Source organism: Arthrobacter caoxuetaonis (assembly GCF_023921125.1).
Taxonomy (GTDB): Bacteria; Actinomycetota; Actinomycetes; order Actinomycetales; family Micrococcaceae; genus Arthrobacter_B; species Arthrobacter_B caoxuetaonis.
Map to the genome: position 1 here is coordinate 795,027 of NZ_CP099466.1, position 461,373 is coordinate 1,256,399.

General features: G+C 65.8%; 399 protein-coding genes, 2 tRNA genes, 3 pseudogenes and 2 riboswitches (2 of these 406 running past the window's edge). Of the genes and pseudogenes, 236 read left to right on the top strand and 168 right to left on the bottom strand.

Annotated elements, in window-relative coordinates; all coding sequences use genetic code 11:
* The 3 genes from NF551_RS03625 to NF551_RS03635 form a co-directional block, all read left to right on the top strand.
* Window positions 1-1,173, top strand: the 3' portion of a protein-coding gene (locus NF551_RS03625) for an ion channel protein (RefSeq protein WP_227895402.1). Its footprint begins 120 nt before the window's first position; only the last 1,173 of its 1,293 coding nucleotides appear in the window; its start codon lies beyond the left edge, outside the window; its stop codon occupies window positions 1,171-1,173.
* 148 nt (window positions 1,174-1,321) lie between these two features.
* The gene (locus tag NF551_RS03630; protein ID WP_227895401.1) at window positions 1,322-2,395 is read left to right on the top strand and encodes an NAD(P)-dependent alcohol dehydrogenase; all 1,074 of its coding nucleotides are present in this window, start codon (window positions 1,322-1,324) and stop codon (window positions 2,393-2,395) included.
* Window positions 2,388-3,536, top strand: a complete 1,149-nt coding sequence (locus tag NF551_RS03635; RefSeq protein ID WP_227895400.1) for an NAD(P)/FAD-dependent oxidoreductase — start codon at window positions 2,388-2,390, stop codon at window positions 3,534-3,536. The genes NF551_RS03630 and NF551_RS03635 overlap by 8 nt, the downstream gene beginning before the upstream one ends.
* A gap of 17 nt (window positions 3,537-3,553) precedes the next feature.
* On the opposite strand, the gene NF551_RS03640 is transcribed toward NF551_RS03635, so the two are convergent.
* Window positions 3,554-4,762, bottom strand: a complete 1,209-nt coding sequence (locus tag NF551_RS03640; protein WP_227895399.1) for an ROK family transcriptional regulator — start codon at window positions 4,760-4,762, stop codon at window positions 3,554-3,556.
* A gap of 173 nt (window positions 4,763-4,935) precedes the next feature.
* Here NF551_RS03640 and xylA point away from each other — a divergent pair, with 173 nt between their 5' ends.
* From xylA to NF551_RS03695, 11 genes are all read left to right on the top strand, one after another.
* On the top strand, window positions 4,936-6,123 hold the full coding sequence (gene xylA / locus NF551_RS03645) for a xylose isomerase (RefSeq protein WP_227895398.1): 1,188 nt from the start codon (window positions 4,936-4,938) through the stop codon (window positions 6,121-6,123).
* Window positions 6,124-6,156: 33 nt separating this feature from the next.
* Window positions 6,157-7,596 (top strand): xylulokinase, encoded by a 1,440-nt coding sequence (locus NF551_RS03650; RefSeq protein WP_227895397.1) that lies wholly within the window; start codon window positions 6,157-6,159, stop codon window positions 7,594-7,596.
* A gap of 25 nt (window positions 7,597-7,621) precedes the next feature.
* A complete protein-coding gene (locus NF551_RS03655) occupies window positions 7,622-8,551 on the top strand; it encodes an aldose-1-epimerase (protein ID WP_227895396.1) in 930 nt (309 codons plus the stop codon).
* 227 nt (window positions 8,552-8,778) lie between these two features.
* Window positions 8,779-9,720 carry a carbohydrate ABC transporter permease gene (locus NF551_RS03660; protein WP_227895395.1) on the top strand — a complete coding sequence of 314 codons (942 nt, stop codon included), beginning with the start codon at window positions 8,779-8,781 and terminating at the stop codon, window positions 9,718-9,720.
* On the top strand, window positions 9,717-10,631 hold the full coding sequence (locus NF551_RS03665) for a carbohydrate ABC transporter permease (protein ID WP_227895394.1): 915 nt from the start codon (window positions 9,717-9,719) through the stop codon (window positions 10,629-10,631). The genes NF551_RS03660 and NF551_RS03665 overlap by 4 nt, the downstream gene beginning before the upstream one ends.
* A gap of 58 nt (window positions 10,632-10,689) precedes the next feature.
* Entirely contained in the window at window positions 10,690-12,087 is a 1,398-nt protein-coding gene (locus NF551_RS03670) for an ABC transporter substrate-binding protein (protein ID WP_227895393.1), read from the top strand.
* A 178-nt stretch (window positions 12,088-12,265) separates the two neighbouring features.
* A complete protein-coding gene (locus tag NF551_RS03675; RefSeq protein ID WP_227895392.1) occupies window positions 12,266-13,417 on the top strand; it encodes a zinc-dependent alcohol dehydrogenase in 1,152 nt (383 codons plus the stop codon).
* A gap of 27 nt (window positions 13,418-13,444) precedes the next feature.
* On the top strand, window positions 13,445-14,032 hold the full coding sequence (locus tag NF551_RS03680) for a hypothetical protein (protein WP_227895391.1): 588 nt from the start codon (window positions 13,445-13,447) through the stop codon (window positions 14,030-14,032).
* A gap of 108 nt (window positions 14,033-14,140) precedes the next feature.
* Window positions 14,141-14,671: an ArsR/SmtB family transcription factor gene (locus NF551_RS03685; RefSeq protein WP_227895390.1), complete on the top strand. Its 531-nt coding sequence runs from the start codon at window positions 14,141-14,143 to the stop codon at window positions 14,669-14,671.
* Between the two features lies 1 nt (window position 14,672).
* Window positions 14,673-15,776, top strand: coding sequence for a serine hydrolase domain-containing protein (locus NF551_RS03690; protein WP_227895389.1), 1,104 nt, complete (start codon window positions 14,673-14,675; stop codon window positions 15,774-15,776).
* A complete protein-coding gene (locus NF551_RS03695) occupies window positions 15,773-16,231 on the top strand; it encodes a hypothetical protein (protein ID WP_227895388.1) in 459 nt (152 codons plus the stop codon). The genes NF551_RS03690 and NF551_RS03695 overlap by 4 nt, the downstream gene beginning before the upstream one ends.
* Here the strand turns inward: NF551_RS03695 and NF551_RS03700 are convergent.
* Genes NF551_RS03700 through NF551_RS03720 form a run of 5 tightly spaced genes read right to left on the bottom strand, consistent with a single transcriptional unit; the run spans window position 16,214 to window position 22,689 of the window.
* Complete coding sequence (locus tag NF551_RS03700) at window positions 16,214-17,206, bottom strand: acetylxylan esterase (RefSeq protein WP_227895387.1); 993 nt, start codon at window positions 17,204-17,206, stop codon at window positions 16,214-16,216. The genes NF551_RS03695 and NF551_RS03700 overlap by 18 nt on opposite strands.
* Before the next feature lie 11 nt (window positions 17,207-17,217).
* Entirely contained in the window at window positions 17,218-19,590 is a 2,373-nt protein-coding gene (locus tag NF551_RS03705) for a beta-xylosidase/alpha-l-arabinosidase (protein ID WP_227895386.1), read from the bottom strand.
* A gap of 3 nt (window positions 19,591-19,593) precedes the next feature.
* Window positions 19,594-20,412, bottom strand: a complete 819-nt coding sequence (locus tag NF551_RS03710) for a carbohydrate ABC transporter permease (protein WP_227895385.1) — start codon at window positions 20,410-20,412, stop codon at window positions 19,594-19,596.
* Complete coding sequence (locus tag NF551_RS03715; protein ID WP_227895384.1) at window positions 20,413-21,366, bottom strand: carbohydrate ABC transporter permease; 954 nt, start codon at window positions 21,364-21,366, stop codon at window positions 20,413-20,415.
* A 12-nt stretch (window positions 21,367-21,378) separates the two neighbouring features.
* Window positions 21,379-22,689, bottom strand: coding sequence for an ABC transporter substrate-binding protein (locus NF551_RS03720; RefSeq protein ID WP_227895383.1), 1,311 nt, complete (start codon window positions 22,687-22,689; stop codon window positions 21,379-21,381).
* 166 nt (window positions 22,690-22,855) lie between these two features.
* Between NF551_RS03720 and NF551_RS03725 the strand changes: the two genes are divergently transcribed.
* Window positions 22,856-23,878, top strand: coding sequence for a LacI family DNA-binding transcriptional regulator (locus NF551_RS03725; RefSeq protein WP_227895382.1), 1,023 nt, complete (start codon window positions 22,856-22,858; stop codon window positions 23,876-23,878).
* On the opposite strand, the gene NF551_RS03730 is transcribed toward NF551_RS03725, so the two are convergent.
* Window positions 23,875-25,176 carry a multidrug effflux MFS transporter gene (locus tag NF551_RS03730; protein ID WP_227895381.1) on the bottom strand — a complete coding sequence of 434 codons (1,302 nt, stop codon included), beginning with the start codon at window positions 25,174-25,176 and terminating at the stop codon, window positions 23,875-23,877. The two genes, NF551_RS03725 and NF551_RS03730, sit on opposite strands and share 4 nt — an antisense overlap.
* Before the next feature lie 172 nt (window positions 25,177-25,348).
* Here NF551_RS03730 and NF551_RS03735 point away from each other — a divergent pair, with 172 nt between their 5' ends.
* Window positions 25,349-26,269, top strand: a complete 921-nt coding sequence (locus tag NF551_RS03735; RefSeq protein WP_227895380.1) for a DUF5996 family protein — start codon at window positions 25,349-25,351, stop codon at window positions 26,267-26,269.
* Here NF551_RS03735 and NF551_RS03740 read toward each other — a convergent pair.
* The 4 genes from NF551_RS03740 to NF551_RS03755 are packed head-to-tail and all read right to left on the bottom strand — an operon-like array spanning window position 26,229 to window position 29,678.
* Entirely contained in the window at window positions 26,229-26,897 is a 669-nt protein-coding gene (locus tag NF551_RS03740) for a TetR/AcrR family transcriptional regulator (protein WP_227895379.1), read from the bottom strand. The two genes, NF551_RS03735 and NF551_RS03740, sit on opposite strands and share 41 nt — an antisense overlap.
* Before the next feature lie 23 nt (window positions 26,898-26,920).
* Entirely contained in the window at window positions 26,921-28,030 is a 1,110-nt protein-coding gene (locus NF551_RS03745; RefSeq protein WP_227895378.1) for an alcohol dehydrogenase catalytic domain-containing protein, read from the bottom strand.
* Complete coding sequence (locus tag NF551_RS03750; protein WP_227895377.1) at window positions 28,027-29,511, bottom strand: purine-cytosine permease family protein; 1,485 nt, start codon at window positions 29,509-29,511, stop codon at window positions 28,027-28,029. The genes NF551_RS03745 and NF551_RS03750 overlap by 4 nt, the downstream gene beginning before the upstream one ends.
* Entirely contained in the window at window positions 29,508-29,678 is a 171-nt protein-coding gene (locus tag NF551_RS03755; protein WP_227895376.1) for a hypothetical protein, read from the bottom strand. Before NF551_RS03755 ends, NF551_RS03750 begins: the two co-directional genes overlap by 4 nt.
* Window positions 29,679-29,821: 143 nt before the next feature.
* On the opposite strand from NF551_RS03755, the gene NF551_RS03760 reads away from it, so the two are divergent.
* The 6 genes from NF551_RS03760 to NF551_RS03785 all read left to right on the top strand — a co-directional run bounded on the left by NF551_RS03760 (window position 29,822) and on the right by NF551_RS03785 (window position 36,600).
* Entirely contained in the window at window positions 29,822-30,619 is a 798-nt protein-coding gene (locus tag NF551_RS03760) for a nitrilase-related carbon-nitrogen hydrolase (protein ID WP_227895375.1), read from the top strand.
* 96 nt (window positions 30,620-30,715) lie between these two features.
* A complete protein-coding gene (locus tag NF551_RS03765) occupies window positions 30,716-31,171 on the top strand; it encodes a DUF3817 domain-containing protein (protein WP_227895374.1) in 456 nt (151 codons plus the stop codon).
* A 62-nt stretch (window positions 31,172-31,233) separates the two neighbouring features.
* Window positions 31,234-32,148, top strand: a complete 915-nt coding sequence (locus NF551_RS03770; protein WP_227895373.1) for a LysR family transcriptional regulator — start codon at window positions 31,234-31,236, stop codon at window positions 32,146-32,148.
* 331 nt (window positions 32,149-32,479) lie between these two features.
* Window positions 32,480-33,814: an MFS transporter gene (locus tag NF551_RS03775; RefSeq protein WP_227895372.1), complete on the top strand. Its 1,335-nt coding sequence runs from the start codon at window positions 32,480-32,482 to the stop codon at window positions 33,812-33,814.
* Window positions 33,815-33,868: 54 nt separating this feature from the next.
* The gene (locus tag NF551_RS03780; RefSeq protein WP_227895371.1) at window positions 33,869-35,128 is read left to right on the top strand and encodes a M20 family metallo-hydrolase; all 1,260 of its coding nucleotides are present in this window, start codon (window positions 33,869-33,871) and stop codon (window positions 35,126-35,128) included.
* Window positions 35,125-36,600, top strand: coding sequence for an amidase (locus NF551_RS03785; protein WP_227895370.1), 1,476 nt, complete (start codon window positions 35,125-35,127; stop codon window positions 36,598-36,600). The genes NF551_RS03780 and NF551_RS03785 overlap by 4 nt, the downstream gene beginning before the upstream one ends.
* Window positions 36,601-36,738: 138 nt before the next feature.
* Here NF551_RS03785 and NF551_RS03790 read toward each other — a convergent pair whose 3' ends face one another.
* The 3 genes from NF551_RS03790 to NF551_RS03800 are packed head-to-tail and all read right to left on the bottom strand — an operon-like array spanning window position 36,739 to window position 39,228.
* A complete protein-coding gene (locus NF551_RS03790; protein WP_227895369.1) occupies window positions 36,739-37,584 on the bottom strand; it encodes an SDR family oxidoreductase in 846 nt (281 codons plus the stop codon).
* A 28-nt stretch (window positions 37,585-37,612) separates the two neighbouring features.
* The gene (locus NF551_RS03795) at window positions 37,613-38,311 is read right to left on the bottom strand and encodes a type 1 glutamine amidotransferase domain-containing protein (RefSeq protein ID WP_227895368.1); all 699 of its coding nucleotides are present in this window, start codon (window positions 38,309-38,311) and stop codon (window positions 37,613-37,615) included.
* A gap of 47 nt (window positions 38,312-38,358) precedes the next feature.
* The gene (locus NF551_RS03800; RefSeq protein ID WP_227895367.1) at window positions 38,359-39,228 is read right to left on the bottom strand and encodes an aldo/keto reductase; all 870 of its coding nucleotides are present in this window, start codon (window positions 39,226-39,228) and stop codon (window positions 38,359-38,361) included.
* A 161-nt stretch (window positions 39,229-39,389) separates the two neighbouring features.
* Here NF551_RS03800 and NF551_RS03805 point away from each other — a divergent pair, with 161 nt between their 5' ends.
* Together NF551_RS03805 and NF551_RS03810 are read left to right on the top strand one after the other, a co-directional pair.
* Window positions 39,390-40,868 (top strand): aldehyde dehydrogenase family protein, encoded by a 1,479-nt coding sequence (locus tag NF551_RS03805; protein ID WP_227895366.1) that lies wholly within the window; start codon window positions 39,390-39,392, stop codon window positions 40,866-40,868.
* A 140-nt stretch (window positions 40,869-41,008) separates the two neighbouring features.
* Window positions 41,009-41,383, top strand: a complete 375-nt coding sequence (locus NF551_RS03810; RefSeq protein WP_227895365.1) for a VOC family protein — start codon at window positions 41,009-41,011, stop codon at window positions 41,381-41,383.
* Window positions 41,384-41,407: 24 nt separating this feature from the next.
* Here the strand turns inward: NF551_RS03810 and NF551_RS03815 are convergent, their stop codons facing one another.
* The 8 genes from NF551_RS03815 to NF551_RS03850 all read right to left on the bottom strand — a co-directional run bounded on the left by NF551_RS03815 (window position 41,408) and on the right by NF551_RS03850 (window position 50,874).
* Window positions 41,408-42,175: a glucosamine-6-phosphate deaminase gene (locus tag NF551_RS03815; RefSeq protein ID WP_227895364.1), complete on the bottom strand. Its 768-nt coding sequence runs from the start codon at window positions 42,173-42,175 to the stop codon at window positions 41,408-41,410.
* Window positions 42,172-43,215, bottom strand: coding sequence for an amidohydrolase family protein (locus tag NF551_RS03820; protein ID WP_227895363.1), 1,044 nt, complete (start codon window positions 43,213-43,215; stop codon window positions 42,172-42,174). Before NF551_RS03820 ends, NF551_RS03815 begins: the two co-directional genes overlap by 4 nt.
* Window positions 43,216-43,226: 11 nt before the next feature.
* The gene (locus NF551_RS03825; protein ID WP_227895362.1) at window positions 43,227-44,162 is read right to left on the bottom strand and encodes a carbohydrate kinase family protein; all 936 of its coding nucleotides are present in this window, start codon (window positions 44,160-44,162) and stop codon (window positions 43,227-43,229) included.
* Window positions 44,159-45,649, bottom strand: a complete 1,491-nt coding sequence (locus NF551_RS03830) for a lyase family protein (protein WP_227895361.1) — start codon at window positions 45,647-45,649, stop codon at window positions 44,159-44,161. Before NF551_RS03830 ends, NF551_RS03825 begins: the two co-directional genes overlap by 4 nt.
* A gap of 2 nt (window positions 45,650-45,651) precedes the next feature.
* The gene (locus NF551_RS03835) at window positions 45,652-47,463 is read right to left on the bottom strand and encodes an ABC transporter permease (protein WP_227895360.1); all 1,812 of its coding nucleotides are present in this window, start codon (window positions 47,461-47,463) and stop codon (window positions 45,652-45,654) included.
* Window positions 47,460-48,548, bottom strand: coding sequence for an ABC transporter ATP-binding protein (locus tag NF551_RS03840; RefSeq protein WP_227895359.1), 1,089 nt, complete (start codon window positions 48,546-48,548; stop codon window positions 47,460-47,462). The genes NF551_RS03835 and NF551_RS03840 overlap by 4 nt, the downstream gene beginning before the upstream one ends.
* Window positions 48,549-48,630: 82 nt before the next feature.
* A complete protein-coding gene (locus tag NF551_RS03845) occupies window positions 48,631-49,695 on the bottom strand; it encodes an extracellular solute-binding protein (RefSeq protein WP_227895316.1) in 1,065 nt (354 codons plus the stop codon).
* A gap of 42 nt (window positions 49,696-49,737) precedes the next feature.
* Complete coding sequence (locus NF551_RS03850) at window positions 49,738-50,874, bottom strand: ROK family transcriptional regulator (RefSeq protein WP_227895315.1); 1,137 nt, start codon at window positions 50,872-50,874, stop codon at window positions 49,738-49,740.
* 228 nt (window positions 50,875-51,102) lie between these two features.
* On the opposite strand from NF551_RS03850, the gene NF551_RS03855 reads away from it, so the two are divergent.
* The 11 genes from NF551_RS03855 to ligM (NF551_RS03905) all read left to right on the top strand — a co-directional run bounded on the left by NF551_RS03855 (window position 51,103) and on the right by ligM (NF551_RS03905) (window position 61,201).
* Window positions 51,103-51,459 carry a protocatechuate 3,4-dioxygenase gene (locus tag NF551_RS03855; RefSeq protein WP_227895314.1) on the top strand — a complete coding sequence of 119 codons (357 nt, stop codon included), beginning with the start codon at window positions 51,103-51,105 and terminating at the stop codon, window positions 51,457-51,459.
* Complete coding sequence (locus tag NF551_RS03860; protein ID WP_227895313.1) at window positions 51,452-52,333, top strand: class III extradiol dioxygenase subunit beta; 882 nt, start codon at window positions 51,452-51,454, stop codon at window positions 52,331-52,333. Before NF551_RS03855 ends, NF551_RS03860 begins: the two co-directional genes overlap by 8 nt.
* Window positions 52,326-53,702 (top strand): MFS transporter, encoded by a 1,377-nt coding sequence (locus tag NF551_RS03865; protein WP_227895312.1) that lies wholly within the window; start codon window positions 52,326-52,328, stop codon window positions 53,700-53,702. The genes NF551_RS03860 and NF551_RS03865 overlap by 8 nt, the downstream gene beginning before the upstream one ends.
* A complete protein-coding gene (locus tag NF551_RS03870; protein WP_227895311.1) occupies window positions 53,699-54,400 on the top strand; it encodes an alpha/beta fold hydrolase in 702 nt (233 codons plus the stop codon). Before NF551_RS03865 ends, NF551_RS03870 begins: the two co-directional genes overlap by 4 nt.
* Window positions 54,401-54,450: 50 nt before the next feature.
* Window positions 54,451-54,714 carry a muconolactone Delta-isomerase gene (locus NF551_RS03875; RefSeq protein WP_252604983.1) on the top strand — a complete coding sequence of 88 codons (264 nt, stop codon included), beginning with the start codon at window positions 54,451-54,453 and terminating at the stop codon, window positions 54,712-54,714.
* 129 nt (window positions 54,715-54,843) lie between these two features.
* Window positions 54,844-55,524 carry a 4-carboxy-4-hydroxy-2-oxoadipate aldolase/oxaloacetate decarboxylase gene (locus NF551_RS03880; protein WP_227895309.1) on the top strand — a complete coding sequence of 227 codons (681 nt, stop codon included), beginning with the start codon at window positions 54,844-54,846 and terminating at the stop codon, window positions 55,522-55,524.
* Between the two features lie 144 nt (window positions 55,525-55,668).
* On the top strand, window positions 55,669-57,174 hold the full coding sequence (locus NF551_RS03885; RefSeq protein WP_227895308.1) for a GAF domain-containing sensor histidine kinase: 1,506 nt from the start codon (window positions 55,669-55,671) through the stop codon (window positions 57,172-57,174).
* Window positions 57,174-57,845, top strand: a complete 672-nt coding sequence (locus NF551_RS03890) for a response regulator (RefSeq protein WP_227895307.1) — start codon at window positions 57,174-57,176, stop codon at window positions 57,843-57,845. Before NF551_RS03885 ends, NF551_RS03890 begins: the two co-directional genes overlap by 1 nt.
* Window positions 57,846-57,976: 131 nt before the next feature.
* On the top strand, window positions 57,977-58,843 hold the full coding sequence (locus tag NF551_RS03895; RefSeq protein WP_227895306.1) for a methylenetetrahydrofolate reductase: 867 nt from the start codon (window positions 57,977-57,979) through the stop codon (window positions 58,841-58,843).
* 87 nt (window positions 58,844-58,930) lie between these two features.
* On the top strand, window positions 58,931-59,764 hold the full coding sequence (purU, locus tag NF551_RS03900) for a formyltetrahydrofolate deformylase (protein ID WP_231704350.1): 834 nt from the start codon (window positions 58,931-58,933) through the stop codon (window positions 59,762-59,764).
* 27 nt (window positions 59,765-59,791) lie between these two features.
* Window positions 59,792-61,201, top strand: a complete 1,410-nt coding sequence (gene ligM / locus NF551_RS03905; protein WP_227895304.1) for a vanillate/3-O-methylgallate O-demethylase — start codon at window positions 59,792-59,794, stop codon at window positions 61,199-61,201.
* A 96-nt stretch (window positions 61,202-61,297) separates the two neighbouring features.
* Here the strand turns inward: ligM (NF551_RS03905) and NF551_RS03910 are convergent, their stop codons facing one another.
* The 5 genes from NF551_RS03910 to NF551_RS03930 all read right to left on the bottom strand — a co-directional run bounded on the left by NF551_RS03910 (window position 61,298) and on the right by NF551_RS03930 (window position 68,971).
* Window positions 61,298-64,108 carry an FAD-binding and (Fe-S)-binding domain-containing protein gene (locus NF551_RS03910; RefSeq protein ID WP_227895303.1) on the bottom strand — a complete coding sequence of 937 codons (2,811 nt, stop codon included), beginning with the start codon at window positions 64,106-64,108 and terminating at the stop codon, window positions 61,298-61,300.
* A gap of 83 nt (window positions 64,109-64,191) precedes the next feature.
* Window positions 64,192-64,851: a response regulator transcription factor gene (locus NF551_RS03915; RefSeq protein WP_227895302.1), complete on the bottom strand. Its 660-nt coding sequence runs from the start codon at window positions 64,849-64,851 to the stop codon at window positions 64,192-64,194.
* Between the two features lie 65 nt (window positions 64,852-64,916).
* The gene (locus NF551_RS03920; RefSeq protein WP_227895301.1) at window positions 64,917-66,257 is read right to left on the bottom strand and encodes a sensor histidine kinase; all 1,341 of its coding nucleotides are present in this window, start codon (window positions 66,255-66,257) and stop codon (window positions 64,917-64,919) included.
* Window positions 66,258-66,352: 95 nt separating this feature from the next.
* Window positions 66,353-67,111: a FadR/GntR family transcriptional regulator gene (locus tag NF551_RS03925; protein ID WP_227895300.1), complete on the bottom strand. Its 759-nt coding sequence runs from the start codon at window positions 67,109-67,111 to the stop codon at window positions 66,353-66,355.
* Window positions 67,112-67,252: 141 nt separating this feature from the next.
* Window positions 67,253-68,971 carry an L-lactate permease gene (locus tag NF551_RS03930; RefSeq protein WP_227895299.1) on the bottom strand — a complete coding sequence of 573 codons (1,719 nt, stop codon included), beginning with the start codon at window positions 68,969-68,971 and terminating at the stop codon, window positions 67,253-67,255.
* A gap of 198 nt (window positions 68,972-69,169) precedes the next feature.
* On the opposite strand from NF551_RS03930, the gene NF551_RS03935 reads away from it, so the two are divergent.
* The 3 genes from NF551_RS03935 to NF551_RS03945 are packed head-to-tail and all read left to right on the top strand — an operon-like array spanning window position 69,170 to window position 72,113.
* Complete coding sequence (locus NF551_RS03935; RefSeq protein ID WP_227895298.1) at window positions 69,170-69,970, top strand: (Fe-S)-binding protein; 801 nt, start codon at window positions 69,170-69,172, stop codon at window positions 69,968-69,970.
* A complete protein-coding gene (locus NF551_RS03940) occupies window positions 69,967-71,478 on the top strand; it encodes a LutB/LldF family L-lactate oxidation iron-sulfur protein (RefSeq protein ID WP_227895297.1) in 1,512 nt (503 codons plus the stop codon). The genes NF551_RS03935 and NF551_RS03940 overlap by 4 nt, the downstream gene beginning before the upstream one ends.
* On the top strand, window positions 71,475-72,113 hold the full coding sequence (locus NF551_RS03945; protein ID WP_227895296.1) for a LutC/YkgG family protein: 639 nt from the start codon (window positions 71,475-71,477) through the stop codon (window positions 72,111-72,113). Before NF551_RS03940 ends, NF551_RS03945 begins: the two co-directional genes overlap by 4 nt.
* Window positions 72,114-72,135: 22 nt before the next feature.
* On the opposite strand, the gene ligM (NF551_RS03950) is transcribed toward NF551_RS03945, so the two are convergent.
* Window positions 72,136-73,545, bottom strand: coding sequence for a vanillate/3-O-methylgallate O-demethylase (ligM, locus tag NF551_RS03950; protein WP_227895295.1), 1,410 nt, complete (start codon window positions 73,543-73,545; stop codon window positions 72,136-72,138).
* Between the two features lie 181 nt (window positions 73,546-73,726).
* Here ligM (NF551_RS03950) and NF551_RS03955 point away from each other — a divergent pair, with 181 nt between their 5' ends.
* On the top strand, window positions 73,727-74,710 hold the full coding sequence (locus NF551_RS03955; RefSeq protein WP_227895294.1) for an ABC transporter substrate-binding protein: 984 nt from the start codon (window positions 73,727-73,729) through the stop codon (window positions 74,708-74,710).
* Between the two features lie 29 nt (window positions 74,711-74,739).
* Here NF551_RS03955 and NF551_RS03960 read toward each other — a convergent pair whose 3' ends face one another.
* From NF551_RS03960 to NF551_RS03970, 3 genes are read right to left on the bottom strand one after another with little or no spacing between them, the layout of a single operon-like run.
* Entirely contained in the window at window positions 74,740-75,591 is an 852-nt protein-coding gene (locus NF551_RS03960) for a methylenetetrahydrofolate reductase (RefSeq protein ID WP_227895293.1), read from the bottom strand.
* Window positions 75,592-75,636: 45 nt separating this feature from the next.
* Window positions 75,637-77,103, bottom strand: coding sequence for a DUF5129 domain-containing protein (locus NF551_RS03965; protein WP_227895292.1), 1,467 nt, complete (start codon window positions 77,101-77,103; stop codon window positions 75,637-75,639).
* Window positions 77,104-77,123: 20 nt separating this feature from the next.
* Window positions 77,124-78,182, bottom strand: coding sequence for an alpha/beta hydrolase (locus tag NF551_RS03970; RefSeq protein WP_227895291.1), 1,059 nt, complete (start codon window positions 78,180-78,182; stop codon window positions 77,124-77,126).
* Window positions 78,183-78,308: 126 nt separating this feature from the next.
* Between NF551_RS03970 and hpaH the strand changes: the two genes are divergently transcribed.
* Together hpaH and NF551_RS03980 are read left to right on the top strand one after the other, a co-directional pair.
* Window positions 78,309-79,094: a 2-oxo-hept-4-ene-1,7-dioate hydratase gene (gene hpaH / locus NF551_RS03975; RefSeq protein ID WP_227895290.1), complete on the top strand. Its 786-nt coding sequence runs from the start codon at window positions 78,309-78,311 to the stop codon at window positions 79,092-79,094.
* On the top strand, window positions 79,079-79,888 hold the full coding sequence (locus NF551_RS03980) for an HpcH/HpaI aldolase family protein (protein ID WP_227895289.1): 810 nt from the start codon (window positions 79,079-79,081) through the stop codon (window positions 79,886-79,888). Before hpaH ends, NF551_RS03980 begins: the two co-directional genes overlap by 16 nt.
* 6 nt (window positions 79,889-79,894) lie before the next feature.
* Here NF551_RS03980 and urtE read toward each other — a convergent pair whose 3' ends face one another.
* The 8 genes from urtE to NF551_RS04020 form a co-directional block, all read right to left on the bottom strand.
* Window positions 79,895-80,587 carry an urea ABC transporter ATP-binding subunit UrtE gene (gene urtE / locus NF551_RS03985; RefSeq protein ID WP_227895288.1) on the bottom strand — a complete coding sequence of 231 codons (693 nt, stop codon included), beginning with the start codon at window positions 80,585-80,587 and terminating at the stop codon, window positions 79,895-79,897.
* Complete coding sequence (gene urtD / locus NF551_RS03990; RefSeq protein WP_227895287.1) at window positions 80,587-81,414, bottom strand: urea ABC transporter ATP-binding protein UrtD; 828 nt, start codon at window positions 81,412-81,414, stop codon at window positions 80,587-80,589. Before urtD ends, urtE begins: the two co-directional genes overlap by 1 nt.
* Window positions 81,411-82,574 carry an urea ABC transporter permease subunit UrtC gene (urtC, locus tag NF551_RS03995; RefSeq protein WP_227895286.1) on the bottom strand — a complete coding sequence of 388 codons (1,164 nt, stop codon included), beginning with the start codon at window positions 82,572-82,574 and terminating at the stop codon, window positions 81,411-81,413. The genes urtD and urtC overlap by 4 nt, the downstream gene beginning before the upstream one ends.
* Window positions 82,571-83,455 (bottom strand): urea ABC transporter permease subunit UrtB, encoded by an 885-nt coding sequence (gene urtB, locus NF551_RS04000; RefSeq protein ID WP_227895285.1) that lies wholly within the window; start codon window positions 83,453-83,455, stop codon window positions 82,571-82,573. The genes urtC and urtB overlap by 4 nt, the downstream gene beginning before the upstream one ends.
* 113 nt (window positions 83,456-83,568) lie before the next feature.
* A complete protein-coding gene (gene urtA, locus NF551_RS04005; RefSeq protein ID WP_227895284.1) occupies window positions 83,569-84,828 on the bottom strand; it encodes an urea ABC transporter substrate-binding protein in 1,260 nt (419 codons plus the stop codon).
* Window positions 84,829-85,018: 190 nt separating this feature from the next.
* On the bottom strand, window positions 85,019-86,755 hold the full coding sequence (locus tag NF551_RS04010) for an L-lactate permease (RefSeq protein ID WP_227895283.1): 1,737 nt from the start codon (window positions 86,753-86,755) through the stop codon (window positions 85,019-85,021).
* A 227-nt stretch (window positions 86,756-86,982) separates the two neighbouring features.
* Window positions 86,983-87,522, bottom strand: a complete 540-nt coding sequence (locus NF551_RS04015) for a GNAT family N-acetyltransferase (RefSeq protein ID WP_227895282.1) — start codon at window positions 87,520-87,522, stop codon at window positions 86,983-86,985.
* A gap of 108 nt (window positions 87,523-87,630) precedes the next feature.
* On the bottom strand, window positions 87,631-88,329 hold the full coding sequence (locus NF551_RS04020; protein WP_227895281.1) for a YoaK family protein: 699 nt from the start codon (window positions 88,327-88,329) through the stop codon (window positions 87,631-87,633).
* 115 nt (window positions 88,330-88,444) lie between these two features.
* On the opposite strand from NF551_RS04020, the gene NF551_RS04025 reads away from it, so the two are divergent.
* The 3 genes from NF551_RS04025 to NF551_RS04035 all read left to right on the top strand — a co-directional run bounded on the left by NF551_RS04025 (window position 88,445) and on the right by NF551_RS04035 (window position 91,980).
* On the top strand, window positions 88,445-90,256 hold the full coding sequence (locus NF551_RS04025) for a gamma-glutamyltransferase family protein (protein ID WP_227895280.1): 1,812 nt from the start codon (window positions 88,445-88,447) through the stop codon (window positions 90,254-90,256).
* Window positions 90,240-90,929, top strand: coding sequence for a GntR family transcriptional regulator (locus tag NF551_RS04030; RefSeq protein WP_227895279.1), 690 nt, complete (start codon window positions 90,240-90,242; stop codon window positions 90,927-90,929). Before NF551_RS04025 ends, NF551_RS04030 begins: the two co-directional genes overlap by 17 nt.
* 88 nt (window positions 90,930-91,017) lie before the next feature.
* A complete protein-coding gene (locus tag NF551_RS04035; RefSeq protein ID WP_227895278.1) occupies window positions 91,018-91,980 on the top strand; it encodes an L-lactate dehydrogenase in 963 nt (320 codons plus the stop codon).
* On the opposite strand, the gene NF551_RS04040 is transcribed toward NF551_RS04035, so the two are convergent.
* The 7 genes from NF551_RS04040 to NF551_RS04070 all read right to left on the bottom strand — a co-directional run bounded on the left by NF551_RS04040 (window position 91,977) and on the right by NF551_RS04070 (window position 101,241).
* Entirely contained in the window at window positions 91,977-92,984 is a 1,008-nt protein-coding gene (locus NF551_RS04040) for a nitrilase-related carbon-nitrogen hydrolase (RefSeq protein ID WP_227895277.1), read from the bottom strand. The genes NF551_RS04035 and NF551_RS04040 overlap by 4 nt on opposite strands.
* A gap of 38 nt (window positions 92,985-93,022) precedes the next feature.
* Entirely contained in the window at window positions 93,023-94,516 is a 1,494-nt protein-coding gene (locus tag NF551_RS04045) for a gamma-aminobutyraldehyde dehydrogenase (protein ID WP_227895276.1), read from the bottom strand.
* A gap of 53 nt (window positions 94,517-94,569) precedes the next feature.
* On the bottom strand, window positions 94,570-94,947 hold the full coding sequence (locus tag NF551_RS04050) for a cupin domain-containing protein (RefSeq protein ID WP_227895275.1): 378 nt from the start codon (window positions 94,945-94,947) through the stop codon (window positions 94,570-94,572).
* Window positions 94,944-96,386, bottom strand: coding sequence for an NAD(P)/FAD-dependent oxidoreductase (locus tag NF551_RS04055; protein ID WP_227895358.1), 1,443 nt, complete (start codon window positions 96,384-96,386; stop codon window positions 94,944-94,946). The genes NF551_RS04050 and NF551_RS04055 overlap by 4 nt, the downstream gene beginning before the upstream one ends.
* Window positions 96,386-98,119: an amidohydrolase gene (locus NF551_RS04060; RefSeq protein ID WP_227895274.1), complete on the bottom strand. Its 1,734-nt coding sequence runs from the start codon at window positions 98,117-98,119 to the stop codon at window positions 96,386-96,388. Before NF551_RS04060 ends, NF551_RS04055 begins: the two co-directional genes overlap by 1 nt.
* Before the next feature lie 239 nt (window positions 98,120-98,358).
* Window positions 98,359-99,732 (bottom strand): aspartate aminotransferase family protein, encoded by a 1,374-nt coding sequence (locus NF551_RS04065; RefSeq protein WP_227895273.1) that lies wholly within the window; start codon window positions 99,730-99,732, stop codon window positions 98,359-98,361.
* A gap of 18 nt (window positions 99,733-99,750) precedes the next feature.
* Window positions 99,751-101,241, bottom strand: a complete 1,491-nt coding sequence (locus tag NF551_RS04070; RefSeq protein ID WP_227895272.1) for a CoA-acylating methylmalonate-semialdehyde dehydrogenase — start codon at window positions 101,239-101,241, stop codon at window positions 99,751-99,753.
* A 156-nt stretch (window positions 101,242-101,397) separates the two neighbouring features.
* On the opposite strand from NF551_RS04070, the gene NF551_RS04075 reads away from it, so the two are divergent.
* Window positions 101,398-103,014: a PucR family transcriptional regulator ligand-binding domain-containing protein gene (locus NF551_RS04075; protein WP_227895271.1), complete on the top strand. Its 1,617-nt coding sequence runs from the start codon at window positions 101,398-101,400 to the stop codon at window positions 103,012-103,014.
* A 25-nt stretch (window positions 103,015-103,039) separates the two neighbouring features.
* Here the strand turns inward: NF551_RS04075 and NF551_RS04080 are convergent, their stop codons facing one another.
* On the bottom strand, window positions 103,040-104,056 hold the full coding sequence (locus tag NF551_RS04080) for a zinc-dependent alcohol dehydrogenase (RefSeq protein WP_227895270.1): 1,017 nt from the start codon (window positions 104,054-104,056) through the stop codon (window positions 103,040-103,042).
* A gap of 307 nt (window positions 104,057-104,363) precedes the next feature.
* Between NF551_RS04080 and NF551_RS04085 the strand changes: the two genes are divergently transcribed.
* Together NF551_RS04085 and NF551_RS04090 are read left to right on the top strand one after the other, a co-directional pair.
* Window positions 104,364-105,272 carry an ABC transporter ATP-binding protein gene (locus NF551_RS04085; RefSeq protein WP_227895269.1) on the top strand — a complete coding sequence of 303 codons (909 nt, stop codon included), beginning with the start codon at window positions 104,364-104,366 and terminating at the stop codon, window positions 105,270-105,272.
* Window positions 105,269-106,861: an ABC transporter permease gene (locus tag NF551_RS04090; protein WP_227895268.1), complete on the top strand. Its 1,593-nt coding sequence runs from the start codon at window positions 105,269-105,271 to the stop codon at window positions 106,859-106,861. The genes NF551_RS04085 and NF551_RS04090 overlap by 4 nt, the downstream gene beginning before the upstream one ends.
* 3 nt (window positions 106,862-106,864) lie before the next feature.
* Here the strand turns inward: NF551_RS04090 and NF551_RS04095 are convergent, their stop codons facing one another.
* The 3 genes from NF551_RS04095 to NF551_RS04105 are packed head-to-tail and all read right to left on the bottom strand — an operon-like array spanning window position 106,865 to window position 110,116.
* Window positions 106,865-108,250: an NAD(P)/FAD-dependent oxidoreductase gene (locus tag NF551_RS04095; protein WP_227895267.1), complete on the bottom strand. Its 1,386-nt coding sequence runs from the start codon at window positions 108,248-108,250 to the stop codon at window positions 106,865-106,867.
* Window position 108,251: 1 nt separating this feature from the next.
* Window positions 108,252-109,655: an aspartate aminotransferase family protein gene (locus NF551_RS04100; protein WP_227895266.1), complete on the bottom strand. Its 1,404-nt coding sequence runs from the start codon at window positions 109,653-109,655 to the stop codon at window positions 108,252-108,254.
* Window positions 109,652-110,116, bottom strand: coding sequence for an Lrp/AsnC family transcriptional regulator (locus tag NF551_RS04105; RefSeq protein WP_227895265.1), 465 nt, complete (start codon window positions 110,114-110,116; stop codon window positions 109,652-109,654). The genes NF551_RS04100 and NF551_RS04105 overlap by 4 nt, the downstream gene beginning before the upstream one ends.
* A gap of 250 nt (window positions 110,117-110,366) precedes the next feature.
* Between NF551_RS04105 and NF551_RS04110 the strand changes: the two genes are divergently transcribed.
* Genes NF551_RS04110 through NF551_RS04125 form a run of 4 tightly spaced genes read left to right on the top strand, consistent with a single transcriptional unit; the run spans window position 110,367 to window position 114,473 of the window.
* On the top strand, window positions 110,367-111,581 hold the full coding sequence (locus NF551_RS04110) for an ABC transporter substrate-binding protein (protein ID WP_227895264.1): 1,215 nt from the start codon (window positions 110,367-110,369) through the stop codon (window positions 111,579-111,581).
* Between the two features lie 3 nt (window positions 111,582-111,584).
* The gene (locus NF551_RS04115; protein WP_227895263.1) at window positions 111,585-112,739 is read left to right on the top strand and encodes an ABC transporter ATP-binding protein; all 1,155 of its coding nucleotides are present in this window, start codon (window positions 111,585-111,587) and stop codon (window positions 112,737-112,739) included.
* On the top strand, window positions 112,739-113,665 hold the full coding sequence (locus NF551_RS04120) for an ABC transporter permease (protein WP_227895262.1): 927 nt from the start codon (window positions 112,739-112,741) through the stop codon (window positions 113,663-113,665). Before NF551_RS04115 ends, NF551_RS04120 begins: the two co-directional genes overlap by 1 nt.
* Window positions 113,666-113,675: 10 nt before the next feature.
* Complete coding sequence (locus tag NF551_RS04125; RefSeq protein WP_227895261.1) at window positions 113,676-114,473, top strand: ABC transporter permease; 798 nt, start codon at window positions 113,676-113,678, stop codon at window positions 114,471-114,473.
* A 100-nt stretch (window positions 114,474-114,573) separates the two neighbouring features.
* On the opposite strand, the gene NF551_RS04130 is transcribed toward NF551_RS04125, so the two are convergent.
* Window positions 114,574-115,302, bottom strand: coding sequence for a DUF72 domain-containing protein (locus NF551_RS04130; protein WP_227895260.1), 729 nt, complete (start codon window positions 115,300-115,302; stop codon window positions 114,574-114,576).
* A gap of 111 nt (window positions 115,303-115,413) precedes the next feature.
* Between NF551_RS04130 and NF551_RS04135 the strand changes: the two genes are divergently transcribed.
* The 5 genes from NF551_RS04135 to NF551_RS04155 all read left to right on the top strand — a co-directional run bounded on the left by NF551_RS04135 (window position 115,414) and on the right by NF551_RS04155 (window position 118,692).
* Window positions 115,414-115,896 (top strand): SRPBCC family protein, encoded by a 483-nt coding sequence (locus NF551_RS04135; protein ID WP_227895259.1) that lies wholly within the window; start codon window positions 115,414-115,416, stop codon window positions 115,894-115,896.
* Between the two features lie 103 nt (window positions 115,897-115,999).
* The gene (locus tag NF551_RS04140; RefSeq protein ID WP_227895258.1) at window positions 116,000-116,989 is read left to right on the top strand and encodes an LLM class flavin-dependent oxidoreductase; all 990 of its coding nucleotides are present in this window, start codon (window positions 116,000-116,002) and stop codon (window positions 116,987-116,989) included.
* A 47-nt stretch (window positions 116,990-117,036) separates the two neighbouring features.
* On the top strand, window positions 117,037-117,507 hold the full coding sequence (locus tag NF551_RS04145) for an acyl-CoA thioesterase (protein WP_227895257.1): 471 nt from the start codon (window positions 117,037-117,039) through the stop codon (window positions 117,505-117,507).
* A 113-nt stretch (window positions 117,508-117,620) separates the two neighbouring features.
* On the top strand, window positions 117,621-118,178 hold the full coding sequence (locus NF551_RS04150) for a DUF421 domain-containing protein (protein WP_227895256.1): 558 nt from the start codon (window positions 117,621-117,623) through the stop codon (window positions 118,176-118,178).
* 310 nt (window positions 118,179-118,488) lie between these two features.
* Window positions 118,489-118,692, top strand: coding sequence for a cold-shock protein (locus NF551_RS04155; RefSeq protein ID WP_055240158.1), 204 nt, complete (start codon window positions 118,489-118,491; stop codon window positions 118,690-118,692).
* A gap of 178 nt (window positions 118,693-118,870) precedes the next feature.
* On the opposite strand, the gene glsA is transcribed toward NF551_RS04155, so the two are convergent.
* The gene (glsA, locus tag NF551_RS04160; protein WP_227895255.1) at window positions 118,871-120,685 is read right to left on the bottom strand and encodes a glutaminase A; all 1,815 of its coding nucleotides are present in this window, start codon (window positions 120,683-120,685) and stop codon (window positions 118,871-118,873) included.
* 208 nt (window positions 120,686-120,893) lie between these two features.
* On the opposite strand from glsA, the gene NF551_RS04165 reads away from it, so the two are divergent.
* From NF551_RS04165 to NF551_RS04190, 6 genes are all read left to right on the top strand, one after another.
* Window positions 120,894-121,097: a cold-shock protein gene (locus tag NF551_RS04165; RefSeq protein WP_055240160.1), complete on the top strand. Its 204-nt coding sequence runs from the start codon at window positions 120,894-120,896 to the stop codon at window positions 121,095-121,097.
* A 278-nt stretch (window positions 121,098-121,375) separates the two neighbouring features.
* Window positions 121,376-122,680: an Nramp family divalent metal transporter gene (locus tag NF551_RS04170; RefSeq protein ID WP_227895254.1), complete on the top strand. Its 1,305-nt coding sequence runs from the start codon at window positions 121,376-121,378 to the stop codon at window positions 122,678-122,680.
* A 175-nt stretch (window positions 122,681-122,855) separates the two neighbouring features.
* Complete coding sequence (locus tag NF551_RS04175; protein ID WP_227895253.1) at window positions 122,856-124,289, top strand: serine/threonine-protein kinase; 1,434 nt, start codon at window positions 122,856-122,858, stop codon at window positions 124,287-124,289.
* 43 nt (window positions 124,290-124,332) lie between these two features.
* Window positions 124,333-124,728: a YchJ family protein gene (locus NF551_RS04180; RefSeq protein ID WP_227895252.1), complete on the top strand. Its 396-nt coding sequence runs from the start codon at window positions 124,333-124,335 to the stop codon at window positions 124,726-124,728.
* Between the two features lie 152 nt (window positions 124,729-124,880).
* Complete coding sequence (locus NF551_RS04185; protein ID WP_227895251.1) at window positions 124,881-125,936, top strand: zinc-dependent alcohol dehydrogenase family protein; 1,056 nt, start codon at window positions 124,881-124,883, stop codon at window positions 125,934-125,936.
* A gap of 232 nt (window positions 125,937-126,168) precedes the next feature.
* Window positions 126,169-127,770 carry a purine-cytosine permease family protein gene (locus NF551_RS04190; RefSeq protein WP_227895250.1) on the top strand — a complete coding sequence of 534 codons (1,602 nt, stop codon included), beginning with the start codon at window positions 126,169-126,171 and terminating at the stop codon, window positions 127,768-127,770.
* Between the two features lie 27 nt (window positions 127,771-127,797).
* Here NF551_RS04190 and NF551_RS04195 read toward each other — a convergent pair whose 3' ends face one another.
* From NF551_RS04195 to NF551_RS04225, 7 genes are all read right to left on the bottom strand, one after another.
* A complete protein-coding gene (locus NF551_RS04195) occupies window positions 127,798-128,634 on the bottom strand; it encodes an urease accessory protein UreD (protein ID WP_252604984.1) in 837 nt (278 codons plus the stop codon).
* A complete protein-coding gene (ureG, locus tag NF551_RS04200) occupies window positions 128,600-129,346 on the bottom strand; it encodes an urease accessory protein UreG (RefSeq protein ID WP_227895248.1) in 747 nt (248 codons plus the stop codon). Before ureG ends, NF551_RS04195 begins: the two co-directional genes overlap by 35 nt.
* Complete coding sequence (locus NF551_RS04205; RefSeq protein WP_227895247.1) at window positions 129,339-130,034, bottom strand: urease accessory protein UreF; 696 nt, start codon at window positions 130,032-130,034, stop codon at window positions 129,339-129,341. The genes ureG and NF551_RS04205 overlap by 8 nt, the downstream gene beginning before the upstream one ends.
* 8 nt (window positions 130,035-130,042) lie before the next feature.
* The gene (locus NF551_RS04210; RefSeq protein ID WP_227895246.1) at window positions 130,043-131,749 is read right to left on the bottom strand and encodes an urease subunit alpha; all 1,707 of its coding nucleotides are present in this window, start codon (window positions 131,747-131,749) and stop codon (window positions 130,043-130,045) included.
* The gene (locus NF551_RS04215) at window positions 131,740-132,060 is read right to left on the bottom strand and encodes an urease subunit beta (protein ID WP_227895357.1); all 321 of its coding nucleotides are present in this window, start codon (window positions 132,058-132,060) and stop codon (window positions 131,740-131,742) included. Before NF551_RS04215 ends, NF551_RS04210 begins: the two co-directional genes overlap by 10 nt.
* A gap of 8 nt (window positions 132,061-132,068) precedes the next feature.
* The gene (locus NF551_RS04220; RefSeq protein WP_227895245.1) at window positions 132,069-132,371 is read right to left on the bottom strand and encodes an urease subunit gamma; all 303 of its coding nucleotides are present in this window, start codon (window positions 132,369-132,371) and stop codon (window positions 132,069-132,071) included.
* Window positions 132,372-132,472: 101 nt separating this feature from the next.
* Window positions 132,473-133,060: a hypothetical protein gene (locus NF551_RS04225; RefSeq protein WP_341482260.1), complete on the bottom strand. Its 588-nt coding sequence runs from the start codon at window positions 133,058-133,060 to the stop codon at window positions 132,473-132,475.
* A 242-nt stretch (window positions 133,061-133,302) separates the two neighbouring features.
* Here NF551_RS04225 and NF551_RS04230 point away from each other — a divergent pair, with 242 nt between their 5' ends.
* Window positions 133,303-134,199 (top strand): phosphodiesterase, encoded by an 897-nt coding sequence (locus tag NF551_RS04230; RefSeq protein ID WP_227895244.1) that lies wholly within the window; start codon window positions 133,303-133,305, stop codon window positions 134,197-134,199.
* A 12-nt stretch (window positions 134,200-134,211) separates the two neighbouring features.
* Here the strand turns inward: NF551_RS04230 and NF551_RS04235 are convergent, their stop codons facing one another.
* Complete coding sequence (locus NF551_RS04235) at window positions 134,212-134,640, bottom strand: pyridoxamine 5'-phosphate oxidase family protein (RefSeq protein ID WP_227895243.1); 429 nt, start codon at window positions 134,638-134,640, stop codon at window positions 134,212-134,214.
* Window positions 134,641-134,777: 137 nt separating this feature from the next.
* Between NF551_RS04235 and NF551_RS04240 the strand changes: the two genes are divergently transcribed.
* The gene (locus NF551_RS04240) at window positions 134,778-136,430 is read left to right on the top strand and encodes a catalase (RefSeq protein WP_227895242.1); all 1,653 of its coding nucleotides are present in this window, start codon (window positions 134,778-134,780) and stop codon (window positions 136,428-136,430) included.
* A gap of 75 nt (window positions 136,431-136,505) precedes the next feature.
* Here NF551_RS04240 and NF551_RS04245 read toward each other — a convergent pair whose 3' ends face one another.
* The 5 genes from NF551_RS04245 to eat are packed head-to-tail and all read right to left on the bottom strand — an operon-like array spanning window position 136,506 to window position 142,305.
* Window positions 136,506-137,297, bottom strand: a complete 792-nt coding sequence (locus tag NF551_RS04245; protein ID WP_227895241.1) for a 3-oxoacyl-ACP reductase — start codon at window positions 137,295-137,297, stop codon at window positions 136,506-136,508.
* Window positions 137,298-137,317: 20 nt separating this feature from the next.
* Window positions 137,318-138,673, bottom strand: a complete 1,356-nt coding sequence (locus tag NF551_RS04250; RefSeq protein ID WP_227895240.1) for an aldehyde dehydrogenase family protein — start codon at window positions 138,671-138,673, stop codon at window positions 137,318-137,320.
* Window positions 138,670-139,491: a gamma-glutamyl-gamma-aminobutyrate hydrolase family protein gene (locus NF551_RS04255; protein WP_341482259.1), complete on the bottom strand. Its 822-nt coding sequence runs from the start codon at window positions 139,489-139,491 to the stop codon at window positions 138,670-138,672. Before NF551_RS04255 ends, NF551_RS04250 begins: the two co-directional genes overlap by 4 nt.
* Window positions 139,472-140,839, bottom strand: coding sequence for a glutamine synthetase family protein (locus tag NF551_RS04260; RefSeq protein ID WP_227895239.1), 1,368 nt, complete (start codon window positions 140,837-140,839; stop codon window positions 139,472-139,474). Before NF551_RS04260 ends, NF551_RS04255 begins: the two co-directional genes overlap by 20 nt.
* Window positions 140,840-140,871: 32 nt before the next feature.
* Complete coding sequence (eat, locus tag NF551_RS04265; protein ID WP_227895238.1) at window positions 140,872-142,305, bottom strand: ethanolamine permease; 1,434 nt, start codon at window positions 142,303-142,305, stop codon at window positions 140,872-140,874.
* 213 nt (window positions 142,306-142,518) lie between these two features.
* On the opposite strand from eat, the gene NF551_RS04270 reads away from it, so the two are divergent.
* The gene (locus NF551_RS04270) at window positions 142,519-143,235 is read left to right on the top strand and encodes a FadR/GntR family transcriptional regulator (protein WP_227895237.1); all 717 of its coding nucleotides are present in this window, start codon (window positions 142,519-142,521) and stop codon (window positions 143,233-143,235) included.
* A gap of 44 nt (window positions 143,236-143,279) precedes the next feature.
* Here NF551_RS04270 and NF551_RS04275 read toward each other — a convergent pair whose 3' ends face one another.
* Window positions 143,280-144,725: a stealth family protein gene (locus NF551_RS04275; protein WP_423721518.1), complete on the bottom strand. Its 1,446-nt coding sequence runs from the start codon at window positions 144,723-144,725 to the stop codon at window positions 143,280-143,282.
* A gap of 437 nt (window positions 144,726-145,162) precedes the next feature.
* Here NF551_RS04275 and NF551_RS04280 point away from each other — a divergent pair, with 437 nt between their 5' ends.
* The 3 genes from NF551_RS04280 to NF551_RS04290 all read left to right on the top strand — a co-directional run bounded on the left by NF551_RS04280 (window position 145,163) and on the right by NF551_RS04290 (window position 147,383).
* Window positions 145,163-145,711, top strand: coding sequence for a hypothetical protein (locus tag NF551_RS04280; protein WP_227895235.1), 549 nt, complete (start codon window positions 145,163-145,165; stop codon window positions 145,709-145,711).
* A 134-nt stretch (window positions 145,712-145,845) separates the two neighbouring features.
* The gene (locus NF551_RS04285) at window positions 145,846-146,499 is read left to right on the top strand and encodes a DUF6318 family protein (RefSeq protein ID WP_227895234.1); all 654 of its coding nucleotides are present in this window, start codon (window positions 145,846-145,848) and stop codon (window positions 146,497-146,499) included.
* Window positions 146,496-147,383, top strand: a complete 888-nt coding sequence (locus NF551_RS04290; protein WP_227895233.1) for a hypothetical protein — start codon at window positions 146,496-146,498, stop codon at window positions 147,381-147,383. The genes NF551_RS04285 and NF551_RS04290 overlap by 4 nt, the downstream gene beginning before the upstream one ends.
* A gap of 2 nt (window positions 147,384-147,385) precedes the next feature.
* Here the strand turns inward: NF551_RS04290 and NF551_RS04295 are convergent, their stop codons facing one another.
* Both NF551_RS04295 and NF551_RS04300 read right to left on the bottom strand, forming a co-directional pair.
* Window positions 147,386-148,237 carry an MSMEG_6728 family protein gene (locus tag NF551_RS04295; RefSeq protein ID WP_227895232.1) on the bottom strand — a complete coding sequence of 284 codons (852 nt, stop codon included), beginning with the start codon at window positions 148,235-148,237 and terminating at the stop codon, window positions 147,386-147,388.
* A 27-nt stretch (window positions 148,238-148,264) separates the two neighbouring features.
* On the bottom strand, window positions 148,265-148,894 hold the full coding sequence (locus NF551_RS04300) for a DUF1684 domain-containing protein (protein WP_227895231.1): 630 nt from the start codon (window positions 148,892-148,894) through the stop codon (window positions 148,265-148,267).
* Window positions 148,895-148,922: 28 nt separating this feature from the next.
* On the opposite strand from NF551_RS04300, the gene NF551_RS04305 reads away from it, so the two are divergent.
* Both NF551_RS04305 and NF551_RS04310 read left to right on the top strand, forming a co-directional pair.
* A complete protein-coding gene (locus NF551_RS04305) occupies window positions 148,923-149,669 on the top strand; it encodes a sulfite exporter TauE/SafE family protein (RefSeq protein WP_227895355.1) in 747 nt (248 codons plus the stop codon).
* 72 nt (window positions 149,670-149,741) lie between these two features.
* Complete coding sequence (locus tag NF551_RS04310) at window positions 149,742-151,064, top strand: cell division protein PerM (RefSeq protein WP_227895230.1); 1,323 nt, start codon at window positions 149,742-149,744, stop codon at window positions 151,062-151,064.
* Between the two features lie 26 nt (window positions 151,065-151,090).
* Here the strand turns inward: NF551_RS04310 and NF551_RS04315 are convergent, their stop codons facing one another.
* Both NF551_RS04315 and NF551_RS04320 read right to left on the bottom strand, forming a co-directional pair.
* Window positions 151,091-151,936 (bottom strand): hypothetical protein, encoded by an 846-nt coding sequence (locus NF551_RS04315; RefSeq protein WP_227895229.1) that lies wholly within the window; start codon window positions 151,934-151,936, stop codon window positions 151,091-151,093.
* A 28-nt stretch (window positions 151,937-151,964) separates the two neighbouring features.
* A complete protein-coding gene (locus NF551_RS04320) occupies window positions 151,965-152,408 on the bottom strand; it encodes a hypothetical protein (protein WP_227895228.1) in 444 nt (147 codons plus the stop codon).
* A 39-nt stretch (window positions 152,409-152,447) separates the two neighbouring features.
* Between NF551_RS04320 and purN the strand changes: the two genes are divergently transcribed.
* Complete coding sequence (gene purN / locus NF551_RS04325; protein WP_227895227.1) at window positions 152,448-153,026, top strand: phosphoribosylglycinamide formyltransferase; 579 nt, start codon at window positions 152,448-152,450, stop codon at window positions 153,024-153,026.
* Between the two features lie 33 nt (window positions 153,027-153,059).
* Here the strand turns inward: purN and NF551_RS04330 are convergent, their stop codons facing one another.
* Window positions 153,060-154,412: an MFS transporter gene (locus NF551_RS04330; protein ID WP_227895226.1), complete on the bottom strand. Its 1,353-nt coding sequence runs from the start codon at window positions 154,410-154,412 to the stop codon at window positions 153,060-153,062.
* A gap of 278 nt (window positions 154,413-154,690) precedes the next feature.
* Between NF551_RS04330 and purH the strand changes: the two genes are divergently transcribed.
* Window positions 154,691-156,304: a bifunctional phosphoribosylaminoimidazolecarboxamide formyltransferase/IMP cyclohydrolase gene (gene purH / locus NF551_RS04335; protein ID WP_227895225.1), complete on the top strand. Its 1,614-nt coding sequence runs from the start codon at window positions 154,691-154,693 to the stop codon at window positions 156,302-156,304.
* 182 nt (window positions 156,305-156,486) lie between these two features.
* Window positions 156,487-157,707: an NADP-dependent isocitrate dehydrogenase gene (locus NF551_RS04340; RefSeq protein WP_227895224.1), complete on the top strand. Its 1,221-nt coding sequence runs from the start codon at window positions 156,487-156,489 to the stop codon at window positions 157,705-157,707.
* A 357-nt stretch (window positions 157,708-158,064) separates the two neighbouring features.
* Here the strand turns inward: NF551_RS04340 and NF551_RS04345 are convergent.
* A pseudogene (locus NF551_RS04345) lies at window positions 158,065-158,458 on the bottom strand (Hsp20/alpha crystallin family protein); the annotation flags it as partial.
* Window positions 158,459-158,607: 149 nt separating this feature from the next.
* Complete coding sequence (locus tag NF551_RS04350) at window positions 158,608-160,077, bottom strand: glutamate-cysteine ligase family protein (protein ID WP_227895223.1); 1,470 nt, start codon at window positions 160,075-160,077, stop codon at window positions 158,608-158,610.
* A 158-nt stretch (window positions 160,078-160,235) separates the two neighbouring features.
* Between NF551_RS04350 and NF551_RS04355 the strand changes: the two genes are divergently transcribed.
* Complete coding sequence (locus tag NF551_RS04355; RefSeq protein WP_227895222.1) at window positions 160,236-160,433, top strand: hypothetical protein; 198 nt, start codon at window positions 160,236-160,238, stop codon at window positions 160,431-160,433.
* Between the two features lie 51 nt (window positions 160,434-160,484).
* On the opposite strand, the gene NF551_RS04360 is transcribed toward NF551_RS04355, so the two are convergent.
* From NF551_RS04360 to purU (NF551_RS04390), 7 genes are all read right to left on the bottom strand, one after another.
* On the bottom strand, window positions 160,485-161,609 hold the full coding sequence (locus tag NF551_RS04360; protein WP_227895221.1) for a Gfo/Idh/MocA family protein: 1,125 nt from the start codon (window positions 161,607-161,609) through the stop codon (window positions 160,485-160,487).
* A gap of 193 nt (window positions 161,610-161,802) precedes the next feature.
* Complete coding sequence (locus NF551_RS04365; protein ID WP_227895220.1) at window positions 161,803-162,885, bottom strand: substrate-binding domain-containing protein; 1,083 nt, start codon at window positions 162,883-162,885, stop codon at window positions 161,803-161,805.
* A 68-nt stretch (window positions 162,886-162,953) separates the two neighbouring features.
* Window positions 162,954-164,246 carry a multiple monosaccharide ABC transporter permease gene (gene mmsB / locus NF551_RS04370; protein ID WP_227895219.1) on the bottom strand — a complete coding sequence of 431 codons (1,293 nt, stop codon included), beginning with the start codon at window positions 164,244-164,246 and terminating at the stop codon, window positions 162,954-162,956.
* On the bottom strand, window positions 164,243-165,814 hold the full coding sequence (gene mmsA, locus NF551_RS04375) for a multiple monosaccharide ABC transporter ATP-binding protein (protein WP_227895218.1): 1,572 nt from the start codon (window positions 165,812-165,814) through the stop codon (window positions 164,243-164,245). Before mmsA ends, mmsB begins: the two co-directional genes overlap by 4 nt.
* Before the next feature lie 220 nt (window positions 165,815-166,034).
* A complete protein-coding gene (locus NF551_RS04380) occupies window positions 166,035-167,243 on the bottom strand; it encodes an ROK family transcriptional regulator (RefSeq protein ID WP_227895217.1) in 1,209 nt (402 codons plus the stop codon).
* Between the two features lie 85 nt (window positions 167,244-167,328).
* A complete protein-coding gene (locus NF551_RS04385) occupies window positions 167,329-167,853 on the bottom strand; it encodes a gamma carbonic anhydrase family protein (protein WP_227895216.1) in 525 nt (174 codons plus the stop codon).
* 41 nt (window positions 167,854-167,894) lie between these two features.
* Window positions 167,895-168,722, bottom strand: a complete 828-nt coding sequence (gene purU / locus NF551_RS04390; protein WP_227895354.1) for a formyltetrahydrofolate deformylase — start codon at window positions 168,720-168,722, stop codon at window positions 167,895-167,897.
* A gap of 119 nt (window positions 168,723-168,841) precedes the next feature.
* Here purU (NF551_RS04390) and NF551_RS04395 point away from each other — a divergent pair, with 119 nt between their 5' ends.
* The 6 genes from NF551_RS04395 (at window position 168,842) to NF551_RS04420 (ending at window position 174,610) form a co-directional block, all read left to right on the top strand.
* On the top strand, window positions 168,842-169,390 hold the full coding sequence (locus tag NF551_RS04395) for a GNAT family N-acetyltransferase (protein WP_227895215.1): 549 nt from the start codon (window positions 168,842-168,844) through the stop codon (window positions 169,388-169,390).
* Window positions 169,391-169,438: 48 nt separating this feature from the next.
* Window positions 169,439-169,527, top strand: a riboswitch (ZMP/ZTP riboswitch).
* 87 nt (window positions 169,528-169,614) lie between these two features.
* Entirely contained in the window at window positions 169,615-170,898 is a 1,284-nt protein-coding gene (glyA, locus tag NF551_RS04400) for a serine hydroxymethyltransferase (protein ID WP_423721464.1), read from the top strand.
* A 20-nt stretch (window positions 170,899-170,918) separates the two neighbouring features.
* Window positions 170,919-171,857 carry a bifunctional methylenetetrahydrofolate dehydrogenase/methenyltetrahydrofolate cyclohydrolase gene (locus NF551_RS04405; protein ID WP_227895352.1) on the top strand — a complete coding sequence of 313 codons (939 nt, stop codon included), beginning with the start codon at window positions 170,919-170,921 and terminating at the stop codon, window positions 171,855-171,857.
* Between the two features lie 89 nt (window positions 171,858-171,946).
* Entirely contained in the window at window positions 171,947-172,915 is a 969-nt protein-coding gene (locus NF551_RS04410) for an ABC transporter ATP-binding protein (RefSeq protein ID WP_227895214.1), read from the top strand.
* Window positions 172,908-173,780: an ABC transporter permease gene (locus tag NF551_RS04415; protein WP_227895213.1), complete on the top strand. Its 873-nt coding sequence runs from the start codon at window positions 172,908-172,910 to the stop codon at window positions 173,778-173,780. The genes NF551_RS04410 and NF551_RS04415 overlap by 8 nt, the downstream gene beginning before the upstream one ends.
* On the top strand, window positions 173,777-174,610 hold the full coding sequence (locus NF551_RS04420) for an ABC transporter permease (RefSeq protein ID WP_227895212.1): 834 nt from the start codon (window positions 173,777-173,779) through the stop codon (window positions 174,608-174,610). Before NF551_RS04415 ends, NF551_RS04420 begins: the two co-directional genes overlap by 4 nt.
* Before the next feature lie 46 nt (window positions 174,611-174,656).
* On the opposite strand, the gene NF551_RS04425 is transcribed toward NF551_RS04420, so the two are convergent.
* Window positions 174,657-175,322, bottom strand: a complete 666-nt coding sequence (locus NF551_RS04425; protein WP_227895211.1) for a response regulator — start codon at window positions 175,320-175,322, stop codon at window positions 174,657-174,659.
* On the bottom strand, window positions 175,319-176,593 hold the full coding sequence (locus tag NF551_RS04430) for a sensor histidine kinase (protein WP_227895210.1): 1,275 nt from the start codon (window positions 176,591-176,593) through the stop codon (window positions 175,319-175,321). Before NF551_RS04430 ends, NF551_RS04425 begins: the two co-directional genes overlap by 4 nt.
* 126 nt (window positions 176,594-176,719) lie before the next feature.
* On the opposite strand from NF551_RS04430, the gene NF551_RS04435 reads away from it, so the two are divergent.
* The gene (locus NF551_RS04435) at window positions 176,720-177,580 is read left to right on the top strand and encodes a GAP family protein (protein WP_227895209.1); all 861 of its coding nucleotides are present in this window, start codon (window positions 176,720-176,722) and stop codon (window positions 177,578-177,580) included.
* 9 nt (window positions 177,581-177,589) lie between these two features.
* Here the strand turns inward: NF551_RS04435 and NF551_RS04440 are convergent, their stop codons facing one another.
* A complete protein-coding gene (locus tag NF551_RS04440; RefSeq protein ID WP_227895208.1) occupies window positions 177,590-178,117 on the bottom strand; it encodes an O-acetyl-ADP-ribose deacetylase in 528 nt (175 codons plus the stop codon).
* A 136-nt stretch (window positions 178,118-178,253) separates the two neighbouring features.
* Here NF551_RS04440 and NF551_RS04445 point away from each other — a divergent pair, with 136 nt between their 5' ends.
* The 4 genes from NF551_RS04445 to NF551_RS04460 all read left to right on the top strand — a co-directional run bounded on the left by NF551_RS04445 (window position 178,254) and on the right by NF551_RS04460 (window position 181,319).
* Window positions 178,254-178,766: a hypothetical protein gene (locus tag NF551_RS04445; protein ID WP_227895207.1), complete on the top strand. Its 513-nt coding sequence runs from the start codon at window positions 178,254-178,256 to the stop codon at window positions 178,764-178,766.
* 96 nt (window positions 178,767-178,862) lie between these two features.
* Complete coding sequence (locus NF551_RS04450; RefSeq protein WP_227895351.1) at window positions 178,863-179,693, top strand: exodeoxyribonuclease III; 831 nt, start codon at window positions 178,863-178,865, stop codon at window positions 179,691-179,693.
* Window positions 179,694-179,703: 10 nt separating this feature from the next.
* Window positions 179,704-180,732, top strand: coding sequence for a tryptophan--tRNA ligase (gene trpS, locus NF551_RS04455; RefSeq protein WP_227895206.1), 1,029 nt, complete (start codon window positions 179,704-179,706; stop codon window positions 180,730-180,732).
* An 89-nt stretch (window positions 180,733-180,821) separates the two neighbouring features.
* Window positions 180,822-181,319, top strand: a complete 498-nt coding sequence (locus NF551_RS04460; RefSeq protein ID WP_227895205.1) for a 2'-5' RNA ligase family protein — start codon at window positions 180,822-180,824, stop codon at window positions 181,317-181,319.
* On the opposite strand, the gene NF551_RS04465 is transcribed toward NF551_RS04460, so the two are convergent.
* The 5 genes from NF551_RS04465 to sdhC all read right to left on the bottom strand — a co-directional run bounded on the left by NF551_RS04465 (window position 181,316) and on the right by sdhC (window position 185,692).
* Entirely contained in the window at window positions 181,316-182,107 is a 792-nt protein-coding gene (locus tag NF551_RS04465; RefSeq protein WP_227895204.1) for an alpha/beta hydrolase, read from the bottom strand. The two genes, NF551_RS04460 and NF551_RS04465, sit on opposite strands and share 4 nt — an antisense overlap.
* A gap of 126 nt (window positions 182,108-182,233) precedes the next feature.
* Complete coding sequence (locus NF551_RS04470) at window positions 182,234-183,010, bottom strand: succinate dehydrogenase iron-sulfur subunit (protein ID WP_227895203.1); 777 nt, start codon at window positions 183,008-183,010, stop codon at window positions 182,234-182,236.
* Window positions 183,010-184,776, bottom strand: coding sequence for a succinate dehydrogenase flavoprotein subunit (sdhA, locus tag NF551_RS04475; protein WP_227895202.1), 1,767 nt, complete (start codon window positions 184,774-184,776; stop codon window positions 183,010-183,012). Before sdhA ends, NF551_RS04470 begins: the two co-directional genes overlap by 1 nt.
* A gap of 64 nt (window positions 184,777-184,840) precedes the next feature.
* Entirely contained in the window at window positions 184,841-185,308 is a 468-nt protein-coding gene (locus tag NF551_RS04480) for a succinate dehydrogenase hydrophobic membrane anchor subunit (RefSeq protein ID WP_227895201.1), read from the bottom strand.
* Window positions 185,309-185,311: 3 nt separating this feature from the next.
* A complete protein-coding gene (gene sdhC, locus NF551_RS04485) occupies window positions 185,312-185,692 on the bottom strand; it encodes a succinate dehydrogenase, cytochrome b556 subunit (RefSeq protein WP_227895200.1) in 381 nt (126 codons plus the stop codon).
* A gap of 227 nt (window positions 185,693-185,919) precedes the next feature.
* Between sdhC and NF551_RS04490 the strand changes: the two genes are divergently transcribed.
* The 19 genes and pseudogenes from NF551_RS04490 (at window position 185,920) to NF551_RS04580 (ending at window position 207,253) form a co-directional block, all read left to right on the top strand.
* Window positions 185,920-187,071, top strand: a complete 1,152-nt coding sequence (locus NF551_RS04490; protein WP_227895199.1) for a mannose-1-phosphate guanylyltransferase — start codon at window positions 185,920-185,922, stop codon at window positions 187,069-187,071.
* A 124-nt stretch (window positions 187,072-187,195) separates the two neighbouring features.
* Window positions 187,196-188,362, top strand: a complete 1,167-nt coding sequence (locus tag NF551_RS04495; protein ID WP_423721515.1) for an amidohydrolase — start codon at window positions 187,196-187,198, stop codon at window positions 188,360-188,362.
* A 233-nt stretch (window positions 188,363-188,595) separates the two neighbouring features.
* Window positions 188,596-189,714 (top strand): BMP family lipoprotein, encoded by a 1,119-nt coding sequence (locus tag NF551_RS04500; protein WP_423721457.1) that lies wholly within the window; start codon window positions 188,596-188,598, stop codon window positions 189,712-189,714.
* A gap of 135 nt (window positions 189,715-189,849) precedes the next feature.
* Window positions 189,850-191,394 (top strand): ABC transporter ATP-binding protein, encoded by a 1,545-nt coding sequence (locus tag NF551_RS04505; protein ID WP_227895197.1) that lies wholly within the window; start codon window positions 189,850-189,852, stop codon window positions 191,392-191,394.
* Window positions 191,395-191,501: 107 nt separating this feature from the next.
* Window positions 191,502-192,758, top strand: a complete 1,257-nt coding sequence (locus NF551_RS04510) for an ABC transporter permease (protein ID WP_227895349.1) — start codon at window positions 191,502-191,504, stop codon at window positions 192,756-192,758.
* Window positions 192,755-194,044: an ABC transporter permease gene (locus tag NF551_RS04515; protein ID WP_227895196.1), complete on the top strand. Its 1,290-nt coding sequence runs from the start codon at window positions 192,755-192,757 to the stop codon at window positions 194,042-194,044. The genes NF551_RS04510 and NF551_RS04515 overlap by 4 nt, the downstream gene beginning before the upstream one ends.
* A 19-nt stretch (window positions 194,045-194,063) precedes the next feature.
* Window positions 194,064-194,498, top strand: a complete 435-nt coding sequence (locus tag NF551_RS04520; RefSeq protein ID WP_227895195.1) for a cytidine deaminase — start codon at window positions 194,064-194,066, stop codon at window positions 194,496-194,498.
* Complete coding sequence (locus NF551_RS04525) at window positions 194,495-195,781, top strand: thymidine phosphorylase (protein WP_227895194.1); 1,287 nt, start codon at window positions 194,495-194,497, stop codon at window positions 195,779-195,781. The genes NF551_RS04520 and NF551_RS04525 overlap by 4 nt, the downstream gene beginning before the upstream one ends.
* A 256-nt stretch (window positions 195,782-196,037) precedes the next feature.
* The gene (locus NF551_RS04530; RefSeq protein ID WP_227895348.1) at window positions 196,038-196,682 is read left to right on the top strand and encodes a DedA family protein; all 645 of its coding nucleotides are present in this window, start codon (window positions 196,038-196,040) and stop codon (window positions 196,680-196,682) included.
* Between the two features lie 45 nt (window positions 196,683-196,727).
* On the top strand, window positions 196,728-197,867 hold the full coding sequence (locus NF551_RS04535) for an adenosine deaminase (protein ID WP_227895347.1): 1,140 nt from the start codon (window positions 196,728-196,730) through the stop codon (window positions 197,865-197,867).
* The gene (locus NF551_RS04540) at window positions 197,860-198,552 is read left to right on the top strand and encodes a MazG nucleotide pyrophosphohydrolase domain-containing protein (protein ID WP_227895193.1); all 693 of its coding nucleotides are present in this window, start codon (window positions 197,860-197,862) and stop codon (window positions 198,550-198,552) included. The genes NF551_RS04535 and NF551_RS04540 overlap by 8 nt, the downstream gene beginning before the upstream one ends.
* A 118-nt stretch (window positions 198,553-198,670) precedes the next feature.
* Window positions 198,671-199,951 carry a phosphopyruvate hydratase gene (gene eno, locus NF551_RS04545; RefSeq protein WP_227895192.1) on the top strand — a complete coding sequence of 427 codons (1,281 nt, stop codon included), beginning with the start codon at window positions 198,671-198,673 and terminating at the stop codon, window positions 199,949-199,951.
* A gap of 103 nt (window positions 199,952-200,054) precedes the next feature.
* Complete coding sequence (locus NF551_RS04550; RefSeq protein ID WP_227895191.1) at window positions 200,055-200,810, top strand: FtsB family cell division protein; 756 nt, start codon at window positions 200,055-200,057, stop codon at window positions 200,808-200,810.
* A 120-nt stretch (window positions 200,811-200,930) separates the two neighbouring features.
* Window positions 200,931-201,500: pseudogene (locus tag NF551_RS04555) on the top strand (DUF501 domain-containing protein); the annotation flags it as partial.
* The gene (locus NF551_RS04560) at window positions 201,489-202,574 is read left to right on the top strand and encodes a Ppx/GppA phosphatase family protein (protein WP_349293303.1); all 1,086 of its coding nucleotides are present in this window, start codon (window positions 201,489-201,491) and stop codon (window positions 202,572-202,574) included. The pseudogene NF551_RS04555 and the gene NF551_RS04560, both read left to right, overlap by 12 nt.
* 38 nt (window positions 202,575-202,612) lie before the next feature.
* The gene (locus tag NF551_RS04565) at window positions 202,613-203,980 is read left to right on the top strand and encodes a S8 family serine peptidase (RefSeq protein WP_227895190.1); all 1,368 of its coding nucleotides are present in this window, start codon (window positions 202,613-202,615) and stop codon (window positions 203,978-203,980) included.
* 79 nt (window positions 203,981-204,059) lie between these two features.
* Window positions 204,060-205,442: an NAD(P)/FAD-dependent oxidoreductase gene (locus NF551_RS04570; protein WP_227895189.1), complete on the top strand. Its 1,383-nt coding sequence runs from the start codon at window positions 204,060-204,062 to the stop codon at window positions 205,440-205,442.
* 153 nt (window positions 205,443-205,595) lie between these two features.
* A tRNA-Leu gene (locus NF551_RS04575) sits at window positions 205,596-205,668 on the top strand.
* 190 nt (window positions 205,669-205,858) lie between these two features.
* Window positions 205,859-207,253, top strand: coding sequence for an ABC transporter substrate-binding protein (locus NF551_RS04580; RefSeq protein WP_227895188.1), 1,395 nt, complete (start codon window positions 205,859-205,861; stop codon window positions 207,251-207,253).
* A 245-nt stretch (window positions 207,254-207,498) separates the two neighbouring features.
* On the opposite strand, the gene NF551_RS04585 is transcribed toward NF551_RS04580, so the two are convergent.
* From NF551_RS04585 to NF551_RS04600, 4 genes are all read right to left on the bottom strand, one after another.
* A complete protein-coding gene (locus NF551_RS04585; RefSeq protein WP_227895187.1) occupies window positions 207,499-208,245 on the bottom strand; it encodes an ABC transporter ATP-binding protein in 747 nt (248 codons plus the stop codon).
* Window positions 208,242-209,186, bottom strand: coding sequence for an ABC transporter ATP-binding protein (locus tag NF551_RS04590; protein ID WP_227895345.1), 945 nt, complete (start codon window positions 209,184-209,186; stop codon window positions 208,242-208,244). The genes NF551_RS04585 and NF551_RS04590 overlap by 4 nt, the downstream gene beginning before the upstream one ends.
* A gap of 125 nt (window positions 209,187-209,311) precedes the next feature.
* Window positions 209,312-210,292 (bottom strand): branched-chain amino acid ABC transporter permease, encoded by a 981-nt coding sequence (locus tag NF551_RS04595; protein ID WP_227895186.1) that lies wholly within the window; start codon window positions 210,290-210,292, stop codon window positions 209,312-209,314.
* A 10-nt stretch (window positions 210,293-210,302) separates the two neighbouring features.
* Window positions 210,303-211,658, bottom strand: a complete 1,356-nt coding sequence (locus NF551_RS04600; protein WP_423721511.1) for a branched-chain amino acid ABC transporter permease — start codon at window positions 211,656-211,658, stop codon at window positions 210,303-210,305.
* A 350-nt stretch (window positions 211,659-212,008) separates the two neighbouring features.
* Here NF551_RS04600 and NF551_RS04605 point away from each other — a divergent pair, with 350 nt between their 5' ends.
* The 6 genes from NF551_RS04605 to NF551_RS04630 all read left to right on the top strand — a co-directional run bounded on the left by NF551_RS04605 (window position 212,009) and on the right by NF551_RS04630 (window position 217,866).
* A complete protein-coding gene (locus tag NF551_RS04605; RefSeq protein WP_227895184.1) occupies window positions 212,009-212,863 on the top strand; it encodes a Bax inhibitor-1/YccA family protein in 855 nt (284 codons plus the stop codon).
* A 127-nt stretch (window positions 212,864-212,990) separates the two neighbouring features.
* On the top strand, window positions 212,991-213,713 hold the full coding sequence (locus tag NF551_RS04610; RefSeq protein WP_227895182.1) for a GAF and ANTAR domain-containing protein: 723 nt from the start codon (window positions 212,991-212,993) through the stop codon (window positions 213,711-213,713).
* A gap of 43 nt (window positions 213,714-213,756) precedes the next feature.
* A complete protein-coding gene (locus NF551_RS04615; RefSeq protein ID WP_227895180.1) occupies window positions 213,757-214,683 on the top strand; it encodes an aldose 1-epimerase family protein in 927 nt (308 codons plus the stop codon).
* A gap of 58 nt (window positions 214,684-214,741) precedes the next feature.
* Complete coding sequence (locus NF551_RS04620) at window positions 214,742-216,046, top strand: AI-2E family transporter (protein ID WP_227895178.1); 1,305 nt, start codon at window positions 214,742-214,744, stop codon at window positions 216,044-216,046.
* Window positions 216,043-217,284 carry a threonine ammonia-lyase gene (ilvA, locus tag NF551_RS04625; RefSeq protein ID WP_227895177.1) on the top strand — a complete coding sequence of 414 codons (1,242 nt, stop codon included), beginning with the start codon at window positions 216,043-216,045 and terminating at the stop codon, window positions 217,282-217,284. The genes NF551_RS04620 and ilvA overlap by 4 nt, the downstream gene beginning before the upstream one ends.
* A 3-nt stretch (window positions 217,285-217,287) precedes the next feature.
* On the top strand, window positions 217,288-217,866 hold the full coding sequence (locus NF551_RS04630) for a rhomboid family intramembrane serine protease (protein WP_227895176.1): 579 nt from the start codon (window positions 217,288-217,290) through the stop codon (window positions 217,864-217,866).
* A gap of 34 nt (window positions 217,867-217,900) precedes the next feature.
* On the opposite strand, the gene greA is transcribed toward NF551_RS04630, so the two are convergent.
* Together greA and NF551_RS04640 are read right to left on the bottom strand one after the other, a co-directional pair.
* Window positions 217,901-218,392, bottom strand: a complete 492-nt coding sequence (greA, locus tag NF551_RS04635; protein WP_227895173.1) for a transcription elongation factor GreA — start codon at window positions 218,390-218,392, stop codon at window positions 217,901-217,903.
* A gap of 233 nt (window positions 218,393-218,625) precedes the next feature.
* Window positions 218,626-219,102, bottom strand: coding sequence for a DUF4307 domain-containing protein (locus NF551_RS04640; RefSeq protein ID WP_227895172.1), 477 nt, complete (start codon window positions 219,100-219,102; stop codon window positions 218,626-218,628).
* Window positions 219,103-219,159: 57 nt separating this feature from the next.
* On the opposite strand from NF551_RS04640, the gene mca reads away from it, so the two are divergent.
* The 3 genes from mca to NF551_RS04655 are packed head-to-tail and all read left to right on the top strand — an operon-like array spanning window position 219,160 to window position 222,583.
* Complete coding sequence (gene mca, locus NF551_RS04645) at window positions 219,160-220,071, top strand: mycothiol conjugate amidase Mca (protein WP_227895170.1); 912 nt, start codon at window positions 219,160-219,162, stop codon at window positions 220,069-220,071.
* Between the two features lie 53 nt (window positions 220,072-220,124).
* The gene (locus NF551_RS04650; protein ID WP_227895168.1) at window positions 220,125-220,463 is read left to right on the top strand and encodes a hypothetical protein; all 339 of its coding nucleotides are present in this window, start codon (window positions 220,125-220,127) and stop codon (window positions 220,461-220,463) included.
* A 5-nt stretch (window positions 220,464-220,468) separates the two neighbouring features.
* Complete coding sequence (locus NF551_RS04655; RefSeq protein ID WP_227895165.1) at window positions 220,469-222,583, top strand: thioredoxin domain-containing protein; 2,115 nt, start codon at window positions 220,469-220,471, stop codon at window positions 222,581-222,583.
* Window positions 222,584-222,601: 18 nt separating this feature from the next.
* Here NF551_RS04655 and trhA read toward each other — a convergent pair whose 3' ends face one another.
* The gene (trhA, locus tag NF551_RS04660) at window positions 222,602-223,252 is read right to left on the bottom strand and encodes a PAQR family membrane homeostasis protein TrhA (protein WP_227895343.1); all 651 of its coding nucleotides are present in this window, start codon (window positions 223,250-223,252) and stop codon (window positions 222,602-222,604) included.
* A gap of 253 nt (window positions 223,253-223,505) precedes the next feature.
* Here trhA and NF551_RS04665 point away from each other — a divergent pair, with 253 nt between their 5' ends.
* From NF551_RS04665 to NF551_RS04685, 6 genes are all read left to right on the top strand, one after another.
* Window positions 223,506-224,267: an isoprenyl transferase gene (locus tag NF551_RS04665; protein WP_227895164.1), complete on the top strand. Its 762-nt coding sequence runs from the start codon at window positions 223,506-223,508 to the stop codon at window positions 224,265-224,267.
* A 15-nt stretch (window positions 224,268-224,282) separates the two neighbouring features.
* Window positions 224,283-224,804, top strand: a complete 522-nt coding sequence (locus NF551_RS04670; protein WP_227895162.1) for a YoaK family protein — start codon at window positions 224,283-224,285, stop codon at window positions 224,802-224,804.
* Between the two features lie 2 nt (window positions 224,805-224,806).
* Entirely contained in the window at window positions 224,807-224,932 is a 126-nt protein-coding gene (locus tag NF551_RS18955; protein WP_269438983.1) for a hypothetical protein, read from the top strand.
* Window positions 224,933-225,595: 663 nt separating this feature from the next.
* On the top strand, window positions 225,596-226,873 hold the full coding sequence (gene phoH2, locus NF551_RS04675) for an RNA 5'-3' helicase PhoH2 (RefSeq protein WP_227895342.1): 1,278 nt from the start codon (window positions 225,596-225,598) through the stop codon (window positions 226,871-226,873).
* A gap of 75 nt (window positions 226,874-226,948) precedes the next feature.
* The gene (locus NF551_RS04680; protein WP_227895159.1) at window positions 226,949-227,461 is read left to right on the top strand and encodes a prepilin peptidase; all 513 of its coding nucleotides are present in this window, start codon (window positions 226,949-226,951) and stop codon (window positions 227,459-227,461) included.
* Window positions 227,462-227,465: 4 nt separating this feature from the next.
* Window positions 227,466-227,936 carry an NUDIX hydrolase gene (locus tag NF551_RS04685; RefSeq protein WP_227895157.1) on the top strand — a complete coding sequence of 157 codons (471 nt, stop codon included), beginning with the start codon at window positions 227,466-227,468 and terminating at the stop codon, window positions 227,934-227,936.
* Between the two features lie 89 nt (window positions 227,937-228,025).
* Here the strand turns inward: NF551_RS04685 and NF551_RS04690 are convergent, their stop codons facing one another.
* The 5 genes from NF551_RS04690 to NF551_RS04710 form a co-directional block, all read right to left on the bottom strand.
* On the bottom strand, window positions 228,026-229,723 hold the full coding sequence (locus NF551_RS04690) for an MDR family MFS transporter (RefSeq protein ID WP_227895154.1): 1,698 nt from the start codon (window positions 229,721-229,723) through the stop codon (window positions 228,026-228,028).
* On the bottom strand, window positions 229,720-230,373 hold the full coding sequence (locus tag NF551_RS04695; protein WP_227895152.1) for a TetR/AcrR family transcriptional regulator: 654 nt from the start codon (window positions 230,371-230,373) through the stop codon (window positions 229,720-229,722). Before NF551_RS04695 ends, NF551_RS04690 begins: the two co-directional genes overlap by 4 nt.
* 99 nt (window positions 230,374-230,472) lie before the next feature.
* Window positions 230,473-231,894, bottom strand: a complete 1,422-nt coding sequence (locus tag NF551_RS04700) for a class II fumarate hydratase (protein ID WP_227895149.1) — start codon at window positions 231,892-231,894, stop codon at window positions 230,473-230,475.
* Between the two features lie 62 nt (window positions 231,895-231,956).
* A complete protein-coding gene (locus tag NF551_RS04705) occupies window positions 231,957-232,622 on the bottom strand; it encodes a carbonic anhydrase (protein WP_279324717.1) in 666 nt (221 codons plus the stop codon).
* Window positions 232,623-232,688: 66 nt separating this feature from the next.
* Window positions 232,689-233,276 carry a DUF4245 domain-containing protein gene (locus NF551_RS04710; protein WP_227895147.1) on the bottom strand — a complete coding sequence of 196 codons (588 nt, stop codon included), beginning with the start codon at window positions 233,274-233,276 and terminating at the stop codon, window positions 232,689-232,691.
* Window positions 233,277-233,439: 163 nt separating this feature from the next.
* Here NF551_RS04710 and glpX point away from each other — a divergent pair, with 163 nt between their 5' ends.
* A complete protein-coding gene (gene glpX / locus NF551_RS04715) occupies window positions 233,440-234,507 on the top strand; it encodes a class II fructose-bisphosphatase (protein ID WP_227895340.1) in 1,068 nt (355 codons plus the stop codon).
* Between the two features lie 71 nt (window positions 234,508-234,578).
* On the opposite strand, the gene NF551_RS04720 is transcribed toward glpX, so the two are convergent.
* Window positions 234,579-235,424 carry a TspO/MBR family protein gene (locus NF551_RS04720; RefSeq protein WP_227895144.1) on the bottom strand — a complete coding sequence of 282 codons (846 nt, stop codon included), beginning with the start codon at window positions 235,422-235,424 and terminating at the stop codon, window positions 234,579-234,581.
* 107 nt (window positions 235,425-235,531) lie between these two features.
* Between NF551_RS04720 and NF551_RS04725 the strand changes: the two genes are divergently transcribed.
* Window positions 235,532-236,557 carry a lipid II:glycine glycyltransferase FemX gene (locus NF551_RS04725; protein ID WP_227895143.1) on the top strand — a complete coding sequence of 342 codons (1,026 nt, stop codon included), beginning with the start codon at window positions 235,532-235,534 and terminating at the stop codon, window positions 236,555-236,557.
* Between the two features lie 22 nt (window positions 236,558-236,579).
* Here the strand turns inward: NF551_RS04725 and manA are convergent, their stop codons facing one another.
* From manA to NF551_RS04745, 4 genes are read right to left on the bottom strand one after another with little or no spacing between them, the layout of a single operon-like run.
* Complete coding sequence (manA, locus tag NF551_RS04730) at window positions 236,580-237,908, bottom strand: mannose-6-phosphate isomerase, class I (RefSeq protein WP_227895141.1); 1,329 nt, start codon at window positions 237,906-237,908, stop codon at window positions 236,580-236,582.
* 59 nt (window positions 237,909-237,967) lie between these two features.
* The gene (locus NF551_RS04735; protein ID WP_227895139.1) at window positions 237,968-239,587 is read right to left on the bottom strand and encodes an LCP family protein; all 1,620 of its coding nucleotides are present in this window, start codon (window positions 239,585-239,587) and stop codon (window positions 237,968-237,970) included.
* 9 nt (window positions 239,588-239,596) lie between these two features.
* Complete coding sequence (purE, locus tag NF551_RS04740) at window positions 239,597-240,124, bottom strand: 5-(carboxyamino)imidazole ribonucleotide mutase (protein ID WP_227895137.1); 528 nt, start codon at window positions 240,122-240,124, stop codon at window positions 239,597-239,599.
* On the bottom strand, window positions 240,121-241,293 hold the full coding sequence (locus NF551_RS04745; RefSeq protein ID WP_227895135.1) for a 5-(carboxyamino)imidazole ribonucleotide synthase: 1,173 nt from the start codon (window positions 241,291-241,293) through the stop codon (window positions 240,121-240,123). Before NF551_RS04745 ends, purE begins: the two co-directional genes overlap by 4 nt.
* A 178-nt stretch (window positions 241,294-241,471) precedes the next feature.
* Here NF551_RS04745 and NF551_RS04750 point away from each other — a divergent pair, with 178 nt between their 5' ends.
* Window positions 241,472-242,056 carry a GtrA family protein gene (locus NF551_RS04750; RefSeq protein ID WP_227895134.1) on the top strand — a complete coding sequence of 195 codons (585 nt, stop codon included), beginning with the start codon at window positions 241,472-241,474 and terminating at the stop codon, window positions 242,054-242,056.
* Here the strand turns inward: NF551_RS04750 and NF551_RS04755 are convergent.
* Entirely contained in the window at window positions 242,034-242,753 is a 720-nt protein-coding gene (locus NF551_RS04755; protein ID WP_227895130.1) for a TIGR03089 family protein, read from the bottom strand. The two genes, NF551_RS04750 and NF551_RS04755, sit on opposite strands and share 23 nt — an antisense overlap.
* Before the next feature lie 268 nt (window positions 242,754-243,021).
* Between NF551_RS04755 and NF551_RS04760 the strand changes: the two genes are divergently transcribed.
* Genes NF551_RS04760 through NF551_RS04770 form a run of 3 tightly spaced genes read left to right on the top strand, consistent with a single transcriptional unit; the run spans window position 243,022 to window position 248,716 of the window.
* On the top strand, window positions 243,022-243,570 hold the full coding sequence (locus NF551_RS04760; protein WP_229971964.1) for a WhiB family transcriptional regulator: 549 nt from the start codon (window positions 243,022-243,024) through the stop codon (window positions 243,568-243,570).
* A gap of 29 nt (window positions 243,571-243,599) precedes the next feature.
* The gene (locus NF551_RS04765) at window positions 243,600-247,115 is read left to right on the top strand and encodes a glycosyltransferase family 2 protein (RefSeq protein WP_227895129.1); all 3,516 of its coding nucleotides are present in this window, start codon (window positions 243,600-243,602) and stop codon (window positions 247,113-247,115) included.
* The gene (locus NF551_RS04770) at window positions 247,115-248,716 is read left to right on the top strand and encodes a DUF5719 family protein (protein ID WP_227895128.1); all 1,602 of its coding nucleotides are present in this window, start codon (window positions 247,115-247,117) and stop codon (window positions 248,714-248,716) included. Before NF551_RS04765 ends, NF551_RS04770 begins: the two co-directional genes overlap by 1 nt.
* A 36-nt stretch (window positions 248,717-248,752) precedes the next feature.
* Here the strand turns inward: NF551_RS04770 and NF551_RS04775 are convergent, their stop codons facing one another.
* Complete coding sequence (locus tag NF551_RS04775) at window positions 248,753-249,259, bottom strand: metallopeptidase family protein (protein ID WP_227895126.1); 507 nt, start codon at window positions 249,257-249,259, stop codon at window positions 248,753-248,755.
* A gap of 121 nt (window positions 249,260-249,380) precedes the next feature.
* On the opposite strand from NF551_RS04775, the gene NF551_RS04780 reads away from it, so the two are divergent.
* From NF551_RS04780 to ahcY, 3 genes are all read left to right on the top strand, one after another.
* Window positions 249,381-249,779: a DUF3499 domain-containing protein gene (locus NF551_RS04780; RefSeq protein WP_227895124.1), complete on the top strand. Its 399-nt coding sequence runs from the start codon at window positions 249,381-249,383 to the stop codon at window positions 249,777-249,779.
* A 100-nt stretch (window positions 249,780-249,879) separates the two neighbouring features.
* Complete coding sequence (locus NF551_RS04785) at window positions 249,880-250,095, top strand: Trm112 family protein (protein WP_227895123.1); 216 nt, start codon at window positions 249,880-249,882, stop codon at window positions 250,093-250,095.
* Window positions 250,092-251,576, top strand: coding sequence for an adenosylhomocysteinase (gene ahcY, locus NF551_RS04790; RefSeq protein WP_227895121.1), 1,485 nt, complete (start codon window positions 250,092-250,094; stop codon window positions 251,574-251,576). Before NF551_RS04785 ends, ahcY begins: the two co-directional genes overlap by 4 nt.
* An 89-nt stretch (window positions 251,577-251,665) precedes the next feature.
* Here ahcY and NF551_RS04795 read toward each other — a convergent pair whose 3' ends face one another.
* Window positions 251,666-252,472: an RDD family protein gene (locus NF551_RS04795; protein ID WP_227895120.1), complete on the bottom strand. Its 807-nt coding sequence runs from the start codon at window positions 252,470-252,472 to the stop codon at window positions 251,666-251,668.
* A gap of 206 nt (window positions 252,473-252,678) precedes the next feature.
* On the opposite strand from NF551_RS04795, the gene NF551_RS04800 reads away from it, so the two are divergent.
* Entirely contained in the window at window positions 252,679-253,674 is a 996-nt protein-coding gene (locus NF551_RS04800) for a stage II sporulation protein M (protein ID WP_227895119.1), read from the top strand.
* Window positions 253,675-253,802: 128 nt separating this feature from the next.
* Window positions 253,803-255,365 carry a DUF1461 domain-containing protein gene (locus NF551_RS04805; RefSeq protein WP_227895117.1) on the top strand — a complete coding sequence of 521 codons (1,563 nt, stop codon included), beginning with the start codon at window positions 253,803-253,805 and terminating at the stop codon, window positions 255,363-255,365.
* Between the two features lie 88 nt (window positions 255,366-255,453).
* Here the strand turns inward: NF551_RS04805 and NF551_RS04810 are convergent, their stop codons facing one another.
* Together NF551_RS04810 and NF551_RS04815 are read right to left on the bottom strand one after the other, a co-directional pair.
* Complete coding sequence (locus tag NF551_RS04810; RefSeq protein WP_227895115.1) at window positions 255,454-257,274, bottom strand: AMP-dependent synthetase/ligase; 1,821 nt, start codon at window positions 257,272-257,274, stop codon at window positions 255,454-255,456.
* Between the two features lie 40 nt (window positions 257,275-257,314).
* Window positions 257,315-258,985, bottom strand: a complete 1,671-nt coding sequence (locus NF551_RS04815; RefSeq protein WP_423721438.1) for a dolichyl-phosphate-mannose--protein mannosyltransferase — start codon at window positions 258,983-258,985, stop codon at window positions 257,315-257,317.
* A gap of 106 nt (window positions 258,986-259,091) precedes the next feature.
* Here NF551_RS04815 and rsmI point away from each other — a divergent pair, with 106 nt between their 5' ends.
* Entirely contained in the window at window positions 259,092-259,895 is an 804-nt protein-coding gene (gene rsmI, locus NF551_RS04820) for a 16S rRNA (cytidine(1402)-2'-O)-methyltransferase (protein WP_229972164.1), read from the top strand.
* 156 nt (window positions 259,896-260,051) lie between these two features.
* A complete protein-coding gene (locus tag NF551_RS04825; RefSeq protein WP_227895113.1) occupies window positions 260,052-261,530 on the top strand; it encodes an NAD-dependent succinate-semialdehyde dehydrogenase in 1,479 nt (492 codons plus the stop codon).
* 87 nt (window positions 261,531-261,617) lie between these two features.
* Here NF551_RS04825 and NF551_RS04830 read toward each other — a convergent pair whose 3' ends face one another.
* The 3 genes from NF551_RS04830 to NF551_RS04840 are packed head-to-tail and all read right to left on the bottom strand — an operon-like array spanning window position 261,618 to window position 266,548.
* The gene (locus NF551_RS04830) at window positions 261,618-264,023 is read right to left on the bottom strand and encodes a transglutaminase TgpA family protein (RefSeq protein WP_227895112.1); all 2,406 of its coding nucleotides are present in this window, start codon (window positions 264,021-264,023) and stop codon (window positions 261,618-261,620) included.
* Window positions 264,020-265,462: a DUF58 domain-containing protein gene (locus NF551_RS04835; protein ID WP_227895110.1), complete on the bottom strand. Its 1,443-nt coding sequence runs from the start codon at window positions 265,460-265,462 to the stop codon at window positions 264,020-264,022. The genes NF551_RS04830 and NF551_RS04835 overlap by 4 nt, the downstream gene beginning before the upstream one ends.
* Before the next feature lie 24 nt (window positions 265,463-265,486).
* Window positions 265,487-266,548, bottom strand: coding sequence for an AAA family ATPase (locus NF551_RS04840; protein WP_227895108.1), 1,062 nt, complete (start codon window positions 266,546-266,548; stop codon window positions 265,487-265,489).
* Between the two features lie 112 nt (window positions 266,549-266,660).
* Here NF551_RS04840 and NF551_RS04845 point away from each other — a divergent pair, with 112 nt between their 5' ends.
* Together NF551_RS04845 and NF551_RS18960 are read left to right on the top strand one after the other, a co-directional pair.
* Window positions 266,661-267,599: a TatD family hydrolase gene (locus NF551_RS04845; protein WP_227895106.1), complete on the top strand. Its 939-nt coding sequence runs from the start codon at window positions 266,661-266,663 to the stop codon at window positions 267,597-267,599.
* Between the two features lie 274 nt (window positions 267,600-267,873).
* Window positions 267,874-269,001, top strand: a complete 1,128-nt coding sequence (locus NF551_RS18960; RefSeq protein ID WP_279324718.1) for a resuscitation-promoting factor — start codon at window positions 267,874-267,876, stop codon at window positions 268,999-269,001.
* 29 nt (window positions 269,002-269,030) lie between these two features.
* On the opposite strand, the gene NF551_RS04860 is transcribed toward NF551_RS18960, so the two are convergent.
* The gene (locus NF551_RS04860) at window positions 269,031-270,269 is read right to left on the bottom strand and encodes a helix-turn-helix domain-containing protein (RefSeq protein ID WP_227895104.1); all 1,239 of its coding nucleotides are present in this window, start codon (window positions 270,267-270,269) and stop codon (window positions 269,031-269,033) included.
* A gap of 226 nt (window positions 270,270-270,495) precedes the next feature.
* On the opposite strand from NF551_RS04860, the gene rsmA reads away from it, so the two are divergent.
* The 3 genes from rsmA to NF551_RS04875 are packed head-to-tail and all read left to right on the top strand — an operon-like array spanning window position 270,496 to window position 274,204.
* Window positions 270,496-271,374, top strand: a complete 879-nt coding sequence (gene rsmA / locus NF551_RS04865) for a 16S rRNA (adenine(1518)-N(6)/adenine(1519)-N(6))-dimethyltransferase RsmA (protein ID WP_227895102.1) — start codon at window positions 270,496-270,498, stop codon at window positions 271,372-271,374.
* Window positions 271,371-272,318 (top strand): 4-(cytidine 5'-diphospho)-2-C-methyl-D-erythritol kinase, encoded by a 948-nt coding sequence (locus tag NF551_RS04870; protein WP_227895100.1) that lies wholly within the window; start codon window positions 271,371-271,373, stop codon window positions 272,316-272,318. Before rsmA ends, NF551_RS04870 begins: the two co-directional genes overlap by 4 nt.
* Window positions 272,319-272,341: 23 nt before the next feature.
* Window positions 272,342-274,204, top strand: coding sequence for an ABC-F family ATP-binding cassette domain-containing protein (locus NF551_RS04875; RefSeq protein WP_227895098.1), 1,863 nt, complete (start codon window positions 272,342-272,344; stop codon window positions 274,202-274,204).
* Window positions 274,205-274,289: 85 nt separating this feature from the next.
* Here the strand turns inward: NF551_RS04875 and NF551_RS19025 are convergent, their stop codons facing one another.
* The gene (locus NF551_RS19025; RefSeq protein ID WP_252604994.1) at window positions 274,290-274,736 is read right to left on the bottom strand and encodes an NUDIX hydrolase; all 447 of its coding nucleotides are present in this window, start codon (window positions 274,734-274,736) and stop codon (window positions 274,290-274,292) included.
* A 27-nt stretch (window positions 274,737-274,763) separates the two neighbouring features.
* Window positions 274,764-275,348, bottom strand: a pseudogene (locus NF551_RS19030) (TetR/AcrR family transcriptional regulator); the annotation flags it as partial.
* Window positions 275,349-275,502: 154 nt separating this feature from the next.
* Between NF551_RS19030 and NF551_RS04890 the strand changes: the two are divergent.
* The 20 genes from NF551_RS04890 to NF551_RS04985 all read left to right on the top strand — a co-directional run bounded on the left by NF551_RS04890 (window position 275,503) and on the right by NF551_RS04985 (window position 305,005).
* Window positions 275,503-275,574 (top strand) — tRNA-Gln (locus NF551_RS04890).
* 85 nt (window positions 275,575-275,659) lie between these two features.
* Window positions 275,660-277,171 (top strand): bifunctional UDP-N-acetylglucosamine diphosphorylase/glucosamine-1-phosphate N-acetyltransferase GlmU, encoded by a 1,512-nt coding sequence (gene glmU / locus NF551_RS04895; protein ID WP_227895335.1) that lies wholly within the window; start codon window positions 275,660-275,662, stop codon window positions 277,169-277,171.
* Complete coding sequence (locus tag NF551_RS04900; protein ID WP_227895096.1) at window positions 277,168-278,151, top strand: ribose-phosphate diphosphokinase; 984 nt, start codon at window positions 277,168-277,170, stop codon at window positions 278,149-278,151. Before glmU ends, NF551_RS04900 begins: the two co-directional genes overlap by 4 nt.
* Before the next feature lie 337 nt (window positions 278,152-278,488).
* A complete protein-coding gene (locus NF551_RS04905) occupies window positions 278,489-279,097 on the top strand; it encodes a 50S ribosomal protein L25/general stress protein Ctc (protein WP_227895094.1) in 609 nt (202 codons plus the stop codon).
* Window positions 279,098-279,103: 6 nt separating this feature from the next.
* Window positions 279,104-279,688 (top strand): aminoacyl-tRNA hydrolase, encoded by a 585-nt coding sequence (gene pth, locus NF551_RS04910; RefSeq protein WP_227895092.1) that lies wholly within the window; start codon window positions 279,104-279,106, stop codon window positions 279,686-279,688.
* A gap of 427 nt (window positions 279,689-280,115) precedes the next feature.
* Entirely contained in the window at window positions 280,116-282,707 is a 2,592-nt protein-coding gene (locus NF551_RS04915; protein ID WP_227895091.1) for an AAA family ATPase, read from the top strand.
* A 29-nt stretch (window positions 282,708-282,736) separates the two neighbouring features.
* Complete coding sequence (locus tag NF551_RS04920) at window positions 282,737-285,418, top strand: LuxR C-terminal-related transcriptional regulator (protein ID WP_227895089.1); 2,682 nt, start codon at window positions 282,737-282,739, stop codon at window positions 285,416-285,418.
* Window positions 285,419-285,610: 192 nt separating this feature from the next.
* Window positions 285,611-286,669 carry a Gfo/Idh/MocA family protein gene (locus NF551_RS04925; protein WP_227895087.1) on the top strand — a complete coding sequence of 353 codons (1,059 nt, stop codon included), beginning with the start codon at window positions 285,611-285,613 and terminating at the stop codon, window positions 286,667-286,669.
* Window positions 286,666-287,670, top strand: coding sequence for an NAD-dependent epimerase/dehydratase family protein (locus NF551_RS04930; protein WP_227895085.1), 1,005 nt, complete (start codon window positions 286,666-286,668; stop codon window positions 287,668-287,670). The genes NF551_RS04925 and NF551_RS04930 overlap by 4 nt, the downstream gene beginning before the upstream one ends.
* A gap of 14 nt (window positions 287,671-287,684) precedes the next feature.
* Window positions 287,685-288,806, top strand: coding sequence for a DegT/DnrJ/EryC1/StrS family aminotransferase (locus tag NF551_RS04935; RefSeq protein WP_227895084.1), 1,122 nt, complete (start codon window positions 287,685-287,687; stop codon window positions 288,804-288,806).
* A complete protein-coding gene (locus tag NF551_RS04940; RefSeq protein WP_331460443.1) occupies window positions 288,803-289,504 on the top strand; it encodes an acetyltransferase in 702 nt (233 codons plus the stop codon). The genes NF551_RS04935 and NF551_RS04940 overlap by 4 nt, the downstream gene beginning before the upstream one ends.
* Window positions 289,501-290,628: a DegT/DnrJ/EryC1/StrS family aminotransferase gene (locus tag NF551_RS04945; RefSeq protein ID WP_227895082.1), complete on the top strand. Its 1,128-nt coding sequence runs from the start codon at window positions 289,501-289,503 to the stop codon at window positions 290,626-290,628. Before NF551_RS04940 ends, NF551_RS04945 begins: the two co-directional genes overlap by 4 nt.
* Entirely contained in the window at window positions 290,625-292,157 is a 1,533-nt protein-coding gene (locus NF551_RS04950) for an oligosaccharide flippase family protein (protein ID WP_227895079.1), read from the top strand. Before NF551_RS04945 ends, NF551_RS04950 begins: the two co-directional genes overlap by 4 nt.
* Window positions 292,154-294,295 (top strand): glycosyltransferase family protein, encoded by a 2,142-nt coding sequence (locus NF551_RS04955; RefSeq protein ID WP_227895078.1) that lies wholly within the window; start codon window positions 292,154-292,156, stop codon window positions 294,293-294,295. Before NF551_RS04950 ends, NF551_RS04955 begins: the two co-directional genes overlap by 4 nt.
* Window positions 294,292-296,289, top strand: coding sequence for a glycosyltransferase (locus tag NF551_RS04960; RefSeq protein ID WP_227895077.1), 1,998 nt, complete (start codon window positions 294,292-294,294; stop codon window positions 296,287-296,289). Before NF551_RS04955 ends, NF551_RS04960 begins: the two co-directional genes overlap by 4 nt.
* On the top strand, window positions 296,286-297,008 hold the full coding sequence (locus NF551_RS04965) for a hypothetical protein (protein ID WP_227895075.1): 723 nt from the start codon (window positions 296,286-296,288) through the stop codon (window positions 297,006-297,008). Before NF551_RS04960 ends, NF551_RS04965 begins: the two co-directional genes overlap by 4 nt.
* On the top strand, window positions 297,005-297,673 hold the full coding sequence (locus tag NF551_RS04970; RefSeq protein ID WP_227895074.1) for a hypothetical protein: 669 nt from the start codon (window positions 297,005-297,007) through the stop codon (window positions 297,671-297,673). Before NF551_RS04965 ends, NF551_RS04970 begins: the two co-directional genes overlap by 4 nt.
* Entirely contained in the window at window positions 297,661-299,007 is a 1,347-nt protein-coding gene (locus tag NF551_RS04975) for an O-antigen ligase family protein (protein WP_227895072.1), read from the top strand. The genes NF551_RS04970 and NF551_RS04975 overlap by 13 nt, the downstream gene beginning before the upstream one ends.
* A complete protein-coding gene (locus tag NF551_RS04980) occupies window positions 299,004-300,389 on the top strand; it encodes a hypothetical protein (RefSeq protein ID WP_227895070.1) in 1,386 nt (461 codons plus the stop codon). Before NF551_RS04975 ends, NF551_RS04980 begins: the two co-directional genes overlap by 4 nt.
* Window positions 300,390-300,520: 131 nt before the next feature.
* Complete coding sequence (locus NF551_RS04985) at window positions 300,521-305,005, top strand: DUF4082 domain-containing protein (RefSeq protein WP_227895068.1); 4,485 nt, start codon at window positions 300,521-300,523, stop codon at window positions 305,003-305,005.
* 129 nt (window positions 305,006-305,134) lie between these two features.
* Here the strand turns inward: NF551_RS04985 and NF551_RS04990 are convergent, their stop codons facing one another.
* The 5 genes from NF551_RS04990 to NF551_RS05010 form a co-directional block, all read right to left on the bottom strand.
* Window positions 305,135-306,172, bottom strand: a complete 1,038-nt coding sequence (locus NF551_RS04990) for a TolB-like translocation protein (protein WP_227895067.1) — start codon at window positions 306,170-306,172, stop codon at window positions 305,135-305,137.
* The gene (locus NF551_RS04995; RefSeq protein WP_227895065.1) at window positions 306,169-307,494 is read right to left on the bottom strand and encodes an MFS transporter; all 1,326 of its coding nucleotides are present in this window, start codon (window positions 307,492-307,494) and stop codon (window positions 306,169-306,171) included. The genes NF551_RS04990 and NF551_RS04995 overlap by 4 nt, the downstream gene beginning before the upstream one ends.
* Window positions 307,495-307,502: 8 nt before the next feature.
* Window positions 307,503-308,231 carry a hypothetical protein gene (locus NF551_RS05000; RefSeq protein ID WP_227895064.1) on the bottom strand — a complete coding sequence of 243 codons (729 nt, stop codon included), beginning with the start codon at window positions 308,229-308,231 and terminating at the stop codon, window positions 307,503-307,505.
* Between the two features lies 1 nt (window position 308,232).
* Complete coding sequence (locus tag NF551_RS05005) at window positions 308,233-310,893, bottom strand: WecB/TagA/CpsF family glycosyltransferase (RefSeq protein ID WP_227895062.1); 2,661 nt, start codon at window positions 310,891-310,893, stop codon at window positions 308,233-308,235.
* Window positions 310,894-311,122: 229 nt separating this feature from the next.
* The gene (locus tag NF551_RS05010) at window positions 311,123-311,746 is read right to left on the bottom strand and encodes an acyltransferase (protein WP_227895059.1); all 624 of its coding nucleotides are present in this window, start codon (window positions 311,744-311,746) and stop codon (window positions 311,123-311,125) included.
* 236 nt (window positions 311,747-311,982) lie between these two features.
* Here NF551_RS05010 and NF551_RS05015 point away from each other — a divergent pair, with 236 nt between their 5' ends.
* From NF551_RS05015 to sufU, 6 genes are all read left to right on the top strand, one after another.
* A complete protein-coding gene (locus NF551_RS05015; protein WP_227895058.1) occupies window positions 311,983-314,676 on the top strand; it encodes an AAA family ATPase in 2,694 nt (897 codons plus the stop codon).
* 176 nt (window positions 314,677-314,852) lie between these two features.
* A complete protein-coding gene (locus NF551_RS05020; protein WP_227895056.1) occupies window positions 314,853-317,645 on the top strand; it encodes a LuxR family transcriptional regulator in 2,793 nt (930 codons plus the stop codon).
* On the top strand, window positions 317,645-320,371 hold the full coding sequence (locus NF551_RS05025; protein ID WP_269438982.1) for a LuxR family transcriptional regulator: 2,727 nt from the start codon (window positions 317,645-317,647) through the stop codon (window positions 320,369-320,371). The genes NF551_RS05020 and NF551_RS05025 overlap by 1 nt, the downstream gene beginning before the upstream one ends.
* A gap of 657 nt (window positions 320,372-321,028) precedes the next feature.
* Entirely contained in the window at window positions 321,029-322,393 is a 1,365-nt protein-coding gene (locus NF551_RS05030) for a sugar transferase (protein WP_229971913.1), read from the top strand.
* Window positions 322,394-322,585: 192 nt separating this feature from the next.
* Complete coding sequence (locus NF551_RS05035) at window positions 322,586-323,935, top strand: aminotransferase class V-fold PLP-dependent enzyme (protein ID WP_423721424.1); 1,350 nt, start codon at window positions 322,586-322,588, stop codon at window positions 323,933-323,935.
* Window positions 323,932-324,399 (top strand): Fe-S cluster assembly sulfur transfer protein SufU, encoded by a 468-nt coding sequence (sufU, locus tag NF551_RS05040; RefSeq protein WP_227895048.1) that lies wholly within the window; start codon window positions 323,932-323,934, stop codon window positions 324,397-324,399. The genes NF551_RS05035 and sufU overlap by 4 nt, the downstream gene beginning before the upstream one ends.
* 17 nt (window positions 324,400-324,416) lie before the next feature.
* Here sufU and NF551_RS05045 read toward each other — a convergent pair whose 3' ends face one another.
* Window positions 324,417-326,096 (bottom strand): sensor histidine kinase, encoded by a 1,680-nt coding sequence (locus NF551_RS05045; protein ID WP_227895046.1) that lies wholly within the window; start codon window positions 326,094-326,096, stop codon window positions 324,417-324,419.
* A 121-nt stretch (window positions 326,097-326,217) separates the two neighbouring features.
* Here NF551_RS05045 and NF551_RS05050 point away from each other — a divergent pair, with 121 nt between their 5' ends.
* A complete protein-coding gene (locus NF551_RS05050; RefSeq protein ID WP_227895043.1) occupies window positions 326,218-327,021 on the top strand; it encodes a response regulator transcription factor in 804 nt (267 codons plus the stop codon).
* A 30-nt stretch (window positions 327,022-327,051) separates the two neighbouring features.
* Here the strand turns inward: NF551_RS05050 and NF551_RS05055 are convergent, their stop codons facing one another.
* The 3 genes from NF551_RS05055 to NF551_RS05065 all read right to left on the bottom strand — a co-directional run bounded on the left by NF551_RS05055 (window position 327,052) and on the right by NF551_RS05065 (window position 329,679).
* Complete coding sequence (locus NF551_RS05055; RefSeq protein WP_227895041.1) at window positions 327,052-327,426, bottom strand: Hpt domain-containing protein; 375 nt, start codon at window positions 327,424-327,426, stop codon at window positions 327,052-327,054.
* A gap of 284 nt (window positions 327,427-327,710) precedes the next feature.
* Window positions 327,711-329,108, bottom strand: a complete 1,398-nt coding sequence (locus tag NF551_RS05060) for an NAD-dependent succinate-semialdehyde dehydrogenase (protein WP_227895040.1) — start codon at window positions 329,106-329,108, stop codon at window positions 327,711-327,713.
* A gap of 106 nt (window positions 329,109-329,214) precedes the next feature.
* Complete coding sequence (locus NF551_RS05065; protein ID WP_227895038.1) at window positions 329,215-329,679, bottom strand: VanZ family protein; 465 nt, start codon at window positions 329,677-329,679, stop codon at window positions 329,215-329,217.
* Window positions 329,680-329,926: 247 nt separating this feature from the next.
* Between NF551_RS05065 and NF551_RS05070 the strand changes: the two genes are divergently transcribed.
* From NF551_RS05070 to NF551_RS05090, 5 genes are all read left to right on the top strand, one after another.
* Window positions 329,927-330,430: an alternate-type signal peptide domain-containing protein gene (locus NF551_RS05070; protein ID WP_227916469.1), complete on the top strand. Its 504-nt coding sequence runs from the start codon at window positions 329,927-329,929 to the stop codon at window positions 330,428-330,430.
* A 90-nt stretch (window positions 330,431-330,520) separates the two neighbouring features.
* Window positions 330,521-331,099: a hypothetical protein gene (locus NF551_RS05075; RefSeq protein ID WP_227916470.1), complete on the top strand. Its 579-nt coding sequence runs from the start codon at window positions 330,521-330,523 to the stop codon at window positions 331,097-331,099.
* A gap of 8 nt (window positions 331,100-331,107) precedes the next feature.
* The gene (locus NF551_RS05080; protein ID WP_227895032.1) at window positions 331,108-331,863 is read left to right on the top strand and encodes a signal peptidase I; all 756 of its coding nucleotides are present in this window, start codon (window positions 331,108-331,110) and stop codon (window positions 331,861-331,863) included.
* Entirely contained in the window at window positions 331,863-332,780 is a 918-nt protein-coding gene (locus NF551_RS05085) for a hypothetical protein (protein ID WP_227895028.1), read from the top strand. The genes NF551_RS05080 and NF551_RS05085 overlap by 1 nt, the downstream gene beginning before the upstream one ends.
* Before the next feature lie 11 nt (window positions 332,781-332,791).
* A complete protein-coding gene (locus tag NF551_RS05090; RefSeq protein WP_227895026.1) occupies window positions 332,792-333,538 on the top strand; it encodes a hypothetical protein in 747 nt (248 codons plus the stop codon).
* A 16-nt stretch (window positions 333,539-333,554) separates the two neighbouring features.
* Here the strand turns inward: NF551_RS05090 and nhaA are convergent, their stop codons facing one another.
* The 4 genes from nhaA to NF551_RS05110 form a co-directional block, all read right to left on the bottom strand.
* The gene (gene nhaA / locus NF551_RS05095; protein ID WP_227895023.1) at window positions 333,555-334,931 is read right to left on the bottom strand and encodes a Na+/H+ antiporter NhaA; all 1,377 of its coding nucleotides are present in this window, start codon (window positions 334,929-334,931) and stop codon (window positions 333,555-333,557) included.
* Between the two features lie 105 nt (window positions 334,932-335,036).
* Window positions 335,037-335,258, bottom strand: a complete 222-nt coding sequence (locus tag NF551_RS05100) for an SCO4848 family membrane protein (protein ID WP_227895022.1) — start codon at window positions 335,256-335,258, stop codon at window positions 335,037-335,039.
* Between the two features lie 34 nt (window positions 335,259-335,292).
* Entirely contained in the window at window positions 335,293-335,790 is a 498-nt protein-coding gene (locus tag NF551_RS05105; protein WP_227895021.1) for a DUF2505 domain-containing protein, read from the bottom strand.
* A 113-nt stretch (window positions 335,791-335,903) separates the two neighbouring features.
* Window positions 335,904-336,602, bottom strand: coding sequence for a hypothetical protein (locus NF551_RS05110; protein WP_227895018.1), 699 nt, complete (start codon window positions 336,600-336,602; stop codon window positions 335,904-335,906).
* Window positions 336,603-336,875: 273 nt separating this feature from the next.
* On the opposite strand from NF551_RS05110, the gene NF551_RS05115 reads away from it, so the two are divergent.
* From NF551_RS05115 to NF551_RS05125, 3 genes are all read left to right on the top strand, one after another.
* A complete protein-coding gene (locus NF551_RS05115) occupies window positions 336,876-338,639 on the top strand; it encodes a M28 family peptidase (protein WP_227895014.1) in 1,764 nt (587 codons plus the stop codon).
* A gap of 187 nt (window positions 338,640-338,826) precedes the next feature.
* Window positions 338,827-342,429 (top strand): transcription-repair coupling factor, encoded by a 3,603-nt coding sequence (gene mfd, locus NF551_RS05120; RefSeq protein WP_227895011.1) that lies wholly within the window; start codon window positions 338,827-338,829, stop codon window positions 342,427-342,429.
* 18 nt (window positions 342,430-342,447) lie between these two features.
* Entirely contained in the window at window positions 342,448-342,906 is a 459-nt protein-coding gene (locus tag NF551_RS05125; RefSeq protein WP_227895008.1) for a methyltransferase domain-containing protein, read from the top strand.
* 890 nt (window positions 342,907-343,796) lie between these two features.
* Here NF551_RS05125 and NF551_RS05130 read toward each other — a convergent pair.
* From NF551_RS05130 to NF551_RS05140, 3 genes are read right to left on the bottom strand one after another with little or no spacing between them, the layout of a single operon-like run.
* Window positions 343,797-345,230, bottom strand: coding sequence for an NAD(P)/FAD-dependent oxidoreductase (locus tag NF551_RS05130; RefSeq protein ID WP_227895005.1), 1,434 nt, complete (start codon window positions 345,228-345,230; stop codon window positions 343,797-343,799).
* Between the two features lie 50 nt (window positions 345,231-345,280).
* A complete protein-coding gene (locus NF551_RS05135) occupies window positions 345,281-346,738 on the bottom strand; it encodes an aminobutyraldehyde dehydrogenase (protein WP_227895002.1) in 1,458 nt (485 codons plus the stop codon).
* A gap of 42 nt (window positions 346,739-346,780) precedes the next feature.
* On the bottom strand, window positions 346,781-348,046 hold the full coding sequence (locus NF551_RS05140; protein WP_227895000.1) for a glycosyltransferase: 1,266 nt from the start codon (window positions 348,044-348,046) through the stop codon (window positions 346,781-346,783).
* 133 nt (window positions 348,047-348,179) lie between these two features.
* Here NF551_RS05140 and NF551_RS05145 point away from each other — a divergent pair, with 133 nt between their 5' ends.
* Window positions 348,180-348,791 carry a TetR/AcrR family transcriptional regulator gene (locus tag NF551_RS05145; protein WP_227894997.1) on the top strand — a complete coding sequence of 204 codons (612 nt, stop codon included), beginning with the start codon at window positions 348,180-348,182 and terminating at the stop codon, window positions 348,789-348,791.
* Here NF551_RS05145 and NF551_RS05150 read toward each other — a convergent pair.
* The 4 genes from NF551_RS05150 to NF551_RS05165 are packed head-to-tail and all read right to left on the bottom strand — an operon-like array spanning window position 348,770 to window position 352,730.
* On the bottom strand, window positions 348,770-349,891 hold the full coding sequence (locus NF551_RS05150) for an ABC transporter ATP-binding protein (RefSeq protein ID WP_227894996.1): 1,122 nt from the start codon (window positions 349,889-349,891) through the stop codon (window positions 348,770-348,772). The genes NF551_RS05145 and NF551_RS05150 overlap by 22 nt on opposite strands.
* Complete coding sequence (locus NF551_RS05155) at window positions 349,888-350,736, bottom strand: ABC transporter permease (protein WP_227894993.1); 849 nt, start codon at window positions 350,734-350,736, stop codon at window positions 349,888-349,890. Before NF551_RS05155 ends, NF551_RS05150 begins: the two co-directional genes overlap by 4 nt.
* A complete protein-coding gene (locus NF551_RS05160) occupies window positions 350,733-351,635 on the bottom strand; it encodes an ABC transporter permease (RefSeq protein WP_227894992.1) in 903 nt (300 codons plus the stop codon). Before NF551_RS05160 ends, NF551_RS05155 begins: the two co-directional genes overlap by 4 nt.
* 6 nt (window positions 351,636-351,641) lie before the next feature.
* Window positions 351,642-352,730 carry a polyamine ABC transporter substrate-binding protein gene (locus NF551_RS05165; RefSeq protein WP_227894990.1) on the bottom strand — a complete coding sequence of 363 codons (1,089 nt, stop codon included), beginning with the start codon at window positions 352,728-352,730 and terminating at the stop codon, window positions 351,642-351,644.
* A gap of 162 nt (window positions 352,731-352,892) precedes the next feature.
* Here NF551_RS05165 and NF551_RS05170 point away from each other — a divergent pair, with 162 nt between their 5' ends.
* Together NF551_RS05170 and NF551_RS05175 are read left to right on the top strand one after the other, a co-directional pair.
* Window positions 352,893-354,119: a hypothetical protein gene (locus NF551_RS05170; RefSeq protein ID WP_227894988.1), complete on the top strand. Its 1,227-nt coding sequence runs from the start codon at window positions 352,893-352,895 to the stop codon at window positions 354,117-354,119.
* Entirely contained in the window at window positions 354,089-355,072 is a 984-nt protein-coding gene (locus tag NF551_RS05175) for an SIS domain-containing protein (protein WP_227894987.1), read from the top strand. Before NF551_RS05170 ends, NF551_RS05175 begins: the two co-directional genes overlap by 31 nt.
* Before the next feature lie 23 nt (window positions 355,073-355,095).
* Here NF551_RS05175 and NF551_RS05180 read toward each other — a convergent pair whose 3' ends face one another.
* The 4 genes from NF551_RS05180 to NF551_RS05195 form a co-directional block, all read right to left on the bottom strand.
* A complete protein-coding gene (locus NF551_RS05180) occupies window positions 355,096-355,233 on the bottom strand; it encodes a hypothetical protein (protein WP_227894985.1) in 138 nt (45 codons plus the stop codon).
* A 168-nt stretch (window positions 355,234-355,401) separates the two neighbouring features.
* A complete protein-coding gene (locus NF551_RS05185; RefSeq protein ID WP_227894983.1) occupies window positions 355,402-355,653 on the bottom strand; it encodes a hypothetical protein in 252 nt (83 codons plus the stop codon).
* 41 nt (window positions 355,654-355,694) lie between these two features.
* Window positions 355,695-356,402: a deoxyribose-phosphate aldolase gene (gene deoC, locus NF551_RS05190; RefSeq protein ID WP_227894982.1), complete on the bottom strand. Its 708-nt coding sequence runs from the start codon at window positions 356,400-356,402 to the stop codon at window positions 355,695-355,697.
* Between the two features lie 170 nt (window positions 356,403-356,572).
* A complete protein-coding gene (locus NF551_RS05195) occupies window positions 356,573-356,710 on the bottom strand; it encodes a hypothetical protein (protein WP_227894980.1) in 138 nt (45 codons plus the stop codon).
* 242 nt (window positions 356,711-356,952) lie between these two features.
* On the opposite strand from NF551_RS05195, the gene NF551_RS05200 reads away from it, so the two are divergent.
* The 3 genes from NF551_RS05200 (at window position 356,953) to NF551_RS05210 (ending at window position 360,175) form a co-directional block, all read left to right on the top strand.
* A complete protein-coding gene (locus tag NF551_RS05200; protein ID WP_252604985.1) occupies window positions 356,953-357,975 on the top strand; it encodes a hypothetical protein in 1,023 nt (340 codons plus the stop codon).
* 203 nt (window positions 357,976-358,178) lie between these two features.
* Window positions 358,179-358,607 carry a DUF7793 family protein gene (locus tag NF551_RS05205; protein ID WP_227894977.1) on the top strand — a complete coding sequence of 143 codons (429 nt, stop codon included), beginning with the start codon at window positions 358,179-358,181 and terminating at the stop codon, window positions 358,605-358,607.
* A complete protein-coding gene (locus NF551_RS05210) occupies window positions 358,604-360,175 on the top strand; it encodes a putative bifunctional diguanylate cyclase/phosphodiesterase (RefSeq protein ID WP_227894975.1) in 1,572 nt (523 codons plus the stop codon). Before NF551_RS05205 ends, NF551_RS05210 begins: the two co-directional genes overlap by 4 nt.
* A 9-nt stretch (window positions 360,176-360,184) precedes the next feature.
* Here NF551_RS05210 and NF551_RS05215 read toward each other — a convergent pair whose 3' ends face one another.
* Window positions 360,185-361,951, bottom strand: a complete 1,767-nt coding sequence (locus NF551_RS05215; RefSeq protein WP_227894974.1) for a phospho-sugar mutase — start codon at window positions 361,949-361,951, stop codon at window positions 360,185-360,187.
* A 29-nt stretch (window positions 361,952-361,980) separates the two neighbouring features.
* A complete protein-coding gene (locus NF551_RS05220) occupies window positions 361,981-362,784 on the bottom strand; it encodes a purine-nucleoside phosphorylase (RefSeq protein ID WP_227894973.1) in 804 nt (267 codons plus the stop codon).
* A 93-nt stretch (window positions 362,785-362,877) separates the two neighbouring features.
* Here NF551_RS05220 and NF551_RS05225 point away from each other — a divergent pair, with 93 nt between their 5' ends.
* Window positions 362,878-364,281, top strand: a complete 1,404-nt coding sequence (locus tag NF551_RS05225; protein WP_227894972.1) for an NAD(P)H-quinone dehydrogenase — start codon at window positions 362,878-362,880, stop codon at window positions 364,279-364,281.
* A gap of 241 nt (window positions 364,282-364,522) precedes the next feature.
* Window positions 364,523-365,923 (top strand): MFS transporter, encoded by a 1,401-nt coding sequence (locus NF551_RS05230; protein ID WP_227894971.1) that lies wholly within the window; start codon window positions 364,523-364,525, stop codon window positions 365,921-365,923.
* Window positions 365,924-366,009: 86 nt separating this feature from the next.
* On the opposite strand, the gene NF551_RS05235 is transcribed toward NF551_RS05230, so the two are convergent.
* The 7 genes from NF551_RS05235 to NF551_RS05265 form a co-directional block, all read right to left on the bottom strand.
* On the bottom strand, window positions 366,010-367,794 hold the full coding sequence (locus NF551_RS05235; RefSeq protein WP_227894968.1) for an acetyl/propionyl/methylcrotonyl-CoA carboxylase subunit alpha: 1,785 nt from the start codon (window positions 367,792-367,794) through the stop codon (window positions 366,010-366,012).
* 187 nt (window positions 367,795-367,981) lie between these two features.
* A complete protein-coding gene (locus NF551_RS05240; RefSeq protein ID WP_227894967.1) occupies window positions 367,982-368,944 on the bottom strand; it encodes an endonuclease domain-containing protein in 963 nt (320 codons plus the stop codon).
* A 529-nt stretch (window positions 368,945-369,473) separates the two neighbouring features.
* The gene (locus NF551_RS05245) at window positions 369,474-370,103 is read right to left on the bottom strand and encodes a Maf family protein (protein ID WP_423721409.1); all 630 of its coding nucleotides are present in this window, start codon (window positions 370,101-370,103) and stop codon (window positions 369,474-369,476) included.
* A gap of 101 nt (window positions 370,104-370,204) precedes the next feature.
* Window positions 370,205-371,650, bottom strand: coding sequence for a dicarboxylate/amino acid:cation symporter (locus NF551_RS05250; RefSeq protein ID WP_227894966.1), 1,446 nt, complete (start codon window positions 371,648-371,650; stop codon window positions 370,205-370,207).
* A gap of 274 nt (window positions 371,651-371,924) precedes the next feature.
* A complete protein-coding gene (locus NF551_RS05255) occupies window positions 371,925-373,643 on the bottom strand; it encodes a DUF885 domain-containing protein (protein WP_227894962.1) in 1,719 nt (572 codons plus the stop codon).
* A gap of 18 nt (window positions 373,644-373,661) precedes the next feature.
* Entirely contained in the window at window positions 373,662-373,913 is a 252-nt protein-coding gene (locus NF551_RS05260; RefSeq protein WP_227894960.1) for an acyl-CoA carboxylase subunit epsilon, read from the bottom strand.
* A complete protein-coding gene (locus NF551_RS05265; RefSeq protein ID WP_227894955.1) occupies window positions 373,910-375,505 on the bottom strand; it encodes an acyl-CoA carboxylase subunit beta in 1,596 nt (531 codons plus the stop codon). Before NF551_RS05265 ends, NF551_RS05260 begins: the two co-directional genes overlap by 4 nt.
* Window positions 375,506-375,784: 279 nt before the next feature.
* On the opposite strand from NF551_RS05265, the gene NF551_RS05270 reads away from it, so the two are divergent.
* From NF551_RS05270 to NF551_RS05330, 13 genes are all read left to right on the top strand, one after another.
* Window positions 375,785-376,636, top strand: coding sequence for an SDR family oxidoreductase (locus NF551_RS05270; protein ID WP_227894953.1), 852 nt, complete (start codon window positions 375,785-375,787; stop codon window positions 376,634-376,636).
* Window positions 376,637-376,715: 79 nt separating this feature from the next.
* Entirely contained in the window at window positions 376,716-377,600 is an 885-nt protein-coding gene (locus NF551_RS05275) for a biotin--[acetyl-CoA-carboxylase] ligase (RefSeq protein WP_227894950.1), read from the top strand.
* Window positions 377,601-377,631: 31 nt separating this feature from the next.
* On the top strand, window positions 377,632-378,192 hold the full coding sequence (locus NF551_RS05280) for a PH domain-containing protein (protein ID WP_227894948.1): 561 nt from the start codon (window positions 377,632-377,634) through the stop codon (window positions 378,190-378,192).
* Window positions 378,193-378,262: 70 nt separating this feature from the next.
* Window positions 378,263-379,327, top strand: a complete 1,065-nt coding sequence (locus tag NF551_RS05285; RefSeq protein WP_423721507.1) for an adenylate/guanylate cyclase domain-containing protein — start codon at window positions 378,263-378,265, stop codon at window positions 379,325-379,327.
* Window positions 379,328-379,506: 179 nt separating this feature from the next.
* Window positions 379,507-385,644, top strand: a complete 6,138-nt coding sequence (locus tag NF551_RS05290; protein ID WP_227894943.1) for an Ig-like domain-containing protein — start codon at window positions 379,507-379,509, stop codon at window positions 385,642-385,644.
* A 46-nt stretch (window positions 385,645-385,690) separates the two neighbouring features.
* Entirely contained in the window at window positions 385,691-386,662 is a 972-nt protein-coding gene (locus tag NF551_RS05295) for an AAA family ATPase (protein WP_227894940.1), read from the top strand.
* Window positions 386,663-386,672: 10 nt separating this feature from the next.
* Entirely contained in the window at window positions 386,673-387,872 is a 1,200-nt protein-coding gene (locus NF551_RS05300; RefSeq protein ID WP_423721402.1) for a DUF58 domain-containing protein, read from the top strand.
* The gene (locus NF551_RS05305) at window positions 387,869-390,307 is read left to right on the top strand and encodes a transglutaminase-like domain-containing protein (RefSeq protein ID WP_227894938.1); all 2,439 of its coding nucleotides are present in this window, start codon (window positions 387,869-387,871) and stop codon (window positions 390,305-390,307) included. The genes NF551_RS05300 and NF551_RS05305 overlap by 4 nt, the downstream gene beginning before the upstream one ends.
* Before the next feature lie 67 nt (window positions 390,308-390,374).
* Window positions 390,375-391,265 carry a PP2C family protein-serine/threonine phosphatase gene (locus NF551_RS05310; protein WP_227894937.1) on the top strand — a complete coding sequence of 297 codons (891 nt, stop codon included), beginning with the start codon at window positions 390,375-390,377 and terminating at the stop codon, window positions 391,263-391,265.
* On the top strand, window positions 391,265-392,713 hold the full coding sequence (locus NF551_RS05315) for an FHA domain-containing protein (protein WP_227895329.1): 1,449 nt from the start codon (window positions 391,265-391,267) through the stop codon (window positions 392,711-392,713). Before NF551_RS05310 ends, NF551_RS05315 begins: the two co-directional genes overlap by 1 nt.
* Window positions 392,710-394,323 (top strand): serine/threonine-protein kinase, encoded by a 1,614-nt coding sequence (locus NF551_RS05320; RefSeq protein WP_227894935.1) that lies wholly within the window; start codon window positions 392,710-392,712, stop codon window positions 394,321-394,323. The genes NF551_RS05315 and NF551_RS05320 overlap by 4 nt, the downstream gene beginning before the upstream one ends.
* A 159-nt stretch (window positions 394,324-394,482) precedes the next feature.
* Window positions 394,483-395,187 (top strand): FHA domain-containing protein, encoded by a 705-nt coding sequence (locus tag NF551_RS05325; RefSeq protein WP_227894934.1) that lies wholly within the window; start codon window positions 394,483-394,485, stop codon window positions 395,185-395,187.
* Window positions 395,188-395,259: 72 nt separating this feature from the next.
* Entirely contained in the window at window positions 395,260-396,453 is a 1,194-nt protein-coding gene (locus NF551_RS05330; protein WP_227894933.1) for an RDD family protein, read from the top strand.
* Here the strand turns inward: NF551_RS05330 and NF551_RS05335 are convergent.
* Genes NF551_RS05335 through NF551_RS05360 form a run of 6 tightly spaced genes read right to left on the bottom strand, consistent with a single transcriptional unit; the run spans window position 396,450 to window position 404,548 of the window.
* Window positions 396,450-397,466: a DUF6177 family protein gene (locus tag NF551_RS05335; protein ID WP_227894932.1), complete on the bottom strand. Its 1,017-nt coding sequence runs from the start codon at window positions 397,464-397,466 to the stop codon at window positions 396,450-396,452. The genes NF551_RS05330 and NF551_RS05335 overlap by 4 nt on opposite strands.
* Window positions 397,466-397,879 carry a hypothetical protein gene (locus tag NF551_RS05340; RefSeq protein ID WP_227894931.1) on the bottom strand — a complete coding sequence of 138 codons (414 nt, stop codon included), beginning with the start codon at window positions 397,877-397,879 and terminating at the stop codon, window positions 397,466-397,468. Before NF551_RS05340 ends, NF551_RS05335 begins: the two co-directional genes overlap by 1 nt.
* Window positions 397,876-401,877 carry a type VII secretion protein EccCa gene (gene eccCa / locus NF551_RS05345; RefSeq protein WP_227894930.1) on the bottom strand — a complete coding sequence of 1,334 codons (4,002 nt, stop codon included), beginning with the start codon at window positions 401,875-401,877 and terminating at the stop codon, window positions 397,876-397,878. The genes NF551_RS05340 and eccCa overlap by 4 nt, the downstream gene beginning before the upstream one ends.
* Complete coding sequence (locus NF551_RS05350) at window positions 401,874-402,905, bottom strand: MinD/ParA family ATP-binding protein (protein ID WP_227894928.1); 1,032 nt, start codon at window positions 402,903-402,905, stop codon at window positions 401,874-401,876. The genes eccCa and NF551_RS05350 overlap by 4 nt, the downstream gene beginning before the upstream one ends.
* Complete coding sequence (gene eccD / locus NF551_RS05355) at window positions 402,906-404,255, bottom strand: type VII secretion integral membrane protein EccD (protein ID WP_227894927.1); 1,350 nt, start codon at window positions 404,253-404,255, stop codon at window positions 402,906-402,908.
* Window positions 404,231-404,548, bottom strand: coding sequence for a hypothetical protein (locus tag NF551_RS05360; protein WP_227894925.1), 318 nt, complete (start codon window positions 404,546-404,548; stop codon window positions 404,231-404,233). The genes eccD and NF551_RS05360 overlap by 25 nt, the downstream gene beginning before the upstream one ends.
* 267 nt (window positions 404,549-404,815) lie before the next feature.
* On the opposite strand from NF551_RS05360, the gene NF551_RS05365 reads away from it, so the two are divergent.
* The 11 genes from NF551_RS05365 (at window position 404,816) to NF551_RS05415 (ending at window position 413,449) form a co-directional block, all read left to right on the top strand.
* Window positions 404,816-405,151 (top strand): hypothetical protein, encoded by a 336-nt coding sequence (locus NF551_RS05365; protein ID WP_227894924.1) that lies wholly within the window; start codon window positions 404,816-404,818, stop codon window positions 405,149-405,151.
* A gap of 34 nt (window positions 405,152-405,185) precedes the next feature.
* Complete coding sequence (locus tag NF551_RS05370) at window positions 405,186-405,491, top strand: pore-forming ESAT-6 family protein (protein ID WP_227894922.1); 306 nt, start codon at window positions 405,186-405,188, stop codon at window positions 405,489-405,491.
* Between the two features lie 3 nt (window positions 405,492-405,494).
* Window positions 405,495-405,878, top strand: coding sequence for a DUF6507 family protein (locus NF551_RS05375; protein ID WP_227894921.1), 384 nt, complete (start codon window positions 405,495-405,497; stop codon window positions 405,876-405,878).
* A 52-nt stretch (window positions 405,879-405,930) separates the two neighbouring features.
* The gene (locus tag NF551_RS05380) at window positions 405,931-408,768 is read left to right on the top strand and encodes a hypothetical protein (RefSeq protein ID WP_227894920.1); all 2,838 of its coding nucleotides are present in this window, start codon (window positions 405,931-405,933) and stop codon (window positions 408,766-408,768) included.
* A gap of 2 nt (window positions 408,769-408,770) precedes the next feature.
* Entirely contained in the window at window positions 408,771-409,250 is a 480-nt protein-coding gene (locus NF551_RS05385) for a hypothetical protein (protein ID WP_227894918.1), read from the top strand.
* A gap of 21 nt (window positions 409,251-409,271) precedes the next feature.
* Entirely contained in the window at window positions 409,272-410,159 is an 888-nt protein-coding gene (locus tag NF551_RS05390; protein ID WP_227894917.1) for a hypothetical protein, read from the top strand.
* A 390-nt stretch (window positions 410,160-410,549) separates the two neighbouring features.
* The gene (locus NF551_RS05395; protein WP_227894916.1) at window positions 410,550-410,774 is read left to right on the top strand and encodes a hypothetical protein; all 225 of its coding nucleotides are present in this window, start codon (window positions 410,550-410,552) and stop codon (window positions 410,772-410,774) included.
* A 244-nt stretch (window positions 410,775-411,018) separates the two neighbouring features.
* Entirely contained in the window at window positions 411,019-411,516 is a 498-nt protein-coding gene (locus tag NF551_RS05400) for a hypothetical protein (protein WP_227894915.1), read from the top strand.
* A gap of 21 nt (window positions 411,517-411,537) precedes the next feature.
* Window positions 411,538-412,425, top strand: a complete 888-nt coding sequence (locus NF551_RS05405) for a hypothetical protein (RefSeq protein ID WP_227894914.1) — start codon at window positions 411,538-411,540, stop codon at window positions 412,423-412,425.
* 58 nt (window positions 412,426-412,483) lie between these two features.
* Window positions 412,484-412,960, top strand: a complete 477-nt coding sequence (locus NF551_RS05410; protein ID WP_227894912.1) for a hypothetical protein — start codon at window positions 412,484-412,486, stop codon at window positions 412,958-412,960.
* A gap of 9 nt (window positions 412,961-412,969) precedes the next feature.
* On the top strand, window positions 412,970-413,449 hold the full coding sequence (locus NF551_RS05415) for a hypothetical protein (RefSeq protein WP_227894910.1): 480 nt from the start codon (window positions 412,970-412,972) through the stop codon (window positions 413,447-413,449).
* Between the two features lie 12 nt (window positions 413,450-413,461).
* Here NF551_RS05415 and NF551_RS05420 read toward each other — a convergent pair whose 3' ends face one another.
* A complete protein-coding gene (locus tag NF551_RS05420) occupies window positions 413,462-414,721 on the bottom strand; it encodes an RNA polymerase sigma factor (protein ID WP_227894909.1) in 1,260 nt (419 codons plus the stop codon).
* 4 nt (window positions 414,722-414,725) lie between these two features.
* Window positions 414,726-415,169 (bottom strand): YciI family protein, encoded by a 444-nt coding sequence (locus NF551_RS05425; protein WP_227894908.1) that lies wholly within the window; start codon window positions 415,167-415,169, stop codon window positions 414,726-414,728.
* 175 nt (window positions 415,170-415,344) lie between these two features.
* Between NF551_RS05425 and ligA the strand changes: the two genes are divergently transcribed.
* Window positions 415,345-417,564, top strand: a complete 2,220-nt coding sequence (gene ligA, locus NF551_RS05430) for an NAD-dependent DNA ligase LigA (RefSeq protein WP_227894906.1) — start codon at window positions 415,345-415,347, stop codon at window positions 417,562-417,564.
* On the top strand, window positions 417,561-418,361 hold the full coding sequence (locus NF551_RS05435; protein ID WP_227894905.1) for an inositol monophosphatase family protein: 801 nt from the start codon (window positions 417,561-417,563) through the stop codon (window positions 418,359-418,361). The genes ligA and NF551_RS05435 overlap by 4 nt, the downstream gene beginning before the upstream one ends.
* A 6-nt stretch (window positions 418,362-418,367) precedes the next feature.
* Here the strand turns inward: NF551_RS05435 and NF551_RS05440 are convergent, their stop codons facing one another.
* Window positions 418,368-418,736: an ArsR/SmtB family transcription factor gene (locus tag NF551_RS05440; RefSeq protein ID WP_227894904.1), complete on the bottom strand. Its 369-nt coding sequence runs from the start codon at window positions 418,734-418,736 to the stop codon at window positions 418,368-418,370.
* A gap of 146 nt (window positions 418,737-418,882) precedes the next feature.
* On the opposite strand from NF551_RS05440, the gene NF551_RS05445 reads away from it, so the two are divergent.
* From NF551_RS05445 to NF551_RS05465, 5 genes are read left to right on the top strand one after another with little or no spacing between them, the layout of a single operon-like run.
* The gene (locus NF551_RS05445) at window positions 418,883-420,484 is read left to right on the top strand and encodes an ABC transporter substrate-binding protein (protein WP_227894903.1); all 1,602 of its coding nucleotides are present in this window, start codon (window positions 418,883-418,885) and stop codon (window positions 420,482-420,484) included.
* Window positions 420,454-421,509, top strand: coding sequence for an ABC transporter permease (locus tag NF551_RS05450; RefSeq protein WP_227894902.1), 1,056 nt, complete (start codon window positions 420,454-420,456; stop codon window positions 421,507-421,509). Before NF551_RS05445 ends, NF551_RS05450 begins: the two co-directional genes overlap by 31 nt.
* Window positions 421,502-422,377 carry an ABC transporter permease gene (locus NF551_RS05455; RefSeq protein ID WP_227894901.1) on the top strand — a complete coding sequence of 292 codons (876 nt, stop codon included), beginning with the start codon at window positions 421,502-421,504 and terminating at the stop codon, window positions 422,375-422,377. The genes NF551_RS05450 and NF551_RS05455 overlap by 8 nt, the downstream gene beginning before the upstream one ends.
* On the top strand, window positions 422,374-423,282 hold the full coding sequence (locus NF551_RS05460; protein ID WP_227894900.1) for an ATP-binding cassette domain-containing protein: 909 nt from the start codon (window positions 422,374-422,376) through the stop codon (window positions 423,280-423,282). The genes NF551_RS05455 and NF551_RS05460 overlap by 4 nt, the downstream gene beginning before the upstream one ends.
* A complete protein-coding gene (locus NF551_RS05465; protein ID WP_227894899.1) occupies window positions 423,272-423,976 on the top strand; it encodes an ABC transporter ATP-binding protein in 705 nt (234 codons plus the stop codon). Before NF551_RS05460 ends, NF551_RS05465 begins: the two co-directional genes overlap by 11 nt.
* Here NF551_RS05465 and NF551_RS05470 read toward each other — a convergent pair.
* Window positions 423,973-424,224: a hypothetical protein gene (locus NF551_RS05470; RefSeq protein WP_227894898.1), complete on the bottom strand. Its 252-nt coding sequence runs from the start codon at window positions 424,222-424,224 to the stop codon at window positions 423,973-423,975. The genes NF551_RS05465 and NF551_RS05470 overlap by 4 nt on opposite strands.
* 316 nt (window positions 424,225-424,540) lie before the next feature.
* On the opposite strand from NF551_RS05470, the gene NF551_RS05475 reads away from it, so the two are divergent.
* The 6 genes from NF551_RS05475 (at window position 424,541) to NF551_RS05500 (ending at window position 430,104) form a co-directional block, all read left to right on the top strand.
* Window positions 424,541-424,987, top strand: coding sequence for a TraR/DksA family transcriptional regulator (locus NF551_RS05475; protein ID WP_227894897.1), 447 nt, complete (start codon window positions 424,541-424,543; stop codon window positions 424,985-424,987).
* Between the two features lie 111 nt (window positions 424,988-425,098).
* Window positions 425,099-425,593, top strand: a complete 495-nt coding sequence (locus tag NF551_RS05480) for a GNAT family N-acetyltransferase (RefSeq protein WP_227894896.1) — start codon at window positions 425,099-425,101, stop codon at window positions 425,591-425,593.
* 167 nt (window positions 425,594-425,760) lie between these two features.
* Complete coding sequence (gatC, locus tag NF551_RS05485; RefSeq protein ID WP_227894895.1) at window positions 425,761-426,057, top strand: Asp-tRNA(Asn)/Glu-tRNA(Gln) amidotransferase subunit GatC; 297 nt, start codon at window positions 425,761-425,763, stop codon at window positions 426,055-426,057.
* A gap of 8 nt (window positions 426,058-426,065) precedes the next feature.
* Complete coding sequence (gene gatA, locus NF551_RS05490) at window positions 426,066-427,568, top strand: Asp-tRNA(Asn)/Glu-tRNA(Gln) amidotransferase subunit GatA (RefSeq protein ID WP_227894894.1); 1,503 nt, start codon at window positions 426,066-426,068, stop codon at window positions 427,566-427,568.
* Window positions 427,568-429,085 carry an Asp-tRNA(Asn)/Glu-tRNA(Gln) amidotransferase subunit GatB gene (gene gatB / locus NF551_RS05495; protein ID WP_227894893.1) on the top strand — a complete coding sequence of 506 codons (1,518 nt, stop codon included), beginning with the start codon at window positions 427,568-427,570 and terminating at the stop codon, window positions 429,083-429,085. Before gatA ends, gatB begins: the two co-directional genes overlap by 1 nt.
* A 128-nt stretch (window positions 429,086-429,213) precedes the next feature.
* Window positions 429,214-430,104 carry an aminoglycoside phosphotransferase family protein gene (locus tag NF551_RS05500; protein WP_227894892.1) on the top strand — a complete coding sequence of 297 codons (891 nt, stop codon included), beginning with the start codon at window positions 429,214-429,216 and terminating at the stop codon, window positions 430,102-430,104.
* Here NF551_RS05500 and NF551_RS05505 read toward each other — a convergent pair.
* The gene (locus tag NF551_RS05505) at window positions 430,079-430,462 is read right to left on the bottom strand and encodes a hypothetical protein (RefSeq protein ID WP_227894891.1); all 384 of its coding nucleotides are present in this window, start codon (window positions 430,460-430,462) and stop codon (window positions 430,079-430,081) included. The genes NF551_RS05500 and NF551_RS05505 overlap by 26 nt on opposite strands.
* Window positions 430,463-430,608: 146 nt before the next feature.
* On the opposite strand from NF551_RS05505, the gene NF551_RS05510 reads away from it, so the two are divergent.
* The 3 genes from NF551_RS05510 to NF551_RS05520 all read left to right on the top strand — a co-directional run bounded on the left by NF551_RS05510 (window position 430,609) and on the right by NF551_RS05520 (window position 433,331).
* Window positions 430,609-431,409 (top strand): hypothetical protein, encoded by an 801-nt coding sequence (locus NF551_RS05510; RefSeq protein ID WP_227894890.1) that lies wholly within the window; start codon window positions 430,609-430,611, stop codon window positions 431,407-431,409.
* A complete protein-coding gene (locus NF551_RS05515; protein ID WP_227894889.1) occupies window positions 431,402-432,493 on the top strand; it encodes an NAD(P)/FAD-dependent oxidoreductase in 1,092 nt (363 codons plus the stop codon). The genes NF551_RS05510 and NF551_RS05515 overlap by 8 nt, the downstream gene beginning before the upstream one ends.
* A 151-nt stretch (window positions 432,494-432,644) precedes the next feature.
* Complete coding sequence (locus tag NF551_RS05520) at window positions 432,645-433,331, top strand: hypothetical protein (RefSeq protein ID WP_227894888.1); 687 nt, start codon at window positions 432,645-432,647, stop codon at window positions 433,329-433,331.
* Window positions 433,332-433,613: 282 nt separating this feature from the next.
* Here NF551_RS05520 and NF551_RS05525 read toward each other — a convergent pair whose 3' ends face one another.
* Both NF551_RS05525 and hutH read right to left on the bottom strand, forming a co-directional pair.
* A complete protein-coding gene (locus NF551_RS05525; protein ID WP_227894887.1) occupies window positions 433,614-433,919 on the bottom strand; it encodes an acylphosphatase in 306 nt (101 codons plus the stop codon).
* 10 nt (window positions 433,920-433,929) lie between these two features.
* A complete protein-coding gene (gene hutH / locus NF551_RS05530) occupies window positions 433,930-435,477 on the bottom strand; it encodes a histidine ammonia-lyase (RefSeq protein WP_227895328.1) in 1,548 nt (515 codons plus the stop codon).
* Between the two features lie 154 nt (window positions 435,478-435,631).
* On the opposite strand from hutH, the gene NF551_RS05535 reads away from it, so the two are divergent.
* Both NF551_RS05535 and NF551_RS05540 read left to right on the top strand, forming a co-directional pair.
* Window positions 435,632-436,417 carry a CPBP family intramembrane glutamic endopeptidase gene (locus NF551_RS05535; protein ID WP_227894886.1) on the top strand — a complete coding sequence of 262 codons (786 nt, stop codon included), beginning with the start codon at window positions 435,632-435,634 and terminating at the stop codon, window positions 436,415-436,417.
* Between the two features lie 6 nt (window positions 436,418-436,423).
* Complete coding sequence (locus NF551_RS05540; protein ID WP_227894885.1) at window positions 436,424-438,268, top strand: glycoside hydrolase family 2 protein; 1,845 nt, start codon at window positions 436,424-436,426, stop codon at window positions 438,266-438,268.
* A 126-nt stretch (window positions 438,269-438,394) separates the two neighbouring features.
* Here the strand turns inward: NF551_RS05540 and NF551_RS05545 are convergent, their stop codons facing one another.
* Both NF551_RS05545 and NF551_RS05550 read right to left on the bottom strand, forming a co-directional pair.
* The gene (locus NF551_RS05545) at window positions 438,395-439,120 is read right to left on the bottom strand and encodes a hypothetical protein (RefSeq protein WP_227894884.1); all 726 of its coding nucleotides are present in this window, start codon (window positions 439,118-439,120) and stop codon (window positions 438,395-438,397) included.
* Between the two features lie 567 nt (window positions 439,121-439,687).
* Window positions 439,688-440,329, bottom strand: coding sequence for a VOC family protein (locus tag NF551_RS05550; RefSeq protein ID WP_227894883.1), 642 nt, complete (start codon window positions 440,327-440,329; stop codon window positions 439,688-439,690).
* A gap of 146 nt (window positions 440,330-440,475) precedes the next feature.
* Window positions 440,476-440,593, top strand: a riboswitch (SAM riboswitch).
* 67 nt (window positions 440,594-440,660) lie between these two features.
* On the opposite strand from NF551_RS05550, the gene NF551_RS05555 reads away from it, so the two are divergent.
* The 3 genes from NF551_RS05555 to NF551_RS05565 are packed head-to-tail and all read left to right on the top strand — an operon-like array spanning window position 440,661 to window position 443,664.
* Window positions 440,661-441,977: a bifunctional o-acetylhomoserine/o-acetylserine sulfhydrylase gene (locus NF551_RS05555; protein WP_227894882.1), complete on the top strand. Its 1,317-nt coding sequence runs from the start codon at window positions 440,661-440,663 to the stop codon at window positions 441,975-441,977.
* On the top strand, window positions 441,974-443,110 hold the full coding sequence (gene metX, locus NF551_RS05560; protein ID WP_227894881.1) for a homoserine O-acetyltransferase MetX: 1,137 nt from the start codon (window positions 441,974-441,976) through the stop codon (window positions 443,108-443,110). The genes NF551_RS05555 and metX overlap by 4 nt, the downstream gene beginning before the upstream one ends.
* Before the next feature lie 38 nt (window positions 443,111-443,148).
* Window positions 443,149-443,664, top strand: coding sequence for a DUF3995 domain-containing protein (locus tag NF551_RS05565; protein WP_227894880.1), 516 nt, complete (start codon window positions 443,149-443,151; stop codon window positions 443,662-443,664).
* A 51-nt stretch (window positions 443,665-443,715) separates the two neighbouring features.
* On the opposite strand, the gene NF551_RS05570 is transcribed toward NF551_RS05565, so the two are convergent.
* Window positions 443,716-444,612: an SGNH/GDSL hydrolase family protein gene (locus tag NF551_RS05570; RefSeq protein WP_423721384.1), complete on the bottom strand. Its 897-nt coding sequence runs from the start codon at window positions 444,610-444,612 to the stop codon at window positions 443,716-443,718.
* A gap of 74 nt (window positions 444,613-444,686) precedes the next feature.
* Here NF551_RS05570 and NF551_RS05575 point away from each other — a divergent pair, with 74 nt between their 5' ends.
* Window positions 444,687-445,340, top strand: a complete 654-nt coding sequence (locus NF551_RS05575) for an alpha/beta hydrolase (protein ID WP_227894879.1) — start codon at window positions 444,687-444,689, stop codon at window positions 445,338-445,340.
* Here NF551_RS05575 and NF551_RS05580 read toward each other — a convergent pair.
* Window positions 445,337-445,567, bottom strand: a complete 231-nt coding sequence (locus NF551_RS05580; RefSeq protein ID WP_227894878.1) for an RNA-binding S4 domain-containing protein — start codon at window positions 445,565-445,567, stop codon at window positions 445,337-445,339. The genes NF551_RS05575 and NF551_RS05580 overlap by 4 nt on opposite strands.
* Before the next feature lie 106 nt (window positions 445,568-445,673).
* Between NF551_RS05580 and NF551_RS05585 the strand changes: the two genes are divergently transcribed.
* The 4 genes from NF551_RS05585 (at window position 445,674) to efeB (ending at window position 450,182) form a co-directional block, all read left to right on the top strand.
* The gene (locus NF551_RS05585; protein WP_227894877.1) at window positions 445,674-446,660 is read left to right on the top strand and encodes a DMT family transporter; all 987 of its coding nucleotides are present in this window, start codon (window positions 445,674-445,676) and stop codon (window positions 446,658-446,660) included.
* Window positions 446,661-446,860: 200 nt separating this feature from the next.
* On the top strand, window positions 446,861-447,712 hold the full coding sequence (efeU, locus tag NF551_RS05590) for an iron uptake transporter permease EfeU (RefSeq protein ID WP_227894876.1): 852 nt from the start codon (window positions 446,861-446,863) through the stop codon (window positions 447,710-447,712).
* Between the two features lie 34 nt (window positions 447,713-447,746).
* Entirely contained in the window at window positions 447,747-448,895 is a 1,149-nt protein-coding gene (gene efeO, locus NF551_RS05595; RefSeq protein WP_423721504.1) for an iron uptake system protein EfeO, read from the top strand.
* 12 nt (window positions 448,896-448,907) lie between these two features.
* Entirely contained in the window at window positions 448,908-450,182 is a 1,275-nt protein-coding gene (gene efeB / locus NF551_RS05600) for an iron uptake transporter deferrochelatase/peroxidase subunit (protein ID WP_227894874.1), read from the top strand.
* 156 nt (window positions 450,183-450,338) lie between these two features.
* On the opposite strand, the gene NF551_RS05605 is transcribed toward efeB, so the two are convergent.
* Window positions 450,339-452,462 (bottom strand): hypothetical protein, encoded by a 2,124-nt coding sequence (locus NF551_RS05605; RefSeq protein ID WP_227894873.1) that lies wholly within the window; start codon window positions 452,460-452,462, stop codon window positions 450,339-450,341.
* Window positions 452,463-452,485: 23 nt separating this feature from the next.
* Complete coding sequence (locus NF551_RS05610; RefSeq protein ID WP_227894872.1) at window positions 452,486-454,039, bottom strand: hypothetical protein; 1,554 nt, start codon at window positions 454,037-454,039, stop codon at window positions 452,486-452,488.
* 409 nt (window positions 454,040-454,448) lie between these two features.
* Between NF551_RS05610 and NF551_RS05615 the strand changes: the two genes are divergently transcribed.
* From NF551_RS05615 to dnaG, 6 genes are all read left to right on the top strand, one after another.
* Window positions 454,449-455,837 (top strand): glycine--tRNA ligase, encoded by a 1,389-nt coding sequence (locus tag NF551_RS05615; RefSeq protein WP_227894871.1) that lies wholly within the window; start codon window positions 454,449-454,451, stop codon window positions 455,835-455,837.
* Window positions 455,837-456,742, top strand: a complete 906-nt coding sequence (locus NF551_RS05620; protein WP_227894870.1) for a GNAT family N-acetyltransferase — start codon at window positions 455,837-455,839, stop codon at window positions 456,740-456,742. Before NF551_RS05615 ends, NF551_RS05620 begins: the two co-directional genes overlap by 1 nt.
* A gap of 48 nt (window positions 456,743-456,790) precedes the next feature.
* Window positions 456,791-458,128: a YibE/F family protein gene (locus tag NF551_RS05625; RefSeq protein WP_227894869.1), complete on the top strand. Its 1,338-nt coding sequence runs from the start codon at window positions 456,791-456,793 to the stop codon at window positions 458,126-458,128.
* Window positions 458,129-458,264: 136 nt separating this feature from the next.
* Window positions 458,265-459,437 (top strand): tRNA dihydrouridine synthase DusB, encoded by a 1,173-nt coding sequence (gene dusB, locus NF551_RS05630; protein WP_227894868.1) that lies wholly within the window; start codon window positions 458,265-458,267, stop codon window positions 459,435-459,437.
* Window positions 459,438-459,443: 6 nt separating this feature from the next.
* Window positions 459,444-460,727: a deoxyguanosinetriphosphate triphosphohydrolase gene (locus NF551_RS05635; RefSeq protein ID WP_227894867.1), complete on the top strand. Its 1,284-nt coding sequence runs from the start codon at window positions 459,444-459,446 to the stop codon at window positions 460,725-460,727.
* 36 nt (window positions 460,728-460,763) lie between these two features.
* Window positions 460,764-461,373: the beginning of a DNA primase gene (gene dnaG / locus NF551_RS05640; RefSeq protein ID WP_227894866.1), read on the top strand. It continues 1,346 nt past the right edge of the window; the window shows 610 of its 1,956 coding nt (coding positions 1-610); it begins with the start codon at window positions 460,764-460,766; its stop codon lies beyond the right edge, outside the window.

The following is a 461,373-nucleotide window of genomic DNA, read 5'->3' on the forward strand; positions in this document are numbered from 1 at the left end:
GAGCTCAGCTACCTGCTCCAGGAATTGCTCTGGGATGTGCTGCCGCACGCAGCGGGCATCGATCCCGACGGCGGCTGGTGGGTTTTCGGGATGCTCACCGCCACGGGCCTCGCCGTCGGGCTGATTGTCCGGTACCTGCCCGGCCATGCCGGACCCGACTCCGCGGCAACCGAGTTCGGCGGACCCGCCCTCCCGCTGAAGGTGGTGCCCACCCTGGCAGCAGCAGCGGTGATCGGCCTGGCCGGCGGAGTCAGCCTGGGCCCGGAAAACCCTGTCATTGCGATCAACACCGCGGTCCTCACCGCCCTGCTGACCCGCCTGTTCAGCCGGGTCCCGGACCGCCTGATCATCGGACTCACCGTCGCGGGAACGGTAGGCGCCCTGTTCGGCACGCCGGTGGCCGCTGCCCTGCTCTTCACCGGAATGGCCGGCTCCATGGCCGGCAAGGCTGCCCTGTTCGACAAGTTGTTCCTTCCCCTTGTCGCTGCCGGTGCCGGCGCCGCAACCATGATCCTGCTGGGCGGCACACTGCTGAAGTTCAGCCTGCCGGATGCCGGCGGGGACACGGATCTCTGGGATGTGCTTGCCGGCCTGGTCATCGCGCCGGTGGCAGCCGCCCTGGGGCTGGCCGGGGTGTTTGCGTTCCGGTGGGCGCACCGGCTGTTCCACCGGCTGGCCAATCCCCTGCTCTTCACCACCCTGGGCGGTGCCCTGCTGGGACTCCTGGGCGTGCTCGGCGGCCCGCTCACTCTGTTCAAAGGCGCAACCGAATCGGGGGAACTGCTGCGCAGCACCGGGGAGTCCTTCGGCTATCTGCTCTTTCTGGCGGTGGTCAAGCTCGCTGCCCTGGTGGTTGCCTCGGCGGCAGGTTTCCGCGGCGGCCGGATTTTCCCCGCACTGTTTGCCGGCGTCGCCTTCGGCTTGGCCGCCGCCGCGCTCCTGCCGGATGTTCCCGTCAGCGTCACCGTCTCAACTGCGGTCCTGGGCCTGGTGCTGGCTGTGGCCCGGGACGGCTGGCTGGCGCTGTTCGTCGCCGTCATCATCACCGGCGACGCAACCGTGACGGCGCTGCTGTGCCTGGCCGTGCTGCCGGCGTGGCTGGTGGTCACCAACGCACCGCACTGGCTGGCGGACGACGGCGGCGACGGCGCACGCCCCCGCGGGACCGCCTAGCAGGCCCTCGAGTTCCAACGGTTCGGGTCTGTCGGAGCCGGGTTTGCGCGGGATACGATTCCGGCCACAAACACAGTCGCAGTACAAACACAGTCGCAGTACAAACAGAGTCCCATTGCAAACACAGTCCATTGCAAAGGAGCAAGGCATGAAAGCTGTTCGGGTGCACGCCTACGGAGAAGACGCACGCATTGACGATGTACCGGAGCCGGAAATTACCGGCCCGTGGGACGTGCTGGTCCAGGTAGGAGCCGCGGGGGTCTGCCGCACCGATCTGCACATCCTGGAAGGACAATGGGATGCTCTCCAGCGGCCCACGCTGCCCTACATCCTCGGCCACGAAAACGCAGGCTGGGTGCTGGATGTTGGCTCGGCGGTAACGAACGTGGCACCGGGCGACACCGTCATCATGCACCCGGTGACCTCCTGCGGACTGTGCCCGCCCTGCCGTGCGGGACAGGATTCGCACTGTGAAAACTCCACCTTTCCGGGCCTGAACACCGACGGCGGCATGGCCGAGCTGCTCAAAACCAACGCCAGGGCCGTGGTTAAGCTGGATGCCTCGGTGCGCCCCGCGGACGTGGCCGCCCTGGCCGACGCCGGCCTGACCGCCTACCACGCCGTGCGGCGGGCCGTACCGCTGCTGCCGCCGGGATCCGAGGCCGTGGTGATCGGTGCCGGCGGGCTCGGCCATATAGGGGTGCAGTCGCTGAAGGCGCTGACCGGAGCCCACATCACGGTTGTCGACACCTCGGACGAGGCGCTCGCCCTGGCCAAGGAACTCGGCGCCGACGCCACCGTGAACCCCCATGACCTGCGCCCCGCGGCCCGCGCTGTCGGCGAGCCGTTCGTGGAGGCCGTCGTGCTTGCCGTCCTGGACATCACCTGCGGGGGAGCCCACGTGGTCTTCGACTTCGTGGGGGAGAGGGGCACGGAGATCACGGGACCGGCGATGCTCCGCAACCGCGGCAGCTACTACGCCATAGGGTACGGCGGGACACTGGCCCTGCCGACCATCGACCTCATCTCCCGCGAAATCAGCGTGGTGGGAAACCTGGTGGGCACCTACCAGGATCTCGCGGAACTGATGACGCTGAACTCCCAGGGCGAGATCACCCTGCACACCACCACCTATGACCTCCTCGATGCGGTGCAGGCCCTGCACGACCTCGACGCCGGCAAGCTCACCGGCCGGGCCGTCCTGGTGCCGGACCGTGGCTGAACCGGAGGCAGAGCGGGTGCCGGACGGCCGGAGGGCCGTGGTGCTCGGCGGGGGAGTGCTGGGACTTTCCACGGCGCTGGAGCTGCTGCGCGGAGGAGCTGAGGTGCTGCTGGTGACCGAGTCGGAGGTTGGCAGCGGAGCATCCGGGCGCTCGTTGTCCTGGCTGAACGCCGGCGGCAGCTACGCAGAATCCTACTTCCGGCTGCGGATGGCCGGCATCGACCGTTACCGGACCCTGCTGGCACGGCATCCGGACGCGGACTGGCTGGCGTTCGGCGGCGGCCTGTACTGGGACGATGATCCGTTCGTGGTCATCGACCGGCACAACGCGCAGACCCGCCGCGGCTACGAAGCACGCATGCTGGGGCGGGACGACGCCGCCGCCCGGGTGCCGGGGATCGACCCGGGGGTGCTGCCGCACCGGGTGCTGGCCAATCCGGGCGAAGGCTGGGTGTCCCTGCCGCATCTTATTGCGGGGATGGCCGGGGAATTCACCATGCTCGGCGGAATGTTGATTGAACACGCCGGGCTGTGCACCGTGCTTGGGGAAAGCGGCGGGCCGGTGCGCGGGGTGCGCACGGCTGCGGGCCGGGACTACCGGTCCGACGCCGTCGTCCTGGCCTGCGGGGCGGGTACGCCCGCCGTGCTGGCGGCAGCCGGAATCGAGCTGCCCGACGCCTCGGATCCGGCGATGCTCCTGATCAGCCGGCCCCTGGAGCACGGTCTGCGGACCGTGCTGAACACGCCCCGGATCTCCCTGCGGCCCCACCCCGGCGGACGGCTGGCCATGGACCACACCTGGTACCTGGACCGGGTGAAACAGAACGCGGACGGCAGCTGGGACGTGGACGAAGACATCCTGACCGAGGTGGCCGCAGAAGCTTCCCGGCTGCTGGCCGGCAATCCGGAGGTGGCCGTGGAGGCCTGGCAGCCCGGCCTGAAGCCGGTTCCCGGCGACGGCGAACCGGTCTTCGGAGAGCTGCAGGCTCTGCCTGGCTGCTGGGTGTTGTTCACCCATTCCGGTGCCACGCTGGGGCTGATTGGTGGCGAGCTGGCCGCCGGCGAAATCCTGACCGGACGCCGGCATCCGCTGCTGGAACCCTTCCGGCCTGAACGGTTCGGCTACGGCTGGGAATCCTAACCGCCGGCAGCCCGAAGTCAGCCGTGCTGCTCCGCGGAGGAAATGGCATTGGACAGTGCCGCGGGGTCGGAGAGCAGCGGACTGAAGGCCAGTTCAGCCGCCCCCACCAGCAGCAGGTCTGCGCCCAGGGCAGCCCGGCGGATCTCTACCGATCCGCCCAGTCCGCCAATGGCACCGGCAGCAACGGCCCGGTGCAGGCGCTCAGGGTCGAACGCCCACAGCGCGCCCAGGAAGCCGCCGAGCAGGACGGCCCGGGGGTTGAAGACGTTGACGAAGTTCACGACTGCCTCGCCGAGCAGGTCCAGCTGCCTACCCGCCACGGCACGGAAGGCGGCCGAATCCTTTGCGGCCTCCATGGCAGCCTCAAGCTCGTCCAGATCCGCGTGCCCGAGTCCCAGGGTCTCGAGCAGGCCGCCGAGATTGACCTCGGTTTCCAGGCATCCTCTCCGCCCGCAATGGCAGGGCAGACCGTCGGTGCGCACCAGGGTATGACCCAGTTCGCCGGCGAAGCCTGCTGCTCCGCCCAGCGGAACGCCGCCCACTACCGCGCCGCCGCCGATACCGCTGGCGCTTCCGTTCAGGTAGACCACGTTGGCTTTGCCGACGGCGGCACCGAAAACGCTTTCGGCAAGGGTTCCCAGTGTGGCGTCGTTGCCGGCATAGGCGGGAAGCCCCAGGGCATCCTGAAGCGCCGTGGTCAGCGGCTCGTCCTCCCACTTCAGATGCGGAGCCAGCCGGACAGAGCCGTCCGAGCTGTCCACCAGTCCCGGAACCGCAGCACCGATGCCGATGACGCGGTCCATCAGCGCCAGGCTGGACGCCATGCCGCCCACCACGGTCCGGGTGATATCCACGGCCTCGGCCACGCTCGGACACCTCTCGGTTTCGTGGCGGATCCTGCGGTGCACCTTGCCGCCCAGGCCCACCAGGCCCACGGTGACGGCGTCGACGTCGGGATGGACTGCCAGCACCGCGATGCGTTCGTTGGCGTGCACGCGGGGACTGGGACGCCCTGCCCGGGCGGGCGCCGCCGGCTCGGTTTCATACGCCAGGCCAAGGCGTCCCAGCTCGGTGGTCAGGGCTCCCACAGTGGACCGGTTGAAGCCGGTGAGGCGGGTCAGCTCAGCCCGGGAAAGCGGTCCGCTGCGGTGCAGGAGAGTCAGCACGCGGGCAAGATTCTGCGCCCGGATGCCCTCGCTGCGCGGTTTTCCCGGTTTTGTCGGCATGCGCTGGATCTTTCTCGTAACGGGCAGGGGACGTTCGATTGTTGCACGTAACAGCAAAAAAACGGGATCAATTCGCCCGGAAAGAACAACGGAAAGCCGTTGACAGCGTCCGTTCCGACTCATATGTTGTAGGCCACAACTAATCTCCAGAAACCTCAAGCCGGGAGTGCACCATGCCAACGACGCCATCACCTGCCGACCACTTCACCTTTGGGCTCTGGACTGTCGGCTGGACCGGGAATGATCCGTTCGGCGTACCCACCCGGCCCGACCTTGACCCGGTGGAGGCCGTCCACAAACTGGCCGAGCTGGGCGCCTACGGGGTGACCTTCCATGACGATGACCTGATCCCGTTCGGTTCCTCCAACCAGGACCGGGAACTGATCCTGAAGCGCTTCACCAGTGCCATCCAGGACGCCGGCCTCAAGATCCCCATGATCACCACCAACCTGTTCAGCCATCCGGTGTTCAAGGACGGCGGCTTCAGCTCCAATGACCGGTCCGTGCGCCGCTTCGCGCTCCGGAAGGTACTGCGCAACATCGACCTCGCTGCGCAGCTGGGGGCGGAGACCTTCGTGATGTGGGGCGGGCGCGAAGGCGCCGAATACGACGGCTCCAAGGACCTCTCCGCCGCACTGGACCGGATGCGGGAAGGGGTAGACACCGCAGCCGGCTACATCAAGGAACAGGGCTACGGCCTGAAGATCGCGCTGGAACCGAAACCGAACGAACCCCGCGGCGACATCCTGCTTCCCACCGTCGGCCATGCCCTGGCGTTCATCGCCGAACTGGAGAACGGCGACATCGTTGGCCTGAACCCGGAAACCGGCCACGAGCAGATGGCCGGACTGAACTACACCCACGGCATTGCCCAGGCGCTCTGGGCCGGGAAACTCTTCCACATCGACCTCAACGGGCAGAAGTCGATCAAGTACGACCAGGACCTCGTCTTCGGCCACGGCGACCTGACCAGCGCCTTCTTCACCGTGGACCTGCTGGAAAACGGCTTCCCGGGCGGCGGACCGAAGTACGAGGGCCCGCGCCACTTCGACTACAAGCCCTCCCGCACCGACGGGTACGACGGCGTCTGGGCCTCCGCTGCGGCGAACATGTCCATGTACCTGCTGCTCAAGGAACGGGCGCAGGCGTTCCGCGCCGACCCGGAGGTCCGCGAGGCCCTGGAAGCCTCGGGCGTGTTCGAACTGGGCGAGCCGACGCTCGCCGCCGGGGAAACGGCCGCGGACCTGATTGCGGATTCGGCATCCTTTGAGGACTTCGACGCCGGTGCTGCCGCACAGCGGAACTTCGGCTTCATCCGGCTGAACCAGCTGGCCCTGGAACACCTCCTCGGAGCCCGCTGACCCTCCCGCCGATCCATCCCGAAAGGTACGCCCATGCCGCTAGTGGCAGGAGTGGACAGCTCCACGCAGTCCTGCAAGGTCGTGATCCGCGACGCCGAGACCGGTGCCCTGCACCGGCAGGGCACCGCCCGCCATGCACCGGGGACAGAGGTGGATCCCGAAACGTGGTGGAGCGCGCTTCTTGAAGCCGCGGACGCGGCGGGAGGGCTCGGCGACGTCGCGGCCATCGCGGTCTCCGGCCAGCAGCACGGCATGGTCTGCCTGGACGCTGACGGTGCCGTGGTGCGCCCGGCCCTGCTCTGGAACGACACCAGGTCTGCCGGTGCCGCAGCAGACCTGGTGGCCGAGGCCGGGCCTGACGGGGCCCGGTATTGGGCCGACACCACGGGCAGCGTCCCGGTGGCCTCCTTCACCGCAACGAAGCTTCGCTGGCTGGCCGGGAATGAACCGGACAACGCCGGCCGGACGGCGGCGGTGTGCCTGCCGCACGACTGGCTCACCTGGCGCCTGGCCGGCTACGGTCCGGGCAGCGGAGCCGAAGGACTGGCCGCCCTGCGGACCGACCGCTCCGATGCTTCAGGCACCGGATACTGGTCACCGGCAACGGGCCAGTACCTCCCGGAGATCCTGGAAACGGCCCTCGGCCACGTTCCCGTCCTCCCCAAAGTGCTCGGCCCCCTGGAACCAGGGCTGCAGACGCCATCCGGAGCCATTCTCGGCCCGGGAACCGGAGACAACGCAGGCGCGGCCCTGGGCGTCGGCGCCGGCGTCGGCGACATCGTGGTTTCCGTCGGCACCTCAGGCACCGTGTTCGCCGTCGTGGACCAGCCCACAGCGGACCAGACCGGCCTCGTGGCAGGATTCGCCGACGCTACGGGCAACTTCCTGCCGCTGGCTGCAACCCTCAACGCGTCCCGGGTGCTCGATGCGACCGCGGCGCTCCTCGGCGTCGGGCTTCCCGAACTCACCGACCTGGCGCTCTCCGCCGAGCCGGGCTCCGGGGGCCTCACGCTCGTGCCCTACTTCGAAGGTGAACGCACACCGAACCTTCCCGAGGCGAAGGCCAGTCTGCACGGAATGACGCTGGCCAACTACACGCCGGCGAATCTGGCACGGGCCGCCTTCGAAGGGGTGGCCTGTTCGCTGGCAGACGCTTTCGGTGCGTTTACTGAGCTGGGCATCGAGGCCCGCCGGATCATCCTGGTGGGCGGCGCGGCGCGCTCTGCGGCCATGCAGCAGGCACTTTCCTCTGTGCTGGGAATGCCGGTGGACGTGCCCGAGCCCGGGGAATACGTAGCCGACGGTGCGTCCCGGCAGGCGGCCGCTGTGCTGACCGGCCGGTGGCCGGAATGGAAGACCCAGGACTCCCTGACGGTTGCCGAGGCTCCCGCGCCCCGGGTGCTGGAGCGCTACCTGGCAGCGGCGCTCGGCCAGTACGGTGCCGCCTCTCCCAGCGTTCCGGCCGCCGGGTAACGCAGGGATCCGGGGGAGCGGGCAGATGGCGGAATCCAGGGGGCCCAACGGCCGTCCGCTTGAGCTTGCGTCCGGGCACTACAAGGCTGCGGTTTATCCTGCTGGCGCCGCGCTGGGCAGCCTCACCTGGCGGAACCGGCACCTTGTGCTTCCCCTGGCCCCGCACGAGATTCCGCCGGCCTTCTCCGGCAAGGTGCTTCTGCCGTGGCCCAACCGGATCACCGGCGGACGTTACGTCTTCGGCGGCGCCGTGCACCAGCTTCCGGTCAACGAGCCGGAGACCGGCTCTGCCCTGCACGGCCTGGTGGCCTGGCAGGAATGGGCCGTCGCAGAATCAACCGCCAGCCGTGCCGTCCTGAAGTACCGGCTCATGGGACAGCCCGGATATCCCTTTCCGCTGGACCTCCGTGCCACCTACACGCTGGACGCCGAAGGCGGGCTGCTGCTGGAACTTTCCGCGCGGAATCCGGGTACAGCCGCCGCACCCTACGGGGCCTCGGTCCACCCGTACCTCACCGCAGACGGCGCCTCCGTGGACCGCTGCGTCCTGGACGTCCCGGCACGCCGGGTCCTCGGCGGCCCCGATTCTCCGGGCCGGCCGCTCCCGCTGGGTGAGCTCCGGGACACCAGCGGCACTCCGTTGGCGTTCCATGCACCCGAACCGATGGCCGGCCGGTCCGTGGACCATGCCTTTACCGGCCTGCCCGGCGGTGAATGGCAGGTCAGCCTGACCGATCCGGCCACCGGGTTTGGTGCCCTCCTCACCGCTGACGGCAGCCAGTCCCCGTGGCTCCAGGTCTACTCCGGAGAAAAGATGGCGCGCCGCGGCGTGGCCGTAGAACCCATGACCTGCCCGCCGGATGCCTTCAATTCCGGGGAAAACCTCATCACGCTGGCCCCTGGAGGGGAGCACCGTATGGCCTGCCGTATTTCGGCTGTTGTCCCGGCGGGCTGACCTGTGGGCCGGCCTGCCGTGTCCGGCCGATTCCGACTTTGTTGCCTCCGGTAAAAATCTTTAGCTACTGTGACTCCTGTAACGCCAGTGCCCGGAGAGTCTGTTGAGCCGGATGATTATGGACGGAAGAAAACAATGAGAGTTTTCTGCAGGAGTGTGCTGCAGCTGGATGGGACCGTCCGCTGTCCACAACCGATCGCCGCGGGAGTCCTCCGCGGCACCGGAGCATGAGCCTTACCAAACCGGCAAAAGCGCCCGCAGCGGACGCGTCTGCGCAGCCCCCCCAGCGGATCACGGACCGTGGAAGCACCCGTGCCCTCTGGTACCTGGTGCCCGCTTTGCTGGTTTTCGCCCTCTTCCTTTTCTATCCCCTGGGGCGTTCGGTCTTCCTGTCCTTCCAGGGCAGCGACCTTTTCGGACGTCCGTCGGGCTTTGTCGGCTTCGACCAATACACCCGGCTGTTCACGGATTCAGGTTTCTGGACCGTCATGGGCGTGACGCTCGGGTTTACCGTCCTGACCGTTATTCCCTCCATTGCCGTGGCGCTGGCGCTGGCGCTGCTGCTGCACCAGAAGATCCGGGGCATCCGGTTCTTCCGCACGGCCTTTGCCCTGCCGTTCGCCTATTCCGTGGCAACGGCGTCGGTGATCTTCGGTGTGATGTTCAACCAGGCCACGGGCGTGCTGAACGGCATGCTGGCGTTTTTCGGCCTGGACCGGGTGGGCTGGCTGACCGACCCGGCCTGGGCACTGATCTCAGTGTCGGTGGCCACCGTCTGGATGCAGCTTGGCTACAACCTGCTGGTGCTCTCCGCCGGACTCGGTGCCGTGTCCGAAGATGTCGTTGAGGCTGCACGGCTGGACGGTGCGCACGGCTGGCGGATGCAGCGCTCGATCATCATGCCGCTGCTGACTCCGCAGCTGTTCTTCCTGCTGGTCACCGGAACCATCCACGCACTGCAGAGCTTCGGCCAGATCCACATCCTGACCAAGGGCGGACCGCAGGACAGCACCACCACGCTCGTCTACTCCATCTACGAGCAGGCCTTCGCCAACAACAACTCGAACTTCGGTTATGCCTCCGCCCAGGCCGTTGTCCTGCTGATCATCGTGGTAGCGGTGTCCGCCATCCAATTCGGCGTCCTGGAACGAAAGGTGTTCTACCGATGAGCCGCACCGCAACTGCCGCCGCCCCGCAGGGCCGCAAAGCTCAGCAGGGCCGCAGCGGCTCGTCCGCGGCCCTCCGGAAGCCGCAGCGGCGTCCCCTGACACTGGGACGTGTCCTGACCTATGCCGCCCTCACCCTGGGTGCCGTCGTCGTCCTCTTCCCGGTCTACTTCGGCTTCATCGGTTCTTTCATGGGCCCGGCTGACATCAACGCCTATCCGGCTTCCCTCTGGCCGTTCAACGGCTTCCGGGCTGAGAACTTCGCCGGCGCGCTGGACTCGATTCCGCTGGCCCGCCAGTACCTGAACTCCGTGGTCATGGCAGGGCTCATCACGCTGGGGCAGCTGGTGACGTCGCTGATGGCGGCGTACGCCCTGGTGTTCCTGAAAGTGCGGGGCAAGGCCTTCTGGTTCGCCCTGTTCCTGTGCAGCATGATGGTCCCCGCCGAAGCGATCATCATCCCGAACTACCTGACCATGTCCTCGGCAGGGCTGATCAATACCATCCCCGCGCTGGTACTGCCGTTCCTGGCCCACGGATTCGGGATCTTCCTGCTGCGCCAGGCGTTTATGTCCTTCCCGCTGGAGCTGTGGGAGGCGGCCAAGATCGACGGCGCCGGACACCTGCGTTTCCTGCTCTCAGTGCTGGTGCCGCTGTCCAAGCCGACCCTTGCGGCGCTGGGCATCTGGTCCTTCCTCTCGGCCTGGAACATGTACTTCTGGCCGCTGCTGGTCACCCAGACCCCGCAGATGCAGACGATCCAGATCGGCATCACTCAGCTGCGCTCGGCGGACAACTTCAACGCCGGGCTCGTCCTGGCGGGAACCGTCCTGGCCATCATTCCCACGTTGCTGCTGGTGATCTTTGGCCAGCGCTTCATTGTCCGCGGCCTCACCGCGGGTTCCATCAAGTAGGCACCACCACCTGCATCATCCGGGAGCCATTTCCGGTTCAACCCTGAAAGGGAATTCAATGCGAAGCACAAGCAGAGCGCGCCGCCTGCCAATGATGGCTGCCGGCGCTGCCGCACTCGCCCTGACGCTCTCCGCCTGCGGCGGCGGCAGCGGCTCGACCAGTGGGTCAGACGCCCCCGGAGCGGACGCGCTGGAGAACGCCGAAGGCGTTACGACCGTCAACTTCTGGCACTCCATGGACGGCACGAACGGCGAGACCCTCAACAAGCTGATCAGTGACTTCAATGCAGCCAATGACGGCAAGATTGAAGTTAAGGGTGTCTACCAGGGCGACTACGACTCCACGATCACCAAGTACAAGGCAGCAGTCCAGTCCAACAGCACGCCCAGCATGGTGCAGATCTATGACATCGGCACCCAGTTCATGATCGACTCCGGGGCCGTCATGCCCACGCAGGCCTTCATCGACCGCGACGAGTACGACGTCTCCGACCTGCAGCCCAACATTGCCGGCTACTACTCGATCAACGACGAGCTGTGGTCCATGCCGTTCAACACCTCCATGCCGGTCATGTACTACAACAAGACCCTGTTTGAGGCTGCCGGCCTGGATCCCGAAAAGGCTCCGGAAACCCTCGACGAGGTCGCTGAAGCAGCCAACAAGCTCTCCAAGAAAAACGGCGGCCCGGCCGAGTTCGGCTTCAACGCCGCGATCTACGGCTGGCTCCTGGAGCAGGAAATCGCCGCGAACGGCGCCCTGTACTGCAGCCCGGACAACGGCCGCACCGGTGAGCGCGTCACCGAGTACAGCTTCAACAATGACACCGCAGTGCAGTTCGTCGACTGGTGGAAGGAACTGGTGAGCACCGGAGTGGCGGGCAACACCGGCCGTGCCACAGCCGATGCGCAGAACGCCTTCAAGTCGGGCACCATCGGCATCACGCTCGAATCCACCGGTGCCCTGGGCGGCATGCAGAAGGCCGCCGAGGAGCAGGGCTTCGAACTGGGTGTTGGCTTCTACCCGAAGATCGAAAAGAACGATTCCGGTCCGATCATCGGCGGTGCCTCGCTCTGGATCTCCGACGAGGGGCACTCGGACGCTGAGAAGGAAGCCACCTGGCAGTTCATGCAGTACCTGGCCGAGCCGGCCACCCAGGCTACCTGGCACGTCGGCACCGGCTACTTCCCGATCTCCAAGGCTGCCCTCGAGGAGCCGGAGGACATCGCCTGGCGCGAACAGTACCCGCAGTTCGACGTCGCCGTGCAGCAGCTGGAATCCACCGAACTGACTGCCGCCACGCAGGGCTGCTCGGCCGGTTCCATGCCGCAGGCCCGCAAGGCTGCTGAGGACGCACTCGAAGGTGCGCTGCTCGGCGGAGACAGCAAGGCCGAGCTCACGGAGTCGGTTGAGGAACTCCAGGCCGAAGTGGATAACTACAACAACTCGGTTCAGTAACCCGTCTTCACCTTGAGCGCCGGTGCGGCCATGATGGGAGTCCCCGTCATGGAAGCACCGGCGCTTTGCTGTCCGCCGGGACAGTTGGGGCAGGTTGCCCTCCCGGAAGCCTCGGTTGACCGTCCGGAAACGGGCATGTGAAGGTTGCTTACTATCTGATCACCGAAGAGGAGGACCAGTGGAAGCAATGGTGTACCGCGGCCCGTACAAGATACGCGTCGAAGAAAAGGACATACCGCGCATAGAGCACCCCAACGACGCGATCATCCGCGTGACGCTGGCGGCGATCTGCGGCTCCGACCTGCACCTGTACCACGGGCTGATGCCGGATACCCGGGTCGGCACCACCTTCGGGCACGAGTTCATCGGCGTGGTTGACCAAGTGGGTTCCTCGGTGCAGAACCTCAGGCCGGGGGACCGGGTGATGGTTCCGGCCAATATCTACTGTGGCTCCTGCTGGTTCTGTGTCCGCGGGCTGTACTCCAACTGCCACAACGTGAATCCCAACGCCACCGCCGTCGGTGCGCTCTACGGCTACTCGCACACCACGGGAGGATACGACGGCGGACAGGCCGAGTATGTGCGCGTGCCGTTTGCCGACGTCGGACCCTCCCTGATTCCGGACTGGATGGCGGATGAGGACGCGCTGATGTGCACCGATGCGCTGGCCACCGGATACTTCGGCGCCCAGCTGGGCGACATCAAGGAACGCGACACCGTGGTGGTGTTCGGCGCCGGACCGGTGGGACTCTATGCCGCCAAGTCCGCCTGGCTGATGGGCGCCGGGCGGGTGATGGTGATTGACCATCTGGACTACCGGCTGGAAAAAGCGCGGGACTTCGCGCACGCCGAAACCTACAACTTCACGGAATACGACGACATTGTGGTCCAGATGAAGAAGGACACCGGATTCCTGGGTGCGGATGTAGCGATCGACGCCGTAGGAGCCGAGGCGGACGGGAACTTCCTGCAGCACGTCACCGGAACCAAGCTCAAGCTCCAGGGCGGATCTGCCGTGGCGCTGAACTGGGCGATCGATTCGGTCCGGAAGGGCGGCACCGTGTCCGTCATGGGCGCCTACGGTCCCATCTTCAATGCCGTGAAGTTTGGAGACGCCCTCAACAAGGGCCTGACGCTGAACATGAACCAATGCCCAATGAAGCGTCAGTGGCCGCGACTGTTCGAGCACATCCGCAACGGGTACCTCGTCCCCAGCGACATCATCACGCACCGGATTCCGCTTGAACACATCGCCGAGGGCTACCACATCTTCTCCTCCAAGCTGGATAACTGCATCAAGCCCGTGATCGTCCCCAGCTCCGCAGCCTGACCATAGCGATTCGAAGGAAGAGTCTTCATGGCCTACACCGCCAACAACCCCGTACCCGTCCCCACTGCCGAGGAACTCCGGGCACGCATCCCCGGGTGGGGCGCGGACCTGGATCCGCTCGACCGTCCCTCCGTTCCCAAGCTGCAGTTCGATCCCGGGCGCACCGGCGCACACTGGGACTTCCCGGACCGGCAGGAGGAAACGTACCCCCGGGAACGGTCGATGGAGCACGGGATGCTCACCCCGGTCTTCGGCACGTCCGTGCCGCTCAAGGGCGTCTCCGGAGTAATGCGCCGCTACGCCTACCGCCGCTACAGCGAAGCCCGGGCAGCGCACTGGCTGATCCTGCTGGCAGCGGACCGGGTGGACGCCTTCGAAGCCCGGATCTCTGCGCTGGCAACGCTGCGCCCGGATAACCCGGTTACCGAAACCGGTGTCCTCAGTGAGTTCCGGCGCGGCGGAGTCTCCTCGCGGGCAGGACGGCGCCGGGCGGACGTGAACCACCAGTGGATCGATCCCGTTCTGGTGGGGCTGCCGTGGGTTCTTGCCGGGGGAGCGGCCTTCGCCGGAGTGCGTGCCGTGCTCAGGCTCAGGCGCCGGGCCCAAGGGCGGTAGCCGTTCCTGCGAAACGGAGACCCATGTGTTCTTCGTTGAGCTCAAGGACTAGGAAGCTCGAATTCAGTAATCCTTGACACCTTTTAGGGATTACGTAATTCTTGACGCATGAGTTCGAATCATGACCGTCTGCAGGCACTCGAAGAACGGGTTGCTGCCCTGGAGGAACGGCTCCTGGCGGCGCCGCCGGCAGAACACCCGGCACCGGCGCCGGACCGCCCGGAGACCGATGATGTTTTCTGGGTGCTCAACGGCATCCGCAACCGCTACCCGGATCCCGGGGCCGTCCTGTTCGCCGGAACCGCCGGCACCCCGGCCGGTGAACGGTACGAATACCAGTACGGCCTGGAAACAGGACACCTGCTCGACGTCGACTGGGCACCCTTCGCTGAGTCCCTCGCCGCGCTGGGCAACCCCGTGCGGCTCTCCATCCTCCGCGCCGTCCTGGGCGGAACCGAGACCGTCGCGGCGCTGGCGGAGGAACTGGGCGCCGGCACCGCGGGGCAGATCTACCACCACGTGAACCAGCTCAGCGCCCAGGGCTGGCTCGCCGCCCACGCCCGCTCCCGCTACCGCGTGCCCCCGGCCCGGGTCATCCCGCTGCTGGCCATCCTTACCGCTGCCGCAGGAGGCAACTGAGATGCCCGAAACCAAAACCCGCACCAGAAAGCTGACGCCCCGGCTGATCGCGGGAGGTGCTGCCGCCGCCGTCGTCCTGCTCTGCGGCCTGGCAGCCGCCCCCTGGCCGCCGAAGCTGTCCGGCAACGTCACCGGTGATGCAGCCCTGGCCGAGAGGGTGCGTCCGCTGCTCACCGCTCCAGCGAATCAGGTCAGCGTCGCCTGGATCGACGGGGACAACGTCCGGTACGCAGGCTTCGGTGCCGATGAGCACACCGAATATGAGATCGGGTCCGTCAGCAAGACCTTCACCGCCTCACTGCTCGCCGACGCCGTCGAGCGCGGCGAGGTCGCCTTGGAGGCCACCGTCGGGGACATCCTGGGTGACGAACTGCGGGATCCCGACGCCGAGATCGGCACCGTGACCCTGGCCGAATTGGCCAGCCACCGTTCCGGTCTTCCCCGGCTGGCAACGGGCCTCGATGCCCTGCCCTCCCTCCTGGCCGGTCAGCTGCTGAACCGGGATCCGTATACCGCGGCCCCCGACCAGATCATTGCCCAGGCACAGGCCGCCGGGCTGAACAACCGCGGTTCCGTGGACTACTCGAACCTCGGCTACGCCTTCCTTGGCCAGCTCCTGGCCAAGGCTGCCGGAACAAGCTGGGAAGAGCTGCTGGCGGACCGGGTACTCACCCCGCTGGCGCTGAAGGAAACCTATGCACCGGTCACCGCGGAGAACCTTCCGGACGGCGCTCCCACCGGGCGAAGCGCCGCCGGCCGTCCAAAAGGAGCCTGGACGGCGAACGGCACGGCGCCGGCGGGAGGAATCCGGTCCACCGCGGCTGACCTGGTGCGTTACGCGCAGGCCCAGCTGGACGGAACTGCCCCGGGCGCAGCGGCACTGGAACCTCGGTGGGATGACGGAAACGGCGGCAGGTACGGACTGGGCTGGGTGACCGAGGAACTAGGAGGCAGGGAGGTCACCTGGCACAACGGGCAGACCGGCGGTTTCTGGTCCATGGTCGCCCTGGACCGGGAGTCCGGCCGCGCGGTGGTCATGCTCTCCAACGTCTCCGCCGGGCAGGAAGAAGCGGTGTTTGAGCTGCTGGCCGGAGGTCCGGCATGATGCAGGTGATCATCGGCTGGGTCCTGCCGGCCGTGCTGGCGCTCGCCTGCGGCTGGGTTGCTGCCTCCGCCTGGCAGTCCGACGGGATGGCAGCTGCCAGGAGCAGGCGTTCGCTGCTCGCGGCCCTGCTGGAGACGGCGTTCGTGGCGCTGGCCCTGCGGCTGGTTGTGGAATGGTCGCCGGTCACCATCTGGTTGTGGATCCTCTCCGTGGCTGCCCTGGCTGCGGCCACCGCCGGTGCCGTGATCCGCTGGGAATCCCTGCCGAGAACTGCTGCCGGGGCAGACGCGGCGGGCACAGCAGGGTCGGCGGCCAGGGCAGGCTCGGCGGACTCCCCGGCAGAATCCAAGCGCGGACGGAGCCGCAGGCAGCCCCGGGAGCCGGGGACAGCGACGCTCAGTGGCTATGCCGTGCTGCTGGCCGCGGCAGTGGCTGTGTCAATCGCCGCCGGCTGAGCCGCCGGGGCTGACCATAACCCGGCGCAGGAAGGCCACAGCAGCCACATCGTCCTCGATCCCGCCGGCTTCGTGCCCGTTGAAGGGCCATACCTGAAGCTCCTTGGCTCCGGAGTAGTTGTTGTACGCCGCATAGACGGTGGACGGCGGCGTTACTTGATCCATCAAACCCACCGAGAACAGTGCCGGAACCCTGGCCCGCTTGGCGAAGTTGACCGAATCAAAGTACTGCAGCGTCTGGTGCACCTGCTGGACCCGGGTGCGGTGGATCGCCAGATAATCAACCAGTTCCCGGAACGGGTACGCATCCGTGACCTGCAGCGCCCGGGGGATGTCGGAGAGGAAGGGCACCTTCGCTACGATGGCCGCCAGCTCCGGTGCCAGCGCTGCGACGGCCACTGCCAGGCCGCCACCCTGGCTCATGCCCACAGCCGCGCAACGGGCGGGATCTACCCTATCCAATGACCGCAGGGCCTGGACAGCCCGGACGGCGTCCGTGGTCAGCCGCCGGTAATAGTAGGTCCCGGGATCGGTGACGCCGCGGGTCATCACGCCTTGGCCCTGGGGTCCGGCACTGCCCGCGGCATCCGGGGTGACTCCCGTGCTCCAGCCCGCCCCCTGCCCACGGGTGTCCATCTCCAGGTGCGCGAAACCGCAGGACGCCCAGAACAGATTCTCGTGCGCATCCCCGCGTCCGCCCCCGTAGCCGACAAACTGCACGACGCCGGGCAGCGGACCGGATGCTCCGGACGGCACCCGCAGCCAGGCGCGGATTGGTTCACCGCCATAGCCGTTGAATGTCACGTCCCAGACGTCCACTGTGGACAGCACAGTCTCGAATGGTTCCAGGATCAGGTCCAGCGGATGGGCCTGCGCTTCTTCGAGGGTCTGCGCCCAGAAATCGTCGAACTCCGCGGGGTCGCTTTGGCTTCCCAGATATGTGGTCAGCTGGTCAGCGGGCAGATCCGTATACACGTGAATTCCTCCTACGGGGCCATGACATCCGCCCCCGGCCCCACTTCCACTTCACAGTGCAGGCGCCGGGTGTGGTCCACCGAGCGTACCGGTCCGGTGAGCGTAATTCCGGTGCTCAGCCGTATGTCGGTGCTGGAGGCACCGAACCGCAGTTCCAGGTCCCCGGGTTCGACGAGCCGCTGCAGGCCAATTCCGGTAAACGAGGCCAGGTCTGCCGGAACGGTGAACCGCACCCGGGCTGATTCCCCGGCCTGCAACGGTACGCGTGCGTAACCGATAAGCCGCTGCACCGGCCGAACCACGCTGGCCACGGGATCGTGCAGGTACAACTGGACTACCTCCACGCCCCCGCGGTCGCCGGTGTTGGTGACGGTCAGGGCAGCCTCCGCTTCGCCGTCGGTCCCGATCTGCGTCTGCCCAACGGAGAGGCCGTCCCAGCTGAAGTCCGTGTAGCCCACGCCGTGGCCAAACCCGAAGGCCGGAGTCGGATCGATGCTGGACACGTCGGTAGGCCCGGCAAGGGGAGCTGCCAGGTAGCTGGCCGGCTGGCTCCCGGGCGTCGCCGGAACGCTGATGGGCAGCCGTCCTGAGGGATTGACCGCACCGCTGAGCACCCGGGCCACGGCCGGGCCCCCTTCCTCTCCGGGAAAGAACGCCTGCACGACGGCGGCGGCCTTGGTAACTGCAGCCCCCAGCGCGTAGGGGCGGCCGGTGAGCAGCACAGTTACTACGGGGGTGCCGGATTCCAGCACCGCATCCAGGAGCTGCTGCTGGACGCCGGGGAGGACCAGGGACTCCACGTCGCAGCCTTCTCCGCTGGTGCCGCGGCCAAAGAGACCGGCGCGGTCGCCCAGCACCGCGATGACGACGTCGGCCTCCCGGGCGGCCGCAACGGCGTCGCCAATTCCCGAGACCGACGGATCATCGATTCCGCAGCCCTGAACGCAGGTGATCTCACTGTTTGGGAACTCAGTGCGGAGCGAGGATGCCACCGTGGGCAGGTCGATGCCTGCGGGGATGTCCGGAAACTGCGATCCGACGTGGGCCGGGAACGAATAGCAGCCCAAGAATGCCAGGGGATTCTCTGCATTGGGGCCAACGACGGCGATGCGGGACGGCGACCTCAGCGGCAGGACCCCGTTGTTGCTGAGCAGCACAATGGACTGCTCTGCCAGTTCTGCCGCCAGCTGCCGGTTCTCCGCCGGGTCAAGGTTGACGGTTCCCTCGACCGCCTGCAGGTCCAAGGCCTCGGCGGGCAGGACCTCGGGAACCGGAGTCCAGTCCTCATCGAGCAGGCCGAGGCCGATCTTCTGCACCAGGACCCGATGCGCGGCACGGTCCACCAGCTTCGGGTCGATGCGGCCGGCGTCCAGTTCTGCCAGCAGATGGTCTCCGTACGCGTCGACCGTGGGCAGCTCAACGTCCACGCCGGCGGAGAGGGCCTCCACTGCCGCTTCGCCGCGGGTTCCGGCAATGCCGTGCAGTTCCTCGAGGAAACCGATTCCGAAGTAGTCCGCCACAACTGTCCCGCTGAAGCCCCAGGTGTCCCGCAGCAGGCCGGTGAGCAGCTGCCGGTCAGCCGCCGAGGGCACGCCGTCAGTGTCGGTGTACGCATGCATCACGGACCGCACACCGGACTCCCGGACCGCCATCTCGAACGGCGGCAGGACGACGTCGGCGAACTCGCGCGGACCCATCGAGACCGGAGCAAGGTTCCGTCCCGCGCGGGACGCTGCGTAGCCGGCGAAGTGCTTGAGCGTTGCTACGATCCCGGCGTCTTCCAACCCCTGGACGTAGGCAGCCCCAATTGAGCCCACTAGGTAGGGATCTTCGCCCATGGTCTCCTCCACCCGTCCCCAGCGGGCGTCGCGGACAACGTCCAGCACGGGAGCCAGGCCCTGGTGGATTCCGACCCGGCGCAGGTCTGTGCCGATGGCATGGGCCATGCGTTTCACGAGCGCCGGGTTGAAGGTGGCGCCCCAGGCCAGCGGCACCGGATACGCCGTCGCACCCCAGGCAGCGAACCCGGCCAGGCATTCTTCGTGCGCCATGGCAGGTATTCCGAACCGGTTGGAGGCGGCGATTCTCTCCTGGGTGCGCATCAGCGACAGGGCGCCGGCACCGGCGTCGACCGGTTTGGTGCCGAAGGGCCGGGTGAGCTGGCCCAGACCGTTCGGCAGCAGCGCCTCCAGGTCCGGAGGTTCATTCATCTCATGCTGGTGCGGGGCCACCTCGGCGCCGTCGGCCGAAGCGCCTACCCACACGCCGAACAGCTGGGCAGTCTTCTCCTCCAGGGTCATTTGGGCCAGCAGGGCGTCCGCGCGTTCGGCGGGGGAGAGGGAGGCATCCCGCCAGGGGACGCGCTTGGTGGTGGTGTTCGACATGGGTCACTTTCCGCCAGCGCCCATGAGGCCCTGGACTAGTGCGCGGCGCGCGAAGAGGTACACCAGCAGCACGGGAATCATGGAGAGCATCACCGCGGCGAGGATGCCGGGGACGTTGATTCCGTACTGGGTCTGGAAGTTGAAGAGGCCAAGGGTGATGACCCGGGTCGATTCCGACTGGGTCAGGATCAGCGGCAGCAGGAAGCCGTTCCAGCCCTGTAGCGCGGCGAACACGGCGATCGTGGAGATCCCCGGCTTGGACAGCGGCAGCACCAGCCGCACGAAGGTCCGCCAGGTTCCGGCGCCGTCAACGGCCATGGCCTCGTACAGCTCAGGAGTGATGTCCCGCATGGTTCCGGAGAGAATCAGCGTGCAGATCGGCAGGGCGAACGCCGCGGTGGGCAGGATGATGCCCAGGAGGGTGTCGTAGAGTCCCACCGTATTGATCAGGTAGAACATCGGAACAATCACCGCCTGGACCGGAATCGCCAGGCCCAGCAGGAAGAACCGGAAGATCACGGTGGTGGTGCGGGACTGGTTGCGCACAATCGCGTAGGCCAGCGGCGGCACCACCAGCAGCACGATTCCCACCACGCCGCCCGTGACGATCAGGGTGTTCAGGAAGTACAGCCCGAACCCGCTCTGGAAGACCCCGACGTAGTTCTCCAGCGTGAAGCTGGTGGGGAAGGAGAGCGGGCCGCCGGCGCTGAAGCCGCTGCGGGTCTGCACGCTGGCGGCAATCATGACGTACAGCGGCAGGGCAACGATCAGGAGCCAGACGACGGCGGCTGCTCCGGCAATGTAATTGGGGCGCGTGCGCATCTAGACCCCTTCCATGGTGCTGCGCATTTTGTCGTAGCCGGAGACCTTGACCATGATCAGCGAGACGGTGGTGGCTACGACCACGAGCACCAGGGCCACGGCGGCGCCAATGCCGAAGTCGAAGCGGCGGAAGGCCTGCTCGAACATGTAGAAGGCCGTGATGGTGGTGTCCGTGCCCGGCCCTCCGTTGGTGAGGATCAGCACCGTCTCGAAGGTGGTCAGCCCGCCCACCACCATCAGGATCACCGAAGTGATGATGGAGTTGCGCAGCTGGGGGAGCGTGATGCTGAAGAAGGTCCGTGCCCGTCCCGCGCCGTCGATCTCCGCTGCCTGGTAGAGCACCTGTGGAATAGCCCGCGCGGCGCCCTGGTAGATCAGTGTGTGGAACGGCGTGAACTGCCACATGCTCACGAAGATGATGACGCCGATCGCAGTGGCCTGGTGGCCAAAAAGGTTGCCGTCGCCGAAGAGCCAGCGGAACTGTGACGGCACGCCGAAGTTGGGGTCCAGCAGCGCCCGCCACAGCACCGAAATAGCGGCCGAGGAGAGCAGTAGCGGAACGAAGTAGATGGCGCTGAGGATCGCCCGGTTGCGCTGCGGTCCGGCAGCCCAGACACCCAGCAGCATGCTCACCGGCGTCTGGGTGGCAACACCGAGGACTATGAAGAGCAGGGAAAGCCAGAGGCTTTTGAGCATCACCGGGTCTCCGGCGAGTTCCTGCCAGTTCTCCGTGCCGACGAACTTAGGCTCGCCGATGCCGCGCCAGCTCATGAAGGACAGGACAACGACGGCGATCAGCGGGATCACTGCGAACAGCAGGAAGAACACCGTGGCCGGCAGGGCCCAGGCCAGCCCGGGGCGGGGTGTGCGGGCCGAGCAGCCGGCGGCTGCCGGACGGACCCGTTCGGATCCGTCCGGCAGCGCCGGCGGCTTGGGAGGAAGCAGCGCAGTCATAAGGAGGAGTTCCTAGAGACCCTGCATGGCGGCAATGAAGCCGTCTTCATCGATCCGGCCGCTGAAGAAGTCGGACATGGCGCCGTGGATGGCCGGGGTGGCCGAGGGCGGGTAGGCCTGGTCCCAGGAAAGCTGGAATGCCGGTGCCTGCTCCACCAGTCCGTACTGGAAGCGGGCGTAGTCCGGATCAGCGGACTGGTCCAGGAACTGCTCCGTGTTGGTGGTGGTGGGCAGGTTGCCGATGGCCACGTGCTCCTGGACGAATTCGTCCGAGTACATCAGCTTCAGGAAGTCGCGGACGGTTTCCGGGTACCGGGTGTTCGCCAGGACGGAGTAGAAGTTGTTGGTGTTGCCCACCAGGTTGGCCGGGTCGCCCTTGCCGCCGTCGATGGTCGGGAACTCGCTGTAGCCCAGGAGGCCTGCCTCCACGAATTCAGGAGCGGCATCCTGGTGTGTTGAGTACGCCCAGGAGCCCATCAGCTCAAAGCCCGCCTGGCCGCTGGAGAGAAGCGACGGGGAGCCGCCGTCGGTGAACTTCACGGACTGGAAGTTGGTGCCAAAAGCACCGGTGTCCACCAGCTCGCGCAGCATGCCCAAAGCTTCCCGGCTTTCGTCGGAGTCCCAGACCTCGGTGTCTCCGGCCAGGGCGCTTTCAAAGAGTTCCGGTCCGGCTACGCGGTCATACACATACTCAACCCACATCAGGGTGGGCCACTCGTCCGCCCCGCCCAGTGCGATCGGGGTGACCCCGGCCGCCTTGAGCTTCTCCACCGCGTCCAGCAGGTCCTCCCACGTTTCCGGAGCACCGTCGACGCCGGCGCTGGCCAGGACCTCTTCGTTGCTGAAGAGCATCACCGGCTGGGTGCCGCGCATTGGAATGCCGTATGCCTGGCCATCCACCACAGCGGTATCGAAGACCGAGGGCAGGAACGCGTCCTTGAGCTGCGGATCCTCCTCGATGAAGTCGTCCAGCGGCATCAGCAGGCCCGCGTCCACGTAGTCGGTGATGGATCCGCCGCCCCAGTTGAAGAACACGTCCGGGGCGGAGTCCGTGTCGATGACGGTCTGGAGTTTCTGCTGGTAGTCGGCCCCGGGAATGGTGTCCAGGACAACCTTCACGTCCGAGGTTTCGTTGAACTTGTCCACCATGGCGCGTTCAACATCGTTGCCGGCGTCTCCGTAGACCAGGACGTGGATTTCGTTTTCGGGCCGGTTGCCGGCAGCGGATTCTCCGCTGTTTGAACAGGCGGCCATGGACATGCCGAGTGCCAGCGCACCCGCGGCTGCGGTAGCTGGTTTCAGCCAGCTGCGGTTGTTCCTCATTGAACTGCTCCTCACTGGAAGTTCTCCCGGGAAGCTGTGTTCCGAAAGTTTCGAAACACTTGCCGAAAGTTCTGGAATGCGGCTAGCTTAGGATGCAGGGATGTGATCCGCAACACTTAATTGCTGCGTCTTCACGCCGGCGGCCTTTCGTGTGGAGGAGAAACAGATGGCACAAACGCCTGCAGCAGGGCGCGTCACGCTCGCGGAGCTGGCGGCGGAGGCGGAGGTTTCGCTCTCGACAATCTCGAAAGTCCTGAACGGCCGGGCCGATGTTTCGCGGAAAACCCGCACGAAAGTTGAGGCCCTGCTGGACGGGCACGGGTATCAGCGGCGGGCCAGCCGCAGTTCCAAGTCAGGGCTGCTGGAGCTGGTGTTCCATGAACTGGAGAGTGCCTGGGCGCTGGAAATCATCCGGGGTGTGGAGAACGTGGCCCGCGAACACGGACTGAGCGTGGTGCTCACCGAAAGCGGCACCCGCCACTCGCCCGGGCCGGAGTGGGTGGAGGGTGTCATCGCGCGGCGCCCGGCCGGCGTCGTACTGGTCTTTGCTGACCTGGCACACGAATCGCGCCGGCTGCTCGAGTCCCGCGGCATACCGTTCGCGATCATCGACCCAGCGGGGGACCCGGCTCCGGATGTTCCTTCCGTGGGGTCCGCGAACTGGGCCGGGGGCATGATGGCAACCCGCCACCTGATCGACCTGGGCCATCAGCGGATTGCTGCCATTACCGGACCGGAGGACCTGATGTGCTCCCTCGCCCGGATCGACGGCTACCGGTCGGCCCTGAATACAGCCGGGCTCCCGTTTGATCCTGCGCTGGTGCGTTACGGAAACTTCCACGTCGACGGCGGCCGGGACCATGCGCTCGAGCTGCTCGCCCAGCCGGACCGTCCCACCGCGGTGTTTGCCGGCAGCGACCTGCAGGCACTGGGCGTCCTGGACGCGGCCCGGCAGCTGGGCATCAGCGTTCCGGACGAGCTCTCGTTAGTTGGCTACGACGACCTGCAGGTGGCCCGCTGGTCCTCGCCCGCGCTCACCACCGTGCATCAGCCGTTGATCGAAATGGCCGAGGAAGCGGCGCGGATGGTGCTGATGCTGCGCGACGGCGAACAGCCCAAGAACACGCGCCTGGACCTCTCCACCTCGCTGGTGATCCGGCAGAGCACCGCAGCGCCCCCGGCTGGCTAGCCCGCGGTTCCGCTGGCTTGTGCGGTCGGGTCCCCGGGCTCGGTCCCGTTCGGGGAGGTGCCCAGCCGCAGGCCCCGGCGGCGGTAGGCCGGCGTCGTTGCCAGGATCAGGTTGATGGCCGCGGCGCAGCCGATGATCACCCCTGCCATCGACAGTGCCGTGCCGCCAAAGACGCCAACCAGCGGACTGATCAGCCCGGCCAGTCCCACTTGGAGGCAGCCCAGCAGTGCGGCTGCCGTTCCGGCCATGTGCCCGTAACCGTCCAGGGCGAGGGAGGTCGCGTTGGAAAGGGTGAAGCCCAGCATGCCCAGGACCAGCCACAGGCCGGCCACCAGGCCGATCACACCGCCGAAACCGGTGGCAATGATGATCGGCAGGATCACGGCCAGCAGCAGCAGTACCGGCGCAGCGACGCGCAGGATTCCCGCGGAGGGGAAGCGGTTGAGCAGGGAAGCGTTCACCTGGGAGGAAATCACCATGGCGACGCCGTTGACCGCGAAGATGAGCGCGAACGTCGCGGGGGAGAGACCGTACTGCTCCTGCATCACGAACGGGGAACCCACCACGTAGCTCATGATGATGCCCATCGACAGGCCTGGAATGACGGCGAACGCGAGGAAGCGGCGGTCGCGCAGCAGGATCCGGTAGCCGCCGGGTTCACCGGTTTTTGCGGCACCCTTCACCTTCTTGGGCAGGCGGCGTTCGGGCGGAAGGGTTTCCGGCATCCAGCGCCAGACGATCACCACCAGGATCACACCGATCAGCGCGAGGGCGTAGAAGACTGCCCGCCAGGCCCAGATTCCTGCAACCGCCTGGCCCAGCGTCGGGGCCAGCAGTGGAGCGAGGCCGATCATCAGCATCAGGCGGGACAGCAGCTTGGCCGCAGCGGAGCCGGTGAAGCGGTCGCGGATGACCGCGATGGCCACCACCGAGGCTGCGGCGTTGAAGAATCCCTGCATGATCCGCAGGCCGATCAGGAGCCCGATGTTGGGCGCAATGGCGCAGAGCAGCGACGTCACAATGTGCATCGAGATGCCGATCAGCAGCGGCAGCCGCCGCCCGAACCGGTCCGAGAGCGGTCCGATCACCAGCTGTCCCACAGCCGTTCCCAGCAAGGTGCCGGAAAGCGTGAACTGGGCCGCCGTCGTCGTGGTTGCAAGGTCTTCGGCGACTGCGGGCAGCGCCGGCAGGTACATGTCGGTGGTAACCGCAGGCAGGGCAGCCAGGGCGCCGAGCATCAGGATGTACTTCAGGCTGCGGGAACGTGATGAGGTGCGTGCGGCGGGGGATTTGGGCACCGGGAAAGGCTCCTAGGGAGGGGTTGTGAGGGCTGCTGGCCATGGCCAGTATAGTCCCGGACGCAGAAGCAGGCCGGGGCGTTGACCGGCACCCGGCCGGTCTTCACACTTGGAAAACAACCCGCACTCCTGAGTCCCCGCCGCACCGAGCCACCGATTCGAGGCGAAACCCATGGAAAAACGGATTCTCGACTACACCGAATGGCAGGACACCGCCGATACCCTCCATCTGTTCCTGCAAATGGCGGGCAAGGTGAAGGTCGAGCGCAGCACCAAGAGGCCCGAGTGGGGCCACGTGCGCATGCCGCTGACTATCGACGGTATCGGCACCGGGATAATCCCGGGCAACGGATCCAGCTTCGAGATTTACTTCAACCTCCGCCAGCACCATGTGGACGTGCAGAACACCGACGGCGGCAAGTCCCGGATCCCCATCGAGGACGGACTCAGCGTCGCGGACTTCTACGCCCAGCTCATGAGTGCCCTGGACTACATCGGCATGGCAACGGAGATCAACACCACCCCGCAGGAGTTCTACGACGAGGCTCCCTTCGAACAGGACAACAAGCACCATTCCTGGGACCGGGAGGCCGTCGCCGCCTATTTGGAGAACCTGCACTTCGCCCACCGGAGCCTCTCCCGGTTCCTATCGCCTTTCCGGGGCAAGGTGGACATGCCGGAGTTCTTTTTCGGGACCATGGACCTCAGCGGTTCGGTCTTTGCCGGACAGGCTGCCCCGTACAGCGGTACGGACATGGTCGGGGTGAACTGCTTCGATGAGAAGTTCGTGGAGTACGGCTTCTGGCCCGGCGACGTGAGGATGTCCAAGCCGGCGTTCTTCGGGATGCCGTATCCCTTCATCCCGGGAATCGAGAGCTACGCCTCCATGCTCAAGCCGGACCGCGCAGAATTCCGGACGCAGATGAGCGAGTTCATCCTCACCCTGGAGGACGCCTTCTCCTATCCGGATCCGGAGCAGGCCGTGGTGGACATGTGCCGGAGCAGCTTCGAGATTGTGCAGCGGATGGACCGGTGGGCGGACCTGGACTGGATCACCGAGCCGCTGACCTATCCGGCTTCGCCTCGGGGGTAGGGTCCGGTTCCGGGCGGGGCAGGGAAGCCAGATAGGCCAGTGCCGCCGAAAGACCTGCTTCAAAGGCGGCATCGGACCTGACGCCAATCGGTTCCCGGCCGGTGGCCATTGCCCGGTGCAGGACGGGCTCCGTGTCCGGGGTTGCCTGCCAGGCCGCGGAGGGCCCGGCTGTGTCCACGGACGAGCCGAGGCACAGGATGTCCAGTACGGAGATGCCGAGGATGACCTGCGCGTCGTCGAAACCCGCCCCGGCAAGGAGGGATGCCAGGCGCTCGTAGATCTCCAGCGTGGGGGAGTCTGTCACGGCTTCTCCCACCAGCAGCGGAATGGCTTTGGCATGCAGGCTCAGGACCCTGCGGTAATTCCTCGTCCAGGCGGCGGCCTGCTCCTGCCAGGACCCCTGTCCCGGCGGGAAGCCCTCCGAAGCCAGGGCCTGGGCACCGATGATGGACCGCATGCCGTTGATGATCTCCGGGCGGCCCTGCACGTGATGGTAGAGCGAGGAAGGGCTTACGCCCAGGCGCCGCGCGAGCTGGGGGATCGTGAAATCCCCCAGCTCGTCCACCAGTTCCAGCGCACCCGTGTGGATCTTCTCCAGCGACAGCAGGGGTGTGCGGGGTCTGGCCATGGTTCTCCTCGGATTTTGCGGTGCTAGTCGAACACGATGACGCTGCGGGCGCGTTCCCCGCGGCGCATGGCGTCAAACGCCTCATTGACGTCGTCCAGCTTAATCCGGTTGGAGATCAGCCGGTCCACGGGGAGCTTCCCGGCCAGGTAGAGCTCAGCCAGCCGTGGAAAATCCCGGCCAGGCACGGTGGAACCGTAGTTGGAACCAATGAGCGACTTGCCGGTTTCCGCCAACGCCAGGGCATCGATGGACACGGGTGCATCCTGCGGGGGCAGGCCCACCAGCACTGCCTTGCCTCCGGCAGTGATGAGCCAGGGGAGCGACTCGATGGTTTCCACCCGGCCGATCGCTTCGAACGCAAAGTCCGCTCCGGTTCCGGTGATTTCCTGGACACGGGCGGCCAGGTCGTCGCCGGGCTTGAGCGTGTGGGTGGCGCCGAAGCTGCGGGCCGCCTCGAGTTTGTCGTCGCTTAGGTCCACGGCGATGATCGGGTTCGCGCCCACCAGGTTCAGCGCCATGATGATGGACAGCCCCACTCCTCCGGTGCCAACGACGACGGCGGACTGGCCGGCCTGGACAGCGGCGTCGTTCACCACGGAACCGTAGCCCGTGGCGATGGAGCAGCCGATCAGGCTGGCGACGTCGAACGGTACCTCCGCGGGAACCTTGATGGCGGCAGATTCGGGAACCACCGTGTATTCGCTCATCGAACCGACGGAAAGGTACGGGAAGAGCTGCGTCCCGGCATCGCTCAGTGCCGTGCTCCCGTCCGGCAGCAGGCACTCCTCGGAGCGGCTCCCGGTGCAGACGAAGGAGCGGCCGGAGAGACAGGCGGTGCAGCGCCGGCACGGGTAGAACCAGGACAGGATCACGTGGTCGCCCGCAGCAACGTCTTCCACTCCGGCGCCGACTGCTTCCACGGTGCCGGCACCCTCATGTCCCATGACGGTGGGGGACGGCAGCTGCCAGTCGCCGTCGAGCACGTGGCGGTCGGAGCCGCAGACGCCGGAGGCACCCAGGCGAACCAGTACCGTGCCCGGCCCGGGCGGGGCGATCTCCACAGTGCGGATCTCCAGTGCCGTGGAGGTGCCGTCGTGGACAGCTGCGCGGGTTTTGCGGGGAGAGGGGATCATGCGGGGTCCTTACTGGGGTGTGTGTCGGTGGAGGCCGGGATCGCGGGCGTTTCCGGAACGTCCCGGAAGCCGCCCATGCCGCGCCGTCGGTAGGCCAGTGACGCGATCACGTAGTAGACAGCGCCGGCGAGCAGGGCGGCCGGCAGCGACGCAGTGGTGTAGTTGAAGACCGGAAGGGTTTCCAGCGTGACGGGGTTGTAAATAGTCAGGTAGAAAGCGGCACCGGCGCCGACGGCGGCCAGGCCGGCCCAGTTGATCCCGCCGGAGAAGTGGTACCGGCTGGCGGAGCCGGGCTTGAAGATATCCGGCAGGTTGATGTGCTGCCTGCGCAGGAAGAAGTAGTCGGCAATGATCGCACCGCACATTGCGGACAGGAAGGCGCCGCTGATGGTCACGAAGACCATGAACTGGTCGTACATAAAGCCCGGGAAGAAGGCCAGGATGGCCGGGAGGGTAAAGAATCCCGCGCACAGCAGCGGCCAGGGGGTTCTCGACAGCAGGCTTCCGCTCGCCTGGCGCAGCGCCAGCACGGTGGAATAGACGATGGACGAGGTGCTGGTGATGTTCGCGAAGGCGATGAACAGCAGGATGGCTGCGCCCAGGACCGGCCCGCCGAAGGGCAGCATCCACACGGTGGGATCGGAATCGCCAAGGGTGAGGGCGGCGCCCATGCCCACCATCTGGGCAATGATAGTGGCGACGAAAAGTCCGCCGTAGGCAGGCCACAGGGCCGCCTTGGGCGACTTGGTCAGCCGGGCCAGGGAGCCCATCACCGGGTACCAGGAAACACCCACACCGGCGTTGAATTCCACGGCAAGCATGAAGTTCAGCCGTTCGTCCTCGAAGGGGGCCAGCGGAGCGGCAGTCAGCAGGGCGTCCCAGGACGTGTTCAGTACAAGGAAAACCATGAGGCCCGCCGTGATGACCACCAGTCCGGGCGCGATGAACTTGTTGAACCGGCCGATCATGACCGGCCCGCGGGAGAGGATCCACCAGGCGGCGGCTATCGCCAGCAGCGCCACTACGGTGACCATGACTGACTCGGGACCGAAGTCGGTGCCCAGCGCTTCGTTGGAAACCTGGGTGACGGCCCGGCCCACCATGATGGAGAGCAGCGAAGACCATCCCATCTCAGTCACCAGGATGACCGTGAAGACGAGGACGCCGACACCCACCAGCCCGAACACGGGCCGGAGCATGGTGTACTGCTCCCCGCCGTGGCGCTGGCTCGAAACCACCGATGCCAGCACCATGAAGGAGAGCCCGATGGCGTTGCCGATGACCATCGCCGCCAGGCCCTGCTGGAAGCCGACGAGCAGGGCGGTGGACCCTCCCACCAGGAAGGCCCAGGTGGCGATGGCCAGCGAGACGTTCACCCAGGTGAACTCCGCGCCGCTCCAAATCCGTTCGCTCTTCAGCAGCGGAAGGGAGCCCAGGGTGGCGCTCCGGGACGGGTCGGCCGTCCGCTTGCCGCCGCTCACAGCACCATCACCAGGAGGCCGAGAAGGCACAGGACTGCAGTGGTCCCGACGTAGGCGGCGAGTTCTCGGTTGGTCAGGGCCCGGCGCGACGGGTCCTGGTGCTCATCTTCACGTATTGCGCGCAGGCGGCCGGCGAGCTCATCGCCGGGCGAAGTAATCGGGTCCACGTGTCTCCTCGGGTTCACAAGACGAATAACCGAATGACATTCGGTTTGGTGAACATGCTTGTGCCTATCATGGAGAGAGTCAACGGTTTTTGTGATTGTTACCACCGCATGACGCGGCGGTTCACCCCCGGACAGGAGTAGGAATGGCCCGCATAGCCGTGCTGCAGGCAGAGTCCCGTGTGGGCGAACCCGGGGAGAACCTGGCCCTGATCCGGAGGGCCGCGGTTCGGGCTGCTGAAGCCGGAGCTGACCTTCTCATTACCCCGGAGCTTTTCCCCACCGGCTATGCGCCGGCCCTTGCGGCAGGGTCCGACGGCGCGGGGATGCGGAAGGAACTGGCGGCCATCGCGGACGAGGAGGGCATCGGCGTCGTTGCCTCGACCGTGGAGGATGACTCCGGCACCCGCTTCATCTCTGCCTCTTTCTTTGACGAAACCGGGGCCGAACTCCTGCGCTACCGGAAGGCCCATCTTTTCGGTGACGAGGAAAGGAGTGCGTTTATGCCCGGCGCCGGAATGCCCAGGACCACGGAGTTCCGCGGCCTCAGCATTGCCCTGGGCATCTGCTATGACATCGAATTCCCCGAGTATGCCCGTGCCGCGGTCCGGGCAGGGGCGGACTTGCTGTGCATCCCGACGGCGGTTCCCGCCACCGGGGATGTGGGGGGCCCGCGGCCGCTGCACACCTACAACGCCGAGCGGATCTCCACCCTGCTGGTGCCCGCCCGTGCCCTGGAGAACGGGGTCTACATTGCGTATGCAAATCACGCCGGTGCCGGGTTCACCGGAACCAGTGTCATCGCCTCGCCGTACGGAACGCTGCTGGCAGAGGCTGCGGACGGGGAGGAGCTGCTGCTGACGGACATCCACCCGGATGAGGTCCAGCGGGCGCGGCGGCTCAATACCTACGCCCAGGACATCCGTCCGGAGTTGTACCGCTAGGGGTCAGCCTGAATAAGGGGCCGCCCTGAATTAGGGGCACGCGGGGGCATGCTGACATAATGTTGGCAAACGCCCTTCGGAAGGTGGCCCAGCTCCATGACTCCACGCAAACTGTTCACCACCTTGGCCTTTGCCGAGGCCGTGACGTGGACTCTCCTGATCGCGGCCCTGGTGGCCAAGTACGCCTTCGGCAACGAAGCGTTCACGCCCATCGCCGGCGGACTGCACGGCTTTGTGTTCCTCTCCTATGCCGCAGTGACCGTGTTTGTGTGGGTCAACCAGAAGTGGTCGGCGGCTACCGGCGTGCTGGGCGTTGCGCTCGCCGTCGTTCCCTGGGCCACCATCCCGTTCGAGAAGTCGCTGGATAAGCGCGGACTGCTCGACGGCGGCTGGCGCCTGGGCCCGGGCGGTGAGGAGCCGAAGAACTTCGTGGACAAGGTTCAGGCACTTGTGCTGCGCCGCCCCGTGGCTGCTGCCCTGGTTGCCGTTGCCGGAGTCGCCGTCGTCTTTCTAATCCTGCTCTACCTCGGCCCGCCCATTCCCAAGGGCTAGCTCCGCCGCCCCCGGGCGTCACAACTCCGTGAGCCGGATCCCTGTGCTGGCAGGATGGGCACATGGCAAAACCGTTTACCCTGGTTCAGCTGCGGTATTTCGCCGCCGTTGCAGCAGCGGAGAGCATGACTGCGGCGTCGCGTGAACTCAATGTCACCCAGTCGGCGCTGTCGGCGGCGATCTCCCAGCTGGAGAAGGACCTCGACGTCCAGCTTTTCATCCGGGGCAGGCAGCGCGGAATGCGCCTCACTGCCCCCGGCAGGCAGTTCGCCAAGGACCTGGCGCCATTCCTGGAAGAAGCCGATGCACTGTACGAAGCTGCCCGCGGCTACTCGGATGTTCTCACCGGTGAACTGCGCGTCGGAGTCTTCGCTCCGCTGGCGCCCTTCCGTGCGCCGGTGATCCTCCAGGCCTTCGAAGCAGCCCACCCCGAGGTGCAGATCTCGTTCCTGGAAGGTGACCAGGAATACCTCCGCCGGTCCCTGCTCGAAGGCGAATGCGAACTCGCGCTGATGTACGGCCTCGGGCTGGATGAAGGCTTTACCACCAGGGTGGTGGAACGGATCGCCGCTCACGTGCTCGTGGCCGCAGACCATCCCCTTGCAGCGAATCCGGACGGGGAAGTGTCCTTGGCGCAGCTCGAAGACGAGCCGTTGATCCTGCTGGACCTTCCGCACACCCGCGAGTACTTCATGAGCCTGTTCGCCGCAGCCGGGGTTCGCCCGAAAATCCGCCACCGGGCCTCCGGGTATGAGACCGTGCGCTCCTTCGTGGGCCGGGGGCACGGCTACTCCGTCCTGAACCAGCGCCTTCATCACGACCAGACCTATGCCGGCGGCCGGGTGGTTCCGCTGCGGCTCACCGATGACGTTCCTGGTATTGAGGTCATGCTGGTGCGTCCCCGTGGAGTGCGGCCCACGCGCCGCGCCCTCGCGTTTGAGACCGTCTGCGGCCGCCTCTATGGAGCGGGCAGCTGATTCCTCGCATCGAGAAAATCGATCAAACACTTCAGAAACATCGACTGGACATCTGTGATGCGGATCACCAGAGTGGAGCCATCATCATCTCTGCCCCGCAGGTGAGCGGCGGGCTTCACCCCCAAATGACGCGGAAAATGCGCCCGCCGCCCCGGCACTGACCCCCAGGAGTGCAGTTGGCCAGTCCAGAACCACGTTTCCGCAGCATTACGTACTTCCCGGTCCCCGGGCCGGCCGCGGGAAATACTGCCGTCACAACGGCCAGCCGAACGTTACTTCCCGGAAACGGCGGGCAACGGCGCCTAAACCCGGTTTGCGTACGGTGGCATTCATGACTACGAACGAAGCCCCACCGAGTGTCCAGTCCGCTCCGGCGGAAGCAGCCAAACCCCGCATCACCGGCATGCAGAAGCGTGTCCTGGCCGGCGGCAGTGTTGGCCAGTTCATCGAGTTCTACGACTTCGCCCTGTACGGGCTCTCAGCAGTGGTTCTTTCGCAGCTCTTCTTCCCGAGCGAGAGCGCGTTCATCGGGCTGCTGTCCACCTTCGCAACCTTCGGCGTCGCGTTCCTGATCCGGCCGCTCGGCGGACTGTTCTTCGGAGCCCTCGGTGACCGGATCGGCCGCCGCCGCGTCCTGTACATCACCCTGGTCTCCATCGGAGCAGCAACCGCCGCAATCGGCCTGCTGCCGACCTACGCCACCATCGGTGCCCTGGCCCCGGCACTGCTGGTGCTCTGCCGCCTGGTCCAGGGCTTCTCGGCCGGCGGCGAATCCGTTGGCGCCCCGTCGTTCGTCTTCGAACACGCTCCGGCGAACCGCCGCGGCTTCTGGCTGAACATCACCCTCGCCGCCACGGCGCTGCCTTCCGTGGTGGCCGGAACGCTGATCCTGGTGCTGAGCCAGTCGATGAGCGAGGCCGACTTCCAGAGCTGGGGCTGGCGCATTCCGTTCCTGCTGGCGCTGCCGCTGTCCCTGTTCGGCCTGTGGATCCGGGCCAAGACCGAGGAAAGCGAAGTGTTCAAAGCCGTCCTGGCCAAGAACCAGACCAAGGAATACAGCCCCATCCGCGAGACATTCCGCACTAACAAGGTCCGCATGCTCCAGGTCATCTTCGTCATGGGCCTGACCGCCATGGGCTTCTACTTCCTCTCCGGGTACTTCGTCTCCTACGTCCAGACCACCGGCAACCTCAGCCGCGACCAGTCGCTGCTCGCCAACGCCGCAGCCATGGCGTTCTACGCACTGCTCCTGCCGCTGGGCGGAATCATCGGCGACCGGGTTGGCCGCAAGCCGATGCTGATCGCCGGTTCGGCAGCACTGGCAGTCTTCGCGGTTCCCTGCTTCATGCTGGTGACCAGCGGCGTGCTGGGACTGGCCATCCTGGGCCAGCTGCTCTTCGTCATCCCGCTCTGCATCTACGGCGGCGGCTGCTACACGTTCTTCGTGGAAATCTTCACCACCAAGACCCGCTTCACCTCCGCCGCCATCAGCTACAACGTCGCCTACGCCATCTTCGGCGGCACCGCTCCGTTCGTCGGCACCGCACTGGTGGCCGCGACGGACGTGGCGTACTCGCCCGGTTTCTACATGAGCGCCGCAGCGGTGATCGTGCTCCTGCTGCTCACCCTGACCCGGGTTCCGGAAACCCGCGGACGCATGGGCTAACACCGCCCGGCGCAGCCGCACGAACCAAGCCCGCCTGAATCAAAGGAAAGAACCATGACTTCATCCCAGGCATTCCTGAAGGATTTCCACGACGTCGCCGCCATTGGCGCCACACCCGCCAACGGCGTCGACAGGCAAGCAGCAACCCCGGAAGACAAGCAGACCAGGGACTGGTTCGCCGCCTACGCCGAAGCCCGCGGCTGGGAGGTGCGCGTGGACGGGATCGGCAACATGTTCGCGCTGGTGGAGCTGGTTCCCGGCGCACCGTACGTCCTGGTCGGATCACACCTGGACAGCCAGCCGCTGGGCGGACGGTTCGACGGCGCGTACGGCGTGATTGCCGGCCTGCACGCAGCTTCCCGGATCACCGAGCGGCTGGCCGCCAGCGGTGGAACACCGGTCTTCAACCTGGCGGTGGTCAACTGGTTCAACGAGGAAGGCGGGCGGTTCGCCCCGTCCATCATGGGCAGTTCCGTATTTGCCGGGCTGATGGATGAGGACGCCATGCTGGCTGTCCAGGACCTCGCCGGTATCTCGGTCCGGGAGGCCCTGGACGGAATCGGCTACCTCGGCACGGACCAGCGCCCGGAAGTGGCCAGCTACGCGGAAATCCACATTGAACAGGGACGGATCCTGGAACGCGAACAGCTGCCGCTCGGCGCCGTCGACTACTCCTGGTACACCCAGAAGCTGGATATTGAAGTGCTCGGTGAACAGTCCCACACCGGGGCAACTGCCATGGCAGACCGCCATGATGCCCTGGTGGCGGCGTCGAAGGTGGTTTTGCTGGTCCACGACGTGACGAAGAAGTTCACCGAAGAAGCCCTGGTTTCCTCGGTAGGCCGGATGACACTGGAGCCGAACTCGCCAATCGTCGTCGCGCGCCGGGTCCATCTGGTCGCAGACCTCCGCTCGGCGTCGCCGGAGATCGTCAGCGAGGCCCGTGCCTCTCTGCTCGCCGATATCGACGCTATTGCCCGGGAACATGACATCACCATCAACGTGAACGATTTCGATATCCGCGGCATCCAGTACTACCCCGAAGAAGGTCTGGAACTGGCGGAGAAGGTCGCCGCGGAGCTGGGCCTGGGAATCCGGAGAATCCAGACCATGGCCGGGCACGACTCCGTGGCACTAAACCGCATTGCCCCCACGGTCATGCTGTTCATTCCTTCGGTGGACGGCGTCTCGCACTGCGAACGCGAATTCACCCGCGACGAAGACATGGTTGCCGGACTGGACGCCCTCACCGAACTGGGCTGGAAGCTGGTGCACGGTGCCCTCACGGACCAGGCCACGGGGCCGGCGGCATGAGCACACCCACCGGTGAGGCTGCGGGTAGCCGGACTCCGCAGCAGGCGCCGCTGCACTATTTGGACGCCGTCACGGCACTGAAGCTGTTCCGCTCCCGGGAGCTCTCCCCGGTGGAACTGCTGCAGGCGGTGATTGACCGCGCGGGCACCGCGAACGCGTCAGTCAATGCCCTCACCGAGACTCTGTTCGACGACGCCATGGTGCTGGCCCGGGAAGCGGAAGCGCAATACCTGCGCGGTGAAGCCGGTGCTGCTGACCGGCCGCTGCTCGGACTGCCCGTCGTGGCCAAGGAGAAGCACGCCCTCGCGGGGCGCAGCTTTTCGCAGGGGCTGCTCTCCCATGCCGGGCGGACGGCAGCGGCAGACCACCCCGTGGTGGAACGCATCCGGGCCGCGGGAGGAATCGTGCACGCACGGAGTACGTCGCCGGAGTTCAGCTGCGCCACCGTGACCCACAGTCCCATGTGGGGCGTTACACGCAATCCCTGGAATCTTGAGCGGTCACCGGGTGGATCCTCCGGCGGTGCGGGAGCGGCGCTGGCCGCGGGCCTGGCTCCGTTGGCCACGGCGTCGGACATCGCCGGTTCCACCAGGCTGCCGGCGGCATTTACCGGAACGGTTGGGTACAAGGCCCCCTACGGCAGGATTCCCGGGCTGGCGCCGCTGTCCGCTGACTGGTACCGCGGCGACGGTCCCATGGCACGCACCGTTGCGGACACGGCGCTGCTGGCCAACGTCATGTCCGGCCGGCACCCCGGGGACCACACCTCCCACGGCGGACCGGGAACCCTGCCGCTGGAGTACCCCGGAGCCGGGGACGTCTCCGGGCTTCGGATTGCTCTGTGCCTGCGGCTCGGGGACTACCCGCTGGACGACGCCGTGGAGGCCAACACCCGGGCCGTTGCCGAAACCCTGCGGGCAGCGGGAGCTGTGGTGGAGGAGGTGGTCCTGCCGTGGACAAGCGCTGAGATCCGCGACACCATATTCACTCACTTCGGCCACATCCTGGGGCCGGCCATGGAAGCTGCCACCGCCGGGGACCAGGACACACTCGCTGCCTACACCCGGCGGTTTATGGCCGACGCGCGGGCCGCGGCGGAGCGCAGGACGCTGGTCGACGGACTCGGAGCTGAGGCCCGGATCCAGTCGCAGCTGGCAACCGTGATGGACGGTTTTGATGTGCTGCTCTGCCCGACCTCCGGAGCCGGATCACTGGCCGCTGATGCCGATTACCTCGACGGCATTACGGTTGCCGGAACCCGGCTGGAGCACTACTGGGAGGGGCACCTGACAGCGCCGTTCAACATCACCAACCGCTGCCCGGTCCTCGCGGTGCCGTCAGGGTTTGGTGCTGACGGTGTGCCCACCGGGGTGCAGCTGGTGGGGCACCCGTTTGCGGAGGAATCCGTCTTCCGAGTGGGTGCTGCCATCGAGGTGCTGCGGCCCTGGGCGGGGCGGTACCCGGACCTGTAGGCGTTCAGCCGTGCCGGCTATGGCGTCCAGTCCTCCGGGCCGGCAATACCCGGCTATACCGCACCGGCTGGTGCTGCAGTTCGGACCAGGGATGTTCGTGCGCCATCCCGGCTTGTGCCTGCGGGCCCCCGACAGTCTTTAGCCGTGCCGGATTCCCTGCCCGGCAAGCACCGCGCGGTAGCCCTCGCGGTACGTCGGATAGGTGAACTCGAAGCCCGTGCCGCGCAGCCGGGCGTTGGACAGGCGGCGGTTGCCTCCGCGGGTTGAGCTGCGGGGTTCCTGCGGTGCCAGCAGCGGTTTGCCCAGCTCAGCGGAGAGGAAGGCAAGCACGTCGCGCTGCTCCGCCGGCTCGTCGTCGACCCCCAAATACAAGGGTGCCGGCTCCGGGACCGCGGTGGTCAGGTGCACGATCGCAGCAGCCGCATCATCCCGGTGGATCCGGTTGGTCAGCTGTCCCGGCCCGGGATCCGGCGCACCGGCGCGGACCTGGTCGATCAGCCTGGTACGGCCCGGTCCGTAGATTCCGGCCAGCCGCAGCACCACCGCATCCGGGCGGCGGGAGTGCAGCAGGTCCTCGGCTTCGCGGATGACGGCGCCGGTCACCGATGCGGGAGCAGTGGGGGAGTCCTCATCCAGCCAGCCGCCGCCGGCGTCGCCGTACACGGCTGTGGAGGAGACGAACAGGATACGCCGCGGACGCACGCCGTCGCGCTCCAGGGCATCCAGGACGTTCGCGGTGCCGTCCACGTAGGCGGCCCGGTACGCGGCCTCGGTGCGCTCGGCGGCAGCCACCGAAATGACAACGACGCCGGTGTCCGCCGGAACCTGCGGCAGGGTGCCGGTGAGGTCGGCTGCCTGGCCGGCCAGCGGAGCGGGAATCTTCTCGGGCGAGCGGCGCCAACCGAGCACGGGAAAGCCGGCCGCGGCGAACCGCAGGCCGGCTTCCGTGCCCAGGTCGCCGCAGCCGGCAATCAGGACAGTCATGGTTTTAGTCTGCCACCAGTTGATCAGGCTAGTCCGGCAGGGAGGCGAGGACCTGGCGGGCCACGTCCACGCTGGACTGCGGATTCTGGCCGGTGATGAGGTTGCCGTCGGTGACGACAAAGCTCTCCCATGCGGGCCCGGAATCGACCACGGCGCCCTTCTCGGCCAGGGCGTCAGCGACCATCCACGGTGTGTTTTCGCCGGTGCCGCCGGTCAGCTCCTCCTCGTTGGTGAACACCGTGAGCCGGCGGCCGGAGAAGGCGAATCCAGTCTCGGGGGTTTCGGCGCTGAGCAGCGCCGCCGGGCCGTGGCAGAACGGGGCAATAACCATTCCGGCGTCGTTCGCGGCGATGAGGATCCGTCCCATGTCCCAGTCCGTGGCCAGGTCCGCCATCGGGCCGTGCCCGCCCGGGATGACAACGGCGTCGTATTCCAGGGGCACGACGTCGGACAGCGCCATCGGCTTCTCGAGTTCCGGGCGCAGTTCCTCCAGGTAGGACGTGAGGTGTGCTGCCTTCTCTTCGCCTCCGGCCTGGTCGGGCTGCAGGCTGATCTGGTCCACCGTGGGGGCCTTGGCGCCGGGAGTGGCGAACGTGATGCGGTGCCCGGCCTCGGCGAGGGTGCGGTGCGCTTCGACCAGTTCCTCGGCCCAGAAGCCGGTGGGGTGCTCGGATCCGTCCTTCATGGTGAGCGAATCGGCGGCGGAGACAACCATCAGGGTGTTCATGCGGGTCCTTCTTTCGGGGGAGTTTTCGGGGGAGCGGGCGGCCGCTCCTAGCGTGCTGCCGCGTCGATCTCGGCGAAAGCCGCGTCGTCGAGAACCAGGTCCCTGGCGCCCAGGTTCTCTTCCAGGTGGGCTACCGAGCCGGTGCCTGGAATCGGCATCATGACCGGTGAGCGCTTCAGCAGCCAGGCCAGGGCGACCTGGGAAGTGGTGGCTCCAAGCTTCTTGGCGGCAACGTCGAGCACGCCTCCGGGCCGGGCCAGTTCGCCGGCGGAAACCGGGGCCCAGGGGATGAAGCCGATTCCGTTTTCGGTGGCGTACTCGAGGACGTCCTCGGAAGAGCGGTCGGTGAGGTTGTAGCGGTTCTGCACGGTGGAAACCGTGAAGTACTTCTCCGCCGCCTTCAGCTGTTCCACGCTGACCTGGGACAGGCCAAGGGCCTTGACCTTCCCCTCCTGCTGCAGGTCCTGCAGCACGGCAAACTGTTCCTCGGCATCGACGGTCGGGTCAATCCGGTGCAGCTGGAACAGGTCCAGCGAGTCCACCTTGAGTTTGCGCAGGCTCAGCTCGGCCTGCTGGCGAAGGTACTCGGGGCGGCCCAGCGGAATCCATTCGTCCGGACCGGTACGCACGAACCCGGCCTTGGTCGCGATCCGCACGCCTTCGGGGTAGGGGTAGAGCGCCTCGGCAATGATCTCTTCACTGATGTTGGGTCCGTAGGAATCGGCGGTGTCAATGAAATCGACGCCCAGTTCGACGGCGCGGCGCACCACCTCGACGGCGGTTCCGCGGCTCTGCGGCTCACCCCAGACGCCGGGGCCGACAATGCGCATGGCGCCGAAGCCCAGGCGGTTCACGGTGCCGAGGTCCTTGAGGTCGATGGTCGGGGACAAATTGGGTTCTACAGTCTGCTCGGTCATATAGGCGGCAACAGCGTGCCCCCAAGGGCTTATTCCTCAGCACCCTGATATTTCCGCCGCAATCAAGGTACGTTGTGCCCTGTTGCTGCCGGGATCCGGCGTGCATTCTGTAGTTTCCGGGAGAAACCGAGAAGACAGCTATGGCTGAAGGAGTGTTTGCGATGACGGAAACTACTTCCACCGAGGTGGTGACAGGGCTCTACATCGGGGGTGAGGCGCGGGCCGGTGAGGACATGCTGGAGGTCGCTGACCCGGCCCGGCCCGGGGCGCCTGCAGGTTATGCGGCCGCGGCATCTGCCCGGGACGTCGCAGACGCCGTGGAGGCGGCGAAGGCAGCGTTCCCGGCTTGGGCTGCGCTGAGCCCGCAGGAGCGGGCGGCGCAGATGGCCGAAGCGATCGCCGGCATAGCCGACCTGCGGGATGAGGACGCCGCCATCCTCACGCGTGAAAACGGCAAGATCGTCAGCGAAAGCTGGGTTGATGCGCTTGTCTTCGAGATCCGTTGGCAGCTCGCCCTGGCCCTGGCCGGGGACGTCGAGCGCGAGGAGATCCTCGAAACTGCTCCGGGGATTCCGGTGCGGACCAGTGTGACGTATCAGCCGCTGGGCGTGGTGACGGTGATCGTCCCGTTCAACTGGCCCGTGGCCATCCTGGGAGCGTCCCTGCCCCACGCGCTGCTCGCCGGCAACACCGCGATCGTCAAGCCGCCGCCCACCGCCCCGCTGGCCACCACCCGGATTGTGCAGAGGGTGGCCGAGAAGCTGCCGCCCGGAGTGATCAACGTGGTCACCGGCCGGGACGAGGAAATGTCCGGACTGATCCGGAACGACGACGTCGCCAAGGTCTGTTTCACCGGAAGCGTCGGAGGCGGAAAACGAATCATGGAAGCAGCCTCCGGGACGTTGACCCGGGTGACCCTGGAACTGGGCGGCAATGACGCGGCAATTATCCTGGACGATGCGCTGCTCGACGAGACCCGCCTCGACCGCTTGTACGCAGCGGTGTTCGATACCACCGGCCAGATCTGCATGAATGCCAAACGCATCTATGTGCATCGCTCCCGCATGGAGGAACTGGTGGCCGGGCTCTCCAGCCGCCTGGAAAAGGTGGTCATCGGGTACGGCCTGGAGGAAGGGGTCACCATGGGGCCCCTGCATTCTCCGGCCCAGCGCACCTTCGTGCGTGAGCTGATCGAGGAGGCAAGGCAGGCAGGCGCCGAGGTCCGCGAGTTCGGACAGCTGCCGGAGGAACCGGAGATCCGGCAGGGCAACTTCCTGAAGCCGGCACTTGTCCTCAACCCCTCCCCGGACCTGCGGGTGGTAACCCAGGAGCAGTTCGGGCCCGTCATTCCGATCATGGCGTTCGACAGCGACGACGAAGCTGTGGCCGCCGCCAACGACAGCTGGGCGGGCCTTTGCGGGTCCGTTTGGACCGAGGACACGGCCCGGGCGAACGCCGTTGGCAGCCGGATGGAGTGCGGCTACGTCTGGGTGAATGACCACGGCGCCACCAGGCTGGACCTTCGCGCACCGTTCGGCGGAATGAAGCAGTCGGGCATGGGCCGCGAACAGGGAATCCACGGCGTCCGGGCCTTCCAGGACACCCGTTCCATTGCCCATCTGGATGAGGGTGCACTGTGAGGGGAAACCGGGGATGACGCATACTTCTTTGGCGGAAATCGGCGGGAGTCCAGCCGACCGCCATGGGCCGGGCGGTTAGCGGACTGAACCTGTCCGCTAATCGGTTGGACCCGGGAAGGGGAGGGCGTACGCTCGCGGCCATGGACTGGAAAATAGAACTCGTGCCCGTGCCGGTGTCCGACGTCGACGCAGCCAAGAACTTCTACGTGAACCAGGTGGGTTTCGCGGACGACTTCGACCAGCGGGTCGATGAGAACCTGAGGTTCGTCCAGCTGACCCCGCCCGGTTCCGCCTGTTCGGTGGTGATCGGCGAGGGGACCACGGACATGCTCCCCGGCAGCCAGCGGATCCAGATCGTTGTGCCCAGCGCTGCGGACGCGCGGCAGCATCTGGTGGACCACGGCGTGGAGACCAGCGAGATTACGCCGCTGGACTGGGGTACCTTCGTGTACTTCAGTGATCCGGACGGCAACCAGTGGTCGCTGCAGGAACTGCCTGCCCTTCCTGACCAGTAGGAGGGCAGGCGTGGTGTGTCCGAATTAGTGCCGCTCGGCGCGTGCTGCCCGGACCAGGCTGTACTCCGCGGGATCCAGTGCCGCTTCGGCACCGCCGGACAGCAGGACTGTCACGTCAGGATGCAGCTGCAGGACAGAGGCCGGCACATCCGGAGTGACCGGGCCCGTCAACGCCGCTGCAATGGCTTGTGCCTTGCGGGGCCCTGAGGCCAGGAGGACCAGCGACCGGGCCTCACGGATGGTGCCCAGCCCCTGGGTCAGCGCGTGGGTGGGGACATCCCGCAGCGACGGGAAGAACCGGGCATTCGCTTCCCGGGTACTGGCTGTCAGCGCCACGACCCGGGTGCGGGAATCCAGCGCCGACCCCGGCTCGTTGAACGCCAGATGCCCGTTGCTGCCAATCCCCAGCACCTGTACATCGATGCCGCCTGCGGTCCGGATGGCGGCCTCGTAGCGGTCGGCGGCGAGATCCGGATCCGCCGCCGCGCCGTCGGGCACCCGTACAGCCGCCGGATCCAGGCCCAGCGGATCAATGACTTCGCGCCGGACCACCGCGTGGTAACTCTGGGGGTGCGCAGGCGGCAGCCCGAGGTATTCGTCCAGGGCGAAGCCGCGCAGCGGAGACAGGTCCCCGGCCCGGCGTGCCAGCTGCTCATAGAGCGGCAGCGGCGAAGATCCGGTGGCAATGCCCAGGACCGGGTTTCTGCGTGCGGCCAGGCGCGCCAGGACTACATTCGCTGCCGTCAGGCCCAGGTCCCGGGGGGACGCGGCGGCAAGCACCTGAACGCTCATGCCTGCGCCGCGTTCGAGGAGAGCGAGGCGGCCAGAGCGGGATCCGCCGGCGCCCATTCCGCGAGTCCGAGCAGCCCGGCCGCATTGGCTCCGAAGATCCGCTGTACGTCAGCCGCCGGCATGCCCATCTCCCAGCAGATCCGCAGCTGGTCCACCAGGTAACGCCGGGCGTAGCCCCGCGGGAACCAGGAGGAGTCGGTGCCGAAGACGATCCGCTCCGGGCCATGGGTTTCGTAGAATCGGCGGAAAACATCCTCCAGGGTCAGTTTCTGCGCCATGAACCGCACCCACTGGTTGGAGCCGGAGGTGTCCACCAGAACGTTGGGGCAGGCCCACATCAGGAACAGCACCTGCTGCACGTGCTGGATTCCGAAGTGCGGCACCACAAACGTCACATCAGGGTGGCGTTTGGCCACGGCTTCCAGCCAGGCGGGTTCAATCATCGCGTTGTGCGCAATACCTCCGGCAGAGCCGCAGTGGCCAAAGTGGATCAGCACGGGAACCTGGTACTCGGCGGCCACGCGCCACACCGCATCCGCGCCCGGGTCATCGATGCGGGAGGACATCAGCGGGGCGAACAGCTTCAGCCCGCGCAGCCCGTGGTCGCGAACTGCCCGCCGGAAATCTTCGGCGGCCCCGGGGAGAAAAGGATCCGCCATGGCGGCCAAGCCCAGGAATCGCCCGGCGCCGTGCTGCACCAGTGCGGCCATCTCCTTGTCACCGCCGGCGGTGACGAAGGCCGCGTGCTCAACGTGGTGCTCGTCCAGTTCGGTGATCCAGCGGTCAGCTTCCGCCTCCCAGCCGGCGTCCTGTCCTGTGCTTTCCGGGTCTGCGAAATCCCAGCTGCGCCGCCACTGGGCGGACATGCCGGCTACCTTCGCGGCGCGGGCCGCAGCAGCCGGGCCGGATTCCTCACAAGCGAACTGGCCGCCGGACAGGGACCGGGTGAGCGGGTCGAACGGCATCCGGAAATGCAGGTGGAAATCGATGATGGAGATGCCCTGCACCACAGGGCGGTTTCCGATTCGGGCGACGTGCACGGTGTGGTCTCCTACAGGGGCAGCGGCTCGGGCAGTACGACGGCGCCGCGGTGGTCCGGAGCGGTTGCCACCAGATCGGTGGCATAGCGGACGGCGGCAGCCAGCGCTTGGCCGGGTTCATCTCCGCGCGCGAGGCAGGCAAGGAAAGCGGCGTTAAAACCGTCCCCGGCGCCGGTGCTGTCCACCGGTGTCACCGGGCGGGCCGGTGTGTGCAGCCAGGTCCCGTCCGGCAGGGCAAGGCCGGCCCCGCCGGCGCCCAGTTTTGCGGCCACCATGGTGGAGGTCTGCTCAGCCAGCAGCAGGGCGGCGGCCCGCGGATCCGGGTTCCCGGTGAGGCCAGCCAGCTCGTCGCTGTTTGGCAGGAACAGGTCCACTGAGCCCAGTACGCTGCGGACCTCCGCCCGGATATCTTCGGTCCAGCCCTCAGAAGGCCAGCCGGTGTCCAGCACGGTAAGGGCGCCGTTCGCATGCGCTGAAGCGAACAGCTCGCAGGCGGCCTGCCCGCGCAGCTTGGGCAGCAGGAAGTAGCCGGCCAGCACCAGGGTGCCGGTGTTCAGGGCGCCGGCAGGAACGTCCTGCGGTGTCAGTTCAGCCATGGCTCCCAGGGAGGAGATGAAGGCACGGTCCCGGCCGGGCGCCTCAACTGCCACAGTGATGCCGCTGGGCTGCCCGGCGTCCCGCACCAGCACTGCCTGAAGCCCGGGCAGCGCGAGCTCCTGCTCCACCAGGCGGGTGGAGGCGTCTTCTCCGACCTTGCTGACCAGGATGGTTTGCTGTCCCAGCCCGGCACAGCGCACGGCGAGGTTCCCCGCGGATCCGCCCAGCCGGATGTCGATGCCAGGCACAATCGCTTCCGTGCCGGGCTCCGGCAGGGCCGCAGCTCCGGACACCATGATGTCCAGGTTGGTGTTCCCTGCAACGGTGATGGTGGCCTTTGCACCGCTCATGCCGCGGCCGCCAGGGCCTGCGCGCGTTCCAGCAGGGCAGCGCGGGCAGCATCGATGCCGGTGCGCAGTTCCGCGGCGCGGACGGCAAGGGTACGGGCGGCTTCCGTCGCACGGTCCGCGGTGGCAGTAACAGCCTTGATGCCGGGGCTGCCTGCCTGCGGCCGGTCCAGGATCCGTCCCGGATCAGTTCCGGCGGCAAGCACGAGGTCAGCCAGGTCCGTGCTGATGTTCCCGGCGGACAGGGCCCCGGTCACCTGCTCCCGCGACCACGCTGTGGGGTCAGCGGACTTGAACAGCCGCCCGACGACGTCGTGCGCGCCCCGCCAGGGCACGCCGGCGACTGCCAGGGCTTCTGCCACGGACGTGGTGGTGGCACCGGAGCGGACGATCTCCGCCTTGTCCGGAAGCCGCAGCACGGTGAATTCGTTCAGCAGCCCGTCCAGCATGCGCACAAACCGGATCACCCGGTCCGAGGCACGCCAGAGGTGCTTCTGCACATCTGTGGTGGCGTTGTTGGAATCCTCGTACCAGCCGGAGTTGATGTTCGCGTAGGTGGCGGACATGTCTGCGGCAGCGGCGCCGGCCATGGACACCATGTGTTCCAGCACCACCGGGTTCTTCTTCTGCGGCATGATCGAGGAGCCCTGGGTGTAGGCGTCCGGGGTGGCCACCCAGCCGAAAGTCATCCATTCCAGCAGTACCCGGGAGAAGCGTGCGCCGGTGGCACAGATCCGCGCCTGCGCTGCGGCCAGGCGCATAAAGTGCTCCGCGCCGGCCACCGCCTCATAGCTGGACGTGAACGTTGACTCAAAGCCCAGCAGGTCAGCGACGGTCTGCGGGTTGATCGGCACGTCGGATCCGGTAAACGCCGCGGAGCCCAGCGGGGAAACGTTCATCTCCGCGTAGATGTCAAGCAGCTCCCGTCCCTGGCTCAGCAGGGCTTCGGCCAGGCCCCCCAGAACATGGCCGATGGTGGTGGGCTGGGCAGGACGCCGATGGGTGAAACCGATGATCAGCGCGTCGGCATGCCGGCGTGCCAGTTCGGCGGCGTCCGCGGCGCTCTGGAGCACCAGGTCCGCCTGGTCCAGGATCTGGCGGCGCAGCACCATCCGGAAGGCCCCGGCGTCAAGGTCGTTGCGGCTGCGGGCCAGCTGAACGTCCAGCTCCGAGGTGGAGATGCCGCAGGCTGCGGCGAGCTGCTGTTCCATGAAGTAGTACGGGTCTTCCACGGAGCCGTCGAAGCTGTATTCCTGCCGGTCGTCGGTGATCCGCTCCCACAGTTCCAGCAGGCCCTTCTCCAGCCGGGCGGAACGCTCCCGCGGAAGGATGCCTTCGTCGTCGAGCATCCAGACATGGGCCAGGGAAGCTTCCACCATGGGCGGGTAGATGTTCGCGGCAGCTTCCTCGAACGCGTCGCGCAGGTGGTTGTCCCAGTAGACGGACAGATCCGGGCGGTCGGTCAGGAGCGTACGGGAGGGGGTGTTCATGCTTATTTCACCGGCTTCAGGTCGGGGGAGGCGGAAGAGGGAATCGGCAGCGGGGAGGCGGCGGCGGGGATGGGACCCGCCAGCGGTGTCTCCACGGTGGGACGGCGGCGCCGCAGCATCTTGGCGATGCCTCCGCTGCCCGGGTTTTCAAGCCGCTGGGAGATGATCAGGACAATCAGGATCAGGCCCATCTGCAGGGTGCCGTACGCCGCGGCGGTGCCGAACTCGTTGGAGTAGATCCGGTTGTAGATCTCAACGGACAGCGGAGCGAACCGCGCCGGGTAAATCACCACGGAGGCCACGTACTCGCCGAAGCCCTGGATAAAGGCCATCAGGGCGCCGGCAAGGATGCCCCGGTACATCAGCGGCACTGTCACGGTGCGCAGCACCCGCCAGTGGCCGGCACCGAGGTTGCGGGCAGCTTCTTCCACAGAGGGATCGATCTGGGCCAGGGCGGCGTTGGCTGAGCGGAAGACCAGGGGAAGGAACCGCACAAAGTAGGCAACCGGGAGGATCCACAGCGAACCGATCAGGACCTGGCCCAGGTTGAAGGGCGAGGGGCTGGCGAACGCGGTCACCAGGTTGACGCCGACGACGGTGCCGGGCAGCGCCCAGGGAATCATGACCATCACGTCCAGCAGTCCCTTGCCCGGGCCCTTCCACCGGGTGACCACCCAGGAGGCAATAACACCGACCACGGTGCACGCGATCATGGCGATGAAGGCCATCTGGCTGCTCACCAGAATGGGTCGCAGGGTCGCCGGATCGGTGAAGATCCGGGAGAAGTTCCCCAACGTGTACTGGCTGGGCAGGATCTGTACGGTCCAGGAGCCGTCCACGGTGAAGGCCAGCAGCACGATCACGGCTGCCGGTGCCATCAGGATCAGCACCAGGACGGCGGAGCCGAGGCCTGCGCCGAGCCGGGGGAGCGTTCCGTGGATGACCTTCACGGCCTGCGGGGTGCCCTTGGACGCGCTGCGGTGAACCCGCCGGTTCTGGTACCAGCGCATCGCCAGCAGGAAGAGGATGGAGACGATGGACAGCACGGTGGACTGGGCCGCCGCCAGTTCGTAGGCGCCGGAGGTACGGGAGGCCACAATCTGCATGGTCAGGGTCTGCACGTTGTAGAACTGCGGTGCGGTAAAGGAAGCCATGGAGACCATAAAGGTCAGCAGGGCGCCGGAAACCAGGGCCGGGGTCAGCATGGGCAGCAGCACGGTGCGCCACATGGTGAAGCGGCTGGCCCCCAGGTTCAGGGCGGCTTCTTCCATGGAAGAATCGGACCCGGCCAGGCCGGAGGAGACCGCGAGGTAGAAGTACGGGTACATGGTCATGGTGTGGACCAGAAGCACACCCAGGACGCCGTTGGCGGAGACTGCCCCCGGGTCGGCGCCGAAGTACTGTGCCAGGAACCGCGGCAGGATCCCGCTCTCGGCGTAGAGGAAGTAGAAGGAGACGGCGCCGATCAGCGGCGGCAGTGCCATGGGCAGCATCGCGAACAGCCGCAGCACGTTGCGGCCGGGGAAATCGAAGCGGGTCAGGAGCACGGCCAGCGCCGTGCCAATGACACCGGTGGTGATTACGGAGACCACCGAGATGCCTACGGAGAGGCCCAGCGCCCGGCCGGAGTTTCCGCCGAAGAAGCCGCTGTAATTGCCCATTCCGCCGTCGACGCTGGTGCGTGCCGTGGCGAACATCGGAATCACGATGTACAGCAGCAGGACCAGGACCAGGGGAATGGCCAGCCAGTAGATGAACCGGTCCGAGGACGTGGTTCCGCTGCGGTTTCGCAGTCTTGCGGCGAGGCCGGTCACGGCGCTACCAGCCAGACCCGGTCCGGATGCGGGAACAGGGTGACCCGGTCCCCGGGCTGCGCCCGGTCCTCTGAGTCAGGGACGGAAACCACAAGTTCCTTGCCGTTCCAGTCCACTTCGTAAACGTTGACGGCACCGGTGAACTCAGCCGTCTTGACCGTGCCCCGCAGCGTGCCCGGTCGGCTCTGGCCGCCGGTGTCCGTGTGCATGGTGAAGGATTCAGGGCGCAGGCTCACCGCTGCCGTGTCGCCGGCGGCGGCGTTGCCGGATACTGTTCCGGCCACCCGCGGGGCGCGCAGCACCGAACCGTCGGCCAGCTTGAGATGCACGGTGTCGGTTGAGGACTCCAGCACGGTGCACTCCAACACGTTGGAACGTCCGATGAACCGTGCCACGAAGGACGTGGCCGGCCGGTGGTAGACCTCCCGGGGCGGGGCAACCTGGTGCAGCCGCCCGGACTCCAGGATGGCCACGCGGTCGCTCATTGCCATTGCCTCGGCCTGGTCATGGGTGACATAGATGCTCGTGATTCCTGCAGCCTTCTGGGTGCCGCGGATTTCTGCACGGGTTTCCTCGCGCAGCTTGGCATCCAGATTGGAAAGCGGCTCATCAAGCAGCAGCACCGAAGGCTGGATGACCAGGGCCCGTGCCAGCGCCACACGCTGCTGCTGTCCGCCGGAGAGCATGTCGATGCGGCGGTCAGCGTAGCTCTCAAGGCCAACCTGCTGCAGTGCGCGGTCCACGCGCTTGTTCTTCTCAGCCCTGGCGGTGCGGCGGACGCTGAGGCCGTAGCCCACGTTGGCACGCACGGTCATGTGCGGGAACAGGGCGTAGTTTTGGAACACCATGCCGGTGTCGCGGCGGTTGGGGGCAGTGTTTGTGACGTCGCGGTCATTAAAGAGGATCCGTCCGCGGGAGGGCTGGATGAACCCCGCAACCATGCGCAGGGTGGTGGACTTGCCGCACCCGGACGGGCCCAGAAGGGTGAAGAACTCTCCGTCTTCGATGGTGAGGTTGAGGTCTGCCACAGAAGGCGCGGAACCCGGGTACCGTTTTTCGATCGATTCGAGGAAGACTCGTGTCATGGCTGCTCTCCGCAGGGGATAGTGGGTGGAAGGTTCAGGAGGCGGCCGGCGCCCAGGGCGCCGGCCGCCTGTCCGGGTTTGGTTAGCCCTTGCCCTTGATGTTCTCGGCCCAGTAGCCGATCCATTCGGACTCGTTATCGCCGATCCGGTCCCAGTCAACGTCCATCTCCACCAGGTCCAGCTCTGTCAGCCAGGACGGGGTTTCGCTCATCTCGATTGACGGAATCTGGTAGTAGGTTTCGGAGAGGTCCTTCTGGGTCTCTTCGCTGAAGAGGAACTCGAGGAAGGCGTCAGCAGCTTCGCTGGACGGTCCGTTCTTGATCTTGGCCACCCCGTCCACCAGCATCGGGGCACCCGATTCGGGGATCACGGGGGTGTAGGGGGCGTTCTGGTTCTCGATCTGCAGCATGACGTCCTGCAGGTTCCAGGCGCTGGCTGCGGCTTCCTGGCGGGTCACGCGCAGGTACAGGTCAGTGGGGTTGGCTGCGTAGACCTTGGTGTTGGCGTCGAGCTTGCGCAGCCAGTCGTACCCTGCCTCCGGTGAACCGGCGGCGTCGTACTGGCGGTCAATCATGGCGGAGTAGATGCTGCGCATGGTTCCGGAGGCCTCGACGTCGCGGATAGCCAGTTTGTCGGCCATCTCCGGAGCCACCAGGTCGTCCCAGTCCTTGGGCGCTTCTTCTTCGCTGAGCATGTCGTGGTTGTAGAAGATGACCTCGGCCAGCTGCATTTCGCCGACCCACAAGCCGTTCGGATCACGCAGGTCCTCGGGAACGGCGTCAATCACGGCGTCCGGGGCGGGGGCAAGGACGTCGTCGCCGGCGGCCTGCTTCATCTGCTGGCCGGTGCCGCCCCACCAGATGTCACCCTGCGGGTTGGCCTTCTCCGCGCGGATGCGTTCCAGTGCTTCCTGCGCGCCGAGGGTGAGGATTTCCACCTTGCCGGCGTAGTCCGGATTGGCTGCCTCGAAGTCGGCCACGACTGCTTCGGCGAGGCCCTTGTCCCGGGCGGTGTAGATGGTGAGGGTGCCGCCGTCGGACCCCTCGGCTCCGGCGGACGAGTCGTCCAGGCCGCAGGACGAGAGAGCCAGCATCAGCGCGAGGCCGCCGGCAACGGTGCCGAGCGGTTTGCGGAAAGTGCGTTTCATGTACTTCTCCTAGGGTGTGGGTGGAACGGGGTAAACGGGGGACTAATCAGCGGGGGAGATAAGGGCAGAGGGGTCTTCCAGGACCCGGGCCACGGCACCGTGGAGGATGCCGGTGGTGCCCAGGGACGCGAAGGCAACATTCGGAGCCGACGGCGCCGCGGCGCGGATCCGGCTGGCCAGTGCGCTCCGGGCCGGGTCATCGAGGTCGACGGCGTCTCCGGAGAAGACCACAAGGGCAGGATTCAGGACGCAGGCGCAGACGACGGCGGCCCAGGCCCAGGCGTCCAGCACGTCGTCGCGCAGCCGCTGGGTACGCTCGTCAGCGCACATCCGCGCGATCACCGGCCCGTCGCCGTCGAGCCCTGCTGACTGGGCGGCGGCAGCGATCGCCGGTGTGCTCCAGGCTGCTTCGAAGGGTCCGCGGTTGCCGTGGGGGAGTGGGCGGGGTGCCACCGGCAGGAAACCGACCTCGCCGGCTGAGCGGGTGGCGCCGTGAAGGATCCGGCCGCCGCTGAGGATGGTGGCACCGATGCCTTCGGCGACGTGGATCAGCACGAGGTCATCGACGCCGGCTGCGGCACCGGCGCTGCGCTCGCCGAGGGCAACAAGGTTGACGTCGTTTTCAAGAGTCACCTTCAGGCCGGTCCGGCGGTTCAGCTCCCCGGCCAGCTCGGAGCCGCTTGCCGCGGCGAAGTCGGGGGCCAGGCTGACAGTGCCGTCGTTTCCGACGACTCCGGGCAGTGCCAGCACCAGCCGGGCCGGGCTGCGGGGTGCGGCGGCAGTGAGTTCGGAAACGGCCCGCGCCGTGGATGCCACCGGATCTTCGGCGTCGAAGACGGATTCGCGGGTTTCCAGGACGCTGGCATCGAGGTCCACAAGGCTGGCACGGACGCTGCCGCGGCTGATTTCGGCGACCACCAGCACCACTGCCGACCGGTCTATTTCCATCAGGGTTCGGCGCCGTCCACCGGTGGACTCGCGCTGGCCCACCTCATGCAGGTAACCCAGTTCCTGCAGCTCGTGCACGATTCCAGTCACGGTGGAGGGACTGTAGCCGGTGGCGGCTGCGAGGTCGGTGCGGGAGATGGGGCCCTGTGAAAGGAGGGCTCCCACAACGGACTCCACCCGGATCCGGCGCAGTTCCCGGCGTCCAGTTGGTGCGTGTGAGGTGGATAACATTCTTACTTTATACGGTGAAGAAAGTAAGAATGCAAGGCTTTCCAAGCCTCACTCGAGCGGACAGAACCTATCTGCACCCAAGTGGAGTATCGCCGGAACGTGCGGGCCGGTGTCGCCAAGGCAGGACAAATGTCGCGTGCCGGACGCGTCGCGGCGCCGATGACGGGACCTCCGGCAGCTCCTAGGCTCGCGGTGAGTAACACCACCACGGCAAAAGGAGGAGACACCGTGCCGTCCCACACCCCGCGCATTGAGGGAACACACATTTATGACACCCGGTCCAGCAGCCGGGGACGTGCCCTGAACAAAATGCTGTTCTCGCTGAAGGAAGCAAAGAACCGTGACCGGTTCAGCTCCGACGAGGCCGCTTATTGCGACGAATACCACCTCAATGCGGAACAGAAACGGGCAATCCTGGAGCGCAATTGGAAGGCCATGACGGACATTGGAGCTTCCATCTTTTATGTCATCAAACTTGCGGCCGTCGACCGCAAATCGGTTCAGGACCTCGGTGCCGCTTTTACCGGTCTGAGCACCGAGGAATTCATCGCAGCGCTGAGATCAGGAGGGCGGAAGTTTGGCTGACATCGTTTGGGGGCTGGCAACTTCGCACGTTCCATCCATCGGGGCAGCCATGGATAACGGCAAGACTTCGGACGAGTACTGGAAACCCCTTTTTGATGGCTATGCTCCGGCCCGGGAGTGGATGGCGGAGCACCGGCCCGACGTCGCAATTGTTGTGTACAACGACCATGCGAATGCCTTGGACATGTCGATCATTCCCACGTTCGCCATAGGAACCGCGGACCATTACCGGGTTGCTGACGAAGGCTATGGGCCACGGCGCGTCCCCGATGTTGTGGGTGCGCCCGACCTCTCCGAGCACCTGCTGGTGGAAATGATGGACGCGGGATTTGATCTGACCGTGTTCCAGGAACTCGACGTGGACCACGGCCTCACCGTCCCGCTGTCCGTGTACACCCCGGAGCCGGGGGAAGCCTGGCCATGCTCTGTGGTGCCGATCCTGGTAAACGTCCTGCACTATCCGCAGCCAACAGCGCAACGCTGCCTGGATTTTGGCGAGGCACTGGGACGAGCAATCCGTTCCTTCCCCGAGGACATCAAGGTTGCCGTCTTTGGCACCGGGGGGATGTCCCACCAGCTTTCCGGCGAACGCGCCGGACTGATCAACGAGGACTTCGACCGGAACTTCCTCGCCAAGATTGAAACAGATCCGCAGAGCCTCGCGCAGATCTCCCGCGCGGAGTACATCCGCGAAGCGGGGTCCGAAGGCATCGAGATGATCATGTGGCTGATCATGCGTGGCGCTCTGGGCGATGACCTTCGGCGTGTCCATGACACCTACCACGTTCCGGCGTCCAACACAGCGGCTGCACTGGCCCTGTTCGCTGCTGAAACGAGCAGCGTCCCCAGGGTGGAGGCGGGCGCAAATGGCTGAGCAGACCCCAGCGTCCACCGTTCCGGGCAGTGCGCTGCCCTCGGCTAAAAAACGCCGGCAGGTGCTTGGAGCCAGCCTGGTAGGCACCGCAATCGAGTGGTACGACTTTTTCATCTACGGTTCGGCAGCCGCCCTGATTTTCGGCCCGCAGTTCTTTCCGACAGATGACCCTACGGCCGGAACACTCGCTGCGTTTGCTTCCTTCGCTGTCGGTTTCCTGGCACGCCCGCTGGGTGGCCTGCTGATGGGGCACTTCGGCGACCGGGTCGGACGCAAGTCAATGCTGTTGTTCTCCATGCTGCTGATGGGCGCGGCCACCGTTGCCATCGGACTGCTGCCGAACTACGCAACAATAGGCATTTGGGCGCCCATCCTGCTGGTGACTCTCCGGCTGCTCCAAGGCATCGGAGTGGGCGGTGAGTGGGGTGGAGCCGTGCTCATGGCCGTGGAATACTCTCCCAGCAAGCGCCGTGCCTTTTATGGTTCATTCCCTCAGATGGGCCTTCCCATCGGCATCATCGGCGCGAACGTCGTGTTCGTGATTGTCACGAATATCCTGGCACCGGAGGCATTTGAAGCGTGGGGCTGGCGTGTGCCGTTCCTCTTCAGCGCGGTCCTGATCCTCATCGCCCTGTGGATGCGCCTGAGGATCGAAGACTCGCCGGCGTTCAAGGCGGTCAAACGGGACAACAGGGAAGTGAAGGCGCCGATCCTGGACCTGTTCCGCCATCACACAGGTACCGTGCTGCTGGCGGGAATTGTCTCGATAGCTGCCCCTGCGATCGGATATTTGTACTCGGTTTACATGCTGTCCTACGGAACCGGAACGCTGGGGCTGGAGCGGAACACCATGCTGCTGCTCATCATCTTCGGTGCTGTCTGCCATTTGGTGACGATTGCATTTGGAGCGCTGCTTGCGGACCGGTTCGCGCAGAAACCCGTCTTCCTTTGGGGTGCCGCGCTGCTCACCGCGTGGGCCTTCCCGTTCTTCTGGCTGGTGGACACGGCAAACCCGGTCAATATTGCTATTGCGTTCGCCGTGATCCTGCTGGGCCAGTCGCTGATGGCAGGGCCGCAGGCTGCCCTGATCGCCGAGCTGTTCCCCACGGAAGTCCGCTACAGCGGCGCCTCAACCGCCTACCAGATCGGTTCCATCCTTGGCGGAGGATTCATGCCGCTGATCGCGACGGGTCTTTATGCGGCCTTTAATTCCTCCGCGCCGATCGCCGTCTACCTGCTCCTGATGGGCCTGGTCAGCTTTGCGGCCATGGCGGTGCTGAAGGTTGGGCGGTACCAGGCCTCCGCGGACGCAGGAGAGCAATCCGGCCCGGAACAGTCCGGAGTTCCGGGGCAGGGAGGAGCGGCATGAGCACCATTGTCCTGGTACACGGAGCCTGGCACGGAGGATGGTGCTGGCAGCGGGTGGTGCCCGTGCTGGAACAAGCGGGGCACAGGGTCCTGACGCCCACGCTGTCCGGCATTTCGGACCGGTCGCATTTGATGAGCCCGGCCGTTGGGCTGGATACCCACATCGAAGACCTGGTGCAGCTGGTGCAGGCCTACGACTTGGACGAGGTCACGCTGGTTGGTCACAGCTACGCAGGTCAGGTGATCACCGGCGCCGCCGATCGGCTGTCCGGCCGCACCGCCCGCCGGGTGTACCTGGACGGATTCATCGGTGATGGACGGCCCGCCATTGAGTTGCTGCCCGAAACCGTGGCGCGGCATTATCGCGAATCCGTCGAGCAGTCGGGGTTCGGCTGGCTCATCCCGCCCCGCCCACTGGAAAAACTCGGAATCAGCGATCCCGCGGACAAGGAATGGCTGCTTCCGCGGCTGACTCCGCATCCGTGGAAAACATACACCGATCCGCTGCCCCTCACCGGTGCCTACCGGGATGTGCCGGGCGTTTTCGTCGAATGCGTTGATTGGATGCGGGTTTTCCGGACGTTCGCCGAACAGGCGGCTGCGGACGGCTGGGAGACGCATGACGTCAACAGCGGGCATGAGGCGATGGTGACGGCACCCGAGGAACTCGCCGCGGTCCTGCTGAAGGTTGTTGGCTGAGACCGGCGTTGCCGGCCCGGAAGAGAGGTAAGGCAGTCATGGAGTTTTTAGTGCGGTTTGAAACAGCGTTGCCGGATTCGCTCAGCGAGGAACAGGTGGCGGACCTCTTGGTCCGGGAACGGGCCAGGGCCACGGAACTGCGCGGGAGCGGGGTACTGAAGCGGCTTTGGAGGATTCCGGGACGCCGCGGCGTCGTCGGCCTCTGGGAGGCAGCGGACGCCACGGAACTCCACGATGCGCTTTCCTCGTTGCCGCAGTTCCCCTGGATGGATGTCAGGATTGAGCCGCTGGCTACCCATCCCCAGGAACAGTGAGGGCGGCAGGAACCGGGCGGCTGCAGGCTCCAAGGGTGCGCTCCTCGGCCTGACCCGCGTCCTGGCCAATGAACTGGGCCAGGACGTCTTCGCAGCGACGATGGCAAAACAGGTTGGAAGGGAACTGGTATGAGCTACAAGATAGTACGTACGACGGCGGGACCGGACCCGGATGTGCTGGCCACCTTCCAGCGGCTGGGAGTCTCGACGGTTCACGAAGCGATGGGAAGGCGGGGGCTGGCAGAACCTGTGCTTCGGCCAATCTACCCCGGCACCCGGATTGCCGGCCGGGCCGTGACAGTGCTGAGTCATCCCGGCGACAACCTCATGATCCACGCGGCCATAGAACAATGCGGCGCAGGGGATGTCCTCGTGGTGACTACAACATCCCCATCCACCGACGGAATGTTCGGCGATCTGTTTGCCACCGCTCTCAAGGCCCGCGGCACGCTGGGACTGATCATCAACGCCGGCGTTCGCGACGTAGCCGACCTGACAGCAATGGGATTCCCGGTGTGGTCGAAAGCAGTCCACGCACAGGGCACCAACAAGCTGAATCCGGGGTCAATCAACGTCCCGATAATGCTCCCCGGCGTTAGCGTCCTGCCCGGCGATGCGGTGCTGGCCGACGACGACGGTGTCCTGGTTGTGCCCCAGGGCGAGGCAAAGGAAGCTGCCCGTAAAGCGCAGCAGCGCGAGGACCTGGAGGCTGAAAAGCGCGAACAGTTCAAAGCCGGGGTGCTGGGCCTGGACCTGTACAACCTGCGGCCGAAACTGAAGGAACTGGGGATCGAGTACGTGGACGGCTGACGCACTGCAGCCGCCAGGCACTTCGCCTGCTCAATCCCGGTGTGCCTCCAGGTTTGTCCCGGAACGGAAGGAGTACGCTGGCGTCAATGCGACGCAGGTCACAGTGGAGGACGCATTGGAGGGCAGAGGCTAAGAAGGAGAAACGTGCCGTTCAGCGAATGGGATGACTGGCCGGTGGGTCTGGCGCACGTCGATGACGACGGACGGATACTGAAGGCCAACACCACGGCCATGGATATCCTCGGCAAGGATGATGGTTTGGAAACGTTTCAGGGCCTGCTATCCCGAGGCACGCTGAGTAATGACGGCTCTGCGCCCGGCAACGCATGGAGCACAGCCTGGATCGAAGCCGGTGGCAATCCCGTAGAGCTTGCATACCGTCACCGGCCGTCCGAAGGGAAATTCGCCGTTGCGTTCTACGATGTGACCGCTCGCCGGCAGCGGGAGCGGCGTGCCGCCGCAGTAGCCCGGACCGCCGCGCGGGTGGCTTCCGAACGGTCCCTGCCTGCAACGCTCAACGCCCTGGCCCATGAGATCCTGCAGGCGGATGGCCTGGCCGGAGTGCAGGTACTTACAAATGAGCACTCCGGCGACAAGCTCCACATGCTGGGCATGGCAGGGTTCCCGGCGTCCCGAAGCAGCTCTTTCTTCTCGCTCCTCATGGAATGCCAGCGCTTGGGAGCGGACCTAAGGATGCTCGACTCCCTGGAATCTGCCGCTCCGGTGGTGATTCCACACCGCTACGCTGCCGTGATGTCTAACCCGGCGTGGAAACCGCTGCACGAATTCCATCGCTATCCGGAGTGGGATGCCTTCGCATCCCTCCCGATCAAGGTTCGGGATAACACCATCGGCGTCCTCAATGTCTTCCTGAAACCCGGACAGGAAGTCGACGGGGAAGCCATGGAATTCCTCGCCTCCATGGCAGAACAGGCAGCGCTGGCCATCGACTACGCTTCACTGCTTGAAGAAGAACGCAGTGCAGCCCATCGCGAGGAACGGCAGCGGCTGGCCCGTGACCTCCACGATTCCGTCGTCCAGCAGATTTTCTCGATGGGCATGCTGAGCCAGACGCTCAGTATTCTGGCAGCCGCACCCCACGGGCAGGACAATCAACGGATCCAGACGATCGCGGCGGAGCTGGAAGGGATCACGGGTTCCGTGTTGAAGGACCTGCGCGGCCTCGTAGCCCAGCTGCGGCCCAGCGCCATCGAAGGTGTGGGGCTTCGCGGGGCCTTGTCCCGGCTTGCCGCCGCCACCCACCGGCAAACCGGGGTGCGATTCGACCTGCACCTCGATGCGGCCCTCGGACGCCTGGATGACGAACTGGGCGAAGACCTCTACTACGTAGCCGCTGAGGCTGTGCACAATGCCGTCAAGCACTCGCCTGCCGACCTCATCAGCATTAGCTGCTCCGTGGAGGACGGGCGCATCCTGTTGGTGGTCCGAGACAACGGAGGCGCGTCAAGCGTGGAGGGGTCCGCCCTCTCCGCAGCGGAGCAGGACGAACATGGTCTGTCCTTCATGCGGCAGCGCATCGAGCGCTGGCACGGAAGATTCACCGTGAGCCTCAAATTCGGCGGAGCCGGCACTGTGGTCCGAGCCGACGTTCCTTACCTCGTCAACACCCGGCTTCCAGGAGAGAACTGATGACCTCAACCGCCCCAGGCACGCTGAAAGTCTTGATTGTCGATGATCATGCGGTTGCCCGGCACGGCATTTCCGCGTACATCGATGTCCTTGAGGACATCGTGGCGGTCGGACAGGCGGTTGACGGCCAAGACGCGCTGGAGCAGCTGGCAGCGCTTGCGGTCTACGGTGGGCTGCCCGACGTCGTCCTTCTGGACCTCATGATGCCGAGGATGGACGGAACCACGGCACTGCGCGAAATCCGGCGTAAATACCCGGAAGTCAAGGTCGTCGTCCTGACGAGCTTTGGTGAGACCGAGCGAATGAACATGGTGATGCAGCTTGGTGCCTCCGGCTATCTGCTCAAGGATGCGGGGGCACAGGAAGTTGCAGCGGCTATCCGTGCCGCGGCGCGGGACGAAGTGTTCATCGATACGACCATGGCCAGGAAATTCACGCAGATCATGAGCTCTCCGGGGGTTGGGGTCTCCTCCCTGACTGAACGCGAGCGGACCGTGCTTCAACTCGTGGGAACCGGAAAGTCCAACCGGGAGATTGCCAAGGAACTGCAGATCAGTGAGCGCACGGCGCGGACCCATGTCTCCAACGTGCTGGGCAAGCTCAACCTCTCTTCCAGGACCCAGGCTGCGCTGCTGGCCGTCAACGTGGGACTGACCGCACCTACGTTCTGAAGGACAGGCGTCTCCCGAGACAAATGTCGCGGGGATAGTAGGGACACTTACCTTACGGACAGCACGAATGCCGGCCCTAGAGTGAAACCGTCTGGCTCCCCGGGACCGGGGACCATCGTCTAGGAGGACACATGGCACCGCGGCTGTTGGCAGCAACGGACGATCAGCGGAACACACTTGCGTCGCTGCTGGACAATATCGGTTACGAGATCATGCCCTTCAAAACAGCGAAGGAGAAGGTCCTGGCCGAGGTGCCTGTGAGCATCCCGCTGACCATAACGGCAACCGGCGGTAAGGGACTCGAACCCACTCTGGAAACCGCGGTGTACCTCCGCGGACGGGGCTATTCCGTTGCACCCCACCTTCCAGCCCGGCTGGTGCGGGATGCTGATGAACTGGACGCAGTGGTCCGCCGGCTCGAAGCAGCCGAGATTGATCGGGTGTTCGTGATCGGCGGCGACGCGGAAGAAGCAGCAGGTGATTTCCCGGACGCTTACAGCCTGCTAACAGCCCTGACCCGGCGCGGGCACCACTTCACGGACGTAGGCATCGGAGGATACCCCGAGGGGCACTCCTCCTTCAGCCGCGACGTCATGAACAGCGCCCTCCGGGAGAAGGCACCCTTGGCGACCCGCGTGCTGACGCAAATCTGTTTTGACCCGAAGACCTTCCTGGAATGGGGGGAAAAAATTGGCCGGGAAGGGGTGTCGCTGCCGGTTTACGCCGGAATGCCAGGCCCTGTCAGCCGGCAGAAACTCCTCAGGGTCTCTGCCGGGCTCGGGCTGGGGCAGTCAGCCAACTTCCTCAAGAAGCAGCAGAACATGTTCTGGCGCTTTTTCAGCCCGTCGGGCTACGAACCGACCCAGCTGATCCGGGGACTGGTCCAGGCCCTGCCGGCCAGCGATGCTGCGATCAAGGGCTTCCACATTTTCACGTTCAACGACCTGGCTCAGACCGAAGCCTGGCGGCAGGGCATGCTCAAACAGGCTCACGGCTAATCGATAGGAGTATCAGTGGAAACATCCACCGCAAACCTCCCGCAGAGGCCACCGGCAGCGGACCCGGGCCAGGACAACGTTGCCCGGCTGGTGCTCAAGGGGACAGATCAATCAGGCATCGTGGCCGCCACCACCGATGAACTCGCACGCTTCGGCGCCAACATCGTCTCCCTGGACCAGCACACATCGGATCCGGCGGGGGGCCGCTTCTTTCAGCGAACGGTCTTCACACTGCCGAACCTCTCCGCGGTCATCGAGGACCTTCGCGGAGCGCTCGGTACGCGTCTTGCCAACTTCGGCCTGGAATGGGAGCTAATCGAGGCCAGGAAGCAGAAACGGGTGGCAGTGTTCGTTTCCAAGTCGGACCACTGCCTGTTGGATCTGCTGTGGCGCCAGCGCCGCGGCGAGCTTCCGGTCAACATCACAATGGTGGTCTCAAACCACCCTGACCTAAGCGAAGACGTGCGGGCGTTTGGCATTCCCTACTTCTACATTCCGGCTGACAGATCCAGGCGGACGGAAGCAGAAGCACGGGAGCTGGAACTCGTGCAGGGAAACGTGGACCTGATTGTCCTGGCGCGCTACATGCAGATCATTACCGAGGATTTTATTGAGCAGGCCGGTGTTCCCATCATTAACATCCACCATTCCTTCCTTCCGGCCTTCATCGGTGCAGGTCCCTACCGCAAAGCCAAGGAGCGGGGAGTGAAACTCATCGGCGCAACTGCCCACTACGTGACGAAGGACTTGGATGAAGGGCCGATCATCACCCAGGACGTCATCAACGTCAGCCACCGCGAGTCCGTCACTGACCTGCAGCGCCGCGGAGCCGACGTCGAGCGCCGGGTGCTCTCAACTGCGGTGGAAGCACATTGTGAAGACCGGGTCATACGCGACGGCAACGTGACGATCGTCTTCTAAAACACTTACAACGAAAGGACACCCAAGATGACCCACACTTCCCTGCAGGAGGTACTGGACGCGTCCGGAAATGTAGTGGACCACCTGCGAAACGTGCAGGTCGGGGCCTACGTCTATCCGGTTGTGGCAGCCGAATTCACCAACTGGCGCAATGAGGTCAGGGCCTGGCGCGAATCGGCAGTTCTGTTCGACCAGTCCCATCACATGGATAACCTGTTCATCTCCGGCCCGGGCGCACATCAGCTGATATCTGACACAGCGATCAACTCGACAGCCAACTTCCCGGTGAACAAGGCAAAGCAATACGTTCCGGTCACACCGTACGGGCACGTTATCGGCGATGGAATTCTCTTCAGGGAAGCCGAGCAGGAATTCGTGTATGTCGGCCGTTCTCCGGCAGCAAACTGGCTGCTGTACAACGCTGAAAAGGGTGGTTACGACGTCGAACTGAAAACTGACCGACGCTCACCGTCACGGCCCATGGGCAAGGCGGTGACCCGCGAATACTGGCGTCTGCAGATTCAGGGACCGCGTGCATGGGACGTCATCGAGAAGGTCAACGGTGGCCCGCTGGAGCAGCTCAAATTCTTCAACATGTCCTACATGTTCGTGGGCGGAACCCGGGTGCGGACTCTGCGCCACGGAATGGCCGGGGCGCCCGGCCTGGAGCTTTGGGGACCGTATGGGGACTACGACCGGATCCGGGAAGCCATCCTGGAGGCAGGCGCAGAGTTCGGGCTGGAAGCGGCCGGGTCCCGGGCATACTCGTGCAACACCCTGGAATCGGGGTGGATCCCTTCCCCTTTGCCCGGCATCTACAGCGGCGAAAAACTGGCTGACTACCGTCAGTGGCTCGGCGCCGGCAGCTATGAGGCGAATTCCGCGATCGCCGGCTCCTATGTGCCGGATTCCATTGAGGGTTATTACACCACTCCCTGGGAACTGGGGTACGGGTCATTCATAAAATACGACCATGACTTCATCGGACGGGAAGCCCTGGAGTCAATGGACCCACAGGCGCAGCGGAAGAAGGTCACCCTGGCCTGGGACGGCGATGACGTGGCGACGATCCATGCATCCATGTATCAAAAGGATGAGCTGCCCTACAAGTTCTTCGACCTGCCCAATGCGAACTACGGGGCCTCGAACTTCGACTCCGTGATGGATGAATCGGGCGAAATAGTGGGTGTCTCGATGTTTACCGGCTACAGCTGGAACGAAAAACGGCCCCTTTCGCTGGCGATCATCAATCCTGATGTGGAGATCGGATCCCGGCTGAAAGTGGTTTGGGGCGAACCCGATGGTGGCACCGGAAAATCCTCCGTCGAGCCTCACCGCCAGTACCAGGTGGGAGTGGACGTCAGCCCGGTGCCCTACTCCGAAGTGGTTCGTAAGGAATACAAGGACGGCGGATGGCGGAAGGCAGCGTCGGTCTAGGCTCCAGATACCGGCTCAAGACTCGGGCAGCACGGGCTGGCCCCAGCCCGTGCTGCCCCTTTGGGTTGATTGAGGGCCGGTTCGGCAGGCTGCCGGTCAGCGCGTCGCTTCCGCCAGGTACTCCAGGATGTGGCGGTATGTCTGGCCCGTCGCCTTGCTCATGCCGATCTCGCACGTGCGGTTCACCGAGGCATAGCCGTCGAAGGTCCGCGAGTTGATTTCCGCAGCCTGCTTTTGTGTGGCGGAGGCGGTCAGCTCGGGGTGCAGCAGGCCGCGGTCACCGGCAAAGGCGCAGCAGCCCCAGCTCGGCGGAACGAACACCTCGGAACTGATGGCCCCGGCAATCTGCGTCAGTGCGTCATTGGCACCGAGCTGGGTGGAGGAGCAGGTGGGGTGCAGCGCCAGTGAGCCGAGTTTCCGGGTCACTTCCAGCCGCGGCAGGACGGTGTCCCGGACAAAGTCCACGGAATCCACAAACCGCAGGCCGGGGTAGACGGGGCTTTCACCGGCGAGCCGCTTCATGGTGTCCAGGCCCTCCGTGCAGGAGGCGGCGTCGCACACCACCGGCAGTTCTCCGCCGCCGGTGGCAACCCACAGGTTCGCAAGGACCTTTTCCGTCATCACCTCATAGCCGGATGTGAAGCCCTTGGACTTCCAGGGCGTTCCGCAGCAGAGGTTCTCGATGCCCTTGGGAATGCGGACCCCGACGCCGGCACGGTCACACAGTTCCAGGAACGCCGGGGCAGAGCCTTCCCCGCCGGAAGCCGGGCCGAACATCGTACCGATGCAGGCTGGGAAGAAGACGGCTACTGCATCCGGGTCTTCACGCGGGGTGCGGCGGGTTCCGCCGGCGGGCAGGACTGTTTCGTAGGACTGGATGTTGTCCGCTCCGAGGAGCGCACGGCCGACGGCGGTGGCCAGCTTGGGCAGCGGCGAGGGGACGGCCTTGGCGAACGTCAGGGCCTTTCCGCCCACTGACGTCATGGCGCCCCAGCGCCCGGCGGCAGCCTTCCAGCCGGCGTCGGCCACGGGGTTGGTGTTTTCCGCGCGCAGCCGGCGGACCAGGTCACCGGTATTGATAAGCACCGGGCAGGCCGTGCCGCACATGCCGTCCACCGCGCAGGTCTGCACGGCGTCGTAGTCGTAGTCCGCACGCAGGGTCGCCGCCAGGACGGAGTCTCCGCGGGCCTCGGCGTCGGCGATCTCGCGGCGCAGCACGATCCGCTGGCGTGGCGTGGTGGTCAGGTCCTTACTGGGGCACACCGGCTCGCAGTACCCGCACTCGACGCAGCGGTCCACTTCGGGCTCAACCGTGGGGGCGATCTTCAGGTTCTCCACATAGGAGCGCGGATCCTCGTTGATCAGGACTCCGGGGTTGAGCAGGTTGGGCGGGTCGATAAGCCGTTTAACCTCGCACATGATCTCGTAAAGTTCGTCGCCGTACTGCCGGCGGACGTAGGGTGCCATGATCCGGCCGGTACCGTGTTCGGCTTTCAGCGAGCCGCCTTCGCCCAGCACCAGGTCCACCATTTCCTCGGTGAACGCCTCGTAACGGGCCAGCTCCGCCGGGTCGCTGAAGTTCTCGTTCAGCATGAAGTGGATGTTGCCGTCCTTGGCGTGCCCAAAGATGACCGAATCCTTGTAATGGTGGTCCGAGAAGAGGACGTGCAGCTCGGCGCACGTCCGCGCCAGCGACGGCACGGGAACAACGATGTCTTCCAGCAGGGCGTTGGTTCCGGACGGCCGGGCCCCGGCAACAGTCGTGTAAAGGCCCTTGCGCAGGTGCCACATCCCCGCCCGGTCACGGGCGTTGGTGGTCATGGCGAACGGTGCGGCCAGGCGCAGCGACTCGAAGAGCGGACGCGATGCCTCACGCTTGGCTTCGAGCTCTTCGACACTGGCGGCCTGATGCTCCACCAGCAGCGCGGCATGGTCCTGGACAGCCAGGCCCCGCAGCTCGGCCGGCGCGTCGGCCGCGAGCTGGGCGACACGAAGGGACGTGGCGTCCATCAGTTCCACCGTGGCCAGCCCGGTGGCGGTGAGTTCGGGCAGGGCGGTGGCAGCGGCGTCGAGCGATTCGAAGAACATCAGGCCCGTGGCGACCTTCGGCAGCGCCGGAATGGTCCGGAACGTCGCCTGGGCGACGAAGCCCAGGGTGCCTTCGCTGCCGATCATGAGGTGCGCGAGGATGTCCGCGGGGTTCTCATAGTCCAGGAAGGAGTTCAGGCCGTAGCCCATGGTGTTCTTCATCGAGAACAGCCGGGTGATGGTCGCGACGGAATCCGGGTTCGCCACGATGCGTCCGCGCAGCCGCAGCAGGCCCTCGAAAAGTTCCGGTTCCAGGGTGCGGAGCTTCTCTTCAGCGTCCGGAGCCCCGGTGTCCAGCACGGTGCCGCTGGCCAGGACCAGGACCATCGATTCCAGGGTCCGGTAGGTGTTGAACTCGGTGCCGCAGGCCATGCCGGAAGAGTTGTTGGCCACCACGCCGCCGATGGTGCAGGCGATCTCGCTGGCGGGGTCCGGTCCCAGCTTGCGGCCGTGTGCAGCCAGGCGGGAGTTGACGGCCCGCACCGTAGCACCGGGTGCCACGCGGACGCGTGCACCGCCGTCGAGCACTTCGATGTCCCGGAAATGGTGCCGCGTGTCAATCAGGAGGCTGTCGCTGACCCCCTGGCCGGAGAGCGAGGTGCCGCCGGACCGGAAGGTCGCCGGGATGCCCAGTTCGCGGCTGCGGCGCATCAACTGGGCCACTTCGGCGGTGGTCGACGGCGTGGCAACGGCCTGCGGAATGAGCAGGTAGTGCGAGGCATCGTGCGCCATTTTCCGGCGGTCGATTTCCCGTGTGCTGATACCGGCGGTACCAAGGGCACTGATTGCGGTGGCGGCTGACTCTGCTGTGGCTGACATACGATCCTGATCCATGACATCGGCGGGATACGAAGGTGTTCCCGGATCAAATCTAGGCCCGCGGGACGCCTTCGGCGAAATGGTCAGGCCACACCGGGCGGTGCGGCCTCGAGATAGTGCAGCACGGCCAGGACCCGCCGGTGGTCCGCAGCTGCGGGAAGCAGGTCCAGCTTGCCGAAAATCGAAGTGATGTGCTTCTCCACCGCTCCGGCGGAGAGGAACAGTTCAGCACAGATGCCGGCATTTGTCCGTCCCTGGGCCATCAGCTCCAGCACTTCCTGTTCCCGGGGCGTCAGCGAAGCGAGTCCGGCGGGTTTCCCGGCCCCCATCAGCGCCCGGACCACCTCGGGATCCAGCACGGTTTCGCCGGCACGGATGCGTTCCAGGGCCTGGAGGAAAGCGCCGACGTCGGCCACCCGGTCCTTCAGCAGGTAACCGGTGCCGCTGGGCTGGCCGGCGAAAAGCTGCGTGGCATAGCGCGTCTCCACGTACTGGGAAAGCAGCAGGACGCCGATTTCCGGGCGGGTTTGGCGGAGCAGCAGCGCAGCGCGGATCCCTTCGCTGGTGTGGGTGGGCGGCATGCGGTTGTCCAGGATCACGACGTCGGGCTCCACGGTTTCCAGTGCAGCGAACAAATCCTCCGCGTTGCCGGCAGCGGCGAGAACCTGATGACCCCGCCCGCTGAGCAGTTCCACCAGGCCTTCGCGCAGCAGCGCCGAATCCTCGGCTATCGCAATCTTCATTCCTGAAGCTTGCACCATGGTTCCGTGCTCGGGAACCGTCCCGGGGGACGTTGCCGGGGGAGCCGTCACGAGAGTGGAAGCCGGACCGTGACGGTGGTGGGCCCGCCCAGCGGCGAAGAGACGGCCAGGGCGCCGTCGACGGTCCGTACCCGTTCTGCGAGCCCGGCCAGTCCGGTGCCTGCTTCGGGGTTGGCGCCGCCCACTCCGTCATCCACGACCTCAAGGAGGAGGTGGCTATCCTCGCCGGCCACGCAGATGCGCAGCTGTGTCCCGCGCGAATGCTTCACGGCGTTGGTCACCAGTTCCGCGGCACAGTAGTAGGCGATCGCTTCAACTGCCGGGGACGGACGGACCGTCAGCCGGTAGGTCAGTTCCACGGGGACGGGTGCTGTGGCAGCCAGGGATTCCAGTGCTGCATCGAGTCCGTCGCTCAGGACCGCCGGCCGGATGCCGCGGGCGATTCCGCGCAGGTCCGCGAGGGCGTCCTTGGCCGTACCGTGGGCGCTGTCCAGCAGATGCTGCAGGTCGGCGGCGGCTTCAGCGGAGGCGAGGCGTTCCTTGGCATCTCCGAGTTTCATGGCGATCGCCACCAGCTGCGCCTGGGTACCGTCATGGAGGTCGCGCTCAATCTGGGCCAGCCGCGCATCGGCGGTGTTGACTGAGCTGCTTCGGCTGGCCTCCAGGTCCTGCACCCGGCGCTGGGCTGCCGTGGGGCCAAGCAGGGCAGCTGAGAGGGCTGCCTGCAGCCGGGCGGAACCGTTGTTGACAGCGGGCCAGAGGACGAAGGTCATGAGGACGCCGACCGCTGCGTAGGCAGCCTGCCACCAGAATCCATCCAGGAACACGTCGGGGGCGATCATGGTGCCGCGGTGCCAGGTACCGTCCGAGGCCTGCATGGGTGGAAGCCACTGCGACCAGTACCAGTGGGTCATGCAGCCCAGCCCTGTGACGAGGAAGGTGATGCTGAGTATTGCTGCGGTGGTGGCGGTCACGAAGCTGACGGCCATGTGCGCCACCGCCCTCCATCCGGCGGTGTCAGCAAGGCCCGACCGCAGATAGCCGAAGAACCCCGGACGGGGAGTGAACGGCGGCGGGGCTTCGATGTTCCGGTGCAGCAGGGCTGAGGTGAGGGACCGGTTGACCGTTCCCCAGTACCGCGCTGCGACGACCATCGCCGCAGTGACGATCAGCCCTACGACCGTGACAAGCAGGGTGGACCCCAGCACCACGGTGCTCACCGCGTAGGCCAGCGCCAGGGGAGCCAGCAGGAGGGTAATGGCGTGATAGCCAAACGCGCGCCAGGTGGTGCTGCGGAAAAACGCCGGGCGGCGGATAGACGCCGGGTCCGCAGCAGTTGCCAGCGGCTGAGCTGCGGCGCCGGGTTCTGGGAGATAGGTGTTGGTCATGGCTCCAGCTTGCTACGTCGAAACGTGCGTAGCCATGGGGTTTTCCCCCGGTTTTCGGGGAGGGTCCCCCTAGGACCGCGAAGGCCGTCTCCAGGTTACCCGGGGTTCCGGGCCTGGCCCTCCGCCGCCGGGATTTGGGCGTAGAACCACGTGATGTGCTCACGCAGCCTGTCAGCGGCCAGCGCACCGTTCCGGCCGGCGACGGCGTCGAATATACCGTGGTGCTGTTGCCGCAGGGCTGTGAGGATGCGCGGCCAGTCGTCGAAGTTGTCCATCGCTTCTTTGACATAGCCGCGGATGGCGCCGCTCAGCGAGTCCATCATGGTCTCGATGACTGAGTTGCCGGCCAGCGAGCTGAGCTCAACATGGAACCGGGCGTCCAGGGTGTGGAAGGTGTCCCGGTCCAGGTCCGGGCGGTCCATGGCCTCCAGCAGGGACCCGGCCCGTTCCAGTGCTTCCTGTTTTTCCGGAGTATCCGGGGAAGTGGCGGCGGCCTGGGCGGCCCAGGTCTCCAGCAGCACCCGGGTCTCCACAATGTCCGCGACCGAAAGCCGGCTGCTGGCCATGTGCAGGCGCAGTGCGGAGGAAAGCCCGGCGGAGGGCTCGGAAACGATGATGGCGCCTGACTTCGGGCCGGACCCGGAGGAGCTGCGCAGCACGCCCATGGCGTCCAGGATCCGGATGCCTTCCCGAACGGAGGCCCGGGAAATGCCGTAGGTCTCTGCGAGGGTGCGTTCCCCGGGAAGCTGGTCGCCGAGCTTGATGGCACCCGAGCGCAGATCCGCTTCGATGTTCTCCAGCAGCAGGTCGTAGCTGCGGCGGGGCGGCAGGGGGCTGGAATCCGTAACAGTCACGTCAATATCCTTGCATGCCCATGGGCCCGGACAAGGGTGCCTGCGCGAAGGGCGCGGCGGGCGGTTTTTGGCCCCCTTTAACGCGCTGGGAGGCGTGCCTGCAACGGCACGCCTCCCAGCGCATTTAAGCAGGACCGGTTCCTACGGCAGCATCCAGCCGAGCACCGGCGTGGACTGCAGGAAGACCACGGTGCACAGCACCAGCAGCAGTGCAACGCTCCAGCCGACCACCTTGCGCAGGAGCACCGATTCCTGGCCGTCCAGCTTCACGGCGGTCACGGCGATCGCCAGGTTCTGCGGGCTGATCAGCTTGCCGACGACGCCGCCGGTGGTGTTGGCAGCCACCAGGAGGTTCGGATCGATGCCGGCTTCGAGGCCGGCGGTCTGCTGCAGCCGGGCGAAGAGTGCGTTGGCGGAGGTGTCCGAACCCGTTACGGCGGTGCCCACCCAGCCCAGCACGGGGGAGAGGAAAGCGAAGAATGCGCCGGTGCCGGCCAGCCAGGTGCCGATTGAGACGGTCTGCCCGGAGAAGTTCATGACGTAGGCCAGGGACAGGACCGAAAGGATGGTCAGTCCGGCCCAGCGCATGTTCCAGACGGTCCGGCCGATTTCCGCTATGCCGTTGCCTACGGTCATCCGGTAGCGGCCGCCGTCGTCGTACTTGGAGTAGACGAAGGAGACGATCAGGCCCGTGATGAGCAGCAGTGTGCCCGGGGTGGACAGCCAGTTGAACGTGTAGATGGTCGAGGACACGGGTTCACCGGCTGCATCTACCAGCCGTTCGTGCAGGATCGGCCACGGGACCTTGATGTCCGTGGAGGCAAGGAAGGCGGGGATGTCCACACCGATCTTCCACAGCTTGGCGATGCCGAAGATGATGATCACCAGGAAGTACGGGAACAGTGCCAGCCAGGTGCGGGATGCGGTCAGCGAGTTTTCGTCGCGGACGGCGACGGAACCGCCGGCCGAGCCGGGCTTCCGGTTGCCGGCGACGGCCATTTCCGAAAGACCCATGCGAACACGCGCACCTTCGATGCCGCGCGGCTGCCAGAAACGCAGGAAGACGACGGCGGCACCCAGGCCGGCAAGCGCGGCCACGATGTCGGTGAGTTCGTAGGAGAAGAACGTGGAGCACAGCACCTGCGCGCCGGCGAAGGCGACGCCGGTGACGAGGGCAGCCGGCCAGGTTTCCTTGATGCCGCGGAAGCCGTCCAGGATGAAGATGAGGATCAGCGGGACAATGACAGCCAGCAGCGGAGCCTGGCGGCCGACGACGGCGCCCAGGTGGTCCGCATCGAGTCCGGTGAGGTTGGCTGCCGTGGTGATCGGGATGGCCATGGCGCCGAAGGCAACCGGAGCGGTGTTGGCCACCAGGACAGCTGCCGCTGCCTTCATCGGCTTCAGGCCGAGCGCCACGAGCATGGTTGCGGTGATGGCCACCGGGGCGCCGAAGCCGGCCAGGGCCTCAAGGAGTCCACCGAAGCAGAACGCCACCAGGATCGCCTGGATACGGACGTCGCCGCCGCCGATCGCGTCAAAAACCCTGCGCAGGTCCTCAAACCGTCCGCTGACCACAGTGATCTGGTACAGCCAGATGGCCATGATGACGATCCAGACCACCGGGAACGCGCCGAAGACGGCGCCCTGCGTCGCGGAGAGCAGCGCCAGTCCGGCAGGCATCTTGAACGCCCAAATCGCGACGGCGATGGCCACGAGCAGCGAGATGCCGCCGGCAAAGTGCGCCTTGACTTTCAGAAACGCCAGAAGGACGAAGAAGGTGAGCAGGGGGATGAGCGCCACGATGGCGGAAACGGCAACGCTGCCGAATACCGGATCGGTGGTGGCGGTGAAGTGATCCACGGGGGACCTCCGGGCTGGACGAATGGGGACGGGGTGGTCAGACCACTATGGTCAGACCAAGGAAGCTTACCCCATTTTGCCGGCCTACCTGTGATCGCAGTCACCGGTTGGGGGTAGGGTCTCTGGATGTGTCGGGGACAACGTGATCTACTATGGTCAGACCACATGACCCCGGGGTTTTCCCGTCGAGAGGCAGCCATGAGAATCGCACTATTCGCCACCTGCATCGTCGATGCCATGTATCCGCGGACAGCACGGGCCACCGTCGCCATCCTTGAGCGGTTGGGCCACGAGGTCGTGTTCCCTGCGGGTCAGGCCTGCTGCGGCCAGATGCACGTCAACTCCGGCTACCTGCCCGAGGCCGTGCCCGTGGTCCGCAACCATGTGGCGGCCTTCGACCCCGCGAACTACGACGTCGCCGTCGCGCCTTCAGGCTCCTGCGTCGGATCCGTGAAGCACCAGCATCCGATGGTCGCCCGTTCGGCCGGGGACAAGGAACTTGAGGCCCGGGCCGAGGCCGTTGGAGCCAAGACCTACGAACTCTCCGAGCTGCTGACCGACGTCCTGGGCGTCACCAACGCGGCCGAGCAGCTAGGCTCCTGGTTCCCGCACACCGTCACCTACCACCCCAGCTGCCACGGCATGCGACTGCTGCGCCTGGGCGACCGCCAGCTGAACCTGCTCTCCAGCGTCGGCGGAATCGAGGTGGCGGAGCTTCCCCAGGCTGACCAGTGCTGCGGTTTCGGCGGAACGTTCTCGCTGAAGAATGCCGATGTCTCCTCGGCGATGCTCGCGGACAAGGCCGCCAACATCAAGGCCACCGGCGCCTCGCTCTGTTCCGGCGGCGACGCGTCCTGCCTGCTGCACATCGGCGGCGGGCTTTCCCGCGAAGGCAGCGATGTGACCACGCTGCACTTCGCCGAAATCCTGGCCAGTACCCGGGAGAATCCGATATCCGTCACCGGCGACGTCCTGGTCAGCGGAAAGGCTGCACGATGAGCACCTACCTGGGCATGCCCACGCTTCCCGCCTACGGCCGGGGGAACCTGAACGCCGTCGAATCCTTCCCCTCGGCGGCCCGGAGGGAACTGGCCAACGAACAGCTCCGCGCCAATCTGGGCCACGCCACCCACACCATCCGGGACAAGCGGCTGCGGGTTGTGGGGGAACTGCCGGACTGGGAGGAACTGCGCAGCGCCGGCAGCGCCGTCAAGGAGACGGTGATGGCCCGGCTGCCCGAACTGCTGGAGCAGTTCGAAGCCAACTTCACGGCACGCGGCGGCGTGATCCACTGGGCACGCGACGCCGCCGAAGCCAACCGGATTGTCCGCGACCTGATCCGTGCCGAGGGCGTGGACGAGGTCGTGAAGGTCAAGTCCATGGCCACGCAGGAAATCGGCCTGAACGAATACCTCGAAGAGCAGGGCATCGCCGCGTACGAGACCGACCTCGCGGAACTAATTGTCCAGCTCGACCATGACAAGCCCAGCCACATCCTGGTCCCGGCCATCCACAAGAACCGCACCCAGGTGCGGGACATCTTCCTGCGCGAAATGCCCGGAGTCGACCCGGAGCTCACCAACGAGCCGGCCAAGCTGGCTGAGGCGGCGCGGTCCCACCTGCGCCGGAAGTTCCTCTCCGCCAAGGTGGCAGTTTCCGGCGCCAACTTCGCCATTGCCGACGCCGGGACGCTCGCCGTCGTCGAATCCGAAGGCAACGGGCGCATGTGCCTGACGCTGCCGGAAACGCTGATCACCGTAATGGGCGTGGAGAAGCTGCTTCCGACGTGGCAGGACCTGGAAGTCTTTATGCAGCTGCTGCCGCGGTCCTCCACCGGCGAGCGGATGAATCCCTATACCTCACTCTGGACCGGCGTCACCGAGGGCGACGGACCGCAGAACGTGCACCTGGTCCTGGTGGACAACGGGCGCAGTGCTGCGCTGGCGGATGAGATGGGACGCTCGGCACTGCACTGCATCCGCTGCAGTGCCTGCATGAACGTCTGCCCGGTATATGAGCGCACCGGCGGCCACGCGTACGGTTCCACCTACCCGGGTCCGATCGGTGCCATCCTCTCGCCGCTGATGACCGGCATTAAGTCCGAGGAAAACAACTCGCTGCCTTATGCTTCGTCGCTGTGCGGCGCCTGTTACGACGCCTGCCCGGTGAAGATCAACATTCCGGAGATCCTGGTTCACCTGCGCTCAGTGGATGTGGAGAGCAAGCGGGGAACCACAAAGCTCCCCACCCAGATGGACCTGCTCATGAAGGGCGCCTCCTGGGCGTTTTCCCGCGGGCGGAACCTGGGCCTGCTGGAAAAGGGCCTGCCGCTGGGCAAACTGGCCGCCGGCAGGAAGCACAAAATCACCAAACTGCCCGGCATCGCCGCCGGCTGGACCCAAAGCAGGGACATCCCTGCACCGCCGTCGCAGTCCTTCCGTGACTGGTGGGCGAAAGAACACGAAGCTCCGTCAGCGGACGCAGCACAGGGGGAGAAGCAGGCATGAGCGCACGCGAAGAGATCCTGGAACGGCTGCGCAGTGCCCTCAGTGACGGACCCTCGGCCCCCGAGGTGCCGCGGAACTACCGCACGGCCGTGGATGCCCCGGAGGAGGAACGCATTTCCCTGCTGGTGGACCGCCTCGAAGACTACAAGGCAGGGGTCACCGTCCTTCCCGAAACAGGCGTGGCTTCCCGCATCGCCGAACTGCTCAGCGACGCCGGCAGCTACGTGGTGCCGGCCGGCATCAACGAGGCGTGGCTGGCTGCAGCCGACAGCGCTGCACCCGGCCGCCGCCGGACTGATTCCAGGCAGGCACCGCTGAGCGTCTCCGAGCTGGACGCCACCGCCGCCGTCGTTACCGGAAGCGCCGTGGCTGTCGCGGAAACCGGCACGATCATCCTGGACGGCAGCGAGGGGCAGGGCAGGCGCGCCATCTCGCTGATCCCCGACCACCATGTCTGCGTGGTCAATGCGGCGGACATCACGATGATCCTCCCGGAAGCGCTGCGCCGGCTGGACGGCACCCGGCCGCTGACCTGGATCAGCGGTCCGAGTGCCACCAGCGACATTGAACTCGAACGCGTGGAAGGCGTGCACGGACCGCGCACGCTGGACATCATCATCGTCCGCAGCGCATAGCGGCCGGGCACAGGGCGAACGGTTAGGAACCGGTGTAGCCGGTCCGCCAGCCGCCCTTGTAGTCCTTCCGCACCGTCTCCGAGTAGGGAATCGGAGACACGACGGCGCGCACGTCCAGCTGCCGGTGCGGTTCCACCGTGGTCTTGGCGGTGCCGCCGTCGGGCTCGCCCCAGACCACGCGCAGTTCGCTGCCCTCCGGAACATCCGGGTTCACCGTTGCCAGGGAGAGGCCGCGGCGCTCATTGGCGGAGTAACCGGTGAACATTGAAACGCCCACCACGTTGCCGTCGGCGTCAATCACCGAGTCGTAGTTCGAGGAACCATAGTTGGCCAGCGGCAGGTCGAAGGACTTGTACGGCGTCTGCTCCGTGTCCAGCTGTGAGGTGAAGATCCGGCCCAGGTCTTCGGCGTTCCAAGCCAGCGTGACCTTGCGGCGCTGGGCGGCCGGGTCCATGGCTTCAAGTGCCTCGCGGCCAATGAAATCGTGGTCGAACTTCACGAAGGATCCGTAGCCCAGCTCCCAGGGAGTGAGGTAGTAGTCCTCGATGTTCTCCGAGACAAAACTGCCGGCGACGGCGTTGGTCGCCTCGTAGCTGTCCGCACCCAGCCATTCGCGGTACGGACGCAGCCGTTCATCGGTGTAGATGGCAGGCAGGGGAGAGGGGATCCACCCGGATTCGAGGGTGTTGGAGGGGTACGCCCGGGCACCCACCGCGGCCATGCCGAATTCGGCGCCGGCTTCCATCAGCGCATCCCGGACCTTGTCGTAGGAGGCGTAGTCGCCCCAGATTTCAAGCCCGGGAGCGCCGGCCATGCCGTGCCGGAGGGTGCGCACCTGCTCGCCGGCAATGTTCATGGTGTCCATGTTGAAGAACTTCAGCTGTTCCAGGGAGCCGCCGTTGACCTTCTCGATGATGGACCACGCGTTGGGACCCTGGATCTGGAACCTCCAGTAGCGCCGGGAGACCGGCCGGCCCATGGGGCGCGACGGCGAACGCCGGTCCACCTCGATGTCCAGGTCATAGCCGCCGGTTTCGGCGTTGAAGAGCAGCCAGTTGGCGGCCGGCGCCCGGCCGACGTAGACGTATTCGTCCTCGTCCTGGTGGAACAGGATGCCGTCGCCGATCACATGGCCCGAGGGCGTCGTCGGGACATACTGCTTGGCCTTGTTGACCGGAAAGTTTGCCACGCTGTTGATGGCCGTGTCGGAAATCAGCTTGAGTGCGTCAGGACCCTTGAGGAAGACGTTGTCCATATGGTGCGACTGGTCGAACAGGACGGCGGTCTCGCGCCAGGCGCGCTGTTCGCTGCGCCAGTTCGTGAATTCGGGCGCGACGACGGGGTAGATATATGCGCCGATCTGCGAGTTGCGCAGGTGGTCGACGACTCCCTGGGACGCATCCAGGACTTCCTGCAGATTCTTAGGTGCCACGGTGAACCTCTGTTTCTGTGGGACGGGATCCGGACTGCTCCGGTGCGCCGACCCTATATCTATGCGTATAGGTATGTCGAGACCCCACTGCCCGCATGCTGGTCAATGCCTATCCGGATAGATAATGTGTGCTGTGTCACATCCTGCGGCGCGAAAGTCCGCGCCTTATCGAGGAGATCACATGAAAAAACTGCTCGCAGCAGCGGCAATGACGGCGCTGCTCGGCCTGACGGCGTGCGGATCCGGTTCGCTCTCAGATTCCGAGGAGACGGAAGCCTCCGGAGCCGCGGCGGAAGGGACCACCGCCATCGAGGTGGGTGTCATCCCCATCGTCGACGTGGCACCGATCTACCTCGGTGTGGAGGAAGGGCTCTTCGAAGACGAGGGCCTGGATGTCACCCTGACCCTGGCACAGGGCGGAGCAGCCATTGTTCCCGCCGTGACGTCCGGACAGATGGACTTTGGCTTTTCCAACATCACGTCCATGATCGTCGGGCGCTCGAAGGGACTGCCTGTGCACATGGTCGCGGCGGGGCCGTCCTCCACTGGAAATACGGAGGAGGACTTCGCAGCCGTCATGACCATGCCGGAGAGCGGAATCAAGACCACAGCGGATCTGGCAGGCAAGAAAATCGGCGTGAACACGCTGAACAATATTTCAGATTCGACCATCTCGGAAGCCGTGAAGGAAGCCGGCGGGGACTACGAGAGCATCGAGTTCGTCGAGATTCCCTTCCCGGAGCTCGCCGGCCAGCTCGCGGCCGGAACCGTGGACGCGATTGCCGCCGTCGAGCCCTTCGTCACCATTGCCGAGGCCGAAGGTGCCGTGCCCGTGTTTTCCAACTACGCCGAACCGGTGGATGACCTGACTGTGGCGGTGTACTTCGCCTCGGACCAGTACGCCCAGGAAAACCCGGAGATTGTCGAGAAGTTCGTCCGTGCCATCAAGGCCTCGCAGGAGTTCGCGGAGCAGAACCCGGACAAAATCCGTGCGATCCTTCCCACGTACACCTCGCTGAAGCCGGAGGTCATCGAACAGCTGACCCTGCCGAAGTACGGCACCGAGGTGAACCGCGCTTCCGTCGAGGAGGTGGCGCAGATTTCCCTGGACCGCGGACTGGTCGAGGAGATCCCTTCAATGGATGAGCTGCTGCCGGCCAACTAGTTCCCCGGCGGTGTCCGGGACTTTCGGGGCTAGGCTCCCTGGAAGTCCCGGACCCATTCCGCGGTGGCCCGCAGGCCGCCAAAGGTATAGAAGTGCAGCTGGACCACGCCGTGGCGTGCCGGATCATACGCCGCACCAAGGTCATTGATGAAGCGGTCCGGCCCGGCTGTACCCAGCAGGTTGGCCAGGGAGAACCCGTATTTTTGGGCAATTCCGGCGGAGGTGCCGACACCAAACCGCCGGGCATAGCCCAGGAGCCGCTTGATGCCTGCCGGGCCCGGAACACCGATCCGGACAGGGGCCTCGATCCCGCGGCCGCGCAGTTCTTCCAGCCAGGCCAGGACAGGCGCGGTGTCAAAGCCGAACTGGGTGATGATCGAGGCGTCGAGCCCCTGGTCAGCCAGCGACGCGAGCTTGCCTTCGAGCGAGGACCACAGGGTTGGAGTTCCAATGTCGGGGTGGCCTTCCGGATATCCCGCGACACTGACGTGCCGGGCGCCGAACGCTGCGGGAAGGCCCGAAGCGATGACGGCCAGGGAATCCTCGTACGGACCCATGGGCTCGGCAGGATCGCCGGCCACCACGAACACGTTCTCCACTGTCCCCGCCTCAGCCAGGGCGCCCAGGAACTTCTCCAGCTCGGCTGCGGAGCCGAGCCGGCGGGCGGAGATGTGCGGAACGGGGACGTGTCCGGCTGCTTTCACCGCAGCGGCCGCCGCCAGGCGCATGGGCAGATCCTCGTTGCCGAGGAACGTGACGTTGACCCGGGTTCCCGGGGGCAGCACATCCTGGGCCTCATGCAGTGCCGGGATGTCCTTGCCGGTCATCTCCACGGAAAAACCGGACAGCAGGCGGCTCGGGGCCGGATCCAATGCGCTCATGCGGAACACCCTAGCCAGCCCGGGCGCCGGGTGTCCACGAAACTCCTAGAAGCGGGACGAACCGCCGGATCCGCTGAAGCTGCCGCCGCTTGCGCCGTAGCCGCTGGAGGACCCGGACGCAGCACTCCGGGCCGACTCGATGCTGCTGCTGCCGGAGGAAACGCCGGAGCTGAACGCGCTGACGGTCCAGAGGTAGTTCGGGTAGGCCGTATCCAGGATGCTGGGCCGGTATCCGTCCCGGTAGCGGCGGGGGCGGTCACGGGACTCCTCCAGCGCCTCCCGCATGAGCTCGCGCTCGGCGTCGTCCTCGGCTGCCTGTGCGATCACGGTCTCGGAGTGGTTCTTCAGGAGAGCGGCCAGTTCGGTACCGGCGTCGTGGAGGATGTCCAGGGCCTGCTCGGGCGTGAGGGACTCCTCTGCCAGTCCGGCCGCTGTTGTCTGGATCCGGCGGCGGCACTGGGTCCGGAACGCGAGGAGCGCAGCGGCGGTGGTCGAGTCCATTGCGGTCTTGTCCTCCTCGAAGAGGCCGTCCAGTTTGTCGAGTTCCTCCAGCAGCGGTGCGGCCTGCCGGTCCCAGGCAGCCTGCCATCCCGGGGCCATGTTCAGCAGGGTATTCGTATCGGCAATGACGTCGTCAAGGCCGTCAAGGGCGGAGGTAAGTTCGGCAAACTCCTCCACCGGCTTGGTGCTGCTGCGGCGGCGCAGGTCTTTTTCCGACAGTGTGCGGACATGGTTTCCCAGCTCAGTGGCGGTGTTGTAGCGCACCATGAACGTGCGGTATTCCTCCAGTACCCGTGCCCCGTAGGTGGAACTGTCCGGGATGGTCCGGGCGTTGACCTCGGTAGCGTCCAGGTCCATGCTCACGCTGGAGTAGGAGCGCTCGGCTGCGGCGATCAGTTTCCGGTTGGCTGCAAGCCGCTTCCGCCGCGTCGCGATGACCGCATACCAGACGGCAGCTGCCACGAACACGACGCCTCCGGCCAGGACCCATAGGGCAGGGTTCAGGTACCAGGGCCGGTTAATGAGCTTCGCAGCTTCCTCCACGCCGGCAATAGTGCCGTCGGTCCACTGGGCGTCGGCGAAGTATTCACCGGCTTCCTCCCGGATGTCCTCGGCTACTCCGCTGTCCACCTTCCGGTCTTCGCCGAAGTACGTTCCGATCCACCGGCCCTCGGGGTCCAGGGAGAAGATGAATAAACCATCCGCCCACTTCTGCCCGTCGGCGCTGATCCACTCCGGATGCTCTTCCCGGGCATAACGGAGCGTTTCCTCATTCATGAACGTGTCGCCGTCGTCGAACTCCCGTCCCGGCTCACTGCGGAAGGTGTAGATCGCCACTGTCGTGGGGGAGCGGAAGTTGACCTCTTCGAGGGCGGGCAGGAGCGTGTTGAGGTCGAGGACTCCGGCGGTGTCATCCACCACGATGTCATCCGGTGCGACGGCGGCAGCCGGCGCAGCAGGCACCGCCAACGCCAGCAGCACGGTCAGGGCGAGCAGCAGGAAACGGTGCATGGGTCCTCACGGAAGGTTGGCTACGTGGACGGTCGGGGGAGGGGATCGGCCGCCGGGCGTGCGCTGGACATGCCGGGCAGTACTGCATCCTGCCCCAGCACAGAATGCAGGAACACCTGGGTATCTTCCAGCACGGCACGCGCTTCCGGCCGGGAAAACTGGAACTGGGCTTCGTGCGGCAGGGCAGGGGAGAGATCGTCGGACCAGAACTTCCGGGTCACCGGAACGCCCAGGGACTCCAGACGGTTCGCGAAGGGAACGGACTGTGTGAGGGTGAGGCCGTCGCCGTTTCCGCCGCAGATGAAGACCGGCGGAAATTCAGGCGTCGCGTGCGCCAGCACGGACATGTGGTCGGCAACCTTCGTCCGGGCGAAGTTCCGGGTGCCGGTGTATGCCCAGAGGGCGGTGCGGAAGCCCCACCCAAGGATTCCGCTCAACTCAGACATGGCCTCGAGATCGTAGACACCGCAGTGCAGTACCGCTCCGCGCAGCTGCCTGCGGGCCAGGGTGGGGGAGAGGCCCGCGGCGGCGGCGTAGCCGGGGGAAGACACTGCCGCCGCCAGCTGGGCGGCGAGCTGGGCGCCGGCGGAATCGCCCGCGAGAACAACTCGGGACATATCCAGTCCGTACTTGCCTGCGTGCTCCTGCAGGAAGCAGAGCGCATCATCGAGCTGGTTCAGCGCCTGGGGGTAGCGGGCACCGGGGGCGACTTGGTAGTCGACGCCGACGGCGGCGAAGCCACGGGCCGCCAGCATGCGCAGGTAGGGGGCGACGTCCCGCCGGGACCCGGAAATCCAGGCTCCGCCGTGAACCCAGAACACTACGGGGACCGGTCCCGTCTGGCCGGGAGGCAAGTAGATGTCCAGGCGCCGGGTGCCGCCGTTCTGGTATTTCAGTCCCCGGTGTTCGGTGACCTCCGGGGAGTACGGGGCCATTTGGGCCACAAGCTGCTGCGCCCCGCGGTAGAAGACTGCCCGGATCAGGAGGGCTGCCGGCCATGGTGAAAGCAGCAGTGCCGCCGTCGCCGATGCGGCGGCCAGGGGAAGGAGCCGCGGGCGGCGGACGCGGGAAGTGGACATAGCTCCAGCCTAGTTGGACAGGACTTCCGGCATCATTTTCGGAGGAAATGTGTCATGGATCATATACAATCCTGAAGAAGCCGCCAAGGAGCGGGCCAGCGTTTTCCCCGAAAGTGGTGCAGCTACGTGCTCGAGAAGGAAACCATAGAGAAGATCGCCGACGAACTGGTGGCTGCCGGCGCCAGCCGCACGCCGGTGCCGCGGCTGACCACGCGGTACCCGGACATGACCGTAGAGGACTCCTATGCCGTCCAGAACATCTGGAGCCAGCGCATGCAGGAGAGCGGGCGGAAGCTGGTGGGCCGGAAAATCGGCCTGACCTCAAAAGCGATGCAGGCAGCCACCGGCATCACCGAGCCCGACTACGGCGTCATCTTCGACAACATGGTCCTGGAAAACGGCTGCACCGTGCAGTGGGATGCCTACACGCACCCGCGGATCGAGGTGGAACTGGCGTTTGTGCTGGGCAAGCCGCTCTCCGGACCCAACTGCTCCATCTTCGACGTGCTGGATGCCACCGACTATGTGGTTCCCGCCCTGGAGATCCTGGATTCCCGCATCGAGATGGAAGGCCGGACGATCGTGGATACCATCTCCGACAACGCCGCCATGGGCGCGATGGTGGTGGGCGGACGCCCCGTCAAGGTGACCGACGTCGACCTGCGCTGGGTCGCTGCGCTGCTGTACAAGAACCAGACCATCGAGGAGACCGGCGTCGCCGCAGGTGTGCTGAACCATCCCGCCGCGGGTGTCTACTGGCTTGCCAATAAGCTCGCGGCCCATGGAACCACCCTTGAAGCCGGAGAGATCATCCTCGCCGGGTCCTTCACACGGCCCATGTGGGTCCACAAGGGAGATACCGTCCATGCCGATTACGGACAGCTGGGGGCGGTGACATGCCGTTTCGAGTAGGACTCCCCGCCCCGTTCAAGGAAGGACTGGGCTCCGGCCGTGCCCGTGTGGGCATGTGGGCCTGCACGGGCAATCCGCTGGTGACCGAGATCTGCGCCGGTTCCGGGCTCGACTGGCTGCTGATCGACGGCGAGCACAGTACCAACAGCCTGGAATCGATCAGTGTCCAGCTGCAGGTGGCGGCCGGGTACCCGATCCAGCCGGTAGTGCGGCTGCCGGCCAATGACACGGTGCTCATCAAGCAGTACCTGGACCTCGGCGCGCAGAACCTGCTGATCCCGATGGTGGACGACGCCGGCCAGGCCGCCGCCGCCGTCGCCGCCGTCCGCTACCCGCCCCACGGGGTGCGGGGAGTGGGCAGCGCCCTGGCCCGTGCTGCGCGCTGGAACCGGGTGGAAGGCTACCTGGGCCGCGCCGATGAAACGATCACGCTGCTGGTCCAGGTGGAGACTGCGCAGGCCGTTGCCAATGTCGCTGAAATCGCCGGGACCGACGGCGTGGACGGGATCTTCATCGGCCCCTCGGACCTTGCAGCCTCCATGGGCTACCTCGGCCAGCAGGAGCATCCGGAGGTGGTTGCCGCCGTCGAGCGCTGCATCGCCGTGGCCAAGGACCTGGGCGTGCCGGTCGGCGTGAACGCCTTCGCCGAGGCCACCGCGCGCCGGTACCTCGACGCCGGGGTGGACTTCATCCTGGTCGGGGCCGACGTCGCCCTGCTCGCCCGTGCCTCCGAAGCGCTTGCGGCGAAATACCTTCCTTCCGGAGAGGACGGCGCCGCTCCCGCCAGTTACTAGCAGCGGCTAGATCAGCATTGCCGAGCGGACAGATTCGGCAGCTCCGGTACCGCCGTCGCCGGAGGAACTGACCCGTCCGGCGGCGAGCACGGAATAGGCATGGGCTGCCTGCAGCGCAAAGCCGATGTGCTGTTCCACCAGCAGGACGTGCATTCCGGGCCGGGCCGCCAGTTTCATGATGGTCTGCTCGATTTCGGCAACGACGTTGGGCTGGATCCCCTCCGTCGGTTCGTCCAGGATCAGCAGTGACGGTTCGGTGATCAGCGCCCGGGCAATGGCGAGCTGCTGGCGCTGGCCGCCCGAAAGCAGTCCTGCCCGCCGGGAAAGCAGCGGCTTCAGGGCCGGGAACATGTCCAGCGCTTCGTCGAGCAGGGCAGCACCGCGCCTGCGCCCGTCCGCCACGAGCCGCAGGTTCTCCAGCGTGGTCAGCGGTCCGAAGGACTGCTGGCCCTGCGGAACGTACGCCAGCCCGCGTGCCACCCGCTGGTGCGGGCGCAGCCGGGAAATGTCCTCGCCGTTGAAAAGGATGGATCCCGCTGTCGGTTTAATGATGCCGACGACGGCGCGCACCAGGGTGGTCTTGCCCGCGCCGTTGTGGCCCAGGACCGCTGCCACGGATTCGTCCGGGATGGTGAGGCTGACCCCGTGCAGGACTTCGGTGCGTCCGTACCCGGCTTTGAGCTCCTTGACTTCCAGCATTAGTGTCCCTTCGCGGGCGAAGCGCCCAAATAGACTTCCTGTACCCGCGGGTCGGCCTGGACCTCGGCAACGCTGCCCTCGCTGAGAACCCTGCCCCCGGCCAGCACCGTCACCGACGTGGCGTACTCGCGGACAAAGTCCATGTCATGCTCGATCACCAGGGTGATGCGGCTGGCGCCGATGCGGCGCAGCAGCTCACCGGTCTGCTCGCGCTCGTCCTGGCTCATACCGGCAATGGGTTCGTCCAGCAGGAGCAGGTCCGAGTTCTGGACCAGCAGCATGCCGATCTCCAGCCACTGCTTCTGTCCGTGGGCCAGAGTGCCGGCCTGGGTACCGGCCAGGTGCTCCATGCCGATGATTTCCAGCGCCTCTTCGATGGCGGGCTCCACCCCGCGGCGGCGGCGCAGCAGCTGCAGCGGCTTGCGCCCGGATCCGGCGGCAATGTCCAGGTTCTGCAGCACGGAAAGGTTCTCGAAGACGCTGGCGGTCTGGAAGGTACGGCCAACACCGAGCTTGGCGATCTGGTGGACCTTGCGGCCAAGGATCTCTGTTCCGGTGTGGTTCACGGATCCGGTGGCGGGAACCAGGCCGGTGATGGCGTCGATGATCGTCGTTTTGCCTGCGCCGTTGGGACCGATCAGGAAGCGGAGGTCGCCCTGCGTTACGTCCAGGCTGACGCCGTCGACGGCGGTGAAACCGTCGAATACGACGCGCAGGTCCCGGATTTCCAGGTACTGCGGCCGCCCGCTGCGCCGGCCCCCGGGCTGGGGTTCGCCCTCGGGAAGCAGCGGCTGGGCGGTCGTCTGGGGTGCTGGTGCTGTCTTCATGCGCGGAGCTCCAAAGGGGTAGCCGGCGTGGGAGCCGTGGGCGGTGAGGCACTTGCCGCGGCGGCTGTGCCGCCGTCGCTGGTTGCGCGCTTCTTGCGGAGCCGGCCGAAGAGTGCCGGCAGCGATGCGAGCCCGCCGGGAAGGAACCCGACCACCAGGACAAAGAGCAGTCCTTGGAAGTACACCCAGAAGGACGGGAAGGAGGAGGCCAGGGAGGACTGCGCAATGGCGACGCCCAGCGCGCCGAGCACGGGCCCGAGCAGGGTGGCCCGTCCGCCGATCGCGACTCCGATCAGGAAGGCGATCGACGGCGCGACTCCCACGTCTGCCGGTGAAATGATGCCTACGATCGGCACGAACAGCGCTCCTGCGATCCCCGCCATCACAGCGGCGATGACGTAGATGACGGTCTTGATGGTCGCCGGATCGTATCCCAGGAACCGGACCCGTTCTTCCTGGTCCCGGACGGCGATGAGCAGTTCACCGAACCGGCTGTGCATCAGCTGCCGGGCCACGGCCACGCAGAGCAGCAGGACGACCGCGGCGAGCAGGTAGAGCATGCGCTTGTTGGCGGGGTCGGAGAGGTCGAAGCCCAGGAAGGAACGGAAGCCGCTGAGGCCATTGGAACCGCCGGTCGTCGCCTGCTGGCCAATCAGCCAGACCGCGAACGCCGCCGCGAGGGCCTGGCTGAGGATGGCGAAGTAGGCGCCCTTGACCCGGCGCTTGAAGATCGCCAGGCCCAGGACCGTCGCCACGAAGCCGGGGACGAGGACCACCGCGAGGAGCGTCACCAGCGGACTGCGGAACGGCTCCCACCAGCCGGGGACGGAGCCGGTCCCGTAAAGGGTCATGAAGTCAGGGACACCGGTGCCGCCGAAGAGCGCAGCATCAGCGAGTTTCATGTGCATGGCCATGATGTAGGCGCCCAGCCCGAAGAACACGCCCTGTCCCAGGGTGAGCATCCCGCCGCGGCCCCAGGCAAGGCCAATGCCGACGGCGACAATGGCGAAACAGATGAACTTCCCGAAGAGGGAGAGGCTGAACACCGGCAGGACGGCCGGCACGACGCCGAGCAGCAGGACCGCCGCGAAGCCGAAACCGGAGAGGACCCCGGCCCGGGAAGAGAAGAAGGATGTGATCCGGGTGGTAGCTGCACTCATGCCAGGCTCCTCGTCTTGAGGGTGAAGATGCCCTGCGGCCGCAGCTGCAGGAAGATGACCACGGCCACCAGGATCAGGACCTTGCCGATGCTGGCAGTGGTGGAGAACTCGAACACGGACTGCAGGACCCCAAGGGTGAAGGCTGCGATTGCGGCTCCCTTGATCTGGCCGATGCCGCCGGCCACGACTACCAGGAATGCGTCCACAATGTAGTTCGGGCCGAGGTAGGGGCTGGTGGAGCCGATCAGCGATACTGCCACGCCGGCGATGCCGGCCAGGCCGGAGCCGATGAAGAACGTCAGCTGGTCGGTGCGGCGGGAGGAGATGCCGCTGGATTCGGCAAGGTCCCGGTTGACGACGACGGCGCGGATCCGGCGGCCGAGCGGAGTTGCCTTGAGCAGCAGCGCCAGTGCGGCCAGGCAGGCCAGCGCCAGCCCCAGGATGAACAGGCGGGTCAGCGGGATCGGCGTTCCAAACAGTTCCACGTTGCCCTGCAGCCAGGCCGGAACCCGGACGTCGACGCTGGGTGCGCCGAAGATGTCACGGGCTGCCTGCTGCAGGATCAGTGCGACGCCGAAGGTCACCAGCAAGGTGTCCAGCGGCCGGTGGTACATCCGTTTGAGCAGCAGCCCTTCCAGGACCAGGCCCATCGTTCCACCCACCACGAAGGCCACCGGAAGGGAGACCAGCAGGGAGGCACCGGCGTCGGCGATGGCCTTCTGCACCACAAATGCGGTGTAGGCGCCCGCCATGATGAATTCGCCGTGCGCCATGTTGATGACGCCCATTTGGCCGAACGTCAGGGACAGGCCCAGGGCGGCGAGCAGAAGCACCGACCCGAGGCTGAGCCCGGCGAACATCTGTCCGATTAGCAGTTCCATTCCGGTGGACCTTTCGCGGGGAATGAGCGGTGATGCAGGGTAGGGACGCGCGGCTGCGGTCCCGCTGGCGCAACAGGCCCGTCCCGGACGACGGGCCGGGCCTGTTGCCGGCTTTAGGAGAGGCCGGCAGCCCAGTCGTAGCTGTCCAGGTACGGGTCCGGTTCCACGGCCTCGGGAGCTTCCCAGACCGTCTCGATGAGCCCGTCGGAGGTGATTTTGCCGATCCGGGGGGTCTTGGTGATGTGGTTGTTTTCACCGTTGACCGTCACGGTGCCTTCGGGCGCTTCGAAACTCACGCCGTCGGCCGCGTCCTGGACCTTGTCCACGTCGAAGGATCCGGCCTTCTCGACCATGGCCTTCCAGAGGTACAGGGAGGTGTAGGCCGCTTCCATCGGGTCGCTGGTCACGCGGTCCTGGCCGTACTTCTCCTTGAACGCCGCAACGAAGGCCTGGTTTTCCGGCGTGTCGAGGGTCTGGTAGTAATCCCAGGCAGTGAGCTGGCCTTCGACGTTCTCCAAGCCGATGCCGGGAACCTCTTCTTCGGCGATGGACACCGAGACCACGGGCATGGTGCCGGCGCTCAGGCCCACGGAGGTGTACTGGCGGAAGAAGGCCACGTTGGAGTCGCCATTGAGGGTGTTGAAGACTGCGTCAGCGCCCGAGTCCCGGACCTTGTTGACGATCGTGGAGAATTCGGTGGAACCCAGCGGCGTGTATTCCTCCCCGACGATCTCCATGCCGTGGGCCTCGGCGTAGGCGTTGATGATCTTGTTGGCGGTGCGGGGGAAGACGTAGTCGCTGCCGATCAGGAACAAGGTCTTGGTGCCCTGCTCGGCCAGGTAGTCCAGGGCCGGGATGATCTGCTGGTTGGTCGTGGCACCGGTGTAGAAGATGTTGTCGGAGGACTCCAGGCCCTCGTACTGCACGGGGTAGAAGAGCAGGGCGTCGTTGGATTCGAACACCGGGAGCATCGCTTTGCGGGAGGATGAGGTCCAGCCACCGAACACTGCTGCGGTGCAGTCCTGCTGGATCAGCTTGGCTGCCCGCTCAGCGAACTTGGTCGGTTCGGACGCGCCGTCTTCACTGATGACTTCCAGCTGCTTGCCCAGGACGCCGCCGTCGGCGTTGATTTCCTCGGCTGCCAGGGACAGGGAATCGAAAACGGTGCTTTCGGAGATTGCCATGGTTCCCGACAGCGAGTTCAGGAACCCGATCTTGACGCTGTCACCGGAGGTGTCCACGCAGGACGCGGCACTGCTGCTTCCGGTGTCGGCTTCGGATTCGCTGATCTGGGAACCGCAGCCGGACATGGTCGCCACCACGGCCGCAGCTGCAAACGGGATCAAAGCTCGTTGGAGCGCAATCGATTTCACGGAGCACCTGTTTCGTTGATGCTGCGCTGTACCAGCAGCGCAGACGGTTGGACGGCTTATGCAGCATCAACTTATGGGAACCATGTTTCGGGTTTCCGGCGCCCGGGTTTCGGAGTTATTTCGTTTCCTGGCCATCGTTTCGGCAGCGTTTCAGCAGCCGCTCCCACACGGCCGGGAAGGCAGGAAACTGCTAGGGGATCATCCAGCCGAGAACCGGAGTGGACTGCAGGAAGACGATCACGCAGAGCACCAGCAGCAGCCCGACGCTCCAGCCGAAGACCTTTCGGAACAGGACGGATTCCTGCCCGCTCATGTTCACAGCAGCGGCGGCGATGGCCAGGTTCTGCGGCGAAATGAGCTTGCCCATCACACCGCCGCCGGTATTCGCGGCGACCATGAGTTTCGGGTCCAGCCCGGCTGCGGCACCGGCGGTCTCCTGCAGTTTGGCGAACAGCGCGTTGGCAGAAGTGTCCGATCCCGTGACGGCCGTCCCGATCCAGCCCAGCACGGGGGAGAGGAAGGCGAAGAACGCGCCCGTCGCCGCCAGCCAGGTGCCGATCGAAATGGTCTGTCCGGAAAAGTTCATGACGTACGCCAGCGCCAGGACCAGTACGATGGTCAGCGCTGCGGACCGCAGCCGCTTGGCAGTCAGCCAGATCTCCTGCACCGCACCGCCAACGGTGAGCCGGTAGCGCCCGCCGTCATCAAACCGGGAGTAGACCACCGCCACAATCAAGCCGCTGATCAGCAGCAAGGTCCCGGGGCTGATCAGCCACTCGAAGTTGTAGACCGTTGAGGACTGGGGCTGGCCGTTGGCATCCAGCAGTGCCTCATGCAGCCACGGCCAGGGGATCTCGATGCTCGTTTTGGCCAGGGCCGCGGGAATATCTATTCCCAGGGTCCACAGGTTCACAATCCCGAAGATGAGGATCACCAGAATGTAGGGGAACAGTGCCATCCAGGCTCGCGACGGCGTCAGGCGGTCCTGGGCAGTGTCGGTCGCCGCGCTGCCGATGTCGGTTTCTCCGCCGCCGGCCGATGTCCAGCCGCCCGCGCGGGCGGTCGCCAGCTCGCCCTCCATGCGGCGCGCTGCTTCGTGCCCGCCGGACGGATGCCAGAACCGCAGGAAGCCGACGGCGGCAACCATCGCCACCAGCGAGGAAACGATGTCCGTGAGCTCGTAGGAAAAGTAGTTGGAGCACAGGAACTGCACCACGGAGAAGACGACGCCGGTGAACAGGGCCACCGGCCAGCAGTCCCGCACCCCGCGCCGCCCGTCGAGGATGAAAAGCAGGATCACCGGGATGACGAAGGCCAGCAGCGGTGTCTGGCGGCCGACGACGGCGGCGAGTTCCTCGCCCGAGTAACTGGTCAGGTTCGCGGCCGTCGTGATGGGAATGGCGAGTGCGCCGAAGGCGACCGGAGCCGTATTGGCGATCAGCACGGCGGTGGCCGCGCGGACCGGTGCGATTCCGAGCGCCAGCAGCATGGTCACGGTGATGGCAACCGGCGCACCGAACCCGGCCAGCGCCTCAAGGAGTCCGCCAAAACAGAACGCCACCAGGATGGCCTGGACCCGCAGGTCACCGCCGCCCACGGCGTCGAATACCCGGCGGAGGTCTTCGAACCGGCCGCTGCGCACCGTGACCTCGTAAAGCCAGACAGCCATCACGATGATCCACACCACCGGGAACAAGCCGAATGCTGCCCCCTGGGTGGCAGAAAGCAGGGCCAGTCCGGCAGGCATGCCGAACCCCACGACGGCGATCACCAGTGCCGCGAGCAGTGCGCACGCCCCTGCCACGTAGGCCTTGGTCTTTGCAAAGGCCAGCAGGAGGAAGAAGACAAGGAGCGGAACCAGCGCCAGCAGGGCGGAAAGCGCCACGCTCTGGCCGATGGGATCCGTGCTGGGGGTGAAGCTTTCCATGAGAGCCCTCCATACCCGGGGCTTCCGTTGGCGGCCGGCCGTGAATGGCTGGACCGGCGGAAAACGGAGGCCGAGCGCGGCAGCGGAACGGAAAAAGCCGGTGTTTCCAGAGTAGGCCGGTGAAGGACGTTCGGCAGTCCAGCGGGCCGCTTTTCCGCGTGGAAGGACAATTTTGCGGTGCCGGCGGTTCGGCGGGGAAGTTCGGCCGTGCTGCCGCTTTCGCTGAACTACCAGCCCTTGGCCAGGTACAGGTCCAGATAGGCGCCGCGGTCCACATCCAGGTCCTCCCGGCGTTCCAGGCCGGCGGCCAAGGCGGTGCGCTGGGATCCAATGTTGTCCACGGATGTGTAGGCGACCACGGGCAGGCCGGGCAGGAGGCTCTCCGCCATTTGGACAGCCACGAGTGCGCCCTCGGTTGCCAGCCCCTGCCCCCAGACCTCGGGGCGGTAGCGGTAGTAGAGGTTCAGCGCCGGGCGTCCGCGGATAATGCGGTGGGAGACGCCGGTGAAGCCAATGAGGTTTTCCGGTTCGGCGGGGTCCACCACCACCCAGACCCCGAAGCCGTGGCGGTACCAGTGCTGCCGGATCTCGTGGAAGGTCCGCGCCGAGGAAGCCCGGGTGACGCTCGCCGGCACCGGGTGGTGGACGTTGGTGCGTGGATCCGTGTGCAGGTCAACGGCGGCTTCCTCGTCCTGTGCCAGCGGCCTGCGAAGCAGCAGGCGCTGGGTGCTGACGGGAGACCAGTCCCTGGCATTCTGCTCCAGCATGGGGACTACTGTAATCCCGCGTGCCCGCTGTGGCAGCGTGCCTTCACCGAGATGGCAGAAACTGCTCTTTAGAGGCCCTGTTCGGGCAGTTTCTGCTGCCTCGTGGGGTTAGGAGGGGAGGGTACGAAGCTCGCGGTGGTGCCGGACGTAGCCGAACACGGCCACCGCCGTCGAAATCACGGCAGACAGGGCCAGGCCCAGCCAGAGGCCAACGTGCAGGGCAGCGGCACCGGCTACGGCTCCGGCCATGATCAGGGAGATCGCCAGGGCACGGCGGGCCCAGAACGTGCTGTCCCCGCCGGCCAGCCGCGAATCCGAGGCCAGCCCGGTGATCGTTGAGGTGACGACGACGGTGGTGACTTCAGCGACCTTCAGCCGTTTGGCGGTGGCCGCCTGGATGCCCATCAGCGTCGCCATGGAAGAGGTTGTGATGCTGCCCAGGACGTCATTCGCCTGCACGTCCACCACAGCGGTAAACACAGCGAGGCCGGTGATTCCGGACGCCACGATCATCAGTGCCGCCGATATCCGCCCGGACCATCCTTCCGGCCCCCGACGCAGCATCCGCCCGGCCAGGGCCGCGCCGAGCATAAAGAACACCAGTGCCAGTGCGGGACGGAGGACCGGCAGCCCTGTCCCGCCGGCAAAGGCCATGCCCAGCAGCACTACATTGCCGGTCATGTTCCCGGTGAAGACGTTGTCCAGGCCCAGGTAGCCGACGGCGTCGATCACGCCGGTGGAGAAGGTCAGCGAGAGCATCAACCACAGGTGGATGCGCTCCGTAGGCACGGCGTTTAGGCGTTTCACGGGCTTCCCTTTCATCGGCGACGGAGCCTAATGTATACGAAGCTGCCCAGATGCCGGGTTTTGTATCCAATCTCGTGGCAGCCCCGGCTCACCCAGACAGACGGAAAGCGGTCCCATGCCTTTCACAGCCCCCGAACCGTTCACTACCCGGCCCACGCTGAAAGGCACGTTTGGGATGAGCGCTTCCACCCACTGGCTGGCCACGGCCGCCGCACAGTCCGTGCTGGAGCGCGGCGGGAACGCTTTCGACGCCGCTGCTGCCGCCGGCTTTGTCCTCCACGTCGTCGAGCCGCACCTGAACGGACCGGGCGGGGACCTGACCGGGGTCTTTGCCACGGCTGCCAATCCGGCCGAGCCTGTTGTCCTGATGGGACAGGGCCCTGCCCCGGCGGCAGCAACCCGCGAACATTACCTTTCCGTTGGCCTCGAGCTCGTTCCGGGATCAGGTGCCCTTGCCGCGGCAGTCCCGGCCGCCGTCGACGCCTGGCTCATCCTGCTCCGCGACCACGGAACCTGGGAACTCTCCGCTGTCTTGGAGTATGCGGCGGGCTACGCCAGGGACGGGCACCCCGTGCTGGCCCAGGTGGGCAGGACCATCGGAGCGGTTGCCGAACTCTTCACCGAGCACTGGCCAACCTCGGCGCAGCTGTGGATGCCGCAGGGCAGGCCGCCGGCCGAAGGCGAACTGGTGGCCAATCCCGCGTATGCAGCCGTGCTGCACCGGCTTGCAGCAGCAGGGGAGGGGCTTGCGACACGCACCGAGCGCATTGAAGCGGCCCGGCGCGAATGGAGCGAAGGGTTCGTCGCCAAGGCAGCCGCAGCCTTCGCCTCCCAGCCGCACAGGCATTCCTCGGGGACGGACCATGCCGGCGTCCTGGCGGAGGCGGACTTCGCCGCATCCCAGGCGGGGTACGAACCGGCTGTGACGTTCGACTTCCGCGGGTACACCATCGCCAAGACCGGCCCCTGGGGCCAGGGCCCGGCCCTGCTGCAGACCCTCGCCATCCTGGACGGGTTCGAGGACGAGGACCTGGACCCTTCCACGGAACGGGGCGTGCACACCATCCTTGAAGCCCAGAAGCTGGCCATCGCCGACCGGGAGGCCTACTACGGCGACAGCGAGGTTCCGCTGGCCTACCTGCTGAGCAAGGAGTACGCCGCAATCCGCCGGGAGCTCATCACAGACAAGGCTTCTGCGGAGTTCCGTCCGGGGTCCGTTCCCGGGCACAGCCCGTTCTCGCCGCCGCTGCGCACCGACTACGTGCCGCCGGCGCTGGCCGGGGCAAACGGAACCGCTGCCGGAACCGGGGAACCGACGGTCTCGGCAACAGGGGAAACACGGGGAGATACCTGCCATGTGGACGTGGTGGACCGCTGGGGCAACATGGTCTCCGTGACGCCCTCCGGAGGCTGGCTCCAGTCCTCTCCGACGATCCCGGAACTGGGGTTCTGCCTTGGTACCCGGCTGCAAATGACCTGGCTGGAGGACGGCGGGCCTTCCACCCTGCAGCCCGGCAAGCGTCCGCGGACCACGCTCACCCCAACCCTGGTCCTGAAGGACGGGGCGCCGGTGGCTGCGCTTGGGTCGCCGGGCGGAGACCAGCAGGACCAGTGGCAGCTGCTCTACCTGCTGCGCACGATCGTTGGCGGCTACACGCCGCAGCAGGCCATCGATGCTCCGGCGTTCCACACCACGGCCTTCCCCGGATCGTTCTGGCCGCGGACCTGGACCCCGGCGGGTGCGGTGGTCGAGGACCGGCTGGGCGAGGAGACGATTGCCGCGCTCGCCGAACGCGGCCACGTCATCACGCGCGCGGGGGACTGGTCGCTGGGACGGCTCTCCGCCGTCGTGCGGGATCCGGAAACCGGCGTTCTGATGGCAGCCGCGAATCCGCGCGGGGCGCAGGGCTATGCCGCCGGCCGCTAAGGGCGGCAGCCAGGCGCCGGCACTTCGCATCCTCATCCGCCGGGACATCATCCGCGGGAAACTCCCGCAGGGAGCGAAAATCACTGAAGCCGCCCTGGCGGAAAGATACGGGAGTTCGCGTGTTCCGGTGCGGGAAGCCCTGCGTGTGCTTGCCGCTGAAGGTTTCGTTGAATCCAGACCCTATGCGGGTTCCCGCGTCGCGCGGCTCGAACCGGAGGAAGCCGGAGACCTCTTTGCGGTGCGGGCAGTGGTGGAGGCGGCGACGGCGCGGCGGGCGGCGGAGCGGGCTGCGCGCCAGGCAGCATCCGGCACACCGGACACCGCGTGGTGGGAGGCCAGGCGGCGGATCGGTGAGATCGTCGCCGCCGGAGATGCGGCGCTGGCGGGCGGCGAGCTGCAGGACCTTGCCGAACTCAACGCCGCCTTCCACCTGGGCGTCGCCGAATTGGCGGGCAGCGCATCCCTGCAGGCGCTGCTGCGGCAGCTTGCCGGGAAAATCGAATGGCTGTATACGGCGGATGTGGGTGTCCGGGGCAAGGAGTCCTGGCCGGAGCACCGCCGAATCCTGGCAGCGGTGGACGCCGGAAACGGAAGCGAGGCGGAAAGGCTGATGTCCAGGCACATCGACCGCTCCCGGGAGTCCTGGCTGGCCCGTTTTGGCGCCGGGACATAAGGCGCCGCAGCGGAGCGTTCCATCACCTTCCGGCCCGTCTTATAGTTCCAGTAGGGGTACCTTCCTACCGTGAGCGAGGCTCCACGTCATGGCCAACATCACCACCAGACCGGTTACCAAACTCGGCATAGTCGGGGCGGGGAGCGTGGGAACGGCAATCGCCTATGCCGCACTCATCAAGGAAGCCGCCAGGACGATCGTCATTTACGACCTTGACGGGAAGCGGGCCGAGGCCGAAGGGCTGGACCTCTCGCACGGCACGCAGTTCACCGGAGCCAACACGGTCACCGGCGGCGGCGCGATCGAGGCCCTGGCCGAATCCGACGTGATTGTGGTGACCGCCGGAGCCCGGCAAAAGCCCGGCCAGAGCAGGCTGGACCTCGCTGCCGCGAACGTGCGGATCATGGATTCACTGATGCCGCAGCTCATGGAGCAGGCACCGGAAGCGGTCTACATCCTGGTCACCAATCCCTGTGACATCCTGACCGTCGCGGCGCAAAAGATCACCGGCCTGCCGCCCAACAGGATCTTCTCATCGGGAACGGTCCTCGACACGTCGCGGCTGCGTCTCCTGCTGGCACGGGCAGCCCATGTGCTGATGACGAGTGTGCACGCCACGATCATCGGCGAACACGGAGACTCCGAGTTTCCGGTGTGGTCCAGCGCCAGCATCGGGCCGGTTCCGATCCGGGACTGGAAGATCAGCGGGCGGCAGGTCTTCACGGACGATTTCCTGGCTGCCATTACCGACGACGTCGTGAACGCGGCCTACAAGGTGATCGAGGGAAAGGGTGCCACCAACTACGCGATCGGCCTGGCCGTGGTACGGATCGTTGAGGCCGTGTTCCAGGCGGAGAATGCCGTGCTCCCTGTCTCCGCGCTGCTGCGCGGGGAATATGGACTCTCAGGTGTTGCGCTGTCCCTGCCGTCGATCGTCGGTTCCGGCGGCGTGTACAAGATGCTTGAGATGCCGTTGGACGAACGCGAGCTGGGGCTGCTCCAGGACTCGGCCGAGACGTTGAAGCAGAACCTGGCGGCCCTGGGAATCTAGGCTCGAATCCAGGCGTCGACGGACATGCCGGCAGCTGGAGCCGCTGGGGGAGCCGGCGCTGTGCCGGGAGTCTCTGCGGTGAGCGCTCCATAGGTTTCCGGCCGCCGGTTCTCCAGGAACGGAAAGAGGGAGAGCCAGTGGCCGCGCTGGTCCAGGTCCAGGTCAGCGACCAGCACGGCCGACTCATTCCGCGGCGCCTCGACCAGGACCCTTCCGTACGGATCGCAGATGAAGGAAGAGCCGTAGAACGTCAGGTTGCCCTCGTTGCCCCAGCGGTTCGGAACCACCATGAACAGCCCGTTGGCGACGGCGTTGCCCGTGATCACCTTCTGCCACATGGGCTGGGTGTCCAGCTCCGGGAACTCCGGCTCGGAGCCGATGGCGCTCGGATATACCAGCAGCTCCGCGCCGCCCAGGGAATAGATCCGGGCCAATTCCGGGAACCACTGGTCCCAGCAGGCCGGCATCCCCAGCTTCGCGCCGTCGAGCTCCGCGGGGGCGTAGACCTTGTAGGCATCCGGACCCGCCGGACCGGGACGGAAGTACAGGTTCTCGCAGTACCCGCTGGAGACCGGGATGTGGAGCTTGCGGGTACGCGCCAGCAGCTGCCCCTGGGGAGAAACCAGGATGGAGGTGTTCAGCCCGCGACCGTCCGGTCCGTCCGCCCGCTCGTACAGCGACGCATGCACGCACACCTCGTGCCGGCGTGCTGCCTCTGCCGCGAAGGCAAAGGTCGGGCCTGACATGAGGTCCTCGGCGACGTCCGCCGGCCGTCCGTCCGGTGAGGTGTCGGCCGGGTAGCGCGAGAGCGTCAGCTCGGCCAGGAAGACGACGGCGGCCCCCTGGTCGGCGGCGCGGGCGATGCCGTCGCGCAGTTCGTCCTTTACTGCTTCCGGATCAGGTTGCCATCGGTGCTGCACGAGTCCCACGCGAAGGGCCGGCCTGGCACTGGGCCGCTTGGCCGCAGGCGAGCGCAGGGCACCGGTGCGGGTGATCTCAATCATGGGAAACCTCCGGAGGATGGAAGGGTGGGCGGCCCGCCTTAGCGGACCCGGAAAACCGTGTCCTGCCATTCCTTGTGGGCGGCAGCATCGCGGCTCATCATGACGTGCTTGATATTGGTGTACTCCTCGAGCGAATACGCTGACATGTCCTTGCCGAAGCCGGAGGCCTTGTAGCCGCCGTGCGGCATTTCGGAGACGATCGGGATGTGGTCATTGACCCACACGCACCCTGCGGCGATTTCCTCGCTGGCCCGCAGGGACCGGGTCAGGTCACGGGTCCACGCTGAGGCTGCCAGGCCGTAGGGAGTGTCATTAGCCAGGGCGATGCCCTCGTCATCGGATTCGAACGGCAGGGCGGTGAGGACGGGGCCGAAGATCTCGTCCTGGACGATTTCGGAGTCCTGGGCCGCACCGGTCACCAGGGTAGGCCGGTAGAAGGCACCGGCGGAAAGGGCACCGCCCGGAGCTTCGCCGCCGGCGAGGATTTTAGCTCCGGCTTCCCGGGCACGGTCCACGAATGCTGCGACCTTGTCCCGGTGGGCGTGGCTGATCAGTGAGCCGAGGTCGGTGTCCGGATCCGTGGGGTCCCCTACAACGACGGCATCCATCAGCTCGGCGACTCGTGCCGTGAACTGTTCGAAGAGCGGTGCCTGGACGTAGGCGCGGGTGGCCGCCGTGCAGTCCTGCCCGCCGTTGATGATGGAACCGGCAACCGCGCCGTGGGCGGCAGCTTCAACGTCGGCGTCGTCGAAGACCAGGAACGGGGCCTTGCCGCCCAGCTCCAGGTGCACCCGCTTCGCGGTCCGGGCAGCCATTTCCATGATCCGGCGTCCGACGGCGGTGGAGCCGGTGAAGGAGGTCATGGCCACGTCCGGGTGGGTCACCAGCGCTTCACCGGCGACGAGGCCGGAACCGGTGACGATGTTGATGACGCCGTCCGGGATTCCCGCAGCGGCAGCAGCCTCGGCGAAGAGCAGCGATGTGGCGGGGGTCAGCTCACTTGGCTTGAGCACGATCGTGTTGCCGGCAGCGATCGCGGGCAGGATCTTCCAGCCGGCCATCTGGAGCGGATAATTCCACGGGGAGATCGAACCGATGACGCCGATGGGCTCCCGGCGGATCATGGAGGTGCCGCCCGCGCCGTATTCCCCGGCAGCCAGGCCGTGCAGCTGGCGGGCAGCGCCGGCAAAGAAGGACACATTGTCCACGGTCCCGGGCACATCGAATTCAGTGGACATGCGGATGGACTTGCCGGTCTGCGCGGTCTCCAGTTCCGCCAGCACTGAAGCGCGTGCGTCGAGTTCGGCGGCCAGGGCAAGCATCGCCTCGGAACGCTCTCCGGGGGTACGCCGCGACCAGGCGGCATACGCCTGCTTGGCGGCAGCGACGGCGTCGTCCACGTCCTGGACACTGGCGTACTTCAGGGTCTCGGCGGCCTCGCCGGTCGCCGGGTTGATCCGGGTGGCTTCTTCTCCGCGGCCCTGGCGGTAGCTGCCGTTGATAAAGAGGTGGCCTTCGGTGAACTCGTGCATTTGGTGCTCCATGGATCGTGGTGGAAAAGGTAAGGGTCGGGTCGTGTGCGGGGTCAGCCGCCGGGGGCGGTCAGGTAGATCTTGCGCAGCGTCTGAGTGACATCCCACCGGGTGCGGGTGCCGGCAGTGAGCCGCATCAAGGTGTGCGGTCCCAGCTCCTGAACCGATTCCACGGACCCGCCGGGGGAGAGGAACTGGACGGTGGCACGGCCGGAGAGCACCACGAACACTTCATCGGCTTCGGTGTCATACATGCCGCCTTCGGTCATTTCCCAGACTCCGAGGTCCACCCCGCCAAAGCTGCCGAGTTCCTGGACGGCCGTGGACGGAGTTCCGGCGGCCGCCGCGGCGGCCGGAACCGGCTCGTGCACCAGGTCGAAGGTATCAGGGTGGACGGCTGCGCCGGCGGGCAGCCCGGTCACCGCGCTCATGAGTCGAATCCCATGCCGACGGCGTCCATTGCCTTGAGCCACAGCCCGCGGCGTCCCTGGCTGCGGTCCGCGCGGACCATGGCAGCTGTCGTCACCTTGACGCCCAGCCAGGCCACGGGTTCGGGCGGGAACGGAAGAGGCTTGCGTCTGACCATCTGCAGCCGGGTCCGTTCCGTCTCCTGGCCGGAGAGCAGATCCAGCATGACGTTGGCGCCGAACCGGGTGGCACCGACCCCCAAGCCCGTGAAGCCTGCCGTGTAGGCAACCTTGCCGCCGTACGCGCTGCTGAAAAAGGCAAAGAAACGGCTGCAGGTATCAATGGCCCCGCCCCACGCATGGCTGAAACCAAGGTCCTTCAGCTGCGGGAACGTGGCGGCAAAGTGCGCGGCGAGGCGTTCATAGGTCTCCTCGCGGTGTTCGTATTCCGGCTTCATCGACCTGCCGAAGTGGTAGACGGCGTCATAGCCGCCGAACAGGATGCGCTCGCGCCCGTCGCTGCCGGTGGTGAGGCGGTAATAGTGGAAGCGGTTATTCAGGTCGCTGAGACCCTGCCGGTTGTGCCAGCCCAGGCCGGCGAGCTGCTCCGGACTCAGCGGCTCGGTCATGAGGGCGTAGTCGTAGACCGGAACGGTGTGCAGCCGGGTCCGCTTGAGCAGGGACGGAAACACGTTCGTGGCCAGGGCCACCCGCTCCGCCGTGACCGTGCCGCCGTCCGTGGTGAGCCGGACGGTGCTTCCAGCGTTCTCGATGCCGCGCACCGGAGTGTGTTCGTAAATCTCGACGCCTGCATCCAGTGCCGCACGCTGCAGGCCCCAGGCCAGCCGCGCCGGGTTCAGCATGGCCGTGCTCGTACGGTCCCAGAGACCGGCGAGGTACAGCGGGGAATCCAATTCCTTGCGGACTGCTTCGCGGTCCAGGAACACCAGATCCGGGTTGTCCCCGGCTGCTTCCGCTTCTTCGGCCAGCCACTGCACCTGGTGCTGCTCGGTGGCAACCGACAGGCTGCCGGTCCATTCAAAGCCGCAGTCGATGCCGTAACGCTCCACGGCCTGGGCAATTTCGAGCAGGTTTTCCCGGCCCAGGCGGTCCAGCTCAGCTGCTTCGTCCGGCAGGTGCTTCAATCCGTTGGCTTCGCCGTGGGTCAGGGAAGACTCGCAAAAACCTCCGTTTCGCCCGGACGCAGCCCAGGCGATCCGGGAACCTTCCAGCAGGACAACCCGCCGTCCGGGGTCGCGCTCCTTGGCCATCAGGGCGGTCCACAGTCCGGTGTAACCGCCGCCCACGACGGCGAGATCGGTGCTGGTGTCTCCGGCCAGGGCCGGATGAGGCTCCGGACGGTCGGGATCATCCAGCCAGTAGGCGTCCCGGGACGCTCCGCCCAGGGCCCGGGCCACGCGGGCTTTGTCGTACTGGACCTCGGCGAGGTCGTAGGAGGTCATCATGCTGAGGGGATCCTTTGGAGAGGGGATGCGGATGCGGCGGCGGCACGGTCAAAGACAGGTGAGCCTGCAACCATCGCAAGGTCCACCCGCAGTGAGGAGAGTGCCTGGCGAGGCAGGTCGAAAGGGTTGGCGGAGTGAACGGCGAGGTCCGCCGGTGCTCCGGGTACCAGGCTGCCGCCCGGGGAACGGTTCAGCCAGGCTGAACCCGAGGTGTAGGCGGCCATTGCGGCCTGCAGGCTGATCGCCTGGTCCGGAAGCAGGGCAGGCGCATCGGGATAGTCGGGGTGCGCCCGGTTGACGGCGACATGGATGGCCTGCCACGGGTCCGGGCTGGACACCGGCCAGTCCGAGCCCATGGCCAGCCGGGCTCCCGCGGCAGCAAGTCCCGCGAAGGGGTACTGCCAGGCCGCGCGCTCGGGGCCCAGGAGCGGCACAGTCAGTTCAGTCATCTGGTCGTCGTTGCAGGCCCACAGTGCCTGCGCGTTGACGGTGACGTCCAGTGCCGCGAAGCGGGCGACGTCGTCGGGATGGATGATCTGCAGGTGCGCCATGTGGTGCCGGCCTGCGCTGCCGGGGTTTGCCGAGCGCGCAGCGGCGACGGCGTCGAGGCCGGTGCGCACGGCGCGGTCGCCGATCACGTGCATGTGCAGGTCAAACCCAGCTGCGTCGAGCGCAGCGGACACTGCGTGCAGGACCTCGGAGGAGAGGTAGAGCAGCCCGCGCTCGCCGGACGGCTCCGGTCCGGCGCAGGCACAGGGCCGCAGATAATCCTCCAGCATGGCCGCGGTGCAGTTCTCCGGCACGCCGTCCACCATGATCTTGGCGCTGCGGGTGCTGAATCCCGCGGCGTCGTTCAGCTTCCGCCGCTCGAGGAGGGACTCCACCAGAGCGGGAACCGTCTCCACCGTGGTGCTGCGCGGAATCCACAGCGCACCGCTGGCACGGGCTGTCAGCTTCCCCGCCGCTGCAAGGGACCGGTACGCCGCTGAGGCATCGGGATAGCCGCCGTAATGCCCCAGGATCGCTTCCTGCCATCCGGTGACGCCGACTGAAAACAAATGGTCCTGGGCATGGAGGATGCCGGCTTCGAGCTGGGCATCGGTGACCTCCGGCAGGACGCGGGCGAGAAGTTCCATGGCACCTTCGTGCAGGGTCCCGCTAGGGGTGCCGTCCGCATGCCGTTCGATCCTGCCGTCCGCAGGGTCCGGTGTGGAAGCCGTGATTCCGGCCAGCTCGAGTGCCCGCGAGTTTACCCATGCACTGTGGTGGTCGCGGTTGATGAGGTAGACGGGACGGTCCGGAACGACGGCGTCGAGGAGGTCTGTGCCCGGGTAGCCGCCGGGGAAGTCGCCCTTGTACCAGCCGCCGCCGGTGATCCAGCCGGCGTCGTTGCCCGGTTCGGGGGGAAGCGCCGCGTGCTCGCGGATGCGGTCAAGACAGGCCCGGGCTCCGCTGAGTTCGGCGAGGTCGCAGCCCAGGCGTTCTACCCCGGCATAGGCTGCGTGGACGTGGGCGTCAGTGAAGCCGGGGGAAACCAGGCGCCCGGCCAGATCGATGGCCTGGGTAGAGGGACCGCTCCACGCCCGGAGCTCGTCGTCGCTTCCCACGGCAGTGACGACGCCACCGGACACGGCGACGGCACTGGCGCCGGGGACCAGCCGCCTGCCGTCGAACACTGCTCCGGAATGGAAAACCCATTCTGCGTTTGGCACGGGTACCTCGTATTTCATTTGGGGTCTTTTGCGGGTTTTAGCCCAGCGCTTTTCCGGAACGCAGAAGCAAAATGAATCCCATTCATACGTCAGATTGCTTCTATAAAACGGGAGACCGTTGACTCTGTCAACGGTGTGGCCGAAGTTGCCTGAAGAGTTTACGCGCGGGAAATAGAGGGTGGCTTTCCCGTCTCGCAGGTCTGGGACGCACCGCAGCGGAGGCCCGGATCCGGGCCTCCGCTGCGGTGCGTGCGGTGTCAGCCTTCGGTGTAGCCGTCCGCTATCTCCATGACTTCGTCCAGGATGGCCAAGCCGGTCCGTGCGTCCTCGTCCGTGATGTTCAGCGGCGGAACGACATGGAAGCGGTTGAAGTTGGCGAAGGGCAGCAGGCCGCGTTCCTTGCTGGCGCCAATCAGCGCGTTCATGGCCGGGCTGGAGGCTCCATAGGGTGCCAGCGGTTCGCGGGTTTCGCGGTTCTTGACGAATTCAATGGCCCAGAAGGCACCGGTGCCGCGGACCTCGCCGACACTGGGGTGCTTCTCCGCCAGGGCCGCGAGCCCGGGGCCGAAGACGTCCGTTCCCAACCGTGCCGCATTTTCGACCATGCCCTCGTCACGCATGGCGTTGATCGTCGCCACGGCTGCGGCACAGGCCAGCGGATGGCCGGAGTAGGTGAGTCCGCCGGGGTACGGAGTGTCCGCGAAAGTCGCTGCGATCTCATCGGAAATCGCCACGCCGCCCAGCGGAACGTAGCCGGAGTTGATCCCCTTGGCGAAGGTCAGCAGGTCCGGCTCTACGCCCTCGGCATGTTCAACCGCGAACCACTTGCCGGAGCGCCCGAAGCCGGCCATCACTTCATCGGCGATGAACATGATTCCGTACTTGCGGGTGAGTTCACGGACACCGGCCAGGTAGCCCGGCGGCGGAACCATGATGCCGGCCGTGCCGGGAATGGATTCCAGGACCAGCGCGGCGAACGCGCCGGGGCCTTCGAGCAGGATGAGCTGCTCCAGGTGGTCCAGGGCGCGCTGGCATTCCTCTTCCTGGGTGGCAGCGTGGAACTGGGTGCGGTACAGGAACGGGATATGGAAGTGGACCGTACCGGATGTGCCGTAGTCGTTCGGGATACGGCGCGGGTCACCCGTGACATTCACGGCCAGGGCGGTGCCGCCGTGGTAGGAACGGTAGCCGGAAAGGACCTTGTACCGCCCGGTGTGCAGCCGCGCCATCCGGATCGCGTGCTCAATGGCGTCGGCGCCGCCGTTCGTGAAGAAGACCGTGTCCAGGTTGCCGGGGGTCAGCTCGGAAACCAGCCGGGCAGCCTCGGACCGGGCATCGTTGACGTACTGCGGTGCTATGGTGCACAGCTTGCCGGCCTGCTCCTGGATGGCGGCAACGACCTTTGGATGCTGATGGCCAATGTTGGTGTTGACCAGCTGGGAGGAGAAGTCCAGCAGCTTGCGGCCTTCCCCGTCCCAGACATAGGAACCCTCGGCGCGGGTGACCGTCATGGGCGTGATTTGCTTCTGTGCAGACCAGGAGTGGAAGACATGCTTGCGGTCCAGCTCGTAGGCCCGGCGTCCGGCGGCCAGTTCCTCTTCGGTGACTGCCGTTTCGGTAGTGGTGCTCATAGCGATGCTCCTTCGTTCCTAAGCGTTCTGCGGGAAGCCGAGGTTCAGGCCGCCGTGGCTCGGGTCCAGCCAGCGGGTGGTGACAACCTTGCCCCGGGTGAAGAAATGCACGCCTTCGGTGCCGTGGGCGTGGGAGTCGCCGAAGAGGGAGTTCTTCCAGCCGCCGAAGGAGTAGTAAGCCATGGGTACCGGGATCGGCACGTTGATGCCGACCATGCCAACCTCAACCTCGTTCTCGAAACGGCGGGCTGCGCCGCCGTCGTTGGTGAAGATTGCCGTGCCGTTGCCGTACTGGTTGGAGTTGATCAGGGCCAGGGCTTCGTCGTAGCTCTGCACGCGGACTACGGAAAGCACGGGGCCGAAGATCTCGTCGGTGTAGATGGACATGTCAGGGGTGACGTTGTCGAAGAGGGTCGGGCCCAGGAAGAAGCCTTCGCCGTCGGCGTCCGCTTCGACCTTGCGTCCGTCCAGGACCACGGTCGCTCCGGCGGCCTCGCCGGCGTCGATGTAGCCTGCCACCTTGTCGCGGTGGGCGGAGGTGACCAGCGGACCCATGTCGGTGCCGCGCAGGCCGTCACCAATGCGCAGCGTGCGGGTGCGCTCGGCAATCTTGGCGACGAGTTCATCGGCAATGGGCTCGACGGCGACCAGGGCGGAGATGGCCATGCAGCGCTCGCCGGCGGAACCGAAGCCGGCGTTGACGGCTGCGTCGGCTGCCAGGTCCAGATCGGCGTCGGGCAGCACGATCATGTGGTTCTTGGCGCCGCCGAGGGCCTGGACGCGCTTGCCGCTGGCGGTGCCTTCACGGTAGACGTACTGGGCGATCGGGGTGGAGCCCACGAAGGACACGGACTTGATGTCCGGGTGGTGCAGCAGGGTGTCAACTGCCACCTTGTCGCCGTGCACCACGTTGAAGACGCCGTCCGGGAGGCCGGCTTCCTTCCACAGCTCGGCAACCCAGTTGACCGCCGTCGGATCCTTTTCGCTGGGCTTGACGACTACGGTGTTGCCGGCGGCGATGGCTACCGGGAAGAACCACATAGGCACCATGGCCGGGAAGTTGAACGGGCTGATGATTGCCGCCGGGCCGACAGGCTGGCGGATGGAGTGCACGTCCACCTTGGTGGAGGCATTTTCCGTGTAGCCGCCCTTGAGCAGGTGCGGGATGCCGCAGGCGAATTCGACGACTTCCTGGCCGCGGCTGATCTCGCCGAGGGCGTCGTCGAGCACCTTGCCGTGCTCCGCGGTGATGATGGCGGCGAGCTCGGACTTGCGGGCGTTGAGCAGTTCGCGGAAGGAGAAGAGGATCTGCACACGGCGGGCCAGCGAGGTGTCGCGCCACAGCGGGAAGGCCGCGGTGGCAGCGGCGACGGCGTCGTTGACGGTGTCGGCGGACGCCAGGGCCACCTGGGAAGTGACCTTGCCCGTGGCCGGATTGGTGACATCGGCGAGGCGGGTGTCAATTGGTGCGGTAAATGCGCCGTTGATCCAGTGCTGCGTGGTCTGCACGAAGAGCTCCTTGCGTTCAAGCGGGGGTGTGTTGCGGGTCTGGGAACCATCCTGCCCAAACCCTTCACACGGGAACATTGCCGACCTGTCAGGAAATATCGAGAAATCTTTACGATTCGTAAACCACTGTCAGCGGCGGCCGCCTAGACTCGCGGCATGAGCCTGACTTTGGAAGCGATCCTGGAGCTCGACGTCGTCCGGGCGGGAGCGCCCGAGGTTCTCTCCGGGCACGGTGCCCTGGATGCTGCGGTGCGGTGGGTGCACGTCGCCGAACTGCGCAGCCTTGCTGACCTGTTGGAGGGCGGAGAGCTGGTGCTCACCACCGGGTTGGCGTTCGGGGATTCACCCGGCGATGCGGGGGAGTACCTTGCCGGGCTGCAGGCCGCCGGAGCCGCCGGGGTGATCGTCGAGATTCCTGCCGGCCGTCCGGCAGACGCGGCTGCGCTGGCCGCAGCCGCCGCCCTGACCACGCTTCCGGTCATCCGGCTGCACCGCACCATCCGGTTCGTGGAAGTCACCGAAGTGGTGCACCGGCGCATCGTCGCCCGGCAGCTGGAACAGGTGGAAAAGGCACGGGAGGTCCACGAGGTCTTCACCATGCTCAGCCTGCAGAGCGCCGGGGTGCAGGAGATCGTGGACCGCGCCTCGCAGCTGCTGGGTGCTCCGGTGGTGCTGGAAGACAGCTCGCACCTGGTGGTGGCCTTCGCCGCAGCCGGGCTGCCCGCCCAGGAGCTCCTCCAGGACTGGCAGCGCCGATCCCGGGCCGTGCACGGATATCCGGAGACCAGGGTCGCCGGTGACGGGCTCTGGCTGCAGACGCCGGTGGGCCTGGGCAGCACGCAGTGGGGCAGGCTGGTGCTGCCGGGAGCTCCGCGGGAGCCGGGCGCGGCCGCCGAAGCAGCCATGGTCCTGGAACGTGCCGGCCAGGCGCTGTCCATCAACCGGCTGGCGGAGCGGGATCAGGCCGGCCTGGCCCAGCAGGCGCAGGCCGGGCTGATCCATGAACTGCGCGGGTCCCGAACCCAGGACGACGGCGAGGCGCTTTCCCGTGCCTCCGCGCTGGGGCTGAAGCCGTCCCCGGCGTACCTGCCCCTGGTCCTGCACCTTGATTCGGGGTCGGGCAAGGACCCGATGTCCATGCAGCGCAAGGAGCGGGCGCTGCTGGAAATGCTGGACGCCGTGTTGGCTGCGACCCGGAACACCGCGCTCGCGGCGGCCCTGCAGACCGGCCAGGTGGCAGTCCTCCTTGCGCTGCCGGCCCGGATGCTGGAGGACAGCCTGCTCGAGCGGATCTGCGGAGACCTCGCAGCGAGGACCTCCGCGGTGCCCGGAGAACTGGTCTGGACTGCCGGCGTCGGCCGGGCGAGGTCCCGCCTGGCGGACGCCGCTGCCGGCCTGGATGAGGCAGCGCATGTGGCGCAGACGGCGGGCACCCTTGCCGCCGGCGCCAACCGCTATTTCCGTTCCACGGACGTGCGCCTGCGCGGACTCCTGGCGCTGCTGCGCGAGGATCCCCGCGCGGTCTCCTTTGCCGACGCCGAGCTGCGCGGCCTTGATGCGGAGGATCTTGCCCTCCTGCAGCGGTTCCTTGAATGCGGCGGAAACAAAACCGAGCTGGCCCGCAGCGGCTACCTCAGCCGGCCAACTCTCTATGCCCGGCTTGCCAAGCTCGAAGCGAGGCTGGGGGTGTCCCTGGACGATCCCGAGTCCCGGACATCACTGCACGTGGCAGTGCTGCTGCACCAGCTGCAGTCGCTGCCGGCCGGCGGGTAAGGCCCGCCGGCAGCGGGATGCACGCCTAGTTGAAGGTGACGACTACCTTGTCTGCCGCGCCGGGTGTCTTCGCCAGCGTCAGGGCTTCAAGGGCACGTTCGAAGGGGAGGGTGTCGCTGATGATGAGGGCGTACTTCTGCCAGTTTTCGATGATGTCGTCTGTGACCTTGAAGATTTCCGTGGGATAACCCATGGCAAAAACGATCGTGAGTTCGGTGGTGAGGATTGAACCGAAATCGAGCTCGACCGGCTTCTTGTGGACCGCAACAACTCCAAAGACGGCGCCCTGTTTTGCGACGCTGCCAACGGTCGCGGGGATGACCGGGGCTCCGGCGGCATCGAGGAAGATGTCAGTGCCCGAACGCACTCCGCGCGCCATCATGGAGGATCCGTCCCCGTGCAGCTCCACCAGGCGGGCTGCGACGTCTTCCTCGGCAGAGTTGATGATGGCGTCGGCCCCGATGTGCAGGGCCTTATCGAGCCGGGACGGGATGATGTCCACCACTACGATGTGGCTGGCACCGCGGCGGCGGTAGCCGAGGACTGCTCCCAGGCCGATCGGTCCGGCGCCGAAGATGACAACTTTGTCTCCGGCTTTGGGATCGGTGCGGTTCACAGCATGGTAAGCAACCGCCATGGGTTCGTTGAGTGCCGCCACCTCCCACGGAATCTCCTTGGGAATGACCTTGAGCTGGCGTCCGGGAACAGCATCGCGAACCACTACGTACTCCGACAGTGCACCCTGGGCACCGCCGCTGCCCAGCAGCCCGTCAGTGAACGCCATGGTGTCGATGACAACGTGGTCACCCGGGGCGAAGCCTTCAACTTCAGAGCCGACCTCGGCCACTTCGGCTGCAGGTTCGTGCCCCAGCGGTGTTGCGCCCTGGCGGGGCGGAATGCCGCCCACCTGGCTGTACATCGCATCAGAACCGCAGATCCCGCAGGCTTTTATCTTCAGCAGGACGTCGCGGGGGCCGGGAACCGGCTGGTCAACCTCTACCCATTCGTTCTGGTCCGGACCGGTGACGTAAACAGCCTTCACTCTGTACTCCTTCTGTGGGTGCTGCGCTGTTGGGCGCCTCATCCCTATTTTATTCCGGCTGCTGAGCCGCCCCCGGGCACGGGCGGCTGAAACATGCTCCGATCCGGCTCTGCTCGCCCGGCAAACCGCGACCGCCATCCTGGCGGCCATGCAGGGCTGCATCGTGCGTATCGGACTGGATCCGGGCATGGATCGTGAGGAGCTGCTGCAGGACATCGCCGCGGCTTTCCGGTGGGAGGGTCCCCCCGCCTGCCCGCAGCCAATAGCCTTTGTGCAGCGGTGCTGCACCTGAACAGAGGAGGACCCCATGGCTGCGTCCAGCCCGGTAATCAACGTCGAAGGGCTCCGGAAGTCCTTCGGGAACTTCAGCGCCCTCAACGGACTGGACCTGCAGGTCCGGCAGGGAGAGGTCCACGGCTTCCTCGGGCCGAACGGGGCCGGCAAGTCCACCACCATCCGGGTGCTCCTGGGGCTCTTGAAGGCCGATGCCGGCACGGTCAATCTGCTGGGCAGCGACCCCTGGTCCGACGTCGTCGCGCTGCACCGCCGCCTGGCCTACGTTCCCGGTGATGTTTCACTCTGGCCGGGAATCAGCGGCGGCGAGGCAATCGACCTCCTGGGTTCATTGCGCGGGGGGCTGGACGCCAAACGCCGGGCAGACCTGCTGGAGCGCTTCGAACTGGATCCCACCAAACGCGGCAGGCAGTACTCCAAGGGCAACAAGCAAAAGGTCGCGCTGGTGGCAGCACTGGCAGCCGATGTTGAACTGCTGATCCTCGACGAGCCGACCAGCGGCCTGGACCCGCTGATGGAGAACGTCTTCCAGGAAGAACTCCTCGAAGCCAAGCGGCGCGGAGCCACCGTCCTGCTGAGCAGCCACATCCTGGCCGAAGTCGAAAACCTGGCCGACCGGCTGAGCATCATCCGTGAGGGTGCCACCGTCCGGACCGGAACACTGGAGCAACTGCGCGGCACGGCCCGCACCACTGTGCATGCCACGCTGGAACGGTCCGCCGACGCGGCCTCGGTGCCGGGCCTTCACGACGTGCGCGTCGACGGAAACCACCTCGCGGCCACCGTCGCACCGGCCGACCTCGACCAAGCCATGGGCATCCTCAGCACACTGGGTCTGACGGCGCTGAGCGTAGAGCCACCCTCCCTCGAAACCCTGTTCCTGAGCCTCTATGAAGGCGAGACGGGACCTGAGGCAGCATGAGCAGCCAGCTGACAGGAACCCCGGCACTGCTGAAGGCTTCCCTCCGTTTCGACGGCCGGAGCTTCGCGCCCTGGACCGCCATCGTCACGGCGCTCTCGGCGTCTTCGGTCCTGGTCTATCCCTGGATCTTCCCCACGGAGTCCGAACGCGCGGCCTTCGCCCTCACCGTCGGCTCCAATCCGGCCCTGAGCATTATCTTCGGCCGGGCGAATGACCTCCTCACGGTCGACGGGTTCAACGCCTGGCGCAGTCTGGCGCTGGGCGGTTTCCTGGCCGGGCTTGCCGCGGTCTTCTCCCTCACTCGCTCTACCCGGGCCCAGGAGGACTCAGGGCAGGCCGAGCTCCTCGCCTCGGGCGTTATGGGCCGCGGAACCCGGCTGATGTCCGGGGTTCTCCTGGCCCTGCTCGGGACTCTGGTCCTGGGTCTTGTTTCCGGTGTGGTGACCGGGCTTTGCGGCGGATCGTGGGAAGCCTCGATGCTGCTTGGCGCCACCTTCACGGCCACCGGATGGCTGTTCACCGGTGTCGCAGCTGTAGCAGCCCAGCTCGCCTCTGAAGCGCACACCGCCAACAGCGTCGCCGTCAGCGTCCTCGGGGTCCTGTACCTGGCGCGGGGGATCCTGGAAGCGCTCGAAGCTCCAAAGTGGACCGCGTGGGTTAATCCCCTCGGCTGGATCAGCCAGACCCGCCCGGCAGATACGAATACATGGTGGCCGCTCCTCCCGGCGGTCGCACTCACCGTGGTCCTGGTTTCCTGCGCGTTTTTCTTCCAGTTCCGCCGCGACTTTGGCCAGGGCGTTATTTCCCCCAGGCCCGGTCCGGCGTACGGACGGCTGCGCGGAGCATGGGCCCTGGCCCTGCGGCTGAACCGGGCGACGGCGTTCACCTGGGCGGTCGCCTTCCTGGTCCTGGGTACGGTGTTTGGCTATCTGTCGACGTCGGTCACGGACCTGATTGGGTCCAACCCGGCGGTCCAGGCGCTGCTCGCGGCCGGCGCCGTGGGGCCCGCCGAGCTGACGAAGTCCTTCATCCGGACCATCCTGAGCCTGGTGGGCATCATCGCAGCCGTCGCCGGAGTGCAGATCATGCTTAAAGTACGCTCCGAGGATATGGCGGACAGGCTGGAGCCGCTCCTCGCCGCACCGCTGGGCAGGAGCCGGTATTACGCCGCCAACGTTGTGCCCGCGCTGGTGCTGCCGGCGCTGCTGACCCTCCTTGCCGGTGCCATGGTCGCTGCCATCGCCTCCGGGGCGGACACCGGTGTCAGCTTTGGCGATGCGTTCCTGCAGGCGGCGCTGACTGTTCCGGCGGTGTGGACAGCCGCTGCGGTCTCGGTCTTCGTTGTTGGTGTCCGGCCGAAGGTGAGCATCGCCGCGTGGATCGGTGTGGTGCTTTCCTTCGGATTGACGCTTCTGGGTCCAAGTTTCCGGCTGCCGGACTGGGCCCTGGGTATCAGCCCGTTCTGGCATGTCCCCGCGGTGGGTCCGGATTTCCCGGACCTGGGCGGGCTTGGCTGGGTCACCGCGGTCACTGCGGTGTTTGTGCTGGCCGGATTCGCCGGGTTCCGGCGCCGCGACCTGGCGCGGTAACCACTACCGCCCGGACACGAGATCCGCAGCCTTGGCGATGGGCGACGTCGTGCGGCGGCCGTTGTTCTCAGCCCGGTCCGCAGCGTAGTAGGCGGCGTACATGGTCTTCACGCCCAGCCAGCGCAGGGGCTCCGGCTCCCAGTTCCGCACCTTGCGGTTGACCCAGGGCATCGTGGTGAGTTCGCTGCCGGGCTCCAGGATCAGGTCCCGCAGGGTGCGGCCGGCCAGGTTGGTGGCCGCGACGCCGGTTCCGACGTAGCCGCCGGCCCAGCCCAGACCGGTCTTCGGGTCCAGGCCCACGGTTGCCTTCCAGTCCCGGGGAACACCCAGCACACCGGCCCAGGCATGGTCGATCCGGGCGCCGGCGGCAGCCGGGAACATGTCCCGCAGCAGTTTGGTGAGGGCGGTGATCGTTTCCGGCTGGGTCGCGCCGTCGGTGTCGAGGCGGGAACCGAACCGGTAGGGAACTCCGCGCCCGCCCAGGGCGATCCGTCCGTCAGCCGTGCGCTGGGCGTACATGTAGGCATGGGCCATGTCAGCGACAGTGTCCATGGAGTTCCAGCCAATCTCGTCCCAGACAGCGTCCGGGAGCGGTTCGGTGGCAATCATGGACGAGTTCATCGGCAGCCAGGCCCGGTGTTGCCCGCGCAAGCTGGCGGTAAACCCTTCGGTGGCCCGGAGGATGTACCTGGCCGACACCGTTCCGCGGTTGGTCACGGCGGCGCCGGGCCGGATCTCCGTCACCGTGGTGCCCTCAAGGATGGGTACGCCCAGGCGTTCGACGGCGTCAGCCAATCCGCGGACCAGCCGCGCCGGATTGATGCGCGCGCAGTGCGGATGGTGGATGCTGCCCAGCGCCCCGGCAATCCGCAGGCGTTCGGCAGTTTCGCCGGCGTCGAGCAGCCGGGTACCTGCCTCGGGCCAGGCCGCTTCCTCCGAGGCCAAGGCATGCAGCCGCCGAAGCTGGGCTTCGTTGCGGGCAACGTTCAGTTCCCCGCCCTTCACGATGGACGCGTCGATGCCCTCGGCCGCCGCGGCGCCGATCACCTCATCCACCGTGTCGTTGAGCAGTTCCTGGAACCGTCCGACGACGGCCCGGCCGTGGGATGTGACGTACTGGCCGCGTCCGCCGCTGATGGAGTTGGTCAGCCATCCGCCGTTCCGCCCGGAGGCACCAAACCCGGCAAACCGCGATTCCAGGACCACTACCGACAGGTCGGGGCGCGCCTTCTTCAGGTAGTAGGCAGTCCACAGCCCCGTGTAACCGGCACCAACAATGACGACGTCGGCGTTGGAGTCTCCCTCAAGGCCGGGACGGGGGTCCGGCAGGCCGGTCGCCGCGTACCAGAAGGAGACATTGCCGTTTACCGGGGCTGTGGAGCTGTCCATGTCAGAGGTGGTTCAGTCCTTCCGTGAGCACGGAGCGCAGGATCGATTCGATCTGGTCGAATTCCGGCTGGCCGATGGTCAGCGGCGGTGCGAGCTGGATGACGGGATCGCCCCGGTCATCGGCACGGCAGTACAGTCCGGCGTCGTACAGTGCCGTGGAAACGTAGCCGCGCAGCAGACGCTCCGACTCGGCGTCGGAGAACGTCTCCTTAGTGGCCTTGTCCTTGACCAGTTCGATGCCGTAGAAGTAGCCCTCGCCGCGCACGTCGCCGACGATCGGCAGGTCCTTCAGCTTCTCCAGCGTGGCGCGGAAGGCCGGTGCGTTCGTCTTGACGCGGTTGTTCAGGTCCTCTGCCTCGAAGATGTCCAGGTTTGCCATGGCGACGGCGGCGGAGACCGGGTGCCCGCCGAAGGTGTAGCCGTGGTAGAACGTGGTGTCGCCCTTGGTGAACGGTTCAAACAGGCGGTCCGAGGCGATCATTGCACCCAGCGGTGCGTAGCCGCTGGTGATGCCCTTGGCGCAGGTGATGATGTCCGGCACGTAGTCGAAATCGGTGGAGGCGAACATGGAGCCGACCCGGCCGAAGGCGCAGATGGTCTCGTCCGAAACCAGCAGGACGTCGTACTGGTCGCAGATTTCCCGCACGCGCTTGAAGTAGCCGGGGGGAGGCGGGAAGCAGCCGCCCGAGTTCTGCACCGGCTCCAGGAAGACGGCCGCCACGGTGTCCGGTCCTTCGAATTCAATGGCCTCGCCGATGCGGTCCGCGGCCCAGCGGCCGAAGGCCTCCGGATCCTCCAGTCCTGCGGGAGCACGGTACTGGTTGGTGTTCGGCACGCGGAAGGCGCCGGGAACGAGCGGCTCGAAGGCCGACTTCATGTCCGGGATGCCGGTGATGGAAAGGGCGCCCTGCGGGGTGCCGTGGTAGGCGACGGCACGGGAGATCACCTTGTGCTTGGTGGGCTTGCCCGTGAGTTTGAAGAACTGCTTCGCCAGTTTCCAGGCGGACTCCACGGAGTCGCCGCCGCCGGTGGTGAAGAAGACCCGGTTCAGGTCGCCGGGCGCTCCGGCCGCGAGGCGTTCGGCCAGATCGATGGCCGGGGGATGGGCGTAGGACCAGAGCGGCATGAAGCTCAGCTCGCGGGACTGGCGCGCGGCAGCCTCCGCCAGCTCTTCGCGGCCGTGGCCCACCTGGACGGTGAAGAGCCCGGCCAGGCCGTCAATGAGTTCATGGCCGCGGTCGTCATAGATGTGGTGGCCCTTGCCGCGCGTAATAATCGGAACATTTCCGCCGGAGACCGGTCCGGAATGGCGGGCCATGTGCATCCACAGATGGTCGCGTGCCGCCTGCTGGCGGTCCGTTCCCCGCGGGGTCGTGGAGGAAGAGTGAACAGTTGTTTCGGTCATCTGGTGCCCCAGTTGTAGGCCTGCTTGCGCAGGGAGAGGTACATAAAGGTTTCGGTGCTTGTAACGCCCGGGATGCTGCGGAACCTGTTGACGAGCAGCAGGAGGTCCTGGTCGTTTTCGCACACCACTTCGGCCAGCAGATCGAACGAGCCGGCAGTGACGACGCAGTAGTCAACCTTGTCGATTGCCGCTATCCGGTCTGCCACGGCCAGGACGTCGTTGTGGACCTTGATGCCCAGCATCGCCTGCCGGGGGAAGCCCAGCTGCATGGGATCCGTCACGGCCACGATCTGCATCACGCCGCTGTCCGTCAGCTTCTGGACCCGCTGCCTCACCGCAGCCTCGGACAGGCCGACGGCCTTTCCGATGGCCGCGTACGAGCGGCGGCCGTCCTCCTGAAGCTGCTCGATGATGGCTTTGGAGGTTTCGTCGACCAAATGGTGTCCTGATGCGGATTCCACGGCTATTTTCACCTCCGGGTGCGGATTGGGAAGCTTACGGCGTGTAAGTGCTAGTCATTCAATCTTTTATTTCGTTCGAAATCAAGGGCTTTTGGAACGGAAACCGTTGATGGATTGCGGATGTTTGATTGGAAACAGCGGCGTAACAAAACTTTTACAACGAAAACCTTGTCCATGCGGATTTCGCCATGGCAATATCGACCAAACAACACCCGTCCGCAGTGCAAGTAGTGCCAGCAAGGAGCCCCCTATGTCGAAGCGCCCCGTGAACGACCCGATGCTACGGAGTATCGTCAACGCCCAGCTCTCGCGGCGGAAGCTGCTCATGGGAGCCGGCGGGCTCTCCCTTGCCGGCATGCTTGCGGCCTGCGGTACCGGCGGCGGCACCAGCGGCGGGGCCTCGTCCAAGCCCAGTGCTGCCGCGGACCTCTCTGATTCCGAGAAGGTCGTGAACTGGGCGAACTGGACCCTGTACCTGGACTACGACGACTCAACGCAGAAGTACCCGTCGCTTGAGGCCTTCAGCGCCGCCACCGGGATCGAGGCGAACTACTCCGAGGACGTGGACGGCAACGACTCCTACTTCGGCAAGGTCCAGGCCCAGCTTTCCTCGGGCCAGGACATCGGCCAGGACATCGTCACACTGACCGACTGGATGGCCGCACGCCTGATCCGCCTCGGTTACACCCAGGAACTGGACCTGGCGAACATCCCCAATTCCAAGAACCTGCTCCCGAACCTGAAGAACGTGGACTTCGATCCCGGACGCAAGCACTCACTCACCTGGCAGTCCGGCTTCGGCGGAATCGTCTGGAACAAGGAAGCCTTCCCCAAGGGCCTGAAGTCCGTCTCCGATCTCTGGCAGCCCGAGCTCAAGGGCCGTGTGGAGGTCCTGGACGAAATGCTGGACACCATGGGCCTGCTCATGATGGACAACGGCGTGGACATCACCGGGGACTGGGGCGAGGACGAGTTCGAGAATGCACTGGACGTGCTCTCCAAGCAGATTGCCGACGGCCAGATCCGCCAGGTCAAGGGCAACTCCTACAAGGAAGACCTCATCTCCGGCGACGCGCTTGCCGTGATCGGCTGGTCCGGTGACATCACGCAGCTGAACTTTGAAGAGGGCGACAAGTGGGAGTTCGCCATTCCGGAGGCCGGAGGCACCCTGTGGTCCGACAACATGCTGGTTCCGATCGGTTCGCCGCACAAGGCCAACGCCGAGCGCCTCATGGACTACTACTTCGACCCGGTCAACGCGGCCACCGTCGCCGCGTACGTGAACTACATCTGCCCCGTTGAAGGTGCCCGGGAAGCCATGGAATCCATTGATCCGGAATTGGTGGAGAACCCGCTGATCTTCCCGACTGACGAATACCTGGCGAACGCGCACGTTATCCGCACGCTGACCCCCGACGAAGAGACCGATTTCAACGACCGGTTCCAGACTGCGATCGGAAACTGATAGATGAGCACCACCGAGCTTTCCCGGAACCCCGGAGCCGCGGCCGAGGGGTCCGGGGCGGACCTTGTCCTGTCCGGCATCACTAAACGCTTCACCGAATTCACTGCCGTGGACAACCTTGACCTCGTGATCCCGTCGGGGTCCTTCTTCGCCCTCCTTGGCCCGTCAGGCTGCGGGAAGACGACGACGCTGCGGATGGTCGCCGGCCTGGAACAGCCCACTGCCGGCAGCATCAGCATCGGCGGCAAGGACATCACCGGCACCAGCCCGTACCAGCGTCCCGTCAACACGGTTTTCCAGAATTACGCGCTCTTTCCGCATATGAGCGTTCTGGACAACGTGTCTTTCGGACTCAAGCGCCGGAAGGTCCGCGATGCTGAGGTGCAGGCCAAGGCAGCGCTGGAACTGGTTGAACTGGGCCATCTGGCAGCCCGCCGTCCGGCACAGCTGTCCGGCGGCCAGCAGCAGCGCGTGGCCCTGGCCCGCGCCGTCGTGAACCGTCCCGCCGTGCTGCTCCTGGATGAACCGCTGGGTGCCCTGGACATGAAGCTCCGCCGGCAGATGCAGGTGGAACTGAAGAAAATCCAGACCGAGGTGGGACTGACCTTCGTCCACGTCACGCACGACCAGGAAGAGGCCATGACCATGGCTGACACCGTGGCCGTCATGAACCACGGCAAGGTCGAGCAGATGGGCCCGCCGCAGGAACTGTACGAACTTCCGCGAACCGCTTTTGTCGCGAACTTCCTGGGCAAGTCCAACCTCATGCCCGCAACGGTCACCGGTGACGCGGGTGAGTTCCTCCGGATCAACATCGCCGGGAATGAGCTCACCATCCTGAAGGACAGGGCCGCGGACCACAGCGGCAAGATCCTGGTGGGTATCCGCCCGGAGAAACTCAGCATGGTTGGTGAGAGCGCTGCCCCCGCGGAAGGCTCGATCCGCGGCGTCGTGCTGGATGCGTCCTTCACCGGAGCGAGCACCGAATACCTGGTCGACGCCGAGGGCATCGGCACCGTGGGCGTCTTTAGCCAGAACCACGGCGGAGCACTCTTCGACGACGGGGACAAGGTCCGCCTGGCCTGGGATCCTGCCCACGCCTTTGGTCTCAGCGGCAGCGAGGACCGGGAAGCCGGAGCCGGCGAGGACGGCCTCTAATGGCGCTCCTGACGGCGGGCAAGACAGCCGGAACAGGGGTCAGCGCAGCTGAGGAGGAAGCCAGCAAACGGCGCGGACGGATCGGTTATTTCCTGATCCTGCCGGGATTCATTTTCCTGCTGCTTTTCTTTGCGATGCCGGTCATCTCGCTGCTGGCCACGTCGCTGTACATAAAGCCTGAAGGCGCCGACGTCGGACAGTTCGTTCCGGCCCTTGAGTTCGGCAACTATGTGGTTGTCCTGCAGAACTACTGGCCGGCGGTGCTGCGTTCCTTTGGCTTCGCCCTGATTGCCACAATTGCGGCACTGGTTATCGGTTATCCGATGGCTTACCTGGTGGCTGTGCGCCTCCGGGACCGCAAACTGCTCAAGGGCATCCTGCTGGTGCTCATCATCGCGCCCTTCTTCACCAGCTTCATCCTGCGCACGCAGGCCTGGAAGCAGATCCTGGCGGATGAAGGTCCGGTGGTTTCGGTCCTGCGGGCAGTGTCCCTGCTTCCCGACGACGGACGGCTCACAGCGACGGCGTTCGCTGTGGTCTGCGGCCTGACGTACAACTTCCTGCCCTTCATGACGCTGCCCATCTACGCCAACCTTGAACGGCTGGACACCCGGCTGATCGAGGCGGGCGGGGACCTGTACGCGAACGGTTTCACGACCTTCCGCAAGATCACCTTCCCGCTCTCCCTGCCGGGCGTGATGGCCGGAACGCTGCTCACATTTATCCCCGCCACGGGCGACTACGTGAACGCGGCCCTGCTGGGCAATAACCAGAACACCACCATGATCGGCCAGGTCATCGACTCCCGGTTCTTCCGGGTGGTGGACTACCCGGGCGCCTCCGCCCTGTCCTTCCTGCTGATGCTCGCCATCCTGTTCCTGGTGATCCTGTATGTCCGGCGTTTTGGCACCAAAGAACTGATGTAAGGAACCACATATGAAACAGAAAATAGGCCGCTGGTTTGTGCCGGTGTTCGGAGGACTGGCCTTCCTTTTCCTCCTGGTTCCGATCTTTTACGTCTTCGCTTTCTCGTTCAACGACGCCGGACGCACCAACCTGAGCTGGCGCGGCTTCACGCTGGACAACTGGAAAAACCCCTGCGGTGCTCCAGGCGTCTGTGAAGCCTTGGGCAACAGCCTGCAGGTTGGCCTGGCGGCCACCCTGATTTCCACCACGCTCGGCACGGCAATCGCGATCGGGCTGGTCCGGTACCGCTTCAAGTTCAACGCGACGGCGAACATGCTCATCTTCCTGCCGCTGGCTACGCCGGAGGTTGTGCTGGGCGCTTCGCTGCTCTCGCAGTTCCTGAACATCGGCGCTGAACTGGGGATGGGCACCGTCATCATTGCCCACTCCATCTTCTGCATCTCCTTCGTGGTGGTGACGGTCAAGGCACGTGTTGCGAGCCTGGACCCGAAGCTGGAGGAAGCGGCCGGGGACCTGTACGCCTCGCCGATCCAGGCATTCTGGCGGGTCACGTTCCCGCTGCTGCTGCCGGGCATCGTGGCGGCTGCACTGCTGGCCTTCGCCATGAGCTTCGATGACTTCATCATCACCAACTTCAATTCAGGCAACCTGGATACCTTCCCCAAGTTCATCTACGTTGCGGCGACCCGCGGCATCCCGGCCCAGGCCAACGTGATCGGTTCGGCAATGTTCATCGTTGCCCTGCTGGTCGTCATCGGCGGCCAGGTCCTGTCCCACCGCCGGGCCAAGATGCTCGCAGCCCGGTAGCCACGCGTCCGGTCCGGAAAACAAGGGCGCCCGCCGAACCCGGCGGGCGCCCTTTGTTTTTCCCGGTTGCCAGGCGCTCACGCCCCGCCCGGCCGGCACTTCAGGAAAGGAGTTCCCCAAGCCGCCGTGCGTTGTGAACCGCCGCGCCTTCGCCGTCGTTGTTGAAATAGGCATAGACGTCGCGGCCTCCCGCCCGCCATTCCCTGATCCTCTCCGCCCACCAGCGCAGATCAGCTTCCGAATAGGAACCGGCATACAGTGTGTGGTGGTCCGGCCCGTGGAGGCGGACGTAGACGAAATCCGCCGTGGCTTCGAGGATGCAGGGGAGCCGGGCCCCGCTCATCACGCAGTAAGCAGCGTTGTGCTTGGCCAGCAGGTCGAAAACTCCGGGCTGGTTCCATGTGTCATGCCGAAACTCGACGGCCACCCGGATCGAATCAGGCAGCGCCGAGAGAACGGCGGCCAGCCGGGCGTCGTCGCGCTCCATATCCGGCGGCAGCTGCAGGAGCAGGACGCCGGCCTTGCTGCCCAGCTCTTTCCAGCAGCGGGCGATGCGCCCGATCCAGACCTCCGGTTCCCGCAGCTTTCGGGCGTGGGTGAGGCCGCGGGGTGCCTTCACCGAGAATTCGAAGTCCTGCGGCAGCCGGTCCCGGTAACGGGCAAAAGCCTCCTCGCGCGGCCACCGGTAGAAGCTGCCGTTGAACTCCACCGTGTCGAAGTGCCCGGCGTAGTACTCAAGCCATTTTCCAGCGGGCAGGCCGGCAGGATAGAGCTGCCTCCGCCAGTGGTTATATGTCCAGCCCGAGGTCCCGATCCGTAGTCTGCTCACCGGACCCAAGGTACTCCCGACGCCCGGAAATCTCGCCGATGGCCGTACCGCGGTGTCCGTTGCGGACGCACACTTGTACTATCCCGTGTCCCCTGAGCGAAAGGATCCGCTATGGCACAGCGAGAGAGCACAGGTTCCGGCCGAGGAATCTATCTGCGCATGGTCCGGGACTTCAGCGCTGAACCGGCCGCGGTGTACCGAGCCTGGACCGATTTCGCCCATGCGACCGACTGGTGGGGTCCCGAAGGGTTCATTGTCCCGGCGGACCGGGTCAGCGTGGACGACAGGGAAGGGGGCAGCTACAAGGCCTGCATGGTCAACACCATCACGGGGGACGAACTGTGGTGGGGCGGAACCCTGGAACGGCTGGATCCGCCGGACCACCTTTCCATGACCCAGCAGTGGGAACAGCCGGATGGAACTCCGGCCAGCAACGTCACCTTGATAACCGTGGACCTGGAGCCGCACGACGCCGGCACCCACATGACGTTCCAGCAGGGGCCGTTTCCAGACACCCGGGACAGGGACGGCCATGAAACCGGATGGGAGCAGTCCTTCCACCGGCTCGCAAACTACCTCGCCCGAAGCGCATGAAATAACCCGCAGTCTTTCGCGGTTGCACAGCTAGGTCCGCTGGTTCGGCATGCACCGTGGCCGGCGACAGGACAAGACGTGCACAACGAAAGGCCAGTGTTCCATGACGTACCCGCTTTCCATCCTCGATTTCGCTTCCATTGACGAGGGCGGGACTGCCGCTGAGTCGTTCCGCGACAGCCTGGCGCTTGCCCGGCACGCCGAAGGATTGGGGTACCGGCGGATCTGGTACGCCGAGCACCACAACATGCCTACGATCGCCTCGTCGGCCACGAGCGTCCTGATCTCCTTCATCGGCGCCAACACGTCCTCCATCCGGCTGGGAGCAGGAGGCATCATGCTGCCCAACCATGCGCCCCTGACCATTGCCGAGCAGTTCGGCACCCTTGAGTCCCTGTATCCAGGCCGGATCGACCTGGGCCTCGGCCGCGCCCCCGGCAGTGACCAGAAGACCCTGCGTGCGCTGCGGCGGGATCCGATGTCCGCCGATTCCTTCCCCCGGGATGTCCAGGAACTGCAGGGCTACCTCACCGGCAACAGCCTGATCCCCGGCATCGACGCCATTCCGGGAAAGGGCACCAACGTGCCGCTGTACATCCTGGGGTCCTCGCTGTTCGGCGCCCGGCTGGCTGCCGCCCTGGGCCTGCCGTACTCCTTCGCGTCCCATTTCGCGCCGCAGGCCCTGCAGGACGCCGTCGCCCTCTACCGCAGGGAGTTCCAGCCCTCCGCCCAGCTGGCCGAGCCCTATGTCATCGCCGGCGTTAACGTCCTGGCGGCGGACACTGCGGAGGAAGCGCAGGAAATCTTCCTGCAGTCCCAGCGCCGCCGCGTGACCCAGTTGCTGGGCAAAGACCGCACGTACACGGACGAGGAAGCGGACCTGGTGCTTGAATCTCCGGCCGGCCAGCACATCAAGATGATGGGGCACTACTCCGCAGTGGGCACCACCGTGGAGGTGCGTGAGTACCTCGACTGGTTCGCCGGCCATGCCGGTGCCGACGAGCTCATCGTTGCCACACATGCCCCCACGCTCGAGCAGCGCCTGCATTCGTTCACCCTGCTGTCCCAGGCCATGCAGCCCGTCCAGGCCTAGGCGGGTGCGGCCGGGCGGGGCCGTGGACATATGCCAGAATCAAATCCATGACGACGTCTTCCCCTGCCATCCGCGTCAAGGTTCCCATGCGCTGGTCGGACATGGACGCCTACGGGCACGTGAACAACGTCGAGGTGCTCCGGATGCTGGAAGAGGCGCGGATCCTGGCTTTCGGACCGCCGGCCGGCACCGGAGCGCCCGGTGTACGGCCGCCGGTGGCCCTGTTCGATTCCGTGCCGGGGCATGTCCAGTCCCTGGTCTCCGAACACAGGGTCAAGTACCTGGCGCCGCTGGAGTACCGCAATGTGCCCGCCGACGTCGACCTGTGGATCAGCTCGGTTAAAGGCGCAAGCCTTGCTATCTCGTACCGGGTTTCGGACCCGGTGACCGGTGTGGCATGCATCAAGGCCGAAACGACCTTGGCCTTCGTGGACGCTGTTTCGGGCAGGCTGCTGCGGGTGAGCGAGGCGCAGCGGGCGTTGGTGGGGCCCCACTCCGGAGCGTCTGTCTTTTCCTGACGGGTGTCAGCCGCTGCGGCGGCCGGACTACCATTCGGGAAAGCGGCCAACGTGGCCAGCTGCCAACGGAGCGGAAAACCGGGGGATCCGCCGCGCCCGTAAGGAGGCCCGTCGTGTGGAACAACCTGTGGACCAGCCTTGGCATCACCCCCATTGACGCCCTGTGGGTCGTCATCTCGTCCTTTGGGATCTACCTCGTCTTCTTCCTGATGGTCCGCGGCTTCGGCCAGCGGGCGCTGGCGAGCTGGTCCACGCTGGACAAAGCGATCGTGATTGCGCTCGGTTCAGTGCTCGGACGCGTGATCCTGGGCTACACGCCCACGCTTGCGGCCGGCATCATCGGCCTGGCGACGATGTTTGTGATGCTGCGGCTGGAGGGATACCTGCGAAGGAGCAAGCGCGGGGCCTACCTCACCAGCAAGCCCATCCTGCTGATGGCGGGGGAGCAGGTCTTGTCAGGAGCGCTCAGGCGGGCCCGGATCCAGGACGATGAACTGTACTTCAAGCTCCGCCAGGCCGGGATCCGCAACTTCTCGGAGGTGTCGCTGGTCATCCTGGAGCCCACGGGGGACGTGAGTGTGCTCCGGCGGGGGAAGCAGATAGATCCCCTGCTGCTGCGCCGGATCGAGGACCGCGCCCTCATCCCCAAAGAGCTGCTCATGCCCGAATGATCCCCGGCCAGGGGCCTTCCGCGGAGCGTCCATGTACGGCGGCCAGGGTTCCGCCGGACCGTGAAAGCCAGCCGTGAAAGCAGCCGTAACTGCCCTGTGGCGAGGGGGAATGAACGCCTGGCGGAGGGGTGTGGTCGCGGACCGGCCAAAAGTAGTGTAGAGTCTTTCTCAGTTGTTGTGTTGCGCATTTTGTATTTCAAGTGGCGAAACCCAAACGGGCTAGCCGCTTTTCTGTAAAAGCGGTAAAGGAACACCGCGACTGAAACCTCCCGAAAGTCGGGAAGTGTTTCAATGCAGAAGGAATATTAAAATGGCTACAGGTACCGTGAAATGGTTCAACTCCGAAAAGGGCTTCGGCTTCATTGAGCCCGACGACGGCAGCGCCGACGTCTTCGCTCACTACTCCGCTATCAACTCCAGCGGCTACAAGTCCCTCGAAGAGAACCAGAAGGTCTCCTTCGACACCGAGCAGGGCCCCAAGGGTCCGCAGGCCACGAACATTCAGGGCCTCTAATTCCAGAAGCCTAGACGCCGCCGCTAAGGCAGGCATCTAAAAAGAAGAGCAGGACGGGCAACCGTTCTGCTCTTCTTGTTTAACCCCTTCCGCCGAGAGGCCAGTTACGGCTCATTTGAGCGTTCAAACGAGCCGTAACTGGCCTCTCGATGGTTGTGGCCGGCGCCGAAAGGGAGGGCTAGTCCTCCACGCGTACAGCCGTCTCGCGCAGGTACTGCTCCACTCGGGTGTAGGCATCCTGCGTCAGGGCCCGCCAGAGCTGCAGCGCCAGCCGGGGCTCATTTTCTTCCATGCGGCTGATTTCCTCTGCCGGCAGCCGCCAGAGAGTGACGTCGCCGTCGGCTTTGACCGTGGTTTCCTGCCGCTTGTCTTCTCCCAGCGCCATTTCGCCGAACGTCATTCCCGCCCCCAGCCGGTTCAGCTTGACCCGATGGCCGCTGGGGCCCGGCATCAGTGTCTGGACGTGGCCGGAAGCGATGAAGTAGACACCGCTGAAGCGCTGGCCGATCCTGCGGATCACGTCTCCGTCCTGGTAGCTGAGCTCTTCCATCCGTCCGGCCAGGTCCTTGGCCGCCTCCGCATCGAGCGGTGCCAGTGCGGGGGAGTCCGCCGGGAGGATACGTTCGGGCTGCACAAGGTCCGCGCCGTAGCGGCGCAGCAGCTCCTCCTCACACCACTCCACCGCGGCGGACCGGGTCCCGAAGGCGGCCACCGGCTGGCCCCCTTCCGCCAGCGCAGCCGGCACGTCACCGGCTGAGTCCACTACGGCCAGCTGCCGTCCGGACACCGCGAGCATGCTGGCTGCCTCATTGAACATGCGCAGGGCGACGCCCGAGACCTCATCCACACTGCGCAGGTCCAGGACCACCAGCACGACGTCGTCCTCCAGTGAAGCGAGTTCGCGCACCATGGCCTCGGCGCCGGCGAAGAGCAGGTCGCCGTTTAGTTCCAGGATCCTGGCACGGTGGGCGTTGGCACGCAGCAGTGCAGCGGCGTCTTCGCTGCGGCGGATACCCGAGGGTGTGGTGCCGATGTCGTAGGAGCCGCGCAAGGCGGATTTTCCCGTGCGGCCGGCCCGGACGAAGTGCAGTTCAAGGTCGTGGGACAGCCGCTGGCTGACGGCAACGCCCCGGACGCTGCTGCCGTGCCCGTCCAACGGCGGAGAGTAGACCGCCAAGCCGATCTGGCCGGGCAGTACGGCAATCGTTCCGCCGCCCACGCCGGACTTGGCGGGCATGCCGACGCTGCTCATCCAGGAGCCTGCATCGTCGTACATGCCGCACGTGGCCATGACCGAGAGGACCCGCTCGACGGATGCGATATCCAGGACCTGGTCATTGGTGAGCGGATTGCGTCCTGCGTTGGCCAGGGTAGCGGCCATCATGGCCAGGTCGAGCGCGTTGACCATCACGGAGCACTGGCGGAAGTAGTCTTGGATAACCGGCGCCGGGTCGGATTCGATAATGTCGAAACTCCGCAGCAAATAGCCCAGGGCATGATTGCGGTGGCCGGACTTTAGTTCTGACTGGTATATGCGTTCGCTGACGGATAATTGCCGACCGGCAAAAGCGGAATATGTATTGAGGATCCGCTTGAACCGCGAATTGCCGCCGGCTCCGCGTAGGAGTGAGGTTGCCGTGAGGGCGCCCGCATTGATCATGGCGTTTGCCGGCCGGCCCGTTCCCTCCGCCAGCGAAATCTCGTTGAAGGAATCACCCGAGGGTTCTACGTCAACCTTCGCATCAACCTCCTCCATTCCGCGGTCAGCGAGGGCAAGTCCGTAGGTAAACGGTTTGGAGATCGACTGGATGCTGAACTCCTCCCTGGTGTCGCCAACCTCGTAGACGTAGCCGTCAGCGGTTGCAAGGACGATTCCGAAATGGTCCGGATCCACGTGCGCCATGGCCGGGATGGAGCTGTACGGCTGCCCGTCCTTGAGGCCGGCAATCTCGGCGTGGATACGTTGGAGGTAGTGCTCAATGGGGGAGTCCATCCTTCCAGCCTAGGCGTTCAAAAACATCCGTGACGTAACCGTTACCTTCGTGTATGCTGGGCGCAGTTGTTGTGTTGGGCCTTTGTAATTGACGCGGCGGGACCCGAATCCAGGGTCAGCCGCTTTTTTTGTAAAACGCCTCATGGGACACTTCAACTGGAAACTCTCCGACGGTCGGAGAAGTTTCGCTTCAGAAGGATGATTAAAAATGGCAACAGGTACCGTGAAATGGTTCAACTCCGAAAAGGGCTTCGGCTTCATCGAGCCCGATGACGGCAGTGCCGATGTTTTCGCCCACTACTCCGCCATCAATGCGAGCGGCTACCGCTCACTCGAAGAGAACCAGAAGGTTAGCTTCGACACCGAGCAGGGCCCCAAGGGCCCCCAGGCGGTAAACATCCAGCCTGTCTAACAAGACTTCGGCCCTTCCACGGGCCAGCTGGACGCACAGATGCAGGACGGTTTTCCGTCCTGCATCTGCTGTTTAAGCCACCTCGATCGGCAGTGGCCTCACGGTGCTGGCCCCCAACCTGTGGCGCTTGTGACCCATGGTGCTGGTGCGCCCGGCTCACTCACAGAATTCGGTCCAGCACAACCCCCTGTGAGAGAATTCAATGTCCCGGGTGACCCCGGGCACACTGCCGCGGCTGATCTCCTGCCCGGCTCCTCGCACGATAGGACCCCTGGCCAATGGCTGAAGATAACGCCCGCACGAGTGCGGTGCCGCACTCCGAGCGCATAGACGACGACGGCGGAGCTCCCGCTAAATGGAAGATTGTTGGACCCGGGCTTGTGGTGGCAGCCACGGGCGTCGGTGCCGCCGATATGGTCGCAACTCTGGTCGCGGGCTCACGCTACGGCTACGGGCTGCTCTGGGCGGTCATCCTCGGCGTCATCCTGAAGATCATCCTCGTGGAAGGTGCCGGCCGCTTCACGCTCGCCACCGGCAAGACAATCTTCGAAGGCTGGCGCTCCCTGGGGCGCTGGACCACCTGGTATTTCGGTCCCTACATCATGATTTGGGGCTTCGTCTACGGAGCGACGGCGATGTCCTCCGCTGCGCTTCCGCTGGCAGCGGTCTTCCCGTTCCTGCCGCTGTGGGCCTGGGCCATCCTCATGGGCCTCGCCGGCTTCGTGATGGTGTGGTTCGGCAAATACGCCACGTTCGAAAAGATCACGGCCGTCCTGGTCGGCCTGATGTTCGTGACCGTTGTGGGCCTGGCCGTCATCGCCACCCCCAACATTCCGGAGATGTTCAAGGGCCTTGTCCCGATGATCCCCGAAGGCGGCGTCGTTTACACCCTGGCCCTGGCCGGCGGCGTCGGCGGCACCATCACCCTCGCTGCTTACGGCTACTGGCTGCGTGAAAAGGGCTGGTACACGCCGAAGTGGATGAAGGTCATGCGCATCGACAATTCCATGGCCTACGTGATGACGGGCATCTTCGTCGTCGCCATGCTCATTGTCGGAGCCGAGGTTGTCCGCACCGCAGGCATCACCCTCAGTGCCGGAGACAAGGGACTCCTGGACCTCTACGACGTGCTGAAGCTGGAATACGGCAACTTTGTGGGCACCGGCTTCCTCGTCGGCTTCTGGGCTGCGTCCTTCTCCTCCATCATCGGCGTCTGGAACGGCGTTTCACTGATGTTCGCCGATTTCTGGGGCAACATGCGCGGCAAGGAATCCGGCCACCCGGATACCCGCGTGGGCGGCAAGTACTTCAAGTTCTACGTCCTGTGGCTGACCTTCCCGCCCATGATCCTCTTCGCACTGGGCCAGCCCATCGGCCTGATTCTGGCCTACGGCGTGCTCGGCTCACTGTTCATGCCGTTCCTGGCCGTCACCCTGCTGGGCCTGCTCAACGGCAAGCGCATTCCCAAGGAATGGGCCAACCGCCTCCACACGAACATCGCCCTGGGCGTCACCGCCCTGCTGTTCATCGTCCTGGGCGCGCAGCAGGCATGGAAGGCTCTGGCCCCCGTTTTCGGCGGCTAACAGCACCCTTCCTAGCCCGTTCTAAACTGCCCCGCCGCACCCGATTGCGGCGGGGCAGTTTAGCTTATTGCCAGGCGTTCCACGAGCGAAAAACCAGCTTCGGAAAGAAGTCACCGGACCCCATCCACGCGCCGGGAACCCTCCGCTACTCTTAAATGGCGAGAGAAGGTTCAGCATGGAAATCAGCGCAGCGGGTGGCCTGAATCGTCTGATTGCGGGCCGTTATCGACTCAACGAACCTATTGGCCGCGGTGGCATGGCCACCGTCTATCGAGGGCAGGACGAGGCTCTTGGCCGCGGCATCGCGGTGAAGCTCTTCCGAGCCAGTGCTGTGGACCCCGACGACGTCGGGCGCCAGAATACCGAGACACGCCTCCTGGCGTCACTCACCCACCCCGGACTCGTTACTTTGTTCGACGCCGGCAAGGATGATGCCGGACGCGACGACGGAGAGGCCGGAGAACCCCGGGCGTTTCTGGTCATGGAACTCGTCGACGGCCCGGACCTTCGCAAAAGGCTCCGGGAAGCTGCATTGCCTGCAGCCGACGCCGCCTACATCGGAGCCGAGCTGGCCGGCGCCTTGGCCTATATCCACAGCAGGGGCGTTGTCCACCGTGACGTGAAGCCGGCGAATATCCTGCTGCCTCCGGGCGTCGCCGGGACGGCACCGCGCGCCAAGCTCACGGATTTTGGCATAGCACTCATGCTGGACGGTGCCCGGATGACGGCCACCGGTGCAACCCTCGGCACGGCCAACTACCTCAGCCCGGAGCAGGCCTCCGGCGCGTCTGCCCAGACTTCCTCGGACATCTATTCCCTTGGACTCGTGCTGCTGGAATCCGTCACCGGACGGATCGAGTACGGCGGCAGCCCTCTCGAAGCCGCCGTCGCCCGCCTCAGCCGCGATCCGGATATCCCGGCAAGTCTGGGTCCGCAGTGGCGCTCCCTCCTCTGTTCAATGACGGCACGTGACCCCGGGGACCGTCCTACCGCCGCGGAAGTATCCGCGTCGCTGCTCGACTACCGGTCCGCGGGAGCACCGGTCCAGGGCTTTTCGACGGACTCCGGCGCCGTACCCGTCCAGGACGCCGTACCCGCCCAGGGCGCCGTATCCGCCCAGGACGCAGCGGCGAGCATTGTCGACGGGGCGGTGCAGGGCACCCCCGAGCAGACGGAGACGGACAATGCAGGGGACCGCAGCCTGCACCCCGTCACGCCGTTGCCGGCCATCGAACGGGCTGCCGCGGCTTATCTTGCCGGCGACGGCGGACCGCGGCATCCCGACGTTCACACACCTGCTGCCCCGCCCACGCCGCCTTCGATTGGCCGGGTCCCGGCTGCCGGATCCGTGCGTACCCACGAAAATCGGCAGTCGCAGCGGTCCTGGACCCGGGCACCGGCAAATGGGCCGGCGCTCGCCCTGCGCCTTCCCCAGGGCAGGGCCGCCATGGCCGGAAGGGCTCTGTTGGCCGTGTTGGTCATGACGGTTTTGACAGTGACGGTTGTCCTGGCAGCGAACCGGCTGAACGCGTCCCAGGACGGACGCTACGACCTCATTCCCGGGCAAGGCACCGGTTCCAGCGCAGAACCCGGCGGGGGCACGCCGTAGGCGGGTTGTTTGCATGAGACGCCGCGTCTCGCATACTTAGAGGATGACTTTTCCGGCAATTGACCCAACCGAGCGCTGTCCCTGCCTGAGCGGGGACACCTACGAAGGTTGCTGCCGCCGTTTCCATGCCGGCACGGTTCCGGCTCCCACCGCGGAAGCGCTGATGCGCTCCCGGTACTCCGCCTTCGTGACCGGAGATACCGGATACCTGCTGCGCACCTGGCATCCCAGTGCGCGCCCTGCCCGGCTGGAACTTGAACCGGAGAGGAAGTGGCGCAGGCTGGACATCCTTTCCATACAGGCCGGCGGGCCCTGGGACTCCACCGGCGTCGTCGCCTTCGAAGCCCACTACCGCGAGGATGGCCTGGCAGGGGTGCAGGGAGAGCGCAGCAGCTTCATCCGCGAAGAAGGCCGTTGGCTCTATGTAGACGGCGAGTAGGGCTTTGGCCTTCCCGATGAGGTAGCCCGGATCTAGGCTTAAAGGACGTTCGACGGCGGCCCGGACAGGGTCCTTTTCGGGAAGCTCTCCCGAGAACAGGCAGCTCAGCGCAGCGCCTGTCAGGAGTCGGACCCTAAGCAGACGAGGACACCATGAAAGCACTCGTTTATGAAGGCCCCGGACAGAAGGCATGGAAGGACGTTCCGGATCCGACGATCCAGGATCCCCGAGACGTCATCGTCAAGATCGACACCACCACCATCTGCGGGACGGATCTGCACATCCTCAAGGGTGACGTTCCCGCTGTGACTCCCGGCCGGATCCTGGGACATGAGGGTGTCGGAACCGTCACGGAAAAGGGTTCCAGCGTCAACTCCTTCAATGTGGGTGACAAGGTCATCTTGTCCTGCGTTTCCGCCGACGGTTCCTGCAGTTTCTGCAAGGACGGGCTGTACTCGCACTGTCTTGGCGATGAGGGGCAGGTTGGCATTGGCTGGATCTTCGGGCACCTGATCGACGGAACGCAGGCGGAGTATGTCCGCGTCCCCTACGCCGATACCTCCATGTATCTCCTGCCGGAAGGCGTCTCGGCGGAGCACGGTACCCTGCTGAGCGACATTTTCCCCACTGGTTTTGAGATGGGCGTGCAGTACGGCCGGACAAAGCCCGGCGACGTGGTGGCAGTCATCGGTGCCGGGCCGGTCGGCCTGGCGGTCATAGCTACGGCCGGGCTGTACGGTGCCGCGAAGATCATCGCCGTCGACCTGGATGCGAACCGCATCCAGCAGGCACGGAAATTCGGTGCCACGCACGGCGTCAACTCCGGTGACGCGGACTGGAAAGAGCAGATCATGTCCCAGACCGACGGATGGGGCGTGGACGTTGCCGTGGAAGCGGTGGGCATTCCGCGCACGTTCGAGATGTGCACCGAGATTGTCCGTCCCGGCGGGAATGTGGCCAACGTGGGTGTGCACGGCGCTCCGGTGAGCCTGGACCTGCCGCGGCTGTGGATTGAGAACATCGACATCAGCATGGGCCTGGTTAATACCAATACCCTGTCCATGCTCCTGAAGCTGATCGCTGAAGGAAAGCTGCCGGCGGAACAGTTCATCAGCCACCGGTATGCGCTGCACGACATGATGACGGCGTACGACACGTTCTCCCGGGCAGCGGAGACCGATGCGCTGAAGGTGATGCTGCAGGCATAGCCACCTTCCGCATGGTCCGTCGGGTTCGTCGGATTCCGGACCAGCAACAGGAACTGCGGCCGCGTTGCGGCCGCAGTTCCTGTCATTTCATGACGCTTAGATGACGGCAGTATGTTTCGGGCCCGTTTCGAAGTTGTCCTATAAGCAAATTCTGATGTTTAGTGGTCACACTCGCGTCAAAAGAGTGACGCGGCCCTGTCCTTCCGCGTCCTTTCCGGCACGAACCAAGCTCGTGCCCCTTACCGAAACCGAGGCAGCATTGAGCGCGACCATTCCTCCCGTGACCCGCGTAGAGCAGCACGGAATCGAGCCGATTCCCGGGCCAGAACGCACGTCACGCCCGCTGGACCTGTTCCGTCTCTCCTTCGGAGGTGCGAACACCTTTGCCACAGTGGTCCTGGGATCCTTTCCGATCATCTTCGGTTTGTCCTTCCGTGATGCGGTGCTCGCCACGCTCCTGGGAGTGGTCGCCGGGGCCCTGGTCCTGGCGCCGATGGCCGTCTTCGGCCCCACGAATGGAACCAACAACGCCGTCTCTTCGTCAGCCCACCTCGGTGTCCACGGCCGCGTCGTCGGGTCCTTCCTCTCGCTGCTGACCGCTTTCGCGTTCTTTTCCATCTCTGTCTGGAGCTCCGGTGATGCGCTGGTTGGCGGTGCCAACCGATTGGTGGGACTGCCAAACAACGTGTTCACCCTCAGCGCGGCCTACGCGGTCTTCGCTGTCCTCATCCTGACCGTCTGCATCTACGGCTACCGGTTCATGCTGTGGGTCAACAAGATCGCCGTCGTGGCGGCCTCGGCGCTATTCCTGCTCGGAATCTTCGCTTTCGCCGGTGCTTTCGACCCCTCCTACGCGGGGATCTTCGGTCCGGGCGCTGATGCCGAGACCGCGGCACTTTTCTGGCCGTCCTTCATCGGGGCAGCCCTCATCGCCATGTCCAACCCGATCTCCTTTGGCGCTTTCCTGGGTGACTGGTCCCGCTACATTCCCAAGGAAACTCCCAAGATCAAAGTGATGGGTGCGGCTTTCCTGGCGCAGATGGCAACTCTGGTTCCGTTCTTCTTCGGGCTGGTCACGGCTTCGATCGTGGCTGTCCAGGCTCCGGTCTTCCTGGAGAACTCCGACTACGTGGGCGGCCTGCTGGAGATCGCTCCGGCGTGGTACTTCCTGCCTGTCTGCCTGATCGCGCTCATCGGCGGCATGTCCACGGGCACCACGGCCCTCTACGGAACGGGCCTGGACTTCTCCTCGGTCTTCCCGCGGTTTTCCCGTGTGCAAGCCACGATTTTCATCGGCACGCTGGCGATCATCTTCATTTTCGTGGGCAGGTTCGCCTTCAACGTGGTGCAGAGCATCTCGACCTTCGCGGTCCTGATCATTACCTGCACCGCGCCGTGGATGATCATCATGATCATCGGCTTCGTGACCCGCCGCGGCTGGTACGACTCAGATTCCCTGCAGGTCTTCAACCGGCGGCAGGTTGGTGGACTCTACTGGTTCAACAACGGATGGAACTGGCGTGCCATGGGAGTGTGGGCAGTCTCCGCAGCTACCGGACTCATGTTCGTAAACCTGCCCGGGCAGTTCGTGGGTCCGCTGGGCAACCTGGCTGCCGGGGTAGATCTCAGCATCCCAGTTTCCCTGGGGCTGGCAGCAGTCCTGTATCTGCTGGTCCTGGTCATATTCCCGGAGCCCGCTGACGCATATGGACCCCAGGGGCCGCGCTTCGTCCGCGTGGGTGCAGCCCGGAACAGCCCTATTACCGCTGACCCGAAACACACCCCTAACGCGGGACCCGCAGCAGCGGAAACTGCACCAACCAACGCGGTCTAGGGAATCGGAGCCAGGAGCTGCTGCGGCTCACCGCAGCAGCTCCTGGCTCCACTGGGCGTATTGCGGGGCAACTTCCCGGTCGGCCTCATGGGCCGATGCTGCGAGGGCACGCAGGACCGAACCCTCTGCCGCCAGCTCAAACCGGTGGGCAGAAACCGCCTGGTCCTGGCGGCGGCGGTCCGGGGACTCCACGGGGGCAGGTGGTCCGGCCTCCGGTCGCCAGCCCGCCGCCGTCGCGCTGGCCAGGACCTTGGATTCACCGAGCACACCGACGGAACGGTGCCGGATGCCGGTGAGGTCCAGGTCTTCATAAAGGCTGTCCCCGGAAGGTCCTGTCAGCCGGGTGACGCTGCGCAGCGCACCGCCGGGTTCACCGGAGCGGCCCAGGACCAGGGTTTCCCGAAGCAGTACGCGGGAGCGCTCGGCGAAACGCACCCGGGTCTCCCGCTGGACGTTGGCGCCGCCGGCCACCACGAACGGCGCGCCGTCCCAGATCAAGGCAGAGCCTTCCGCCAGGACGGCGTCCAGTGACCAGCGCGATGCACAGCCGTCGGCATCGTAGGCGACCATGCCCGCCGGCTCAATGACTTCCAGGGTCACCCCGGATCCGACGTGCAGTTCGATCCGCACGTCGTCCCCGCCGAGCAGCATCATGTGGATCCCGATCAGGGCAACCCGCAGATGCAGCGGTCCGGCGGTGCCGGCAACCGGCCGCGGTGCCAGGTAGAGGCCCTGGTCCAGTACGGAGAACCTGGCACGGTCGCCGGCGCGCTCGACGGCGATCCGGGTCGGCCGGGTGCCGCTGACCGCCGTGGTGGCGGGAAGGGGATCAGTGCTGGTGGAGGGCACCCGGCGCCTCATCATGGCTGTGGATGTAGCCGCCCTCTTCATCTGCGTGGAAATGCGGTGCCATCGGTCCGGGGTCCTGCGGAGTGTGCGCGCCGTCGCGGTGCTGGGCCACCATCCAGCGGATCCAGGTGCTGAGCTCGTCGATCGTTTCCTGCCGCTTGCGGGACAGCGCCAGGACGGGTCCGCCCTCACGTGCCGCGGTGGCATCGGCGACCATCTGCTCGACGTCGACGTCCACATGCGGGGCGAGGTCAATCTTGTTGATGACCAGCAGGTCCGCCCGGGCAATGCCCGGTCCGCCCTTGCGGGCCACGTCTCCGCCGCCGGCAACGTCCAGGACGAAGATCTGTGCGTCCACGAGGGCGGGGGAGAAAGTGGCGGTGAGGTTGTCCCCGCCGCTTTCGACCAGGACCAGGTCCAGCGGAGCGAAGTCGGCTTCCAGGTCCTCCACGGCCAGGAGGTTGGTCGTGACGTCGTCACGGATAGCCGTGTGGGGGCAGGCTCCGGTTTCGACGGCGCGGATCCGTTCCGCGGGAAGGACTCCGGCCGAGCGGAGGAAGCGCGCGTCCTCATCGGTGTAGATGTCGTTGGTGATTACGCCGATGTTCAGTTCCTGGGACATGGCCCGGCAGACGGTGGCGATCAGCGAGCTCTTGCCGGTTCCAACGGGACCGGCAACGCCGAGCCGCAGCGAACGGGTGGATGGGGGTGTGGTGTTCTCAGGCAACGAACAGCCTCCTTGTTCTTGTGGTGTGGTCTTCGGCCCAGTGCTCCATCCAGGGAGCACTCAGTGCGGGAAGTTCGTCGAGGCCCCGGATGCCCTGGGCGGCATCAGCGACGGCCTCGATCGTCTCTTCAGCGGCCAGGATCCACCCGGTCGCGGTCATGGGGTCAATGGGCAGGAGTTTCAGCGCCGCAGCAACAACGGACTGCGCGTCGTCGTAGCAGCAGAGCCGGGCCAGCGAGGCTTCACCCATTCCGAGGGCAGCGGCGGTCACGCCGAGCGCCACGGGCCGCATGGGCTTCCGTACCTCTGCCGCCAGGCGCTCGACGGCGGGGTCCGCGCCCTTGAGTGTTCCCGCCAGGCGCAGCATCCCTCGGCCGAGCCGCCGGGAGGCATCACGCTGGGCACCGGACGGGGTCCGCGCATCCAGGGCGGCTTCAAGCACCGGAAAGAAGCCGGCACCCGCTGAACCGGACTGGATCAGCCGTGCGTGGCGAAAAGCCAGGACGGACGCGCAGGCCTCCATCTGCACCACCGTGTGCAGCCGCGAGAGCAGGTACGGATACACGCCGTCGACCTCTAACCCGGCCAGCACCGCAGGCTCCAAACCTGCCGAATGCGAGTAGGCGCCAGAGGGCAGGCGGGAATCCGCGAGCAGGAAACCTGCCAGCACGGAACCAGTGTCAGACATGGGACCGCCTAGAACAGGGTGTAACGCTGCGTGAGGGGAAGCTCGGAGACCGGCGCCGGCTCAATGACCTGCCCGTCGATGCTGACCAAAAAGGTCTCCGGATTCACCTGGATGTCAGGAAGGGCCGTGTTGTTCGGCAGGGAGGCCTTGGTGACGTCGCGGGTAGAACTGATGGCGGTCAGCGAACGGGTCAGTCCCAGTTTCTCGGCAAGCCCGTCCTGAAGTGCGTCGGGGGAAACAAACGACGTCGAGAGGTGGGGCGCGGAGGTAGCGGTGCCGGCGAGGGCCTCGCGCATCCAGACGGGCTGCGGGGTGGGCAGCGAAGCGTTCGGATCGCCCATCTGCCCGGCCACGATGGCACCGCCCTTGATCACGATCGAGGGCCGGATCCCGAAGAAGGCAGGGTTCCACAGCACCAGGTCCGCCATCTTGCCGACCTCGACCGAGCCAACCTCGGCGTCGATCCCGTGCGCTACGGCGGGGCAGATCGTGTACTTGGCAATGTAGCGGCGCACCCGCTCATTGTCGGCAGGCAGGGCGGATTCGGCGGCGCCCATGTAGTCCTTCATCACGTGGGCCACCTGCCACGTCCGGGTAATCGTCTCGCCGATGCGTCCCATGGCCTGGGCATCTGAGGAGGTGATGGACATGGCGCCGAGGTCCTGGAGGACGTCTTCGGCCATCATCGTGTTGGCGCGGATCCGCGACTCGGCAAAGGCCAGATCCTCAGGAATGCGCGGGTTCAAGTGGTGGCACACCATGAGCATGTCCAGGTGCTCGGCCACGGTGTTGACGGTGAACGGCAAGGTGGGATTGGTCGACGCCGGCAGCACGTTGGCCGCGGCGGCCACCGTGATGATGTCCGGTGCATGTCCGCCGCCGGCTCCCTCAGCGTGGAACACGTGGATGCCGCGGCCCTTGATGGCCGCGAGGGTGTCCTGGACGTATCCTGCTTCGTTCAGTGAATCCGCATGCAGCGCCACCTGCACGCCCCAGCGGTCGGCCGCCGTCAGTGCTGCATCGATGGCTGCGGGAGTGGATCCCCAGTCCTCATGGACCTTGTAACCTGCAGCGCCTGCCAGTGCCTGTTCTTCCAGCGCGGCCTGGCTGACGGTGTTGCCCTTGCCGTAAAGCAGGAAGTTCATCGGCAGGTGGTCCAGCGCCCGGTGCATCACCTGCAGGTTCCAGGCACCGGGAGTGACGGTGGTGGCCTTGGATCCTTCAGCCGGTCCGGTGCCGCCGCCGCCCACCGTAGTAATGCCGGAGGCAAGGGCTTCCCTCAGCGCGTCGGTTCCCAGGAGGTGCACGTGCGTATCAATGCCGCCCGCCGTCAGGATTTTGCCCTCGCCGGCTACCACCTCGGTGCCGGGCCCAATCACCAGTGCAGGATCGATCCCGTCCATGATGTCCGGGTTTCCGGATTTTCCGATCCCGGCGATCCGGCCGTTCTTGACCCCGACGTCGGCGCGGACGATTCCCCAGTGGTCCACGATCACGACGTTCGTGATGATCAGGTCCGGGGCACCCTCAGCGGACGTCCGGGTGGACTGGGCCATGGACTCGCGGATGTTCTTGCCGCCGCCGAACACCGATTCGTCGCCGCCAAACGTCAGGTCCTGCTCGGGGGAGATCCACAGGTCGGTATCGGCCAGCCGGATCTGGTCTCCGACGGTGGGTCCGTAAAGGTGGGCGTATTCGCGCCGGCTCACCTGCATGCCTGGGCTCCTTCGGAAGGGGTGCGGATCTGGAGTCCAGGCACAGCGGCAGCGCCGGCCAGGCGGACGAGCGTCACCTCGCGTGAAGCCCCCGGTTCGAACCGGACGGCGGTTCCGGCGGGTACGCCCAGCCGGAATCCTTCGGCGGCGCTCCGGTCGAAGGAGAGCGCGGAATTCACGTCCGCGAAGTGGAAGTGGGACCCGACCTGGATCGGACGGTCGCCGTCGTTCACCACTACCAGTGTCCGGGTTTCCCGGCCGGCGTTGATTTCCACGGTGCCTTCAGCGGTGCGCACTTCGCCGGGGATCAGGGGAGTGTTCATGAGATCGGCTCCGTGATGGTGACGAGCTTGCGTCCGTCGGGAAAGGTGGCCTCGATTTGAAGGTCCGGAATCATCTCCGGCACACCTTCCATCACATCGGCGCGGGTCAGGACGCTGCGTCCCTCACTCATGAGGTCTGCGACCAGTCCGCCTTCGCGTGCGCGCTCCATGACCCAGCAGGAGAGCAGGGCAACGGTTTCGGGGTAGTTAAGTTTGACTCCCCGGTCGCGCCGGTCGCGGGCGACCATACCGGCTACGCTCAGCAGCAGTTTTTCCGTGTCCGACGGTGTGAGGAACATGGGTGGATTGTTCCACCTTGATGTTTCGGAAAATCACGGAGATGTTTCCGGGATGTTGCATCCGCTGCCGGCCCCGTGCCGGGAAGCTGCCGCGGCCTTCGCTAGTTCTTCTTGCCCCGCGCGGCAGCTTTGGCGGCTGCCTTGGCTGCCTTGGCCGCCGTCGCTGTCTTGGCGGCCTTGGCAGCCTTTTTGGTGGTCGAGTTCGTGGCATCCTTCGCGGTCTTGATGGCTGCTGCTGCGGCTGCCGTTTTCACCGGCGTCGGCACCTTGACTACCTTGACCTTCTCTTTGTTCTTCGTATCCAGGATGAGGGCCCCCGCGACTCCCAGCATCCAAAGGTCCTTGGCGTACGGGACTCCGGCCGGAGAGGGCCGGAAACCGTCCTCTTCGGTGAGTTCAGGCGTCTTGAGGTACATGGTGACCAGGCCGCCGGAGAAAGCGCCCAGCGCGAGGCCCGCGAGCCGGCTGGGAATAAAAGGAGTCAGGAGGGTGAGTCCGAGAGTAATCTCTGCCGCGGACAAGAGCTTTCCGAAGCGGGCGGGTTCCAGGTCCAGGACCTGGGGGAAGGCGTTTCCCGCCATCTGCTGCAGGCCGGCCGCCGATTCTTCGTCCAGGTTCCGCTTGTTAAGGCCCGAGTTCAGGATGTAGGCACCGGTGGTGAGCCGCAGTGGAATATGGCTGAGTTTCATGGTCGTTCCTAACTGGGTCGCACGGTCAGCGGTGTTCACGCCCGAGCCTACGGCGGCGCAGGACACGGCGCCAGACTCTTGGGACAAAGCCATGGGCATCCCGGCCGCGACATTGGGAGCGCAAACCCAACACACCGCCGCTGCGTTACCTTCGTCTGCTTGTTTCTGCTTTGATTAAGGAGGTGCCAAGCACCCCCGCAGACACGTGCAGAAGACTTTTGGACGACACGAGAAGGTCACCAATGGATTACCTCCCGGCCGAACATCCACGGCCGCGACATCTCATTCTCCATCTCAGCGACACCCATCTGCTGGCGGGCCCGGATCCGCTCTACGGAGCGGTGGACAGCAAGGCCAAGCTCCAAGCCGTCTTCGAGAGGCTGGAGGCCGCTGAACGCAAGCCCGAGGCGATCATCTTCACCGGCGATCTCACCGACAAGGGCGAAGCGGAAGCCTATGACCACCTGCGCTCGATTGTGGAACCTGCGGCCGACAAGATGGGAGCAAAGGTCATCTGGGTGATGGGCAACCACGACCGGAGGGAAACGTTCAAGGAACGCCTGCTGGACGAGGCCCCGAGCATGGCCCCCCTGGACCGAGTCTACGAGGTCAACGGGCTGCGGATCATCACCCTGGATTCGACTGTTCCCGGCTATCACCACGGCGAACTCAGCGACGCGCAGCTGACCTGGCTTCGCTCCCAGCTGCGCACGCCTGCCGCAGAGGGAACCATCCTGGCCCTTCACCATCCGCCCGTACCCAGCGTCCAGGACCTCACGGTCCTGGTGGAACTGCGTCACCAGCGTGACCTGGCGGCTGCCGTGGCCGGCACGGATGTCCGAGCAATTATTGCCGGTCACCTGCACTACTCGACCTTCACCACGTTCGCGGGGATTCCCGTCTCGGTCGCGTCGGCAACGTGCTACACGCAGGACCTGGCAACGCCTGGAACCCGGGGACAGGACGCGGGGCAGGCGTTCCACATGATCCATGTGTACGAGGACTCCGTGGTCCACTCAGTGGTTCCGCTGGAGGAACGGGAAACTGTGGGGGAGCGGGTGGACGAGACAGAGACCCGGCGCCGGCTGGATGCCGCGGGCATCCGGATACTGGACGCCCGTACCCTGAGCAGCGCCTAGGCCGGCAGCGGACTAGTACTCGTCTTCGGGTTCCGGGCCGAGGTTGAAGAAACGTCCCGAGATGGAAGTCGGCGTGAGTTCCACATAGCGGCTCTTGCGCGTGCGCACCCAGGGCTTCAGGGGGAGTTTCTCGGCTTCTTCAATCTCAGCGGAAAGCTCGAGTTCCCGGGTCGTGCCCTTGATGACCACCGACCAGGCTTCGTCACTCATGATGCCGTCGGTCTCGAAGGCGACGTGGGAATTGACCGTCAGCTCGGCAAGCTTGTTCCCCGGCGCCGTGCGGAAAAGAAGCACCCCGTCGTGGGCGTAGTAATTGATGGGGAAGATATCCGGCTCGCCTGCAACGCTCGTCGCGATCCGGCCGTGAAAGGTCTTTTCAACGTACTTCCAGGATTCCTCAGCCGTGAGCTCGACAACCGGAGGCTTCTCTTCGCTAGTCATGACCCCAGTGTGTCAAGCCGCGCGTCCCACCGCCACAGTAAGGCGGCTTCCGAAGTTGACGGCGGCGCAACGGGTTACAAGAGTAGGGTCCGGAAGCTATTCCACCTGATCAGCACTTACCTCAAGCGAGAGAGAGCATGATGACGGACGAAGAAAAGCAGTACTCCGCACAGCAGAACCTGACCACCCGCCAGGGCCATCCCGTCTCGGACAACCAAAACACCCGCACCGTGGGCTCCCGGGGTCCTGCCACGCTGGAGAACTACCAGTTCCTGGAGAAGATCAGCCACTTTGACCGGGAGAGGATCCCCGAGCGAGTGGTCCATGCCCGCGGGTTCGTGGCGTACGGAGAGTTCGAGGCGACCGGCAAATGGGGCGAAGAACCCATTTCCAGGTACACCCGGGCCAAACTGTTCTCGGAGCCCGGCAAGAAGACCGACGTCGCCATCCGGTTCTCCACCGTGATCGGCGGCCGGGATTCGTCTGAAGCCGCACGGGACCCGCGCGGGTTTGCGGTGAAGTTCTACACCGAAGACGGCAACTGGGACATGGTGGGCAACAACCTGGGAGTCTTCTTCATCCGTGACGCCATCAAGTTCCCTGACGTGATCCACTCCCTGAAGCCGGACCCCGTCACCTTCCGCCAGGAGCCGGCCCGGATCTTCGACTTCATGTCGCAGACCCCTGAGTCCATGCACATGCTGGTTAACCTCTTCAGCCCGCGCGGCATCCCCGCGGATTACCGGCACATGCAGGGATTTGGCGTGAACACCTACCGCTGGGTCAACGCCGATGGGGATTCCAAACTGGTCAAGTACCACTGGCTGCCGAAGCAGGGTGTGAAGTCCCTGACCGAAGAGGACGCCGCCAACATCCAGGCCGGCGACCTCGGCCACGCCTCCAAGGACCTCTATGAGGCCATTGAACGCGGCGACTACCCGCAGTGGGACCTGTACGTGCAGCTGATGGATGACAACGACCATCCGGAACTGGACTTCGATCCGCTCGATGACACGAAGACCTGGCCTGAGCAGGACTTCGTGCCCCGGCTGGTGGGTACCATGACGCTGAACCGGAACGTTTCCGACCACCACAATGAGAACGAACAGATCTCTTTCGGCACCGGTGTGCTGGTGGACGGGCTGGAGTTCTCCGACGACAAGATGCTGGTGGGACGCACCTTCAGCTATTCGGATACCCAGCGCTACCGGGTGGGGCCGAACTACCTGCAGCTGCCGGTCAACTCGGCCAAGAACGCCAAGGTTGCCACCAACCAGCGCGGCGGGCAGATGTCCTACGGCACGGACCTGGCCCCGGGCCAGAACCCGCACGTCAACTACGAACCCAGCATCACCGGCGGTGTGCAGGAGGCCCCGAAGCAGGGCCCGTCCGAGGTGGGGCCGGAGCTGAACGGGCGGCTGACCCGCGCCAGGCTTGAGCGCACCAATGACTATATGCAGGCCGGGCAGCGGTACCAGCTGATGGAGCAGTGGGAGAAGGACGACCTGGTCAAGAACTTCGTCGACAACATCTCCCAGGCCGCACGTCCCGTCCAGGAACGCATGCTCTGGCACTTCTATATGTGCGACGACGAACTCGGCGCGCGGGTTGGCGAAGGCCTGGGCATTGGGCTGGCTGAGGTCAAGGATCTGGGTCCGCTCCCCACCCAGACCCTGAGCGAGGAAGAGCTGGAACGCATGAAGAACCTCGGAGCCAACGGTCCGAGAAACGTCGAGGGCCTGACCATGACCCACTGCGTGCCGAATGAGCACGTGGTGGTCACCCGGTAACCCGCCAGGAACCAGGAAGACGGCGCGATGGCGGCGGAAGGCTTTATGCCTCCCGCCGCCGTCGGTGTTAATCCCTCAGTTCGGGGTGACGTACGCGCCGGAGATGCCGCCGTCGACCATAAAGGTGGAGGCCGTGATGAAGGAGGAGTCGTCGCTGGCGAGGAACGCCACAGCGCCGGCCAGTTCCTCCGGCTCGGCGAAGCGGCCCAGCGGTATGTGCACCAACCGGCGGGCAGCCCGCTCCGGATCCCTGGCGAACAGTTCCTGCAGCAGGGGAGTGTTCACCGGTCCGGGGCACAGGGCGTTGACCCGCACCCCCTGCCGCGCGAATTCGACGCCGAGTTCCCGGCTCATCGCCAGCACTCCGCCCTTGGAAGCGCTGTAGGAAATCTGTGAGGTAGCCGCGCCCATGACCGCCACGAAGGATGCCGTGTTGATGATGGAGCCCTTGCCCGCTTCCAGCATGTGCGGCAGGGCGTACTTGCAGCAGTAGAAGACAGAGGTCAGGTTGACCTCCTGCACTTTCCGCCACGCGTCGATTCCGGTGTCGAGGATCGAGGCGTCGTCCGGCGGGGAGATCCCGGCGTTGTTGAAGGCAATGTCCACCCGGCCGTGGGTCTCCCGGGTGATCGCGTAGAGGCGCTTGACGTCTTCTTCATTGGTGACGTCCACCGGAACGAACAGGCCTCCCACCTCATCGGCGGCAGCTTTCCCGGCGACCGGATCGATGTCCGCGACGACGACGTGTGCGCCTTCGGCTGCCAGCCGGCGGGCGCTGGCGAGGCCAATCCCGCTGCCGCCCCCGGTGATGACGGCAGAACGTCCTTCGAGCCGGCGAGGGGGTGTGGATGAGACCGGATCCAGCATGGTGTTTCCTCCTTTGGCCGCTACCGGCCCGTCGCGATAAAGACGTTTTTGGTTTCCGTGAACGCATCCAGGGCGTCCGGGCCCAGTTCCCGGCCGAGCCCTGACTGCTTGAAGCCGCCAAACGGCGTCCAGTAGCGCACCGACGAGTGCGAGTTCACGGAGAGGTTTCCCGCCTCCACCGCGCGGGCAGTCCGCAGGGCCCGGCCCAGGTCCCGGGTCCAGATGGATCCGGACAGCCCGTAGGCGGAGTCATTGGCGATGCGGACAGCGTCCTCCTCGTCCCGGAAGGGAACGACGGCGAGCACGGGGCCGAAGATCTCCTCCCGGAGGGCCCGGCTGTCCGGGGCAGGGGCGAGCACGGTAGGCGGGAACCAGAATCCGGGGCCGGCCGGCGCCTTGCCCTGGAACACGACGTCGTCCTCCGCCACGTACCCGGCGACCCGGTCCCGCTGCGCTGCAGAAATCAGGGGACCCATGGCAGTATCCGCCTGCCGCGGATCGCCCACGGACAGCCCCGTGACATGGGGCTCGAGAAGCTCAAGGAAACGTTCGTACACCCCCTGCTGGACCAGGATCCTTGAACGGGCGCAGCAGTCCTGCCCGGCATTGTCGAACGCCCCGCCGGGGGCGGCGGCTGCTGCGGACTCGAGGTCGGCGTCGTCGTAGATGATGTTGGCGCTTTTGCCGCCCAGTTCCAGGGTGACCCGCTTCAGCTGCGCGGAGCACCCGGCCATGATTCCCCGGCCCACCTCGGTGGACCCGGTAAACACCACCTTGCGCACCGCTGGATGGGTCACAAAGCGCTCGCCGATGACCGATCCCTTGCCCGGAAGGACTTGGAATACGCCCTCGGGAAGGCCGGCCTCCAGTGCCAGCTCGGCCAGCCGCAGGGCCGTGAGCGGGGTCAGTTCGGCCGGTTTGAGGACCACGGTGTTGCCGGCAGCCAGCGCCGGAGCGAATCCCCAGCCCGCGATGGGCATGGGGAAGTTCCACGGCACGATTACTCCCACCACACCGAGGGGTTCATGGAAGGTGACATCGATGCCGCCGTCCACGGGAATCTGCGCGCCGGTGTGTCTCTCCGGGGCGCCGGCGTAGTAGTTCAGCACGTCCCGGACGTTGCCCGCTTCCCAGCGGGCGTTGGCCAGGGTATGCCCCGCGTTCGCCACTTCCAGGGCGGCGAGGTTTTCCACGTCGGCGTCCACGGCAGCGGCGAAGCGCCGCAGGAGCCGGGCGCGGTCTGAGGGGCCGGTGGCGCGCCAGGACACGAACGCCCGTGCGGCGGCCTCAATGGCGGCATCGGTTTCTGCCAGCCCCAGGGGAGCGACGGCGGTGATGACCTCCTCCGTGGCGGGATTCAGGATGGTGGTGCTCACCGGCGTGCTCCTTGCGCAACAGGTGTCCGCATTGGGGTGCTGTCCCCGGTCCCGTCCTTTGCGGCGCGCCGTCTGGCGCACTCGGCCACGAACCCTTCGAACAGCCGCAGGTCTTCCGGGTTCTGTTCGGGATGGAACTGCACGCCCAGGACCCAGTCCCGTCCCGGCAGTTCGACCGCCTCCACCGTCCCCTCGGGCGCTTCCGCGGTGATCCGCAGTCCGTGGCCGAGCTCGGCGATGCCCTGATGGTGGTAACAGGGGGCGCTCGCGGCCGGTCCCAGCAGGGACCGGATGATGCTGTCCGGCGCAGTGCTGAAAGTGACGTCGGCAAAGATCCCCGGCGTGGCCTGGTAGTCGACCTCCGGGCGGACGTCCGGCAGGTGCTGGATGAGTGTTCCGCCCAGGGCGACGTTCAAGATCTGCGCTCCCCGGCAGATGGCGAACAGGGGGAGGTCCCGATCCAGGGCAGCTTGGGTCAGGGCGAAGTCGTGGGAGTCCCGCAGCGGCTGGCTGACGGTTTTGGGGTGCGGGTCATGGCCGTAGGCAGCCGGGTCCACGTCGGTGCCGCCGGAGGTGACCAGACCGTCGAGCCCGTCCAGGACGGCTGTCTCGGTTCCCAGCGGCGGAAGGAGGACCGGGCTGCCGCCCGCCGCGGTGACCGCCTCAACGTAGGTGCCCGGGACCAGTGCCGCACTGCCTTTCCATACTCCCCAGGCAGCCTGCTGGTAGTAGGTGGTGATGCCGATCAGCGGGCGCCTCGAAGCTGTACTTCGCAAGGCCGGGCGCTCGCCGCCGGGCTCAGAGCCGTTCAAAGCCACGCTTGCGCTCCCAATCGGTGACGGCTCCGTCAAAGGCGGCCAGTTCGACGTCGGCCGCGTGAACGTAGTGGGTGACGACCTCGTCGCCGAAGGCCTTGCGGGCAATCTCGCTGCCCGCCAGCAGGTCCCGGGACGCCCGCAGGGTGGTGGGCAGCCGGTCGGCACCGGTGGTGTAGGCATTGCCTGCCGTGACCGGCTCCAGCGGCAGCCGGTTCTCCAGGCCGTGGATAGCCGCGGCAACCAGGGCAGCGGTCGCCAGGTAAGGGTTCAGGTCACCGCCGCCAACCCGGTTTTCGGTACGCATTCCGGCACCGTGCCCGACGACGCGGAGGGCGCAGCTGCGGTTGTCCAGGCCCCAGGCGATCGCCGTCGGCGCGAAGCTGCCTTCCACGAACCGCTTGTAGGAGTTCACGTTCGGTGCCAGGAAATAGGTGAGTTCCTTCAGCGCTGCCAGCTGGCCGGCGATGAACTGCTCCATGACCGGGCTGAAGCCGTGTTCGCTCATCCCCGGGAACACCGGTTCGCCGTCCAGGTCCCGGAGGCTGAAGTGGATGTGGCAGGAATTGCCTTCGCGTTCGTTGAACTTCGCCATGAAGGTCAGGCTCTTGCCCTGCTGGTCGGCGATCTCCTTGGCTCCGGTCTTGTAGAAGGAGTGGTTGTCGCAGGTCCGCATCGCCTCGTCGAACCGGAACGTCACCTCCTGCTGGCCGAAGTTGCACTCGCCCTTGGAGGACTCCACCACCATCCCGGCACCTTCCATTCCGTTGCGGATGGCGCGCAGGACGGGCTCCAGCCGGGAGGTGGCCAGCAGCGAGTAGTCCACGTTGTACCTGCTGGAGGCCTGCATGCCGGCGTACCCCCGGTCCCAGGCATCCGAGTAGCTGTGGTCGAAGAGGATGAACTCCAACTCGGTGCCGATGTAGGCGCGGTAGCCCAGTTCTTCCAGCCGGTCCAGCTGCCGGCGCAGGATCTGCCGGGGCGAGGGAGCCAGCGGAGACCCGTCGGTGCGCAGGACGTCGCACTGCACCATGGCTGTCCCGGGCAGCCAGGGCACCAGCCGCAGGGTGTCCATGTCCGGGCGCATGACCAGATCGCCGTAGCCGTTTTCCCAGGAGGATGATTCGTAGCCCTCGATCGTGTTCATGTCCACGTCCACGGCGAGCAGGTAGTTGCAGCCTTCGGCGCCGTGGGGATACACGTCCTCGAGGAAGGACCTTGCACCGCAGCGTTTGCCCTGAAGCCGGCCCAAATGGTCGGTGATGGCCACGATCACGGTGTCGATGCTGCCCGCCGCGACAAGGTCGCGCAGTTCTTCGAGAGCCAGTCCGTTGGGGGATTGCTGCTTCATGCTTTCCACACTCCGAGGTCGTAGTACCGGTCTTACCTGATTTCCGATTCCGCCTGGTCGATCTGCGCAAACTCTTCTTCGGGTGCGCTGGCTACCAGGTGGTGCCGGCTATAGAACCAGAAGTAGGCCAGCGCCGCCACGAAAATCCCTGCGGTAATCGAGGCAGCCAGGACATCCACCACGAAGGTGGCGATGACGGCTACCACTGCAAGGAAGAGGGCGACGCCGGTCGTGAACGCACCGCCGGGGGTGCGGTATCCGCGCGGCAGATCCGGTTCGCGGCGCCTCAGCACGATGTGCGAGAGGTTCAGCAGCACGTAGGAGACCGTGGCGCCGAAGACCGCAATGTTGATCAGCAGGCCGCCGTCGCGGGTAAACGCGGCGAGCAGGAAGCCAATGGTGCCGGGGACGATCAGGGCCATGTACGGAGTGCGCCATTTGGTGGTCAGGGACAGCCACCGGGGCAGGTATCCCGCCCGGGAGAGGGCGAAGAGCTGCCGGGAGTAGGCGTAGACGATCGAGAAGAAACTGGCGACCAGGCCGGCAAGGCCGGCGTAGTTCACGAAGTCGGCCAGGAGCGTGTTGCCGCCGTAGGCGATGCGCAGTGCTTCCGGCAGCGGGTTGTCCGAGGTACTCATGGCTTCGGCACCGGCAGCTCCGGGCACCAGCACCAGCATCAGGGCACCGAAGACGAGCAGGAGAGCCATCGCAGCAATGATTCCGCGGGGCATGTCCCTCTTGGGATCGGCCGTCTCCTCGGCCGCAAGGGGGACACCTTCAATGGCCAGGAAGAACCAGATGCCGTAGACCAGTGCCGCCAGGACACCGGCAATGCCCATCGGGAGGAAGGAACTGGCCCCCGCGGCGTTGGAGGGAACGATGTCGAACAGGTTTGCGGCGTCGAACTTCGGGACCAGTCCCACCACCGTGGCGACAAGCGCGAGGACTGCGACGGCGGTGATGACGAACATGAGTTTCAGGGCTTCACCGACGCCGCGCAGGTGAATGCCGATGAAGAGGGCATAGGTGACCAGGTAGACCGGCCAGGAGTTGGTGAGGCCGAAGAGTCCCAGGGCTTCTATGTAGCCGCCAATGAAGGTGGCGATGGCTGCGGGGGCCACGGCGTACTCGATCAGCACGGCCATGCCGGTGGCGAAGCCGCCAAGGGGGCCCAGCGCCCTGCGCGCGAAGCCATAGCCTGCTCCGGCTGTGGGGAGGGTGGAGGACAGCTCCGCTAGGCCGAAGACCATACAGGTGTACATGACGCCCATGAGCACAAAGGCGATCAGCAGTCCGCCCCAGCCTCCCTGCGCCAGTCCGAGGTTCCAGCCGGAGAAGTCTCCGGAGATCACGTAGGCCACGCCCAGGCCTGCCAGCAGGATCCAGCCTGCTGCGCCGCGTTTGAGCTGCCGGTGGCTCATGTAGTTTGCGTCGACCTTGGTGTAGTCGACCCGGGATTTAGCCATGCCGTTGTCCTTCTCGGAGAGGGGGCCGGATGAAACGCAGGAAGAGGTGGAAGCGCGCTGTGCAGGATGGAGATGCAAAGGAATTGCAATGGACTAATTTCAGTCCATAGAGAATGTGGGGCCAGTCTGCTGTCAGCTCGTATGTTCCGTCAAGGGCTTTGGCGAAGATATTTCATTGGTCTGATTCCATCCATTTGAGGCTACGCTTGCTGCATGAACGACCCCAGCTTCGCTTCGGCAGGTCTTGCGCCGCGGCCCGCACGCCGGCGGAATGCCTTCGAAGAGACCGTCGAACGGCTGCTGCAGGGACTCAAGCTGGGGATTTATGCTGCCGGCACGCGGCTGCCGCCCGAACGGGAACTCGCGGCGCAGCTGGGCGTTTCCCGGGCGACGCTGCGGGACGCGCTCGCGGAACTTCAGGGCGCAGGCTACCTGCAGTCACGCCGGGGCCGGTACGGGGGCACCTTCGCCGCTACGGTGCTGCCGGGCACGGCTGCCCTTTCACAGGACAGCGACGCCGCCGATGTCCAGGACGTGCTGCTGTTCCGCAGGGTGGTGGAACCGGCTGCTGCACGGTTGGCTGCGGAGGCGACGCTGACCGCGGCGGCCAGGGCCCACCTGCTCTCGGCGCTCGCTGAGGTGGATGAAGCGAACACTGACACGTTCCGGCCCAAGGACTCCAGGTTCCACATTGCCGTGGCCGAGCTTTCGGGATCCGCCCGGCTTGTGGCAGCCGTTGCGGATGTCCGGGCGCAGACCAGCGACCTGCTGGACCGGATTCCGCTGCTCCAGACCAACCTGGACCATTCCCAGGCCCAGCACCGCGAACTTGCCGAGGCGATCCTCAGGGGTGACGCAGACGCAGCCGAGGCTGCCGCCGTCGCCCACTTGGAGGGGACCGAACGCCTGCTCCGCGGCTTCCTCACCTAGCGGCGTCCTGACCTGGCGGCAGCACCGGCGTCGCGCGTTAGTTCCTAGTTCTCCCAGGGTGCCTTGATGGGGAAGTACTTTTCCAGGAAGTCCGTCACTCGGTCGGTGCGTTCTTCGGCGGAGACTTCGGGGAAGGAGCCGTCGTTCAGGCAGAACAGGTCCTTGTTCCGCTTGGCCAGGAGATGGTCCATGGACTTCAGGCCCCGGTAGGACGTGGTGTCCACGTATTTCACCTTGGCGGTTTCCTGCGTGACCGCCCGGCCGGTCAGCAGCGCGTAGTAGTGGTAGAGCGAGTTGGTGACGGAGATGTTGTCCTTGGCACGGAACCTGCTGGCGGCTGTGGCGGCGAACTCCTCCGGAAACACAGCTTCCATTTCCACCAGGACACTTTTGCGCAGCGGAGCCGCGGTGTGTTCGAGGTGGCGGGTGGTGACCCTGCCGAAACGCTCCCACAGCAGCCGCCGGTTGACCCGGGCGGCGTTTTCGAAGCCGCTGCGCTCGGGATCGTTGGCGCCCAGTCCGATTCGGGTGCTGGCCTCGATGAACTTGGTGATGCCGCCGGGGGAGAAGAAAAGGTCCGGTCCCACCGGGCGGCCGAAGAACATGTCGTCGTTGGAATACAGGAAGTGTTCGGAGAGTCCGGGGATGTGCTGGAGCTGGGACTCAACGGCCTGCGAGTTGAAGGTGGGCAGCACGGAGGGGTCGCGGAAATGCTCCACGGCCGGCACGAACGTGACGGAGGGATGATCGGCCAGCCAGTCCGGGCGCGGGGAATCCGAGGCGATGAAAATACGCCGGATCCAGGGCGCGAACATGTACACCGAGCGCAGGGCGTACTTCAGTTCATTGATCTGCCGGTAGCGGGCCTCGTGGTCGTCGCCCTCGCCGACGACGGCGTTCTCCATCAAGGCAGCGCGCCGGGCCCGGTATTCGGGGGAGCTGCCGTCCACCCAGGAGAAGACCAGGTCGACGTCGAAGCGGATGTCCGTGGCATGGTCGGCGAACATGTTCTCGATGGTCGGCCAGGTCAGGCCGTGCTTGTCCACGCTGCCGCGCACTACTTCGGAGGAGGGCAGGGTCCGGCGGGTCAGCGAGTTTTCCACCGGAAGGGTGATTTCCTTCTCGCCGAGTTCCCAGAGTTCCACCTGCACTCCGGCTGAAGGCCCGAAGACGAGGTTCGTCCCGCTGGTTCCGCGGGGGCGGAAGATGCGGAAGATGCGGGTCTTTTCGTGCTGGGACAGGTCTCCGTCTGCGATAAGCAGTGTGCGGGATTTTTCGGTGTCCACACTGCGGGAATAGAACGGTTCGTCGCGGCATGCGTTGACCAGGGCACGGCGCAGCTCCTCCCGGAGCCTGACATCGACGGCGACGACGGGACGCTCGTCGTTGCCGCGCACCAGCAGGTAGTCAAGGCCCGCGTCCTCCAGGACCCGGCGCAGGAAGAGGAGGTCCTCGACCATGGCCTGGTGCGGAGTGAGGCCGGTGTCCATCAGGGTCAGCCGGCCCTTGATCTTGGTGACGTTGGGGCGGTGCTCCACCCGTTCAATGACAGCCAGCGACGCTGTCTGCAGGTCTTCGGCTTCGAGGCCTTCTTCCGGGGTGCCGAAGTAGACGTCGTGCTCGGCAGTGATGTCGGTAATGGGAGCCTCCGAAGTGTCGTGCCGCGGGGGCACACGTGAATGGTGGAAGCGTGCGGCGCTGCACGGTGTCCGGTTCCGGGCTGATGCCGGGCCGGTTGGGGCCGATCGGATGCCGGGAACCGCGGAAACTATGGGCGGTGTTGCCGGGGATGCGTAGCATTGACTGGAGCACGCGGAAACTTCCGGGAGCCGATGTGAAATACCGTAACACCCTGTTTGCGGCAGTAATAATGGCCGGGCTTACTCTGTCCTCCTGCGCAGTGCCCCAGGAGAGCGAGGAGGAGCCCGTGACGTGGCGCTGGTACGAAGTTGATGCCGCTTCCCTGGAGTTTGAGCACCGCTCTGACTGGGCGGTGGAAGAGATCGACCCGATCGCCAATGATCCTGCCGGGGGTGTGTCGCTGGAGGTGCGCGACGGCGGCGGGCGGCTGATCGCCGGGCTGGATACCGGCGTCATTACTGACCTGGTCTGCACTCCAACGGGGCAGCCTCCTGCCTATGTCGAGTATGACGCCCAGCCGATGCCCGAACTCGAGTCGGCCGGCGGCACGGAGCAGCGTTTTGTATACCGGTCGGTGTCTCCTGCTCCGGGTGCCGGCGCACAGGTGACGTATGCGGTGGTCAGCGGGCCGGTTCCGACTCCCGAGGCAGTTGCCTGCGGGCTTTTTGATTACTTTGACCTGACGGAATCTAGCGGTGGGCGGTTCTCCGGGGCGGTGCATGCTGATGAGGGGTCCAGCGTTGAGCAGCACCTGCAGAAAGCCGCGGCTTTTGAAAATTCCCAGGAGTTCCGGGACGTGAAGCGGATGCTGGTTTCGCTGCGGAATACTGACTGATCCGGCGGCACGGCTGACCGGGCATTTTCGAGTTTTCTTACCATTTCGGTGGCTTCCTGTGGATAAGTCACTATGCTTTGCGGCAGTTTGAGTAGCATCTACCGCACATTGGATAGCCAACCCGGGGGTTCTTGATGTTCAGTCTCGCTGATCGACGCCGTGCTGCTGCGGTTTTCTTGTCCCTTGCCGGCGTTGCTGCGCTGTCAGCGTGCTCGGATTCGCCGGATCCCGGTGCCAATGCCGCGCAGTCTCCGAGTGCTTCGGCGAGCGAAACGGCGTCCAGCCCCTCTCCTTCTCCGTCTCCTTCCGCGACCTACAAGCCTGCTTCGGCGGACGGCCCCGCGGAGAACGTTCCTTTACCGGTGATGCCGGAGGAAGCGAAGGTTGAGTCCAAGGAAGGGCTGATCGCTTTCGCGCGGCACTGGTATGAAGTAGCGAACTATGCGTATCAAACAGGTGACGTCGAGCCGATGAAAGCGATAAGCGGACCGGATTGCACTGCGTGCAACGGAGTATATTCAGCACTAGAGCGATGGTACGAGGGGGACAAGTGGCTCGCGGGTTCCCTTATCGACATTGATTCCATCGCCTCCGAATACGCGCAGACGGAAACAGGTGAGCGACAGGCCTTGATCATGTTTGCCCAGGTCCCGATTCAGTCTTATGGGCCGGAAGGCCTTATCGACACTACTGGAGAGGGCGATACATACGTTCAGCTCCTGAACGGGCGTTATGAAGATGGTTCCTGGATTGCCTACGACATTGTGACAATGAAAAAACTGCCATGATCTCCGCGAGGCAAAGAGCGCTAAGAGGATTTATCTCCCTGGCACTTATGCCTCTAGTTCTTGCCGCAGGAAATGCTGAGGGCGAGCTTGGGGATGCCGGGACGGTCAGGGGCGAAGTTAATTATTATCAAGACCCCGTAAGTAAAGCTTGGTCGCATATTCAGGTTGGTCTGGCAGATGACCCTATGCAGTATCAGTTCGAACTGGCCTGCTTTGATGAGAGCAACGGTGATCTTGAGTGCCTGCGGATTTTCGGAATGTCTTGTGATTCTGGTCCTGACGGACGCTTGGTGTGGTGGATGACGGCGTTCAAGGGCGTACCTGAACCCGAATGGAAAAGGATTGGCTCCCAGCCGACCTGTATCTATTCGGAAGACCCAGCTGCATTCCAGGAGCGATTGCGGGAGGAGGTCCTCACAGCTTTCCAGGAAGCTCCGATCGCCGCCGGTTCCATGGTTCTGCAGCCGAGCCCGCACACACTTGTCGGCGCCCACACCAATGTCTATGTCGAGGCGAGCGGACAGGTCTTCGAGATGAATCTCTTGGGCCAGGAAGTCCGCATTGCGGTGGAGCCGACGGAATACACCTTTGATTACGGTGACGGTTCGTCCTACGGCCCGGCAGCAGTTCCGGGAGGCCCGCTGCCTGAGTCCAGATGGGGTGAGCAGACAGCAACGAGCCACGTCTATGGGCAGACCGGCGACTTCCCGGTGTTGGTGACGACCTTCTTCTCGGGAGAGTATTCGGTCAACGGAGGTCCTTTGATTCCGATTGACGGACGCGCGGAGGTGACATCACCGGCACAGGTCCTCAGTGTCTGGCGGACCGAGTCCAGGAACGTTGCCGACAACTGCCTGGTCAATCCAACCGGGATTGGCTGCTGAGTTCAGGCACCGGGCGGGTCTTGATGTTCAGGCCGCTGAGTCAGCCAGCAGGCAAATTGCCGGCCAGCCACCCCTGCCGGCGCTGGAACCGCAAAGAACGTCCGCGGGTCCTGAAGCAGCGCGGGATAAGAGAAGTCAGAACGCGTCACGCGTCCCGAGACGGAAACCTCCCGCCGGGCAGCATCATTGGTCAGGGTCGCCGGACCAACAGTGCCCAGCTCCAGCACTGACGGATCGGGGCCAAGCAAGGCCACCACATCGCCGTCGTCCGCCACATCCAGGAAGCGCTCCAGCTGCCGTCCGGCCTTGCCGGTCACCGGGGTTCCCCGGGCCGAAAGCATCGGCAACTCGATGGCCGGCCCCGAAGGCCCGCGGACCGGCCGGGCGACCCACAACACGTTCCGCGTGGGTTCAGCCGGGAGCACCGGGGAGGCGGGCTCAGGCCAGACATACGGCAGCGCCCGCTCAGTATCGGGAAACAAAGGACCGTAAAAGTCATCGTCCTTGGCCAGCAGGTTCGACCGGTGGCTCTCGTGCAGGGCAGCATCTCCGAGCCACGGAGGCAGGGCAACATCGCCGCCGTCGGCCTCGGGAGCGAACTCCACCAGCTGCTTCCGGACCGTGTCGGCAAAGCCGCGGCCGGTCCAGGCATCCGTCATGGCCAGTCCGTAGGACGTCAAAGCCGGCACATACCCCATCCACATCCGCGTCACGGGATGGTTTTGCCAGCCGTAGTCGGGCACTGCCAGGGCCCGCAGGATCTGCAGGGCCTCCACCCGCTGTTTGCCCAGCCGCGGCGAATCCAGCACCTGGGCGCTGCGGGCGAAGCTCTCATAGGGGAGGAAAGTCTGCATCAGGTCATTCCGAACGCTTCGGATCCGTCAGTACTCGGCATACAGCTCTCCGGCCAGCAGCGGAATGTCCACCCGGTTGTCCGGACCCGGCAGCGGGCACGCCCAGCGCTCGTCGTAGGCGCACGACGGGTTGTAGAGAAAATTGAAGTCCAGCACCAGCGAGTCTCCAGGCCCTTCCCCGAGATGTGCTCCCTTAATGGTGTCGAGCAGATACCGCCCGCCCCCGTAGGTGCCGCCGGGTGCCCCGGCCAAGCCATCCCGGACCGGAAGGAAGATCCCGCCTCCGTAGGTTTCCAGCCGCCAGACAGCCAGCCCGCCCACCGGCGTCGAAACGGTCCCGAGCCGCTCAAAGAAGACAGTGCCGTCGGTGCCGGTGGCAACTTCCATATGCTCGCCCGTTCCGTCGTCGTCAATCACTGCCTGGAAGCGGAGTTCCGGATCATAAGGTGCGACGCTGAGCCCTTCGAAGCGCGCCTTGGCCTCGTCTCCGATCGGTGAGGCGGGATGGGAGGCGAAGATCCGGTCCCGCTCGCGGCGCCACAAGGAATGGGCGGCCGACGGCGATTCCTCCTCCGCGGCCCGGCGCACCTGGTCATAAATGCCGAACATGTGTCGACGCCAGTCTGCGGTCCGGAGTGCCGAAGCGGGGGAAACCATGAGCCCAGCGTAGTGTGTTCGGGTGACTATGGGACTTCTGATTGTGGTGCTGGCTTCGATCTTTGTGGGCGCGGTGGCCCAGAGGATTGCCGGCCTGGGCTTTGCCCTGCTGATTTCACCGTTCCTGGTCATCATCCTCGGCGCGCATGAGGGCGTGCTCATGGTCAACGTGTGCGGTTTGGTGTCGTCGCTGCTCATTATGTTCCGGGTCTGGAAGGACGTCGACTGGAGCATGTACCGCTGGCTGGCCATCCCCGCCGTTGCCGGCAGCATTCCCGCCTCGATCGCTGCGGTGTTCCTTCCCGCGGCTCCGATGGCCGTGATCGTTGGCGCTGTAGTCCTGGTGGCGTTGGGGGCATCACTTGTCCTGGCGCGCAATTCCGTGGTGGTCAAGGGAAATACAGCCAAGGCCGTGGCAGGGTTCGCGTCCGGGGTCACCAACGCCGTTGCGGGGGTGGGCGGTCCGGCCGTCAGCGCCTATGCCGTGATGGCCCGCTGGCCGCAGCGGCCGTTTGCGGCCACGCTGCAGCCGTTCTTCGTGACCATCGCCGCTGTGACCCTGGCAGTGAAGCTCACCATGGATCCGTCGCAGATGCCCCCGTTCAGCTTCCTGGCGTGGGCGCTGATTGCCGCAATGATCGTCGGCGGGATCTACGCCGGGGAGCGGCTCCAGAAGCACCTTCGGGATGACCACGTACGGTTCGCGGTCATCGTCATCGCTTTTCTCGGAGCAGCGACGGCGATGGTCAAGGGAATCTTCGATCTGCTCGGGTAGAACCTGGCCGGCACCGACTCACGCCGGGCACCTGAGCCGTGCCGCCGGTCCCCAATGGCACGATAGAGAGCGATGAAACTCTTTAAGCGCCCGAAAAAGCCGGGTGTGCTGCCCATGCCGCTGTGGCTGCAGGGAATGTTCGAACTGGGGCAGGCCGCTGTGCTCTCTGCCCTCGTCGTCATCCTGCCCCTGACCGGGGTCTGGGCCGCCAACGGGTTCTCCGACCGGGATTACGCGTCGCTGGCACGGCTGAGCGGACAGGCCTGGCTCCTGCTGCACGGAGTGCCGCTTACCCTGAGCCTGCCGGCTGGCACCATCGGCCCGGAAGAGAGCGCAGGGCTGCTGTCCCTCATCCCGCTCGGCCTGACCCTCATTCCGTTTTTCCTCTGCTGGAGGGCAGGACGCCGTCTGGCCCGGGCCTCCTACACCGATCAGCTGTGGCAGGCCCTGATCGGTGCCCTCGGGACATACGCCATGCTCGGAGTCGCCGCAGCCTACTTCTCCGCCAATGAGGACGTAAGCATCTCGCTCGTGGCAGGCGGACTCATCCCGCTTATCGCGGCCGGCCTGGGCGTCATCATCGGGGCCCGGCAGGAGGCCGGCTCCTGGGTCCGGCTGATCGGCGTTGACCTCACCGACTGGATCGCCCGCACCAGCCAGCATTCGCGCTGGGCCGGCTCCTATCTCTGGGCCGCGGTCCGTGCCGGAGCCGTGGGCGTCACCGCCGCGGTAAGCCTTTCTGCCCTGCTCCTGGTCGCAGCACTGGCCATGAACTGGACCCAGATGGCGGCGGTCTACCAGAGGCTCGACGCCGGAATCATCGGCGGCGTTGTCCTCACCGTCGGGCAGCTTGGCCTGCTTCCCAACCTCGTGGCCTGGACTCTTTCGTGGGCCTCAGGCGCGGGCTTCAGCCTCGGCACCGGAAGCACGATCAGCCCGCTGGAAACCACCGTGGGGCCTCTGCCCGCGCTTCCGGTGCTCGCAGCGCTCCCCGGCGGGCAGATGGAATTCGCCTACGCAGCCCTGCTGATCCCGGTTGCGGCAGGAGTCCTCGCCGGTTGGTGGTTCCTGCGGGAAGGGGAGAACCACTTCGATGAATGGCTCGCGATCAAGGTAGATGCACGCTGGTTCACAGCCACCGTTTCGACAGTGTGCCTCGGCGGCATCATCGGAATCGTCGCCGGGTTCTTTGCAGCTGGTGCTGCGCTTCTCTCGCGGGGCTCACTCGGTATCGGACGGTTCGTGGATGTGGGTCCCGATCCGCTGTGGACCGGAATCTGGATTGCGGCCGAGGTGGCTGTGGGCGCGGTCATCGGCTACGCGGCGGGCCCGTGGCTGGAGCGGGAGAAGTTCCGGCGCCCCGCATCGGACGCCCTCGGCAGCGCGCGAACCTAGGCGGTGCCGGGCGGGCAGCTGTGAGGCTAGCGCTCCGTCTCCGTCTCCGTTTCCCTCTCCCTCTCCCTCTCCTCTTTCCGGTGGTGGAGGAACGCCGTCATGATGTTCGACCCGGCCATGGCAACCATATCCGCCACCGGCCTCATCGGCCGGGACGGACTGCCGAATCTGGTCTGGTGCAGGCGCAGGTGGATGATCAGCTCATGGAGGTCCGAGAGCTCGTAGTAGGTGTCGGACCGCGGTTCGCTCAGCGACGTGTTGAAGCGGAAGGCAACAGCTTCCAAGCGGCGGCGGAGCGTCCGTGTCCTGCGTGCGGACTCCGGCTCGAGGCCCTGGTCGGAAACGGGCGCCTGGGGGATGTCGTAGGTGCACCCGTGCTGGAGCTGATGGAGAGGCGGCCTCGCCTCGAGCGCAGCCCCCAGCCGTTCTGAGTAGCGCTCCTCGAGATGGTCCGTGCTCCAAAGCCCGGTACCGCCGCCATCAGGGGCCGCTTCCCAGAGCTGGGCGGAAGTGATGAGCGAGGTCAGGACGGCTCCGCGGCTTGTCGCAGTGCGCAGCGCTTCGCTGTCCGGCTCCGGGTTCCCCTGCCTGAGGGCCAGCAGGACCTGGAGCGCGGCGTGATAGCGGGCAAGGTGCAGGGAGCTGAGCGCATGGTCTACGGACTCGCTCAGGGTCAGTTCCCCTGCGGGAACCTCTCCGCTGGATTTCAGGGCCATGCCGATCAGTTCTGAGCAGGCCCTGAGCAGGTCCGGGATTTTTGCCTGGAGGACGGACTGGTCCGGGGCATACGCCAGGGCAATAAGGTCCGCCTCGACCGGCTCTGCCGTTTCGGCCAGCGGCACTCCGAACAGGCTCAGTCCATCAGCGCTCATGATCAGGTTCGTCCCCCAGCCCATCCGTTCAGGGCTGCGGCAGCATTCCGCCGAAACTCGTGTAGTCCTTGATGCAGCTTTCTGTAGCCTGAACGGTCAGCGCCGACTGCATGCACGCTTCATACCGGGCGGTCATCGGCCACAGCGCCACCATGGCCGCGAGGCCCAGCGTCATGAACGCCGTGGCGGCAAGGCCCATGGAAACAATGACGCGAAGCATGCGGTGCATTCCGTAGCGGACGATCTTCACCATGGTCATGATGCCAACCACCATGGCGGCAATGCCCAGGGCCAGGGGGAGGAGCTTCCACGGCAGGGCCAGTTCCGAGCTGAGCAGCATGCCGGTGAGCAGTGCAATGAAGACCCACAGGTAGGACCGTGCCTCTTTGGACTGGGCTTCCGTAGGTTCCGGCTTGCGGGTTGCCGGTGGGAACGGCGGTCGCGCTTGCAATGGAGGGCCGTCGTTGTTCATGGATTAAGCCTAGGCGACGCTTGCACTTAAGGTTGACACATGCGAATTGTTGTTCTGGTTTCCGGTACCGGCTCGAACCTGCAGGCCGTGCTCGACGCCGTTGCGGCGGGGGAGCTCGACGTCGAAATCTCAGCCGTCGGTGCGGACAGGAACGGAACCTACGGGGTCGAGCGCGCAGCCGCAGCTGGTTACGAGACCTTCGTGGTGAACTTCAAGGACTATCCCGTCCGGTCCGACTGGAACCGCGCACTGACCGACAAGGTCGCCTCTTATCAGCCCGACGTCGTGCTGTCTTCAGGATTCATGCGCATTGTTGACGAGCATTTCATCGACACCTTCGAAGGGCGGTACGTGAACACGCACCCGGCCCTGCTGCCGTCCTTCCCCGGAGCCCACGGCGTCCGCGACGCCCTGGCGTACGGCGTGAAGGTCACGGGCTGCACCGTCCACATTGCCGACGCCGGAGTCGATACCGGCCCGATCCTTGCCCAGGCGGCAGTCGAGGTGCTCGACGGCGATACCGAGGAAAGCCTGCATGAGCGGATCAAAGTGCAGGAGCGCCGGCTCCTGATCGAAACCCTGCGCAAGATCAGCAAGGACGGCCTGCCGCAGCCCTAGCCCGGAGGCCAACCAGCACATCCGGGCCGGCCGCTAGTCGAGCGCCGCGCCGCGGGTTTCCGGTGAGAACCAGGCCATCCAGAGGACGGAGAGCAGCACCAGCACTCCAGCCAGGGCAAAGGACAGCGGCAGGCCCAGGTACGGCCACAGCACCGAGACAAACAGCAGCGGCCCGAACCCGGCTCCCACGCGGGAGGCCGTCGAGGCCCAGCCAAAGCCGCTGGCGCGAACCTGGGTTGGATAGAGCTCGGACACGTAGGTGTAGAGCACCGGGATGGCCACCTGCACCACAAAACCGTAGATGAGCAGCCACGTTGTCGCCGCAGCGGGCACGTCCACCACCAGGGCAACGACCACCAGCGAAGCGGCGGCAGCCGGACCGGTGAGCGCCAGCAGCCACTTCCGGCCCACCCGCTCCACCAGCAGTGCAGCAGCAATGACGCCCAGCAGTCCCACGGCGGCCATGCCGGAGGTCGTCAGGAACGCCTTGTACTCGGCGTAGCCGGCATCCACCAGGATTTTGGGCATCCACTGCAGTGCCAGGTAGTAGACGAGCAGGATGGTAACAAACAGCGACCAGGCCGTGACCGTATTCTTCGGATTGGTCCGCCACACTTCGCCCAGCTGGCTGCCCATGGCCCGGAGGGAGAACTTCGGTGCCGCCTCCGCCTCGGGGAGCCGCCATTCCGTTTGTGTGCCGCCTGTGCGCTGGATCAGGTCGTTGATGACGGACCGGGCTTCGTCGGCGCGGCCCTTGCGGACCAGGAACAGCGGCGATTCCGGCACGGAACGCCGGACCCAGAAAACCAGCAGGGCCGGGGCCACCATGATGAGCATGGTCCACCGCCAGTCCGCGACGGTGGCCATGATGAACGCCGAGGTGACACCGCAGAGGGCAGCGCCCACCGGCCACCAGCCGTCCATCGCCGTCAGCACCCGCCCGCGCTGTTTCCGGGGAGTGAACTCGCCGACCAGCGCATAGTCCACCGGAACGCAGCCGCCCAGCCCAACCCCGGCCAGGAAACGGAAAACGCAGAACCAGGCGATGTCCGGCGCGAAGGCACCCAGCACCGTGAAGATCGAGAAGATCAGCAGCGTCGCCGTAAACGCCCGCTTGCGGCCGATGGCATCCGCAATGGAGCCCCACAGGAAGGCGCCGATCGCCATCCCCAGCAGGTTCGCCGTACCGATCCAGGCCGCCTGCGCAGGTACCAGGTCCCACTCCTTCGAGAGCAGCGGTATCAGGACACCGTTGAGGGTCACATCCCAGGCATCGAACATGAAGCCCAGCCCGCCAATGAGGAAGATCCGCCCCTGGACGCGCCAGCGCCAGGGAAGGTTTTGGACTACCTCGTCACCCGTGGGCAGGGCATGCGTTGTCGTCATGGGTGGCGCCTCTCAGAACCGAGTTATGGTCAGAAGTACAATAACTGACCCACACTCTACAACGAACGACGCCGCCGCCGGACTCCGTCCCGTAATCTTTCGGTGCCTGGCGCAGGGGCGCCCGAAACCCCCGAAGCGGCCGGGTCAAAAGGGTGACGGCCCGGGCCGCGAGTATTACCTGCGGCCCTGTCCCGCGGGCAGCCAGCGCCTAAACTCGGAACTGGGCCGCCAGAAGGTCCGTGTGCATCGATTCGCCGATCAAAACTTGGAGTGACTCCGTGAGCAACACCCCCCTTGACCGTGTACCCATCCGCCGGGCCCTGATCTCGGTCTATGACAAGACCGGCCTGACGGAACTGGCTCAGGGCCTCTCCGCCGCGGGAGTCAGCATTGTCTCCACCGGTTCCACCGCAAAGCAGATCGCCGCAGCCGGCATCGAGGTCACCGAGGTTGCCGAAGTCACCGGCTTCCAGGAGTGCCTGGACGGCCGCGTCAAGACGCTCCACCCGCGCGTGCACGCCGGCATCCTGGCAGACCGCCGGCGCCAGGACCACCGGGACCAGCTCGAGGAACTGGGCATCGAACCCTTCGACCTCGTGGTCGTGAACCTGTATCCCTTCGTCGAAACCGTGAAGTCTGGCGCTGCCCAGGACGACGTCGTCGAGCAGATCGACATTGGCGGCCCCTCCATGGTCCGCGCCGCTGCCAAAAACCACCCGTCAGTCGCCGTCGTCGTGGATCCGTCCAAGTACGCCGCTGTGACCGCAGCCGCCGCTGAAGGCGGCTTTGACCTCAACGAACGACGCCGTCTGGCCGCCGAAGCGTTCGCCCACACCGCTGCGTATGACACGGCAGTGGCCAAGTGGACCGCCGCGCAGTTCGGTGACGGCACCGAAGCCGGGGCAACCTGGCCCGCGTATACCGGCATGGCACTGGAGCGCTCCGAGGTGCTGCGCTACGGCGAAAATCCGCACCAGGCTGCGGCGCTGTACGCAGACCAGGACTCCCTGCCCGGTGTGGCGCAGGCTGACCAGCTGCACGGCAAGGCCATGTCCTACAACAACTACGTCGACGCCGATGCCGCCCTTCGCGCAGCGTTCGACTTTGAGGAACCGGCAGTCGCCGTCGTCAAGCACGCCAACCCGTGTGGTGTGGCCGTAGCCTCGCCCGGCGCCGAAGACCCAATCGCCAACGCCCACTTGAAGGCACATGCCTGCGATCCGGTGTCGGCCTACGGCGGAGTCATCGCCGCCAACCGCACCGTGACCGCCGGGATGGCGGAAACGGTGAAGGACATCTTCACCGAGGTAGTCATCGCCCCGGACTTCGACCCCGAAGCCGTGGAGATCCTCTCCCGCAAGAAGAACATCCGCCTGCTCACCCTGCCCGACGGCTACGGCCGCAACCCGCTGGAGTTCCGGCAGGTCTCCGGCGGCGTGCTGATGCAGCAGCCGGACACTGTTGAAGCCGAAGGTGATGACCCCGCGAACTGGACCCTGGCAGCCGGGGAACCCGCAGATGAGAAGACCCTCGCCGACCTCGCCTTCGCCTGGCGTGCGGTCCGTGCCGCCAAGTCCAACGCCATCCTGCTGGCCCGCGACGGCGCGTCCGTGGGCGTGGGCATGGGACAGGTGAACCGGGTGGATTCCTGCAAGCTCGCCGTGGAAAGGGCCAACACACTGGCGGGCAGTGACGACGAGCGTGCCCGCGGATCCGTGGCGGCCTCCGACGCGTTCTTCCCCTTCGCCGACGGACTGCAGATCCTGCTCGACGCCGGCGTCCGCGCCGTCGTCCAGCCGGGCGGTTCCGTTCGGGATGAAGAAGTCATTGCTGCGGCCAACGCAGCGGGCGTGCCCATGTACTTCACGGGCGCACGCCACTTCTTCCACTAGGGCCTTCTGAACGCCACCTGACGATCGCCCCGCTGCGGGCTGCACGCATGACTACGTGTGGCCCGCAGTTTAGGGAGCGCTTCAGCGCTGTGGCATAGTTGGACACAGAAACCAGACCCAAAAGCCGGGTCCCCGCATGTCTAAAGCCATGTCCGCGGACCCCCATTCCACAAGGAGACCGTGTGGCTGACAAAATCAAGGTTGTGGGCTCTGTCGTAGAGCTCGACGGCGACGAGATGACGCGGATCATCTGGCAGTTCATCAAGGACCGCCTGATCAACCCCTACCTGGACGTTGACCTCAAGTACTACGACCTCTCGATCCAGAACCGTGACGCCACGGATGACCAGGTCACCATCGACGCAGCCAACGCCATCAAGGAACACGGCGTAGGCGTCAAGTGCGCAACCATCACCCCCGATGAAGCCCGCGTTGAAGAATTCGGCCTGAAGAAGATGTGGGTTTCCCCGAACGGGACCATCCGCAACATCCTCGGCGGCGTCGTCTTCCGCGAACCGATCATCATCTCCAACATCCCGCGCCTGGTCCCGGGCTGGAACAAGCCGATCATCATCGGCCGCCACGCCCACGGCGACCAGTACAAGGCCACCAACTTCAAGGTCCCCGGCGCCGGCACCCTGACGCTGACCTACACCCCGGCTGACGGCGGCGAAGAAATCAAGCAGACCGTTGTGACGTACCCCGAAGAGGGCGGCGTTGCCATGGGTATGTACAACTTCAACGAGTCCATCAAGGACTTCGCCCGGGCATCCTTCGCCTACGGCCTGCAGCGGAACTACCCGGTGTACCTCTCCACGAAGAACACGATCCTGAAGGCCTACGACGGCCAGTTCAAGGATCTGTTCCAGGAAGTCTTCGACGCCGAGTTCAAGGACCAGTTCGAAGCAGCCGGCCTCACCTACGAGCACCGCCTGATCGATGACATGGTTGCCTCCGCGATGAAGTGGGAAGGCGGCTACGTCTGGGCCTGCAAGAACTACGACGGCGACGTCCAGTCCGACACCGTGGCACAGGGCTTCGGCTCGCTGGGCCTGATGACCTCCGTGCTGATGACCCCGGACGGCAAGACCGTTGAGGCTGAAGCAGCACACGGCACCGTGACCCGCCACTACCGCCAGCACCAGCAGGGCAAGCCCACCTCCACGAACCCGATCGCCTCGATCTTCGCGTGGACCCGTGGCCTGATGCACCGCGGCAAGCTGGACAACACCCCCGAGGTCATCAACTTCGCCGAGACCCTTGAAGACGTCGTCATCAAGACGGTCGAATCCGGCAAGATGACCAAGGACCTGGCACTGCTGGTCGGACCCGAGCAGCCGTACCTGAGCACCGAAGAGTTCCTCGCCGCACTGGATGACAACCTCAAGATGCGCCTGGGCTAATACCCCGGTTTCTCAGTTAGACAGAGAACACAAAACAGCCCCGGTCCGAATGGACCGGGGCTGTTTCGTGTTTGAAGGTACCGGACTAGGAACCGGAACCGGAGGAGCCTGAACCTGAACCTGAGCCTGAACCGGACCCTGAGGAACCGGAGCCGAAGGAACCTGATCCTGATCCGCCGGACCCCATGCCGGAACCGGAACCGGAGCTGCCGGAACCCATCCCCGATCCGGAACCCGACCCCGAACCGGATCCTGAGGAGCCCATGCTGCCGGAGGACCCGCTTCCGGAAGAGCTGACGGAGGACAGCGACTCGGAGGAGGATTCTCCGCTGATGACGTTGCTGTCACCGCTGTACGAAGAGGACACCTCGATCTTGCGGGACTTTGCCTTTTCGCTGACCGGGATGAAGACGCTGAGGACGCCGTTCTCGTACTTGGCGGAGATGCCCTCGGTATCGATGCCCTGGCCCAGGTTGAGCTGGCGCAGGAACGTCCCCGATTCCCGCTCACGGGTCAGCCACGTTGCCCCCTCGGGGACGTGGATCGTGCGCTCGGCACGTATGGTCAGCAGCTGGCCATCCACGTCGACGTCGACCGACCCCGGATCGATACCCGGAAGGTCGGCGTTCATGATGTAGTGGTCGCCCTCCCGGTACAGATCAATGGGCATCAGCCGCAGCCGCTGCCGCGGATCCAGGAGAGCGCCTGCCACACGGTCCAGTTCGCGGAAAGGATCGAATTTCATGGCCATTCTCATCAACTCCTTTTCACCCGTCCCGCAGGGCGGGTGCATGTGTTTTTCACTGGCGAAAATGAATGAATAAACGAAGGGTCGATTACCGCTCCGGCACCAAGTGGAAATGCCGGTCCTTCCAGACTAGGCCGCGGGCACGCACAAAGTCAGTCCACCGGCCACAAATGGACTGGTTCGTTGCTGTGCATGTGGTGCCAGTAGCGCCGGGTCATCTCGGCAAGCGCCGATGCCCGGTCGAAGCCGGTTGCCTCGAGCTTGTTAAGGACGGAGACCTGCCAGGCCGCACCGTTCTGCTCGCTGCGGGCGCGCTCCCCGATGACCGAGAGGTAGCGCTCCACCAGCGCGTCGTCGACGCCGAGTTCGCGCAGCCCGTCTGCGGCCATGGGGACCAGGTGCCGGACCACCAGCTCGGCGACCGGGATGTCGCCGATGCCGGGCCAGTACACGGAGGCTTCCAAACCCAGCCGTGAGCAGGCGAGGAAGTTGTCCGTCGCCGTCTTGAAGGCCATCCGGGTCCACAGCGGACGGTCCGACGTGCGCAGGGTGTGCACCAGGCCGTAGAAGAAGGCCGCGTTGGCGGTCACGTCAAGGACTGTCGGTCCCGCCGGCAGGACCCGGTTTTCCAGCCGCAGGTTCGGGGTGTGCGTCCCGGGATCATAGATCGGCCGGTTCCAGCGGTACACGGTGCCGTTGTGCAGCCGCAGTTCCGGCAGCAGCGGTGCGCCGGACTCCGTGGTTCCTGAACTGGAGGGGGATACCTCGGGCAGCAGCGCGGGGAAGTACCGGACGTTTTCCTCGAACAGGTCGAAGATGGATGTGATCCACCGTTCACCGAACCAGACCCGCGGCCGCACCCCCTGGTTGCGCATTTCCGGCGGACGCGTGTCGATGGCCTGCTTGAAGAGTTCGATCCTGGTTTCCTGCCACAGGACGTGCTCCATGAAGATGGGGGAGTTGGCGGCCAGCGCAACCTGCGGTCCTGCGATCAGCTGTGCCGCGTTCCATGCCGGAGCGAAATCGGAGGGGCTGACTTCAAGGTGCAGCTGCAGGGACGTGCACGCCGCTTCCGGTGCAATGTTCTTGGCATACTGCGTGAGCGTCTCCGCTCCCGTCAGGGACAGATGGACATCTTCGCCGCGTGCCTGCAGCACCGAGGTGTTCAGCGCGGCATAGCGGGCTCCGGAACTGAGCCAGGCATCGCCGTCGAGCACTGACGGTGTCAGGGTGGGCAGGATGCCGACCATGAGGATGTTGGCTTCCGCCTTGGCCGCGAGTTCGTCGGCACGGTTGAGCTGGCGGCGCAGGCTTTCCTCGAGCTCCATCAGCCCCTGGCCGCGGATGGAGAGCGCAGGGTGGTTCATCTCGATGTTGAAAGCGCCCATCTCGGTCTGGAACGCAGGATCGGCGATCTCTGCCAGCACCGAGGTGTTCCGCAGGGCAGGAGTGAAGTCATCATTGGTCAGGTTTAGTTCCAGCTCCACACCGATGCTGGCGGTGTCGGCGAACTCTGCGGTGCCGAGGAATCCGGCAAACCTGTCAAGGTTCTCCAGCAGGCGTGCACGATACCTGGTCCGCTGTTCCCGGCTAAAGGACTTCGAGGTGACTTCTGCTCCCATGGTTGAAGATAACCACGCGATGCGGGCTATGTATAGCACCCGGCACGGGCTCTTGCGGCAGTGATTGCCGCAGCCGGGAAGGGTGTTGCCCGCCGCAGGCTTGCGCCTAGGCTCGGGATTGGAACGGATCGGTTGGGCAGAGAGCAAGGAGACGCAGCATGGAGATTGGAAAGCAGCAGATTATTGATTTCCTGAAAAACCGGGGGAGCGGCGACCAGGCCGGCGAAGCGGAATCCCAGCTGCCCGACAAGGTGGACACGGACAAGGATTCGGGCCTGCTCAGCAAGCTCGGAGTCAATCCGCAGGACCTGATCGGCAAGTTCTCCGGAGGCCTCGGCGGGCTCCCAGGGGCCTAGAAAAGGACGACGCCGGCGGAAGCATCCGCCGGCGTCGCCGCCTTGGCTGGCCTAGGCGGAACCCGGGACTTTGCTGAACGCATGCGAGGCGGCAGCCTGCAGGTCATCATTGGGGTACCGGACGCCGAGCTGAGCCCTGACCTCATCAAAGAGCTGCATGGTCCGCAGGGAGTCAGCCAGCGGCATCGTAGGGCTTTCGGTCAGCCCTTCCTGGATGCAGCGGGTAACCTCCCGGAGCTCATAGGTGTAGCCGTTGCCCACCTGCTGGAACCGTTCCACCCTGGTTTCGCCTTGGTGCTGCTGGATGTGCAGTTCCACGGGGTTGTGCACCGGCGCACCGGTGCGCACCCAGCCCTCGCTGCCCGAGATCACGGCGGTCCGCGGTCCGGAGGCCAGGAGTGAAGAGGTCAGCTGGGCAACGGCGCCGGAATCATAGCCAAGGTTCAGGGCGTTCTGGGTATCGACGCCGTCGCTGTTCAACGCTCCCATGGCATGGACACGCTGCGGGAAACCGAGCGCTCCCACGGCGATGGTCAGCGGGTACACCGTGAGGTCCAGCAGCGCGCCGCCGCCGGCCGCCGGATCCCAGAGCCGGCTGGCGGGGTCATAGGGTGCGGGGAAGCCCAGGTCCGCCTGGACCCAGTGGATGTCCCCGAGTTCGCCGCTGGCGAGGATTTCCCAGAGCCTGTTGATGCAGGGAAGGAACCGGGACCAAACCGCTTCCATCAGGAATACCCCGTGGCGGGAGGCCACCTCGATGAGGTCCGCCATTTCGGCGGCGTTGATCGTGATCGATTTCTCGCACAGGACATGCTTGCCGGCTTCGAGGGCTTCGCGGGTCAGCTCATAGTGCTGCGCGTGGGGTGAAGCGATATAAACGACGTCGACGTCCGGATCTTCGAAGAGCTGCTGGTAACCCTTGCCCCGGGCCTCGTCGTCGTAGTAGCTGGAGGCGAAACCGAACCGGTCCGCGAACTCCACTGCGGTAGCCTGCGAGCGGGAACTGACGGCCTGCAGGACAGCGTCTTCAAGGCGTGCAATGTCTTCGGTGACACGCGCTGCGATGCGGCCGGTGGCCACAACGCCCCAGCGGAGGATTCGTCCGGTCGCCTGCACCGGGCTCGGCGCCCCTTGAAGGACGCACGGCGGTGTGCGGATAAACTGCGGGGCGCTCATAATCCTCGGCTTTCGGTTGTAGCTTGGGCAACTAGTCTCTCGGCAATAGAACTACCTTATGGTCCGCGCCCTGTACTGCCCAGCCCCAACAGGAACTCCCGTTCCGGAGGGCGGCAGGAGGCAGGCGTGGACAGCGAAGCCCGGGTTGCTTTCCAAAGGAAAGCAGCCCGGGCCTTGTGCTGATGAACTGGAGTTACTTGACCAGTTCGGCCAGCGTCGGATCGTTGGCGTAGGCCTCAGCAGCATTGTCCTTGGTGACAATCTGCGGCTCGAGGAGGTAAGCCGGAACAACCTTCACGCCGTTCTCGTAGGACTCGTCGTCGTTGATTTCCAGCTCTTCGCCGGCGCCGAGGCCCTTCACCATGTCGATGGTGTGGGCAACGAGGGCCCGGGTGTCCTTGTTGATGGTGGAGTACTGGACACCTTCCATGATGGACTTCACGGACTCAACTTCGGAATCCTGTCCGGTGACAACCGGAACCGGCTTGCCGGCAGCGGCAACGGAGGTCAGGATCGCGCGGGCCAGGGTGTCGTTGGGGGAGAGGACGCCGTCAAGCTCTTCCGAACCGTAGGAACCCGAGAGCAGGGTGTCCATGCGCTTCTGGGCGTTCTCGGCCTTCCAGCCCTGGGTAACAGCCTGGTTGAATTCGGTCTGGCCGGACACAACGTTCAGATTGCCGGCTTCAATTTCCGGCTTCAGGACGTCCATGGCACCGTCGAAGAAGACCTGGGCGTTGGCATCATCGGGGGAGCCGGCGAACAGCTCGATGTTCCACGGACCTTCGGGCTTGTTGGCCTTCATTCCGTCCAGCAGGGCCTGGCCCTGGAGCTGGCCGACCTGGAAGTTGTCGTAGGCGACGTAGTAGTCGACGTTCTCGGTGTTGGTCAGGAGGCGGTCGTAAGCGATGACGGTGATGCCGGCATCCTTGGCTTCTTGCAGCTGCGAGCCCAGCTGGGCGCCGTCGATGGCACCAACAACGAGGACCTTGACACCGTTGGTGATCATGGAGCTGATCTGGTTCTGCTGCTCCGAGACACCGCCGTTGGCGAACTGGACCTGCGGCTCGTAGCCGGCTTCCTTCAGGCCGTCGTTGAACAGGCCTTCTGCGAGGACCCAGTTCTCCGAGGTCTTCTGGGGCAGTGCTACGCCGATTGCCGAGCCTTCTTCGAAACCTGCGGTTTCGCCCGAGGCGGACTCATCGGCCCGGCCGCAGGCGGACAGCGACAGTGCTGCCACCGTGGCGACGACGGCAAATGACTTTGCGATTTTACGCATGGTGTTCCTTCTCTAGATTGGTGGTGCGGGTGGTTCTTGGTGGTGCGGATCAAAGGGCCCGGTGGGGCTTAGGCATCCGTTCCGATGGTGGACTTGGTGCCGGTAGGCATTTCAGGCTTGGGATTGACCGGGGCCGGGACAGAGAGCTTGTCCTTGGGCCCGAAGTTCTTCATCATCATTCCGATGATGGAAGGTTTGCCCTGGCTCTTGTTGTAGACGTCCAGTGCCACGGCGACGAGCAGGACCATGCCCTTGATGATGGAGGTGAGGTCCGCGCCGATGCCCAGCAGCTGCAGGCCGTTGTTCAGGACGGCCATGACCAGGCCGCCGATGATCGAGCCGACGACGGTTCCGACGCCGCCGGAGACAGCGGCGCCGCCGATGAACACGGCCGCGATGGCATCAAGTTCCCAGCCGGTGCCGTCGAACGGACCGGAGGCGGTGGAACGGGCCACGAAGATCATGCCGGCCAGGGCGGCCAGGATGGACATGTTCATCATGACCAGGAAGTTGACCTTCTTGCTCTGCACACCGGACAGCTCAGCTGCATGCAGGTTGCCGCCCACGGCGTAGACATGGCGGCCGATCACGGTCTTCGTGGAGATGAACACATACAGGATGACCAGCACGGCCAGGATGATGCCCGAGACGGGGAAGGAAGTGCCGGGGCGTCCGGTGGAGAAGAGGTACGTGGCGTAGAGGATGGCGGCTACCAGCAGCCCGGTCTTGGTCACGGCGACCCAGGCCGGGGGATTGACGGAGCCGATCTTCACCGTCTTGGCACGGCGGCGCATTTCCCCGACCACCACGACGGCGGCCAGCGCCAGGCCCAGGAGCAGGGTCAGGTTGTTGTAGCCGGTGTTCGGTCCAACTTCGGGCAGGTAGCCTGCGCCGATGAACTGGAATTCCTGCGGTACGGGAACGGTGTTGGACTTGCCGAAGTACTGGTTGGCGCCGCGGAAGATCAGCATGCCCGCAAGCGTCACGATAAACGCCGGTATGCCCACGTAGGCCACCCAGAGACCCTGCCAGGCGCCGATGGCGGCACCGATCAGCAGGCCAAGCAGGATGCCGGCCCACCAGGGAATGCCCCAGTCCCGCATGGCCATTGCCACGAGGATGCCGGTGACGGCGGCGACTGATCCAACGGAGAGGTCAATGTGCCCGGCGATGATCACAAAGACCATGCCCACAGCAAGGATCAGGATGTAGGAGTTGCCGTTGAACAGGTTGATCATGTTCGTGGGCGTGAGGGTCTTGCCGCCGGTCAGCCACTGGAACAGGCCGATCAGGACGACGAGGGCAAAGATCATGCCGAACTGGCGGCCGTTGCCGCTCAGGAGCTGTTTTATGGCTTTCATGAGAGAGGTCCTTGGGTGGCGAGGTCGGAGGTGTGCTTGCCGGCGGAGGTCATGAGCCTCATCAGGTTTTCCTGGCTGGCGTCAGCCTTGGAAAGTTCGCCGGTGATCGCGCCTTCGAAAATGGTGTAGATGCGGTCGGAGAGACCCAGGAGTTCGGGAAGCTCCGAGGAGATCACGATCACGCCCTTGCCCTGGTTGGCCAGCTGCTGGATGATCCCGTAAATCTCGTATTTGGCGCCGACGTCGATCCCGCGGGTGGGCTCGTCGAGGATCAGCAGGTCCGGGTCGGTGAACATCCACTTCGCCAGGACTACCTTCTGCTGGTTTCCGCCGGAGAGCTTGGAAACGCCTTCGTCCACGGTGGGTGCCTTGGTCCGCAGGCTTCTGCGGTAGTCCTCGGCGTAGCGGTATTCGTCGTCCTGGTCGATGACCAGGCCCTTGGTGATCTTCTTAAGGTTCGAGGCCACGGTGGTGGCCTTGATGTCATCAAGCAGGTTCAGGCCCAGGGTCTTGCGGTCCTCCGTCACGTAGGCGAGGCCGTTCCTGATGGCGTGCGGCACGGTCTTCAAGACGACTTCCCTGCCGTCCTTGATGATCTGGCCGGACATGAAGTTGCCGTAGGAACGGCCGAACAGGGACCGGGCCAGTTCGGTGCGCCCGGCACCCATGAGGCCGGCAAAACCGACAATCTCTCCGCGGCGGACGTGGAAGTTGGAGCCCTTGCAGACCAGGCGGTCCGGCACCGTGGGGTGGCCCACGGTCCAGTCGCGGACTTCGAAGAACACCTCGCCGATGTTCGGCGTGTGGTCCGGGAAGCGGGATTCCAGCGAGCGGCCCACCATGCCCTTGATGATGCGGTCTTCGTCGGCACCGTCCGCTGCGACGTTGATCGTTTCGATCGACTTGCCGTCGCGGATGATGGTGATGGAGTCGGAAATCTGCTCAATCTCGTTGAGCTTGTGCGAAATCATGATGCAGCTGATGCCCTTGGACCGCAGGCCGGCCATCAGGTCGAGCAGGTGCTGGGAATCGTTTTCGTTCAGGGCGGCGGTGGGCTCATCGAGGATGAGGAGCTTCACGCGCTTGCTGAGGGCTTTGGCGATTTCCACCAGCTGCTGCTTGCCCACGCCAATGTCCTTGATCGGCGTCGTCGGGTCTTCGGCCAGGCCCACGCGGGCCATCAGCTCGGAAGCCTCGAGGTTTGCCTTGTCCCAGTCGATCACGCCGAACCGGCGGGGCTCGTTGCCCAGGAAGATGTTCTCCGCGATGGAAAGCTCGGGGATCAGCGCCAGTTCCTGGTGGATGATGACGATTCCGGCGGCTTCCGAGGAACGGATGTCCTTGAACTGGACTTCTTCGCCCTGGAAAATGATCTCGCCGGTGTAGGTCCCGTACGGGTAGACGCCCGAGAGTACCTTCATGAGGGTGGATTTGCCGGCGCCGTTTTCACCGCAAATGGCGTGGATCTCTCCGGCCTTTACCGTGATCGAAACGTCGGAAAGGGCTTTGACGCCCGGAAATTCCTTGGTGATGGAACGCATTTCCAGGATTGTGTGGTTATCCGGCATCTGCGTATCCCCTGGCGTAGGGGCACTGGACGCTGCACAATCCAGTTGCCCGAGCTGCAACTGCTGCTCGCATGAGTGCCTCCCGTTGTGACTTCTTTGTCTTGCTGCAGACCCGAAGATGGGTCGATAGAGAAGTAAACTCTCATTCCCTGCTTGTCGTCAAGTCTTGAACGCAAGAGATGCAGGGCCGAAAAAACATACTTTGTAAATCAATTCACGGTCAGAGCACCGCTCCGGCCTGCGCCAGCACCAGGGAAGCTGCGCCCAGCGCTTCAGCGCGGTCGCCGAGCGAGGACATGGTGACCGTGGTGGTCTCGCCGATCAGGGGCACCGCATGGCGGAGGAGGCCGCGCCGGATCGGGTCCAGGAAGGTGTCGCCGAGCCCGGTCAGGGATCCGCCTACCACGATGACTTCAGGGTTCAGTGTGTTCGCAATGCCGGCAACCGCGCGGCCAACAGCCATTCCGGCGTCGTCCACTACACGCAGGGTGGCAGGGTCTCCGGCCGCGGCTTGGCGCATGATGTCGGCGGTGCTCACCGGCTCTGCGGCCGTGCGGCTCAGGAGGTCGATCATGGTGGAGGTGGAAGCGACCGTTTCCAGGCAGCCCCGGTTGCCGCAGCGGCAGACCAGGCCGTGGTCGGAGATGGTCGCGTGGCCGATTTCCCCGGTGACCCCGACGTGCCCGTAGAACAGCGAGCCGTTGATGACCAGGCCCGCACCGATGCCCGAGGCGACCTTGACGAAGATGAGGTTTTCGCAGCCTCCGTGGGGGCCCCAGGTTACCTGTGCCAGGGCGCCGAGGTTGGCGTCATTGTCGAAAAACACCGGAACCCGCAGCCGCGCAGCCAGGTCCTCGCGCATGTTCACGCCCACCCACTCCGGCAGGATGGCGCCGCGCACCACAGTTCCGGTGCGGCGGTCGATCGGCCCCGGAATGCCGACGCCGGCACCCAGTACCCGATGCCGTTCAACGCCGGCGTCTGCCAGGACCCGGTTGAAGAGTTCCCCGGCGGCGTCCATGCCCTCATCCGCCGTGTGCCCCAGCGGCAGCGAGATCGAGGCCTCTTCGAGGATCTGGTAGCCGAGGGTCGCCAGGACCACGCGGACGTGGCGCCGGCCGATGTCGATGCCGGCGGCTACGGCCCCGGTGTCGTTCAGCCGTACGGAGAGGGCCCGGCGGCCCGAACTGGTGGTCGGTTCGGTATTGACCAGCTGCGCCTGGCTCATCTCGCGGACGATGTTGGAGACGGTGGCATTGGAGAGTCCGGTGGTCCGGGAGAGTTCTGCCTGGGTTTGCGGCCCGCCCGTGAGCAGCGCCTCAAGCAGGCGCTGCTGGTTGCGGGCCCGCAGCGCGGTTTGGGAGCCTGGCTTGCTGCGGCGCCGGCCCGGTGTGGGCTCCGTCATCATTGTGGGTGATTGGGCAGACATAACGTTCAGCGTCCTACAGATGGATGTTGCCGTCAAGAAATGAACGCAAGATGGCAAAGTGGCCTGTTGTTCTGAACGCAGCGGCTTACTCGGCGGTGATTGCCGCGCGGTGCTCGGCAGCCGTCTCCAGGTAATGCTCGGCGTTGCGGCGGACGTTCGCGAACTCTTCCTCGGTCAGCTCCCTGCGGACCTTGGCAGGCACCCCGGCAACCAGGGAACGTGGCGGGACCTGCGTGCCTTCCAGGACCAGGGCTCCGGCCGCGACCAGGGAGCCCGCCCCGATGACCGCGCCGTTCATCAGAGTGGCGCTCATGCCGATGAGGCAGTCATCCTCCACAGTGCAGCCATGGACGACGGCGTTGTGGCCGACGCTGACCCGCTCGCCAACCGTCGTGGGAAAGCCGGGATCTGCGTGAAGCACCACGTTGTCCTGAAGGTTGGTTCCCGCCCCGACCCGAATGGAATTGGAGTCTCCACGGACGCAGACGCCGTAGAACGCGCTGGAGCCGGGACCCATGTGGACATCGCCGATCAGGGAGGCCGTCGGCGCCAGGAAGACGCTGGGATCGACATCGGGAGTCTTGCCGCGGAGGGGAATGATGTGAGCCATGCGACAACTGTAGCGGGCAGCCCGGATCCGGGCGGGGAGCCTTAGTTGAAGACGATGGTGCGGCGCCCGTCAAGCAGGACCCGGTGCTCAGCGTGCCACTGGACAGCCTTTGACAGGGTGCGTCCCTCCACCCCGGCACCGAGGGCGGCCAGCCGAGCCGCTGTCCGGGAGTGGTCCACGCGGATGACTTCCTGCTCGATGATCGGTCCCTCGTCCAGGTCCGAGGTCACATAGTGGGCGGTCGCCCCGATCAGTTTCACGCCCCGTGCGTGGGCCTGGTGGTACGGGCGCGCGCCTTTGAAGGAAGGAAGGAAGGAGTGGTGGATATTGATCGCCCGGCCGGAAAGCTCGCGGCACAGGCCGTCGCTGAGGATCTGCATGTACCGGGCCAGCACCACAAGCTCGATGTCCAGTTCCGACATGAGGGCGCGCAGCGCCTCCTCAGCATCCTGCTTCGTGTCCGCGGTCACCGGGATGTGGTGGAAGGGCACGCCGTAGAACTCGGCCAGCCCGGCGAGGTCCGTGTGGTTGGAGACGATAGCCGGAATCTCGATCGGCAGGTTCCCGGCACGCTGCTGGAACAGCAGGTCATTGAGGCAGTGCCCGTCCTTTGAGGCCATGATCAGCGTCCTCACCGGTACGCCGGCCTGATGCAGTTCGAAGTCCATGCCGAAGGCGTCTGCGACAGGCTCAATGCCGGCGCGGACAGACTCGTAGGTCTGCGGCGCCGTGAAGTCAACGCGCATAAAGAAGGAGCCGGAGTCCGGGCTGCCGTACTGCTGGGATTCGGTGATGTTGCCCTGGGCTGCTGCGAGGGCGCCGGAAACGGCATGCACGATTCCCGGACGGTCCGCACAGGAAAGCGTCAGGGTGAAGGAGGCTTCACCGGGTGTCGTGGCGGGCGGGTTGGATGCCGGGAACCCGGCGGCTGCATGTTCGGTCACCCGAACAGGTTACCGCCCGCAGCGGGGAAGCCTAGGCTGGAGCCATGGACGTTACATTCGCCCCGCTCACCGACAAGGACGAGGAAGAGCTGGTCAAGTTCCTGACCACCAACCGTTTTCCCTTCCACCGGATAACGGCACCGTCAGAGGAACTGGTCCGAAGGCTGCTGCTGGAAGGCAGGTTCGAGTCCGACGGCGTGCGCACCTTCTGGGTTTTTGGCGGCAACCAGCGCCTGGGGCTGGTGATCCTGGAGGACCTGGCCGAAGAGTGCGCCGTCTTTGACCTGCGCCTGATCGAAGTGCACCGGGGAGAAGGCAAGGGAGTTCCCGTAGTCAAAGCGCTGACGGCCGAGGCTTTTACGCAGTACCCGCACCTGCGGCGGCTGGGAGGAAAGATGCGGGAAGACAACATCGCCATGCGCAAGACGCTCCTTCGCTCCGGGTTCGTCAAGGAAGCCCACATCCGCGAAGGGTGGCCGCTTCCCGACGGGAACCGCATCGCATCGGTGACCTACAGCAGGCTGCGCTCGGACTGGGAGGCCGGCACTGTCACCGGCTTCGTCTGGGAAGAGATCCCGGCCGGCACCGCCTGACGCCGCAAGTCCCTGCGCACCCCTGCGCACCACGGCCCACGCTAGACTGGGGAGCGTCGCGACTGGCGTTGGGTGGGTAACCACCAGGGAGCGGCACAAGCAAGTCCAACCACGGATCGCACGCCTGGGCCATGGTCACGTTGTCATCTGTTTGTCATGCCCGGAACCCGGGGGTGCCCGGCAGGTAGCCTGACCTATAGAACACCCTTCCCCAGGAGATCCACGTGAGACTATCCACCCAGCCCGTCACCAATGCGCCCCTCTCCGAGGTAGACCCGGAGATTGCAGCCGTGCTCGACGGAGAACTGGCCCGCCAGCGCAACACGCTGGAAATGATCGCATCAGAGAACTTTGCCCCGCGCGCCGTCCTGGAAGCGCAGGGATCCGTCCTCACCAACAAGTACGCCGAGGGTTATCCCGGACGCCGTTACTACGGCGGCTGTGAGCAGGTCGACGTGGCGGAAAACCTTGCGATCGAACGGGTCAAGGCCCTGTTCGGTGCTGAGTTCGCCAACGTCCAGCCGCACTCCGGCGCCCAGGCCAACGCAGCTGCACTGTCTGCGCTGATCAAGCCCGGAGACAAGATCATGGGCCTGAATCTCGCCCACGGCGGGCACCTGACGCACGGCATGAAGCTGAACTTCTCCGGCAAGCTCTATGAGGTTGCCGCGTACGGCGTCGATGACAAGACCTACCGGGTCGACATGGATAAGGTGCGGGAGCAGGCCCTTGCCGAGCGCCCGCAGGTCATCATTGCCGGCTGGTCCGCCTACCCGCGCCAGCTGGACTTCGCTGCCTTCCGCTCCATCGCCGACGAAGTCGGTGCCTACCTGTGGACCGACATGGCCCACTTCGCCGGCCTTGTCGCCGCCGGACTGCATCCGACCCCCGTCCCGCATTCCGACGTCGTCACCTCCACCGTGCACAAGACCCTCGCCGGTCCGCGCTCGGGCGTGATCCTCGCCAAGGAAGAGTTCGGCAAGAAGATCAACTCCAGCGTGTTCCCGGGCCAGCAGGGCGGACCCCTGATGCACGTCATTGCAGCCAAGGCCGTGGCCTTCAAGGTTGCCGGTTCCGAGGAATTCCGCGAACGCCAGGAACGTGTCCTTGAGGGCGCCCGGATCGTCGCCGAACGCCTCAGCGCCCCGGACGTCGCCGAGCACGGAGTTTCGGTCCTGACCGGAGGCACGGACGTCCACCTGATCCTGGTGGACCTGCGCAATTCCGAACTGGACGGCAAGCAGGCCGAAGACCTGCTGCACTCCGTTGGCATCACGGTCAACCGCAACTCCATTCCGTTCGACCCCCGCCCGCCGATGGTCACCTCCGGCCTGCGGATCGGTACCCCGGCGCTGGCAACCCGCGGCTTCGGCGCAGCGGAGTTCACCGAGGTTGCGGACATCATTGCCACCGCGCTGAAGCCGGCACCGGACACCGAAGCGCTGTCCCGCCGCGTCTCGGCCCTGGCAGATAACTTCCCGCTCTACCCCGGACAGGAGCAGTGGTAATCGTGGAAAAGGGTACAAATATGGAGGGCCCGGTGGAGGAAGAAACCACGCAGGCGCCGCAGACCGCCCGGAAGCTGGACGGGATCCAGGCGGCCAAGGACATCAAGGAAGAGCTTGCCCAGCGGATCCAGGTCCTGAAGGACGAGCACGGCATCACCCCGGGACTTGCCACCGTCCTGGTGGGAGACGACCCGGCGAGCCACTCCTATGTGGGCGGCAAGCACAAGGACTGCGCGCAGGTGGGAATCAATTCCATCCGCCGCGACCTGCCGGAGGACATCACCCAGGAAGAGCTCGAGAAGGCCATCGACGAGCTGAACGAGGATCCGGCCGTCACGGGTTACATCGTGCAGCTGCCGCTGCCGAAGCACCTGGACACCAACGCCATCCTGGAACGCATCGCTCCGGAGAAGGATGCCGACGGGCTGCATCCGGTGAACCTGGGCCGGCTGGTGCTCAACGTGTCCGACGCAATGACGTCTCCGCTGCCCTGTACTCCGCACGGAATCGTGCAGCTGCTGGTCCGCAACGGGATCGCGCTGACCGGCAAGAACGTGCTGGTCATCGGACGCGGCGTGACCGTCGGCCGCCCGCTGGGACTGCTGCTCACCCGCCGGCCGATAAACGCTACGGTCACCCTGGCCCACACCGGCACGGTAAACCTGCCCGAACTCCTTGCCGAGGCCGACGTCGTTGTGGCCGCGGCCGGATTCCCGGGGATGGTCAAGGCCGCTGAACTGAAGCCCGGAGCGATTGTCCTGGACGTCGGCGTCACGCGGATCACCGATCCGGAAACCGGGAAGACCACGCTCAGCGGAGATGTCGAAAAGGATGCAGCCGCGGTGGCTTCCTGGATCTCGCCCAACCCCGGCGGCGTCGGGCCGATGACCCGGGCCATGCTGCTCGCCAACGTTGTTGAGGCAGCCGAACGCCGCGTGGGAATCCTGCCGGGCGCCTAACCGCGGTCCCGGCAACGGGCTGGATTTCCGTTTGAAGGCCTGTGCGCGCCGGATGCACAGGCCTTCGGCGTCTGCACTATGCTGTCCGGGTGCCCCAGATCACCTCGTCAGCCAGCCCCATAGCGGACAGCCTGCAGGACATCGTCATTTCGGCGTCCGGCCTGACCAAGTCATACGGCGATTTCACCGCCGTTGACGGCATCAGCTTCGACGTTCCGGCGGGGGAGGCGTTCGGCCTGCTGGGCCCCAACGGTGCCGGCAAGTCAACGACCATGAAGATGATCGGCGGCGTCTCCAAGCGCACCTCCGGTGACCTGCGGATCATGGGGCTGGACCCTGACCGCAACGGCCCCGAAGTCAGGGCCCACCTCGGTGTGGTTCCGCAGCAGGACAACCTGGATGAGGATCTCCGGGTGCGGGACAACCTCCTGGCTTACGGGCGGTACTTCGGGCTGCCCAAGAGCTACCTTCAGCCCAAGGCAGACGAACTGCTGGAGTTCGCGCAGCTCACCGACAAAGCCAGGGCACGGGTGGACGACCTGTCCGGCGGTATGAAGCGCAGGCTCACCATCGCCCGGTCCCTGATCAACGATCCCAAGATCCTGCTGCTGGATGAGCCGACCACGGGCCTGGATCCGCAGGCACGGCACATCCTGTGGGACCGGCTCTTCCGGCTCAAGGAAGCCGGAGTCACCCTCATCCTCACCACCCACTACATGGATGAAGCCGAACAGCTCTGTGACCGGCTGATTGTCGTGGACAAGGGCACCATCATGGCCGAAGGCTCTCCGGCAGCCCTGATCCGCAACCACTCCTCCCGCGAAGTCGTCGAGCTGCGCTTCGGCTCGGAACGGAACACCACGGTCGCCTCCGAGCTGGACGGTATCGGTGAGCGCATCGAGACGCTGCCAGACCGGGTGCTGATCTACGCCGAGGACGGCGAGGCTGCCCTTGAAGCCGTCACCGGCCGCGGCCTGCGGCCAATCACGTCCCTGGTCCGCCGCTCTTCGCTGGAGGACGTCTTCCTCCGGCTGACCGGCAGGAGCCTCGTTGACTGAGCAGCAAACCCATGCCGTCCTGGGCCTGCGGTCACCGCTGACGCCGGAGGAAGCTGCCCGCCGCGCACGCCGGTTCGGCCCGGTCTACTACGCCGAGCACTGGCTGCGCCGCATGCGCGGCTACGGCTGGACAGTCCTGGTCACCGCCGTCGGCACCCCGCTGGTCTACCTGTTTGGCATGGGCGTGGGCCTGGCCACCCTGGTGGATACGGGAACCAACGCAGCGTTCGACGCCGGGAACGGCGCGTCCGTCTCCTACCTGATGTTCGTTGCGCCGGCACTCCTGGCAACCGCGGCGATCATGGTGTCCGCCGAGGAGAACACCTACACGGTGATGTCCGGCTTCAAATGGCGGCGCACCTACTACGGACCCAACGCCTCGCCGCTGTCCAGCGGCCAGCTCGTGGACGGCCATGCCCTTGGACTGGGCGTGCGGCTGCTCATCACCTGCGGCGCCTATTTCATCTTCCTGCTGCTCTTCGGAGCGGTGGGGAATCCGGGAACCGCGTGGCTGATGATCCTCACAGCGATCCTGGGCGGGCTCGCGTTCGGCCTGCCGCTGATGGCCTACAGCGCTTCCATCCAGGACGACCGCGGGCAGTTCGCCATGGTGCAGCGTTTCATCGTGATGCCGCTCTTCCTCTTCTCGGGGACCTTCTTTCCGCTGGACACCCTGCCGCTGGTCATCCGCTGGATCGGCTGGATTTCGCCCCTCTGGCACGCGACGGAACTGGGCCGGATGTTCAGCTACGGGATCACCGAGCCGGTCTGGCTGACGGTCGTGCACGGTGCGTACCTGCTGGTGCTGGCGGTGGCCGGCTGGCTGCTCGCCCGGCGCATCTTTACGGGAAGGCTCGGCGCATGAGCGCGCAGGCAACCAACCGTGCGGGCATCCTCGAACCGCAGCAGCGGATCCTGGGTTCCCTCTACGCCCGAAACATCCGTGCGGTCTTTGCCCGCGGGCTGAAGGCCACCTGGGGAAGCAACTGGTCGATTATGATCAGCGGCTTCGTCGAACCGGTCCTGTACCTGCTGGCTATGGGAATCGGCCTCGGCTCGCTGATTGGAACCGTGGCCGGGCCGGGCGGCGAACAGATTAGCTACGCCGCGTACATCGCTCCGGCCCTGCTGGCCGTTTCCGCGATGAACGGCGCGATCTACGACTCCACCATGAACGTGTTCTTCAAGCTGAACTTCGCGCGGCTTTACGAGGGCATGCTGGCCACATCCCTCGGACCGCTGGACGTGGCGCTGGGGGAGATCCTGCTCGCCCTGCTGCGCGGCGCCATGTACGCGACCGGCTTCACGGCCGTCATGGCTGCCATGGGCCTGGTCAGTTCACCCGCGGCCCTGCTGATGATTCCGGCCGCCGTCGTGGTGGCCTTCGGTTTCGCCTCCATCGGCATGGCCATCACCAGCTACATGAAGACCTTCCAGCAGCTGGACTGGATCAGCTTCGTGATGCTGCCGATGTTCCTGTTTTCCGCGACGTTCTATCCGCTGAGCGTCTACCCGCAGGCTGTGCAGTGGCTGATCCAGGCGCTGCCGCTGTGGCACGGTGTGGAAATGCTGCGCCAGATCAGCGCAGGCGCACTGTCCCTGGCCACCGCGGGACACCTGCTCTACTTCGTGGTGATGATCGGTTTTGGCCTGGTCATCACGACCCGGCGCCTGGAAGCACTCTTCCTGAAATAGCGGTTGCGGAGGTGTCCCTGTGGTCTGGCTCCCGGCGCTGCCAAGGTCAGGCCGTGCGGACACGCGCGGCAAGCGCTGCCTGCAGCCGGGACTCGACTCCCAGCTTGGCCAGTACGCGGGACACATGGGTCTTCACCGTGGTTTCCGAGATGCCCAGTTTGCGCGCGATCCGGACGTTGCTCAGGCCCTCCGCCAGGCAATCCAGGACTTCCACTTCACGGGCAGTCAGCTCCGGCTCCGGGAACTGCTCCTTCGCCGGAGGGGAAGCCTCCGCGGCATCTTTCCGGCCGGAGACAAAGGCGTCCACCAGCCGCCCGGCGACCTCCGGGGCAATCACGGTGCCGCCTTCGTGTACCCGGCGCAGCGCCGTCGTGATTTCCGCCGGTTCAGCCGTCTTGAGCAGGAAGCCTGCGGCACCGGCGGAGAGGACGCCGAACAAATAGGAATCGTGGTCGAAGGTAGTCAGCGCCACGACCTTTGAGATTCCGGCACCGGCAATTGCCGCGGTCGCCTGAACGCCGTCCATAACCGGCATCCTCAGGTCCATCAGGACAACGTCCGGGGCCAGCGCCTGCGCCATGCGCACGGCTGTGGCGCCGTCGGCCGCCTCGCCGACCACCGCGAATCCGGGCTCGGTTTCCAGGACCATGCGTATGCCCAGCCGGATCGCGGCATGGTCATCCGCCAGCAGTACCCGAATGTCCCCGCTCATACCTTTGTTCCTTCTGTGCCGATGTTTCCCTGGCCGGGCAGAGGTTCCGGCAGCTGTGATCCGTCTGCCGGGAGGGTCGCCTCAACCGTCCAGCCTCTGCCTGATGCTGCGGGTCCGGCCCAGGCGCGGCCGCCAAGCTGCCCGGCACGTGCCAGCATGCTCGGTACCCCGGTCCCCGTTCCGGCGAGGGCGGGGGAGCCGGCCGACCGGCCGGGGTGGCTGCCGCCGTCGTCCTGCACCACCAGGCGGATGCCGCCGGGAGCACGCTCGAGCAGCATACGCACCCTGGCGCCGTCCGTATGGCGGGCCGCGTTCACCAGCGCCTCCACCGCTATCCGGTAGACCGCAGCCTGCAACGGCGAAGGCAGTTCCTCCGGACGGTCCAGCCGGTTGGACCAGCTGACCTCCATTCCTGCTGCCCGGTGCCCGTCGACGACGGCGTCCAGGTCCAACACGCTGCCGGCCAGGGGCCGGGGGACACCGCTGCTGAGCGTTCGGATCATCCCGTTGAGCTCCTCCAGGCCTTTTACGCTCTCCCGGCGCACATGCCCCAGGACCTCCACCGGCAGGCTGCTGCCGGCGGGACTGCGCAGCGCAGCGCCGGACTGCAGGGCGATCGCGGAGAGCCGCGAGGACAGCACATCGTGAAGTTCCCTCGCCATGTCCTGCCGTTCGGCGGCCAGTGCCAGTTCATGTTCCCGGGCAGCGAGCCGTTCCTGGTCACGGGCGGCAGAACGGATCGCGGCCGCCCGTGCACTTTCGCTCTCCGCAAGCTGGGCAGCCTTGCGCAGGTTGGAGGCCCATTCAGCCGGGAGGAGCAGCACCATGCCGGTCAGCAGGATCACTGTGACGCCGTCGCGCAGGTCCCCGGTCAGTGCCCATGCAGCAGCGCCTGAAGCCCCGCAGAGCACCAGGACACTGACTTCCGCAGCACGGGCGGCCCGGGCGGAGCCGAACAGCACCAGCGAGAAGACCGCCTCAAAAGCCAGGAACAACCCGGCCGCGCTGTTCGCCAGCACCAGTGCAACCGCCGCCGCGAAGCAGACAGTCACCATTACGGCAGTCTGCCTGCGGCGCAGCAGGACCGCGGCACAGCCGATCACGGTCAGGGCCGGCCACCACGGCGCCAGCCCCGGTACCAGCGGAGAACCGGTGGCAGTGAGGTCCAGGGAATGCAGCAGCCAGGCCAGGGCGGCATAGCCGACGGCGAGCAGGGCGTCTTCGCGCTGGATCCGGCGGGCAGGGGAGGGCCTGTCCCAGGAGTAGTTCATCCCTCCATCCTGACGCGGGCACCCGGCGCGGCCAAGCGGGATCGCCCTGCCATGGCACCAAAGGATGACGGCAACTGCAACGAAGGCCGGATCCGCGCACGCCCCCGGCGCGGAAGAGTGGGGGCCATGACGCCGGAAACCCTTCTTCAGCTGGGCATACTTGCCCTGATAGACAGCACCAGCATCGGCACACTGGTCATACCGGTGTGGCTTCTGCTGCGCCGGGATGCCGGAAAGACCACGGGAAAGGTGGCAGCCTATCTTGCGGCTGTGGGCGTGTTCTATTTCCTCGCAGGGATAGTGCTGCTCTCCGGCGCGGGCGGACTGGGGCGGATTCTGGGCGGAGGAGCGGGCGCACTGCTGGAGACCCCAGCCGTGCAGACGGTGATGGTTGCCGCAGGGGCGGGCATGCTTCTCTGGTCTTTCAAAGACACCGGCAGCAAAGGGAACAGTCCCGCGGCCCCGGTTGCGGCGTCGGGAAATGGCCGCGCCGATATTCCCGGCAGTGTTCCCGGCAGCGTTCCAGATGCCGGAACCACCCAGCCGGACAGTGCCCGCGTATCCGCCGCAGCCCGGCGCTCGCAGGCGGCAGAAAACCGCTGGCAGTCCCGGATCGGCAAGGCCCTGGACTCCAGGGGAGGACTACTGGGACTCGCCCTGCTTGCCGGAGTGCTGGAGCTGCCCACCATGCTGCCGTACCTGGCCGCTGTGGGACTGGTGACCGCGTCAGGAACGGGGTGGTCCGCCTCAGCCGGGATCCTGCTGGCCTACTGCGCAGTGATGCTGCTGCCGGCCCTGCTCCTGCTTCTCTCCCGTTGGCTTCTCGGCAGGCACCTGGACGGACCGCTGGAGCGGCTGCGCGCCTGGCTCACCAAGGCCTCGGGGGAAGCGGCGCTCTGGATTGTGGGAATCGTGGGGTTCCTGCTGTTGCGGGCAGGGCTCGCTGGGCTCTTCCCCGGTGCATCATGGAACCCCTTCGGCGGCTAGGGCCTTTCCTCAGTCCCGGGAATCCAGGTCAGCCAGGACCGTACGGAACACCTGGGCAACGGGATCGCTGAACAGGACGAACTCCACGGTCTCGATTCCGTTGCCGGGATGCTCCCTGACGGTCCGCAGCCCGATTTCTGCCACGTCACGGGCGTCCCAGCCATAGACACCCGCGCTGATGGCGGGGAACGCCACACTCGACGCACCAAGCGAGACCGCCGTCTGGAGGCTGTTGGCGAACGCGGCCCGCAGCAGCTCCGGGTCGGTCTGCCCCGCCCGGGCGTTCGGGCCCACAGTGTGGATGACCCAGCGCGCCGGTAATCCAAAGCCCTCGGTCGCGACGGCCTCGCCTACGGGCAGCCCGCCAGGGTAGGTTTCCTCGCGCAGCTTCCGGCACGCTTCCAGCAGTTCCGGGCCGGCGGCGCGGTGGATGGCGCCGTCGACTCCTCCTCCGCCCAAAAGCGAGGAATTAGCCGCGTTGACCACGGCTTGCACGTTACGACGCGTAATGTCTCCGGTGACCAGCGCTATCTCCATCGCCCCAGCCTTCCAGCACGGACCGGTCCCGGGCAACAGCTCCCTGGAGGCATGCACCCCGTTCCCCCGCGCGAGGGCGTTTTCGCCGTAGGGGTAAGCGGGCGGAGCACGCGGGAAAATTTGAGAGAATAATGCCATGCAGTCCATCCGTAACGGCCAGACGCCGTCAGCATCCAGCCCCGGCAGGGGAATCAGCCGCAAGATGGCCACCATCGGCACCACAGTGATGGTGTTTGTGTTCATCGTTGCCGTCATCTTCGCTGCCAATGAGAACGACGTCGTTGGCTGGCTGGTGGTGATCATCTCCCTGGGGTGGCTGCTCCTGTTCGCCTTCGTGGTCTTCAGCATCCGCGGCGCCGCACGCAAGGCCGGTGCCAAGATCGCCGAAGCCCAGGACTCGCTGAACCGTGCCGCAGGCGGCGCGCCTTCAGTACAGGTGATGGACGAGGCCACGACCATCCGCGACCAGAAGCTGGACCACAGCTTCAAGATCATCCAGGTCCAGTCCAAGGTGATCCGCGACAACCTCGGCAGTGATTCCGACCAAGTGGCACGCGCGCTCGAGACCATTGAAATCACCGCGCACAATGCCCGGGGAATGATGAAGAAGGACGACAGCGGCCCGGTAGAGGGCACCCTGGTCGACTGATCCGCAGGCACGGAGCACCCGGTGCGCGCCTGTCCCAGGCGGCGCCGGCCCAGATGAACCCAGAGGCTACTGGAGGGTAAGGTTATTGGCGTGAGCATGGCATCGGCAGGGGACAAACCCGCACTGAGAATCGCAACTGTGAACGTCAACGGCATCCGTGCCGCCTACAAACGGGGCATGGCCGAGTGGCTGGCTGACCGGGAAATCGACATTCTTTGCCTGCAGGAAGTCCGGGCGCCGGATGCGATCGTCCGGGACCTGCTGGGCGATGAATGGCACATCCTGCATGCCGAGGCCGAAGCCAAGGGCCGCGCCGGCGTTGCCATCGCTTCACGGACCGAGCCGGTCGCGGTGCGTGAGCACATCGGCGAAGACTACTTCGCACTGTCCGGACGCTGGGTCGAGGCTGACTTCAAGGTTCCGGTCGAGGGCGAAGAGAAGATCCTGACCGTGGTGAGCGCCTACGTGCACTCCGGAGAAGTCGGAACCCCCAAGCAGGATGACAAGTACCGGTTCCTGGACGTTATGGCTGCCCGGCTGCCGGTGCTGGCTGCCACCAGCGACTACGCCCTGATCGTGGGCGACCTGAACGTGGGCCACACCACGCTCGACATCAAGAATTGGAAAGGCAACGTCAAGCGGGCGGGCTTCCTTCCAGAGGAACGCGCCTATTTCGACCGTTTCTTCAGTGACGAAATCGGCTACGTTGACGTGGCACGCAAGCTCGCCGGCGAGGTAGCCGGTCCCTACACCTGGTGGTCCTGGCGCGGACAGGCTTTCGACAATGACGCCGGGTGGCGCATTGATTACCACATGGCCACTCCGGGACTCGCCGAGCGCGCCGTCAGCGCCGTCGTCGACCGCGCTGAAACGTACGATGCCCGCTTCTCAGACCACGCGCCCGTCGTGGTCGACTACCAGTTCTAAGGTGCCCCCGATGAGCGAAACCCCCGTCCGCCAGCGCATCCTTTCCGGGATGCAGCCCTCGGCTGACTCCCTGCACCTTGGCAACTATCTCGGCGCCCTGGTGAACTGGGTCCGGCTGCAGGAACAGTACGACGCCTATTTCTTCATCCCCGACCTGCACGCGATTACGGTCCCGCAGGATCCTGCGGACCTTCGCCAGCGGACGCGCGTGACGGCTGCCCAGTACATCGCCGGAGGCGTGGACACGGAGCGCGCAACGCTGTTCGTCCAGTCGCAGGTCCCCGAACACGCACAGCTGGCCTGGGTACTGAACTGCATCACCGGATTCGGCGAAGCATCCCGTATGACGCAGTTCAAGGACAAGCAGCAGCGATTCGGTGCCGATGCCGCGAGCGTGGGGCTGTTCACCTATCCGATCCTGCAGGTCGCGGACATCCTGCTCTACCAGCCCCACGGTGTGCCCGTTGGCGAAGACCAGCGCCAGCACGTGGAACTCAGCCGGGACCTGGCCAAGCGCTTCAACACCCGGTACGGAGACACCTTCACCGTCCCGGAGGCCTTCATCCAGAAGGAATCCGCGAAGATCTATGACCTGCAGAACCCTGCCGCCAAAATGTCCAAGTCCGCCGCTTCTCCGGCAGGACTGATCAATTTGCTGGATCCGGACAAGGTCATTGCCAAGCGGATCAAGTCGGCCGTCACGGACGACGGCACGGAGATCCGGTTTGACCGCGAGGCCAAACCGGGCGTTTCGAACCTGCTTTCCATTTACTCACTCATTACCGGCCGAAGCGTCGAAACCTTGGTGAAGGAGTACGAGGGGAAGATGTACGGACACCTGAAAGTCGATCTCGCAGACGCAGTGACGGAGCACATCCGGCCCATCCGGGAACGTGCCCTTGAACTCCTGGACGACCCGGCGGAGCTGGACCGGCTCTTGGCCAAGGGTGCGTTGAAGGCCCGGGAAACCGCGTCGGCTACACTTGCCGATGTGTACGACAAAATGGGTTTCCTGCCACTGGGTTCAACCGCCGGCTAAGGCTTATGGGATACACGAACTCGCCTGTCCAAACTTCACCCGGCGCAGCCAGCGGCGGCGATAGGCGGGCGCCCGAAAGCGCCTGCTGGGTGGGGATCGTCATTCCCGTGCCGGAACCGATCGCCTCGGAGCTCCGCAGGGCGCGGGCTTCCTTCGGTGATCCCATGGCCTCGGTCATTCCGGCGCACATCACGCTGGTGACCACCACCCCGGCTTCGGACTGGCCTTCGGCCCTGCAGCACGTCCGCCAGGTCACTGCGGAGCAGGCACCCTTCAAGGTGACGCTGCGCGGTGCGGCATCCTTCCGTCCCGTCACGCCCGTGGTCTACCTGCAGGTCGCTGACGGCTTCGAGGAGTGCTCACGCCTGCACCAGCAGCTGCAGAGCGGTCCGCTGGACCACCAGATGCCCTACCCCTACCACCCGCACGTCACGGTGGCGCACGATGTCAGTGAAGCAAGCATGGACGACGCCGTCAGCACGCTCCGGGATTATGAGGCAAGCTTCACTGTCGGACACATCGGGGTCTTCGAGCATGATCCGCAGGGCCTGTGGGTCCTGCGGGAAGAAATGGTCCTGCGGGGCTAGCTTCCGGAACCGGCTCGCTCACGTGCCTGCCGGAGGTAGATGCCGGACCAGGCGGCGATGATATCCGCCGCCCGTGTGGTCTGTTCCCGTTCCGGCATGAGGTGCTGGGCCCCTTCCAGGGAGATGAAGCTGCGCGGATGCCGTGCCGTCCGGAAGATCTCGGAGGCGTTGTCGATTCCCACGGTGCCGTCAGTGGGGGAGTGCATGATCAGCAGGGGCATGTCCAGGGAGGCGATGCACCCGGCCAGGTCGTGCCGGTGCAGGTCCTGAACCAGCTCATGCCGAATGGTCAGGGTCCGCCCGCCCACTTCGACGTCGGCCTGTCCCTGGGCAGCGATGTTCTCCAGCTCGTCCTCGAAGAGGTGGGCAACATGGGACGGCCGGAACGGCGCGGCGATCGTCACAACCGCCGCCAGCCCGGACAGGTCGGGCGCGGCGGACAGCGCGGCGGCTCCTCCGAGCGAGTGGCCAATGAGCAGTGCGGGCGAACGGCCCGTTGAGCGCATGAAGTCGAACGCGTTGTGCAGGTCGGCAACCTTGGTGCTGAAAGACCCGTCCTCCCAGTTGCCGGTCGAACGGCCCAGCCCTGCAGCGTCATAGCGAAGCACGCCTATGCCATATTCCGAGAGGACCTTGGAGATCCTGGACGCGGCGGCACTGTTCTTGCCCAGGGCAAAGCCATGGCAGAAAACGGCCCAGCCCAGGGGATCCCCGTCAGGGATATCCAGCGTGCCGGCCAGTGTGGTCCCGTTGGTTCCGGGGAAGGAAACGGATTCAAACTCAGGCATGGCCCAACCCTATCTGCTGCTGCGCAGGCGTGCCCGGGGGACGCCTGCGCACTGAACGCATGCAAAAGGCGGCGGGCCCCCGGAAAGATCCGGAAGGCCCGCCGCCTTGTGGCAGTCTGCCCTGAACTAGATGGAGCGGTTCAGGATGGCCTGCTTGACCTCTGAAATCGCCTTGGTGACCTGGATGCCGCGGGGGCATGCTTCCGAGCAGTTGAAGGTGGTGCGGCAGCGCCACACGCCTTCCTTGTCGTTCAGGATTTCCAGGCGCATGTCTCCGGCGTCGTCACGCGAGTCGAAGATAAAGCGGTGGGCGTTCACGATTGCTGCCGGGCCGAAGTACTGTCCATCGGTCCAGAACACGGGGCAGGAGGAGGTGCAGGCGGCGCAGAGGATGCACTTGGTCGTGTCGTCGAAACGCTCACGGTCCTCGGCCGACTGCAGACGCTCCTTGGCCGGCTCGTGGCCCTTGGTGATGAGGAACGGCATGATCTCGCGGTAGGACTGGAAGAACGGCTCCATGTCCACGATCAGGTCCTTCTCCACCGGCAGGCCCTTGATGGGCTCAACCAGGATGGGCTTGGACGTATCCAGGTCCTTCAGCAGCGTCTTGCAGGCAAGGCGGTTGCGGCCGTTGATGCGCATGGCATCGGAACCGCAGACGCCGTGGGCGCAGGAGCGGCGGAAGGACACGGAACCGTCATGCTCCCACTTGACCTTGTGCAGGGCATCGAGCACGCGGTCGGTGCCGTACATGGTCAGTGTCCACTCATCCCAGTGAGCCTCGTCGGAGACCTCGGGGTTGTAGCGGCGCACCTTCAGCGTGATGTCGAAGGAGGGGATCTCACCGGCCGTGGATTCGGCAAGGTCAATCTTCGAGGCCGGCTCAGCGACTTCCGTTGTCATTAGTACTTCCTCACCATCGGCTCGTAGCGCGTGAAAATAACCGGCTTGGTATCGAGCCGGATGCCTGCAGTGTGCTCGGCGTTGTCCGCTTCATCGACCTTGTAGGCCATGGAGTGCAGCATGAACTTCTCGTCGTCGCGCTCCGGGAAGTCCTCGCGGAAGTGGCCGCCGCGCGACTCTTCACGGTGCAGGGCCGCTACCGACATGACCTTGGCCAGTTCCAGCAGGAACCCAAGTTCAACGGCTTCCAGCAGGTCAAGGTTGAAGCGCTTGCCCTTGTCCTGGACGTTGATCTTCTTGTAGCGCTCTTCCAGATCTGCAATGTCGGAGAGGGTCTGGTTGATCGTCTCGGCCGTGCGGAACACCTGCATGTTGGCATCCATGGTGTTCTGCAGGTCGCGGCGGATTTCGGAGACACGCTCGGTGCCTTCGGAATTGCGCACGATGTCGAGCAGGGCCACGGTGTCAGCTTCCGGGTTCTCCGGCAGGTCGACGAAGTCGGCCTGCAGCGCGTACTCGGCGGCGTAGATGCCCGCACGCTTGCCGAACACGTTGATGTCCAGCAGCGAGTTGGTGCCCAGGCGGTTCGAGCCGTGGACGGACACGCAGGCCACCTCGCCGGCAGCGTACAGGCCGGGAATCACGGTGTCGTTGTCCTGCAGGACTTCGGCCTTGATGTTGGTCGGAATGCCGCCCATGACGTAGTGCGCAGTCGGGAAGACGGGCACAGGCTCGGTGTACGGTTCCACGCCAAGGTAGGTACGGGCGAACTCGGTGATGTCCGGGAGCTTGGCATCGATGTGAGCCGGCTCCAGGTGCGTCAGGTCGAGCAGGACGTAGTCCTTGTTCGGTCCGCAGCCGCGGCCTTCACGGACTTCGTTGGCCATGGAGCGGGCCACGATGTCACGCGGGGCAAGGTCCTTGATGGTGGGGGCGTAGCGCTCCATGAAGCGCTCACCCTCGGAGTTGCGCAGGATCGCGCCTTCGCCGCGGGCTGCTTCGGAAAGCAGGATGCCCAGGCCGGCGAGGCCGGTCGGGTGGAACTGGATGAACTCCATGTCCTCCAGCGGGATGCCCTTGCGGAATGCGATGCCCATGCCATCACCGGTCAGCGTGTGCGCGTTGGACGTGGTCTTGTAGACCTTGCCGGCGCCGCCGGAGGCGAACACCACGGACTTGGCCTGGAAGACGTGCAGTTCGCCGGTGGCGAGGTCATAGGAGACGACGCCGGCCGTGCGCTTCTGGCCGAAGCTGTCCGTCACCGTCAGCAGGTCCAGCACGTAGTACTCGTTGTAGAACTCAACGTTGTGCTTGACGCAGTTTTGGTAGAGCGTCTGGAGGATCATGTGGCCGGTGCGGTCCGCGGCGTAGCAGGCACGGCGGACCGGAGCCTTGCCGTGGTCGCGGGTGTGGCCGCCGAACCGGCGCTGGTCAATCCGGCCTTCCGGCGTGCGGTTGAAGGGCAGGCCCATCTTTTCCAGGTCAAGCACGGCGTCGATGGCTTCCTTGGCCATGACCTCCGCGGCGTCCTGGTCAACCAGGTAGTCGCCGCCCTTGACCGTGTCAAAGGTGTGCCATTCCCAGTTGTCTTCTTCTACGTTGGCCAGTGCTGCGCACATGCCGCCCTGCGCTGCTCCGGTGTGGGAACGCGTGGGGTACAGCTTGGTCAGTACCGCCGTCCGCGCGCGCTGTCCGGATTCGATGGCGGCACGCATACCGGCGCCGCCGGCGCCGACAATGACGACGTCGTACTTATGGACCTGCATACCAGATGCTCTTTCTGTTGAAACTGTGTGTAGCTCTTAGGGAGTTGCTGCGGTTGCTGCCGGGCTAGGGTGCCGGGCAGAAGGACGGCAGCTGGTCCAGAGTCGCGTTGGCCGGGCACGGATCGAAGGTGAAGATCACCAGGGTGCCGAGAACGATGATGACGACGGTGGCGGAGTACAGGACTGTCTTGAGCCACATGCGGGTGGAGTTCTTGTCCGCGTAGTCATTGATGATCGTGCGCACACCGTTGGTGCCGTGAAGCATTGCCAGCCACAGCATGACCAGGTCCCAGACCTGCCACAGGGGCGAGGCCCATTTGCCGGCAACGAAACCGAAGTCGATGGCGTGGATACCGTCACCGAGCATCAGGTTCATAAAGAGGTGAGTGAAGATCAGGACGACGAGCAGTGCACCGGAGATGCGCATGAAGAGCCATGCGATCATCTCGAAGTTTCCCTTGCCCGAACCGTTGCGCGTGTACTTCGGGGCGATGCGTCCGGCCCGGGGGGCCTCAATTGAAGGAGTGCTCATGGCTTAGTGACCCCCGAAAACGATGGGAAGGTGGCGGATGGAGAAACCGATCATGGTCACGAGCCACAGACCGACTACGCCCCACAGCATCTGGCGCTGGTACTTGGGACCCTTCTTCCAGAAGTCGATAAGAATCACCCGGAGGCCGTTGAAGGCGTGGAACACGATGGCGGCGACGAGGCCGAGCTCACCGAGGCCCATGATGGGGTTCTTGTACGCTCCGATGACCACGTTGTAAGCCTCGGGCGACACACGCACCAATGAGGTATCCAGGACGTGGACCAAAAGGAAGAAGAAGATCACCACGCCAGTAATCCGATGGGCGACCCAGGACCACTGGCCTTCGCGGCCGCGGTAAAGCGTACCTGCTGGTAACTTCGACACTGAATTTTCCTCCCTGCATCGCAGCGGCGCTAGCGCGTCTTCCACGCAGTGATGACGCCGGTGCGAGAGCACTTATAGGCTCAAGCATAATCTAGGTCCCGGTGAGACCGGGATCAATTTAGGTTCCCCTACGGTGTGACCTGGCTTACACTGCGGCGCCCGGGGGTGTGTGCCAGGGCAGCCTGCTGCCGGGGCTTTAGGGGACCGGTCAGCTAACCTTGGCACTGATGAGTACTGAAATGACAAATGTGAACCCGGGCGCGGCACCGGACGCCGAAGTTTTCGACCGCTTTTACGGTGTGATTCCAGCAGGTGGGGTGGGAACCAGGCTCTGGCCGCTTTCCCGCGCCGCCGCTCCAAAGTTCCTGCATGACCTGACGGGTTCGGGCTCCACCTTGATCCGTGCCACCTACGACCGCCTGGCTCCGCTCAGCGATGACCGCGTGATGGTCGTGACCGGAACTCTCCACCGAGCCGCCGTGCTGGCGCAGCTGCCGGAGATCCAGCACGAGAACCTGGTGCTGGAGAGCGAACCCAAGGATTCCGCCGCCGCCATCGGGCTGGCTGCCGCCATCCTCTACCAGCGCGATCCCTCGATCATCATGGGCTCGTTCGCCGCCGACCAGGTGATTACGCCCGTGGAGGTCTTCCAGGAGACAGTGCGGGAAGCGATCCACACTGCGGCCCAGGGCTATATCGTCACCATCGGCATCCATCCGACGCACCCGTCCACCGGATTCGGCTACATCAAAGCGGGCGAAGCGCTGGCGATCGACGGAGCGCCCAGCGCACACGCCGTCGTCGAATTCGTGGAGAAGCCCTCCGAGGACACGGCCCGCAGCTACCTGCGCAGCGGCAACTACAGCTGGAACGCCGGTATGTTCGTTGCCCCCGTGGCACTGATGCTGAAGCACCTCCTGGAGAACGAGCCTGAGCTGCACGCAGGGCTCATGGAAATCGCAGAAGCCTGGGATACGGAAAACCGCCGCGAGACAGTGCTGCGGATCTGGCCCACCCTGCCCAAGATCGCCATCGACTACGCCGTTGCGGAGCCCGCTGCCGCTGCCGGCGACGTGGCGATGATCCCCGGAATCTTCAGCTGGGACGACGTGGGGGACTTCGCCGCGATCGGCCGGCTGAATCCCGCCGAGGAAAACAGCGAGCTGACCGTGCTGGGAGAGGGCGCCCGCGTCTATTCCGAGAACGCCTCAGGCATCGTCGTCTCCGATACCAAGCGGGTTATCGCCCTGATCGGAATCGAAGACGTCGTGATTGTGGACACGCCGGATGCACTGCTGGTGACCACCAAGGACCATGCCCAGGAAGTAAAGAAGGCCGTGGAGCACCTGAAAGCCAGCGGAGACACCGACGTACTTTAGGGCACGCTTAGCGCAATTGGCATGTGGAAAGTCTTAATGCCGGCCGTTTCCCGCAAGCCAGAGCAGGTTGGCTAATCTGGAAGATGTGCAGACGACCCCACTAAGCAGTTCACCCGTTCCTTCGATCCGGGGAAGTGTTGCGCCGATTCTCAGCGATCTCATCGAGTTCCGGCGGGACCTGCACTCGCATCCGGAACTCTCGCACAAGGAATTCCGCACCACCGACCGGATTATCGAAGCGCTGGAGGGCGCCGGCCTGCAGCCCAAGCGGCTGGAGAACACGGGAGCCTACGTTGACATTGGTGACGGCCCGGTCCGCCTGGCGCTGCGGGCCGACATCGATGCGCTCCCGGTCCTGGAAGAGACCGGTCTGCCCTATGCCTCGGTAAATACCGGGATTGCGCATGCCTGCGGTCATGACATCCACACCACGGTGATGGTGGGAGCGGCGAAAGTCCTGGCCCGGCTGGAAACCCAGGGCTCACTGGGCGGGCGGATCCGGGTCATCTTCCAGCCGGCCGAGGAAGTGATGCCGGGCGGGGCGCTCTCCGTCATCGAGCAGGGCATCCTCGAGGGAGTGCCGCGCATCCTGGCGCTGCACTGCGACCCGAGGGTCGACGTCGGCCAGGTCGGTACCCGTATTGGTGCCATCACCTCGGCATCAGACACGATCCGGATCGAACTCTCCGGGCAGGGCGGCCACACCTCCCGTCCGCATCTGACCCAGGACCTGGTCTTTGCGCTGGGCCAGATTGCAGTCGGCGTCCCGGCGGTGCTCTCCCGCAGGATTGATGTCCGCAGCGGAGTCTCCGTGGTCTGGGGGCAGATCCACGCAGGCTCGGCACCCAATGCGATCCCGGGCCACGGGTTCATGGCGGGGACCATGCGCTGCCTCGACGCCGAAGCCTGGCACGCGGCAGGAAAGCTGCTCGACGACGTCGTGCGGGAAATTGCCGCGCCCTACGGAGTCCAGGTGTCCCTGGAACACACCCGCGGCGTGCCGCCGGTCATCAACGCCGAAGCTGAGACAGGGCTCATTGAGGCGTCTGCCCGGGCTGAACTGGGTGAAGATTCAGTGGTCCTGACGCCGCAGTCCATGGGCGGCGAGGATTTCGCCTGGATGACGCAGGAAGTCCCCGGAGCCATGATGCGCCTTGGTACCCGTACCCCGGGAGGGGAAACCTACGACCTGCACCGCGGGGACTACAACCCTGATGAACTCTCCATCAGCTGCGGCGTTTCGGTCATGGCCGCGGCGGCAGTGCGTGCGGCCCGGGGCCTGCGGCACTAGGCAATGCCCGGTCCGGCAGCCCTTCAGCAGGCCGTTATTGATAACAACATGTAAACAAATGTTCCCCGAGTCACGATTCTGCCTTCCCAAGGGCCGATGTGCCGCTAAGGTTAGGTCTTGCTGCGCTCATGAGGTAAGGGGCGCACACCACGCGCCTGCGCGAAAGGCCATTCGCACCGAACGGCTGTGCTGCAGACTTCTCGGGTGGATCCCATTTCTTTTCTGGAGGAACATTGAAGAATTTCCCGCGCAGCTTTAAGCGCAATGCCGGTGTATCCGCCGCCATGCTGGGCGCGTCCGCGCTTCTGCTGGCCGGCTGCGGTGCAGCTCCGGAGGAAGACACCGCCTCTTCCGATGCCGCCAGCGGCAGCGCAAGCAGCGACTTCCTGGCCTGCATGGTTTCCGACTCCGGTGGATTCGATGACCGCTCGTTCAACCAGTCCGGCTTTGAGGGCCTGAAGGCTGCAGAAACCGACCTCGGCATTCAGATCAAGACCGCTGAGTCCCAGTCGGAGACCGACTTCGGACCGAACCTGGATTCCATGGTCGTCCAGAACGGCTGTGACATCACGGTCACCGTCGGCTTCCTCCTGGCCGACGCCACCCAGGAAGTGGCAGCAGCCAACCCTGACAGCCACTTCGCCATCATCGATGACAACTCCATCGAGCTGGATAACGTCAAGCCGATCATCTACGACACGGCCCAGGCTGCCTTCCTCGCCGGCTATGTAGCTGCCGGGACGTCCGAGACGGGCAAGGTCGCCACCTACGGCGGCATCAACATCCCGACCGTGACCATCTTCATGGACGGCTTCGCTGACGGCGTTGCCTACTACAACGAAGAGAACGGCGCCAACGTCGAGGTCCTCGGCTGGAACAAGGCCGAGCAGACCGGTTCCTTCATCGGTGACTTCACCAACACCGGTGCCGGCAAGACCACCACCGAAAACTTCATCAACGAAGGCGCTGACATCATCATGCCGGTTGCCGGTCCGGTTGGTACCGGCACCCTCGATGCAGTTGTCGAAGCCAACGCAGGCGGCGGCAACAACAAGGTCATCTGGGTCGACTCCGACGGCTTCGAGACTGCCGGCAACGGCAAGGAGTTCATCCTGACCTCCGTCATGAAGCTCATGGGCGAGGCCGTTGAAGAGGTCATCTCCACCGACGTGGACGGCAACTTCGACTCCACCCCGTACATCGGCACCCTGGAGAACGGCGGCGTTACCCTGGCTCCGTACCACGACCAGGAAGACGCTGTTCCGGCCGATGTCAAGACTGCCGTTGACGAAATCAAGCAGAAGATCATCGACGGCGAAATCACCGTAGAATCCGCAGCCAGCCCCAAGTAACAGGGGCAGGCAGCTTCCAGAACCGCCGTTCGTCCGGATGTACAGCAGCCGGGCGGACGGCGGTTCGTTCTGTTCCGGGTAACCTTCCAACTGGGGGTACCCAAACACTTAGACACAAACAGATTGGTTGGGGTTGTGAAACTCGAACTCAAAGGCATCACCAAGCGCTTCGGCACCTTGGTTGCCAACGACCACATTGACCTGGTCATCGAGCCGGGACAGGTACACAGCCTTCTCGGTGAAAACGGGGCGGGCAAGTCAACGCTGATGAACGTCCTGTACGGCCTTTATGAACCGACAGAGGGCGAAATCCTGATCAACGGCAAACCCGTTGTCTTCTCAGGCCCGGGTGATGCCATGGCTGCCGGAATCGGCATGGTGCACCAGCACTTCATGCTGGTACCCGTCTTTACCGTCGCCGAGAATGTCGCCCTGGGCAATGAGAGCACCAAGGTCGCCGGTGCCCTCAACCTGGACACCACCCGTGCCCGCATCCGCGAGATTTCAAACCAGTACGGGTTCGACGTCGACCCGGACGCCGTGGTCGAGGACCTGCCGGTTGGCGTGCAGCAGCGCGTGGAGATCATCAAGGCACTGATCCGGGACGCCGAAGTCCTGATCCTCGATGAGCCCACCGCCGTGCTCACTCCGCGCGAGACCGACGAACTGCTGGCGATCATGCGCCAGCTGTGCGACGACGGCAAATCCGTGGTGTTCATTTCCCACAAACTGCGCGAAGTCAAAGCCGTCTCCGATGTCATTACGGTGATCCGGCGCGGCAAGGTCGTCGGCGATGCCGCGCCCGGCGCGTCCACTACGGAGCTGGCCTCCATGATGGTTGGCCGCTCTGTCAGCCTCAACCTGCAGAAGGAACCGGCGCAGCCGGGAGCAGCCACCTTCCAGGTCCGCGATCTGGTGGTGCTTTCCGACACCGGCCAGGCAGTGGTAGACCATCTGAGCTTCGAGATCTGCAAGGGTGAGATCCTCGCCATTGCCGGTGTCCAGGGCAACGGCCAGACCGAACTGACCGAGGCCATCATGGGCCTGCAGGAGCACGTGACGGGCTCGATCCAGCTGGACGGCGAAGAACTGGTGGGCAAGCGGGTCGCCCAGATCATCGACGCAGGCGTGGGCTTCGTGCCCGAGGACCGCAGCGTGGACGGGCTGGTCGGGCCCTTCACCGTGGCGGAGAACCTGGTCCTGAACCGCTACAACAAGGCTCCCTTCGCCAAGGGACTGTCCATGCGTCCTGCGGTGGTGGCGGCCAACGCTGCGGAAAAGATCGACGAGTTCGATATCCGTACGCAGTCAGCCGAAGCCGCCGCCGGGACACTGTCCGGCGGCAACCAGCAGAAGGTTGTCATGGCGCGGGAGCTTTCACGCCCGCTGTCGCTGTTCATCGCCTCCCAGCCGACGCGCGGCGTCGATGTGGGGTCCATCGAGTTCCTGCACAAGCGCATCATTGCCGAGCGCGACGGCGGAACGCCGGTCATGATCGTCTCCACCGAACTGGACGAAGTCCTGGAGCTGGCAGACCGGATCGCCGTGCTGTACAGCGGCAAGCTCATGGGCATTGTCCCGAGCAACACCTCGCGCGATGTCCTGGGCCTGATGATGGCAGGCATGCGCGCCGAAGACGCACTTTCGCAGCAGAGCGAGAACGAGGGAGGGGCGCAGTGAGCCCGGAAGAAGCACACAGGCAGCAGGGCGATCCAGCCCACCGGAAAGAGGAGGCGGCAGCTGAAGAAACCCGCCTGCTGACCTCTGCCGAGACCGCGGGCGGAGCAATGCCGCCACCCGCAGTGCCGGTGCCGGCCTCCGAACTCCGTCCCGAGGAAGCCCAGGAGTCCCTCCTGCGCCGCATCGTGACCGGGAACGCCCTGGTCTCCGTCCTGTCCGTGCTGATGGCACTGGTCGTGGGCGGCCTGCTGATTGCCCTGACCGACGAGGACGTTGCGAAGGCATCGGCCTACTTCTTCTCCCGGCCGTCGGACCTGTTCGCCGCGGCCTGGTCAGCAGCTTCGGGAGCCTACGTTGCCCTCTTCCAGGGATCGGTCTTCAATAACGAGGCCGAAACCTTCTCCCGGATGATCTACCCGCTGACCCAGACGCTGACGGTGGCGACTCCGCTGATCTGCGCCGGACTCGGCGTCGCACTGGCGTTCCGCGCCGGGCTGTTCAACATCGGTGCGCAGGGCCAGATCATCATCGGAGCAACCCTGGCGGCCTGGGTTGGCTTTACCTGGCACCTGCCGGTAGGCCTGCACCTGCTGCTCGTTGTGATTGCCGGTGCGCTTGGCGGTGCCATCTGGGGCGGCATAGCGGGCCTGCTCAAGGCCCGAACCGGCGCGCACGAGGTCATCGTGACCATCATGCTGAACTACATCGCGATCCAGCTGGTGCTCTTCCTGCTCACCACGCCCGGATTCCAGCGCCCGGGCTCCACCAACCCGATCAGCCCGCAGGTGGATGATTCCGCCATGTTCCCGCCCCTGCTGGGCAGCGGATTCCGCCTCCACTGGGGTTTCATCATGGCCATTGCCGCCACGGTCTTCATCTGGTGGCTGCTGAACCGCTCCACGGTCGGCTTTGAGCTTCGCGCCGTTGGTGCGAACCCCGCTGCAGCCCGGAACGCAGGCATCAACACGACCAAGGGCTACGTGATCGTGATGCTGATCGCCGGTGCGCTTGCCGGCCTTGCCGGCGTTGCACAGGTCTCCGGCACCGAGCGCGTCCTGACCTCCGGTGTTGCGGCCAGCTTTGGCTTCGACGCCATCACAGTCGCACTCCTGGGACGTTCCACCCCGTGGGGCACCTTTGCCGCCGGCCTGCTCTTCGGCGCCTTCCGTGCCGGAGGCGTCACGATGCAGACCAGTACGGGAACCAACATCGACATTGTGCTGGTGGTCCAGTCACTGATCGTCCTCTTCATTGCCGCGCCGCCGCTGGTCCGGTCCATCTTCAGGATCCCGCCGCCCGGGGCGTTCAAGACGTCCGGCAAGCGCACGACCAAAAACGCCGATGCAGGGCAAGGAGCATCATGAGCACCGCAACAACTCTTTCCCCGGCCGGCCAGCCGGCAGACGTCCAGATCATCCGCAGCTGGAAAACACCCATCCTGCTCGGCATCCTCGCCCTGATTGGCTTCATCGTCTTTGGGCTCGGAGCGCCGTCCACTGACGTGACCTTCCGGTTGACGGAGGGGGACTCAGCGTTCCCGCTGCCAGACGTCGTGGTCTCCGCTCCGGTCCTCGGGTGGATCGCTTCCGTGGTCCTGCTGGCCTCGGCAGCGTATGCGTTTGTCCTGGTCAGCCGCTACCAGCACATCCCAGGATGGCTGATTGCCGTGTTCGCGGTGTTCTTCGTCGCTGCATTCCTTACCTGGGCGGTGGGCAGTGCCCGCAGCCCCAGCGTCGCGCTCTACGGCCTGCTGGCAGGTTCCTTCGTCCTTGCGTTCCCGCTGATCTTCGGTTCGCTGTCCGGCGTGCTGTGTGAACGCTCGGGTGTGGTGAACATTGCGATCGAAGGCCAGCTGCTCTTCGGCGCCTTTGCCGCTGCGGTGGCAGGCTCGCTCTCACGCAACGCCTTTGTGGGCCTGTTCGCGGCAGCCATTGCCGGCGTGCTGGTCTCGCTGGTCCTCGCCGTGTTCAGCATCAAATACATCGTGAACCAGGTGATCGTCGGCGTCGTGCTGAACGTGCTGGTGTCCGGCCTGACCGGATTCCTCTTCTCCACCGTGCTGAGCGCCGACTCCGCGAAGTGGAACTCGCCGCCCCGCCTGGAGTCGATTCCCATCCCGCTGCTGTCCGACATTCCGATCCTGGGCCCGATCCTCTTCGACCAGTCCATCATCGGCTACCTGATGTACGTGGCCGTGGCCGCCGTCTACTTCGGCCTTTTCCATACCAAGTGGGGCCTGCGCACCCGTGCCGTGGGCGAGCACCCCAAGGCTGCAGACACCCTGGGCGTGAACGTGAACCGGACCCGCTTCTGGAACGTCCTGCTGGCAGGTGCCGTGGCCGGAGTCGGCGGTGCGTTCTTCACCCTCGTATCGGTGTCCTCCTTCAACCGGGACATGACGTCCGGCCAGGGCTACATCGCTCTTGCTGCGCTGATCCTGGGCCGCTGGAACCCGATCGGCGCACTGTTCGCGGCACTGCTGTTCGGCTTCGCGTCGAACCTGCAGTCGGTGCTGAGCCTCCTGGGCACACCCGTCCCGAACCAGTTCCTGGCCATGCTGCCCTACGTGGTGACCATCTTCGCCGTCGCCGGCGTGGTAGGTAAGTCCCGGGGACCGGCAGCAAGCGGCATACCGTACATCAAGGGCTGAGAAGCCCGAAAGGAAAACAATGAATGCAGAAGCAGGCATCCCTGCCCACGCACCGGCCGACGTCGACTGGGCCGTCCTACAGGACGCTGCCCGCGAGGCCATGGCCCACGCCTATGTTCCGTACTCCCGTTATCCGGTGGGTGCCGCGGCATTGACCGACGACGGCCGGATCGTCTCGGGCTGCAACATCGAGAACGCTTCCTACGGCCTGACGCTGTGTGCCGAGTGCTCCATGATCAGCCAGCTCAACATGACCGGCGGAGGCCGCCTGGTGGCCTTCACCTGTGTAGACGGCCAGGGCCAGACCCTGATGCCGTGCGGCCGCTGCCGCCAGCTGCTGTACGAATTCCGTGCCCCGGGCATGCAGCTGCTGACCGTAAGCGGAATCAGGACCATGGATGAAGTGCTGCCGGACGCCTTCGGGCCGCAGCACCTGGAAGAGGCAGGCAAATGAGTTCCGAGAAGTTCGACACCGTAGACATCATCCGGACCAAGCGGGACCGGGGAACACTCTCCCCGGAACAGATCGACTGGACGATCGACGCCTACACCCGCGGCGCCATTGCCGATGAGCAGATGGCGGCCCTGAACATGGCGATCCTGCTCAACGGCATGAACCGGGAGGAAATCTCCCGCTGGACCGCAGCCATGATTGCCTCGGGGGAGCGGATGGACTTCTCTTCCCTGGGCAAACCGACCTCGGACAAGCACTCCACCGGCGGCGTGGGGGACAAGATCACCTTGCCGCTGGCTCCGCTGGTAGCGGTCTTCGGGGTTGCCGTTCCGCAGCTCTCCGGCCGCGGCCTGGGCCACACCGGCGGAACGCTGGATAAGCTCGAAGCCATTCCCGGCTGGCGTGCCGCCCTAAGCAACGACGAAATGATGGCACAGCTGGCCGACGTGGGCGCCGTGATCTGCGCAGCCGGTGCCGGGCTGGCACCTGCGGACAAGAAGCTCTATGCACTGCGCGACGTCACGGGAACGGTTGAAGCCATTCCGCTGATCGCGTCCTCGATCATGAGCAAGAAGATCGCCGAAGGCACCGGGTCGCTGGTGCTGGACGTCAAGGTCGGCTCCGGCGCCTTCATGAAGAACCTGGACGACGCCCGGGAACTGGCCCGCACCATGGTCACACTCGGTAAAGATGCAGGCGTGAACACCGTGGCCTTGCTCACGAACATGGCCACGCCGCTGGGCCTTACCGCTGGCAACGCCATCGAGGTGGAGGAATCGGTGGAGGTCCTCGCCGGCGGCGGCCCGTCCGACGTCGTCGAACTGACGGTGGCACTGGCGCGTGAAATGCTCACCGCTGCCGGGCAGCCCGACGCCGATCCCGAGGCCGCGCTGAAGGACGGGCGTGCCATGGACGTCTGGCGCCGGATGATCAAGGCGCAGGGCGGCGACCCGGATGCTGCCCTTCCGGTGGCCAAGGAGTCCGAGACGATCCTGGCATCGGCTGACGGAGTGCTCACGGAGCTCGATGCCCTTGCCGTCGGCGTCGCAGCCTGGCGGCTCGGTGCCGGCCGGGCCCGGAAGGAAGACGCGGTCCAGCTCGGAGCCGGAGTGCGGCTGCACGCCAAGCCCGGTGACACGGTCAAGGCCGGGACGCCGCTGATGACCCTGCTGACGGACACCCCGGAGAAGTTCGACCGGGCCAAGGAAGTGCTGGCGGACGCCGCCACGATTTCCCCGGCCGCCGGTGCCGTCGCACCGCTGATCCTCGACCGGATCAGCTAGGTCCCGCACCTGCCCTCACCGAGATGACAGAAACTGCCCGTATGAGCTCTCATACGGGCAGTTTCTGCTATCTCGAGGGGGAAGGAGGGAGAAAGAGCCTCCGGGTTTCCAACGGGACCTTTAGGGGGTCCTGCGCAGTTCCTCAGGGGAACTCCGGGGTCATACCCGATCGCGGGCACCCTTTCGGAAGTGGCATCGTTGTAGATACAGATATCTACCCGAGGAGTGCCGCCCATTGGACGTTCTTAACGCCGTAATGGACAACATCAACGAATTCGTCCTGGCCTACTCAGGGGATCCCTGGGTCTATTTGGTGCTCTTCGCCTGTTGCCTGCTGGACGGATTCTTTCCCCCCATCCCCAGCGAATCACTCGTGGTCGGGCTGGCCGCACTCGTGTTCCTGGACGGCGGACCGAACGTCTGGCTGATCGCCGTCTCAGCCGCAGCCGGCGCCTTCATCGGCGATAACATCGCCTACGCCCTGGGCCGGACACTGCGCGCTGACAGGTTCGGCTGGATGCGCGGGCCACGGATGCAGCGTGGCTTCGTGTGGGCAGGACGTGAGTTAGAGAAACGGGCTGTGTCCCTGATCCTGATCGCACGGTTCATCCCCGTGGGCCGGGTGGTGGTGAACCTGACCGCAGGAGCCACCCGCTTCCCGCGGCGGATGTTCGTGGCACTGACGGGCATGTCAGCGATTCTGTGGGCGGCCTACTCCGTGGCCATCGGCGCCCTCGCGGGGGCCTGGTTCAAGGAGAACCACCTGCTCGCCGTCGTCGTGGCCGTCGCCGTCGCGCTGGTCCTGGGCCTGATCATCGACCGGATCATCGCCAAACTCCGCGGACCGACTCCTATCCGCACCAGCCAGCCGCTGGAAGAGAGCGTCAGCTCCGAGCCTTAAGCGCGCCCGGTAACCCTCACGTAGAGTTGGCATGTGACTGAGCCCATGACGAATCCCGCTGCCCTTTCCTCCTTCGACATCCGCGTGCTGCCCAAGGTTTCCCTCCACGACCACCTCGACGGCGGACTGCGCCCGGGAACGATCGTGGAGCTTGCCGAGGCCGCAGGCCACACCCTGCCGTCCACCGACCCCGTCGCCCTGGGGGAGTGGTTCCGTGAATCGGCGAACTCCGGCTCGCTGGTCCGCTACCTGGAAACCTTCGACCACACCATCGCGGTCATGCAGACCCGTGAGGGCCTTACCCGGGTTGCCCGCGAGTTCGTTGAAGACCTGGTGGAGGACGGCGTGGTCTACGCCGAAGTCCGCTGGGCGCCCGAGCAGCACCTGCGCGGCGGACTCAGCCTGGACGAGGCCGTTGAAGCTGTGCAGGCCGGCCTGGAGGAAGGCGTCGCCGATGCCGAAGCCAATGGACACCTGATCCAGGCAGGCCAGCTCATCACCGCCATGCGGCACGGCGACCGCGGCATGGAGATTGCCGAACTCGCTGTCCGCCACCGGGACCGCGGCGCCGTGGGCTTTGACATTGCCGGAGCCGAGGACGGCTTCCCGCCGTCGCGCTTCAAGGATGCCTTCACCTACCTCGCCGAGCAGATGTTTCCTGTGACTGTCCACGCCGGCGAAGCCGCGGGCGTGGAGAGCATCGTGGACGCCCTGGTCCACGGCCGGGCACTTCGCCTGGGCCACGGCGTGCGGATCGCCGAGGACATTGAAGTCGACTTCGAAGATGAGGCCGCGCCCGACGCCGGGGACGACACTTCCGTGGGCATGGTCACCCTGGGCGACGTGGCAGGCTGGGTCCGGGACCGGGGAATCCCTCTGGAAATCTGCCCTTCCTCGAACCTGCAGACCGGCGCCGTGGAATCCTTCGGCGAAGACATCGAGTCGCATCCGATCGACCTGCTCTACCAGACCGGCTTCATCGTGACGGTGAACACAGATAACCGCCTGATGAGCGGTGTCAGCCTGACGGACGAGTTCGAACTACTGGTCGAGACCTTCGATTACGATCTGGACGACATCCTGGAGCTGACCATGAACGCCGTCAACGCTGCGTTCCTGCCGCTGGAAGAGCGTGCAGTCCTGGCCGGGTACATCACCGAAGGATTCAACCGCGCCCGTGGCTAGCGAAGCATCCGGGAACGGTGACCTGGGGCAGGCGTTCGCCCGCCTGGCCCAGGTCATCGCCCTGCTGCGCGAACGCTGTCCCTGGACCGGTGCGCTGACCCACGAGTCGCTCCTGGAATACCTGCTCGAGGAAGCCTACGAAGTCATCGAGGCGGTGGAAACCGGCCACACCGGGGCAGCGGATGCCGCTGAACTGAGCGGCGAACTCGGGGACGTCCTGTTCCAGGTGCTGCTGCATGCCCGGCTCCAGGAGGAAGCCGGCCATTTCTCCATTGCCGACGTCGTCGAATCGCTTACCCGGAAAATGATCCGGCGCAATCCCCACGTCTTCAAGGCCGACGGCACACTGACGGAGGCAACCACTGAGGACCAGACGGAAATTGAGCGTGCCTGGGATGCCGTGAAGAAGACCGAGAAGCCCCACCGGGCCAGCCCGTTCGACGGTATTCCGGCTTCCCTCCCGGCCCTCGCCCTGGCCGCGAAAGCGCAGTCCAGGGCCCGCAGGGCCGGTCTGTCCGTTCCCGCGGCGGACGCAACAGTACCTGCCTGGGACGGCGAAGAGGAACTCGGCGGGCTGCTGTTCGAAACGGTGCGCCAGGCCACTGAACGCGGCCTCGATCCCGAAGCCGCCCTGCGTGCGGCTGTCCGCCGTTTTACGGCTGCGGCGCCTCCCGTTACTGAATGACGCCCCCGGTCCTTACTACGGGCCGGGATTCCACTAGTCTGGAAGCAGACAGCGTGGTCCCCGTCATAGGCCCGGCTGTAGTTTCCACCCTCAAGTTCCAATGAACAGGAGCATTCCCATGGCCATCATTGATGCCATCCACGCCCGAGAGATCCTTGATTCCCGGGGAAACCCGACCGTGGAGGTCGAGGTCCTGCTCGACGATGACACGTTCGGACGTGCCGCCGTTCCCTCCGGTGCTTCCACCGGCGCCTTTGAAGCCAACGAGCGCCGCGACGGCGAAAAGGACCGTTACCAGGGCAAGGGCGTGCTCCAGGCCGTAGAAGCCGTGATCGACCAGATCCAGCCGGCGCTGCTGGGCTTCGACGCCGCCGACCAGCGTGCCATCGACCAGGCCATGATCGACCTGGACGGTACCGAGAACAAGTCGGGCCTGGGCGCCAACGCCATCCTCGGTGTCTCCCTCGCCGTGGCCCGTGCCGCAGCAGAGTCTGCAGCCCTGCCGCTCTACCGTTACCTCGGCGGCCCGAACGCGCACATCCTGCCCGTGCCGCTGATGAACATCCTCAACGGCGGCTCCCACGCGGATTCCGACGTCGACATCCAGGAATTCATGATTGTTCCGCTGGGTGCGGACACCTACTCGGAGGGCCTGCGCTGGGGTGTCGAGGTTTACCACAACCTCAAGTCCGTGCTGAAGGAGCAGGGCCTGTCCACCGGCCTCGGCGACGAAGGCGGCTTCGCGCCGAACCTGCCGTCCAACCGTGCAGCCCTGGACCTGATCCTCGAAGCGATCACGCGGGCCGGTTACACGCCGGGAACCGACATCGCGCTGGCCCTGGACGTTGCCTCCTCCGAGTTCTTCAAGGACGGCTCCTACGTCTTCGAAGGCCAGAACCGCAGCGCCGGGGAAATGTCGGCGTACTACGAGGAACTGGTGCGCGACTACCCGCTGGTCTCCATCGAAGATCCGCTGGACGAGAACGACTGGGAAGGCTGGAAGGCCCTCACCGCCAGCCTCGGGGACAAGGTCCAGCTGGTTGGCGACGATCTTTTCGTCACCAACCCCGCCCGCCTCGAGACCGGCATCAAGGAAAACGCCGCCAACTCGCTGCTGGTGAAGGTCAACCAGATCGGCACCCTGTCTGAGACCCTGGACGCCATCACCATGGCCCAGCGCGCCGGCTACACCACGATCACCTCGCACCGCTCCGGCGAAACCGAGGACACCACCATTGCCGACATCTGCGTGGCCACCAACGCGGGGCAGATCAAGACCGGCGCCCCGGCCCGCTCCGAGCGCGTGGCGAAGTACAACCAGCTGCTGCGCATCGAAGAAGAGCTCGACGACGCCGCACGCTACGCAGGACGCAGCGCTTTCCCGCGTTTCACGGCCTAGCAAGTGCACCGGCGGTGGGTACCCTCGAATACGGGGGTGCCCGCCGTCGTCGTTTTCACCGGCGGACACCCAGATCCACAGAGTCCGCCACGCAAGGAGCCCCATGTCCACCCGACGACCCAAGGTCCCCAAGCCGGCGGCCGACGGACTTCCGGCCGCGCCCCGCGCCCGCCGGGATGCCGATGGGCAGGCAGCACCGACGGGCAGCAAGGCAGGCGCTCCGGCAACGGGCAGCGCGGCCCCCGGCACGCCCACGGGCAGCAAGGCCCCCGGTGCAGCAACGGGCAGCAAGGCCCCGAAACCGGCAGGCCGCAAGCCCCGGCAGCCGAAGTCACAGAAGGACTCAGAGGCACAAAGCGCCTCGGCTGCCCGCGCCGCCGCACGGCAGGAACTTGCCGCCGAAATCCGAAGCGGTGTCTCGGCCGGCGGCAGCGAACCGGCACAGGCCTCCCCGCGGACGGACGCACCCCTGAAGCCCGTCCCGGCGAAGTCGTTCTCCGGGCGGCTGCTGGCACTGGGCATTGTGATGGTGGTAGTCACTGTCCTGCTGGCGCCCTCGGTGCGGACATATCTCCAGCAGCGCTCCGAAATCGCTGCCCTGGAGGCTGAGATTGCCCGGGAGCAGGAGGCAGGAGCCGAGCTCGAGCAGACACTTGACCGGTGGGAAGACCCGGCCTTCATCAAGGCACAGGCACGGGAGCGGATCTTCCTGGTGATGCCCGGCGAAACCCGCTACCTGGTCAAGGGCGAGAACGGAGTCGAGGAGATCGAGGAACAGGCCGCGGCAGAGGCGCCGCAGGACCTGGAGTGGGTCGATGCGCTGTGGGATTCGGTCCTCCGTTCCGCCACTGCGCCGTAACCGGCATGCGGTCCGGGAACATCGGAGGGGAACCGGTTTCCCTCTGGGCACAGTAGGCTGGATGACTGAGACAGCTACACCTTGGGTCCTTGGTGGACCCCCAGGAAGGACCTTCGCCGCATGACCCCTGACCAGCTCACACCGACCCAGGACGATCTGGAGACCCTGAGCCGGCAGCTCGGACGGCCGGTGCGCGACGTCGTCGAGATCGGCGCCCGCTGCATCTGCGGCAACCCGCTGGTGGCCACCACGGCACCCCGGCTGGGCAACGGAATTCCCTTCCCCACGACGTATTACCTGACCCACCCGGTGATCACTTCCGCGGTTTCCCGTCTGGAGGCCGCGGGAATGATGACTGAAATGACTGCCCGGCTGGAGACTGATCCCGAACTGGCTGCGCGCTACCGCGAGGCCCATGAGGCCTATCTCCAGGTCCGCAATGAGATCGGGGAACGCACGGGCACCGGACCGGTTCCGGAGATCGACGGCGTTTCAGCCGGCGGAATGCCAACCCGCGTCAAGTGCCTGCACGTGCTGGTCGGCCACTCCCTGGCGGCCGGCCCCGGCGTGAACCCGCTGGGCGACGAAGCACTGGAAGCCATCTCCGAATGGTGGACGCGTGAGCGCTGCTATTGTGAGGGCGCATGGGCGGTTGACGGGCCGGCACCTTCGCGGGACCTGAGCCGCCACACGAAGACGCAGGGACTTTCGGCTGCTGAGCTGGACCGCAAGCGCGCTGCCCGGCGCGCGGCGGCCGCTGCGGAGCAGGAAGCGGCCGGAGAAGGGGAGAAGGCCATGGAAAACGCGAACCACGTGGTCCGGGTAGCTGCCGTGGACTGCGGAACCAATTCGATCCGCCTGCTGATTGCCGATGCCGAAACCGCCGACGGCGTCACCAGGCTCACCGACGTCGTGCGCCTGATGCGTATTGTCCGGCTGGGCGAAGGGGTCGATGCCACAGGCCGCCTCTCTCCTGAAGCGCTGGACCGCACCTTTGCGGCGACCGATGAATACGCCGCCCTGATCAAGGAACACGGCGCTGAGAAGGTCCGTTTCGTCGCCACTTCCGCAACGCGTGACGCGGAGAACCGTGAGGAATTCATGGAGGGTGTCCGCGCCCGGCTGGGCGTGAGCCCGGAAGTCATCAGCGGCGACGAGGAAGCGGGACTGTCCTTTGCCGGTGCCACCAGCGTCCTGCCTGCCGGCGACGGAACCCGAACGCTGGTCGTGGACCTTGGCGGCGGCTCGACGGAGTTTGTGCTCGGCACGTCCGAGGGTGTGCTGGCCGCCAAGAGCACCGACATGGGCTGCGTCCGCTTCACCGAGCGCCACCTCGTTTCCGATCCTCCCACCGACGCCCAGATCGCCATGGCACGGGGAGACATCCTGGATATGGTCGCGCAGGTCCTGGAGACCGTACCGCTCTCCACGGCCGACAGGCTCGTTGGGGTTGCCGGGACGATCACCACGGTGAGCGCCCATGCCCTGAAACTTCCGGAATACTCCTCCGCCGCGATCCACGGCAGCGAACTGAGCGCCGAAGCGATCGGCGACGCAGCGCGGTCGCTCCTGCATATGTCACACGACGAAAGGGCCGCCCTGCCCTACATGCACCCCGGCCGCGTGGACGTCATTGGCGCCGGCGCCCTCATCTGGAAGACAATCGTGGACCGCATGGCCGAACTGACTGACGGACGCGTGGAGTCCGCTGTGACTTCCGAGCACGACATCCTCGACGGCATCGCACTGAGTACGCTGCGGTGAGCGCGGCAAGAACGGTGCGGCGCCCAAAGGGCGCCGCGATGAGACGCGCTGCGGGTACCGGCGCCCTGTCCCTGACCGCGGTCCTGCTGATCCAGCTGGCAGCAGCTGGGCCAGCCCACGCCGATGAGTGGCGGGACAAGGAATACTGGCTGGCCGACTACGGCATCACCGAAGCCTGGAAGAAGTCCCAGGGCGAAGGGGTCAAGGTGGCGGTCATCGACACCGGCGTCGACCCTTCCCACCCCGACCTGGCCGGTGCCATCGCCGGAGGAACCGACGTGTCCGGAGCCGGTGATCCGTCGGGGGGCAGGGGCCTGGGCGTCAACCCCGAGCACGGGACGCTGGTTGCCACCCTGCTGGCGGGCCGCGGGCATGCCGGCAAGGAGGGCGACGACGAGGACGGCAAGGATTACAAGGGCCCGGGCAAGGGACCCGACGGGATTATCGGCGTAGCGCCCAAGGCCGAACTGCTGACGGTTTCGGCCTGGATTGGCGAAGCAAATCCCGGCGGCGTTCCGATTGACCAGCAGCTGCCCAACGCGGTGCGCTGGGCGGTGGACAACGGCGCGAAGGTGATCAACATGTCACTGGGTTCTTCGTCCACCGCGTGGCCGGAGAGCTGGGACGACGCCTTCCTTTACGCAGAGCAGAACGACGTCGTGATTGTTGCCGCAGCGGGAAACCGCGGCGTCGGGATGATCCAGGTTGGAGCACCGGCCACCATCCCGGGCGTGCTGACCGTCGCCGGCCTGGACCGGGAAGGAAAGGCGAGCTGGGACTCCTCCTCCGAAGGCATCAGCATCGGAGTCGCCGCGCCTGCCGAGAACCTGGTCGGCGGGCTCCCGGAGGGCGCCTCCCGGTACGCCGAGTGGTCCGGCACCTCCGCAGCGGCACCCCTGGTGTCCGGCGTTGCGGCCCTGATCCGGTCCGCCTACCCGGAACTGACGGCAGCCCAGGTAATCAACCGGATCATCACCACGGCCAAGGACGGCGGAGTCCCGGGCAGGGATACCATCTACGGCTACGGCATTATCGACGCCAACGCAGCGTTGAACGCAGACGTTCCCGCGGTGGCGGGTAATCCACTCGGAACCATTGAAGAATGGATCCGGATCCACCGCCGCGGCGAGGCTCCGGCCGCACCGGCCGGACCTGAACCGGTCAGCGAGGCCCTGCCGGATATTCCGGAACCCCGGGTGCCCACCGCGGCTGAACCCTACACTGAAGAAGACCCGCTGCCAGCCGTGCTGGTCCTGGGCTTCGCCGGACTGATCCTGCTGGTTAGTGCCGGCGGAAGCATCGCCGTCCTGCGCATCCGGCGCTCCGCCGAGGCGTCCGCAGGCGCCGTTCCGGAGGACCTCGCCGGCGGGGAAGAACAGAAGATGGAACCTTCCCGCTCCGCCTGACAAGCACTGGGGCGGCCGGGTGGAAACATACTGCGGAACACTTCGTGAAGACTTTCACAAGTCGGGTAGGATATTTGCTATGGCATCGCACTCACAGTTCTCTGATCGTCCACGCGTACTCGTGGTTGGCGGTGGCTACGTCGGACTCTACGTAGCCAAGAACCTGCAGAAGCAGGTCAAGAAGCACGGCGGGATCGTCACGGTGGTGGATCCGCTGCCGTACATGACGTACCAGCCCTTCCTGCCTGAGGTCGCTGCAGGAACCATCAACGCACGCAACGCTGTAGTTTCGCACCGCATGCACCTGAAGGAGACCGAGCTCATTTCGGGCAAGGTCACCGCGGTCAACCACGCCACCCACACGGCCACCGTGGAGCCCGCCGACGGAGGCGAGCCGTTCGAGCTCAGCTACCGCGACATCGTTATTGCTGCCGGTTCCATTACCCGGACCTTCCCCATCCCGGGCCTGGCCGAAGCCGGCATCGGCATGAAAACGATCGAAGAAGCAGTGGAGATGCGCAACAAGGTGCTCGAGCGCATCGAGACCGCCTCCCTGATGACCGACCAGGCTGCCCGCGCCCGCGCACTGACCTTCGTCGTCGTCGGCGGCGGCTTCGCCGGCATTGAGACCATCACCGAAATCGAAGACATGGCCCGCGGCGCCGTGCGCGAGAACAACCGCCTCAAGCGTGAAGACCTGCGCTTCGTGATGATTGAAGCCATGGGCCGCGTCATGCCCGAGGTCAAGCCCGACCAGGCCGAATGGGTTGTCTCCTCCATGCGTGAGCGCGGCATCGAAGTCCTGCTCAACACCTCGCTGGCCAGCGCCGAAGGCGGCCTGCTGAAGCTCATCAACATGGCCGACAAGTCCCCGGCCGGCGAATTCGAGGCCGATACCCTCATCTGGACTGCCGGTGTGCAGGCCAACCCGATGGTCCGCGCCACCGACTTCCCGATCGATGACCGCGGCCGCGTGCGTGCCAACGCCGAACTGCGGATCACCGGCGACGACGGACCCCTCGAGGGTGCCTGGGCGGCCGGCGACGTTTCGGCAGTGCCCGACCTGACCGGCGGCGGCGTCGGAGGCTTCTGCGTGCCGAACGCCCAGCACGCCGTCCGCCAGGCCAAGCGCCTGGCCAAGAACCTCCTTGCTGCACGCTACGGTGAGGGCAGCGTCCAGGAATACCGCCACAAGAACCTCGGCGCCGTGGCCGGCATGGGCCAGTACAAGGGCGTTGCGAACATCATGGGCTTCGGCATGAAGGGCCTCCCAGCCTGGCTGGCCCACCGCGGCTACCACGGCATGGCCATGCCGATGTTCGAGCGCAAGTTCCGCGTCATCTCCGGCTGGGCGGCGAACTTCTGGTTCGGCCGCGACTTCACGCAGCTGATCCACCTGAAGAACCCGCGCAAGGCATTCGTGGAGGCTGCAACGCCTGCCAAGAAGCCTGCCGGCAAGTAAGCAGCACGCGAACCGCCAGACAACGGCGGCCACTGGATATCCGCCGGTGGCCGCCGTTGGCGTTAACCCTGTTTCCTGCCGTCCCCGCCGCTCAAGTAGGCTGGTCTATGCGCTTGGAACGCGGTTAACTGCCGTCGTGCCGCGGTGTGTGGAGCCCCAGTAGCCCAATGGCAGAGGCAGCGGACTTAAAATCTGTGTGTTGTCGGTTCGAGTCCGACCTGGGGTACAAAATGAACGTTTAGCAACCATGCGCCTTGGCATCGTGCAACATCTTGGCTTCAGCTGTGACGAGTGTTACAAGGCTGTAACCGTAGGCTCTTATCTTGGACACATTATTCAACTAGTTTTTCTTGTAATCAGGAACACCTGGTAACAGCATCAAAGGCACCCGCCTTTCGATCGGGGAGAAAAACTACATGACTGCACTTCGCAAGACCGGGCCGCTTGGCCTGGGGGATGGTTATAGCCGCGCAGCAAAGATCGCAGCACTGGGCATGGGTATCGCCCTGTTCGCCTCCGGCTGCGCCAGCGGCGGCGAGTCCGGCACCGAGTCCACACCGTCCGATGCTTCTTCGTCGTCAGCTGACAGCTCCGTTCTCACGTGCCCGGAAAGCCAGGGCGGCACCGGAGAGGATCCGGGAGAGAAGGGCGACCCCTCAGCTGTTCCCGCTTCCACCGGCACCACAGAGACTCCTCTGAAGCTCGGCACCCTTCTTCCGACCACAGGCACCCTTGCCTTCCTTGGCCCGCCGGAAATCGCCGGCGTCAATTTGGCCGCTGAAGAGGTCAACGCTGCGGGCGGCGTCCTCGGCAAGCCCATCGAGGTTGTCCACCGGGACTCCGGTGATACCACCACCGACATCGCCACGCAGTCCGTTACTGACCTGCTGGGCCAGGACGTAAGCGCCATCATCGGTGCCGCTTCCTCCGGTGTTTCCAAGACTGTCATCAGCCAGATCACCGGTGCCGGAGTCATCCAGTTCTCGCCCGCGAATACGGCCCCGGAATTCACGGACTGGGATGACAACGGGCTCTACTGGCGCACCGCGCCCTCCGACGTTCTCCAGGGCCGTACCCTGGGCAACTACATCATGGAGTGCGGCGCCCAGACCGTTGGCATGATCGTCCTCAACGACGCCTACGGCACCGGCCTGCAGTCGAACATCAAGAGCTCCGTCGAGGCCGCAGGCGGCCAGGTCGTGGCAGAACCGATGTTCAACGAAGGCGACTCCCAGTTCAGCAGCCAGGTTGACGCCGTTACCAGCGCCAACCCGGATGCAATTGTGGTCATCAGCTTCGACCAGGCCAAGAGCATTGCACCGCTGCTGACCGGCAAGGGTGTTGACCCGTCGCAGCTTTTCTTCGTTGACGGCAACACCAAAGACTTCAGTGCCGATCTCGATGCCGGAACTCTGGAGGGCGCCCAGGGAACCATCCCCGGCCCGTTCGCTTCGGACAACTTTAAGGACGCACTGCTGGGCATTGATCCTGCACTGACGGACTGGGCCTATGCCGGTGAAAGCTATGACGCAGTGACCCTGCTGGCCCTCGCTTCAGAGGCAGCCGGCAGCACCGACGGCGCTGCAATAGCTGCCGAGTTGCAGGGTGTTTCCGCAGACGGAGAGAAGTGCTTCGACTTCGCCGGCTGCGTCACGCTCCTGCGCGACGGCAAAGACATCGACTACGACGGCTACTCCGGACCGGTTACCTTCGATGAGAACGGTGACCCGACTGAAGCCTTCATCGGTATCTACGAGTTCGACGCTGACAACAAGCCGCTTCCGAGCCGCTCCGAGGTGGGCAAGCTCTAAGGCAGGCTGACGCACCACAATCACTAACGCACCACAATCACTAACGCACCACTCGAAGGGCCCCTGTTCCGGCAGGGGCCCTTTGCTGTGCGGACGGAGGATGAGGGCAGGCCTGAGGCTGACGTCACGTGGAGTGGGTGCCTCGGTACAGGGGGGGTAACACGGCGTTGAGGAACAGAGGAGTGCGTCAAAGCAAAATGCCCGCCTGGAGACGAAGCTCCAGACGGGCACTCGCCAGACTGAGACTAGGCCGTATCAGCCAGGGTTCCCAGGTACAGCTGGATGACCTTGGGATCCTTCATCAGCTCACGCCCGGTTCCGGTGTACGCGTCCTTGCCCTGGTCGAGCACATACGCGCGGTCGCAGATCTGCAGGCAGCGCCGGGCGTTCTGCTCCACCATGATCACCGAGACGCCGGCACGGTTGATCTCATGAACGCGCAGGAAGGTCTCATCCTGCTTCACGGGGGAGAGGCCGGCAGAGGGCTCGTCCAGCAGCAGCACAGCCGGCTCCATCATCAGGGCCCGGCCCATGGCCACCATCTGGCGTTCACCGCCGGAGAGAGATCCGGCTCGCTGACTGCGCCGCTTCTTCAGCTCCGGAAACAGGTCAGCCACAAACTCGAAGCGTTCCTTGAAGTTCTTCGGCTGCTGGTAAAGGCCCATCTGCAGGTTCTCTTCAATGGTCAGCGAGGCGAACACGTTATTGTTCTGCGGAACGAACCCCACCCCCCGGCTTACCAGCTTGTTGGCCTTCAGCCCGGTAAGGTCCTGACCGCGCACCATAACAGTGCCGGAATGGACCTTCACCAGGCCGAACATGGCCTTCAGCAAGGTGGACTTGCCGGCACCGTTCGGGCCGATGATGCCAATGAGCTCACCGCGCCGGGCTTCTATGGAACATCCGTTAAGGATGTTGACTCCAGGAATGTAGCCGGCCACCAGATCGGTGACTTTGACGACGGAGTCGCCCTCGAAATTTTCAGCAGTCATGCCCTGTCCTTACGTTCCTGGATCGTCACGGGGGCCAGCCCCTCACCGCCCTGAATGTCTGAATCCGGATCCTTCTCCAGGACTGCTTCGAGCTTTTCGAAGCCCTCGGAATCGCCCAGGTCCACGTCGTGGTGCGCGCCGAGGTAGGCATCGATCACGGCCTGGTCCTTCATTACCTCGGCAGGCGGCCCTTCGGCCACTACCTTGCCTTCGGCCATCACGATCACCCAGTCGGCAATATGCCGAACCATGTGCATATCGTGTTCCACGAACAGGACCGTCATGCCCTCGGCTTTCAGGTTCTTGATGTGGTCCAGCAGTGACTGCGTCAATGCAGGGTTCACGCCGGCCATGGGCTCGTCCAGCATCACCAGTTTGGGATTGACCATCAGCGCGCGCGCCATTTCCAGGAGCTTGCGCTGGCCGCCGGAAAGGGAAGCGGCGTAGTCGCTGCGCTTGGTGTCGAGCTTGAACTTGGCCAGCAGGCCGTCGGCCTGTTCGGTAATCTCGTTCTCGCGCTTTTTCCAGAGCGGCCGGAACAGTGCCCGGCGCAGTGCCTCGCCCGGCTGCTCATTGGCGCCGAGCCGCATGTTCTCCAGCACCGTCAGCTTGCCCATGACCTTGGTCAGCTGGAACGTACGGACCATTCCCAGCCGGGCCACCTTGTAGGCCGAAACACCTGCAAGGTCACGGTCCTCGAATCTCCATTCCCCGGACTGCGGGGTATCGAATCCGGTGAGCAGGTTGAACAGTGTGGTCTTGCCCGCGCCGTTCGGACCAATGAGCGCCGTGATCTTGTTCCGCGGAATCTCCACATGCTCGACGTCGACGGCGTGGATACCGCCGTAGGTGCGGGTCACATTGGACGCCACGAGGATCGGATCGCGCTTCCGGCAACCGGGGGCCACGGCGTCGGCAGCGATGGGCCTGTCGTCCGTCATGTATTCATTGCCGGCCCAGCTCGCCTCATGACCGGAATCTGCAGCGGCCGTGTGGGCTTTCTCCGCCGGAGCAGCCGCATGGGCGCCGGGCAGGCGCTCCGGCTGCGGGCTTTGTGCTTGATGGCTCATGCGAATGACAGCTCCTTCTTATTGCCGAGCACGCCTTGCGGCCTGAAGATCATCAGCAGCATCAACGCCACACCAACAAGGATGTAACGCAGCTGCCCGGCCTGGGTAGTGTTCAGGAAGGTGACGGCCCCGGACTCGATGGCACCGTAGAGCAGGCTCTGGGTCAGGGAGAGCACGGCCCAGAACATCATGGCGCCGATCACCGGGCCAAGCACCGTGGACATACCGCCCAGCAGGAGCGCCGTGTAGAGGAAGAACGTCAGTTCGGTGCCGTAGTTGGCCGGCTGCACTGCGCCGCGTGGGAGCGTGAAGATGATGCCTGCCAGCGAACCGAGCATGCCGCCGATGATCAGCGCCTGCATCTTGTAGGCGTAGACGTTCTTGCCCAGCGACCGTACGGCGTTCTCATCCTCGCGGATTCCCTTGACCACTCGGCCCCAGGGGCTGCGGACCAGGAGCCAGATCACCAGGCAGGCCAGCGCGACGACGGTCCAGGCCACCACGCGGATCCACAGGTCGCGTTCGTTCAGGCTGAACGGACCGAGGTTGTACACGCCGGGGGCGAAGGGGTTGAGCGAGTAGAACCCGCCTTCGAACGCCGCCAGGCCGTTGGCCGACCCGGTGACTTCGGTCAGGCCGTTGGTGGTCACGATGTAGCGGACGATCTCCGCTGCGGCGATGGTGACGATGGCCAGATAGTCCGCCCGCAGGCGCAGCGTGGGCAATCCAAGGATCACCGCAAAGGCCACGGAAGCGAGCATCGCGATCAGCAAAGCCACCGGCAGGGGAGCGTTGAAGCTCAGCGTGGGAATGGCAAAGCCGTAGGCTCCGATTGCCATAAAGCCGGCCTGGCCAAAGTTCAGCAGGCCGGTGTAGCCGAAGTGCACGGCCAGCCCGAGGGCCGCCAGCGCATAGGCAGCAGTGGTGGGTGTGAAGAATTCGTTGACTGCACCCAGCAGGATGTTTCCAAAGTCCATGTAGAGGCCCCTAACCTATGCGCTCTCGGCGGCCGAGGATACCCTGCGGCCGAACCAGGAGGACGAGAATCATGATGAGCAGCGCGCCGACGTACTTCAGGTCCGCCTCGAGCCAGAGGGTGGAGAGTTCCACGAAGAGTCCCACGATGATCGAACCGATCAGGGCGCCGAACACCGTACCGAGTCCACCAAGGGTCACGGACGCGAAGATCAGCAGCAGGATCTGCTGGCCCATGTTGAAGGAGACACCGGGGCGGTAGTACGCCCACAGGATGCCGCCGAGCGCGGCAAGCGCACCGCCGGCCATCCAGACAATGCGGATCACGCGGTCGACGTCGATGCCCGAGGCCGCTGCCAGCGGCGGGTTGTCCGCGACGGCACGGGTGGCCTTGCCGATCCGGGTACGCAGCAGCAGGGCGGCCACGATCAGGATGACGACCAGTGAGACGGCTAGGGAAACCAGGTTGTTCCGCGCGATCGAAATGGGACCCAGCTCGAGCATCGGACTCTGCGAGTTAGGCAGCTGCTGGGTTGCCCCGCCGAAGAAGAAGAGGATGGTGTAGCGCAGCGCCAGTGCCAGGCCAATGCTCACGATCATCATGGGAACCAGTCCGGTTCCCCGTTTGCGCAGCGGTTTCCACAACCCTGCGTCCTGCACGTAGCCAAGGCCTGCGCCTCCGACCACCGCCAGTATCAGTGCCAGCCACAGCGGCAGGCCCAATGCGGAGAAACCGAACGCCAGTACGGCGCCGAAGGTCACCATCTCGCCGTGGGCAAAGTTTGTCAGCCCGGTGGTGCCGAAGATCAGGGAAAGTCCGACGGCGCTAAGGGCCAGCAGCAGTCCAAAGCTGAGTCCGGCGACGGCCCGCTCGATGAGCTTGGTGCCGAAGGTGTCTCCCTGCAGGACTATGCCTTCACCCAGGAGGAAGAGTGTGGTGATGTTCGAGGTTCCGGCGAAAGTCACGGTACGCGGGTTCTGCTGGCCCTCGGCCAAGGCCATGCCTTCGGGGAGCGTGGATTCATCCAGTTCCACCTCAAACGCACCTTGTTCGGGAACCCCGATGGACCAGGAACCGTTCTCGGCGGTCTGCGTCTCGGCTTCGTAACCGTTGCCGCTTGCCTTGATTTTCACTCCGGCAACCGGGGAACCTGCGTTTCGCAGGACTCCGCTGATGCGGTCCTGGTACTCGGCGCCGTCGGTCACTTCGTCCCCTCCGGTGTTCCCGGAGTCCTGCGCTGTTGCCTCGGTACTGCCCTCCGAGGCCGGGGATTCCGACGCCGGGGGTGGAGCTGTCGTTGCATGCACGGCAGGGGCAGCGAGCAGGAGCCCGGCAAATATGCCGGCCACCGCCACGACCATCCCCATATACCGGGCGAGTGCCGATATTCTTCCCAAAGTGAATAACCTCCGCCGGGGGTATAAATGCACCGGTTGTCGGCGCATTCTATGTGTGACCATGTGATGTCAGTCACGAATGGTGATCATGCTACCCGGCGTTTGTTTCGGTGGGGTGACCGAAGTAGTGACCTTTGGTCGCGATCAGGTAACGACTCCACCGGGTGCTTCATTATGGAAGCCCGGAGGCCGGTTTCTGCGTCCTCGGTGCCAAACCGTTATCAAAGCATTTCCAGTCCGTGGAATCATCGCTGCCCGTTGAGCGTTCCATTGGTAGGCTGATTAATAGACCCAAGCCCCCCCAAACGGAGGACATATTCATGGCACTAGGCGGCAACCCTGTTTTCAACGGGAAGAATTTCCGTTCCCAGACCCGCGGCGGAGCGGCCACCGTTCCGTCCGGCGGCCCGTTTGCAGGACCCCAGCAGGACCCCATGAGCCCTCAGCAGCTCCAGGATCTCTATGCAGCTCCTTCCGCAGGACCCTCCGAGACCGGACGGATGACGTATGACGACGTCATCATGAAGACCCTTGGCTGCCTGGCGGTTGTCCTGCTCGGTGCTGCGATCCCCGTGTTCGTGCTTCCCGGCGCGGCCGGCCTGCTCATGATCGTGGGCGCGCTCGGCGGCTTCGTCCTGGGCCTCGTCAACTCGTTCAAGCGCGAGCCGGTTCCGGCGCTCATCCTGGGTTACGCGGTGCTCGAAGGTATGTTCCTCGGCGCACTGACACAGATCCTGGACGCGATGTACCCGGGCATCGGCCTGCAGGCCGTAGTGGGCACGCTCTCTGTGTTCGCCGTGACCCTGCTCCTGTTCAAGAACGGCAAGGTGCGTGCCACGCCGAAGGCGATGCGCTTCTTCATGATCGCCCTGACCGGCTACGCGGTGTTCTCGCTGGTGAACGTGGGCCTCATGATCTTTGGCGTGGTTGACGATCCGTGGGGCGTGCGGGGCTTTCAGATTGCCGGTATTCCGCTGGGCGTCATCATTGGCCTTCTGGCCGTTGGCCTCGCGGCCTTCTCGCTGATCATGGACTTCACTTCGATTGAGCAGGGCGTGAAGGCCGGTGCTCCGCAGCGCTACTCGTGGACCGCGGCTTTCGGCTTGACCGTGACCCTGGTCTGGCTCTACGTGGAGATCATCCGGATCCTCGCGATCCTGCGCGGCGACGACTAACCGCCGTCTCAGCATCAAACCGCGGGACCGCAGCTGCAAAGCTGCGGTCCCGCGGTTCGTTAACGGCGCTGTACCCTTCTGCCTCTGGAACCGCCTCCGTAGCATTGGGCCCCACGGAATAGGGGGAATGGTGACACAGGTGCAGGCCGAACATGCCGCGGCCTTCCAGGACCTGCTGCTCTGCGCAGATGGACTGGAGGCGTATTTAGCGGAGCTCGCTGTGCTGGCGGTAGCGATCGCCGGTGCCGCAGAGGTACGCGGATGCTCGATCGTCATTGAGCGCCCCAGGCGCAAACGGGTGGCAGGCGACAGCGATGCCCGCGCAGCCCGGCTGGCAGAACCGGTTTTCGCGGCAGGAGGTCCGGGAGCCGAAGCCATCACAGGGGATACCTCCGTAGTGGTGACCGACGCCTGGACCGAAACACGCCGCGGCGCCTTCCCGGGGACGGCAGCGGTGGAAGGCCTGCGGTCCATGGCCGCCGTACCGCTTGCGCTGGAGGACGGCGCCCGCGGTGTCCTCTGCTTCTATTCACCGCGCCAGCATCTTTTCCAGCCCGCAATGCTGCGTACCGCCGAGAGGATCGCGGCCGAGGCATCAGGGACGCTGTGCCTTGCCCTGCGCATTGACGGGCAAATGCACCGGGCACGCAACCTGCAGGCGGCATTGGAGTCCCGGACCGTGGTCGATCTGGCGGTGGGGATCATCATGGGCCAAAACGGATGCAGCCAGCAGGCGGCAGTGGAAATTCTCCGGAGTGTTTCGAACACCCGCAACGTCAAAATCCGGTCGGTCGCTGCCGGAGTGGTGGCCGCTGTCAGCGAACGGGTCAGCACGCACTTCGATGAGTAGCGTCATCCGGGCACCGCGGGGCCTCCAGGGCTAGGCTGGAAGGATGACAACCGGGAACAACGCCCCAGCCGTACCTGCCACGGGAGAACAGTTCCGGCTGGAGCGCGGCCGGGCATCCGCCGTCGTCGGGTCCCTGGGCGGGGCGCTGCGAAGTTTCACCGTGGACGGCATCCAGCTGGTGGAGACCTACCCGGATGACGCCATTCCGCCGTCAGCGGCCGGGATCCTGCTGGCGCCCTGGCCCAATCGCGTGGCCGGCGGGCGCTGGACGCTCGACGGCCGCGAACAGCAGCTCGACATCACCGATCCTGCCCGCGGCAACGCCATCCACGGTTTGCTGCGGAACACCGGCTACGCTCCCGTGGAGGTTAGCGGCGACGCCGTGCGGCTCAGTGCAGCGATTTATCCCCAGCACGGGTATCCCTTCCACCTGGTCCACGAGGTGCTTTACCGGATTGCGGAGGACGGGGGACTGTCCGTGCGCCAGTCACTGACCAGCCTTTCCGCAGCGCGGGCACCGTTCGCGCTGGGGGCACATCCCTTCCTGCGGCTGGGGGAAGTGCCCACCGAGGACCTCATCCTGCAGGTCGATGCCGGTACGCGGCTCACCACGGACGCGTCGATGATTCCGGACGGACAGGAGCCCGTCACCGGGGACTGGGACCTTCGCAGCGGCCGGAGAGTGGGTTCGCTCGCGCTGGACACCGCCTACACGGACCTGACGCAGCGCGGCGGCAAATACCGGCATGTCCTCACCGCACCGGACGGGCGGTCCGTGCAGCTGTGGGCCGGGCCGAGCTATGGCTACGTGCATGTTTTCGTGACGGACCAGTTCCCCGGCCGCAGCTGCGCCGTAGCCCTGGAGCCAATGACAGCGCCCGCCAACGCCTTCAACTCCGGCGAAGGGCTGCGATGGCTGGAGCCGGGAAGCGCCTTTAGCGCCGAGTGGGGTATTCAGGCCGCACTGTGAGACTGCCGGGACCCGTAACTGTCAGGGAACTAACACCGCATTATGGAAAGATAACCCCATGAGACCCCATGCCCGCCGGGTTGCCGCGCCCAAGGCCGTCCAGGCCGCAGCGGTGCGCTCCAGCCGTGCCGGTGACGATGTTCCCTATGCCCTGCGCGTCAGCGCGTCCTGGGCATGGCGCCTTGGCGTCGTGCTCCTGGTCAGCGGCGGGCTGGTCTGGATTCTTGGGCACTTTTCGCTCCTGATCATTCCGCTGATGATCGCAGCCCTGATCGCCGGACTGCTGGCCCCCATCAGTTCCTGGCTCCGGCGGAACAAGGTGCCCTCCGGGCTCGCCGTAGCGGTAACCATCGTGTCCTTCCTCGGCCTGATCGTCGCCGCGCTCACCCTGGTGGGGCGGCAGCTGGCGCTGGGCTTCCGCGACCTGTGGGATGAACTGCTGAACGGGTTCACCCAGTTCCAGGACTGGCTTGAGTCCGGGCCGCTGCAGGTGACCTCCACCCAGATTGACGAGCTGCTGAAGGAGGCAACTTCCGCGCTGCAGAACAATTCCGCGAGTATCCTCTCCGGTGCCGTCAGCGTCGGCAGCAGCGCCGGGCACTTTGCCGCCGGAGTCCTGCTGACGCTCTTCGCGCTGGTGTTCTTCCTGCTCGACGGTCGGCGGATCTGGCGCTTTGTCGCCGGGCTGATGCCGCGCCGCGCCAAGGCTGCCGCCTACGGGGCGGGAATCCGCGGCTGGGAATCCATGACCAATTACGTCCGTGTGCAGCTGGTCGTCGCGTTTATCGATGCGGTCGGCATCGGTGCCGGCGCTGCGATTATCGGTGTGCCGCTGGCGCTGCCGCTGTCCGTCCTGGTGTTCCTGGGTTCCTTTATCCCGCTGATCGGTGCCGTCATCACAGGATCTATTGCCGTCCTGCTGGCCCTGGTAGCCAACGGCTGGCTCAACGCAGTGATTATGCTGGGAATCGTGCTGCTGATTCAGCAGGTCGAATCCCACATCCTGCAGCCCCTGATCATGGGCCGCGCAGTCTCGCTGCACCCGCTCGCCGTCATCCTGGCGGTGACGGGCGGAACCCTGGTCGCAGGCATTGCAGGCGCACTCTTCGCCGTGCCGCTGATGGCAATCGTCAACTCGATGGTCCGGTACATCGCGGCCCGGCGCTGGGAACAGGACCCGCTGCTGACTCCGGACAATCTTTTCGGACCGCCCGGCGCGCCGCCGCAGGATGAAGAACCCGACGACGAGCAGGAAGAGTCCGAACCCGCCGCCCGCCGCGACGACGAAACCCGATCCACAGAGTCCAAAAAACCTTCAGCATCCTCAGAATCCACAGCAAGAGAACAAGAGAACCAGCCTTGACCGACGCACCCCAGCTGCCCGTGACCCTTGACGACATCCAGGCCGCGGCCAAACTCCTGGACGGCGTGATTGCCCATACGCCCATTGAGCAGTCCCGGGCGCTGGGAAGGCTCACCGGCTCCAACGTTTTCCTCAAGTGCGAAAACCTGCAGCGTGCCGGGTCCTTCAAGGTCCGTGGTGCCTATGTCCGCATGGCAAAACTCAGTGACGAGGAGAAAGCACGCGGCGTCGTCGCGGCGTCGGCAGGCAACCATGCCCAGGGCGTGGCTGTCGCGGCTGCCCGCCTGGGCATCGCCGCACGGATTTACATGCCGCTCGGCGTCGCCCTGCCCAAGCTGGCCGCAACCCAGGGGCACGGAGCCGAAGTCGTCCTGCACGGCCATAACGTTGACGAGGCCCTCGCAGAGGCCCAGCGCTTTGCGGACGAAACCGGGGCAGTGTTTGTCCACCCGTTCGACAACGTGGACATCGTCGCGGGGCAGGGAACCCTCGGACTGGAACTGCTCGACCAAATTCCTGAGCTGGACACCGTGCTGATGGGCGTTGGCGGCGGCGGCCTGCTGGCAGGCGTAGCCGTTGCCATCAAGGAACGGGCCAGGGAGCTGGGCCGCGAGGTGCGGATCATCGGCGTCCAGGCCGAAAACGCCGCTGCCTACCCGCCCTCCCTCGCCGCCGACGCCCTGGTGCCGCTGAGCAAGGTATCAACGATTGCCGATGGCATTGCCGTTGGCCGGCCGGGCCAGCTTCCCTTCTCGATCATCCGCGAACTGGTCGACGACGTCGTGACGGTCAGTGAAGATTCGCTGGCACGTGCCCTGATCTTCCTGCTGGAGCGGGCCAAGCTGGTGGTTGAACCGGCCGGCGCCGTGGGCGTGGCCGCGCTCCTCGACGGAAAAATCGAGAATCCGGGCACCACCGCGGTCATCCTCTCGGGCGGAAACATCGATCCGATGCTTATGCTGAAGGTTATCCAGCGCGGCCTCGCAGCCGCCGGGCGTTACCTGGTGGTGCGGATGCTGCTGGATGACCGTCCGGGTTCACTGGCGACAATCTCGCGGATCATCGCCGAGTCGGACGCCAATGTCACCGGAGTGGACCACACCAGGGTGGGAGGGTCGATCAGCATGGGAGACGTGGCAATCACGATCAACATGGAGACCAAGGGTCACGAGCACTGTGAAAAGGTCCTGCAGAACCTTCGGGCCGAAGGCTTCCATCCCGTAGTGCTGCACGGGTAGCCCATGCTGGCCCGCCGTGCGAAAAGTGCCCTCCTGGCAGCCGCCTGCTTTACGGCCCTCCTGTGGCTGGCGTATTTCCTCACCCTGCCCCTCCAGAACAGCCTCCTGCCGGAACTCGGAATCCTTCCCCGGCAGCTGGAAGGCCTGGACGGAATTCTTTTCGCCCCGCTGCTCCATACCGGAACCGGGCACCTGATCAGCAACAGCCTGCCGCTGCTGGCGTTCGCTTTCCTCGTCCTGCTGGAAGGGCTCCGCCGGTTCGCTGCCGTGACAGCCATCTGCTGGCTGGCCTCGGGCATCGGAGTCTGGCTCTTCGGAGGCGGGCTCACGATTGGCATATCCGGCGTCGTCTTTGGACTCTTCGCGTACCTGATCGTCCGCGGCTTCTACAACCGCAGCCTGCCGCAGATCCTGATCGCGGGCGTGCTGTTCCTGGTGTATGGATCCATCCTGTGGGGCATCCTGCCGACCGCCGCCGGAGTTTCCTGGCAGTCACACCTCTTTGGTGCCGCCGGGGGAGTGCTGGCGGCCATCGTGCTCCGCACGGACCCCGACCGGACACAAAAACGGGTCCGCCCCTAGGGACGGACCCGCGTTTGAGGGCGGTTGGCGGCTGCTAGCCCGCGTACGGTGTTGCCGAGACGATCTCGACTGAAATGTTCTTGCCGTTGGGTGCGGTGTAGGTTGTGGCATCGCCGGCCTTCAGGCCCTGGATGGCTGCGCCCAGCGGAGACTTCTCGCTGTACACGTCGATGTCGCTGTCCCCGGCAATCTCGCGGCTGCCCAGCAGGAACTGTTCCAGGTCTCCCGCGATCCGGGCCTCGACCAGCATGCCGGGTTCGACCACGCCGTCGTCCGCCGGTGCTTCGCCGACCTGGGCGGTCTCCAAAAGCTGCGTCAGCTGGCGGATCCGGGCCTCAGCCTTGCCCTGTTCCTCCTTGGCAGCGTGGTAACCGCCGTTCTCCTTCAAATCGCCCTCGGACCGTGCCTGTTCGATTCGAGCCACGATTTCGGTGCGGCCGGGGCCGGACAGGTGGTCGAGTTCCGCCTTCAGGCGGTCGTAAGACTCTTGCGTGAGCCAGGCAACAGATGTGCTGTTGGTAGACACGGGTCTCTCCTTAGATGAACATCCGGACCGCTGAAAACCTGGTCCGGCTTGGCTGAAATTGCTGCGCGGCCGGTTGGCCTTACAAGCAAAGACCCCGCTCATGTGGTGACCGGTTCGCTCGGAATTGAATCCGGTGATCACCTGGGCGGGGCGTAACGTAGCCTCCATACTAGTCAGCCGGAGGCACAAACCCAAGACCGCCGGGCGGTTTCCCTCTGCGAGGGGTCCGGGCCCTACTGTTCCGCGTCGATAACCCAGCAGGCGTTGGCGCCTCCGGTCACGCCGAGCGAATCAGTGCGCACAGCGACGCTCAGGGACACGGTGCCGGTCTCGGCAGGTCCGATCCGGACAGTCTTCCAGCCGACGACGGCGTAGCTGTCGTTGAGGACCTGGACGGCGCAGTCGACCGTGACATCCGTTGGCTTGGTGACTGTGAAGTCGACGACGGCGGTTGAGGCATCGGGGATGGTGAAGCCCACGTCCTTGGAAGTCACTGTCCCGGCTCCGGTGGGAATAGCCATGAAGACTGCGGCACCCACGGCCGCAGCACCGGCCACCGAAGCGAGGATGGTCTTTGTGCGCCGGCTCATGCCGGGCTTGGGGGTGCCGTAGCGATTGGCTAACCTTGTCTCAGAAGACATTCCGTCCACGGGGCGCTCGGAAGCAGGCTGGCCGCCGGCTGCCTCTTCAGTACCATCCTCAGTGCTCACCGCTTCATTTTACCGAACATTCAGACCGGCCTTTTGCCGGACGTCAGGAGTAGTGCGTTGCCGACCGAAACGAGTTCCGGGCCCGCCGGAGAACTGCGGCTGCTGGCCGTCCACGCGCACCCGGATGATGAGGCCAGCAAAGGCGCGGCAACCATGGCGTCCTATGCGGCCTCCGGGGTCCGGGTCATGGTGGCCACCTGCACCGGCGGGGAACGCGGAGACGTGCTCAATCCTGCAGCGGCAGGGATTCCTGCCGCCAAGCGGGACCTGGCCGGGCTGCGCCGCAGCGAAATGGCAGCCTCCCAGGCAGCCCTCGGAATCGAACACCGCTGGCTGGGATTCATGGATTCCGGGCTGCCCGAAGGAGATCCGCTGCCGGATCTTCCCGCCGGGTGCTTCGCCCTCCGCCCGCTTGAGACGGCCGCAGCCCCGCTGGTGAAGCTGGTCCGGGAGTTCCGCCCGCACGTGATCATCAGCTATGACGAAAACGGCGGCTATCCCCACCCCGACCACATCATGGCGCACAAGGTTGCCGTCGAGGCCTTCCATGCTGCCGGCGATCCCGCGAAGTACCCCGGCACCGGTGCCCCGTGGGAACCGCAGAAGCTCTACTACGACCGCGGCTTCAACCCCGAACGGTTCCGGGCCCTGCACGAGGCGCTGATCCAGGCCGGGCTGGACTCACCGTACGCGGAACGGCTGGCGGCCTGGCTGGAAACGGACACCGAGGGCAACCAGCCCCCGGCCCCGCCGCATCCCACCACCACTCAGGTGGAGTGCGGGGAGTTCTTCCCCCTGCGTGACAAGGCGCTGAAGGCGCACCGCACGCAGGTGGACCCGGATGGTTTCTTCTTCGCCGTCAGCACCGATCTCCAGAAGCAGGTTTGGCCGTGGGAGGACTATTCCCTGATCGAATCCCGCGTTCCAGCCACTGTCCCTGAAACCGACCTCTTCGCTGGCATACGATAGGGGCTAGACACCGCGTTCCATGGCGCTGTGTTTTGCCAAGAGAGAGATACTTCGTGAACCTGCTGTACAGCCTCACCCTGACTGTCACGTCCCCGATCGAGGGCGACTTGAAGCCCGGCCTGGAGGAAGGCGACATCACGCCCGGCCTGCTGGGTTTCCTCGCGACGCTCTTCCTCGCCCTGTGCGTGGTCTTCCTGATCCGCGACATGGTGAAGAGGATCCGCCGGGTCCGTTACCGCGCCCAGGCCGCCGGCGACGTCGACACGGACGGCCGTGCAGGGACCACCTTCCCCGTCCGTGAGGCCGACCCCGTGGGCTCCGTGCCGGAATCGGACCAGACAGCAACCGCCGGAACCGCCGGTAAGCGCTCCGGCCAGGACACGGCGGGATAAGCACCATGGCGGAGCGGTTAAAGAACCAGGCCTCCGCCTACCTGCGCCAGCATGCCGGCAACCCGGTGGACTGGTGGCCCTTCGGCGACGCAGCCTTCAACGAGGCGCGCCGCCGCGACGTTCCGGTGTTCATCTCGATTGGTTACGCCGCGTGCCACTGGTGCCACGTCATGGCGCACGAATCCTTCGAGGACCCGGAGATTGCGGACTTCCTCAACCAGCACTTCGTCAGCATCAAGGTGGACCGTGAGGAACGGCCCGATGTGGATTCTGCCTACATGGCGGCGACACAGGCGCTGACCGGGCAGGGCGGCTGGCCCATGAGTGTTTTCGCCCTTCCCGACGGCAGGACGTATTACGCCGGGACGTACTTCCCGCCGCAGCAGCTCCAGGGAACCCCGTCCTTCCGGCAGGTGCTGGAAGCAGTCTCGGGCGCGTGGCGCGACCGGCGCCAGGAGGTCGAGCAAAGCGCTGCCCAGATCGCCGAACACCTTGCCTCCGGCCAGCTTGCCAACGCCCGCCTGCTGGGAACCATCGACGGCGCCGGCCTGCCGGACGCAGCGGAGCATGCCGAAGCAGCCGCCCGGGCGCTTTCGTCCGCCGTCGAGGTCCTCGAAGGCGCCGAGGACACCGACTTTGGCGGCTTCGGCGGAGCACCCAAGTTCCCGCCGTCGCCCCTTCTGCGTTTCCTGCTGGCACATTCCGGCAGCAGCGCTCCGACCGCAGCGGCGGCAGCCGGGCTGGCCGCACGGACCCTCACCGCCATGGCCCTGGGCGGTCTCTTCGACCAGGTGGAAGGCGGGTTTGCGCGGTACACGGTGGACCGGCGCTGGCAGGTGCCGCACTTCGAAAAAATGCTCTACGACAACGCCCAGCTGCTGCGGCTCTACGCGCAGTGGGCCCGGGCCGCGGAAGATCCCGACCACCGCGCCCTCGCCCTGCGCGTGACGCGCGAAACGGCACACTGGCTGGATCTTCGCCTGCGGCTGCCCGGAGGGGCCTATGCCTCTTCCCTGGATGCCGATACCCAGGTGGACGGCCGGCGCGTGGAGGGAGCCACCTACGTCTTCACCCGGGCTGAATTGACGGCCGCCTTGGGCACCGGCAATCCGGCGCTGGACCTGCTGGACGTTGATGCCGACGACGGCGCCTCCCACCGCCTGCCCGGGAGCACCCTGAGGCTGGCTGCTGTTCCGGACGAGGCGCAGGCACAAACCTGGCAAGAAGCCCGGCAGATCCTGGCCGGAGTACGCGGCTCCCGCCCCCAGCCGGACCGCGACGAGAAGGTTGTGGCGGGGTGGAACGGGCTGGCGGTTGCCGGGCTCGCCGACGCCGCCGCGGTGCTGGCGGACAACGGTGTCCCCGAGCCGCAGGTCCTGGAAGCTGCCCGCGACGCGGCGGAGTACCTGCTTGCAGTGCATCGGCAGGACGGAATCCTTTACCGGGTGTCCAATCACGGCTCAGTCCAGGGAATAGAAGGCCTGCTGGAGGACTATGCGGGGGTCGCGGAGGGGCTGTTCGCGCTGTACGCCGTCACCGGCGAACCCCGCTGGCATGCTGAGGCCCAGACCCTGGTCGCGGCCGCCGTTGACCGGTTCCTGGCCTCAGGCAAGCTCTCAGACACGGCGGCCGAGTCAGCTCAGGTGCGCCATGCCCAGGGCGGCACGTCATCTGCCAGCCCGCTGGACGACGCGGTGCCGAGCGGGACGGCCCTGTTCGCCGGTGTGCTGCTGACCTCGGCATCCTATGGCGGGCCGGCCCGGCACCGTGCCTTGGCGGAACAGCTGGTGTTCCATGTGCTGCGGGCCGCGCCCGCGGCTCCACAAGCCGTGGGATGGGCGATGTCCGTCCAGCAGGCGCTCTTGGACGGACCCCGTGAACTTGCCGTCACCGGATCAGATCCGGACGCCGTCGCCGCCCTGCTCGCCGCAGGACGGGCCGCAGGCGGACCATCGCTGGTCATTGCCCACGGCCCCCCGGACAGGGTGCCGCTGCTCGAAGGACGCAACACGGAGGTTCCCGCCCTGGCATACGTCTGCAGGGGGATGGCCTGCCGGCAGCCGGTCTCGACGGCTGAAGAGCTGCGTGCCCAGCTGCGGCCGGACGTGCCGGCCGGCTAGCTTGCGGCTGACTTGCCGCTAGCTTCCGGCGGACAGGACAGCCATCATGATGGCGATGTAGTGGCAGGAGAATCCGGCAAGCGTGAAGGCATGGAAAATCTCGTGGAATCCGAACCATTCGACGGACGGGTTCGGCCGCTTCATGGCGTAAATCACCGCGCCGGCAATGTACGCAGCCCCGCCGGCGATCACGAGCACCGCTGCCGGCATATTCACCGACCAGAAGTCCGGGATGTAGAACAGCGCCGCACAGCCCAGAGCGATGTAGACCGGTGTATAGAGCCAGCGGGGAGCATGCAGCCACAGCAGGCGGAAGGCGATTCCAGCCAGCGCACCGCTCCAGATAAGGATCAGCAGCAGCACAGCTTTGTCATGCGGGAGCAGCGCCCACGCCAGCGGAGTGTAGGAGCCGGCAATAACGAGCATGATGTTCGTGTGGTCGAGCCGCTTGAGGATAATTTTCACGCCGGGGGACCAGTTGCCCCGGTGGTACACGGCTGAAATGCCGAAAAGAAGTATCCCGGTCACCGCGTACACCGCGGATGCGATCCGTGTTCCGGTGGTGGGAGCCAGCACGACCAGGAGGATGCCTGCTGCCAGCACCAGCGGTGTGGCCCCGGCATGCAGCCGTCCGCGCAGACGGGGTTTAATGTCCAGGGCATCGGCCACGGATTCAACTGCCGATTCGAGCGGCCCCGGTGTTGTACGGGAGTCCGGATCCTGCTGGACCGGCACTCGCTGCGAGCGTGAAGTCATGCTGCCGATTCTAACCTACGATCCGGTAGGTTACCTTCGGGTAGAGGACTCCGCCACTCGCCCGCATGTCTCCCTGCACGGCGGGGACGGGAGTGCGCGGTAGCCTAGAAACAGTCGATCCTGCGTTCTGCGCAGGTCCCAATCCTCAGAGGCAGGTGAGTCACCCGTGCGGTTTCCCGGTGTGGTTTACGCCTACTATGAGCGGCGGTTGAGGCGAAGCCTGGCCAATGACCGGATTCCGGAACACATCGGTGTCATGGTGGACGGGAACAGGCGCTGGGCAAAACTCGCCGGTGCACCGACGTCGGACGGCCATCAGGCGGGGGCGGACAAGATCCTCGAGTTCCTGGGCTGGTGCGAGGAACTCGGCGTACGCGTAGTGACGCTCTACATGCTCTCGACGGACAACCTCAACCGTGACCCGGATGAACTGGAACCCCTGCTGGGTATCATCGCCAACACCCTGGACCGGCTCGGGGAGCGGGGAGACCTGCGGGTCCAGCCCGTGGGTGCGCTGGAGATCCTGCCGCCGGAGCTCTCCGGCCAGCTCTCCCGTCTCGGGGAAGCCACGGCCACCGCAACGGGTCTTCACGTCAATGTTGCCATCGGCTACGGCGGCAGGCGCGAGATTGTCGACGCCGTGAAGGAGCTCCTGCGCGATGCCCACCGGCAGGGCAAGCAGATCGAGGAAATCACCGAGGAACTGTGCGACGCGCAGATCTCCGAGTACCTGTATACCCGGGGACAGCCCGATCCTGAACTCGTGATCCGGACCTCGGGTGAGCAGCGGCTCTCGGGCTTCCTGATGTGGCAGAGCGCCTACAGCGAGTTCTATTTCTGCGAGGCGCTGTGGCCGGATTTCCGCAGGGTGGATTTCCTGCGCGCCCTCCGCGATTACGCGAGCCGTCAGCGACGGTTTGGATCCTAGCCCGGCACCCTAACCATGCAGCGCCATACACGTTCCGAAATCCTCCTGGCCTCAGGGCTGGCCTGGACGGCAGGCTATGCAGATGCCATCGGGTTCCTCCACCTGGGCGGCTGGTTCGTTTCCTTCATGACCGGTAACTCGACCCGTGCCGGTGCAGCCGTAGCCAATGCGTCGCTGACCGGCTTCCTCCAGGCCTTCGGACTCATTGCGGCGTTCTTCCTGGGTGTTGCCGGTGCCTCCGTGCTGCGCCGGCTCCTGTCCCGGCACCGCCGCCCTGCCATCTGTTTGGCATCCGCGGCCGTGCTCACGGCTGCCCTGCTCAGCACGGCCACGCCCGGTACCGAGGGCATGCTGGGTCCGCTTCTTGCCCTGTCCATGGGGAGCCTCAACGCCGTGTTCGAGCGGGAGGGAGAAGTGTCCATCGGCATCACCTACATGACCGGAACCCTCGTGAAGCTCGGCCAGCGCGCGGTTGCCGCCCTTTTCGGCGAGAAGGACACCGGCTGGGGCGCTACCTGCTGCTGTGGTCCGCCCTGACCGTGGGATCTCTCTGCGGCGGTGCGGCCTACTTTGCCCTGGGGATGGCGGCGCTGAACCCTGCGATCGGAGCGCTGGTCATCGCGGCCGCAGCGTCCTGGGGCCATCCCGGCCACCGGCACAGCTGAGTGCGCTTGGGTTCGGAAACACTGCAGCTTGGGCGAATGCTGCACGTTGGGTTCGGAAACACTGCGTTCCGGGATTTCGCTGCGCCCTGTGACACGGATACGCTGCGTTTCGGGAAAAACCGGTCGTCCGGGGAAAATCTTGCCACGGCGCCGCGCAGCAAATTCCCACAACAAACGAATCAGCCCAAAACGCAGCAAACCCGGAAGGGCTGCCCGAGCCACTGAGTAACGGGAACACCGGTTCCCGCGCCCACAGCCAGGGGCACGCAGCGGCTCGCGGTCTTCCTCTGCTGCACGAGGGTTGTTACGGCTCCGCCGCAGATTCTCTTGCCGCAATGACGTCCCTCTGGCCGGCCCAGACCGGCCTCATTGCAGTAAACAGGAGGCGAACTTCCGTGAACTTGGTCGTGTCCCTCTGCCGGCAGGCATGAGGGCGGGCGTAGCTTGTACGTATCGGTCAGCCCGACGCTGACGGAACCGGAGGCCGGATGCTCACACAGTGTGTGCCAGGGAGGCCGCTGGCGGCCCCTCGTGCCGGCCTGCGGATAACCACACTTCTAGCGAATCGGGGCCTGCGGTCCCTGACTGGAGTTCCACGTGGCCGTATCGACGCAATCCACCCAGGCACACACCGGCGGATCCAACGGGCAACCCCTCGGATTCGTGCTTGACACCTCTGTTCTGCTCTCCGACCCGAAAGCCATCCTGCGCTTCGCGGAACACGAGGTCATCCTGCCGCTGGTGGTTATCAGCGAACTTGAGGGCAAACGCAACGATCCGGAACTGGGTTACTTCGCCAGGACCGCGCTGCGCCTCCTGGACGAACTGCGCGTAGAGCACGGCGGGTTGGACCGCCCGGTGCCCATCGGCGACGCCGGCGGAACCCTGCGGGTGGAGGTGAACCACATCTCGCTTGACGTCCTTCCGCTGGGGATCCGGGGAACGGACAACGACAGCCGGATCCTCGCCGTCGCCCGCAACCTCGCGGACGAAGGACGCACTATCACCGTGGTGTCCAAGGATCTTCCCCTGCGGGTGAAGGCGGCAGCCGTTGGCCTCACCGCGGATGAGTACCGCAATGAACTGGTGCGGGATACCGGGTGGACCGGTATGGCGGAACTGGAGATCGGCGACGCCGAGGTCAACGCGCTCTATGACCATGAACCGGTGTTCATTCCCGAGGCTGCGGACCTGCCGGTCAATACCTGCCTGGTACTGCTGGCCGGGCGCTCCTCAGCCCTCGGCCGGCTGGGAGCCGACAAGCAGGTGCGGTTGGTGCGCGGAGACCGCGATGTCTTCGGGCTGCACGGACGGTCAGCGGAGCAGCGGCTGGCGATCGACATGCTCATGGATCCGGAAGTGGGCATTGTTTCCCTGGGCGGCCGGGCCGGCACCGGTAAGTCGGCGCTGGCGCTCTGCGCCGGACTCGAGGCGGTCCTGGAACGCCGCGAACACCGCAGGGTGGTGGTGTTCCGTCCGCTGTATGCCGTGGGTGGCCAGGAACTTGGCTACCTGCCCGGCAGCGAGAGCGAAAAAATGGGGCCTTGGGGACAGGCGGTCTTCGACACGCTGGAGGCGCTGGTTTCCAAGGAGGTTGTGGAGGAGGTGCTGGACCGCGGAATGCTGGAGGTCCTGCCGCTGACCCACATCCGCGGGCGGTCCCTGCACGACGCGTTCGTGATCGTGGACGAGGCCCAGTCGCTGGAGAAAAACGTCCTGCTGACCGTCCTGTCCCGCATCGGACAGAACTCGAAGGTGGTGCTGACCCATGACGTCGCCCAGCGCGACAACCTGAGGGTAGGACGGCATGACGGTATTGCAGCAGTGGTGGAAACCCTCAAGGGCCACCCGCTCTTCGGGCATATGACCCTCACACGCTCTGAGCGCTCACCGATCGCGGCCCTGGTAACGGAACTGCTGGAGGACGGGCAGATCCCCTAGGGTGGTGGCAGGCTCTGTCCACAGCGGAGCGACGGCTGTCCCGCTGTGGACGGCCCTACCGGTACGGTAGGGCCCATGTGGGGGATCGTGGGGGAGTACTGGGTTCGAAACAGCTTTGCTGCCTGGCTGCTGCTGGCTGCGCTGGGTTACTTCGTGGTGCTGTCCCTGCGCCTTGCCGGTGAAGACCTCCGTACGCGCCGGTTACCGAACCGGCTGGTGCTGCCCGCCTACCCGGCGTCGTCGTTGCTGCTTGGCGCTGCGGCGCTCGCCGCCGGGGAACCCGGGCGGCTTGCGGGTATGGCCTTCGGCGCCGCTGCACTGCTGGCCGGTTACTTCCTGCTGCGGCTCATCAGTCCCGGCGGACTGGGCCTGGGCGACGTGAAACTGGCAGGAGTCCTGGGGCTCTTCCTGGGGTACGCCGGCTGGGGCCACGTCCTGGCCGGAGCCGCTGCGGGCTTCGTGCTCGGAGGAATCTGGGGGCTGGGGCTGGTGCTGAGCGGCCGCGGGACCGGGAAGACGCGGATCGCCTTTGGACCGTTCATGCTGGCAGGGGCCGCCTTGGTGCTCGCTGCCCCTGGCCTACAGTAGGACCATGCCCACACCCGACTTCATCCTTTCCCTGCGCGAGAAAGTTGGTCATGACCTGCTGTGGCTGCCGGGAGTTGCCGCCGTCGTTTTCAATCCCGCCGGCGAAGTGCTGCTCTGCCGGCGGGCGGACAACGGACGCTGGACCATCATCACCGGCATCCTGGAACCGGGGGAGGAGCCAGGCCCGGGCCTGCTGCGGGAAATCGAAGAGGAAACCGGAGTCCGGTCCAAGCTGGACCACCTGATCCATGTGGGAACCACGGATCCCATCGAATTCCCGAACCGGGACCGCTGCCAGTTCCTCAACCTTGTGTTCCGCTGCACCTATGAAGCCGGAACGGCACGGGTGAACGACGACGAATCCACGGACGTGGGCTGGTTCGCCCTCGACGCCCTTCCGGAGCTGAACAAGCGGCACCGGATGCTCATCGAGCTGGCACGGACCTCCACGGGCGTGCCGGTGTTCGAGGCCTGAAGCGCCGGCGGAACGACAGGCACGACCAGGAAGACCAAGAAGGACCGGCACCCGCGCAGGGTGCCGGTCCTTCCCGCTGGGGTGGGTACCTACGGCTGCGGGCCGTCAGGGTCCTGCCGGGTCTGAGCATCCTGCACAGGCTGCGCCTTGTGTCCGGAGCCCGGGGCTGGGGTGCCCGAGGCACGCGCGGCGGCCTGCTCCTTCTCCAGCCGCACGGCTTCCTCGCCGCCGACTGCCTCGCCCCGGGCAACCATTCCGGCAACGTCGGAGAGCGGAATCTCCTTGAGGAAGAATGCCAGGATCAGGGCCAGGGCCAGGAACGGCACCAGGTACCAGAAGACAGGTGCCAGGGATTCGGCGTAGGCGTTGACGATTCCGTCGCGGACCGGTTCCGGAAGGGCCTCCATGGCGGAGGGCTGCAGGGTGGCGGTGGCCTCCCCGGCCGCCGCTGCATCGAAGCCGGCGCCGGCAAAGACTCCCATGAGGTTCTCCGACAGCCGGGTGGTGAACATGGCGCCGAAGATGGCTACGCCGAGCGATGCCCCTACCTCGCGGAAGTAGTTGTTCGACGACGTGGCGGTGCCGATCTGGTCCACGGGAACAGAGTTCTGCACCACGAGCACCACCACCTGCATGATCAGACCGAGTCCGGCACCGAAGACGAACAGCTGTGAACAAATCACCCACACCGGAGTCTCGGCCGTGAGCATTGTCATCCACAGCAGGGCTGCCAGGACCAGGACGGCGCCGGAGATGGGGTACTTCTTGTACTTGCCGGTTTTGGTGATCGCGAGTCCGGACCAGATGGAGGTGCCCATCATGCCCACCATCATCGGCAGCATCAGCAGGCCGGAAGCCGCCGCTGAAGTGCCCGTGGACATCTGCAGGAAAGTGGGGACGAAAGCCAGCGCAGCGAACATTCCCATGCCGAGCGTGAAGCCGATAGCCGTGCTGTTCACGAAAATCGGGTTCTTGAACAGGCTCAGCGGGATGATCGGATCATCGGCACGGCGCTCGGCCAGGACGAAGGCAAAGGCTGAGGCCAGGAGGCCGGCGCCGAAGGCCAGTGTGAGGGGATCGGTCCATCCACGGTCGGCGTCGCCGCCGAAGTCGGTGAAGAAGATCAGGCAGGTGGTGGCGATGGACAGCAGGACGACGCCGGGGATGTCGATGCGCTTCACGGCCTTCTTGCTCGGCAGCGTCAGGGTGAAGAACGCAATCAGGAAGGCGGCGATGCCGATCGGAATGTTGATGTAGAAGGCCCACTGCCAGGTCATGTGGTCAACGAAGAAGCCGCCCAGCAGGGGGCCGGCGACGGCGGAGAGGCCGAAGATGCCGCCCAGCGGACCCATGTACTTGCCGCGCTCATTCGCCGGAACGATGTCCGCGATGATGGCCTGGGAGAGGATCATCAGGCCGCCGCCGCCCAGCCCCTGGAGGGCTCGGAAGATCACGAAGCCCCAGAAATCGGTGGCGAAGGCACACCCGACCGAGGCCAGCGTGAACAGGGCGATGGCGAAGAGGAAGAGGTTCCGGCGGCCCAGGACATCGCCGAACTTGCCGTAGATCGGCATGACGATGGTGGTGGCGAGCAGGTAGGCGGTCGTAATCCAGGTCTGGTGCTCGACGCCGCCGAGTTCGCCCACGATTGTGGGCATGGCTGTGGAGACGATGGTCTGGTCCAGGCTGGAGAGCAGCATGCCTGCAATCAGGGCGGAGAAAATGATCCAGATGCGTTTCTGGGTCAGCAGCAGCGGCCCGGAGGCGGGCGCGGCGGTGGTGGTCATGGCTTTTCCTTGGTGGAGGCTAGGGGACTGAAAGCAGCGAAGGCTGCCCGCGCGGTCTCGGCACCGGACGTGAGTACCTGGCGGTAGGTTCGGGTGTTGGACGGATCGAAGAATTCCGGACCGGCCCGCTGGACGAGGGCGGTGAAGATGGTCGTGACGGCCGCGATCCGGGGGTCCTCAGGCAGCAGCCCTTCCCGCAGGGCGATGAGGCGGCGCAGCCCTTCCTCGAGTTCCCGCGTGCCTTGCATCACCTTCATCACCAGGCGCGGCTCGGTGGCCAGTGCTTCCTTGAGCTGCAGCAGCTCCGCACGGGAAACGGCCATGCCCTCCACATGGGCGACGGCCAGGTCCACCAGGTCCTGCAGGAGGGTCTCGGAGAGTCCCGCATCAGGGGAGCCGCCGTCGATGAAGGGGCCGGTCAGCTCTTCCGGCAGCCCCTCGGGCGTCCCCAGTACGGCGTCTTCCTTGGAAGGGAAGTAATTGAAGAAGGTCCGGCGGGAGATTCCGGCCTGCTCGCACACTTCCTCCACGGTGTAGCCGCCCAGCCCGGACTGTGCCGTGAGCGCACGCGCGGCGCTGGTGATCGCCTGCCTGGTGGCCGCCCGTTTGCGTTCCCGGAGGCCCAGATCACTGGATGCACTATTCGTCACGAAGTAAACTTTTGCACGCGTTGTTCCACAGTGCAAAATTATGGAGATTATGAAAAAGGGGCCGCCGGATGAACCGGCGGCCCCTTTCAGCGCTGGTTGCTAGGCCTGCGGCGGCTTGGTCATGGAGAGGACGTCGAGGGCGGCGTCGAGCTGCTCCTCGGTGACCTCGCCGCGCTCGACAAAGCCGAGTTCGACGACGGCCTGGCGGATGGTCTTGCCTTCCTTGACCGCGAACTTGGCAATCTTGGCGGCGTTCTCGTAGCCGATGTACTTGTTCAGCGGCGTGACGATCGAGGGGGAGGCCTCGGCCAGGTAGCGGGCACGCTCAACGTTGGCTTCGATGCCGTCGATCATCTTGTCCGCCATGATCACGGAGGAGTTGGCGAGCAGGCGGATCGATTCCAGCAGGTTCGAGGCCATGACGGGGATGCCGACGTTGAGCTCGAAGTAGCCGAACGTACCGGCCCAGGCGATGGCGGCATCGTTGCCCACAACCTGTGCCGCAACCTGCATAACGGCCTCGGAGATGACGGGGTTGACCTTGCCCGGCATGATCGAGGAGCCCGGCTGCAGGTCGGGGATGGCAATTTCGCCCAGGCCCGTGTTGGGGCCGGAGCCCATCCAGCGCAGGTCGTTGGCGATCTTGGAGAAGGACACTGCGATGGTGCGCAGCATGCCGGAGACCTCGACGAGGGCATCGCGGTTGGCCTGGGACTCGAAGTGGTCGCGTGCTTCGGTCAGCGGCAGGCCGGTGTCGGCAGCCAGCAGTTCGATCACTCGCTGCGGGAAGCCTGCCGGGGTGTTGATGCCGGTGCCGACGGCGGTGCCGCCCAGCGGAACCTCGGCGACGCGGGGCAGGGAAGCCTGGACACGCTCAATGCCGTAGCGGACCTGGGCAGCGTAGCCGCCGAATTCCTGGCCAAGGGTCACCGGGGTGGCGTCCATGAGGTGGGTGCGGCCGGACTTGACGACGTCCTTGAACTCCACTGCCTTGCGTTCCAGCGACGCGGCGAGGTGCTCCAGGGATGGAATCAGGTTGTTGATCAGCGCGGAAGTCGCAGCGACGTGGACGGAGGTCGGGAAGACGTCGTTGGAGGACTGGGAGGCATTGACGTGGTCGTTGGGGTGAACTGAGGTCTCGCTGCCTGCAGCCTTGAGGGCGCGGGTAGCCAGCTCGGCGAGGACCTCGTTGGTGTTCATGTTCGAGGACGTGCCGGAGCCGGTCTGGAACACGTCGATCGGGAACTGGCCGTAGTGCTGGCCGGCAGCCACCTCATCGGCGGCGGAAGCGATGGCCTTGGCGCGCTCGTCGTCGAGCACTCCCAGTTCAGCGTTGGCGATGGCGGCAGCCTTCTTGATGCGTGCCAGTGCCTCGATGTGTGCGTCATCCAGCGGCTTGCCGGAAATCGGGAAGTTCTCCACGGCGCGCTGGGTCTGGGCGCGGTAAAGGGCATTTACCGGGACGCGGACCTCACCCATGGTGTCATGTTCAATGCGGTATTCAGCGGAGTTCGAAGTCATGGCTCCAAGCCTAGTGGGCGCGGGCGCAGGTGTTGAAACCCGCGTCGTAAAGTGCAGGCGCCCTAGTTCGCCGCCAGGTCCTGGGCTTCGGTCTCGATCTTGCCGATGCTGGAGACGAGGTCGGCCCGCCCTTCAGCCAGGCGGTAGGAGAGTCCGACGACGGCGGTTGCTCCGGTGCTCACAGCATCCGAAATCAGCCGTGAGCTTTCCACCAGGCGTTCCGCGGTTTGCCGGGTGTGCTCAACCACCATGTCATTGACCTCCTCCAAGCCGTTGCGCTGGGCGGCCAGGACCGAGGGGGTAATGCGTTCGACCAGTGTCCGGACGTAGCCCGCAGGCATCGAGCCTGTGTCGACCGTGTGCTTGGCCGCCGTCACTGCGCCGCAGCTGTCATGGCCCAGGACCACGATCAGCGGAACCCCCAGCACTCCCACGCTGTACTCGAGCGAACCCAGGACGGCGTCGTCGGTGACCTGTCCTGCCGTGCGGACCACGAAGGCGTCGCCGAGGCCGAGGTCGAAGATGATTTCGGCCGCCAGCCTGGAGTCGGAGCAGCCGAAGATCACAGCGAACGGATTCTGTTCGTTCACCAGTGAGCTGCGGCGGGGAGCGTCCTGGTTGGGATGCCGGGAGGTGCCGGAGACAAAACGTTCGTTGCCTTCACGGAGGCGCTGCCATGCCTGGGCTGGAGTGAGCGGAGCGCTAAGGGGGCTGTTCAATTCGGTCACCGTTCCACCATAAGGCTCAGGCGGCACTCCGGTGCTCTGTTACCGCCGGGTGAAACGGTCCGGCTGCTAGTTGCCGGAGGGGGCCGCGAGGTCCTGGAGGACGGCCTCGGCCAGGACGTCAACGGTGGCAAGGCCGGCTTCGGAGCTGAGGATGACGGTCATGCCCTCGACCTCCGTGACCAGGTGCGCTTCCCCGTTGGCGCTGTCCCGCAGCTGCCACGCGGCTCCTCCGGCGGTTCGCTCACCGGCCACGAGCGAGTCCCGGGTGGTCTGCGAAATCCAGGTCGGGTTGGCTTCGGCGGTCTGCGTCAGGCGGATGAATTCGGTATCGGGAGTGAGATATCCCACTTCCCAGGCGGGAACGCCGGAGTTGACTCCCGAGTCCCAGCGGGCGTAATTGGCGGTCCAGCCCTCGGGCAGATCGGGAGCCAGGGGATCGTACCCGGCGTCGCCGGCAGCTTCGCCCGCGATGGCCTGGACGTCTACGTCCCGCACCGGAGGCTTCTGATACGGGTTCAGGAGCACCGGTATGAGGACGATTGCCAGCGTGATCCCGGTGGCAATGAGCATGCCAATGACATTCGCGTTGGCACGTTTGGCCTGCTTGGCGGTCAAGGTGGGGGTTACGGGATTCTCCGGCTGCTGCTCACTCACCCTTCCATAATCGCCTATCCGGGGGGTCAAGTCCTATTTACGGCCAAGCCGCCGGGGTACGGGAGCAGCTGAAAGCGGCCCAAAACAGCGTTCCAGCGGTGAGGTCCGTGTCACGGCGACTATGATCGGATCAAGGATCAGCTGCAGGCCGCTGTCCGGGACCATGTCCTGGGCGGGCCTGAATTTCGAAGATGAGGTTAACGTGTCCCAAGGTGCCCAGTACTCAACTCTTTCTCCCGCACTGGCCGTCGGTGATGACGAGCCGGACCGGAACCTGGCTCTCGAGCTGGTCCGGGTGACCGAAGCCGCAGCGATCGCCGGCGGCCACTGGGTCGGTTTCGGTGACAAGAACGCCGCCGACGGCGCTGCCGTCGACGCAATGCGCTCCCTGATCTCCACGGTCCACTTCAACGGCGTGGTTGTCATCGGCGAGGGCGAAAAAGACGAAGCACCCATGCTCTACAACGGCGAGCATGTTGGCGACGGAACGGGTGCGCTGTGCGACGTCGCCGTCGACCCGATCGACGGAACCCGCCTGACCGCCCTGGGCATCAACAACGCCCTGGCCGTGCTCGCAGTTGCCGAGCGCGGCACCATGTTCGACCCCTCCGCCGTGTTCTACATGGAGAAGCTGGTCACCGGCCCCGAAGCCGCCGACATGGTGGACCTGCGCCTCCCGGTCAAACAGAACCTGCACCTGATCGCCAAGGCCAAGGGCAAGAAGATCAACCAGCTCAACGTCATGATCCTCGAGCGCGACCGGCACAAGCCGCTGGTGCAGGAAATCCGCGACGCCGGCGCCCGCACCCGGATGCTGATGGACGGCGACGTCGCCGGCGGCATCGCCGCTGCACGCGAGGGCACCGACGTCGACGCGCTGATGGGCATCGGCGGAACCCCCGAGGGCATCATCACTGCCTGCGCCGTGAAGACCCTTGGCGGCGTCATCCAGGGCCGGCTGTGGCCGACCTCGGACGAGGAGAAGCAGAAGGCGATCGACGCCGGGCATGACCTTGACCGCGTGCTCTCCACCAATGACCTGGTCACCAGCGACAACTGCTACTTCGCTGCGACGGGCATCACCGACGGTGACCTGGTCCGCGGCGTGCGCTACAAGAAGGACCGCGTGCTGACCCAGTCGATCGTGATGCGCTCGAAGTCCGGAACCATCCGCGTGGTCGACGGCGAGCACCAGTCACACAAGTGGGAGTCCTACGCGCGCCTGCGCTAGGAACCAATACAGGAAGGGCGGGCCGGAGTCTTCCGGCCCGCCCTTCCTGTGTTCCGGCCCTGCCGCAAGGTCTAGCCGCGGCGGACAGCGGCGACCCGCGCCGCGACCGTCGCGATGACCACCACCGCGGCCGCAGCCGCTGCCAGGACCGCCGTCGCCGTCGAGACCAGTTCGCCGGTGACCCGGGAAACCGCAATCCAGGAAAGGCCCCAGGCGAGAGCCGCGGCCGGTGCCAGGCGTCCGCGGCCGTACACGGCCAGCCCGATCCCGACGGCTGCAGCTGCCGCGAGCACAATGCCCGCCCAGAGGACCGGGTCGAGGCCGAACCCGTCAAAGCCCCCGGCGGTCAGGGCAGAGGCGATATTGGCGCAGATGGCCACGCAGACCCAGCCAAGATAGAGCCCCAGGGTTCCGTCGACGACTATGGCTCCGAGCCAGCTGTCGGGACGGCTGCGGGAGTACCGCTTGAAGACGATGGCCAAAGTGACCAGCAGCGCGGCGATCACGGCCACGGAGAGCGGCACTGAGCCCGCCTGCACACTGAGGATCCAGGCCGCGTTCAGCAGCATGGAGACGGCCACGAGCCAGCCCAGTGAGCGCTGCCGCGGTGCCGATCGCTGTGAGGGCAGCCACTGGTAGACCGTGTAGGCGCCTAGGCCGGTGTAGATGACGGACCAGATGGAGAAGGCCGGACTCGCCGGTGCCAGGAAAGTGGCATCGGCGCTGAGGGCCCCGCCTGCAGCTTCGGCGATGCGGGTGCCGCCGAAGACGCCGACGCCGATCACCGAGCCGATGATGCAGAGGATAAAGGAGGCGGTCACCGTCAGTTGGCGGATCAGGTCCCGGCGGCCGAAGCCGGTCCGGCCATCAGCAGACGGTTCCGACGGACTGGATGCGCTGGGGGTCGAAGTAGCCATAGTCGAGCCTAGCAAAGCCTGCTTACTATATACCGCCCCGCCGGTTCCAGCTGCATAGCAACCGCCGTGTTCCAGCCCGGTGCCGGCTTCCACGTAGGCTTGATGTCATGACACTGAGCGTTACTCCCTGTACTGATCCCACCCGCTGGAACGAGTACGTCAACCAGTTCAACGGTCATCCCCAGCAGCTGTGGGGATGGGGGAAGACCAAGGCTGATCACGGTTGGCGTGTGGAGCGGCTCCTGCTCTCCGAGGGCTCCGGGGTAGTGGGCACCGCCCAGCTGCTGCTGCGGCCCCTGCCGTTTCCCTTCCGGGCCCTGGCCTACATTCCGCGCGGACCGCAGGGGCAGCCGGGACGGGAGAACGCCATGCTCGACGCCGTCGCCGGCTGGGCCAAAGCACACCACGGGGCAGTGGCCCTGACGATCGAGCCGGACTGGGACGACGCTGCTCCAGCTACCGCCGCACTGCCGGCTGCAGGGTTCCGGCGGAGCACCAACACCATCCTCATTCCGCGAACGCTGATCCTGGACCTGACGCTTAGCGAAGAGGACCTGCTGGCCGGAATGAGCAAGAAGCACCGGCAGTACATCCGCAAGTCCGGCCGGGAGGACCTGGACTACCGCGCCGTGACGGCCGCAGAGATCCCGCAGTGCCTCGCCGTCTACAAGGAGACCGCTGAACGCGCCGGATTCGGCATCCACGAGGACCGGTACTACCAGGACATCTTCGAGAACCTGGGGGCTGATTCACCGGTCTACGCCGCGTTCAAGGGAAACGACGTCGTGGCCTTCCTGTGGCTCTCCGCCAGCGGACACACTGCCTTCGAACTCTACGGCGGCATGAGTGAAGAAGGCGAACGCCTCCGGGCCAACTATGCGCTCAAATGGTTCGCCATCCGGGAAATGAAGGACAGGGGAGTCACCCGCTACGACTTCAACGGGCTGCTCAACGACGGCGTGTCCAAGTTCAAGACGGGTTGGGCGCAGCACGAAGACCTGCTGGCCGGGACCTGGGACAAGCCGCTGTCCCCGCTGTATCCGGTATTCACGACGGCGCTGCCGCTGGCCAAGACGGCCCTGCGCCGTGCCCGGGGGGTGGCTTCCTCAGTGGCCGCCCGGGTAAGGCGCTGACCCTGCCCGCGGGGACGGCGCCCTAGAGGTCCAGCTGGGGCTCGTCCGGGACGTTGGCTGCGCCCGAGGCGCCGACCGTAACGGCGAAGGCCAGGGCGCCGTCGTCGTGCTGGGCTGAATGGGCGGCGAGCTTCGCGATCACCGGGGCTTCCTCCGCCGGGATGAAGGCGCAGTCTCCAGGGTGCAGGACCAGGTCCTGTTTCGGGGAGTCCAGGACCACTGAGCCGCGGAGCGCAATGACCAGTGTGGGCCCGTTCTGGAGTACGGGCACGTCCGAGGCCGACATGCTCTCCGCCCCGTTGGCGGACTGCACCAGCTCCAGCCGCTGCAGCGCGAATTCGCTAAACGGCGGCCGGTACACTTCCTGGCCCAAGCCGCTGGTGTGGGCCTCCACCCGCGGGATGCCCAGGGACTGGAAATCGATGGTCTGCAACAGCTCCGGGATGTCCACGTGCTTGGGCGTCAAACCTCCGCGCAGGACATTGTCCGAGGAAGCCATGACTTCCACGCCCAGCCCGCTGAGGTAGGCATGCACGTTCCCGGCGGGCAGGTAGATGGCCTCCCCGGGAGCCAATGAGACCCGGTTGAGAAGCAGGGAGATCAGGACCCCGGGGTCTTGGGGATAATAGCCGTCGAGCACTTCCAGTCCTGCCAGCGCCGGATCCAGGCCGGCCCTGGCACCTTCGTCCAGCGAACGGAGGGCTGCAGCTGCCGTGGCCACCGCGTCCCTGACATCCTCGTCCCCGGCGATCAGGCGGCGGAACACCTTCTCCAGCCGTTCCGCCTCGGGGCGGCCGGATTCAAGATCGGACGCCGCTTCCACCAGCAGGACAGGGGCCGGGCGGCCGGAGGCCTCCACGAGAGCCGCCAGGGCGCGGAACAGCTGTGCCGCTTCTTCCGGGGAACGGAAGCCGCACAGCGCCTCAAAGTCGCTCAGGGCGAAGATCATCTCGGGTTTGTGGTTGGGATCCTTGTAGTTGCGGTCCGCTGCAGACCGGTCGACCCCGGCAGCGTCTTCGGATTCAAAGCCTGCCCGGGCCTGTTCCTGCGTGGGATGGACCTGCAGGGAGAGCGGCGACCCTGCAGCAAGGACTTTCGCCAGGAAAGGCAGTTCCGGTCCATGCTGTGCGACGCTCTCGCGGCCCAGGGTCGCTTCCGGGTCGCTGCTGATCAGCTCGTCCAGAGTGGAAAAGCCGCCGGGGGACTCCACCAGGAGTGACGGAGCGCCCGGATGGGCACCAAACCAGAGTTCCGCTTCCGGTTCACCGCTGGGATCGCGGCCGAACAGCTCGGCCATGGCGGTTCGGGAGCCCCAGGCATACGGGCGGAGGGTTCCGGCAAGCAGGTACATGGTTCTTCCTCAGGACGCTGTCGGATGGCCGGTGCAGCCCGGCACTGTGATTCTCGAAGTCAGCCTGCGCTGCACACGCCGTTGTTGTCCAGCAGCATACCCAGCGTGGCAGTGTCACCGATCCGGGCAAGCTCCTGCAGGTACTCCTCGGTGACCTCGGGGCCCGCTTCAGCGGCTGGAGCTTCTGCAGGAGTCTCTGCGCCGATGGCTGTGTCCTGTTCCGGGACCGCCGGTGCTTCCTCTGCCGGTGCTTCCTCGGCGTCGGACCCGTTGGTCGCTTCAGCCTCAGCGGCTTCCGCCGCCGCGTCCGTCGCTGAGAGCATTTCCTGCACCCGTGCGTGAATGAGGTTAAAGTCCGGATAGGTCACGAAATTCTCGGCGGCCGTGCCGAAATCGGGCGGGCCAATGGTCATGCGCTGGACTTCGTGGTTTTTGGACTTCAGCGCCAGATCGACGAAGCTGCCCAGGGCGTCCTGCGGGATGTCGGTGTGAACGACCTGCTCGCCCGCAGAGGCGATGGCCTGGAACCTGGTAAGCAGCGTGGTGGGGTCGAGCTGGGCAACCATGGCCTGCTGGACGCACTGCTGGCGGGCGATCCGGTGATAGTCCGTCACGAATTCGCGGGACCGGGCGTACCAGAGGGCCGTGTAGCCGTCCATGGTCTGGACGCCCGGCGCGATCCAGCCGTCCGGCGGGTAGTGCAGGTTGGTGCCGGGGATTTCCGCCGCCGTGATCGGAACCCAGCCGCCGGCGTTGATCTTCACGCCGCCCATGGCATCGATCAGGGTGGAGAACCCTTCCATGTCCACGATGACGTAGGACTGCACTTCAAGGCCGAGGATGCCTCCGGCTGCGTCCATCATGGCTTCGGCACCGGGATCGGCGGAGCCGGGGTAGAGATCGGAGTAGTTGTCCGTGACGACCTGGTACAGGCTGTTCAGGATGCATTCGTCGCCGCAGTTGTACCCCTCCGGGTACACCTGCCAAAGCGGGGAGTCCTCCGTGAACAGGGCATTCTGAAAGTTGCGGGGCAGGCCGAAAGTGACGATCTGGCCGGTGTCGGCGTCGACACTGAAAACGGACATGCTGTCCGGCCGGAGGCCGGTGCGGTCCGCCCCGGCGTCTCCGCCCATCAGCAGGAAGTTGTAGCGGCCGTCCACGGGATCCAGTGCCGGGCCCGAAGCGAAGATAGTGCCGAACGTCTGGCGGCTGACGTTGAGCAGCCAGGCGCCGTACGCCAGTCCGCCGCTGGTGACGACCATCAGCACCGCCAGAGCACCCGCTACTGCCGGACGGACGTTCCGCTGGAGCAGGGGAGGGCGGATGATCCGGAAAGTGTTCAGGAAGAGGAAGGCCCAGCCGGCGGCGAGCAGCGCCAGGACGGCCATGATCAGGAAAGACGCCCATCCGTTGGTGAAGATGTTCACCAGCAGGATGCGGTTGGTCAGGGCCAGGACCAGGACCGCGATCACCGCGGCCCAGACCATGAAGGTCACCTGCAGTGCACGCCGTCCCAGCCGGCGGTCGCCGGCCACGATCTGAGCCGAACCAGGCAGAACCAGGGTCAGGAACAGCAGCAGGAACGCGCGCTTGGTGCGTACCTGGGGAGAGGCGGATTGCGGGTAGCGCACCGGATCCGTGTAAAGGAGTCCGGGAGCTCCGGTGCCTGTCCTGGCCATCCGCGCTGCCTACGCGTTTTCCGGGACAGAGGTCCGCAGGCGGGCGCCCTTGGCCATCGCGGTCTGGCGAAGCTCGCCGGCGAAATCGATCAGCTGCTCCTGCAGCCTTGCGGCCAGGGGATCGGTACCCGCCGCCAGTATGCGGACGGCCAGAAGCCCTGCGTTGCGGGCCCCGCCGATCGACACGGTGGCTACCGGGACGCCCGCGGGCATCTGGACGATGGACAGCAGGGAGTCCATGCCGTCGAGGTATTTGAGCGGAACGGGGACACCGATGACGGGCAGCGGCGTCACGGCAGCAAGCATTCCGGGCAGGTGGGCGGCGCCGCCGGCACCTGCGATGATCACGCGCAGGCCGCGGCGGTGTGCTTCCTTGCCGTACGCGATCATTTCCTCCGGCATCCGGTGCGCGGAGACGACGTCGGCCTCATACGGAATGCCGAATTCCGCCAGTGCCGCTGCGGCAGCGTCCATGACCGGCCAGTCTGAATCAGACCCCATGACCAGGCCGACCAGCGGCGTTTTGGCGGTGCTCATGCCTTCTCCTCGATAGGTTCCCGGCCGTCCCGGATAATGGCGGCTGCCAGTTCTGCGCTGCTGCGCACGGATGGAAGATCCGAGACCTCCGCGCCGACCACGTTGACGTGTCCGATCTTCCGGCCGGGCCGGACCGACTTCCCGTAATTATGGACCTTCGCGGCAGGAACGGCGGCCATCGCTGCCCGCGTGCCCTTGAACAGATCCGGGTTGTCTCCGCCCAGGAAGTTCTTCATGACCACGACTTCGCCAAGGAGCCCGGTGCTGCCCAGCGGGAGGTCAAGGACTGCGCGCAGGTGCTGTTCGAACTGGCCCGTGACGGATCCGTCCATGGTCCAGTGCCCGGAGTTATGCGGCCGCATCGCCAGTTCATTGAACAGGAACCCGACGCCGCGGCCGGGCGTTTCAAACAGTTCTGCGGCCATCACGCCGGTGACACCAAGTTCGTCCGCGATCCGCAGCGCTGCGGCGGCCGCTGCGGCTGCAGTGTCGGGATCCAGGTCCTGAGCCGGTGCAATGACCTCGTCGCAGACTCCGTCTACCTGGATGGAATGCACCACGGGCCAGGCAGCGCTTTGGCCGCCCGGTGTGCGGGCGATCAGGGCGGACAGCTCGCGGGTGAACGGGACCTTCTCTTCAGCCAGCAGGGCCGGGCCGGTGAACCAGTCTGCGGCTTCGGCGGCTGCCGCGGCATCGTCGATGATCCGGACGCCCTTGCCGTCATAACCGCCGCGCGGGGTCTTCAGTACTACGGGCCAGCCAGCGGCCTTACCGAAGTCAACCAGGTCCGCGACGCTTGATACGGCGGCCCAGCGCGGGTTGGGCAGGCCCAGCCGGTCCACTGCAGCACGCATCACCAGTTTGTCCTGGGCATGGAGCAGGGCGTCCGGGCCGGGCTGGACGTTGACGCCCTCCGCCAGCAGCGCCCGCAGGTGCTCTCCGGGAACGTGCTCGTGGTCAAACGTCAGGACGTCCACGTCCTTGGCGAACTCGAGCAGCTGGGCGTAGTCGGTGTAATCGCCGACGACGGAGCGGGAGACTGCGGGAACAGCGGAAACGTCTGGTGCTTCGGCCAGGACACGCAGTTCAAACCCGAGCTCAGTGGCCGCCGGGGCCATCATCCGGGCCAGCTGGCCGCCGCCGACAACGCCGATTATTGGAAATCTCACCTCTACAGGTTACCGAAAGCGGGGCCCATTCCCGCTCCGTGTCAGCGGTTCCGGGCACCCCTCCCGGCCAGTTCCCATCATCAGCGGGTAAACTATGGTCTTTCCGCCGTGCCAGCGCACGGGGATAGCCCCGCCCGGACAGGAATCATTTTTCGGGCACTACTGGCCGCGGAGGGTCATGATCACACGTTTTATTTCCTGGCTCAGGTCGCTCGCGTCCGCCTTCTGGCGTGAAGTGGCGAAATTCGGCACCGTGGGCGCGGTCGCGTTCGTGGTGGATAACGGCCTGACGTGGTTCTTCATGCACTCCATCATGGAAGGCAGTCCCGCCAAGGCGCGGTTCGCCGGTGCCACTATCGCGACCCTCTTTTCCTGGGTGGCGAACCGCTGGTGGACCTTCCGCCACCGCCGGCAGACGAATGTGGCGAAGGAGTTCACCCAATTCATCCTGATCAACGGCGTGGGCATCTTTATTTCCACCGGGTTCACCTGGATTGCCCGCTACCCGATGGGCATCACGGACAACGGAACCCTGTTCCTGGCAGGCGTTGTCGGAATCGGCGTAGCGACAATCGTCAGGTTCCTGGCCTACCGCTACTGGGTCTTCAACGCCGTCCCGGCGGACAAAGCGGTGGAGGACGCCATGGAGCTGACCCTCCATCCGGAGCGGCAGCCCGCCGAGCCGGTACCGGAGCAGGCCAGGCCGCGCTCCCAGTCAGTCGCAGAGCCGGGCAAGCCGCTCAAGCCCCAAGCCGAGCAGTAACCCTTTCAGCGGCCATCAGGCGTTCAGTGGACTGCACACCCTCGCCCAGCAGCACCAGGGTGCCTCCCGACGCCCACACGCCCAGGGCGGCAGCCAGGACGCCGGACATGCCGGCTTCTGCGGGTGCCAGGAGCACCTGGTGGCCGGAGCCGGCACCCTCGGGGGCATGCCGTGCCAAAAGATCAGTGAACGCCGTGCCCGGTTCGGCCCCGGCAGCCACAGCCACCGCGGGGGAGTCCCGGTATTCCTCACCGGCGTAAGTGTCAGCGTAGGCGCGGACTTCGGCCGCGTAATCGACCGCTCCGGCCGGGAGCTGCCCCGGCCAGGACATGGCCAGGGCCGGGAGAGCCGCCGCAACCACAACTTCGCCTGCCGAACGCGAAGCAGGTTCCTCCGACGTAACCCTTACCTGTGCACCGTCGACGGCCGATAAGGCAATTGAGCAGCCGGTCTGCCAGGCGGAGAGAGCCCATACAAGGGTCTTCCAATGCACGGGCAGTTCAAGCTGGACAGTGGTCCCCGGTTCAGCGTCCAGTTCCTCCACCAGGAAGTTCGAGGTCTTGGCAACCCAGTTGTCCAGGACCTTCCCGGAGAGCTCAATCCGTTCGTGGTTAGGTCCGTACCAGATCAGCGCAGGTGAGGTAGCCTGCTCAGTCCGGAGCGTGGACAGTATGGATGGGACCGGGTTTTCCGTCATGGCTTTGGCTTTCGGTGAGGCGTGCTGGTGGATTCCGGCGGGCTGCAGAGGGGCAGCCCTGCGCAAATTTACGGCGTGGCGCGCCGACGCCGGACGCCTCCGACTCTATAGGATGCCGAAACAGCTTGACGGGGACGTATTACACGCGTGTAATTAGGGAACGGATTTGTTCCAGCAAACCATGACCGACATGCGTTCACAGCAGGCTGATTGTCGCCTGTGTGAATCCAGATATCCGCTGCTGGGGCATTTACACCGGGAGGACTCCATGGGGCAAGCAGACAAAATGCAGGACCGGACGGACATCGCCGCGCAGGCTTCGGCCAGCTACGGCTCTCGGGGCGTACCCGTCGACTGGTATGTCGACCCCGCGGATCCGGAAGCGGCCGACCGCTACCGGGAAGGTGCTGCCAGCCTTGAGGACGCCGCAACGGCCTTCCTCGCCGCCCACGAGGCTTTGGCCGGGGGAGAGGAAGCGCCCGATCCCGCTGATCTCCTTGATCCGCCCATCTCGCTTTTCCCGGCACCGGCAGAGACCGAGGAACGCAAGATCTGGATTGGGCTTCCCGGCTTTGGGGATTCCTACGCCGACGAAGGCGACCTGGGCTGGCAGGCTGATGCACTGTGCGCCCAGACGGACCCGGAAGCGTTCTTCCCTGAAAAGGGCGGTTCCACCCGCGATGCCAAAAAAGTCTGCGCCGCATGCAACGTCCGTTCCCAGTGCCTGGAATACGCACTCTCCAATGACGAGCGCTTTGGAATCTGGGGCGGTTTGTCCGAGCGGGAACGCCGGCGCCTTCGAAAGCAGGCAGTCTAATTCTTTCGCACGTCCGAGTATGCGCCGTTGTGGTTGCCCACAACGGAGCCGAGTACCTCCCCGAAACTCTTTCCGCCCTCAAGGCCCAGACCCGGCCGGCAGATGCCTGTATTGGTGTCGACGTCGGGTCCACTGACGCATCGGCCTCCCTGCTCCAGCTGGGGCTTCCCGTAGGGAGCCCAGTCACGGGCGCGCCTGCGCGTGCCGGATTCGGTGCCGCGGTCAAGACGGGGCTGGCCCAGCTGCCCGCCCGCTCCGGCCCGGCCGATGACAGCGTGGAGTGGCTCTGGCTCCTGCATGATGACTCCGCCCCCGATCCCACGGCCCTCGCGGAACTCCTCCGCGCCGTCGAGCTGGCCCCATCGGTGACGATTGCGGGCACCAAGCAGGTTGACTGGGAGAATCCCCGCAAACTCATCGACGTTGGCGTTTCCGTCAGCCGCTGGGCTGAGCGCGTGACCATGGTGGATGTCGACGAGCTGGACCAGGGCCAGTACGACTCGCGCAGCGACATCTTCGCCGTGAACTCCGCCGGAATGCTGATCCGCCGCGATGTCTGGGACGCGCTGGGCGGCTTCGATCCAGGACTGCCGGGAACCGGCGACGACATTGATCTTTGCTGGCGGAACCGGCTTGCCGGCAACCGCGTGGTGGTCGTCCCGTCGGCAAGGGTCCGGCATGCCGGAAACCGGCCCAACACTGCTGCCACCGCCCGCGCTGCGCGCAAGGCGGAAATCTACCTGCGCCTCAAGCATGCACCGGGATGGCAGATCCCCTTCCTGGCAGTGGGAGCTGTCCTGGGCGGCTTTGGAAGGTTCTTCCTCGGCATGCTCGCCAAGGATCCCGGCTACGCCGCCAATTCCCTGCTCTCCAGCATTGCCGGCGTCCTGCGCCCCGTCGACCTGTACCGGGGACGGCGGAAAGCCGCTGCAACGCGGAAACGGCCCCGGAGTGCGGTCCGCGCCCTGGTTACCGGGCCCCGGGAAGTCCGGGAGCACCGCCGGTCAGTCCATGAGGCCGATGCAGCCGCCAAGGCCAATTCCCTGCACCGCACCCCCACGGAAACGTACGAACCGAGCGGCGATGCGCACGATGACTTCACATCCCTCGCCGCCGGACGCAGCTGGGTTGGTGCCGGGGCACTTGCCGCAGTCGTCCTGCTCGGCGCCCTTTCCATGGCCGGGCTGTACCGGTTCCTGGGGGCGCCGGCGCTCACCGGCGGTGCGCTGCTCCCGCTCTCGGGAACACTGGGCGGGATCTGGGCCAACGCCAGCGGCTGGTGGGCCGAAGTTGGTGCGGGCTATCCCGGTCACGGTGATCCCTTCGACTACGTGCTGTGGCTCCTGGGCGCGGCCGGACTGGGAAATCCCAACGCTGCCGTGGTGGTGCTGGTCTTCCTGGCGATGCCCCTTGCCGGGCTCAGCGCGTGGTTCGCTTCAGGTGTCCTGACCCGCCGCAGCGGACTGCGGTTCTGGGCTGCGTTGTTCTGGGGGACAGTGCCTGCGCTGCAGGCTGCGCTGGGTGAAGGCCGCCTCGGGTCCGTGATCGCCCACATTGTGCTTCCGGTGACGGTCCTGGCCATGGCCCGGGCAGTCGGCGCGGGCACGAGCGAGCCGAACATGGCCCACGAGGGTGTTTCGCCGCGCAAACCGGGTGTCCATGGAACTCCGTCCTGGACAGCCGCTGCCGCCGCAGGGCTTCTCCTTGCCGTGCTGACGGCCAGCGCTCCGCTGCTCCTGGTTCTCGGCGCACTGACCGTGCTGATTCTTTCGGTGCGCCTGCGGTCCCGGGCGCGCACCCTGTGGTGGTCGCTGCTGCCGCCGGCTGCGCTGCTGCTTCCGGTCGTGCTTTCCGCGGCAGGAAACCTGCGCGCTGCCGCCGCTGATCCCGGTGTTCCGCTGGCTTTCACGCCTGCGGCCCTGTGGCAGCAGGTACTGGGCTACCCGGCCGCGTTCGACGCGGCGGATCCCGTGCCCGCACTGGACTTCCTTCCTCCGGGGCCATGGGCCCTGGTCCTGGCGCTGATCATCGGTGCGCCGGTGATCATAGTCGCCGCGGCGGGCCTGTTCACCAGGCACCGCACCGGCGTCGTACGCCTGGCCTGGGTGCTCAGCCTCGCGGCCCTGGCCCTGGCCGGAGCCAGCGCCTACCTTGCCACGGGCAGCTCCGCCACTGCGCTGGTGACGCCCTATCCCGCCCCGCTCATTTCGGCAGCCCTCTTCGCGCAGCTCTGCGCCGCGCTGGTGGCCATGGACGCCTTGCTTGCTGCACGCACGTCCCCGAGCGGGAGCGTGAGCCGGCCCGTCACTGCCCTGGCAGTCGCCGCCGGCGTGCTCCTCGCTGCCGGACCGGCGGCAAGCCTTGCCGCCTGGGTTATCCCGCAGACAACGGGAACCGCCGCGGATGCCGGGACCGGCGGAGCCCAGCCCGGCACCAGGCCGGCCATCCGGGCGACCGAACCGCGGACCCTTCCCGCCACCGCTGCCGACCGCGGCAACAGCCCCGACCAAACCCGCTCGCTGGTGCTGAGAACCGGGGAGGGCGGTGACGTCACGGCAACACTCATGCGCTCCGGGGGGAGCACCCTGGACGGATTGAACGCTGCCTATGCGGCAAGGGGAGTCCAAGGTGAGCCCGGGCGCGAGTCGCTGGCGGCCGACGACGAGGCGACCTCGGAGCTCCGCAGGGCTGTCGCCGTCATTACGGCCGGCACTGGCGTGGACCCCAGGCCTGAGCTGGCCCGGCTGGGCGTCGGTTTCATCGTCCTGCAGACCTCCGATACTGCGGCCCAACTCCTGGCGGACCGCATGGACGCCGTTCCCGGCCTGACTGCTGTAGGGGAAACGGACTCCGGCTGGCTATGGCGCGTGACGGGAGCACTGGACGCCGAAGGAACCGAGGCTGCAGCCGGACAGACAGCCAGAGCCCGCATCCTGGATGCCTCCGGCCGGACGGTCGCATTGGTCCCCTCGGGGCCGGCTGCGGTCAGCACGGACATTCCGGCAGGGGATGAGGGCCGGATGCTTGTCCTGGCTGAACGCGCTGATCCCGGATGGCACGCAAACCTTGACGGCCGGAATCTGACGGCTTCCACCAACTCGTGGGCACAGGCCTTCATGCTTCCCGCGGACGGCGGCAGGCTCAGCGTTGATTACCGCAGCGCCTGGGAACCCTGGACGGAGATCCTCCAGATCGCCGTCTTCGGCCTGACTCTGCTCCTGGCCGTCCCCACCCCGGCGCGGTCCGGGGTGGTGCGGCTGCCCGGCAAGCAAGGACCTGTGCGGGTGCCAAGCAGCCACAACAACGCGGAGGCGGAGGACACCGGTGCTTCGGCGGATGAACCCGGCACTGCCGGCGAACCCGTACCGCCGGGCCAGCCCGGCCGCCGCAGCGTGGCCAAGCCGAGACCGGAGAAGAAACGCAGCCGGGTCCGCAGGCTCCGGCCCGAAAAGCCGAAGCAGCCTGCCGCGCAGTCCAGGACGGACAGTCCGGACAAGGCTTCCGAGAGCGCCCCATCGAAGAGTTCCACAGAAGGAGTCCGCTGATGCCGATCTCCGGAGAAGCCTCGCGGTCCGCAGCACGCAGCCGCCGACAGGCCCGCCGCACCACGGCCTACACCGTCGTTTCCGGCGTCGTCCTGCTGGGAGCTGCCGGTGCGCTGGTGACCGCTGCAGCGATAGCCGCGCCGCCGGGATCAAGCCTGACGGTGCAGCCGCCGGCCACGGAAGTTCCGGCCGGAGCGCTGACTGCCGTCTGCCCCGAACCGCTGCGCCTCCTGGCGGGCAACGCCGGCGGCACCGATGCGGACTACAACCCGGTGTCGGAGTCGGCAACCACAACGGTCAACGCCGTCGTCCTGGGAGGAACCGGGTCGACGCTGCCGGCAGCGCAGCTGGGCACGCTGGCTGAGGGCGAACGAGTGGCCGGGATCGACGCCGGAAGCGAGGTTCCGCTGACCGGTTCACGGTTTGGCGGAGTCATCTCCAACGCGCCGGCCGCCGAAGCCACGGTGCTGAAGGCAGAACCCAGCGGCAAGGAGCAGGCCGCGGCAAACGCCGTACTCGGGTACACGGCGAACGACGGCGACCTGGCCGGCCTGGCGGCAGCCAACTGCCAAGTGGCGGAAAATGACATGTGGCTGGTCGGAGCCGGCACAACCGTCGGTGCAACCGCAGTCCTGCGCCTGACCAATCCGTCGGTGACACCCTCCACGGTCGACCTGGAGCTGCATGGCGCCAAAGGCCGGATCGAAGCCGCCGGCAGCCGCGGCATCGTCGTCGCGCCCGGTGAAAGCCGCTCCCTTGTGCTGGCCGGCTTCGCTGCCAACGAGGAGTCCCTCGCTGTCCGCGTCCGCAGCTCGGGCGGCCCGGTGACCGCCGTTGTCGAACAGAGCATCCTGCGCGGACTGACGCCCGGCGGCGTGGAGATTATCGAGCCCACCGCGGCGCCGGCGCCGCGGCAGGTCATCACCGGCGTCGATCTCCAGTCCCCGGACACCATCAAGGAGCTGGCGGAACAGGACGGGCACGGGTCAGTACGGCCGTTCCTGACTGTGGCCGTCCCGGGAACCACGGACGCCGCGGTCCATTTGCGGGTCTTTGGACCGAAGGGCGAAGTGCAGATCCCGGGCGGGGGCGTCTTCAGCGTGCCGGCCGGAACGGCAGGCCGGATCCCGCTGGCAGACCTGCCCGCGGGAACGTACTCGCTGGATCTGACCGCCGATGTGGCAGTTGCCGCCGCAGCGGTCTTCAGCCGCGGCACTGAGCCGGACGAACGCATTGACCTGGCTGTCGCTCCGGCGGACACACGGCTGGGAAGCGAACACCTGGCCGTCGCCGCTCCCGGCGGCGGCTCGGCACTGGTCTTCACCGCTCCGGACGGACCCGCCGAAATCCGGGTGCGGGCGGTCGGAAAAGACGGGGTGCTCCAGCAGGAAAAAGCGGTGGCCGTTCCGGCCGGACGCACGCTGAGCCTCACAGCAAAGGACATCGGTTCCGGAGAGCTCTCCGGTGTGCTGGTCAGTGCCGTGGGCGAGGCAGTCTACGGAGCCCAGCTGGTTACCGGAGAAGGTCCCGGCATCTCCGTCCTGCCGCTGCCTGCCGGAAGCGCCGGCAGCCGGACCGCGCAGGTTGGCCTCGGGTACTAGTCTCCGGTACTGGGAACCGCTGCCTGTTCGGGCCGCCTAGAGCGGCCGGAAACGGCCGTAGGTCGGATCGATGGTTTCCGGGTCCATGTTCATCAGCGACGCGAGCTGTTCCACCACGACGTCGTGGATCAGTTCGCTGACCGGTACCAGCCCGCGCGCAGTCGACTCGACCGGCCGGCGGTAGATGGTGATCACGGGCGGCTTGGGACCGTTTCCGGGGGCAGCTGCCGCCAGCGGAATGGAGCCGCCCCGGCGGAGCAGTTCTTCAAGCCCCTCCGGTATTTCCTGGACCACGAACTGGTAGGACTGGATGTCCTCGCCCCACAGCCGCTCAAGGCGCTGTGCAGATTCCATCACCCACTCGTCAAAGCGTTCCGCGCGGGTGCGCGAACCCGCCAGGTGGGCGGGCAGGAGCTCGCCGCGCAGGCCGCGTCCATGGCGGTTGCGGCGGCGGCTGCGGAACGGGCGCGGATAAACCGGATCCGGAGACCCAGCACCGGATCCGCTCTCCAGCCGTATCCGGCAGGACGATCCTTCAGGCATGGAACCACTCTAGCCCGGCGCACCGCGCCGGGGGAGAGACTGTCGGGCGGGGAGGGAAAGTGCCTGCCCGCCGCGGCGTGGCTGCGCCCGCGCAGGTCCTGCCGGGGTAGAGTATTCCTCCGTGGGATCCTTACGTCTTTGTTCACGATCAGCGTGCCGGCGGGCCGCCGTCGCAACATTGACGTACGTGTACGCCGATTCGACGGCCGTACTGGGTCCGTTGGCAACGTATGCCGAACCCCACTGCTATGACCTGTGCGAGCTGCATGCACAGCGGCTTACCGCGCCCCGGGGATGGGAAGTACTCCGGCTGGAATACGGCAGCCAGCCCCGCACCCCCGGCCCGGATGAGCTTTCCGCGCTGGTGGATGCCGTGCGCGAGGCGGAAGCCGAAGAACCGGCTCCTGAGCCCGAACAGACCAGGCGCAGTGGAAAACACGCGCTTGAACCCCCGGCAGAGCTGGGAACACGCCGTTCCCACCTGCGTGTGCTGCGCGAACAAGTCACCGAACAGAGCTGACTTCGGTTTCGGGAACCTTCACGCGATAGGCTGGGACCCATCTGCCGGTGACGTTACGCGGCCGGTGCAACCAACCGTTTCGCAAGGAAGTGCTGTATTCATGGCTAACCTGACCGCCGACCTCCTGAATGTCCTGCGGTGCCCGCAGACCCATTCCCCCCTGCAGCGCTCCGGTGACGAGCTGGTGTCCACCGCTCCCGGACCCGACGGCAAACCCGTGCGCTACGGCATCGAGGAGGGCATTCCCGTCCTGCTGCCCCACGCTGCGAAAGCCTCCGCTGACAACACCACCGGAACTGAGGAGCTGCACCCGTGAGCATCGATTACAAGGTCGCCGACCTGTCCCTCGCTGAAGCGGGCCGCCACCAGATCCGCCTGGCCGAGCACGAGATGCCCGGCCTGATGGCGCTGCGGCGCGAGTTCGGACCCAGCCAGCCGCTCGCCGGGGCCCGCATTGCCGGTTCCCTGCACATGACCGTTCAGACGGCTGTCCTGATCGAGACCCTGACGGCGCTCGGCGCCGAGGTCCGCTGGGCCTCCTGCAACATCTTTTCCACCCAGGACGAAGCAGCCGCAGCCGTCGTCGTTGGCAACGGCACGCCCGAGGACCCGCAGGGCGTGCCCGTCTTCGCCTGGAAGAACGAAACCCTCGAGGACTATTGGTGGACGGCCGAGCAGATCCTCACCTGGCCGGAAGGTTCCGGCGGCCCGAACATGATCCTGGACGACGGCGGCGACGCCACCCTCCTGCTCCACAAAGGCGTCGAGTTCGAAGCTGCGGGTGTTGTGCCTGCCAACCCGGCCGAAGACGACCCTGACTACTCCTACGAGTACACCGTCATCCTGGACACCCTCCGCCGGTCCCTGGCCGAGGCTCCCGGAAAGTGGACGGAAATCGCCAAGGGCATCCGCGGCGTCACCGAAGAAACCACGACCGGCGTGCTGCGGCTCTACCAGCTGGCCGCTGACGGCCAGCTTCTTTTCCCGGCCATCAACGTCAATGACTCGGTCACCAAGTCCAAGTTCGACAACAAGTACGGCATCCGCCACTCACTCCCGGACGGCCTGAACCGTGCCACCGACACACTGATCGGCGGCAAGGTCGCCGTCGTCTGCGGCTACGGCGACGTCGGCAAGGGTGCCGCAGAAGCGCTGCGCGGCCAGGGTGCCCGCGTGATTGTTACGGAAATCGACCCGATCTGCGCGCTCCAGGCAGCCATGGACGGGTACCAGGTGGCACGCCTGGAGTCAGTGGTGGGCCAGGGGGACATTTTCATCACCACCACGGGCAACAAGGACATCATCATGGCCTCCCACATGGCGCAGATGAAGCACCAGGCGATCGTGGGCAACGTTGGCCACTTCGACAACGAAATCGACATGGCCGGCCTGGCCCGGGTCCCCGGGATCCGCAAGGTCGAAATCAAGCCGCAGGTCCACGAATGGATCTTCGACGAGGGCACTGAAACCCAGCGGAGCATCATTGTGCTCTCCGAGGGACGCCTGCTGAACCTGGGCAACGCCACCGGGCACCCGTCCTTCGTGATGTCCAACTCCTTCGCGAACCAGACCATCGCGCAGGTCGAACTGTTCACCAAGTTCGGCCAAGAAAAGGAAGACGGATCCCCGGAGTACGCCAACCAGGTGTACGTGCTGCCCAAGATCCTGGACGAGAAGGTCGCCCGCCTGCACCTTGATGCCCTGGGCGTGGAACTGAGTGAGCTTTCCAAGAGCCAGGCAGAGTACCTTGGCGTGGACGTAGCCGGACCCTACAAGCCGGATCACTACCGCTACTAACTAACGGACCGCTCCGGTCCGGAGGCAAACACATTATTGGAGGCGCTGCGGTTTTCCGCGGCGCCTCCGGTGTTTTGTCTGCCCAGGTACTACCGGTCTTCGAACGGCAGCCGGTGCAGCCGGGAGCCCAGCGTGCCGGTCCGTTCGCGCTGCGCGCTTAGCCGTGCGAAGTCACGTTCGCGGCGCTGCACCATCACAGCGCGCAGATAGTTTTCCGGCAGCGTGCCCGCCGGGGGCGGGGGAGAGACGTAGGCAGATACCTCGGTTGCCAGTGATTCACCGAGGGAAGCGCGGGCATGGGGAGTCATCCGCAGCGACTGTGCGAGGAAGCGGGACACCCTGCGGGAGAGGGGATCCGGCAGCCGGCCAATGTCCGCCAGCTGTGCCCACGGCGCCAGTTCCGGGGGCATCACCACGACGGGCGGGATTTCTGCCTTGACCCTCTCGCGCAACGCGTAAGTTCCGGCAAGCATGTCGCCGAGCCGCTTGGACTTTTCGTTGAAAACGGCTGTCACGAAGGCCAGGGATCCCGCAAGCATGTAGATTTCCAGCACCGCGAGGATGCCGCGGGTAAAGGCCTGGCGGAACCGCACCGCGCCGCCGTCATCACGCACGATCCGCAGGCCCATGATCAGCTTTCCCAGGGACTTGCCACGCGATAGCGTCTCAACGGTGACGGGCAGGATCAGGAAGATGAGCACAACGGAGACCAGTAGGAGGGTGCGGGTCAGGGCGTCATCCAGTGTTCCGTCCAGCGCGTTTCCGACCAGGAAAAACAGAAGCACCAGCAGCAGCAGCTGCGCGGTGACGTCGATGATGGTGCCCAGCGCCCGGGCTGCGAACGAGGCGGGGCGGAGCTCAAGGACTACGGCCTCACCGGTCACTACCGTGCTCATGCCTGCCTCACGTTCGGTTCGCTCCATCCGGGACTGCGCCCGGCGCTGCCGGCTGCTTGGTCCGGACCTACTTTACCGACTCTCCCGGGCATTCTGCGGAAGGTCCCGGTGCCCGGTCCTGCCGCGTCCCTCCGCCCGGTCCTGCCGCGGCGGGTCCTGCCGCGGCGCGGAGGCCGGGCGGCCGGGCGTAGCGCTAGGGTGAAGAGGTGGATATGGATGCCTTCGCCGCAGTGCACCGGGATGACTGGGAGCGGCTTGACGAACTGACCTCCCGCCGCCGGTTGACCGGAGCCGAAGCGGATGAACTGCTGCAGCTCTACCAGCGCGCGTCGACGCATCTGTCCGTCATCCGTTCCGTCGCCCCCGAAGGCGCACTTTCTGCCTCCCTGTCCATGCGGCTCTCACGGGCCCGGACACGGTTTACCGGTGCCCGTTCCAACTTCTTCGAAGACCTCGCCGGGTTCTTCGTCTACTCCCTGCCCGCCGCGTTCTACCGGGTCCGCTGGCTCACGGTCGCCGTCGGAGTGCTGTTCACGGCAGTGGCGTGGCTGGCGGGAGCCTGGGTAGTGAACACCCCGGGCGTGCTGGCGGCGATGGGCACCGATGCCGAGCTGCTCCGGTACGTGGAGTCGGACTTCGTGAACTATTACTCGGAGAATCCCGCTGCATCCTTCGCCGGCATGGTCTGGACTAACAACGCCTGGATTGCGCTGCAGGCCGTTGCTTTCGGCGTTACCGGAATCTGGGGACCGTACATCCTGTACCAAAACGCCATCGGGGTGGGGACGGCCGGCGGGATGATGGCCTCCTTTGGACAGCTCGACGTGTTCTTTACCTACATCCTTCCCCACGGGTTTATGGAACTGACGGCCATCTTCGTGGCAGCGGCAGCGGGTCTCCAAATCTTCTGGGCGCTGGTCTCGCCGGGACCCAGGACCCGGATGACGGCGCTGGCCCAGGAAGGCCGTTCGCTGATGACCGTGGCGCTGGGCCTGGTAGTGGTCCTGTTCATTTCCGGACTCGTGGAAGGGTTCGTCACGCCCAGCGGCCTGCCCGCCTGGCTGCGGATCGGCATTGGTGCAGCCGTTTTCGCTGCCTACTGGGCCTACACCCTCATCCTGGGCAAACGTGCCTGCCAGGCAGGTTACCGGGGCGACCTGCTGGCACGCGATGCAGGGGAAGCATCGGTCCGGGCCGCCTGAAACCGGCAGCCGGTCCAGTGACCCGGCATGGTTCGGGGTGGCACCCGTAAACCGGGTGCCGTCCCCGGTAGGGTCTAAAGAGGACGAAGCCGGAGCCCCCACCACCGGTGACTTCATACAGGATTGGGATGAGAGACGAAGCAGTGGCAAGCCAGGACCAAGACCCCACGACGGAACGCGCACCTTTAGGTGCGCCCACTAACGGGAACGACGCCGGCCCCAGCGACGCGAGCGAGACGATCGTCAGCGGCAGCCACGCCGAGGGTACCGCTGAGCGCCGGCGTGCAGCGGATTATGTGCCTGCCGAGCACGATGCGTGGGACGCGGAATTTGCCGGGCTGACGGGAGCGGAGAGTTCCAGAGGCAGTCAGGACGCGGACGGCAGGACTCCTGCCGCGGATCCCGCTGAAGCTCCAACCCCGGCTGCAGCTCCAACCCCGGCTGCAGCCCCAACCCCGGCTGAATCCGCAACTCCGCCTGAAGCCGCAGCCCCGGCTGAAGAAGCTGGCCGGGCTCCAACCCCAGCTTCCACCCCGGCGCCAGGCTCGGACGAGTCCGGGCAGCCGGCGTCACCGGCGCCGGCTGAACCCGTCACCGCGGCTGCGCCGGCCGCCCGGGACGAGGTTCCCGGCGGTCATCCTTCGGTGGCCCAGCGCAGCAAGCTGCCCATGCGGGCTGCGAGCACCATGCCCAACCTCAGCCGTTACGAGCAGGCACCCACCGGCGAGGGCACGGCAGACCCGGCGGAACAGGGATCCGGCCTTCCCGATGCGGAGGCTGCCTCCGGCCCGGTCCGGGACCGCCCGAAGGATACCGAAGCAGAGGGCGGCCCCTGGTACGGGCCGGCGGACGGGGAACCGGTTTCCACGGGCCCCGCAGCGCAGGATCAGCCAGCCGATGTGCCGGGCATTTCGGAGGAAGAGGCCCGCCGCCGCCACACCGAGCGTGAGCGTGCTGCTGCCGCGAAGCCTGTGCTGGCGCGCATCATCCAGGTCGCCATCGCGGCTTTCTTCCCGGTGATGCTGCTTGCCGCCGCAATCCGGGCCGTCGCCACGCCCGTTTTTCTCTGGGTCGAGTACCACCGGCCGGGCTTCCCGGCCGACAGCTTCGGGTTTACCACCGAGGACCGGATGACCTACGGCTCCTACGCGGTGGACTACCTGTTGAACTTTTCCTCCCCGCGCTACCTGGGAGAGCTGGTGACGCCTCGGGGAGAACCCCTGTACCTCGCCACGGAAGTGTCCCACATGGCCGACGTCAAGGCGGTCCTGATGGTGGCCTTCCTCACCGCGGCCGGCATGGCGCTCCTGAGCATTGCGGGAGCCGTCTACCTGGCCCGCCGGTGCCCCGGGGGGATCAGGCGCGCACTGTTTGCCGGAGCCGTGGTGACGCTTGCCGTGATTGCAGCGCTGCTGGCAGCCGCCGTGGTGGCCTGGGAAGAGTTCTTCACCTTGGTGCACAACATTTTCTTCTCACAGGGCAACTGGACCTTCCGGATGGACGACACCTTGATCCGGCTCTTCCCCTCGCAGTTCTGGATGGACGCGGGAGGCACCGTTGCCGCAATAGTCCTGCTGGCCTGCATTCTCGTGATGGTCTTTACCTGGCCCACCAAGCGGCGGCGTGAACGTTCACGTGCTGCCCGCGACGAGGCACGGCAGCGCTACCTCGACTCCCTCGAGGCACTCTAGGCGCGCCGGACCGCAACGCAGAAGGCCCGTCCCCGGAACTGAGCAGTTCAGACTCCGGGGGCGGGCCCTTCGCGTTGCGGAACCAGGGCTACGGCTGCTTGGCGTACATCTTCTCCACCTCGGCGGAGAAGTCCTGAATGACAGCCTGGCGCCGCAGTTTCAGCGTGGCGGTGACATGGCCGGTGTCCAGGGAGAAATCCCGGGGCAAAACGGTGAAGCGGCGGATCTGTTCGGCGCGGGAAACGCTGGAGTTCGCGGCGTCCACCGCCAACTGGACCTGTGCCAGGACCTTGGGATGCTCCGCGGCCTGCAGGCTGTTCAGCCCGAGGCCGTTTTCCGCGGCCCACGCGTGGAGCGCTTCGTCGTCGAGGGTAATGAGTGCGCCAACGAACGGCCGGCCTTCCCCGACCACCACGACCTGCGAAACCAGCCGGTGCTCGCGGATCTTTTCCTCCAGCGGCCCCGGGGCAACGTTCTTGCCGCCCGCCGTCACCAGAAGGTCCTTTTTTCGTCCGGTGATGGAGAGGAAACCGTCCTCGTCCAGGGAACCGATGTCGCCGGTATGGAACCAGCCGTCGCTGAATGCCTCGGCCGTGGCCTCAGGATTGCGGTGATAGCCGTTGAAAACGCCCACGCCGCGGACCAGTACCTCACCGTCGCCGGCAATCCGGACCGCGTTCCCCGGCATGGGCAGCCCCACGGAGCCAACCCTGGTCAGCGGAACCGTATTGACCGACGCCGGCGCTGTGGTCTCGGTCAGCCCGTACCCCTCCAGCACCGTGATCCCGGCACCGCGGAAAAAGTGGCACAGCTGGGGGCTCAGCGGGCTGGCGCCGGAAATGGCGATCTTGAGCTGGCCGCCGAAGGCGTTGCGGACCTTCGGATAGAGGAGGCGGTCAAACAGGGCATGCCTGGTCCGCAGTGCCGGGGATGGTCCTTTGCCGCCCCGGGCCGCGCGGTCCGCAGCCTCGGAATAGGCGACGGCAGTGGCCGCCGCAGTTTCGAACAGCCGGCCTTTGCCTGCCGCCTGGGCCTTTGCCTCTGCGCCGGCATAGATCTTTTCGAAGATACGGGGAACTGCAAGCAGGAACGTGGGCTTAAGGGACTGCATATCGTCGACCAGTTCGGCGGCAGTGGCACTGTGGCCCAGCGTCACTCCGGCGGCGAGGCAGCCGACCTGGACGGCACGGGCCAGCACGTGCGCCAGCGGAAGGAACATCAGCGTCCGGGCGCCGGGCTGCTTGAGCATCTCCGGAAGCAGTTCGATGACGTTGACGGCAAACAGGGCGAAATTGCCGTGGGTGATTTCGCAGCCCTTGGGACGCCCGGTGGTGCCCGAGGTGTAGACCAGGGAGGCGGCGTCGGCCAGGCCGCGGGAGGAACGGACAGCTTCCAGTTCGGCATCCTGCACACCCGAGCCCAGGGAAGCGAGCCCGGACAGCGTGTCCGTGCCGTCGTCGTCGGTAAGTTTCCAGACCTGGACGTCCAGTCCGGCCGCCGCCGCACCGGAGGCAATAATGCGTGCTTTGTTTTCATCTCCGGCAAACGCGAGGCGGGCACCGGAGTCCTGCAGGATCCACTGGACCTGGCTGGGGGAGGACGTTTCATAGACGGGGACCGTCACGGCTCCCGCGAACCAGATCGCCAGGTCAGCGACCGTCCATTCGTAGCGGGTTCCGGACATGACCGCTACGGCGTCTCCAGGCTGCACGCCCTGGGACATGAGCCCCTTGGCGACGGCTGTGACCTGGGCGAGGAACGCGGCACCGCTGACGTCCTGCCAGCCGGATTCCTTCTTGCGGGCGTACAGGGGACGTTCGGGAGCCCGGGAGACTGTCGCCAGCAGGAGATCAGTGATGTTGGAGTCGTCCGGGAGCTCGACGAACAAGTCGGTGGAGGATTCGCGCACTGCGACTCCCCTTTCTGTGCAAGCACAATTGCGGTGAGACCTAGATCCAGCTCGGCATCCAGATTCGGAGCCGCCAATCGGAGTAAGGGATGTTCTCGGCCGTCCAGACCGGATAAAAAAACGCAGAGACGAGAATAGCAGCAGCCACGAAACATGCTGCGATGACCGCACCTCGCCGGCGCCGCAGGGCCGTGTCAGCCGGCCGGCCAAGCACCAGCCCAAGCGTGAAAGTCAGGGCAAGAATGAGGAACGGCTCGAAAGCGACGGCGTAGAAGTAAAACATGGTCCGGTCCGGAAAAGCGAACCAGGGCAGGTAGCCGCCGGCAATTCCGGCGAGCATGGCGCCTGCCCTCCAGTCCCGCCTGCCGATCCAGTATGCCAGGGCCACTCCCAGACTGAGCAGGGCGGCCCACCAGATCAGCGGGTTGCCCACTGACGAGATCGCTGAGGCACAGCTTTCGAAGCCGCAGCCGGGGCTCTCGGGTGCAGGTGTCTCGTAGAAGAACGAGGTCGGCCGGCCCAGGAACAGCCAGGACCAGGCACTGGCCTCGTACGGGTGCTCTGAGCTGAGGCCGTTATGGAAGGTGACAGCGCTTCGGTGGTACTCCGCGAGGGAGCGGATGGAGTCGGGAAGCCAGCCGAAGGCCGCCGACGGATTCGTTTCGGCCCACCGCCTGCCGTAGGCATCCGAAGAGAGGAGCCATCCGGTCCAGGTCGCCGTGTAGGTGGCCAGGGCCACGGGAATGACGGTGAAGAAGGCCGGAACACCGTCCTTCGCAAGTCCTGCGGGCCAGTAGCGGATGCCGGCGACGCGCCTGGCAGAGATGTCCCAGAGGACGATCATCACCCCGAAGACGGCGACGAAGCCCAGGGCAGACCATTTGGTGCCCACTGCCAGTCCCAGGCACACTGCTGCTGCGAGCCGCCAGGGACGCCACAGCAGCCACGGACCGGTCCTCAGTGACGCCGTCGAAGGAAAGGCTCCGGGCTGTGCGCCGAGTTTTCGGGCCAGGCGCCTGCGGCCGTCGTCACGGTCCAGGAGCAGCGCCCCGAAGGCGGCCAGGACCCAGAAGGCGAGGAAAACATCCAGCAGGGAGGTCCGCGAATGGACCAAATGGTGGCCGTCCACGGAAAGGAGAACACCCGCTGCCGCGCCCAGCAGCGGGGACTTGAACAGCCTTCCGGCGATCAGGGCGAGCAGCAGCACCGTCAGGGTGCCCGTGAGGGCTGCGGAGAAGCGCCAGCCGAAACTGCTCTCCGCCCCAAAAAGGGCCATGCCGAAGGCGATCATCCACTTGCCCACCGGCGGGTGCACTACATATTCCGGACCCTCAAGCAGGACATCGGGCGTCCCGGAGGTGAAGGAATCGTTGGCGTCCTCAGGCCATGCGCGCTCATAGCCTGAGACCAGATAGGAGTAGGCATCTTTGACGTAGTAGGTTTCGTCGAAGATCAGGGTGTCCACTTCGCCCAGCCTGACAAAGCGGAGCACGCCGGCCAGCAGGGCCGCTCCCAGGGCGGCCGCCCACATCCAGGGCCGGGACGGGAGCGCCGCGCCCAGCAGCCTCTCGCGCAAGGCCTCCGGTGTGAAAGCACTCCCCGGGGGCAGGACCCGGGCTGCCTCAGCCCGTGGCGGGGCGGGGGTCAGGGGCAGGGTCACGCGCTCAACTCTATAGTGTGTCGCGTAGGGTTGGAGGGTGGACTCAAGCATGGACGGACCCCGGCAGCCCGATATTGCCGGCAGCAGTGTTGGCGCCGGCACAGAGAGTGCCGGAGGACCCGGCCAGATCGTGCTGGCAGCTACGCCGATCGGAAACATGGGAGACGCCACTGTCCGGCTGATCGACCTGCTCCAGAGCGCCGACGTGATTGCCGCCGAGGATACCCGGCGGCTGCACCGCCTGGTCAGCGCCCTGAAGATCACCCCGACCGGACGCATCCTGAGCTACCACGAGCACAACGAACAGTCCCGGACTCCCGAACTGCTGGACCTGGTCCGCAGCGGTGCGGTCCTGCTCATGGTCACCGACGCAGGAATGCCCTCCGTGTCGGATCCCGGCTACCGGCTCGTAGAAGCCGCAGCAGCCGAAGGCATTCCGGTAACGGCCGCTCCGGGACCGTCCGCCGTGCTGACGGCGCTGGCGCTCTCCGGCCTGCCGACCGACCGGTTCTGTTTTGAGGGATTCCTGCCGCGGAAGGCAGGGGAGCGGGCGGCACGGCTCGACGAGCTTTCCGCTGAACGCCGGACCATGGTGTTCTTCGAGGCCCCGCACCGCCTTGAAGTGATGCTGAGGGCTCTCGATGCCGCGTTTGGAGGCGACCGCCCGGCAGCGGTGGCACGCGAGCTGACCAAGCTTCACGAACAGGTTCTGCGGGGCCCGCTCCGCGAACTGCTCGAATGGGCCGAAACCAGCGAGATCCGAGGCGAGATCGCCGTCGTCGTGGGCGGGGCAGGCGACGCCGCACCCGAGGCGCCCGAGGACCATGTGGAGGCGGTCAACGCCTTGATCGCCCAGGGCTCGCGGCTGAAGGACGCGGTTGCAACGATCGCTTCCGATGCCAGGATCAGCAAACGCGAACTCTACGAAGCCGTGCTCGCCGCCCGGGGGACTCAGCCCTAGCCACAGCCGCCGGCGCCGCGCCCGGGCCAAGTGCACAGTGATCTGCCCCGAGTGTTGTGCAGGTACGCATTTACACCCGGCAGTCCCCGTTTTACGGTAAAGGCAGCGCCGGACGAATGTGATCCGGAAAACCCACGTACGTATGGAGGCTCACCCATGGCTGTAACCGCTGACCGCGAGGCCCAACTGCTGGCCCAGGTTCCCACCGGCCTGCTGATCAACGGAGAATGGCGCGACGCCGCCGGCGGGAAGACCTTCGACGTCGAGGATCCCGCTACCGGCAAGGTGCTGCTGAGCATCGCTGACGCCAGCACCGAAGACGGCGCAGCGGCCATGGACGCCGCCGCAGACGCGCAGGAGTCCTGGGCAGCCACTCCGCCGCGTGTCCGCGGCGAGATCCTGCGCCGCGCCTTTGAGCTTGTTACGGCCCGGGCAGAGGACTTCGCGCTGCTCATGACCCTGGAAATGGGCAAGCCGCTGGCTGAAGCCCGCGGCGAGGTTGCCTACGGTGCCGAATTCCTACGCTGGTTCTCCGAGGAAGCTGTCCGCGTCACCGGACGCTACGGCACAGCACCGGACGGCAAGTCCCGCATCATGGTCACCAAGAAGCCGGTGGGCCCCTGCCTGCTCATCACCCCGTGGAACTTCCCGCTGGCCATGGCCACCCGCAAGATCGCTCCCGCAGTGGCCGCCGGCTGCACCATGGTGCTCAAGCCCGCGAAGCTCACGCCGCTGACCTCGCAGCTTTTCGCTGCCGTGATGATGGAAGCCGGGCTGCCCGCCGGTGTCCTGAACGTTGTCTCCACGACGAAAGCCGGTGAAGTAACCGGACCGATCATGAAGGATGACCGGCTGCGCAAGGTCTCCTTCACCGGTTCCACACCGGTAGGCCAGGGCCTGATCCGCGACGCCGCTGAGAAGGTACTGCGGACCTCCATGGAACTGGGCGGTAACGCTCCGTTCGTCGTCTTCGAAGATGCCGACATCGACAAGGCAGTGGAGGGTGCCATGGCAGCGAAGCTGCGGAACATGGGCGAAGCCTGCACAGCGGCCAACCGCTTCATCGTCCACGAAGACATCGCTGACGAGTTCAGCGAGAAGTTCGCTGCCAAGGTCGGCGCGCTGACCACCGCACGCGGTACCGAGGACGAGTCCAAGATTGGGCCGCTGATCGATGCCAAGTCGCGTGACAAGGTCCACTCGCTCGTCGAGGACGCCCTGGAGCACGGCGCCACCGCCGTTGTCGGCGGCGCCCCGGTGGACGGCCCCGGCTACTTCTACGCGCCCACCGTGCTCAAGAACGTGCCGGCCGGCGCCCGGATCCTGAAGGAAGAGATCTTCGGCCCGGTGGCTCCGGTCATCACCTTCTCCACCGAAGCGGAAGCCGTGAAGCTGGCCAACGCCTCCGAATACGGCCTCATCGCCTACGTCTTCACCGAGGACCTGAACCGCGGCCTGCGGATCGGCGAAAAGCTGGAGACCGGCATGCTGGGCCTGAACGCGGGCGTTGTCTCGAATGCCGCGGCACCGTTCGGCGGCGTCAAGCAGTCCGGCCTGGGCCGCGAGGGCGGCGACGAGGGCATCGAGGAGTACCTCTACACGCAGTACATCGGCATCGCCGACCCCACGGCCTAGCAGCCCTGGCGTAGCCTGCCGGCGTGTCCCGTCACTGTAAGCAACAGGTGGCGGGACACCGCCTTTTAAGGACCGGTTTCCGGGACGTCATCTCCTCCGGGCACGCCCCAGCGAGGCAGGGAAGAACATGGCACGCAGCCGGGTCCCCAGCGGCGCTGAAGCCCCCAGTGCGCGGGCCACGGACTCGACGTCGGACCACGTGGACTGGACTGTGGCAACCCGCTGCGCAGACCCTGCTCCGGTGCCGGTGCCGGTGCCGGTGCCGGTGCCGGATCTGGGCGCCGGGGCAGCGTAGGCCTCGGTTTCGTAGGCCCGGCGCAGCCGTTGCAACGCCGCTGCCGCGGTCCCGGTGAGCCCGGCCTCGGTCACCAGCCGGTCCGCGTAGGACCGCGGGGTGTCCGCTGTCATGGCGTGGTATCCGTAGTCCTGGCCCAGGTCCGTGGCTTCCGCCCATGCCAGCCGGGCACCGCCGGAGGAACCATGGGTGCTGCGGCGCAGCCGGGTCCGGCGACGCCGCAGTGCCCACGGCGCCAGTACGGCTGCTGCGGCCACGAGCACTGCGATTCCGACGCCGGCTACCGGCGCACCGCCGGTTTCAACGGGTTCTTCAGGAACAGTTTCGGGGCCCGGGGCAGGGCTGGACGGGGCAGGCGCCGGGATCGCGGCACCGAGGCCGCGCGGGTCATTGTCCGCCTGGATCGCGGACGCTGCGTTAGCTTGCCGGGGGATGGCATAAGTGGGTACGACACCCCGGGACGGGGTCGGCTCAAAACGCACCCAGCCAACACCTTCGAAGTAGAGCTCGGGCCAGGCATGGGCGTCGCGGGAATCGACCGCATACTCGTCCAATTCCTGCCCGTCAGGTCCCGCAGCCGTCTGGTTGGTGGAACGCCCGGGTGCGTAGCCAAGGCCCATCCGGCTGGGAATGCCGACTTCGCGCGCCATCACGGCCATTGCCGAAGCGAAGTGCACGCAGTAGCCGGAGCGCTGTTCCAGGAACCGGGCAAGAACGTCCATCCCGTTGCCGTCGTAACCGCCTTCAACAGGCGCGTCGAGGGAATAGCTGAACTGCGGGCCGCGGAGGAAGGACTGCAGCGCCAGGGCCTGGTCATAGGGAGTGTCCTTGCCGGACGCGGCCTCGCGGGCGGTATCCCGGATGATCTGCGGGAGATCGTCCGGAAGCTCGGTGAAAATCCCGTCCACGGCGTCCGCCGGGGCCGGCTGCACTGCCGACAGCCTTTCGCTGGTCACCGTGGGCACAGAGCTGCGGACCTCATACCCGGACTGACCCTGGGCGCTGCCATCTGCCGAGAGGAGGGTCATCGTGGACGGATCCCAGGTCCATGCCCCGGCTGCCCCGGAGATCGAAGACGGGGAGTACGGCGCCAGCAGCCAGGGGCTGGCGTAGGACTGCGAGGCAATGAGCGTCGTCGTTACGGTGGTTTCGATTTCGGGGCCGGCCGGTTCCCGGGGGATCATCGCTCCAGTTCCGACGCGCCGCTCCTCCGAGCGCGTGTCCGGCGCCCAGCGGCTGCCGGAAAAGTCCTCAAGCGTCGTGGAACGGAGGTACAGCGGGCGGGTGGAGTCCGTGGCGTAGGTGATGCGGCCGGTCGCGGTGGGTTGGCGCAGGTCGTTCCCGAGGGTGACCACGGGGTTGAGTCCAGTGGCCCCGGCGAAGAAATCCATCCGTGCGCCCTGCGGAAAAGCACCCGTGTTGAAGCCCGGTATTGCCAGGGGCACCAGCAAGGCAGCGAGTACGGCGCCCGCCCCGATCCCCAGGGCTCCCGCTGCATGGGCGTTGGAAGGCCGGTTTTTCGTGCCGTCTTTCGTTCGGTTTACCGTGCGGCCGGTGCCTGCTGCACGCTCCTCCCAGACCCCGGCGGCCAGGACCAGCAGGAAGCCGGACGCTGCAGCAGCGAAACCGGCCGCGCCTACACTCTGGGGTTTGATGATCGCCGGAACCAGCAGGATCGTGAGGAGGCCCAAACCGCTGGCTGCAGGCATCCGCAGGGTTACTGCCAGGGTATCGACCAGGACCGTGACCAGGCCGATGGCCAGGCAGGCGATGAAAACGACGCCGGCATCCGGGACCACGGGAATGACCTGCGTGATCACTACACTCTGCGCCTCTGCCAGCAGGGTTTCCGCCCGGGCCAGGGTGGCGGCCGTAGGGATGACGCCCAGGAAACTGTCCTCCGAGGAAAAAACGAGTGTCAGGGACATGGCGAGCACCACAAGCCCGGCCGCCGGTACAAGGACCGTGGGCAGCAGCAAGTACCGTGCAAAGGCCATCGACGTCGACACCGCCACGACAATGAAGGCGAGGGGCCACATCCAGGCCAGGCCTTCCAATACGCCCTGCACGCTGAACGCACACAGCAGAACTGCCGCGGCCGCTGCAGCCGAGGTCATCAGCTGGGCTGAGCCGGTGCGGGGCCTGCGGGTGCCGGGATCCTGCGGCCGCTGCCGGGGCCGGGTCGCCGTTGCCGTCATCGTCCGCCTCCCAACTGAACCGTCCGCTGGCCGGCAGGCGGAGTCTCCGACCAGACGGAGGCCAGCGGCCGGGACGGGGCGACAGCCACCGCGCTCCAGCCTGCCTCCCGAAGGACAGTCAGTGCTGGTGCCGCGGCAGCCGGGCGGTCGCAGACCAGGAGGGCAACGGCTGCGGGGGCCAGCTCCCCGGTCGGTGCCAGCCGGCGGGCATCGGCTTCCGTCAGGGCCCCGGTGACGACGACGAGGGGGCCGCGCTGCGTTTGGCTGAGGAGGGCCTCCGTGAGGACGTCGCCGAATAGGCCGCGGACACCCGGAGCCTGCTGCGGACCGGTCCAGGCCTGGGCCCCTCCCGGGACGCCGGATGTACGGCGCCGGAGTAGTTTCGCTGCCTGCGGCTCCGGCGCGCCTGCGCCCGGCGCTTCGAGGCCCAGGGCCGCCAGTCCTTCTCCCAGATCCTCGATTCCGCCGGGACCGGTGAAGGTGTCCGTCCCGGGGTCCACGGCAGAAGGCGACCGGGCGAGGCCGGGCCGGGCAAGGACATCAAGGACACGCACGGCAAAACCGTGCTCCATCAGGTGCGCGCCAATGGACATGACTGCCGAGACAGCCCATTCGAAGGACTCGGAGCTTGCCGGGGCGGAACCATCGGCTGCCTCTGCCCAGAACGGTGAGAGGAACCCGGTGTCGTAACAGGATTCACGCTGGTCCAGGATGAGCGTCGCCCGCGGGGTGGTCACCGGCTCCTCCTGGCGGACCATCAGCTCGCCGTGCCGGGCAGTGGCCGACCAGTGCACCCGCCGCATGGGATCCCCATGCCGGTACTCCCTGGTGGTCACGTCGTCCTGGCTGGCGACCCCCTGCAAACGGGCAGCGACGGGCCCGTCTGATCCGCGCAACCCCTCGAGAACCCCTGCCGGAAGCTCAGCGGGCGCCGGCTTGACGATCAGCGGGTCCGTTCCGCCGATGGTGTGGCGCAGCAGGGCCAGTCCGAAGGGGTCCTGGAATCCGGCGCTGACCGGGCCGATCCGGTACATGCCGCGCCTGGAGGAGCGCAGCCGGTATTCATATCTGCTGGTTCCCCGGGGGTCCGTCCGGCTTGCCGGGAACCGGAACTGCGGGCTCGCGCCAAATCGGGGAGGCAGTTCCTCCTGCATTTTTGCCGATGCCGTGAAGGGCCGGACTGGAGTCACGGACAGGGAGATGTTGACGGCGGTCCCGGTCTGCGCCGTGGCCGGGGCGAAGGTGCGCTCCACAGTCAAGGCCGGACGAAGGAGCCGAAGGGCCAATGCGGCGGCCAGGGGGAGCAGGATCAGGAACACTGCCAGCAGGAGAAGATCGCGGCGTCCGAGTACCTGCGCGCTGAGGAGTGCAACGACGCCGGCCGCGGCCAGTGCCCAGCCGCGGCTGGTGAGCATACGCGTACTGACTTTGGACTGCATGGCCCTCCTCGGGCGGGCTGGCGGTTACGGCCGGGCGGCGGAAAGCTGGGCGCCGGGAGGCCGGGGGACCGGCACCTTCGCCAGGATGGCCTGCAGTACGGTCGCGGGAGTCTCCCCGGCGCCGAGTGCCTTGCGTTCCAGGATCAGGCGGTGGGGAAGAACTGCGCCGGCAAGCTGGGCGACGTCGTCGGGAAGGACAAAGTCGCGCCCGTCCAGGGCTGCGCGGGCCTTGGAAGCCCGCAGGAGCTGCAGCAGGGCCCGCGGGCTTGCCCCGAGGCGGATCTGCGGGTGATCCCTGGTGGCGGCTCCGATAGCCACCGTGTATTCCTTGACCGCGGCGGAGACATAGACATCCCGGACCCGCGCCGTCATGGCAGCGATGTCGCGGGCGGTGGCCACCGGAACAACCGCATCCAGCGGCGATACCGACTGGTGGGTCTCGAGCATCTCCATTTCCGATGCCGTGTCCGGGTAGCCCAGCGAGATCCGCGCCATGAACCTGTCCCTCTGGGCCTCGGGGAGCGCGTAGGTGCCCTCCATTTCCAGCGGATTCTGCGTGGCCACGACCATGAAGGGTTCGGCCAGCCGGTACGTCCCGCCGTCGACTGTTACCTGGCGCTCTTCCATGCACTCCAGGAGCGCGGACTGGGTCTTCGCGGAGGCACGGTTGATTTCATCACCGATGACGATGTTGGCGAAAACCGGGCCCTGTCGAAACTCGAAGCGGTGGGCATCCTGGTTATAGATGGACACCCCGGTGACATCCGACGGGAGCAGGTCCGGGGTGAACTGGATGCGCGTCACGGAACAGTCCACTGCGCGTGCCAGGGTTTTGGCGAGCATCGTCTTACCGACTCCGGGGACATCTTCCAGCAGGACGTGTCCCTCGGCGAGCAACACCGTCAGGACCAGGCGGGAGGCTTCTTCCTTGCCGTCGATCACCGAGTTGATGGCACCCAGGATCCTGGTGCTGGCCGCCAGGAACGTGTCCTCTGCCGTGCCTGTTCCGGCTCCGGACAGCGGAGCAAGCCCGGAGCCCGGCGCATCAAGACCAGCGGTGGCAGCAGACGTGTCTCGAGCGTCCATGAAAACCTTCCAGGCTACGGAGGACACAGCCGCGGCACTCGCTAACGAGGGCACGGCTGGCGGTTGGGCACATATGTACGTACAGGGTACAAGCTCACTTAGGCTTAAAGACATGACTATCGACGGCGGCTATGTTCCGGGGCAGATACCGCAGACCTACCAGCCGCAGCCTCCGGCCGGGGACGGGACCGAAGGGTCCCGCCCGGGGAAGGCATTCGGTCCGGCACCGGAACCGCTGCCCGTGCCCGTCCCCGATAACCACACCCACCTGGACTACGGTGCACCCGGTGCCGTGGGGATCTCCGCTGCGCTGGATGCCGCGGCCGCCGCCGGAGTCAGCGGTGCCGTGCAGGTGGGAACGGACCTGGAGTCTTCCCGGGCCGCTGCACGCCTGGCCCACGAGGACCACAGGCTGCTCGCTGCCGTGGCAATCCATCCCAACGATGCGCCGGAGCTGGCCGCTGCCGGAACCCTTGAGGATGCCCTTGCCGAGATTGAGTCCCTGGCCCAGCTGCCGAGGGTCCGGGCGGTGGGAGAAACCGGTCTGGACTATTTCCGCACCGGGCCTGAAGGCGTGGGTGCCCAGCACTACTCATTCCGGCGCCATATCGACATTGCCCGCCGCACGGGCACCGCTCTGCAGATCCACGACCGCGATGCGCACGATGACGTCGTCAAGGTCCTGGCGGAAGAAGCCGAACCGCACGCCGTCGTGTTCCACTGCTTCTCCGGAGACGCCGGCCTTGCCCGCATCTGCAATGAAAAGGGCTGGTACATGTCCTTCGCGGGAACAGTCACTTTCCGCAACGCCGAGGGTATCCGCGATGCGCTCGCGATCGCTGAGCCGGAACTGGTCCTGGTGGAAACGGACGCACCGTTCCTGACCCCGCACCCCTACCGCGGCAGGAGCAACGCCAGCTACATGATCCCGTACACCGTGCGGGCCATGGCCGAGGTCCGCGGCGCGGAGCTGGACTCCTTTTGCGCCTCACTCAGCGCGAATACCGAACGCGTCTACGGCAGCTGGGACCAGGGCAGCCTGCCGGTGTGACGGCCCGGAACCGGGTGCTGTAACGAAAGTCACAGGTCAGGGCCCGGTTTGCCCGCAGATCACGGTTCGGTTACGGTAGGGACCTATTAGCCGGGGTCGGGGAAGGCTGCCGGACTGATACCACTTCTGCAATGCTGTGTGCCCCTGCCTCCCGGCGGAGTGCGCAGACGCAAAGCGGTCCCTGCCTGCACCCGCCGGCGCTCCGTGAGACCCGGAGTACGCCCGGCTTGTGCCATGTCCCCGTGCCCGGGAGCTGTAAAAGTTTGGAATTGGCGTGGCAACTTCTTTCGTGAGGCGCGGGCTCAAACTCGGCGGCCAGGCCGCCGTCATGGTGGCCCTCATCCTGGGGCTCGTGGCCTTTGTCGGCACCAACAAGTCCGTCGTCCTGAAAGTGGACGGCGAATCCAGCGACATCCTGACCTTCGGCGGCACCGTTGAGGACGTCCTGGAAAAGGCCGACATCCAGCTGGCTGCGGCGGACCTCGTTGTTCCCGCTCCCGGCACCGAGGTGCAGGACGGCACCACGATCGAAGTCATCACTGCCAAGACCGTTGACGTGAACGTCGACGGCACAGGCCACACCATCCAGACCACCGGAGCGACGGTCGCCGACCTGGTCTCCGAACTCCGGGTCTCGACAAAGTCATCCCTCTCCGCCTCGCTGGACACTTCGCTCACCAAGCTGACCGGGCTCTCCATCTCCACCCCCAAGTCAGTCCTGCTGGTAGCAGACGGCAAAACCACTCAGGTTGAGACCACGGCCGGCACGGTCCGCGAACTTCTCCAGGAGACCGGCACCGAGCTTGCTCCGGCGGACCGGATCTCGGTTCCTGTCCGCGCGGACATCACTGACGGCATGGTCCTTAAAGTCACCCGCGTCCTGACCGGTTCCCAGGACACCGTCACCGAAGCTGTCCCCTACGAGACCCGTTCGGTCGAGGACCCGGAACTCTTCGAAGGCGAAAAGAACGTCACGGCAGCCGGTGTCCCGGGCGAACGCACGCTCGTCTTCAACACGGTCATCCTCGACGGACGCGAAGTCAGCAGGAGCCTGGCCAGCGAAACACTCAACGTGGCACCGGTTGCGGAGACCGTAGCCGTAGGGACCAAGAAGCGTCCCGCGCCGGCTGCGCCGGCTGGAGGCACCGCGCCGGCCGGAGGCACCTGGGCAGCGCTCGCCCAGTGCGAGTCCGGCGGAAACTGGCACATCAACAGCGGCAACGGCTACTACGGCGGACTCCAGTTCAGCACGCAGAGCTGGATCGGAGCCGGAGGCGGCGCCTACGCCCCCGTAGCGAGCGACGCGACACCCGAGCAGCAGATTGCCGTCGCGGAGAACCTCCGCGCGAACGGCGGCTGGGGTCACTGGCCCTCCTGCGCGCGGAAGCTCGGACTCCTCTAGGCCCGGCCGGCCGGACCACTGAATCCGCATCAGCCCTGGCAGTCCTGGACAAGGGACTCTGCCAGGGCTGATGCATGTCCGGAACGGTCCATTGCACCGGCCCTGAGGAACAGGGCAACACTCTCCTGCAGGCGCTCGGCTGCCTGCCGGCTCTCGCCGAGTGACGCCAGGCTGATGCCCAGTTGAAGGGCAACCTCTGCTGCTGTCTGCGGCGCCAGCCGCTCCCGCTCGGCGTACGCCTGGGACAGGAGGATGACCGCTTCGACGTTGTTCCCCCGCAGGTGCTGCCAGCGGCCGCGTGAGTGGAGCAGGTCCAGGGTGTCGGATGAGGATTCACCGACGACGGCGAGAGCCGCCTGCGCTCTTTGCATACAGTCCAGCGTCATGTCATCGTGCAGGCCCGAGGAGAGCCGCATGCTCGCCGATGCCTTGTTGAAGGAGGCCCAGAGCTCAAGGTCCTGCCGGGGGCTGAGAAGCGTGGCGGCCCGCTGGTGGAACGCCTGGCCGCCTGTGCTGTCACCGCGCCGGAAAGCCACGTTTCCAACCGTCCAGAAACCCTTGCCTGCTGCGGTGGCATCAGGCACCGTGTCGAGCAGCGGGAGCAGCAGGACGCGGCAGATCTCCCAGGCTTCCGCCACCTTCCCGCTTTCGGTCAGGGCAGCTGCCAGGCACTGGTACGCCTCAAGAAGGACCACGCCGCCTTTGGCAGGGGCCCCCTCGGCTGCCGCGACTGCCGCCTTCGCCTGGCTGACAGCCTGGGCCAGGTTGCCTGAGCCCTGATACGCCGTTGCCAGAAGTGCCCGGGCACGGGCGCGAAGCGGGTCCCGCCTCAGGGCCAGCGGGTGCCGTGCCAGCAGCTGCGCCTGCTGGATGCATCCGGCATAGTTCTCCAATTTGAGCTGGGAGCGTGCGGCGAGGAAGGACAGGTCCCACCATTCGTCCACGTCCTGTTCAGCCAATGCGGCGGCTGCCCCGGCCAGAGCCTGATCCAGGCAGTGCCGGTAGCTCCGTTCGTCCCACGACTGGGAGGCGCTCAGCGAGAGGTAGAGCGCACTCGCTGTTCCGCCCGGCCGCCGGAGGGCGCCCGGGGCTGCTGCAAGCTGCTGCACAAAGTGTTGGATCGCGCCGGGTCCCGGTTCCCGGCGTCCGGCTTCAAGCAGTGAAACGTCGCGCTCACGCAGCATCGGCGCAGCCAGTTCGGCACGGCTGAGGAAGCGACCCCGCCGTGCAGTCCTAAGCTTTTCGCCAAAGGTTTTGCCCATCGCCATATCCGCCGTTCGCCTTGGTGCGGCAGACTTAAGTCCGCCAAGGCTCGAATGCTACCGGCGGGTGTTAAGCCGCGGGAGAGCAAAAGGGACAACCGAGGAGGAATCGCATGAACACGTACCCCATGCATCCGGTGCAGTGCTCGAGGACGCGGGTTGGGGACTGGCCCGACTAGGCGAAAGGTCCTTGGACACCGGAGAAGCAGGGCTCTGGCGCTAGTATTAGGCAGTGACTGATTCCGTTTCGACGCCCGCTTCCCGGCCCAAGCCGCTCCTCGGCGCCACCGATATCCGGGCGCTGGCCGAGGAACTCGATGTCCGCCCCACAAAAACCCTCGGACAGAACTTCGTCATCGACGGGAACACCATCCGCAGGATTGTTGCGGCGGCGTCGCTGGACCCGGAGGAAACCGTCCTGGAGGTTGGACCCGGACTGGGATCCCTGACCCTCGGCCTCCTGGATGCGGCCCGCGAGGTGGTCGCCGTCGAGATTGATCCGGTACTGGCTGGACGGCTCCCCGAGACCGTCCGCACCTGGCGTCCGGCGGAAGCACAGAACCTGCATGTGGTCCTGGCCGATGCCATGCGGGTGACCGAACTGCCCGCGGAGCCCACCGCCCTGGTCGCGAATCTTCCCTACAATGTTGCCGTTCCCGTGGTGCTGCACCTTCTGGAGAACTTTCCAAGCCTGCGCCACGGCCTGGTCATGGTGCAGGACGAAGTTGCCGACAGGCTGGCGGCGAAGCCGGGCTCCAAGACGTACGGCGTGCCCTCGGTCAAGGCAGCCTGGTACGGGACCATGCGCAAGGCCGGCGTAATCGGGATGAACGTCTTCTGGCCTGCACCGAAGATTGCCTCCGGCCTGGTCGGGTTTGAGCGGCACACGCCGCCGGACACGACCGCCAGCAGGGAGGAAGTGTTCGCCGTCATTGATGCGGCCTTTGCCCAGCGCCGGAAGACGCTGCGCGCGGCCCTTGCCGGCTGGGCCGGGAGCCCGGCGGAGGCCGAGCGGGCGCTTCGGGCTGCCGGAGTCGACCCCAGTGCCCGCGGTGAGGTGCTGGATATCCATGCCTACACCCGGATCGCGGAGGCGCGGCACGCAGCATGAGCATCCCGGGCATCCACACGGCGAGCGTCAGCGCGCCCGGAAAGATCAACGTTTCCCTGCAGGTGGGGCCGCTCCGTAAGGATGGCTACCACTCCGTGGCCAGCGTTTATCTGGCAGTGAGCCTGCTGGAGGACGTCCGGGCCACTGCGGGGCAGTCCGGAATCACTGTTGCCGTTGAAGGCGGCGGACCGCTGCGGATCCCCGTGGACGGCATCCCGCTGGGACCGGATAACCTCGTGGCCCGTGCGGCTGCGGAGCTGGCGCACCGGACCGGCCGCCGGGACCCGGCCGTGGATTTGCTGATCACCAAGCGGGTTCCCGTTGCCGGCGGCATGGGAGGCGGGTCCGCGGATGCGGCCGCTGCCCTCATGGCGTGCAACTCCTTGTGGGGAACCGGCCTCTCACACACCGAGCTGGCCTCGATTGCTTCCGGTCTCGGCGCGGACGTGCCGTTCGCCCTTGCCGGGGGAGCCGCCGTCGGGCTGGGGGTTGGAGACCAGCTGACCCCGCTGGACGCGGAAGCGTCCCTGCATTGGGTGCTGGTCGCTTCCTCGATCGGGCTGTCCACGCCGGGGGTGTACCGGCGGCTGGATGAACTGCGTGCGGGCAGAAACATCCCCGAACCAGCTGCAGCCGATCCCCGGGTCCTGGAAGCAGTCCGGTCCGGGAACGCTGCCGCGCTGGCCGGCGTTATCCATAACGACCTGCAGGCTGCCGCACTGTCACTGGCGCCCCAGCTGGCACCTGTGCTGGACCGGGGACGGGAACTGGGTGCACTCGCCGGGATCGTGTCCGGATCCGGCCCCACCCTTGCTTTCCTGGCCGGCGGCGCGGCGGCAGCTGCGGACCTCGAATCGGCCCTGCGTGCCGAGGGGCACAACGCCCTTGCCGTGCACGGCCCGGCCCGCGGTGCGGAAGTCACCGCCCCGGCTGACATCACCTGAACCACCGACGAAAGTAGCTCCGATTGGCACACCTGCTTGGCGCTGAAAACCTCAGCATCGCCTTTGGCACCCGCACCATCCTGGACGGCGTCTCGCTGGGACTGGACCAGGGCGACCGGATCGGCATGGTGGGACGCAACGGCGACGGCAAATCGACCTTGATGCGCCTCCTCGCAGAGCGGCAGACGCCCGACGGCGGCAGGGTCACCCGCCGCCGCGACGTCACCGTGGGATACCTGGACCAATCCGATGTGCTCGACGGCGAACTCACCGTTGGACGCGCGATCGTCGGTGATGCCGCGGACCACGAATGGGCTTCCAACCCGCGGATCCGCGACGTCATGAGCGGGCTGGTCCAGGAAGTGGACTGGAACGCCAAGGTTTCCTCGCTTTCCGGCGGGCAGAAGCGGCGTGTCGCCCTCGCCAAGCTGCTGATGGGGGACGACGACGTCGTCATGCTGGATGAGCCAACCAACCACCTCGACGTCGAAGGCGTCGCCTGGCTGGCCCGGCACCTGAAGCAGCGCTGGCGCGCCACCGACGGCGCGCTGCTGGTGGTCACCCACGACCGCTGGTTCCTTGACGAAGTCTGCACCCGGACCTGGGAAGTGCACGACGCCGTCGTCGATCCCTTCGACGGCGGTTATGCCGCGTATGTGCTGGCCCGGGCCGAACGCGACCGCACGGCGGCCGTCGTTGAGGGCAAACGGCAGCAGCTGATCAAGAAGGAACTCGCCTGGCTGCGCCGCGGCGCACCGGCCCGGACATCCAAGCCGAAGTTCCGGATCGAGGCCGCCAACACCCTGATCGCCGATGTTCCCGAGCCCCGGGACACCCTCTCGCTGAACAAGATGGCCACGGCGCGGCTGGGCAAGGACGTGCTGGACCTTGAGTCGGTCTCACTGACCCTGGGGGACACCGAACTCTTCCGCAATATCACCCTGCGCCTTGCTCCCGGCCAGCGGCTGGGAATCGTGGGTGTGAACGGCGCCGGCAAAACCACCCTGCTGCGCCTGCTCAACGGAACAGTGGAACCCACGTCGGGCCGGCTCAAGCGCGGCAAGACCGTGCAGACGGCTGTCCTCACCCAGGAGGTGCGGGAGCTGGATGAAGTCGCGGACCTGCGCGTTATCGAGGTCATCGAGAAGGAAAAGCGGGTCTTCAACGTTGGCGGACGCGAGTTGTCCGCCGGTCAGCTGGTGGAACAGCTGGGCTTCAGCTCCCAGCGCCAGTGGACACCGGTCCGCGAGCTTTCCGGCGGAGAACGCCGGCGGCTGCAGCTGCTCCGCCTGCTGGTGGGGGAGCCGAACGTGCTGATGCTGGATGAACCGACCAACGACCTGGACACCGACACCCTCGCAGCCGTCGAAGACGTGCTGGACGGCTGGCCTGGAACCCTGGTGGTGGTCTCGCACGACCGGTACCTGCTCGAACGCGTCACGGATACCCAGATGGCGCTGCTCGGTGACGGCAAGCTCCGGGACCTGCCCGGCGGCGTCGACCAGTACCTTGAGCTGCGCGAAGCAGCGCTGGCTTCCGGAGGAGCGGGCGGCGGAGGGGCCTCGCAGGCCACCCGCGCGGCGCAGGCCGGTGCCTCCCGTCCGGATGCTGCCCACGGAAGCGCCACGGCCACGGCCGTGGCAGGCAGCCTGTACTCCGAGGCGGACAAGCGTACGGCGCGGAAGGACCTCACCCGGATTGAGCGGCAGCTGAACAAGCTGGCCGCGCAGGCCGACAAGGTCCATGAGCAGATGAATGCCGAAACTGCCGGCGGCAACCCCGACTTCGAACGGCTGGCAGACCTGAACGCCAAGCTCAAGGCCGTTGCTGCCGAGCAGGAGGAACTGGAAATGGAGTGGCTCGAGGCTTCGGAGATCCTGGAATAACCTCCATCGAGATGACAGAAACTGCCCGTATCGGCGCTGAAACGGGCAGTTTCTGCTATTTCGGTGAGAGGGAAAGCTGCAGGGGTTAGCCGTCGACGCCGGGGGCCGGGTTTTCCTGGGCCAGCAGCTGGGGCAGCACGTGATCGCGCAGCAGCGGGGAAATGTCGTTGCGGGCGAAGGCCTCCGCCGGGGTCAGCCAGAGGGTTTCCTCGATTTCCGCGGCAGCCTGGGGTGCCTTGGCAGCACCGCTTCCAAACGGACCCGGAACGTTCAGCCCAAAGAGGCCGGCATCGATGAACGTATTGGCTTCATTCGCAGCGGGCCCGTACCAGCGGCCAATGTCGGACAAATCCTCCGGCGCAACGTCGAGCCCCAATTCCTCATTAACCTCGCGCGCAGCGGCAGTACGGAAATCTTCACCAGGTTCAAGCTTGCCGCCGGGCTGCATGAAGCGGCGGGTGCCGCGTTTGCGGACCAGCAGGATGCGCCCCTCGCTGTCCCGCAGCAGGACTGCCGAAAGGGTCAGGACCACAGGCGCTCCGGCTCCGGGAATGTAGCCCAGTGCGGGTTCCTTCTGCAGGCCGGTGAGTCCGTTCCAGGACAGGTTCACCAGATGCGCGGCCACCGTCGCCTTGTCCGGAGAACGCGCATCCAGCCACCACTGCCCGGTCATCGCGACCATGCCCACCAGCATCTGGGCATACATTCCGCCGACTTCGGCGCTGAGGCCGCGGCTGCCGAATTCCTTGGAGAGAATGTGCTCCACGTCTGCGGCGATGCGCGAGAGCAGCGTGGAGAAGGTGCCTTCGGGCTGGGACGGAGGAGCATCGCGGACCAGGATGCGGAAACCGTCAGTGTGGTTTTCGATGTAGTCCAGGAGTGCATAGGCGGCCCGCTCCAGCAGGACGCGGGGACCGGCGTCGGCGCCCAGTGCCTCGGTGATGGCAGTAAGGAGCCGGTCGAATTCGGTGTCGACAACCTCCGTGTACAGGGCTTCCTTGGAACCGAAGTGTTCATAGACCACGGGTTTGGAGACTCCGGCGCCGGCGGCGATGTCCTCGATCGTGGCACCCTCAAGTCCGCGCAGTGCGAAGAGGGAACGGGCGACGCCGATCAGCTGGGCCCTCCGCTGGATACCGGTCATGCGGGGCCTGGAGCGCGCCGCTGTTATTCTCGCCACTGTCCCAGTCTACGCATTCCCGCGCCGGCACCCCCGGCGGCCGGCGCTGGCCCAAGTCGCGGACGAGCCCGAAGACGTGGCAAACTTGACTCTTGTGTGCAGCCGGCGCTGCATACTTTCCGCCCTGGTGTAACGGCAGCACCCCGGCCTTTGGAGCCGTGGAGTATAGGTTCGAATCCTATGGGCGGAACGCAAAGGCGGCAGCCTCAACCTGGGGCAGGGAGCATCGCCCCGACCCCCTTCCGGACAACGTGTAGGAGCGCTTTTTCGTGAGCATGCAGGAACCGCAAAGTACCGGAACGAAGACCGAAGCCGGTCCGGCCGCCGTAATTGTCCTGGCCGCCGGGGCAGGCACCCGGATGAAGTCACGCCTCCCGAAGATCCTGCATCCCGTAGGCGGCGTTTCCATGGTCGGCCACGCACTGAACGCGGCCCAGGCGCTGCACCCGCGCACCCTCGCCGTCGTGGTTCGCCATGAACGCGAGCAGGTCGCGGAACACGTTGGCACGCAGCAGCCGGGAGCCCTGATCGTTGACCAGGACGACGTCCCGGGAACCGGCCGGGCAGTCCAGGCCGCCGTCGAAGCCATTGACGCCCTCACCCCGCTGGAAGGAACCGTCGTCGTGACTTACGGCGACGTGCCGCTGCTGGAAGCGGCCACCCTGCGCGAGCTGGTGGCAGTGCACAACGTGGACTCCAACGCCGTCACCGTCCTCACTGCCCGTGTTGAGGACCCCACCGGCTACGGCCGGGTACTGCGGGCCGAAGACGGAACCGTCACCGGAATCGTGGAGCAGAAGGATGCCACTGCCGAGCAGTTGGCCGTGAACGAAATTAACTCCGGCATCTACGCGTTCGACGCCGCTGTGCTGCGTTCGGCCCTGGCGGGGGTCAGCACGGACAACGCCCAGGGCGAGATGTACCTGACCGACGTCCTGGCCATTGCCCGGGCGGCAGGCGGCCGGGTTGCCGCCGTTGTCACCACGGATCAGTGGCAGGTCGAGGGCGCGAACGACCGCGTGCAGCTCGCAGCCCTGAACGCCGAGCACAACCGGCGGAACCTGGAGCGCTGGATGCGTGCCGGCGTGACCGTCGTGGACCCGGCAGCCACCTGGATCGATTCCACCGTCACCCTGGACGAGGACGTGACGATCCTGCCCGGCACCCAGCTGCACGGCACCACCACGGTGGCTCGCGACGCCGTCGTCGGCCCGGACACCACTCTCACCAACGTCAGCATCGGCGAGGGCGCCAAGGTGGTCCGCACCCACGGCTCTGACGCCGTGATCGGGGCAGGAGCCGACGTCGGGCCCTTCGCCTACCTGCGCCCGGGAACCCGGCTGGGGGAGCGGGGCAAGATCGGCACGTTCGTGGAAACCAAGAACGCGACCATCGGTACCGGTTCCAAGGTTCCGCACCTTTCCTATGTGGGGGACGCCACCATCGGCGAGCACTCGAACATTGGCGCAGCCTCCGTCTTCGTCAACTACGACGGCGTAAACAAGCACCACACCACGGTCGGATCGCACGTGCGGATGGGCAGCGACAACATGTACGTGGCGCCCGTCACCGTGGGGGACGGGGCGTACAGTGGAGCTGGAACGGTGATCCGCAAGGACGTTCCGGCGGGCTCGCTGGCCATCAACGTGGCGCCCCAGCGCAACCTCGAGAACTGGGTGCCGGCCAACCGTCCCGGCTCCGCTGCAGCGCAGGCCGCCGAGCGCGCCCAGACACAGACTTCCCTCTCCGGTACTGATATCCCCACGCGAGAAAGCGAACAGTCATGAGCAGCGTAATCACCGCACAAGGTGAAAAAAGGCTTGTCCTAGCCACAGGACGGGCACACCCTGAGCTGGCGGAGGAAGTGGCCAAGTGCCTCGACACGGAGCTGCTGCCTCTGGCTGCCTATGACTTCGCCAACGGCGAGATCTATGTGCGTCCGGGCGAGAGCGTGCGCGGCAAGGATGTTTTTGTTATCCAGGCCCACCCGGCACCGCTGAACAACTGGCTGATGGAACAGCTGATCATGATCGACGCGCTCAAGCGCGCTTCGGCCCAGCGCATCACCGTGGTTTCCCCGTTCTACCCCTACGCCCGCCAGGACAAGAAGGGCCGCGGCCGCGAGCCGATCTCCGCCCGTCTGGTGGCGGACCTGTACAAGACCGCCGGCGCAGACCGCATCATGAGCGTTGACCTGCACACCTCGCAGATCCAGGGCTTCTTCGACGGCCCCGTTGACCACCTGATGGCCATCCCGCTGCTGGCTGACTACATCCGCACCCGCGTGGACGTCGCCAACGTCACCGTGGTTTCCCCGGACACCGGCCGGGTCCGCGTTGCCGAGCAGTGGGCCGAGCGCCTCGGCGGCGCCCCGCTGGCCTTCGTGCACAAGAGCCGCGACCTCACCGTCCCGAACCAGGCCGTCTCCAAGCAGGTTGTAGGCCAGATTGAAGGCCGCACCTGCGTCCTGATCGATGACATGATCGACACCGGCGGAACGATCGCCGGCGCCGTGCGCGTGCTGAAGGAGGCCGGTGCAAAGGACGTCATCATCGCGGCCACCCACGCTGTGTTCTCCGATCCGGCTGCACGCACCCTGGCCGAGTCCGGCGCCCGCGAGGTCGTCGTCACGAATACCCTGCCGATCCCGGTCAACAAGCGCTTCGAGCAGCTGACCGTGCTCTCGATCGCACCGCTGATCGCCCGCGCGATCCGTGAGGTCTTCGAAGACGGTTCAGTCACGAGTCTGTTCGACGGCAAGGCCTAGCCTCCCGCGTTCCCTTTTCATCGAGAGGCCAGTTACGGCCGGTTTGAGCGCTCAAACCAGCCGTAACTGGCCTCTCGGTGGTTGGGGAGGGATTTTGCCGGGGGCGGTGCGCGGAACGCGGGAGAGTGCGACGCCGGGAAGCTGGTAACATGGTCTTCGATGCCTAGGCGAGGGAGGCCCCGGAATTTCCCGGAGGACCTCCGTTATCGACGGTGGCTGGCAACTTCTCAACTGCACGCGTTCCCTTCAGGGGCGCAGACGATGCAGTTTGGTTCGTTCCGATACCGGCGCCGGATAGGCAACTGAAATCCCGGAAGAACCACAACAGGAGTTAGCAATGTCTGAGCAGAAGCTCGCAGCCACCATCCGCACCGAATTCGGCAAGGGTGCAGCCCGTAAGGCACGCGTCGCCGGCAAGATCCCCGCAGTAATCTACGGCCACGGCGCCGACGTCATGCACATCCTGCTGCCGGCCAAGGCAACCACGCTGGCCGTCCGCACCCCGAACGCCCTGCTGGACATCGACGTTGACGGTGAAGCTCACCTGGCCCTGGCCAAGGATATCCAGCGCGATCCGATCAAGCAGATCATCGAGCACATCGATCTCCTGACCGTCCGCAAGGGCGAAAAGGTCGAGGTTGAGGTCAACGTCCACGTTGAAGGCGAACTGGCACCGGGTGCCAACGTGTTCAACCAGGAAGCCAACACTGTGCTGGTCTCCGCTGACGCCACCAACCTGCCGGAAACCATCACCGTGAGCATCGAAGGCCGCAAGGCCGGCGAGCACATCCACGCTTCGGACCTGGAACTGCCTGCCGGCGTCGAGCTCCTCCTCGATCCCGAGACCATGGTCATCAACATCTCCGAGTCCGCTGTCCAGGACCTCGGCGAAACCACTGAGACTGAAGCAGCCGCAGCTCCGGCTGCTCCCGCTGACGAGGCATAGTCCTCTTTGAACAGCAGCACCTGGCTTGTAGCCGGGCTCGGGAACCCCGGGCCCGGCTACAGCCGTAACCGGCACAATGTCGGCCAGATGGTCCTTGACGAGCTTGCGTCCCGGATGGGCGGCACGTTCAAATCGCACAAGGCACGTGCCCAGGTCCTAGAGGGCCGCATCGGCATCGGCGGCCCGCGAGTGGTCCTGGCCAAACCCCTGACGTACATGAACCTTTCGGGCGGACCGGTCTCTGCCCTGGCCCGTTTCTACGGGATTGACCCTGAGAATGTCGTGGCCGTCCACGACGAGATCGACATTCCCTTCAACACCGTCAAGCTGAAGCTTGGCGGGGGAGAAGGCGGACACAACGGACTCCGCGACATTTCCAAGGCGCTGGGCACCAAGGACTACCTCCGTGTGCGCATCGGTGTGGGGCGCCCTCCCGGCCGGATGGAAACGGCCGATTACGTGCTGAAGGACTTCGGCAGCGTTGAGTCCAAAGAGCTTCCATTCCTGGTTTCCGACGGTGCGGATGCCGTTGAACTCCTCCTTTCCGAGGGACTCACAGCCGCCCAGCAGAAGTTCCATACCGGCTCCTGAACTGAGTTTTCCGGCATAGCCGCAGGTCACGGCATACGAGTAGGACCCCGGCAATTTTCGGGTAATTAACCAGTGTTCCCAGCCCCCCTTTGGGGCATTGTTTGCCCCATGGGCCGGGCCTAGACTGGCCCTAGCCTTCGGGCTCCTGAGCGGGGCCGGCGTCGGGAGGCCTCCGAGACTGGGCCACCCCCATCCCGGCGCCGGTCCCTTTTCATCCCCCACGCCAGCGTGCTGTCTGAGGATGCCGGTCGCTGCCTGTCCAAGACATATCTAACACGCTCCGTCTATACCTTCCTATGGAGGTAGATGGAGCGTACTGTGACTCCAGTGACTCGCGCTGCTGGCAGCGCTTCACACATCGATATGGGGCACTGCGGGGGAGACACATGGAACGGCGAGAAGTGCCGCGCGAATTGGCTGGCGCGGCATGACATCCGGCAAGACAGACGTAGCACTTGTTGGCCGGGACTCCGTTCTCCACAAGCTCAAATCAGAACGTGACGGTCGCCGGGGCGTCCTGATCGTCGGCCCGGCCGGAAGCGGGAAGACGGCATTGGCAGAAGCCCTTGCCGAGAGCGCGTCAGGCTTTTATGTCCTCAAACTGCACGGGACACAGGTTTCGCGCAAAACCCCTTACGGCGCCATGGCCAGGTGGCTGAGCCAACTTCCCGATGCCGGCCAGCTGCATCCAGTACAGGTGCTGCAGGAGGTGCAGCGTTTTTTGCAGCTGCAAGCCGGCAAAGCACCGCTCCTGGTAGTTGTGGATGACGCAGACCAGCTCGACGCCCCTTCGGCCCTTGTTCTTTCCCAGTTGGTGCGGGGCGGAAACGCTACCGTCATAGCCACGGCCAGGGATGTCCTCAACGCCGAGCCGGAAATCCTTGAACTCTGGTCTCACGGCTATCTCCAGAGGACAGATCTTGAGCCCCTGCCGCCAAGCGGCGTCCGTGCACTCATGCAACACGTGCTGGGCCGTCCCGTATCAGAGCCCGCCGGGACAGCGATGTGGATTCAGACCCGAGGCAATCCGCACCACACCATCCTGATGACGAAAGACCAGGTAAAGGCGAAGCGGCTGGTTCTTTCGGACGGCGTCTGGGTAATGGCCCGCTCCTATGTACATACAGGTTCCATCGCGGAGCTCTTTTCCGCTGAGGTGGCCAGGCTCCGGCCGGAGCAGCTCAGGGCAGTGGAAATACTGGCCTTCACCAAGAGTTTGCCGGTGCCGCTCATGCTGGAGCTGTCAGCGCCCGAAACTCTGGACTCACTGCAGGAATCCGGCGTGGTCGAACTTACCACCGGCAGGACTCCGATGATGCGGTTGAACGATCCGCTGCTGGCCACGGTTGTCTCCGAAAACGTGCCCCTGGGACGCAGCCATCAGCTGTGGCAGCAGGTAACACCCCATATCAAGCGCGAAGTGGAACTGGACCCTGCTACCGTCACTGCCTATGTCTCATGGTCGCTGGCCTGCGAGGGCCCGCCGCACCCGGACCTCGTGCTGCGTGCTGCCAAGCTGGCGAACGGAATGGGCAGGCCTTGCGCCGCACTGCTCTACGCCCAGTCCGTCGCCGGAGACGGACCGCACCAGGACCTGCTGATTGAGGAAGTCCGTGCCCTGAACGCCCTGGGCGAGAACCAGCGCGCGTTGAGCATCCTCAGGCAATCCGAAGAGGGCTTTCGGGCCACCCGGTGGGAACGATGGACCGAGCTGATGCTGCTCAAGGCTGTCCTGCTGCGCAGCCTGCCAAAAGAAGGCAACGCGCAGGAGGTCCTGGACGGGCTGCGTCCACCGCCGGGGACTGGCTATCCTGCCGAGAGGGAGGCAGCCCTCACCTTGGTGCAGGCGGAGGTGTGGATGGCCGGCGGCGACTATCACGCGGCCGTCGAGCCCCTGCTGGGCATCCGTGACCGCCGGGATACTCCCGAGAGGTTCAGGGCCCTGTCGACTGCCATGGCGGCAGAATCACTGGCTATGACAGGACGGGCGGAGGAGGCTGTAGAGCTGATCGAGCAGTCATGGGAACTGCTGCAGGCTCCGATGGAAGCTGCTGACCAGAGTACTCTGGTGACCCGCGTCTTCTATGCCTTCTACGCGGCAGGAGAACTGGACCGCGCCTCCGGCTTCGTTCAAGCGCTGAGTGACGGAATCCCTGAATCCTACCGGGGAACTGCCGGTGAACTGGCCAAAGGGTTCATCCACGCCGCCGCCGGCGAAAACGACGCAGCACTGGATGTGCTGGTGCCGGGACTGTGCCAGCTGAGGTTCCGCGACCCTGCAGACCTGCTCCCCCTCGCAGCTGCACTGGTCTCCTACGTGTACGCCCAACGAGGGGACGCCGTTCAGGCTGCCGCGTACCTGGACCTGGCGCCCCGTTTCAGGCACAAGCCGTCCTGGCATGTCGAAAAGATCAGTGAATACTTCCGGACCATTGCCCAGGAAAGCGGGGCGGCCCCACAGCGGCTCACCCAGATGGCTGAAGAGGCGAACCAGCGGGGGAACACCTCCTTTGCGCTGGCCTGCCTTGAAGCGGCTGTGTCTCAGGGGGACCAGCGGGCGGCGGCCGAGTTGGCCGGGGTTGCTGGCGCGGCATCCGGTCGGTGGGCCGAAGCGTTGAAAGCGTATGGCCAGGGCGTGGCCGACGGGGATCCCCGGTTGCTGCTTGAGGCAGCGCAGGGCGCGGCAGCACTTGGCAATCACCGCCTGGCTTACCTGGCAGCCCAACTGGTACGCAAGCAGGGAGGCGCCACGCCGGCGCCCAGCGTGCTTCGCAGTGCCGCTGGTGTTGAAAACAACGCCTATCGTAAACTCCGCCGGGAGCACAGTCTCGAACGGATGCTGGAAGGGCTCAGCGATTTTGAAGCCCGGCTGGTTCACCTGGCAAGAGGGTTCCAGACACGGACCGAAATAGCCGGTGAACTGAATCTGTCAGCCCGTACCGTGGACTGGCATCTGGGAAAGCTGTTCGAAAAGCTGCGTGTGTCCGGGCGGTCCGAGTTGAGAGAGATTCTGGGCTAGGAACGATCCGGGAGTGAGGTGGGGGAATAATGCAAGGTTTTGCTTCGCAGCAGTTGGTTGGCCGCGATGAGGAGGTTGGCGCAGTCCTGGACAGCCTGCGCTCGGCTGAGCTGCATGGTGCTTTGATTGTGGCCGAAGCAGGGCTGGGCAAGAGCGCCGTGGCTAACGTCGTGGCTGCGACGCTGGGCAGGGAAATGCCCGTGCACCGGGTTCATGCCAGCTCCGCATTGACCGGAATCCCTTTCGGGGCACTGGCGCCCCTGCTTCCCGTCCTCTCAGCCCATGACACGGATTCACCCCTTGCCGTAATGCGGGCCCTGCTTGAACGCCTGCGGCCCGCAGACCGCGAAGGGCGTGTGCTGCCGCTGGTAGTGGTGGATGACGCCCACGCACTGGATGAGGCAAGTGCCGACCTGCTCTCGCAGCTCATGGTCTCCGGCACCGTGCGGATGCTGCTGCTTACCCGGAGCATTACGGACATCCCGGCCGGGATACCCGCACTGGTCTGGAGCGGAGTGATTTCGCGGCACCACCTGCTGCCCCTCACTGACGCCCAGGTCCACGAACTGTGCAGCCAGGTCCTTGGGGGACCGGTCCTCAGCACCACGAGTGCCGAGCTGGCCCGGAAGAGCGGTGGAAACCCGATGTTTGTCCTGGCTCTGCTCGCCGAGACACGGCGGACCGGGAACCTGGTGTCCCGCCACGGCGTGTGGCTGCTGGGAGAAAACGTCCGCCCGCCCCAGGGGCGCCTTGGGGACCTCCTGAAAGCCCAGCTCTCCGGGCTTTCGAACGAAGAGCGGGAAGCCATGGAGATTATTGCGCTGGCGGAACCGGTGCCCGTCGGGGTGGCGTTCCAGCTGGGCCTGCACCGGTCCGTGGACTCCCTGACGGCCTCGAACCTGGTCAGCGTAGAACACGAAGGGCCTCGATTGCTGCGTCCCAGGCACCCGCTGTACGGGGAGCTGGTGCGGCACATGGTTCCTGCGGCGCGCAGCGCGCGCCTGCGGCAGAGGGTGCTCGAGGTCCTGCCGGAGCATACCGACTCCATGGACGGGCTGCTGCGCAGCGTTGCCTGGTCCCTGGACTGCGGCGCAAAGGTTCCCGACGACCAGCTGCTCCGGGCAGCCTTCATGGCCAACAATTTCTTCGACAGCAACTTCGCCCTGCGAGCGGCCCGGGAGATCCAGGATCCGCAGCTGCTGCCGGCGGCCAGCGTCCAGATTGCCCGGGCACACTACCAAAGCGGCAATCACCGGGCAGCCCGGGAGCTCGTCGCCGGCACGGTCGATGCTTCCACGGACCTCACGACCGCCAAACTGGGAACCCTGCTGGAGGTGCAGCTAAGACAGCACGGGGAATCCAACGCGGAGGAAGTCCACGGTGTCCGCCGCGCCTGGGAGGCTGCCATCGACCGCATTGAGTCCAGCGCATCCGCCGAGGGCCCGGCAGACGCCGAAATGCTGTCCGACATCGCCTCCTCACGGCGTGGCGCAGCGCTGCTCGGGGCCCTCATTGATGTCGCAGCGGGGAGTTACCGCACCACCGCCGCCAAGCTAACGGATCTGCTCACCGAGGCGCGTGCAGCAGGCGACCTGGAAGCGGTATTGGTTGCTTCGGCCCTGCTCGGTGACATCCACACCTGTACCGGGCGGGCAGAGACAGCGGTCAACTTCACCCGTGAAGCACTGGGGATCGTGCTGCGAAACGACCACCGTTTCCTGGCTTACTACCAATTCGTCCTGCACCGCCATCTCTCAGCCCTGCTTTGGGCCGGTTACTGGGACGAAGCACAGAACTCGGTGCACCAGGATCTTGTCGCCTCCTCTCGGAGCTTCATCCGGATCGGGGGCTCTGTGGACCTGTGCCTCGCCGTAATGGACCTGCGCCGGGGTGAGCTGCGTGCTGCACTGCCCAAGCTTGCGGCGGCCATCGAGGGCCTGCGGGCACACGATCCTGAGGGAAGCCTTCCCCTGGCCCTCGCGATTGCCGCGCAGATCTCCGCACGGCAGGGCGATACCGGACGGGCAGACGAACTCCTGGCCGACGCCGGAGAGCTGACACCCCGCGGGACCCTGACGACACGCGTCATAGCGGCAGGTAACCGCCTCGCCGCGGAATACGCCCGGACGAATGATCCTGCCTTTCTCGAGGAGCTCCGCGAAGCGGCAGCGCAGGCCGAAGAGCAAGGACTCGTGGCGGCCGAATTCGAGCTGCGGGCACTCAGCATGAATCTCGGCGATTCCACGAGCATGAACCGCCTCCTGAAGTTGAGCGAAGACGTCCAAGGGCCGCGCGGACGTGCCATGAGTGTCTTCGCCAGGGCTGTCCTGGACCAGGACGTTACGGCCCTGTTGCATATCGCCGCGGAGCCCGTCGACGCCGACAGTGAGGGGCTGCGGCCGCTGGCACTCCAGGAAGCACTGAGGCTGGCAAAGACCAGTGGTGACCGTACCCAGGTACAGAGAGTCCAACGGAGCATCGGCAAGGGCACCGACGCTTCTGCTGCCCGCCGCAATGCCTCGGGACCGCCGGTTCTCACCCGCCGCGAGAAGGACGTTGCGGCATTGGTCATCAAGGGATACCGGAACGCTGAAGTGGCGGAGCGGCTGTACTTGTCGGTCCGGACCGTGGAAGGACATATCTACCGGATCTTCGAGAAGCTCGGCATCAGCAAACGTGACGAGCTGACCGCCGAGCTGATGGGGGAGTAGCGCGCCGACTGTCTCTACTCGGTAGGGAAGGAATCTGTCCGGGTAGAAACCGGTGACGACCGGTATACGGTACTCATCCGACCCGTTGCCCGCTGTTCGTAGGGTGTTCCGCAGTATCAAGCTCAGCCCCCATGGCTGCGGACAGAACAGTTGGTCTCAAAAGTGCACCCATCACCCACCCTTGCTTCGGCCTTGCCCGAAACCCCCCTGAACGTCGCAGTCATCGGTGCCGGCTACTGGGGGCCCAACCTGGCACGGAACTTCCACGGCAGCACAGATTGGCGTCTGAGGGCCATCTGCGATCTCGACACCGAGCGGGCCGGGCGCCTGGCAGCCTCAGCGGGAGGGGTGCCGGTGCTTTCCTCAGTTGAGGAACTGCTCCTGGACCCGGAGCTCGACGCCGTGGCCATCGCCACGCCGGCCCGCACCCACCACTTGATCGCTACTGCCGCGCTCGCCGCAGGCAAACACGTCCTGGTGGAGAAGCCCCTGGCCGATGCCCTGGTCCTGGGTGAACAGATGGTGCAGATGGCCGAGGACGCCGGCCTGATCCTGATGGCGGACCACACATACTGCTACACCCCGGCCGTGCTGAAAATCCGGGAACTCGTGGCTGCCGGTGAACTTGGCGAAATCCTCTTCATCGATTCGGTGCGCATCAACCTGGGACTGATCCAGCCCGACGTCGACGTCTTCTGGGACCTTGCACCGCATGACCTCTCCATTCTGGACTTCATCCTGCCGGGCGGCCTGAAGCCGGCACGGGTCTCCGCGCACGGATCCGATCCTGTGGGCGCCGGTACGGCCTGCGTGGGACACCTGGTCCTGGAACTCGAGACCGGCGCCATGGCACACATCCACGTGAACTGGCTCAGCCCTACCAAGATCCGGCAGCTGGTCATCGGCGGAAGCCGCCGCACCCTGGTCTGGGACGACCTCAACCCCCAGCAGAGGCTGAGCATCTATGACCGCGGCGTAAACCTGAGCCGCGACACGGGGGAGGACGAACGTTCCGCGTCCAACATCTCCTACCGGCTGGGCGACACCTGGTCACCGGCCTTGCCCGAACACGAAGCCCTGGCAGCGATGGTCACCGAATTCGCAGCCAGCATCCGGACTGGAAGGCCTTCCCTGACCAGCGGTTCAGCCGGCGTCCGCGTCCTATCGGTGCTCGAAGCCGCTACCCAGAGCCAGAAAACCGGTACCCCCGTCCGGCTCCTCCCCACTCGCGAACTGGAATCCGCCTCATGACACAGTCCCCATCCCTGCAGGGCGCGGCAGCGCTCGTTACCGGCGGTGCCGGAACCATTGGCTCCGCCATCGTTGACCAGCTCCTGGCGGCCGGCGCCGGAGAGGTGCGCGTTCTGGACAACCTGGTCCGCGGCCGCCGCGCAAACCTTGCCGATGCCCTGGAAGATCCGCGGGTCAGCCTCTACGAAGGCGACATCCGCAACCGTGACCTGGTCCACGACCTCACGGCCGGAGCGGATCTGGTCTTCCACCAGGCGGCAATCCGTATTACCCAGTGCGCCGAAGACCCCCGGCTGGCGCTTGAAGTGCTGGCCGATGGAACCTTCAACGTGCTGGAAGCAGCCGCTGCGCACAACGTGGGAAGGGTCGTGGCAGCCTCCAGCGCCTCCGTCTACGGGCTCGCCGAGCAATTTCCCACCCCCGAGAGCCATCACCTGCACAGCAACGACACTTTCTACGGGGCTGCCAAGGCGTTCAACGAAGGCATGCTGCGCAGCTTCCACGCCATGTACGGACTTCGGTACACGGGGTTGCGGTACTTCAACGTCTACGGGCCGCGCATGGACGTCCACGGGGTCTATACCGAGGTCCTGGTGCGGTGGATGGAGAGGATCGCAGACGGGAAGCCGCCGCTGATTTTCGGCAGCGGATCGCAAACGATGGACTTCGTCTACACCACCGACATCGCGCGGGCCAACGTGCTGGCCGCACAACAGGGAGTCCCCGGGGCGATCTACAACGTTGCCAGCGGAACGGAAACCAGTTTGCTGCAGCTGGCCCGGCAGCTGCTGGAGGTCATGCATTCAGACCTCGACGTCGAGTTCGGCCCTGAACGTGAGGTCAACGGCGTCAGCAGGCGGCTGGCTGACACAACGGCTGCGCAGGCCGAGCTGGGCTTCACAGCGGAAGTGCCCCTGGCCAAAGGCCTGGCTGAGCTTGTGGAGTGGTGGCTTCCGCTGCGCTCGGAGATCGCGGCCGGACGGGGGAGCACAGGAGTATGAACAGAATAAACGTCATGAAACCGTGGCTCGGTCCGGAGGAAATCGCTGCGGTGAGCGAGGTCATTTCCTCCGGCTGGATCGCGCAGGGACCGCGTACCGCACAGTTTGAGGCAGCCTTTGCCGCGCGGATGGAGGCGGGCCATGCGGTCGCTGCGTCCAGCTGCACGACGGCGCTGCACCTGGCCCTGGTGGTGGCGGACATTGGACCCGGGGACGACGTCGTCGTGCCTTCCTTTTCCTTCATCGCCACGGCTAACGCACCCACGTATGTGGGCGCCCGGCCGGTATTTGCCGATGTGGACCCGGTGACCGGCAACCTGACCGCGGAAACAGTCCGGGCTGCGCTTACCCCGGCAACCCGTGCGGTCATCGCGGTTGACCAGGGCGGCGTGCCGGTGGACCTCGTCCCGCTGCGGGCACTGTGCGATCCGCTGGGCATCACGGTCCTGGAAGACGCTGCCTGCGCCGCCGGAACCCGTTACGCCGGTGCGCCGGCCGGGGCGGGAGCCGAAATCGCGGCCTGGTCATTCCACCCGCGGAAAATCCTCACTACCGGCGAGGGCGGCATGGTCACCACGTCGCGGCCTGAGTGGGCAGCGCGCGCCCGGACCCTTCGTGAACACGCGATGAGCCTCTCCGCTGCCGAACGCAGCGCCAGCATCCTGGCTCCCTCCGAGTCCTACACGGAAGTTGGCTACAACTACCGCATGACTGACCTGCAGGCCGCTGTGGGACTGGTCCAGCTGGACCGGCTCGACGCAGTGGTGCGGCGCCGGCGGGAACTGGCTGCCGGTTATGCCAAGGCGTTCGCTGAGATCGAGGGACTCCGCGCTGTCACCGATCCGCCGTGGGGAGAATCGAACTTCCAGTCGTACTGGATCGAGGTCCTGCCGGATTTCGGCACAGACCGCAACGGCGTGTTGGAGGCGCTGGCCGGTGAGGGCATTTCGGCCCGCCGCGGCATCATGGCCTCCCACCTGGAACCGGCCTACCGGGACCGCGATACCGGCGCTGCTTCCCTGGAAGTCACCGAACGGCTCAGCGCCAGCACCTTGATCCTGCCGCTGTTCCACGAGATGACCGAGTCAGAGCAGGCGCGGGTCATCGAGGCCGTTGCCGGCAGCCGGAAGCCATGAACATGCCCGCGCTGCTGATCCTGGCCGCCGGGGGATTGGCCCGGGAGGTACTGGCCTCGCTGCGGCTGACCGGGGATTACCGGATCTTCGGGTTCCTGGATGACAACCAGGCCCTGCACGGGACCCTGGTCGAAGGGGTTCCGGTACTCGGCGCAATTGAAGACGCCGTCAGCTATCCGCGCTGCCGGTTCATCATCTGCGCAGGCTCCGGTGCGGCCCGGCGGCAGATCGTCGAGACCCTGGCCAAAGCAGGAATCGGTGAGGAACGGTTCGCCACCTTCGTGGATCCCGCAGTGCACCTTCCCGAGAGCTGCACCGTGGGAAGGGGCAGCATCCTGCTGGCCGGAACGGTCCTGACAGCCAGTGTGTCCGTGGGCAGGCACGTTGCGGTGATGCCGAACTGCACGCTCACGCACGACGACATCATCGAGGACTACGCGACCCTGACTGCGGGAATCTGCCTGGGAGGCGGCGTTCGGGTCGGCACCGGCGCCTACGTAGGAATGGGCGCAACAGTCCGGCAGGGTGTGCACATCGGAGCCGGTGCCGTGGTCGGCATGGGCGCTGTGGTGCTGCAGGACCTCCCCGCGGGCCAAACCTGGGCCGGGGTTCCGGCCAGGGAACTGCAGCCCCCAGAGAACACCCTCGCCTCAGTGATGGCCGGCTTGCCCGACGACGACAGGACTGACCCGGAATGAAAACCACCCCAGCCATGCGGGTACCGCTTGTGGACCTGGCCGCCCAGCACGCAGAAGTTGACGAGGAAATCCAGGCCGGACTGAAGGACGTCTTCGCCCGGACCGCTTTCATCGGCGGCACCCACGTCGACGAATTCGAAGAATCGTACGCACAGTGGCTGGGAAGCCGGCACTGCATCGGCGTCGGCAACGGCACCGACGCCCTGGAACTGGCACTGCGTGCCTGCGGTGTGGAACCGGGCTCGGAAGTCATCCTGCCGGCCAACACGTTCATTGCCACCGCCGAAGTCGTTTCCCGCATGGGCGGCCGTCCGGTGCTGGCCGACGTAGACCCGAAGCACCTCTTGATCGATCCGCAGAGCGTGCAGCAGGCGGCAGGGCCAAACACCCAGGCCCTGATGCCCGTGCACCTGTTCGGCCAGACGGCCCCGGTAGAGCAGCTCGAAGCGACGGCCCGCCGCTTCGGCTCCGTAATGATCGAAGACGCCGCCCAATCCCAGGGCGCCGAGCGGTTCGGCCGCCGCGCCGGTACCCTCGGGGACGCTGCCGGGACCAGCTTCTATCCGGGCAAGAACCTGGGCGCAGCCGGTGACGCCGGAGCGGTCCTGACCTCCAGCGCCGTCATAGCCGACCGGGTTCGTCTCCTGTCGGACCACGGCAGCAAGGTTAAGTACCTGCACGAGGTTCCCGGAATGAACTCCCGCCTGGACGCCGTGCAGGCGGTTGTCCTCAGCGCCAAGCTGGCCAGGCTCGACGCCTGGAACGAACGCCGCCGGGCCGCTGCTTCCTACTACGGCGAACTGCTTTCCGGGATAGCTGGGCTGGTGCTTCCGGCCACCGCCGAAGGCAACACCGATGTCTGGCACATTTATGCGGTCCGGGTGCCTGCAGCCGAACGCAACCGGGTGCTGGAAGCCCTCACCGGCGCTGGCATCGCTGCCGCCATCCACTACCCGGTCCCTGTCCACCTGACCGCCGCGTATGCGCACCTCGGTTACGGTCCCGGCGACTTCCCGGTCAGCGAAGACGCCGCCGCACGATTAATCTCCCTGCCCATCTACCCGCACCTGGAACGGGACCAGCAGGAGTACGTGGCTGCGACCCTTGCGGAGGCTTTGCGGTGACAGACCCGGCCGCTTCCTCCGGTCTCCAGCACATCGGCGCGCGGGCTGCCCGCGGTGCCCTGTGGAGCGGGGCGAATGCGCTCATGATGAAACTGGCCGGGATCGCCGTGATGGTGGTCGTGGTCCGGCTGGTGACGCCCCATGACTTTGGGGTCTTCGCCGCGGCGCTGGTGGTCCACGCCATCGTTTCCAGTTTCGGGGAACTCGGTCTCTCCTCCTGCATTGCCCGCCGCGACCTGGACCCGGAAAGGGTAGCTTCCACGGTGGCCCTGCTGGCCTTGGCCAGCTCCTTGCTCCTGGCAGGGGTCATGGCACTGGCCGCAGACCCGCTCGCCGCGGTGCTCGGCGCTCCGGAAGCCGCCGGGCCCATCCGGGTCCTGGCGATCGCCGTCGTCCTGGGCGGAGTCTTCACGGTTCCCGGAGCCCTGCTGGTGCGTGAGTTCCGCCAGGGCAAGGTCTTCCTCGCTTCGGCCGTGGCGTTTGTGCCAACCAACCTGGTGCTGATCCTGCTGGCACTGAACGGCGACGGCGCCATGGCTTTCGCCTGGTCGCGCGTGGTCAGCCAACTGGTCAGCGGCGTCGTGATGGCGCTCAGCGTGGACCGTACCTACTGGCCCCGCCTGCGCCGCGCCGAGGCAGGTCCGGTGCTGCGCTTTGGGCTGCCGCTGGCCGGGGCCAACCTGCTGGGCTACAGCCTGCTGAACGCCGACTACGCGATTATCGGGGCGTTCCTGGGACCTGTGGAGCTGGGCATCTACACGCTGGCGTTCACGGTGGCGTCCTGGTCCACCTCAGTCATGCAGTCCACAATCAACTCCGTGGCGATGCCCGCCTTCTCCGCGATGCGGGCAGGGTCAGCGGAGCTGCACGGTTTCCTGGCCAAGACCTCCCGGCTGGTGGCGCTGATAGCGTTCCCGATTACGGCGCTGACCATTGCGCTCGCAGGTGAGCTGGTGGCTGTCCTGTACGGGGAGCCCTGGGCCGCTGCCGCACCGGTACTGCAGGTCCTGGCACTCTACGGCGGGATCTTCGCCGTGTCCCTGCTTCTCTCCAACCTGCTGGTGGGGCAGGGACGTGCCGGCTCCGTGTTCGGCGTCCAAGCCGCGTGGCTGATAGTCCTGATCCCTGCGGTCGGACTGAGCCTGGGGCCCTTCGGGCTGCCGGGTGCCGCCTGGGTCCATGTTGGCGTCATCGCGCTCGCCGTCATGCCCCTCTACCTGCGCGCTGTCCGCGGCACGGTTCCCGGGGCAGCCCGGCTCCTGGGCCGGGCTGCGGCCGCTCCTGCCGCAGCAGCCGCGGCCGCAGCCATGGTCTCGCTGGGCGCAGCTGCGGCCGGGAACAGCGACCTGTCCCGGCTCCTGCTGGGCGGGTTCTCCGGCTGCGCGGCGTACGCGCTCCTGAGCGCACCAATGCTCCGACGGAGCCTGCCCGCCATCACCCGCGGCCGGACAGGCACCCTGCTGGCCGCCTACGACCGAATCGAACTCCCGCTGCTGGCAGGGCTGCGGCGACACAAGGAGACCGTATGACCAGCCCCTTGCAGGACCGGCCACGGCTGCTCTTTTTCCGCTGGGCCAAGCCGGGACTGCCTGCGTTCCTTAAAGGGCATCTGGACGAACATGTCCAGATCCTGCAGCACTTTTTCGAGGTCAAGGTCATTGACCGCGACTGCGACTATGCCGCTGAGTGCGATTCCTTCCAGCCGGCCCTGAGCATTTTTGAATCCGGTGTCTACGCCGGAGAGCGGAACATCAGGAACACCGGCAGCCGGCCGGACATCCCGAAGCTGGGTTTCCTGCATTCAGATGCCTACGATCTTGCCCGCGCTGTCTTCCTTTCAGACATGGACCGCTGGGGGGTGGAGGAGTTCTTCACCACCTCCGTGGCGATGGCCGAGTACACGCCCGAGATCGCGGACCGGCTCTTTGTCTGGCCAAACGCCGTCGACCCCGCCATTTTCCGTCGCTATCCCGTAGAGAAAAACATTCCGGTTCTCTTTACCGGCAGCCAGGAGCGCCACTATCCGTGGCGCAACGCCCTCGGGCGCGTGCTTTCCCGCAGCTTTGCCACCATGACCATGCCGCACTACGGATGGGGGAAGGGCGGCGGCCGGACGGTGTACGGCGAGCAGTACGCGCGGCTTCTCAGCGCCAGCGTCTTTGTGCCCGCGTGCGGGAGCATGTCCCGCGACCTGGTCCGCAAGCACTTGGAAATCCCGGCCGCAGGCGCCTGCCTGGTGGCGGAGGACACCCCCGCGCTCGCGGCCTTTGGATTCGTGGACATGGAAAACTGTGTCCTCGGCGAGGCTGCCGGGATCCCGGACAAACTGGATGCCCTTCTGGCGGACCCGGAACGGCTGGAAGCGGTCGTTGCGGCCGGCCACGACCTGGTGCACTCCAGGCACACCCAGGCGCACCGGAGCCAGATCAGGGAATGGCTGGACCTGCAGGCGAAGCGCGGTCCCGGGGAGCACACTGTGCAGGCCGGACCGGCCGGAAACCTTTTCCTGGCACCGGCTGGCCAGGGCCCGGACCCGTTCCGCGCAGGCGGGCGGGACCGCGGCCTGCTGGCTACCGGCTGGCATCTGCTGGAATGCCGCGACGTGGACGGCGCCCGGCAGGAGTTCCTGAAATGCCTGAATTTCTACTTCATTCCGGAGGCGGTGCTCGGGTTGGCGTACTGCGAGCTGTCAGCCGGCAATGCGCAGGCGGCCAGGGACTGGACAACCCAAGCACTCGTGGACACCTTCACGGACCGGTCCGCCCCTGATCCGGACCCGGTCCTGTGGGCGACCCACATCCGCGCCCTGCTGTGCGGCGGGGAACGGGACCAGGCTGCAGCTGCCGCGTCGCGCTTCCCGGACCTGAGGCACCGCGAGCTGGACCGCATCCGGCGGAGCCTGGAGCTGGGGACAGCCGAAGGCCCGGCCCGTGCCTCGATCTGTCCGGTTCCGTTCCGTTCGGACGAAGACTGGCTCCGCGAACTGAACCATCACCTGCAGGCCTGCGGGCAGCTCCCTTCTGCGGCCCGCACCTCCGCCGGGGCATCCGCGGCTGCGCCGGGCGACGGGCGCCAGCTGGCGGCCCACGTCCGGCACGATGTGCGCCGCGCCCGGGAGCGGGCAAGCCGCCGGCTCCGCTGGCGGCTGCGCACGGGAGCCGCCAAGCAGATCCGGCTGAGGCTTTCCCCGCTGAAGCAGAAGCTGCTCACCGACGATTTTTCCAGAACGATCACGGACGTGGTGAGGCGTGAAGGTCTCGACCAGGCAGTCCTCTACGGTGAACCCGGCCGGGACCGCGGGCTGCGGGCGCTGCACCGTGGACTCAACCTGAATCCCTCCCTGCCGCGGTTGACCATGATTCCCGGAAGCGGCGGTGAACCGCCGGCCACCCGAGAGGCACGGGTAGTTGCCTACGTGGCGGACCCAGCGGCGGCAGCGGGAGCCGCGGAGTATCTTTCAGGCTGCACCCTGGTCATTCTGCGCGGCACAACCACCGCAGCCGGATACCAGCTGCTGGGCGAATTGAGCGCGGGGAGCGACCTGGTCCTCCTGGCCCACGATCCGCTCCGCGGCCATGTACTGCTGGGCCGTACGGGCCGCAGGAGCGCCGCGACCCGGCAGTCGGGCGGCCGTCCGGTTCCGCAGGCGGAGAGGACCCCCTCATGAGTGCCAATGGACCGCTGTGGTGGATAGCGGGAACGCCGTGGAATGAGATTGCCGGCACCGAGAAACAGCTGGCGAGTGCCCTGGCCGAGTACCGCGAAGTCGCGTGGGTGGATCCACCTGCGCCGGTCTTCGGCGGGCGGGCCAGGGGCGTGCTGCCTTCCGCGGAGAAGGTGGCACACCGGATCTCCCGGATCATCGTGCCTGTTCCTCCGGGTGCATCACGGCCGGTGATCAAACCTGTCGCGGAAATGATGCTGCAGCGTGCCCTGAACTCCCGGCTGCGGGAGGGAAGGACACCCGCGGCGGTCATTGTTGCCGGCCCCCTCGCACGGTTTCCCCGGGGCATACTAGGTGTGAAGGTTTTCTTCGTGACGGATGACTGGGTGGCCGGAGCGCCCCTGATGGGGTTCTCCGCCGCCCGGATCGACCGCTGCATGCGTCGGAACCTCCGCGATGCGGACCTGGTAGCGGCGGTCACCCCGGACCTGGCAGAACGGTTGCAGCAGTTGCAGCCCGGGCTGCGGGTACTCCACCTGCCCAACGGGTGCGTGCCGCTTCCAGCCCCGCCGGACGGCCCCCGCCGCAAAACAGCGGTGCTGCTGGGCCAGCTCAACGAACGCCTGGACCTCTCCATCCTGGAGGCGCTGGCCACGGCTGGAATCGAGCTGAAGGTCATCGGTCCGCGCACCGAACGCGACCCGGCAGTCAGCGCCCGGCTGGACTCGATCCTGGCCATGGACAGCGTGAGCTGGGAACCGGAGATTCCGGCGGCAGCTATCCCGGACCGGCTCAGCAGGGCGTCGGCAGGCATCACCCCCTACGCCGATACGGCCTTCAACCGTGCCAGTTTTCCGCTGAAGACCCTTGATTATCTCTCGGCGGGGCTGCCGGTCGTTGCCACCGATCTGCCGGCAGCCCGCTGGCTGCGCACCGGACATGTACTCATTGAGGGCACCGCCGAAGGATTCGTAGCCGCCGTGAAACGAGTGCTTGAAGCCGAACCCACCCGGGAGCAGATTGCCGAACGGCAGCACGTGGCCCGGGAGCATTCCTGGGATGCGCGTGCGCGGGCGTTCCTGGCGGCAGTCGATGCTCCGGCACCGGCGTGGGAAGGCGACCACTTCCTGATCACCAGGTTCAACCTCCCCACTCCCGGCCCCGAATCCCTGGTCCGTGCGCGAGATGGATGGCTCCGGGAGCGGGCGGAGCTCTTCGAACGCTATTGCCTGCCCTCAGTGGCAGCACAAACACAGACAGCATTCCGCTGGGTGATCTACTTCGATCCCGAAAGCCCGCACTGGCTCAGGGACCGGATTCGGGAATGGTCGGCCGGCGGGCTGTTTACCCCCATCTTCCGGGCATCGGTCGAAAACGGTCAGTTGCTTGCGGACCTCCGTTCGCTTTCCGGTGGGTCGGCGGCGGCAGAACTGATGACGACCAACCTGGACAACGACGACGGCGTGGCAGCAGATTTTGTGGAGCGCCTGCAGCAGGCCGCGGGCCACGCCCGCGGTGTCCGGAGCGCCCTGTACCTGCCGCGCGGCCTGATACTCAGCGGCCGGCGCCTGTTCGCCCGCACCGACCGGACGAACGCCTTCTGCTCCGTGGTGGAACCATGGGCGGGCGCTGTCACCTGCTGGACTGAGTGGCACACGATGCTCGGGCGCACGATGCCGGTGAGGGAAGTCCAGGGGCCTCCGGGGTGGCTTCAGGTGGTTCACGGCGGAAACGTCAGCAACCGGATCCGTGGCGTTCGGGTACCACCGGAAAACTACCGGGGACTGTTCCCGGGGCTGCTCAGCGGTGCGGAACCACCCTCGGCTGCCGAGCGCACGTATGAACTGCTGCTGGGAACTCCGCGCCGCGCGGTACGTTCCGGCCTGCGGACAGCGGCCAAGACCGTCCTGCTGCAGCTGGCAGGCAAAGACGGAATCGACCGGGTAAAAGAACACATCGGTGCCTTGAAGGCCGCCGTGGCGAGGGGAAGATCATGACGATGCCACAAAGCCTGCGGGTGCTCGTCCGTCGCTGGTACCTGGTCCTCTTCGGGCTGGCCGTGACTGGACTGATGTGCGCAGCAGCGAATTACCTGGTGCCGCCGTCCTACGACGCTCGAGGCAGCATGGTGCTCATGCCTCCGACTGCCAACGTGGGCGACGACGGGAACCCTTACCTGCTGCTGGGAGGGATGAGTGAGGCGCTCGACGTCCTGGTCCGGCAGGCCAACTCGCCAACCGTTCGTGACCGCGTGCTGGACGACTTCGACTCCGCGACCTACACCGTGGAAGCTGACCGGACCACGAGCGGATCCATCGTGGTGGTCCAGGCCACGGCGGACACGGAAGCCGCATCCCTGGAGCTGCTGGAGGGAGCGATGCAGACGCTGCCGGCGACGCTGGACCGTATGCAGGATGAATTGGCTGTCACACAGGAGCAGCGAATCGACATTATGCCCGTGGTTGTCGACGCCGAAGCGGTGCTCAATGTTAAACAGACCCTGCAGGTAGTGGGCGTCGCCGGGCTGATCGGTCTCTCAGCGACATTTATGGTCACGGCCCTGCTGGACGGCCTTTTGCTGCACCGCCGCGAACGCCGGGCGGCAATCGACGCCGCAGGACTGAGCCCGGCCGGACGGGAAACGCCGGCGCGGAGCGGCGGACGTCCGGGGACCGTGAAGCTGCCTGCGCCAGAGAAAGATGTCCCGGTTCGGTGACCGCAGCCCGCCTTATCGAGATCCTGGTCCGCCGCTGGTACGTCCTGCTCGCCGGGATCCTGTGCACGTTCCTGGCGTTCTGGGTCCTGAGCCAGTCAGAGACCGTGTACGCCGCCCAATCCGACCTGGTGTTCCTGGCGCCCGGGCTGCCGGGGGAGGGCCGCCACCTCACGGAGACCGAATCACAGACCCTTATCGATTTCACCGCAATCGTTGAACGCAAGGTCCTGGCCGGAAGCCCGTCCGCCAAGCTGGCCTCACCGACCGCCTCACTGTTCGGGACCGGCATCCGGGAAGGCACATCGATCAACATACTGGACACCGGCGGGCAGTGGGTGTCCTCGTTCAGCCGGCCTGTTTTGTCCGTGCAGGTCGCCGGACCGTCCCGGGAACAGGTCAGCGAAGGCATGGAAGAAGTGCTTGCCGAGGTTCGTGCCGTCAGCAGGGACCTCCAGATCGAGGCCGGCGCCGACCCGGCGTCACTCATCACTGTTGAACGGGCCCCGGAGGAACTGATCATCACGTCCTTCGGGACCACCCGCCTGGGGCAGGCCAAGGCGCTGGTTGCCCTCGGCACCAGCGGTCTTGCGCTGTCCTGCGCCGCCGCGGCGGCTGTCGATGCTGCCGCCACACGCCGGGGAAGGCGGCAGTCATGGCGGGAATAGACGCCCAGCCGGCTTACGCCGGTGCCGCAGACAACCGGGCGGGCACCACCGGCGACGCCGTGTCCTTCCTGACCGTGTACCTCATCCTCACCGTGGTGCTGCCCTCCTACCTGGCCATTACCGCCCTGGGCTCATTGGGCCGCCCGTCGACCCTGTGGGGGCTTCTCGGCCTGTTCTGGTGGGTTTTCGAACGGCTTCGGCGAACCACTGCCGTTCCCCATGGATCCAAGGCTGTCCGCTGGGCGTTGCTGCTCTTCCTGGGAGCGGTGCTCATGAGCTACGCGGTCTCCAACCTGCAGGGAATCCCGCCCAGTGAATCGACCCCGGCAGACACCGGCATGCTCCGGGTCGCCGGGTGGGTGGGGATCGCGCTGCTGGCGAATGACGGGATCCCCTCCTGGGAGCGCTGGCTGGTCCTGATCCGGCGGCTGGTATTCATGGGCGGCTTGACCGCGGTCCTGGGGCTGGGCCAGTTCCTGACCGGACAGAGCCTTCTCGAATGGATGTCCTTTCCCGGTTTCACTGCGGACAGCGCCTACGGATCAGTGAGCAGCCGCGGAGAGTTTGTCCGTCCTTCCGGCACCGCGTCGCAGCCGCTGGAATACGCCGTCGTGCTGTCCATGGTGCTGCCACTGGCGCTCACACTGGCACTTACCGAGCGGCAACGCTCCCTGGCCGCACGCTGGTGGCCGGTCCTCGCTCTTGCATTGGCGTCGATCACCTCCGGTTCGCGCTCAGCCTTCATCGGTGCGGCAGTGGGACTCGTGGTCCTGGTCCCGACGTGGTCTGCCGCTGTGCGGCTGAGGGTGCTGATCGCGATGACCGTGGTCATGGGGATTGTCTATGTGGCGGTGCCGGGCATCGCCGGAACGGTGCGCGGCATGTTCCAGTCCCTCGGGAACGACTCGAGTTCGCTTTCCAGGACCGACAGCTATGACATAGCCGTGGAAATCGCGTCGCGCAACCTCTATTTCGGACGCGGCTTCGGAACGTTCCTGCCGCACTACCGGATCTTCGACAACGGCTATTTGACCGCGCTGGTGGAAATCGGCGTGATCGGGGTGCTCCTGCTGATTCTGGTCCTGCTTGCGGGGATGTGGTGTTCGTTCCGGACCGCCCGCAGCACGGCCCCGGCGGGAAGTCCTGTCCGGGCTATAGGAGCTGCCCTGGCCGCATCGATACTGGCCGGAGGCGTCCTGTTCGCGTTCTTTGACGGCCTGAACTTTTCCATCTCCGCGGCCCTGCTCTTCCTCATGGCGGGCGTGGCCGGCAGCTACCGCGGATTGAACAGGACACCATCAAACGGCAAGAGCCCCCTCCAGGAGGATCCATGACAGCCCTGCCAAACTGCAGCCCGGGAACGGAAGGCCGGGCCAGTCCTGTCCGGGCCGACGTCCCGTCCGGAGGCCGCGCTTCGAAACGGTTTGCCTGCACAGCCAGGGGCGCCGGGGCGATGGGACTGGTCCTGGCAGCTGCCCTGACCGGTTGCACCTCAGAAGCGGCTGCACCGGCGCAGGAGCCGGATGCGTCCGCGGACCTTTTCCTGCCCCGCATCCCATGGGAAGGAGGATCAGAGTACTGGGCACAGTTTTCCAACGCTGACGCGGCGGGATGGTCCGATCCCGCGTTCTTCCCGATCGTGTCGTGGCACAACGGGATCAGCAGCAATGAGGAAGTGCAGTATGACAAGTCCCTGGGACTGAACACGTACATCGGGCTGTCGGAGGACACCAGCTTCGATCTGTTCGAAGCCAACGACGTGTTCTGGATCGGTGACCGGCTCAACGAATCGTTCAATCCGGAAAGCCCTCATTGGGTGGGAACTTTCCTTGATGACGAGGTGGACGGCCGGTTCAGTCCTGAGCAGGGACTGCGCCAACTGGAGGCCCGGGCGCAAACGGCTCCCGCGGGGACGTTCACGATGGCGAACTTCACCCAGATGGTCATTAGCCAGGACATGGCTGCGCGCGACGCGGAGAACCTGGTCAACGGGCCCACCGACGTCGTCTCGATGGACATGTACTGGTACACGGTCCCGCACTGCTCGCTGGAGCCGTACCGCAGTCCGTACCTGGTGGAAATCACCCAGCCGGCGTGCCGTACCGCCTCGAGCTACGGGCGGTCTGTCGAGGCGCTCCGGATGCGCGACGCCGCAGACGGTTCGCTGCAGCGGCTGTGGCACTTCGTCGAGAACCTTAACGGCGGTCCCGCTGAGGGAACGTACTCCGGATACGCCCAGCCAGGACAGATCCAGGGTGCCGTCATGAGCGCCGTGATCAATGAGGCCCGCGGCATCCTGTATTTCAACCAGAGCTTCTCCGGCGAATGTGAAACGTCAAACGTGTTCCGGGCCTCGCAGGTCATCCCCGATTTCTGCGGACAGCCCCAGATTGATGCCGTGCGGGAGGTCAATAACCGGATCCATGAACTGGCTCCGGTCATCAACACCCAGTCCTACGAGTACTCGTTCGGCACAGGCCTGGACACCATGCTCAAGACCGACGGCACCCATGCCTACGTGTTCGCGATGCCCGAGGGCGGCAGTGAGCCAGGTGAACGGACCTTCAAGCTGCCGCAGGGGACAGCCACCGGCGACGTCGAAGTCCTGTTCGAAAATCGTGTCCTGTCCGCCGGAGGCGATGGCAGCTTCAGCGACAGCTTTGAACACGAGTACACCTTCCACATTTACCGCGTTCCGCTCGCCGGCCAAGGGTGAGACTACCCATCTCCGGCCGCCCTCTCCGCACCAGTGCAGGTGAAGAGCCGGTACCGCCCACTGCTTTCCTTCCGGCCGGAGGCTCCTACCGTGGGGTTCTCCGGAACGGAAGCATTTGAAGGATCCAGAACATGATGAAAACCGAAACGGCCCCGCGTGACCCAAGGCGCCGGAGTGTCCCTGCCCTCACCGCACTGCTGCTGGCGACCCTCCTGGCAGCCTCGCAGCTGGTGCTCCTGGCGCCCCTCCCGGCGGCCGCGGCCGAGAACTGCGCGGCGGCCGTCAACCCGGTGGCGTGTGAGAACGCCAAGCCCGGAGCGGACCCGGACGAGTGGGACATTGAGAAAGCCGGAGATCCCAGCATCCAGGGATTCTCAACGGACATCAGCGTCAACGCCGGCGAAAGCCTCGATTTCAAGGTGGACACCGATGCCTCGGCGTACACCATCGATATCTACCGCACCGGCTGGTACCAGGGGCTGGGTGCCCGCAAGATAGCCTCCGTGGCGCCGTCGGCGAAGCTTCCGCAGCACCAGCCCGAGTGCCTGCGCGATGTAAGCACCGAACTGGTTGACTGCGGTACCTGGAGCCGTTCAGCCACCTGGGATGTTCCGGCCGGCGTGGTCTCCGGAGTCTACGTTGCGCTGCTCAAGCGGCTGGACACCGGGGGCACCAGCCACATCACCTTCGTAATGCGTAACGATGCTTCCACGTCCGACGTCGTTTTCCAGACCTCGGATCCCACGTGGCAGGCGTACAACACCTACGGCGGTTCCAACTTCTATCAGGGAGCCGCGAACGGCCGGGCTTACAAACTGAGCTACAACAGGCCTGTAACCACCCGGGGGGACAACGACGGGCGCGATTTCTACTTCGGTGCCGAGTACCCGCTGGTGCGTTTCCTGGAAAAGAACGGCTATGACGTCACTTACCAGGCCGGCGTGGACACCGACCGCCACGGCGAAGCGTTGAAGAACCACAGCGTTTTCCTCTCCGTGGGCCATGACGAATACTGGTCCGGCGCCCAGCGCGCCAACGTGGAGGCGGCCCGGGACGCAGGGGTGAACCTGCAGTTCCTCTCCGGAAACGAGGTGTACTGGCGCACCCGCTACGAACCGTCAACAACGGACGGAACCGCATACCGCACGATGGTCAGCTACAAGGAAACCTGGGCCAATACCAAGATCGATCCGGAGCCGGAATGGACCGGAACCTGGCGCGACCCCCGCTTGGCCCCGCAGTCACGGGGCGGCGGCGTTCCGGAGAACGCGCTGACCGGTACCGCTTACGTGGCGAACTTCTCGGACCTTGCAATCACAGTCAGCGCCGATGAAGGCAAATACCGGCTATGGCGGCACACCGAGCTTGCCTCCCAGAGCCCCGGCAGCCGCACCCAGCTGGCAGCCCATACCATCGGCTACGAATCCAATGAGGACCTGGACAACGGTTTCCGGCCGCCGGGGCTCGCCCGGCTCTCCACCACCACCGGCCCAACCCCGCAGTATCTGCGGGACTATGGAAATACGGTGACGGAGGGGACAACCACACACCACCTGACCCAGTACCGTGCGCCGAGCGGTGCCCTGGTCTTTTCCGCAGGCAGCATCCAGTGGACCTGGGGACTGGACCGGGAACACGACGGCTGGGGAGATCCAGCCGACCGGCGGATGCAGCAGGCCCAGGTCAACCTCCTGGCGGACATGGGTGCGCAGCCGGACACGCTCGATTCCCAGCTCACCAGGACGGCTGCGAGTACCGACACATCGCCGCCCACCGCCGTCATCACGTCACCGGCCCCCGGGACGCCCGCGGCCAACGGCACGGCCGTCACAGTCACGGGGACGGCGTCTGATACCGGAGGCGGCCGGGTTGCCGGCGTGGAAATCTCCACGGACGACGGCGAAACCTGGTCCGCTGCGCAGGGCACCACCAACTGGAGCTACACCTACCTCCAGCAGGGCATGGACACCCAGACCATACGTGCCCGGGCCATCGACGACACCGGCAATTTCGCTGCGGCAGGAGTCTCGGTTCCGGTGGCAGCGACAGGCCCGTTCACAGTCTTCGGAAGCACGGAACCGGAAACACGGGACAGCGGCGACGGATCCCCCGTGGAAGTGGGCATGCGGTTCTCGCCCTCTGTGAGCGGGTACGTCAGCGCTGTGCGGTTCTACAAGTCCGAGGCCAACACCGGCACCCACACGGGGACGCTTTGGGACGCATCGGGCACCGCCCTGGCGACCGTGGCCTTCACCGGCGAGAGTGCCTCCGGCTGGCAGCAGGCTGCGTTCCCCGCGCCCGTGGCAGTCACCGCCGGCGCCGGTTACGTCATTTCCTACAGTGCTCCTGCCGGGCATTACGCCATGGCCCCGGATCATTGGTCCGCGCGGGGCAAAACCGCCGCCCCGCTGCTGGTTGCCGGAGGTTTCGGCGCACCGCCGGCAGGCGTGTACAACAGCACTCCGGGACGGTTCCCGGCCGACAGCTACCGCAACACCGCGTACTTCGTCGACGTGGTGTTTGACACCAGCAGCAACGCCCCGCTGTCCGCGTCATCCCAGACGCCGGCCGACGGCGCGGCCGGAGCTCCGGCGGACACCCGCATCTCTGCGGTGCTGTCCAAGGAAGTGGTTCGCGAAAGCGTGGGGATTGTGCTGCGGGATGCCGCGGGAACACCGGTGGCGGGCACCACCCGCTACTCGGCGGCGAGCCGCACGGCGGAATTCGTACCGGAGTCCGCACTGGGGGAGGGTGTCCGCTATACCGCGGAGCTCAGCGCCGTGGACGCTGACGGCAATCCGCTGCTCTCCGGGGGAACGTGGTCCTTCACCATCGCCAAGACCGTCGCCGAGGGCGAATGTCCCTGCAGTCTTTTCCGGGAGGAAGCCATTCCGGCCCTGCCCCAGCTTTCCGACGGAATCCCGCTAAGCCTAGGCGTGGCCTTCCGCCCGGAAACCTCCGGAACCGTCACCGGAGTCCGCTTCTACAAGGGACCGGGGAACACCGGCGTGCACACGGGCCGGTTGTTCGGACCCGGCGGAGCTGAACTCGGGGCTGTGACCTTCAGCGGCGAATCTGCCTCCGGCTGGCAGACGGCCCACTTTGCCGTTCCCGTCCCCGTTCAGCCAGGACAGGAGTACGTTGCCGCGTACAGCTCTCCGAACGGCGCGTACTCGGCGAACCTCGGCCAGTTCGCGGGCAGTTACACGTTCGGTCCCCTCACCGTTCCGGCCGACGGCGGACGGTACGTCTACGGCGGAACCTACCCGGAACGCAAATCCACGTCCGGCTACCTGGTAGACGTCGTTTTCGAGCGGGGCGGTCCGGTGCTGGGAGTCTCCTCGAGGGCTCCGGCAGCCGGAGCCACAGACGTTCCGGGGGATACCACCGTGTCCGGAGTGTTCTCCTCCGCTATCGTGGCCGGTTCCGCGGCGTTCAGCGTGCGCGGCCCTGACGGAGGGCATGTGGCCGGACAGACCACGTACGACGCCGGAACACGCACCGCCACTTTCCGCCCCGCCGCACCGCTGGCAGGTTCCACCACCTACACGGTCGACCTGACGGCAGCCTCCGCCGAGGGACTGGCCTCGGACAGCAGCGGCGCCTGGTCCTTCACCACGGCGCAGGCTACGCCGGAGGCAGAGTGCTGCAGCCTGTTCCCGCCGGACACCGTCCCGCTCATCGCGCAGGTGGCCGACGGACGGCCGGTGGTTTTGGGTACTGCCTTCCGCTCCGCGGCTGACGGAGCGGTCCGAGGGATACGTTTTTACAAGGGGCCGGGTAACGCAGGCACCCACACGGGGCGGCTGTTCGCCGCAGACGGCACGGTCCTGGCGTCGGCGACCTTCACCGCCGAAACGGGGAGCGGGTGGCAGAGCGTGACGTTCAGCTCTCCTGTGCACATCCGGGCTGGCGGACAGTACGTGGCCGCGTACACCTCTCCGACCGGCACTTACTCGGTCACGCCCGGCCAGTTTGCGTCGGCCTACGAGTACGGGCCGCTGAGCGTAGAAGCTTCCGGAGGACGCTTCACCTACTCCGGCGGCTACCCCGGAAGCTCCTCTGCGGCCAGCTACCTGGTCGATGTGATGTTCACGCCGGGGGATGCTCCTCCCGAGCCTGAGCTCCCGGACAACGGCTGCCCCTGCAGCCTCTACACCCAGGCCGACGTTCCGCTGATTGACCGGGTGCTGGACGGCACGCCGGTCACGCTGGGGACAGCGTTCTCCGTATCCGCTCCGGGCGAGGTCAGTGCTGTACGGTTCTACCGCGGGGAGGGCAACACCGGGCCGCGCACCGGATACCTCTTTGACGCCGGCGGGGCGGAACTCGGCCGGGTATCCTTCCCGGACGGGCCCGCTGGGTGGCAGTCCGCTGCCCTTCCCTCGCCCGTCCAGCTGGTTCCGGGTGCACAGTACACGGTGGCGTACACCGCCCCGGCAGGGGTCTATTCGGCAACACCCGGAGGCTTCAGTACCGGCCGTGACCGCAGTCCGCTGCTCGTCCCGGCCAACGGGGGACGCTATTCCTACACCGGAGTCTTCCCGGACACGCCCTCGGGAGCGACGTATCTGGTCGACGTCGTCTTCAGCCCCCGGCCTGGCCCGCCGGGCTAGGTCCCGGCGGCGTTCCCGGCCGCGGCCCATGGCGGGATCCGCGGCCGGGAAGCTACCGGCCGGGAAGCTGCCGGCTGGGAAACTGCCGGCCGGGAAGCGACCGGATAGGGAACTTAGCGGACGGACAAGTCAGCGGACGATGGCGGGGGACCAGGCGTGTTCCAGGAACAGCTCCGGTTCCCCGCCGGCCAGGCTGAGGGACCAGATGTCCGAATCCCCGGGCGCCCCGTCCCGCGGGAGCCCGTACAACACGGTTGCGTCGTCGAGCCACTCGATCTGGTCATCAACGGAACGGGTCTCGCCCAGCACGGCTTCCTCCAGGCTGTCCAGCTCCAGTACCGCCACGCGCCAGTGCGGGGTGGCCGAGCCGGATACTTCTTTCTTGAACGCAATCCGCCGTCCGTCCGGTGACAGGGAGGGACATTCCACACCGTCCCGCAGCGCCGTCAGGGTCCGGGCGGAGAGGCTGCCGCGCACCAGCCAGGTGGCGTTCCCGCTCGCGGCGGTGGCGTAGAAGGTGTCGCCGTCGGCGCTGAAGGTCACGCCCCACATATTGCGGTCGGCGGCTGTTACCCGCGTCCCGTCCACCAACAGTGCGAAGTCCTCAATGTTGCCGTGGTCCGTCCCGTCCACGCCCGTGATGCGGGTTTCGGTGGAGAACCCGGTGCCGGCGTAGGAATGTCCTGTCACGAACGCCGTGGAGGCGATCAGTGACCCGTCGGGGGACACCCTGGTGCGGCTGGGGATCCCCGGCAGCGGCCAGGAATCAAGCGTGTTGCCGTCGGCGTCGAGCACCACGTCGGAGAAGGTGGTCATCACGCCCGGCGTCGTCTGCAGGCAGGACCGCACAGCCGCCGAAGCATAGATGCGGTCACAGGCGGTGTCCTCCAGCCGGCGCGGACCTCCCGGCTCCGTAAGCGGCACCGTGCCAATGTGCCCGTAACCGGCCCCGGAAGCGGTATTGCGGAACATGACATACCCGCCCGCCGGCGGCGGACCGGACGTTTCCAGCGCCACGCCGGGGGCCGCAGCCGAACGTTCACGGTAGTCCTGGAAGGAGGAAACACCGTAGAAAACACTCCCGCCGACAACTGCCGCAGTCACTACCGCCAAAAACCGCCAGCGCACAGCGGAAGGCACATGGTGCTCTTCCTGCAGATCCGTCACTGCGCGGTCTCCGCTGCGTCAGCAGGTACTGGCTTCCGGGTGGAAGCTGACCGGATGAGCCAGGCCGCCCCCGGAAGAACGGCAGCCAACGTGGCCGCCGCCGTCCACAGCGCCGTTTCCGGGCCCAGGGTGTACCAGAGCACGCCGAAGAGGCTGGAGGCGAGCAGCCGCCCCACCGCTACCACCGTCTGGGCGGCGGCAATGCCAGTTGCCCGCACCCTGGCGGGCACCAGCCCGCCCATGAGGGCTGCGAGCACGCCGTCGGTAGCGGCGTAGAAAGCGCCCAGGGCGAAGAGGCACATCAGGGTGGCACCCAGGCCGCCGAACCCCGCGCAGGCGTAGGCAGCGAGCAGGCCCACGTGGCCGAGCAGAAACACCTTCTTCCGTCCCCAGCGGTCAGCCGCACGGCCCAGCGGGATCGCCAGGAGCAGATAGGCGGCGTTGGTCCCCACGAACAGCAGGGGGAACCACACCGGGTTGAAGCCGCCCGAGGTGAGCAGCAGCAGGTACAGGAACCCGTCCCCGACGCTGAGCAGGGACAGCACCCCGGCGGCCAGAAGCAGGCGCCGAACCGTGGGCGTGTTCAGCTCCCGCAGGGCCTGGCGGCGGGTGGGACGGGGGAGGCGTGCCTGCGCCGGCCCCCCGGGTTCGGACTGTGGAACGGCGGGCTCCGACCTGCCGGCAGCCTGCCGGGTGCGCAGGTTGGGAACCAGGAGCACCATCACCGCGACGCCCAGGATCGCAGCGCCCAGGGAAAAGACAAACACGGTGGAATAGCCCTGCGGAATCACAAGCAGGATGCCGAAGGCAAGCAGCGGGCCGGCTGTTGCCCCCACTGTGTCGAGCATCCGGTGCACGCCGAAAGAGCGGGCCAGATGCTCGGGCTGGGCAGCCGTGGTGATCAGGGCGTCGCGCGGCGCGGTCCGGATGCCTTTGCCGATCCGGTCCAGGGTGATCACCGACGCCACGGCCCCCACGGATGCGGAGAGCAGCAGTCCGGCGCGGGCGGCCATCGACAAACCGTAACCTGCGGCGGCCACCCACTTGGGCCGGTCCAGGGTATCCGAGGTCCAGCCCGCGGCAATCCGTATGACGGCGCTGATGCCTTGCTGCAGTCCGTCCAGGAAGCCGTAGGCCAGGATGGACAAACCCAGTGCACCAGTGAGGTAGACGGGCAGCACCGCGGCCACCGCTTCGGAGGAAACATCGGTGAGCAGGCTGACGATGCCCAGCCAGAGAATCACGGGAGAGAGGCGGAACGGCACGGAAGCCGCGCCGCGGTTCCGCCAGGGGGCGCGCTGGCCCGCGAGGGAGAGGTACACGGATAGTCCTAGATGCCGGCGCGCAGGATCGCGAAGATTGAGTAATCCAGGGCCGCCCCACCGGCGTCCGGCCCGATGCTCAGCGTCACCGAACTGGTGCCGTAGGACCACACTGCCCTGGTGGTGCCGCCGACGGTTTCCTCAGCTCCCGGCTGGAAACCCAGTCCGCTGAAGTGCTCCGAGTAGAAGGCAAGCACGTCGCGGGCCGCTGCAGCGCTGGTGGCCCGGAGCCCGGCTTGAAGGGTGTTCCCGGAAGCGGCCACGGAAGAGGAAACCACCTCTGTGGCGTGAGCCGGCGGAACCAGCTGCTCCGGGAATCCTCCGGCCAGCCGGCCCTCGGCGGCGTCGGCCGGCGGCAGCGGCAGACTGATGAGGGTCATCGGTTCGGGCACGTCCCGCGACGCCGGGAGCGGTCCGGCGGCGTTGCCTGCTGAGCCCGGCGGGACCTCCAGGGGACGTTCCGGATCAGGCACCGCAGCCGGCGGCTGGGTATTGGGGGCAGCCGCGGACTCTTCGCCGGCGTTGCTGCCCGGCTCCTGGCCGGGGTCAGCTTCCTGGCCGCCGTCAGATTCCCGGCCGGGTGCGGCCCCTGGTCCAGGCCCCCGTGAATTAGCGGCCGGGTCTTCCGGGGCGGGACCCGCCAGGCTGGACAGCAGGATCCCGCCGCCCACCAGCAGGGCGGAGAGGAAGAGTCCGGCGAGGACGAAACCCCTGGTGCCTCGCAGCAGGCCGGGCATCCTAGGACACCGTCCCATGAGCCGCGGAGCCGGTGCGGGAGCTGGTGTCCCGCTCCCAGATACTGCCTGGCCGCGAGGAGGCCGCCAGGCGCCGTCCGACCAGGGTGAAGGCAATGTAGACGGAAGCATCGAAAGCGCTGCGCGGTCCGCGCACTCCTGCAAGGATCCCCGCTGCACTGCCCAGCGCGGTACTGTGCAGCGCGCCCTGCTCAAAGTTGCCGCGGTAGGTCCGCCGAAGGATGGCCAGCAGGCCGGGCACGTCGCGCGGCAGGCGCACCAGGACAGGGGGACAGTCCAGGACTGCTTTCTCCGGCCCGGTGAAGGCCCGGTCAATGTAGAGGTCATCGGCGACGACGGCGGGCAGAGTGCCCAGCCGCTTCCCGGCTTCGGCGCTGAGCGCGTAGGCTCCCGCGCCCCAGAGAGCCTGCCGGGCGCCGGGGAGATGGCGCCGGGCCCGGTAGTAGCTGCGGATGAGAAAGCGTGCTCCGGCCAGGTCATAGTCCACAGCGGGCCGGACCGCGAGCGGACCGTCCTGCAGAGCTTCGAATACTGCGCGGACGGTTTCCGGGCGGACCGTGATGTCGGCGTCCAGGTAGAGCCGCGGCCAATGGTCTGCGGCCGCGTTGCCCGCGTTCAGTGCGGCTGTCTTGGACGCCTCGCGCAGCTCCAGGACACGAACGCCGGGGCGGGACTTGGCCACCTCGGCCGAGGCATCGGAGCAGCCGTTGCACACCACGATTACCTCGGTCCCGGCCTCGATTACCGGTGCCAGGGCGTCCAGCGTTCCGCCGAGAACGGTTTCCTCGTTATGGCACGGGATGATGACGGAACCCTGCGGGAACGGCCGGCCCGCACCGTCCTGGACGGAATTAGGCGCCTGCGCCTGGGGGAGGGCCGCCCGCCGGCTCGGACGCACCAGCGCCGACACAGCCAGCCTGTGGCCGGCACCGCCCAGACGCAGCGTTTCGGCGAGCAGCACCATGCTGCCGAAGACGGCGGCATAGCCGGCACTGCGGTGCAGTTCCGCATACCGAACCCGGTTGACGGCCATCAGGGCAGCAAGCTCCGGGGCCTGGCCGGAGCCTCCCCGGCGATGGATCATTTTGGCTGCCGGTTCAAACCAGACTGCTGCCCCGGCACTTCTGGCCCTGCGGAAGTACTCGGTTTCCTCCGAGTAGAGGAAAAAGGATTCGTTCCAGCTCCCTAGCCGGCGTGCCAGCGGCATGTCCACCAGGAGGGCGGCACCGGTTGCCCAGTCCACGGGGTGGGCGTAACGGTAGGCCTCGGCGTCGTACTCGATTTCGGACAACCAGGCGGGCCGGCGGGACAGCCGCCGGCCCACCAGTGCGTCGCCCAATGCGCGGGTGATGGACGGTTCCCGGCGGAGGGAGTGGTATGTGCTGCCGTCCTCATCTGCCAGCAGCGGCACCACGATTCCGCTGCCGATGCCCTGCAGCCTGCGAAGCATGGACGCGATGGCCCCGCGGCAGACCCTCAGGTCGGGATTCAGGACCAATACCGCACCGGCGTCGCCTGCATACCGTGCCGCAGCGTTGATGCCCCCTGCGTAGCCGAGGTTGCCGCCGGTCTCCACGAGCCGAACGTCGGGGTGCGCGGCAAGAACCGCCACCGTGGCGTCGGTGGAGGAGTTATCTGCCACGATCACGCGGATGGACAGGTCTGCTGTTTCAGCGCGCAGTGAGCCAAGGAAGTCCTCGAGGTCCCGCTCATTATTGTGGGTGACGGTCAGGACGGCGACGTCGGCGCGGCCGTCCGGGGGCGCGAAACCGCCGGGCACGGGCAGGGGGCGCAGGGGTTCCCGGGCCGGAGCCTCGCGCACGGGTTTGGCTCCAGCCGGGACGCGGGCGGGCGAGCGCAGCCGCAGGTAGGCTGGCGGTCCCTGCACGAGATAGCGTTTGGCCATCCGGCGGGGTTCCAGGGCCAGGCGCCAGGCCCATTCCAGGCCATTGCTGCTCACCCACCCGGGGGCGCGCTGGACCCGTCCGGCCAGAAAGTCGACTACGGCTCCGAACGCCAGCAGCACATCAGCTCCGGTGGCGGCCGCATGCTCCGCGATCCACAGTTCCTGCCGCGGTTTGCCGAGGCCCACCACCAGGATGTTCACGCGGGCGCGGGCGATTGCGGCGGTGAGCTCGCGGTTGGCCCCGGGGTCGGAGAGCAGGCCGCGCTGCGGCGCCCAGCATCCTGCGAGGACGAGGTCCGGACGCTGCTGGGCAAGTACCCGCTGCAGCCGCTCGTGGGTTTCGGATGTGCCGCCGAGGAATCCTACGCGGAGGCCGCGCTCCTCACAATGGTCCAGCAGCGGTTCGATGAGGTCGCTGCCTGCCAGCCGCGGCCACTGGCGACCGGAGAGGGCGCTTGCCTTTGCAGCGATGGGGGCACCGTCAATGACGTTCAGCCACTCGGCTCCGCCGCTGCGGCCCGCCAGGTCCAGTGCGCCTTTCCAACGTCCTGCCGTGCCGAAGTAGTGCACGTGGTCCAAGTTGATGGATGCGACGGCCAACGGCGCGTGGCCGCCGCAGGGCCGTTCCACAATCCTGGCCAGGGCCTCGCCTGCCGTCAGCAGGTCCACCGGGACACCGCCGAGGACCGCGCGGGCGCGGTCCTGTCCGGAATCTGCTCCGGAGTGTTTTCCGGACACGTGCCTGCCCCGGACACGGGCGCCCGTTTTTCTGCCTTGCATTCCCAAGTCCACTCCTACGGCTCGTTGCTTCGAGCCAGAACAATAGGAGGGGGACGAAACAGGTGGCTGGGTAGCCGCTACTGGTCTGCACGGACGGCGGAACCGGGTGGAATGCCGGTGGGTACGAAGTGCTACCCGAACATCCAGCCCCGGCTAAGTAGCGTGGTGGAGCAGGGCCGGCGGAGCGCTATCCTGCGGGACGGGAAGGCACCGGTGAGAGCCCGTCCTCTTCCAGCCGGAACAGTTCTCCCGTGACCGGACAGCTGAATTCACCTTCAGCGGGACCGGGTACCAGGGGATGCCCGGCGGGCCCGACCCACCCCAGCTGCCGTGCGGGTACCCCGGCGACGACGGCGTAGGCGGGAACATCGCGGGTCACTACGGCACCTGCCGCCACGGTGGCCCAAGAGCCGATCCGAACCGGGGCAATGCATACCGCACGGGCACCGATGGCGGCGCCGTCGCCCACTTCAACACCCACCGGGTGCCAGTCCTCGGCGCTCTTGAGCGAACCGTCCGGATTCACTGCCCGGGGGTACGTATCATTCGTAAAGACCACGGCGGGGCCGACAAACACGCCGTTGCCCAGCACCGCCGGTTCGTATACGAGGGCATGATTCTGGATTTTGCAGTTTTCGCCCATTCGGACCCCCGGACCGATGTAGGCGCCGCGGCCAATGATGCAGTTCGCTCCGATCTCGGTGTCCTCGCGTACCTGGGCCAAATGCCAGATAAGGGTTCCGTGGCCAATCGATGCGTTCTCTGCGACGTCTGCCGTCGCGTTGATGCCGCTGTCCCTGTTGCTGAGCATGCTGCTTCCTCTCGTCCCCCGCGCACCCGGTGTCCGTTGTGCTGGCCATACCCTACAGCCGCAGCGGCGATGTAGGTATCAGCGGGCCAGTCCCAAGTAGCGGCCTGTCCAGGAGCGGCCGGCTCTCCGGTCCAAGTGGCGCAAAGGCAGTAGTAATTACCTGTAGGCGCGTCCGCCGCACCAACCTACGATCTGTGCTCGACCACCCATGACACGTTGGCCAGAGGCGGAAATCCATGCGCGTTGCACCACCCGCACAGCTCAACCCGGGCCGTGCTTCCGGCAGCACGCAGGCATCTCTCATCGGACGCACGGAGGCGCTGCGTGCCACCAGGACGTCGCTGGAGGGCAACGGGGGAGCAGTCATAGTCGGCCCCGAAGGCATCGGCAAGACAGCGCTGGCCAACTATGTGGCGGGTGCGGCAGGCCGCCAATTCCATGTTGTGCACATCCGCGGGAGCAAAGTTGCCGCCCGCACGGATTACGGGGCGCTCAACTGGCTGCTCAGTGAGTTGCCGGAGACGGCGCTGAGCAATCCTGTCCAGGTGCTCAGGGCGCTGAAGGTCCACCTGCATGAACGTTCCCAGGGCCGGCGGGTGCTTTTGGTGGTGGACAATGCCCACGAACTGGACGCCCTGAGCCAGACCGTCACAGTGCAGCTGCTGCGCCAGTCGGACGCTGCCCTGCTGGCAACCACGCCGGACCTGCTGCTGTGCGGCGAAGAACTGGTCCGGCTGTGGTCTGACGGAAAGGTCCGCAGGATTGATCTTGGTCCGTTGGACATTTCCGATGCCCAGGCGCTCATGGAAAGGATCACCCACGGACGGCCTTCAGCGCTCGCAGTGCAAACCGTCTGGTCGCAGGCCAAGGGCAATCCGCTCTTTACCTCCCTGCTCTGCCGGGACCAGATCGCAGCCGGCCGTATCCAGGAACGCGGGGGCACCTGGACACTCACGGGTCCGCTGACGTTCTCGGGAGAAATGTCCGACTGGATGGAGTCCTGGTACCGAGAAATACCGCTCCCGCAGCGCACTGTGGTGGAACTCGTCTCCCTGTGCCCGGGCATCCCCATGGGGACCCTGCTAAAGGTCGTCGACGCTGAGCCGGTGGACGCTCTCGAAGAACGCGGGATATTGAAGGTCGAAAACGGTGAAAGCGCGGTCTACCTGCGTGATCCGCTCTATGCGCGGCTGGTGGCCGGACTGATACCCGTCGGACGGTCCTTCGACCTGTGGCAGGAAATCCTGCAGACGAATCCGGATCTATGGGCCTGCGCCGACACCGCCGTGAGAGCTTTTGCGGAATGGTCTTGCGAATCGGGCGAAGGCGTAGACGCTGACGTTGCCCTGCGTGCCTGCGCTGCGGCCAATGACGCCGGGGACGCGGAGGCAGTCCTCAAAATTTCAGCCGCAGTTCCCACCCTGGCAACGGACCCGCTCCTGAGGCTTGAACGTGCCAGGGCGCTGCGGGCGACGCAGCGCCTCCGGGCAGCAGAGCGGGAGCTGCACGCTGTCCTGGCGGTCGGAAGCGCCGCAACCCAGGTACCCGCCTATCTGGAGCTGGCTACGCTGGCGCGCTCGCTGCCCGAGCCGCGCATCCACACAGACGAAGCGCTGGAGCGCGCCGGGGTGTCCGCTGAATCGGTGTCCGCACCGAATCGTTCTGTGCTCCGGAACGAGGTTGTGGCCGCCCGGGCTGCGCTGGCCGCACTGGATGCAGATCTCACGGCGGTTCCCGGCGAACTTGCCGCTCTGTGCAGGGACCGCAGCGCGTCCGAGTCCGTGCGTTTGCGGGCACGGGCGAGCCGGTGCCAGTTACTTGCGCTGGGCGGTCTCAGCCGGGAGGCGAGCGAAGAGGCAACAGCGTTGTGGCACAGCCTGGAGAATGCGGGAAAGCTTCCACATTCCGTTGAAGCTCAGGTTCTTGGCGGAATCACCTCTACGTATGTGATGTGCAGCGAACTGTCCAAGGGTCTTGAGCTTCTTTCGAACGCGTCGCGCCGGTGCCTGGATTCGTTTCCTGGCGGCTGGTCTGAGTTGCCTTACGGAATTATCAATGCCTTGGGCGGGCGGGCCGACACGGCATTGGAGTTCCTGCTGCCGGCCCTGCGTCAGTTGCAGGTCAGTGATCCGCAGGACGACCTGCCCATGGCGTACGCCGCTGTGGCCTACTGCTACGCGGCTCGTCAGGAATGGGACGCCATGGCGGATTATCTGGCTGCAAGTCCCGACTTCAGGACGCGCCCGCCGGCACAGATTGCGGCGGTTACCCGGTTCTTCCAGGCAGCAGCGGTTCTGGCACGCAGGGCGGATGCAGATGCCGCCGCTGCCCTGACAGCCCAAGGACGCCGGGCCGTGGAGCAGGGCAACTACCCCGAGGCCGTGCTGTGCCTGGCGGCAGCTGCCCTGGCCGGGGACGACCAGGCCGCGACGGCGCTGGAAGCTGCAGCCGCGAAGGCCGACGGTCCCGCCGCCCAGATGTGGCGGGCACTGGGGACCGGTCTCCTGCAGGGGTCGCCGAAGATCCAGCTCGACGCCGCAGAAGCCCTGCTTGGCACGGGGCTGATCGACTTGGGGTACAAGACCGCGCTCAGGGCGCGGGAGGCCGCCGAGTCGCTCAACAACCGGAACCTGACGCGGCGGGCGCGCATGGCTGCTAACGAATCCTTCCGCCTGCTTTCAGATGCCAACAGCATCAGCCGCCGCCTGGACGAACTGTCCGAGTTCGAGAGGGACCTCGCTGTCAGGGCCGCGCACGGGGAAAGCAGCTCCGCCCTGGGGAGTGCTCTCCATCTGTCACCCCGCACGGTGGACTGGCACCTGGGCCGTATCTTCCAGAAACTGCACGTCTCGGGCAGGGCCGAATTGAGGCAGCTCCTCGGTGATGCCGACAGCGGCCTGGCCGGGAAACAGGACACCCTATACAAGTAGTCCGGATGCCGCTGCGGAGAAGAGACCGAGTAGCGGCATGGAATTTCACCGGTGTTATTCGAGTATGGACCCCGGATCATTGGTAATTCCTACTCATGTCGGCACGTTTCGCCCTCCCTAGTCTGTTGAGCGTCTGCCAACGCGGGCAAGAATGCTTGCTGTAGGAAGAGGTCTCAGTGGAGAATCATCATTCGACCGGCGCCAACGCACTCAAGGCGCACCCCCCGACTATTGGTACCCCCCCTGCCCGCCAGGCTGCTCCGGACGCGTTGTTCCTGGGACGTTCCGGGCTGGTTAAGGCCATGGCAGAACGTCTGCAGCCGGAGTCTGCTGCCAGTGGCTGCCTCCTCATCGGCGAGGCAGGCAGCGGTAAGAGCGCGCTGATGCGGCACGTGCTGCAGGTATATGGCAGGGGTTCGTACACCGTCCACATCCGGGGTTCCGCCTTTGCCAGGCGGACGCCTTTCGGCGCCCTGACGTTCCTCCTGTCGGATTTGGAGCCGGAGGCGTCCTCCCACCCCGTGCTGATCCTGCGGGGGCTGACTGAGCTGGTACGTGAACGGGCTGCCGGCCGAACCGTGATCCTTGCCGTGGACAACGCCGAGGAACTCGACGAGTTCTCGGCCATGGTCCTCAGCCAGATGGTCGTGAACCGTTCGGCGCATATGTTCGCCGCCTTTCGGGATTTCAGTGCTGCTCCTTCGGAGTTTATGGGGCTGTGGAGGGAAGGCCTGCTGACCCGCCTGGACCTTGAACCCATGCTTCCCTCCGAGTGTTCCCACCTGCTTGAGGCGGAGCTCCGCGGCCCGGTTAGCCGGGCGGCGGCTGAGGACCTGACCCGGGTGAGCGGCGGGAATCCGAGCCTGCTGCTGGCTGCGGCCGCAGACTACCGGGACTGCGGACGTCTGGCATTTTCCGGAGGGGTCTGGGTGCTTTCCCCGAATATGGAGTGCGCCTTTCCGCGGCTTTATGCAGCCATGGGTGCCAGGCTTTCGGCTGTGACAGAGGGGCAGAGGGAACTCCTTGACGTCCTTGCACTTTGTGGCGCCCTTCCCCTCCTGCAGGTACTCGAACGCCTGGACAGCACGGAGGTGGACGCACTGCAGGAAGCAGGGCTGCTGCAGCTCGCCCATTCCGGGGTACCGGTGTTGTCCCTCGCCGAGCCCGCGTTCGGCGCAATCCTCCGCACCCAGCTCGATACCGCCCGCAGGAACGATTTGCTGAAACGCTTCCCTCCCGACCAGGACGTCGCCTGGCCGCATCTCACGGCCGAATGGTTCATCTCGGCAGGTGCCAAGGTTTCCGCCCCGCTGGCGCTCTCGGCTGCGCAGGCCGCAAACGGGTCCGGAAATCCCGCCGCTGCCGAACGGTTCATCGCTGCGGACCCAAACCATATCTACTCTCCCGCGGCTGTCCTGGAACTTACTCTCTCCCATCTCCGCAGGGGAGACGCCCGCGCCGCAGCGGACGCCGTCGCCCGTCACCGGGCCTGCGGCGGAAGTACCGGCAGTTCCCTGGAAGACGTTCGGCTGCTGCTTGCCGAAAGCAGCGCCCTGTGCCAGACAGAAGGCGCACGCAGCGGAGAAAACGGCGAACGGCTGCGGCTCCTGCGCGAACAGACCCATGCTGACGGCCACGCAGGCCTGCTCGACGAGGCAGAGACCATGCTGGCATCCCTGAAGCTCCAGGAGATGGAGCGCGGCGAAGCGGCACAGCTGGAGCGGGATCTCATCCTGGCCCGGGCCCGGTGCCTTTCACAGCACGGCCAGTACCGCGAGAGCGTATCCCTGCTCACCGGCATCTATGCGCGGGGAGATGAAAACGGCCGCGGATTCCGGATACTCGTAGGATCTTGGCTGTGTACCGCGTGGGGCATGACTGACAGGCAGTCCGACGCGCAGGAGCTCGCTGCCACTCTTTGGCACATGCTCGTCGACGGGTCCCAGCCGGACCTCACGCGCGACGAGGCCGCGGAAGCCCGGTCGCGCATTATTCACATGCTGCTCGTCACGGGTGCGGTGTCGGTAGCTGCCGAGTACCTGGCTGCAGACGAGGACGGCGGGGCATCCTATGGCGGCACCCTTCGTGAGGCCTCGGAAGGCATGCTCCACGCCTTCGCGGGCCGCGGGGCCGCAGCAACGGCCAAACTGCTTCCTGCCGTCCGCCAGCTTGAAGCCTCCGACCCGGGTGGCCTGCTGCCCGTCGTCAGTGCTGCCGCTGCCTATGCAGCAGCTCTCCAGGGGCATCGGGACCGGGCAGAGGAACACCTGCGGAAAGCGGACCCTGGTTCAGCACCAAAACACGCCGACCTTCAGCGAACAGGGACCCATTTCATTGTGTTGGCGAGAGGAGTGCTGGGGTCCGCGGACGCCGCGGAGCAAATGGCCGCACTTGCCGACTCTGACGAGGCCCGGGGCGCCGGCGCTTATGCCCTGCTGGGGCTCGTCAGCGCGGTTCGCCTGGGCAGCACCGATACAGCCCAGCAACTGCTCGACGTCGCTTCCGGACTGCAGGGACGGTTCGCCAGGTTTGCCGAAGATTACGCCAAGGGTTCCGGTGGATACGATGCCCAACTGCTCCTGCTTGCCGCGGACGCCGCAGCTGCGCAGGGACACGAACTCCTGGCACATGAAACAGGGGAGCGTGCACTGGAGGTCGCTTCCGGTGCCGGGGACCGCGCCACTGTCCGTTTCATCCACCGGAGCCGGAGGCTTCAGTCAGGCGAGGTGGAAGGGGAGGGCGAGGTGGAGGACTGCCTGCGCGGCCTCACCACGCGCGAACGGGTTATCGCGCGCCATGCGGCGGCCGGGACAACCAACAAGATGATTGCCTCCGAGCTTTCCATCTCTGTCCGGACCGTTGAAGGACATCTCTACCAGATCTACTCCAAGCTGCACGTTGGCAGCCGGCGGGAACTGGCCCGGCTCATAGCCAGCAGCAAAGCGGCCTCGGCACAGGGGGAACTGTAATGACGGCGGCGACACCTACTCCATCTCCCTTCCTGAGGGCAGCTGAAGCCGATTCAATCGTGAACAACCTTCTGGATCCGGTCTTGCGGGGAGCCCTTGTCCTGGGCCCGGAAGGCATGGGCAAGAGTGCACTGGCAGATGAGGTCCTTCGCCGGCTTGAGGGCATTGTTGCCCCCTACCGGATCCACGGCAGCCCGGTGCTGTCCCGGATCCCTTACAGTGCACTGACTCCCTTCATGGAAAGGGCTTTGGAGGAGGACCTCGCATCACCGCTGATGGTGCTCCGCAATATCCGCCGCTACTTCCAGGCCCGGACAGAAGCAGGGCATCCACAGGCGCTTCTTGTCGTCGATGATGCCCATCATCTTGATGAGGCTTCCAGCCACGTGCTGGTCCAGCTGGCCATGTCGGGAGAACTTCGGCTGCTTGTCCTTTCGCGGAACCGAAGTGTCCACATCCAGGAGCTGCTTTCGCTGGCCAGGGACGGGCTGATGTCCCGGGTGGACCTGCAGCCGCTTTCCGTGGAAGCCGTGCACCAGCAGTGCGTCAATGAGCTCGGCGGACCGCTGTTGCGTGCCTCCAGTGCAGTACTCGCCCGGATCTCGGGTGGAAACCCGATGTACATCAAGGCTTTGCTCTCCGGTGCCAAACGTCGAGGCGAGCTGCTGCAGCGCAACGGCGCCTGGTACCTGCGTTCGCTTCCCACTGGACTGGAACCGTCAGTACAGGATCTGGCCAAGCGTCTGCTGGCCAGCCGGCCGGCCGCCGAGAGGCTGGTCCTGGAGGCTGTGGCGCTCGCGGGCGTTCTGCCGCGCGGACCCTTAGTGGCGCTCGGTGGACAAGAGGCGGTTCAAGCCCTGGTGGAGGAAGGGTATGTGGAGCCTGCCGCCAATGTCCCCGAGCAGCTGAAGATGGTTCAGCCGCTGCATGCGGAGGCCATTCGCAGTTTGGTGCCGCCCATGCGAAGCATGGAAATACGAAGGAAGCTGCTGGAAGCAGACACCACCGAACGCATTCCGCAGGCTCCGCGGCTTGTTTCCTGGGCGCTTGACTGCGGAGCCGCCTCGTCAGACGGCGAACTGTTGCTGGGTGCGCGGGCGGCCAACGCTGACGGCGATGCGGAAACGGCCCTGCGCCTGGCCCTTGCCATCACCCCGGGCCCCCTGGCAGCTGCAGGCCGGATCGAGGCTGCCGCTGCACAGCTCGCACTGGGCCGGATCTCGGAGGCCCGGGCAGGTCTGGAGGACGCCGTTCTCACGGCTCCGGACACGGAAACCCTTGATTACGCCGTGCTGGTCAGTGCTCAGCTCGCTGCCTGTTCCGACGACGCGGCAGACCGGCTGAGGTCACTGGCGAAGGACTGGCCGGTGCGGGACGGGCAAATCACCGGGCCGGACCGTGGGGAGGGACGCACTGCGTGGCTGGCGGCCGGCCTCAGCGTGCTGGCTCTATGGGCGAGGGCGGCAGAGGGAAACCTCCTGGTATCCGGGGAGTCGGCGTCGACGACCATGGCGTTGCTCACCGCGCTGGACAGTGCAGGGCAGGACGAGCTGTCGCCTGCGGTCTGCCAAATCAAGGCATTCGGCTACGCGCTCGCATGCGAAGTGCTGACCGCAGCCGGGTCAATCGGGCAGGCTGTGCAGGCTGCCCGCCAGGCGCGGGGCTGTCTCTCTCAAAGCGCCTTGACGTCCAGCAGTGTGCGCGCGAGCGTCATGGTCAGGCACAGCCTGGCGCTGCTCCACGGAGGACGGTTCGAGGATCTGGACCGGATGCTCTCGGACGAACTTCGTTCCAGCCCCCATGGTCTTCTGGCATTCGGCGGAACCTTGGGAGTTCTGGAGGGGGCACTGGAAATCCGCCAGGGCCGCTACCGCGAAGGGCTCCGCCGCCTGCGGCCGGCCATTGAGGTGCTGAGGGGCCGGGACCCGGAACGGCTCCTGCCGTATGCCTTGGCCCTGGCGGCGTACGTGGCCGTCGTCGTGGATGACACCAGTCCCGCCAGGCGGTTCGCCGGTGAACTGCGCGGACTGGGCTACAAAGGTCCGCGGGCGCTGGAGTTGACAGCCGGCGCTTTTGGGGCCGCGGCGCAGTCACAGCAGGACGCAGCGGACCCCCCGGCCCGGGTGCGTGAACTGGCGGCTGAAGCCCGCGAGCTGGGGCAGCTGGCAGCCGAAAAGGACATTCTCGAACTTGCCGTGGCCATCGGTGACCTCAAACAGGCCAGGCGGCTTGTGGATCTCACCGATTCCTTTGAAGGAGCCGAAGCTGCGGCGCTTCACGCGTACGCTGCCGCCGTGGCTGCGGATAACCCGGAGCAGATGGTTTCGGCAGCGGATGAGGCGGTTCGGTGCCGCAAGTTCCTGGTGGCGGTTGAGTGCATCGGACACGCCATTCGCTACTACGGCGCCCATAACAATCTGAGGCGGCAACGCGCTCTTATCCAGCAGCTGCGCCGGCGGAGGGACGAACTTGCGGGCGTGACGGTGTCCTATCTGAGCCCCAACGTCCACCAGGTGCGGCTGACCAAACGCGAGCACGAGATCGTGGCGCTGCTGCTCGAGGACGCCAGTACCAAGGACATCGCGACTCGTTTTACGCTCTCTCAGCGAACGGTTGAGGGCCATGTGTACCGGATCTACGTGAAGCTGGGGATCGGTCGGCGCACGGAGCTGGAGGCCGTTTACCGCGCGCTCGAAGCTGAGCCACGCGTTTCGGCGGGGCAATAGTCCGTGCCCGGGACCAGCCGGCCAGCAATCTGAATCCCGAAGCGGAAGGACCCGGACAGTGTGCCGCAGTGCGTAGTCCGCACTGCGGCACACTGCTGACCGCATTCTAGGCAAGTAGCGCTTCCAGGGGTCCCGAGTACAGCGTGCCCACGGGTACGTGAACAGCGTTCTTTTTAGGGTGGCGAATACTGATGCGGCGGCTTGGACCTGGACGTTGACTAAACCAAGTCAGTTCAGAAGTGCAGAGAAGGTCTCACATGCATCGCTCCAGCGTGATCCCCAGTACCGGTGGTCAAAACACTGGTTCCGTCAGCGTTACTCAAGGACAGGAACCTCCACAAGCGGAGCCGGCGACGTCGAAGTCTGCTGAGACCCAGACTTCCCCCCAGCCGTCGCCGGCTCCTTCCTCCCGAACACCGGACAGGGGAATCTGACATGGGTGCACCCGCAGGCATGAATAGAGCCCGGGTCCGCAGGCCGCCGCTCCATGAGGGGCATGCCCAGCGTTCCGCCCGGCAGCGGCCTTCGCGTTGGCCCCAACCCGAAGTCATCAGCGAACACTGGTCAGCCGTAAACCAAAACCAGCCGGAGCCAAGAACAGCCGGCGAACCCTGGCGGAGGAAATACCGTGTAGGCCTGATCATCACCGATTTCGCGATGACTGCCCTGGCCGTGGTTGCCGGGTGGGCCGCTGTCATCACTGTGACCAGCAGGGGCTTCACCGCCCAGTCCCTGCAGCATGTAGGGTTCCTCACCGTCCTGCTCGTGGTCTGGAACGTCGGTCTGGCCGTGTACCGAACCAGGGAAGAGCGGCTACTGGGCACTGGCGCCGATGAATACAAACGCGTCGCGAACGCTACCCTGCGGATGTTCGGAGCGGTCGTCCTGGCGATGGTCCTCCTGCAGCGCAACATGCCCAGCACGGCATTGGCTGTTTCGCTGCCGCTGGGGCTGGCCGGACTGCTGGCAGCGCGCTGGACGTGGCGCAAATGGCTGACGTCGCAGCGCAGGCTGGGACATTACCTGTCACGAGTGGTGGTGTTCGGTGGAAGCGAAGATGTGGCCTACGTGGTCAAGCAGGTTTCTGCCCACGCTTCGGCCACCTACCAGGTGTCAGGCGTTGTGGTGCCGGAGGGGCCGGCGCCCGATCTCAAGGATGTGCTTGATCCTGACTGGGAAGTTGAATCGGATCCGGAGAGGATCCCGGACCTGGTCAGGGAAGTGGGAGCGAACGCCGTCATCGTGGCTGGTCCGGTGCCAGGAGGCAACCGGTACATCAGGGAACTCGGCTGGAAACTGGAAGGCAGTTCCACCGAACTGATTCTTGCGTCAAGCCTGACCAACGTCGCCGGGCCGCGCATTCACTGGCGGCCAGTGGAGGGTCTTCCGCTGATGCATGTGGAACTGCCGCAGTACAGCGGAGGGAAGCACGTCCTGAAACGCTTCCTGGACATTGTGCTTTCTTCGCTCGCCCTCATTCTCCTCGCTCCTGTGCTCATCGTCCTCTGCCTCATTGTCCGCTTGGACAGCGAAGGGCCGGTCATCTTCCGCCAGCAGCGGGTGGGCCTTCGGGGCCGGACTTTCCAGATGCTCAAATACCGTTCCATGGTTGTTGACGCTGAACAGCGTTTGACCGCGCTGCGCGCACGGAACCAGGGTGCAGGGGTGCTGTTCAAACTGAAGCACGATCCCAGGGTGACGCGCTGCGGACGCTGGATGCGGAAGTTCTCCCTGGACGAGCTTCCCCAGCTGTGGAACGTGCTCCGCGGGGACATGTCGCTGGTCGGTCCCAGGCCCCCGCTTCCCTCAGAGGTCAAGGGCTACGAAGGATCAACCCACCGGCGCCTGCTCATCAAGCCTGGACTTACCGGCCTGTGGCAGGTGAACGGCCGTTCCAACCTTCCGTGGGACGAGTCGATCCGTCTCGACCTGTTCTATGTGGAGAACTGGTCGGTCACCGGTGACCTGATGATTATGTGGCGCACGGTCAAGGTCATGGTGCAGCCTGAAGGGGCGTATTAGGGCAGCCTGAGGGCCGCGGATTCTCAACGCGGCCCGGAAAGGCTGGGGCCCGATCACAGTCGTGAAGGACCAGGAGACGGCTCGTACGCCCGAACTTAGGCCAGACTGAGGTGCCCTCGCTTTCTCCCCGTGGGATGATTACGGAAGACTTATCTTTCCTAATGCATGCCCGCCAGCTGAGGAGTACTGAAAGTGCCTGTGGTTTCCACACCCGCTACCCTGCAGAGCGCCGGGCAGGACGAGAACACTGCCCTGGAAAGCGTGGAGCTCAACAATGCGGAGGTTCTGCGGATCCGCAACGACTTCCCCATCCTGGACCAGCAGGTCAACGGTCACCCTTTGGTGTACCTGGATTCCGGGGCCACGTCGCAGAACCCCCTGAGTGTGATTGAGGCGGAGCAGGAGTTTTACGAACAGCGCAATTCCGCCGTGCACCGCGGCGCGCACACCCTCGCTGTCGCCGCGACGGACGTCTTCGAGGACGCGCGGCGCACCATCGCAGACTTGGTGCATGCACAGCCGGAGGAGATTGTGTGGACCTCCAATGCCACGGAGGCGCTGAATTTGGTGGCCTATGCGTTCTCCAACGCATCCGCGGGCCGTGGCGGCGAAGCGGCGCGCCGCTTCGCGCTGGGTCCGGGCGATGAAATCGTCGTAACGGAGATGGAGCATCACGCCAACCTGATTCCCTGGCAGGAGCTTGCGGCCCGCACTGGTGCAACACTCCGCTGGATTCCGGTGGACGACGCCGGTGCGCTGCGGCTTGAAGAAGCGGAGCAGATCATCAGCCCGCGCACCCGCATCCTGGCGTTCACCCATGCCTCCAACGTGCTGGGCACCATCAACCCGGTGCAGGTGCTCGTGGCCATGGCCCGGAGGCACGGTGCGCTGGTGGTACTCGATGCCTGCCAGTCGGTGCCGCACCTGCCCGTGGACGTGAAGGCGCTTGACGTGGATTTTGCCGCGTTCTCCGGGCACAAGATGCTCGGCCCCACAGGAATCGGCGTGCTGTACGGCAAGTCCGAGCTGTTGAACGCCATGCCGCCGTTCCTCACCGGCGGATCCATGATCACCACGGTCACCATGGAAAAGGCAGAATACCTCCCGGCGCCGCAGCGCTTTGAAGCAGGCACTCAGCGCATTTCCCAGGCCATGGCCCTGGGCGCCGCAGCGAACTACCTGCAGGAAACCGGCATGGACCGAATCCATGCGTGGGAAATGGAGCTGGGCCAGCGCCTGGTCTCCGGGCTGGAAGCCATTGAGGGCATCCGCGTGGTGGGTCCGCCGTCGGGCGTTGAGCGCATTGGCCTGGCAGCGTTCGACGTCGAGGGTGTCCATTCGCACGATGTGGGCCAGTTCCTGGATGACAAGGGGATTGCGGTGCGGGTGGGCCACCACTGTGCGCAGCCCCTGCACCGCCGGCTGGGACTGGTGTCCACCACCCGGGCCAGCACCTACCTGTACAACACCACTGACGACGTCGATGCGTTCCTGGACGCGGTAGCCGGCGTGCGTCCCTTTTTTGGAGTAAAGCAGCCATGAGTTCGGAACTGCAGCAGCTGTACCAGCAGATCATTCTTGATCACGCCAAGTTGCGGCACGGCGAAGGCCTCGCTGAGGCGGGTAAAGACGTGCTGGTAGGGGAATCCCACCAGTTAAACCCGACCTGCGGAGACGAGATTACGCTGCGGGCCACGCTGGGTCCTGAGTCCAATGCAAGGACAATTGACGAGATCAGCTGGGAAGGGCAGGGCTGCTCCATCTCCATGGCGTCGGCCTCGGTGCTCGCGGACATGATGGCCGGGATGCCCAGGGACGAAGCACTGGGGCTCGTGGATAACTTCCGGGAGGTCATGCGTTCCCGCGGCACCGTGGAGGCGGACGAAGAGGTGCTTGGCGATGCCGCTGCTTTCTCCGGTGTTGCCCGTTATCCCGCGCGGGTCAAGTGCGCGATGCTCGCGTGGGTGGCGTTGGAAGAGGCTGTGCGGACGGCCGCCGGCGCCTGATCCCCCCGGGACAGGTGTCACCGCTGCACGACGTGCTCCAGCGGGAGCTCCACCCTAAAGGTCGTCCCGACTCCGGGTGCCGAGGTCAGGGTTATTTTTCCACCGTGTGCCTCGACGATGTCCCTGGTGATCCCCAGGCCCAGCCCGACCCCGGGGATTGCCGCTTTCTTGACGGCCGCGGTCCGGAAGAAGCGGTTGAAGATCTCCGCCTGCTCGGCTTCGGTCATGCCCATGCCCTCATCCGAGACCTCCAGGACAGCGGATCCGTCCGCACGCTTCACCTGGACCGTCACAGTGCTTCCGGCGGGGGAGTACTTGATGGCGTTGGAGATGAGGTTGTCCAGGACCTGCTGCACGCGCACGGCGTCGAAGCGGCCCCGGATGTCCTCTCCGGGCCGGATCTGCAGCCTGATCCCTGCCGCGAGGGCCCGCGGTGCCGCGGAATCGGCTGCCGATCCAACCAGTTCCCTCAGGGAAAGGTCGGCAGGATCGAGGTGGACTGAGCCGGACGCCGTGGTCAGCAGATCCGCTACGAGGACCAGGAGCCGTTCAGCGTTCCGCATGGCCACGGTCAGCGACGTTCGCAGGGAGGTTGAGAGACCGTCGTCCTCCGCTTCCCCAATGGCCAGGTCAAGATAACCGATGATCGACGTCAGAGGGGTGCGGAGTTCGTGTGAGACGCTGGCGACAAAGTCCTCCTTGGCCCGCAGTGCACGCACCATATCCGTGACGTCGCCGAAAGCGACGACGGAGCCGTTGAAGCCGCCGTTTTCACAGCCGAGGGGGCGGGCTGAAACGGTGAGAGCCCGCTGCTCCGCCCCGCGGCCCACCCACACGAGGCAGTCGGAAAAGGCCTCGCGCCGCATGGCACGGGCCAGGGGCCGCTCTTCCGCCGGAAGCGGAGTGAAGCCGTCCGGCCCGTAGATGAACATGTCCGCCTCAGTCCAGTTGCCCGCTTCCTCCGGGACCGCGAGCTTATGGGTGGCGAGTTGCCGGTTGTTCATGAGCATCACGTGGCCGTCCCTGGCCTGGACGATGACGCCGACGTCGATGGTGTCCAGTACCGCGTCCAGCAGCTCGGCCCGCCGCCTGCTGTCCGCGAGGCTCTGCTTCAATGCCAGGTCCTTCTCTTCCAGGGCCCTCTGCTGTCCGGCGGCATCCTGGGTCATCACGGCAGCCGACTTGTGTACGGCGAGCATGACCAGGGGGATAAGGATGGGCCTTATGAAGTCGGCGGCCACCGGGTCCGTTCCGTACAGGGGCGCCCAGATGATGAGCAGCGAACCTGCCACGCTGATGATACTGGCGCTGCGAGGGGCAAATCCCGACCAGGCGAGCCAGAGGACCGGGAACACAGCCAGCACCACCATCCCCGCTACGTCGGGCTGGACCCCGCGGAAAAGAAGCGCAATAGCGAAAAAATCCAGAATTGGAATAACCCAGTAGGCGGGCTGGAAGAAGTTGTCCCACGGCAGGGCTATGGCAGCTGCGGAAAGCACCATAACCAGGCACACACCCGCAAGGAAATCAGCGTCTGCGTACGCTTCCGGCTTGACGGCATGAACAAGCGGAAGGGAAAACAGCACGGCGGCGAAAAGGGGGAGCTGGCTCAGCGCGACGCGAAGCCGGAGATCGAGCTCGTGGAAGTCCCTGCGGATTCCCAGAAAGGACAGGGCCCTGCCCTTTAAACTGGACATGGCCAGATACCTCGCATTTTCGCAGTGATGAAGTGCCCAGTTTATCCATTGAAGCTGTAGGATGCCGAATGTAGTGGTGCGGATACAGAGGTCTCAGCAGGACAGGAAAAACCGAAAAAGTATGGAAACACAGCGCGTTGCCGTCATCATTGAGGACGACAAAGACATCCGCGATCTTTTACACGCCGTACTCCAGCAGTCGGGTTTTGAAGTCCATGCCAGCCCAACCGGAGCCGACGGCGTCGAAGCAGTCCGGCGCCACAACCCTGCCGTCGTTACCCTGGACTTGGGTTTGCCTGACATCGACGGCTTTGAAGTTATCCGGCAGCTGCGCCTGTTCAGCGACGCCTACATCGTGATGCTCACCGCACGCGCCGAAGAGCTCGATACGCTCATGGGGCTGGAAGCGGGAGCCGATGACTACATCACCAAACCCTTCAGGCCGCGGGAACTTCGTGCCCGTATTTCTGCCATGATGCGCCGTCCCCGCAAGGACGACAACGCCGCTGCTGCGCCTGCGGCAGCCCCCGGCGTACCCGCTGCCGCTGCTGGCGCGCCGACGCGTCCTGCCGAAACTCCAATTCAGGACGCCGCAGAAGGCGTCTTCAACCACAACGGCCTGTTGCTCGACGCGGAGACAAGGACCACCCAGCTTTCCGGACGCGACGTCGAACTCACGCGTACCGAGTTCGATCTGCTTCATGCGCTGCTGGAGAGCGGCCGCCGGGTCCGCAGCAAGACTGATCTGGTTCGGCGGCTCCGCGGGGAAGAGTACGACACAGGCTCCTACATCAGCGACTCCGATGAACGCACCATCGAGGTGCACGTGGGAAACCTCCGCCGCAAGCTCGGCGACGACTCCCGGTCACCCAATTGGCTCGAGACTGTCCGCGGGGTGGGTTACCGGCTGGCGCCGGCGAAGTAGTGTTCCTGCAGGTCCGGCACTGCCAACCTGCTAAAGGCGGGACAGGGATTCGGACAGGGCCCTGACCGTGTCCTCACCGCATCTTTGCAGCGGATCAAGAAGGGACACCAGCCCTGCATGGTCAGCGGCGCGCACCATGTCCTGGGCGATTAATGCGTAGCCCGCAAGCCTGAGGGCGCCGGCCATCTGGCTGGAGATCTTGATGCTGAGCACTACGTCCATGGCACCGGGGTAGTCCGGTTCTTCCAGTGCGGTGACGAGCCTCTCGAACCGGCCGTTCCACATGTGGATGTAATTGCCAACGAACTGCCTGACGGCCTCCCTTCCCATCTGCTCGCTCAGCTCATTCAGTGCTGCAGCGGAGGTCAGGGTGCGGGTGATCTGGCGCTCTTTGACGGCTGTCACGAGGTGACCGGCGGGGCGGGAGCAATGCTGCAGGCGCGGATTGCGCGCCATTCAGGCACAGTGCTCTGGCGGGGAGACATGGGGGTCCTCCTGGAAGGGCAGCGGTCCCGCTGGTGGGGGAACCGCAGTGGATCAGTACCACCAACGGTCCCACCCCTAGCTCAGGAACTCTCCCCGCACAGGCTCAAGATCGCGGAAAGTTTGAAAGCGCACTCATCACAGCGAAACTGCAGGCAGCGCCGGCACCGGGAGCGGTACGGGTGCTGCCTGCAGTCCACCGGGTGCTAGTCAGCTACGTAGAACAACCGCTTGTTGACGAACTCGTCCATGCCCAGCGGGCCAAGCTCGCGTCCGTAGCCGGAACGCTTGACGCCGCCGAACGGGATGTCGGCCCCTTCACCGACGCCGTTGACGTTGGCCATGCCAACTTCAAGCTGCTGGGCCACCTTGCGGGCGCGCTCTTCGTCGGTGGAGAAAACCGCGCCGCCGAGCCCGTAGTCGGAATCGTTGGCGAGCTTGACGGCTTCCTCGTCGCTGCCGACCTTGTAGACCACGGCCACCGGACCGAAGAGCTCTTCGCGGTAGGCACGCATCTCCGGCGTGATGCCCGTGAGCACGGCCGGGGCAAGGTAGGCGGAGGGGCCCTCGGAGAGGGTGCCGCCGGCGTGCAGAGTGGCGCCCTTGGACACGGCGTCCTGGATCTGCTCGGCCAGCCCCTCCGCTGCAGCCCGCGAAGAGAGCGGAGCATAAGTGCCTTCGGCGGCCTCCGCCGGGTCGCCGGGCTGCAGGTCCTTGGCCAGGTTGGTCAGCTCCGCCACGAAGTCATCGAAGATGCCCTCGCTGACGATCATGCGCTTGTTGGAGTTGCAGGCCTGTCCGGTGTTTTCCAGGCGGGTGGCCCAGGCGTTGGCCGCCGCTTCCTTGACATCCTCGGTGTCCAGCACCACGTAAGGGTCCGAACCGCCGAGCTCCAGCACTACCTTCTTCAGGTTCTTGCCGGCCAGTTCACCGATGATCGCGCCGGCGCGCTCGGAGCCGGTGAGGGAGACGCCCTGGATGCGGGGATCGGCAATGATGTCCGCGATCTGGCCGTGGCTGGCGAAAACGTTCTGGTACACGCCTGCAGGGACACCGGCGTCGTCCATGATCTGCTGGATCGCCAGCGCCGACTTGGGGCAGGATTCGGCGTGCTTGAGGATGATCGTGTTGCCCAGCATCAGGTTGGGAGCTGCGAAGCGGGCCACCTGGTAGTAAGGGTAGTTCCACGGCATGATGCCCAGCAGCGGGCCCACAGGGAGCTTCTGGATCACCGCGCGGCCGCCGCCGATGGCCTTGATTTCCTGGTCTGCCGCCAGCGAAGGTCCTTCGGTGGCGAAGTAATTGAAAATCTCGGTGCAGTACTCCGCCTCACCTTCTGATTCGGGCAGAGGCTTGCCCATCTCTTCGGTGATGATCGCAGCCAGTTCATCCCTGCGCTCGGTGAACAGCTCAGCGACGCGGGCCACGATGCGTCCGCGTTCCTCGATGGGGACCTCCCGCCAGGACTCAAAGGCCGCCTGCGATGCGGCAAGTGCTTCGTTGATTTCACCGTCGTCGGCCAGAGGGAATGCCTCGCCCGGCTCACCGGTAGCCGGGTTCACTACCTGGTAGGCCCGGGCCGTTGTCTTGGAAGTGGTGGTCACGTCCGTGCTCCTTACGGGTAAATGCGGATTATGTCATCATGCCGCGAAATTGGCCTGCGGGTAAACAAAATGCCGGTCGGTGACGTAACGCGGCCCATGGCTTTGTTTACGGCGAAGGTGCTGGTTCCGCACGACGGGAGGCACCAGCACGCCAGAGATAAACCATGACGGTTCCCAGGGCCGCTCCAAGTCCGTTGGCGATGACGTCCTGCGCCGTTCCGTAGCGGCCGGCGATCAGGAGCGCCTGTCCGGTCTCGATGGCGGCGGAACAGCACACGCCGGCGACGGCGGCAAGCCAGGCCCAGCGCGGGCTAAGCCAGGCTGCCAGCAGCAGGCCTGCCGGCAGGAACAGGACCACGTTTGCCGAGAATTCCACCAGTTCGTAGTTGATCCAGGCGGGAACGCCGGCGGAGTGCAGCAGATCCAAAAGGCGCGACAGCTCTCCGGACAGGTTCCGGTCCACGGGGCGGGGCCAAAAAACGATGAAGGCCAGAATCACGCCGTAGGCCAGGAGCGCGAGGGCAAGGAGTGGCTTCTGCCGCGGCCCCTGGCCGTGCTGCGGTGGCTGCATTTGTTCCTCCGGATCGCTCGTTTTTCGTGCCCCTCAGCAGGCGGAACCCTGCGTTTGCCGCGCCCTCAACTGCGGATTGCGCAGATGTTGCGGGCGCCTTGCGGGGCCCTTGAGCATTGTCGCAATCATTTTGGCAACCCTGTGCCGGGACCGCCGGGTTTCTTGAGAAACGGATAGCAGATTAGGGCTGTCGGCGGGAACAGCTCCTGCTGCGGAATCAACTTTTAGGGGATACAGAATGAACAAGATGGCTAAAGGCGCACTGGCAACCGGCGTAGGCGTGGCACTGATGCTCGGCGGCGGCGGAACCCTGGCGATCTGGAACGACACCGAGACGGCCAGCGTTGGCTCCATCGCAGCGGGCCAGCTGGAGATCAAGCGTGTCGATAACGGTGTCTGGAAGAACAGCTCCAACCAGGTAATCGACCTCGCAAACTACAAGGTCGTTCCGGGCGAGACGCTGTCCTTCGTGCAGAACGTTGATCTCACCTTGGTGGGCGACAAGATCGAGGCAACTCTTACCCCTACCTACATCGGTGGCATGGACGGTCTCTCACCCCACCTGGACTACACCTACAAGGTCAGCCAGAACGGTGCAGAAATCCGCACCAACGCCCTCACGCAGGCCAACGACGGCATCGCGACGGTAGAGGCGACCGTCACCTTCAAGAAGGATTCGGACAACACCACCCAGCTGAAGACCCAGGACCTGACCAAGATCCAGTACGTCCTGCAGCAGGTCGTCCGCTAGTCACCGCTGGCCCTTGTTTATTCCGGCTGTGCGCGGCATCGAAGCCGCGCACAGCACCCCCACCGGACCCTACCTCCTGGAAAGCAGACCATGGCTAAGAAGACAGCACTGAAGGCAACTGGACTCGTGTCCGGTGCCGTGCTGCTGGGCCTGCTGACCGTACAGGGAACCTACGCCTTGTGGAACGCCGCGGTTCAGGCGACCTCTGGAAGCGTCCAAGCCGCGTCATTCAATGTCGAGATGGACGGCGGCAGCGGGTCCGTCATGATGGCCCAGCCTGACGGCAGTCAGGGCACCGTGGCGCTGGCCACCACGAACTTCGGCATCGTCGATGCCGGCACATCGGTCTATGCCGGAGTGCGGCTCACCAACCACACTGACGCCGGCGGCCAGTTCACCCTCCGTGCCTCGGCCGGACCCGTGGACACCGGCAGCCTCGGCGGCCTGCTGGCCGTCCAGCAGCGTGCCGTCGCCGGGGCGGACCTCAGCGCCTGCAATAACCCCGCACTGTATGCCGGGACGGCAGCCGGCCCGGTTGAGATCCCCAAGCACGGCTCCGGCGTTCTCTGCTTCCAGGCCAGCCTTGCGGCGACCGTCAGCGCAGAGGGACAGGTGTCCACCATCTCCATCCCGCTCACCGTCGAACAACTCGTCGAACACAAAGGATAGTGACGTCCATGTCATCTGGTCGCAGCAACAACTCTCAGGCGCTCCGTGCACTGAAGTTCACCGGTTCGGCCCTCAGCCTCGTGGCAATGTGCGTTACCGCACTGGCAGCGCTGGTGCTGATCATCGTTCCGCTGCTGACCGGGTCGCAGACGTACTCCGTGCTGACGAATTCGATGGCGCCCAAGTACGCTCCGGGCACGTTCCTTGTCGTGAAACCGACACCGGCTGACGCGCTGCAGGTTGGCGACGTCATCACCTACCAGATCGAGTCCGGGGATCCCACGGTCATCACGCACCGGATCATTGGTGTTGGTGCAGGCCAGAGCGGCGAACGCGTCTTCACGACCCAGGGCGACAACAACGACCTCGCCGATGAGTCCCCGGTCCAGGAAGTCCAGATCCGGGGCAAGCTCTCCTACGCCGTGCCGTACGTGGGCTTCATCGCGAACGGCCTGGGAAACAGCGACCGCGGTGCCATCGCCCAGTGGGCGGCGGTTGGCCTGCTGGGTTACGGAATCGTGCTCCTGGTCCGCGGCGGGCTGGAGAAGAAGCGCAAGGGGACCGAGCCCGATATGGACGCCATGCTGCTGGACCTGCCTCCTCGCAGCGATGCGCCGGCGCAGGGTAGGAACAGCGCCCTTCCGCGCATGCACGACGACGACGCATCCCTCCTGGGCGACGATCCGATTCTGCACGACTGCGACCACTGTGACCACGAAATCTCAGCCCGCCGCGCATCCGGTGCCGTCAGTGTGGCTGTCTGATGCACCCTTCCGTCCGGCCCACAGCGTCTTGGGGCGCGAGGACCGGCCTGGCAGCTCTGGCAGGGGGGCTGCTGGCCGCTGCTTCCCTTGCCGGCGCGCCTTCCGCGCAGGCAGCCGATGATTATTTGCAGGTCAGCCTGGATGGCAACTCCTTTGGAACATCCGTGAGGGGCGCTGTCTTTCCCGAGGGCGTACGCCTGGTACCGGGCGAGGGAAGCACTGCCTCCGTCTGGATCCGGAATGCCGGACCCGAGGCAGCGTTCCTCAGTGTTGGAGCCATCAGCCGGGACATGGACTCCGAACTTTCGGGCCATTTGTCCCTGGCCGCGACCCTTGCGTCCATCAACGCCGGCGCCGGAGGGCTTGGTCCCGCCGGAACGTGCACCGACCTTGACCTGGGAGCGGGTATCCCCGCCGGTACCGACCGGAGGCTGGACCTGGCTGCGGGGCTCGCCCTCGCGGCACCGAACTCCACGATGAACAAACGGGGTTCCTTCGATCTCGTGTTCCTGCTCGACGCAGCAGGGGAGGGGAACCGGTCAGCCTGCGACGGCGTCACAGGGGGAGTCCGTCCCGTCCAGCTTCCCCAGACCGGGGGGACGCCCGGCTCGTCGCCGGCCGCTCCCACGGCCGGAGCAGAAACGCTGATGGTCCAGGGAACTCCGGCAGCCGCAAACGCGCCCGGATTCGCCGTTCCTGCACTGCAGGCAGCACCTGCCGGTTTGCCTGCCCGGCCCGCTGCACAGCCCGCTGCCACCGATGTACCGGCGGACGTGGAACCGGCGTCGTTCATTGAGAGCACTGTCGAGCCAATCATCCGCACGTGGCAGGGCACGCTCATGGTGCTTTTGGCCGTAGGCTTCTTTGCAGCTGCTGCTGCCCGGACGCGCATCAGCCGGAAGCCGGCTTCAGCATGAATAAGGGATCCATGGACACGAACGACGACGCCCAGCAGCACCGCCGCGGCACTCTGAAGCGGTTGGCTGGCCTGCCGGGTTCCCGCACTGCCGCTGCCGCGTTTGTCCTGACTGTTGCGCTGGGCCTCGGTGGTCCGGCCGCCTATGCCTGGTGGAGCCAGCAGGGCACGGCAACGATCACGGTGACGGCGGGAAAGCCCACCGCACCGCCGGTGACGCCTCCGACGACTCCGGCACCTTCGCCGACGCCCACCGCACCGGTTCCGACGCCGACGCCCACCGCACCCGTTCCAACGACGCCGCCGGTAACGGCTCCTGCGTCTCCGGTTGTTCCCACGGCCCTCACCTGCGCCAGGAATCCCGGCGTGGGTGGCTCAAACGGCGGGCGCGATACCACCGTCTCCTGGTCTGCTGCCGGAGCGCCGGCGGGAACAGCCACGATCATCGACATCATGCTCGTCAGCAAGAACGGCAAGTCCGTGTCCGGCACGCTGAGCTACGCAGTGCCCGGGTCATCCGGAACGGTCGCCCTGGCGGCACTTCCCGGCATCGAGCCTTTCCTTGCCGACGCGCACGGCAAGAACTCCAAGTTCAGCGTTGCCGTGCGCAACGCGTGGCTCAGCACGGCGATCTCGGCCCCCGTTGTCCTCGGCGGCCCGGTGACTGTCGTGGGAACGCCGTCCGCTGCCCTGGCAAAACACGGCTTCCAGTACAAGGAAAACGGCGACTGGTTCAACTGCCCCAACGGGGTCCAGTGACCGGCCGGGAAACCCCCTAGCCTCTGGGGTTGTCTTTGCCCTCGAAAACGTCCGGGATCCCGTTGTCGTCCGCATCGACGCGCTCCGCCTTTTCCAGCTCGGCGTAGTAGCGGTTGCGGATGGTCAGCAGGATGGAGGCCAGTACAGCGGCCAGCACGGAGGCAGCCAGGATGGCTACTTTGGCGTTGTCGTTGTGGGCCGAACCCACCTCGAAGCTGAGGTCGTTGACGAGCAGGGACACGGTGAAACCAATGCCTGCCAGCAGACCGATGCCGGTCAGGTCCACCCATTTCACCGACTGATCCAAGGTGGCCTTCGTGACGGAGGTCAGCACCCAGGTGGTCAGCAGGACGCCGATCGGTTTGCCGATCACCAGCGCCGCCATGATGCCAAGGGCCACCGGGTCCATGAGGGCACGGCTCAGGCCCTCAAACCCGCCAATCGCAACGCCGGCGGAGAAGAACGCGAAGACCGGGACAGCGAGGCCGGTGGAGATCGGGCGGAAACGGTGTTCGAAGATTTCCGCCAGTCCAGGCTTGTCTTCGTTTGGCGGGAGTGGCTTGCCGTCTGCAGCGCGGCGCAGCACCGGAACGGTGAAGCCAAGCAGGACACCGGCCACCGTTGCGTGCACTCCGGAAGCGTGCATCAAGATCCAGGCGGCAACGGCCAGCGGAGCCAGGATCACCCAGAAGGGCCAGCGCCGGGCGCCAAAGAACCGCGGTTCGCGCTGCACCAGGAGGGCGAAGGCCGCCAGCGGAATCAGCATCAGGCCCAGCATCGCCAGGTTCACGTCTTCAGAGTAGAAAAACGCAATGATGGTGATGGCGATCAGGTCATCCACCACCGCGAGGGTAAGCAGGAAGATGCGCAGCGCGGTGGGCAGATGCGAACTAATGACAGCCAGGACCGCCAGTGCGAAGGCAATGTCGGTCGCCGTCGGGATGGCCCAGCCGCGCAGGCCGTCCGAACCCGCGAACACGTTCACGCCAACGTAAATCAGCGCCGGAATAACCACCCCGCCAAAGGCCGCTGCCACCGGGACGATTGCCTTGCTCAGCTGCCGCAAATCGCCGGCGACGAATTCCTTCTTGAGCTCCAGGCCCACCAGGAAAAAGAAGATTGCCAGCAGCCCGTCAGCTGCCCAGGCGCCGACACTCAGCTCCAGATGCCAGGGTTCGTATCCGAAGGTAAAGTCCCGCAGGGCGAAGTAGCCCTCCGACGCCGGTGAGTTGGCCCAGATCAGGGCGGCCACAGTCGCGATCAGCAGCAGGACACCGCCGACGGTTTCCTTGCGCAGGATTTCTCCGATACGCAGATGCTCCCGGTAACTGTTCCGTCCGAAGAAGACGGGGGACGCACCGGACGGTTCGGGGTTGGGCTCGCGTGAGGCCATGAAGGCTCCTAACAGTAAGTGGGTACGGCAGAATCACTGCCGACCAGACTTCCCGGCTCACCTACCGTCAAGCCTACCGGTCCGGTGCCCCTTCAGGGGCACCGGCTAGCCAGCCAGGGCCCGGACCCCGATGACGGCGGTGGCGATTCCGAAAATCATCGCCGTCGTGATCATCATCAGGTTCGTGGTCATAAAACGGGTCGGGGCGCCGTTGGCGTCCCGTGCCTGCGGGTCCTTCAGGACGCGGCGGAGGAAGGGCAACCAGGCGATGACCGACCAGAGGCCGGCAGCAATCAGGACAAACGCCAGGGGCGCAGTGAGTGTCACGGGGGGTGTTCTCCTTAAGAACCGCTGGGCGGGCCTAGCTGTTTTCGATCCATTTGCCGGCCTGGGCTGCCTGGATGGTCAGCGCCTTGCCGATCATGGGTTCAGCAGCCTTGGCGATCTTGTCGCCCAGGAAGGGGATGGAGGAGCTGACAGTGCCCTCAACGTCCGTGCGGGTGCCTTCGGCGACGACGACAAGCCGCTGTACCGCGCTCACCTTCAGCGGCACGCCGCCAACGGAGAGATCGATAGTGGCCGTCCGGGAGCCGTCCGGGGCCGGGGCTTCCCAGTTTTCCTTCTGCGTGACGGTCAGTGAGCTTCCGACCAGCTTCTTCGCGACATCGGGCAGCCGGTCTGTCGGGATGGACCGCACAGCGGTGAGCGTGAAGGGACCGGAGATGTCGCCGTCGACCTCCAGTGACACGAGGGAACCGCCGACATGCTCGCTGAGGCTCCGGATGAATCCTTCGTCCGTGTAGGTCTTCGTCAGCGTTGCGGCGTCGTAAGGAAGGGTAGTGGAAGCAGACAGGGCCATGTGGGTCCTCCGATAGGGAATGTGCGGAAGGCCTGGCACATGGTGCCGGACCCGCCCAACATCCTAGTCGGTGAACCGGAGCTGTCCCCAACTCGCGTTAGCGGGTGAGGGGCTCAGGGAATCCTCACACACCCGACAACTGACTGGTTCGCGTCATGCAGAACGATGGAATCACCCGAAGCCATGTCAGGTACCAGGAAGGGGACGGATACCGAGGCTTCGGCTGATCCGTCGGGTTCGGTGGTGAAATCAAGGACCAGATTCGAATTGGGGTTGTCCCCGCTGCCCTGATTGACGAATTCCGGACCGATGTCTCCGGGGCTTTCCGTGCACACACCCTCATGGAGAATGCCCGTGTAGGACGCACCGGAGGCGAAGCCCTGCACCTGCATGTCCACGGTGGTGTCCATATCCGTCTCCCGGATCGTCAGTTCCACTTCCGCTCCCTCCGGGATCAGCGCGTCGGTGTCCGGCGTGGCATACGCGGTCGCTATGGCGTTTTCACACCAAGGACCGAATGCGCCTTCGATGACGCCCCCTTCAAGGGCGGTTGGAGAAGAGCCGGGACACCGCTCAGCAGACACTGTCCGGCCCGGGCCTGCCGCCTGGCACGAGGCCGACGTCGCTTCGGGTCCGGTTTCGCAGTCGCTGCTGACCCCGGTTTCGGACGCCGGGGACGACGCAGCGTTGTTCGCGGTGTCCTCCTCGTTTCCATCATTGGAACAGGCAGTGAAGAACAGGGATGCAGTGATCAGCGCGATGAGCACTAACAAGGCTCTGCGTCCCGCGGCGTGTCCCGGGTTGTGTTTCATGGGGCGGCCTCCGATGAGCTGTGGACTAAGCGTTGCGGTGTTGCCGTGCCCTTCAAGCGTTACAGCAGGTGCCGCAGAAGACCACACCCGCCCTCGTCAGAGGGGGAACCTAGCCGAAAACCCCGGCTTTGAGAAGGCCCCCCGCCGTTATTGGGCATAGTTCCAAAGCGGTCTGTTAGGAGTCCGAAGTATTCCCATAACATCGCGGCACGGCTTGTGTCCCGGGGGCGGCGCACTCAAAGCCATCCATTCACTCGCACTCTTAGGGGAACGATGAAACTTAGTAAATCCATGCGCGGGGCAGCTCTCGCGGCAACGATTGTCCTCACGGTGTCGGCAGGAGCGCCGGCGTTTGCTGCCGAGGTCAATTCAGGGGGTAAGGGCAGCTCGCATCAGGGGCCGGGCCAGGGCAAGGGGCCGGGCCAGGGCAACGGGCCGGGCCAGGACAAACCGGGAAACCCCGGTAAGCCCGACAAGCCGGGAAACCCGGGAAATCCAGGTAAGCCTGACAAGCCCGGCAAGCCGGATAAGCCCGGGAAGCCGGGCCCGGGAAATCCAGGCAAGCCGGATAAGCCAGGCAAGCCGGGGAACCCGGGGAAGAGCGATTCCGCGAAACTTCGCGACAAGGTGAGCCTGAAGGGCCTGATGGGACACCTCGAGGCGTTCCAGGCAGCAGCGGATGCCAATGGCGGCAATCGTGCGGCGGGCACTCCGGGCTACGAGGCCGGCGCCCGGTACGTGGAGTCGCAGCTGCGCAAGGCAGGTTACGAGCCGTTCCGCCAGCCGTTCACCTATGAACAGTTCATCCTCAGCAGCGAGACCCTGGAGCAGGTGTCACCGGAAGCCCTCACCTACACCGCAGGGACTGACTACACCACCATGAGCTACTCCGGGCCCGGGGACGTCACTGCGGAAGTGACAGCGGTAGACATCAACCTCACGGGAGACCGCGCCAACACCTCCGGCTGCGAGCCGGAGGACTTCGCGGACTTCACGGCAGGGAACATCGCGCTCATGCAGCGTGGAACCTGTCCCTTCTCGGACAAGGTTGCCAATGCGGCGGCAGCCGGAGCCTCGGCTGCAATCGTCTTCAACCAGGGTGTGATTCCCACAGAGGACCGCACCGGCCTGGTCAACGGAACGCTGGGCGGCGTGACGTCGGCGATTCCTGCCGTCGGCACCACCTATGCGCTTGGCGAGGCGCTCGCCGCCACTGCGGGTGCAACGGTGCATCTGGCCGTGGACTCGACAGTCCAGCAAACGGAAACCTTCAACGTCATTGCGGACACGCCCAAGGGCGATCCGACCCGGCAGGTAGTTGTGGGCGCCCACCTGGACTCAGTGCAGGAGGGTGCGGGCATCAATGACAACGGCAGTGGTTCCGCCGCCATCCTGGAAACCGCGATCCAGCTCGGCAAGACTGGCAAATTCAAGCTCGAGAACCAGGTGCGGTTCGCATTCTGGGGGGCTGAGGAAGACGGCCTGGTGGGATCGACCGAATACGTTGCCCAGCTCAGCGAAACGGAACTGGCCAACACCATGCTCAACCTGAATTTCGACATGGTGGGCTCGGTTAACGGCGGCCGGTTCGTCTACGACGGCGACGGGGATGCGTTCGGTATGACTGGTCCTCCCGGATCGGACGTGATTGAGGGTGTCTTCGAGGAGTACTTCGCCGGACAGGGCCAGGCATCGGCTCCGACGGAGTTCAGCGGCCGTTCGGATTACCAGGCGTTTATCCTCAACCAGATTCCGGCCGGCGGCCTGTTCACCGGCGCAGAGGGCGTCAAGACCGAAGAGGAAGCAGCTCTCTTCGGCGGCACTGCGGGTGTCTCCTACGACCCCTGCTACCACAACACCTGTGACGATCTGAGCAACATCGATAAGAAGCTCTTCCACGAGATGTCTGACGCGGTTGCCCACTCCGTGCTGACCTTCGCCCAGACGGATGCGGACATCCGGGGCGGTGCCGGGGTTGCCTCCGCCCGCGCCCTGCCCGCTGCGCCTGAGTACCGGGGTCACGAGGCACTGCGCTAGCAGCTCATCTTCCCGCACCATCAGAAGGCCGTCCGCAGGAAACTGCGGGCGGCCTTCTGCGCTGTCCGCCCTCAGCTGTAAGCCCGGTGCCGGCTGCCGGGCAGCGGGTAGGCTGGAATTACCGACCCGGGGTTGATTGCCAGCTTCGGGTTCTTGCGTTGCCTGCCCTGAAGGAGATACCCCCGTAATGAGCCTGAACGGACTGCGCGCTGCCCTGGCCGAGGACCCGTCCTACGCCCGCCTTCGGGCGCACTCCGCGCGTCCGCCGGCGCAGCGCAGCCAGGACCTGGAGATCGGTGCACCGCAGGGAATGCGGGCCGCGCTGCTGGCCGAGATGGTGGATGGTCTGGCGGAGACATCGATCGACGGCGGCGGCAAGCCTCCGGTGGTGCTGGCCGTTACTGCCACCGGGCGGGAAGCCGAAGACCTTGCCGCAGCCCTGCGCAGCTACCTGCCGCTGGCCGGTATAGAGGAGTTCCCCAGCTGGGAAACCCTGCCGCACGAACGGCTTTCGCCCCGCTCGGACACCGTGGGGCGCAGGCTTTCCGTCCTGCGCCGGCTCGCCCATCCCGGCAATGACCCGGTCCAGATCGTGGTGGCACCGGTCCGCGCGGTCGTGCAGCCCCTGGTCAAAGGACTCGGGGACCTGGAACCGGTCTCCCTGGCGGTAGGGGATGAGTGCCCGTTCGATTCCGTGGTCAAGGCGCTCGCGGACGCCGCCTATGCCCGCGTGGACATGGTCTCCCACCGCGGCGAGTTCGCCGTGCGCGGCGGCATCCTGGACGTGTTCCCGCCCACTGATGACCACCCCATCAGGATCGACTTCTTCGGCGACGAAGTGGACTCCATGCGCTGGTTCGCCGTCGCCGACCAGCGCACCCTCACCGGTGAGCACGTCGTCCACCCCAAGGAGCTCTACGCCCCGCCCTGCCGTGAACTGCTGATCACTCCGGCGGTCATGAGCCGGGCAGCGAAGCTGAAGGACCAGATGCCCGCCGCAGCGGACATGCTGGAGAAGCTTGCCGGCGGGATCGCCGTGGAAGGCATGGAATCCCTCGCACCGGTGCTGGTGGACGAAATGGTGCCGCTGATGGGGCAGCTGCCGGCCGGCTCCATCTCCGTGGTCATCGAGCCGGAGAAGGTCCGCGCCCGCGCCCACGACCTCGAATCCACCAACGAAGAGTTCCTCGCCGCGGCCTGGGCCACAGCGTCCGACGGCGGTGCGGCGCCGGTCGATCTCTCCGCCGGGCTCAGCGCAGACCTGGAAGCTGCGAGCTTCCGTTCCTTGACGGACACCCGTTCCGCGGCCCTGGCCAACGACGTCGCGTGGTGGGCCATCACCTCCTTCAATCCGGACGATGAAACCGTCCTGGACATCGACACCTTGACCATCAACGCCCGTGAACCGCGCGGCTACAAGGGCGACGTCGCGGAGATGATGGAGTTCATCGGCTCCCGGGTCCGGGACCAGTGGCGCGTCGTCGTCGTGACCGAAGGGCCCGGCCCGGCAGCCCGGCTGGCTGAGCTGTTCCACGACAATGACATCCCGGCCACCCGGGTGGAGTCCCTGGACTCCGAACCACAGCCGGGCATCATCGAGATCACCACGGCCAGCGCCGGGCGCGGCTTCGTGTTCGACAACCTCAAGACCGGCCTGCTCACGGAAGCGGACCTCCTGGGCCGAGCCAGTGCTAACTCGACCCGCGACATGCGCAAGATGCCCTCGCGGCGGCGCAACGCCGTCGACCCCCTGCAGCTGCAGGAAGGCGACTACGTGGTGCACGAACAGCACGGTGTCGGCCGGTTCGTGGAACTGCTCCAACGTGCCACCGGTGCAGGCACGAACAAGACTGTCCGGGAGTACCTTGTCCTGGAATACGCCCCGGCCAAGCGCGGTGCGCCGGGGGACCGGCTGTTCGTGCCGACCGACCAGCTGGACCAGATCACCCGGTACGTGGGCGGTGAGACTCCGGTGCTGTCCAAGATGGGCGGCTCGGACTGGGCCAAGACCAAGTCCAAGGCCCGCAAGGCGGTCAAGGAGATCGCCGGAGAGCTGATCCGGCTCTACTCCGCACGCATGGCCTCCCGCGGTCACGCGTTTGCCCCGGACACCCCCTGGCAGCGCGAACTCGAAGAAGCGTTCCCCTATGTTGAGACCCCGGACCAGCTGACCACCATCAATGAGGTCAAAGCGGACATGGAACGCGAGATTCCCATGGACCGGCTGGTCTCCGGTGACGTCGGCTACGGCAAGACCGAGATTGCGGTGCGGGCCGCGTTCAAGGCGGTGCAGGACGGCAAGCAGGTGGCGGTCCTGGTGCCGACGACCCTGCTGGCCCAGCAGCATATGGAAACCTTCTCCGAACGCTTCTCCGGATTCCCGGTCCGCGTCGCTGCGCTCTCGCGCTTCCAGACCGCCAAGCAGGCGAAGGAAGTCATTGAAGGCGTGCTGAACGGGTCGGTGGACGTGATCATCGGAACCCACCGCCTGCTCTCCCAGGAAGTCCAGTTCAAGGACCTGGGCCTGGTGATCGTGGATGAAGAGCAGCGCTTCGGCGTCGAACACAAGGAAGCGCTCAAGAAGCTGCGCACCAACGTGGACGTGCTGGCCATGAGCGCCACCCCGATTCCGCGAACCCTGGAAATGTCGCTGACCGGCATCCGGGAAACGTCCACGCTGGCCACCCCGCCGGAAGAGCGGCACCCGGTGCTGACCTACGTTGGCCCGTACACGGACAAGCAGGCATCCGCGGCGATCCGGCGCGAGCTGATGCGCGAGGGGCAGGTGTTCTTCGTCCACAACCGGGTCTCCTCGATCGACCGGACCGCCGCGAACCTGCAGGAGCTGGTCCCGGAGGCGCGGATCGCCGTCGCGCACGGCCAGATGAGCGAATCGAAGCTCGAGCAGATCATCGTGGACTTCTGGGAGAAACGGTTCGACGTGCTGGTGTGCACCACCATCATCGAAACCGGCCTGGACATCTCCAACGCCAACACCCTGATTGTGGACCGGGCCGACCACTTTGGCCTGTCCCAGCTGCACCAGCTGCGCGGCCGTGTGGGCCGCGGCCGGGAACGTGCCTACGCGTACTTCCTCTACCCGTCCGAGAAGCCGCTGGGCGAGGTGGCCCTGGAACGGCTGAAGGCGGTCGCTGCTCATAACGAGCTCGGCGCCGGCATGCAGCTGGCAATGAAGGACCTGGAGATCCGCGGTGCGGGCAACCTGCTCGGCGGTGAACAGTCCGGCCACATCGCCGGGGTCGGTTTCGACCTGTACATCCGGCTGGTCGGGGAAGCCGTTGCGGACTACCGCGGAGAGGCGGAGGAGAAGGCCGCGGAAATGAAGATCGAGCTCCCGGTCAACGCGCATCTGCCGCACGACTACGTACCGGGGGAGCGGCTGCGGCTGGAGGCCTACCGGAAGCTGGCCTCAGCGCTGACGAACGAGGCGATTGACGAGGTCCTCGCCGAACTGGTGGACCGTTACGGTGAGCCGCCGCAGGAAGTGAAGAACCTGATCGACGTCGCCCGGTTCCGGGTGGATGCCCGCGAGGCCGGACTGACCGACGTCGCGCTGCAGGGCAACTTCATCCGGTTCTCGCCCGGGGACCTGCCCGAATCCCGGGTCATGCGCCTGCAGCGGATGTATCCGGGATCCCAGGTGAAGCCGGCGCTGAACTCGATCCTCATTCCCAAGCCGAAGACCGCGAAGATCGGCGGCCGGGACCTGCAGGATGCCGAGGTGCTGCAGTGGGCGCACCAAGTACTGGACGCGATCTTCAAGGAGTAGCCGGAGTAGGGTCGGGGGATGCCGGACGCGATCTTCTCCCACCCCAGGCTTGCCGGGGTGTACGACGCCCTGGAAGGCGACCGCAGTGACCTCGACACGTATCTCGACCTGGCCGCGGAGGCTCGGGTGAACGCGGTTCTCGACGTCGGTTGTGGAACCGGTACGCTGGCGTGCCTTCTCGCAGCGCGCGGCGTTGCAGTGCTTGGTGTGGATCCGGCGCCGGCATCTGTTGAGGTGGCCCGTTCCAAGCCGGGAGCCGGCAGCGTGAGGTGGATTCACACCTGCCTCCGCCCCGGCGGGATGTTTGCTTTTGAAACCCACTCTGACGGTGGACGGTTGGACTCCACCAGCACCTTGCGCTTCCGCACCCAGGGCGCGCTGCGCTCCACCCTTGCGGAGGCCGGATTCGGAGCAGTGGAGATCCGGGATCTGCCGTATGCGCCAAACCGCGGGTGGCTGGTGCTGGCAACCGCCTGACCGGGTCTGATGAAACGAGCTTTGGGACGCACGACCCGCACGGGAAGATGTACTCACGCCGGGCGTTGGGGCATCCTTTGGGGAGATAACGTCCTTTGGCGAGTGTTCCCTTCTACCTTCGGGGAGTTGACGTCGCTTTGGAACGGTCAAGACGACGTTATCTCCCCGAAGGTTTCGCCCGATCGGCCTGTAAGAGCGTTATCTCCCCAAAGGTTGCTAGGAGGAAGGGGCCCGCCCGCATATCAGGCCGGCCGGCAGCGCACCGCTTCCCCGCTGTCGTGGTCGGTGGGACTGGTGTGATCCCGACAGTCCCAGGCGCCACATGGGTTGTGAACCTGGGCAGCTCTGCCGACCGCCGGGTGCCAGCAGCGGAATCCGTTGTCGCAATAACGCTGTGAGCGGGTAGCACTGGTATTCATTGCTGCGCTGACGTCCCTTTCACCGTTTCAGAGCGACGTTATTGCAGCAGAGGCTCCGTGAAAGGGCTGGTAACTGCGTTATTGCAGCAAAAGATTCGGGGTGGCTGGTAACTGCGTCAGCGCAGCAGAGGATGGGCAGGGCCCCGGCACCGGTCAGCGCCGGGCGCTCAACCAGGCCCAGCAGCCGAAGCCCAAACATGCGCAATAGATGCGCAATCGGGGTTGGGAGCCGGGGTGCCCAGGCGCAACGGGGTTCGCGGTCAGATTCGGACACACGGTCCGGTAGACACGCGCAACCACCCCCGCTGCAGCCCAGCCGCACAGCCCCCGCACACCACCCCTAAACTGCACACCAAAAAACGTGCCTCCTTCGGGAGGGGGAATAGGGCCGAAGGAGGCACGCGGCTGAAATGCCGGGCACTCCAAAGGGCCCCGGAGATGGGGGCCCAAAAGGGAGGCGCGGCGAAAGGGCTAGGAGTCGAACCCCATTCCCACGGCATCCATGAGCTTCAGCCACGGACCCCGTTTGCCCTGCCGGCGATCGGAGCGGACCATGGCAGCGGTTGTGATCTTCACGCCCAGCCAGGCAACCGGCTCCGGGGGGAAGGGCAGCGGAAGCTTCCGCACCAGTTCCAGGGAAGTGCGCCGGGTCTGGACACCGGAGAGCAGGTCCAGCAGTACATTGGCCGCGAACCGGCTGGCGCCGACACCCAGGCCGGTGAACCCGGCGGCATAGGCAACACGTCCGCCGTAGGCCTTCATGAAGAAGGAGAAGAACCGGCTGCAGGTGTCGATCGCCCCGCCCCACTTATGCGTGAAGCAGATGCCTTCCAGCTGGGGGAAGGTGGCCAGGAAATGCGCAGCCAGGCGGCGGAAGGACTCCTCGCTCTGGTCGTACTCGGGCTTCATGCTGCGCCCGTAGTGGTACGGCGCGTCATAGCCGCCAAAGAGGATCCGGTTGTCCTCCGTGAGGCGGTAGTAGTGGAAGCGGTTCGAGACGTCGTCGAGCCCCTGCCGCCGGGACCAGCCGATGGATTCCAGCTGCGCCTCGGTCAGCGGTTCGGTCATCAGCGCGTAGTCGTAGACGGGCACCGTGTGCAGACGCGCCCGGCGCAGCAGCGACGGAAAAACGTTCGTTGCCAGGGCGACCTTCGCCGCGGACACCGTGCCGCCGTCGGTCTCCACTTCGACGCCGTACCCGGACTTAGCCAGCGACCGCACGGGGGAGTGTTCGAAGATCTGCACGCCCAGTTCCAGGCAGGCACGCTTCAGTCCCCAGGCCAGCCGCGCCGGATCAACCAGTGCGCTGCCCTTCTTGTTCCACGCGCCGGCCAGATACAGCGGTGACTTCACCTCGGCCTGGACCTGCTCCTGATCGAAGAACTCGACGCCGTCGTGCCCGGCTTCCTCGCGCAGCCAGTCCACCTGGTGCGGATCGGTGGCCAGCGCCAGGGTGCCGTTCCACTGGAAGTCGCAGTCGATGCCGTAGCGCTGGATCGCCTGGGCGAACTCGGCCAGGTTCTCGTCCCCCATGTCCTTGAGCAGGTCCACCTCCTGGGGCAGGTGCTTGACCCCGTTGCTGTAGCCGTGGGTCAGGCTGGCGGAGACAAAACCGCCGTTGCGGCCCGAGGCCGCCCAGCCCACTTCCTGTCCCTCGAGAAGCACCACGATGGTGGACGGGTTGCGTTCCTTGGCCAGCAAAGCGGTCCACAGCCCGGTGTACCCGCCGCCGACCACAACAAGGTCAGCGGAGATCCGGGATTCCAGCGGCGGAAGGGGAGCGGGCCGTTCGGGACGGTCCAGCCAGTAGGGAGCAGGAGCGGCGGAGGCAAGGGCAGCGGTGACGGCGGCGGCCGGGATGCGCTGCTCGGCCAGCTCATAGGTGGTTGGGGTGGTGCGGGGCACGGTATCTGCTTTCGATCGGTGGTGGTTCGCAGGTGTATGCAGGGTGCGGATCAGGCCGGGCGGTAGCCCGTCGTTTCCGGCGGCACGGCGTGGCGGATCATGAGGTGTCGGGTCACGGAGTAGTCCAGCAGCGGTTCGATGCTCATGTCCTTGCCGAATCCCGAGCCTTTCACACCTCCGTGCGGAGCCTCGGACGCCAGCGGCAGATGGTCATTGATCCAGGTGACGCCCACTTCCAGCTGGTGGCTGACGCGGATGGCACGCCCGACGTCGGCGGTCCAGACGGAGGACGCCAGGCCGTAGGCGCTGTCATTGGCCAGCGCGACGGCGTCGTCCTCCGAATCGAAGGGCAGGGCCACCAGCACCGGGCCGAAGATCTCGCCCTGCACCAGTTCGGAGGACTGCGCAGCGCCCACCACGAGGGTGGGCGGGAAGTAGAAGCCCGGGCCCGCCAGCGGGGAGCCGCCCTCCAGGGCCTGGGCTCCGCCGTCGACCGCCCGCCGGATGAAACCGGCCACCTTCTCCCGGTGTGCGGCGGAGATCAGCGGACCGATGTGGGTGGCGGGATCGTGCGGATCACCGATGTTGATGCCCTTCAGCTCTGCACGCAGGGCGGCAATGGCGTCGTCGAAAATGCTCCGGTGGATGTACACGCGGGTAGCGGCAGTGCAGTCCTGGCCGGTGTTGTAGGTTGCGCCCAGGGCGACGGCGCGGGCCATCTGGGGGATGTCGGCGTCGGCGAAGACCAGGGCCGGGGCCTTACCGCCCAGCTCCAGGTGCACCCGCTTCACGTCCTTGACGGCACCCTGCATCACGGCGCGTCCGGTGGCAGTGGAACCAGTTACCGAGACCATGTCCACGCCGCGGTGCCCTGCCAGCGCGGAACCGATGTCCCCGCCGCCGGTGACCACGTTCAATACGCCCGCGGGCAGGCCCGCGCCGGCGGCGAGCTCAGCCAGCCGCAGGGTGGATCCCGGAGTCAGCGGGGCAGGCTTGAGGATCACGGTGTTGCCGGCCGCCAGCGCGGGGCCGGCCTTCCACAGGGCCATGATCAGCGGGAAGTTCCATGGAGTGATCCCGGCGACCACACCCACAGGACGGCGGACCATCATGGAGGTGTAACCGTCGGAAAACACTCCCGCGCCGGTGCCGTCCACGGACCGGGCCGCTCCGGCGAAGAAGCGCAGGTTATCCGCCCCGAAAGGGATCTCCCCGTCCAGCACGGTGGTCCAGGGCTTGCCGCCCTCGGTGACTTCCAGTTCGGTGAGCGCTTCACCGTCGGCTTCGAGCGCATCGGCGAGTTTCAGCAGCATACGGGCACGCTGGCCCGGGGTCTGGGCGGCCCAGCCTGCCGCGGCGCCGCGGGCGGCGCTGACGGCGGAGTCGACGTCGTCCACGGTCGAGGCGGGGAGGGTGCCGGAGACTTCGCCGGTGGCTGGATTAATAAGTTCCTGCACTTCGCCGGCGGAGGCACGGTAGTCGTTGGAGATGAAAGTTCCGGAGGCCATGGTGGTTCCTTGCATTGGTGGTGATCTGGTGATGTGGTGCGGTCAGTGGAAAGCGGCGACGTTTTCCAGGGCGGTGGCCGCGGCGGAAAGGCCGTCGACGGCGCGGATCCGTTCCCCGGCTGCACGGCAGCGGGCCAGCAGCTCCGTGTCGCCGAGCAGGTCGGAGATCGTGCCCAGCAGTTCCTCCGGCGTGCAGGTGTAGGTGTCCAGCCGGCGGCCGTAACCGGATTCATGGACGCGCTGGGCGTTGTCGTACTGGTCCCAGAACAGGGGCAGCAGAATCATCGGCTTGCCGAAGTGCAGGGCCTCGGTGGTGGTGTTGTTGCCGCCGTGGGTGATGACCAGGTCCACGAGGGGAATGATGCGGGTCTGCGGCAGGAACTCCGCACCCCACATGTTCTCCGCGAGGGTGATCTCCTCATGCAGCGGACCCTTGGAGACAATGAAGTTGTACTCCCCGGCGGTGCCCAGGATGTCCACGGTGCGCTGCATGAGTTCGACGTCGGCGCCGCCCAGGGAGCCCAGGCTGAAGTAGACCAGCGGCTTGGTGCCGTCCAGGAAGTGCGGCGGAAGCTCTACAGCGGATTCGGTTTCCCGCACTGCGGAGTCCACTCGGGTCCAGTCCTCGCCGAGGGGACGGCTGTCGGTGTAGTCCAGCTCCTCGGGGTAGACGTAGATGTTGTGGACGCCGGAATGGATGAACTCAAGGCGGGGCAGCGCGGGTGCACCCTGCTCCTGGACCCAGGCATTGAAGTCTTCCCAAAGGTCCTTGTGGGTGCGCTCGTATTCGGCGCGGTATTCCTCCCAGGCGCTTTCGTCGTCCCGGCCCAGCCCGGAATAGGCAGGCGCAATCCCGGGACCGGTTACCTCCAGCGGGTTGCAGGAGACCATCCGGACGAACGGCTTCCCGGCGGTTACCAGCGCGGGAAAGGCAACCACGTTGTCTTCAATGATGACATCGGGATTTACTTCCGCAATGATGCGGCGCAATTCAGGCTCGCAGTACTTGGCGCCGTCAATTGCACCTTCCCAGATGGGTCGGATAACCGTTTCGGCCTGCTCCAGGGTTGATTTCCGGAATTCCGGGGAGATGGCTTTGATGTATTCCTTCCAGAAATCTCCCGCCCCGGCGTCCTCCGGCTCGTCCGCCGGCGGGGCGAAGTCCACCAGGGCCTCCTCGAACCCAAGCGCGGCAAGCTTGCCGCGCCACGAAGACTCCGCCGCGAAGACAACACGGTGGCCGCGCTTGAGGAGCTCATTACCAATACCAATGCAATTATTCGTAGGGCCGTAAGCGCTTTCCGGCATGAAAAGAAAAGTCCGTGAATTTGTCAACGGGTGCCTCCTGGAAACAGTGGGTGATTGAAATTACTTTTGTGGAAGTTCGTGTTTCGCCGAATGTGCCCTATCGTGGTAAATCAGCAATCGAGGAAGGTTTCACATGGCACGCCCGAAGAACCAGACCGCACGCCGCAGCGAAATCGTGGCGGCCGCGCAGCGGGCGGTGGCCAAGCACGGCCCCGACGGTGCGCGGCTGAACCGCGTCGCGGAGGAAGCCGGGCTGACCAGCGGGGCGGTGCTGTACTACTACCCGAACCTCGAGGACCTGATGCTCGAGGCAAACCGGGAGGCCATGGAGCGCTTCTACGAACAGCGGGTGCAGATGCTCGCTTCGCTGCCGGATGACCCGGCTGCCCGGCTGCTGGCCCTGATCCGTTCCGGCCTGCCCTCCGGTCCGGAAGACACGCAGGTCGCCATGCTCTGTGCCCTGGGCGGGTCTGCGGGCAACCATCCGGTGACGGCAACCCTTCTGACCTCGCTGTACGAGCGGCAGGTCGGCATGTACCTCGTGGTCCTCGAACAGGGCGCTGCCCGCGGCGTGTTCACCTTGGCCCAGGACCCGCTGACCGTGGCCCGCAACCTCGTGGCTCTGGAAGATGCCTACGGTTACCGGATCATTGCCCGCCACCCCAGCATCGATGCCGAAGCCGCCGCAGGCCTGATTGCCGACTATGCCCGTATTGCCACCGCTCATGAGCTGACGGTTTCCTGAGCGGCTGCCTCCAGCGGTCCTGCGCCGCGGTCATCGGCAACGGCAACCGTGCGGGCGGCGTCGACGATTAGCCCGACCTCCGAGCCGCGCTGCGGCACGTGGACGGAGCGAAGGGTGCAGATGAAGGGGGCGGGAACACCCGAGACCCGAACCGCCACGGTGGAGGTGCCTCCGAGGAAGTAGGTGTCCAGCACCGTTCCGTCCAGGATTCCGGCCCCGGGCGCGGTCAGGACCACATCCTCCGGGCGGATGACCGCCGTAGCGGCGCTCCCCGCGGAAAGCCCGTGGTCCGCCGCGAGTACCAGTCCGGATTCCAGCAGGATGCCCCCGGCCACTGCCGTGCCGTCGAGCAGGTTGGCGGAACCGATGAAGTCTGCGACGAAGCGGGACGCCGGTGCCGAATAGAGGCCGACGGGCGTATCGACCTGCTCCAGCCGGCCGCCGTTCAGCACTGCCACGCGGTCCGCCATGGACATGGCTTCTTCCTGGTCATGCGTGACCACCACGAACGTCATGCCTGCCTCATGCTGCAGCCGCTTGAGTTCCAGCTGCATTTCCGCCCTGACCTTGCGGTCCAGGGCCGAGAGCGGCTCATCGAGCAGCAGCAGTCGTGGATGCTTGACGATTGCCCGGGCCAGGGCAACCCGCTGGCGCTGGCCGCCGGAGAGCTGGCTGGGCCTGCGTTTGGCGAATTTTGTCAGTCCGATGGTCTCCAGTACCTCGCCGACCCGGCGGCGTACCTCTGCTTTGCCGGTGCCTTCCGCCTCCAGCCCGTAGGCCACGTTCTTCTCCACGCTCAGATGGGGGAAGAGTGCATAGGACTGGAACATCATGTTCACCGGGCGTCGGTGGGCCGGCAGCCGGGTCAGCGGACCGCCGTCGAGCAGGATCTCTCCTTCGGCGGGCGTCTCGAAGCCGGCGATGGAACGCAGCAGGGTGCTCTTGCCGCAGCCGGAAGGGCCCAGCAGGGCAAAGAACTCATTGTCGGCAATATCCAGGTCGATTCCGTGCAGGGCCTGGACGGAGCCGTAGCTGTGGCTGAGGCCGCGCAGCGCCAGCAGCGGCTGCGGTCCGGGAACGGGAGCAGGTCCGGTGGTCATAGAGAATCCGCAATCTTGGTCAGTCGTTGTGTGCCGAGGACCGCCAGGACGGTCAGGCCCAGCAGCATGGTGGCAAGGGCATTGATCTCGGGGGAGACGCCGAAGCGCACCATCGAGTAGATGTTGATGGGCAGGGTGGAGACAGTTGGGCTGGTAGTGAAGAAAGCGATGACGAATTCGTCCAGGGACAGGGTGAAGGCCAGCAGCCCGCCGGAAATGATCGCCGGGCCCAGCTGCGGAACGGTGACCCGCAGCAGCGTCCGTGCCGGGGAGGCACCCAGGTCACGGGAAGCCTCCTCCAGGCTGGGATCCACCTGGGCCAGCCGGGCCAGGACGATCGCGGTGACAAACGCCATGGCGAACACGGTGTGCGCCAGGATCACCGAGAGCAGGCCAAGCGTGAAGTTCAGCAGCGTGAACAGGCTCAGCAGCCCGATCGCCAGGAGCAGGTCCGGCAGCATGGCCGGCGCAATCGCGATCGCACGGATCAGCCCGCCCTTCGTGTAGCGGTGGATGCCGACGGCGGTCAGCGTGCCCAGCACGGTGGCCAGGACGGCAGCTGCGGCGGCCACCACCAGGGTGTTGCCCAGGGACGCGAGGATCTCCGGGGAGCGGAAGACCTCCGCGTACCACTTCAGCGAGAACCCGGACCAGGAAAACAGGTTGGAAGACGCGTTGAAGGACATGGCCGTGACCACAAGGATCGGCAGGTACAGGAACGCGATGGCGCCCCAGAACGGCACCCGCAGGTGCCAGCTGCGCCCGGGCCGTGCGCCGCGGCGTCGTAGCCTGTGCGCTGCCTGAGTTCCTGCGGCGGCTCCGGATGTGGCTGCGGTGGTGCTCATGCGTCCGCCTTCCGTGGGGTCTTGCCTTCGCTGACGGCGCGGGAGGCACGCTGCTGCAGCACCAGCAGGAGCACCAGGAACGCGGTCATGACCAGCGCCAGCGCCGCGCCGAAGGGCCAGTCGCGGGCCTTGAGGAACTGGTCGCGGATGAGGTTGCCGATCAGCACGGTCTTACCGCCGCCGATCAGCTCCGGAATGATGAAGTTGCCCATGGCCGGCACAAACACGAAGATGCAGCCGGTCAGTGCCCCGGGAGCGGAGAGCGGCAGGGTGATGGTGCGGAAGACCCGGAACGGGGAGGACCCCAGGTTGATGGCTGCTTCGGTCAGCTGCGGGTCCTGCGAGGACAGGGAGGCGTACAGGGGCAGGATCATCAGCGGCAGGTACATATAGACGAGCCCGACGACGACGGCCGGCTCGGTGTAGAGCATGGCCACCGGTTCGCTGGTGATGCCCAGCCACTGCAGTCCCTGGTTGATCCAGCCGGCATTGTTCAGCAGCAGGATCCACGCGTAGGTGCGGATCAGGAAATTGGTCCAGAACGGCAGCAGGACAGCGATCAGTGCCAGGGTGCGCCAGCGTTTGGGCAGCCGCGAGATGAACAGCGCCGCAGGGTAGCCGATGAGCAGGGCGATGCCCGTGGCAGCGCCGGCAATGAGGATGGATTTGAGCACCACGCCCAGGTAGAGCGGGTCCGCCAGCCGGACAAAGTTGTCCAGGGTGAAGTTGTATTCGACGCCGCCGAACCGGCCGCGCTCGAAAAAGGCATAGACGGTGACCAGCGCTACCGGCAGGACCGCCAGCACAAACAGGACGATAACGCCGGGCCCCAGGATCGGAAGTCCGGCCAGGCTCCGGCGCCAGACGGCGCCGGAGGCCGGGGAACGGAAAGCAGGCACGGGAAGCTACTTCGCGGAGATTTCCGTGGCGAGGCGGGTGTACTCGGTGCTGTAGTCGCCCAGGTCAACAATGACTTCCTGCTCCGCCAGCTCAGCAGGGGTCATGGCCAGATTCGGGTAGGTGGTCAGCAGTTCCGGATCCAGCGCCTCCATGGCGGCTTTGTTGGGCACCTTGTAGAGGATGTTCTCCGCGGCCCAGGAATGAACCTCCGGTTCCAGCACGTAGTTCAGGAACGCCATGGCAGCTTCCTTGTTCTGCGAAGACTTCAGCACGGTCATGGTGTCCACCCAGAGGTCGCTGCCCTCTTCGGGAACGGTGAACTTGATGTTCGGGTCCTCGGCGATGCCGTAGTTGCACCAGCCGTCCCAGGCTTCGGTCAGCACGGCTTCGCCGGTGACGAGCTTGGAGTAGAAGGTGGTGTCATCGAAGGAGAGCAGGGTGGGCTTGGTGGCGGTGAGCTGCTCCTTTACTGCTTCGAGCTCAGCGGGATCCTCGGAGTTCACCGAGTAGCCCAGCGCCTTCAGGGCAGGCAGGGCCATCCAGCGTTCGGTGGAGAGCATGGTGGTCTTCCCGGCTGCTTCCGCGGACGGTTCCAGGAGGTCGTTCCAGGACGTCGGCTCTGCCGGCAGCAGGTCCGAGCGGTAGCAGAGGCCGGTGGTGCCCCAGGCGTACGGCAGGGAGAAGGTGTTGCCGTCGTCGTATGCCATTTCCATGGCCTCCGGGTAGAGGTTCTCAATGTTGGGTATGAGGGAGTGGTCCAGTTCCTGGAGCATTCCGCCTTCATTGAGGGCCTGGGCGTACTGGCCGGAGACGAAGGCGACGTCGATCCCCGAGTCGCCGCCGGCGGTCAGCTTGGCCATGATTTCTTCATTCGTGGCGTGGTGGACGATTTGCACCGGCACACCGGTCTCAGCCTCGAAGGTCTCCGCGAGGTCCTCGGGGTAGTAGTCGGCCCAGATGCCGACCACAAGCTCCTGCTGGCTGATGTCGGCCTCGGGATCCAGGTCCGCTGGTTGGCTTCCGCCGCCGCAGGCTGACAGCGCCAGGACTGCTGTCACGGCGACAGCACTGCGCTTGATGTGCTCGAAACTCACGGTCACTCCTTCTGGACGTGAGTGGCACACGTCACCTCGGCTGTGGTTGGTGAACTGATCTTTGCATTAGAGTTCAAGGAATACAACGGTTGTTTTAGGCTGTAACAAGCATTTAACAAACGGTTCTTGAAACTTTTGTGTAAGGAATGTGAGGGTGGGGTTATGCATGAACTAAGGACCCCGCACGGCCGCATCCGGCTGGAAACCGACGGCGTGCTCACACCTTTGGGGTCCGCCGGCGAGCCGGCTGCCGCGGGATCAGGGCTGGCCGCAGACCTGGTGGCAGCGGTTCTGTCCGGGGCGCCGGATGGCCTTGAATGCTCACCCGGGGAGCTTCGAATAGTGCGGACTCCGCTGCCCGCCGCCGTTGCTGCCACTGACGAATCCGCTGTCGCCGTGGACATGACCAACCTGTCCGTCGTCGTCGGCGGGGACAAGATCGTCAAGCTTGTCCGTTCCTGGGGCGGCGCGAACCGGTCGGCGCGGCTTCTGACCCGTCTCGCGGAAGCCGGTGTGGAGGCCGTCCCGGGATATTTTGGGTCCTTGGACTGGCATCACCCGACGCGGGGGCAGGGGACACTTGCCCTGGTCAGCGCCGTCGTTCCGGATGCAGCGGATGGCTGGAGCTGGGCAGTGGACGACGTCGTGTCCTGGTTCCAGGGCGGTGAGGCGCCGCGGTGGCCGGCGGAGCTGGGACGGCTTACTGCCGAAGTCCACACGGTGCTGCTGGAAGCGGGTGCGGCCGCGCCGCCGGCGGCCGCGCAGGTGCGGAAGCGGGCGTCGGACGTCCTGGACCAGGCACTGTCCGTGACCGACGGCGACCCGGGCCTCCGGCTTACCCGCCGTGCGTCAGCGCTGAAGGACATCCTGGATGCGATTCCAGAGACAGCAGCTCCGGCGTTCGACCTGCACGGTGACCTGCACGTGGGGCAGATCCTGCGCGCCGGCGGGAACTACTGGCTGCTGGATTTCGACGGCGATCCCCAGCTGTCAGCTGCTGAACGTGACCTGCCGGACACGGCTGCCCGCGACGTCGCGCATCTCGCGGCAAGCTTCGACATGGTTGCGTCTGTTGCTGCCAAGAGGATCCAGGCATCGGAGCCGCAAGCACTGCGGCGGCTGTACGGCTGGTCGCGGGATGCCACCGGGGAAATGGTGGCGTCCTACCGCGAGGCAGCACGGGAAGCCGGCGTTCCGGACCTTCTGGATGAGGCAATGCTCCCCGGGCTCATCGCTGAACAGCTGCTTCGGGAACTCATCTATGCGCACCGCTTCCTGCCTCGTTGGGGGTATGCCGCGGACGGCGCCATCACTCACCGATTTCCCCCAGACCAGACATCACAGCACAAGGAGCCCGCGTGGACACCGCCCGCTTTGCCGAGGACCTGAACACGGTCCCGGACTATCTCGAAGAACTCGCGCCGATGCTGGAGCGCGGATACCCCGGCCTGGCGCAGCTGCCGAAAGCGAACCGTCTGCTGGTTCTTGCGATGGGCTCCAGTGCGTACGCCGCTGCCACGGTGGCACGCCAGGCCAGGGCTGACGGCCTGAACGTCCAGGTCGAGCTGGCCAGCACCGCGCTCTTGCCCGCCCCTGCGCCAGACCTCCTGGTCATAGCAGTCTCTGCCACCGGCTCCAGCGTGGAAGTGCTGGCTGCCGCCCAGCGTTACCAGGGCGCCGGCAGGCTGGTGGCTGTAACGAACAATGCGGACTCGCGCCTCGCGGCCATGGCGGACTTCGTGTTGCCGCTGAATGTGGGGGAGGAGGTCTCGGGAATCTCCTGCCGGAACTTCCGGCATTCCGTCCTGGTCATGGCGGCCCTCCTGGAAAGCTTCGGCGCTTCGTTTGGGGAGCTGGGCGAGACGGCACGCCTGGCCGCTGCAGGGAACCGGGAGCTGCTGGCCTCTGCGGGGGACTGGCTGCCCCAAGCCTCGGACGTGTTGCTGGGACCCGACGGTGTCTTCCTGCTCGCTCCGGCTGAGCGGCGGTCCAGTGCAGAGCAGGGTTCCCTGATGCTGCGCGAGGTTCCCCGGCGGCCGGCGTTCGGCAGCGAGACGGGAGACTGGTCACACGTCGATGTCTACTTGTCCAAGACGCTGGACTACCGTGCCCTGATGTTCGCAGGCTCCGCGTGGGACCAGCAGGCGCTGGACTGGATGGCCCCCCGCGGCGCAGCCATTGTCGCAGTGGGCGGAAGCTTCCCCGAAGCCAAGATGTCGGTGAAGTATCAGGGCCAGGAGCACTGGCTGACGGCGGTCCTGGTGGAGACCATGGTGCCGGAGCTTCTGGCGTGGGACTGGTATTCCAAGGATCCCCGTCACTCGTGGAGTTCCCGGGTCTGAGGCCCTCCCGGAGGGCCCGCCGGCTACTGGGTGACTGCGACGGCGAAAACAATCATCGCTGCCAGCACCAGGGCGCCGATCGCTGAATAGGAGATTCGGGTGAAGCGCTGCTGCCGGCTGCGTTCCCGGCGCCATTCCCTGCGGCTCAGTGTTGTGCTCATGCGCGCAACAATAGGAACGGGCGACGGTAGATACTAAGAGTACTTACTACTTGTTTCCTGCCGGATGTTACTCGCGCTGCGGGAGACGCTAAGTACCGGATTTCGTCCGGGAACGGCAAAGGCACGCTGGAACCAGCGTGCCTTTGCCGTTATCAGAAGCCTGAAAGACTACTCGTTGTGCGACTTGCCTTCAGCCAGTTCAGTCGTGGAGTCCGAGCGGCCCATCATGAACGGGATCAGGTAGACGAGCGTGCCGACGACGAGGCAGACCACCATCGGCCATACAACATCAAGGGTCAGCCAGTTCAGCGAGTAAATCGAGGCGAGGAACAGCCCGAAGAAGACGACGAACGTAACGAGGTTCTTGACCAGGTGTCCTTCGCCCGAGTGAGTGGGCTGCTTGGCCTTGGTTCCTGCCATGGGAGTTTCTCCGTTTCAAAAAGTTTTCAGCGGCGGACGGATCAGTAGCCGGACCCGCCGTTACCACCCTTAACAATAGCGATTCCGGAGCTCGCTCCAATTCGCGTGGCTCCGGCGTTGATCATGGCGAGGGCATCTTCGCGGCTGCGAACGCCGCCGGAAGCCTTAACGCCGAGGTCAGGGCCTACGGTCCGGCGCATCAATGCGACGTCTTCCACAGTCGCCCCGCCTCCGTTGAAGCCTGTCGACGTCTTCACGAAGTCAGCGCCGGCTTCGACCGAAGCCTCGCAGGCGAGGACTTTCTGCTCATCCGTCAGCAGCGCAGTCTCGATGATGACCTTCAGGAGGGCGCCCGTTTCGTGGACAGCATCGGCGACGGCGGCGATGTCTCGGACCAGTGCTTCCCGGTCACCCCGGCGAGCCGCGGCAATGTCGATGACCATGTCGATTTCGTCAGCGCCGTCCTGGAGTGCACCCTGGGCTTCGAAAACCTTGACCTCCGTGGTTGAGGCGCCAAGCGGAAAGCCGATGACGGAGCACGTATCCACGCCGCTGTCCTTCAAGGCTGTGTGAACGGTGCTCACCCAAAGCGGGTTCACACACACGGATTTGAAACCGTACTGGGCGGCTTCTTCACACACTCGGAGGATGTCTTCGCGGGACGCCTCCGGCTTGAGCAGGGTGTGGTCGATATACGAGGCGAGGTCTGCGGTCTGCGGGGTCTCGTCGGGCGCGGCGTTCGTGGGCATGGCGGTCCTTTCCAAACTGGGCTTCCAGTCTCCCATATGCAGGGAGGGGAGAAGGAGCCATGAAGTGAGGGGGCAGGGGCTAGCCTGCACCGTCAAGCTCCATCGCGCCCAGCAAAATAAAAAGCCGGGCAATAATCCCGAAGGATTGTTGCCCGGCTTTCATCTAAAGCTTAGTTAGGCCACCAGTTGATCAGCGGAGAAACAGTTCCCCCGCCGACGCCGAAAGATGGAGCTGCGTTAGCAGGTGCTGCAACACCGACTGCCGTGATGGCTGCCGCGAGAAGCAGGGAAGCCCCCAGTTTCTTCATATGGTTTCTCCTTGATGAGAGTGACAACTAGCGCTGACACAGAAAACTATACTCAGTTCGACAGGCAGATAACCTACCTGCTTTCGAAAATTCAGGATATCTTGCGTTAAGGAAGCGAGATTCCAGTCGCTCTGGTCTGACTTGGTGCGTAACGTTCTTCAATGAGTCCGCTGGCCAGTCACAATGAAACTCAGCGCAGACGAAGAGCAGTGCAACATACCGAGAAAGTTCCGTGGCTCCGCATGACCAATGATTTCATTTTCAACGAGTACAAGGCCCGCCAATTCTGGGAACGCCGGGAGTACGGACATGCATTGGCCTTTGCGGAACGCGCAGCCACAGCTGCCAGCGAGAAGGGTGACGATGCCGGTTGGTGGAGGATGCGGTTCCTCTTCGGTGAATGCCAGCGTGAACTGGGGCTTATTGACGACTGTGCCGCCACAGCAGAAAACCTCGCTTCGCACCCTCTTGCAGGATCGGATGCGGTTTTGAAAGGCAAAGCCAGGGCATTGCAGTCTTTGGCATTGCAGGGACTCGGCCAACTCCCGGAAGCCCTTGCCGTCGCCCGGGCCGCCGTCGATTCCCCCTTCGATCCTGAGCATGGTGCCTCTGCCAAACTCGAGGCACAGCAGGTGCTCGTGGCGGTTCTCGCAGAGAGCGGCAACTTGGAGGACGCATGGCGAGAAGCCGAAAAGCTGGCCACTCTGATAGACGAGGAATCGGGATCCGAGAGAGCAGGCAAGGCCTACTGGTCGATCGGAAATGCCGCGTTCCTCGTGGGCAAGCCTACGGAAGCGACTTACTATCACGGACTTGCCTCGGCAGCGCTTTCGCGTATCAACGACGTCAGTCTCTGGGCGCTTTTCAACAAGGCATCGGCGTTCATGAGGCTGACTGCGAACTTGGTTGAGCCTGAAACACTGCAGTGCATCGAACGGGCGGAGATGGCTATCTCTATCACCGGAGGCACCAAGCAGGATGAAATCGAGCTCGGGATCACCCGCGCCTATTGGATGTACCTGACTGGCGAGTGTTCTGAGGCGCGTGCACATATGGCGGTCCTCATGCAGGAGGCAGAACTGATGGCGCCGCACATTGAAGGAGAAGCACGCCTGCTGTACGCACGCATTCTTCGGGACGAGGGACAGCCCGAAGAAGCGGCCAAATACGCGGCGGAAAGTGCCCGTCTCTTCGAAAATGCTGGGGCCTCCGCACGGGCCGAACAATCCAGGGGCTTCCTAGAGGATGCGCGAGAGGTCTCTTAAACGTGCCTGTGGGAGGCATTGGAAGGCAGAAGGAGCATGTGGTTCAGCGGAATTACGCTGACAATCCGTTCTTTTTGAGGACAACTGAGGTACCTTAGGTTTTTGGGGGGAAACATGGGAAAGCATGAAGTTTTGGGTCTCGAACCGTGGAACGGCACTGAACCGGACCGCGCATGCAGAAAAGCCCGGGCTGGAGGGACCGCATGACGGTCATCGACAGCGCAGCGCCGGTGCCTGAGGAAGCTGTTCCCGGTACCCGAGGGATCCGGTCGGGCGAAGAGGGCTACGCCGAGGTTTTTTCGGAGGATGGCTTTGCCACCATCATCCTGCCGCCGGGCGAGGTCATCACCGGCGGGATCGCCGCCCGCGCAGCGGAGGAATTCGACGAACTCGCCGGGCCTGGGTTTATTCCCCTGCTGCTGGAGATCACGGGCGTTGAATCCCTCACCCGCAGCGCCCGCAGCGTCTTCGGAGCGGCCCGCAAGGCATCCGCCGTCGCCGTCGTCGGCACCTCGCAGGTGGACCGTGTTATTGCAAACTTCCTGCTGGGCGGTGACCTCCCGCCGTGCCCCACCCGGTACTTCTCCTCAAAGAGCGAAGCTCTGACGTGGCTGGAGAGCCGGACGAAATGACGGAAGGGCAGCCAGCAGACACACGACTGCAGCAGGTAGTCGACGGCATAGTCCGGATCGCTGCTGGGGACCTGAGTACCAGGATCCGCACCTCGCCCAACCGGGACGACGTTGACGCCGTCATTACCGGGATCAACCTGCTGGCCGAAGAACTTAATTCGGTTTACCAGGAGTTCGAGGAACGGGTCGAGTCGCGGACCATCGAACTGCAGGCAGCACACCGGCAAATGCAGCGCATGGCCATGAGCGACGCACTGACCGGGATGGCAAACCGTACTGCGCTGATGCACGGAATCGAAGCAGCTCTCCTGTCATCCGAGGACGGCGCCAAGCGTCCCTCCGTCCTGATGATCGACCTTGACGCATTCAAGGACATTAACGACAGCTTCGGCCATCAGACCGGCGACCAGGTGCTCGTTGAAGTAGCACGAAGGATCCGCTGGGCGGTGCGCCGCGGGGATACCGTGGCCCGGCTCGGCGGCGACGAGTTCGCCGTCCTGCTTCCCGAAACGAGCCTCACCGCGGCCATGGGCGTGGCGGCAAGGGTCCAGGAAGCCCTCACCGAATGCATCAGGGTCGACGAGCTCGACGTCTGGCCCCGTGCCAGCATCGGAGCGCACGCCGGGCAGGCAGGGGAGAGCGCCGAAGACATCATGGTCCGGGCAGACACCGCTATGTACGCGGCGAAGGAAGCCGGGAGGGGGCAAAACAAGGCTTTCGAGCCGGTTATGCTCTACTCCCGCCAGCTCCGCCGTGACATGGCTGCCGAGCTGCGCCAGGGCGTGGGACGAGATGAGCTTTTCCTGGATTACCAGCCCGTCGTGGAGCTGGCCAGCGGCCGGATGATCGGTGTGGAAGCGCTGATCCGCTGGCAGCACCCGCAGCGCGGACTCGTTATGCCCGATGACTTCATTCCCATCGCCGAGGAGACCGGGATCATCCTGGATCTGGGGCGCTGGGTGCTGCGGGCTGCCCTGGAACAGGTGGCCCGCTGGGAAGGGGAACTGGCGCTGGAACCGGATTTCAAAGTCCGGGTCAACCTCTCCGCCATGGAACTGCAGCGGCTGGACCTGGTGGACCATGTCCGGCAGGCGCTTACCGAAACCGGGATCAGTCCGGGCCGCCTGATCATCGAAATCACGGAAAGCGCGTTCGTCAGCGGCGGTGACGTTGAAATGTACTCGCTCCGGTCACTCAGTGCCCTCGGCGTCGGGATTGAAATCGACGACTTCGGGACAGGCTATTCCTCCATCAGCTACCTCCGCCGGCTGCCTGTCCACACCGTGAAGGTGGACCGCAGCCTGATTCGTGACATCAGCGCTGATCCGGGTCAGCGGCACTTTGTGGATGCGGTCCACGGCCTGATCCAGGCGGCCGGCATGGAAGCGGTCTTCGAAGGGATCGAGACCCTGGACCAAGCCGCGGACCTCCTGGTCCTGGGCTGCCGAAGCGGCCAGGGGTACTACTTCAGCAGGCCGCTCGCCGCGCGGCAGGTTGCCGACATCCTGGAAACGGGAGCCGTGCTTCCATTGGTCCAGGCACCCGCGAATTCCACCGGAGCAGGGTAGCGCGGCGGGTCAGGCCTCCAGCCCCAGTGCGGCAGCAATGTCTTCCTTGGCGGCGGCCAGCCGGTCCGCCGCGGCGGCACGCGCACGCGCCAGGCCGGCACGGCCGTCAACCGGCTCGATGACTTCCAGGTAACACTTGAGCTTGGGCTCGGTGCCCGACGGCCGGACGATGATCCGGGTGCCGTCCTCCGTCAGGTAGAGCAGGCCGTCGGTCGGAGGCAGCGCTTCGGAACCGGCTGAGAGGTCGACGGCGTTCACCACCGGGGACCCGGCGAGGGACGACGGCGGCTGTGCGCGCAGGCGCGTCATCATCTGCGGAATGAGGGAGAGGTTCTCCACCCGCACCGAGAGCTGGTCTGAAGCATGCAGCCCGTGTTCCAGCGCAAGGTCATCGAGCATATCGAACAAGGTGCGGCCGTCGGCTTTCAGGGCGGCCGCAAGTTCGGCGATCAGCAGGCCGGCGGAGATGCCGTCCTTGTCCCTGACCAGCGCCGGTGCCACGCAGTATCCCAGGGCTTCCTCATACCCGTACACAAGTCCGGGGACCCGCGATATCCACTTGAAGCCGGTCAGCGTTTCCTGGTGGGCGAATCCGGCCGCAGCGGCGATGCGGGCAAGCAAACGGGAGGAGACGATCGAATTTGCGAAGACGGGAGTATTGGAATCCGGGCGCAGCCGGTGGTGGCCGGACCGGATCCGGTCGGCAATGTGTGCACCCAGCAGCGCCCCCGTTTCATCCCCGCGCAGCATCCGCCACTGGCCGGTGGCAGGATCCTGGGCGGCGACGGCAGCACGGTCGGCATCCGGGTCGTTGGCCAGGACAATGTCCGCACCGGTTTCGGCTGCCATGCCCACTGCCAGGTCCAGCGCTCCGGGTTCCTCCGGGTTGGGGAAGGCCACGGTCGGGAAGTCGGGATCGGGCTCCGCCTGTGCAGCCACAAGCTTCACCGAGGAGAATCCGGCGTCGCGCAGGACCGCCGTCATGGTTTCCCCGCCGACACCGTGCATGGGGGTGAGGACGATCCTCAGGTCCCGGGCCGGGTAACCGTCGTGGTTCACCAGCGCGTCGACGGCGTTGATGTAGTCGGCCGCGATCGACTCGGAGACGTCGGTCCAGCCCTCCGGCGCAGTCTCGATGGAGGAGAGCGGCAGCGTGTAGTCGATGCGCGCGGCGATCTCGGCGTCGTAGGGCGGGACGATCTGCGCACCGCGTCCCGGCCCCTTCACCGTGCGCCCGCCCAGGTAGACCTTGTAACCGTTGTCCTGTGCCGGGTTGTGGCTGGCGGTGACCATCACTCCGGCGTCCGTATCAAGGGCACGGACCGCGTAGGCGAGCACCGGCGTCGGCAGCGTGCAGGGAAGCAGGAACGCCTCGATGCCTGCGGCGCTGAAGACCGCCGCTGTTTCCAGGGCGAACGCCTTCGAGTTGTGCCGCGCGTCGTAGCCGATCACTGCGCTGGGGATCCACCCCTCGGACCTGTCCTGCAGGAAGGAAGCGATTCCGGCCGCGGTGCGCCGGACGACGGCGCGGTTCATGCGCCGAGGGCCGGCACCGAGAGCGGCGCGCAGGCCGGCGGTGCCGAACTCCAGGGTGCCGGAGAACCGGTCCGCCAGTTCCTCCAGGGCCGCGGCTGTTCCGCTTTCCGCAGCGGCTTCTGCCTCGGCTGCCGCCAGCAGGGTCCGCAGCTCAGCGGCCGTGGCAGGGTCGGGGTCCGTATCGGCCCAGATCCGGGCTTCGTTGAACAGTTCTTCGCGTTCCATAGCAGTCAAGGTCATTGGGTGCCTCAGATCGGATACGGGCGGTGCTACAGGGCGCCGATGATGCCGGCGAGCAGCTTGGAAATGCGCGGGCCTGCTTCGGCGCCGGCTTCCAGCACTTCCTGGTGGCTCAGGGGTTCCGGGCTGATGCCTGCGGCCAGGTTGGTCACCAGGCTGATACCGAAGACCTCCATGCCGGCATGGCGGGCAGCAATGGCTTCAAGGGCGGTGGACATGCCCACCAGGTCCGCGCCGATGGTCTTGGCATAGCGGACTTCCGCGGGTGTTTCGTAGTGCGGGCCGGGGAACTGGGCGTAGACACCTTCGGCAAGGGTGGGATCAACGGTCCGGGCGAGGTCGCGGAGCCTGGGGGAGTAGAGGTCCGTCAGGTCGACGAACGTCGCGCCCTCCAGCGGGGAGGTGGCCGTCAGGTTGAGGTGGTCGCTGATCAGCACAGGGGTGCCGGGAGCCCAGTCCAGGTTCAGGCCGCCGCATCCGTTGGTGAGGACCATGACCTTCGCACCGGCAGCAGCGGCGGTCCGCACACCGTGGACGACGGCGCGGACACCCTTGCCCTCGTAGTAGTGCGTGCGGGCACCCAGGATGAGGGCGCGCTTGCCCCCGGGAGTCAGTACGGACCGGATGGTCCCCACATGTCCCTGGACAGCCGGGGCGGAAAAACCGGGAATGTCCGACGCCGGCAGCGTGGCAGTGGTCTCACCGATCAGGTCTGCTGCGTCCCCCCAGCCGCTGCCCAGGACCAGGGCGATGTCGTGGCTGGGTACACCGGTTTTCTCGGCGATGTACGCTGCGGCCTGCTGGGCAAGTTCAAAGGGATCGTCATAGCTCACCCGTACAACTTACCGCTTGTTGGCGGCCGGCGCGGCCGGTCCCGGGCGCGGTTCGTTTGAGACGTTCCCCCCGATGGGACAGAATGGACCCTTGTGACGAGCCAACTAGATTTCACTGCCCGAAAAATTGCGATCCTCGGCGGCGGCCCCGGCGGCTACGAGGCAGCCATGGTGGCAGCGTCACTTGGCGCAGACGTAACCATTGTGGAGCGCAACGGGCTGGGCGGCTCCGCCGTCCTCACCGACGTCGTGCCTTCCAAGACCCTCATTGCCACCGCGGACGTGATGACCCGTTTCAGCTCCGCCTCCAATCTCGGCGTCGACTTTGGCAACGCTGCCAAGCCGGCCGAAGCGGACCTGAAGATGGTCAACCACCGCCTGCTGGCCTTGGCCAAGGAACAGTCCAACGACATCCGGCGGACGCTGGAACGCATGGGCGTGAAGGTGATTCTGGGTGAGGGCAGGCTGCTCGACAACCGCCGGATCGAGGTCGCCACGGATGAAGGCACCACCACGGTGGAAGCCGAAGCCCTCCTGATCTCAACGGGCGCCAACCCCCGCGAACTGGACACGTCCATGCCGGACGGCGAGCGGATCTTCACCTGGAAGCAGATCTACAACCTGACAGAGGTTCCCGAGCACCTGATCGTCATCGGGTCCGGCGTGACGGGCGCTGAGTTCGCGTCCGCCTACAACGGGCTCGGCGCACGCGTCACCCTCATCTCCAGCCGTGACCGCGTGCTGCCCGGCGAAGACGCTGACGCTGCCCGCGTCCTGGAGGACGTCTTCCAGGCCCGCGGCATGACCGTGCTCTCCCGTTCCCGTGCCGATTCGGTGAAGAACACCGGTGACGGGGTGCGGGTCACGCTCTCCGACGGGCGCACGGTTGAGGGCTCCCATTGCCTCGTCGCCGTCGGCGCTATTCCCAACACGCAGGGCATCGGCCTCGAGGAGGCAGGAGTCGCCCTGGATGAGCAGGGACAGATCAAGGTCGACGGCGTCTCCCGGACCACCGCGTCGAACGTCTACGCTGCCGGTGACTGCACGGGTGTCTTCAACCTGGCCTCGGTCGCTGCGATGCAGGGACGCATTGCGATCGCCCACCTGATGGGGGACAGCGTGAAGCCGCTGAAGCTCAAGCACGTCGCCTCGAACATCTTCACCTCCCCGGAGATCGCGTCAGTGGGTGTGTCCGAAGCGGACATTGCCGCCGGACGGTACCAGGGCGACGTCATCAAGCTCTCGCTGCACACCAACGCGCGGGCGAAGATGATGGATGTCAAGGAAGGGTTCGTGAAGATCATTGCCCGGAAGGGCTCCGGAACAGTGATCGGCGGCGTCGTCGTCGGTCCCCGTGCCTCCGAACTGATCTTCCCGATTGCGCTGGCGGTCACGCAGAAACTGCACGTCGACGACGTCGCCAACACCTTCACGGTCTACCCGTCGCTGACCGGCTCCATCTCCGAGGCAGCACGGCGCCTGCACGTGCACATCTAACTCCCGCCACGAAACGAGACAGCAGAAACTGCCCGTATCAGCCTTGATACGGGCAGTTTCTGCTATCTCGGTGGGATGGGTTTGCCCGCCTCCGGACCGATCCACGTTCCAGGAGCGGCCTTTTTTGCGCGGAAATTCAAGGTTTGTCCAACGTTACGTCCACATTGTGGACAAATGTCCGAATGGCGGACGCCGGGTTTTAGGATGATCGTACTTTCCAACCGCACCCGAAAGACTTGCCATGTCAACAAACACTTCCAGCGCCGAAGCTGAAAAGGCACCGGCCAACTCCCGCGGACGCGTGATCGTAGCGTCCCTGGTTGGCACTTCCATCGAGTTCTACGACTTCTATGTCTATGCGACCGCCGCAGTCCTCGTCTTCCCCGTCCTCTTCTTCCCGAATGCCGAGGGCGTCACCGCACTGCTGTCCTCCTTCGCCGTCTTCGGCGTCGCCTTCATCGCCCGTCCCCTTGGATCGATCGTGTTTGGGCACTTCGGCGACAAGGTGGGCCGCAAGGGAACCCTGGTTGCGTCCCTGCTGACCATGGGCATCGCAACCTTCCTTATCGGCTGCCTGCCGACCGCGAACATGGACGGCTGGACCTTCTGGGCCCCGGCCCTGCTGGTCGTCATGCGCTTTGCCCAGGGCCTGGCCCTCGGCGGCGAATGGTCCGGTGCGGCCCTGCTGGCCACCGAGAACGCCCCCGCGAACAAGCGCGCCATCTACGGCACGTTCCCGCAGCTCGGCGCTCCGATCGGCTTCATCCTGGCCAACGGCCTGTTCCTGATCCTGAGCTTCAACCTGGCTGAAGAGCAGTTCATGTCCTGGGGCTGGCGCATTCCGTTCCTCGCCAGCGCCGTGATGGTCATCATTGGCCTCTACGTCCGCCTGAAGCTGGTCGAAACCCCCGCCTTCCAGAAGGTTGTCGATTCCGGTGAAGTGAGCAAGCTGCCGCTGGCCGCTGCGTTCAAGTTCTCCTGGCGCCCGATGATCGCCGGCACCTTCATCATGCTGGCCACCTATGTGCTCTTCTACCTGATGACCACCTTCACCCTCTCCTACGGCACCGCTGCCAAGTCGGAGGAAGAAGCTGCCGCCAAGGCGGAAGCATCCGGGAAGGCCTTCGACCCGGATACATTCGCGGCAGGCCTCGGCTACGCCCGCAACGACTTCCTGATCATGCTGATCGTCGGCGTCGTCTTCTTCGGCATCTTCACCATGGTGGCCGGCCCGCTGGCCGAAAAGTACGGACGCCGCAAGACCCTGCTCTGGGTCACGGCAGCAATCTTCGTCTTCGGCTTCACGTTCGACCCGCTGTTCGGCGGCGGCTTCGTTGGCACCATGGCGCTGCTGATCATCGGCTTCACTCTGATGGGCCTGACCTTCGGGCCGATGGGCGCCGTACTGCCGGAGCTGTTCCCGACCAATGTCCGCTACACCGGTTCAGCCATCGCCTACAACGTTTCCTCGATCCTCGGTGCAGCTGTTGCCCCGTTCATCGCAGTGGCGCTGTGGCAGGCCGCTGACGGCAGCCCGTGGCTGGTGGGAATCTACCTCTCATCGATGGCCATCCTGACGTTCATCGCGCTGTGGGTTACCCGCGAAACCAAGGACGTGGACTACGTAAACCACTCCAGCTAGGTCTTACTGCTGGTAAGCAAAAGGCCCGGATCCATGTGGATCCGGGCCTTTTGCGTTCTTGCGGGTGTGCTGTTCTAAACGCCGTCCTAGTCCACGATGGCAGCGATGACAGCACCCGCTGAGACGGTGGCTCCCGGCAGTGCCGTGAGACCGGTGACGGTGCCGGCCTTGTGGGCGGTGAGCGGCTGCTCCATCTTCATGGCTTCCAGCACCACCACCAGGTCCCCTTCCGCGACGACGGTCCCGTCTTGGACGGCGACCTTCACAATGGTTCCCTGCATGGGGGACGTCAGCTCATTGCCCGTTGCCGCCGCGGATGACGTCCGGGCGCGGCCTTTGCGCTGCTTGCCGTTGACCGGGGCAGCGCTGCGTCCGTTCGACGGCGCCAGGCCGGCCGGCAGCACGACCTCAAGCCGTTTGCCGCCCACCTCCACGGTGTGGCGCTGGCGTGCGCCGTCGTCGTCGTTCCCGTTGGCCGGTTCCCCGGACCAGGGCTCAATGGTGTTGTTGAACTCAGTCTCGATCCAGCGGGTGTGAACACTGAACGGACCCTGCTCCGGTGCGAACGCGGGATCGGCGACGACGGCGGCGTGGAACGGCAGCACAGTCGGCAGGCCGGTGATTTCCATTTCCTTCAGGGCACGGCGCGCACGCTGGAGGGCCTGGGTGCGGGTGGCTCCGGTGACGATCAGCTTGGCAAGCATCGAATCGAAGTTCCCGCCCACCGTCTCGCCGGCTTCGATGCCGGAATCGACCCGCACGCCGGGGCCCGTGGGCAGGCGCAGGGTTTCCACTGTGCCGGGGGAGGGCATGAAGCCGCGCCCGGCGTCTTCGCCGTTGATGCGGAATTCGATGGAGTGGCCCCGGATTTCGGGGTCGGAGTAGCCCAGTTCTTCACCGCGGGCGATGCGGAACTGCTCGCGCACCAAGTCGATGCCGGTCACTTCCTCGGAGACCGGATGCTCAACCTGGAGACGGGTGTTGACCTCGAGGAAGGAAATGGTGCCGTCGGTGCCCACGAGGAATTCGCAGGTACCGGCACCCTGGTACCCGGCTTCGCGCAGCAGGGCCTTGGAAGAGTCGTACAGGGCGCGGACCTGGTCCTCGGTGAGGAAGGGGGCCGGGGCTTCTTCCACCAGCTTCTGGTTGCGGCGCTGCAGGGAGCAGTCGCGGGTCGAAACGACGACGACGTTGCCGTGCGCGTCGGCCAGGCACTGTGTCTCGACGTGGCGCGGGGCATCGAGGAAGCGTTCGATGAAGCACTCGCCGCGGCCGAAGGCAGCAGTGGCTTCGCGGACGGCGGAGTCGTACAGTTCGGGGATCTCTTCCAGGGTGCGGGCCACTTTGATGCCGCGTCCGCCGCCGCCGAAGGCCGCCTTGATAGCCACGGGCAGGCCGTACTCCTGCGCGAAGGCAAGGACTTCGTCCGCGCTGGATACGGGATCCGGCGTTCCCGGAACCAGGGGAGCGCCGACCTTAGCTGCAAGATGCCGGGCCTGGACCTTGTCTCCGAGCTGGTCGATGGCTTCGGGGGAAGGCCCGATCCAGGTCAGTCCGGCGTCGATGACCCGGCGGGCGAACGCGGCATTCTCAGACAGGAAGCCGTAGCCCGGGTGGATGGCGTCCGCCCCGGCGCGGACAGCCGCGGCCAGGATCTTGTCCATGTCCAGGTAGGACTCTGCGGCAGTGCTGCCGCCCAGGGCGTACGCCTCATCGGCAAGGCGGACGTGCAAAGCGTCCAGGTCCGGGTCGGCGTAGACGGCTACAGTCGCGATGCCTTCGTCGCGTGCGGCCCGGATAATCCGGACGGCGATCTCTCCGCGGTTGGCAATCAGGACCTTCCCCAGCGGGGCGGCGGTGTTCTGGCTCATGAAATGCACTGGCTCCTTTGATCTGTTCGGAGCCTAGCGCGATTTTGTCGTGTCCCGCCATAAACCGTGCTGTTTCTGCGTGGGGCGGCGGGTTTAGTTGTGGGGACCCTACAACGAGGTCTTCCGCTGGGTGGTTCGGAAGGATGGTTCAGCGGGACGCCGAGTGGACGCGAACGGGACGTCCGCCTCACAAGACACCTTGCTCGCGGACCCATCCTCCAAGGCGCAGGCCCCGGGCGACTATTGGCGCCACCCACGCGGAGCCGCGGCGCATATCCACTGCCGAGACCTTGACCTGATGCCATCCGAGCTCACTGACGAGCAGGTCACGGTTGTGGTCCTTCATCTGCTGCTTTGGGGTCAGGTGATGCGCGCCGTCATACTCCACGCAGGTGCGGAATTCCGGACAGCCCAGATCAGTCCACAGGACAGGCCTCCCGGCCGCGTCCAGCAGCGGCATGTTCGGACGGAACTCCGGCAGTCCGGCGTCGTGCAGCATGAGCCGGAGGTATGTCTCGGGCGGGGAGTCCACGCCAACGCGCACCAGATCAAGGGCTCGACGGGCAGTTCGTATGCCCGGAATCCACCTCAGGCCGTTGACGTAGCTGCGCAGTTCCTCCAGACCCAGAACGGCATGACGGACCTGGCCATAGCTGCGTCCATGCTCTGAGACGAGCCAGTCGCCGGCTGCGGTGAGATCGGGCAGATCCAGGATCCGGGCGAGGTCGGCAAAGGTGCGCGCTTCAGACGTGAGCCGGAGCCCCGGCGCGGGTTGGACGACGTCGAAGTCCTCCAGGCGTGACCGGTGGCTGCGGATGTGCCTGCGGGTGGTACTCGCGGCGTTCGGAGGGCGGGTGAGATGCAGGAATGATTCGTTCCGGTACGACGGCGGCAGCGGGATGCCGTGGAGCCTCGCCGCAGTCGTGTGGCTGAGGACGGCGTCGGGGAAAAGCTCAAGATAGGGTCGGCAGCTTGCAGCCAGCTCAGCAGGCGTCCCCGTGGTCTTCGTGTTCTTCGGTACCCGGATTCCACGACTGGGAATGCGCAGATCTGAGCCGCGCAGCCGTCCGGGTGTGACACCAAGGCTCAGTGCCTGCTCAACCAGAAAGGGATCAGACAGTGGATGTGGAAGGGGCCGGGGTGTGCGCATTGCCCGTTTCTACCCTGTACGTGCATCTCCTGCTTGAGTTATCCACAGTCGCGGCGTTCTGCGGCGTTCTGCGGCAACCCGGCAGCGTCCTGCCGCCCGGAGCGCTGTGTGTCGAAAGGGGTCGCTGGGCCTGGTGTCGAGGTACATGAAGCTCCCGTACCCTGTGGCCCTGTCCGCCCATCCTTTGCTGCAATAACGCAGGTTTGAGGGCTCCCCGGGATCTGTTGCTGCACTAACGTCGCTTTCGCGTGCTCTGAGCGACGGCAGTGCAGCAACGGATGAGTCGAGGGCAGGCTAAGCAGCCGCAGTGCAGCAGAAGACTCGTGGAGCAGGGGCTAAGCGGCTGTAGTGCACCAATAGATGACGGAATGCCTTCTGGCGCGGAACCCCTGGCGTCGGCGAAAAGGACGTTATCTCCCCGAAGGTTGGCAGGAGAAGGCGCTAAGCGACGTTATCTCCCCGAAAGTTGCGGGGAGGGGGCGCCGCCGGGCAACGGCCCCCGGCGCAAGGCACCAACCGCCACCAAGGGCTACTTCCAGAGCGACGTCACGCCGACGCCGGCGCTGGCCAGCAGGTGGCGCAGCGTGGACACGGACAGACCGACGACGGCATGCGGATCGCCGACGACCTTCTCGATGAACGCCCCGCCCAGGGAATCGATGGTGAAGGACCCCGCCACGGCAAGCGGCTCTCCGGTGGCAATGTAGGCCTCGATCTCGTCGTCGAGGAGCTTCGCAAAGTGCACCTCGGCCGAGCTGACCGCGCCGAGGGTCGCTCCGGAGCCGTCCTCGTCGGTGTCGCGGCAGTCCACCAGCCAGTGGCCCGTGTGGAGCACACCGACGTTCCCGCTCATCCGCCGGATGCGTTCGCGGGCAATCTCCGGTTCCCAGGGCTTTCCGTGGGCTTCGCCGTCGAACTCGAACACGGAGTCGCAGCCGAGGACAAGGGCGCCGTCGGCCTCAGGGAGGGAAGCGACAGCTTCAGCCTTGGCCCGGGCCAGCAGCAGTGCCGTGTCATGGGGATCGGTCAGCCCGTAGCGGGCCGTGACAGCGTCTTCATCGACATCGGACACGAGCACGCGGTGGGCGATGCCGGCATTGTCCAGGAGCTTGGTGCGGGCAGGGGAGGCGGAAGCAAGGATTAGCGTCAGGTCAGTCACGCATCCCAGCCTAATGTGCCGGGCTGGCAGGCACCGAAAAAAGGAATGGCCGCTCCGGCGTCGGAGCGGCCATTCCCAAAGGAAGTGCGAGTACCTGAACCTTACCTGCTGGCAGCCGCAGCGCCAGCACCTGATGTTGCAGGTGTATGTTCCTGTGCCGAAAGTTCAGCTTCTTCGGGATCGATTGCAGCTGAATCGTCAGCGAACGGGTCGCCGTTGCGCTTGGCGTTGTACAGCTCCGGCTGCAGCAGGCCGTTGCGCTTGGCCACGATGGTGGGCACGACCGTCTGGCCGGCCACGTTCACCGCGGTGCGTCCCATGTCCAGGATGGGGTCGACGGCGAGCAGCAGCGCCACGCCTTCCAGCGGCAGTCCCAGCGTGGACAGGGTCAGGGTCAGCATCACGACGGCGCCGGTGGTTCCGGCGGTTGCCGCGGAGCCCAGCACGGCGACGACAACGATGAGCAGGTACTGCCCGATGCTGAGGTCAATGCCGAAGAACTGGGCCACGAAGATAGCCGAGATCGCAGGGTAGATCGCGGCGCAGCCGTCCATCTTCGTCGTGGCGCCCAGCGGCACGGCGAAGGAAGCGTAGGCCCGGGGAACACCGAGGTTCCGCTCAGTGACGCGCTGGGTCAGCGGCAGCGTCCCCACGGAGGAACGGGACACAAAGGCAAGCTGGATGGCCGGCCAGGCTCCGGAGAACCACTGGCGGACGGAGAGTCCGTGCGCCTTGATCAGCCCCGGGTAGACCACGAACAGGACGATCGCCAGACCCACGTAGATGGCCAGCGTGAAGGTGCCCAGTGAACCGATGGTGTCCCAGCCGTAGGTGGCCACGGCACGGCCGATCAGGCCAACGGTGCCCAGCGGGGCCAGCCGGATGATCCACCACAGGACCTTCTGGATGACGGCCAGGGCGGAGGCGTTCAGGGCCAGGAACGGTGCGGCGGGCTTGCCGACCTTCAGGGCGGCAATGCCGACGGCGATCGCGATCACGAGGACCTGCAGCACGTTGAAGTTCAGGGAGGTGGTGAGGGTTTCTGTGGTGGAGGCGGTCAGGCCCAGGAAGTTGCCCGGGATGAGGCCGGTGAGGAACCCGATCCAGCTGCCGGTGCCGCCGTCGTATCCGTCCGGCGCGGTGGCGTCAGCGTTGGCACCGGGCTGCATCAGCACACCCAGGGCAATGCCGATCGCCACGGCGATCAGGGCGGTGATGGCGAACCACAGCAGGGTCTGCCATGCCAGGCGCGCAGCGTTGGAAACCTCGCGGAGGTTTGCAATCGAGCTGACGACGGCGGTGAAGATCAGCGGGACGACGGCTGCCTTCAGCAGTGAGACGTAGCTCGAGCCGATGGTCGAAAGCGTGGTGGTGAGCCAGTTGGGCTCACCGTCGACGGCGCCCATGTTCTTGGCCAGCAGGCCCAGGCCGAGGCCGACCAGCAGGGCTGCGATGATCTGCGGGCCAAACGATGTGGCCCAGCGCGGAAGCCTGCGCCGGGTCTCGGCTGCGGCGGGGGACTGTGGGGAGGTCTGTGGTGATGTCACCGTTCGATGCTAGACGGCATCTATTACCAGAGCGTTTTCGGTATTGCGAAATGTTACGCATCAGCGGACGCCGGGGCCTTGGGATTGCTGGGTGGACAAGCGTTCTGTGGCGCCGGGCCGCGGAACAGAATTCCTATTCCCGCGCGCACTGTGACGATTGTCCCATCCGGGAGGGTGGGTGCAGGCAGCAAAAACGCCCGGCCGGAGTGCCCGGCCGGGCGTCAGAGTCCACGCTGGTTATCCAGAATGCAGGCTAGTTATCCAGCAGGGCAGGCTAGTTATCCAGCAGGGCGCGGCGCAGCGTGTCCAGGCCGACCGAGCCCAGGCTCAGTGCGCGCGTGTGGAAGGCCTTTGCATCGAAGGAGTCGCCCTCGCGGCTGCGGACTTCGTCGCGGATCTGCTCCCAGAGCCGCTGGCCCAGCTTGTACGCCGGTGCCTGTCCCGGCCAGCCCAGGTAGCGCGTGAACTCGAAGTTCAGCTGCCCTTCCGAGATTGCAATGTTCTGCTTCAGGAAGTCGTAGCCCTTCTCCGGGGTCCAGGTGCCCGAACCCCAGCGCTCGGGGACCTCCAGTTCCAGGTGGACGCCGATGTCGAAGACGACGCGGGCTGCGCGCATGCGCTGCGCGTCCAGCATGCCCATCCGGTCTCCGGGATCGTTCAGGTAGCCGAGTTCCTCCATGAGGCGCTCGGCGTACAGTGCCCAGCCCTCGCCGTGGCCGGAGACCCAGCAGACGTTGCGGCGCCAGCTGTTCAAGGTGTCCCGGGCAGCGGTTGCGGTGGCAATCTGCAGGTGGTGGCCCGGAACGCCCTCGTGGTAGACCGTGGTGGTTTCCTTCCACGTGGTGAAGGTGTCTTCGCCTTCCGGTACGGACCACCACATGCGGCCGGGCCGGGAGAAGTCCTCGCTCGGACCCGTGTAGTAGATGCCGCCCTCATTGGTGGGGGCGATCATGCACTCGAGCTTGCGCATGGGACCGGTGATCTCGAAGTGGCTCTGCGACAGTTCCTCGACGGCCCGGTCGGAGAGTTCCTGCATCCAGGCCTGCAGTTCACGCGTGCCGTGCAGCTGGCGCTGGGGATCGGCGTCGAGCAGGTCCATTGCTTCGCGGACTGAAGCGCCTTCCTTGATCTGGTTGGCCACCTCTTCCTGTTCAGCGATGATGCGGTCCAGTTCCGCGACGCCCCAGGCGTAGGTCTCCTCCAGGTCGACGGCCGAGCCGAGGAACTGGCGGGAGAACAGCGCGTAGCGCTCAGCGCCGACGGCGTCCTTCTCCGGAGCCTGCGGGAGCAGCTCTCCGCCGAGGAAGTCAACGAGCGAGCGGTAGGCGGCACGGGCGCCGTCGGCGTTCCGGCGCAGCGAGGCCTTGAGTGCGTCGGGCAGTTCCGAGCCGTCCGGCAGCGATGCGTCGGCCGCGAACGAATCGAAGAATCCGCCTTCTTCGGCATACTTGCCGGCCTGCTCCATCACGATCGAGACCTGGCGGCGGGCGGCGACCAGGCCGCGCTCGGCCCCGCTGCGCAGGGAAACGATGTACCCGGCGACGGCGTCGGGAAGGTTGTGCAGGCGGCCGGAGATGTGCTCCCAGGCCTCGACGGTGTCGGTGGGCATCAGGTCGAAGACCGCGCGGATGTCCTGTGCCGGGGAAGCGATGTTGTTCAGGTCGGCCAGGTCCCAGCCGGATTCATGGATCTCCAGGGCGAGGCCCAGCCGCTCACGCATGGCGTCAAGGGTGACGGCATCAACGTCGTCAACGGGCTGCAGGTCCTCAAGCCGCTCAAGGGTTTCGCTGATTGCTTCGGCGGTGGATACGAGTCCTGCCGGCGAGTAGTCCGCGTATTCGGTCTCGTGCCCGGGGATGCCGAGCGAAGTGGCGAAGGACGGGTCCAGCCGCAGCAGGTTCTCGGTGAAAGCTTCGGCGACGGCGTCGATTGCAGTTGGCGTGCGCGAACCGGCGTTGGACAGGGAATCTGATGAAGTTGTCTGTTCAGTCACATGCCCGAGCCTAACGTGTCAGCGGTAGGTGCGCCGCCACGAGCCCGGCCCCGGAGCAGGCGTCAGGCTCAGCTGGCGGCGCCTTGTCCACGCCCTGCGGGTCGTTGCCGGATCGCGCAGCACAGGCGCCGCGGAGTCCGGTGCACCCGCGCCCAGTCCCAGCACGACGGCGGTCAGTGCCGCCAGTTCCTCGTCCGTGGGACTGCCTGTGAGAACCTGCAGCAGCGGCTGGATTGCCGGTTCGAAGTCCGGTTCACCGACGATGCTCACAGCGGGATGTTCCCGTGCTTCTTGTGCGGCAGCGAGGCACGCTTTTCGCGCAGCACGCGCAGCCCGCGGATCAGCTGGAGCCGGGTTTCCGACGGTGCGATCACGGCATCCACATACCCAAGCTCGGCCGACTGGTAGGGATTCAGCAGTTCTTCTTCGTAGGCGTTGATGTAGCCCTGACGGACTTCATCGACGTCGCGCCCGTCCGCTGCGGCGGCGGCCAGCTGGCTGCGGTAGAGGATATTCACCGCACCCTGCGCGCCCATGACGCCGATCTGCGCGGTGGGCCAAGCCAGGTTCAGGTCTGCGCCGAGCTTTTTGGAGCCCATGACGATGTAGGCGCCGCCGTAGGCCTTGCGGGTGATGACGGTGAGCTTGGGAACGGTGGCTTCGGCGTAGGCATAGAGCAGCTTGGCGCCGCGGCGGATGATTCCGTTGAACTCCTGGTCCTTGCCCGGAAGGAAGCCGGGAACATCCACGAAGGTCAGGATGGGAATGTTGAAGGCATCGCAGTGGCGCACGAACCTGGCCGCCTTTTCCGAGGCTGCTATGTCCAGGGTGCCGGCGAACTGCAGCGGCTGGTTGGCGACGACGCCGACCGTGTGCCCTTCGAGCCGGCCGTAGCCGATGATGACGTTCGGTGCGTACAGGGACTGCATCTCCAGGAAATGGCCATCGTCCACGACCTGCTCGATCACGGTGCGGATGTCGTAGGGCTGGTTGGCGGAATCGGGAATCAGCTCGTCCAGGGCCAGGTCCCCGTCGTTAATCTCCTCGTCCTGCGCAAACGGCGTCAGGGGTGCCTCGGCGAGATTGTTGCTGGGCAGGAAGTCCAGCAGCTCGCGGACAAAGTCGATCGCATCCTCTTCGTCCGATGCCAGGTACGTCGAGGTGCCGGTGGTGGCATTGTGCTGCCGGGCGCCGCCGAGCGTTTCCATGTCCACGTCCTCACCCGTGACCGCTTTGATGACGTCCGGTCCGGTGATGAACATGTGGGACGTCTTGTCCACCATCACCACGAAGTCGGTCAGGGCGGGGGAGTACGCCGCTCCGCCGGCGGACGGGCCCATGATCAGGGAGATCTGGGGTACGACGCCGGAGGCATGGACATTGTTGCGGAAGATATCCGCGAACATCGCCAGGGAGGCAACGCCCTCCTGGATGCGGGCGCCGCCGCCGTCGAGGATGCCGATGACCGGGCAGCCGTTGCGCAGGGCAAACTCCTGGACCTTGACGATCTTTTCGCCGTTGACCTGGCTCAGCGATCCGCCGTACACCGCGAAGTCCTGGCTGTAGACCGCCACTGGGCGTCCGTCCACGGTGCCGTAGCCGGATACCAGTCCGTCACCCACCGGCTTCTTCTTCTCCATGCCGAACGCGGTGGAGCGGTGCACTGCCAGCGCATCGAATTCCACGAAGGAACCTTCGTCCAGGAGCAGGTCGATGCGCTCGCGGGCAGTGTGCTTGCCGCGGGCATGCTGTTTTTCGACCGCGGCTGCTCCCGAGGGCATTTCGGCCTGGGCCTGGCGGCGCCGGAAGTCGGCGATTTTCCCGGCGGTTGTCTGCAGATCGATGTCCTGGTCGATGCTCATTTACTCTCCGGTGCTGGATTCTGACGGATGGCGGGCGGATCGCCACCCCAACGCCCTGCGCAGCTGCTTCAGTAGGTTTCTTACAAGGGTGCGGGCGATTCACCCAGTCTAGTGAGCGCCAACACGCCCTGCGGGTGTAGGAAACCTACAATTTGTGTCCCTGTGCCTTGGCTGGCTGAAGAGCCAGCCTCCAGTCGACGTCGAGGGGCGGCCGTCTTCGGAGGCGGCGGATGTTACTGGTCAGTAACATTTTTCGCGCGGGTGCATTACCCTGTCCGTATGACCTCCACCACAGCATCTTCTTCTCCGCGTTCGCTGGCCGGACGCACCATCCTCATGTCCGGCGGCAGCCGGGGGATCGGCCTGGCCATCGCCCTTCGGGCCGCTGCCGACGGTGCCAACATTGCGATGCTCGCCAAGACCGCGCAGCCGCACCCCAAGCTGGAAGGCACCGTCTACACCGCGGCCGAGCAGCTGGAAGCCGCCGGCGGCAAGGCGCTGCCGATCATTGGTGACGTGCGCCGCGACGAAGACGTTGAGAATGCCGTCGCCGCCACAATGGAACAGTTCGGCGGAATCGACATTGTGCTGAACAACGCCTCCGCTATCGACCTGCGCAAGACGGACGACGTGAGCATGAAGAGCTATGACCTGATGCAGGACATCAATGCCCGCGGCACGTTCCTGCTCTCCAAGACGGCCCTGCCGGCGCTGCGGGACTCGGACAACGCCCACATCCTGACACTGTCCCCGCCGCTGAACCTGGACCCCAAATGGGCCGGCAGCTACCTCGCGTACACCATGGCCAAGTACGGCATGTCCCTGACCACCCTTGGCCTGTCGGAGGAGCTGAAGGAAGACGGAATCGGCGTCAACTCCCTGTGGCCGTGCACCTCGATCGACACCGCTGCCATCCGCAATATGCCCGGCGGCTCGGAACTGGCACGCGTGTCCCGCAGTGCGGACATCATGGCCGACGCCGCGCACGCCATCCTCACGCGCCCCGGGCGCGTTGCCACCGGCAACTTCTACACGGACGAGCAGGTCCTGCGCGAGGAAGGCATCACGGACTTCACCAAGTACAGCCTCGGCGCACCTGAGGACAAGCTGATGGCCGACTTCTTCCTCTAGGACAGGTGCGCGGCAGGGAAGGGCCGGGCACGGCAGGCGTCGCCCCGGGATGGGGGAGGGGGCGCGTAATATCGGAAACATGGATCTGCGCTACTCCAGCATGGAGCGACCACCGTTGGAGCCGGAGCGGCTGCGGGCCAGCCTTGTGGGCCCCGCAGGCCCGCTGTCCCGGCTCGATGTCGTGCAGGAAACAGGCTCAACCAACACCGATCTTGCTGACAGTGCGCGGTTATCGCCGCGTGAATATCCGGACTTTTCCGTCCTGACCGCCGAGCTGCAAACCGCCGGCCGGGGCCGCCTGGGCCGCGTGTGGCAGGCACCGGAACGCTCTTCGCTGTTTGTAAGCGTGCTGCTGCGCCCTGTTAATGCACAGGGGCGGCCGTTGCCGACCCAGTCCTACGGGTGGCTCTCCCTGCTGGCAGCACTGTCGCTGTCCAAGGCTGTGGGTGGCCGGACGGGAGTGGAACCGCGGCTGAAATGGCCCAACGACGTCATGGTCGACGGGCGCAAGCTGGCCGGTGTCCTGGCACAGCTGGTGCCGGACAGCACAGGCAACCCTCCTGCCGTAGTGGTGGGGGTGGGACTCAACGTTTCCCTCACTGACGAAGACCAGCCGGTCAGCACGGGCACCAGCCTGCTGATGGAGTACGCGTCCACCACGGACAGAAACATCCTGCTGGAGGACTTCCTGCTGCGGTTCAACCTGGACTACCGGGCGTTCTGCGCCGTCGATGGGAATGCCTCGGTGCCCTGGTCCGTTGGCGGATGCCTGCTGGACAACGTCGCCGGGCGGATGGCGACCCTGGGGCAGGAAGTCCGTGCGCACCTGCCCGGAGGAGCGGAGCTGACGGGCCGCGCCGCCGGCCTCGACGCGCATGGCGCGCTCCTGATCATCGATGGCGACGGCGTACGGCAGACAGTCACCGCTGCCGACGTCGTGCACCTGAGGCCCGCAGGCGCATGAGCGGCGCGCACACCATCGGATTCCGGTGCGGATGAGGCTGGAGCCGGGGGAGCAGGTCATTGTTTCAGCGCGCCCCCATGCCGGGCCGCTGGTCAAGCAGGTCCTGCTCGCCGTTCTGGCATGTGCGGCAGGCGGGTTCGCCCTGGGGTTCCTGGGCCGTGACACCGTTCCGGCTGCGCTTGCCGACTGGACGCCCGTGCTGGCTCCCGCCGTCGCCGTGCTGGTGGTCCTGGTCCTGGTCCGTTTCTGCCTGCCGGCCGTGCTCCGCTGGAACGCCGCCCGCTACGTGCTGACCAACCGGCGCCTGATCCAGCGCCGGGGAGTGCTTCGAAGGCAGGAACACGATCTTCCGCTGGCCTCCGTCTACCAACTGGAAGCACGGCAGGGGATACTGCAGCGGATGCAGCGTTCCGGAACCCTTCGGATCGATCTGGGGCGCGGGCGGGTCATCGACTACCCCGCGGTGCCGGAAGTCCACAGATTCAAGTCGATTGTGTTGGCCACCATAGAAGACCTGCCCATGACCGTGATGTTCGATGGTGTAGATATTGAAGGAAGCATGGGTTACGACGAATGGAGCGGCAATGAGTGATCAGGGCCAGGACGTGCCTGAGTCCGCCGCCGAGCCGGAACCGCTGACACTCTCGATGAATGCGGTCCCGATGCCGCAGAAGCCGGTGCTGCCGGGTACCTCCGGAGGGATCGACCGGGAAGACGTCCGGCGGCTGGAAGCCCAGCTGATTGGCGGTCCGCGAACCCTCAAGCGCCGTGAAGCGGCAGCGGGAGCGGGAGTCTCACTGCTCTCGGCACGCAAGCTGTGGCGCGCCATGGGCTTCCCGAACCTCGACGACGACGCCGTGTTTTTCACCGAGGCTGACCAGGAAGCCCTCAGCACCGTGATCCAGCTGGTCCGCGAGGAACGGCTCACCGAAGAGGCCGCGATTTCCATCATGCGTTCGATCGGCCAAATGACGGACCGGATGGTTGTCTGGCAGATCGAGGCGCTCGTTGAAGAGATGGTGGTCCAGCGCGGGATCACTGACGCCGAGGCCCGGAAAAAGCTGGTGGCCGCGCTGCCGGACCTGATCGAGCCGCTCGAGAAAACCCTGGTCTACGCGTGGAAACGGCAGCTGAACGCCGCGGTCCAGCGCCTGGCGCTGCGTGCCGAGGCAGGCTTGGCCAGCCATGATTCGAACGCCGATGACAACCCGCTCCCGCTGGCACGGGCCGTCGGGTTTGCCGACCTGGTCTCTTACACCAGTCTTTCCCGCCAGATGAACGAAAAGACCTTGGCGCAGATGGTCCAGCGGTTTGAGCACAAATGCTCGGAGATCATTTCGGTTGGCGGCGGCCGGCTCGTGAAGACCATAGGCGACGAAGTCCTCTTCAACGCTGAGACCCCCGAGGCAGGTGCCGAAATCTCCCTGGCCCTGGCGAAGGCCTTCACCGAGGACGAACTGCTTCCGTCCGCGCGCGTAGCCATGGTGTGGGGCAGGGTGCTCTCCCGCCTGGGCGACATCTATGGGCCGACTGTGAACCTTGCCTCACGGCTCACCTCGCTGGCAGAACCTGGAACAGTCCTCACCGACGCGTCCACGGCAGCGGCGCTGCGCAATAACGAGCGTTTTATCCTCATACCCCATTCCCCGCGCGCGGTTCGCGGTTTCGGCGAGATCCACCCGGTCACCCTTGCCCGGGGCACCGGACAGGGACTGGTACTGGACTAAATCCCCTGGCGACAAGCCGCTTTTGCGAAGCAGGCTTGTCACTTTCAGGAAAGCCACTTGGAATGTGCGACACTTGTCGCGACTATCTGCCGAATTGCGGCCCGCCCGTGCGCCTGGACGCGGCACGCCGACGGCGGGGAATCGCAGGATTATTTGGGGTTTGTAACGGGGGGAAGCAAGTGCAGTTCTTCAGGGGGGCTACGCCTGCGCAAAGCCGCGCCCGCCGCAGGGCCGCGTCGATCGGCTCGGCCGTTGCCGCCACGGGTGCCGTCGTGGCCGGCGCCATCCTGTATCCGGGATTTGCCAGCGCCGACGTCGATCTGAACGACGGCGGTGTCTGGGTCACCAACCAGACGCAGGGCATGGTGGGCCACCTGAACTACCCCGCCCGGCTGCTCGACGGCGCCTACGCCGCCAACAGCGACGGCTTCGACGTCACCCAGTATGAGGGCACCGTCTTCCATGCCAACACCGACCAGTCCAAGGTCTCGCCCGTGGACATCGCCAACGTGGCACGCGGCAGCGAGGTACAGCTGCCGGCGTCGGCCACCATCACCCAGGGCGGCTCCGCGATCGCGGTGACCGATCCTGCCGCCGGGGCCGTCTGGCTCATGGACTCCGCTTCACTGCCCTTCTTCAGCGACACCGAAGCTGAACCCGTGGTCCAGGACTCACCCGGCGTTGCGGCCGGGGTGTCACCGGACGGATACGCGGCTGTCGCGGCGCCGCGGGAGGGACGGCTCTACGGCTATAAAGTCGCCGGGGACGGCAGCTACGGCGAGCCGCAGGTCACCGAGTCGGAGGAACTCCGCGGTTTCGGGGACACCCAGGTCGCAGCCGTGGGGGAGGAAGCCGTCGCCTTCGACGCCGAAACAGGAACCCTTGTCCTGCCCGGCGGACGCACCGTCAGCCTTCCCGACACCAAGGGCGCACGGCTCCAGGACTCCGGCCCCGAAGCGGACTTTGTTGCCATAGCTTCGGCTTCGGCCCTGATCAAACAGCCGATGGACGGTTCAGAGGCGACGGTGACCCCGGTAGCCGGCGGTGGAGTTCCTGCGGCGCCGGTGCGGGTGGACTCGTGCGTGCACGCTGCCTGGGCCGGATCCGGCACGTACATCAGGGACTGCGACTCCGACGCTGATGACTCCGTCGAGGAGATTCCCGGGATCGGCGGCTCCTCGGAACTTGTCTTTCGGGTCAACCGGTCTGTCGTGGTGCTCAACGACATTAACGGCGGCAGCGTGTGGCTGGTGCTGGAAAACATGCAGCTGGTGGATAACTGGGGGGACGTCATCCCGCCCAAGCAGGATTCCAGTGATGACGAAGAAGAATCTGCCAGCGAGAACCCGGTGAACACCCTTCCGGACCGGACCGGCGAGAACCGGCCGCCCGTCGCTTCACAGGACAGGTTCGGGGTCCGGGCCGGGCGCACCACCATCCTTAACGTCCTGGACAACGACACGGACCCTGACGGTGACCTGCTGACTGTCCGGCTCTCCGGCAGCCAGCCGTCCGCCGGGGAAATCCAGCAGATTTACAACGGTGCCGGACTGCAGCTGGTCGTTCCGCCGGGTGCCTCCGGGACCAGCACGTTCGAGTACGAGGTCAGCGACGGCCGCGGAGGCAGCGCAGCCGCCAGTGCGACAGTGCAGGTCCGCGGTTCCAGCGAGAACACCCCGCCCGAACCGCGCAGGTCCACGAAGATCCTGGTCGAACAGGGCCAGTCCGTCAGCCAGAACATCCTCAACGACTGGATGGACCCGGACGGCGATGACCTGGTTCTGGTGGCCGCGGAACCAACGGCTGACGGGGACCAGGTGCGGACCAGGTCCGACGGACTGCTGACGTTCCGTGACATCGGAAAGACACAGGGCGTCAAGGACGTTGCCATCACTGTCTCGGACGGCACCGAAACTGCCACCGGCACTGTCACCTTCGATGTCCGGCCGGCGGGCGTCCTGCCCCCGGTCACCAACTTCGACCACTTCACCGCCACCGCGGGTGAACCAGTCACGCTGTATCCCCTGCAGAACGACCTTGATCCCGCCGGCGGCCAGCTCAGCCTCGCCAAGGCCGATGCGGAGGACGGCTCGGAACTCCTGCCGGACTACGAGACAGGTTCCATCACGTTCACTCCCGCGGATCCGGCGACGTACTACATCGAGTACCTCGTCACCAACGGACCGCAGAGCGCCAGCGGGCTCATCCGGGTGGATGCAGCCGAGTCCGGCCGCCAGGGAGCTCCGATCGCTGTGCGCGACGTGGCCCTGCTTCCCCGCGGCGGCAACGTGCTGGTGGACGTGCTCGGCAACGACACCGACCCCACCGGCGGGGTGCTGGTGGTGCAGTCCGTCAGCACCGGCAGCAGTTCGCCGCTGGACGTCGCAGTGCTGAACCACAACATCCTCCAGATCCATGACGTGCGTGGACTCACCGGAGCCGCCACGATCAGCTACATGGTTTCCAACGGCACCGCCAGCGCCAGCGGCGAAGTCAGCGTCCTGCCGGTGGACGGGCCGGGAACCCTGCTCCCGCCTTCGGCCTCCGCGGACACCGCTACCGTGCGGGTCGGTGACGTGGTGAACATTCCCGTCCTGGAGAACGATGTGTCGCCCACCGGCGACGAACTGACGCTCAACCCGGTTCCGGCCCAGGGGGTCGATCCAGCCGACGGGCAGCTGTTTGCTTCCGGGAACATGCTCCGTTTCGTTGCCGGAGATACAGCCAAGACGGTCTACGCGATTTACGAAGTACGCGACTCCACCGGGCAGAGCGACTCCGCCCAGGTGCGCATCAACATCCGGCCGCGCGACGACGAGAAAAACACCCCTCCGGTGCCCAGGAATTTGGAAGGACGGGCGATCGCCGGGAGCACCGTACGGATTCCAGTGCCTCTGGACGGCCTTGATGCCGACGGCGATTCGGTCTTCCTCAGCGGGATCAGTGAAGCACCCCGGCTCGGCGCCGCGGTTCCAGGACCCCATTACATCGACTACACAGCTTCAGCCACCGGTGCGGGCACTGACTCGTTCACCTATGAAGTACGAGACAGGCTGGGGCTGGTGAACACCGGCACGGTCCGCGTGGGAATCGCCCCGGTAGCGGAAGCCAACCAGAAACCCGTGGCCGTGAACGACGCCGTGACCGTGCGCCCGGGGCGTGAAGTCGCCGTGCCGGTGCTGCAGAACGATTCCGATCCCGACGGCGATCCGATCTCGCTCGACCCCGGCGGCGTCAGCTCACAGGAGAGCGGAACCGAAGCGCGGGCCGAGGACAACCGTGTCCGGTTCACGGCACCCGCCGAGGCCGGCACCTACAACATCCGCTACGCCGTGCGCGACAACCGCGGCGGAACAGCCTATGGAAACATCGCTGTCGTCTCCGATCCGAACGCGGAACTGCTGGCACCGCTGGCACAGGATGACCGGGTGAGCGTTGCTGAGATCCGCGGCCGCACCGCCGTGGATGTCGCCGTGCTGGAGAATGACGAGGACCCCGACGGCGTGGCCGAAGACCTGGCAGTCTCCGTGGACCCGTCGCGGACCACCGCAGCGGTGACGGGAGACCGGGTGCGCGTGGAGCTGCTCGAAGAAGCGCAAATCGTCCCGTACCAGGTCCAGGACATGGACGGGGGAACGGCGACGGCGGTGATCTGGGTTCCCGGTCTCAGCGCCCAGTATCCGACGCTTCGCAGTGCCGAGGTGCAGGAAATCGAAGCAACGGAGACCCTGGAACTCGATCTGGCCGAACTGGTCGAGGTCCGTGAGGGCCGTGCGCCGAGGATCACGGAAACTGCCAAGGTCAGCGCAATCGGCTCCTCCAACCGGGATACCTGGGTGGCTGACGAAGATACGCTTTCGTACACCGCGGACGAGGACTACGCCGGTCTGGGCTCCATCACTTTTGAAGTCACGGACGGTTCAGGCCCGGATGATCCGGAAGGCCTCAAAGCTACCCTGACCATCCTGGTCAACGTCATCCCGCTGCCGGAGCAGAACCTGCCGCCCGTCATGAGCCCGGGTTCGCTGGAAGCGGCCAAGGGCGAAGACGCGGTCACCCTGGACCTGGCGCCGCTGGCCTCGGACCCCAACCCGGCCGACGCCGGAAAACTCAGCTTCGCCCTGGCCGGTCCCGTACCCCAGGGTTTCGAGGCGAGCCTTTCCGGTTCGGTCCTGTCCGTCTCCGCCGGGGACAATGCCGCAGTCGGCACGCTGGGACAGCTCGCCGTGAGCGTCACGGACGGCCGCAGCGACCCTGTACCCGGACGCGTGGACCTGGCGGTGCTCGCCTCCACCCGGCCGCTGCCTGTCGCTGCGGACGATTCCGTGGACGATGCTGTCCAGGGCAAGCCGGCGAGCGTCAACGTGCTGGCCAATGACGACAACCCGTTCCCGGACACGCCGCTGGAAATCGTGGAAGCCACGGCGGACGGCAACGGCACCGCCAGCATCCAGGGCGATTCCGTGGTGGTGACCCCGGACGCCGACTTTGTGGGCAGCATGAGCGTCCAGTACCGGATCCAGGACAAGACCGGTCAGCCTGACCGCCAGGCTTCCGCGCAGATCCTGCTGACCGTGCAGGGCCGGCCCGATGCGCCCGCCACTCCGGTCGTGGAAAGTACACGCAGCCGAACCGTGGTCCTGGCCTGGGATCCGCCCGCTGCCAACGGTGCTGCGATCACCGGTTACACCGTCACCGGGTCCGCCGGGTTCAGCCAGGAGTGTGCTGCAACAACCTGCACGCTGACCGGACTGACCAACAACGTCGAGTACACCTTTGCGGTGACGGCCACCAACGCCAACGGAACCTCCGATCCGTCCCCGTCCTCCGCTCCCGCACGCCCGGACACCCAGCCTGCCCAGCCGGCACCTCCCGTCCTGGCGTTCGGCGACAAGCAACTGGATATTGCCTGGACCGCGCCGGCCAACGACGGTTCGCCGATCGAGTCCTATGACCTGCAGATTTCTCCGGCACCTCCCGGCGGGACAGCCCAAAAAACCGTCCCGGCGTCGGTGACCCGGACCACGTGGACGGGACTGGCCAACGGTGCCAGCTACCGGGTGCGTGTCCAGGCCCGCAACGCGGCACCTGAGCCCTCCGGATTCAGTGACTACTCGGTACCTGAAATCCCCGCCGGACTCCCGGGCGTCCCGCCGGCACCCACGACGGCGAAGGCCAACTCGGTGGGTACCCAGAGCCAGCTTGCGGTGGACTGGGAGGACTCCGTTCCCAACGGCGCGGCCGTGACCAAATACGAAGTGCGCGAGTACCAGGGCTCAACGCTTGTCCGCACAGAGAACGCCGGAGCAACCTCCAAGCTCACGGTGCGTGTGCCGAACTCGGAGCAGAATTACAGCTACTCCGTGCGGGCCTACAACAAAGCCGGCTGGAGCGAGTGGGGGCCCGCCTCGGCACCGCGCCGCGCCGTCGGCGTGCCCGACGCTCCGGCAGCGCCGGTCCTGGCAGCTTCCCGCACCGGAGCCGAGGGGCGGGCCGTAACCGTCACCTTCAACCCGCTCAGCGCCAGCGCCCGCAACGGTGCGCGCGCCGAGGAAGTCAGTTACCGGGCAGCCTTCAGTGACGGGCGGTCGATGATCGTCAGCAGCGGCCAAGAGATCACAGGCTTCGGCAACGGTGCCAGCATCACCGCGACGCTGACCGCCGTGGTGAACTCCGACGGCTCGTCCTACGACAGCCCTGCCTCTCCGGCGTCGGGCGCGGTGCAGGTACACGGCAGTCCAGGGCAGCCGTCGGCCTCCGGTTCCAACGGCGGACAGGGCAGCAAGACCGCTGCGCTGTCCTGGTCACCGCCGAACCAGAATGCGCACGACGTCGCGCAGGTCCAGATCTCGGTCAACGGCGGCGGGGGTTGGTCCGGATGGGAAAACGTTTCCGTCTCCGGCAACCGCGACGTAGGGAACGGCTATGACCAGACGGTCAGCATCCGCGTCCGCGTGCTGAACTCGCAGGGGACGGCTGGTCCGGTGGCTGAAGCTTCCGCCCGGACCGGCTCCGAGCCCCCTCCAGCCACGTGGACCCTTACCGTCGGCAACCAGCTCAACGAATCCGATCGCCGGACCTGCATGGACCCGGTAGGCAGCACCAACTACACCTCAGACGGCCGCTGCCTCGGAAACCACTGGGCCTACCTCGGGGAGCGCATCGACACCCGCTGCTACATCGTCCGCGGTGGTGGAGACAGATGGTACCGGCAGTTCTCCGGCCCGAACCGCGATGCCGACAATAACGGCCTCCACATCAAGGGGATCCACACCAGCTTCGGCAACAACCCGCCCAGCGGGATGGGCCAATGCTGACACCCGCTCTTTCACCAACCACGCACTACTTGGGGGAAACACCACCATGTCCATGACCGAAGAACAGGCATCCTGGTTCGCCGAGACGTTTGCCCAGATCCTGACGAACGTTGGCCGGGCCGTCCTCGGCAAGCCGGAGGCAGTACGCCTGATCATCATCTCGATGCTCGCCGAAGGGCATGTGCTGCTGGAGGACGCGCCCGGAACGGGCAAGACCATGCTGGCCCGTGCGCTGGCGGCAACAGTGCAGGGAACCACCTCCCGGATCCAGTTCACCCCTGACCTGCTGCCCTCCGACGTCACGGGCATCACGATCTATGACCAGAAGACCCAGGCGTTCGAGTTCCACCGCGGACCGATCTTCGCCAACGTGGTGCTGGCGGATGAAATCAACCGTGCTTCGCCCAAGACGCAGTCCGCACTGCTGGAGGTCATGGAGGAATCCCGGGTCACCGTGGACGGAACGACGTACACGCAGGAACGCCCGTTCATGGTGATCGCCACGCAGAACCCGATCGAGCAGGCCGGCACCTACCGGCTCCCCGAAGCCCAGCTGGACCGCTTCCTGGTCAAGACCTCCATGGGCTACCCGGACCACGCCGCGACCGTTGAACTGCTTGCCGGTGCGGCCACCCGGGACCGGTCCGCCGCGCTGTCCGCCGTGATCACCTCCGAAGCCGTGCGGGACATGGCCGACCTCGCCGCCACCGTGCACACCGACACCTCGGTGCTGGAATACATCGCGCGCCTTACTGCGGCCACGCGGGAAGCTCCCGAAACCCGGCTGGGCGTCAGCGTCCGCGGCGCCCTGGCCATGGTCCGCGCGGCAAAGGTCCGGGCGGCCTCCGAGGGCCGGAACTTCGTGCTGCCGGACGACGTCATCGCGCTGGCCCCGAGTGTCTTCACCCACCGCCTGGTCATGGACCCGGAGGCTGAGTTCGCCGGTGCCACCGCTTCGGCGGTGCTGGAACAGGTGCTTGCCTCCATTGCAGCTCCGCAGCAGCGCGTTGCCGTCTAGGGCATCCTCGGTGCACCTCCTGGACGCAGCCCGCCGGCGGTGGTGGCCCCGCGCAGCCGCCGCGGCAGGCAGCATGACACCGCTGGGATGGTCAGCTGCGGCACTGGCCGCAGGCTTCTGGGCAGCGGGCGGAATGCTCGGCTGGCGGGAACTGCTCATTGCCGCTGCCTTCCTGACCCTTGTCCTGGTTGCGGCAGTGGGCTTCATCGTCGGGCGGCAGTCCTATGCGGTGCGGCTGGATCTGGCCCGCACCCGCGTCGCGGTGGGGGACGACGCCGTCGGCTCGCTGACCGTTGGCAACCCGGGAGCGCGCATGCTGCTCCCCGCGACGCTGGAACTGCCCGTCGGTGCGGCAACCGCCGTCTTTGAACTGCCGCGCATGGCCCCCGGCGATGAGCACGAAGAGCTGTTCCGGATCCCCACCCAGCGGCGGGCCATGATCGTGGTGGGTCCGGTGGAATCCGTCCGCCGGGATCCTTTTGGGCTGATGGGCCGGCGCCTGGTCTGGACCGACCCGGTAGACCTGTTCGTCCATCCCCGCACCGTGGGCCTCCAGGGATCCGCCACCGGCTTCATCAAGGACCTGGAAGGCCTGCCGACCCGGGAGCTTTCCACCGCAGACGTCGCTTTCCATGCCCTGCGCGAGTACGTACCCGGCGATGACCGCCGCCACATCCACTGGAAAACCACCGCACGGACCGGGACCCTGATGGTCCGGCAGTTCGAGGAAACCCGCAGATCCCACCTGGCCGTTGCACTGTCCGGCAATACCGCTGACTACGGCAGCGAAGCGGACCTGGAACTGGCGGTCTCCGTCGCCGGATCCCTGGGGCTGCAGGCCATCCGTGAGCAGCGCGACCTGACAGTGCTCAGCCAGGACGGACAGATCCGCAGCGGCAGCGGCCGGATCCTGCTGGACGGGCTGACCCGGTTCGAAGGCCGCGAACGCCGGGAGGGCACCCGCGAACTGGCGGCCCTCACCTCGGACAGCGTTCCCAACGCTTCGGTGGTCATTCTCGTGACCGGTACCGCCGTGAGCGCGTCGGTGCTGCGGTCAGCAGCTGCCGCCATTTCCCCGGGCATCCGCTGCCTGGCCGTGCGCTGCAGTGAAGGGGAACCCCCCGGGCGCCGCGAGATTGCAGACCTCACCGTCCTCACCTGCGGCGCTTTGGATGACCTGCCCGCCCTGATCCGGAAGGGCACCGCATGAGCGTCGATGCCGACCGCCGGCCGAGGCGCCGGCAGGGAACTGCGCCGGCCCGGAAAACCGTCCCGCTCCGGCCCGTCCTCGAAGCCTGTGCCCTGGTCCTGCTGCTCATTGCGGGTGTCATGGGACTGGGTCCGACGTTCGGCTCGAGTCCCCGGTACCTCATCGCCGGCATCGCCGGGATCGTGCTGGGGCTGTTGCTCGCGGGGGCTTCCACACTTCGCCGCTGGGGACCCTGGACTACTGCCGGGGCCACCGCCGGCACGTACCTGGTGCTCGGGAGTGCGCTGGCTGCACCGGTTGAAGCTGCCGCCGGAGTGCTGCCCACACTTGATTCGCTCAGGGTGCTGGTGTCCGGCGTTGTCTTCGCATGGAAGGACCTGCTGACTGTCGCGGCACCGGTGGGAAGCGCCGGCGGAATGCTGGTGGTTCCGTTCCTCCTGGGACTGCTGTCCGCGCTGGCCGCCGGATTGCTGTCCTGGCGGGTCCGGGGGCCCTACTGGCCGGCCCTGCCCGTACTGGTGCTTTTTGCCGCGGGCATCGCGTTCGGCACTCCGGATGCACCGTTTCCCGTATGGCGGGCCCTGATCCTGGGGGGCGGGCTGCTGGCTCTCCTTTCGTACCGGCGCGCCGCCCAGGCCAGGGACGGGTCCCGGACAGCTGCCCTGGATTCCGCGCCCGCCCGCGCGGCCCGGCTCCGGCGAACCGCGTACGGCGCCGCCGTCCTGGCCGGTGCCGCCGCCGTGTCACTGGCCCTCTCCCCGCTGCTCGGGGTCGATGCTGAGCGCAAGGTGCTCCGCGACGTCGTCGAACCGCCTGTTGAACTGTTCGATTTTCCGAGCCCGCTCACGGATTTCCGCCGCTACGTCAAGGACAACGCGGATTCCACGCTTTTCACCGTGGAAGGCCTGCCGCAGGGCCAGCGGGTCCGGCTGGCGGTCATGGACGCGTACGACGGCGTCGTCTACAACGTGAGTCCGCAGGCCGCCGGCGGGTACGCACGGGTGGGTGACGCCGGGACCCTCGCCGGCGACGCCGGAACGGATGCCCGCGGAACCGAGGCCACGCTGAAGTTCTCCATTGAGGACTACGCCGGGGTCTGGGTGCCGGGCGCAGGCGAGATCAAGGCACTGCGCACCGAAGGGGAGAGGAGCAGGCAGATCGCCGGCGGCCTCTTTTACGATGCCGGCTCGCAAACACTTCTGACGACAGCCGGTGTACATGCCGGGGACAGCTATGAGACCGGCGTCTTCTTCCCGGAAGAGTACGACGACGCTCAGCTGGCCCAGTACGGCTTCGCCAACTCGGTGCTTCCGCGGGTCCAGGAGGATCCTCCGATCGTCGCGGCGAAGGCCGCTGAATACGCAGGGGAGGAAAGCACCCCGATTGAACGGGTCAGGCGGCTGCAGCAGATCCTCGCCACCGAGGGGTACTTCAGCAACGGCAAGGACGGACAGACGCCGTCGCTGCCGGGGCACGGCGCCGCGCGGATGACGGGTCTGCTTGATGCGGAACAGATGGTGGGCGACGACGAGCAGTACGCGGTGGCCATGGCGCTGATGGCGCGCAAGCTGGGGATCCCGGCCAGGGTCGTGATGGGGTTCTACCCGGACTGGGAGGAGCTGGATTCGCCGCCTGCCAAGATCGGCATCACCGGCGACGACGTACATGCCTGGGTGGAAGTGGAATTCGAACGCGTCGGCTGGGTGCCCTTCTTCCCGACACCGGATGAGGACAACGAACCGGTGCCGCCGCAGCAGCAGCCGAAGTCCACGCCCAAACCCCAGGTGCTGCAGCCGCCGCCACCGCCGCAGGAACCCGCGGAGCTGCCCCTGGATGCAGCAGCCGATCCCCAGGACGCCGAGCAGAAGGACGAGGACCTGTGGGAGACCGTTTCCGGGGTGCTCCGCATCGTGGCACTGGCATCGGTGCCCCTGGTGCTGCTCTTCGGGCCCCTCTTGCTGATCCTTGCCCTCAAAAGCCGCAGGGCCAGGCGCCGGCGTACCCGGGGAGCCACGCCTGCGCGGTTGGCCGGAGGGTGGCGGGAAGTGCTCAGTTCCGCCGCCGATCTCGGAGTGTTGATCACCGGGCGGCGTACCCGCAGGCAGGACGCAGCCGTCCTGGAGGAGGCTTTTCCAGCGGCCGCCCTTAGCGCGGCTGCGCTGGCACGGAGGGCAGATGCCGGTATCTTCGGGCCCGGGAACCCTTCCGAGGCCGAAGTGGAAGGCTACTGGCAGGACGTGGACAGCCTGCGACGCGAGCTCACCGCGGGACTGGGGTTCTGGCAGCGCCAGCGCGCCAGGTTCTCGCTGCGTTCGCTGCGCCTGGACCGCAGCCTCGAAGGGCGTACCCCGCTGCGCACGCGGTTGCGGGGAGCGGCCGCTGCCGCGACCCGCCGACGGAGCGGTGCTCAAGGTCCGCGGGGTCCGTTAGGGTAATGGAGTGGACAGGCAGGACAGATCACTGCAGTAACACCAAGACAAGCAGCTTCCGGATAGGGCATGAATGAATTCCGACGAAACGACCTCTGAGGCCCTGGAACTCCAAGCAGTGTTCGGCTACGCCTCAGACCGCGGCCTGCGGCGTGAACTCAATGAGGACTCCCTGATCGCAGCGGATCCCATTTTCGCTGTGGCCGACGGTATGGGCGGACATGAAGCGGGGGAGGTGGCCAGCAGCATCTGCGTGCGGACGCTCGGAGACTCACGGATCGTGGGTGAGCACCTGCCCCAGGTTTCGGCCACCGAGGTCGAAGAACTCCTTGCCAAGGCAGACCGCCAGATCCGGGAAGCCACCGGAGGCCGCGCGGGAACCACGCTGACCGGCGCCGTCCTGGTCCAGGAAGAGTCCCAGCCGTATTGGCTGGTGTTCAACGTGGGCGACTCCCGAACCTACCGGGTGTCCAGGGGCGTGCTGGAACAGATCACCGTGGATCACAGCGAGGTCCAGGAACTGGTCGACCTGGGACAGATCACCCCCGATGAGGCGCTGGTCCATCCGCGGCGGCATGTTGTCACCCGGGCACTTGGAACAGGCAACGACACCGAGGCCGACTTCTGGCTGATCCCGGTCGAGCCGGGGGACAGGCTCATGGTCTGTTCGGACGGCCTGACGGGTGAGGTCAGCGACGGCCACATCTTCCAGATCCTTTCCTCGGTCAGCAATCCCCAGGACGCCTGCGCCGCACTGGTGCAGGCTGCGCTGCGGGCCGGCGGCCGGGATAACGTGACGGTCCTGGTGGTCGACGCCGAATCGAGCACCGGAAACCCGGACTCAGGGGCCATCACCCTTCCGGGGATCACCCGGGAGACGTTCCCTGCACCGGGTGTTGCCCCCGGGGAACGCCCGGGCCAGCCGGAGCAGCACATGCCGGAAACGACTGAAAACGGTCAGTGATGGATGGGCTGCGGTACCGTCCCGGTGCCTGGATCGCACTGGTCCGTGACTCCCGCCTGGTCCTGCTTCCGCCGCAGACCAGCCAGGAACGCGTCGATGAGCTGTGGTCGGCACTGTCCTCCGGGCCTTCCCTGGACGGCGTCTTCCAGGCAGTCACCGGCGCACTCGCTGACAGTCCGCTCAGCCAGCTGCCGCCCTTTGCGCTGCTCTCCGTGGACGGCCAGGTCAATGTACTGCTGCGCGGACCGCTTGAACTGAGCATCGCCGGCCAGGACGGACCGGCAGCAACAGGAGCCCACCTGCGCACCTGGAGCGAACAGGTACTGCCGGCGGCAGGACTGGCTGTGCTCACGCCGGTCCCGCAGGACGACGCCGCCAATGCCCGCCTGCCCCTGCTCACCCTGCGTGAGGGCATGGCCGCCGTATCCCGGATTGAACTCGATCTCGACGCAGCTGCCGCGGAATCCCCTGCAGCAAGCACCGGCGTGGGTGTTCCGGCGCCTCCGGCTCCCGGAGTCACTCCGGCGCCTCCGGCTCCCGGAGTCACTCCGGCGCCCGCAGTCACTCCGGCACCCGTAGCCGCTCCGACGCTTGCATCCCCTCCGGCACCCCCGGTTCCTCCCACACCGGCGGAACCGGCGGAACCGGCATCCGGCGGGCCGGATCTCAGCTCGGCCGTTCCCTGGCTGAAACTCACGCCGCCGCCCCTTGCCGCTGAAGCACCCGAACCAGCCGCGCCCCAGGAACCCCCTGTCCAGACACCGGCCCCACAGGCAGAAGAAGACGCACCAACGGAAACGCTGCCCCCCGTCCTTGAAGACCATGACGGAGAGACCATCATGGGATTCAGCCCCCAGCCCGGGACAGCCGTCCCCGGGACACCGCGGCTGGATCAACTTCCTCACGATGAAGCGGCCGAGGACGGAGAGACGATCCGTTCAGCACCAGCCGCTTCCGGCGGCCAACCCTCCGCCGCAGCCAAAGAGAGCGGCCCCACGGTCCTGGCCCGAACCTGTCCCCAGGGACACGTGAATCCTCCGACGGCCGGCCACTGCCAGGCCTGCGGCCGTGAACTCTCCGGGGAACCGGCACCGGCTCCCCGGCCGAGCCTGGGCGTGATGCGCCTCTCCACGGGGGCTGTCTTTGAGCTGGACCGGAACTTCGTCATCGGCAGGCAGCCGTCAGCGTCCCGCGTGCAGGGAGCAGTCCTGCCCAAGATGGTGCAGGTGCCCAGCGACAGCGGGGATATCTCCCGCTCCCATGCGGAGATCAGGCTGGAAGGCTGGCATGTCATGCTCCGGGACCTGTTTTCGACCAACGGCACCGTGCTGGTCAGGGAAGGGCAGCTTCCGCGCCGCCTGGCTCAGGGCGAAGCAGCCATCCTGCTCGACGGCGACGTGGCCGAGCTCGGTGACAACGTCTCCATCCGCTTCGAGGGACTGGCATGACCAAACGGCCGCCCGCGCCGCCTCCCGGCATCCCGGGGTTCCGTTTCCTGGAACACCTGGGCTCGGGTGGGTTTGCCGACGTGTACCTCTACGAGCAGGACCGCCCGCGCCGCCGCGTCGCCGTCAAAGTGCTGCTTTCGGACCTGCGCGAAGACACGTCCCGGGCCAGCTTCGAAGCGGAAGCAAACCTCATGGCGCAGCTGTCCAGCCATCCGTATATCGTCACGATCTACGAAGCGGACACCACGGCGGATGGCCGCTCGTACCTGGCCATGGAGTACTGCTCCCGCCCCAGCCTCGACGCGCGGTACCGGCAGGGCGGGCTGCCGCTGGCTGAGGTCCTCGCCGTCGGCATCCAGGTAGCCTCCGCCGTCGAGACGGCCCACCGGGCAGGGATTGCGCACCGGGATATTAAACCCGGCAACATCCTGACCACTGATTACAACCGTCCGGCCCTCACCGACTTCGGCATCTCGGGAACCATGGACGCCGAGGACGAAGGGCACGTGGGGATGTCCATCCCGTGGTCACCGCCCGAGGCCCTCGCCGGTGCCAGGGTGGACGGGATCCGCGCCGACATCTACGCACTGGGCGCCACGCTGTACACGCTGCTGGCAGGACGCTCGCCCTTTGTGCGGCCCGGCCACGGCAATACCCAGCGGGACCTGGTGGACCGCATCATTTCCGAACCGCTGCGTCCCACCGGACGTGCGGATGTACCGGAGTCTCTCGAGCTTGCCCTCGCGACGGCCATGGCCAAGTCTCCGGAGTCGCGGTACTCCTCCGCGTATGCCTTTGCGCTGGCCCTGCAGCGGACCCAGGCTGAGCTCAATCTTGCGGTGACTGAATTCGCCGTACTTGAGGATGCGGGACGGCAAAAGGCAGACGAAGAGGACGACGGCGAGCGGACCCGGGTACGCCAGATCGTGTCCATCGACCCCTCGGCAACCACCTTTCCGCCGACCCTCCGTGCAGGCCATCGCCTGCTACCGCGCGGGCCGCACGGCGGTCCGGATTCGGATACCGGGCAAGATACTGGACAAGAAGGTACGGTTCTGCGCGAGCGCCGGCCGGCGCCGGCCGCAGCGGCTGAAGCTCCTGCTCCGGGCGAGTTCCCCGCAACACCGGTCGGTGTGAAGGAAAGCCTCCACCACACCGACAGCGGTAAGGGCAATGAACCCGGAGCCGTTCCGGACGGCACCCCGGCGAGGCGCCGCCTGCTCACCGGCATTGGCGCCGCCGTCGTGCTGGCCGTTGTCCTGCTGGCGCTGCTCCTGCCCCCGGACTCGCCGCGGCGGGAAGCTGCGCCGGCGCCGACCCAGCCGCCGTCGAACGCCCTTGGAGGTTTGGACGGTGCCGTTGCTCCTCCCGCGGCGCTGAGCGGAACCCAGGAAGCCGGAGAAGCGGTGTTTACCTGGACCAATCCCGAACCGCAGGACGGGGACATTTATCTCTGGCGCACTGTGACCGCCACCAGCCGGGGCGAACTGGTCCGGACGGCGGAAACCGAGGCAGTGCTTCCCTCCGGCGGAGTGCAGACCTGCATCGAAGTCCAGGTGGCCAGGGCCAACGGCCGTGCCTCTGAACCGGCCGCGGCCTGTACCCAATAAGGCCCGCAGTCTCGCACCGGGCTGGGGACCGCCATGCCGTGGGCCGTAGCCGGGAAGATTATGCGACATAATGAGCTTTTGGGGGAGCATCTGCGTGCGTTGCTCCAAGCTGGTCCGCTGAATCGGACCGGGGACGGCGTCGTAAGAAGGAGATGGATCTTGGGGGATCTGGCGATTGACTTCAGCGGGGAATGGTACGAACCCGAGGACGGTACGGTGTTCCGCATCGGGCGCGAGGGAGACCTTGCGATCGACGACAATCCGTACCTTCACCGGCAGTTCCTGACCATCGCGCAGGAGAACTCCATCTGGTGGCTGACCAACATCGGCAGCCGCATCTCCGCGACCATTTCCGATTCCACCGGCGGAATGCAGGCGTGGGTCGCTCCCGGGGCCAGGATCCCGCTGGTTTTCGAACAGACCCGGGTGATATTCACCGCCGGACCCACCACCTACGAGTTTGACGTCCATCTGAAGACCCCGGCGTTCCGGCACGACCCCCTGGACGGGTCGGGATCGGGAGAAACCACCATTGGACCGGTGGTCTTCACTCCGTCGCAGCGCGCCGTGATTGTGGCACTGGCCGAACCGCTGCTCCGGCGGGACGGGACGGGGTACAGCTCGCTGCCTTCCTCCGCCGACGCTGCGGCGAGGCTGGGATGGTCGCAGACCAGGTTCAACCGGAAGCTGGACAACGTCTGCGACAAACTCGACCGGGTGGGCGTTGCCGGGCTTCGCGGCGGACCGGGAAAACTGGCCGTGAACCGGCGTGCCAGGCTGGTGGAGCATGCCGTGACGTCCCAGTTGGTGACCGCAGCAGACCTGGGCCTGCTCGATCAGATGAGCGAAGAAACCGACGGCTAGCTGCAAGGCCGCGCTCCGGCGCGGCTCAGAGTGCGGCAAGCGACAAAGCTGGAAATCTGGAACTGGAAGGTCATGGCAACAAACCCAAATCTCGTGAACGCTACTGCCGGGCAGCGGATCGCCGCCCGGGCGGTGGACAGCGTTCCCCTTCTGGTGCTCGTCCTGCTGGCCTTGACGATCCCCGGACACCTGGCGTTAGTGGTGTGCGCTGCTGCAGCCGCGGCCTACCTCCTGTGGATCCTGCTGTGGGAAGCAGGCAGCGGGCAGACTCCCGGGAACCGGCTGCTGGGCCTGCGCACCGTGGGCGAGGACGGCCATGCGCCGGGCTTCGCAGCCGTACTTGTGCGCAACCTGATACTGCTGGCCTCGGGGGTAACCGTGGCGGGTCCCTGGATCCTCACGGTGTCCAACCTGTGGGACTACCCGCACCGCAGGCAGGGCTGGCACGACAAAGCTGCACACACACTCATGGTGGATATCCGGGCCGGGCGCGATCCGCTGCTCACCGGGGGCCGGTGGACCAACGGGACGTCCGTCGCGCCACCGCAAAAACTGCCAGTCCCCGGAACGAAGCAGGCACCATTCGCGGACCGGGAGCCGTTCCCTGAGCCTTCCGCTGCATCCGCGGCGGCTCCGGCGGCTCAGGGCGCCGGCTTGGCGGGGCGCATTGGCGCCAGCCTCCCGTCCCCGCCCGCACCCGGCACAGCCGGTCCCGCACCCGTGCGGACCGGCTGGGTGCCGCAGGCCGAGGACGCTCCCGGGCCCATCAGCCAGGTGCCCGGAGTATCTGCCCGCCGCGCAGCGGCACCGCCACAAGCACCAGAGCCTGCTCCTGCTCCGTATCCTGCGCCTGCTCCTGCTCCGTATCCTGCGCCTGCTCCGGCGGACGACGAGCTGGATGTCGAAATGACCCGCGTCGTCTCCCGTCCGAAGGGCGGCGCGGCGCTTCTGCTCACCTTCGACGACGGCGCCGCGGTACGCATTACGGGAACTGCACTGCTGGGACGCAATCCCGCGGCGGCGATCGGTGAGAGCGTCGATAAGCTGATTGACTTCGCGGACATGGGACGTTCGGTCTCCAAGACCCACCTGCACCTGCAGGCAGACGCCGCGTCCGGTCTCTGGGTCACGGACCGGAACTCGACCAACGGCAGCTCCGTCGTGGCACCGGACGGGCGGCATACGGCCCTGCAGGCACACAGCCCCGTGCTGGCCCCTGCGGGAAGCACCGTCTACTTCGGGGACCGGCACTTCAAAGTCGGCTAGGCGGAGGACCCGGGGGACCCGCCCAGCTCAAGGAGCAACTGCCCGTAGGCTTCGAGCGGATGGGGTTCGCCCGCAACGGGTTCGGGGGCATAGCGCACCCCGAGGGACTGTGCCGGAGCGGTGCCCAATAGCCCCGCGCGTGAGCCGGCCAGCGCCAGCGCGGACTGTGCAGACCTGCCCGCCAGGGCTTCGGGGCCGAACAGGGCGCAACCGGGCACGGCGGTCCCGGTGAAGCGGGCAGGCCGGGCCAGATCGCGGTATCCCAGCCCGTAGGCCAGCACGGCGGTTCGTGACCGGGCACCGTGCATGGCCTCCAGGAACGCATCGAGTCCGGCGTCGGTCAAGGGCGCCTCTGCCTCAGCGAGGAGCTCCACAGTTTCCACCACACCCGAACGGGTGCGCTCGACGGTCACGACGGCGACACTTCCGGCCGCCGTCGCCGGACCGCCTGCCCGGCCCGGCGCGGAACCTGTGACCACCGCCCGGGTGGTGCCAGGCGAGCGGCGGTAGCAGTGCTCGGAGAAGGCTGCCGCGTCCCAGAGCTCGCTGACCGGTTCATACAGGCCCCAGCCGACGGGCGCTGATCCGGTGGCAGCTTCAAAGACGCGGGACGTAAAAGCGCCTGCCTGTGTGGCGAGGGATGCGGGGTGGAACACGCTGGCCCGGATATGGAAGTACGCGCTTTCGACACGTTCTGCGGACAGGAACTCGGCAGCAACGCCGTCGCCGGGGCGCAGCTCGGCACCGTCCCATACCTGTCTCCGCCCGGTCACGGCGTCATAGAACCCGCCGTCTGACGACGTCGCCAGCCAGGCCGCCGACTGCCCGTCCAGCATGGCCGAGAGCGGCAGCGTGATCGAGGACGCGGACGGAGTCAGGACCACGAAGCGGCGCCCGGAGCGCACCGCTCCGGCGTGGGCACGGGCAAGCCAGGGGCTGAGGCTCACCACCGGCTGGTCACAGAAAACCATGGCGGTCGCCGGTGTCAGGAAATCATAGGCGGACTCGTGCATCAGCTTCCGGCACCTTCCGGGAGCAGGACAACACCGTTGGTGCGCCGCGCAACTGCGTGGCAGAGGGCATCGGCCAGGGCGCCGCCGTCGTGCGCCCCGCCGGTAGCGTACACGTCGAGCCACCACAGCGGCTGCGCGGACCCGGATCCTTCGGCGGTGAAGAACGCCGGGACGCCGGAGCCGGCCGGGGCGCTGACGTTTGCTCCTTTGCCCAGCCGCAGGACTTCGCCCGGAACCTGGATCAGCCGGGGAAGTTCGACGGCAACGGGGACCCGCTCGCCGTCGACGATTTCGATGACCTGGCCTTCGGCGGCCTCACGCATGCTTTTGTCCGGCATCGTTTCCAGCAGGGACTCCACGATCACCCTGCGGCTGGGTTCTTCCGTGCTGAGGACTGTCCACCGGTAACTCACCGGACGCTCCCCACGGACGCTTCGGCATCGGCGTCATTGAGGAAGAGCTGCAGCATCTGCACCGGCCGTCCGGGCTGGATGAGCTGCGCACGGCCCGGCGGAAGGGACCGCGCGCGGACGCCGTTGATCAGTCCGCCCTCGGTCCGGTCACCGGAGAGGATCAGCGTGGCGCTGCCGGAGTCCCGCAGGGCGGTGAAGAACGGTTCGTACATGCCGCGGCTGGCACCGCGTACCCGCCGGGAAAGCACAGTGTGCAGCCCAATTTCCGGCGCCAGGGGCAGGTACGGGGTGAGCCGTGCCAGCGGTGAGGACCCGCCGGCGGTCAGGACGTCGTAATCGTCCACAACCAGGACCACGCGCGGGGATGCGGCTACTTCTTCGGGGGAGGCGCCGACGCGTTTCTCCAGTTCCGCGGCAACGGCGGCTGCCAGCTTCTCGGCTAGGGCCGCGCTGGTCGCATATCCGCCCAGGTAATCCTCCTGCACTTCGCCGGCCAGGGCCCTGCGCGGATCAAAGACCGCGAACACAATCTCGTCCGCGCTGTGCTGGGCGGCCAGGGTGCGGATCATGGTTTTCAGCACGTTGGACTTGCCCGAGGCGTCATCGCCCATGACCACCAGGTGGTGCTCGCGGCCCTGCAGGTCCAGGTTCTCCGTCCCCAGGTCCGTCTCGCGCAGGCCCAGCGGAACCAGGCCCTGCACGGTGGGAACGGTTGAGGGATCAGCCGGTGCGGTGGCAGGCAGGACCCGCACTGCCATGGCACGCCCGTCAGTGGAGGCGGCGACGGCGGCAACCAGGTTGCGTGTTCCCTGGATGGCTGAGCCCTCGTCCGGGTCCCCGTCGATCCGGGGGAGCGCAAAGTGTCCCTGCAGTTTCCGGTCCGTCAGGGCACGGCCGGGCGTGCCGGGGCTGAGCGCCTCTGCGAGCTTGCGGCCGTGCGAGGACTCACCCGGGTCGGCGAGCCGCAGCTCGATCCGGTTGCCAAAGAAACTCTGCTGGGCAATGCGGATCTCGTTCATGCGCGAGCAGGTGACCACCACGTGGATGCCGTAGCCGCCGCCGCGTGAGATCAGGGAATGGACAGACTTTTCAATGTCCTCGAACTCATCCGAAAGCTGCCCGTAGCCGTCCAGGACCAGCACGATGTCCGCGCTGGGAAGTTCCGGGATGCGGCCCTGGGCAGAGAGCGAGCGGAGCGTGGACAGCGAGTCGATCTGGTATTTCTCGAAGATCCGCTCGCGGAGGGTCAGCATGGCGAGGATTTCATCCACCGTCCGGCGGACCACTTCGCGGTTGGTGCGGACCGCCACCCCGCCCACATGCGGCAGGCCCTCCAACGGCAGCAGCGAGCTGCCAAGCAGGTCCACGGCATAGATGCCCACTTCCGAGGGAGTGTGGGTCAGTGCCAGCGAAGCGACGATGGTGCGCAGTGCGGTGCTCTTGCCGGTTGACGGGCCGCCGACGATCGCGGCGTTGCCTCCGTTGGCGGAGAGGTCCAGGTTCCAGATGCCCTGCCACTGCTTGGCTGGGTCGTCCAGGAGTCCCACCGGGATGGAGAGGTTGCCTCCGGCATTTAGCCGCAGGCCCTGGCTGGTCGTCAGCACCCCGCCCGCTGCGGTGTCCAGCGCCAGGCCGCGCGGCAGCGGCGGGAGCCAGATCGGGTCCACAGCGCGGGGGAACCGGGCCAGGGTTTCCATCAGGGTGGAGAGCACCGTGGGCCCGGTGGTGCGTTTGGAGGACGACGTCGACGCCGCCGCGGCGCCCTGGGCGTTGGCAGCGGGCTCGAGGGCGGCCGCATAACGCGGGACTTCGAGCACGGGCAGGGATTCGTCTGCCGCCTCCGGCTCCGGCGGTGCAGCGTCTTCCAGCGGACCGGAAACATAGCCGGCCTTGAACCGCGTGTAGGTGGTGGTGTCCACCTTGAGGTAGCCGAAGCCGGGAACCGGGGGCAGGTGGAAGGCATCCGGGGTGTCCAGCACGGTGCGCGACTCGGATTCGGAGAGGGTGCGCAGGCCGATCCGGTAGGAGAGGTAGGTATCCAGGCCGCGCAGCTTTCCGCCTTCGATGCGCTGGCTGGAGAGCAGCAGGTGGACGCCGATTGAACGGCCGATCCGGCCGATGGAGAGGAACAGCTCAATGAAGTCGGGCCGTGCAGTGAGCAGTTCACCGAACTCGTCGATGATGACCACCAGGTGCGGCAGGGGTGCAACGTCCTGGCCCTGGGCCATGCGGTGCTGCCGGTGCAGCTGGTAGTCGGTGATGTTGGCCAGGTTGCCGGCGTCCTTGAGGACTTCCTGCCGGCGCTGGATTTCGCCGGACAGGCTGGCGTAGACCCGCTCGATGAGGCTGACGTCGTCGGAGAGGTTGGTGATGACGCCGGTGACCTGCGGGGCGTCGGCGAAGGGAGCGAACGTGGCGCCGCCCTTGTAGTCCACCAGCACCATTGCGAGGAGCTCGGGAGGATGAGTGGCCAGCAGCCCGATCACGAGGGAGCGCAGCATCTCGGACTTGCCGGAGCCGGTGGCGCCGACACAGAGCCCGTGCGGGCCGTGGCCGAACTGGGCGGATTCCTTCAGATCGAGCAGCGCCGGACGGCCGCGGTCGTCGGCGCCGAGCGGAATCCGCAGGAAATCCACGTCGCTGCGCGGCTGCCAGAGGCGGCGGATATCGGCCTCATCCAGGGCCGGGGAAAGGCCAAGCATGTCCAGGAACCCCTCTGAACTGCCGGAGGTCTCGTGTTCCAGGGAATCCGGTGAGAGCCGCAGGGGGGCCATGGAACGGGCCAGGGACTCCGCCAATGCCACCGGCAGTGTGTCGAGGACACCGGAATCGACCCGCGGTTCCACCGGGTCCGCCCGGAAGTTCTCCAGCAGGAAACCGGTCTCGGTTTCGGAGATGCGCACGGAAACTTCGCCGGGTTCCTGTCCCCGGTCCTCGACCAGGTGGACCGTGGTGATGCCCAGCTGGCCGGGGGATGCCTGCCGGTCCGGCAGCGGCAGCTCTGCCGGCAGCCGGCCGTAGCTGTCCGAGACCACCAGCAGCCGGGGCAGGGCGGAACCGATGCCGCCGCGCAGGAAGTTCTTGCGGGCTTCGGCTGCCATGTTCGACCGCCGGACCAGGTCGTCCTGGACCAGGTCCGCCATCGATTCCATGTCCGGAGCCACGCGGCGCACCGGTCCGGTGCGGTGGGTTTTGTCCTGGTCTGCCAGGTGCGGCAGCCAGGTGGCCCACTCCCAGTCGCTGCGGGATTCTTCCCCGGACACCAGGGCCAGGTGCAGGTCTTCGGGGGAGGAGAAGGCTGCGGACTGCAGCAGCAGGAGGCGGGAGACCTGAAGCACGAACGGCCGGGAACCGACCACGCTGACGGTTCCGGCGCCGTCGAGCGGCACGGTGACGGGCAAATCCGGACTCGCCTCGTAGCGGCGCTTGAGGATCTGCAGTTCGGTGGCCATGAACGTGTCTTCCCGGGCCAGGGCGGAGCCTGAATCGAGGATGGTGATTTCCCGGTTGCGCCGCGTGCCGGTGCCGATCCGGGTGTGCAGGAAGTCCTCGTTGTGGCGGCGGCGTTCCCAGAGCCGGCGGTGGTTGCGGATGATGTCGAAGAGGGCATCCGGCGGCGGGTTGGCTGCGCGGGCGACGGCAGCGGCGCCCTGTTCCTCAGCCCGCAGGGTCCGGCGGCAGCGCTCCAGGTACTCGAGGTAATTCTCCCGCTGTTCCCGGCGTGCCCTGCCCTGCTTCCCGCGCTGGCTGACCATCATCACGATCGAGGCCAGGATAGTCACGATCATCATCAGCGCACCCACCGCGGCGAGCGGCGAACCGCGGAACAGCATCATGACAGTCATGGAAACCCCGGCGCCGAGGAGCGGCACCAGGGACATCATGTTCATGCCGCCCTTGCCGCCCTCGATCTGCGGCGGGGCATCCAGGGTGAATGCTTCCATGCTGCGGGCGGGAGGGGTGGTCCGGGCAGGCCGGTGGAGCAGCCTGATGCTCATACCCGTGCCCTTCGCCCGGTCCCGCTTTCAGCCTGCCGCGATGCCGCCCGCCTGGCAGGCATGCCGGGAGCTGCGGATGCAGCGGAAAGCACGCGGGCAGAGAGCTCCGCGGCCTGCAGCCGGGCAGCCCGGGAGAGCAGTCGGGGCTGGATCTCGACGCCGGCAGCCAAATGGGCGTCGTAGTCCAGTACGGCCGTTTCCACCCCGGCGCGGTGCAGACGCCGGGCTTCCGCGGCGGGACGCAGGGCGCTGCGCGCCGCGGTCCTGGTCAGCAGCACGAGCAGGGGAACCTGTGCCAGGGCCGGGTTGCCACGCCACAGCTCAGCCGCGCGTGCTGCATCGTCCAGCCCCGCGACGCTCGCCGGCGTCACGAAGAGGGCCAGATGGGACTCTGCAAGAGCCCAGCGCACAGCCTCAGGGCCCAAACCGGGCGGGCAGTCGAACACGGTGACCGGGCAATAGCGGGAGAGCACCCGGGAAAGGTGAAGGACGTCGTCGTCCGTGGCTGTCTGCGCGGCGGCGGGGGACCGCCTCCCGGTGGCCAGCAGGTTCTCCGGGCCGGGGGAGGCGACATAGCCGCGCACCTCTGCCAGCGACCCGGGGATGGTGCGGCCGAGGCGCGCTGCGATGTCGTCCAGCGGAGGGGCCGCCGGTGCAGCGAGCCGAAGTGCCAGTGTCCCGGCCTCCGCGAGGTCCACGGCTGCCGCGGCGTCAGCGCGCAGCGAGGCGTAAGTGCGTGCAAGCAAGGCCGCAGCAGTGGTCCGGCCGGCACCGCCGCGGAAACCGACGACGGCGATCCGCCGGCCGGTGGTAACCGGCTGCTGCACGCCGGCAGCGGCTTCGGCCAGTGACTGGGGATAGTCATCGCCCCGGAACATATCGGCGGCCTGGGCCAGGAACCGGCGTGCGGGCCCTTCCGCCGGCCGGGTGCGCAGGGTGCGCCGCAGGCGCTGCGGTGTGGACTCGAAACCGTCGTCGGAGACCGGACCAGGTGCGCCGAAGCCTCCGCTGGGATCCATGGATGTCATCTAGAAGCTCTCCAGCAGTTGGGCGAAGATACCGAACATGCCTGCCGCGAGGGGAACGGAGGCGAGGATCGCCAGGGTTTCCAGCCGCTTGGCCGCCAGGCGGAACCTCGCCTGGGTGTGGTCCGGCAGGTTTAGGGACAGGGCAATCCATACGGCTGCCGCCAAGGCCAGGACCAGTGCTCCGGTAACCCAGGGCTGCCCGGCGAACCAGCGGCTGCTGCCTGCCATCAGGGCAGCGAGTCCGACGGCGGTGGCGGCGTACAGTGCCAGCCGTTCCGGTGCCAGCGGGAAAGCCCGGGCACGCAGGAACACTGCCAGTGTGAGGACGGCGAGGAGCGGAAGCGACCAGGCCTGCTGTTCGCTGTCCGTGCCCAGCAGCCAGAACGCCAGGGCAGCGGAGGCAGCGGTGACAGCTGCGCCCACAGCGAGCCCGGTGTGTGCGGAGGCGACGGACTCCAGGGCATCGGGACGGCCCACCTGGCCGCCCTTGGCACGCTGGTCATCAAGTGCAGCGAGGCCGGAGGCTGCCAGCGCCAGGCCCGGAAGCAGCCCAAGCAGCAGCACACTGGCGATCCCGGCTAAAGCGGAGGCCTGGACCGCGCTGCCGGTGGCGGCGACGGCCGCGCTCCAGCCGGCCGCGGCCAACACGCTCACAAGCGCGCCGGTGTACATGGCTTTGGGCTGGCGGTTTGCTGCTCCCAGGGCCATCAATGCCACGACGGTTGCCCCGGCGAGGATCAGGCCGGCACGCCTGTAGTCCTCAGCCCCTTCTCCGCCGAGGATCCCCGCGGCGTGAAGGGATGATCCAAGGCCGATGAGCCATGCCGCACCCAGCGCAGCCGGCCCCACGGGCGAGACTGGGCTCCGCCGTGCCAGGAGAACCCCGGCGCCGCTGGTCAGGAGGGAAAGGGCGGCAAGGAGCCACCAGGCTGAGCCCGGAGCAAGCGCCTCAAGCAGCAGTTCGGCCCCGGTCCAGAGACCCACGGCGGCGAATACTCCTGCACAGGCGTTCTTCCAGTGCTGGTTCCACCGTCCGCGCACTGCTTCGGTTTCGGCGACTACCAGGTCCGTAACGTCGTAGACAATCGGGGCCGGGGGAGCCTCGGAAGCGTTGCAGAGCTGCAGGGAGGTCCCATCCAGGACGTCGGCTCCGGCCAGGGTGTCGCCGGGAGTGAGCTCTGTGCCGTCGGGGGCGACCAGGACCTTGGCGGCCACATCCTCGGAGGGCTCGTCGCCCAGCAGTTCCAGGACCTGGGGCATGAGGGCTGCCACCGGCTGGTCAGAGGGCAGCAGTAAATCCAGATGGCGCTGCCGGCCAACCAGTGTCACCCGTGTATAGGCATGCGCCATGGCTGCCAGGCTCCTGTCTCGATGCTTAGGAAGGGGATTGAGGCAGAGGCCGTACCGCCGTCGTGCACTCCGCCGAGTGCCCCTGCGCTGCTTTGCTGCTGCTGCTGTTCCTGCTTGGCCCGGTTCTGCTCCAGCAGGTTCGTGACGAAGGAATAGCCGACGCACACCGCTGCGATCAGGGCCGCAACGGCAATGCTGAACAGGAAGAGCTTCACGGTGTCCGCCCAGCGGCGTTCGTTGGGGTTGTTGCCGTAGAGCAAGGCAGTGAGCAGCCGGTTCCGGCGGACCGCCACAGACTCGATGAGCTGGTTGTCGTAGTCGTTTGCGATGATGTGCCTCCCCCCAACTACAGATACGCTACATATCCTGCCAGATGACGGGCCGCAGCCCGCGCCGGCGGGAGGCTTATCCACATGGGTAGTTCTCCCCATTGCGTCAGATTCCGTATACGGCTTGGATGGTGGGGTACCGCTCAGCGGAACGGCTTGGCACTCGCCGGCCCGGACGGCAGCGGGGGGAATGACCGGACGAGGGCACGCAGGTGCCGAAGGTGGTTTGACATGAAATTCGATATGGGGTCCTCGACCCTTGGAACACTGACGCAGCAGACGGGGCACTCCAACGAGGACCTGGGCCAGCTGGTCCGGAACCTGATGGAGGCGGTCACACCGCTGCAGGGCAAGTTCAACGGCCAGGGGCGGGTGCGCTTCGATGAATTCAAGGCCCGCACTGATGAGATCGCCAATGAGCTGAACAGTTCGCTCTCGGCAATCCTCATGGGCCAGTCCGAAATGGACCGCTCCTTCCAGATGGGCGACCAGGAATCGGCGGACAACGCGGCCCAGCAGCAGGGTGCGGCAAGCTTCGACGCCGCCCGCTTCGGTTCTTCGCGCTAAGCCCCTTCCCACCCGTTCTTCGAAAGGAACTGCCATGTCCCAGGATCGTTTGAGCTATGACACCGACACCTCTGCCGCCGTGCAGGGGGACATCCAGAGCATTGTTGCCCGGCTTGAGTCGCTGATCGGCGAGCGTGAAAAGGCCGTCAACGCGGCCATGTCCGATTTCCAGGCCGACGGTGTCTCCGAGGAGTACCAGGCAGTGGAAAACCGCTTCCGCAACGCCGCCAACGAGACCCGCAACATCATTGCCCTGGTCAAGCAGACGCTGAACCTCAACGACCAGACCGCCACCAGCGCCGGGTCGCGTGCCAGGAGCGCTGTCCAGAACATTGGCTAGCCGGTGAGCTACAACGTCAACCCCGGTGCAGTATCCGGAGTCCTCCAGCAGGTAGCACCGCTGCTGGAGGAATACCAGGCGGAATTCACCGCGGTGGGGGAGAAGATCAGCGAGCTGGCCACGGCCTGCATGGCAGAGCCGGTGGCTGCGGAACTGGGCGCTCTGACAGAGAAGCTGATCAACCCCGCCTTCACCAACATTGCCGGCCGGTCCTCAAACGCTGTGAACGCTGTCAACAATGTTCTGACCATCCTGCTCGAATCCGATGCGCAGATGGCTGACGATGCCCGTGAAGCGTCGATGCGTGCAGCCCAGGGGGCCGCGGATAATCCGCCACAGGCGCCTGAACCCGCCGTTCATTCAGGACCGGGGCCACAGGCCGTTTAGGCCAGGCGCAGTCGCGCCGGCATTCGTATCCAGCTAAACCCGGGGGAAACCATTGAGTATCGACATCGCAGCGTTCGAGGCTGTGCTGCCGGATCCGGAAGCGATCCGCGCGGCAGCCGCAGCGCTGGTCAGCGCCGTCGGCGACGTCGTGGACACGGCCGAGGAATCATCTGCAGCGTGGTCGCACCTGCAGTCACCGGACGTTTATGACATTGCCGGTTCCGAGGTGGTGTTCAACGCCTTCCGTCCGGTCACAACTTCCGCTGAGGATCTCGATTCCGACGTTGGCACTGTCGATAAAGCTGTGCTGGCCTACGCGGATACGTTGGACGCCCTCAAGGTGCGGCTGGACGCGGTGAAGGCCGACGCTGCCAACTTCTTCTCCCGGACCCGTGGACGCAGCCAGGACGACTGGGATGACGACGAAGGCCTGATCCAGGCCGAACAGAACATCATCGGCGACCTGAACCTGCTGTACGCGGATCTCCAGGAAGCCCAGCGCGTCTGCGCCAACGCGATCAGCGCTATCTACGGCGGCCCGTCCTACGTCCTGACCACTGAAGAGGGCGCCGGCACCGGCGAAGTGGAGTTCGGCTTCAGCGGAGAGCAGCTCGACGCAGCCGCAGTGGAGGGCAATGTTCCCTGGGGGCAGCCCACCGAATGGGACAAACCCTGGTACCGGGATGCATGGGACGGTGTTGCCTCCTTCGGCAAGGGTGTCTGGAGCGGTATTACGGGCACGGTCACCGGCCTGGGCAACATGGTGGGGCTCGGCGGCGGCGAGGCCTTCGCACAGACCTGGAAAGGCCTGGGGGCTCTGGCGACCAACCTGGCCATCATGACCAGCCCCGTCGTCCAGGTGGCTCTGCTAGCCAGCGGCAACGGCGACCGGGTTCGGCAGGCCGGCGACGAACTGCTGGCCGTAGGCAAGGCCGCTATCCACTGGGACGAATGGCAGACCGATCCTGCCTATGCTGCCGGCGCGACGTCGTTCGACCTGGCTTCGATCCTGCTCACGGCAGGCGCTGGAGCCACGGCGAAGGTCGGCTCGGTAGCGGGGAAGATCGGCGACATAGCCAACGCCTCAGGCAAGGTCTCTGCGGTGGTGAATGCCTCCGGCATCGGCAAAGTGGGGGCTGTAACGGTGAAGATCACGGACGCCGCGCAGGCCTTCAAGATCAACGCCATCACCACCGTGGTGGACACCTCCCGGGTGACCGTCGGCAAGGTCGGCGCCGCGTGGCAGGCGGCGGATCAGTTCGTGATCGATTCGAGCAAGTCAGCGCTGGACTCAGGCCGGGCGGCACTGAACTCGGCCCTGAACAAGGTTGATACCGTGCTGGCCAACGCCGGCCACGGCCGGTTCGGCACTCCCGCGCTGGCCGGTGCCGGCGGGGCGGGGCCCCGGGTCGTGGCGTTCACTCCGGACACTCCGCCTACCCGCACCGGCGGCGGATCAGGCTCCGGGGCCACGGTCCCGCATTCTACGGCGACGCCGGATGCTCCGGTGCGCACGAACGTTCCTGAGTCCTCCGGCGGCCGGTCGTCCACACTGGATGCCCCGGTGCGCAGCAACGGTACTGGTGCTGAACCGCCGTCGGGTAAGCCCGGGCATGCCGTTCCGGAGGACCGCACGCCGTCAGGCAGGACCACGGAGACGTCTGCTCCAGCGGGCCACTTGGACGTTGACGATGCCCGTCCGGGTGTAAAGGGCGACGCCGACGATGTGCGCCCTGGTGCTGCAGCGGTTGACGATGCTGCCGGCGGCCAGCGGAACGGTGACGCTGATTCGTCCGCGTCAGCTGAGGCGCCGGATGCCATGGATGCAATGGATGCGCCTGCGCCCAAGCCGGTTGTGCACTACGACGCTGAGGGCCGGGTGGAGAAGGTTGAGTTCGGGGACCGCACTCATACTGTCTCGACCCGCCACGACCAGATTGCGCAGCTGCAGCGCTCCCTGGATCCTGCGACGTGGAAGAACACTGACGATTTCCTTGCTGCCCATCTTCCGCCGTCTGAGTTTCAGGCCCTGGATGGGCTGCGCGGCCCGGACGGTAAGCTGCCGCCGGATGTGGTGGAAACACAGGTTGCTGATCTGCTGGAGAAGGCTTTCGACGGCGAGGCCCGTGGACCGGTTCGCCCCGGTGGCAGCCCGCTGGAGAACGCCCTGCGCGGAATCCCGACCCGCTACTACTACGACCTGACCGATGCGCAGGCGGTCCTGGTCCACGACGTCCGGCATCTGCTGGGCAGCGGGGACATCAGCCAGCCGTTCCAGAAGATCCTGGGCGCTGATGATGCTCGCACCGTTCTGGACAATGCCGACACCTACAAGGGCAGCATGGGTGGATTCATCACCCAAGCCGCGGATACGGCCTCACTGCGGACAGTGGACGAGATCATTCTTGGCCTAAGGCTGGATTACGTTCTTCCCGACGGCAGCATGCCGTACAAGGTCGGAGAAACCGAAGCTGTGTATGCGGTGCGTTTTCACGCGCAGAAAGCAGACCCCATCCACATCCCGGACTACTCCAACGATGCCCGGGTGGAAGAGCTGCGGCGCGACCGCTCCGCTGAGCAGCTCCGGGCCGCAAACGGCACACAGACCACGGAAGACCTGCGGCTCAAGGAACAGGACATGGCTGCCTACCGTGAACATGCCAATACGGAAGCCGGCGCATGGACGCTCGAAGACCCCGCTGGATGGCCGAACACCGGGCACGGTCTCACAAGCAGCCGGGTTGATGATCTGCCCATTGTTCCGGAGCTAAAGGTGAAGTATGGAGTGGATATGGAGGACGGCGCCGAGATGTGGCGGATAGACAGGGACAGGAACGAGGTCCTGGTGGGAGTTTACGATTTGGACTCCAGAATGTGGATTAGTCTCTGAGTATGTGGCGTCAAGATGGAACCAAGCTCACCGGCAGATACTGCACATGGCAGGGACAGGAGTATGAAGTCCGGAGCCTGCGTCCCAGAAACGGCACCTTCACGCTGGTGGTGGAAGGCGGACCCGCGCCGGGACCGGACTGGCGGACTATTCGACAGCCGAACCAGTTCGCGTACCCGGATACGGCCTATGTTCGGCGTGTCCCGGCTGCGGAGGTCAGCAACCTTCACGAAGTAACGGCTACCGGATCGATGGGGCCGGGACGTGAGCTGAGAATCCTTGCCGAGGACCGGGACGGAAACCTGGCAGTCCAGAGCATTGATCCCATGGCAGCTCTCTATAAGCGGCAGCTCATCAATAATCACGGCTTCGAACCGTTCAGTAGGAATGAGCCGCTGGAGCACGTGCCGGTTTCCGGCTGGCTTCCTGCTGGGCGTATTCGGGATATCAACGTAGAAACCGTTCCGTTCGACATTGGCTGATTGATCTACCGAAGGGTAGTAATGAATTATTTTCAGAAGGCTTTGAGTCCGGCGCAGGTTGAGTTCCTGGTGGGTGGTAACCGGGACACGGTTTCGGGGTTTGTGGTCAATGCCGGGGATGCGGTGCATGCGCGGACCCCGGAGGACATGTTTGCGGTTCATGGCCTGGATTTCCCGAGTACGCCGTGGGACCGGGCTGCCGGGTACGTTGATGTGCTGCGGTTCCAGGTGCCGCTGTCCGTTTATGTGCACGATGCTGCGGGCCCGGAGTTCGTGGACCGTCCGCCGTTTACGGGGACGGGTTTCGCGGCGTGGTCCGGTGGTGTGGTGCCGGTGTATTTCCTGGATGAGTGCGCCATTCCGCCGGGAGCTGAGCTGTGGCGAATCCGGGCCGGACAGCCTGAGGAACTGATGGCGGTCTATTTTGAGGTAGCTACCGGTTGGGGTGTGTCCGATGCCTCGGGGATTTCCCGGCCTGGTGCACATACTCCGTCGCACATTATGGGCTGGTCGGCGGTCTGGCAGGGGCAGGTGTTCCGTGCTGATCTGGTGGACGAAGGCCGGTCTGTTGAAGTGGCGGCCCCGTCGGATCCCGGGGTGGAGGGTTTTGAGCGGACCCCGAAGGGGGTATGGCGCCGGACGGTGGGACTGGGGGAGATCCAGGACTTCTATGAGCTGCTGGCGACGTGTTCGTGGCAGGGGGAACCGTTCCGGATCACCGACGTTGCCCAGGGTGAGGACGGGCAGGTCTACCGGTTGTTCTATACGGGGCATAACGCGGACCGGGCTGAGGCGTTGGGGCTGAACAAGGCTGATGCCGGGGTGTATTGGACGGTGGTGCAGGCGTCGCAGGCGCAGGATGTTCAGGTGATCCAGAACCGGTTGCCGTCCCTGGCGTTCCGAGGATAACTGCGGTTCCTCACTAGGCGAAAGGGCCCAACCTATCCTGCATCCCACTGGCGCCGATGCGTCGGCGATCGCGAAAGGTTATGAATTCCGTTGACTAGATTACGGTTGGTACCCCCTATCCCCGATATAGAAGACGCGGATGCCAGGGCCCTTCCCGCCCCCAGGAGATTCGAACTTTTCATGCCCAACGGGATGCGGGTCCCGGGTATGTATGGTGTCTTACACGGTGAGTGGTTTCGGGCCAACCCACTGGGTCATGGACGAGTTCTTCTTTACACGCCTGCCGAAGATTCCCCGGGGGATCGATGGCTTCCCTCAGCTAATTCAGATGACAGGGGCAGGCCCCTGTCCTGGTCCCGGGAAGTCACTGAAAGCGACTTAGACCGGTTGGTGCGCGTTCTCGTGTCCGCTAAATGGCGCAGCCTCAGCATAGGCATCCAAAAATACATCGATGGAACGGTATTTGCCTTTGTCGATGGCGGTCCGAAGGAGGAACAGATTCGCCGCGGAGAAATCCCGAAGATCACGATTGCCGGACGTAGTGAATATCATGGAAAGCTGCGCTGGGAGGACATCACCGACCTCGTTACGTCAGAGCGGGAGTTGTTGAAGTAGCTAAGCCCTGCATGAAGATTCCGTCTCGTTGAAAGAAGAGGGCATGATTTTCCAGAAGCCGTTGAGCCCCGCACACGTGCGGAGTCTCGTGGACCGGTCCGCCCCGGTGCCGGCCCGCTGGAGAATGCACTGTGCCGGAACTCAAGGTCGACAGGGGTGTGATAATGGAATCAGGTGCGGAAATGTGGCGGATCGACAGGGACGGAAACGAAGTATTAGTGGGAGTCTTTAATCAAAAAACTGGATGGATGAGCCTGTAATTATGTGGAGAAAAGACGGGACAAAGCTCACCGGAAATTACGGGACATGGAAGGGGCGAGAATTTGAGCTTTGGTCCCTGAAGCCATATGAAGGGTATTTGACCCTGGTGCAGAACGGCGGCGATTCGCCAGGCCCGGAATGGCACACCGCAACCTTTCCGAACCGATTTGCAAAAACGCCCCTTGCCCACAGCCTGGATGTCCCGGCAGACGAAGTTACCAACCGCCACAGCATTGAGGTCACCGGCAACATGGGCCCGGGACGTAACTTCATGGTCATCGCGGAAGACCATGAAGGGAAGCTGGCCGTGGAAAGCATCGACCCGATGGCTGCGCAGTACAAGCGCCAACTTATCAACAACCACAACTTCAAGCCGTTTAGCGAGAACGAACCGTTGGAACACGTATTCGTTGCCGGCTGGCTTCCTGCTGACCGTATTCGGGATATCAACGTAGAAACTATTCCATTTGGCAGTGACTGATTGATCTACCGAAGGGTAGTAATGAATTTTTTGCAGAAGGCTTTGAGTCCGGCGCAGGTTGAGTACCTGGTGGGTGGGAACCGGGATACGGTTTCCGGGTTTGTGGTCAACGCCGGGGATGCGGTGCATGCGCAGACGCCTGACGACTTGTTTGCGGTTCATGGCCTGGATTTCCCGAGTACGCCGTGGGACCGGGCTGCCGGGTACGTTGATGTGCTGCGGTTCCAGGTGCCCCTGTCCATCTATGTGCACGATGCTGCGGGCCCGGAGTTCGTGGACCGTCCGCCGTTTACGGGGACAGGTTTCGCGGCGTGGTCCGGTGGTGTGGTGCCGGTGTATTTCCTGGATGAATGTGCCATTCCGCCGGGAGCTGAGCTGTGGCGTATCCGGGCCGGGCAGCCTGAGGAACTGCTGGCGGTCTATTTTGAGGTAGCGACCGGCTGGGGCGTGGCCGAGACCTCGGGGATTTCCCGGCCTGGTGCACATACCCCCTCGCACATTATGGGCTGGTCGGCGGTCTGGCAGGGGCAGGTGTTCCGTGCTGATTTGGTGGACGAGGGCCGCTCGGTTGAAGTGGCGGCTGCGTCGGATCCCGGGGTGGAGGGTTTTGAGCGGACCCCGAAGGGGGTTTGGCGCCGGACGGTGGGACTGGAGGAGATCCAGGACTTCTATGAGCTGCTGGCGACATGTTCGTGGCAGGGGGAGCCGTTCCGGATCACCGACGTTGCCCAGGGTGAGGACGGGCAGGTCTACCGGTTGTTCTATACGGGGCATAACGCGGACCGGGCTGAGGCATTGGGGCTGAACAAGGCTGATGCCGGGGTGTATTGGACGGTGGTGCCGGCGTCGCAGGTGCAGGATGTTCAGGTGATCCAGAACCGGTTGCCGTCCCTGGCGTTCCGGGGATAGCCCGATGACTGGATTGCGGCTGGTACCCCCTCTTCCCAATAGCGGAGACGAGGAGGACATGGCCGAGCCTGATTACCCGCGGGGACAGGAGTACCTGCCCAACGGGATGCGGGTCCCCGGAATGTACGGTGTGCTGCAGGGAGAGTGGTTACGGGCCAACTCGTTGGGTCATGGACGCTTGTTTCTTTATACGCCTGCCGAAGAATCCCCGGGGGAACAGTGGCAGCCTTCTGATGATGCGGATGATAGAGGCAGGCCCCTGTCTTGGACCCGGATAATCTCGGAGAGAGACTTGGACCGGTTAGTGGACGTCTCAGTGCTGGCTACTTGGCAAGGGCTCGGGGTAGGCATTCTCAAATACCGCGAGGGAAGGGTGTATGCCTTTGTTGATGGCGGTCCGAAAGAGGACCAGATTCGCCGCGGAGAAATCCCGGAGATCACTATTGCCGGGCCGGGTGAGTATCACGGAAAGTTTCGTTGGGAAGACCTCTCCGACGTCGTTCTGACCGAGCACGACCTACTGAAAGTGGATTAGCCTCTAACCATGTGGATGGCTGACGGGACTAAGCTCTCTGGAAAATACGGCACCTGGAATGGGCATGAGTATGAGCTTCGCTCCACGGACCCCATACGCGGGCTCATCTATTTGGTCCAGGAGGGTGGTGAATCGCCCGGTCCGGAATGGAAACGGCATGACTACGGGGAAAGATTCCCAGGACCGGCCGTTGCGTACACGCTGGGTGTACCACCGGAGGACGTAACAGATATCCATGCCGTCACGGCTACGGGAGAGCTAAGGCCCTGGCGGGTTATGGAGATTCACGCCGAGGACGCGGAAGGAAATTTGGCGGTAGTCGTCGGTAATGACTTCTCAGCGGAGGAGAGAATGGACCTTGTTGAAGACCACGGTTTTCACACGTTCCATAACGAACCGGTTCAAAGAAGCGCGGTTTTTGGTTGGCTGCCTGCCAGCATGATCCACAACATCAAATCCAAGGTGCGTTGGCGGAAGGACGCCAACTAATCCGCAGTGCATTCACTGCCCTGCAGCGCGGCGCTCCAGGACCTCCCGCTCCCGGTCATTGTGCGCCAGAGAGGCGGCAACACTGAATTCGGTCCGTGCCTCTTTCATCCGGCCGAGCCGGGACAGCAGTTCAGCCCGCACGCTGGGCAGGAGATGCGAGCCACGGAGCGCGCCCGTGGCAGCAAGCCGGTCCACCATCTCCAGCGCCGTCGCCGGACCGGTGGCCATGGATACCGCTACGGCACGGTTTAGCTCCACCACCGGAGAAGGCGCCAGCCGGCCCAAAGCCTCATACAGCAGTACGATCCGGTGCCAGTCAGTTCCCTCGACACTCGGAGCAACCGTGTGGCACTGGGCGATCGCGGCCTGCAGGGCATAGTTTCCCCGACCCCGCCCCAGCGCGTCAGCTTGGGCCAGGGCAGCCCGCCCGCGCTCAATCTGGGTGCGGTCCCACAGCGTGCGGTCCTGGTCGGCAAGCAGAATGGGGGACCCGTCCGCACAGGTCCGGGTACGGAACCGGGATGCCTGGAATTCCATCAGGGCCACCAATGCGAGCGCCTCCGGCTCCCGCGGAACAAGCCTGGACAGCAGCCGGCCCAGCCGCAGGGACTCTGATGCCAGGTCCTGGCGCATCCACGACGTCCCGGCGGACGCAGCGTACCCCTCCGTGAACAGGAGGTAGATCACGGCGAGAACCCCGCCGAGCCGGTCGTGCCATTCATTGGGTTCCGGAACATCGAACGGCACCTTGGCCGCGGCCAGCGTCTTCTTTGCCCGGACGATCCGCTGCTGCACCGCGGCCACCGGAAGCAGGAACAGCCGCGCGATCTCCCCGGTGGAGAGTCCGCCCACAATCCGCAGGGTCAACGCCACCTGCGCTTCACGGGACAGCACTGGATGACAGGCCACAAAAACCAGTTTCAGGACGTCGTCCGGCAGGGGATCCCACTCCGGCTCGGCAACGTCCTCCAGGCTCCTGCCCAGATCCGCGTAACGGTCCTGAAGGCGTTCCGCCCGCCGCCATGCATCAATGGCCTTGCGCTTGGCGACGGCGGTGAGCCAGGCCGCCGGATTCCGCGGCACTCCCTCGGCCGGCCACTGGGCCAGGGCCTCAGCCACCGCTTCCTGGGCCACATCCTCCGCCAGCCCGACATCCCCGGTGGCACGGGCCAGCGCCGCGACAATCCCGGCACCGTCAATCCGCCACATGGCGTCTATCCGGCGGCGGACCGCCGCGGCGGTGTCCTCACCAGCCCAGTCCATGGAGGCCATGACCTTAGGGATTCTCCGCGCGCAGCTTCTCTTCCTGCTCGCGCCAGCCTTCTTCCTTCTGGATGTACTCGTTGTTGGAGAAATCCTCGAAGTCGGAGGCATCGGTCACCCGCCGGACTTCAAGCTTCGATCCGGGGCCAAGCGGGCACCTGCCGGCCCACTCCGCTGCTTCCTCCTTCGAGGAAGCCTGGATGATCCAGAACCCGTTGAAGAGTTCGTGGGTCTCGCCGTACGGGCCGTCGGTGACCAGCGGCGGCTCCTGGGAGAAGTCGACCACGAAGTTATTGTCCTCCGTGACCTCAGCCAGCCCTTCTCCCGCCAGCAGGACCCCGGCATTGATCATCGATTCGTTGTAGGCGCCCATCCGGTTGATCACCTCTTCAAACGGCACATCTTTATACGCTTCGACGCCGGCATCAGTGGAACGCATAATCATCATGTATTTCATGGCATTCTCCTGCTCGTTGGGGGAGCGCTTGGTGCGCCTCCTACTATGCCGTCGAACGGTGAGCCTGAATATCGACAGCCCAAAGGAAGTTTTTTTCTTCCGGACCCGGGACGCACCCTCCCCAACGTCCCCGCACAGCTCCCGCCGCCGTCGTACATACGGCAAGATTGGGTAGGTGAGCACAGCTAAGACCTCCCCTGAAGAAGCCGTCGACGCCGTCAGCACGGACACGCCGCCCAGCGACAGCCTGCGGGAAGAGTATGAGACTCTTTCCGACCAGGTGCGAAAGTACCGTTTCGCGTACTACAACGAGGACGCCCCGCTGGTTTCCGACGCCGAGTTCGATGAGCTGTACCGCCGGCTCGAGAAGCTCGAGGCTCTCCATCCCGAACTGGTGACCAACGATTCCCCTACCCAGGAAGTCGGGGGAGAGGTGTCCGCGGCGTTCGCCCCGGTGGAACACCTGTCCCGCATGTACAGCCTGGAAGACGTGTTCTCGCTGGATGAACTCGATGCCTGGGTGAAGCGGGCCGAAGCGTCCATCGCGTCCATCGCACCTGGTTCGAAGGTCCGGTGGCTGACCGAACTGAAGATCGACGGCCTGGCAGTGAACCTGCTGTACCGCAACGGGGAACTGGTCCGCGCGGCAACCCGCGGCGACGGCACCACCGGTGAGGACATCACCCACAACGTGCTCACGATTGCCTCCATTCCGCGCCGGCTCAAGGGCGAGAACCTTCCCTCCGAGGTGGAAATCCGCGGCGAAGTCTTTATCCCGTCCAAGGAGTTCGCCCGCCTCAACGAGAAAATGGTCGACGCCGGGAAGGCGCCCTTCGCGAATCCGCGCAACGCAGCCGCCGGGTCGCTGCGGCAAAAGGACCCGAAGGTCACCGCGGAGCGCCCGCTGAGCATGTACGTGCACGGCATCGGCGCCCGGGAAGGCCTGGGAGCAGGCAGCCAGTCCGAAACTTACGAGCTGCTCAAGGCCTGGGGCCTGCCCACCTCCCCGTACTACAAGGTGCTGGACACCTATGCAGAGGTCCTGGAGTTCATTGCGACCAACGGGGAACACCGGCACGACCTGGCCCATGAGATTGACGGCATCGTGGTCAAGGTGGATGACTTCGCCCTGCAGCGCGCCCTCGGCCACACCTCCCGGGTGCCGCGCTGGTCCGTGGCATATAAGTATCCGCCGGAGGAAGTGAACACCAAACTGCTGGACATCCGGGTCAACGTGGGCCGCACCGGCCGCGTCACCCCCTACGGCATTATGGAGCCGGTCAAGGTCGCCGGGTCCACCGTGGAGATGGCCACGCTGCACAACCAGGACGTGGTGAAGGCCAAGGGCGTCAAGATCGGCGACACCGTGGTGCTGCGCAAGGCCGGCGACGTCATTCCCGAAATCGTGGGACCCGTCGCCGCCCTCCGCGACGGTTCCGAGCGCGACTTCGTCATGCCCACCCACTGTCCCTCCTGCGGCACGGAGCTGAAGCCGGCCAAGGAGGGCGACGTCGACATCCGCTGCCCCAACGCCCGCTCCTGCCCGTCCCAGCTGCGCGAGCGCGTCTTCCATCTGGCCGGCCGCGGCGCGTTCGACATTGAGGCCCTGGGCTGGGAAGCGGCCATCGCGCTGACCTCACCCGCCGAACCGGAGAACCCGCCGCTGACCAGCGAGGCCGGGCTGTTCGATCTCACGGTCGAAGACCTGGCCGATGTCCGGATTGAACGCCCCAAGCGCTCCAAGGGCGTAGTGACAGGCACCGAACTGGTGCCGTACTTCTACACCAAGGGCACCGCCAAGAAGCCCTCCGAGCCCTCCGCCAACACCCGCAAGCTCTTCGAAGAACTGGAAAAGGCCAAGTCCCAGCCGCTTTGGCGCGTCCTGGTGGCACTGTCCATCCGGCACGTAGGCCCGACGGCGGCACGCGCCCTCGCCACGGCCTTCGGCTCCATGGAGAACATCCGCGCTGCCACCGAAGAGCAGCTCGCGCACGTGGACGGCGTGGGCCCGACGATCGCGGCAGCGCTGGAGGAATGGTTCGCCGAAGACTGGCACGTGGAAATCGTCGACTCCTGGGCCCGCGCCGGCGTCCGCATGGCCGACGAACGGGACGAATCCCAGCCGCGCACGCTGGAAGGCCTCACCATCGTCGTCACCGGAACGCTCCCGAACTTCAGCCGCGACGAGGCCAAGGAAGCGATCATCACCCGCGGCGGCAAGGCCTCGGGCTCCGTGTCGAAAAAGACCGACTACCTGGTAGCCGGCGAGAACGCCGGCACCAAGCTGGACAAGGCAGAGTCGCTGGGAGTTCCCGTGCTCGACGAGGACGGGTTCCGCCAGCTGCTGGAAAACGGACCGCTGAAGACTGCAGAAGCTGAGGAAGCCACGCCATGACCGAAGCCCCCGCCCCCGATCCGCTGGAACTGCTCGACGTCGCCCGGCAGGCTGCTGCCGCCGGAGCCGCTGTGCTGGCCAAACGGTCGGAGGCGGGGCTGCACGTCGAGAACAAGGGAGCCTCCGGCGACTGGGTCACCGCCTATGACACCGAAGCCGAGTACGCCGTCCGCGAGGTCATCAACCGGCTGCGTCCCTTTGACACAGTGACCGGGGAGGAACTGGAAGCCAGCGTTCCCGAGGAACCCTCCGGTATCCGCTGGTCGGTGGACCCGCTGGACGGGACCACCAACTTCATCCGCAACATCCCCTTCTACGCCACCTCGGTGGCCGCGGTAAACGCCGACGGCGACTGGCTGGCCGGAGCGGTCCACGCCCCGGCGCTGGTACGGGTCTACTGGGCCGCGCGGGGCCACGGCGCCTGGCTGGCGGAGCACGGCAGCCTGCGCCGGCTCCACGGGCCGGATCCCGAGCGCACGGGCAAGCTGCTCGGCACGGGATTCTCCTATGAACCGGAGGTCCGCACCGAACAGTACGCCGGGCTCGCGGAGCTGATGGAGGGCTATGCCGACCTGCGGAGGCTGGGCTCGGCCGCACTGGACCTGTGCATGGTGGCTGACGGCACGCTGGATGCCTATGCGGAACGCGGCCTGAACGAGCACGACTTCGCTGCCGGTGCGCTCATCGCGGAGGAAGCGGGCCTGACGGTCGGCCGTCCCGGCTCGCCGCAACGACGGATGGGCGACGCCGAGCGGCTGGCCGCGGTGACCACGGCCTGGCTGGTGCCGCCTTCCTAGGAAGGTTCAGGCGGGCCCGGACCCGTTGGAATGCTGTGCACTCTTCTCGGAGTGCGGAGCTCCAATGACGTGGAGGAGCCGGTGCAGGGACTCGTCCACGATCCGGTAGCGGTGCTCCCGGCCAACCTTTGCGGCCTCCACCCATTCGCGGTCCCGCAGCCTGCGCAGTGATTGGCTGACCACGGTCTGGCTGACTCCCGACGCAGCTGCCAGCCGCGTCACAGTAATGCCGGGGCTGAAATGAAGGCAAAGCAGAAGCTGCAGCCGGGTAGGATTGGAAATCAGCTCAAACCGGGTACACCACGCTGCAACGTCCACGGCGCCGAGTGCGTGCGCCGCAGGGTCTGGGGATGCGCTGCCGGTCGAGGATCCCATGAGCGCATCCCTTCTGGTCGCGGCCGCGGACGGATTTCGGTTCGAAACATCCCTTCGATGCCTGAACCCTAGCTGGGCTAAGGGCAGGGGTCGAGAATTGATCCACCAATAGGTGCACACGTATGCATACGTTGAGGAGTTCCCCTATGCCAGCAGGAAACCACCGGAACAGGGTTTTGGCGGTTGGGGCCGTGACAATCCTCGCGGCGGTGGCGGGCTGCAGCGGCTCTCCGGGGGAGACCAGCGGAATCATCCTGGCGGACGCAAACGAACCCGGACAGTTCAACCCCATAGGCGGTCACGGAGACAGCGGCCAGTCACAGATCTACGACGGGCTGCTGCGGCTGTCCCCCCAGGACGGGTCATCATCCCTGCCGGAGCTGGTTCCCTGGCTGGCAACGGAAATGCCGGAGAGCAATCCCGAGGGTACCGAATGGTCTGTCCAGGTCCGCTCCGGCGTGAAGTTCACCGACGGTACGGAGCTGGACGCCGGTGATGTCGCAGCCACGTACCGCGCCGTGATCGATCCCGCCTCAGCCTCCGAACTGGCAACGTCCTATGACATGCTGCAGGACGTCGAAGCCGGTCCGGACGGTACGGTCACCTTCACGCTGAAATACCCCTACGCCGGGTTTCCCAGCCGGCTGCTGCTGGGCATCGCTCCGTCCGAACGGCTGACTAAGGGCCTGGCGGCAGAATCCTCCCTGAACACAGACCCCGTGGGAACCGGCCCTTACAAAGTGGCCTCGCTGCGCCCGGGCGAAGCTGTTCTTACGGCCAACGCGGACCACTGGAACGGCGCTCCCGAAGTGGAAACCGTCACCATCATCCACGTGCCGGATGACAACTCGCGGGCCCAGCGGCTCCAGGCCGGGGAAATCGACGGAACAGTCCTGCCGCCGCTCCTGGCCGCCCGGTATGAGGGCAAGTCCGGATACTTCTACGAGGCCGTCAAGACGGCCGACTGGCGCGGGCTTTCGCTGCCTGCAGACAGTGCCTTTGCCACTGACCCGGCCGCAGTTATGGCCATGAACATGGCTGCTGACCGCCAGGGCATGGTTAACCACGTCCTGGGCGGGCGCGGCAAACCCGCGCATACTCCGGTCGCTGACATTTACGGCGAAGCCTTCAACCCCGGAGCCGTTTTCCCTTACGATCCCCAGGGTGCCGGGGAGCTGCTGGACGACGCCGGCTGGCTGCGCGGCGAAGACGGCATCCGGACCAGGGACGGACAGCGCGCCGGGTTTGAGGTTGCCTACAACGCCACGGATACGCTCCGCCGGGACCTGGCGCTCGCATTTGCCTCTGACATGTCCGAACTCGGCGTGGATGTCACCCTCCTGGGCACGGACTGGAACGTCATCGAGGAACGCCGCAGAGAAGTGGGCATCCTGCTGGGCGGTGGTGACAAACCCTACGACCTGGACACACAGCTCTTCGAAACCCTCCACACCCCCCTCCCGGGAGGGTCACCCTTTGCGAACCCAGGCGGAACCGGAAGCACGGAAATGGACTCCCACCTCCAGGCCGCCCGCAGCAGCCTGGATGCCGAGGAACGCACGGAGCACTATCTGGCCGTCCAGGACCTGTACATCCAGGACCCCGGCTACGTCATGCTCGCTTTTGTCGATCACAACTATGTCCAGGAGGACCAGGGCTGGAACAACGTCCAGACCGTACTGGAACCGCACGCCCACGACGTCGGCTGGGGCTTCTGGTGGAGCCTCCGCGACTGGACCCGGGACTGACCCCGGTGCCCGGCTTCGAGGCAGTGTCCCGGCCGGTACGGCGGCGCAGACGGCTGCATGATCTGCGCCTGATCGTCCTGAGGCGTCTGGGCCTGGGCGTACCGGTGGCGGCGGGCGTTTCCCTTCTCGTGTTCCTGCTCGCCAGCGTCTCACCCTTCGATCCGCTCGCCGCGTACCTGGGGGACCGCTTCGCGCAAACCTCCGCGGAGCAGCGCGAGATGCTCTCGGAATCCCTTGGGCTGGGCGCCTCCTGGATCCAGGCGTGGTGGCACTGGTTGACCTCAGCACTGTCCGGGGACCTGGGCTATTCCCGGGTGTTCCGGCAGCCGGTCGCGTCCGTGATCGCCGAACGGCTGCCGTGGACGCTGCTGGTGGCGGGAACGGGACTGGTCCTGGCAGCCCTGGGTTCGCTGTTGATCGCTTCCCACTGCGCCCGCCGCCCCGGGGGCGTCCTGGACCGGACTGCTGCCGCCGCGGCAACACTGCTGCAAGGACTGCCGCCGTTTGTGATCTCACTGGGACTGCTCGCGGTGTTCGCCCTGGGCCTGGGGCTCCTGCCCGGGGGAGGACTGAGCGATCCAGGCACGGAGCCGACTGCGGGGCAGGTGCTGCGCCACATGATCCTCCCCGTTGCGGCTACGGCACTTTCACAGCTTCCGTGGCTGGTGCTTTCCCTGCGGGCCTCCACCAACGAGGCGCTCGCTTCCGACGCCGTGCGGGGCGCCAGGCTGCGCGGACTGAGCGAAAAGACCGTCATCCGCAAGCATGTGATGCCCTCTGCCCTGGTTCCCTTCATAGCCGTCCTTGGTTCCCGCCTTCCGGAGGTCATAGTGGGAGCCGTGCTGGTGGAGACGGTCTTTTCCTGGCCGGGACTGGCTGCAGCGGTGGTTTCCTCGGCGCAGGCCCTGGACTTTGCGCTGCTGGCGGCCTTGACGGTGCTGACGACGGTGACCGTGCTCGCCGGTTCACTGATCGCAGACCTGCTGTATGTCTGCATTGATCCGAGGGTGTCCGCCGATGTCTAGCGCCGTGGAAGCCGCCGGAGCAGCAGGTCTCCGCCTCACCGGTCCCGCCGTCCGGAAACGGGGCTTCCGCGCAGCCGGCACGATCCTCGGGGTTGCCGGCCTGGTGCTGATCGCGGCCTACGCCGTCTTCGTTCCGCTGCTTGCCGGCACGGACCAAAAACTGACCGATTTCAGCTCCGCCCGGCTTCCGCCGTCGGCCGCCCACCTCTTCGGAACCGACCACGCGGGCCGTGACCTGTTTATCCGGCTTGCCTCCGGGCTGCGTGTCTCACTGCTTATCGCAGTTGTCTGCGCGCTTGCCTCGATGGGGCTCGGGATGCTGATCGGGGCTGCCTCGGCGACGATCGGCGGCCGGACGGACCGAATCGTCATGCGGGTCATCGACGGCATCAACGCTGTGCCCCACCTGCTGCTGGGGGTGGTGATCGTTGCGATGTTCCGGGGATCGGTGACAGCCATCATCGCCTCCATTGCGCTCACGCACTGGACACAGGTCGCGAGGATTGTCCGCGCCGAGGTCCTGTCCCTGCGCAGCCGCGAATACGTGGAGGCTGCCTACCTCCTTGGCTCGACCCGGGGAGAGGTGCTGCGGCGGCATTTCCTTCCGGGAACGCTGGCACAGGGGGTGGTGGCCACAGTGATGCTCCTGCCGCACGCCATCTGGCACGAGTCCACACTCTCTTTCCTGGGGCTGGGCCTGTCTCCGGACCAGGCATCCTTGGGAACGCTCCTGAAGGAAGCGCAGTCGGAGGTGATGCTCGGCGGATGGTGGGCGCTGGTTTTCCCGGCACTGCTCCTGCTGGTTACCACCCTGGCCGTGGCCGCCTGCGGGAACGGAATCCTCTCCCGGACGGAAGGAAGACAATGAACAGCATCGCCATCCGGGCCGAAGGGCACACCGTACGCATTCCCAGCCGCAGACGGCGGGGCACAGCCTGGGTCCACGCGGCCACGGACATGACCTTCAGCGCGCACCGGGGCCGGGTGCATGCCATCGTCGGTGAATCCGGCTGCGGGAAGACCACTTTTGCCTCCGCCATCCTCGGTATGCTCCCTGCGGGCACGGTGGCCGGCGGCCGGCTGGACTATGTGGACGCCTCCGGTGCCCGGACGCCCCTGACTGCGGGCCTGGACGGAGCAGCCCGGGCCGCCGCGCTGCGCGGGCGGGTGATCGGCTATGTACCCCAGTCGCCGGCAACCTACCTGACGGCGGTGCGGACAGTGGGGTCCCAGCTGCAGGAAACGGTCCGCGAGCTTGGCGGCGCGGCCAGCCCGCAGGAACTGCTGGCACAGGTGAGCCTGGAGCCTGGGGCACTGGACGCATTTCCGCATGAGCTCAGCGGCGGAATGCTGCAGCGGGCGGCGATTGCGTTCGCCCTGGCCGGCGGGCCGGACGTCCTGCTGGCTGATGAACCGGTCTCCGGGCTGGACCCTGACCTGGCACGGCTGACCCTGGGGATGCTGCGAAGCGTTGCCGACTCGGGGACCGCCGTCATCCTCATCACGCACGATCTGCAGCGCCTCATGGATTCCGGCACCGCAGACGAGGTTTCGGTCATGTATGCCGGGCGGATTGTGGAGGCCGGCCCAGCGGCCGAGGTCCTGGGGCTGCCGGCTCATCCGTACACACGGGACCTGCTCGCAGCCCTGCCTGCCAATGGTCTTCAGGCCATGCCCGGCACCTCCCCTGAACTGACGGACCTCTCCGAGGAGTACAGCTATGCCGACCGGCTGATGGCCGCCGAGCAGCCGGAGGGAAACTATGCCTGCTGAACTCCGCGCCCTGAACGCAGGGTTCTCCTATGGTGCTGCTCCGGTCCTGAGCAACGTCACCATCAGTGTGCCCGCGGGGTATCAGCTGGGCCTTACGGGTCCTTCCGGGACGGGCAAGACAACGCTTGCCCGGCTGCTGGCCGGTCTGATTCCGGCTGCTGCCGGAACGGTGACATGCAACGGCCAGCCCGTGCCCCTTCCGGGCAAGGGCCGCGCAGGCGACGTCGCGATGCTCTTCCAGTCGCCCCGAGCCTCCTGCAGCCCGCGTCTGTCGCTGCGCCAGGTGATAGCCGAAGGGGTGCGTCGAGCAAACAGGAGAGACACGGAGCTCCGCGTCATGGAACTCGCCGCGGAGGTCCAGCTGACCCCCGACCTGTTGGACAGGTTCCCCCGCGAGGTCTCTGACGGCCAGCTGCAGCGGGCATGCCTGGCGCGGGCGCTGGCTGCAGAGCCCCTGTATCTGATCTGCGACGAAGCTACCGCCATGCTGGACGCCGCTACCACCGCGTCGCTTGTACGGGTCATCAGCAGTGAGGTCGCTGCCCGCGGCATGGGAGTCCTGGCCCTGAGCCATGACCGCACACTCCTGGAGGCGTGGTGCGACTCGGTTACCGGGATGGAAGCACTATCCGATGCAGGTCCCGGTGTGAGCCACCGGGCATCGAGCCTGGTGGCTCACACCGGACTGGATTAGTACGCGCCGGTCCAGGACGGTACGGCGGTTTTGGAGTCCACCGAAATCTTGTCGCGGTCCATCACGATCACGTGGCCCTTCCAATAGTGGAAGTTATCCACCACGGCGTCCTCCATGACCTGGACAATGACGCCCATCTTGCTGCAGCCGTCGCAGCGGCTCGCCCCCATGACGCGGAGCTTCACGGAGCTGATGCCCTTTTGGCAGCTGACGATCATGCCCGGTGCAAGCCGGATTTCCTGCTTCATGTCTACCCCCAGTGTCAGACCTGCGTTCCGAGACCAATCAGGAACGGTGAGGTGAGACTAGCCCGTCCGCAACCGGAAACGGAGAGTTCCGGAGTACCTGTTTTTCGCAGAACACCAGAATTGTGGATTGCCTGCGCCTGTCTTGAGGCAATCTTGAGCTTCCACCCCAGGAAGCACACACGGGACCAACTGCCACACGTTCGGGGCTGAAGTATTACGCCCTGAGGAAAGCACAGGCTCAGGGGCGGGTATTCCGTACCCTCACGCGGATAATTGAGGGGACTCAGCGAGATCCATGGACCCGGGAGGATGCACCATGCCACGTAAAGTCACAGCGGCATCGCGCAAGTTGGCACCAGCAGTCACCACGCGTGTCCAGGAACCCAAGCCCCGAACGCCCGGCAACCTGGACAGTGCCCGCTTTGCCGGCATCATTGATGAGCACATCAACGATGCCCGGGGGAAGATCGACACAGTCCTGGCTGATATCCGTGAAGTCACTGCAGCAGCCAAGGACACCCCGGCGGATGACGAACACGACCCGGAAGGCACCACGGTTTCGGTGGAGCGGGCCAACGAAGTGTCCATGCTGGCCGCGCTCGAAGCGTCCCTGATCGAATTGCTCGAAGCGAGGGTAAGGCTCGACGACGGCGCCTACGGAATCTGCGAGCGCTGCGGGGAGCCGATCCCCGAAGCCCGGCTGGAAATCCGGCCCGAAGCCCGGTTCTGCGTGGCGTGTGCCGCCGCTGGCCGGCGCCGCTGACCCGCACACCCCACCCGCCTGTGCCGGGCGTCACCAGCGGCAGGAATGAGCCGCTGCGGCCGATAGAATCTACCGTGGAAATCAACCCCCACGTAAGGATTCGTAACACCAATGAGCATCACCGTCCGGCGGGCAACACCGGCTGATTATGAAGACATCCGCCGGATCACCCGGGACGCGTACCTCAAGGCCGGGTTCATTGAGGCTGACAATCCTTACGTCCAGGAACTTGAAAACGTAGAACACCGCGACGAGCACGCCGAACTCTGGGTTGCCGAGAAAGACGGGGTCGTCGCGGGTTCCGCAGCGGTCACCTTCGCCGGCCAGCCGTACACCGACGTCGCTGTCGAAGGTGAGCTGGAGTTCCGTATGCTGGCCGTCGATCCTGCCGTGCAGCGCGGGGGAGTGGGCCGCGCCCTGGTCAGCGCGATTGTCGAGCACGCCCGCAGCCTTGACGGAATCCATGCCGTCTCACTGACCAGCATGACCAGCATGCTCAGCGCGCACAGCATGTATCTGTCCCTGGGTTTCAAACGGGTGCCGGAACGCGACTGGACCGTTCCCGGCGAGGACTACATCCTCTGGGTCTTCCGGCTGGAACTCTAGCGGGCCGCAGCTCCCGGAGGACCGGCGTCGCAGGCTGCTTTCCGGCTTATCCGGTGCAGTACTGCCGCCGCGCCCCCGGCCCACCCGAACCGAAGGCACAAACGCCGTAGACTGGTACGGATACCGGCGTAAGGCCGAAAATACTGCATAAGACGCATGGGAGACTCATGTCTGAGATCAATCGTGAGGCTGTAGCGCATCTGGCGCGGCTGGCCCACATTGAGATGACCGATGACGAGCTGGACAAAATGGCCGGCGAGCTTGACGTCATCGTGGATTCGATCAAATCCGTAAGCGAAGTTGCCGGCGAGGACATCCCGGCCACCTCCCACCCGATCCCGCTGACGAACGTGTTCCGCGAGGATGTTGTGGGGCAGACGCTGACCAATGAGCAGGCCCTGTCCGGTGCCCCGGACAACGCCGAAGGCCGCTTCAAGGTCCCTGCCATCCTGGATGAGGAGTAAAGACTTCCATGAGTGAACTGATTACCTCTCCCGCTGCCGTCCTGGCGGAGAAGCTTGCCGCACGCGAGGTCTCCGCCGTCGAGGTCACCCAGGCCCACCTGGACCGGATCGCCGACGTGGACGGCGAGATCAACGCCTTCCTGCACGTCAACACCGACGAGGCGCTTGAAGTCGCCGCCGGTGTGGACAAGGCCCGTGCCGCCGGCGAAGAACTGCACACCCTGGCCGGCGTGCCCATCGCCATCAAGGACCTGATCGTCACGGTGGGCCAGCCCACCACGGCCGGATCCAAGATGCTCGAGGGCTGGATGAGCCCGTACGACGCCACGGTGATTTCCCGGATCCGCGCTGCACGCATGCCGATGCTCGGCAAGACCAACCTGGATGAGTTCGCCATGGGCTCCTCCACGGAACACTCCGCTTACGGCCCGACCCGCAACCCGTGGGACCTGGACCGGATTCCCGGCGGTTCAGGCGGCGGTTCCGCTGCTGCCGTCGCTGCCTTCGAAGCGCCGCTGGCCCTCGGTACGGACACCGGCGGTTCCATCCGCCAGCCCGCATCAGTCACCGGTTCCGTGGGTGTGAAGCCCACCTACGGCGGCGTCTCGCGCTACGGCGCGATCGCCATGGCTTCCTCGCTGGACCAGATCGGCCCGGTCTCGCGGACCGTGCTCGATGCCGCTTTGCTACAGGAAGTCATCGGCGGCCACGACCCCCGCGACTCCACGTCGCTGACCGATCCGGTGGGCAACCTGGTGGAAGCAGCCCGCAACGGCAGCGTTGCGGGCATGCGCATCGGCGTCATTCGGGAACTGCAGGGCGAGGGCTACCAGCCCGGTGTCCAGGCCCGCTTTGACGAGTCGCTGGAACTGCTCAAGGACGCCGGCGCGGAAATCGTTGAGGTCTCCTGCCCGAACTTCAAGTACGCCCTGGGCGCCTACTACCTGATCATGCCCTCGGAGGCATCGTCGAACCTGGCGAAGTACGACGGCGTCCGGTACGGCATGCGCCGCCTGCCCTCCGATCCGCCGCTCACCATCGAGCGCGTCATGGGCGCGACCCGTGCCGCGGGCTTCGGCGACGAGGTCAAGCGCCGGATCATCCTGGGCACCTATGCCCTGTCCGCCGGCTACTACGACGCGTACTACGGCTCGGCGCAGAAGGTCCGCACGCTGATCCAGCGCGATTTCAACGCCGCGTTCGCGCAGGCCGACGTGCTGATCTCCCCGACGTCGCCGAACACCGCCTTCAAGCTCGGCGAAAAGCTGGACGATCCGCTGGCGATGTACCTCAACGACGTCGCCACGATTCCGGCCAACATGGCCGGCGTTCCCGGTATTTCCATTCCCGGCGGTCTGGCCGACGGGCTGCCGGTGGGCATCCAGTTCCTGGCACCGGCCCGTGAAGATGTGCGCCTCTACCGTGCCGGCGCGGCACTTGAAGGCCTGCTGGAGCAGAAGTGGGGCGGCCCGCTGCTGGCCTCGGCACCCGTACTCGGAGGAGTGAAGTAATGTCCGTGCACACCCAGGAAGAAACCCTTCCCTTCGACGAGGCCATGGAGAAGTACGATCCGGTGCTCGGCTTTGAGGTCCACGTGGAGCTCAATACCAAGACCAAGATGTTCTCCGACGCCCCGAACGTCTTCGGCGATGAGCCGAACACCAACGTCACACCCGTGGACCTGGGCATGCCCGGTGTCCTTCCGGTGGTGAACAAGACCGCCGTGGAGTACTCGATCCTGATCGGCCTGGCGCTGAACTGCAAGATCGCCGAATCCTGCACCTTCGCCCGGAAGCAGTACTTCTACCCGGACACCCCGAAGAACTTCCAGACCTCCCAGTACGAAGATCCGATTGCGTACGACGGATGGCTCGACATCGAGCTGGAAGACGGCACCGTGTTCCGCGTGGAGATCGAACGCGCCCACATGGAAGAGGACGCCGGAAAGCTCACCCACATGGGCGGCTCCGCAGGCCGCATCCAGGGCGCCGACTTCTCCCTGGTGGATTACAACCGTGCCGGTGTTCCGCTGGTGGAAATCGTCACCAAGCCGATCGAAGGCGCCGGTTCACGTGCTCCCGAGCTCGCCAAGGCCTACGTGGCAGCGATCCGCGAAATCGTGAAGAACCTCGGCGTCTCCGATGCCAAGATGGAACGCGGCAACGTCCGCTGCGATGCCAACGTCTCCCTGCGCCCGCACGGCCAGGAGAAGTTCGGCACGCGGTCGGAGACCAAGAACGTGAACTCGCTGCGCGCCGTCGAACGCGCCGTCCGCTTCGAAATCCAGCGGCACGCCGCCGTCCTGGATTCCGGCGAGAAGATCGTCCAGGAGACCCGCCACTGGCACGAGGACACCCGCTCCACGACGTCGGGCCGGCCGAAGTCAGACGCCGACGACTACCGGTACTTCCCGGAGCCGGATCTGCTTCCCGTGGTCACCACGGAAGAGTGGATCGAGGAGCTGCGTTCACGCCTGCCCGAGCCGCCGGCCGAGCGCCGCAAGCGGCTGAAGACCGACTGGGGATACTCGGATGCCGAGTTCCGCGACGTCGTCAACGCCGGTGTCATGGAAGCCATCGAGGAGACCATCGCCGCCGGTGCCTCCGCGCAGGTGGCCCGCAAATGGTGGATGGGCGAAGTGGCCCGCCGTGCCAAGGAAGCCGAAGTGGACCCGGTGGATACCGGGGTCACTCCGGAGCTGATCGTGGAGCTGGACCGCCTGGTCCAGGCCGGCAAGATCAATGACAAGCTGGCCCGCCAGGTCCTGGACGGCGTCCTCGCCGGCGAAGGCACCCCGGAAGAAGTCATCGAAAAGCGCGGCCTGGCCGTGGTTTCCGACGACGGCGCCCTGCTCGAAGCCATCGACGCTGCCCTGGCCGCTGCACCTGACGTTGCGGACAAGATCCGCGGCGGCAAGGTCCAGGCTGTCGGCGCGATCGTCGGCGGCGTTATGAAGGCAACCCGCGGACAGGCCGACGCCGGCCGCGTCCGCGAGCTGATCCTGGAACGCCTGGGCGTCTCCGCCTAAACGCAGCAAAATCCCGTACCGGCCCCGGCCCCGGTGCTGACGGTCAAATGACCTGATGCGCCGGATCCGGGGCCGTCCGGCATTAAGCGCCCTGCCCGAACGCCTGCGTGCGGGGTAGGGTGCTTGGCATGCCAACTTCCCAGCTCAGGGTGGATGCCGAGCTGGTACGCGGCCTGCTGCAGGCCCAGCAGCCGCAGCTGGCAGACCAGCCGCTGGTGGAAGTGGGGGAGGGCTGGGCCAACCACCTCTTCCGGCTTGGCAGTGAGTTTGCCGTCCGGCTGCCACGGCGGGAGGAAGCTGCCGCCCTGATGGCCAAGGAACAGCAGTGGCTGCCCATGCTCACGGCAGGGCTGCCCACGGCCACGTCTGTTCCCGTGTACTGCGGGGCGCCCCAGGAACCCTATCCATATCCCTGGAGCATCAGCGCCTGGTATGACGGGCTCGATGTCTCCCTGCAGCCCAGGGGCCGGAACCTGGGCCTGGCCGCTCCGCTGGCAGAGTTCCTCAACGCCTTCCACACTCCCGCGCCGCCGGACTACCCGCGCAACCCTGTGGTAGGCGGTCCGCTGGCGTCCCGCGATGCGGCTGTCCAAGAACGCCTTCATGCGGGCATGGTGCCGCGCGCCGCCCGGGTGGGTGAACTCTGGGCGGAGGCGCTGGCGGTACCCGGCTGGAACTCGGACCCGGTATGGCTGCATGGGGACCTGCACCCCGCCAACCTCATCGCCGGGAACGGAACGCTCCAGGCCGTCATCGATTTCGGGGACCTTACGGCAGGGGATCCCGCCGCTGACCTCGCCGCAGCATGGCTGGTGTTCGAACCAGCCGGACGGCGTGCCTTCCGCAGTGCGCTGGGTGCCCGGTACGACGCCGATCCTTATCTCTGGCTGCGGGCACGGGGCTGGGCGCTGTGCATGGCTTCGAACCTGCTGGCAGGCGCGCAGCGCCACCCCGGACTCTACCTGGTGGGCTCGGAGACTCTCATGGAGATCCTCACCGATGACCTCTCCTGGCTTTAGCCCGCTTTATCCAGCGTGCTGACGCGATGAGAAGCGGAAGCTGGGTCAGCAGGTACAGGAAGTGGAAGGAATAGTGCCTGAGAGTCTGTGCCGGGTCGAAGGGCAGCACGGGAAGCGGCAGAACGGTGAACACAGCTCCGGCGGTATTGAGCACGGCCCACACCAGCATCCCCCAGGCCGCTGCTGCCCGCAGGGGAGTGAACCACAGGGCGATGAGCGCCGCGGCCAGCAGAAGGGGCAGGCCGGATTCGGCACTCAGGATGCTTTGGCCAGGAAGGTCTGCGACATTGTGGAGAAAAAGCCCGGTCCAGCTCAGAACGGTGAATGCTGGCAGCCAGAGGTTTCTGGATGAGGCCATGTCCCCCGGCTCCTTTGCAAAAGAACTACCGACCGGATAGACGGGTTTCGGGATGAATCTGAGTATCCCACCTGCGGATGCCGCGGCACAGTGTCGAATGGTGCATCGGGCGAGGCCGGCGCCGCGGGTGCGTGCCAGAATGGGCTATGCCCAACTCCTGGAGACACTCCGTCCGCGTCCAGACTGAGGGCGACGGGCACGTCACCGAGGACACCTGCGGGTTTACCGGCGCCAGCGCCTGGGTGATTGACGGCGCCACCTCACTGCTGCCCGAACTGGACCTTCCCGGTGCCTCAAATCCCTCTTGGTACGCCCGCACGCTGGATCTGCTGCTGTCTGAAAGCAGCGGAGCCCTTGGCCGCACAGAGGCTACGGGCTCAGAGGCCGGGAGCGTCCTGGACCAGGCCCTGCGCCGGGTGGATACGGTGGCGGAAGAACGGGCAGCGGGGGAGCGGACCCGTTTCCCGAGCGCCGCGCTGGCCCTGGCGCAGCTGACCGCCGACGGCGTGGAAGTCCTGGTGCTCGCCGACTGCCATGCCGCTGTGGAATTGGAGGACGGATCCGTGATCCATGTAACCAGCGAGCCGGCCGATCTGCGGGTGCACCGGGAACATCCGGCCGACCCGGAGCAGGCACGTGAACTGCTGTGCCGGGACCGCGAACTGCGGAACACCCCCGGGAGGCTGTGGGTCGCGCGCCGCGAGCCTGAGGCAGTACAGCACGCCCACCTGGTCCGGCTTCCGCGCCCTGAACGCGTGGTGCTGGCGTCCGACGGCGCCTGGCGCGCCGTCGACCTGGGCCTGGTGGACGGGCCGTGCGGATTCCTGCGTGCCGCGTCCACTCCCATCGGCGCCCAGAAGCTGCTGCTGGACCTGCGCGAGCAGCAGGCCGCCACCGGTGAGAAGGCCGACGACGCTACTATCCTCACGGTGGTGCCCGGTGAATGACGCCCAGACCGACGCATCCGTCCTGGTCATTGGCGGAGGCATTGCCGGCCTGTCGCTGGCTTCGAAGCTTGCCCGGGACACCGCCGTCGTACTCCTTGAAGCGGAGAGCGTGCTGGCCTACCACACGTCCTCCCGGTCCGCCCGCCAGCTGATCCCGAGCTACGGACCGCCGGCAGTGCAGGACCTCACGATCCGGACCCTTGCGCTGATCAGGGAACTTGAAGCAAACCTGCCGCAGCCGATCCTCGCCCCGCGCAGCTTTATGCTCGTGGGCACCGAAGAGGACGTCCGCGACCGGGCCAGCGGTCACATGCATCCGATCACCGTGGCCGAGGCTGTGGGACTCGCCCCGGAACTGGTGCCCGGTGCCTTCGAATCCGCGGGCCTGGACACCACCTCGGTCTCCTGCAACACGGATATCCTGCTCGACTGGCACCGGCGCCGGATTGAAGCTGCCGGCGGGAAGGTGCTGACGGGGCGGCGGGTGGACAGCGCGGAGCGTACCGCAGCAGGCCAGTGGCTCGTGTCCGCGGGAGGAGAAGTGTTCCGGGCGTCGCTGGTCGTGAACGCCGCCGGCGCCTGGGCCGACGCCGTCGCCGCTCTCTTTGGGGTCAGGGAGCGGGGGCTGCAGCCGCTGCGGCGGACAGCGGCCATCGTGGAAGCTGCCAACCCTCCTGCGGCGAATGGACCCATGGTCGCCAGCGCAGCCGATACCTTCTATTACCGGCCGGACCTGGAAGGCGTGCTGATCTCTCCGGCGGAGAGTGTGCCCAGTCCAGCGGAGGACGCCCGGCATGTGCCGCAGGACATCGCAGCACTCATCGAGCTGGTCAATTCCGAGACGTCCCTGGGCCTCGGGAACATCGTCCGGGCGTGGACAGGACTGCGGACGGAAGCCCCGGATGGCCTGCCTGTGGTGGGGTTCGACGACGCCGTTCCGGGGTTCTTCTGGCTGGCCGGTCAGGGCGGCTACGGCTTCCAAACTTCGTCCGGAATAGCCGAAATGGCGGCCGCTCAGATCCTTGGCCGGGACCTTGTTGTGGACGTTGCCGGGGACCTCTCGCCGGCCCGTCCGGGACTGTGACCAACATCTCATCTGCGGCCGGTAACGAATCGGCCAAAAGGCGTGTGAATGGTCAAGCGCAGCCACCGCTGTCCCTAGAGTTGTAGTGCAGGCCGGCTCCGGCCAAACTTCCACTTTTTTGCCTGCGATTGCGTTTTGAGAGGTCTCGTCAGTGCCAGATATCTTGCCGCCGCAGCTTGCCGGCGTGCAGCAGCGTCCCTTCTACGTCAAAGCCCGTACCGTCCTGACGGCGGTGAGTACAGCCTGGTTGATTCTGGCGATTGCAGGGTACGGCTCCTTCTCAGGCGGCACGACATCCCTGGCGCTGTCCCTGAGCCTGATGTACGGCACCGGAATCGCCATCCTGGTGGTGGCGTCGGCTCTTTACCGGCTGCTCAAGCGCTCAGCAGTGCGGCGCAGCGAGAGCGTGCCGGAGGACTCCGCGGCCGCTGTTTTCCTCGACGCCACACGCTCAGCCACCGAGGAACTCCTTGATGCGCTGGCGCCGTCCCGTGCCCAGCGGCTTCCGTCGTCGGTACTGCCCGCCGCCGTATCCCGGGACGCCGGGGCCCCGGCCGCCGCCGCGTCCCCTGCCGGTGCTGCCGAAGCAGGCCGGCCGGGCGAAACCAAAAAGAAGGCTCAGCCGGCGGCCGCGAATGCGAAGAAGCCTGGACAGCAGGGTACGGCTGGGGCAGCTCCGCGTGCCAAGAACGCCGGGCCCCAGCCCAAGCAGTCCAGTGTGAAATCCCCGGTGAACAAAAAAGCCCCGGCCAAGAAAAAGTCCAAGTCCTCGACGGCAGCAAAGGCTGCGGCGAGGAATGCTGCCGGCGGCGAAGCCGGACTCAAGAAGGCCGCCTGAGAGCCGGAACCGCACTCTCAGGGAGTTGCCAGCTTGCTGACAGGAGCTTTCCAGACCCGTGTCTTAACGTAGTTAATACCTCATAAGGGTGCGAGTGATGAATGGATAGCGTAGTGAACTATCCGGCGCCGGCAGACTAGGGTTGTTCCCCCCAACCAGCCCCAAGTCTGCCGGCGTTTTTCATGCCCGGAAACTTTCTCGAGAGGGCCCGCGCCGGCTGCTTCTGCCTGCTGTTTCGCAGGGCACGGGGTCCTAACCGGCGTCGTCCTAACCGGCGTCGTCCTAACCGGCGTCGAACCCGCTGAACTCGCCCGTGGCAGGGGAATGGTGCTCGTCCACGTTCTCCACAGCACCGGGCGCCGCGGGTGAACGTACCCATTCCATGAGTCCGTCCAGCGCAGACGGCAGCCCTTCCGCGGTTATCACCACGGACCCGTCCGCCTGGTTGATGACTGTTCCGGCCAGGTCGAGCTTTAGCGCCTGGCGCATGACCCGGTAGCGAAAACCAACTCCCTGCACCATGCCGCGCACAACGGCCGTGAGGCGGACGTGGTCCCCGGCACCGGCGGGACTATTCGGCGAATCCATGTCCAGAAGCCTAGTTCAGCGGCTCGGCCAGCACACCGTTCGCCGTGTCCAGCAGCCTCCCGCTGGAGACAAGCAGGTAAGCCGCTTCGATCTCGGGGGCGAGGTAACGGTCAGGGCCCGGTGCCTGGACCACCTCGCGGATGGTGCGGCGAACCTCCGTCGACACCGGAGCGCTCTTCGAGGTGCCGATGCCGCCGTCGCGCATGTCCAATGCCCGGGCAGAGGTGAGCAGTTCGATGGCCAGGACCCGCGCCAGTCCGTCCAAAGCACGCCGCAGCTTTAGTCCTGCCGCCCAGCCCATGGACACGTGGTCCTCCTGCATAGCCGAGGATGGAATTGAATCCACGGAGGCCGGTACGGCGAGGCGCTTGAGCTCCGACACGATCCCCGCCTGGGTGTACTGGGCAATCATGTGGCCGGAATCGACACCCGGATCATCCGCGAGGAAGGCATTCAGCCCGTGGCTGCGGTTGCTGTCCAGGAAACGGTCGGTGCGCCGTTCGCTCATGGAGGCCACGTCCGCGGCGGCAATCGCGAGAAAATCCAGCACATACCCGACCGGGGCTCCATGGAAGTTTCCATTGGACTCAACCCGGCCGTCGACGGTTACCACCGGGTTGTCGATCGCAGAAGCACGCTCACAGGCGGCGACGTGTTCAGCGTGGGCGAGGGTGGAGCGCGCGGCACCGTGTACCTGCGGTGCGCAGCGAAGCGAGTAGGCATCCTGGACGCGGGTGAATGCCCCGCTCTTCTGCTCCCGGATCAAGGCAGATCCCGCCAGGATATTCCGGATATTCGCGGCGGACTCGGCCTGCCCCGGCTGGGGCCGGAGGGCCTGCAGGTCGGCAGCGAACACGGCATCGGTGCCCAACAGGCCTTCCACGCTCAAGGCCGCCGCCAGGTCTGCCGTTGTCAGCAGGCGGTGCAGGTCGGCGATCGCCAGCGTCAGCATTCCCAGCATCCCGTCGGTGCCGTTGATGAGCGCCAGGCCTTCCTTCTCGCGAAGCTCCAGTGGTTCCAGCCCTGCCGCTGCCAGTGCCTCGCCCGCCCCCATGGCAGTTCCGGCGGCGTCGCGCACCCTGCCTTCACCCATCAGAGCCAGTGCACAGTGGGACAACGGCGCCAGGTCTCCCGAGCAGCCCAGCGAACCGTATTCCCCGATGACCGGGGTGATACCGGCGTTCAGCAGGGCGGCATAGGCTTCGGCGACGGCGGTCCGCACTCCGGTCCGCCCGGTGGCCAGGGTGGAGAGCCGGTTGAGCATCAGGGCGCGGACCACCTCGCGGTCAACTTCCGCGCCGGTGGAGGCCGCGTGGCTGCGGATCAGGGAACGCTGCAGTGCAGTCCGCTGCTCCGGAAGGATCTGCTTGGTCGCCAGGGCTCCGAAGCCCGTTGAGACACCGTAGTGCGGCCGGGTATCCGCTGCGAGTGCCTCGATGACCGTGCGTGAGGCTTCCATTGCCTTTACTGCCTCGTGAGCGAGCTGGACCTGAGCCCCGTCCCGGGCAACCGCCACGATTTCGGCCGGTTCCAGTGCACCGGTGCCGAGTTCCACCATGACTGCCGTGCTCTCCTGAATAATCACAAAACCCCGCTCGCGGAAGACGATTGCCACTGTGTGGCATAGACATTTCAATCAGTGAAATGCATTTCCGTTCTGTCCGCAAGCATTCTGTCCGCCGGGGCGATCCGGCATCAGGCAGAATAGGCACATGAGCGCCCCTGTTCCCGTCCCGGCCCTTGTCCTGGAACCCCGGGCGCGGCGGCGGATTGTCGCTGAGATACTAATTGTCCTGGGATTGTCCCTGGGGCAGTCAGGTGTTTACGCGATCGTCCGCCTGGCCGACAAGATGACGCAGGCACCCTTGGCCGGGCAGACGACGACCTTGAACCAGTCCCTGGCCCCCAACCCGGTGTTTGACCTGGTGTACCAGCTGCTGGGCATTTTCTTTTCGCTGATGCCGGTGGCCCTGGTGCTTTTCCTGCTGACCGAGCCGGGACGTTCGGCGTTCAGGCGCATCGGGTTTACCTTTGCACGGCCGCTGCGCGACTTCGCCCTTGGTTTCGTGCTGGCCGCAGTTATTGGTGCCGGGACGTTGGGCGTCTATGCCGCGGGGAGGGCACTGGGCATCACCACGGCACTGGTACCGGCGGCACTGGATACCTATTGGTGGACCCTGCCGGTGCTGATCCTCTCCGCCCTGCGGCACGCCGTGCTGGAAGAGGTCATTGTGGTGGGTTACTTATTCACCAGGCTTCGGGCGCTGGGCTGGTCGGTTCCGGCGATGATCCTCACCAGCGCGCTGATCCGAGCCAGCTACCACCTCTACCAGGGGATTGGTCCGGGAATCGGAAACTTCCTGATGGGGCTGCTGTTTGGGTACGCCTATTACAAGACCAAGCGCGTGATGCCGCTGGTGATTGCGCACGCCCTTGTCGACATAGCCGGATTCGTGGGCTTTGCCCTGTTCGGTTCCGCCATTGGAATTGGAGATTAGCGCCGTATGGCATTGAGCACCGTCTGGGGCGAAGCCCTGGATCCTGAGAATGTCCTGCCCGAGTATCCCCGCCCACAGCTGGTGCGGAGCAGCTGGATAAACCTCAACGGCCGCTGGGACTACGCGTTTACGCCGAAGAGTTTTCCGGAGGAGTCCGGTGCGGGGGCGCGTCCCGGTGTGGGGCAGCACCCGGGCGTGGGGAGGCGACCCGCCGCGTGGGAAGGGAAAATCCTGGTGCCCTTTTCGCCCGAAGCGCCGCTTTCCGGCGTCTGCCGCCAACTGCTGCCCGGCCAGGCTCTCTGGTACCGCCGCACCTTCGCCCTGCCGCAGCCTGGGCACGGCGAGCGTGTGCTGCTGCATTTCGGCGCCGTAGACCAGTCCTGCACCGTGACGGTCAACGGCCGCGAAGCCGGCGGGCACGACGGCGGCTACCTGCCGTTCACCCTCGACATCACCGACTGCCTCCTTCCCGGGGAGACGGAGCAGGAACTCGTGGTCCGGGTGCTGGACGCCTCGGATACCAACGGTGCGTCCCGCGGCAAGCAGAAACTCGAGCGCGGCGGGATCTGGTACACCGCCCAGTCCGGAATCTGGCAGACGGTCTGGCTGGAAACCGTTCCGGCACGGTGGATTCAGGACGTCGTCATCACGCCGCTGGCTACCTTGGACGGGGTGGAGCTGACGGTGCTGGCCGGCGGTTCCGGGGCCGGCGGTTCGGGCCCCGGGGACAGAGCGGAAATTACCGTGACGGCCGCAGGCACCGAGGTTGCCCGAGGGTCTGCCGCTCCCGGAGAGCCGCTTCAGCTGGCGATCCCGGAGCCGAGGCCCTGGAGCCCTGAGGATCCCTTCCTTTATTCGGTGGGCGTGACGCTGGGGGACGACGCCGTCGAGAGCTACTTCGGCCTGCGCACCTTTGGCCGCGGAGCCGGCCCGGACGGACACCAGCGCCTGCTGCTCAACGGGCGGCCGTATTTCCACGCCGGACTGCTGGACCAGGGGTACTGGCCCGACGGGCTGTACACGGCGCCGTCGGACGCGGCCATGGTCCACGACATCCAGACAGCCAAAGACCTGGGCTTCACCATGCTGCGCAAACACATCAAGATCGAACCGCTGCGCTGGTACCACCACTGCGACCGCCTGGGGATGCTCGTCTGGCAGGACCTGGTCAACGGCGGGGAAGGTGACGGCAGGGCACAGGAATGGGTTCCGCTGCCCGGCCGGGGGAGCCGGAGCGACCGGCGGTATGCGAAGTTCGGCCGCAGTGATGCCGCGGGGCGGGAATCGTTCCGGCGAGAAATGCGGGAGACGGTTGACCTGCTTCGCAGCGTGCCCAGCATCGCGCTCTGGGTCCCGTTCAATGAAGGCTGGGGACAGTTCGACGCCGCTGCGATCGCCGCCGAGCTGGGCGCACTGGACCCTACCCGCTGCATCGACCACGCCAGCGGCTGGCACGACCAGGGAGCGGGAGACGCCAAGAGCCTCCACGTCTATGCCGTGCCGTTCCACATCCGGAAGCGCTGGCAGCGAGACCCCAGGGCGATCGTGCTTTCCGAGTACGGCGGCTTCAGCCTTCCGCTGGACGGGCACACCTGGAACAGCAAGGTCTTCGGCTATGGCAAGACCCTCCGCACGTCCGAAGAGCTCGCCCATGCCTACTCCAACTTGCACCGGACCCAGATCCTTCCCGCCGTCAGCCAAGGCCTCGCTGCCAGCGTCTACACCCAGCTCACCGACGTCGAGGATGAGGTCAACGGCCTGCTCACCTACGACCGCCGGGTGCTGAAGGTGGATCCGGCCGTCGTCCGTGAACTGAACTCTGAGCTTTTGGCGGCTGGGTCGGCTTTGTGAACCTGAGAGCCGGAGTGATGCCTGGACCAGGCCGGCCGGGGCGCCCGCGGGTTTGAACACCTCGGACCAGCTCCAGCGGAGAAACCCTACGCCTGTGGCCCGGATTGCGTCCTCGCGCCAGCCTGTCTAGGCGCGTGGGCGCAGTTGTGGAAGGCCGGCTCGGAGTAACGCCTGGACCAGACCGTCCGGGGCGCCCGCGGGTTTGAACACCTCGGACCAGCTCCAGCGGAGAAACCCTACGCCTGTGGCCCGGATTGCGTCCTCGCGCCGCTTTTCCTGCAGCAAGGCATGTTCGGGCTGAGTCCCGCCATCTGTCTGAGTCTTTCCGTACTTCACTGCGCCGTCGAATTCGCCAACGAGTTCCTGCTGCTTCCAGAAGAAATCCGTGCGTCCAAGCAGACGTCCGCCAGGAGAATGAAAACTCTGCTGCAGCTCCGGAGCGGGGAAGCCATTGCGGTGGATGACGGCGCGGGAATAGGACTCGCCGGGAGATTCGGACCTCTCATCGGCGAACGTGATGACGCGCATCGCTCTCACACGCTTGGCCTGTGTAGGCAGGCCCTGCGCCAGCTGCCGCAGGGCGTCCTTCTCCAGGGCCTGGAGACCTCGCCGCCGGTCGGGGCGGATGACGTGGTCCATTGCCGGAACTGCTTGCTCGAAAGGCAGGTAGGCAGCCATATCAAGGACGGTTTGTGCCTTGGAAGTGACGGGCAGTCCGTCGACCGTAGTCAGCGGCTCCAACAGGCGTCTTCGAGCCCAGCGGAGGTCACCGCGGCGGTGGCCGTTGACGGGAGGCAAAGCCAGCAGCATGACCTCAAGCGGCGTTCCGATCGTCGGAATTCCCCAGATCACTGCCGCCGACTGCTGGATGAGGACCCGTCGAGTCCTTCCGGATTGTACGGCCGCCGCAAGTCTCAGGCGCTCGCGCTCCCAGGGGCTAAGCCCCGCCCAGGACTGTCCATCCAAATAGACACCGGGCCTGATCCGGACCAGCTCACCCGTGGTGCACCGAAGCGCAAGGGAACGGCGTCCGGGCCCATCACGATCGGCATCGACGGAGTAAAGCAGGTTTGCGCACATGGATCCAGCTTCGAATGCTGCGGGTCAACCGCGGGAACCAGTTGCTGATCTGTGGAAAAGGTCAGGCCTTAGCAGCAGGTGGTCATCGGCAGAAAGACTGCGTTGAGGGCGGAATCGTCCGTTAGGGGAGAATCTGGGCACGGCGCCAAGCAGTATTTTCCCCGGATGGCCAGAAAGACCCGGAACGCAGCGAAATCGTGTCACAGGGTGCAGCGTTTTCCCCGAGTACAGTGTTTTGGGGGACATAGTGCAGCGAAACCCCGAAACGCAGTGAAATCCCGGCCTCGAAACACACGAATCCGGCCTCGACGCCCCAGACGGACCTCGAAGCAGCGGAACCTAGATCTCGACGAGACCCTTGTCAGTCCCGAACGTCACAGACATGATGCCGGGGGTTCCCTTGGGGGAGACCCAGGTGACGTCAAGGCCGTCGAGCGGCTTCTCCACCGGCTGGCCGAGCCACTCGGTGACGCGCTGGGCGGAGCCGGCAATCGTGAGGGATTCAAGGGAGACCGTGCCGGCAAAGGCACGGGAGGGGTGCAGGTCCGCCTTGTCCTCATCCCAGCGGAGCATGTACGGGACCTGCGGGTCGGCGATCAGGCCATTGATGCCGATCTGCTGCCAGGTCAGTTCCTGGCCGTCGGGGAACTTGCGGTTTCCGGGGACGGCGGAGCGGCCGAGCCGTTCTTCGAAGGGTGCGAGGTCCTCCACGGCGACGCACCATCCCATCCAGCCGCCGCCTGCCTCGGAGCGTGCACGGACGGCCTGGCCGAAGGGTGCCTTGTCGGAAGCGGGATGGTTCAGGACCTCAACCACTTCCAGATACTGGTGGTTAGCCAGCGGAATGATCATGTTCCGGGTGCCAAAGCGGGGGTGCACCCCGCCCTTGACGAAGTCGGTTCCAAGGGCAGAAGCAATACGTTCCGTGGTGGCCAGCAGGCCGTCGGATTCGCAGGCATAAGAAACATGATCCAGGCGCATGCGAACATCTTGGCACGTTGTGACCTGTGTCTCGACCAAGGCAAGCCTTAGCTCGGCAAAAGGTATCTGGATCAGCGGATTTTTCCCGGATTCACGCTGCGTCATATGGGTTGCGCAACTCCGGCTCCGTTGGTTCTATAGGTACAGGTCATGAGTGCCAGCAGATAGCCCCGGCTTGCTGGCCGGCAACCCTCCAACCGCGGTGGGGTGCCCCGGGTGAAGACCTGGCTGGACACCACAAAGGGTGTCCGGCAAGCGCGGGCCACACGTCTGGTACCGGAGTTCTTCCGGCATCGGTACCTGTGGGGCCCCTGGTCATTAAGGGAGCAACATGTCTGCCAACTGGTCATTCGAAACCCGCCAGATCCATGCAGGACAGGAGCCCGACGCCACCACCGGCGCCCGTGCCCTTCCCATCTACCAAACGACGTCCTTCGTTTTCCCCAGCGCGGAAGCTGCAGCGAACCGTTTTGCGCTCGCAGAGCTGGCTCCGATCTACACCCGGATCGGCAACCCCACGCAGGAAGCAGTGGAGAACCGCATCGCCTCCCTGGAAGGAGGTGTTGGGGCCTTGCTGCTTGCCTCCGGGCAGGCCGCGGAAACCTATGCGATCCTCAACCTGGCCCAGGCAGGGGACCACATTGTGGCCAGCCCCAGCCTGTACGGCGGAACCTATAACCTCTTCAAGCACACGCTGAAGAAGTTCGGCATCGACGTCACCTTCGTCGCCGACCCGGACAACCTGGACCAGTGGCGCGAAGCCGTACAGCCCAACACCAAGGCCTTCTTCGGTGAAGTCGTCTCCAATCCGCGCCAAGACGTCCTGGACCTGGAAGGACTCTCCGCTGTCGCGCATGAGGCGGGCATTCCCCTGATCGTGGACAACACCCTGTCCACCCCGTATCTCATCCGTCCCATCGAATGGGGAGCGGACATCGTGGTGCACTCCGCCACCAAGTATCTCGGCGGGCACGGCACCGCGATGGCCGGCGTGATCGTGGACTCCGGCAACTTCGACTTTGCCGCCGATCCGGAAAAGTTCCCCGGCTTCAACACCCCTGATGAGAGCTACAACGGCCTGGTGTATGCCCGGGACCTCGGGGTCAACGGTGCACTGGGCGCCAACCTGGCGTTCATCCTCAAGGCACGGGTCCAGCTGCTGCGCGACCTCGGCTCGGCAGTATCTCCGTTCAACGCTTTCCTGATCGGCCAGGGCCTGGAAACCCTCAGCCTCCGGCTGGAGCGGCACGTGGAGAACGCCGTCGCCGTCGCGGAATGGCTGGAGGCGCACGACGACGTCCTTTCCGTCGCGTACGCAGGCCTGGAGTCCAGCCCGTGGTACGAACGCGGGCGCAAGTACGGGCCGCGCGGCACCGGTGCGATCGTGTCCTTTGAAATCGACGGCGGCGTTGAAGCGGGCAAGCGCTTCGTCGATGCGCTCCAGCTGCACTCGCACGTGGCGAACGTCGGCGACGTACGCTCGCTGGTGATCCATCCGGCGTCGACCACCCACAGCCAGCTGGGGGCGGAGGCCCAGGCGGCAGCGGGAGTCAGTCCGGGCCTGGTGCGGCTCTCGGTCGGGCTGGAGCACGTGGATGACATCATCGCGGACCTCGATGCCGGATTCCGCGCCGCCAAGGGAGCATGAAGTACAGCGTGACAACGTATCCACCCGCAGCGCAGCACCCCGTCCACACTCTCGACGGGGTGCTGCAGTACGCCTCGATCGGTGAACTCGAACTGGAGACCGGAGGGCGCTTGCCCGACGTCGTCCTGGGCTACGAAACCTGGGGCCGCCTGAACGGTGACGCCTCCAACGCCGTCCTGATTCCGCATGCCCTCACCGGCAGTACCCACGTGGCGCAGGGCAGCACCGAGGAACCGGGCTGGTGGGACGGCCTCGTGGGGCCGGGGCGGACCGTGGACACCGATCGTTTCTTCGTGGTCTCCATCAACATGGTTGGCGGCTGCTACGGCTCCACCGGCCCGGCGTCGGCGGATCCCCACGGACTGCCCTGGGGATCCCGTTTCCCGTTCGTCACCATCCGGGACTCGGTTCGCGCCGAGGCGCGGCTGGCGGACCAGCTGGGCATCCGCCGCTGGCACACGGTGCTGGGCGGATCGCTGGGCGGAGCACGCGCGCTGGAGTGGGCAGTGACTGAACCTGACCGGGTGGCACGGTGCGCGGTGATCGCGGCGACGGCGGCGAGCACGGGGGAGCAGATTGCCTTTGCCCAGGCCCAGATCGAAGCCATCAGGCTGGACCCGGACTACAACGGCGGGGATTACTACAACGGTTGCGCTCCGCTCGCCGGACTCGGTCTGGCACGCAGGATCGCGCACATCACCTACCGCTCAGAGGCTGAACTTCAATACCGGTTCGGCAGGACGCCGCAGCCGGGAGAGGATCCGCTGGGTGCTGCCCTTCCAGCCGGCCGCGGCCGCTACCAGGTGGAGAGCTATCTGGACCATCAGGGCCGGAAACTGGCGGACCGGTTCGACGCCAACAGCTACGTCATCCTCACCGAGGCGCTGATGAGCCACGACGTCGCCCGCGGCCGCGGCAGCCTCGCCGAAGCGCTCGCGGCCACGCAGGCACAGTTCCTCGTGGCAGCCGTGGATTCGGACCGGCTGTACTTCCCGGAACAGTCCCATGAACTGGCCGCGGCGCTGCCCGGAGACAACAGCGTGCACGTTATCAGCGCACCGATAGGCCACGACGGGTTCCTGACTGACATCCTGCAGCTCAAGGACGTCCTGGAGCGGGACTTCTTCGCCTAAGCAGCGATGCCGGCGCGGCATGCTGGCACCATAAAAGGATGCGCAGAAGCATCTCGCAGCGCCGGCACCGGACCCGGCCCGCCCGGGGCCGGTTCTTCCTCTGGGCTGCCTGCACCCTCGGCCTGATCCATGCCGGGTTCAGCCTGTATTGGGCACTCGGCGGGCGCTGGCTGCTCGCCACGGTGGGACAGTTCGCCGTGCAGGCGGCAAAGGACGTGCCGCTGCAAGCAGCACTGCTGCTCGCCGGGACGGCGCTGCTGAAGGCTGCGGCAGCCGTGATACCGCTGGCAGCAGCCTATGGCCGGTTTCCGTTCCCCGGCGTGATCCGGGTCCTCAGCTGGATAGGAGGCGCCGGTCTGGTGGTTTACGGAGGCGTCAATACGGCCGCTGCAGCGGCGGTCCTGGCCGGCTGGATTCCGGCGGACCCCGAAGCTGACAGCCAGGGCCTGCTGGGACATGCCCTGCTGTGGGACCCGCTGTTCCTGGGCTGGGGAGCGTGCCTCCTGGCCTACCTCTTCGCGTCACGGCCGGCACGGACCGAGCCCGGAGCCTAAGCCTTAGGCCCGGCACAGTCCGAGCCCGGACCTGCGCCTCAGACCGGAGCCCTAGACCGGCCCGGTGCCGGCGGCTTCGGAGGAACCCGGCGGCATGCGTGTGCCGAAGTAAGGGCCGGCATCAGGACGCTTGGGCGAGATGCCGTCCCCCGAGGAGCGCCCGCGCACCCGGCGCACCACCCACGGCACCAGGTATTCACGAGCCCAGACCAGGTCTTCCGTGCGGGCAGTCCTCCAGTTCTTGGCAGGCAGCTCCTTGACTTTGGCCGGCTCCAGCGTGTGCGGCACCCCAAGCGTTTCGAGCACCATCGCCGCGATGGTTTGGTGTCCGAGCGGTGAAAAGTGCAGCCGGTCCGGTGCCCACATCTGCGGGTTGCTCAGCTCGCGCAGTGCCCACATGTCGGCAATCACGGCGTCGTGCCATCCCGCCACAGTCCGCAGGTTTTCGTTGTAGGTCGCCACCCGTCCGCGGACGCTGCCCAGCACCGGCGTCGCACCGATGTCCGGTCCGGTAAAGAGCACCACCGTTGCGCCGGTTTCCCGGAGGCGGGCCATGGTGGCGTCCATTGTCTCGGCCAGGCGGTCCGGATCGCCGCCGGGGCGGATGACGTCGTTGCCGCCGGCACAGATGGTCACCAGGTCCGGCTTGAGGTCGATCGCAGGCTGGAGCTGTTCGTCGACGATCTGGTTCAGCAGCCGGCCGCGGATGGCCAGGTTGGCGTAGGCGAAGTCCTCGTGTCCGACGGCGAGTTCCTCAGCCAGCCGGTCCGCCCAGCCCCGGTTGCCCCCGGGGCTTTCAGGGCTCGGGTCACCGATGCCTTCAGTGAAGGAATCACCCAGTGCCACGTAGCGGCTGAAAGGGTGGCCCGGACGGGGCGGGGCGGGCTGCGGAGCGGTGCCGGTCTGCCGGCCGGGAGGTACGGGGGACTGCTGAGCGTTTTCGTTCACCGGACCATGATGGCTTGGCCGGGCCCGGCTACGCGACCGTAGGTTCCTACCCCCGCCATGCCAGAATGAAAGTCATGACTGAAAACGCTCCGTGGAATCCCGTCGTCCTCTTTTCCAAGCCCGAGGAGGAACGCGCCGGAACGCCGCTGCTGGTGCTCTTCCACGGCTACCTTGCCAATGAAGAAGACCTGATGGGTCTGGCGGCCTACCTGCCGCAGGAGTTCACCATCGCCTCGGTGCGCGCACCCCTGGCGCTGGGCCCGGGTTTCTCCTGGTTCCCGCTGATGCACGAGCCCGATTACTCGGTGGACCGGGTGGTGAACGCGGTCCAGGATGTCTCCGACTGGCTGGACGGGATCAAGGAAGCGCACAGCAGCGTGACGCTGCTCGGATTCTCGATGGGCATGGCAGTGGCCAGCACCTTGATGCGGCACCGGCCCGAGGAGTTTGCCGCCGTCGTCGGGCTCTCAGGTTTTGTTGTCCCGGCCGAAGGCAACGGATTCTTCCATGACGAGGAACTCGCCGAACTGAAGGTTCCGTTCTTCTGGGGCCGGGACCAGGCCGATCCCGTCATCGACGCACCGCGGATCGAGTACACCCACGCCTGGCTCAACGGACACACCAAACTCACCAAGGTGCTCTACGCCGGCATGGGCCACAGCATCAACATGCAGGAACTCGGCCATGTGAAAGAGTTCCTGGCCCACACCGTGCTGGGATCCCGCTAGGAAGCGGAAGCGATCCGGACTGCCTGACCGTTGACCTCCAAAGTGTCGCCCGCGTGAAGCTGGCGGCCGCGGCGCTCTTCGATCTCTCCGTTGACCTTCACGAGTCCGTTTTCGATCAGTTCCTTGGCCTCGATGCCGTCCTCGGCAAGGTTGGCAAGCTTCAGTGCCTGGCCAAGGCGGATCATGTCGTCACGGATGGGAAGGTCCTGGGGATCAGTTGAACTCATAGGTCCATTCTGCCGGAAACGGACGACGGCGTTTTCCGCCTAAGGTACTTCCGCGCACCGGCGCGGTCCTGACGGCGGCGGGCCCGGCCGGGAGTACTGTGTAACGGTGCCACAGCCTGCCCGCCTTCCTGCCGCCGTCGGCCTTCCCCTGGCGCTCGCCGCCGGTATGGCGATCCCTGCCCAGGCGCGGGTCAACGGCGAACTCGGGGTGGCCCTGGACGATTCCCTTGCGGCGGCCCTGGTGAGTTTCGGCGTGGGGCTTGCCGTGATGATCGTGGTCAGCGCCATCCTGCCGCGCGGACGGGCGGGCTTCGCCCAGATCCTGCCGTCCCTGAGGGAACGGCGCTTTCCGCGGATCTACATCCTGGCCGGCGTGATCGGTGCCTGGTTCGTGCTGACCCAGACCCTGACCATCGCGGTCCTGGGGGTGGCGGTTTTCACCGTGGCCACGGTCGCGGGGCAGACCCTCACCGGGCTGGTGGTGGACCGGATGGGCATCGGCCCCGGCGGGAAGAAGGCCCTGACCATCATGCGCGTGGTGGGAGCGGTCCTGACCATCGCCGCCGTCGCCTGGGCCGTGAGCCCTAAACTCTCCGGCACCGGTGGAACAGGGGACTGGCTTTTGGCGGTTCTGCTGCCGCTCAGTGCAGGCATGGCCATGAGTTTCCAGCAGGCCATGAACGGCACCACCGGCATGCACTACGGCTCACCGATCACCGCGACCCTGCTGAACTTTGTCTCCGGCTTTGCAGCGCTGCTGGCCGTGTGGCTGGTCAAGGTTGCCCTGTCCGGAACGGGCAACCCGCCTCCGGACACCTGGTGGTACTACCTGGGCGGTCCGCTGGGCTGCATCTTTATTGGCGTCGGGGCGATGCTGGTCAAGACGCTCGGTGTCCTGCTGACCAGCCTGGGACTCATCGGCGGGCAGCTGATCGGCTCGCTGCTGCTGGATGTCTTCTTCCCGGCGCCGGGCTCAGTGGTGGTGGCAGCAACGGTGCTGGGGACCGCGCTGACCCTGGCCGCCATCGTTGTCGCCACCCTGCCGTGGAATATGCCAGGGGTGCGGCTTCCGGGATCGCGGCGGCGCCCGTAGAGCCACGGGGCCCCTGGGGCCACGGTGCCCCCGGGGCCACCGCGAAACCCCCGAAAACCGACGCCCTGCCGCCCCTTCGACATAAATATGTAACTAAGCCAAGCCTAAGCTAATCTCTAATAGCGCACAGTTCCGTTGCGTAATTATTCGCCTGCGCACGGCCGTAAAAGACCAGGGCGCGGCCCGGACCAAGGCGCGTTATGACTGGTAATTTCCTCATCGGGCTCCGCGAGGGACTCGAGGCTGTACTGATAGTGGTCCTTCTCCTCGCTTATCTAAAGAAAAGCGGGCGGACTGCACTGATTCCCCGGATATATGCCGGGATAGCTGTGGCGGTGCTGGTATCCCTCGGATTTGGTGCCCTTTTGACTTTCGGCCCCCGCGGTCTGACTTTCGAAGCGCAGGAAATCATTGGCGGTTCCCTTTCGATTGTCGCCGTGGGCTTCGTGACATGGATGGTTTTCTGGATGGCCACGGCCTCCCGCTCACTTGGAGCCGACCTGCAGAAACAGGTGGACCGCGCTTCGGACCAGAACGCCTGGGGCCTGGTCCTGGTGGCTGCCCTGGCCGTCGGCCGTGAAGGCCTGGAAACCGCTCTGTTCATCTGGTCAGCTGCGCGGGCGACCGGCCAGACCTGGGAACCGATCCTGGGCGCGGGCCTAGGACTCTCCCTCGCCGTGATCCTCGGTGCGCTCCTCCATAAGGGCGCCCTGAAAATCAACCTGAGCCGGTTCTTCACCTGGACCGGAGCGGCCCTGATCATCGTCGCCGGCGGCGTCCTCGCCTACGGCATCCACGACCTCCAGGAAGCCCGCGTGCTTCCTGGACTGTATTCGCTCGCCTTTGACGTTTCCCACATCATTTCCCCAAGCGGCTGGCTGGCCGCGGTGCTCAAGGGCATATTCAACTTCTCACCCGCCACCACCTGGCTCGAAGCAGCCGCCTGGGTCCTTTACGTGATCCCGGTGATGTGGTTCTACTTCCGCAGCGTCCGACGCCGCGGCCCACGCCGGGATGCAAACGCGCCCCGGCCCGTGACAGCGGCATCCTAGCCCCGCTGTCGAAAGCAACTAAGGAAAGACCATGATGGCAAAACCCACACTCGCCCCTGCCGTTCTCCTGGCCGTCACTGCGCTGACGCTGAGCGGCTGCACTGACAACAACGCCGTTGCCGACGGTGCCATTACCGTTACCAGCACAGCGCAGGAGTGCTCGGTTTCCACCGGGACCACCCCGGGCGGAACCATCCGCTTCGACGTCACCAATGAGGGGACCGAAGTCACCGAGTTCTACCTGCTGGCAGAGGACGGCCTGCGGATCGTCGGCGAGGTCGAGAACATCGGCCCCGGCCTCACCCGCGATCTGGTGGTCATGGCTCCTGAAGGCCAGTACTTTACGGCGTGCAAGCCCGGGATGGTGGGCGAGGGCATCCGCGCGGCTTTCACCGTCACCGAAGCCCCTGAAGGCCAGGAAATCAGCGCTGACCGTGCTGAGCTGCAGGAAAACGCCGTCAACCTTTACGCCGCCTACGTCAAGGACCAGGCAGCGCAGCTGTTGGAAGGCACCCGTGAGTTCGCTGCGGCCTTTACCGCGGGGGACGAAGAGACCGCGCGGGCACTGTACCCGCAGGTGCGCATGCACTGGGAACGGATCGAGCCTGTCGCAGAATCCTTTGGCGACCTTGACCCGATCCTGGACGCCCGGGAAGCCGACCTCGAAGAGGGCGACGAGTTCACAGGCTGGCACCGGGCGGAAAAGGACCTGTGGGCTCCGGCGGACTACACCAAGATGACGGCGGAGGAACGCGCCTACATTGCGGAGAAAATGGTCGCGGACACCGAGGAACTGTTCAGCCGGACCCAGGAGCTGACCTACACCGCGGACAAGCTGGCCAACGGTGCCAAGGAGCTCCTCGACGAAGTCGCCACGGGCAAGGTTACGGGTGAAGAGGAATTCTTCTCCCACACCGACCTCTGGGATTTCCAGGCCAACGTGGACGGTGCCCGGATTGCCTATGAAGACCTCAAGCCGCTGCTGGCGGAGAACGACGGCGAACTCGACGCAGCGCTCGAGGAGAACTTCGCAGCGCTCCAGGAACTCCTGGACCAGTACCGGGTAGGCGAAGGTTTCAAGCTCTACACGGAACTCACTGACGAGCAGATCCAGGAACTCAGTGCCGCCGTCGATTCGCTGAGCGAACCTTTGTCGAAGCTGACCGCAGCGGTCGTGAAGTAGGAGAAGCACCCGGTGAGTCCCGAAAAGGAACGTGGGAGTAAAGGCCTCAGCCGCCGTGGCCTGTTCACGGCGGCTGGGGCCGGGGGCCTCGGCTTGGCTGCCGGTGCCGCCGGAGCCTTTGCCGTGGACAGGGAACGCGGACGAAGCACGGACGACGTCGTGCCGTTCCATGGAACCCACCAGGCCGGTATCACCACCGAGGCCCAGGACCGCATGCATACAGCGGCCTTCGATGTGACGGCGTCTACGCGTGCCTCCCTGGTTTCGCTGCTGAGGGATTGGACCCGGGCGGCGGAGGCCATGACGGCCGGCCTGGAGATCGGAGAGACCGGCGCGGCGGACGGAGCCTACGACTCTCCTCCCGAGGACACCGGCGAAGCCCAGGACCTCCACGCGTCCCATCTGAGCGTGACGTTCGGATTCGGCAGGACCCTCTTCGAGAAAGACGGAGCTGACAGGTTCGGAATCGCGGACAAACTCCCGGCGGCCCTGATTGATCTTCCGCTGTTTTCCGGAGATGCACTCGAGGAGAACCGCAGCGGTGGCGACCTCATCGTCCAGGCATGTGCCGATGACCCCCAAGTGGCGGTCCACGCTGTGCGGAATCTCGCCCGGATTGCCTTCGGCCGTGCCCGGGTCCGCTGGTCCCAGACCGGTTTCGGCAGGACCGCCTCGACCTCGACGGCGCAGGTGACCCCGCGGAATCTCTTTGGCTTCAAGGACGGCACATCCAACCTGAAGCTGCAGGACGGTGCGCAGCTGGAGGAACATGTCTGGGTCAGCGGGAGTCCGGCGTCGGAATCATGGCTCGACGGCGGCACATACCTGGTCTTCAGGCGGATCCGGATGCATATTGAAACCTGGGACCGCACAACGCTGCGGGAACAGGAAGCCGTGACCGGCAGGACCAAGCGGGAGGGAGCTCCGCTTTCCGGGGGAGAAGAGTTTACCGCGCCCGACTTTGGCCTGCAGGGACGAAGCGGACCGCTAATCGATCCCGCTTCCCATCTGGCGCTGGCCCACCCCGACCACAACAACGGCGTCCGGATGCTCCGCCGGGGCTACAACTACGTCGACGGTTCAGACGGCCTCGGGCGCCTGGACGCGGGACAGGCCTTCATCGCGTTCGTGGTGGATCCGAGGACTCATTACGTGCCGATGCAGTCGGCGATGTCCAAGAGTGACCTGCTGGCCGAGTACCTCCGCCATACGGGCAGCGGCCTTTTTGCCGTGCCGCCCGGAATCGAAGCAGGCGGCTACATTGGCGACACCCTGTTTGGGTCCTGAGGAGCAAACCGCGAACAACGGAGGTCTTAGGTCCCTTTAGCAGGACGGCGGTCTCATCAAGACTGCTCTGAAGCATAAAACGAATGCCCGGTGGGAAATCCCACCGGGCATTCGTTCCGTTATTCGCTCAGCTGAGACGTTTCGCCGGCTATCTGTCTAGAGTAAGCGCCGCCGCCAGATAAACCAGCTGCCGGCACCCAGCAGGAGAACGGCTCCGCCTGCGACGTACGGCGCGCTGCCTGCCAGCCACGACGCGGACTCGTTTTGAGCGTCCAGGGCTGTGGCGCTTCCCGTCCCGGCGGCGCGGCTTTCCGCGGACCCGGCCGGCTTGGCTGCGCCTGCCTCCTCAGACCGGTCTGCCTGCTGATCCGGGTCTGTCTCCCGGGAGTCAGCCGGAAGCCCGTCCGCCGGCGCAGAAGCGGGATCCGAGGTCACGGCCGGAGCCTGTGAAGAAACCTCGCCGGGGACAGTACCTGTTGCTGCCCCGTCTCGGACTGCCGGGTTCGTCAGTTCAGCCAGTGGCCGTTCCGGGGCGCTCCCACCCGATGTCGCGGTGGAGCCGCTGGTTGGTTCCGGGGAGCTGGTTGGCTCGGGTTTGGCCGGCGTCGTGGGGGAGCTGGTTGGTTCGGACGTGCTGGTCGGCTCTGGAGTGCTGCTTGGTCCCGGGCTGGCCGGTGTAGTCGGGGCCGGTGGAGCCGCCGTTGCAGCGGAGAGCATAAACAGGGAAACACTGTTGGCGCCGCCTGACACAACGTCCGGAGAGCGGTCGGCGTTGAGGTCGCCCGCGTACCCGATCGAACTGCCGCCGCCAGTGCCGAGGAGCACGCCGGTTTCCGGAGTCAGCGAGCCAAGCGAAACGGTCCCGGTTGAGCCGGCGTCACCGTAGACCGCCCAGACTTCACCGCCGCCTGCTGCCCCAACAAGAATCTCCGGAGTGCCGTCTGCGTTGAGGTCCGGGATTCCGGCCACCGAGGAACCGGCACGGCCGCCGTCCGCCGCGCCCTCGATCCAATAGCCCCGCTCCTGGCGCTCGCCGCCGCTGCAGGTGAGATCCGCATCGCCGGTGCTGCAGGAGTACACGGTGGCGCTGCCGGAGCCGGGGTTGGTCAGCACAGGGGCCGCTGACCCGGATCCCAGTACGACGGCGACGCCGCCGGGCCGGGGAGCGCCGTCCCGGGAGACTCCGTCGGCACCAACGGCAATGTCCGCATGGCCATCGGCGTTGATGTCGCCGATGCCTGCGATCGAGGCCCCGAGCCGGTCGCGCTGCCGGTCCGGTCCGTAGATCATGAAGCCGTTGCCGTCCAGGGCGGCCAGGTCCAGCGTTCCGGTGCCCCAAATGGCGTACGCCGCACCGGACGCCGCGATGTCCGTTCCCCAGGGGGTCGCAGTGAAGGCCGAGACGAGGATGTCTGATCGGCGGTCGCCGTTGATGTCTCCCGCGGCGCTGACTGACCCCATGCGGTCCTGCGCGGCGGCGCCGTCGACGGTGCGGATCACCTTTCCTGTATCGCGCTGAACGTTCACGTTCTTCACGGACGTCTGGCCCTTGATGACCCAGACACGTCCGCTGTTGGTCCGGCTGTTGTAATCGGCGAGGATGTCGCCCACGGCAATGTCGCCCAGCCCGTCGCCGTCGACGTCTCCGACATTGGCAACTGCGAAACCGAAGTTGTCGGTGGACTTATCGCCGCCAGCCTTGTCTGCCGCCCCGGGATCTTCGATCACGAATCCGCGGGTACCCAGGAAGTCGAGGTCGACGGGGGTGAAATCCCGCTGCCCGAAAATCACGGTGGCCTGCTGGTAGTTGCGGCTGCCTGCGCCGAGGACGAAGTCGTCGAGTCCATCACCGTTGACGTCGTCGAGGCAGGAGACGGACCAGCCTACCCAGGCGCCGCCGGGAACAGTGACGGAGGGGCCATCGATCCGGATGGTGCCGGAGACATCCGGATCCGCGACGTCACCGCTCTTGTCCGCAACGGATCCGAGGACAACGTAGGCTGCGCCGGTGTTGGGGTAGCCGGGGCGGTCCCATCCCCAGTCGCCCAGCACGCTGTCTTCAAAACCGTCGCCGTTGATGTCGCAGGAAGTGGAGCTGACGGCGAAGCCGAGGGTACCGTTCGGTTCCCCCTGCAACTTGCTTTGGCCAAGCACCGGAGTGCCTTCGTCGGCAGTGGCCGCCGGCAGTCCGGGTGCAGCCAGGGCGCCTGCACTGATCAGGGCGGCTGCTGCTCCCACCGTAAGGTGTCTGCGCGGGAGGGAGAATGTGGAATTCTTCATGGTTCTTCTTTGCTCGTTCCGGCCTAGTTGGGGGCGTGGACGCCGTTGTTTTTGCCGAAATCGGCAGCGGTGTCGAACTTCTGCGTGGCCAGGGTGGCTGCCGTGGCGGTTCCGTTTACCAGGTGCTGCCGGATGCTGCCGGTGAACTCTGTCAGCTGCCCGTTCGTGCCGTAGGGGTCGGTGAAGAGGGTTCCGGTGGAGAGTGAGCTCACCGAGTTCTGGTTCAGGTAGAAGTCACGCTGTGCGCCGTCAAACGGCGACGCCGGATCCTGCCAGTCCAGCCCTGCGGCGTCCTTCACTGTGGTCCAGGGGAAGGCCGCAGCGGGATTGTTCCCCCAGGCCAGGTCCACAGGACGGGAAATGCCGTTGGAGGTTTCGGTGCTTTTGGCGGCGTCGTAGTAGCGGCTGGGGTTGCGGATGCCGAACCACGGATCAAAGTGGGCCAGGACGTTGCCGGCGGTGTCCGTGATCTTGTTCTCACCCTTCCAGAGTTCGTACATGCCCCAGAGCGAAGCCTCGGTGCCGGTCGCATGCTGCTGGACGCAGCTGGCATCCGGGATCAGCCGGGATCCGCCGTAGCCGGCCGGGAGTTTGCTGCCCAGGGTGCCGACCCTTTCGTTCACGCCGCAGTTCTTGTGGAACTCGTTGGAATTGCCGAACTTGCTCAGGGTCGTGGAGATAATCTCGGTTCCGTCTGAACATCTGCTGGCGTAAATGGCCTCATGCGCGTTGTTGGACGTTGCGTCGGGGGACCAGCTGCCCTGGTGCTGCTTGATGAGGAAATCGCAGGTGACCACCGCGCCTGCCGTGTCGAGGACCCAGTCACGGTTGACGTCCAGAAGTTGGACGTTGTTGGCCACGAAGATTTTGTGGCCCGCGTTGTCTTCATGGCGCATGGCCATACCCTCATGTGCCGCACCGTACGTCATGAGCGCTTCGCTGGCGTAACCGAAGGGAATGCCGGTTTTGCCGTCGGCGTCTTCCGGGGTGAGGTAGTCGACAACCCAGCCGTAGATATTCGAGGTGCGCGGATCAGTGCCGTGCTCATGCCCGAAAGTGCAGAGCTCGCCGGTGGCCGGGTCGGTGACCTGCGCGGGATGCCACGTGGGGTAGATCTTGCCGTCCGGGCCGAGCGCAGTGAAGGAAGCATGCAGTTCGGCCGTGCACGTGTCGTACTTGGTCGGCTTCCAGTTCCGTTCCAGGTAGGCCGTGGAATACGGCGAATCCGGCGCGGAAACGTGATCGTGTCCGGTGCCGGCAGTCGTCGAAGGGGCGGCCGCCGGTGTTGCAGCGGGGGAGGATGCTTCGGGGGAGCTCTCTGCGGTGTCGGACGGTGTTGGGGTTGGCTCCGGAGTGGGCGCGGCGGGGGATGACGGGGAGCCATGGTCGTGCTCCTGCAGGAGAAGGGGTGTGGGCTCCGCTGTAGCCAGGGATTCCGGCTCCGCGATGTCCATTGCCGAGGCAGCCGTGGCAGTGATGCCTGCCAGGCCGGAGCCGACAAGTGCAGCCGCCGCGACCGCCACGGCGAAAGGCCGCCAGCCGCGCGGTTTATCTGTCCGGGATTCTTGGGCAATCATGTTTTCGGGGTTCAAATTCGACCTAATCCGACCGCGGCAAAGCCCGGCCTAGGTGGGGGTGGAAACGACAAAAAGGTGCTCGACTAAGGTTAGGGATACCTAACTTGGCCTAGGAGACTCTATAGATTTCCGACTTACGCAACAAAACCATGTCCTATTTTTACGCCCGAAGTAGTCACACGTTTTCCGGCGCTGGAACTTCGGGGAACATGCCGGGCGTCCGTCCGTGGCGAGAGGGGAGCGCGCCGGTAACAGGCTTTCGCCCGCATGACCTTAAGCTGGTAGTTATAGGTTTTGCCCTCCGCCGCCTTCCCGCGCACCTCCGCGCCGGAAGCGGGGCCGGTAAGGGATCAGAAGCGGACCGCACCCAGCGGCCTGCGCGAGCAGAAAGAACGGCGGTACCATTCACATGGCTTCGACCAAATCCAAACTGGATCCGATCATCTCCCTGGCCAAGCGCAGGGGCTTCGTCTTCCAGTCGGGTGAGATCTACGGTGGTTCCCGTTCCGCCTGGGATTACGGACCCCTCGGCGTTGAACTCAAGGAAAACATCAAGAAGCAGTGGTGGCAGAACATGGTCCGCGGCCGCGACGACGTCGTAGGCCTGGATTCCGCCGTCATCCTCCCGCGCGCAGTGTGGGAAGCCTCCGGCCACGTTGAGGTCTTCTCCGACCCGCTGGTTGAGTGCCTGAGCTGTCACAAGCGCTACCGCGCCGACCACCTCGAGGAAGAGTACGAGGAAAAGAAGGGCCGCGCCCCGGAAAACGGCCTGGCTGACATCGCCTGCGCCAACTGCGGCACCAAGGGCCAGTGGACCGAACCGCAGGAATTCTCCGGCCTGCTCAAGACCTTCCTTGGCCCGGTCGCCAATGAAGAGGGCATGCACTACCTGCGCCCGGAAACCGCGCAGGGCATCTTCGTGAACTTCAACAACGTGCTCACCACCTCGCGCAAGAAGCCGCCGTTCGGCATCGGCCAGATCGGCAAGAGCTTCCGCAACGAGATCACCCCGGGCAACTTCATCTTCCGCACGCGTGAATTCGAGCAGATGGAAATGGAGTTCTTCGTCGAGCCCGGCACGGACGAGGAATGGCACAAGTACTGGATTGAAGCCCGGAAGAACTGGTACACGGACCTGGGCATCGACCCGGACAACCTGCGCCTGTTCGAGCACCCGCTGGAGAAGCTCAGCCACTACTCCAAGGGCACCACGGACATCGAATACCGCTTCGGCTTCCAGGGTTCCGAGTGGGGCGAGCTCGAGGGCATCGCCAACCGCACCGACTTCGACCTCGGCACACACTCCAAGCACTCCGGCACGGAGCTCAGCTACTTCAACCAGGCCACCAACGAACGCTTCACGCCGTACGTTATTGAACCGGCCGCCGGTCTGACCCGTTCCTTCATGGCCTTCCTGGTGGACGCCTACACCGAGGACGAGGCACCCAACGCCAAGGGCGGCGTGGATAAGCGCACCGTGCTGCGACTGGATCCGCGCCTGGCTCCGGTCAAGGCTGCCGTCCTTCCGCTGAGCCGCAACGAGGACCTGTCCCCGAAGGCCAAGGACCTGGCTGCCCAGCTGCGCCGGAACTGGAACATCGACTTTGACGACGCCGGCGCCATTGGCCGCCGTTACCGCCGCCAGGACGAAATCGGCACCCCGTTCTGCATCACCGTGGACTTTGACACCCTGGAAGACCAGGCCGTGACCGTACGCGAGCGCGATTCCATGGCGCAGGAGCGCGTCAGCCTGGACAAGGTCGAGGGCTACCTCGCCGAGCGGCTGATCGGCGCGTAATGGGTGTTCAGTTCCGTGAATGGCGCGAGGACGATGACCTAACGCTGCTCCAGCTCTGGGGTGACCCGGAGACCGGCGAGGCCGGGCACTTCCGGGCCGTGCTGCGGCCGTCGTCGAACGAGCCGTGGAGCCGCTGCATCGTGGCGGAGGACGACGGCGTGCCGGTGGCAGCGGGCGTGGTTTACGAGACCAGCCTTCACCCGGACCGGCTGTGGGTGTACATCGAGGTGGCACGGGAGAACCGGCGTGCGGGCCTCGGGTCCACGCTGCTGGGCATGCTGCGCAAGGAAGCCGAGAACGCGCCGTCGGGCGTTGCAAAGCTGCGCGCGAAGGTTGAACCGGATACCCCCGGCGCGGCCTTCGCGGCGGCAGCCGGGCTGGAGCCAATCCAGCGCTCCCGGGTTGTGGTTGTGGAGCCGGGCAAGCTGAAGCTGCCCGTGTTCGAAGACCACGGGCCCCAGCTGGACGAGGCGGCCACCGGATCGGTGGAACTGACCCGCGTTGTCGCCGATTTCTACAACGCAGTCCACGACTGGGACCGGGCAGACATGAGCGTGGGCCGTGCGCAGCAGATGCTGCTCAACGATGCCACCGGAGCTTCCGGTGCCGTGGTGCTCCGGGACAAGCCCAAGAACGAAGGCGGGAAGATCGCTGCCTTCGCTGTGAGCTACACCTCTGAGCGCACCGATACTCCGGCGGACGTGCTGCTGGGCTGGGACACCTCCCTGGCGGAAACCGAAGCAGAAGCTGCGGTGGCGTCATTGCTGGCCATGGTGGCCTACCAGTATCCGGTCCAGCTTGAGGTTGACGAGTCCATGACTGCCCTGGTCCGGGTCCTGGAGCCGCTGCTGGCTTCCGGAGCCGCCCGCCAGGACGGTCCCGAGACCCTGATCGTCAGCAGCTAGTTCCGCCGCTGGCGTCGAGGCCCTCTCAACGATCTAAGGACGCCCCGCATGGGACACAGCCACCTGCCCTCCCCGGGCGCGCCAACGCGTGCAGCGCTGGCCGCCCGGCGGCGGGCCAACCGTTTGCTGGCCTGGATCCTGGTTCCCCTGGGACTGCTGGCCTTCGCCGGCATGGTGGCGCTGTGGCCGAGCGGTGAGCCAGGGGACATCACCGTTGCCGATCCGTATGCAACGGCCGACGGCGTCAGCATCGACACCGGCGCTGTCCAGAGAGTCGTGGAAGAGGACTGCCCGTCCTCCGTTGCGCTGACGGAGGCCGGGGCGCAGGCGCCGCAGTGCCAGGTGGCCTACACCCTGCCGCCCGGCGGGGGAGAGTCGCTGCCGGTCGAAGTTCCTCCGGAAGTCGCCAAGACCAACGCTGTGGAGCCCGGCGACACTATCCGCTACCTGAACCTTCAAAACGTCATGGTGGACAACGGGGCGCCGCCGTACATCTTCATGGACTTCGTCCGGAGTGTTCCGATCGCGGCACTCGCCGTGCTCTACGCCGGCGTGGTCATCGCTGTCGCGCGCTGGCGCGGCCTGCGTGCGCTCATCGGACTGGGCGGAGCCTATGCCGTGCTCGCCGGGTTCATCCTGCCGGGCCTGGTCGAGGGAAAACCCCCGCTGCTGCTGGGGCTGGTCGGATCCAGCGTGATCATGATCGGGGTCCTGTACTTCGCGCACGGCTTCTCCGCCAGAACCTCGACGGCGCTGCTGGGTACGCTCTTTGGCCTGGCCATAACGGCTGGGCTGGCGGCCTGGGCCACGGACGCTGCGCACCTGATCGGCGTCGACAATGAGAACGCGTACACGCTGATCAATGCCTCGGACCAGCTGTCAATCTCCGGAATTATCCTCTGCGGACTCATTATTTCCGGACTTGGTGTGCTGAACGACGTGACAATCACCCAGTCCTCCGCCGTCTGGGAAATGTACGAGCTGGCCCCCGGCGCTTCCGCCAAACGCCTCTTCGCCGGAGCCATGCGGGTGGGCCGCGACCACATTGCCTCCACCGTGTACACCATTGCGTTCGCCTACGCCGGCGCGGCGCTGCCGGTGCTGATCCTGGTTTCCCTGTACGACCGCACGCTGATGGAAACCCTGACCAGCGGCGAGCTGGCCGAGGAAGTCATCCGCACCCTCGTCGGTTCCATCGGCCTGGTGCTGGCCATTCCGGTGACCACCGCCGTCGCCGTCCTGGTGGTCAAGGCTGTGGGCCTGACCGGTGCCCGGACGGGCTCCGGTGACGAAGGCACAGGGGACGGCTACGGAGCAGCCGGCTCCGGAATGACCGGCGGCTCAAACGTAAACGTCATGCCCAGCAGCCGGACCACGGGCAGGTGAATGACGAACTGCAGGAACGTGAATCCCGCCAGACCGCGACCAATACCCCGCGCCTGAACTGGTGGCAGCAAGCCCGAGAGCCAACACCCGGCACCAAAAGTGCGCAGGATTTGCACCCGCTTGCGAGAATAGGACAGTGAGCGTTGCGACCCAGAAGACCAGGCTTGAGCTGCCGCCCCTGAAACTCGGCGGGCTGACCGTGGATACGCCAGTGATCCTGGCCCCCATGGCCGGCATTACCAACAAGGCGTTCCGCCGGCTGTGCCGCGAGTACGGCGGCGGGCTGTACGTGACGGAGATGGTGACGTCGCGGGCCCTGGTTGAGCGTTCCCCGGAGTCGATGCGCATCATCGAGCACGACGACGACGAAGCCATCCGCTCCGTCCAGCTCTACGGCGTGGATCCCGTGACAGTGGGAGCCGCTATCCGGATCCTCGTCGACGAGGACCGGGCCGACCACATTGACCTGAACTTCGGCTGCCCGGTCCCCAAGGTCACCCGCAAGGGCGGCGGTTCTGCCCTGCCCTGGAAGCTTGACCTGTTTACCGCGATCGTCCAGACCGCTGTCCGGGAAGCCTCCAAGGGCGGCATCCCGCTGACCATCAAAATGCGCAAAGGCATCGACGAGGACCACCTCACCTTCCGCGAAGCCGGCAAGATCGCACGGGACGCCGGAGTTGCGGCCGTAACCCTGCACGGCCGGACCGCTTCCCAGTTCTACTCCGGCAAAGCCGACTGGAATGCCATTGCCGAACTGCGTGAAGCCCTTCCGGACGTGCCGGTGCTGGGCAACGGTGACATCTGGTCCGCCGAGGACGCGATCGCCATGGTCGAGCAGACGGGGGTGGACGGGGTCGTCATTGGCCGCGGATGCCAGGGCCGGCCCTGGCTCTTCGCCGACCTGCAGGCAGCTTTCGAAGGCAGCGATGAGCGCCACCGCCCCGGATTGCAGGAAGTCGCCGACAGCGTTTACCGGCACGCCGAACTTCTGGTGGAGACCTTCGGCAACGAGATGATCGCCCTGCGGGACATCCGCAAGCACATGGCCTGGTACTTCAAGGGCTACGTGGTGGGGGGAGACCTGCGGGCTAAGCTGGCAACAGTGCCTTCCCTGGAGGTTCTCCGCGAACTTTTGGCCCAGCTGGACCCCACCGCTCCCTATCCGGGCGCGGATGCCGAAGGTCCCCGCGGCCGGGCAGGCACACCCAAGAAGACAGCCCTGCCGGAAGGCTGGCTGGACGGCCGGGAACTGAACCCCGCCCAGAAAGCCATCATTGCGGCAGCCGAACTCGATGTATCAGGTGGCTAAGAATCCATGACCCTCCCGCAGGTTTTCCGCATTGCCGGCTACACCGACGTCGACCTGGCCCGCTGGGTAGCCGAACCGGCCAAGAGCACCCACCGCACCCAGTTCGGGCGCGACCGTGCCCGGGTGCTGCATTCATCGGCGCTGCGGAGGCTGGGGGCCAAGACACAGGTGGTCGCTCCGGACACGGACGACTTCGTGCGCACCCGGCTGACCCATAGCCTGGAGGTGGCCCAGGTGGGCCGTGAACTCGGAAATGCGCTGGGCTGCGATCCCGACGTCGTCGACGCCGCCTGCCTGTCCCACGATCTGGGGCACCCGCCCTTCGGGCACAACGGCGAAACGGCCCTGAATGACATCGCCCATGCCATCGGAGGCTTCGAAGGCAACGCCCAGACGCTGCGGCTCCTGACCCGGCTGGAACCCAAAATCATTGCCGCGGACGGATCGCCGGCCGGGCTCAACCTGACCCGCGCCAGCCTGGACGCGGCCTGCAAGTACCCGTGGTCCGCCGTCGACGCCCCCTTGGTCAACGGACACCGCACCACCAAATTCGGCGTCTACGAGGACGACCTCCCGGTCTTCACCTGGCTGCGTGACGGCGCTCCGGCCGGCCGCTCCTGCTTGGAAGCCCAGGTCATGGACCTGGCCGATGATATTTCGTACTCCGTGCACGACGTCGAGGACGCCATCGTGGCCGGCCACGTTCAGCTGAAGTGGCTGGACAACCCCGACCAGCGGGCCCGCGTGATCGGATACACGCAGCAGTGGTACGTGCCCACGGCTGAAGCCGCGGCTGTCGACGAGGCGCTGGCACGGCTTGAAGCGGAAGCTGTCTGGGTCCGGGAAGCCGACGGCAGCCGCCGGTCCATGGCGGCCCTGAAGGACATGACCAGCCAGCTGATCGGCCGGTTCTGTTCCAGTGCCATGGACGCGACCCGGGAGATCTACGGGCCGGACCCGCTCACCCGGTACAACGCCGCAATGGTGGTTCCGGAGGAAACCCAGCTTGAGATCGCCGTGATGAAGGGCCTGGCCACGACGTTCGTGATGACCACGGACCAGCGCCAGCCGCTCTACGAACGCCAGCGTGAGGTCCTGACGAACCTGGTGGCCCAGCTTTCGGCCACGGGTGACCGCCACCTGGAGCCGATGTTCGCCGCCGATTGGCGCGAAGCGCCCGACGACGGCGCCCGGCTGCGCGTGGTCATTGACCAGGTCGCTTCGCTCACCGACGGCTCGGCACTGGCACTCCACGAACGCCTGGTCGGTCCCGTTCCCGCGCTCTGGTAGGAATCCGGGTTTGGTCCCGGGGAATAAGGTAGAACCATGGCCGGCCTGATTAAACGCGAAGACATTGATGAAGTACGTTCCCGGACCGACATCAAGGCGGTTGTGGACGGGTATGTCACGCTTAAGTCCGCCGGAATTGGCTCCTTCAAGGGTCTGTGCCCCTTCCACGACGAACGCTCGCCGTCCTTCCATGTCCGCCCCCAGGTAGGCACCTACCACTGCTTCGGCTGCGGCGAGAGCGGCGACGTGATCTCCTTCGTGCAGAAGATGGAACACGGATCCTTCTCCGAAACCGTGGAAAAACTGGCCGCCCGCCTGGGCTACGAGCTGCACTACGAAGACGGCGGCACCGGCCCCCGCCGGGAAGACGTCGGCAAGCGCCAGCGCCTCCTGGACGCCCACAAGGTTGCCGCGGAGTTCTTCCGCGCCCAGCTCATCACCTCCGGGGCGGCCGCCGCCCGGGGTTTCCTGGCCGAGCGGGGCTTTGACCCGGCAGCCGCCGAACACTTTGGTGTGGGCTACGCCCCGCAGGGCTGGGACTCCCTGCTCAAGCACCTCACCGGCAAGGGCTTCACGCGTGAAGAACTGGCGCAGACCGGGATGTTCTCCACCGGCTCCGACGCCTCCCGCTTCTACGACCGGTTCC

Excerpts from the sequence above, each read along its gene's own strand:
- NF551_RS03630 (WP_227895401.1), top strand. The coding sequence starts at position 1,322 with ATGAAAGCTGTTCGGGTGCACGCCTACGGAGAAGACGCACGCATTGAC.
- NF551_RS03640 (WP_227895399.1), bottom strand. The coding sequence starts at position 4,762 with ATGCCGACAAAACCGGGAAAACCGCGCAGCGAGGGCATCCGGGCGCAG.
- xylA (WP_227895398.1), top strand. The coding sequence starts at position 4,936 with ATGCCAACGACGCCATCACCTGCCGACCACTTCACCTTTGGGCTCTGG.
- NF551_RS03650 (WP_227895397.1), top strand. The coding sequence starts at position 6,157 with ATGCCGCTAGTGGCAGGAGTGGACAGCTCCACGCAGTCCTGCAAGGTC.
- NF551_RS03655 (WP_227895396.1), top strand. The coding sequence starts at position 7,622 with ATGGCGGAATCCAGGGGGCCCAACGGCCGTCCGCTTGAGCTTGCGTCC.
- NF551_RS03660 (WP_227895395.1), top strand. The coding sequence starts at position 8,779 with ATGAGCCTTACCAAACCGGCAAAAGCGCCCGCAGCGGACGCGTCTGCG.
- NF551_RS03665 (WP_227895394.1), top strand. The coding sequence starts at position 9,717 with ATGAGCCGCACCGCAACTGCCGCCGCCCCGCAGGGCCGCAAAGCTCAG.
- NF551_RS03670 (WP_227895393.1), top strand. The coding sequence starts at position 10,690 with ATGCGAAGCACAAGCAGAGCGCGCCGCCTGCCAATGATGGCTGCCGGC.
- NF551_RS03680 (WP_227895391.1), top strand. The coding sequence starts at position 13,445 with ATGGCCTACACCGCCAACAACCCCGTACCCGTCCCCACTGCCGAGGAA.
- NF551_RS03685 (WP_227895390.1), top strand. The coding sequence starts at position 14,141 with ATGAGTTCGAATCATGACCGTCTGCAGGCACTCGAAGAACGGGTTGCT.
- NF551_RS03690 (WP_227895389.1), top strand. The coding sequence starts at position 14,673 with ATGCCCGAAACCAAAACCCGCACCAGAAAGCTGACGCCCCGGCTGATC.
- NF551_RS03695 (WP_227895388.1), top strand. The coding sequence starts at position 15,773 with ATGATGCAGGTGATCATCGGCTGGGTCCTGCCGGCCGTGCTGGCGCTC.
- NF551_RS03705 (WP_227895386.1), bottom strand. The coding sequence starts at position 19,590 with ATGTCGAACACCACCACCAAGCGCGTCCCCTGGCGGGATGCCTCCCTC.
- NF551_RS03710 (WP_227895385.1), bottom strand. The coding sequence starts at position 20,412 with ATGCGCACGCGCCCCAATTACATTGCCGGAGCAGCCGCCGTCGTCTGG.
- NF551_RS03715 (WP_227895384.1), bottom strand. The coding sequence starts at position 21,366 with ATGACTGCGCTGCTTCCTCCCAAGCCGCCGGCGCTGCCGGACGGATCC.
- NF551_RS03720 (WP_227895383.1), bottom strand. The coding sequence starts at position 22,689 with ATGAGGAACAACCGCAGCTGGCTGAAACCAGCTACCGCAGCCGCGGGT.
- NF551_RS03725 (WP_227895382.1), top strand. The coding sequence starts at position 22,856 with ATGGCACAAACGCCTGCAGCAGGGCGCGTCACGCTCGCGGAGCTGGCG.
- NF551_RS03735 (WP_227895380.1), top strand. The coding sequence starts at position 25,349 with ATGGAAAAACGGATTCTCGACTACACCGAATGGCAGGACACCGCCGAT.
- NF551_RS03740 (WP_227895379.1), bottom strand. The coding sequence starts at position 26,897 with ATGGCCAGACCCCGCACACCCCTGCTGTCGCTGGAGAAGATCCACACG.
- NF551_RS03745 (WP_227895378.1), bottom strand. The coding sequence starts at position 28,030 with ATGATCCCCTCTCCCCGCAAAACCCGCGCAGCTGTCCACGACGGCACC.
- NF551_RS03760 (WP_227895375.1), top strand. The coding sequence starts at position 29,822 with ATGGCCCGCATAGCCGTGCTGCAGGCAGAGTCCCGTGTGGGCGAACCC.
- NF551_RS03765 (WP_227895374.1), top strand. The coding sequence starts at position 30,716 with ATGACTCCACGCAAACTGTTCACCACCTTGGCCTTTGCCGAGGCCGTG.
- NF551_RS03770 (WP_227895373.1), top strand. The coding sequence starts at position 31,234 with ATGGCAAAACCGTTTACCCTGGTTCAGCTGCGGTATTTCGCCGCCGTT.
- NF551_RS03775 (WP_227895372.1), top strand. The coding sequence starts at position 32,480 with ATGACTACGAACGAAGCCCCACCGAGTGTCCAGTCCGCTCCGGCGGAA.
- NF551_RS03780 (WP_227895371.1), top strand. The coding sequence starts at position 33,869 with ATGACTTCATCCCAGGCATTCCTGAAGGATTTCCACGACGTCGCCGCC.
- NF551_RS03785 (WP_227895370.1), top strand. The coding sequence starts at position 35,125 with ATGAGCACACCCACCGGTGAGGCTGCGGGTAGCCGGACTCCGCAGCAG.
- NF551_RS03790 (WP_227895369.1), bottom strand. The coding sequence starts at position 37,584 with ATGACTGTCCTGATTGCCGGCTGCGGCGACCTGGGCACGGAAGCCGGC.
- NF551_RS03795 (WP_227895368.1), bottom strand. The coding sequence starts at position 38,311 with ATGAACACCCTGATGGTTGTCTCCGCCGCCGATTCGCTCACCATGAAG.
- NF551_RS03800 (WP_227895367.1), bottom strand. The coding sequence starts at position 39,228 with ATGACCGAGCAGACTGTAGAACCCAATTTGTCCCCGACCATCGACCTC.
- NF551_RS03805 (WP_227895366.1), top strand. The coding sequence starts at position 39,390 with ATGACGGAAACTACTTCCACCGAGGTGGTGACAGGGCTCTACATCGGG.
- NF551_RS03810 (WP_227895365.1), top strand. The coding sequence starts at position 41,009 with ATGGACTGGAAAATAGAACTCGTGCCCGTGCCGGTGTCCGACGTCGAC.
- NF551_RS03815 (WP_227895364.1), bottom strand. The coding sequence starts at position 42,175 with ATGAGCGTTCAGGTGCTTGCCGCCGCGTCCCCCCGGGACCTGGGCCTG.
- NF551_RS03825 (WP_227895362.1), bottom strand. The coding sequence starts at position 44,162 with ATGAGCGGTGCAAAGGCCACCATCACCGTTGCAGGGAACACCAACCTG.
- NF551_RS03830 (WP_227895361.1), bottom strand. The coding sequence starts at position 45,649 with ATGAACACCCCCTCCCGTACGCTCCTGACCGACCGCCCGGATCTGTCC.
- NF551_RS03840 (WP_227895359.1), bottom strand. The coding sequence starts at position 48,548 with ATGACACGAGTCTTCCTCGAATCGATCGAAAAACGGTACCCGGGTTCC.
- NF551_RS03845 (WP_227895316.1), bottom strand. The coding sequence starts at position 49,695 with ATGAAACGCACTTTCCGCAAACCGCTCGGCACCGTTGCCGGCGGCCTC.
- NF551_RS03850 (WP_227895315.1), bottom strand. The coding sequence starts at position 50,874 with ATGTTATCCACCTCACACGCACCAACTGGACGCCGGGAACTGCGCCGG.
- NF551_RS03865 (WP_227895312.1), top strand. The coding sequence starts at position 52,326 with ATGGCTGAGCAGACCCCAGCGTCCACCGTTCCGGGCAGTGCGCTGCCC.
- NF551_RS03870 (WP_227895311.1), top strand. The coding sequence starts at position 53,699 with ATGAGCACCATTGTCCTGGTACACGGAGCCTGGCACGGAGGATGGTGC.
- NF551_RS03880 (WP_227895309.1), top strand. The coding sequence starts at position 54,844 with ATGAGCTACAAGATAGTACGTACGACGGCGGGACCGGACCCGGATGTG.
- NF551_RS03890 (WP_227895307.1), top strand. The coding sequence starts at position 57,174 with ATGACCTCAACCGCCCCAGGCACGCTGAAAGTCTTGATTGTCGATGAT.
- NF551_RS03895 (WP_227895306.1), top strand. The coding sequence starts at position 57,977 with ATGGCACCGCGGCTGTTGGCAGCAACGGACGATCAGCGGAACACACTT.
- ligM (WP_227895304.1), top strand. The coding sequence starts at position 59,792 with ATGACCCACACTTCCCTGCAGGAGGTACTGGACGCGTCCGGAAATGTA.
- NF551_RS03910 (WP_227895303.1), bottom strand. The coding sequence starts at position 64,108 with ATGTCAGCCACAGCAGAGTCAGCCGCCACCGCAATCAGTGCCCTTGGT.
- NF551_RS03915 (WP_227895302.1), bottom strand. The coding sequence starts at position 64,851 with ATGAAGATTGCGATAGCCGAGGATTCGGCGCTGCTGCGCGAAGGCCTG.
- NF551_RS03920 (WP_227895301.1), bottom strand. The coding sequence starts at position 66,257 with ATGACCAACACCTATCTCCCAGAACCCGGCGCCGCAGCTCAGCCGCTG.
- NF551_RS03935 (WP_227895298.1), top strand. The coding sequence starts at position 69,170 with ATGAGAATCGCACTATTCGCCACCTGCATCGTCGATGCCATGTATCCG.
- NF551_RS03940 (WP_227895297.1), top strand. The coding sequence starts at position 69,967 with ATGAGCACCTACCTGGGCATGCCCACGCTTCCCGCCTACGGCCGGGGG.
- NF551_RS03945 (WP_227895296.1), top strand. The coding sequence starts at position 71,475 with ATGAGCGCACGCGAAGAGATCCTGGAACGGCTGCGCAGTGCCCTCAGT.
- NF551_RS03955 (WP_227895294.1), top strand. The coding sequence starts at position 73,727 with ATGAAAAAACTGCTCGCAGCAGCGGCAATGACGGCGCTGCTCGGCCTG.
- NF551_RS03960 (WP_227895293.1), bottom strand. The coding sequence starts at position 75,591 with ATGAGCGCATTGGATCCGGCCCCGAGCCGCCTGCTGTCCGGTTTTTCC.
- NF551_RS03965 (WP_227895292.1), bottom strand. The coding sequence starts at position 77,103 with ATGCACCGTTTCCTGCTGCTCGCCCTGACCGTGCTGCTGGCGTTGGCG.
- NF551_RS03970 (WP_227895291.1), bottom strand. The coding sequence starts at position 78,182 with ATGTCCACTTCCCGCGTCCGCCGCCCGCGGCTCCTTCCCCTGGCCGCC.
- NF551_RS03980 (WP_227895289.1), top strand. The coding sequence starts at position 79,079 with ATGCCGTTTCGAGTAGGACTCCCCGCCCCGTTCAAGGAAGGACTGGGC.
- urtE (WP_227895288.1), bottom strand. The coding sequence starts at position 80,587 with ATGCTGGAAGTCAAGGAGCTCAAAGCCGGGTACGGACGCACCGAAGTC.
- urtD (WP_227895287.1), bottom strand. The coding sequence starts at position 81,414 with ATGAAGACAGCACCAGCACCCCAGACGACCGCCCAGCCGCTGCTTCCC.
- urtC (WP_227895286.1), bottom strand. The coding sequence starts at position 82,574 with ATGAGTGCAGCTACCACCCGGATCACATCCTTCTTCTCTTCCCGGGCC.
- urtB (WP_227895285.1), bottom strand. The coding sequence starts at position 83,455 with ATGGAACTGCTAATCGGACAGATGTTCGCCGGGCTCAGCCTCGGGTCG.
- NF551_RS04010 (WP_227895283.1), bottom strand. The coding sequence starts at position 86,755 with ATGGAAAGCTTCACCCCCAGCACGGATCCCATCGGCCAGAGCGTGGCG.
- NF551_RS04015 (WP_227895282.1), bottom strand. The coding sequence starts at position 87,522 with ATGCTGGAGCAGAATGCCAGGGACTGGTCTCCCGTCAGCACCCAGCGC.
- NF551_RS04025 (WP_227895280.1), top strand. The coding sequence starts at position 88,445 with ATGCCTTTCACAGCCCCCGAACCGTTCACTACCCGGCCCACGCTGAAA.
- NF551_RS04030 (WP_227895279.1), top strand. The coding sequence starts at position 90,240 with ATGCCGCCGGCCGCTAAGGGCGGCAGCCAGGCGCCGGCACTTCGCATC.
- NF551_RS04035 (WP_227895278.1), top strand. The coding sequence starts at position 91,018 with ATGGCCAACATCACCACCAGACCGGTTACCAAACTCGGCATAGTCGGG.
- NF551_RS04040 (WP_227895277.1), bottom strand. The coding sequence starts at position 92,984 with ATGATTGAGATCACCCGCACCGGTGCCCTGCGCTCGCCTGCGGCCAAG.
- NF551_RS04045 (WP_227895276.1), bottom strand. The coding sequence starts at position 94,516 with ATGCACGAGTTCACCGAAGGCCACCTCTTTATCAACGGCAGCTACCGC.
- NF551_RS04050 (WP_227895275.1), bottom strand. The coding sequence starts at position 94,947 with ATGAGCGCGGTGACCGGGCTGCCCGCCGGCGCAGCCGTCCACCCTGAT.
- NF551_RS04055 (WP_227895358.1), bottom strand. The coding sequence starts at position 96,386 with ATGACCTCCTACGACCTCGCCGAGGTCCAGTACGACAAAGCCCGCGTG.
- NF551_RS04060 (WP_227895274.1), bottom strand. The coding sequence starts at position 98,119 with ATGAAATACGAGGTACCCGTGCCAAACGCAGAATGGGTTTTCCATTCC.
- NF551_RS04065 (WP_227895273.1), bottom strand. The coding sequence starts at position 99,732 with ATGAGCACCACTACCGAAACGGCAGTCACCGAAGAGGAACTGGCCGCC.
- NF551_RS04075 (WP_227895271.1), top strand. The coding sequence starts at position 101,398 with ATGAGCCTGACTTTGGAAGCGATCCTGGAGCTCGACGTCGTCCGGGCG.
- NF551_RS04085 (WP_227895269.1), top strand. The coding sequence starts at position 104,364 with ATGGCTGCGTCCAGCCCGGTAATCAACGTCGAAGGGCTCCGGAAGTCC.
- NF551_RS04090 (WP_227895268.1), top strand. The coding sequence starts at position 105,269 with ATGAGCAGCCAGCTGACAGGAACCCCGGCACTGCTGAAGGCTTCCCTC.
- NF551_RS04095 (WP_227895267.1), bottom strand. The coding sequence starts at position 108,250 with ATGGACAGCTCCACAGCCCCGGTAAACGGCAATGTCTCCTTCTGGTAC.
- NF551_RS04100 (WP_227895266.1), bottom strand. The coding sequence starts at position 109,655 with ATGACCGAAACAACTGTTCACTCTTCCTCCACGACCCCGCGGGGAACG.
- NF551_RS04110 (WP_227895264.1), top strand. The coding sequence starts at position 110,367 with ATGTCGAAGCGCCCCGTGAACGACCCGATGCTACGGAGTATCGTCAAC.
- NF551_RS04115 (WP_227895263.1), top strand. The coding sequence starts at position 111,585 with ATGAGCACCACCGAGCTTTCCCGGAACCCCGGAGCCGCGGCCGAGGGG.
- NF551_RS04120 (WP_227895262.1), top strand. The coding sequence starts at position 112,739 with ATGGCGCTCCTGACGGCGGGCAAGACAGCCGGAACAGGGGTCAGCGCA.
- NF551_RS04125 (WP_227895261.1), top strand. The coding sequence starts at position 113,676 with ATGAAACAGAAAATAGGCCGCTGGTTTGTGCCGGTGTTCGGAGGACTG.
- NF551_RS04135 (WP_227895259.1), top strand. The coding sequence starts at position 115,414 with ATGGCACAGCGAGAGAGCACAGGTTCCGGCCGAGGAATCTATCTGCGC.
- NF551_RS04140 (WP_227895258.1), top strand. The coding sequence starts at position 116,000 with ATGACGTACCCGCTTTCCATCCTCGATTTCGCTTCCATTGACGAGGGC.
- NF551_RS04145 (WP_227895257.1), top strand. The coding sequence starts at position 117,037 with ATGACGACGTCTTCCCCTGCCATCCGCGTCAAGGTTCCCATGCGCTGG.
- NF551_RS04155 (WP_055240158.1), top strand. The coding sequence starts at position 118,489 with ATGGCTACAGGTACCGTGAAATGGTTCAACTCCGAAAAGGGCTTCGGC.
- glsA (WP_227895255.1), bottom strand. The coding sequence starts at position 120,685 with ATGGACTCCCCCATTGAGCACTACCTCCAACGTATCCACGCCGAGATT.
- NF551_RS04165 (WP_055240160.1), top strand. The coding sequence starts at position 120,894 with ATGGCAACAGGTACCGTGAAATGGTTCAACTCCGAAAAGGGCTTCGGC.
- NF551_RS04170 (WP_227895254.1), top strand. The coding sequence starts at position 121,376 with ATGGCTGAAGATAACGCCCGCACGAGTGCGGTGCCGCACTCCGAGCGC.
- NF551_RS04175 (WP_227895253.1), top strand. The coding sequence starts at position 122,856 with ATGGAAATCAGCGCAGCGGGTGGCCTGAATCGTCTGATTGCGGGCCGT.
- NF551_RS04180 (WP_227895252.1), top strand. The coding sequence starts at position 124,333 with ATGACTTTTCCGGCAATTGACCCAACCGAGCGCTGTCCCTGCCTGAGC.
- NF551_RS04185 (WP_227895251.1), top strand. The coding sequence starts at position 124,881 with ATGAAAGCACTCGTTTATGAAGGCCCCGGACAGAAGGCATGGAAGGAC.
- NF551_RS04195 (WP_252604984.1), bottom strand. The coding sequence starts at position 128,634 with ATGATGAGGCGCCGGGTGCCCTCCACCAGCACTGATCCCCTTCCCGCC.
- NF551_RS04205 (WP_227895247.1), bottom strand. The coding sequence starts at position 130,034 with ATGTCTGACACTGGTTCCGTGCTGGCAGGTTTCCTGCTCGCGGATTCC.
- NF551_RS04210 (WP_227895246.1), bottom strand. The coding sequence starts at position 131,749 with ATGCAGGTGAGCCGGCGCGAATACGCCCACCTTTACGGACCCACCGTC.
- NF551_RS04220 (WP_227895245.1), bottom strand. The coding sequence starts at position 132,371 with ATGTTCCTCACACCGTCGGACACGGAAAAACTGCTGCTGAGCGTAGCC.
- NF551_RS04225 (WP_341482260.1), bottom strand. The coding sequence starts at position 133,060 with ATGAAACTCAGCCATATTCCACTGCGGCTCACCACCGGTGCCTACATC.
- NF551_RS04230 (WP_227895244.1), top strand. The coding sequence starts at position 133,303 with ATGGATTACCTCCCGGCCGAACATCCACGGCCGCGACATCTCATTCTC.
- NF551_RS04235 (WP_227895243.1), bottom strand. The coding sequence starts at position 134,640 with ATGACTAGCGAAGAGAAGCCTCCGGTTGTCGAGCTCACGGCTGAGGAA.
- NF551_RS04240 (WP_227895242.1), top strand. The coding sequence starts at position 134,778 with ATGATGACGGACGAAGAAAAGCAGTACTCCGCACAGCAGAACCTGACC.
- NF551_RS04245 (WP_227895241.1), bottom strand. The coding sequence starts at position 137,297 with ATGCTGGATCCGGTCTCATCCACACCCCCTCGCCGGCTCGAAGGACGT.
- NF551_RS04260 (WP_227895239.1), bottom strand. The coding sequence starts at position 140,839 with ATGAAGCAGCAATCCCCCAACGGACTGGCTCTCGAAGAACTGCGCGAC.
- eat (WP_227895238.1), bottom strand. The coding sequence starts at position 142,305 with ATGGCTAAATCCCGGGTCGACTACACCAAGGTCGACGCAAACTACATG.
- NF551_RS04270 (WP_227895237.1), top strand. The coding sequence starts at position 142,519 with ATGAACGACCCCAGCTTCGCTTCGGCAGGTCTTGCGCCGCGGCCCGCA.
- NF551_RS04275 (WP_423721518.1), bottom strand. The coding sequence starts at position 144,725 with ATGGACACCGGCCTCACTCCGCACCAGGCCATGGTCGAGGACCTCCTC.
- NF551_RS04285 (WP_227895234.1), top strand. The coding sequence starts at position 145,846 with ATGTTCAGTCTCGCTGATCGACGCCGTGCTGCTGCGGTTTTCTTGTCC.
- NF551_RS04290 (WP_227895233.1), top strand. The coding sequence starts at position 146,496 with ATGATCTCCGCGAGGCAAAGAGCGCTAAGAGGATTTATCTCCCTGGCA.
- NF551_RS04295 (WP_227895232.1), bottom strand. The coding sequence starts at position 148,237 with ATGCAGACTTTCCTCCCCTATGAGAGCTTCGCCCGCAGCGCCCAGGTG.
- NF551_RS04300 (WP_227895231.1), bottom strand. The coding sequence starts at position 148,894 with ATGGTTTCCCCCGCTTCGGCACTCCGGACCGCAGACTGGCGTCGACAC.
- NF551_RS04305 (WP_227895355.1), top strand. The coding sequence starts at position 148,923 with ATGGGACTTCTGATTGTGGTGCTGGCTTCGATCTTTGTGGGCGCGGTG.
- NF551_RS04310 (WP_227895230.1), top strand. The coding sequence starts at position 149,742 with ATGAAACTCTTTAAGCGCCCGAAAAAGCCGGGTGTGCTGCCCATGCCG.
- NF551_RS04315 (WP_227895229.1), bottom strand. The coding sequence starts at position 151,936 with ATGAGCGCTGATGGACTGAGCCTGTTCGGAGTGCCGCTGGCCGAAACG.
- NF551_RS04320 (WP_227895228.1), bottom strand. The coding sequence starts at position 152,408 with ATGAACAACGACGGCCCTCCATTGCAAGCGCGACCGCCGTTCCCACCG.
- purN (WP_227895227.1), top strand. The coding sequence starts at position 152,448 with ATGCGAATTGTTGTTCTGGTTTCCGGTACCGGCTCGAACCTGCAGGCC.
- NF551_RS04330 (WP_227895226.1), bottom strand. The coding sequence starts at position 154,412 with ATGACGACAACGCATGCCCTGCCCACGGGTGACGAGGTAGTCCAAAAC.
- NF551_RS04350 (WP_227895223.1), bottom strand. The coding sequence starts at position 160,077 with ATGGGAGCAGAAGTCACCTCGAAGTCCTTTAGCCGGGAACAGCGGACC.
- NF551_RS04355 (WP_227895222.1), top strand. The coding sequence starts at position 160,236 with ATGGAGATTGGAAAGCAGCAGATTATTGATTTCCTGAAAAACCGGGGG.
- NF551_RS04360 (WP_227895221.1), bottom strand. The coding sequence starts at position 161,609 with ATGAGCGCCCCGCAGTTTATCCGCACACCGCCGTGCGTCCTTCAAGGG.
- NF551_RS04365 (WP_227895220.1), bottom strand. The coding sequence starts at position 162,885 with ATGCGTAAAATCGCAAAGTCATTTGCCGTCGTCGCCACGGTGGCAGCA.
- mmsB (WP_227895219.1), bottom strand. The coding sequence starts at position 164,246 with ATGAAAGCCATAAAACAGCTCCTGAGCGGCAACGGCCGCCAGTTCGGC.
- mmsA (WP_227895218.1), bottom strand. The coding sequence starts at position 165,814 with ATGCCGGATAACCACACAATCCTGGAAATGCGTTCCATCACCAAGGAA.
- NF551_RS04380 (WP_227895217.1), bottom strand. The coding sequence starts at position 167,243 with ATGTCTGCCCAATCACCCACAATGATGACGGAGCCCACACCGGGCCGG.
- NF551_RS04385 (WP_227895216.1), bottom strand. The coding sequence starts at position 167,853 with ATGGCTCACATCATTCCCCTCCGCGGCAAGACTCCCGATGTCGATCCC.
- NF551_RS04395 (WP_227895215.1), top strand. The coding sequence starts at position 168,842 with ATGGACGTTACATTCGCCCCGCTCACCGACAAGGACGAGGAAGAGCTG.
- NF551_RS04405 (WP_227895352.1), top strand. The coding sequence starts at position 170,919 with ATGGAGGGCCCGGTGGAGGAAGAAACCACGCAGGCGCCGCAGACCGCC.
- NF551_RS04420 (WP_227895212.1), top strand. The coding sequence starts at position 173,777 with ATGAGCGCGCAGGCAACCAACCGTGCGGGCATCCTCGAACCGCAGCAG.
- NF551_RS04425 (WP_227895211.1), bottom strand. The coding sequence starts at position 175,322 with ATGAGCGGGGACATTCGGGTACTGCTGGCGGATGACCATGCCGCGATC.
- NF551_RS04430 (WP_227895210.1), bottom strand. The coding sequence starts at position 176,593 with ATGAACTACTCCTGGGACAGGCCCTCCCCTGCCCGCCGGATCCAGCGC.
- NF551_RS04435 (WP_227895209.1), top strand. The coding sequence starts at position 176,720 with ATGACGCCGGAAACCCTTCTTCAGCTGGGCATACTTGCCCTGATAGAC.
- NF551_RS04440 (WP_227895208.1), bottom strand. The coding sequence starts at position 178,117 with ATGGAGATAGCGCTGGTCACCGGAGACATTACGCGTCGTAACGTGCAA.
- NF551_RS04445 (WP_227895207.1), top strand. The coding sequence starts at position 178,254 with ATGCAGTCCATCCGTAACGGCCAGACGCCGTCAGCATCCAGCCCCGGC.
- NF551_RS04450 (WP_227895351.1), top strand. The coding sequence starts at position 178,863 with ATGGCATCGGCAGGGGACAAACCCGCACTGAGAATCGCAACTGTGAAC.
- trpS (WP_227895206.1), top strand. The coding sequence starts at position 179,704 with ATGAGCGAAACCCCCGTCCGCCAGCGCATCCTTTCCGGGATGCAGCCC.
- NF551_RS04465 (WP_227895204.1), bottom strand. The coding sequence starts at position 182,107 with ATGCCTGAGTTTGAATCCGTTTCCTTCCCCGGAACCAACGGGACCACA.
- NF551_RS04470 (WP_227895203.1), bottom strand. The coding sequence starts at position 183,010 with ATGACAACGGAAGTCGCTGAGCCGGCCTCGAAGATTGACCTTGCCGAA.
- sdhA (WP_227895202.1), bottom strand. The coding sequence starts at position 184,776 with ATGCAGGTCCATAAGTACGACGTCGTCATTGTCGGCGCCGGCGGCGCC.
- NF551_RS04480 (WP_227895201.1), bottom strand. The coding sequence starts at position 185,308 with ATGAGCACTCCTTCAATTGAGGCCCCCCGGGCCGGACGCATCGCCCCG.
- NF551_RS04490 (WP_227895199.1), top strand. The coding sequence starts at position 185,920 with ATGAGTACTGAAATGACAAATGTGAACCCGGGCGCGGCACCGGACGCC.
- NF551_RS04510 (WP_227895349.1), top strand. The coding sequence starts at position 191,502 with ATGCCGCCACCCGCAGTGCCGGTGCCGGCCTCCGAACTCCGTCCCGAG.
- NF551_RS04515 (WP_227895196.1), top strand. The coding sequence starts at position 192,755 with ATGAGCACCGCAACAACTCTTTCCCCGGCCGGCCAGCCGGCAGACGTC.
- NF551_RS04520 (WP_227895195.1), top strand. The coding sequence starts at position 194,064 with ATGAATGCAGAAGCAGGCATCCCTGCCCACGCACCGGCCGACGTCGAC.
- NF551_RS04525 (WP_227895194.1), top strand. The coding sequence starts at position 194,495 with ATGAGTTCCGAGAAGTTCGACACCGTAGACATCATCCGGACCAAGCGG.
- NF551_RS04530 (WP_227895348.1), top strand. The coding sequence starts at position 196,038 with ATGGACAACATCAACGAATTCGTCCTGGCCTACTCAGGGGATCCCTGG.
- NF551_RS04535 (WP_227895347.1), top strand. The coding sequence starts at position 196,728 with ATGACGAATCCCGCTGCCCTTTCCTCCTTCGACATCCGCGTGCTGCCC.
- eno (WP_227895192.1), top strand. The coding sequence starts at position 198,671 with ATGGCCATCATTGATGCCATCCACGCCCGAGAGATCCTTGATTCCCGG.
- NF551_RS04550 (WP_227895191.1), top strand. The coding sequence starts at position 200,055 with ATGTCCACCCGACGACCCAAGGTCCCCAAGCCGGCGGCCGACGGACTT.
- NF551_RS04565 (WP_227895190.1), top strand. The coding sequence starts at position 202,613 with ATGAGACGCGCTGCGGGTACCGGCGCCCTGTCCCTGACCGCGGTCCTG.
- NF551_RS04570 (WP_227895189.1), top strand. The coding sequence starts at position 204,060 with ATGGCATCGCACTCACAGTTCTCTGATCGTCCACGCGTACTCGTGGTT.
- NF551_RS04580 (WP_227895188.1), top strand. The coding sequence starts at position 205,859 with ATGACTGCACTTCGCAAGACCGGGCCGCTTGGCCTGGGGGATGGTTAT.
- NF551_RS04585 (WP_227895187.1), bottom strand. The coding sequence starts at position 208,245 with ATGACTGCTGAAAATTTCGAGGGCGACTCCGTCGTCAAAGTCACCGAT.
- NF551_RS04590 (WP_227895345.1), bottom strand. The coding sequence starts at position 209,186 with ATGACGGACGACAGGCCCATCGCTGCCGACGCCGTGGCCCCCGGTTGC.
- NF551_RS04595 (WP_227895186.1), bottom strand. The coding sequence starts at position 210,292 with ATGGACTTTGGAAACATCCTGCTGGGTGCAGTCAACGAATTCTTCACA.
- NF551_RS04600 (WP_423721511.1), bottom strand. The coding sequence starts at position 211,658 with ATGGGGATGGTCGTGGCGGTGGCCGGCATATTTGCCGGGCTCCTGCTC.
- NF551_RS04605 (WP_227895184.1), top strand. The coding sequence starts at position 212,009 with ATGGCACTAGGCGGCAACCCTGTTTTCAACGGGAAGAATTTCCGTTCC.
- NF551_RS04610 (WP_227895182.1), top strand. The coding sequence starts at position 212,991 with ATGGTGACACAGGTGCAGGCCGAACATGCCGCGGCCTTCCAGGACCTG.
- NF551_RS04615 (WP_227895180.1), top strand. The coding sequence starts at position 213,757 with ATGACAACCGGGAACAACGCCCCAGCCGTACCTGCCACGGGAGAACAG.
- NF551_RS04620 (WP_227895178.1), top strand. The coding sequence starts at position 214,742 with ATGAGACCCCATGCCCGCCGGGTTGCCGCGCCCAAGGCCGTCCAGGCC.
- NF551_RS04630 (WP_227895176.1), top strand. The coding sequence starts at position 217,288 with ATGCTGGCCCGCCGTGCGAAAAGTGCCCTCCTGGCAGCCGCCTGCTTT.
- NF551_RS04655 (WP_227895165.1), top strand. The coding sequence starts at position 220,469 with ATGGCGGAGCGGTTAAAGAACCAGGCCTCCGCCTACCTGCGCCAGCAT.
- NF551_RS04670 (WP_227895162.1), top strand. The coding sequence starts at position 224,283 with ATGCAGCGCCATACACGTTCCGAAATCCTCCTGGCCTCAGGGCTGGCC.
- NF551_RS04680 (WP_227895159.1), top strand. The coding sequence starts at position 226,949 with ATGTGGGGGATCGTGGGGGAGTACTGGGTTCGAAACAGCTTTGCTGCC.
- NF551_RS04685 (WP_227895157.1), top strand. The coding sequence starts at position 227,466 with ATGCCCACACCCGACTTCATCCTTTCCCTGCGCGAGAAAGTTGGTCAT.
- NF551_RS04690 (WP_227895154.1), bottom strand. The coding sequence starts at position 229,723 with ATGACCACCACCGCCGCGCCCGCCTCCGGGCCGCTGCTGCTGACCCAG.
- NF551_RS04700 (WP_227895149.1), bottom strand. The coding sequence starts at position 231,894 with ATGACTTCGAACTCCGCTGAATACCGCATTGAACATGACACCATGGGT.
- glpX (WP_227895340.1), top strand. The coding sequence starts at position 233,440 with ATGTCCTGGGCGGGCCTGAATTTCGAAGATGAGGTTAACGTGTCCCAA.
- NF551_RS04720 (WP_227895144.1), bottom strand. The coding sequence starts at position 235,424 with ATGGCTACTTCGACCCCCAGCGCATCCAGTCCGTCGGAACCGTCTGCT.
- NF551_RS04725 (WP_227895143.1), top strand. The coding sequence starts at position 235,532 with ATGACACTGAGCGTTACTCCCTGTACTGATCCCACCCGCTGGAACGAG.
- manA (WP_227895141.1), bottom strand. The coding sequence starts at position 237,908 with ATGTACCTGCTTGCCGGAACCCTCCGCCCGTATGCCTGGGGCTCCCGA.
- NF551_RS04735 (WP_227895139.1), bottom strand. The coding sequence starts at position 239,587 with ATGGCCAGGACAGGCACCGGAGCTCCCGGACTCCTTTACACGGATCCG.
- purE (WP_227895137.1), bottom strand. The coding sequence starts at position 240,124 with ATGAGCACCGCCAAAACGCCGCTGGTCGGCCTGGTCATGGGGTCTGAT.
- NF551_RS04750 (WP_227895134.1), top strand. The coding sequence starts at position 241,472 with ATGATCACACGTTTTATTTCCTGGCTCAGGTCGCTCGCGTCCGCCTTC.
- NF551_RS04755 (WP_227895130.1), bottom strand. The coding sequence starts at position 242,753 with ATGACGGAAAACCCGGTCCCATCCATACTGTCCACGCTCCGGACTGAG.
- NF551_RS04760 (WP_229971964.1), top strand. The coding sequence starts at position 243,022 with ATGGGGCAAGCAGACAAAATGCAGGACCGGACGGACATCGCCGCGCAG.
- NF551_RS04770 (WP_227895128.1), top strand. The coding sequence starts at position 247,115 with ATGCCGATCTCCGGAGAAGCCTCGCGGTCCGCAGCACGCAGCCGCCGA.
- NF551_RS04775 (WP_227895126.1), bottom strand. The coding sequence starts at position 249,259 with ATGCCTGAAGGATCGTCCTGCCGGATACGGCTGGAGAGCGGATCCGGT.
- NF551_RS04785 (WP_227895123.1), top strand. The coding sequence starts at position 249,880 with ATGGCTAACCTGACCGCCGACCTCCTGAATGTCCTGCGGTGCCCGCAG.
- NF551_RS04795 (WP_227895120.1), bottom strand. The coding sequence starts at position 252,472 with ATGAGCACGGTAGTGACCGGTGAGGCCGTAGTCCTTGAGCTCCGCCCC.
- NF551_RS04805 (WP_227895117.1), top strand. The coding sequence starts at position 253,803 with ATGAGAGACGAAGCAGTGGCAAGCCAGGACCAAGACCCCACGACGGAA.
- NF551_RS04815 (WP_423721438.1), bottom strand. The coding sequence starts at position 258,985 with ATGCTTGAGTCCACCCTCCAACCCTACGCGACACACTATAGAGTTGAG.
- rsmI (WP_229972164.1), top strand. The coding sequence starts at position 259,092 with ATGGGAGACGCCACTGTCCGGCTGATCGACCTGCTCCAGAGCGCCGAC.
- NF551_RS04825 (WP_227895113.1), top strand. The coding sequence starts at position 260,052 with ATGGCTGTAACCGCTGACCGCGAGGCCCAACTGCTGGCCCAGGTTCCC.
- NF551_RS04830 (WP_227895112.1), bottom strand. The coding sequence starts at position 264,023 with ATGACGGCAACGGCGACCCGGCCCCGGCAGCGGCCGCAGGATCCCGGC.
- NF551_RS04835 (WP_227895110.1), bottom strand. The coding sequence starts at position 265,462 with ATGCAGTCCAAAGTCAGTACGCGTATGCTCACCAGCCGCGGCTGGGCA.
- NF551_RS04840 (WP_227895108.1), bottom strand. The coding sequence starts at position 266,548 with ATGGACGCTCGAGACACGTCTGCTGCCACCGCTGGTCTTGATGCGCCG.
- NF551_RS04845 (WP_227895106.1), top strand. The coding sequence starts at position 266,661 with ATGACTATCGACGGCGGCTATGTTCCGGGGCAGATACCGCAGACCTAC.
- NF551_RS04860 (WP_227895104.1), bottom strand. The coding sequence starts at position 270,269 with ATGGCGATGGGCAAAACCTTTGGCGAAAAGCTTAGGACTGCACGGCGG.
- NF551_RS04870 (WP_227895100.1), top strand. The coding sequence starts at position 271,371 with ATGAGCATCCCGGGCATCCACACGGCGAGCGTCAGCGCGCCCGGAAAG.
- glmU (WP_227895335.1), top strand. The coding sequence starts at position 275,660 with ATGCAGGAACCGCAAAGTACCGGAACGAAGACCGAAGCCGGTCCGGCC.
- NF551_RS04900 (WP_227895096.1), top strand. The coding sequence starts at position 277,168 with ATGAGCAGCGTAATCACCGCACAAGGTGAAAAAAGGCTTGTCCTAGCC.
- NF551_RS04905 (WP_227895094.1), top strand. The coding sequence starts at position 278,489 with ATGTCTGAGCAGAAGCTCGCAGCCACCATCCGCACCGAATTCGGCAAG.
- NF551_RS04915 (WP_227895091.1), top strand. The coding sequence starts at position 280,116 with ATGACATCCGGCAAGACAGACGTAGCACTTGTTGGCCGGGACTCCGTT.
- NF551_RS04920 (WP_227895089.1), top strand. The coding sequence starts at position 282,737 with ATGCAAGGTTTTGCTTCGCAGCAGTTGGTTGGCCGCGATGAGGAGGTT.
- NF551_RS04930 (WP_227895085.1), top strand. The coding sequence starts at position 286,666 with ATGACACAGTCCCCATCCCTGCAGGGCGCGGCAGCGCTCGTTACCGGC.
- NF551_RS04935 (WP_227895084.1), top strand. The coding sequence starts at position 287,685 with ATGAAACCGTGGCTCGGTCCGGAGGAAATCGCTGCGGTGAGCGAGGTC.
- NF551_RS04940 (WP_331460443.1), top strand. The coding sequence starts at position 288,803 with ATGAACATGCCCGCGCTGCTGATCCTGGCCGCCGGGGGATTGGCCCGG.
- NF551_RS04945 (WP_227895082.1), top strand. The coding sequence starts at position 289,501 with ATGAAAACCACCCCAGCCATGCGGGTACCGCTTGTGGACCTGGCCGCC.
- NF551_RS04955 (WP_227895078.1), top strand. The coding sequence starts at position 292,154 with ATGACCAGCCCCTTGCAGGACCGGCCACGGCTGCTCTTTTTCCGCTGG.
- NF551_RS04960 (WP_227895077.1), top strand. The coding sequence starts at position 294,292 with ATGAGTGCCAATGGACCGCTGTGGTGGATAGCGGGAACGCCGTGGAAT.
- NF551_RS04965 (WP_227895075.1), top strand. The coding sequence starts at position 296,286 with ATGACGATGCCACAAAGCCTGCGGGTGCTCGTCCGTCGCTGGTACCTG.
- NF551_RS04975 (WP_227895072.1), top strand. The coding sequence starts at position 297,661 with ATGGCGGGAATAGACGCCCAGCCGGCTTACGCCGGTGCCGCAGACAAC.
- NF551_RS04980 (WP_227895070.1), top strand. The coding sequence starts at position 299,004 with ATGACAGCCCTGCCAAACTGCAGCCCGGGAACGGAAGGCCGGGCCAGT.
- NF551_RS04985 (WP_227895068.1), top strand. The coding sequence starts at position 300,521 with ATGATGAAAACCGAAACGGCCCCGCGTGACCCAAGGCGCCGGAGTGTC.
- NF551_RS05000 (WP_227895064.1), bottom strand. The coding sequence starts at position 308,231 with ATGCCCGGCCTGCTGCGAGGCACCAGGGGTTTCGTCCTCGCCGGACTC.
- NF551_RS05010 (WP_227895059.1), bottom strand. The coding sequence starts at position 311,746 with ATGCTCAGCAACAGGGACAGCGGCATCAACGCGACGGCAGACGTCGCA.
- NF551_RS05015 (WP_227895058.1), top strand. The coding sequence starts at position 311,983 with ATGCGCGTTGCACCACCCGCACAGCTCAACCCGGGCCGTGCTTCCGGC.
- NF551_RS05025 (WP_269438982.1), top strand. The coding sequence starts at position 317,645 with ATGACGGCGGCGACACCTACTCCATCTCCCTTCCTGAGGGCAGCTGAA.
- NF551_RS05030 (WP_229971913.1), top strand. The coding sequence starts at position 321,029 with ATGACTGCCCTGGCCGTGGTTGCCGGGTGGGCCGCTGTCATCACTGTG.
- sufU (WP_227895048.1), top strand. The coding sequence starts at position 323,932 with ATGAGTTCGGAACTGCAGCAGCTGTACCAGCAGATCATTCTTGATCAC.
- NF551_RS05045 (WP_227895046.1), bottom strand. The coding sequence starts at position 326,096 with ATGTCCAGTTTAAAGGGCAGGGCCCTGTCCTTTCTGGGAATCCGCAGG.
- NF551_RS05050 (WP_227895043.1), top strand. The coding sequence starts at position 326,218 with ATGGAAACACAGCGCGTTGCCGTCATCATTGAGGACGACAAAGACATC.
- NF551_RS05065 (WP_227895038.1), bottom strand. The coding sequence starts at position 329,679 with ATGCAGCCACCGCAGCACGGCCAGGGGCCGCGGCAGAAGCCACTCCTT.
- NF551_RS05070 (WP_227916469.1), top strand. The coding sequence starts at position 329,927 with ATGGCTAAAGGCGCACTGGCAACCGGCGTAGGCGTGGCACTGATGCTC.
- NF551_RS05075 (WP_227916470.1), top strand. The coding sequence starts at position 330,521 with ATGGCTAAGAAGACAGCACTGAAGGCAACTGGACTCGTGTCCGGTGCC.
- NF551_RS05080 (WP_227895032.1), top strand. The coding sequence starts at position 331,108 with ATGTCATCTGGTCGCAGCAACAACTCTCAGGCGCTCCGTGCACTGAAG.
- NF551_RS05085 (WP_227895028.1), top strand. The coding sequence starts at position 331,863 with ATGCACCCTTCCGTCCGGCCCACAGCGTCTTGGGGCGCGAGGACCGGC.
- NF551_RS05090 (WP_227895026.1), top strand. The coding sequence starts at position 332,792 with ATGGACACGAACGACGACGCCCAGCAGCACCGCCGCGGCACTCTGAAG.
- nhaA (WP_227895023.1), bottom strand. The coding sequence starts at position 334,931 with ATGGCCTCACGCGAGCCCAACCCCGAACCGTCCGGTGCGTCCCCCGTC.
- NF551_RS05105 (WP_227895021.1), bottom strand. The coding sequence starts at position 335,790 with ATGGCCCTGTCTGCTTCCACTACCCTTCCTTACGACGCCGCAACGCTG.
- NF551_RS05110 (WP_227895018.1), bottom strand. The coding sequence starts at position 336,602 with ATGAAACACAACCCGGGACACGCCGCGGGACGCAGAGCCTTGTTAGTG.
- NF551_RS05115 (WP_227895014.1), top strand. The coding sequence starts at position 336,876 with ATGAAACTTAGTAAATCCATGCGCGGGGCAGCTCTCGCGGCAACGATT.
- mfd (WP_227895011.1), top strand. The coding sequence starts at position 338,827 with ATGAGCCTGAACGGACTGCGCGCTGCCCTGGCCGAGGACCCGTCCTAC.
- NF551_RS05125 (WP_227895008.1), top strand. The coding sequence starts at position 342,448 with ATGCCGGACGCGATCTTCTCCCACCCCAGGCTTGCCGGGGTGTACGAC.
- NF551_RS05135 (WP_227895002.1), bottom strand. The coding sequence starts at position 346,738 with ATGGCCTCCGGAACTTTCATCTCCAACGACTACCGTGCCTCCGCCGGC.
- NF551_RS05140 (WP_227895000.1), bottom strand. The coding sequence starts at position 348,046 with ATGCCGGAAAGCGCTTACGGCCCTACGAATAATTGCATTGGTATTGGT.
- NF551_RS05145 (WP_227894997.1), top strand. The coding sequence starts at position 348,180 with ATGGCACGCCCGAAGAACCAGACCGCACGCCGCAGCGAAATCGTGGCG.
- NF551_RS05150 (WP_227894996.1), bottom strand. The coding sequence starts at position 349,891 with ATGACCACCGGACCTGCTCCCGTTCCCGGACCGCAGCCGCTGCTGGCG.
- NF551_RS05155 (WP_227894993.1), bottom strand. The coding sequence starts at position 350,736 with ATGAGCACCACCGCAGCCACATCCGGAGCCGCCGCAGGAACTCAGGCA.
- NF551_RS05170 (WP_227894988.1), top strand. The coding sequence starts at position 352,893 with ATGCATGAACTAAGGACCCCGCACGGCCGCATCCGGCTGGAAACCGAC.
- NF551_RS05180 (WP_227894985.1), bottom strand. The coding sequence starts at position 355,233 with ATGAGCACAACACTGAGCCGCAGGGAATGGCGCCGGGAACGCAGCCGG.
- NF551_RS05185 (WP_227894983.1), bottom strand. The coding sequence starts at position 355,653 with ATGGCAGGAACCAAGGCCAAGCAGCCCACTCACTCGGGCGAAGGACAC.
- deoC (WP_227894982.1), bottom strand. The coding sequence starts at position 356,402 with ATGCCCACGAACGCCGCGCCCGACGAGACCCCGCAGACCGCAGACCTC.
- NF551_RS05195 (WP_227894980.1), bottom strand. The coding sequence starts at position 356,710 with ATGAAGAAACTGGGGGCTTCCCTGCTTCTCGCGGCAGCCATCACGGCA.
- NF551_RS05200 (WP_252604985.1), top strand. The coding sequence starts at position 356,953 with ATGACCAATGATTTCATTTTCAACGAGTACAAGGCCCGCCAATTCTGG.
- NF551_RS05205 (WP_227894977.1), top strand. The coding sequence starts at position 358,179 with ATGACGGTCATCGACAGCGCAGCGCCGGTGCCTGAGGAAGCTGTTCCC.
- NF551_RS05210 (WP_227894975.1), top strand. The coding sequence starts at position 358,604 with ATGACGGAAGGGCAGCCAGCAGACACACGACTGCAGCAGGTAGTCGAC.
- NF551_RS05215 (WP_227894974.1), bottom strand. The coding sequence starts at position 361,951 with ATGACCTTGACTGCTATGGAACGCGAAGAACTGTTCAACGAAGCCCGG.
- NF551_RS05230 (WP_227894971.1), top strand. The coding sequence starts at position 364,523 with ATGTCAACAAACACTTCCAGCGCCGAAGCTGAAAAGGCACCGGCCAAC.
- NF551_RS05235 (WP_227894968.1), bottom strand. The coding sequence starts at position 367,794 with ATGAGCCAGAACACCGCCGCCCCGCTGGGGAAGGTCCTGATTGCCAAC.
- NF551_RS05240 (WP_227894967.1), bottom strand. The coding sequence starts at position 368,944 with ATGCGCACACCCCGGCCCCTTCCACATCCACTGTCTGATCCCTTTCTG.
- NF551_RS05265 (WP_227894955.1), bottom strand. The coding sequence starts at position 375,505 with ATGAGCATCGACCAGGACATCGATCTGCAGACAACCGCCGGGAAAATC.
- NF551_RS05270 (WP_227894953.1), top strand. The coding sequence starts at position 375,785 with ATGACCTCCACCACAGCATCTTCTTCTCCGCGTTCGCTGGCCGGACGC.
- NF551_RS05275 (WP_227894950.1), top strand. The coding sequence starts at position 376,716 with ATGGATCTGCGCTACTCCAGCATGGAGCGACCACCGTTGGAGCCGGAG.
- NF551_RS05280 (WP_227894948.1), top strand. The coding sequence starts at position 377,632 with ATGAGGCTGGAGCCGGGGGAGCAGGTCATTGTTTCAGCGCGCCCCCAT.
- NF551_RS05285 (WP_423721507.1), top strand. The coding sequence starts at position 378,263 with ATGCCGCAGAAGCCGGTGCTGCCGGGTACCTCCGGAGGGATCGACCGG.
- NF551_RS05295 (WP_227894940.1), top strand. The coding sequence starts at position 385,691 with ATGTCCATGACCGAAGAACAGGCATCCTGGTTCGCCGAGACGTTTGCC.
- NF551_RS05305 (WP_227894938.1), top strand. The coding sequence starts at position 387,869 with ATGAGCGTCGATGCCGACCGCCGGCCGAGGCGCCGGCAGGGAACTGCG.
- NF551_RS05310 (WP_227894937.1), top strand. The coding sequence starts at position 390,375 with ATGAATTCCGACGAAACGACCTCTGAGGCCCTGGAACTCCAAGCAGTG.
- NF551_RS05315 (WP_227895329.1), top strand. The coding sequence starts at position 391,265 with ATGGATGGGCTGCGGTACCGTCCCGGTGCCTGGATCGCACTGGTCCGT.
- NF551_RS05320 (WP_227894935.1), top strand. The coding sequence starts at position 392,710 with ATGACCAAACGGCCGCCCGCGCCGCCTCCCGGCATCCCGGGGTTCCGT.
- NF551_RS05330 (WP_227894933.1), top strand. The coding sequence starts at position 395,260 with ATGGCAACAAACCCAAATCTCGTGAACGCTACTGCCGGGCAGCGGATC.
- NF551_RS05335 (WP_227894932.1), bottom strand. The coding sequence starts at position 397,466 with ATGCACGAGTCCGCCTATGATTTCCTGACACCGGCGACCGCCATGGTT.
- eccCa (WP_227894930.1), bottom strand. The coding sequence starts at position 401,877 with ATGAGCATCAGGCTGCTCCACCGGCCTGCCCGGACCACCCCTCCCGCC.
- NF551_RS05350 (WP_227894928.1), bottom strand. The coding sequence starts at position 402,905 with ATGACATCCATGGATCCCAGCGGAGGCTTCGGCGCACCTGGTCCGGTC.
- eccD (WP_227894927.1), bottom strand. The coding sequence starts at position 404,255 with ATGGCGCATGCCTATACACGGGTGACACTGGTTGGCCGGCAGCGCCAT.
- NF551_RS05365 (WP_227894924.1), top strand. The coding sequence starts at position 404,816 with ATGAAATTCGATATGGGGTCCTCGACCCTTGGAACACTGACGCAGCAG.
- NF551_RS05370 (WP_227894922.1), top strand. The coding sequence starts at position 405,186 with ATGTCCCAGGATCGTTTGAGCTATGACACCGACACCTCTGCCGCCGTG.
- NF551_RS05385 (WP_227894918.1), top strand. The coding sequence starts at position 408,771 with ATGTGGCGTCAAGATGGAACCAAGCTCACCGGCAGATACTGCACATGG.
- NF551_RS05390 (WP_227894917.1), top strand. The coding sequence starts at position 409,272 with ATGAATTATTTTCAGAAGGCTTTGAGTCCGGCGCAGGTTGAGTTCCTG.
- NF551_RS05400 (WP_227894915.1), top strand. The coding sequence starts at position 411,019 with ATGGATGAGCCTGTAATTATGTGGAGAAAAGACGGGACAAAGCTCACC.
- NF551_RS05405 (WP_227894914.1), top strand. The coding sequence starts at position 411,538 with ATGAATTTTTTGCAGAAGGCTTTGAGTCCGGCGCAGGTTGAGTACCTG.
- NF551_RS05410 (WP_227894912.1), top strand. The coding sequence starts at position 412,484 with ATGGCCGAGCCTGATTACCCGCGGGGACAGGAGTACCTGCCCAACGGG.
- NF551_RS05415 (WP_227894910.1), top strand. The coding sequence starts at position 412,970 with ATGTGGATGGCTGACGGGACTAAGCTCTCTGGAAAATACGGCACCTGG.
- NF551_RS05420 (WP_227894909.1), bottom strand. The coding sequence starts at position 414,721 with ATGGCCTCCATGGACTGGGCTGGTGAGGACACCGCCGCGGCGGTCCGC.
- NF551_RS05425 (WP_227894908.1), bottom strand. The coding sequence starts at position 415,169 with ATGAAATACATGATGATTATGCGTTCCACTGATGCCGGCGTCGAAGCG.
- NF551_RS05435 (WP_227894905.1), top strand. The coding sequence starts at position 417,561 with ATGACCGAAGCCCCCGCCCCCGATCCGCTGGAACTGCTCGACGTCGCC.
- NF551_RS05440 (WP_227894904.1), bottom strand. The coding sequence starts at position 418,736 with ATGGGATCCTCGACCGGCAGCGCATCCCCAGACCCTGCGGCGCACGCA.
- NF551_RS05445 (WP_227894903.1), top strand. The coding sequence starts at position 418,883 with ATGCCAGCAGGAAACCACCGGAACAGGGTTTTGGCGGTTGGGGCCGTG.
- NF551_RS05455 (WP_227894901.1), top strand. The coding sequence starts at position 421,502 with ATGTCTAGCGCCGTGGAAGCCGCCGGAGCAGCAGGTCTCCGCCTCACC.
- NF551_RS05460 (WP_227894900.1), top strand. The coding sequence starts at position 422,374 with ATGAACAGCATCGCCATCCGGGCCGAAGGGCACACCGTACGCATTCCC.
- NF551_RS05465 (WP_227894899.1), top strand. The coding sequence starts at position 423,272 with ATGCCTGCTGAACTCCGCGCCCTGAACGCAGGGTTCTCCTATGGTGCT.
- NF551_RS05470 (WP_227894898.1), bottom strand. The coding sequence starts at position 424,224 with ATGAAGCAGGAAATCCGGCTTGCACCGGGCATGATCGTCAGCTGCCAA.
- NF551_RS05475 (WP_227894897.1), top strand. The coding sequence starts at position 424,541 with ATGCCACGTAAAGTCACAGCGGCATCGCGCAAGTTGGCACCAGCAGTC.
- NF551_RS05480 (WP_227894896.1), top strand. The coding sequence starts at position 425,099 with ATGAGCATCACCGTCCGGCGGGCAACACCGGCTGATTATGAAGACATC.
- gatC (WP_227894895.1), top strand. The coding sequence starts at position 425,761 with ATGTCTGAGATCAATCGTGAGGCTGTAGCGCATCTGGCGCGGCTGGCC.
- gatA (WP_227894894.1), top strand. The coding sequence starts at position 426,066 with ATGAGTGAACTGATTACCTCTCCCGCTGCCGTCCTGGCGGAGAAGCTT.
- gatB (WP_227894893.1), top strand. The coding sequence starts at position 427,568 with ATGTCCGTGCACACCCAGGAAGAAACCCTTCCCTTCGACGAGGCCATG.
- NF551_RS05500 (WP_227894892.1), top strand. The coding sequence starts at position 429,214 with ATGCCAACTTCCCAGCTCAGGGTGGATGCCGAGCTGGTACGCGGCCTG.
- NF551_RS05505 (WP_227894891.1), bottom strand. The coding sequence starts at position 430,462 with ATGGCCTCATCCAGAAACCTCTGGCTGCCAGCATTCACCGTTCTGAGC.
- NF551_RS05510 (WP_227894890.1), top strand. The coding sequence starts at position 430,609 with ATGCCCAACTCCTGGAGACACTCCGTCCGCGTCCAGACTGAGGGCGAC.
- NF551_RS05525 (WP_227894887.1), bottom strand. The coding sequence starts at position 433,919 with ATGGATTCGCCGAATAGTCCCGCCGGTGCCGGGGACCACGTCCGCCTC.
- hutH (WP_227895328.1), bottom strand. The coding sequence starts at position 435,477 with ATGGTGGAACTCGGCACCGGTGCACTGGAACCGGCCGAAATCGTGGCG.
- NF551_RS05535 (WP_227894886.1), top strand. The coding sequence starts at position 435,632 with ATGAGCGCCCCTGTTCCCGTCCCGGCCCTTGTCCTGGAACCCCGGGCG.
- NF551_RS05540 (WP_227894885.1), top strand. The coding sequence starts at position 436,424 with ATGGCATTGAGCACCGTCTGGGGCGAAGCCCTGGATCCTGAGAATGTC.
- NF551_RS05550 (WP_227894883.1), bottom strand. The coding sequence starts at position 440,329 with ATGCGCCTGGATCATGTTTCTTATGCCTGCGAATCCGACGGCCTGCTG.
- NF551_RS05555 (WP_227894882.1), top strand. The coding sequence starts at position 440,661 with ATGTCTGCCAACTGGTCATTCGAAACCCGCCAGATCCATGCAGGACAG.
- metX (WP_227894881.1), top strand. The coding sequence starts at position 441,974 with ATGAAGTACAGCGTGACAACGTATCCACCCGCAGCGCAGCACCCCGTC.
- NF551_RS05565 (WP_227894880.1), top strand. The coding sequence starts at position 443,149 with ATGCGCAGAAGCATCTCGCAGCGCCGGCACCGGACCCGGCCCGCCCGG.
- NF551_RS05575 (WP_227894879.1), top strand. The coding sequence starts at position 444,687 with ATGACTGAAAACGCTCCGTGGAATCCCGTCGTCCTCTTTTCCAAGCCC.
- NF551_RS05580 (WP_227894878.1), bottom strand. The coding sequence starts at position 445,567 with ATGAGTTCAACTGATCCCCAGGACCTTCCCATCCGTGACGACATGATC.
- efeU (WP_227894876.1), top strand. The coding sequence starts at position 446,861 with ATGACTGGTAATTTCCTCATCGGGCTCCGCGAGGGACTCGAGGCTGTA.
- efeO (WP_423721504.1), top strand. The coding sequence starts at position 447,747 with ATGGCAAAACCCACACTCGCCCCTGCCGTTCTCCTGGCCGTCACTGCG.
- NF551_RS05605 (WP_227894873.1), bottom strand. The coding sequence starts at position 452,462 with ATGAAGAATTCCACATTCTCCCTCCCGCGCAGACACCTTACGGTGGGA.
- NF551_RS05610 (WP_227894872.1), bottom strand. The coding sequence starts at position 454,039 with ATGATTGCCCAAGAATCCCGGACAGATAAACCGCGCGGCTGGCGGCCT.
- NF551_RS05615 (WP_227894871.1), top strand. The coding sequence starts at position 454,449 with ATGGCTTCGACCAAATCCAAACTGGATCCGATCATCTCCCTGGCCAAG.
- NF551_RS05620 (WP_227894870.1), top strand. The coding sequence starts at position 455,837 with ATGGGTGTTCAGTTCCGTGAATGGCGCGAGGACGATGACCTAACGCTG.
- NF551_RS05625 (WP_227894869.1), top strand. The coding sequence starts at position 456,791 with ATGGGACACAGCCACCTGCCCTCCCCGGGCGCGCCAACGCGTGCAGCG.
- NF551_RS05635 (WP_227894867.1), top strand. The coding sequence starts at position 459,444 with ATGACCCTCCCGCAGGTTTTCCGCATTGCCGGCTACACCGACGTCGAC.